This is a genomic window from Pseudomonas sp. MYb118 (assembly GCF_040947875.1).
Classification (GTDB): domain Bacteria; phylum Pseudomonadota; class Gammaproteobacteria; order Pseudomonadales; family Pseudomonadaceae; genus Aquipseudomonas.
This window is the reverse complement of the sequence record NZ_JBFRXN010000004.1, coordinates 57,500-518,872: the sequence shown is the minus strand read 5'-3', so window position 1 is coordinate 518,872 and position 461,373 is coordinate 57,500. Positions and strand designations below refer to the sequence as shown.

At 63.0% G+C, this 461,373-nt stretch carries 355 protein-coding genes, 6 tRNA genes, 3 rRNA genes and 8 pseudogenes (1 of these 372 running past the window's edge); 202 read left to right on the top strand and 170 right to left on the bottom strand.

Annotation, left to right across the window (positions count from 1 at the left end):
- Positions 1-72: 72 nt before the first annotated feature.
- The gene (gene prmB / locus ABVN20_RS28395; RefSeq protein WP_368559102.1) at positions 73-981 is read right to left on the bottom strand and encodes a 50S ribosomal protein L3 N(5)-glutamine methyltransferase; all 909 of its coding nucleotides are present in this window, start codon (positions 979-981) and stop codon (positions 73-75) included.
- Positions 982-1,220: 239 nt separating this feature from the next.
- Here prmB and ABVN20_RS28390 point away from each other — a divergent pair, with 239 nt between their 5' ends.
- From ABVN20_RS28390 to ABVN20_RS28370, 5 genes are all read left to right on the top strand, one after another.
- Positions 1,221-1,811 carry a cysteine hydrolase family protein gene (locus ABVN20_RS28390; RefSeq protein ID WP_368559101.1) on the top strand — a complete coding sequence of 197 codons (591 nt, stop codon included), beginning with the start codon at positions 1,221-1,223 and terminating at the stop codon, positions 1,809-1,811.
- Positions 1,812-1,942: 131 nt separating this feature from the next.
- Entirely contained in the window at positions 1,943-2,263 is a 321-nt protein-coding gene (locus tag ABVN20_RS28385) for a hypothetical protein (protein ID WP_368559100.1), read from the top strand.
- Positions 2,264-2,351: 88 nt separating this feature from the next.
- The gene (locus tag ABVN20_RS28380) at positions 2,352-2,909 is read left to right on the top strand and encodes a Smr/MutS family protein (RefSeq protein WP_368559099.1); all 558 of its coding nucleotides are present in this window, start codon (positions 2,352-2,354) and stop codon (positions 2,907-2,909) included.
- Positions 2,910-2,986: 77 nt separating this feature from the next.
- Entirely contained in the window at positions 2,987-3,532 is a 546-nt protein-coding gene (folE, locus tag ABVN20_RS28375) for a GTP cyclohydrolase I FolE (protein ID WP_003204506.1), read from the top strand.
- Between the two features lie 101 nt (positions 3,533-3,633).
- Positions 3,634-4,005 (top strand): glutathione S-transferase N-terminal domain-containing protein, encoded by a 372-nt coding sequence (locus ABVN20_RS28370; protein WP_368559098.1) that lies wholly within the window; start codon positions 3,634-3,636, stop codon positions 4,003-4,005.
- A 119-nt stretch (positions 4,006-4,124) separates the two neighbouring features.
- On the opposite strand, the gene ABVN20_RS28365 is transcribed toward ABVN20_RS28370, so the two are convergent.
- Positions 4,125-5,291: a PLP-dependent aminotransferase family protein gene (locus ABVN20_RS28365; RefSeq protein WP_368559097.1), complete on the bottom strand. Its 1,167-nt coding sequence runs from the start codon at positions 5,289-5,291 to the stop codon at positions 4,125-4,127.
- 82 nt (positions 5,292-5,373) lie between these two features.
- Here ABVN20_RS28365 and ABVN20_RS28360 point away from each other — a divergent pair, with 82 nt between their 5' ends.
- The 6 genes from ABVN20_RS28360 to ABVN20_RS28335 all read left to right on the top strand — a co-directional run bounded on the left by ABVN20_RS28360 (position 5,374) and on the right by ABVN20_RS28335 (position 14,795).
- The gene (locus ABVN20_RS28360) at positions 5,374-5,820 is read left to right on the top strand and encodes a MarR family winged helix-turn-helix transcriptional regulator (RefSeq protein WP_368559096.1); all 447 of its coding nucleotides are present in this window, start codon (positions 5,374-5,376) and stop codon (positions 5,818-5,820) included.
- A gap of 330 nt (positions 5,821-6,150) precedes the next feature.
- On the top strand, positions 6,151-7,470 hold the full coding sequence (locus tag ABVN20_RS28355) for an NCS2 family permease (protein WP_368559420.1): 1,320 nt from the start codon (positions 6,151-6,153) through the stop codon (positions 7,468-7,470).
- Positions 7,471-7,536: 66 nt separating this feature from the next.
- Entirely contained in the window at positions 7,537-8,166 is a 630-nt protein-coding gene (locus tag ABVN20_RS28350; RefSeq protein WP_368559095.1) for a LysE family translocator, read from the top strand.
- Positions 8,167-8,317: 151 nt separating this feature from the next.
- Entirely contained in the window at positions 8,318-11,569 is a 3,252-nt protein-coding gene (locus ABVN20_RS28345) for a calcium-binding protein (RefSeq protein WP_368559094.1), read from the top strand.
- Positions 11,570-11,734: 165 nt separating this feature from the next.
- The gene (locus ABVN20_RS28340) at positions 11,735-13,261 is read left to right on the top strand and encodes a hypothetical protein (protein WP_368559093.1); all 1,527 of its coding nucleotides are present in this window, start codon (positions 11,735-11,737) and stop codon (positions 13,259-13,261) included.
- A 73-nt stretch (positions 13,262-13,334) separates the two neighbouring features.
- Complete coding sequence (locus tag ABVN20_RS28335) at positions 13,335-14,795, top strand: hypothetical protein (protein ID WP_368559092.1); 1,461 nt, start codon at positions 13,335-13,337, stop codon at positions 14,793-14,795.
- Between the two features lie 444 nt (positions 14,796-15,239).
- Here ABVN20_RS28335 and uraH read toward each other — a convergent pair whose 3' ends face one another.
- A complete protein-coding gene (gene uraH / locus ABVN20_RS28330) occupies positions 15,240-15,593 on the bottom strand; it encodes a hydroxyisourate hydrolase (RefSeq protein ID WP_368559091.1) in 354 nt (117 codons plus the stop codon).
- A 424-nt stretch (positions 15,594-16,017) separates the two neighbouring features.
- On the opposite strand from uraH, the gene puuE reads away from it, so the two are divergent.
- The 8 genes from puuE (at position 16,018) to ABVN20_RS28290 (ending at position 24,094) form a co-directional block, all read left to right on the top strand.
- Complete coding sequence (gene puuE / locus ABVN20_RS28325; protein WP_368559090.1) at positions 16,018-16,944, top strand: allantoinase PuuE; 927 nt, start codon at positions 16,018-16,020, stop codon at positions 16,942-16,944.
- Positions 16,941-17,456, top strand: coding sequence for a 2-oxo-4-hydroxy-4-carboxy-5-ureidoimidazoline decarboxylase (uraD, locus tag ABVN20_RS28320; protein ID WP_368559089.1), 516 nt, complete (start codon positions 16,941-16,943; stop codon positions 17,454-17,456). The genes puuE and uraD overlap by 4 nt, the downstream gene beginning before the upstream one ends.
- An 86-nt stretch (positions 17,457-17,542) precedes the next feature.
- Entirely contained in the window at positions 17,543-18,538 is a 996-nt protein-coding gene (alc, locus tag ABVN20_RS28315) for an allantoicase (protein ID WP_368559088.1), read from the top strand.
- A 122-nt stretch (positions 18,539-18,660) separates the two neighbouring features.
- Positions 18,661-19,164, top strand: coding sequence for an ureidoglycolate lyase (locus ABVN20_RS28310; protein WP_368559087.1), 504 nt, complete (start codon positions 18,661-18,663; stop codon positions 19,162-19,164).
- A gap of 51 nt (positions 19,165-19,215) precedes the next feature.
- Positions 19,216-20,520, top strand: coding sequence for a urate hydroxylase PuuD (locus tag ABVN20_RS28305; RefSeq protein WP_368559086.1), 1,305 nt, complete (start codon positions 19,216-19,218; stop codon positions 20,518-20,520).
- A gap of 192 nt (positions 20,521-20,712) precedes the next feature.
- Positions 20,713-22,071, top strand: a complete 1,359-nt coding sequence (locus ABVN20_RS28300; protein WP_368559085.1) for a nucleobase:cation symporter-2 family protein — start codon at positions 20,713-20,715, stop codon at positions 22,069-22,071.
- A 75-nt stretch (positions 22,072-22,146) separates the two neighbouring features.
- Positions 22,147-22,932: an outer membrane protein OmpK gene (locus ABVN20_RS28295; protein WP_368559084.1), complete on the top strand. Its 786-nt coding sequence runs from the start codon at positions 22,147-22,149 to the stop codon at positions 22,930-22,932.
- A gap of 376 nt (positions 22,933-23,308) precedes the next feature.
- Positions 23,309-24,094 (top strand): outer membrane protein OmpK, encoded by a 786-nt coding sequence (locus ABVN20_RS28290; RefSeq protein ID WP_368559083.1) that lies wholly within the window; start codon positions 23,309-23,311, stop codon positions 24,092-24,094.
- A 45-nt stretch (positions 24,095-24,139) separates the two neighbouring features.
- On the opposite strand, the gene ABVN20_RS28285 is transcribed toward ABVN20_RS28290, so the two are convergent.
- The 3 genes from ABVN20_RS28285 to ABVN20_RS28275 form a co-directional block, all read right to left on the bottom strand.
- Positions 24,140-26,929 (bottom strand): RHS repeat-associated core domain-containing protein, encoded by a 2,790-nt coding sequence (locus ABVN20_RS28285; protein WP_368559082.1) that lies wholly within the window; start codon positions 26,927-26,929, stop codon positions 24,140-24,142.
- 139 nt (positions 26,930-27,068) lie between these two features.
- The gene (locus tag ABVN20_RS28280) at positions 27,069-28,241 is read right to left on the bottom strand and encodes a patatin-like phospholipase family protein (protein WP_368559081.1); all 1,173 of its coding nucleotides are present in this window, start codon (positions 28,239-28,241) and stop codon (positions 27,069-27,071) included.
- Between the two features lie 110 nt (positions 28,242-28,351).
- Positions 28,352-29,284: a lipid A biosynthesis lauroyl acyltransferase gene (locus ABVN20_RS28275; RefSeq protein ID WP_368559080.1), complete on the bottom strand. Its 933-nt coding sequence runs from the start codon at positions 29,282-29,284 to the stop codon at positions 28,352-28,354.
- 118 nt (positions 29,285-29,402) lie between these two features.
- Between ABVN20_RS28275 and minC the strand changes: the two genes are divergently transcribed.
- The 7 genes and pseudogenes from minC to ABVN20_RS28240 all read left to right on the top strand — a co-directional run bounded on the left by minC (position 29,403) and on the right by ABVN20_RS28240 (position 36,264).
- A complete protein-coding gene (gene minC, locus ABVN20_RS28270) occupies positions 29,403-30,140 on the top strand; it encodes a septum site-determining protein MinC (protein ID WP_368559079.1) in 738 nt (245 codons plus the stop codon).
- Between the two features lie 203 nt (positions 30,141-30,343).
- Positions 30,344-31,156, top strand: coding sequence for a septum site-determining protein MinD (gene minD / locus ABVN20_RS28265; RefSeq protein WP_368559078.1), 813 nt, complete (start codon positions 30,344-30,346; stop codon positions 31,154-31,156).
- A 3-nt stretch (positions 31,157-31,159) separates the two neighbouring features.
- Complete coding sequence (gene minE, locus ABVN20_RS28260) at positions 31,160-31,414, top strand: cell division topological specificity factor MinE (RefSeq protein ID WP_027620024.1); 255 nt, start codon at positions 31,160-31,162, stop codon at positions 31,412-31,414.
- A 129-nt stretch (positions 31,415-31,543) separates the two neighbouring features.
- Positions 31,544-32,179 carry an RluA family pseudouridine synthase gene (locus ABVN20_RS28255; protein WP_368559077.1) on the top strand — a complete coding sequence of 212 codons (636 nt, stop codon included), beginning with the start codon at positions 31,544-31,546 and terminating at the stop codon, positions 32,177-32,179.
- Positions 32,180-32,382: 203 nt separating this feature from the next.
- Positions 32,383-33,672, top strand: coding sequence for a M18 family aminopeptidase (locus tag ABVN20_RS28250; RefSeq protein WP_368559076.1), 1,290 nt, complete (start codon positions 32,383-32,385; stop codon positions 33,670-33,672).
- A 180-nt stretch (positions 33,673-33,852) separates the two neighbouring features.
- A complete protein-coding gene (locus ABVN20_RS28245; protein WP_368559075.1) occupies positions 33,853-34,029 on the top strand; it encodes a hypothetical protein in 177 nt (58 codons plus the stop codon).
- Positions 34,030-34,106: 77 nt separating this feature from the next.
- A pseudogene (locus ABVN20_RS28240) lies at positions 34,107-36,264 on the top strand (mechanosensitive ion channel family protein).
- 194 nt (positions 36,265-36,458) lie between these two features.
- Here the strand turns inward: ABVN20_RS28240 and ABVN20_RS28235 are convergent.
- Positions 36,459-38,132, bottom strand: a complete 1,674-nt coding sequence (locus ABVN20_RS28235; RefSeq protein WP_368559074.1) for a DEAD/DEAH box helicase — start codon at positions 38,130-38,132, stop codon at positions 36,459-36,461.
- A gap of 417 nt (positions 38,133-38,549) precedes the next feature.
- Here ABVN20_RS28235 and ABVN20_RS28230 point away from each other — a divergent pair, with 417 nt between their 5' ends.
- A complete protein-coding gene (locus ABVN20_RS28230; RefSeq protein ID WP_368559073.1) occupies positions 38,550-39,341 on the top strand; it encodes a crotonase/enoyl-CoA hydratase family protein in 792 nt (263 codons plus the stop codon).
- A 116-nt stretch (positions 39,342-39,457) separates the two neighbouring features.
- Here ABVN20_RS28230 and ABVN20_RS28225 read toward each other — a convergent pair whose 3' ends face one another.
- A complete protein-coding gene (locus ABVN20_RS28225) occupies positions 39,458-40,213 on the bottom strand; it encodes a spermidine synthase (protein WP_368559072.1) in 756 nt (251 codons plus the stop codon).
- Between the two features lie 137 nt (positions 40,214-40,350).
- Between ABVN20_RS28225 and ABVN20_RS28220 the strand changes: the two genes are divergently transcribed.
- A complete protein-coding gene (locus ABVN20_RS28220; RefSeq protein ID WP_368559071.1) occupies positions 40,351-41,697 on the top strand; it encodes a class II 3-deoxy-7-phosphoheptulonate synthase in 1,347 nt (448 codons plus the stop codon).
- A 96-nt stretch (positions 41,698-41,793) separates the two neighbouring features.
- On the opposite strand, the gene ABVN20_RS28215 is transcribed toward ABVN20_RS28220, so the two are convergent.
- Both ABVN20_RS28215 and ABVN20_RS28210 read right to left on the bottom strand, forming a co-directional pair.
- Positions 41,794-43,023: a winged helix-turn-helix domain-containing protein gene (locus ABVN20_RS28215; RefSeq protein ID WP_368559070.1), complete on the bottom strand. Its 1,230-nt coding sequence runs from the start codon at positions 43,021-43,023 to the stop codon at positions 41,794-41,796.
- A gap of 64 nt (positions 43,024-43,087) precedes the next feature.
- Positions 43,088-43,303 carry a DUF1127 domain-containing protein gene (locus ABVN20_RS28210; RefSeq protein ID WP_368559069.1) on the bottom strand — a complete coding sequence of 72 codons (216 nt, stop codon included), beginning with the start codon at positions 43,301-43,303 and terminating at the stop codon, positions 43,088-43,090.
- A gap of 96 nt (positions 43,304-43,399) precedes the next feature.
- On the opposite strand from ABVN20_RS28210, the gene ABVN20_RS28205 reads away from it, so the two are divergent.
- On the top strand, positions 43,400-44,248 hold the full coding sequence (locus ABVN20_RS28205; RefSeq protein WP_368559068.1) for a LysR substrate-binding domain-containing protein: 849 nt from the start codon (positions 43,400-43,402) through the stop codon (positions 44,246-44,248).
- On the opposite strand, the gene ABVN20_RS28200 is transcribed toward ABVN20_RS28205, so the two are convergent.
- Entirely contained in the window at positions 44,238-44,987 is a 750-nt protein-coding gene (locus ABVN20_RS28200) for a sulfite exporter TauE/SafE family protein (RefSeq protein ID WP_368559067.1), read from the bottom strand. The two genes, ABVN20_RS28205 and ABVN20_RS28200, sit on opposite strands and share 11 nt — an antisense overlap.
- Before the next feature lie 112 nt (positions 44,988-45,099).
- Here ABVN20_RS28200 and ABVN20_RS28195 point away from each other — a divergent pair, with 112 nt between their 5' ends.
- The 4 genes from ABVN20_RS28195 to ABVN20_RS28180 all read left to right on the top strand — a co-directional run bounded on the left by ABVN20_RS28195 (position 45,100) and on the right by ABVN20_RS28180 (position 48,380).
- Positions 45,100-46,056, top strand: a complete 957-nt coding sequence (locus ABVN20_RS28195; protein WP_368559066.1) for a LysR family transcriptional regulator — start codon at positions 45,100-45,102, stop codon at positions 46,054-46,056.
- Positions 46,057-46,124: 68 nt separating this feature from the next.
- Positions 46,125-46,586 carry a MarR family winged helix-turn-helix transcriptional regulator gene (locus ABVN20_RS28190; RefSeq protein ID WP_368559065.1) on the top strand — a complete coding sequence of 154 codons (462 nt, stop codon included), beginning with the start codon at positions 46,125-46,127 and terminating at the stop codon, positions 46,584-46,586.
- Between the two features lie 329 nt (positions 46,587-46,915).
- A complete protein-coding gene (locus tag ABVN20_RS28185; protein WP_007973539.1) occupies positions 46,916-47,335 on the top strand; it encodes an organic hydroperoxide resistance protein in 420 nt (139 codons plus the stop codon).
- A 34-nt stretch (positions 47,336-47,369) separates the two neighbouring features.
- Entirely contained in the window at positions 47,370-48,380 is a 1,011-nt protein-coding gene (locus ABVN20_RS28180; protein ID WP_368559064.1) for an alpha/beta hydrolase fold domain-containing protein, read from the top strand.
- Positions 48,381-48,805: 425 nt separating this feature from the next.
- Here ABVN20_RS28180 and ABVN20_RS28175 read toward each other — a convergent pair whose 3' ends face one another.
- A complete protein-coding gene (locus tag ABVN20_RS28175; RefSeq protein WP_003226785.1) occupies positions 48,806-49,375 on the bottom strand; it encodes an elongation factor P in 570 nt (189 codons plus the stop codon).
- A gap of 48 nt (positions 49,376-49,423) precedes the next feature.
- On the bottom strand, positions 49,424-50,566 hold the full coding sequence (gene earP / locus ABVN20_RS28170; protein WP_368559063.1) for an elongation factor P maturation arginine rhamnosyltransferase EarP: 1,143 nt from the start codon (positions 50,564-50,566) through the stop codon (positions 49,424-49,426).
- Between the two features lie 124 nt (positions 50,567-50,690).
- Between earP and ABVN20_RS28165 the strand changes: the two genes are divergently transcribed.
- Positions 50,691-51,098: a hypothetical protein gene (locus ABVN20_RS28165; protein ID WP_368559062.1), complete on the top strand. Its 408-nt coding sequence runs from the start codon at positions 50,691-50,693 to the stop codon at positions 51,096-51,098.
- A 2-nt stretch (positions 51,099-51,100) separates the two neighbouring features.
- The gene (locus ABVN20_RS28160; RefSeq protein WP_368559061.1) at positions 51,101-51,583 is read left to right on the top strand and encodes a transcription elongation factor GreAB; all 483 of its coding nucleotides are present in this window, start codon (positions 51,101-51,103) and stop codon (positions 51,581-51,583) included.
- A 5-nt stretch (positions 51,584-51,588) separates the two neighbouring features.
- Here ABVN20_RS28160 and cysB read toward each other — a convergent pair whose 3' ends face one another.
- The 5 genes from cysB to ABVN20_RS28135 form a co-directional block, all read right to left on the bottom strand.
- Complete coding sequence (gene cysB / locus ABVN20_RS28155) at positions 51,589-52,563, bottom strand: HTH-type transcriptional regulator CysB (protein WP_368559060.1); 975 nt, start codon at positions 52,561-52,563, stop codon at positions 51,589-51,591.
- A 113-nt stretch (positions 52,564-52,676) separates the two neighbouring features.
- The gene (locus tag ABVN20_RS28150) at positions 52,677-53,180 is read right to left on the bottom strand and encodes a universal stress protein (RefSeq protein WP_368559059.1); all 504 of its coding nucleotides are present in this window, start codon (positions 53,178-53,180) and stop codon (positions 52,677-52,679) included.
- A gap of 95 nt (positions 53,181-53,275) precedes the next feature.
- Positions 53,276-54,181, bottom strand: coding sequence for a 5'-nucleotidase (locus tag ABVN20_RS28145; RefSeq protein ID WP_368559058.1), 906 nt, complete (start codon positions 54,179-54,181; stop codon positions 53,276-53,278).
- Between the two features lie 24 nt (positions 54,182-54,205).
- The gene (locus tag ABVN20_RS28140; protein ID WP_368559057.1) at positions 54,206-55,162 is read right to left on the bottom strand and encodes a putative 2-dehydropantoate 2-reductase; all 957 of its coding nucleotides are present in this window, start codon (positions 55,160-55,162) and stop codon (positions 54,206-54,208) included.
- Positions 55,159-55,545, bottom strand: coding sequence for a thioredoxin family protein (locus tag ABVN20_RS28135; RefSeq protein WP_368559056.1), 387 nt, complete (start codon positions 55,543-55,545; stop codon positions 55,159-55,161). The genes ABVN20_RS28140 and ABVN20_RS28135 overlap by 4 nt, the downstream gene beginning before the upstream one ends.
- Between ABVN20_RS28135 and ABVN20_RS28130 the strand changes: the two genes are divergently transcribed.
- Positions 55,544-55,987: a PilZ domain-containing protein gene (locus tag ABVN20_RS28130; protein ID WP_368559055.1), complete on the top strand. Its 444-nt coding sequence runs from the start codon at positions 55,544-55,546 to the stop codon at positions 55,985-55,987. The two genes, ABVN20_RS28135 and ABVN20_RS28130, sit on opposite strands and share 2 nt — an antisense overlap.
- A gap of 160 nt (positions 55,988-56,147) precedes the next feature.
- Positions 56,148-57,224, top strand: coding sequence for a 3-deoxy-7-phosphoheptulonate synthase (locus ABVN20_RS28125; RefSeq protein ID WP_368559054.1), 1,077 nt, complete (start codon positions 56,148-56,150; stop codon positions 57,222-57,224).
- A gap of 60 nt (positions 57,225-57,284) precedes the next feature.
- On the opposite strand, the gene ABVN20_RS28120 is transcribed toward ABVN20_RS28125, so the two are convergent.
- Positions 57,285-57,572, bottom strand: coding sequence for a GNAT family N-acetyltransferase (locus ABVN20_RS28120; RefSeq protein WP_368559053.1), 288 nt, complete (start codon positions 57,570-57,572; stop codon positions 57,285-57,287).
- Positions 57,573-58,189: 617 nt separating this feature from the next.
- Here ABVN20_RS28120 and oprI point away from each other — a divergent pair.
- Complete coding sequence (gene oprI, locus ABVN20_RS28115; RefSeq protein ID WP_003448337.1) at positions 58,190-58,441, top strand: outer membrane lipoprotei OprI; 252 nt, start codon at positions 58,190-58,192, stop codon at positions 58,439-58,441.
- A gap of 124 nt (positions 58,442-58,565) precedes the next feature.
- Here the strand turns inward: oprI and ABVN20_RS28110 are convergent, their stop codons facing one another.
- The 3 genes from ABVN20_RS28110 to ABVN20_RS28100 form a co-directional block, all read right to left on the bottom strand.
- Complete coding sequence (locus ABVN20_RS28110) at positions 58,566-59,537, bottom strand: L,D-transpeptidase family protein (RefSeq protein ID WP_368559052.1); 972 nt, start codon at positions 59,535-59,537, stop codon at positions 58,566-58,568.
- 101 nt (positions 59,538-59,638) lie between these two features.
- On the bottom strand, positions 59,639-59,932 hold the full coding sequence (locus tag ABVN20_RS28105; protein WP_368559051.1) for a hypothetical protein: 294 nt from the start codon (positions 59,930-59,932) through the stop codon (positions 59,639-59,641).
- Between the two features lie 56 nt (positions 59,933-59,988).
- The gene (locus ABVN20_RS28100) at positions 59,989-60,594 is read right to left on the bottom strand and encodes an arylesterase (protein WP_368559050.1); all 606 of its coding nucleotides are present in this window, start codon (positions 60,592-60,594) and stop codon (positions 59,989-59,991) included.
- A gap of 10 nt (positions 60,595-60,604) precedes the next feature.
- Here ABVN20_RS28100 and ABVN20_RS28095 point away from each other — a divergent pair, with 10 nt between their 5' ends.
- Genes ABVN20_RS28095 through greB form a run of 3 tightly spaced genes read left to right on the top strand, consistent with a single transcriptional unit; the run spans position 60,605 to position 64,324 of the window.
- Complete coding sequence (locus ABVN20_RS28095) at positions 60,605-61,288, top strand: ABC transporter ATP-binding protein (protein ID WP_368559049.1); 684 nt, start codon at positions 60,605-60,607, stop codon at positions 61,286-61,288.
- Positions 61,288-63,792, top strand: coding sequence for an ABC transporter permease (locus ABVN20_RS28090; protein ID WP_368559048.1), 2,505 nt, complete (start codon positions 61,288-61,290; stop codon positions 63,790-63,792). Before ABVN20_RS28095 ends, ABVN20_RS28090 begins: the two co-directional genes overlap by 1 nt.
- A 34-nt stretch (positions 63,793-63,826) precedes the next feature.
- The gene (gene greB, locus ABVN20_RS28085; RefSeq protein ID WP_368559047.1) at positions 63,827-64,324 is read left to right on the top strand and encodes a transcription elongation factor GreB; all 498 of its coding nucleotides are present in this window, start codon (positions 63,827-63,829) and stop codon (positions 64,322-64,324) included.
- Positions 64,325-64,327: 3 nt separating this feature from the next.
- Here the strand turns inward: greB and ABVN20_RS28080 are convergent, their stop codons facing one another.
- The 3 genes from ABVN20_RS28080 to ABVN20_RS28070 form a co-directional block, all read right to left on the bottom strand.
- Positions 64,328-64,636 carry a class I SAM-dependent methyltransferase gene (locus ABVN20_RS28080; RefSeq protein ID WP_368559046.1) on the bottom strand — a complete coding sequence of 103 codons (309 nt, stop codon included), beginning with the start codon at positions 64,634-64,636 and terminating at the stop codon, positions 64,328-64,330.
- Positions 64,637-66,086: 1,450 nt separating this feature from the next.
- The gene (locus ABVN20_RS28075) at positions 66,087-66,521 is read right to left on the bottom strand and encodes a DoxX family protein (protein WP_192304394.1); all 435 of its coding nucleotides are present in this window, start codon (positions 66,519-66,521) and stop codon (positions 66,087-66,089) included.
- Between the two features lie 107 nt (positions 66,522-66,628).
- Positions 66,629-68,050: a transglycosylase SLT domain-containing protein gene (locus ABVN20_RS28070; protein ID WP_368559045.1), complete on the bottom strand. Its 1,422-nt coding sequence runs from the start codon at positions 68,048-68,050 to the stop codon at positions 66,629-66,631.
- Between the two features lie 235 nt (positions 68,051-68,285).
- Here ABVN20_RS28070 and ABVN20_RS28065 point away from each other — a divergent pair, with 235 nt between their 5' ends.
- Entirely contained in the window at positions 68,286-69,101 is an 816-nt protein-coding gene (locus tag ABVN20_RS28065; RefSeq protein ID WP_368559044.1) for a TatD family hydrolase, read from the top strand.
- A 120-nt stretch (positions 69,102-69,221) separates the two neighbouring features.
- On the opposite strand, the gene ABVN20_RS28060 is transcribed toward ABVN20_RS28065, so the two are convergent.
- Positions 69,222-70,451 carry an acyl-CoA dehydrogenase gene (locus ABVN20_RS28060; protein ID WP_368559043.1) on the bottom strand — a complete coding sequence of 410 codons (1,230 nt, stop codon included), beginning with the start codon at positions 70,449-70,451 and terminating at the stop codon, positions 69,222-69,224.
- 178 nt (positions 70,452-70,629) lie between these two features.
- Here ABVN20_RS28060 and ABVN20_RS28055 point away from each other — a divergent pair, with 178 nt between their 5' ends.
- The 3 genes from ABVN20_RS28055 (at position 70,630) to ABVN20_RS28045 (ending at position 73,180) form a co-directional block, all read left to right on the top strand.
- The gene (locus tag ABVN20_RS28055; RefSeq protein WP_368559042.1) at positions 70,630-71,559 is read left to right on the top strand and encodes a LysR family transcriptional regulator; all 930 of its coding nucleotides are present in this window, start codon (positions 70,630-70,632) and stop codon (positions 71,557-71,559) included.
- Between the two features lie 186 nt (positions 71,560-71,745).
- Positions 71,746-72,147, top strand: coding sequence for a MerR family DNA-binding transcriptional regulator (locus ABVN20_RS28050; RefSeq protein WP_368559041.1), 402 nt, complete (start codon positions 71,746-71,748; stop codon positions 72,145-72,147).
- Positions 72,148-72,280: 133 nt separating this feature from the next.
- The gene (locus ABVN20_RS28045; RefSeq protein ID WP_368559040.1) at positions 72,281-73,180 is read left to right on the top strand and encodes a hydroxymethylglutaryl-CoA lyase; all 900 of its coding nucleotides are present in this window, start codon (positions 72,281-72,283) and stop codon (positions 73,178-73,180) included.
- Positions 73,181-73,874: 694 nt separating this feature from the next.
- Here the strand turns inward: ABVN20_RS28045 and ABVN20_RS28040 are convergent.
- Complete coding sequence (locus ABVN20_RS28040; protein ID WP_368559039.1) at positions 73,875-75,572, bottom strand: AMP-binding protein; 1,698 nt, start codon at positions 75,570-75,572, stop codon at positions 73,875-73,877.
- A gap of 180 nt (positions 75,573-75,752) precedes the next feature.
- Between ABVN20_RS28040 and ABVN20_RS28035 the strand changes: the two genes are divergently transcribed.
- The 4 genes from ABVN20_RS28035 to ABVN20_RS28020 all read left to right on the top strand — a co-directional run bounded on the left by ABVN20_RS28035 (position 75,753) and on the right by ABVN20_RS28020 (position 81,412).
- Complete coding sequence (locus ABVN20_RS28035) at positions 75,753-76,916, top strand: isovaleryl-CoA dehydrogenase (RefSeq protein WP_368559038.1); 1,164 nt, start codon at positions 75,753-75,755, stop codon at positions 76,914-76,916.
- 13 nt (positions 76,917-76,929) lie between these two features.
- Positions 76,930-78,537 carry a carboxyl transferase domain-containing protein gene (locus ABVN20_RS28030; protein ID WP_368559037.1) on the top strand — a complete coding sequence of 536 codons (1,608 nt, stop codon included), beginning with the start codon at positions 76,930-76,932 and terminating at the stop codon, positions 78,535-78,537.
- Between the two features lie 113 nt (positions 78,538-78,650).
- Positions 78,651-79,463 (top strand): gamma-carboxygeranoyl-CoA hydratase, encoded by an 813-nt coding sequence (locus tag ABVN20_RS28025; RefSeq protein ID WP_368559036.1) that lies wholly within the window; start codon positions 78,651-78,653, stop codon positions 79,461-79,463.
- Positions 79,463-81,412 (top strand): biotin carboxylase N-terminal domain-containing protein, encoded by a 1,950-nt coding sequence (locus tag ABVN20_RS28020; RefSeq protein WP_368559035.1) that lies wholly within the window; start codon positions 79,463-79,465, stop codon positions 81,410-81,412. The genes ABVN20_RS28025 and ABVN20_RS28020 overlap by 1 nt, the downstream gene beginning before the upstream one ends.
- A 31-nt stretch (positions 81,413-81,443) precedes the next feature.
- Here ABVN20_RS28020 and ABVN20_RS28015 read toward each other — a convergent pair whose 3' ends face one another.
- The gene (locus tag ABVN20_RS28015; RefSeq protein ID WP_368559034.1) at positions 81,444-82,091 is read right to left on the bottom strand and encodes a LexA family protein; all 648 of its coding nucleotides are present in this window, start codon (positions 82,089-82,091) and stop codon (positions 81,444-81,446) included.
- 129 nt (positions 82,092-82,220) lie between these two features.
- Between ABVN20_RS28015 and ABVN20_RS28010 the strand changes: the two genes are divergently transcribed.
- On the top strand, positions 82,221-82,622 hold the full coding sequence (locus tag ABVN20_RS28010; RefSeq protein WP_368559033.1) for a DUF3077 domain-containing protein: 402 nt from the start codon (positions 82,221-82,223) through the stop codon (positions 82,620-82,622).
- Between the two features lie 67 nt (positions 82,623-82,689).
- Here ABVN20_RS28010 and ABVN20_RS28005 read toward each other — a convergent pair whose 3' ends face one another.
- Positions 82,690-82,947, bottom strand: coding sequence for a hypothetical protein (locus tag ABVN20_RS28005; RefSeq protein ID WP_368559032.1), 258 nt, complete (start codon positions 82,945-82,947; stop codon positions 82,690-82,692).
- Positions 82,948-83,043: 96 nt separating this feature from the next.
- On the opposite strand from ABVN20_RS28005, the gene ABVN20_RS28000 reads away from it, so the two are divergent.
- The gene (locus ABVN20_RS28000) at positions 83,044-84,195 is read left to right on the top strand and encodes a M14-type cytosolic carboxypeptidase (RefSeq protein WP_368559031.1); all 1,152 of its coding nucleotides are present in this window, start codon (positions 83,044-83,046) and stop codon (positions 84,193-84,195) included.
- Between the two features lie 80 nt (positions 84,196-84,275).
- On the opposite strand, the gene ABVN20_RS27995 is transcribed toward ABVN20_RS28000, so the two are convergent.
- From ABVN20_RS27995 to ABVN20_RS27985, 3 genes are all read right to left on the bottom strand, one after another.
- On the bottom strand, positions 84,276-85,628 hold the full coding sequence (locus ABVN20_RS27995) for a hypothetical protein (RefSeq protein ID WP_368559030.1): 1,353 nt from the start codon (positions 85,626-85,628) through the stop codon (positions 84,276-84,278).
- Positions 85,629-85,771: 143 nt separating this feature from the next.
- Positions 85,772-86,317 carry a cytochrome b gene (locus ABVN20_RS27990; protein ID WP_368559029.1) on the bottom strand — a complete coding sequence of 182 codons (546 nt, stop codon included), beginning with the start codon at positions 86,315-86,317 and terminating at the stop codon, positions 85,772-85,774.
- A complete protein-coding gene (locus tag ABVN20_RS27985; RefSeq protein ID WP_368559028.1) occupies positions 86,314-87,387 on the bottom strand; it encodes a catalase family peroxidase in 1,074 nt (357 codons plus the stop codon). The genes ABVN20_RS27990 and ABVN20_RS27985 overlap by 4 nt, the downstream gene beginning before the upstream one ends.
- Before the next feature lie 173 nt (positions 87,388-87,560).
- Here ABVN20_RS27985 and ABVN20_RS27980 point away from each other — a divergent pair, with 173 nt between their 5' ends.
- Positions 87,561-88,067 (top strand): RNA polymerase sigma factor, encoded by a 507-nt coding sequence (locus tag ABVN20_RS27980; protein WP_368559027.1) that lies wholly within the window; start codon positions 87,561-87,563, stop codon positions 88,065-88,067.
- Positions 88,064-88,816 carry an anti-sigma factor gene (locus ABVN20_RS27975; protein WP_368559026.1) on the top strand — a complete coding sequence of 251 codons (753 nt, stop codon included), beginning with the start codon at positions 88,064-88,066 and terminating at the stop codon, positions 88,814-88,816. Before ABVN20_RS27980 ends, ABVN20_RS27975 begins: the two co-directional genes overlap by 4 nt.
- Before the next feature lie 159 nt (positions 88,817-88,975).
- On the opposite strand, the gene ABVN20_RS27970 is transcribed toward ABVN20_RS27975, so the two are convergent.
- Positions 88,976-89,812 carry an IclR family transcriptional regulator gene (locus tag ABVN20_RS27970; RefSeq protein ID WP_368559025.1) on the bottom strand — a complete coding sequence of 279 codons (837 nt, stop codon included), beginning with the start codon at positions 89,810-89,812 and terminating at the stop codon, positions 88,976-88,978.
- Between the two features lie 243 nt (positions 89,813-90,055).
- On the opposite strand from ABVN20_RS27970, the gene ABVN20_RS27965 reads away from it, so the two are divergent.
- From ABVN20_RS27965 to ABVN20_RS27935, 7 genes are all read left to right on the top strand, one after another.
- Positions 90,056-91,075 carry an ABC transporter ATP-binding protein gene (locus ABVN20_RS27965; protein WP_368559024.1) on the top strand — a complete coding sequence of 340 codons (1,020 nt, stop codon included), beginning with the start codon at positions 90,056-90,058 and terminating at the stop codon, positions 91,073-91,075.
- The gene (locus ABVN20_RS27960; RefSeq protein ID WP_368559023.1) at positions 91,072-91,941 is read left to right on the top strand and encodes an ABC transporter permease; all 870 of its coding nucleotides are present in this window, start codon (positions 91,072-91,074) and stop codon (positions 91,939-91,941) included. Before ABVN20_RS27965 ends, ABVN20_RS27960 begins: the two co-directional genes overlap by 4 nt.
- Before the next feature lie 6 nt (positions 91,942-91,947).
- Positions 91,948-92,742, top strand: coding sequence for an ABC transporter permease (locus tag ABVN20_RS27955; protein ID WP_368559022.1), 795 nt, complete (start codon positions 91,948-91,950; stop codon positions 92,740-92,742).
- 7 nt (positions 92,743-92,749) lie between these two features.
- Complete coding sequence (locus tag ABVN20_RS27950) at positions 92,750-93,040, top strand: (2Fe-2S)-binding protein (protein WP_368559021.1); 291 nt, start codon at positions 92,750-92,752, stop codon at positions 93,038-93,040.
- A gap of 439 nt (positions 93,041-93,479) precedes the next feature.
- Positions 93,480-94,835: an FAD-dependent oxidoreductase gene (locus ABVN20_RS27945; RefSeq protein WP_368559020.1), complete on the top strand. Its 1,356-nt coding sequence runs from the start codon at positions 93,480-93,482 to the stop codon at positions 94,833-94,835.
- Positions 94,832-95,947: an NAD(P)/FAD-dependent oxidoreductase gene (locus ABVN20_RS27940; protein ID WP_368559019.1), complete on the top strand. Its 1,116-nt coding sequence runs from the start codon at positions 94,832-94,834 to the stop codon at positions 95,945-95,947. The genes ABVN20_RS27945 and ABVN20_RS27940 overlap by 4 nt, the downstream gene beginning before the upstream one ends.
- 18 nt (positions 95,948-95,965) lie before the next feature.
- Positions 95,966-97,009: an ABC transporter substrate-binding protein gene (locus tag ABVN20_RS27935; protein ID WP_368559018.1), complete on the top strand. Its 1,044-nt coding sequence runs from the start codon at positions 95,966-95,968 to the stop codon at positions 97,007-97,009.
- A 136-nt stretch (positions 97,010-97,145) separates the two neighbouring features.
- On the opposite strand, the gene ABVN20_RS27930 is transcribed toward ABVN20_RS27935, so the two are convergent.
- The 7 genes from ABVN20_RS27930 to ABVN20_RS27900 all read right to left on the bottom strand — a co-directional run bounded on the left by ABVN20_RS27930 (position 97,146) and on the right by ABVN20_RS27900 (position 103,486).
- The gene (locus ABVN20_RS27930; RefSeq protein ID WP_368559017.1) at positions 97,146-98,108 is read right to left on the bottom strand and encodes a spore coat protein U domain-containing protein; all 963 of its coding nucleotides are present in this window, start codon (positions 98,106-98,108) and stop codon (positions 97,146-97,148) included.
- Positions 98,105-100,465, bottom strand: coding sequence for a fimbria/pilus outer membrane usher protein (locus tag ABVN20_RS27925; RefSeq protein ID WP_368559016.1), 2,361 nt, complete (start codon positions 100,463-100,465; stop codon positions 98,105-98,107). The genes ABVN20_RS27930 and ABVN20_RS27925 overlap by 4 nt, the downstream gene beginning before the upstream one ends.
- Positions 100,466-100,518: 53 nt before the next feature.
- Positions 100,519-101,277 (bottom strand): molecular chaperone, encoded by a 759-nt coding sequence (locus ABVN20_RS27920; protein ID WP_368559015.1) that lies wholly within the window; start codon positions 101,275-101,277, stop codon positions 100,519-100,521.
- A 30-nt stretch (positions 101,278-101,307) separates the two neighbouring features.
- Positions 101,308-101,808, bottom strand: a complete 501-nt coding sequence (locus tag ABVN20_RS27915) for a spore coat U domain-containing protein (RefSeq protein ID WP_368559014.1) — start codon at positions 101,806-101,808, stop codon at positions 101,308-101,310.
- 4 nt (positions 101,809-101,812) lie between these two features.
- Positions 101,813-102,349 (bottom strand): spore coat U domain-containing protein, encoded by a 537-nt coding sequence (locus ABVN20_RS27910; RefSeq protein ID WP_368559013.1) that lies wholly within the window; start codon positions 102,347-102,349, stop codon positions 101,813-101,815.
- 20 nt (positions 102,350-102,369) lie between these two features.
- Positions 102,370-102,903, bottom strand: a complete 534-nt coding sequence (locus ABVN20_RS27905; RefSeq protein WP_368559418.1) for a spore coat U domain-containing protein — start codon at positions 102,901-102,903, stop codon at positions 102,370-102,372.
- A gap of 94 nt (positions 102,904-102,997) precedes the next feature.
- Positions 102,998-103,486, bottom strand: coding sequence for a spore coat U domain-containing protein (locus ABVN20_RS27900; RefSeq protein ID WP_368559012.1), 489 nt, complete (start codon positions 103,484-103,486; stop codon positions 102,998-103,000).
- Between the two features lie 683 nt (positions 103,487-104,169).
- Here ABVN20_RS27900 and zapE point away from each other — a divergent pair.
- Both zapE and ABVN20_RS27890 read left to right on the top strand, forming a co-directional pair.
- Positions 104,170-105,297: a cell division protein ZapE gene (gene zapE / locus ABVN20_RS27895; protein WP_368559011.1), complete on the top strand. Its 1,128-nt coding sequence runs from the start codon at positions 104,170-104,172 to the stop codon at positions 105,295-105,297.
- Between the two features lie 66 nt (positions 105,298-105,363).
- Positions 105,364-106,665: a protein kinase gene (locus ABVN20_RS27890; RefSeq protein WP_368559010.1), complete on the top strand. Its 1,302-nt coding sequence runs from the start codon at positions 105,364-105,366 to the stop codon at positions 106,663-106,665.
- Positions 106,666-106,781: 116 nt separating this feature from the next.
- On the opposite strand, the gene ABVN20_RS27885 is transcribed toward ABVN20_RS27890, so the two are convergent.
- Complete coding sequence (locus ABVN20_RS27885; protein ID WP_368559009.1) at positions 106,782-107,486, bottom strand: YebC/PmpR family DNA-binding transcriptional regulator; 705 nt, start codon at positions 107,484-107,486, stop codon at positions 106,782-106,784.
- 219 nt (positions 107,487-107,705) lie between these two features.
- Between ABVN20_RS27885 and ABVN20_RS27880 the strand changes: the two genes are divergently transcribed.
- Positions 107,706-109,034, top strand: a complete 1,329-nt coding sequence (locus ABVN20_RS27880; RefSeq protein WP_368559008.1) for a type VI secretion system Vgr family protein — start codon at positions 107,706-107,708, stop codon at positions 109,032-109,034.
- Positions 109,035-109,122: 88 nt separating this feature from the next.
- On the opposite strand, the gene ABVN20_RS27875 is transcribed toward ABVN20_RS27880, so the two are convergent.
- Positions 109,123-109,986, bottom strand: a complete 864-nt coding sequence (locus ABVN20_RS27875; RefSeq protein WP_368559007.1) for a LysR substrate-binding domain-containing protein — start codon at positions 109,984-109,986, stop codon at positions 109,123-109,125.
- A gap of 109 nt (positions 109,987-110,095) precedes the next feature.
- Between ABVN20_RS27875 and ABVN20_RS27870 the strand changes: the two genes are divergently transcribed.
- The 4 genes and pseudogenes from ABVN20_RS27870 (at position 110,096) to ABVN20_RS27855 (ending at position 112,962) form a co-directional block, all read left to right on the top strand.
- On the top strand, positions 110,096-111,205 hold the full coding sequence (locus ABVN20_RS27870) for a 2-aminoethylphosphonate--pyruvate transaminase (RefSeq protein ID WP_368559006.1): 1,110 nt from the start codon (positions 110,096-110,098) through the stop codon (positions 111,203-111,205).
- 148 nt (positions 111,206-111,353) lie between these two features.
- Entirely contained in the window at positions 111,354-112,181 is an 828-nt protein-coding gene (phnX, locus tag ABVN20_RS27865) for a phosphonoacetaldehyde hydrolase (RefSeq protein ID WP_368559005.1), read from the top strand.
- Positions 112,178-112,297: pseudogene (locus ABVN20_RS27860) on the top strand (outer membrane lipoprotein carrier protein LolA); the annotation flags it as partial. The gene phnX and the pseudogene ABVN20_RS27860, both read left to right, overlap by 4 nt.
- A gap of 116 nt (positions 112,298-112,413) precedes the next feature.
- Positions 112,414-112,962, top strand: coding sequence for a cytochrome b (locus ABVN20_RS27855; RefSeq protein ID WP_368559004.1), 549 nt, complete (start codon positions 112,414-112,416; stop codon positions 112,960-112,962).
- 7 nt (positions 112,963-112,969) lie between these two features.
- Here the strand turns inward: ABVN20_RS27855 and ABVN20_RS27850 are convergent, their stop codons facing one another.
- Positions 112,970-113,866: a 1-aminocyclopropane-1-carboxylate deaminase/D-cysteine desulfhydrase gene (locus tag ABVN20_RS27850; RefSeq protein WP_368559003.1), complete on the bottom strand. Its 897-nt coding sequence runs from the start codon at positions 113,864-113,866 to the stop codon at positions 112,970-112,972.
- Positions 113,867-114,007: 141 nt separating this feature from the next.
- Complete coding sequence (locus tag ABVN20_RS27845; RefSeq protein WP_368559002.1) at positions 114,008-116,047, bottom strand: FAD-dependent oxidoreductase; 2,040 nt, start codon at positions 116,045-116,047, stop codon at positions 114,008-114,010.
- Positions 116,048-116,270: 223 nt separating this feature from the next.
- On the opposite strand from ABVN20_RS27845, the gene ABVN20_RS27840 reads away from it, so the two are divergent.
- The 5 genes from ABVN20_RS27840 (at position 116,271) to ABVN20_RS27820 (ending at position 120,584) form a co-directional block, all read left to right on the top strand.
- On the top strand, positions 116,271-116,942 hold the full coding sequence (locus ABVN20_RS27840; RefSeq protein WP_368559001.1) for a GntR family transcriptional regulator: 672 nt from the start codon (positions 116,271-116,273) through the stop codon (positions 116,940-116,942).
- Positions 116,943-117,057: 115 nt separating this feature from the next.
- Positions 117,058-117,990, top strand: a complete 933-nt coding sequence (locus ABVN20_RS27835) for a 4-hydroxyproline epimerase (protein WP_368559000.1) — start codon at positions 117,058-117,060, stop codon at positions 117,988-117,990.
- Entirely contained in the window at positions 117,987-119,102 is a 1,116-nt protein-coding gene (locus ABVN20_RS27830; protein ID WP_368558999.1) for an NAD(P)/FAD-dependent oxidoreductase, read from the top strand. Before ABVN20_RS27835 ends, ABVN20_RS27830 begins: the two co-directional genes overlap by 4 nt.
- Positions 119,095-119,331 carry a (2Fe-2S)-binding protein gene (locus ABVN20_RS27825; protein WP_368558998.1) on the top strand — a complete coding sequence of 79 codons (237 nt, stop codon included), beginning with the start codon at positions 119,095-119,097 and terminating at the stop codon, positions 119,329-119,331. Before ABVN20_RS27830 ends, ABVN20_RS27825 begins: the two co-directional genes overlap by 8 nt.
- Positions 119,328-120,584 carry an FAD-dependent oxidoreductase gene (locus ABVN20_RS27820; protein WP_368558997.1) on the top strand — a complete coding sequence of 419 codons (1,257 nt, stop codon included), beginning with the start codon at positions 119,328-119,330 and terminating at the stop codon, positions 120,582-120,584. The genes ABVN20_RS27825 and ABVN20_RS27820 overlap by 4 nt, the downstream gene beginning before the upstream one ends.
- 438 nt (positions 120,585-121,022) lie before the next feature.
- Here the strand turns inward: ABVN20_RS27820 and ABVN20_RS27815 are convergent, their stop codons facing one another.
- Together ABVN20_RS27815 and ABVN20_RS27810 are read right to left on the bottom strand one after the other, a co-directional pair.
- Positions 121,023-121,343 (bottom strand): DUF6124 family protein, encoded by a 321-nt coding sequence (locus tag ABVN20_RS27815; RefSeq protein WP_368558996.1) that lies wholly within the window; start codon positions 121,341-121,343, stop codon positions 121,023-121,025.
- A gap of 451 nt (positions 121,344-121,794) precedes the next feature.
- Positions 121,795-122,115, bottom strand: coding sequence for a DUF6124 family protein (locus ABVN20_RS27810; protein WP_368558995.1), 321 nt, complete (start codon positions 122,113-122,115; stop codon positions 121,795-121,797).
- Between the two features lie 1,066 nt (positions 122,116-123,181).
- Here ABVN20_RS27810 and ABVN20_RS27805 point away from each other — a divergent pair.
- The 10 genes and pseudogenes from ABVN20_RS27805 to ABVN20_RS27760 all read left to right on the top strand — a co-directional run bounded on the left by ABVN20_RS27805 (position 123,182) and on the right by ABVN20_RS27760 (position 134,105).
- Complete coding sequence (locus tag ABVN20_RS27805; protein ID WP_368558994.1) at positions 123,182-123,931, top strand: helix-turn-helix domain-containing protein; 750 nt, start codon at positions 123,182-123,184, stop codon at positions 123,929-123,931.
- A 231-nt stretch (positions 123,932-124,162) separates the two neighbouring features.
- Positions 124,163-124,981: a transporter substrate-binding domain-containing protein gene (locus tag ABVN20_RS27800; RefSeq protein WP_368558993.1), complete on the top strand. Its 819-nt coding sequence runs from the start codon at positions 124,163-124,165 to the stop codon at positions 124,979-124,981.
- Between the two features lie 10 nt (positions 124,982-124,991).
- On the top strand, positions 124,992-126,764 hold the full coding sequence (locus ABVN20_RS27795; protein WP_368558992.1) for an aconitase X: 1,773 nt from the start codon (positions 124,992-124,994) through the stop codon (positions 126,762-126,764).
- Entirely contained in the window at positions 126,757-127,422 is a 666-nt protein-coding gene (locus ABVN20_RS27790) for an amino acid ABC transporter permease (protein WP_368558991.1), read from the top strand. The genes ABVN20_RS27795 and ABVN20_RS27790 overlap by 8 nt, the downstream gene beginning before the upstream one ends.
- Positions 127,423-127,432: 10 nt before the next feature.
- Positions 127,433-128,083, top strand: a complete 651-nt coding sequence (locus ABVN20_RS27785) for an amino acid ABC transporter permease (RefSeq protein ID WP_368558990.1) — start codon at positions 127,433-127,435, stop codon at positions 128,081-128,083.
- Positions 128,076-128,798 carry an amino acid ABC transporter ATP-binding protein gene (locus ABVN20_RS27780; RefSeq protein ID WP_368558989.1) on the top strand — a complete coding sequence of 241 codons (723 nt, stop codon included), beginning with the start codon at positions 128,076-128,078 and terminating at the stop codon, positions 128,796-128,798. The genes ABVN20_RS27785 and ABVN20_RS27780 overlap by 8 nt, the downstream gene beginning before the upstream one ends.
- Before the next feature lie 110 nt (positions 128,799-128,908).
- Positions 128,909-129,937, top strand: a complete 1,029-nt coding sequence (locus ABVN20_RS27775; RefSeq protein ID WP_368558988.1) for a proline racemase family protein — start codon at positions 128,909-128,911, stop codon at positions 129,935-129,937.
- Between the two features lie 125 nt (positions 129,938-130,062).
- A pseudogene (locus ABVN20_RS27770) lies at positions 130,063-130,982 on the top strand (dihydrodipicolinate synthase family protein).
- A 73-nt stretch (positions 130,983-131,055) separates the two neighbouring features.
- Positions 131,056-132,456: pseudogene (gene abaF / locus ABVN20_RS27765) on the top strand (fosfomycin efflux MFS transporter AbaF).
- A 68-nt stretch (positions 132,457-132,524) separates the two neighbouring features.
- Entirely contained in the window at positions 132,525-134,105 is a 1,581-nt protein-coding gene (locus ABVN20_RS27760) for an aldehyde dehydrogenase (NADP(+)) (RefSeq protein ID WP_368558987.1), read from the top strand.
- A 36-nt stretch (positions 134,106-134,141) separates the two neighbouring features.
- On the opposite strand, the gene ABVN20_RS27755 is transcribed toward ABVN20_RS27760, so the two are convergent.
- Entirely contained in the window at positions 134,142-135,149 is a 1,008-nt protein-coding gene (locus ABVN20_RS27755) for an Ldh family oxidoreductase (RefSeq protein ID WP_368558986.1), read from the bottom strand.
- 1,288 nt (positions 135,150-136,437) lie between these two features.
- Here ABVN20_RS27755 and ABVN20_RS27750 point away from each other — a divergent pair.
- Complete coding sequence (locus ABVN20_RS27750; RefSeq protein WP_368558985.1) at positions 136,438-137,568, top strand: carbon-nitrogen hydrolase family protein; 1,131 nt, start codon at positions 136,438-136,440, stop codon at positions 137,566-137,568.
- A gap of 3 nt (positions 137,569-137,571) precedes the next feature.
- Entirely contained in the window at positions 137,572-138,612 is a 1,041-nt protein-coding gene (locus ABVN20_RS27745; RefSeq protein ID WP_368558984.1) for an AraC family transcriptional regulator, read from the top strand.
- A 262-nt stretch (positions 138,613-138,874) separates the two neighbouring features.
- Here ABVN20_RS27745 and ABVN20_RS27740 read toward each other — a convergent pair.
- From ABVN20_RS27740 to ABVN20_RS27685, 12 genes and pseudogenes are all read right to left on the bottom strand, one after another.
- Positions 138,875-138,952, bottom strand: a pseudogene (locus ABVN20_RS27740) (outer membrane lipoprotein carrier protein LolA); the annotation flags it as partial.
- A gap of 41 nt (positions 138,953-138,993) precedes the next feature.
- On the bottom strand, positions 138,994-139,830 hold the full coding sequence (locus tag ABVN20_RS27735) for a DUF2242 domain-containing protein (RefSeq protein WP_368558983.1): 837 nt from the start codon (positions 139,828-139,830) through the stop codon (positions 138,994-138,996).
- A gap of 232 nt (positions 139,831-140,062) precedes the next feature.
- Positions 140,063-141,934, bottom strand: a complete 1,872-nt coding sequence (locus ABVN20_RS27730; RefSeq protein ID WP_368558982.1) for a SurA N-terminal domain-containing protein — start codon at positions 141,932-141,934, stop codon at positions 140,063-140,065.
- A 233-nt stretch (positions 141,935-142,167) separates the two neighbouring features.
- Positions 142,168-142,440, bottom strand: coding sequence for an HU family DNA-binding protein (locus ABVN20_RS27725; RefSeq protein ID WP_368558981.1), 273 nt, complete (start codon positions 142,438-142,440; stop codon positions 142,168-142,170).
- 149 nt (positions 142,441-142,589) lie between these two features.
- Positions 142,590-144,986, bottom strand: coding sequence for an endopeptidase La (gene lon / locus ABVN20_RS27720; protein ID WP_368558980.1), 2,397 nt, complete (start codon positions 144,984-144,986; stop codon positions 142,590-142,592).
- Between the two features lie 161 nt (positions 144,987-145,147).
- Positions 145,148-146,431, bottom strand: coding sequence for an ATP-dependent Clp protease ATP-binding subunit ClpX (gene clpX / locus ABVN20_RS27715; RefSeq protein WP_027618777.1), 1,284 nt, complete (start codon positions 146,429-146,431; stop codon positions 145,148-145,150).
- Between the two features lie 113 nt (positions 146,432-146,544).
- Positions 146,545-147,180, bottom strand: coding sequence for an ATP-dependent Clp endopeptidase proteolytic subunit ClpP (clpP, locus tag ABVN20_RS27710; protein WP_368558979.1), 636 nt, complete (start codon positions 147,178-147,180; stop codon positions 146,545-146,547).
- Positions 147,181-147,274: 94 nt separating this feature from the next.
- The gene (gene tig, locus ABVN20_RS27705; protein WP_368558978.1) at positions 147,275-148,585 is read right to left on the bottom strand and encodes a trigger factor; all 1,311 of its coding nucleotides are present in this window, start codon (positions 148,583-148,585) and stop codon (positions 147,275-147,277) included.
- A 410-nt stretch (positions 148,586-148,995) separates the two neighbouring features.
- Positions 148,996-149,071 (bottom strand) — tRNA-His (locus tag ABVN20_RS27700).
- A 76-nt stretch (positions 149,072-149,147) separates the two neighbouring features.
- Positions 149,148-149,232, bottom strand: a tRNA-Leu gene (locus tag ABVN20_RS27695).
- A gap of 56 nt (positions 149,233-149,288) precedes the next feature.
- Positions 149,289-149,364, bottom strand: a tRNA-His gene (locus ABVN20_RS27690).
- A gap of 32 nt (positions 149,365-149,396) precedes the next feature.
- A tRNA-Arg gene (locus ABVN20_RS27685) sits at positions 149,397-149,473 on the bottom strand.
- A 274-nt stretch (positions 149,474-149,747) separates the two neighbouring features.
- On the opposite strand from ABVN20_RS27685, the gene folD reads away from it, so the two are divergent.
- Positions 149,748-150,602 (top strand): bifunctional methylenetetrahydrofolate dehydrogenase/methenyltetrahydrofolate cyclohydrolase FolD, encoded by an 855-nt coding sequence (folD, locus tag ABVN20_RS27680; protein ID WP_368558977.1) that lies wholly within the window; start codon positions 149,748-149,750, stop codon positions 150,600-150,602.
- A gap of 224 nt (positions 150,603-150,826) precedes the next feature.
- Complete coding sequence (gene pbpG, locus ABVN20_RS27675; RefSeq protein ID WP_368558976.1) at positions 150,827-151,765, top strand: D-alanyl-D-alanine endopeptidase; 939 nt, start codon at positions 150,827-150,829, stop codon at positions 151,763-151,765.
- 143 nt (positions 151,766-151,908) lie between these two features.
- On the opposite strand, the gene ABVN20_RS27670 is transcribed toward pbpG, so the two are convergent.
- The 3 genes from ABVN20_RS27670 to ABVN20_RS27660 form a co-directional block, all read right to left on the bottom strand.
- Complete coding sequence (locus ABVN20_RS27670; protein ID WP_368558975.1) at positions 151,909-152,106, bottom strand: hypothetical protein; 198 nt, start codon at positions 152,104-152,106, stop codon at positions 151,909-151,911.
- 18 nt (positions 152,107-152,124) lie between these two features.
- A complete protein-coding gene (locus ABVN20_RS27665; protein ID WP_368558974.1) occupies positions 152,125-152,331 on the bottom strand; it encodes a DUF6021 family protein in 207 nt (68 codons plus the stop codon).
- Positions 152,332-152,426: 95 nt separating this feature from the next.
- On the bottom strand, positions 152,427-153,098 hold the full coding sequence (locus tag ABVN20_RS27660; protein WP_368558973.1) for a peptidase C39 family protein: 672 nt from the start codon (positions 153,096-153,098) through the stop codon (positions 152,427-152,429).
- 204 nt (positions 153,099-153,302) lie between these two features.
- On the opposite strand from ABVN20_RS27660, the gene ABVN20_RS27655 reads away from it, so the two are divergent.
- Entirely contained in the window at positions 153,303-153,470 is a 168-nt protein-coding gene (locus tag ABVN20_RS27655) for a hypothetical protein (protein ID WP_368558972.1), read from the top strand.
- An 82-nt stretch (positions 153,471-153,552) separates the two neighbouring features.
- Here the strand turns inward: ABVN20_RS27655 and ABVN20_RS27650 are convergent, their stop codons facing one another.
- Positions 153,553-154,308: a TerC family protein gene (locus ABVN20_RS27650; RefSeq protein ID WP_368558971.1), complete on the bottom strand. Its 756-nt coding sequence runs from the start codon at positions 154,306-154,308 to the stop codon at positions 153,553-153,555.
- Between the two features lie 29 nt (positions 154,309-154,337).
- Positions 154,338-154,580, bottom strand: a complete 243-nt coding sequence (locus tag ABVN20_RS27645; protein WP_368558970.1) for a hypothetical protein — start codon at positions 154,578-154,580, stop codon at positions 154,338-154,340.
- 134 nt (positions 154,581-154,714) lie between these two features.
- Between ABVN20_RS27645 and nhaR the strand changes: the two genes are divergently transcribed.
- Positions 154,715-155,614, top strand: a complete 900-nt coding sequence (gene nhaR, locus ABVN20_RS27640) for a transcriptional activator NhaR (RefSeq protein WP_368558969.1) — start codon at positions 154,715-154,717, stop codon at positions 155,612-155,614.
- Positions 155,615-155,618: 4 nt separating this feature from the next.
- On the opposite strand, the gene ABVN20_RS27635 is transcribed toward nhaR, so the two are convergent.
- Positions 155,619-156,773, bottom strand: coding sequence for an MFS transporter (locus tag ABVN20_RS27635; protein WP_368558968.1), 1,155 nt, complete (start codon positions 156,771-156,773; stop codon positions 155,619-155,621).
- A gap of 286 nt (positions 156,774-157,059) precedes the next feature.
- On the opposite strand from ABVN20_RS27635, the gene sstT reads away from it, so the two are divergent.
- Positions 157,060-158,280 (top strand): serine/threonine transporter SstT, encoded by a 1,221-nt coding sequence (sstT, locus tag ABVN20_RS27630; RefSeq protein WP_368558967.1) that lies wholly within the window; start codon positions 157,060-157,062, stop codon positions 158,278-158,280.
- 160 nt (positions 158,281-158,440) lie between these two features.
- Here the strand turns inward: sstT and ABVN20_RS27625 are convergent, their stop codons facing one another.
- Positions 158,441-158,950 carry a DUF1993 family protein gene (locus ABVN20_RS27625; protein ID WP_368558966.1) on the bottom strand — a complete coding sequence of 170 codons (510 nt, stop codon included), beginning with the start codon at positions 158,948-158,950 and terminating at the stop codon, positions 158,441-158,443.
- Between the two features lie 197 nt (positions 158,951-159,147).
- Here ABVN20_RS27625 and ABVN20_RS27620 point away from each other — a divergent pair, with 197 nt between their 5' ends.
- Positions 159,148-159,795: a YceH family protein gene (locus ABVN20_RS27620; RefSeq protein WP_368559416.1), complete on the top strand. Its 648-nt coding sequence runs from the start codon at positions 159,148-159,150 to the stop codon at positions 159,793-159,795.
- Between the two features lie 133 nt (positions 159,796-159,928).
- Here ABVN20_RS27620 and ABVN20_RS27615 read toward each other — a convergent pair whose 3' ends face one another.
- The gene (locus ABVN20_RS27615; RefSeq protein ID WP_368558965.1) at positions 159,929-160,747 is read right to left on the bottom strand and encodes a shikimate 5-dehydrogenase; all 819 of its coding nucleotides are present in this window, start codon (positions 160,745-160,747) and stop codon (positions 159,929-159,931) included.
- Positions 160,748-160,938: 191 nt separating this feature from the next.
- On the opposite strand from ABVN20_RS27615, the gene ABVN20_RS27610 reads away from it, so the two are divergent.
- The 3 genes from ABVN20_RS27610 (at position 160,939) to ABVN20_RS27600 (ending at position 162,522) form a co-directional block, all read left to right on the top strand.
- Complete coding sequence (locus ABVN20_RS27610; RefSeq protein WP_368558964.1) at positions 160,939-161,289, top strand: hypothetical protein; 351 nt, start codon at positions 160,939-160,941, stop codon at positions 161,287-161,289.
- Between the two features lie 742 nt (positions 161,290-162,031).
- Complete coding sequence (locus ABVN20_RS27605; protein WP_368558963.1) at positions 162,032-162,226, top strand: hypothetical protein; 195 nt, start codon at positions 162,032-162,034, stop codon at positions 162,224-162,226.
- A gap of 113 nt (positions 162,227-162,339) precedes the next feature.
- Positions 162,340-162,522, top strand: a complete 183-nt coding sequence (locus ABVN20_RS27600) for a hypothetical protein (protein ID WP_368558962.1) — start codon at positions 162,340-162,342, stop codon at positions 162,520-162,522.
- On the opposite strand, the gene ABVN20_RS27595 is transcribed toward ABVN20_RS27600, so the two are convergent.
- A complete protein-coding gene (locus ABVN20_RS27595) occupies positions 162,519-163,580 on the bottom strand; it encodes an AI-2E family transporter (RefSeq protein ID WP_368558961.1) in 1,062 nt (353 codons plus the stop codon). The genes ABVN20_RS27600 and ABVN20_RS27595 overlap by 4 nt on opposite strands.
- Positions 163,581-163,742: 162 nt before the next feature.
- Between ABVN20_RS27595 and yegQ the strand changes: the two genes are divergently transcribed.
- Complete coding sequence (yegQ, locus tag ABVN20_RS27590; protein WP_368558960.1) at positions 163,743-165,068, top strand: tRNA 5-hydroxyuridine modification protein YegQ; 1,326 nt, start codon at positions 163,743-163,745, stop codon at positions 165,066-165,068.
- Between the two features lie 211 nt (positions 165,069-165,279).
- Here yegQ and ABVN20_RS27585 read toward each other — a convergent pair whose 3' ends face one another.
- Positions 165,280-166,143, bottom strand: coding sequence for a LysR family transcriptional regulator (locus tag ABVN20_RS27585; protein ID WP_368558959.1), 864 nt, complete (start codon positions 166,141-166,143; stop codon positions 165,280-165,282).
- Between the two features lie 97 nt (positions 166,144-166,240).
- On the opposite strand from ABVN20_RS27585, the gene ABVN20_RS27580 reads away from it, so the two are divergent.
- Complete coding sequence (locus ABVN20_RS27580; protein WP_368558958.1) at positions 166,241-167,155, top strand: DMT family transporter; 915 nt, start codon at positions 166,241-166,243, stop codon at positions 167,153-167,155.
- A 290-nt stretch (positions 167,156-167,445) separates the two neighbouring features.
- Positions 167,446-169,299, top strand: a complete 1,854-nt coding sequence (locus ABVN20_RS27575) for a methyl-accepting chemotaxis protein (RefSeq protein ID WP_368559415.1) — start codon at positions 167,446-167,448, stop codon at positions 169,297-169,299.
- Positions 169,300-169,312: 13 nt separating this feature from the next.
- Here the strand turns inward: ABVN20_RS27575 and ABVN20_RS27570 are convergent, their stop codons facing one another.
- On the bottom strand, positions 169,313-170,029 hold the full coding sequence (locus ABVN20_RS27570) for a FadR/GntR family transcriptional regulator (protein WP_368558957.1): 717 nt from the start codon (positions 170,027-170,029) through the stop codon (positions 169,313-169,315).
- 281 nt (positions 170,030-170,310) lie between these two features.
- Between ABVN20_RS27570 and ABVN20_RS27565 the strand changes: the two genes are divergently transcribed.
- A complete protein-coding gene (locus ABVN20_RS27565; RefSeq protein ID WP_368558956.1) occupies positions 170,311-171,657 on the top strand; it encodes an MFS transporter in 1,347 nt (448 codons plus the stop codon).
- Positions 171,658-171,682: 25 nt separating this feature from the next.
- On the top strand, positions 171,683-173,026 hold the full coding sequence (gene gudD / locus ABVN20_RS27560; protein WP_368558955.1) for a glucarate dehydratase: 1,344 nt from the start codon (positions 171,683-171,685) through the stop codon (positions 173,024-173,026).
- Positions 173,027-173,230: 204 nt separating this feature from the next.
- Here gudD and ABVN20_RS27555 read toward each other — a convergent pair whose 3' ends face one another.
- A complete protein-coding gene (locus ABVN20_RS27555; RefSeq protein ID WP_368558954.1) occupies positions 173,231-174,109 on the bottom strand; it encodes a LysR family transcriptional regulator in 879 nt (292 codons plus the stop codon).
- A gap of 161 nt (positions 174,110-174,270) precedes the next feature.
- Here ABVN20_RS27555 and ampC point away from each other — a divergent pair, with 161 nt between their 5' ends.
- Positions 174,271-175,437 (top strand): class C beta-lactamase, encoded by a 1,167-nt coding sequence (gene ampC, locus ABVN20_RS27550; RefSeq protein WP_368558953.1) that lies wholly within the window; start codon positions 174,271-174,273, stop codon positions 175,435-175,437.
- A gap of 53 nt (positions 175,438-175,490) precedes the next feature.
- Here the strand turns inward: ampC and ABVN20_RS27545 are convergent, their stop codons facing one another.
- Entirely contained in the window at positions 175,491-176,057 is a 567-nt protein-coding gene (locus tag ABVN20_RS27545) for a DUF4174 domain-containing protein (protein WP_368558952.1), read from the bottom strand.
- Positions 176,058-176,361: 304 nt separating this feature from the next.
- On the opposite strand from ABVN20_RS27545, the gene ABVN20_RS27540 reads away from it, so the two are divergent.
- The 5 genes from ABVN20_RS27540 to ABVN20_RS27520 all read left to right on the top strand — a co-directional run bounded on the left by ABVN20_RS27540 (position 176,362) and on the right by ABVN20_RS27520 (position 183,688).
- Positions 176,362-177,969, top strand: a complete 1,608-nt coding sequence (locus ABVN20_RS27540; protein ID WP_368558951.1) for an ABC-F family ATP-binding cassette domain-containing protein — start codon at positions 176,362-176,364, stop codon at positions 177,967-177,969.
- A gap of 946 nt (positions 177,970-178,915) precedes the next feature.
- Positions 178,916-179,665: a creatininase family protein gene (locus ABVN20_RS27535; protein ID WP_368558950.1), complete on the top strand. Its 750-nt coding sequence runs from the start codon at positions 178,916-178,918 to the stop codon at positions 179,663-179,665.
- A gap of 137 nt (positions 179,666-179,802) precedes the next feature.
- Positions 179,803-180,201: a sigma factor gene (locus ABVN20_RS27530; protein ID WP_368558949.1), complete on the top strand. Its 399-nt coding sequence runs from the start codon at positions 179,803-179,805 to the stop codon at positions 180,199-180,201.
- A 42-nt stretch (positions 180,202-180,243) separates the two neighbouring features.
- Positions 180,244-180,660, top strand: coding sequence for an organic hydroperoxide resistance protein (locus ABVN20_RS27525; RefSeq protein ID WP_368558948.1), 417 nt, complete (start codon positions 180,244-180,246; stop codon positions 180,658-180,660).
- A gap of 130 nt (positions 180,661-180,790) precedes the next feature.
- The gene (locus ABVN20_RS27520) at positions 180,791-183,688 is read left to right on the top strand and encodes a winged helix-turn-helix domain-containing protein (RefSeq protein ID WP_368558947.1); all 2,898 of its coding nucleotides are present in this window, start codon (positions 180,791-180,793) and stop codon (positions 183,686-183,688) included.
- Between the two features lie 13 nt (positions 183,689-183,701).
- On the opposite strand, the gene ABVN20_RS27515 is transcribed toward ABVN20_RS27520, so the two are convergent.
- Genes ABVN20_RS27515 through ABVN20_RS27505 form a run of 3 tightly spaced genes read right to left on the bottom strand, consistent with a single transcriptional unit; the run spans position 183,702 to position 187,583 of the window.
- Entirely contained in the window at positions 183,702-184,352 is a 651-nt protein-coding gene (locus ABVN20_RS27515) for a response regulator transcription factor (protein WP_368558946.1), read from the bottom strand.
- A gap of 28 nt (positions 184,353-184,380) precedes the next feature.
- The gene (locus ABVN20_RS27510; protein WP_368558945.1) at positions 184,381-184,752 is read right to left on the bottom strand and encodes a response regulator transcription factor; all 372 of its coding nucleotides are present in this window, start codon (positions 184,750-184,752) and stop codon (positions 184,381-184,383) included.
- The gene (locus ABVN20_RS27505) at positions 184,752-187,583 is read right to left on the bottom strand and encodes a PAS domain-containing protein (protein WP_368558944.1); all 2,832 of its coding nucleotides are present in this window, start codon (positions 187,581-187,583) and stop codon (positions 184,752-184,754) included. Before ABVN20_RS27505 ends, ABVN20_RS27510 begins: the two co-directional genes overlap by 1 nt.
- A gap of 222 nt (positions 187,584-187,805) precedes the next feature.
- Here ABVN20_RS27505 and ABVN20_RS27500 point away from each other — a divergent pair, with 222 nt between their 5' ends.
- Complete coding sequence (locus ABVN20_RS27500) at positions 187,806-188,231, top strand: organic hydroperoxide resistance protein (RefSeq protein WP_368558943.1); 426 nt, start codon at positions 187,806-187,808, stop codon at positions 188,229-188,231.
- 75 nt (positions 188,232-188,306) lie between these two features.
- Positions 188,307-189,740 carry a catalase gene (locus ABVN20_RS27495; protein WP_368558942.1) on the top strand — a complete coding sequence of 478 codons (1,434 nt, stop codon included), beginning with the start codon at positions 188,307-188,309 and terminating at the stop codon, positions 189,738-189,740.
- 556 nt (positions 189,741-190,296) lie between these two features.
- Here the strand turns inward: ABVN20_RS27495 and ABVN20_RS27490 are convergent.
- On the bottom strand, positions 190,297-191,022 hold the full coding sequence (locus ABVN20_RS27490) for a helix-turn-helix transcriptional regulator (protein WP_368559413.1): 726 nt from the start codon (positions 191,020-191,022) through the stop codon (positions 190,297-190,299).
- A gap of 233 nt (positions 191,023-191,255) precedes the next feature.
- Between ABVN20_RS27490 and ABVN20_RS27485 the strand changes: the two genes are divergently transcribed.
- Positions 191,256-192,470, top strand: a complete 1,215-nt coding sequence (locus ABVN20_RS27485; RefSeq protein WP_368558941.1) for a CynX/NimT family MFS transporter — start codon at positions 191,256-191,258, stop codon at positions 192,468-192,470.
- 51 nt (positions 192,471-192,521) lie between these two features.
- Here the strand turns inward: ABVN20_RS27485 and ABVN20_RS27480 are convergent, their stop codons facing one another.
- Genes ABVN20_RS27480 through ABVN20_RS27460 form a run of 5 tightly spaced genes read right to left on the bottom strand, consistent with a single transcriptional unit; the run spans position 192,522 to position 197,081 of the window.
- Entirely contained in the window at positions 192,522-193,268 is a 747-nt protein-coding gene (locus ABVN20_RS27480) for a 3-oxoacyl-ACP reductase family protein (protein WP_368559412.1), read from the bottom strand.
- Positions 193,269-193,306: 38 nt separating this feature from the next.
- Complete coding sequence (locus tag ABVN20_RS27475; protein ID WP_368558940.1) at positions 193,307-194,083, bottom strand: alpha/beta fold hydrolase; 777 nt, start codon at positions 194,081-194,083, stop codon at positions 193,307-193,309.
- A 24-nt stretch (positions 194,084-194,107) separates the two neighbouring features.
- Positions 194,108-194,599, bottom strand: a complete 492-nt coding sequence (locus tag ABVN20_RS27470) for a cytochrome P460 family protein (protein WP_368558939.1) — start codon at positions 194,597-194,599, stop codon at positions 194,108-194,110.
- A 22-nt stretch (positions 194,600-194,621) separates the two neighbouring features.
- Complete coding sequence (locus ABVN20_RS27465) at positions 194,622-195,692, bottom strand: alpha/beta fold hydrolase (RefSeq protein ID WP_368558938.1); 1,071 nt, start codon at positions 195,690-195,692, stop codon at positions 194,622-194,624.
- Positions 195,693-195,740: 48 nt separating this feature from the next.
- On the bottom strand, positions 195,741-197,081 hold the full coding sequence (locus ABVN20_RS27460) for an epoxide hydrolase family protein (protein ID WP_368558937.1): 1,341 nt from the start codon (positions 197,079-197,081) through the stop codon (positions 195,741-195,743).
- Between the two features lie 250 nt (positions 197,082-197,331).
- Between ABVN20_RS27460 and ABVN20_RS27455 the strand changes: the two genes are divergently transcribed.
- A complete protein-coding gene (locus tag ABVN20_RS27455) occupies positions 197,332-198,582 on the top strand; it encodes an MFS transporter (protein ID WP_368558936.1) in 1,251 nt (416 codons plus the stop codon).
- Here ABVN20_RS27455 and ABVN20_RS27450 read toward each other — a convergent pair.
- Positions 198,579-199,364, bottom strand: a complete 786-nt coding sequence (locus ABVN20_RS27450; protein WP_368558935.1) for a sulfite exporter TauE/SafE family protein — start codon at positions 199,362-199,364, stop codon at positions 198,579-198,581. The two genes, ABVN20_RS27455 and ABVN20_RS27450, sit on opposite strands and share 4 nt — an antisense overlap.
- Before the next feature lie 236 nt (positions 199,365-199,600).
- The gene (locus tag ABVN20_RS27445) at positions 199,601-200,350 is read right to left on the bottom strand and encodes a hypothetical protein (RefSeq protein ID WP_368558934.1); all 750 of its coding nucleotides are present in this window, start codon (positions 200,348-200,350) and stop codon (positions 199,601-199,603) included.
- 234 nt (positions 200,351-200,584) lie between these two features.
- Here ABVN20_RS27445 and ABVN20_RS27440 point away from each other — a divergent pair, with 234 nt between their 5' ends.
- The 3 genes from ABVN20_RS27440 (at position 200,585) to ABVN20_RS27430 (ending at position 203,157) form a co-directional block, all read left to right on the top strand.
- Positions 200,585-201,733: an aldose epimerase family protein gene (locus ABVN20_RS27440; protein ID WP_368558933.1), complete on the top strand. Its 1,149-nt coding sequence runs from the start codon at positions 200,585-200,587 to the stop codon at positions 201,731-201,733.
- Between the two features lie 102 nt (positions 201,734-201,835).
- Entirely contained in the window at positions 201,836-202,657 is an 822-nt protein-coding gene (locus ABVN20_RS27435) for an aldo/keto reductase (protein ID WP_368558932.1), read from the top strand.
- A gap of 29 nt (positions 202,658-202,686) precedes the next feature.
- Positions 202,687-203,157, top strand: a complete 471-nt coding sequence (locus ABVN20_RS27430) for a DUF1810 domain-containing protein (protein WP_368558931.1) — start codon at positions 202,687-202,689, stop codon at positions 203,155-203,157.
- Here the strand turns inward: ABVN20_RS27430 and ABVN20_RS27425 are convergent.
- On the bottom strand, positions 203,122-205,482 hold the full coding sequence (locus ABVN20_RS27425) for a DNA polymerase II (RefSeq protein WP_368558930.1): 2,361 nt from the start codon (positions 205,480-205,482) through the stop codon (positions 203,122-203,124). The two genes, ABVN20_RS27430 and ABVN20_RS27425, sit on opposite strands and share 36 nt — an antisense overlap.
- Before the next feature lie 153 nt (positions 205,483-205,635).
- Here ABVN20_RS27425 and ABVN20_RS27420 point away from each other — a divergent pair, with 153 nt between their 5' ends.
- Positions 205,636-206,076 (top strand): CBS domain-containing protein, encoded by a 441-nt coding sequence (locus tag ABVN20_RS27420; protein ID WP_368558929.1) that lies wholly within the window; start codon positions 205,636-205,638, stop codon positions 206,074-206,076.
- Between the two features lie 116 nt (positions 206,077-206,192).
- Here ABVN20_RS27420 and ABVN20_RS27415 read toward each other — a convergent pair whose 3' ends face one another.
- A complete protein-coding gene (locus tag ABVN20_RS27415; protein ID WP_368558928.1) occupies positions 206,193-206,813 on the bottom strand; it encodes a glutathione S-transferase in 621 nt (206 codons plus the stop codon).
- Positions 206,814-206,970: 157 nt separating this feature from the next.
- On the opposite strand from ABVN20_RS27415, the gene ABVN20_RS27410 reads away from it, so the two are divergent.
- The 3 genes from ABVN20_RS27410 to ABVN20_RS27400 all read left to right on the top strand — a co-directional run bounded on the left by ABVN20_RS27410 (position 206,971) and on the right by ABVN20_RS27400 (position 208,879).
- Positions 206,971-207,489, top strand: coding sequence for a DUF3455 domain-containing protein (locus ABVN20_RS27410; RefSeq protein ID WP_368558927.1), 519 nt, complete (start codon positions 206,971-206,973; stop codon positions 207,487-207,489).
- 152 nt (positions 207,490-207,641) lie between these two features.
- Entirely contained in the window at positions 207,642-208,169 is a 528-nt protein-coding gene (locus tag ABVN20_RS27405; RefSeq protein ID WP_368558926.1) for a sigma-70 family RNA polymerase sigma factor, read from the top strand.
- Positions 208,166-208,879: an anti-sigma factor gene (locus ABVN20_RS27400; RefSeq protein ID WP_368558925.1), complete on the top strand. Its 714-nt coding sequence runs from the start codon at positions 208,166-208,168 to the stop codon at positions 208,877-208,879. The genes ABVN20_RS27405 and ABVN20_RS27400 overlap by 4 nt, the downstream gene beginning before the upstream one ends.
- Positions 208,880-208,997: 118 nt before the next feature.
- On the opposite strand, the gene ABVN20_RS27395 is transcribed toward ABVN20_RS27400, so the two are convergent.
- The gene (locus ABVN20_RS27395) at positions 208,998-210,092 is read right to left on the bottom strand and encodes a DUF1615 domain-containing protein (RefSeq protein ID WP_368558924.1); all 1,095 of its coding nucleotides are present in this window, start codon (positions 210,090-210,092) and stop codon (positions 208,998-209,000) included.
- A gap of 225 nt (positions 210,093-210,317) precedes the next feature.
- Here ABVN20_RS27395 and ABVN20_RS27390 point away from each other — a divergent pair, with 225 nt between their 5' ends.
- Together ABVN20_RS27390 and ABVN20_RS27385 are read left to right on the top strand one after the other, a co-directional pair.
- Positions 210,318-212,540: a TonB-dependent receptor gene (locus tag ABVN20_RS27390; RefSeq protein WP_368558923.1), complete on the top strand. Its 2,223-nt coding sequence runs from the start codon at positions 210,318-210,320 to the stop codon at positions 212,538-212,540.
- A gap of 136 nt (positions 212,541-212,676) precedes the next feature.
- Entirely contained in the window at positions 212,677-214,212 is a 1,536-nt protein-coding gene (locus ABVN20_RS27385) for an FAD-dependent monooxygenase (protein ID WP_368558922.1), read from the top strand.
- Positions 214,213-214,315: 103 nt separating this feature from the next.
- Here ABVN20_RS27385 and hemB read toward each other — a convergent pair whose 3' ends face one another.
- Together hemB and ABVN20_RS27375 are read right to left on the bottom strand one after the other, a co-directional pair.
- Positions 214,316-215,290, bottom strand: coding sequence for a porphobilinogen synthase (gene hemB, locus ABVN20_RS27380; RefSeq protein ID WP_368558921.1), 975 nt, complete (start codon positions 215,288-215,290; stop codon positions 214,316-214,318).
- Between the two features lie 238 nt (positions 215,291-215,528).
- Positions 215,529-216,236 carry a glutathione binding-like protein gene (locus tag ABVN20_RS27375; protein ID WP_368558920.1) on the bottom strand — a complete coding sequence of 236 codons (708 nt, stop codon included), beginning with the start codon at positions 216,234-216,236 and terminating at the stop codon, positions 215,529-215,531.
- Between the two features lie 357 nt (positions 216,237-216,593).
- On the opposite strand from ABVN20_RS27375, the gene ABVN20_RS27370 reads away from it, so the two are divergent.
- Positions 216,594-217,268: a histidine phosphatase family protein gene (locus ABVN20_RS27370; protein ID WP_368558919.1), complete on the top strand. Its 675-nt coding sequence runs from the start codon at positions 216,594-216,596 to the stop codon at positions 217,266-217,268.
- A gap of 128 nt (positions 217,269-217,396) precedes the next feature.
- Here ABVN20_RS27370 and ABVN20_RS27365 read toward each other — a convergent pair whose 3' ends face one another.
- From ABVN20_RS27365 to ABVN20_RS27350, 4 genes are all read right to left on the bottom strand, one after another.
- On the bottom strand, positions 217,397-227,920 hold the full coding sequence (locus tag ABVN20_RS27365; protein ID WP_368558918.1) for an autotransporter-associated beta strand repeat-containing protein: 10,524 nt from the start codon (positions 227,918-227,920) through the stop codon (positions 217,397-217,399).
- Positions 227,921-228,289: 369 nt separating this feature from the next.
- Positions 228,290-229,246: a zinc-binding alcohol dehydrogenase family protein gene (locus ABVN20_RS27360; RefSeq protein ID WP_368558917.1), complete on the bottom strand. Its 957-nt coding sequence runs from the start codon at positions 229,244-229,246 to the stop codon at positions 228,290-228,292.
- A 32-nt stretch (positions 229,247-229,278) separates the two neighbouring features.
- Positions 229,279-229,452, bottom strand: coding sequence for a DUF1427 family protein (locus tag ABVN20_RS27355; RefSeq protein WP_368558916.1), 174 nt, complete (start codon positions 229,450-229,452; stop codon positions 229,279-229,281).
- A 1,362-nt stretch (positions 229,453-230,814) separates the two neighbouring features.
- Positions 230,815-231,579, bottom strand: coding sequence for a helix-turn-helix transcriptional regulator (locus ABVN20_RS27350; protein ID WP_368558915.1), 765 nt, complete (start codon positions 231,577-231,579; stop codon positions 230,815-230,817).
- A 146-nt stretch (positions 231,580-231,725) separates the two neighbouring features.
- Between ABVN20_RS27350 and ABVN20_RS27345 the strand changes: the two genes are divergently transcribed.
- Both ABVN20_RS27345 and ABVN20_RS27340 read left to right on the top strand, forming a co-directional pair.
- A complete protein-coding gene (locus ABVN20_RS27345; RefSeq protein ID WP_368558914.1) occupies positions 231,726-231,953 on the top strand; it encodes a DUF6555 family protein in 228 nt (75 codons plus the stop codon).
- A gap of 27 nt (positions 231,954-231,980) precedes the next feature.
- Entirely contained in the window at positions 231,981-232,259 is a 279-nt protein-coding gene (locus ABVN20_RS27340) for a hypothetical protein (protein ID WP_368558913.1), read from the top strand.
- Between the two features lie 24 nt (positions 232,260-232,283).
- On the opposite strand, the gene ABVN20_RS27335 is transcribed toward ABVN20_RS27340, so the two are convergent.
- The 3 genes from ABVN20_RS27335 to ABVN20_RS27325 form a co-directional block, all read right to left on the bottom strand.
- A complete protein-coding gene (locus ABVN20_RS27335) occupies positions 232,284-232,451 on the bottom strand; it encodes a metallothionein (protein ID WP_368558912.1) in 168 nt (55 codons plus the stop codon).
- An 84-nt stretch (positions 232,452-232,535) separates the two neighbouring features.
- Positions 232,536-232,991, bottom strand: coding sequence for a DMT family transporter (locus ABVN20_RS27330; RefSeq protein ID WP_368558911.1), 456 nt, complete (start codon positions 232,989-232,991; stop codon positions 232,536-232,538).
- A complete protein-coding gene (locus ABVN20_RS27325; protein ID WP_368558910.1) occupies positions 232,991-233,479 on the bottom strand; it encodes a DMT family transporter in 489 nt (162 codons plus the stop codon). Before ABVN20_RS27325 ends, ABVN20_RS27330 begins: the two co-directional genes overlap by 1 nt.
- Before the next feature lie 238 nt (positions 233,480-233,717).
- Between ABVN20_RS27325 and ABVN20_RS27320 the strand changes: the two genes are divergently transcribed.
- Complete coding sequence (locus ABVN20_RS27320; protein WP_368558909.1) at positions 233,718-234,653, top strand: LysR family transcriptional regulator; 936 nt, start codon at positions 233,718-233,720, stop codon at positions 234,651-234,653.
- A 145-nt stretch (positions 234,654-234,798) separates the two neighbouring features.
- On the opposite strand, the gene ABVN20_RS27315 is transcribed toward ABVN20_RS27320, so the two are convergent.
- Together ABVN20_RS27315 and ABVN20_RS27310 are read right to left on the bottom strand one after the other, a co-directional pair.
- Positions 234,799-236,481 (bottom strand): methyl-accepting chemotaxis protein, encoded by a 1,683-nt coding sequence (locus ABVN20_RS27315; RefSeq protein ID WP_368558908.1) that lies wholly within the window; start codon positions 236,479-236,481, stop codon positions 234,799-234,801.
- A 217-nt stretch (positions 236,482-236,698) separates the two neighbouring features.
- Positions 236,699-238,015 carry a Na+/H+ antiporter family protein gene (locus ABVN20_RS27310; protein WP_368559410.1) on the bottom strand — a complete coding sequence of 439 codons (1,317 nt, stop codon included), beginning with the start codon at positions 238,013-238,015 and terminating at the stop codon, positions 236,699-236,701.
- A 253-nt stretch (positions 238,016-238,268) separates the two neighbouring features.
- On the opposite strand from ABVN20_RS27310, the gene ABVN20_RS27305 reads away from it, so the two are divergent.
- Positions 238,269-240,416: a methyl-accepting chemotaxis protein gene (locus ABVN20_RS27305; protein WP_368558907.1), complete on the top strand. Its 2,148-nt coding sequence runs from the start codon at positions 238,269-238,271 to the stop codon at positions 240,414-240,416.
- 756 nt (positions 240,417-241,172) lie between these two features.
- Here the strand turns inward: ABVN20_RS27305 and ABVN20_RS27300 are convergent.
- From ABVN20_RS27300 to ABVN20_RS27285, 4 genes are read right to left on the bottom strand one after another with little or no spacing between them, the layout of a single operon-like run.
- Positions 241,173-242,486, bottom strand: a complete 1,314-nt coding sequence (locus ABVN20_RS27300) for a sensor histidine kinase (protein WP_368558906.1) — start codon at positions 242,484-242,486, stop codon at positions 241,173-241,175.
- Positions 242,483-243,151: a response regulator transcription factor gene (locus ABVN20_RS27295; protein ID WP_368558905.1), complete on the bottom strand. Its 669-nt coding sequence runs from the start codon at positions 243,149-243,151 to the stop codon at positions 242,483-242,485. Before ABVN20_RS27295 ends, ABVN20_RS27300 begins: the two co-directional genes overlap by 4 nt.
- A gap of 3 nt (positions 243,152-243,154) precedes the next feature.
- A complete protein-coding gene (locus tag ABVN20_RS27290; RefSeq protein WP_368558904.1) occupies positions 243,155-243,460 on the bottom strand; it encodes a PepSY domain-containing protein in 306 nt (101 codons plus the stop codon).
- On the bottom strand, positions 243,460-243,768 hold the full coding sequence (locus ABVN20_RS27285; RefSeq protein ID WP_368558903.1) for a PepSY domain-containing protein: 309 nt from the start codon (positions 243,766-243,768) through the stop codon (positions 243,460-243,462). The genes ABVN20_RS27290 and ABVN20_RS27285 overlap by 1 nt, the downstream gene beginning before the upstream one ends.
- Before the next feature lie 274 nt (positions 243,769-244,042).
- Here ABVN20_RS27285 and ABVN20_RS27280 point away from each other — a divergent pair, with 274 nt between their 5' ends.
- Positions 244,043-245,122 carry a patatin-like phospholipase family protein gene (locus ABVN20_RS27280; protein WP_368558902.1) on the top strand — a complete coding sequence of 360 codons (1,080 nt, stop codon included), beginning with the start codon at positions 244,043-244,045 and terminating at the stop codon, positions 245,120-245,122.
- A 74-nt stretch (positions 245,123-245,196) separates the two neighbouring features.
- Positions 245,197-245,553, top strand: a complete 357-nt coding sequence (gene queD, locus ABVN20_RS27275; RefSeq protein ID WP_017339724.1) for a 6-carboxytetrahydropterin synthase QueD — start codon at positions 245,197-245,199, stop codon at positions 245,551-245,553.
- A 64-nt stretch (positions 245,554-245,617) separates the two neighbouring features.
- Here the strand turns inward: queD and ABVN20_RS27270 are convergent, their stop codons facing one another.
- Positions 245,618-248,344 carry an RHS repeat-associated core domain-containing protein gene (locus tag ABVN20_RS27270; protein ID WP_368558901.1) on the bottom strand — a complete coding sequence of 909 codons (2,727 nt, stop codon included), beginning with the start codon at positions 248,342-248,344 and terminating at the stop codon, positions 245,618-245,620.
- An 84-nt stretch (positions 248,345-248,428) separates the two neighbouring features.
- Entirely contained in the window at positions 248,429-251,197 is a 2,769-nt protein-coding gene (locus ABVN20_RS27265) for an RHS repeat-associated core domain-containing protein (RefSeq protein WP_368558900.1), read from the bottom strand.
- Positions 251,198-251,295: 98 nt separating this feature from the next.
- On the opposite strand from ABVN20_RS27265, the gene ABVN20_RS27260 reads away from it, so the two are divergent.
- Together ABVN20_RS27260 and codA are read left to right on the top strand one after the other, a co-directional pair.
- Positions 251,296-252,141, top strand: a complete 846-nt coding sequence (locus tag ABVN20_RS27260) for an alpha/beta fold hydrolase (RefSeq protein ID WP_368558899.1) — start codon at positions 251,296-251,298, stop codon at positions 252,139-252,141.
- Positions 252,142-252,174: 33 nt separating this feature from the next.
- Positions 252,175-253,413: a cytosine deaminase gene (codA, locus tag ABVN20_RS27255; RefSeq protein WP_368558898.1), complete on the top strand. Its 1,239-nt coding sequence runs from the start codon at positions 252,175-252,177 to the stop codon at positions 253,411-253,413.
- 117 nt (positions 253,414-253,530) lie between these two features.
- Here the strand turns inward: codA and ABVN20_RS27250 are convergent, their stop codons facing one another.
- Entirely contained in the window at positions 253,531-254,523 is a 993-nt protein-coding gene (locus ABVN20_RS27250; protein ID WP_368558897.1) for a diaminopimelate epimerase, read from the bottom strand.
- A 165-nt stretch (positions 254,524-254,688) separates the two neighbouring features.
- Between ABVN20_RS27250 and ABVN20_RS27245 the strand changes: the two genes are divergently transcribed.
- Positions 254,689-255,840, top strand: a complete 1,152-nt coding sequence (locus tag ABVN20_RS27245; protein ID WP_368558896.1) for an MFS transporter — start codon at positions 254,689-254,691, stop codon at positions 255,838-255,840.
- A gap of 625 nt (positions 255,841-256,465) precedes the next feature.
- Here ABVN20_RS27245 and ABVN20_RS27240 read toward each other — a convergent pair.
- From ABVN20_RS27240 to ABVN20_RS27230, 3 genes are all read right to left on the bottom strand, one after another.
- Complete coding sequence (locus tag ABVN20_RS27240; RefSeq protein ID WP_368558895.1) at positions 256,466-258,889, bottom strand: TonB-dependent siderophore receptor; 2,424 nt, start codon at positions 258,887-258,889, stop codon at positions 256,466-256,468.
- A 96-nt stretch (positions 258,890-258,985) separates the two neighbouring features.
- Entirely contained in the window at positions 258,986-259,963 is a 978-nt protein-coding gene (locus ABVN20_RS27235) for a FecR domain-containing protein (RefSeq protein ID WP_368558894.1), read from the bottom strand.
- Between the two features lie 40 nt (positions 259,964-260,003).
- Complete coding sequence (locus ABVN20_RS27230; protein WP_368558893.1) at positions 260,004-260,504, bottom strand: sigma-70 family RNA polymerase sigma factor; 501 nt, start codon at positions 260,502-260,504, stop codon at positions 260,004-260,006.
- A 214-nt stretch (positions 260,505-260,718) separates the two neighbouring features.
- Between ABVN20_RS27230 and tynA the strand changes: the two genes are divergently transcribed.
- Positions 260,719-262,989 (top strand): primary-amine oxidase, encoded by a 2,271-nt coding sequence (gene tynA, locus ABVN20_RS27225; RefSeq protein ID WP_368558892.1) that lies wholly within the window; start codon positions 260,719-260,721, stop codon positions 262,987-262,989.
- A 330-nt stretch (positions 262,990-263,319) separates the two neighbouring features.
- Here the strand turns inward: tynA and feaR are convergent, their stop codons facing one another.
- From feaR to paaY, 3 genes are all read right to left on the bottom strand, one after another.
- Positions 263,320-264,234: a transcriptional regulator FeaR gene (feaR, locus tag ABVN20_RS27220; protein ID WP_368558891.1), complete on the bottom strand. Its 915-nt coding sequence runs from the start codon at positions 264,232-264,234 to the stop codon at positions 263,320-263,322.
- Positions 264,235-264,319: 85 nt separating this feature from the next.
- On the bottom strand, positions 264,320-265,243 hold the full coding sequence (gene paaX / locus ABVN20_RS27215) for a phenylacetic acid degradation operon negative regulatory protein PaaX (RefSeq protein WP_368558890.1): 924 nt from the start codon (positions 265,241-265,243) through the stop codon (positions 264,320-264,322).
- 162 nt (positions 265,244-265,405) lie between these two features.
- Positions 265,406-266,002, bottom strand: a complete 597-nt coding sequence (gene paaY / locus ABVN20_RS27210; protein WP_368558889.1) for a phenylacetic acid degradation protein PaaY — start codon at positions 266,000-266,002, stop codon at positions 265,406-265,408.
- A 361-nt stretch (positions 266,003-266,363) separates the two neighbouring features.
- Between paaY and paaF the strand changes: the two genes are divergently transcribed.
- The 14 genes from paaF to paaZ all read left to right on the top strand — a co-directional run bounded on the left by paaF (position 266,364) and on the right by paaZ (position 280,881).
- Complete coding sequence (paaF, locus tag ABVN20_RS27205) at positions 266,364-267,137, top strand: 2,3-dehydroadipyl-CoA hydratase PaaF (protein WP_368558888.1); 774 nt, start codon at positions 266,364-266,366, stop codon at positions 267,135-267,137.
- A gap of 47 nt (positions 267,138-267,184) precedes the next feature.
- Positions 267,185-267,976, top strand: coding sequence for a 2-(1,2-epoxy-1,2-dihydrophenyl)acetyl-CoA isomerase PaaG (gene paaG / locus ABVN20_RS27200; protein WP_368558887.1), 792 nt, complete (start codon positions 267,185-267,187; stop codon positions 267,974-267,976).
- 3 nt (positions 267,977-267,979) lie between these two features.
- Positions 267,980-269,497, top strand: coding sequence for a 3-hydroxyacyl-CoA dehydrogenase PaaH (paaH, locus tag ABVN20_RS27195; protein WP_368558886.1), 1,518 nt, complete (start codon positions 267,980-267,982; stop codon positions 269,495-269,497).
- Positions 269,490-269,939, top strand: coding sequence for a hydroxyphenylacetyl-CoA thioesterase PaaI (paaI, locus tag ABVN20_RS27190; protein ID WP_368558885.1), 450 nt, complete (start codon positions 269,490-269,492; stop codon positions 269,937-269,939). The genes paaH and paaI overlap by 8 nt, the downstream gene beginning before the upstream one ends.
- Positions 269,932-271,143: a 3-oxoadipyl-CoA thiolase gene (gene pcaF / locus ABVN20_RS27185; protein WP_368558884.1), complete on the top strand. Its 1,212-nt coding sequence runs from the start codon at positions 269,932-269,934 to the stop codon at positions 271,141-271,143. Before paaI ends, pcaF begins: the two co-directional genes overlap by 8 nt.
- A 99-nt stretch (positions 271,144-271,242) precedes the next feature.
- Positions 271,243-272,568, top strand: coding sequence for a phenylacetate--CoA ligase PaaK (gene paaK, locus ABVN20_RS27180; RefSeq protein ID WP_368558883.1), 1,326 nt, complete (start codon positions 271,243-271,245; stop codon positions 272,566-272,568).
- 318 nt (positions 272,569-272,886) lie between these two features.
- The gene (gene paaA / locus ABVN20_RS27175; protein ID WP_368558882.1) at positions 272,887-273,876 is read left to right on the top strand and encodes a 1,2-phenylacetyl-CoA epoxidase subunit PaaA; all 990 of its coding nucleotides are present in this window, start codon (positions 272,887-272,889) and stop codon (positions 273,874-273,876) included.
- A gap of 129 nt (positions 273,877-274,005) precedes the next feature.
- Positions 274,006-274,287 carry a 1,2-phenylacetyl-CoA epoxidase subunit PaaB gene (paaB, locus tag ABVN20_RS27170; protein ID WP_007943393.1) on the top strand — a complete coding sequence of 94 codons (282 nt, stop codon included), beginning with the start codon at positions 274,006-274,008 and terminating at the stop codon, positions 274,285-274,287.
- A gap of 8 nt (positions 274,288-274,295) precedes the next feature.
- Positions 274,296-275,057: a 1,2-phenylacetyl-CoA epoxidase subunit PaaC gene (paaC, locus tag ABVN20_RS27165; RefSeq protein ID WP_368558881.1), complete on the top strand. Its 762-nt coding sequence runs from the start codon at positions 274,296-274,298 to the stop codon at positions 275,055-275,057.
- Positions 275,044-275,577: a 1,2-phenylacetyl-CoA epoxidase subunit PaaD gene (gene paaD, locus ABVN20_RS27160; RefSeq protein ID WP_368558880.1), complete on the top strand. Its 534-nt coding sequence runs from the start codon at positions 275,044-275,046 to the stop codon at positions 275,575-275,577. Before paaC ends, paaD begins: the two co-directional genes overlap by 14 nt.
- A 33-nt stretch (positions 275,578-275,610) precedes the next feature.
- Entirely contained in the window at positions 275,611-276,687 is a 1,077-nt protein-coding gene (gene paaE / locus ABVN20_RS27155) for a 1,2-phenylacetyl-CoA epoxidase subunit PaaE (protein WP_368558879.1), read from the top strand.
- Positions 276,688-276,843: 156 nt separating this feature from the next.
- The gene (locus ABVN20_RS27150; protein ID WP_224537691.1) at positions 276,844-277,152 is read left to right on the top strand and encodes a DUF485 domain-containing protein; all 309 of its coding nucleotides are present in this window, start codon (positions 276,844-276,846) and stop codon (positions 277,150-277,152) included.
- Positions 277,149-278,795 carry a cation acetate symporter gene (locus ABVN20_RS27145; protein ID WP_368558878.1) on the top strand — a complete coding sequence of 549 codons (1,647 nt, stop codon included), beginning with the start codon at positions 277,149-277,151 and terminating at the stop codon, positions 278,793-278,795. The genes ABVN20_RS27150 and ABVN20_RS27145 overlap by 4 nt, the downstream gene beginning before the upstream one ends.
- 31 nt (positions 278,796-278,826) lie before the next feature.
- Entirely contained in the window at positions 278,827-280,881 is a 2,055-nt protein-coding gene (gene paaZ, locus ABVN20_RS27140; protein WP_368558877.1) for a phenylacetic acid degradation bifunctional protein PaaZ, read from the top strand.
- A gap of 161 nt (positions 280,882-281,042) precedes the next feature.
- On the opposite strand, the gene ABVN20_RS27135 is transcribed toward paaZ, so the two are convergent.
- The 6 genes from ABVN20_RS27135 to ABVN20_RS27110 all read right to left on the bottom strand — a co-directional run bounded on the left by ABVN20_RS27135 (position 281,043) and on the right by ABVN20_RS27110 (position 287,658).
- A complete protein-coding gene (locus tag ABVN20_RS27135) occupies positions 281,043-281,939 on the bottom strand; it encodes a LuxR C-terminal-related transcriptional regulator (protein WP_368558876.1) in 897 nt (298 codons plus the stop codon).
- Positions 281,936-283,354, bottom strand: a complete 1,419-nt coding sequence (locus ABVN20_RS27130; RefSeq protein ID WP_368558875.1) for an aminotransferase — start codon at positions 283,352-283,354, stop codon at positions 281,936-281,938. Before ABVN20_RS27130 ends, ABVN20_RS27135 begins: the two co-directional genes overlap by 4 nt.
- A 29-nt stretch (positions 283,355-283,383) precedes the next feature.
- The gene (locus ABVN20_RS27125) at positions 283,384-284,493 is read right to left on the bottom strand and encodes a polyamine ABC transporter substrate-binding protein (RefSeq protein ID WP_368558874.1); all 1,110 of its coding nucleotides are present in this window, start codon (positions 284,491-284,493) and stop codon (positions 283,384-283,386) included.
- A 723-nt stretch (positions 284,494-285,216) separates the two neighbouring features.
- Positions 285,217-286,767: a sulfite reductase flavoprotein subunit alpha gene (locus tag ABVN20_RS27120; protein WP_368558873.1), complete on the bottom strand. Its 1,551-nt coding sequence runs from the start codon at positions 286,765-286,767 to the stop codon at positions 285,217-285,219.
- A 6-nt stretch (positions 286,768-286,773) separates the two neighbouring features.
- Positions 286,774-287,193, bottom strand: a complete 420-nt coding sequence (locus ABVN20_RS27115; RefSeq protein WP_368558872.1) for a PAS domain-containing protein — start codon at positions 287,191-287,193, stop codon at positions 286,774-286,776.
- Between the two features lie 114 nt (positions 287,194-287,307).
- Positions 287,308-287,658, bottom strand: coding sequence for a hypothetical protein (locus ABVN20_RS27110; RefSeq protein ID WP_368558871.1), 351 nt, complete (start codon positions 287,656-287,658; stop codon positions 287,308-287,310).
- A 300-nt stretch (positions 287,659-287,958) separates the two neighbouring features.
- Here ABVN20_RS27110 and ABVN20_RS27105 point away from each other — a divergent pair, with 300 nt between their 5' ends.
- Positions 287,959-289,080 (top strand): HlyD family secretion protein, encoded by a 1,122-nt coding sequence (locus tag ABVN20_RS27105; protein WP_368558870.1) that lies wholly within the window; start codon positions 287,959-287,961, stop codon positions 289,078-289,080.
- Positions 289,077-290,669, top strand: coding sequence for a DHA2 family efflux MFS transporter permease subunit (locus ABVN20_RS27100; RefSeq protein WP_368558869.1), 1,593 nt, complete (start codon positions 289,077-289,079; stop codon positions 290,667-290,669). Before ABVN20_RS27105 ends, ABVN20_RS27100 begins: the two co-directional genes overlap by 4 nt.
- Positions 290,670-290,697: 28 nt before the next feature.
- On the opposite strand, the gene ABVN20_RS27095 is transcribed toward ABVN20_RS27100, so the two are convergent.
- Positions 290,698-291,138 carry a carboxymuconolactone decarboxylase family protein gene (locus ABVN20_RS27095; RefSeq protein ID WP_368558868.1) on the bottom strand — a complete coding sequence of 147 codons (441 nt, stop codon included), beginning with the start codon at positions 291,136-291,138 and terminating at the stop codon, positions 290,698-290,700.
- A gap of 213 nt (positions 291,139-291,351) precedes the next feature.
- Here ABVN20_RS27095 and ABVN20_RS27090 point away from each other — a divergent pair, with 213 nt between their 5' ends.
- From ABVN20_RS27090 to ABVN20_RS27080, 3 genes are read left to right on the top strand one after another with little or no spacing between them, the layout of a single operon-like run.
- Positions 291,352-291,855 carry a sigma-70 family RNA polymerase sigma factor gene (locus ABVN20_RS27090; RefSeq protein WP_368558867.1) on the top strand — a complete coding sequence of 168 codons (504 nt, stop codon included), beginning with the start codon at positions 291,352-291,354 and terminating at the stop codon, positions 291,853-291,855.
- A complete protein-coding gene (locus ABVN20_RS27085; protein WP_368558866.1) occupies positions 291,855-292,811 on the top strand; it encodes a FecR domain-containing protein in 957 nt (318 codons plus the stop codon). Before ABVN20_RS27090 ends, ABVN20_RS27085 begins: the two co-directional genes overlap by 1 nt.
- A 15-nt stretch (positions 292,812-292,826) precedes the next feature.
- Positions 292,827-295,244, top strand: coding sequence for a TonB-dependent siderophore receptor (locus ABVN20_RS27080; RefSeq protein ID WP_368558865.1), 2,418 nt, complete (start codon positions 292,827-292,829; stop codon positions 295,242-295,244).
- A gap of 124 nt (positions 295,245-295,368) precedes the next feature.
- Here the strand turns inward: ABVN20_RS27080 and ABVN20_RS27075 are convergent, their stop codons facing one another.
- Both ABVN20_RS27075 and ABVN20_RS27070 read right to left on the bottom strand, forming a co-directional pair.
- A complete protein-coding gene (locus ABVN20_RS27075) occupies positions 295,369-296,811 on the bottom strand; it encodes a mechanosensitive ion channel domain-containing protein (protein WP_368558864.1) in 1,443 nt (480 codons plus the stop codon).
- Positions 296,812-296,914: 103 nt separating this feature from the next.
- Entirely contained in the window at positions 296,915-297,781 is an 867-nt protein-coding gene (locus ABVN20_RS27070) for a pirin family protein (RefSeq protein WP_368558863.1), read from the bottom strand.
- A 202-nt stretch (positions 297,782-297,983) separates the two neighbouring features.
- Here ABVN20_RS27070 and ABVN20_RS27065 point away from each other — a divergent pair, with 202 nt between their 5' ends.
- On the top strand, positions 297,984-298,523 hold the full coding sequence (locus ABVN20_RS27065) for a PaaI family thioesterase (RefSeq protein ID WP_368558862.1): 540 nt from the start codon (positions 297,984-297,986) through the stop codon (positions 298,521-298,523).
- A 421-nt stretch (positions 298,524-298,944) separates the two neighbouring features.
- Entirely contained in the window at positions 298,945-299,748 is an 804-nt protein-coding gene (gene dkgB / locus ABVN20_RS27060) for a 2,5-didehydrogluconate reductase DkgB (RefSeq protein WP_368558861.1), read from the top strand.
- A 3-nt stretch (positions 299,749-299,751) separates the two neighbouring features.
- Here the strand turns inward: dkgB and ABVN20_RS27055 are convergent, their stop codons facing one another.
- From ABVN20_RS27055 to ABVN20_RS27030, 6 genes are all read right to left on the bottom strand, one after another.
- Complete coding sequence (locus ABVN20_RS27055) at positions 299,752-302,994, bottom strand: transporter substrate-binding domain-containing protein (RefSeq protein ID WP_368558860.1); 3,243 nt, start codon at positions 302,992-302,994, stop codon at positions 299,752-299,754.
- Positions 302,995-303,621, bottom strand: coding sequence for a response regulator (locus ABVN20_RS27050; RefSeq protein ID WP_368558859.1), 627 nt, complete (start codon positions 303,619-303,621; stop codon positions 302,995-302,997). It abuts the gene before it with no gap.
- A 110-nt stretch (positions 303,622-303,731) separates the two neighbouring features.
- Complete coding sequence (locus ABVN20_RS27045) at positions 303,732-304,145, bottom strand: response regulator (protein WP_368558858.1); 414 nt, start codon at positions 304,143-304,145, stop codon at positions 303,732-303,734.
- A gap of 166 nt (positions 304,146-304,311) precedes the next feature.
- A complete protein-coding gene (gene mgtA / locus ABVN20_RS27040; RefSeq protein ID WP_368558857.1) occupies positions 304,312-307,014 on the bottom strand; it encodes a magnesium-translocating P-type ATPase in 2,703 nt (900 codons plus the stop codon).
- A 499-nt stretch (positions 307,015-307,513) separates the two neighbouring features.
- The gene (locus tag ABVN20_RS27035) at positions 307,514-308,851 is read right to left on the bottom strand and encodes a lysine N(6)-hydroxylase/L-ornithine N(5)-oxygenase family protein (protein ID WP_368558856.1); all 1,338 of its coding nucleotides are present in this window, start codon (positions 308,849-308,851) and stop codon (positions 307,514-307,516) included.
- A 138-nt stretch (positions 308,852-308,989) separates the two neighbouring features.
- On the bottom strand, positions 308,990-309,469 hold the full coding sequence (locus ABVN20_RS27030; RefSeq protein WP_368558855.1) for a sigma-70 family RNA polymerase sigma factor: 480 nt from the start codon (positions 309,467-309,469) through the stop codon (positions 308,990-308,992).
- Between the two features lie 324 nt (positions 309,470-309,793).
- Between ABVN20_RS27030 and ABVN20_RS27025 the strand changes: the two genes are divergently transcribed.
- From ABVN20_RS27025 to ABVN20_RS27015, 3 genes are read left to right on the top strand one after another with little or no spacing between them, the layout of a single operon-like run.
- Positions 309,794-310,966, top strand: coding sequence for an efflux RND transporter periplasmic adaptor subunit (locus tag ABVN20_RS27025; RefSeq protein WP_368558854.1), 1,173 nt, complete (start codon positions 309,794-309,796; stop codon positions 310,964-310,966).
- Positions 310,967-312,940, top strand: a complete 1,974-nt coding sequence (locus ABVN20_RS27020) for a MacB family efflux pump subunit (protein WP_368558853.1) — start codon at positions 310,967-310,969, stop codon at positions 312,938-312,940.
- Between the two features lie 7 nt (positions 312,941-312,947).
- A complete protein-coding gene (locus ABVN20_RS27015; RefSeq protein ID WP_368558852.1) occupies positions 312,948-314,342 on the top strand; it encodes an efflux transporter outer membrane subunit in 1,395 nt (464 codons plus the stop codon).
- A 164-nt stretch (positions 314,343-314,506) separates the two neighbouring features.
- Here ABVN20_RS27015 and ABVN20_RS27010 read toward each other — a convergent pair.
- Positions 314,507-316,136 (bottom strand): annotated as a pseudogene (locus ABVN20_RS27010) (PvdJ/PvdD/PvdP-like protein).
- Between the two features lie 253 nt (positions 316,137-316,389).
- Here ABVN20_RS27010 and pvdM point away from each other — a divergent pair.
- From pvdM to ABVN20_RS26985, 5 genes are all read left to right on the top strand, one after another.
- Positions 316,390-317,760 (top strand): pyoverdine-tailoring dipeptidase-like protein PvdM, encoded by a 1,371-nt coding sequence (pvdM, locus tag ABVN20_RS27005; RefSeq protein ID WP_368558851.1) that lies wholly within the window; start codon positions 316,390-316,392, stop codon positions 317,758-317,760.
- Positions 317,757-319,040 (top strand): aminotransferase class V-fold PLP-dependent enzyme, encoded by a 1,284-nt coding sequence (locus ABVN20_RS27000; protein ID WP_368558850.1) that lies wholly within the window; start codon positions 317,757-317,759, stop codon positions 319,038-319,040. Before pvdM ends, ABVN20_RS27000 begins: the two co-directional genes overlap by 4 nt.
- Positions 319,041-319,067: 27 nt before the next feature.
- Complete coding sequence (locus ABVN20_RS26995; RefSeq protein ID WP_368558849.1) at positions 319,068-319,940, top strand: formylglycine-generating enzyme family protein; 873 nt, start codon at positions 319,068-319,070, stop codon at positions 319,938-319,940.
- Between the two features lie 1,463 nt (positions 319,941-321,403).
- The gene (locus tag ABVN20_RS26990) at positions 321,404-323,068 is read left to right on the top strand and encodes a cyclic peptide export ABC transporter (RefSeq protein WP_368558848.1); all 1,665 of its coding nucleotides are present in this window, start codon (positions 321,404-321,406) and stop codon (positions 323,066-323,068) included.
- The gene (locus ABVN20_RS26985) at positions 323,068-327,210 is read left to right on the top strand and encodes an amino acid adenylation domain-containing protein (protein WP_368558847.1); all 4,143 of its coding nucleotides are present in this window, start codon (positions 323,068-323,070) and stop codon (positions 327,208-327,210) included. The genes ABVN20_RS26990 and ABVN20_RS26985 overlap by 1 nt, the downstream gene beginning before the upstream one ends.
- Before the next feature lie 732 nt (positions 327,211-327,942).
- On the opposite strand, the gene ABVN20_RS26980 is transcribed toward ABVN20_RS26985, so the two are convergent.
- A complete protein-coding gene (locus ABVN20_RS26980; protein ID WP_368558846.1) occupies positions 327,943-330,420 on the bottom strand; it encodes a TonB-dependent siderophore receptor in 2,478 nt (825 codons plus the stop codon).
- A 1,146-nt stretch (positions 330,421-331,566) separates the two neighbouring features.
- On the opposite strand from ABVN20_RS26980, the gene ABVN20_RS26975 reads away from it, so the two are divergent.
- Complete coding sequence (locus ABVN20_RS26975; protein ID WP_368558845.1) at positions 331,567-331,875, top strand: DUF3077 domain-containing protein; 309 nt, start codon at positions 331,567-331,569, stop codon at positions 331,873-331,875.
- A gap of 894 nt (positions 331,876-332,769) precedes the next feature.
- Positions 332,770-333,078, top strand: a complete 309-nt coding sequence (locus ABVN20_RS26970; RefSeq protein ID WP_368558844.1) for a DUF3077 domain-containing protein — start codon at positions 332,770-332,772, stop codon at positions 333,076-333,078.
- A gap of 676 nt (positions 333,079-333,754) precedes the next feature.
- On the opposite strand, the gene ABVN20_RS26965 is transcribed toward ABVN20_RS26970, so the two are convergent.
- The 4 genes from ABVN20_RS26965 to ABVN20_RS26950 all read right to left on the bottom strand — a co-directional run bounded on the left by ABVN20_RS26965 (position 333,755) and on the right by ABVN20_RS26950 (position 363,791).
- Entirely contained in the window at positions 333,755-336,961 is a 3,207-nt protein-coding gene (locus tag ABVN20_RS26965) for an amino acid adenylation domain-containing protein (protein ID WP_368558843.1), read from the bottom strand.
- On the bottom strand, positions 336,958-350,415 hold the full coding sequence (locus ABVN20_RS26960) for a non-ribosomal peptide synthase/polyketide synthase (protein ID WP_368558842.1): 13,458 nt from the start codon (positions 350,413-350,415) through the stop codon (positions 336,958-336,960). Before ABVN20_RS26960 ends, ABVN20_RS26965 begins: the two co-directional genes overlap by 4 nt.
- Entirely contained in the window at positions 350,415-362,765 is a 12,351-nt protein-coding gene (locus ABVN20_RS26955) for a non-ribosomal peptide synthase/polyketide synthase (protein WP_368558841.1), read from the bottom strand. The genes ABVN20_RS26960 and ABVN20_RS26955 overlap by 1 nt, the downstream gene beginning before the upstream one ends.
- Before the next feature lie 258 nt (positions 362,766-363,023).
- Positions 363,024-363,791, bottom strand: a complete 768-nt coding sequence (locus ABVN20_RS26950) for a thioesterase II family protein (protein WP_368558840.1) — start codon at positions 363,789-363,791, stop codon at positions 363,024-363,026.
- Between the two features lie 100 nt (positions 363,792-363,891).
- On the opposite strand from ABVN20_RS26950, the gene ABVN20_RS26945 reads away from it, so the two are divergent.
- From ABVN20_RS26945 to ABVN20_RS26925, 5 genes are all read left to right on the top strand, one after another.
- Positions 363,892-365,025 (top strand): cupin-like domain-containing protein, encoded by a 1,134-nt coding sequence (locus ABVN20_RS26945; RefSeq protein ID WP_368558839.1) that lies wholly within the window; start codon positions 363,892-363,894, stop codon positions 365,023-365,025.
- Positions 365,026-366,365: 1,340 nt separating this feature from the next.
- Positions 366,366-367,163 (top strand): glucose 1-dehydrogenase, encoded by a 798-nt coding sequence (locus tag ABVN20_RS26940; RefSeq protein WP_368558838.1) that lies wholly within the window; start codon positions 366,366-366,368, stop codon positions 367,161-367,163.
- On the top strand, positions 367,156-368,982 hold the full coding sequence (locus tag ABVN20_RS26935; RefSeq protein WP_368558837.1) for a glycoside hydrolase family 15 protein: 1,827 nt from the start codon (positions 367,156-367,158) through the stop codon (positions 368,980-368,982). The genes ABVN20_RS26940 and ABVN20_RS26935 overlap by 8 nt, the downstream gene beginning before the upstream one ends.
- Positions 368,983-369,243: 261 nt before the next feature.
- On the top strand, positions 369,244-369,633 hold the full coding sequence (locus tag ABVN20_RS26930) for a hypothetical protein (protein WP_368558836.1): 390 nt from the start codon (positions 369,244-369,246) through the stop codon (positions 369,631-369,633).
- Between the two features lie 10 nt (positions 369,634-369,643).
- The gene (locus tag ABVN20_RS26925; protein WP_368558835.1) at positions 369,644-370,276 is read left to right on the top strand and encodes a BRCT domain-containing protein; all 633 of its coding nucleotides are present in this window, start codon (positions 369,644-369,646) and stop codon (positions 370,274-370,276) included.
- A 47-nt stretch (positions 370,277-370,323) separates the two neighbouring features.
- Here the strand turns inward: ABVN20_RS26925 and ABVN20_RS26920 are convergent, their stop codons facing one another.
- On the bottom strand, positions 370,324-371,298 hold the full coding sequence (locus ABVN20_RS26920) for a GlxA family transcriptional regulator (protein ID WP_368558834.1): 975 nt from the start codon (positions 371,296-371,298) through the stop codon (positions 370,324-370,326).
- A gap of 90 nt (positions 371,299-371,388) precedes the next feature.
- Here ABVN20_RS26920 and inhA point away from each other — a divergent pair, with 90 nt between their 5' ends.
- Positions 371,389-372,072: an isonitrile hydratase gene (gene inhA / locus ABVN20_RS26915; RefSeq protein ID WP_368558833.1), complete on the top strand. Its 684-nt coding sequence runs from the start codon at positions 371,389-371,391 to the stop codon at positions 372,070-372,072.
- A 377-nt stretch (positions 372,073-372,449) separates the two neighbouring features.
- Here inhA and ABVN20_RS26910 read toward each other — a convergent pair whose 3' ends face one another.
- Positions 372,450-372,938 carry an SRPBCC family protein gene (locus tag ABVN20_RS26910; RefSeq protein ID WP_368558832.1) on the bottom strand — a complete coding sequence of 163 codons (489 nt, stop codon included), beginning with the start codon at positions 372,936-372,938 and terminating at the stop codon, positions 372,450-372,452.
- A 187-nt stretch (positions 372,939-373,125) separates the two neighbouring features.
- Between ABVN20_RS26910 and ABVN20_RS26905 the strand changes: the two genes are divergently transcribed.
- Positions 373,126-373,527 (top strand): lysozyme inhibitor LprI family protein, encoded by a 402-nt coding sequence (locus ABVN20_RS26905; protein ID WP_368558831.1) that lies wholly within the window; start codon positions 373,126-373,128, stop codon positions 373,525-373,527.
- Positions 373,528-373,628: 101 nt separating this feature from the next.
- On the opposite strand, the gene peaD is transcribed toward ABVN20_RS26905, so the two are convergent.
- The 4 genes from peaD to peaA form a co-directional block, all read right to left on the bottom strand.
- Positions 373,629-374,741, bottom strand: coding sequence for a quinohemoprotein amine dehydrogenase subunit beta (gene peaD / locus ABVN20_RS26900; protein ID WP_368558830.1), 1,113 nt, complete (start codon positions 374,739-374,741; stop codon positions 373,629-373,631).
- Between the two features lie 25 nt (positions 374,742-374,766).
- Complete coding sequence (gene qhpC / locus ABVN20_RS26895; protein ID WP_368558829.1) at positions 374,767-375,090, bottom strand: quinohemoprotein amine dehydrogenase subunit gamma; 324 nt, start codon at positions 375,088-375,090, stop codon at positions 374,767-374,769.
- Position 375,091: 1 nt separating this feature from the next.
- Complete coding sequence (gene peaB / locus ABVN20_RS26890; protein ID WP_368558828.1) at positions 375,092-376,522, bottom strand: quinohemoprotein amine dehydrogenase maturation protein; 1,431 nt, start codon at positions 376,520-376,522, stop codon at positions 375,092-375,094.
- 78 nt (positions 376,523-376,600) lie between these two features.
- Positions 376,601-378,181 (bottom strand): quinohemoprotein amine dehydrogenase subunit alpha, encoded by a 1,581-nt coding sequence (peaA, locus tag ABVN20_RS26885; protein WP_368558827.1) that lies wholly within the window; start codon positions 378,179-378,181, stop codon positions 376,601-376,603.
- A gap of 537 nt (positions 378,182-378,718) precedes the next feature.
- On the opposite strand from peaA, the gene ABVN20_RS26880 reads away from it, so the two are divergent.
- Complete coding sequence (locus tag ABVN20_RS26880) at positions 378,719-380,209, top strand: aldehyde dehydrogenase (protein ID WP_368558826.1); 1,491 nt, start codon at positions 378,719-378,721, stop codon at positions 380,207-380,209.
- 114 nt (positions 380,210-380,323) lie between these two features.
- Here ABVN20_RS26880 and ABVN20_RS26875 read toward each other — a convergent pair whose 3' ends face one another.
- The 10 genes from ABVN20_RS26875 to ABVN20_RS26830 all read right to left on the bottom strand — a co-directional run bounded on the left by ABVN20_RS26875 (position 380,324) and on the right by ABVN20_RS26830 (position 393,438).
- Positions 380,324-381,625, bottom strand: coding sequence for an FAD-dependent monooxygenase (locus ABVN20_RS26875; protein WP_368558825.1), 1,302 nt, complete (start codon positions 381,623-381,625; stop codon positions 380,324-380,326).
- The gene (locus tag ABVN20_RS26870) at positions 381,622-382,299 is read right to left on the bottom strand and encodes a S8 family serine peptidase (RefSeq protein ID WP_368558824.1); all 678 of its coding nucleotides are present in this window, start codon (positions 382,297-382,299) and stop codon (positions 381,622-381,624) included. The genes ABVN20_RS26875 and ABVN20_RS26870 overlap by 4 nt, the downstream gene beginning before the upstream one ends.
- A complete protein-coding gene (locus tag ABVN20_RS26865; protein ID WP_368559409.1) occupies positions 382,289-384,001 on the bottom strand; it encodes an ABC transporter ATP-binding protein in 1,713 nt (570 codons plus the stop codon). Before ABVN20_RS26865 ends, ABVN20_RS26870 begins: the two co-directional genes overlap by 11 nt.
- Positions 384,001-385,908, bottom strand: a complete 1,908-nt coding sequence (locus tag ABVN20_RS26860) for a sigma-54-dependent Fis family transcriptional regulator (RefSeq protein WP_368558823.1) — start codon at positions 385,906-385,908, stop codon at positions 384,001-384,003. Before ABVN20_RS26860 ends, ABVN20_RS26865 begins: the two co-directional genes overlap by 1 nt.
- 256 nt (positions 385,909-386,164) lie before the next feature.
- Positions 386,165-388,057 (bottom strand): penicillin-binding protein 2, encoded by a 1,893-nt coding sequence (mrdA, locus tag ABVN20_RS26855; protein WP_368558822.1) that lies wholly within the window; start codon positions 388,055-388,057, stop codon positions 386,165-386,167.
- A 186-nt stretch (positions 388,058-388,243) separates the two neighbouring features.
- Positions 388,244-388,359: ribosomal RNA gene (gene rrf / locus ABVN20_RS26850) — 5S ribosomal RNA — on the bottom strand.
- A 140-nt stretch (positions 388,360-388,499) separates the two neighbouring features.
- A 23S ribosomal RNA gene (locus ABVN20_RS26845) occupies positions 388,500-391,393 on the bottom strand.
- A 244-nt stretch (positions 391,394-391,637) separates the two neighbouring features.
- A tRNA-Ala gene (locus ABVN20_RS26840) sits at positions 391,638-391,713 on the bottom strand.
- Positions 391,714-391,743: 30 nt separating this feature from the next.
- A tRNA-Ile gene (locus ABVN20_RS26835) sits at positions 391,744-391,820 on the bottom strand.
- A gap of 81 nt (positions 391,821-391,901) precedes the next feature.
- Positions 391,902-393,438: ribosomal RNA gene (locus ABVN20_RS26830) — 16S ribosomal RNA — on the bottom strand.
- Together the 16S, 23S and 5S rRNA genes with 2 tRNA genes alongside form the textbook arrangement of a ribosomal RNA operon.
- A 669-nt stretch (positions 393,439-394,107) precedes the next feature.
- On the opposite strand from ABVN20_RS26830, the gene rhtA reads away from it, so the two are divergent.
- The 4 genes from rhtA to ABVN20_RS26810 all read left to right on the top strand — a co-directional run bounded on the left by rhtA (position 394,108) and on the right by ABVN20_RS26810 (position 396,891).
- Positions 394,108-394,995, top strand: a complete 888-nt coding sequence (rhtA, locus tag ABVN20_RS26825; RefSeq protein WP_368558821.1) for a threonine/homoserine exporter RhtA — start codon at positions 394,108-394,110, stop codon at positions 394,993-394,995.
- Positions 394,996-395,160: 165 nt separating this feature from the next.
- Positions 395,161-395,442: a hypothetical protein gene (locus tag ABVN20_RS26820; RefSeq protein ID WP_368558820.1), complete on the top strand. Its 282-nt coding sequence runs from the start codon at positions 395,161-395,163 to the stop codon at positions 395,440-395,442.
- 95 nt (positions 395,443-395,537) lie between these two features.
- Positions 395,538-396,266, top strand: coding sequence for an SDR family oxidoreductase (locus tag ABVN20_RS26815; protein ID WP_368558819.1), 729 nt, complete (start codon positions 395,538-395,540; stop codon positions 396,264-396,266).
- 34 nt (positions 396,267-396,300) lie between these two features.
- Positions 396,301-396,891 (top strand): 2-hydroxychromene-2-carboxylate isomerase, encoded by a 591-nt coding sequence (locus tag ABVN20_RS26810; protein WP_368558818.1) that lies wholly within the window; start codon positions 396,301-396,303, stop codon positions 396,889-396,891.
- Here ABVN20_RS26810 and ABVN20_RS26805 read toward each other — a convergent pair.
- Complete coding sequence (locus tag ABVN20_RS26805; protein ID WP_368558817.1) at positions 396,888-397,883, bottom strand: zinc-dependent alcohol dehydrogenase family protein; 996 nt, start codon at positions 397,881-397,883, stop codon at positions 396,888-396,890. The two genes, ABVN20_RS26810 and ABVN20_RS26805, sit on opposite strands and share 4 nt — an antisense overlap.
- 104 nt (positions 397,884-397,987) lie before the next feature.
- Between ABVN20_RS26805 and ABVN20_RS26800 the strand changes: the two genes are divergently transcribed.
- Complete coding sequence (locus ABVN20_RS26800; protein ID WP_368558816.1) at positions 397,988-398,908, top strand: LysR family transcriptional regulator; 921 nt, start codon at positions 397,988-397,990, stop codon at positions 398,906-398,908.
- Here ABVN20_RS26800 and ABVN20_RS26795 read toward each other — a convergent pair.
- The 4 genes from ABVN20_RS26795 to ABVN20_RS26780 form a co-directional block, all read right to left on the bottom strand.
- Complete coding sequence (locus tag ABVN20_RS26795; RefSeq protein WP_368558815.1) at positions 398,901-400,709, bottom strand: aminopeptidase P family protein; 1,809 nt, start codon at positions 400,707-400,709, stop codon at positions 398,901-398,903. The two genes, ABVN20_RS26800 and ABVN20_RS26795, sit on opposite strands and share 8 nt — an antisense overlap.
- Positions 400,710-400,770: 61 nt before the next feature.
- On the bottom strand, positions 400,771-401,931 hold the full coding sequence (locus ABVN20_RS26790) for an aminotransferase class V-fold PLP-dependent enzyme (protein ID WP_368558814.1): 1,161 nt from the start codon (positions 401,929-401,931) through the stop codon (positions 400,771-400,773).
- A 161-nt stretch (positions 401,932-402,092) separates the two neighbouring features.
- Positions 402,093-402,707, bottom strand: a complete 615-nt coding sequence (locus tag ABVN20_RS26785; protein WP_368558813.1) for a LysE family translocator — start codon at positions 402,705-402,707, stop codon at positions 402,093-402,095.
- Positions 402,708-402,805: 98 nt separating this feature from the next.
- Positions 402,806-403,075 carry a hypothetical protein gene (locus ABVN20_RS26780; protein WP_368558812.1) on the bottom strand — a complete coding sequence of 90 codons (270 nt, stop codon included), beginning with the start codon at positions 403,073-403,075 and terminating at the stop codon, positions 402,806-402,808.
- Positions 403,076-403,476: 401 nt separating this feature from the next.
- Between ABVN20_RS26780 and msuE the strand changes: the two genes are divergently transcribed.
- From msuE to ABVN20_RS26760, 4 genes are all read left to right on the top strand, one after another.
- Entirely contained in the window at positions 403,477-404,040 is a 564-nt protein-coding gene (msuE, locus tag ABVN20_RS26775; protein ID WP_368558811.1) for an FMN reductase, read from the top strand.
- A gap of 9 nt (positions 404,041-404,049) precedes the next feature.
- A complete protein-coding gene (ssuD, locus tag ABVN20_RS26770) occupies positions 404,050-405,195 on the top strand; it encodes an FMNH2-dependent alkanesulfonate monooxygenase (protein WP_368558810.1) in 1,146 nt (381 codons plus the stop codon).
- Positions 405,196-405,339: 144 nt separating this feature from the next.
- Positions 405,340-406,527, top strand: a complete 1,188-nt coding sequence (locus tag ABVN20_RS26765) for an acyl-CoA dehydrogenase family protein (protein WP_368558809.1) — start codon at positions 405,340-405,342, stop codon at positions 406,525-406,527.
- Between the two features lie 24 nt (positions 406,528-406,551).
- Positions 406,552-407,655, top strand: a complete 1,104-nt coding sequence (locus ABVN20_RS26760; protein WP_368558808.1) for a sigma-54 interaction domain-containing protein — start codon at positions 406,552-406,554, stop codon at positions 407,653-407,655.
- Here the strand turns inward: ABVN20_RS26760 and ABVN20_RS26755 are convergent.
- Positions 407,652-408,017 (bottom strand): antibiotic biosynthesis monooxygenase, encoded by a 366-nt coding sequence (locus tag ABVN20_RS26755; protein ID WP_368558807.1) that lies wholly within the window; start codon positions 408,015-408,017, stop codon positions 407,652-407,654. The genes ABVN20_RS26760 and ABVN20_RS26755 overlap by 4 nt on opposite strands.
- Positions 408,018-408,110: 93 nt before the next feature.
- Between ABVN20_RS26755 and soxR the strand changes: the two genes are divergently transcribed.
- Entirely contained in the window at positions 408,111-408,578 is a 468-nt protein-coding gene (gene soxR, locus ABVN20_RS26750; protein ID WP_368558806.1) for a redox-sensitive transcriptional activator SoxR, read from the top strand.
- A 124-nt stretch (positions 408,579-408,702) separates the two neighbouring features.
- Here the strand turns inward: soxR and ABVN20_RS26745 are convergent, their stop codons facing one another.
- From ABVN20_RS26745 to ABVN20_RS26735, 3 genes are all read right to left on the bottom strand, one after another.
- Entirely contained in the window at positions 408,703-409,473 is a 771-nt protein-coding gene (locus ABVN20_RS26745) for a MetQ/NlpA family ABC transporter substrate-binding protein (protein WP_368558805.1), read from the bottom strand.
- An 81-nt stretch (positions 409,474-409,554) separates the two neighbouring features.
- Complete coding sequence (locus tag ABVN20_RS26740) at positions 409,555-410,220, bottom strand: methionine ABC transporter permease (protein ID WP_368558804.1); 666 nt, start codon at positions 410,218-410,220, stop codon at positions 409,555-409,557.
- Between the two features lie 2 nt (positions 410,221-410,222).
- On the bottom strand, positions 410,223-411,437 hold the full coding sequence (locus ABVN20_RS26735; RefSeq protein WP_368558803.1) for an SfnB family sulfur acquisition oxidoreductase: 1,215 nt from the start codon (positions 411,435-411,437) through the stop codon (positions 410,223-410,225).
- A 253-nt stretch (positions 411,438-411,690) separates the two neighbouring features.
- On the opposite strand from ABVN20_RS26735, the gene ABVN20_RS26730 reads away from it, so the two are divergent.
- The 10 genes from ABVN20_RS26730 (at position 411,691) to ABVN20_RS26685 (ending at position 419,833) form a co-directional block, all read left to right on the top strand.
- Positions 411,691-412,149 (top strand): VOC family protein, encoded by a 459-nt coding sequence (locus ABVN20_RS26730; protein ID WP_368558802.1) that lies wholly within the window; start codon positions 411,691-411,693, stop codon positions 412,147-412,149.
- 314 nt (positions 412,150-412,463) lie between these two features.
- Complete coding sequence (locus tag ABVN20_RS26725) at positions 412,464-413,666, top strand: PepSY-associated TM helix domain-containing protein (protein ID WP_368558801.1); 1,203 nt, start codon at positions 412,464-412,466, stop codon at positions 413,664-413,666.
- Positions 413,663-414,202: a thiamine pyrophosphate-binding protein gene (locus ABVN20_RS26720; RefSeq protein WP_368558800.1), complete on the top strand. Its 540-nt coding sequence runs from the start codon at positions 413,663-413,665 to the stop codon at positions 414,200-414,202. The genes ABVN20_RS26725 and ABVN20_RS26720 overlap by 4 nt, the downstream gene beginning before the upstream one ends.
- Entirely contained in the window at positions 414,199-414,528 is a 330-nt protein-coding gene (locus ABVN20_RS26715) for a hypothetical protein (protein ID WP_368558799.1), read from the top strand. Before ABVN20_RS26720 ends, ABVN20_RS26715 begins: the two co-directional genes overlap by 4 nt.
- A complete protein-coding gene (locus ABVN20_RS26710) occupies positions 414,525-415,097 on the top strand; it encodes a DUF6162 family protein (RefSeq protein ID WP_368558798.1) in 573 nt (190 codons plus the stop codon). The genes ABVN20_RS26715 and ABVN20_RS26710 overlap by 4 nt, the downstream gene beginning before the upstream one ends.
- Before the next feature lie 35 nt (positions 415,098-415,132).
- Complete coding sequence (locus tag ABVN20_RS26705; protein WP_368558797.1) at positions 415,133-416,059, top strand: metal ABC transporter substrate-binding protein; 927 nt, start codon at positions 415,133-415,135, stop codon at positions 416,057-416,059.
- Entirely contained in the window at positions 416,056-416,799 is a 744-nt protein-coding gene (locus ABVN20_RS26700) for a metal ABC transporter ATP-binding protein (RefSeq protein WP_368558796.1), read from the top strand. Before ABVN20_RS26705 ends, ABVN20_RS26700 begins: the two co-directional genes overlap by 4 nt.
- Positions 416,799-417,698, top strand: a complete 900-nt coding sequence (locus ABVN20_RS26695) for a metal ABC transporter permease (protein ID WP_368558795.1) — start codon at positions 416,799-416,801, stop codon at positions 417,696-417,698. The genes ABVN20_RS26700 and ABVN20_RS26695 overlap by 1 nt, the downstream gene beginning before the upstream one ends.
- Positions 417,699-418,601 (top strand): metal ABC transporter substrate-binding protein, encoded by a 903-nt coding sequence (locus tag ABVN20_RS26690; RefSeq protein WP_368558794.1) that lies wholly within the window; start codon positions 417,699-417,701, stop codon positions 418,599-418,601.
- A gap of 923 nt (positions 418,602-419,524) precedes the next feature.
- The gene (locus ABVN20_RS26685) at positions 419,525-419,833 is read left to right on the top strand and encodes a DUF3077 domain-containing protein (protein WP_368558793.1); all 309 of its coding nucleotides are present in this window, start codon (positions 419,525-419,527) and stop codon (positions 419,831-419,833) included.
- A gap of 440 nt (positions 419,834-420,273) precedes the next feature.
- On the opposite strand, the pseudogene ABVN20_RS26680 reads toward ABVN20_RS26685, so the two are convergent.
- The 6 genes and pseudogenes from ABVN20_RS26680 to ABVN20_RS26655 form a co-directional block, all read right to left on the bottom strand.
- Positions 420,274-420,387: pseudogene (locus ABVN20_RS26680) on the bottom strand (outer membrane lipoprotein carrier protein LolA); the annotation flags it as partial.
- Between the two features lie 593 nt (positions 420,388-420,980).
- Complete coding sequence (locus ABVN20_RS26675; protein WP_368558792.1) at positions 420,981-421,208, bottom strand: MbtH family protein; 228 nt, start codon at positions 421,206-421,208, stop codon at positions 420,981-420,983.
- Positions 421,209-421,288: 80 nt separating this feature from the next.
- Positions 421,289-422,701: an aspartate aminotransferase family protein gene (locus ABVN20_RS26670; protein ID WP_368558791.1), complete on the bottom strand. Its 1,413-nt coding sequence runs from the start codon at positions 422,699-422,701 to the stop codon at positions 421,289-421,291.
- Positions 422,702-422,740: 39 nt separating this feature from the next.
- Positions 422,741-423,262, bottom strand: a complete 522-nt coding sequence (locus ABVN20_RS26665) for a GNAT family N-acetyltransferase (RefSeq protein ID WP_368558790.1) — start codon at positions 423,260-423,262, stop codon at positions 422,741-422,743.
- Positions 423,263-423,478: 216 nt separating this feature from the next.
- Entirely contained in the window at positions 423,479-424,804 is a 1,326-nt protein-coding gene (locus tag ABVN20_RS26660) for an ATP-binding protein (protein ID WP_368558789.1), read from the bottom strand.
- Positions 424,801-425,481 carry a response regulator gene (locus tag ABVN20_RS26655; protein ID WP_192306311.1) on the bottom strand — a complete coding sequence of 227 codons (681 nt, stop codon included), beginning with the start codon at positions 425,479-425,481 and terminating at the stop codon, positions 424,801-424,803. The genes ABVN20_RS26660 and ABVN20_RS26655 overlap by 4 nt, the downstream gene beginning before the upstream one ends.
- Positions 425,482-425,693: 212 nt before the next feature.
- Here ABVN20_RS26655 and dsbD point away from each other — a divergent pair, with 212 nt between their 5' ends.
- The 3 genes from dsbD to dsbG are packed head-to-tail and all read left to right on the top strand — an operon-like array spanning position 425,694 to position 429,042.
- Complete coding sequence (dsbD, locus tag ABVN20_RS26650; RefSeq protein WP_368558788.1) at positions 425,694-427,430, top strand: protein-disulfide reductase DsbD; 1,737 nt, start codon at positions 425,694-425,696, stop codon at positions 427,428-427,430.
- Positions 427,430-428,296 (top strand): prolipoprotein diacylglyceryl transferase family protein, encoded by an 867-nt coding sequence (locus ABVN20_RS26645; RefSeq protein ID WP_368558787.1) that lies wholly within the window; start codon positions 427,430-427,432, stop codon positions 428,294-428,296. The genes dsbD and ABVN20_RS26645 overlap by 1 nt, the downstream gene beginning before the upstream one ends.
- Positions 428,272-429,042 (top strand): thiol:disulfide interchange protein DsbG, encoded by a 771-nt coding sequence (gene dsbG / locus ABVN20_RS26640; protein WP_368558786.1) that lies wholly within the window; start codon positions 428,272-428,274, stop codon positions 429,040-429,042. Before ABVN20_RS26645 ends, dsbG begins: the two co-directional genes overlap by 25 nt.
- A 103-nt stretch (positions 429,043-429,145) precedes the next feature.
- Here dsbG and ABVN20_RS26635 read toward each other — a convergent pair whose 3' ends face one another.
- Together ABVN20_RS26635 and ABVN20_RS26630 are read right to left on the bottom strand one after the other, a co-directional pair.
- Positions 429,146-429,961, bottom strand: coding sequence for an alpha/beta fold hydrolase (locus ABVN20_RS26635; protein ID WP_368558785.1), 816 nt, complete (start codon positions 429,959-429,961; stop codon positions 429,146-429,148).
- Positions 429,962-430,174: 213 nt separating this feature from the next.
- Positions 430,175-443,166 (bottom strand): annotated as a pseudogene (locus ABVN20_RS26630) (non-ribosomal peptide synthetase).
- 395 nt (positions 443,167-443,561) lie between these two features.
- Between ABVN20_RS26630 and ABVN20_RS26625 the strand changes: the two are divergent.
- On the top strand, positions 443,562-444,104 hold the full coding sequence (locus ABVN20_RS26625; protein ID WP_368558784.1) for an RNA polymerase factor sigma-70: 543 nt from the start codon (positions 443,562-443,564) through the stop codon (positions 444,102-444,104).
- Between the two features lie 111 nt (positions 444,105-444,215).
- Here the strand turns inward: ABVN20_RS26625 and ABVN20_RS26620 are convergent, their stop codons facing one another.
- The 3 genes from ABVN20_RS26620 to ABVN20_RS26610 form a co-directional block, all read right to left on the bottom strand.
- Complete coding sequence (locus tag ABVN20_RS26620) at positions 444,216-445,220, bottom strand: GNAT family N-acetyltransferase (RefSeq protein WP_368558783.1); 1,005 nt, start codon at positions 445,218-445,220, stop codon at positions 444,216-444,218.
- Between the two features lie 79 nt (positions 445,221-445,299).
- Positions 445,300-446,094, bottom strand: coding sequence for a substrate-binding periplasmic protein (locus ABVN20_RS26615; protein WP_368558782.1), 795 nt, complete (start codon positions 446,092-446,094; stop codon positions 445,300-445,302).
- 87 nt (positions 446,095-446,181) lie between these two features.
- Positions 446,182-446,808, bottom strand: a complete 627-nt coding sequence (locus ABVN20_RS26610) for a TetR/AcrR family transcriptional regulator (RefSeq protein ID WP_368558781.1) — start codon at positions 446,806-446,808, stop codon at positions 446,182-446,184.
- Between the two features lie 177 nt (positions 446,809-446,985).
- Here ABVN20_RS26610 and ABVN20_RS26605 point away from each other — a divergent pair, with 177 nt between their 5' ends.
- The 8 genes from ABVN20_RS26605 (at position 446,986) to ABVN20_RS26570 (ending at position 456,297) form a co-directional block, all read left to right on the top strand.
- Entirely contained in the window at positions 446,986-448,776 is a 1,791-nt protein-coding gene (locus tag ABVN20_RS26605; RefSeq protein ID WP_368558780.1) for an acyclic terpene utilization AtuA family protein, read from the top strand.
- A 12-nt stretch (positions 448,777-448,788) separates the two neighbouring features.
- Entirely contained in the window at positions 448,789-449,652 is an 864-nt protein-coding gene (locus ABVN20_RS26600; protein ID WP_368558779.1) for an SDR family oxidoreductase, read from the top strand.
- Positions 449,653-449,655: 3 nt separating this feature from the next.
- Positions 449,656-451,272 carry a geranyl-CoA carboxylase subunit beta gene (gene atuC, locus ABVN20_RS26595; RefSeq protein ID WP_368558778.1) on the top strand — a complete coding sequence of 539 codons (1,617 nt, stop codon included), beginning with the start codon at positions 449,656-449,658 and terminating at the stop codon, positions 451,270-451,272.
- A 24-nt stretch (positions 451,273-451,296) separates the two neighbouring features.
- A complete protein-coding gene (atuD, locus tag ABVN20_RS26590) occupies positions 451,297-452,454 on the top strand; it encodes a citronellyl-CoA dehydrogenase (RefSeq protein WP_368558777.1) in 1,158 nt (385 codons plus the stop codon).
- The gene (locus tag ABVN20_RS26585; RefSeq protein WP_368558776.1) at positions 452,451-453,248 is read left to right on the top strand and encodes an enoyl-CoA hydratase/isomerase family protein; all 798 of its coding nucleotides are present in this window, start codon (positions 452,451-452,453) and stop codon (positions 453,246-453,248) included. The genes atuD and ABVN20_RS26585 overlap by 4 nt, the downstream gene beginning before the upstream one ends.
- A 120-nt stretch (positions 453,249-453,368) precedes the next feature.
- A complete protein-coding gene (locus ABVN20_RS26580; protein WP_368558775.1) occupies positions 453,369-455,330 on the top strand; it encodes an acetyl-CoA carboxylase biotin carboxylase subunit in 1,962 nt (653 codons plus the stop codon).
- A 70-nt stretch (positions 455,331-455,400) separates the two neighbouring features.
- Entirely contained in the window at positions 455,401-455,943 is a 543-nt protein-coding gene (locus ABVN20_RS26575) for an exonuclease domain-containing protein (protein ID WP_368558774.1), read from the top strand.
- A 69-nt stretch (positions 455,944-456,012) separates the two neighbouring features.
- Positions 456,013-456,297 (top strand): pyrimidine/purine nucleoside phosphorylase, encoded by a 285-nt coding sequence (locus ABVN20_RS26570; protein WP_007940055.1) that lies wholly within the window; start codon positions 456,013-456,015, stop codon positions 456,295-456,297.
- Positions 456,298-456,362: 65 nt separating this feature from the next.
- On the opposite strand, the gene ABVN20_RS26565 is transcribed toward ABVN20_RS26570, so the two are convergent.
- Both ABVN20_RS26565 and ABVN20_RS26560 read right to left on the bottom strand, forming a co-directional pair.
- Complete coding sequence (locus tag ABVN20_RS26565; RefSeq protein ID WP_368558773.1) at positions 456,363-457,169, bottom strand: MOSC domain-containing protein; 807 nt, start codon at positions 457,167-457,169, stop codon at positions 456,363-456,365.
- Positions 457,170-457,379: 210 nt separating this feature from the next.
- Positions 457,380-458,315, bottom strand: coding sequence for a chemotaxis protein CheV (locus ABVN20_RS26560; protein WP_368558772.1), 936 nt, complete (start codon positions 458,313-458,315; stop codon positions 457,380-457,382).
- A gap of 458 nt (positions 458,316-458,773) precedes the next feature.
- Here ABVN20_RS26560 and ABVN20_RS26555 point away from each other — a divergent pair, with 458 nt between their 5' ends.
- The 3 genes from ABVN20_RS26555 to ABVN20_RS26545 all read left to right on the top strand — a co-directional run bounded on the left by ABVN20_RS26555 (position 458,774) and on the right by ABVN20_RS26545 (position 461,123).
- Positions 458,774-459,232, top strand: a complete 459-nt coding sequence (locus ABVN20_RS26555; RefSeq protein WP_368558771.1) for a hypothetical protein — start codon at positions 458,774-458,776, stop codon at positions 459,230-459,232.
- A 341-nt stretch (positions 459,233-459,573) separates the two neighbouring features.
- Positions 459,574-460,467 (top strand): sensor histidine kinase, encoded by an 894-nt coding sequence (locus ABVN20_RS26550; protein ID WP_368559408.1) that lies wholly within the window; start codon positions 459,574-459,576, stop codon positions 460,465-460,467.
- Complete coding sequence (locus ABVN20_RS26545; protein ID WP_368558770.1) at positions 460,464-461,123, top strand: response regulator; 660 nt, start codon at positions 460,464-460,466, stop codon at positions 461,121-461,123. The genes ABVN20_RS26550 and ABVN20_RS26545 overlap by 4 nt, the downstream gene beginning before the upstream one ends.
- On the opposite strand, the gene yegS is transcribed toward ABVN20_RS26545, so the two are convergent.
- Positions 461,107-461,373, bottom strand: the 3' end of a protein-coding gene (gene yegS / locus ABVN20_RS26540; protein WP_368558769.1) for a lipid kinase YegS. It continues 651 nt past the right edge of the window; the window shows 267 of its 918 coding nt (coding positions 652-918); its start codon lies off the right edge, out of view — the gene reads right to left on this strand; the stop codon is at positions 461,107-461,109. The genes ABVN20_RS26545 and yegS overlap by 17 nt on opposite strands.

The following is a 461,373-nucleotide window of genomic DNA, read 5'->3' as shown; positions in this document are numbered from 1 at the left end:
AGCGGCCGTTACGGCAGAATGGATATGTACACCGACAGGCCGCCATCGCGAGCAGGCTCGCTCCCACAGAGGTCAAACGCGCGAAGCGAACAGGGCCTGATGCTCCCGGCACTGTTGTGCCGTCAACATGAACACGCCATGCCCGCCGCGCTGGAAATCGAGCCAGGCGAAGTCGACTTCCGGGTACAGCGCTTCGACGTGCACCTGGCTGTTGCCCACTTCGACAATCAGCAAGCCCTTCTCGGTCAGGTGTTCCCCGGCCTCGGCCAGCATGCGCCGCACCAGGTTCAGGCCGTCATCGCCACACGCCAGGCCCAGTGCCGGTTCGTGTTGGTATTCCTGGGGCATGTCGGCGAAATCTTCCGCATCGACGTAGGGCGGGTTCGACACGATCAGGTCGAAACGTTGCCCTGGCAAACCATCGAAGCCATCGCCCTGGACCGTGTACACCCGCTCCTCGACGCCATGGCGTTCGATGTTGCGGTTGGCCACTTCCAGCGCTTCGAACGACAGGTCGCCCAGCACCACTTCGGCGTCCTGGAACTCGTAGGCGCAGGCGATGCCGATGCAGCCGGAGCCGGTGCACAGGTCGAGGATGCGCGCAGGTTCCGCGCCCAGCCAGGGGCTGAACTGCTTTTCGATCAGCTCGCCGATCGGGGAACGCGGGATCAGCACGCGCTCGTCGACAATGAACGGCAGGCCGCAGAACCAGGCCTCGCCGAGCAGGTAAGCGGTAGGAATACGCTCTTCGATGCGGCGCTTGAGCATGCGTTGCAGGCGCACCAGCTCATCGTCCTCGAGATTGCAGTCGAGGTAGGCATCGGAAATTTCCCACGGCAGGTGCAAGGCCCCCAACACCAGTTGGCGCGCTTCGTCCCACGCGTTGTCGGTGCCATGGCCGAAAAACAGATCCTCCCCATGGAAGCGGCTGACGGCCCAACGGATATGGTCACGCAGGGTACGAAGTCGGGAAGTGATCACAGCGGCAAACTCCAGAAAAAACGACAGGCGATTCTAACAGCCAAAACGCGCGACGACGACGCAGGAAAAACTTCGGCATCGACGTAGGACTTCTCCATTTTTTGTGCTGGCTATTGAACAAAACGAGGATCTTGACAACGCTGTAAGCCAGCAACGACGGCCCCTGCGTTGGTAGCGATTCACAGAAACGCTCAGCCAGAGGACAATGTCGCAAAAGCCCCACCCGAAGGAGCCCCAGAATGTCCGTTCCAAAAACGATGTTTCAACTCAGTGGCCGCGGTTATGCCGCCGCCAATCTGAGTCATGCGACGCTTGTGATCATCGATGCCCAGAAAGAGTACCTCAGCGGCCCGCTGGCCCTGAGCGGCATGGATGCTGCCGTCGCGAACATCAAGCAACTGGTGACCGCGGCCCGCGCTGCCGGCCGCCCCATTGTGCATGTGCGCCACCTTGGCACCGTCGGCGGGCTGTTCGACCCGCAGGGCGAGCGCGGTGAGTTCATCCCCGGCCTGGAGCCGCAGGCCGACGAGACCATCATCGGCAAGTTGCTGCCGAGCGCATTCCACGGCACCGAACTGCTCGAACGCCTGCAGAACCTGGGTTCCCTCGACCTGATCGTGTGTGGATTCATGAGCCACTCCAGTGTCAGCACCACCGTGCGCGCCGCGAAGAACCTGGGTTTTCGCTGCACCCTGGTTGAAGACGCCTGTGCTACCCGCGATTTGCCCTACAAGGGCGGCGTGTTGAGCGCCGACCACGTTCAACAGACCGAAATGGCGATCATGGCCGACAACTTCGCCACCCTCGCCCTGACCCGCGATCTGATCTGATCGCCGCACGATGAGCGGTTTATGCCGCCGCTCATCCGCTAAAGCCGCCCGTTAGCCGTAATTGTCATAGCCTCAGGAACATCCCGGTCAACTTCCGGTCGAAGGGCCGATACCCATTGAGGAAGGTCGGAATGAAGCTATCCGATGGATTTGACGCTCGCCGCTTGCGGCCCAAAGGCCAAAGCAACTGGCGATTTAGAATAGGTGCAGCCTTCGCTGCACTGCTGGCAACCTGCGGGGTCCTGCTGGCCATGGCCGGGGCCGCCAGCCTGCTCGGGCGCCCGCCCGCACTGGGCGAACTGAATGCCAGCCCACTGGGCTCGGCCATCATCCTGGCCGTTGGCCTGTTCGTACTTTACCTGGGCGTGTGGCTGTGGCGTCGCTGCCGTCGCCGTGCGCGCCAGTCCCGCGAGCTGAACATGTCGCCGCACCTGATGAAAAAACACGATTGAAAATGACGGCCTGGCATTACGGCAGGCCGCAATTGTTATCGGTCATGTCTGGACTTGGGTAAACTGGCCGCCCTTCGCGGAGGCTGACATGCAAGACGACGATTTTTCCCTGTTCAAAAGTGCCATCCAAGGCGTCAAGCCGATCAAGCACGACCGCGCCGACACCGGCAAACCCAAGGCTGACCGCGCACAGATCGCCAAGCTGCGCCAGGCCGCCACCGTGCGCACCGATGCCACCCAGGTTGACGGCCTGTCCGACCAGTTCGTGATCGACGTCGGCCCGGAAGACGAGCTGATGTGGGCGCGCGACGGTGTGCAGGAAAGCCAGATGCGCAAGCTCAAGATCGGCCAGATCCCGTTCGAAGGCAGCCTCGACCTGCACGGCATGAGCGTGGAAAAAGCCCGGGAAACCCTCTGGGCATTCCTCGCCGAAGCGACCCAGCTGGAAGTCCGTTGCGTGCGCGTCACCCACGGCAAGGCCGTGCGCCTGGACGGCAAGCGGCCGATGATCAAAAGTCACGTCAACACCTGGCTGCGTCAGCATCCGCAGGTGCTTGGTTTCACCTCCTGCCAGGCGAAACATGGCGGTGCCGGAGCGCTGTACGTGATGCTCAAACGCACCATGATGGAGGGTCGCGACGAATAATCCCGTTGCGACACGCTTGCAGCGCCGTGTTTGCCGCCGTACCCTTGCCCTTTGCGTAAAATCCCACAGGTAGTTTCATGTCCCTGGAACAGAATTACACCGCGATCCTCGGCCAACTCGGCGAGGACGTCTCCCGCGAGGGCCTGCTCGACACACCGAAGCGTGCCGCCAAAGCCATGCAGTACCTCTGCCGCGGTTATGAGCAGACACTGGAAGAAGTCACCAACGGTGCCTTGTTCAGCTCCGACAACAGCGAAATGGTGCTGGTCAAAGACATCGAGCTGTACTCGTTGTGCGAACACCACTTGCTGCCCTTCATCGGCAAGGCCCACGTCGCCTACATCCCGAGTGGCAAGGTGCTGGGCCTGTCCAAGGTCGCGCGGATCGTCGACATGTACGCCCGCCGCCTGCAGATCCAGGAAAACCTCAGCCGCCAGATCGCCGATGCGGTCCAGCAGGTCACCGGCGCCCTGGGCGTTGCGGTGGTGATCGAGGCCAAGCACATGTGCATGATGATGCGCGGTGTCGAGAAGCAGAACTCGTCGATGATCACTTCGGTGATGCTCGGTGAGTTCCGCGAAAACGCGGCCACCCGCAGCGAATTCCTCAGCCTGATCAAGTAATTCGCCCGCACAGGAAAACCGGCGTTCATCGCCGGTTTTTTTTCGCCGCCGAAAAATCAGGTAAGCTGCGCGCCTTCTTTTGCCCTCGTGAGGCTTGTCTCGTGTTCGTCAAAGCACTTCGTGTCGGCCTCGGCCAACTGATCATCTTCATCGACTTCATCACCCGTCCCGGCAAGAAGCAGCGCCCTGCTGCCGCCCAAGCCCAGGTCGAAGCGGCCGCCAAGGACCTGACCCTGTACCAGTTCCACGCCTGCCCGTTCTGCGTGAAAACCCGCCGCACCCTGCGCCGCCTGAACGTGCCGGTGGCCCTGCGTGACGCGAAGAACAACGAACAGGATCGCCAGACGCTGCTGGAACAGGGCGGCAAGATCAAGGTGCCGTGCCTGCGCATCGAAGAGAACGGGCAGACCACCTGGATGTATGAGTCCAAGGTGATCATTGATTATCTGGATAAGCGGTTTGCTGCGGTCTGAGATTTTTGCAGTGAATTGAAGTCAGTCATCGCGAGCAGGCTCGCTCCCACAGGGGAACACCGTCCAAACTGTGGGAGCGAGCCTGCTCGCGATGAGGCCAACACAGCCGCTACAAATCCTCAGGCCGCCTCAGCCGCCTGCGCCTGCCGCACCACCGCTGCCAACCGCTTGAGCCCCTCCCCCAACCGCGCCGGTTCGATATGGCTGAAGTTCAGCCGCAAATACCCAAGATGCCGATCCGGCTCAGGGAAAAACGGTTCGCCCGGCATGAACGCCACATCCGCCGCCAGTGCCGCGTTGAGCAAGGTGCGCGTATCCAGCGGCTGCTTGAGCGTCAGCCAGAAAAACAGCCCGCCCTGGGGCACCTGCCACTCGGCCAGGTCAGCGAAATGCTCTTGCAGCGCCCTTTCGAACGTATCCCGCCGCACCCGGTAAAAATCCCGAAGCTCACTCAAGTGCTGCTGGTATTTTTCCGAGCCGATCCATTGCAGCGCCTGCCACTGGCCGAGGCGATTGGTGTGCAGGTCGGCCGATTGCTTGAGCTTGAGCAGGTGCGGTAACAGGTCCGGGCTGGCGATCAGGTAACCCACCCGCAGCCCCGGCAACAAGGTTTTCGACACGGTGCCAGTGTAGATCCAGCTGGCTTTGTGCAAGCGACTGACGATCGGTGTGGCGTTGCCACCATCGAAGGTCAGCTCGCGATACGGCTCGTCTTCGATCAGGGTCACGCCGAATTCATCCAGCAGCGCTGCGACCGCATCGCGCTTGGCCTCGCTGTAGCGCACCGCCGACGGGTTCTGGAACGTCGGGATCAGGTAGATGAACGCCGGCCGGTGTTTTTCCAGGCGACTGCGCAGGGCCGCCAGGTCCGGGCCATCCGCCTCTTGCGGCACAGTGATGCAGTCGGCGCCGAACAACTGGAAGATCTGCAACGCGGCCAGGTAGGTCGGCGCTTCGAGAAGAATCTCGGTGCCTTGGTCGATGTACAGCTTGGCCGCCAGGTCCAGGGTCTGCTGCGAACCGCTGACCACCAGAACCTGGCTGGCCTCGCACGGCACCCCCAGCGCCCGCGCCTGCGCCGCCAGGGCTTCGCGCAACGCCGGCTCGCCTTCGCTCATGCCGTACTGGCCGATGCTCGCGGGCATGTCGTCCCACTCGACCTTGGGCAGCATCGCCTCGGCCGGCAGGCCACCGGCGAACGACATCACCTCCGGACGCTGGGCCGCGGCCAGGATTTCACGGATGAGAGAACTTTTGAGGCGCGAGACACGTTCGGAAAATGCCATGGGAGTCACCGGTAGCGAGGCCGTGGGGAAATGAGTCAAACTGCTTGACCGAAATTACGACAACCCGAACGGATACGTCAACATGCTTGACCTTAAAAATCCCGCTTCCCAGCAGCAGGCCATGGAAGCGTTCTTCTTCGGCTACCAGGCGTTTACCGCCAAGGCCGATGAAATGCTCGAGCGTCGCGGCCTCAGCCGGGTGCACCAGCGCATCGTGTTTTTCATCGCCCGCTACCCCAACCTCAGCGTCAAGGAGTTGCTGGCGCTGCTGGGCGTGACCAAGCAGGCGTTGAACATTCCCCTGCGTCAGTTGGTGGAGATGAACCTGGTGAACAGCGTCGCCAGCGAGACCGACAAGCGTAAACGCCTGCTGGAGCTGACCGTGGAGGGGGCGAAGTTCGAACAGGCGCTGCGGCGTGAGCAGGTGAAGTTGCTGGAGAGGGTGTTTGCCGAGGCTGGGGAGGCGGCGGTGAATGGGTGGATGGCGGTGAATATGGGGTTGGGAAGGAGTCAGGGGGTGGCGGAGTAAGCGTTTTTACCGGGCCCCTTCTGCTGGCTGTCAGATCATCGCGAGCAGGCTCGCTCCCACAGTTGACCCCGTTCCTCCTGTGGGAGCGAGCCTGCTCGCGAGCTTTTATATCCCTATCGCCATAAATTTCGTCGACAAAACCAAAAACATTATTTGCTTTATTTGTATACAAAAGCATAATCCATTGCGTGCGAGTTCCTGACCAAGCAGTCAACAAATTCGCAGATACCTCAAAGGGCTGCTGCCACCCCATGGGTCCGGCCCTGGAAATAACAATAAAACTCTTGAGGAGTCACCGCTGTGGAAAGCCGCAAATCCGAAGCCCCGACGCTGGAACTCTCGCCGCCGTTACGCAATGGCTGGCTGGAGCGCATCTTCAAACTCTCCTTGCATGGCACCACGGTGAAGACCGAGCTGATCGCCGGCCTGACGACCTTCATCACCATGGCCTACATCATTTTCGTCAACCCCAACATCATGGCCGACGCCGGCATCGACCACGGCGCCGCCTTCGTCGCCACCTGCATCGCCGCCGCCCTGGGTTGCCTGTTGATGGGCCTGTACGCCAACTGGCCCGTCGGCCTGGCGCCAGGCATGGGCCTCAATGCGTTCTTCACCTACACCGTGGTCGGCACCATGGGCTACAACTGGGAAACGGCCCTGGGTGCGGTGTTCGTCTCCGGCGTGCTGTTCATGATCCTGACCTTTTCCAGGATCCGCGAATGGCTGCTCAACAGCATCCCGGTCAGCCTGCGGCACGCCATGGGCGCCGGTGTCGGTCTGTTCCTGGGGCTGATCGGCCTGAAAACCGCGGGCATCGTCGTCGATAGCCCGGCCACCCTGATCAAACTCGGCTCGTTCCACGAACCGGGCCCGCTGCTGGCGGCCATCTGCTTCTTGATGATCGCCGTGCTCAGCTACCACAAGGTGTTCGGCGCCATTCTCATCAGCATCATCACCGTGACGCTGGCCGGTTGGGGCCTGGGCGTGGTGCATTACGAAGGGATCATGTCGGCCCCGCCGAGCCTGGCCCCGACCTGGATGGCCATGAACGTCGCCGGCGTGTTCAACGTCAGCATGATCAGCGTGGTGCTGGCCTTCCTGTTCGTGCACATGTTCGACACCGCCGGCACCCTGATGGGCGTGGCCCAGCGTGCCAATCTGGTGAACGCGGAAGGTCGCATCGAAAACCTGTCCCGGGCGATGAAGGCCGACAGCGCCTCCAGCGTGTTCGGCGCGGTGGTCGGTGTGCCGCCGGTGACCAGCTACGTGGAAAGTGCCGCTGGCGTGGCCGCCGGTGGCCGCACCGGCCTGACCGCCGTGGTCGTCGGCCTGCTGTTCATCGCCGCCATGTTCTTCGCCCCGCTGGCCGGCATGATCCCCGCCTACGCCACCGCTGGCGCCTTGATCTACGTGGCGATGCTGATGATGGGCGGCATGGCGCACATCGAATGGGACGAAGCCACCGACAGCATTCCGGCCATCGTCACGGCAATCATGATGCCGCTGACCTTCTCGGTCGCCGACGGCATCGCCCTGGGCTTCATCACCTACGTGGCGCTGAAGGCGGGCACCGGCAAGTACAAGGAGATTTCCGTCAGCCTGTGGGTGCTCTGCGCGATCTTCATCGCCAAGTTCATCTTCCTGTAAGGCTTACAGGATCGAAAACAGCCTCACCCCGTCGGGTGAGGCTTTTGTGCATAAGGAGCAAAAGTAATGAGTCTGGAAACCTGGCTGTTGTTCAGCGGTGCTGCCCTGGTGGTGATCCTGATCCCGGGGCCGCTGTCGTTGCTGATGATCAGCAACAGCCTGAATTACGGCCTGCGCCGTTCATACCCGGCGTTTCTCGGTGGCGTCAGCGCCTCGATCTGCCTGCTCAGCGCCTCGGCCCTGGGGCTGGGCGCGTTGCTGCTGGCGTCGGAACAGCTGTTCAGCGCCCTGAAAATCGTCGGCGCGCTGTACCTGTTCTACCTCGCCTGGCAGAGCTGGCAGCAATCGCGCCAACCCTCCCACGGCGCCGAAGTGCCCCAGGCTGCCGCCGTGCCACGCTTTCGCGCGTTGTTCGGGCGGGCTTTCATGCTGGGCGCCAGCAACCCCAAGGACATTCTGTTTTTTGCCGCTTTCCTGCCGCAGTTCCTCAGTGCCGAACAACCATTCCTGCCCCAACTGCTGGTGATGATCGCCACCTGGACCGTGCTGGATTTGCTCTGCAAGCTCGCCTACGGGCTCGGCGCCCACGGCGCGGCGCGGTATTTGCGCTCGGGCAAGGGCCAGAGCTGGTTCAACCGTGTCAGCGCCGGTCTGTTCGGTGGCGCCGGTGCGGCCTCGTTGTTGAGCGGACACTGACCAACGCCCCACCCGGTCGCGGCGTCACGGGTGGGGCTTCATACCGTAATCAACCGAAACAGATGCACTACATAGTTATCGCTTGACCCTCCTCTCGCTTCCCTAAAGTCCGGGCCAGTGTTTTGTACCCACGCCCAACAAGGAAGCTTCCATGGCAAAAATCATTTCCCCGGCCGATGAACTCGGCTACGACGCGGTAAAAATCTCGGACGTCGAACCACCGAACCTTTCGACCACCGACCAGGAAGTCTACGACTTCATCCGCAGCAACGGCGCCTCTGCCGCGCAAGATCCGCCCCCTCGATCCGCGCAAAAGCGCGAACGGGCACTGCGCGCCCTCGACCAGTATTACGGACCGATCGCCCTCGGCCACTTCACCGTCAGCCGCCTGGAGTTGCACGAGCTCAACGCCACGGTCCACGGCGAAGCGCTGGACATCGGCAACTGCAATTTCCGTCACACGCCGCAATCGTTCATTGATGGCCTGCAACTCAACCCGGTCGATGTCGAGAGCCGGATGTGGGCGACCGGCAATGTCGGCAACTACACCATCCCCACGTTGCTGTTCGAGATCGCCACGCACCGTTCGGTCAGCGCCCCGCCGCTGCTCAACGAGTCATCGGGCACTCAGGCGCAGAAGCTCGACCGCCTGCTGCGCGCGGCGCAGAAACTGGATATGCACGATATCCGTCTGCCCGAGAATGTCCCGGGCTGGGTCGACAAGCAAAAGAGCAAAGTGGTCAACAGCATGGGCGTCGGCCTGCAGGCGTTCGGCATCTACAGCGGCCTGATGGGAATCAACGATGCCATCAAGCGCCGCGACGGCACGGAAGCGGCCATCAATGCCGGCGCGATTGTCACGGAAGTCGGCTCGCTGATCATCGAACGTGGCCTGGTGAAGACGGCGCAGACGCTGATCGAGCAGAGCGCGCAAATCTATCAAGGCTTCGCCAAAACCCAGTTCGGCCTGCACCTGTCGCGCTCGGCGGGCCTGATCGCGGGTGCCTTGACGCTGCCGTTCGACGTTTATTTTGCGGTCAAGGCGTTGAACGACGCGGCCCGGACCACCGGCAAGCAGGCACTGGATCATTACGTGGCCGCGGGGATGAACCTGACCAGCGCCGCCCTGACCCTGATCCTCGGCACCGCCGCCCTCGCCGGCTTCGCCCACGCGGGCCCTGCGGGCATCGCCGCGGCGGCAATTCTGATCGCCGGCTCGCAGATCTACAGCGCCGTGCGCCAGGTGGATGACATTGACGACTACATCGAGTTGAGCATTGATGAACGGTTGGTCACCGGGTTTCTGGCGTTCATCAACCAGACCCCGCCGCAACGTATCCAGGATCGCTACACCCTCGCCGTCGCCACCGACCAGTATTCGAAAAGTCTCACCCGCAGGGCCCGCAAATGGCTGAACGGCGAGATGAAGGACAGCATCGACGCCATCGTCAATGGCAAGTTCAAGGTCGACCTGCGGGCCACGCAAGTCTTCTGGTTCGAGCACGATGCCCAGGGGCGCGAAACCACGCCGTCCAAGGAAATCCGCTTGCCGACGGTGGAGGACACCAATGACACGATCGACGCGCGCGGGGGACTGCCCTCGGACCTGTCCGGCGTGGTCAAAGGCACGGCGGGCGATTCGAAGGCGACGCTGTGGCTGCTCGGCGGCGGCAAGGACACCATCATCGGCGTCGAAAAGAAGGCCAACCACTTCAGCTTCGGCACCGGCTCCAAACACCTGACCGGTGGGGAAAAGGATGACCGCTTCCTGTTCGAAGGCGCCAGCCAGGCGCTGAAGGGTGCCGCGCCCAAGGAGGTGCAGAACTTTCTCGTGGGCGAACAGGGCAACGATACGCTGGTGCTCCAGGGCCGGCTGGACAGCCGTGAACCTTCGATACACAGCGGTTTCGAGATCAATCTGCAAACCGGCCGCATCAACCTGCTGGACCAGGCCGGCACGCCCTCCGCCACGGCCCATACCACCCTGGAGAACATCGAAAACATCGAGACGCTGGCCGGGGCGAACAGCATTGTCACCGGCTCCAGCGAGGCCAACCGCATCGTCGCCCGGGGCCATGACCGGATCGACGCCGGCGCGGGTGACGACACGATCTACTTGATGGGCGGCTATGGCCAGGACTCGGGTGGCGCCGGCAAGGACCAGTATTACCTCGCGCACAAAAGCGGCACCGTCATCCTCACCGAAGACGCCCACGAAGAAAGCGTGATCATCATGGACTGGCCATTTGAAAACATTCAGAAATGGTCGATCAATGACACCTCGCTGGAGGTCACTTCGCTGTGCGGCAAGGACGGCGAATGGCCAGAGCAAAAGCTGATCATCAAAGACGTTTACCGGGTGGAGCACGGCAAACGCCTGTTCCAGGAGCAGAAACTGCGCTTCATCAGCGTGGACGGCTTTCAACTGACGCCGGACTTTCCCGCTGAAATCAGCGGCAGCGCCAATCAGAATCTGAACGTGTTGATCCTGGCCAAAGGCACGCGCCCGTCACCGACGATCATCACCGCGCCTGAACATGACATGGCATCCGGTAAAACTTCGCACTATTACATTGATCGCGACATCAGCCGGAGCCTCTTCAAGATCAACAAAAAGGATGACAAGACCCTCAGCACCGTTCATATCGACTGCAACAATGCGGAACTTACCCAGGCGCAGGCTACTTACACGGTTACGGTCGACAACCAGAATGGTAACCACTATTTAAACTACAGTAACTTCCACCTGAAGCTGCACTTCTCGGATAAAACCATCGAATTCGAAAACCTCGCCAGCACAGCGTCCAATACTTATACGGATGTCCATAACACTTCATACCGGGTCAAAGGCCTGGTGCTGAATCAAGCGATCAACCTGACACTGCGTGACGGCGTTTCTTATCGAATCAAACTTCCGTCGCCTCGTTATGCCGATGATGTGCAACTACCCGGGGTCAAACACCTCGATGGCCAGTTGATGCTGGATAAGCGCACTGGCGACTACCTGCTGCTCAAACCCGAAAACAGCCGGCCCATCGTCTTGCAAGCACGCCGCCAGCGCGTGGAATTCCCCGCGCAGGCGCAGAACACCGTGACGGTGCTGGAAGGCAAAGGCTCGACCTATGAGGTTCATCTTCACGCCGACACCATCCTGCGCATTGCCACACCCGATGCATTGAAGAAAACCTCCGACGCGTCCACATGGCGCTTCCATGTCAGCTTCCAGGACCCGGCCAACATCAAGTTGATGGACAACAAACTGCTGATTGGTCGCACGATTGTCCATCTGCCGGAAGATCAAAGTGGCGATACGCCTGTTGAACAAATCTACGTCATCACTTCATCCGGCGCCCAATATGTCGTCGACTTGCTCTTCCAGCAAGTTTACCGATACGCCGAATGAACGAGTCAGGCTTATTAACCGCACTTCAATAAATGGCGTGCGATACATAGTTACCGCTCAACTCCGTTAAATACCGGCGATATTAATTGGCGCCCTGTTCTGGAACTTTATCCGGAACAGGCACGCCTTGTTTATGCACTTATTATTTATGAATGGAATCAAACCATGAAACCGCCAAAAAAAGTTCCAAGACCCCTGACACCGGATGACGGCTCGACACCCCGTCGCGAACTGCCGGACTCCAGCCTGCCCGGACGTCTTCCCGATGTGCCGTCGATCGACGGTACAACCGGAAACAGACATGTAGAGGGCGGCGCGGACAACACCCCACAGCAACCACGCGTCGAGGTGTCGACGGTCGACGACGCCGTTACCAGCTCCACCACCCCACCCTCCGAGATCACCTTTCTGCCGTCCTTTCTGGTCAACGGTTTATCCGCGCCCCTGGCCGATGGATTACGTTACGGCAACCGACGCACGATCTACGCCGAAATCGAGAATGAGGGCATTACCCTGGTCCGACTCGATACGGACGGGCAATTGCGTGCCGCCTCGATCAACCAGTTGAACGCGACCGGGCCGCTGCTCGAACGAGTCGGTACAAGCGCTTTCTGGCGCCGAAAAATCACCGACGAGCAACCGGGGCCGAGCCGCAAGCGACCACGCCTTGACAGCGATTCGTCGGACGCCGATGCGCTGGCCGCGGATCTGCTGGTGGGCGATCCCCAGCCGCTGGATCTGTCTCCAAAGCCATGGCGCAACTGGGGAAGCTCGACCAGGCCGAGCGCGTCCGAATCCATTGAAGTCGATGGCCTGCACTATTCCGTGGTACCCCACGGCTCGCCCGAGCTGACCAACATCGCCTATCTGCAGAACCCGCGCTTTACGCCCTCCGGTTTTGACGCATTCGAGCAGATGCTGCGTGTCGACGCCACGCTGCAACCGCGCTGGGCACTGAAACGCAATGGCCGCTGGGAAGTGCTGGAAAGCCACCTGCCCTTCGAGAAAAGCCTGAAAGCGTATGTCACCGAATCGTACAAGGATTTGACCGATGCTTCGTCCACGGCAGTGGCCAGGACCGTCTTCAACCGGGCCAACCATGCCGAGGTGATCGACGCCTTTGGCCTGTCGACCATGAAACAGGCCTTTCGCAACTGGACGAACCCTCGTATACGCCTGCCCCGAACGGACCTGGCCGACCCGCTGCTGATGCTGCCGGCCATCCCGCGAAAACTGGGCAACGGCTGGGTCACGGTGCTGCCGGAGGCATCCAGCTCGGCGCTGCGGCGACTGGAACTCAACCCCGATCACTTCCCGGAGCAATGGCGTACGTTCGCCGACGATCCCTCCAACCTGAACCTCAAGCAATTGGTCAGTACGGTACTGGTGCGCAATGGCTATGAAGTCTTTCCACTGTCCAGCGATCACCAGGGGCCGACGCTGGTGTTTACCCGTCCCAATCATGACTGGGTGTTTTTCCTCAAGCTGGGGCGTGTCAATGGCGACGCTATCCGCCAGATCACCCCTTCCGGTGCAGAGCTTTCCGACCCGCAGTTGTCGCTGCGCATCGGCGAAGCCGCGCGGACCAGACTGCTCAGCGCCTATGACCAGAACAAAGTGGTGTGGCTGCTGGGTGGCACCCAGATCACGTCGGCGGATGTCCACTCCGTGTTCCTGATCAGGGAAGGCTGATTGTCCACGCGCCCCTCTCGCCGGCCCTGCCGGCGAGAACCGCACCCTCCGTTTTCACAAGAGTCCGTTTTCCATGAGACCCAAACATCCCCCTCGCCCCAAAGCCCCCGGTCCGTCGATCGAGGGGCCCGCCGGCACACGCGAGCTGGCCCCGGATTACCTGCCCACGCGCCCTGGCTATCTGCCGGGGCACGATGCCGACCCTCTGGCCGGGCATCGCCTGCCGGAACACACACAAATACCCGGCGCCCAGGCGACCGCTGTTGCAATCAGCGACCTGCCGCCGGAAACCCACGTCACCCGAATCAGCCTCGGTTACCCCATCAGCAACTACTACCTGCCGCCCAGACTGGTCGAGCGGCTGCCCGCCGCGGACCCGCAGACCGGACTGCGCACCCTCATTGCCGGGCGCCACTATGTCGATCTGGCAGACGGCGGCACGGTACTGCTGGGAGCGGATGCGCAAGGTCAACTGCGCGCCCGGCAACCTTCGGAACTGGTGCCGTCCGGGCCCCGGATCGAGCTCGTGCCGGGGTCACACCTTTGGCGGCAAGTGCTGACGCCTTCGCTTCCCTGGGAACACTGGGGAATCTCCCGACAACAACTGTCGCCCCAGGACATCATCATCGACGGCAAGTACTACAGGACCCTGCCGCGCGGTAACCCGGCCGATCACCCCATTGCCTACATCAAGAACCCCGACCATCCGCTCTACGATTTCGACCTGTTGCAGGGCATCCTGCGCCATGATGCGGACCAGCAGCCCCGGGGCGCCATCCGGATTCCACCCACGCAGCATTGGCAGATCGACCCGACGCTGCCTTTCGAGCGCCCGCTGGACGAACCGGTGGCCGGGTATTTTCCGTGGCTTTCGCAGGCTTCGGCACAGAATGTCGCGCGCCAGCAGTTTGTCCTCGCCAATGGTTCGGACACGGCCACCGAGGCCGGGATCACCACGTTGCGGCAAGTGTTCAACGACTGGAAAACCGGGACCCCGAGCCCCAAGCCGGAACTGGCCGACCCGCTGCTGATGCTGCCGATCACCCCCACCATTGCCGGCCATGGGGCCGCGCGAATACTGGAACTGCCGCACCCGGCCAACCTGGGGCCGCTGCGGCGATTGACCTTCGATCCAAGCAAATTCCACAGGGAATGGGATTACTTCACCAGCACCCAGTACGCCGGTGATCTCAAGCGTTTCATGCGCAACCTGCTGATCAGCCATGGCTATACGGTGTTCGAACCCACGTCCGCACAGACCTACGCTTCGCTGGTGTTCCAACGCAGCGGGCATGATTTTGTGTACCACATGACATTGCATCGCGCGCATGGCAAACGCGTGCACATTCAGGAAAATGCCAGGGATGGGCTCAACCCCCTGCGCCTGCCGGAACTGATCGGCGCGCCAGCGACGCAGGTCCTGCAGGCGGCCGATGCAGTGGACAAAGTGGTCTGGCTCAAGGGTGGCAGCCACATATCGCTGGACCACGAAAACTCGGTCTTCATCATGCGCACCGCTGATCCAAGGCAATAACGCTGAAACCTGACACCCCGCGGTGCCCGAGCGTCCATCGCGAGCAAGCCCGCTCCCACAGAGGATCCGCATGACCTGTAGGAGCGAGCTTGCTCGCGATGGGGCCGGCACATGCAACATCCTCAGCGCCTGACACACCGCCATCGCGAGCAGGCTCGCTCCCACAATGGATCCGCGCGACCTGTAGGAGCGAGCACGCTCGCGATGGGGCCGGCACATGCAACATCTTCAACGCCTGACACACCGTCATCGCGAGCACGCTCGCGATGGGGCCGGCACATGCAACATCTTCAGCGCCTGACACACCGTCATCGCGAGCAAGCTCGCTCCTACAGGGGGCTGCGTCGTTTTTTGGGGCAAAAAAAAGCCCGCAGTGTGGGCGGGCTAAAAACCAAGGAAGCTCTATGCGCAGTCGCTTCAAGGTAGAGGTAGCTGCTTGGGGGATCAGCTGCCTCGATACGTGGAATAGCTGTATGGGGAAATCAGTAAAGGCACGTGGTAGTGATCCTGCTCGGCAGAGATGCCGAACCGCAGCACCACCACATCCAGGAACGCCGGTTCCGGCAATTGCACGCCACGGGCGCGGTAGTAGTCGCCGGCATGGAACTGCACCTGGTAAACCCCGGTGCGGTAGTCATCGCCCTGCAGCAGCGGCGCATCGACACGGCCATCGCTGTTGGTGATCGCGCTGGCGACCAGCTCCAGTTGCGCACCTTCGACGCGGTACAGCTCGACCTTGATCGAGCTGCCTGGGCAACCGTGTGCAGCGTCCAAAACGTGTGTTGTCAAACGTCCCATTGATTCTGCGCGCCTGCCTGCCCGGAGCAGTCAGGTCACGCGCCTCCCGAAGTCAGTTGAAAGGAGCCCGACGCCATTCGGAGTACCAAAAGCGCCGGCGAGTGATTGATTAAGACATTTTTCAAAAAAATTGTACACAATAAAAACGACATTTTTCCAGCAAGCCGCGCCACCCGCTCATTTCACCAGTTTGCCAACGAGCCATACAGGCAGCGGACCTTTCATCCATAAGCTGACCAATCGGCCAGCTTTTTTGCTAATTTGTACTCAGGACAGCCAAAGAACCCGGTGGATGAAAAATGCGAAAATGTGGGCTTACAAAATGATTATAAAGTTGTATACAATCAGCCCATCGCAGTGACGCCGGCCTCAATCTCCTTGCGCAGGCCCGCCACGCCAACCACTAACAAGAAGGAAGACTGCAGTGAGCGCTGACTATCCTCGCGACCTGATCGGTTACGGCAGTAACCCTCCGCACCCGCACTGGCCGGGCAATGCCCGCATCGCCCTGTCGTTCGTGCTCAACTACGAGGAAGGCGGCGAACGCAACATCCTGCACGGTGACAAGGAGTCCGAAGCCTTCCTGTCCGAGATGGTCGCCGCCCAGCCGTTGCAGGGCGCGCGCAACATGAGCATGGAGTCGCTCTACGAGTATGGCAGCCGTACCGGCGTGTGGCGGATTCTCAACCTGTTCAAGCAGTTCGACATCCCGCTGACGATCTTCGCCGTGGCCATGGCCGCCCAGCGTCACCCGGATGTGATCCGCGCCATGGTCCAGGCCGGCCACGAGATCTGCAGCCACGGCTATCGCTGGATCGACTACCAGTACATGGACGAAGCCCAGGAGCGCGAGCACATGCTCGAAGCGATCCGCATCCTCACCGAGATCAGCGGCGAGCGTCCGCTGGGCTGGTACACCGGCCGCACCGGCCCGAATACCCGCCGGCTGGTGATGGAGGAAGGCGGCTTCCTCTACGACAGCGACACCTACGACGACGACCTGCCCTACTGGGAACCGAACACCCCGACCGGCAAGCCGCACCTGGTGATCCCGTACACCCTGGACACCAACGACATGCGCTTCACCCAGGTCCAGGGTTTCAACAAGGGCGACGATTTCTTCGAATACCTCAAGGACGCCTTCGACGTGCTCTACGCCGAGGGTGCCGAGGCGCCGAAAATGCTCTCGATCGGCCTGCACTGCCGCCTGATCGGCCGTCCGGCGCGCCTGGCCTCGCTCAAGCGCTTCATCGAATACGCCAAGAGTCATGAACAGGTGTGGTTCAGCCGCCGCGTCGACATTGCCCGCCACTGGCATCAAACCCACCCGTACAAAGGGGCTGCCCAATGAGCACCTTTCAAACCCTCCAACCATCGACCTTGAGCCGCGACGCCTTTGTCGCCGCTTTCGCCGACATCTACGAACACTCGCCATGGGTGGCCGAAAAGGCCTTCGACCTGGGCCAGGACGCTTCGATCGACCAGATCGAAACCCTGCACCAGCGCATGAGCGACATCCTGTTGAGCGCCGATCATGCCAGCCAACTGGCGCTGATCAACGCTCACCCGGACCTGGCTGGCAAAGCGGCCATCCAGGGCCAACTGACCGAAGCCAGCACCAACGAACAGGCTGGCGCCGGTATTCACCAATGCACGGCCGAAGAGTTCCAGCGCTTCACCGAGCTGAACGACGCCTACAAGGCCAAGTTCAAGTTTCCCTTCATCATGGCGGTAAAAGGCAGCAACCGGCATCAGATCCTCGCGGCGTTCGAAACGCGCATCCACAACCCGGTCGACATCGAGTTCAAGTGCGCGCTGGCAGAGATCAACAAGATTGCCCTGTTCCGATTACTGACCCTATAGCAAGCCTTGCCCGAGTGCCTAAAACGCACAGGTACCCAGGGCACCGCGAGCATCCCAAGCCAACTAATTAAAGGCAGACAAGAAGAATGAAAGCTTACGCCGTACCTTTCGAGAAGTTCGTCAACCTGGCCGACGCCCGCCTGGGCACCAAGATCATCTCGGTCACCGATGACTGGTTCGCCGACGCCAACCGCCTGTTCCAACCGACCCCGGCCGTCTGGAAGGAAGGCGTGTTCGACGACAACGGCAAGTGGATGGATGGCTGGGAGTCGCGCCGCAAGCGCTTCGAAGGCTACGACAGCGCGGTGATTCGCCTCGGCGTGCCGGGCTCGATCAAGGGCGTGGACATCGACACCTCATTCTTCACCGGCAACTTCCCGCCATCGGCGTCCCTGGAAGCCTGCTTCCTGGCCGAAGGCGAGCCGAACGAAAACACCCAGTGGGTTGAAGTGCTGTCGGCCGTCGAGCTGCAGGGCAACAGCCACCACTACCACGAGATCCACAACGACCAGGCGTTCAGCCACCTGCGCTTCAACATCTACCCCGATGGCGGCGTGGCTCGCCTGCGCGTGTACGGCGTACCGTTCCGCGACTGGTCGGCGATTGGCGACAACGAACAGGTCGACCTGGCCGCGGCCCTCAACGGTGGCCGTGCCCTGGCCTGCTCCGACGAGCACTTCGGCCGCATGAGCAACATCTTGAACCCTGGCCGTGGCATCAACATGGGCGATGGCTGGGAAACCGCCCGTCGTCGCACGCCAGGCAATGACTGGGTGATCGTCGCCCTGGGCCATGCCGGCGAAGTCGAGAAAGTCATCGTCGACACCCTGCACTTCAAGGGCAACTACCCGGACAGCTGCTCGATTCAGGGCGCTTTCGTCAAGGGCGGCACCGACAGCCAGATCGAAACCCAGTCGCTGTTCTGGCGCGAACTGCTGCCAAGCCAGAAGCTGGAAATGCACGCCGAACACACCTTCGCCGAGCAGATCAAGGCCCTGGGCCCGATCACCCACATCCGCCTGAACGTGTTCCCGGATGGTGGTGTGAGTCGCCTGCGGGTTTTGGGTAAGGTCGCCAAGTAAGCATTGAACCCAATCGCGAGCAGGCTCGCCCCCACAAGGGCCAGGTGCACACAACCCCTGTAGGAGCGGGCTTGCCCGCGATAGCAATAGAACCAACAACATAGAATTCGGAAAAGAACAGCATGCGCACACTGACGATTGAACCGCTGACCAAAGAAGCCTTCGCCCCTTTCGGTGACGTGATCGAAACCGACGGCAGCGACCACTTCATGATCAACAACGGTTCGACCATGCGCTTTCATAAACTGGCGACGGTCGAAACCGCCACGCCAGAAGACCACGCCATCATCAGCATCTTCCGCGCCGACGCGCAGGACATGCCGCTGACCGTGAGCATGCTGGAACGCCATCCGCTGGGCAGCCAGGCTTTCATTCCGCTGCTCGGCAACCCCTTTCTGATCGTGGTCGCGCCACTTGGCGATGTACCTGTATCAGGCTTGGTCCGCGCCTTCGTCACCAACGGCAGGCAGGGCATCAATTACCATCGCGGCGTCTGGCACCACCCGGTGCTGACGATCGAAAAGCGGGATGACTTCCTGGTGGTTGATCGCAGTGGCACAGGCAATAACTGCGATGAGCATTTCTTCAAAGAGGATGAGCGTTTGATCCTCGCCCCCCACCAATAAGAGAAGGTCTGATCACTCGACAACAAGAGTGACAGGCGAGAGGTAAAGACTGTGGAAGCACATCTGTTGGAATGGCTGAACCTGAGCATTCGCTGGGTTCATATGATTACCGGTGTGGCCTGGATCGGCGCGTCGTTCTATTTCGTCTGGCTGGAAAACAACCTCAACCGGGTCAACCCGAAAACCGGCCTGGCCGGCGACCTGTGGGCGATCCACGGCGGCGGCATCTATCACCTGGAAAAATACAAGCTGGCCCCTCCCTCCATGCCGGACAACCTGCACTGGTTCAAATGGGAAGCCTACTTCACCTGGATGTCGGGTATCGCGCTGCTGTGCGTGGTGTTCTACTCCAACCCGACGCTCTACCTGCTGGCCCCGGGCAGCACCCTGAGCGGCCCTGAAGGCGTGGCCATCGGTCTGGGCTCGCTGTTCATCGGCTGGTTCATCTACTCCTTCCTCTGCGACTCGGCCCTGGGCAAACGCCCTGCCCTGCTCGGCTTCATCCTGTTCGTGCTGATCATCGGCGCCGCCTACGGCTTCAGCAAGGTGTTCAGTGGTCGTGGTGCCTACCTGCATGTCGGCGCCCTGATCGGCACCATCATGGTCGGCAACGTGTTCCGCATCATCATGCCGGCGCAGCGCGCTCTGGTAGCGGCCATCGCCGAGAACCGCACGCCAGACCCGGCATTGCCGGCCAAGGGCCTGCTGCGTTCGCGCCACAACAACTACTTCACCCTGCCCGTGCTGTTCATCATGATCAGCAACCACTTCCCGAGCACTTACGGCAGCCAGTACAACTGGCTGATCCTGGCCGGGATCGCGATTTTCGCGGTGCTGGTGCGTCACTACTTCAACACCCGTCATGACAGCCACAAGTTCGCCTGGACCCTGCCGGTGGCAGCGGTGGGCATGATCTGCCTGGCCTACGTGACCGGTCCGAAGCCGATGTCCAGCGCCCCGGAAGTGGCCAAGGCACCCGCGGCCATCGAGTACCAGCCACTGCCGGAAACGGCGCTGGGCGGCGGCTTGAAGCCGGCTGAAGCGAAACCTGCCGAGGCACCGGCGCAAGCTCCTGCACAAGCGTCCAACGCCGGCCCCGGTTTCGACAAGGTCCACAGCGTGATCCAGGAACGTTGCGCGGTCTGCCACTCGGCCAAACCGACCAGCCCGCTGTTCAGCGCGGCCCCGGCCGGTGTGATGCTCGACACCCCCGAGCAGATCCGCCAGAACGCCGCACGGATCCAGGCCCAGGCCGTCGCCACCCAGATCATGCCATTGGGCAACATCACCCAGATGACGCAGCAGGAGCGCGACCTGATCGGGGCGTGGATTGTCCAGGGGGCGCAGACCAATTAAGCCGTAAAAGCATCGCGGGCAAGCCCGCTCCTACAGGACACGCAACAACCCTGTAGGAGCGAGCTTGCTCGCGATGAGGTCAATGGATTCAACATCACATTGCCTGACCTGACGCTTTCGCGAGCAAGCCCGCTCCCACCGGGGTCTGCTTGATGCAAAACACACAAGAATAAAAAAGATCCGAGGTGTTGCATGTCCGAGCTCTCCAAAGCACGCATCCCCGACGCACCCGCCATCCAGCGTTTGCCCCTTTTGCAGCTGATCCTGGTCGGCCTGCAACATGTCTTGCTCATGTACGGCGGCGCCATTGCGGTGCCGCTGATCATCGGACAGGCCGCCGGCCTGAGTCGTGACGAAATCGCCTTCCTGATCAACGCCGACCTGCTGGTGGCCGGTATCGCCACCATCGTGCAATCCCTCGGCATCGGCCCCATGGGCATCCGCATGCCGGTGATGATGGGCGCCAGTTTTGCCGCGGTCGGCAGCATGGTAGCCATGGCCGGCATGCCCGGGATCGGCCTGCAAGGAATCTTCGGCGCCACCATCGCCGCCGGTTTCTTTGGCGTGCTGATTGCCCCGTTCATGTCCAAGGTGGTGCGGTTCTTTCCGCCCCTGGTGACCGGTACTGTCATCACCTCGATCGGTTTGTCGCTGTTTCCCGTTGCCGTCAACTGGGCCGGTGGCGGCGCCCAGGCCGCGCAATTCGGCTCGCCCATCTACCTGGCCATTGCCGCACTGGTGCTGGCCACCATCCTGCTGGTGCATCGCTTCATGCGCGGGTTCTGGGTGAACATTTCCGTGCTGATCGGCATGTGCCTGGGCTACGCCGTTTGCGGCGTCATCGGCATGGTCGACCTGGGCGGCATGGCCCAGGCGCCCTGGCTGCAAATCGTCACCCCGCTGCATTTCGGCATGCCCAAATTCGAACTCGCACCGATCCTGTCGATGTGCCTGGTGGTGGTGATCATTTTCGTCGAGTCCACCGGGATGTTCCTCGCGCTGGGCAAGATCACCGGTCAGGAAGTCTGCCCACGGATGCTGCGGCGCGGCCTGTTGTGCGATGCCGGCGCGTCGTTCTTCGCCGGTTTCTTCAACACCTTCACCCATTCCTCGTTCGCCCAGAACATCGGCCTGGTGCAGATGACCGGCGTACGCTGCCGTTCGGTGACCATCGTCGCCGGCGGCCTGCTGATCGTCCTCAGCCTGCTGCCCAAGGCCGCGTTCCTGGTGGCCTCGATTCCGCCAGCGGTGCTCGGTGGCGCGGCGATCGCGATGTTCGGCATGGTCGCCGCCACGGGCATCAAGATTCTGCAGGAAGCCGACATTGCCGACCGCCGCAACCAGTTGCTGGTGGCCGTGAGCATCGGCATGGGCCTGATCCCGGTGGTGCGCCCGGAGTTTTTCGCCCACCTGCCGCTGTGGATGAGCCCGATCACCCATAGCGGCATCGCCATGGCCACGATCAGCGCCCTGGTGCTGAACCTGCTGTTCAACATCCTTGGCGGCAAGGAACGCGCCGCAGTCAACGACTGCCACGCCCACTCTCATTGATTGAACAGGCACCACCCCCATCCGGGGGTTGGGGCTGCTTTTGCCTGACAAAAACAACAACAAGAGGAGCAACGGATGATTCGGACACAGACAAGCCTGCTGTTGGCCGGTGGGTTGCTGGCGGCCAGCCAGGCCACGGCCGGGGATTTGCTGATGTGGCAGACCAACAGTCTCAGTTATCTGTACGGCAAGGATTTCAAGGTCAACCCGTCGATCCAGCAGACGGTGACCTTCGAGCACGCCGATCGCTGGAAGTACGGTGACAACTTCCTGTTCATCGACAGCACCTACTACAACGGCGCCAAAGACCGCAACAAAGGCTCCCACGCCTACTACGGCGAGTTCAGCCCGCGCCTGTCCCTGGGCAAGATCTTCGAGCGCAAATTCGAGTTCGGGCCGATCAAGGATGTGTTGCTCGCCATGACCTACGAAAGCGGCGAAGACGACACAGAGGCCTATCTGATCGGCCCAGGCTTTGATCTCAAGGTCCCGGGCTTCAATTTCGTCAGCCTCAACCTGTACCAGCGTTACACCGAAGGCGGGCGCCCCGGCGATGGCGTGTGGCAGATCACCCCGGCCTGGTCCTACACCCTGCCGCTGGGCAATTCGAACCTGTTGATCGACGGCTACATCGACTGGGTCACCGACAACGACCGCAATTCCCGCGGCACCTATCACGCCAACCTGCACCTCAACCCACAGGTCAAATATGACGTCGGCAAAGCCATGGGCTGGCGTGAGAAGCAGTTGTATGCCGGCATCGAATACAGCTACTGGAAGGACAAATACGGCATCGAGAACAACGGCCGCCTCGACACCAACGAAAACACCACCAGCCTGCTGGTGAAGGTGCATTTCTAGAATGATCGACAACCGCGCCCCCCGCCTGTCGTCAGCGCGCCGTTGCGCAGCACTTGAGACACGGGCAAGGAGTCAGTATTCTCCGCGCCCGCCTGAATCCGCTTTAAAAAAAAGCCCGGATTTAATTCCTGACCAGAAAGCCAACTTATCCCGGCGCTGGACGGTACCAAGGCACACCCAAAACTCTCTCGATCGACTGCTCCCGGGCAGCCGCGCGGGCGTTTTTTTGTTTTTCGAAAGCCTTGGCTCAGCCCTTGCTGACGGCACTGCCGCTGACCGAAAGGATGATTTTTTTACCGCTACAGAAAAAGGCGCCACACCAGAGCGTCGACTTGAAAAAAACAACGTGAAACACCTACTTTTTGGGAGCAACCGAATGAAACGTACGTGCACCAGCCTGATGCTGGCCGGATCCCTGCTGGCCGGCGGCCAGGCCATGGCCGGCGACCTGCTGCAATGGCAAAACAACAGCCTGACCTACCTGTATGGCAAGGACTTCCAGGTCAACCCGCGCATCCAGCAGACCGTGACGTTCGAACACGCCGACAGCTGGAAGTACGGCGATAACTTCTTCTTCATCGACAAGATCTTCTACAACGGCAAGGAAGACGCCTTCGCCGGCAAGAACACCCACTACGGCGAGTTCAGCCCACGCCTGTCGTTCGGCAAGATCTTCGATCAGAAACTGGAGTTCGGCCCGGTCAAGGACGTGCTGCTGGCCATGACGTACGAATTCGGCGAAGACGACACCGAGGCTTACCTGGTGGGTCCGGGCTTCGACCTGGCCATTCCAGGCTTCGATTACTTCCAGCTGAACTTCTACAACCGCCACACCGAAGGCAGCCGCCCGGGTGATGATATCTGGCAGATCACCCCGGCCTGGTCCTACACCATCCCGGTGGGCGATTCCGACATCCTGATCGACGGCTTCATCGACTGGGTAGTCGACAACGACGTCAACAAAAAAGGCGAATACCACGCCAACCTGCACGCCGTACCGCAGATCAAGTACGACCTGGGCAAGGCGCTGAACCTGGGCGAAAAACAGTTGTATGTCGGTGTCGAGTACGACTACTGGAAGAACAAGTACGGGATCGAAGACAGCTCGGGATTCAAGACCAACCAGAGCACGACCAGCTTCCTGGTCAAGGTTCACTTCTGACAATTTGAATCTCCCAACCTGTCTACCCGACAGGTTGGGAACACATCAAACCGACGCTCTTCGGCCCGGCCTGATTTTTGGCCAATTACCGATCGCGGCAACACCCGGTCTGATTCCGCGGTCAAGCAACGCGGATGCATGACCTTTGTCGTCAATGATGCCCCCTCCCCTGATTGAAGGCACCCGGTAGGAAACCATGTGCTGCGCTACAGACAATTGCTTATCGAGCACCGCCTCCATGATCAGGCCCGGGCCTGTCCAATAAAGCGTGTCCTCACTGCGCCAGAATTTATGATGGCGTTTTTTTGCCCAGCTCTCTTCATCGTGCTTGTCATAGCTACGAACGATTTCCGTCAAAAATACCTTCACCATCGAAGATCCAGCGGGCGCTGCGACGATTGCGTTCGAGACTTTCTGCTGATCTGTGACATAAGCCAGGAAACCGTCGGGAGCCTCTAAAACGCCAACACTCGAGCGAACTGCGACATCGACATCCATGTGCAACCCTCCATGCACGTATGTCGCCGTCAATTTCACCAGGTCACTCGCTGCAGCAGGATTGCGGTAAGGCCCGTTCAGCTCTCGATGAAACAATGCCTGCACTTTATGAGCCGGCGAAAATGTTGTTGCGAGCTCGTCGAACAATTCATCGGTGCCCCTGACCAGCAAGTCCCGCCCAAATTGTCGGGCGAGCCTTCGATGGACTGGATTATCCCCGTCTTCCATCAGCGATAACGTTTTGAAGATATGCGACGGCTTATCCACCCAGACATTCATTGTGTATTCGGGGTTATGCATCCTGAAAGTCAATACATTGCCAAGAGACACAGGATTGATGTGGCGCCCACCCCAAAAAAAATGCGCCACCGTGGGTACGGCTTCCAGACCTTCGGCATCCACCCAGTTAATCGGGTTGTTGACCAACATGGCATACAGGTTGATGCCATCCGCCAGGCCAGCAGGATCCGGACTCATCCAGCGCTGCAACCACGGTGCGTAGTACCGATACCCATAATGGTAGAGTCCGGTGGCATCACGCTCCCTGGCCGAATAACGAATCGTTTTATACGTTGCCTCAACCTCGCTGTTGCCGGCCCATAAGGCCGTTCCGCCAAAGGGGTAATACATTTCCCGAGTGAGAACCGCTCCCTGCTCATCCAGCTCCAGCGTGGAGGAGTTCAAATGATCACTCAGGCAATAGCGCAGCGGCTGATCACGAACACCGCGCGGTGCCTGCCTGACCCAATGCAAGACGCGAACGTGGGATCGACCCGCTGCAACACCGATGACATGGCGCACGTCCCCCGCCTCTGCATCACGGTGAATCTCCAGGCCCGGCAAATAGCGAACTTCAGCTTGCAATGTTCGATGAGCAGCGTGGGCTAGCCGCACTTTGCGCAACCGATGCCCCGGAGCGTCATAGCGATAACATTCGATATCGTCAGCCGCGTCTGCGCGATGGACCTGTGTCACGCTACTTAACTGATTGCGTACATCCCAACTCATCTGTTGCCCGCGCAACAGCTCCAACTGGTTACCGTTACCGTCAAAACCCTCTGCCAGACTGCCTTTCTCCACGACGCTGCGATTACTGTCGGACGCCGTGAACATCTCGAAGTTATCAGCCCCGCTGTGATGGCGAGTCTGTAAATTGCCGGCAGCGTCGTAAATGAACGTCTGCGTATAGTTGCGCAGTTGATTGGGGTCCAGCGGGGTGATTTGCCAAGCCGGTAATTGCGGGCCGTAGCACGGCTGACTGACTTCACTGCCCGTGGCCTCAATCAATTGATAAAGGCTGTCATAGCCATAACGGCTGACCGGATCAATCCGCTGATTACCCTGATAACGTGGCCGTTGAGCCTTGTCTTCAATGCGGGTGATGTTGCCGACCGGGTCATAGTGGTAATGAAAATCCTGAAGTGAAATCCGCTCCGCATCGACACACTGCAACTGCAACAAGCACCCGTCTTCTGCCGAGTATCGAGCCGTCGTGGTGACGCCATTGCCCGCACGCTCACTGATACTCCTGCCAACCGCGTCGTAATGGATTTCATCGACCAGACGTTGTGGTACGGCGCAGGATCCCCCCCGCTGCAGACGGACCTCACGGATCTGCCCTGCACGATCATGATCGAAGAACGTGACATTGGCCCTGGCATCGGTCTGACTGCACAACTGGCCCAATGGGCCGTGCTGCCGCGTTGTCTCGAACACTTCGTCTTCCAGCCAGGCGTCCGCCCCTGCATGCGACCAATCCGGCAGCTCCAGATCACGCGAGAAACGGGTCTGCTCGGATAGCAACCCGCCAGCCACCCCGAATTCGCAGAGACGACGGCTACCCGCCGGATGGTCGTGGCGAATCAATTGCCCACATTGATTGCGGGTCGAGAAGTCATCACTACCCCCAGCGTAAACAAACCGCTCCGACATACGGGGTGCCTGCTGCTCCAGCCATTCGATGACCGCGATCGGACGCAAACGCTCGTCGAATTCGGTGTGCCGCTGACTGCCACGCTGATCCCAGAATGAACGCGTGGCACCCGACTGTTCCAGCAAACTCAACTGCCAGCCGGCATCGACACTGTCAGTACTCAGGGGCTTGCCTTGCAATCCGTAGACGGTCGCGTGATTCGGCCTGGGAGCAGTCATCCATAATCGCGGATCCCGGCAAGCCACGAGTCGTCCCTGCGCATCGAAATGGTTACGTGTAATTCGGCGTTCAAAAGAGGGATTCTGCAGGTGACGACAGTAGGCGATACTTCGCACAGCCAAACCACGGGCATCTATCGCCGAAAGCGTTGGCGTGTGAGCATCATTGCATCGTGAAGCCGCCATTTTTCAGTCCTCTGCCTGAGGACTTCAATCTGCTCCAATTGCAGAGGCATATCTACTGACAGAACTGACAGTTCCAGCGTGCGGAAAAACGCCTGCGCGAGCGAGCCGTTGAATCGTCGCGATGGACGCGCCGCAAATATCAGGCCGATAGCACCGGCTCAGGCAGCCCAAGAAACCTGCACAATTCATCTTTCTTGGCCAACGCATCGCGCCGGCCCAGGTCGATCAACTCGCTGCAATACCCCGCCTCGAACAGCAAATAGCTCAACACCCCCGCCCCACTCGTCTTCGTGGCCCCCGGGCCGCGCAGGAACAGGCGCAGTGCCGCCGGCATTTCCTGGCGGTGGCGCGCGGCGATTTCGTCGATCGGCTGGCTTGGCGAAATCACCAGCACCTCCACTGGCGCCACGCCCAGCGACCGCACCGGCGTGCCATCGGGCATGAGGTGGCTGAACTGGTTCAAGCGCTGCAACAGCTCGATATCGCTTTCCAGGCTGTCAATGAACGTGCTGTTGAGCATGTGCCCGCCGATCTGCGCCAGGGTCGGTTGCTGGCCGGTATAGGTGCGCTGCAACGGTTGTTCGGGGTCAATGCCTCGGGGGTTGCCGCTCACCCCCACGACCAGCACGCGACTGGCGCCCAGGTGCAGCGCCGGGCTGATCGGGGCCGACTGGCGCACCGCGCCATCACCGAAAAACTCTTCGCCGATTTTCACCGGGGCGAACAGCAACGGAATCGCCGAACTGGCTAGCAGGTGTTCCACCGACAACTGGGTCGGCACGCCAATCCGCCGGTGACGCAGCCACGCATCAATGGTGCCGCCGCCCTGGTAGAAGGTCACGGCCTGACCGGACTCGTAACCGAACGCGGTGACCGCCACGGCGTGCAATTGCTTTTGGGCGATGGATTCGGCGATGCCACCCATGTGCAGCTTGTCGTTGAGCAGTTCGCGCAGCGGTGAGCTGTTGAGCAACGCCACCGGCACCTGGGAACCCAGGCCCAGCAGGCTGTGGCCGACGAAGCGGCTGGCCTGGCGGATCACCCCCGGCCAGTCGCTGCGCAGCACCAGATGGCTGCGAAAGCCTTGCCAGAACTCGGTGAGGCGCTCGATGGCGCTACGAAAATCCGTGGCACCACTGGCCAGACTGACGGCATTGATCGCCCCAGCGGACGTGCCGACGATCACCGGGAACGGGTTGTCCGCGCCCAGTGGCAGCAGTTCGGCGATGGCCGCCAGTACCCCGACCTGATAGGCCGCCCGGGAACCACCGCCGGAGAGGATCAGGCCTGTGACGGGTTCGACTGGGGTCATTCACAACGCTCCGTGTGGTGGGAATGGGTACGACTTGGTGTGCAGCCTGATGCCCATCAGTGCCCTTTCGTCCATCGCGAGCAAGCTCGCTCCTACAGGGAGCGGCGGCTTTAGCGGCGTTTGGCGTAGAGTTTGGGCTCGCCCGGTGGGCGGCTCTTGAAGCGGCGGTGGGCCCAGAGGTATTGCTCCGGGCATTCACGCAACACGCCTTCGACCCACTGGTTGATGCGCAGGCAGTCTTCTTCCTCGGTTTCGCCGGGGAAGCCTTCCAGCGGCGGGTGAATCACCAGGCGATAGCCGCTGCCGTCCGCCAGGCGCTCCTGGGTGAACGGCACCACCAGCGCCTTGCCCAGCCGGGCGAACTTGCTGGTAGCGGTCACGGTCGCGGCCTGGATGCCGAACAGCGGCACGAACACGCTCTGCTTGGCGCCGTAGTCCTGGTCCGGCGCGTACCAGATCGCGCGCCCCGCACGCAGCAACTTGAGCATGCCGCGTACGTCCTCACGCTCCACGGCCAGGGAATCGAGGTTGTGACGCTCGCGGCCGTTGCGCTGGATGTAATCGAACAGCGGGTTTTTGTGCTCGCGGTACATGCCGTCGATGGTGTGCTGCTGCCCCAGCAGCGCCGCACCGATTTCCAGGGTGGTGAAGTGCACGGCCATCAGGATCACGCCCTTGCCTTCGCGCTGGGCTTTTTGCAGATGTTCCAGGCCTTCGACATGGGCGAGTTTGGCCAGGCGTTCGCGCGACCACCACCAGCTCATGGCCATTTCAAAGAAAGCGATGCCGGTGGAGGCGAAGTTTTCCTTGAGCAGGCGCTTGCGCTCGGCGGCGGATTTTTCCGGGAAACACAGCTCCAGATTGCGCCGAGCGATGGCCTTGCGGTCACCCGCCAGGCGATACATGACGGCGCCCAGCGCGCGGCCGATGAACAGCAACGTCGGGTACGGCAATTGAACGATCAGCCACAACAGCCCCAGCCCACACCACAGTGGCCAGAAACGCGGCATCAGAAATTTTTTTTGAAAACTCGGGCGATCCATTAAATGTTCCGCAAAGACAGTGGCCGCGCATTCTACATCGTTCGCCCCGGCTTGCGGCTGGCGAGCGTTCTCGTTATAAGTCTCGGCACTTTCCGCGACAAGCCGTTGTATGCCGACCATGAGCCAAACCGAATCGCAAGACCAGGATCCCGTGTTCCAGTTGAAGGGCAGCATGCTCGCCATCACCGTGCTGGAGCTGGCCCGCAACGACCTCGACAGCCTCGATCGGCAACTGGCCGCCAAAGTGGCCCAGGCGCCCGGCTTCTTCAGTAACGCGCCCCTGGTCCTGGCGCTGGACAAACTGCCGGCCGGCGAAGGCACCGTCGACCTGCCAGGCCTGATGCGCATCTGCCGCCAGCACGGCCTGCGCACCCTGGCGATCCGCGCCAGCCGCATCGAGGACATCGCTGCCGCGATTGCCGTCGACCTGCCGGTCCTGCCGCCCTCCGGCGCCCGTGAGCGCGCGCTGGAACCCCAGGAAGTCGCCGTGGCGAAGAAACCGGAAAAACCGCCGGAACCTTCGATCAAACCGACCAAAGTCATCACTTCGCCAGTACGTGGCGGCCAGCAGATCTACGCCCAGGGCAGCGACCTGGTGGTGATCTCGTCGGTCAGTCCGGGGGCGGAACTTCTCGCCGATGGCAACATCCATGTATACGGCGCGATGCGCGGCCGGGTATTGGCCGGCGTGAAGGGCGATACCAAGGCCAGGATTTTCTGTCAGCAGATGACCGCTGAACTGGTCTCCATCGCCGGCCACTACAAGGTTTCGGAAGATCTGCGCCGCGATCCTTTATGGGGTTCGGGAGTTCAGGTCAGCCTGTCGGGCGACGTGTTGAACATCATTCGGCTTTAACGGATACTGCCGCATTTTCCAAGCATCTCTAAAACGTAGCGAAAACGGCTCAAACGAAGTAGGAAAATGGTCAAAACCGGTGTTTGCCAACGGCAGACGCGGTTCAGGGCCGAATTCCAGCCAAGGCTGTCCGACTGTAGTCGTTTTTTTCAAGAGATGTTTTTCAGGGACCAGAAGTCCTTTTTCCTTAGGGGTGAAACACCTTGGCCAAGATTCTCGTGGTTACATCCGGCAAGGGTGGTGTGGGTAAGACCACCACCAGTGCTGCTATCGGTACCGGCCTCGCACTGCGCGGCCACAAGACAGTGATCGTCGACTTCGACGTCGGCCTGCGTAACCTCGACCTGATCATGGGTTGCGAGCGTCGCGTGGTGTACGACTTCGTCAACGTGGTCAATGGCGAAGCCAACCTGCAACAGGCGCTGATCAAAGACAAGCGCCTGGAAAACCTCTACGTCCTGGCCGCCAGCCAGACCCGCGACAAAGACGCACTGACCGTCGAAGGCGTGGAAAAAGTCCTGATGCAACTCAAGGAAGACTTCGAGTTCGTGGTCTGCGACTCCCCGGCGGGCATCGAGAAAGGCGCCCACCTGGCCATGTACTTCGCTGACGAAGCGATCGTCGTGACCAACCCGGAAGTGTCCTCGGTCCGTGACTCCGACCGCATGCTCGGCCTGCTGGCCAGCAAGTCCCGTCGCGCCGAACGCGGCGAAGAGCAGATCAAGGAACACCTGCTGATCACCCGCTACCATCCGGAGCGCGTGAGCAAAGGCGAAATGCTCGGCGTCGAAGACGTCAAGGAAATCCTCTCGGTGAGCCTGCTCGGCGTGATCCCTGAATCCCAGGCAGTGCTCAAGGCCTCCAACCAGGGCGTGCCAGTGATCCTCGACGACCAGAGCGATGCCGGCCAGGCCTACAGCGATACCGTCGACCGCCTGCTGGGCAAGACCGTCGATCATCGATTCCTTGAAGTCCAGCGCAAGGGCTGGTTCGAGCGCCTGTTTGGAGGGAACTAAACAATGAACCTATTTGACTTCTTTCGTGCCAACAAAAAGCAAAGCACCGCGTCGGTAGCGAAAGAGCGTCTACAGATCATCGTGGCGCACGAACGCGGCCAACGCAGCACCCCGGACTACCTGCCCGCCTTGCAGAAGGAGCTGGTGGAGGTGATCCGCAAGTACGTCAATATCGGGTCCGATGACGTGCATGTCGCCTTGGAAAACCAGGGTAGCTGCTCGATTCTGGAACTCAATATCACCCTGCCAGATCGCTGAGTCGATCCGGCTGGAGCCACGGCGGCGCAGGCTTTTCGGGCTTTTCATGTGGGAGCGAGCCTGCTCGCTCCCACAAAGGAAGCTTCGAAAACCTGCGCCGCCGTTGGCGTTTGTTACGAGACTGTTTTAATGCCGCTGTCCAACATCCGCATCATCCATCAGGACGCCGCCGTATTGGTGGTGGATAAACCGACCCTGCTGCTTTCCGTGCCCGGCCGGGCCGATGACAACAAGGACTGCCTGATCACCCGCCTGCAGGAAAACGGTTACCCCGAAGCCCGCATCGTCCATCGCCTGGACTGGGAAACCTCGGGCATCATCCTGCTGGCCCGCGATGCGGACACCCATCGCGAGCTGTCCCGGCAGTTTCACGACCGCGAAACCGAAAAGGCCTACACCGCACTGTGCTGGGGCCAACCGGAACTGGACAGCGGCAGCATCGACCTGCCCCTGCGCTACGACCCACCGACCAAACCGCGCCACGTGGTGGACCACGAGCAGGGCAAACACGCCCTGACCTTCTGGCGGGTGCTGGAGCGCTGCGGCGACTGGTGTCGCGTCGAGCTGACCCCCATCACCGGGCGCTCGCACCAGCTGCGCGTGCACATGCTCTCCATCGGTCACCCACTGCTGGGGGACGGGCTGTACGCCCACGAACAGGCCCTGGCCGCCTGGCCACGGCTGTGCCTGCACGCCAGCATGCTCAGCTTCACCCACCCCCAGACCGGGGAGCGCCTGCGCTTCGAGTGCCCGGCACCGTTCTGACGCCTGAAGCAGGATCTGTGGGATACACATCCTGTGGGAGCGAGCCTGCTCGCGATGATTCTGCCGGTCGCTGAAGTGTCGCCTGACACACCGCCATCGCGAGCAGGCTCGCTCCCACAGTGAGGGGTCGCTGCGGACTCAAGATCGCGCCCATCCCCTTAGGCAATACGTTAAACTGGCGCCATTGCTGTCTGGAGCTACTTATGCGCGAAGAGTTGAACCAAGGCCTGATCGACTTCCTCAAGGCCTCCCCTACCCCCTTTCATGCCACTGCCAGCCTCGTGAAGCGCCTGGAGGCGGCGGGCTATCAGCGCCTCGACGAGCGCGAGCCCTGGAACACCGAAGCCAACGGCCGTTACTACGTCACCCGCAATGACTCCTCGATCGTTGCCATCAAGATGGGCCGTCATTCGGCGTTGCACGGCGGTATTCGCATGGTCGGCGCGCACACCGACAGCCCGTGCCTGCGGGTCAAGCCGCAGCCGGAGCTGCAACGCCAGGGTTTCTGGCAACTGGGCGTCGAAGTCTACGGCGGCGCGCTGCTGGCGCCGTGGTTCGACCGCGACCTGTCCCTGGCCGGCCGCGTGACCTTCCGCCGCGACGGCAAGGTCGAGAGCCAGTTGATCGACTTCAAGGCACCGATCGCGATCATTCCCAACCTGGCCATTCACCTCAACCGTGAAGCCAACATGGGCTGGGCCATCAACGCCCAGACCGAGCTGCCACCGGTGCTCGCGCAATTTGCCGGTGACGAGCGCGTGGACTTCCGCGCCGTGCTCACCAACCAGCTGGCGCTGGAGCACGGCCTGAACGCCGACGTGGTGCTCGACTACGAGCTGAGTTTCTACGACACCCAGAGCGCAGCGGTCATCGGCCTCAATGGCGACTTCATCGCCGGCGCGCGCCTGGACAACCTGCTGTCGTGCTACGCCGGCCTGCAGGCCCTGCTGAACGCCGACAGCGAAGAAACCTGCGTGCTGGTGTGCAACGACCACGAAGAGGTCGGTTCCTGCTCCGCCTGTGGCGCCGACGGGCCGATGCTCGAACAGACCCTGCGCCGCCTGCTGCCTGAAGGTGACGAATTCGTACGCACCATCCAGAAGTCGCTGCTGGTGTCGGCCGACAACGCCCACGGTGTGCACCCCAACTACGCCGACAAGCACGACGCCAACCACGGCCCGAAACTCAACGCCGGCCCGGTGATCAAGGTCAACAGCAACCAGCGCTACGCCACCAACAGCGAAACCGCCGGGTTCTTCCGCCACCTGTGCATGGCCGAGGAAGTGCCGGTACAAAGCTTCGTGGTGCGCAGCGACATGGGTTGCGGCTCGACCATCGGCCCGATCACCGCCAGCCACCTGGGCGTGCGCACCGTGGACATCGGCCTGCCGACGTTCGCCATGCACTCGATCCGCGAGCTGTGCGGCAGCCACGACCTGGCGCATCTGGTGAAGGTGTTGAGCGCGTTTTATGCGAGTCAGGAGTTGCCGTAACTCGGCAACCCCCTCCCCCCACCCTTGTGGGAGCGAGCCTGCTCGCGATGCAGTGTGTCAGTCAGCCCAGTGTTGGACGTGACAACGCAATCGCGAGCAGGCTCGCTCCCACAGGTTTCATGATCAGTGGCACGAAACCCGCCTAGACTTTTCATATCACCCACGACAAGGCAGTCCTCCATGATCTCGTTGTCCTCGTTCCACGCCATGCTGATTCCGATTCTCGCCGGGATGATCCTGCTGGCCGTCGGCTTCAACTTCCGTGACAAGAATGCCGGTGTGCTGGCCATGTGGATCGGCATGCTGACGATCCTCGCCACCGTGGTCTTCAAGATCCTCGCCAAACTCAACGAATAAATCCGCCCCCTGGCTCGCATTGACTTTGGCGGGCTCGTACACTCGGTCGATCTGCTTCTATCAAGGTTGACCGCCCCGTGTTCGCTCGCCTGCTTGCCCTGCCCTGCCTGTTTCTTGTCTGCCTGCTGGCATTGCTGCCGATCACGCCGGCCCAGGCTGTCGGCCTGCCGAGCCTGCTGAACAACTCGGCGAGCACCCAGCCCGAGGCGCAGGAGCCCCTCGGCCAGTCCCTGGACGAAGTCATCAAATCGCTGGAGAACGACCAGCAACGCAGCAAACTGCTGGCCGACCTGAAGAAGCTGCGCGATGCCACCAAAAAGGCCCAACCGGCCGCCGAAGAAGGCGTGCTCGGCCTGATCGGCGGCACGCTGAGCCGCTTCGAGAAGCAGTTTGCCGGCGCCGACAGCCCGATCACCCGCTGGACCCGTGAGTTCTCCCTGGCTCAGGACGAACTGGACAGCCTGATACTGCCGGCCAACGAATGGCTGCCGATCATCTTCGCCTTCGCCATGATCCTGGCGCTCTGGAGCCTGCTCGCCGCGGCGCTGATCTGGCTGAGCCACCGGGTACGCATGCGTTTCGGCCTGACCGAGGAGCTGCCGCAACACCCCAGGGCCTTCGACCTGCTGCGTTTTGCCCTGCGCAAACTCGGGCCCTGGCTGATCGCCCTGGTGATCACCGTATACATGAGTTACGCGCTGCCCTCGTCGCTGGGCAAAAGCCTGGCCATGGTGCTGGCTTACGCGCTGGTGGTCGGCACCTGCTTCTCAGCGATCTGCGTCATCGCCTTTTCCCTGCTGGACGGCCCCCACCGGCACCGCGCCCTGTACATCCTGCGCCACCAGGCCTTCCGTCCCTTGTGGCTGATCGGCAGTTTTGCCGCATTCGGCGAAGCCCTGAACGATCCGCGACTGGTCACCAGCCTCGGCAGCCACCTGGCGCATACCGCCGCCACCGTGGCCAATGTGCTGGCCGCCCTGTCCACCGGGCTGTTCATCCTGCGCTTCCGGCGCCCCATCGCCCACCTGATCCGCAACCAGCCGCTGTCCCGGCGCCTGACTCGTCGCGCCCTCAGCGACACCATTGAATATCCTCGGCACCTTCTGGTATGTACCCGCGCTGGTGCTGGTGGCCATCTCACTGTTCGCCACCTTCCTTTCCGCCGGCGACACCAGCACCGCCCTGCGCCAGTCGCTGATTTGCACCGTGCTGCTGGTGCTGTGCATGGTCATCAACGGGCTGGTGCGCCGTCACGCGCAGAAACCGCAACGGGGGGTGAAGCGTCACGCGCTGTACTCCGAGCGCTTGAAGGGGTTTTTCTACACCCTCGCGCATCTGCTGGTGTGGCTGGCGTTCATCGAACTCGGCCTGCGGGTCTGGGGCATGTCGCTGATCGCATTCACCGAGGGCGACGGCCATGAAGTCAGCGTCAAGCTATTCAGCCTCGGCGGCACGCTGATCTTTGCCTGGCTGATCTGGATCCTCAGCGACACCGCCGTGCACCACGCCCTGACTCGCTCGCGCAAGGGCCTGGCCAATGCCCGCGCGCAAACGATGATGCCGCTGATCCGCAACGTGCTGTTCGTGGCGATTTTCATCGTGGCGCTGATCGTCGCGCTGGCGAACATGGGCATGAACGTCACGCCACTGTTGGCCGGTGCCGGCGTGATCGGCCTGGCCATCGGTTTTGGCGCGCAGTCGCTGGTCGCCGACCTGATCACCGGGCTGTTCATCATCATCGAGGACTCCCTGGCCATCGACGACTACGTGGATGTCGGCGGCCACCTGGGCACCGTCGAAGGCCTGACCATCCGCACCGTGCGCCTGCGGGACATCGACGGCATCGTCCACACCATCCCGTTCAGCGAAATCAAGAGCATCAAGAACTACTCGCGCGAGTTCGGCTACGCGATCTTCCGCGTGGCGATCCCCGCCAACATGGACATCGACAACGCCATCAAGCTGATGCGCGACGTCGGCCAGAAGATGCGTACCGACCCGCTGCAACGGCGCAACATCTGGTCGCCGCTGGAGATCCAGGGCGTGGAGAGTTTCGAGTCGGGCAACGCGATCCTGCGGGCGCGCTTCAAGACCGCGCCGATCAAGCAATGGGAGGTGTCCCGCGCCTTCAACCTGTCGCTCAAGCGCCATCTGGACGAAGCCGGGCTCGACCTGGCGATGCCGCGCATGACTGTGCAGGTGGTGACGGCGGGGGGCGGTCAGGCCACCGAATAACACTAAACCTGTAGGAGCGAGCTTGCTCGCGATGGTCGTCAACGATGACGCTGTCGGCCTGACACCCAGCGGTGTCTGAGCCTCCATCGCGAGCAAGCTCGCTCCTACAGGGGATGGGTCAATCTCGAAATACAGGCAAAAAAAATCCCCGAACCAGTCGGGGATTTTTTTCGATCAATCAGTCCAGGGGCGGATCAATCTTCGCGGTAGCGACGCAGCTTCAACTGCTTGCCAGCCACGCGGGTGTCCTTCAGCTTGGTCAGCAACTTCTCCAGACCATCTTCCGGCAGCTCGACGAGGCTGAAGCTGTCACGCACCTGGATGCGACCGATGGCTTCACGCGCCAGGCCACCTTCGTTGAGGATGGCGCCCAGCAGGTTCTTCGCGGCGATACCGTCACGCGCGCCCAGCGCGGTACGGCAACGAGCACGACCTTCGGCCAGCGGCATCGGTGCGCGACGCTCGCGGTCACCACGCTCAGGACGGTCACCGGAACGCTCTGGACGATCACCACGCGGGGTGTTGTTCGGTACCAGCGGACGCTCTTTCTCGATAGCGGCCAGGTTCAGTGCTTGACCGTTGGTAGCCTTGCGCAGCAGGGCCGCGGCCAGGGCACGCGGGCTGCAACCGATGTCGGCGGTCAGGCGATCGAGCAGATCACCGTGGGTCGATTCGGCGTCAGCCACCAGCGGCGACAGGCTGTTGGTCAGTTTCTTGATGCGGGCATCGAGAACGGCTTGAGCGTCCGGCAGGCGAACCTCGGCAACCTTCTGACCGGTCACACGCTCGATCACTTGCAGCATGCGGCGCTCACGTGGAGTCACCAGCAGCAGCGCACGGCCTTCGCGACCGGCACGGCCGGTACGGCCGATACGGTGAACGTAGGATTCCGGATCGTACGGCATGTCCACGTTGAACACGTGGGTGATGCGCGGAACGTCCAGGCCACGAGCGGCAACGTCGGTCGCCACAACGATGTCCAGGCGGCCATCCTTGAGGGAGTCGATCACGCGCTCACGCTGGTTCTGGGCAATGTCACCGTTCAGCGCAGCGGCTTTGTAGCCTTTGGCTTCCAGCGCGCTGGCCAGGTCCAGGGTGGCTTGCTTGGTGCGCACGAACATGATCAGCGCGTCGAAGTCTTCCACTTCCAGCAGGCTGAGAACGGCAGAAGTCTTCTGGTCGGCGTGAACCAGCAGGTGAGCCTGTTCGATCGCGGTGACGGTCTGGGTCTTGCTCTGGATCTTCACGTGCTTCGGATCGCGCAGGTGACGCTCGGCGATGGCACGGATCGACTGCGGCAAAGTAGCCGAGAACAATACGGTCTGACGGGTTTCCGGCATGGCCTTGAAGATGACTTCCAGGTCGTCCATGAAGCCCAGCTTGAGCATTTCGTCTGCTTCGTCGAGGACCAGGTGGTTCACGGTCTGCAGCACTTTTTCGTCGCGACGCAGGTGGTCGCACAGACGGCCCGGAGTGGCGACAACGATCTGTGCGCCATTACGGATTGCTTTCAATTGTGGGCCCATCGGCGCGCCGCCGTAGACAGCCACAACAGTTACGCCCGGCATTTGCTTGGCGTAGGTTTCGAAAGCGGTTGCAACTTGCAGCGCCAACTCACGAGTTGGGGCCAGGATCAGAGCTTGCGGCTCGCGCTTGGACGGATCAATGCGGTGCAGGATAGGCAGGGCGAAAGCGGCGGTTTTACCGGTACCGGTTTGCGCCTGACCAATCATATCGTGACCGGCGAGGATGATCGGGATCGACTGCTGCTGAATGGCCGAAGGCTCTTCATAGCCGGTAGCGACTACTGCAGCGACAATATTGGGATGAAGTTCAAGAGCGGCGAAGCCGCCGATTTCCTGGGTCATGGGTCTGCCTCTAAGTGCATCCGCAAAGACCCATGCTCCAAAGCTGCGCATGCCGTGTTGAGACTCAAGAGTCGCCCTGGCAGCTTTGTCGGCGGGGATTTGCGAAAACGTATGAATGAAAAAAAGAAACGTCAGGGTAGAGCCCGCAGTGCGGACGTGCAGCCGAAGCTGGTTCGAGGTGCGCTACCAAAACGCGGCCCGGTTAAAGGCCGGCGCGCACTATACCGGAATTCGCCCGGAATGGGAGCATTATTTGTCGGAAAACTGACGGATTCGTCGTTATGCCAACGGCCTTTGCGCAGAATCGGACGAGCGTCTACTTTTCAAAGGCCCAGCACTGCTGGTGTTGGAGCTTAAACGTTTCACCCAGGCAATGCCGTCCCAGGGTTCCGGATCCCCCAGCGAGGAATGCGCCCCATGAATCAGCCCGCCCGCAGTCGCGTCACCCGTGAACGCCAAGGCCACATCCTGTTGATCGGTCTCGACCGGGTGGCCAAGCGCAACGCTTTCGACCTCGATCTGCTCAACGAACTGAGCCTGGCCTACGGCGAACTCGAGGCCGACCGCGAAGCGCGGGTGGCGGTGGTATTCGGCCATGGCGAGCACTTCACCGCCGGCCTCGACCTGCTCAGCGCCAGCGCCGAACTGGCCAAGGGCTGGCAGGCACCGCCCGGCGGCTGCGACCCGTGGGGCGTTTTCGCCGGGCCCCGGGTCAGCAAGCCGGTGATCGTCGCCGCGCAGGGCTACTGCCTGACCATCGGCATCGAGCTGATGCTGGCCGCCGACATCAACCTGTGCGCGAGCAACACCCGCTTTGCCCAGAAAGAAGTGCAGCGCGGGATCTTCCCGTTCGGCGGTGCCACCCTGCGTCTGCATCAGGTGGCGGGCTGGGGCAATGCCATGCGCTGGCTTTTGACCGGTGACGAGTTCGATGCGCACGAAGCATTGCACCTGGGGCTGGTGCAGGAAGTCATGGCCAGCGAAGACCTGTTGCCTCGCGCCATTGAATTGGCGCAACGCATTGCACGGCAGGCGCCGCTGGGGGTGCAGGCGACGTTGATGTCGGCGCGGCAGGCGCGTTATGAGGGTGAGACGGTGGCGGCGCAGGGGTTGCCGGCGTTGGCCAAGAAGCTGCTGGAAAGCGAGGATGCCCGGGAGGGGGTGCGGTCGATGGTGGAGCGGCGGGATGGGGTGTTCAAGGGGGTTTAGATTTTTAGGTGTTCTTCTGGGCCCCATCGCGAGCAGGCTCGCTCCCACATTGGGATTGTGAACACCTTCCCTGTGGGAGCGAGCCCGCTCGCGATAGGGCCAGAACTGACACCCACTTATGTAGCCGGCCGAATCGCCTTGATCAACGACTCCAACGAATACCCCAACCGCGGCGCCAACGCTTCGGCCCGGGCAACCAGGCCGTCCATGTCCAGCGCCTGGTCCAGCTCCGACGGTACGATCAGGATCACATTGCCCTCCTTCACCGGCAGCTCCCAGTAATGCCGGTGATACAGCCCGCGCAGCAGCGCCGCGCCCAGCGGCTTGCCATCGTCGGTGGCCCACTGGTTGATCACCAGCCAGCCGCCCGGATTGAGGCGTTTCTGGCAGTCACCGAGGAAACTCCAGGCCAGGTGCCCGACGCCCGGCCCGACGTCGGTATACAGGTCAACGAAAATCAGGTCCGCAGGCTCGGCGGTTTCCAGCAACTCCAGGGCATCGCCGACGCGGATGTACAGGCGCGGGTCGTCATCCAGCCCCAGGTATTCGATGGCCAGGCGCGGCACGTCCGGGCGCAGCTCGATGGCTTCGACGTCTTCCAGCGGCAGGAACTTCAGGCAGGCCTGGGTCAGGGTGCCGGCCCCAAGCCCGAGGAACAGCGCGCTTTCCGGTTGTTCATGGCACAACGCGCCGATCAGCATCGCCCGGGTGTAATCGTATTCGAGCCAGCTCGGGTCGGCGGTGAATACACAGCTCTGTTCGATGGCCTCACCGAACTCGAGAAAACGGTAATCGGCCACTTCCAGCACGCGAATCACGCCAAACTCGTCCTGTACCTCGGCGAGCAGATGCTCGACGCGCTCCTCAGTCATTTCGTCTCCCGATCGTCGCCCGGCCAGGCGACGCTATAAAACGGCAAAGGCGCGATTGTCGGCGAAGCGACGGGAACAGGTCACGCACTAATTTGCTGATACCATGAACGCCCGAGCGAATGACAACCGAGACCGTGATGAGCCAACCCTGGAGCCCTGACAGCTGGCGCGCCCTGCCGATCCAGCAACAACCCCTCTACCCCGACGCCGCGCACCTGCGCCAGGTCGAGCAGACCCTGGCCAGCTACCCGCCACTGGTGTTTGCCGGGGAAGCCCGGGAATTGCGTCGTCAGTTCGCCGAGGTGACCCAGGGTCGCGCCTTCCTGTTGCAGGGCGGCGACTGCGCCGAAAGCTTCGCCGAGTTCTCCGCCGCGAAAATCCGCGACACCTTCAAGGTGCTGCTGCAAATGGCCATCGTCATGACCTTCGCCGCCGGCTGCCCCGTGGTCAAGGTCGGACGCATGGCGGGCCAGTTCGCCAAGCCGCGTTCGGCCAATGACGAAACCATCGACGGCGTGACCCTGCCGGCCTACCGTGGCGACATCGTCAACGGCATCGGCTTCGACGAAAAAAGCCGCGTGCCGGACCCGGAGCGCCTGCTGCAGTCCTATCACCAGTCCACCGCCACCCTGAACCTGCTGCGCGCCTTCGCCCAAGGCGGTTTTGCCGACCTGCACCAGGTGCACAAGTGGAACCTGGACTTCATCGCCAACTCCGCGCTGGCCGAGAAGTACAGTCACCTGGCCGACCGCATCGACGAAACCCTGGCCTTCATGCGCGCCTGCGGCATGGACAGCTCGCCACAACTGCGTGAAACCAGTTTCTTCACCGCCCACGAAGCGTTGCTGCTGAACTACGAAGAAGCCTTCGTACGTCGCGACAGCCTGACCAACGACTACTACGATTGCTCGGCACACATGCTGTGGATCGGCGACCGCACCCGCCAGCTCGACGGTGCCCACGTCGAATTCCTGCGCGGGGTGAACAACCCGATCGGGGTCAAGGTCGGCCCGAGCATGAACCCCGACGACCTGGTCCGCCTGATCGACGTGCTCAACCCCGACAACGATCCCGGCCGCCTGAACCTGATCGCGCGGATGGGCGCGAACAAGGTCGGCGATCACCTGCCGGCACTGATCCGCGCGGTGCAGCGTGAAGGCAAGCAGGTGCTGTGGAGCTCGGACCCGATGCACGGCAACACCATCAAGGCCAGCAGCGGCTACAAGACCCGCGACTTTGCGCAGATCCTCGGTGAGGTGAAGCAGTTCTTCCAGGTGCACGAGGCTGAAGGCAGCTACGCCGGCGGGATTCACATCGAGATGACCGGGCAGAACGTCACAGAATGCATCGGTGGTGCGCGGCCGATTACCGAGGATGGTTTGTCGGACCGTTACCACACCCATTGCGATCCGCGGATGAATGCGGATCAGTCGCTGGAGTTGGCGTTTTTGATTGCCGAGACGTTGAAGCAGGTTCGGCGGTAGACCGAGTCGCGGCCATCGCGAGCAAGCTCGCTCCTACAGGTCACGCCCCTGTAGGAGCGGGCTTGGTCCGGGCGGCGTTCCGACGATGGGGCCCGCTCAAACACCTTCAACCCCAGCCAATGGCCCCCGCAACCGATCCGCACTCACCCGCACACAATTCAACTGCACCCGCTCCAACCCCAGCCAATCGGCCATGCGCCGCAAATTCACCGCCAGCGCCCACATCCCCTCCTCGTCCAGCCCCGGCTCTTCCTCGTGCACGGCATGTACCGCCAGACGCCCCTGGGCCCGCTCTGCGCGCAGATCCACCCGGGCGGCGATCCGTTCGTTGTGCAGGAACGGCAACACGTAATAGCCATAGACCCGCTTGTCCTGGGGCGTGTAGATCTCCAGCCGGTAACGGAAATCGAACAACCGCTCGGTGCGGCTGCGCTCCCAGATCAATGAGTCGAAGGGCGACAGCAAAGCGCTGGCTTCAACCTTGCGCGGCACTTTGGGCTCTGGCAGGCAATACGCCACCTGCTGCCATCCCTTCACCTGGCAAAGCTGCAACTGGCCCGCCTCCACCAGCTCGGCCAGGCGCGGGCGCGCATCGCCAGGGTTGAGGCGAAAGTAGTCGCGCAGGTCTTTCTCGGTCGCCACGCCCAGGGCATTGGCGGCATGCAGCAACAGCCCGCGTTGCGCCTCTTCTTCACTGAGCAGTGGTTGCCCAAGGATGGCCGCGGGGATCACTCGCTCGGGCAGATCGTACAGGCGCTCGAAACCGCGCCGCCCAGCCACAGTTACCTCGCCGGCAGCGAACAGCCATTCCAGCGCATGTTTTTCCGCGCTCCAGTCCCACCAGGGGCCGGCCCGCTCCTGGCGGGTCGACAGGCTGCCGGCGCCCAGTGCGCCAAGCTCCTGCACCGAGGCCATGACCCGACGAATCGTGTCCTGCTGCTCGCGCCCGAAACGCGCCAGTTGCTGATAGATGTCTTCGCCACGGCTCGCACGCTGCATGCGCCAGCGCATCAGCGGGTACATCGACAGCGGCAGCAGCGAGGCTTCGTGGCCCCAGTACTCGAACAACGTACGACGTCGTCCGGAACTCCAGGCAGCCTGGTCGAGCACGTCGGAAGAATAATGGCCAAGACGGGAAAACAGCGGAAGGTAGTGCGAACGCACCAGCGCATTGACCGAGTCGATCTGCAGCAGGCCCAGGCGTTCGATCAGGCGATTGACCTGAGCGGCCTTGACCACCGCCGGCGACTGGCGCCCGTTGAACCCTTGGGCGGCCAGCGCCAGGCGGCGAGCCTGTTTGATGGAAAAGGACAGCGTTGCGGGCATGGGCATCTCCTTGTCTGCTCGCACGCTACCTCACCCTGAGAGGTTTTGTGTAGGTGTGGGTGGCTCATTTGTGCATCGGGTCATCCCAGAACGGGCGGATGGCTTCATGCTCGACGTCCGCACGACTGAGCCCGATGTCCTTCAACGCTTCGTCGCTCATGCCGGCCAGCAACTCGCGTTCACGGTGCAACTCGTACCAGCGGCTGATCTTGTGCAGCAGGTCCGAGACGACGTGGATCGAATGTTTTTCGACTTCGGCGTAACCTTTTTGACCTTTCATCTTGTTGCCCTCCGTTTGGGATGGCTCAAGTGTCACGCCGGGGCTAAGATCAATCCAACGAATGTTTCTTATGCAACACATCTCGGAGATTGATGAATGTACCCGAGCATCGACACAGAAGTGCTGCGCACCTTTGTCGCCATCGCCGACCAGGGTGGTTTCACCCGCGCAGGCGAGCTGGTCAACCGCACGCAATCGGCGGTGAGCATGCAGATGAAGCGCCTTGAAGAAGATGTGTTGCAGCGCCAGCTGTTCCAGCGCGATGGCCGCCAGGTCAGGCTGACCGCTGAAGGCCAGGTGCTGCTGGGTTATGCCCGGCGCATCCTCAAGTTGCACAGCGAGGTGTTCAATACCTTGCGCGAGCCGCACATGGTCGGCACCGTGCGCATCGGCACGCCGGACGATTACGTGATGCGCTTTCTGCCGGGGATCCTGCGGCGTTTCGCCCAGTCCTACCCGCTGATCCAGATCGAGGTGCACTGCGAATCATCAAAACAATTGCTGCTGCGCCAGGACCTCGACCTGTCCATCGTCACCCGCGAGCCGGGCAACGAGATCGGCCAGTTGTTGCGCAAGGAACGCTTCGTCTGGGCCGAGGCGCAATGTTTCAGCGCCCATGAACAGACACCCCTGCCGCTGGCGATGTTCAACAGCGACTGCTTCTGCCGCCTGTGGGCCTGCAATGCGCTGGACGCCATGGGCCGCGATTACCGGGTGGCGTACAACAGCTCCAGCCTGTCGGCGATCATGGCAGTGGTCAGCGCCGGCCTGGCCATCACCGCGCAACTGGAAAGCCTGATCACCGAGGACATGCGTATTCTCGGTGAGGCCGAAGGGCTGCCGGAGTTGCCCGAAGCGAGCATCATGCTCCTGCGCAACCTGCATAACCCTTCGCCCATCACCGAATGCCTGGCCGAGCACATCGTCGAAGGCTTCAAACTTTAAAGGCGAGCATCACCGCACACAGCACCAGGAAGCCACAGAACAGCCCGCGCAACAGGCGCTCCGGCAGCGCGTGGGCGACTTTCACGCCCCAACTGATGCTCATCAGGCCACCGATGGCCAGGGGGATGCCGATCATCCAGTCCACCTCATGGTGCACCGCGTAGGTCACCAGGGTGACACCGGTACTCGGCAGCGCCAGGGCCAGCGACAAGCCCTGGGCAACCACCTGGGTGGTGCCGAACAGGCTGGTCAGCACTGGCGTGGCCACCACCGCGCCGCCGACGCCGAACAATCCGCCCATGGTGCCCGACGCCGCGCCCAGCACACCCAGCCACGGCCAGGCGTAATTCATCTGCGACGTGGCCGTCGGGCTGGCCGAGAACATGCGCAGCAGGTTGTAGGCCGACAGCGCGACCAGGAACGCGACGAAGCCGATCCGCATGGTCTGTGCATCAATGCCCACTGCCCAGATCGAACCGAGCCAGGCAAAACAGAACCCCATCGAGGCCAACGGCAACGCGTGGCGCAGTTCGATGCGGTTGCGCTGGTGATAACGCCACAGCGCCAGCATCACGTTGGGCACGACCATCACCAGCGCGGTGCCCTGGGCGATCTGCTGATCGAGACCGCACCACACACCCAGCAACGGAATGGCGATCAGTCCACCGCCAATGCCGAACAACCCACCCAGGGTACCCAGGGCAGCGCCAAAAACCACATACAGCAAAAACTCGATCACGGCGGGATTTCCTCTTTTCTCAGGCTAATCATCCTACGCAGTCAACGCTGGCGGGGAAACGCACAGCAACGCACAATGGCTGTGCCAAATTCGCATAAGCGCAGATCAATCCATGAATCCCAATCAACTGACCGAGCAACTGGGGCTGTTCCTCGATGTACTGGAAACCGGCAGTTTTTCTGCCGCTTCACGCCGACATCCACTGACCCCTTCGGCCGTGGCACGGCGCATCGACGGCCTGGAAACCGCCGTCGGCAGCCAATTGTTCGTGCGCAGCACCCATGCCGTGCGGGCGACGCCGGCCGGTCTGGCCTTCGCTGAACGGGCACGACGCATCGTCGCGGAGTTGCAACTGGCCCGTGCCGAAGCGGTATCCCTGAGCAGTGCGCCGGAAGGCCTGATTCGCATCGACGCCCCGGCCGCTTTCGGCCGCCGTCACCTGGCGCCGGTGATTGCCGATTTTCTGATGCTCTACCCCGGCCTGGATGTGCAATTGCACCTGATCGACAGCTTTGTCGACATGCAGGGCCTGAACCTGGGCAAGGTCGATCTGGTGCTGCGCGCCGGACAAATGGCTGATACCCGCCTGGTGGCTACGCCGCTGGCGAGCATGGTGCGCATTGCCTGCGCCAGCCCCGACTACCTGAAACGTCGCGGCGTGCCGAGCGAACCGGCGCAACTGAATGAACACGACGGACTCGACTGGGACGGCCTGGCGCCGCCCTTCGCCTGGCGCTTCGAGCGCGACGGGCAGTTGCATCTGCACCGCCCGGCGCGCATTCGCATGAGTGCCAACAATGCCGAGGCGCTGGTGTGCGGCGCGCTGGCCGGGCTCGGGATCGCCCACTTGCCCACCTGGCTGGCCAGTGAATACCTGCTGCGGGGGGAACTGCTGCCGCTGTTCTGCGAAAACGGCCTGCCGCCTGCGGAAACCACCGGCATCTATGCCCTGCGACTGGAACAGCAGTCCAATACCCGCAGTCGCTTGTTGCTGGAGTATCTGAAGACGCGATTCAGTCCGGTGCCACCCTGGGACCTGGCCTTGCAGCGTAACCTCGGCCGACATTAGGTCGGAATTATCTGGCGCATTAAACATTCGCCCGCTAGATTCATAGGACCACCGACCAAGGCTTCGAAATGAACACCGACCGCGACACCCAGGACAATTGCGACGACCTGCTGCTGGAAAACCAGGCCTGCTTCGCCCTGCACTCCACTTCGCTGCTGATGACCAAGGTCTACAAGCCCTTGCTCAAGGCCCTGGACCTGACCTATCCGCAGTACCTGGCCATGATGGTGCTGTGGGAAGAGGATGGCTTGACGGTCGGCGAGATCAGCACGCGATTGCTGACCGATCCCGGATCGCTCACGCCGCTGCTCAAGCGCCTGGAGGCCGAAGGCCTGCTCAGCCGCACGCGCAGCCGCGAGGATGAGCGGGTGGTCATTGTCGAACTGACCGAACAGGGCCGCGCCCTGCGAGACAAGGCCCGCAGCATCCCCCAATGTATCCTCGGCGCCAGCGGTATGACCCTCGAACGCCTGCAGAACCTGCAAAAGGAACTGCAGGTGCTACGTAGTAATTTGCAGGACAGTCTCTAAACCCGATCTTCCCGGCCCCGCCTCCCCCCCTGTGGGAGCGGGCTTGCTCGCGAAAGCGGTGCGTCATGCGCCCTCGATGGTGACTGACACACCGCTTTCGCGAGCAAGCCCGCTCCCACAGTTCGGTGCCCCTGCAAAAAAATAAATCCGCCAAAACCGCTCTAAATCAATCATTCCAGCCCATCTAACCGCTGCCGAGGACGGTGCATCGCAAATTTTTCAAAAATTTATCTTGCGCACTAACTATTGGCGCGCTACATTTACCTCGAACTTAGTTAACGCGCAAACATTTAGCGCAAATCAACCAAATTCCGAACGAGGCTTACATCATGCAAACTCTCTACACCGCAATCGCAACCTCCACTGGCGGCCGTGACGGTCGTGCGGTTTCCAGCGACAACATCCTCGACGTCAAACTCGCCACGCCAAAAGAACTCGGCGGTGCCGGTGGTGCAGCCACCAACCCTGAGCAACTGTTCGCTGCCGGCTACTCGGCCTGCTTCATCGGCGCGCTGAAGTTCGTTGCCAGCCAGACCAAACGCAGCATCCCAAGCGACGCGTCGATCACTGCCCACGTCGGCATCGGCCAGATTCCTGGTGGCTTCGGTCTGGACATCGACCTGCACATCAGCCTGCCAGGCCTGGAACAAGCCGACGCACAAGCACTGGTCGACGCAGCCCACCAGGTCTGCCCGTACTCCAACGCCACCCGTGGCAACGTTGATGTGCGTCTGCACGTGACCGTCTAACCCCTGACTCCCCAGGCCCGAACAGGAAACGAACATGAACACTTTCAGCAAAGTCTTGACCGGTACCCTTCTCGCTCTGTCCGTCCACAGCGCATTCGCTGGCGAGGTTGAACACAACACCCAGGCGTTTCTCGATGTGCTGAATGCTGGCACCGGCAAACCGATGGAGCAGATGACGCCCAAAGAAGCTCGCGCCGTGCTGGTGGGCGCGCAGTCCGGGGTGAAGCTGACGCTGCCCAAGGCCGATGTCAGCGAGAAGACCATTCAAGTCGACGGCCAAGCGATCAGCCTGACTATCGTCCGTCCGGCCGGGGTCAAGGGCGAGCTGCCGGTGTTCATGTTCTTCCACGGCGGTGGCTGGGTGCTGGGTGACTACCCGACGCACGAACGCCTGGTGCGTGACCTGGTGGCGGGTTCGGGGGCAGCGGCGGTGTTCGTCAACTACACGCCGTCACCGGAAGCGCATTACCCGGTGGCCATCAACCAGGCTTATGCCGCGACCCGCTGGGTAGCCGAGCATGGCAAGGAAATCAACGTCGACGGCAAGCGTCTGGCCGTGGCGGGTAACAGTGTCGGCGGGAACATGGCGGCAGTTGTTGCGCTGATGGCCAAAGACAAGGGCACGCCGGCGATCAAGTTCCAGGTGCTGCTGTGGCCGGTGACCGATGCCAACTTCGACACCGGGTCCTACAACCAGTATGCCGAGGGGCACTTCCTCACCCGCAACATGATGAAGTGGTTCTGGGACAACTACACCACCGACGCCAAACAGCGTAACGAGATCTACGCCTCGCCGCTGCGGGCCACCACCGCCCAGCTCAAGGGCTTGCCACCTGCCCTGGTGCAGACGGCCGGTGCCGATGTGCTGCGCGATGAAGGCGAAGCCTACGCCCGCAAGCTCGACGAAGCCGGCGTGCCGGTGACCTCGGTTCGCTACAACGGCCTGATCCACGATTACGGTTTGCTCAACGTGGTCAGCCAGGTGCCAGCGGTGCGTTCGGCGATGCTGCAAGCCTCGCAAGAGCTCAAGGAACACCTGAAATAACCAACGCTTCACCCTGTAGGAGCGAGCATGCTCGCGATGCAAGTCCAGACAACGCGGTCAGCCAGACAGTCCGCGTTATCGTTGACGACCATCGCGAGCAAGCTCGCTCCTACAGTGCTTTGTGCAAGCCGCAGCATTGCGGTTCGACACACATCCTGTATGCGGGGAACCAGACAGACTGCGTTATCGTTGACGATAATCGCGAGCAAGCCCGCTCCCACAGTGTTTTGTGCAAGGCGCAGCACATCGGTACGACACAAATCCTGTAGGAGCGAGCTTGCTCGCGATGGAGGCACAGGCACTGCGGGGGAACCAGACACCCCGCGTTTTCGTTGACGATCATCGCGAGCAGGCTCGCTCCCACAGGAAAAAGGCACAAAAAAGCCCGACTCAAAGGTCGGGCTTTTTCATTCCTCAAGCAGTGCTTATTTAGCACGGCCTTTGTAGGAACCGCCTTCGCGGGTATCGATCTCGATCATGTCGCCGATTTCGATGAAGTCAGCAACCGACAGCTCGGTACCGTTCTTCAGTTTGGCAGGCTTCATCACCTTGCCGGAAGTGTCACCGCGAGCGGAACCTTCGGTGTAGTCAACCTGACGCACGATGGTGGTCGGCAGTTCTACGGAAACCAGACGCTCTTCGAAGAACACGGCTTCGCAGACGTCGGTCATGCCTTCTTCCACGAATGGCAGAACGCTTTCGATGTCTTCGGCGTTCAGCTCGTACATGGTGTAGTCAGTGGTGTCCATGAACGTGTAGGTGTCACCGCTGATGAAGGACAGGGTCGCTTCTTTGCGATCCAGGATCACGTCGTCCAGTTTGTCGTCCGCACCGTAAACGGTTTCGGTCTTGTAACCGGTCAGCAGGTTCTTCAGCTTGGTCTTCATGATCGCGCTGTTACGGCCCGACTTGGTGAATTCAGCTTTCTGAACCAGCCAAGGATCGTTGTCGATACGGATCACGGTACCGGGTTTGAGTTCTTTACCAGTTTTCATTGCGAATATCCGAATTTGGATGGGAGTTACTAAAATCTAGGCCGCGTATCATAGCCAATTTAGGTAAAACTGTACCAGCGCTGCGGCAAGATCCGCCCGCGAGGCCTGTTCCAGACACCACGCGTCGGCGTGTTTTTGCAGTTCCGGCCAGTGTTTACGGGTCGTCAGCCACTGATCGGCTACTGTATCGCCAGCATTCCACGCCCGCCAAAAACCGCTGATCGCCTCACGAGCGGCAGCCGAAAGGTCTTTTGTGTACAGCGTCAGGAAGGCTTCGAGCTTGTCCAGGTGGATGTCTTCGTCCTGTCGATAAATGTGCCAGAGCAGCGGCCGACCCGCCCATTGCGCGCGAACGAAGGAGTCTTCGCCGCGCACGGCGTTGAAGTCGCAGCTCCACAACAAGCGGTCGTACTGGTCCTGAGGAACGAATGGCAGCACCTGCACGGTCAGGGCGTCGCGCACGTGCACGGCCCCCGCCGCCAGCCCCGGCACACCGAGCCAACGCTCGACGTCGCCGAGAATCCGCCCTTCCGGCACCAGCAAGTGCGTAGGCTGCGCGTGCGCCGCCAAGACGTCCAGCCAACTGCCCAGCCCTGCATTTTCGTAGGCAAACAGCGAGATCAACTGCGCACCCGCCGCCGGAACAATGCCTAACCCCCGCAGGAATGTTCGCTGAAGCTCCGGACTTTGCTGAAACTGCCGACGCTGCTCAAGCAACCCGCGCTCACGCAACAGCCCACCCGTGCCGGCCTGGAACCCCGGGAAGAAAAAGTATTTCTGCACGCTTTTGTATTTCACCGACGGCAGACCGTGGCAGCCAACGACCCAGTCTTCGGCGCTCAGATAGTCCAGGTTCATCCACAACGGCAGCTTGTCGCGCGAAGCCATGGCATCCATGTAGGCGCCTGGCAACTGGCAGGCAAAGGCAGCAATCACCACATCCGCAGCATCGGTGGACGCCCAGTCGGCTGGCCACTGGCGAACGTCGACACCCGCCTGCCACTGCTGCGCGGCATGGATGTCGATGTCCGGGCACAGGCGTTCGAACGCCCGCAGGTCATCGACCCACAGCCGCACCGCCAGGGAGTGCTCGGCGACCAGTTGCCGGGCCAGGCGCCAGGTCACACCGATGTCGCCAAAGTTGTCGACCACGGTGCAGAAAATATCCCAGCGGGTTTTCATTTCAGGCATTACAGGCTCCCGTTGGCAAAGGCGCCGATTGTCCGCATAAATTACTCCGCGCAGAAGAGCCGACGGCGATTAATCTTCATGCGACAATCGCCACTCGCCCGCGATCACCCGCCAGGAGGCAGTCATGCCCTATCGCCCCACCCCACGCCGGACTTTGCCAAGTCGGCTCAACGCCCTGCAACTGACCGGCAGCATCGCCCTTGGTGTGTGGCTGGGATTTCTTGCCGTGGCGCTGACTGTCTGGCTCGCCTCGCGCTTCGTGTTCAACGAACAACTGGCACCCGTGGCCCAGGCCGTGCAGCAACTGGCCAATCCGCCCGTGGTACAACCGGCACCCGATCTGCCGCCACCGAGCCCGCAGTTCGAACAGTACGAAGAAAACCTGCGCAAGAACGAACAGGCCCAGCGCCTCGACGAGGCGCGCAGCAGCAACCGCAACCTGTCGAACCCCAAATGCCAGTTCTGGCTGCAACAGGATCGCACGGCACCGAATGAAAAAAGCCGCGCCAACGTCCTGCAATTCTGCGATTGATCATGAACAAGACAAGCGTCCACCAACTGATCATCGACAAACTCAGGATCGACCTCAACGTCGCCGAGCGTGCCGCGCAGACCGCTTACGAAACCGCCACCCACGAAGAAAACATCGCCGAGAACAAGTACGACACCCTGGGGCTGGAAGCGTCTTATCTGGCAACCGGCCAGGCCCGGCGCATGGAAGAAATCCGCCAGTCACTGACGTTGTGCCAGAACATGTCCTTGCGCCCCTACGACGACCAGCGCGGCATCGAAGTCGGTGCGCTGCTGGGCCTGGAGGACGACAAGGGGCGTGAGCAATGGCTGTTTCTAGCCCCGGATGCGGCAGGTCTGAAAGTCGACCTGGTGGGGCAGTCGATTACCGTCATCACCCCTCGCTCACCGCTGGGCAAAGGCCTGCTGGGCAAGTTCGAGGGGGATGAGGTAGAGATCGTGGTGGCGGGCGCCCGGCAACAGTTTTCTGTCACCGAGGTCGTCTAGCAGGATCAGTGCACCGGCAGTTCGACACCGTCGAACAGTTCTTCCAGTTCCTGCTTGTTGTGGCACGCGATGGCCTTGGCCATGACTTCACGGGTCAGGTGCGGGGCGAATTTCTCGATGAAGTCGCACATGAAACCGCGCAGGAACGTGCCGCGACGGAAACCGATCTTGGTGATGCTGGATTCGAACAACTCACTGGCATCGAGCACCACCAGGTCGCCGTCGAGCTTGGTGTCGACCGCCATTTTCGCCACGATACCCACGCCCAGACCCAGGCGCACGTAGGTCTTGATCACGTCGGCGTCGGCGGCGGTGAACACCACTTTCGGCGTCAGACCGCGATGGCTGAACGCCTCATCGAGTTTTGAACGACCGGTGAAACCGAACACGTAGGTCACGATCGGGTATTCGGCGAGGGCTTCGAGGGTCAGCTTCGACAGTTTGGTCAGCGGATGGCCCTGGGGCACCACTACGCAGCGGTTCCAGCGGTAGCACGGCATCATCACCAGGTCGCCGAACAGCTCCAGGGCTTCGGTGGCGATCGCGAAATCGACCGTACCGTCAGCGGCCATTTCAGCGATCTGCATCGGCGAGCCCTGATGCATGTGCAGGGCGACTTCCGGGTATTGCTTGATGAAATTGCTGATCACCGGCGGCAAGGCATAACGGGCCTGGGTGTGCGTGGTGGCGATCGACAGGGTGCCTTTTTTCTCGTTGGAGAATTCCTGGGCGATCTGCTTGATGCTTTCGACCTTGCGCAGGATTTCGCCGGCGGTGGTAATGATGCGCTCGCCAGCCGGCGTGACGCGGGTCAGGTGCTTGCCACTGCGGGCGAAAACTTCCACGCCCAGTTCGTCTTCCAGCAGGCGGATCTGTTTACTGATGCCCGGTTGCGAGGTGTAGAGGCTTTGGGCGGTAGCCGAAACGTTGAGGTCGTGGTGCGCCACTTCCCAGATGTAGCGCAATTGTTGAAGCTTCATATCAATCCCTCAAAGCAGGTAGACGCCACGGGCATCAGCGACGGTATATAACTATATGAATGGCTTGACGAATAAATCTAGAACTTTTTTATCAAATTGCCATTATTCGTGTTCTAGCGATCCCCACGGCGCCGCCGTTCCACCAACGGCACCAGATAGACCGGGACCTGAGCCAACTGCAATACCCGCGCTGCGGTCCTGCCCAGAGGCGTTTCCGCGCCAGCACCATGGCTATGACTGCCTACGATCAACAAATCCACGGAAAGTTTTCGCGCCTGGTCGAGAATCACCTGCGACGGATCGCCCTGGAGCACCCGCACGGCCTTGATCCTCTCCAACTCCTGCTTTCCTTCATCCCCCAGTTCATCACGAAACCCCTCGAGCACGCGCTGCTCGATATTGGCAATGACTGTATTGAGCCCCTGACTGTGAAACTCGTTCAGTGCCCGCTCATCAAGGTAGCTCTGCAACACCGACTCGGCGAACAGCCCCATGGGCTCGACGGCGTGCACCACATACAAATCAGCCTCGAAGGTTCGAGCCAGCGCCAGGGCATGCTGCATCACCACAGGGGCGTACAGGCCAAGGTCGGTGGCGTACAACATCGAACGAATCATAGGATCTCCTCGCAAAGCCAACATGGCGGAGATTGATTCAGCTTAGCAGTGCGTTGGCGAGTGCGACGTCCCGCGTAACGCGTTGAACCACAGGCTTAAACCTTTTGCTCGTTGCTTATGCCATGGGGCACATGGCCGGTCGCGACCACCTCGCGGGCCAACTCGCAATGACCGGCCTGATCGTCGAAAAACACGTCGGCGGCAAAGGCTTCGAGAAACGCCGATTTGGTCAGGCCGCCGAGAAACAGCGACTCGTCCAGGCGGATGTCCCATTCGCGCAAGGTGCGGATCACCCGCTCATGGGCTGGCGCCGAACGGGCCGTCACCAGCGCGGTGCGAATCGGGCAGGCGTCGTCGGCGAACTCACGCTGGAGCAGATTCAGTGCCGCGAGGAAGCCCTTGAAAGGCCCGCCACGCAACGGTTGACGGGCGCTTTCGCGCTCACTGGCCTGGAACGCTTCAAGGCCACCGGCCTGATAGATGCGCTCCGACTCGTCGGAAAACAGCACCGCGTCACCGTCAAAGGCAATGCGCAGTTCATCACTGGCGGCACGGCTGGCACCGCCGGAGAGAATGGTCGCTGCCGCGAACCCGGCATCCAGGGCGCTGCGCACGTCTTCGGCATGGGTCGACAGAAACAGGTCGCAACCGAAGGCCTTGAGATAAGGGTACGGGCTGCGCCCACCGACGAACGCCGCGCGGGAAATCGCCAGGCCGTAATGATGAATCGAGTTGAACACTCGCAGCCCGGTGTCGGCACTGTTGCGCGACACCAGGACGACTTCGACCCGTGCGCGCCCCAGGCTGGCATTGAGGTTGAGCAGTTTTTGCACCAGCGGGAAGGCATCGCCGGGCTCGAGAATTTCGTCCTCGTGCTCGATCTGGTATTGCCGGTACGCCTCCACGCCACTGGACAGATACACCTTGTGGCTCTCGCTCAGGTCGAACAGCGCCCGCGAAGAAATCGCCAGCACCAGCTTGTCGTCAATCGTTTTGGCCATGCCCTTCCCCCTCGGGTGATCGACTCAAGCGTTGCGTCGATCAATAAAACTCAAGCTGCGGTACAGCGCTTCGATCCGGGGCATTTCACACCCTGCCGCCTTGGCCGCAGCCAGTGGCCGGGCATAGATCGCCGCCAGTTCCAGCGGGCGCTTGTGCAGGAAATCGTGATACATGCTCGGCCAGTAGTCGGGCATTTTTTCGGTCATCGCAAACAGATGCTCGGCATACCCGGGCGCAACTTCGTGACCGCAGGCGATGGCCCCCTGGACCACCTCGGCCATCACGGCCTTGATCAGTTCCCGACTGTCGGCATCGGCCATCAGCGGTGTGGTGCTGGCGCCCAGCAACACCGACAGACCGTTGTAAGGGATGTTCCAGACCAGCTTCTGCCAGCGCGCCTGATGCAGATTCGGCATGCTGTGGGAGTCGATACCGGCGGCCTGGAACAGGCGTGCGCCCTCCTCGGCAATTGCCGTACCCGCCTGCTCATCTGCTGCCGGGCCACTGTGATAGCCGACATGCACCATGCCCAGCGCCTGATGGGTGATCGCCCCCGGCCCGTCGCGATGGACACAGATGTAGCAGAGCCCGCCCAGCACGTGCAGCGAGTCGGGCAACAACTCGCGCAGACCGTCTTCAACGTCCAGGCCGTTCTGCAGCAACAGCACTTTGGCGTCGGGCGCGGCGGCCTGGAGAATGGCCGGCACCAGTTCGGCATTGCTGGTGGTTTTCGCGCCGATCAGCAACCAGTCACAGGGCGGCATGTCTTCGGCGCACGAATAGGCCTGCACCGGATTCAACGTCAGCTTGCCATGCACGGCGCTGTCGAGTCGCAACCCGTGTTCAGCCACCGCGCAAAACTCGCTGCGCAACAGAAAATGCACATCGAAACCGGCTCGCGCCAGCATCAATCCGTAGAAACCACCGATGGCGCCGGTGCCAATAATACCGATGGTCGGTTTTGCGACTGTTCCTGTCATGGCAAATCCTCTGCTGTTTTGCGCAGCGCCTGGGCCACGGCCCGGTTGAGCTCACTGGCGGTCAGGCGCGACTTCAATGCCCCGAAAAACTCACCGTCGCGCACCACGAACAGCGCCGGCAAATGAAAAACCTGATAACGCTCGACCACCCCGCCATTGTTCCCCGCATCAATCCAGCACAACCGGTCGACATCAAGGTCGAGCGCTGGCAATTGCTCGCGGGCGAAACGGCAACTGGAGCAACCCACACTGGTGAAAATCACCAGTGAAACGCCGCTCATCGCCAGCAACCGCTGGTCGGCGTCGAAATCGGTCAATTCTAATTCGGCCACTATACTGGGGAAAATAATGTCAGATGGCCGACACATGGAGTCTGTGCTCATGGGACGCTTTATTCCTCATCCTGACGATGTGCCCGTGGAATTGAAGTTACTCAGACCTGAGTGTATTTCGCGGCAACAACTGCACACTATCAGCCTCGGGGGCATGGCTTGCAATTACCACCGCGCCTGGCGCCACGGCACGGCGCTGGAAGTGCGCATGCCGAGCTTGAACCCTGACCTCTGCTACCTCGGTTATGTGGCCTGGTGCCTCAAGCGCAAACGCGGTTACCTGGTGGGCATTGCCTTCGTCGACGAGCAGATGATGTTCACCGCGCGAATGGGTGAGCAGGTGTGTCAGATCGAACGCTACTGCCGCCTGCACGACGCCCATGACGACCTGCAGGAAACCCAGGCGCTGGCGCTGGAATGGGTGCAGCAACATGCCGACGAGTTCTCCCACGACACCGTTCACAAGGCATTTGCCCAGGCGGTAACGGATTGAAGGGTCATCAATTGGTGGGCAATGCCCGTTAAACCGGCGTCTGCCCATTGTCGAGCCACGGTGTAACGCGCTAAGGTTCCGCTCCCCGACGCGCTTAATTTGCTGTGCTCCGCCGCGCGGGTTCGCTGGCGGCCGGCACCCGTGACCTGACGAGTAAACGATGGCTGATTTACCGATCAACGACCTGAACGTCTCTTCCAACGAGACGCTGATCACCCCTGATCAGCTCAAGCGTGACATCCCCCTGAGCGACGCCGCCCTGCGCACCGTCACCAAGGGCCGCGAAGTGATTCGCAACATTCTGGATGGCACCGACCATCGCCTGTTCGTGGTCATCGGGCCTTGCTCGATCCATGACATCAAGGCGGCCCACGAATACGCCGAACGCCTGAAGGTACTGGCAGCGGAAGTCTCCGACACCCTGTATCTGGTCATGCGCGTGTATTTCGAGAAGCCGCGCACCACCGTCGGCTGGAAAGGCTTGATCAACGACCCGTACCTGGACGACTCCTTCAAGATCCAGGATGGCCTGCACATCGGTCGTCAATTGCTGCTGGACCTGGCCGAGATGGGCCTGCCCACCGCCACCGAAGCCCTCGACCCGATCTCCCCGCAATACCTGCAGGACCTGATCAGCTGGTCGGCCATCGGCGCGCGCACCACCGAATCGCAGACTCACCGTGAGATGGCCTCCGGCCTGTCTTCGGCGGTCGGCTTCAAGAACGGCACCGACGGCGGCCTGACCGTGGCGATCAACGCCCTGCAGTCGGTGTCCAGCCCGCACCGGTTCCTGGGGATCAACCAGGAAGGTGGCGTGTCGATCGTCACCACCAAGGGTAACGCCTACGGCCACGTGGTATTGCGCGGCGGCAACGGCAAGCCCAACTACGACTCGGTCAGCGTCGCCCTGTGCGAACAGGCGCTGAACAAGGCGAAGATCAAGCCGAACATCATGGTCGATTGCAGCCACGCCAACTCCAACAAGGACCCGGCCCTGCAACCACTGGTCATGGAAAACGTTGCCAACCAGATCCTCGAAGGCAACCAGTCGATCATCGGCCTGATGGTCGAAAGTCACCTGAACTGGGGTTGCCAGGCCATCCCGAACGACCTCGCCGACCTGCAATACGGCGTGTCGATCACCGATGCCTGCATCGACTGGTCCGCGACCGAGACCACCCTGCGCAGCATGCACGCCAAGCTCAAGGATGTGCTGCCGAAACGCGAACGCAGCTGATCGTTTTCGCAGGGCAAAAAAAACGCCGGGCTCAGCCCGGCGTTTTTTTATGTGTTCGGTTTACTGGCTCAGCTTGGCCGCGTGGCGCTGATGGCGCTCCATGTAGCGTTCCACGTAGGAGCACGAAGGAATGACGGTGTAGCCCATCTGCTCGGCATACTCCAGCGCCTTCTCGGTCAGGGCCGCCGCAATGCCACGACCGCGCAGCGCGTTGGGCACGAAGGTGCGGTAGATATCCAGGGTCTGTTTCCCCAGATCCATATAGGTCAGGTAGGCACGATGACCGTCCACATTGGTCTCGAACTGATGACCAGCCTGGTCATGGTGGATGGACAACGCCTCACTCATCACTACTCCTCGTGGGTCTTTGTATGCTGACCCCTACCTTACCGATGTTTTTCCGGCGAAGGAACATCTACGCCACCCTGTGCCTCAATGGACACCGAGAAAAGCCGAACCGGGCACGTATCAAATAGTAGGCACCATTGGCGCAAATGCTCAAGGTGCGCTCGTCTTCACGCCAGGTTTGACCGCAGGTTTCGCAGGGCGGTTCGACGGAAAAATTCCCGGGATCGAACGCCTGTACATTGCCGGATGTTGAGACTTAAGACGAACGTCTCTCTATTAAGTCACCTCAACTAGGAGAAAGATATGAGAGGTGTCACGCAAACCCCCAACGAAAGTGTAGACGAATCCATATAGCCAGACTTTAGCCAAGGCGCTGAAACAGTCGCGCAAGCAGGGAACTTTTTCGTGCCAACTCGCTCTGCACGGGCCTTGCGGCTGGATATTTTTTAAGCAGGTGCAAGTAAAAGTTGCTCGAAAAAGAATCAACGCCTACAATTTTTTTGGCTTCTTGCTTTACGTCAGTTTACTTACGACAAGTAATGGGTAGTATGTACGCCGGCTCTTTCCTCACTCTGAGGAGACAGCTACTTAATGGAAAGTCCTTGAAGGGGAACACGATGAACAACGTTCTGAAATTCTCTGCTCTGGCTCTGGCCGCAGTTCTGGCTACCGGTTGCAGCAGCGTATCGAAAGAAACCGAAGCACGTCTGACTGCAACTGAAGACGCAGCAGCTCGCGCACAAGCTCGTGCAGACGAAGCTTACCGTAAAGCTGATGAAGCTCTGGCTGCTGCTCAAAAAGCACAACAGACTGCTGACGAAGCTAACGAGCGTGCTCTGCGCATGCTGGAAAAAGCTAGCCGCAAGTAATAATCCTTCGGGATTGTTATCAAGCCGACCCATTTTTTGGGTCGGCTTTTTTATTGCCCGGTGTTTTCCCCGGGCAATAAAAAACCCGCCGACGCGGTCTGCGTCGGCGGGCTCTTGTACCGCCCTACTGCAACGGGTCGAGCGGAGCGCTCGAGACCATCGGCGCCGACTCGTTGGGCACGGCGATTTCCACCGGCAGGCCGTCTTCGGCAGCCACCACGTCACGCACCACATCCCAGTTCATGCGCAGATTGTTGGTGATGTCTTCGCGCTTGAGCATCGCGTTGATCACGGCGGTGTGCTTGTCCACCACCGACGGGTTGCCCTTGTCGTCCAGCGGAGTGTGCGCTTCCAGGTAAACCTTGCCACCGCTGACACCGAACTTGTACGAGTCATTGATGATGCGCACCGAGGTGCCCACCGGCACCATGCCGGCCATTTCCAGCACGTTGTTGTTGAACATGCGGAAGCAGCCGTGGCTGGTGCGCATGCCGATGCCGAACTTCTTGTTGGAACCGTGGATCAGGTAGCCCGGGGTGCCCAGGGTGAACTTGAACGGCCCCAGCGGGTTATCGGGACCGGCAGGCACCACGTTCGGCAGCGGATCGCCATCGGCGGCGTGCTCGGCCTTGATCGACGCGGGCGGGGTCCAGGTCGGGTTCGGCGTCTTGGCAATGATGCTGGTATGGGCGATCGGCGACCCCCAGCCTTCACGGCCGATACCCAGCGGGAAGGTGTACACCACGTTCCGGCCTTTCGGGTAATAGTAGAGGCGGTACTCGGCCAGGTTGATGACGATGCCTTCACGCGGGCCCGGCGGCAGGATGAAGCGCGTCGGCAGGACGATCTCGGTGCCGGCGCCCGGCAGCCACGGATCGACGCCCGGGTTGGCGGCGACCATTTCCGTGTAGCCCAGGTCGTAGGTGGTGCCGAGGTCGGCGAAGGTGTCTTCGTATTTGGCCTTGATCACCTGCACCTGGCCGACGATGTCTTCACCGGGCGGTGGCAGGGGCAACTCCAATGCGGCTACGGGACCTGCGGCACACAGGGCGGCAAGTGTCAGGCAGCGGGTGACGGCAGGAAAGCGCGGCAACATCCGGAAAATCCTTCGCAAGATCGACAAGGGTAAAGAACGCGATTGTACACCGGCGCCCGCGAATGCGGGGAGATGGCCGATGGCGCGCTATGGCGAACGCCTCAGAGCTCGAAGCGCAGCTCTGGCCAGATCGGCGAGGTGCCGCGTTTTTGCGACTCCAGGATCGCCCGGCACAGGGAACACAGGCGCTGGTCCTGGAAGACCTTGCGGTCCACGCTCGACCAGCGTGGTTGCGCCGGCAGCAGGCTGCCGCACAGGGTGCGATCGGCCGAGCCGCCCAGCTCCAGTTGACGCGCCACCAGATGTACCCGCACTTCCTGACAGGCGAACAGATCCAGCTGCTCGTCTGGCTCGATCAGTTGATAGGCAAAAAGTGACCAGGCGGGACGCGGCATCGGGGGCTCCAGATCGGGGGCGCCACATTAGCCGAAACGTCGTCACTAGAAAAGCGTCAAAGCAGCGGTTTCAGTGTCGGCCAGACATTTTCCAGCAACTTGTCCTGGGCCCCTGCCGCCGGGTGCAGGCCATCGGCTTGCATCATGTCCGGATGCCCGCCCACGCCCTCGAGAAAAAACGGCACCAACGGGATTTTTTTCTGTTCGGCGACGTTGCTGTACACCTCGGCGAACGCCTTGGTGTAACGCGCACCGTAATTGGGTGGCAATTGCATGCCCAGCAACAGCACTTTGGCACCACTGGCGCGGGAGCTGTCGACCATCGCTGCAAGGTTTTGTTGCAATTGTGTTGGCAGCATGCCGCGCAGACCGTCGTTGCCACCCAACTCGAGAATCACCAGCTGCGGCTTATGCTCTGCAAGCAGCGCAGGCAGGCGGGCCTGGCCGCCGGCGCTGGTGTCGCCGCTGATGGACGCATTGATCACTTTATCGTCGAAACCTTCGCGCTTGAGCCGTTGCTCGAGCAGCGACACCCACCCCACGCGGGTATCCAGCCCGAAACCGGCGCTGATACTATCGCCAACGATCAGGACTGTACCCGCCGCTGCGTTCTGGGCCATGCACATCAGGGCCAGGCCAGCACTCAAAAACCACACTCGCATCGGATTCTCCATGGGCGCAAGCATTCTCACCGCGAAGAACCTCAGCAAAGTGGTTCCCAGCGCGGAAGGTGAACTGACTATCCTGCACGAACTCAGCCTGGAACTGAACAAGGGCGACAGCCTGGCCATCGTTGGCGCGTCCGGTTCCGGCAAATCCACCCTCCTGGGCCTGCTCGCCGGCCTCGACCTGCCCAGCAGCGGCGAAGTGACCCTCGCCGGCCAGGGCCTGAGCACACTGGACGAGGATCAACGGGCGCGCATCCGCGCCGAACACGTCGGTTTCGTGTTCCAGTCCTTTCAGTTGCTCGACAGCCTTAACGCCCTGGAAAACGTCATGCTGCCGCTGGAACTGGACGGCCGCAAAGACGCCCGCGAGCGTGCCACCGGGTTGTTGCAACGGGTGGGCCTGGGCCAGCGCCTGACGCACTCGCCGCGCCAGCTCTCGGGAGGCGAGCAGCAACGCGTGGCGATTGCCCGTGCGTTCGCCGCCGAACCCGATGTGCTGTTTGCCGACGAACCCACCGGCAACCTCGACAGCCACACCGGCGAGCGCATCAGCGACCTGCTGTTCGAACTGAACAAGGAGCGCGGCACCACCCTGGTGCTGGTGACTCACGATGAACGCCTGGCCCATCGCTGCCGGCGCCTGATCCGTCTTGAAGCCGGGCTGCTGGTCGCCCCTCTGGAGCCTTGATGGCACGTCTGCCGCTGTTGCGCCTGTTCAGCCTCGCCATCCGCCAATTGCTGCGCGACGCCCGCGCCGGCGAGCTGCGGGTGTTGTTCTTTGCATTGATGGTCGCGGTGGCGGCCAGTACCGCCATCGGTTACTTCGGCGCGCGCCTCAACGGCGCCATGATGTTGCGTGCCACCGAGTTTCTCGGCGCGGACCTGTTGCTCGAAGGCAGCTCGCCAGCGCGTACGGAACAGATCCGCAGTGGCACGGAACTGGGGCTCGACCATGCCCAGGTGGTGGAATTCTCCAGCGTGATTGCCACCGACAACGGCATTCAACTGTCCAGCATCAAGGCCGCCGACGACGTCTATCCGCTGCGTGGCGAACTGAAAAGCGCCGCTGCTCCCTATGCACCGGAAGAACCCGGTGGCCGGCCCAAGCCCGGCGAGGCCTGGGTCGAAGCACGGCTGTTGACCGCGCTCAACCTGAAGATCGGCGACAGCATCGACGTGGGCATGCGTACCCTGAAGCTGGCGCGGGTACTGACCTATGAACCGGACCGCGCCGGCAACTTCTACAGCCTGACGCCGCGGGTGCTGATCAACCTGCAAGACCTCGCCGCCACCGGCGTGGTGCAGCCCGGCAGCCGGGTCAGCTACCGCGAACTCTGGCGCGGCAAGGCCGAAGCGCTGGAAACCTATCGCCAACTGATCAAACCGGGCCTGGCCGCTAACCAGCGCATCCAGGATGCCCGCGACGGCAATCAGCAGATTGGCGGTGCGCTGGGCAAGGCTGAGCGTTACTTGAGCATGGCCAGCCTGGTCGCTGTGTTGCTGGCCGGTGTGGCGGTGGCGCTGTCGGCGACCCGCTTCGCCACTCGCCGCTTCGATGCCAGCGCACTGTTACGCTGCCTGGGATTGTCCCGCCGCGAAACGCTGGTGCTGTTCAGCCTGCAACTGACTGTACTCGGCCTGCTGGCCAGCATCAGCGGCGCCTTGATCGGCTGGCTGGCGCAACTGGGGTTGTTCGCCCTGCTGCATGACCTGCTGCCCAGCGACGTGCCTCCCGGCGGCCTGTTTCCGGCCATCGCCGGCATCGGCACCGGGCTGGTGGCGTTGGCTGGCTTTGCCTTGCCGCCCTTGGCAGCACTGGGTCGCGTGCCGCCACTGCGGGTACTGCGCCGTGACATGCTGCCGATTCCCTCCAGCACCTGGGTGGTCTACGGCGCGGCACTGGGCGCGCTGGGGCTGATCATGTGGCGCCTGAGTCTGGACCTGCTGCTGACCTTCGCCCTGCTCGGTGGCGGAGTGATTGCCGCGCTGGTGCTGGGTGGCCTGCTGTTGCTGCTGCTCAAAAGCCTGCGGCGCATGCTCGCCCGCGCGTCGTTGCCGTGGCGCCTGGGCCTGGGTCAATTGTTGCGTCATCCGCTGGCGGCGGCGGGCCAGTCGCTGGCCTTCGGCTTGATCCTGCTGTCCATGGCGTTGATCGCCCTGTTGCGCGGCGAATTGCTCGACACCTGGCAAAACCAGCTGCCGAAAAATGCGCCGAATTATTTCGCCCTGAACATCCTGCCGGCGGACAAGCAGGCCTTCACCGATCGCCTGATCGAACTGTCGGCGCAATCGGCGCCGCTGTACCCGGTGGTGCCGGGGCGGCTGATCAGCATCAATGGCGAAGCGGTGCAACAGATCGTCAGCAAGGATTCGGCCGGTGACCGGGCGATTCAGCGCGACCTGAGCCTGACCTGGGCCGCCGACCTGCCGGCCGGCAACCAGATCACCGCCGGCAACTGGTGGAGCGAGCAACCGTCGGGGGACATCCCCGGCGTATCGGTCGAAGGCAAGGTGGCCGAGAGCCTCAAGCTGAAACTGGGCGACCACATGGTGTTCAGCGTCGGCGGGGTCAATCGCGAAGCGAAGGTCACCAGCCTGCGGGAGATCAACTGGGACAACTTCCAGCCCAACTTCTTCATGATCTTCCAGCCGGGGACCTTGAAGGATTTGCCGGCGACCTACCTGACCAGTTTCTATCTGGCAGCGGGTCATGATCAGCAGATTGTCGACCTGTCCCGCGCCTTCCCGGCGGTGACCATCCTGCAAGTCGAAGCCCTGCTGGAACAACTGCGCAGCATCCTCGCCCAGGTCACCCTGGCGGTGGAATACGTGCTGTTGTTCGTGCTGGCGGCGGGCATGGCCGTGTTGTTCTCGGGCCTGCAAGCCACGCTCGACGAGCGCATCCGCCAGGGTGCACTGCTGCGGGCGCTGGGGGCCGAGCGGCAGTTGCTGGTCAAAGCCCGACGCATCGAGTTCGGCCTGCTGGGCGCGGTCAGCGGATTGCTCGCCGCACTGGGTTCGGAACTGGTCAGCCTGGTGCTCTATCGCTTTGCCTTCGACCTGCCATGGCACCCGCACCCCTGGTTGCTGGTGCTGCCGCTGATCGGCGCCATCCTGATCGGTGGGGCCGGCGTGTTCGGCACCCGTCGCGCCTTGAACGCCAGCCCGCTGACAGTGTTGCGCGAGGGTTGATAGACTCGGGGCTTGCCCACCACAAGAAGTTGCCATGAGCCGTTATCGCCCTCCCCGCACCGCCGGCACCGCGCTGATCACCCCCGAAGGTGAAGCGCGGATGCGTGCCGAGTTTCACGAACTCTGGCACGTGCGCCGCCCACAGGTGACCCAGGCGGTCAGCGAAGCGGCAGCCCAAGGCGATCGCTCGGAGAACGCCGAATACACCTATGGCAAGAAGATGCTGCGCGAGATCGACAGCCGCGTGCGCTTTTTGACCAAGCGCCTGGAAGCGCTCAAGGTGGTCAGCGAAAAGCCCAGCGATCCGAACAAGGTCTACTTCGGCGCCTGGGTCACCATCGAGGACGAGGATGGCAAAGAGTCGCGCTATCGCATCGTCGGCCCCGACGAACTGGATCTGAAACTGGGGCTGATCAGCATCGACTCACCGCTGGCCCGTGCCTTGATCGGCAAGGCACTGGACGCTGAAGTGCGCGTGCAGACGCCGACCGGCGAGCAGTACGTGTACATCATCGCGATCGACTATCCCTGACGCTCAGCGGCGGGTAATCAGCCCCTGGCGTGCAACGCGGGTCAACTGCTTGATCATTTCGTGCGCGTCTTCGGCGCTGGGCGACTGAATCACGGCCAGGTCGAAACTGTCGCTGGCAAAGCGGGCCAGCGATTCACCGTCTTCGACGAACTGGATCAGGAAGGCAGCGGGCCCACCGGTACGCCGTGGCCAGCCATCGAGGTAACGCAAAAGCGTCGGCTGATGTTTGCCGCCAAGCAGGATTTTGGGATTGCGCTGGGTGAGATGTGCCGTGATCGGCGCGGGGCGTACAACAGGGTTTAGTGCATTCATCGTGTCGTGTCTCTGCCTCAAAAGTCTGCATGGCAGGTGAGAGGCAACACCGAACCAGCGCTTTAGCGGTATTTCGAAGCCCATCTCAAGCTTCTATCGGTGACTGGATGAGTCACCTGGCGCCCCGCAAGTAGCTGTTTAAATCGGCGCATGGGGAACATCCTAGAGAAGCGGATGCGGGAGTGTCAAGAACCGGGCTCTGCCCGCGATGGCGGCCTTCCGGTGTACATATCCATTTCTGTGGGAGCGAGCCTGCTCGCGATGGGGGCATTACGGGTGTACATATCCATTTCTGCGGTAACGGCCTGCTTTTGGTTCCGCCCTTACGGCGGGTTACTCTGTGGGAGCGAGCCTGCTCGCGATGGCGGCCTTACGGGTGTACATATCCATTTCTGCTGTAACGGCCGCTTAAGGTTCCGCCCTTACGGCGGGTGACTCTGTGGGAGCGGGCTTGCCCGCGATGGCGTCTTTACGGGTGTACATATCCATTTCTGCGGTAACGGCCTGCTTTTGGTTCCGCCCTTACGGCGGGTTACTTTGTCGCGCCAAAGTAACCAAAACGCCCCGCCCCTGACGTACGGCCCTTCGCTGGCGCTCAGGGTTCCCTCGCTCCGGTCCTGCTCCGTGGGCCCGCCGCCATCGGCCATCCTTGGCCGAGGGCGGCTAACCCGGCATCCATGCCGGGTTGCCCACTGCGCAGAACCTCCACTCGGCCTTCCGACGGGGCAATCTGCGTCGCCTGTGGGATCGCGGGTTTGTTTCTATTTCTGTAGGAGCGGGCTTGCCCGCGATGGCGTCTTTACGGGTGTACATATCCATTTCTACGGTAACGGCCGCTTAAGGTTCCGCCCTTACGGCGGGTGACTCTGTGGGAGCGGGCTTGCCCGCGATGGCGTCTTTACGGGTGTACATATCCATTTCTGCGGTAACGGCCTGCTTTTGGTTCCGCCCTTACGGCGGGTTACTTTGTCGCGCCAAAGTAACCAAAACGCCCCGCCCCTGACGTACGGCCCTTCGCTGGCGCTCAGGGTTCCCTCGCTCCGGTCCTGCTCCGTGGGCCCGCCGCCATCGGCCATCCTTGGCCGAGGGCGGCTAACCCGGCATCCATGCCGGGTTGCCCACTGCGCAGAACCTCCACTCGGCCTTCCGACGGGGCAATCTGCGTCGCCTGTGGGATCGCGGGTTTGTTTCTATTTCTGTAGGAGCGAGCATGCTCGCGATGGAGGATTAGGCACCGCGGGGCGGCAGGTGCCCGGCGTTTTCGTTGGCTACCATCGCGAGCAAGCTCGCTCCTACAGAAAACGGCTCGCCTTAGATCGTGATTCACTGTAGGAGCGAGCTTGCTCGCGATGGTGGAACGGGCGTCGCGGGGTGGCAGGTGTTTGGTGGCGTCGTTGTCGAGCAATAAAAAAGGCCCGCGCAATGCGGGCCTTTTTTTGAGGCGGAGCGGTTAGCCGGCGATGGCGCGGTCTACCGAGAGTTTGCCGGCGCCTTCGATGAGTACTGCGATGCTGCCACCGAGCAGGGCCAGGGCGAACTCGTAACCGTTGTTGGCCATGAACAGGCCGTTGCTGATGTGCACGCTGAAGATCGCTACCAGCGACAGGAAGGTCAGGCCCAGCGCCGCTGGACGTACCAGCAGGCCGATGATCAGGGCCAGGCCGGCGAAGAACTCGGTACCGCCTGCCAGAGTCGCCATGACGTAGCCAGGGGTCAGGCCGATGCTTTCCATGTACTGCGCGGTGCCTGCCAGGCCGTAGCCACCAAAGGCGCCGAAGAGTTTCTGCGAACCGTGGGCAGCGAAGATGATGCCGACGAAAATCCGCAGGACAGTCAGGCCGTAGCCAGCGCGGGTAAACAGTACCTTGTTGATCAGCGTGCTCATGTTGTGTCATCCCTAATGGAGTTATGTGTGTTGGTTGGCCGCTATATTAATCGGTAAATCAAATGTTAAAAGCGCAAATTTTTCGCAATAACAATCAGTTTATTCGATCACTTCCTTGAGACCACTTTTTGCCCCTGGGGCTCCAACGACTCCCGCTCCCGATCGAACGCCAAGTAATACTTGTTCACGCTATTAACATAGCTGACAGGGCCCATTCCCACCTGCTCCATGGCGATGCGTTCAACCTGGAAGAACCATTGATTGGGATTCAGGCCGCGCCGCCGTGCTTCGGCGCGCATGCCCTGGACCCGCTCCGGCCCGATGTTGTAGGCCGCCAGCGTGAACGCCATGCGCTCACGCTCGTTGAGTTTGGGGCTGGCAAAAAACTTGCGGCGGATCATGGCCAGGTACTTGGCACCGGCCTGCACATTGCCGTCGACCTCTTGAATGTTGCTGACCCCGACTCGCTGCGCCGCCGATGGCGTGATCTGCATCAGCCCGGTAGGCGCACCGCCACTGCGGGCCTTGGGTTGCAGGCCGGACTCCTTGAACGCCAGCGCCGCCAGGTTCAGCCAGTCCATGCTCTGCGCGTCGGCGTGCTTTTGCAGCACCGGTCGCAGTTTTTCCAGGCGCTGGCGTTCAGCCTTGGCCAACGGATAATGCACCTGGTACAGGCGACGATAGATGCGCAGAAACGCCACGTCCTGGTCCGAGGGCTTTTTGTAGCCCGTCAGAAAACGATCAATGCTCGCCCGCAGCATGGTGGCGTCTCGACGCACGAACCAGAACTCGTCACCCGGTTCGCTGATCAGCACCTGTCGATCGAAACGCAACTTGGGCAGGATCTTGCCCCAGCGTTCGGCGATCGGTTGCTCGACGATGGTCAGGTGGAAGATCCCGCCCTGCACCATCTCCAGCACGTCTTCGACCGCCAGACTGGGATCGACCCACTCGATCTTCACCGGCGGCAGTTTATGCAGGGCCAGCTTCTGGTTGATCTGGCTGATCGCATCGGCCGCCGCACTGCCGGTGGGCAGCGCCAGGGTCTTGCCCGAGAGCTGTTCGAGACGCGTGTAGCGCTTTTCGCCCTTGATGCCGACCAGCACCAGCGGGATGTTGGTGGCCACCGGCTCGCTGGTGCTGACGGCGTAACCCGATTGCAGATCCAGCAGCTCGCCCGGTGCGACCAGGTCCCCTTCCCCGCGCTGCAATGCACCGAGCAACTGGTCCTTGGCTTTGGGGATGATCTTGAGGGTGATTTCCTGACCATCGCGGGCATGGCCATTGAGGTATTGCTCGAAGGCGCGCAGACGGTGGTACTCGACACCAATCGACTGGCCCTGGACTTCACCCGAACTGTTGCGACTCTGGTTGACCAGCACCTTCAACACGCGACTGCTGCGGATGTCCTGCAGGTCACGCACTTTGGTGGCGGGTACGGCTTGCAACGGGCCAGGCAAGCGCGCAACCGCCGGTATCGGCAGCAGCAACGAAGCACACAGCAGGAGCAAGATCGAGGGACGGGTCATCCATTCTCCGCAAGAATGACGGGGCCGACTTCAATGAAATGGGTGAAATCGGGCGACGAAAACAGAGCGCGCCGGGCGCTGGCAAGGTGCGAAAGACTGGCACAGTGATGGCATCGTGACCACCCCGGCGTGTCTCCCGGCCTCAAAAGACAGCTTTAACTCGTTGTAGTTCTTGGCTTTTCTTATAAATGTGGAGCTCTGATATGCTTTCCGGCCCTGGGTCCGAGGTAGCACCATGCAACTCATCAATATCGGCGTCAACCTGACCAACCCCAGTTTCGCCGACAAACACCGGGCGGTACTCGAGCGTGCCTATGCCGCCGGGGTCTGCCAACTGGTGTTGACCGGTACCAGTGTCGACGGCAGCGAACAGGCGTTGCAGTTGTGCCACGAGCTGGATGAGACAGCGCAGCGACTGTTCGCCACCGCCGGTATTCATCCCCACTCGGCCAGCGAGTGGAACGCCGACAGTGCGCAACGCCTGCGCGGTTTGCTCAAGGAGCCGAACGTGGTCGCCGTGGGGGAATGTGGACTGGACTTCAATCGCGACTTCTCGCCCCGCCCGCAGCAGGAAAAAGTCCTCGAGGAACACCTGGCGATGGCGGTCGAACTGCAACTGCCGGTGTTTCTCCACGAACGTGATGCCAACCAGCGCCTGCTGGACATCCTGCGCGACTACCGCGACCGCTTGCCGGCCGCCGTGGTGCATTGTTTTACCGGGGAAAAGCAGGCGCTGTTCAGCTACCTGGACCTCGACCTGCACATCGGCATCACCGGCTGGATCTGCGACGAGCGTCGTGGCACGCACCTGCATCCGCTGGTCAAGGAGATCAAGCGCGGGCGCCTGATGCTGGAAAGCGATGCGCCATACCTGCTGCCGCGCAGCTTGCGACCCAAACCGAAAAATGGTCGCAACGAGCCGGCCTTTCTGACCGAGGTGTTGCGCGAGGTGGCATTGCATCGGGGGGAAAGCGAGGAGGATCTGGCGGCCCACAGCACGGCGTGTGCGCGGGCGTTTTTCGGGCTGCCTGAGATCTCTGGCAAACCCTGAAACCCTGTGGGAGCGGGCTTGCTCGCGAAGGCGGTGGGTCAGTCAATACATGTGGCGACTGATACACCGCCTTCGCGAGCAAGCCCGCTCCCACAAGGGCAGGCCCCAATCAAACGCAGCTTAGTGGCTGCTACGCATCATTTCCCGCGGCACGTACTTGCCGATCTCGAACTTGCCGATCGCCGCGCGGTGCACTTCGTCCGGGCCATCGGCCAGGCGCAAGGTGCGCTGCATCGCATACATGTAGGCCAGCGGGAAGTCGTTGGACACCCCTGCCCCGCCATGGATCTGGATCGCCCGGTCGATGACCCGCAGCGCCACGTTCGGCGCGACCACCTTGATCTGCGCGATCTCGCTCTTGGCCACCTTGTTGCCGACGGTGTCCATCATGTACGCCGCCTTCAGGGTCAGCAGGCGCGCCATGTCGATCTCCATGCGCGAATCGGCGATCTTGTCGACGTTGCCACCCAGGCGCGCCAACGGCTTGCCGAAGGCGGTGCGTTCCACCGAGCGCTTGCACATCAGTTCCAGTGCGCGCTCGGCCATGCCGATCGAACGCATGCAGTGGTGAATCCGCCCCGGGCCCAGGCGACCCTGGGCGATTTCGAAGCCTCGGCCTTCGCCCAGCAGTACGTTTTCGTACGGCACCCGTACGTTTTCGAACAGCACTTCAGCGTGACCGTGCGGCGCGTCGTCGTAACCGAACACCGGCAGCGGACGGACGATCTTCACGCCGGGGGTGTCCACCGGCACCAGGATCATCGAGTGCTGGGCGTGACGTGGCGCATCGGGATTGCTCAAGCCCATGAACACCAGAATCTTGCAGCGCGGATCGCAGGCACCCGAGGTCCACCATTTCTTGCCGTTGATCACCCACTCGTCACCGTCACGCACGGCGCGGGCGGCCATGTTGGTGGCGTCGGACGACGCGACATCCGGCTCGGTCATGGCGAATGCCGAGCGAATCTCACCGCGCAGCAGCGGTTCGAGCCAGCGCTGTTTCTGTTCTTCGTTGGCGTAACGCACCAGCACTTCCATGTTGCCGGTGTCCGGTGCCGAGCAGTTGAACGGCTCGGGCCCCAACAGCGAGCGGCCCATGATTTCCGCCAGCGGCGCATATTCGAGGTTGGTCAGGCCGGCACCCAGCTCGGACTCAGGCAGAAACAAATTCCACAGGCCTTCTGCCTTGGCCTTGAGTTTGAGTTCTTCCATGATCGCCGTTGGCTGCCAGCGGTCGCCTTCGGCAACCTGGCGCTCGAACACGGCTTCTGCGGGGTAAACGTAGGTATCCATGAACGCGGTCACGCGCTCACGCAGTTCCTGAACCTTGGGCGAATAAGCGAAATCCATGGGGCAGCTACCTTCTTGAGGGAAGTTGTTCGGGGCATGCAAACGATGCTAGAGCAGCTACGAAAATTTACCTAGCCTATTCTCGGCGTGTATTAACATTCATCACCGATATATGATCGGCTGATTGCCAAGGCCTCCGTGCCCATCAAGAACGCCCCAACAATAAGAGTGACGCGCAATGAATCTGAGCAAGGTCGACCTCAACCTTTTCATCGTCTTCGACGCGATCTACACCGAAGCCAACCTGACCCGTGCCGGGCAGATCGTCGGCATCACTCAACCGGCGGTGTCCAATGCCCTGGCGCGTCTGCGCGAGACCTTCAACGACCCGTTGTTCGTGCGCACCGCCCAAGGCATGGTGCCCACGCCGATGGCACAGAACATCATCGGGCCGGTGCGCAATGCGCTGTCGCTGCTGCGTGTGTCGGTGCAGGAAAGCCGTATTTTCAACCCGTTGCAGGCGGTCAAGACCTATCGCATCAGCATGACCGACCTCACCGAGGCGGTGATCCTGCCACCGCTGTTCCAGCGCCTGCGACGCCTGGCGCCGACGGTGATCATCGAAAGCTTTCTGGCCAAGCGCCGCGAGACCACCAAGGAACTGGCAGCCGGGCGCCTGGACTTTGCCGTGGATGCGCCGCTCAACACCGACCCCCAGGTGCGCCACGTCAAGTTGATGGAAGACCGCTATGTCTGCGCGATGCGCAAGGGCCACCCGCTGGCGGGCAAGGACAAACTGTCCCTCGACGATTACCTGGGCATGACCCACGTGCATATTTCCAGCCGCCGCAGCGGCCTGGGGCATGTTGATCTGGCACTGGGCAAGATGGGCATCCAGCGCAAGATTGCCCTGCGCTCGCAGCATTACCAGATGGCCTCGCAGGTGTTGCAGCAGACCGACATGGTCATGACCGTGCCGGAACGCTTCGCGCGCCGTAACGACCTGCTGGCCTTCAGCGTGCCGGTCAACGACGTGCCACCGGTGGAAACCCACCTCTACTGGCACGAAAGCACCGACCAGGACCCGGCCAACCGCTGGATGCGCGAGCAGATGATCGAGTTGTGTCAGCAGGTGACGGCGCAGGAGAAGAAGCTGGAGAAGGTGTAGGACGTTGGACCGAGTTGTATTCATCGCGAGCAAGCTCGCTCCTACAGGGAATGTGTGGCATTGACGATCCACTGTAGGAGCGGGCTCGCCCGCGATGAGGCCAGCAGCTTCACCACCCATCCCACCCCTTGACGTAAACGTCAACCTACCTTTAGCTTAGCGCCATGACCTTCTTCGAGCGCTTCCATGAGCAGCCAGACCTACAGCATCTCCGACCTCGCCCGCGAACTCGACATCACCACACGGGCCATTCGCTTCTACGAAGAGCAAGGCCTGCTCAGCCCCGAGCGCCGTGGCCAGGAACGTATCTATTCGCCACGGGACAAGGTCAGCCTGAAGCTGATCCTGCGGGGTAAACGCATCGGCTTTTCCCTGGCCGAATGCCGCGAGCTGATCGAGCTGTACGACCCGTCCAGCGGTAACACCAAGCAGTTGCACAGCATGCTGGCGAAAATCAGCGAACGCCGCGAGCAGCTCGAACAGCAGTTGCTGGACATCGAGCAGATGAAACTGGAGCTCGATACCGCCGAAGAGCGCTGCGTGCAGGCACTGGAGCAAACCCTCAAGAGCCAGCAGGCCATCCAATAATCCCCCCACCTGTAGGAGCGAGCTTGCTCGCGATGGTCGTCAACGATGACGCGGTCTACCGGATAACCCGCGGTGCCTGGGCCACCATCGCGAGCAAGCTCGCTCCTACAGGAATGAACATAGGACTCAAGCCATGTCCCTACCCTCCCACGTACGCCTGGTCGAAGTCGGCCCCCGTGACGGTCTGCAGAACGAAGCCCAACCGATCAGCGTCGCCGACAAGGTGCAACTGGTCGATGCGCTGACGGCGGCAGGTCTTGGCTATATAGAAGTCGGCAGTTTCGTCTCGCCCAAGTGGGTGCCGCAGATGGCCGGTTCCGCCGACGTCTTCGCGCAGATCCAGCGCAAGCCCGGCGTCACCTACGGTGCGCTCGCACCGAACCTGCGCGGCTTTGAAGACGCCCTCGCCAGTGGGGTCAAGGAAGTCGCGGTATTCGCCGCTGCGTCCGAAGCGTTTTCCCAGCGCAACATCAATTGCTCGATCAGCGAAAGCCTGGAGCGTTTCGTACCGATCATGGACGCGGCCCGCCAGCACGGCGTTACCGTGCGCGGTTACGTGTCCTGTGTACTGGGCTGCCCTTATGAAGGTCACGTGGCCCCCGAGCAAGTGGCCGCCGTCGCCCGCGAACTCTACGCCATGGGCTGCTACGAGGTGTCCCTGGGCGACACCATCGGTACCGGCACCGCGGGCGCTACCCGCAAGATGTTCGAGGTGGTTTCGGCCGAGGTGCCACGGGACAAACTGGCCGGACATTTCCACGACACCTACGGCCAGGCCATGGCGAACATCTACGCCAGCCTGCTGGAAGGCATCGCGGTGTTCGACAGCTCCATCGCAGGCCTGGGCGGCTGCCCCTACGCCAAGGGCGCCAGCGGTAACGTCGCGACCGAAGACGTGGTGTACCTGCTCAATGGCCTGGGGATCGACACCGGAATCGACCTGGATGCACTGATCCGCGCAGGCCAACAAATCAGCAGCGTGCTGGGGCGCCCCAGCGGCTCGCGCGTGGCCAAGGCCCGCAGCGCACAGTGAGTGCGCGAAGGTGTTACCGCATCCTCTGGAATGTGGGGAAAAGCGAGTAACACGGAAACAAATTGTCAGGGTTTGCCTGAGAGAAAAATCCTACAAAATATTAAGTTGTTGATTTTAAAGGATTTTTAAAAGTTGGCACGGCTTCTGCTATCTCTATGGCATAACAAGAATAAAAAAGTAGCAAACCAATAAAAACAAGACGAAACGACTCTGACATAACAAAAACAACACGGCAGAGACGCAGCTAACAGATTTTTTTGGAGAAGGTGTGCTTTTCAGGGTGCTTCTCGAAGTCACCCGCAACCGGGCAGAGAACAATAAAACTACCTTCAGGTAGCTACCGAACGGTTGGATCGCTCAGCGAGAAAGTAGATCAGCGCTCAAAAAAATACGTTTGCTCTTGATCCCGGATGGGGATCGCCCAAAACAGCGGTAAAGGGTCACGGTTGCCAAAAACAAGAACAGACCGCCCCTCAATAATAAAAAAAGAGCACGCGCAACGAAAATTAAAGGGGAGCCTCGGCTCCCCTTTGTGCTGTCTGGTGTTCCGAAATTCCCTCAAGCGCCCCCCCCCCTGTGGGAGCGAGCCTGCTCGCGATAATCGTCAACGATAACGCGTGCACTCTGGTTGAATGCGGCGCCCTTGACTTCATCGCGAGCAGGCTCGCTCCCACAAAAGCAGGAGCAGCCTCCGTCAGCCCTGCTTACCAGCCAACTCCTCGATACTGATCTCACGCATACGAAATTTCTGGATCTTGCCCGTCACGGTCATCGGGAATTCCTCGACGAACTTGAAGTAGCGCGGCGTCTTGAAGTGGGCGATGCGCTCCTTGCACCAGGCTTGCAGTTCCTGCTCGGTGGCGCTGTGGCCGGGGTGGAACTTGATCCAGGCGACGATTTCTTCACCATAGCGCGAGCACGGGATACCGATGACCTGCACATCCGCCACCGCCGGGTGGGTGAAGAAGAACTCTTCCAGCTCGCGCGGGTAAATATTCTCACCGCCGCGGATGATCATGTCCTTGTTGCGCCCGGCAATGCACACGTAGCCTTCGTCGTTCATGCTCGCCAGGTCGCCGGTGTGCATCCAGCCCGCCTGGTCGATGGCCTGCGCGGTGCCTTCGGGGTTGTTCCAGTAGCCGAGCATCACGCTATAACCACGGGTACACAGCTCGCCGATCGTGCCGCGCGGCACCAGGTTACCGGCCTCGTCGATGATCTTGCTTTCCAGCTGTGGCTGCGTGCGGCCCACCGTGGTCACCCGCAGTTCCAGGTCGTCCGCCGGCCCCGTCTGCATCGACACCGGGCTAGTTTCCGTCATGCCGTAGGCAATCTGCACTTCACTCATGTGCATTTCGCTGATGACCCGGCGCATGACTTCGATCGGGCAGGTGGCGCCGGCCATGATCCCGGTGCGCAGGGTCGACAGGTCGAACTCGGGGCGCCGGGGCTGGTCGAGCATGGCGATGAACATGGTCGGCACGCCATACAGCGCGGTGGCCTTTTCTTCGGCGACGGTGCTCAGGGTCAACAGCGGGTCGAAGGCATCATTGGGGTAAATCATGGTGCTGCCGTGGGTGATGCAGCCGAGGTTGCCCATGACCATGCCGAAGCAGTGATACAGCGGCACCGGGATCACCAGGCGGTCATTGGCCGTCAAGCCGAGACTTTCGCCGACCATGTAGCCGTTGTTGAGGATGTTGTAGTGGCTGAGGGTCGCGCCCTTGGGAAAACCGGTGGTGCCGGAGGTGTACTGGATGTTCACCGGCTGATCGAAATGCAGGCTGTCCTCGCGCTCGCGCAGCTGTTGGATGGAGACCCCCGCCGCCAGGTCGGTCAGCTGCGACCACGGCAGGAAACCCGAAGGCGCCTGCGGATCCAGGCTGATCACGCCACGCAGGTCCGGCAGACGTTCGCTGCGCAACTGACCGATGGATTGCTCGGCCAGCTCAGGCACCAGGCCCTGGAGCATGCCGTGGTAGTTGGAGGTCTTGAACGAGCCCGCACACACCAGCCATTGGCAGCCAGACTGCTTTAATACGTATTCGAGTTCCGAGCTGCGGTAGGCCGGGTTGATGTTGACCAGGATCACGCCGATCTTCGCGCTGGCGAACTGGCTGATGCACCACTGCGCGCAATTGGGCGCCCAGATGCCGAGGCGGTCACCGGCCTGTAAACCCAACGCCAGCAGCGCCCGGGCATGCAGGTCCACGGTCTCGGCCAGTTGCCGCCAGGTGTAGCGCAACTGCTGATGGCGCACCACCAGTGCCTCGCCGTCCGGGTACTGTGCCACGGTGTTGTCGAACGCCTGGCCGATGGTCATCGCCAGCAAGGCTTTGTCCTGGGAACCACGGGTATAGCTGCGCTGCGGACCTGCACTGGGTTGAGCCATGACGACCCCTATTGTCTTTATTGTGGGTTGTTTTTGTATCTTGACCTAGCCCTACTGTCGCTCAAGTTGACGTTAACGTAAAGGGTGATTGACAGCCATTCGTCACAGGCTTACGTTAACGTAAAGGTGAGAGCCCGAGCACGGCCCTCCCTACCCTACAAAAAAGCCAAAAGGTGACCCATGCGCTATCCATCCCTGAACTTTGCCCTCGGTGAAACCATCGACATGTTGCGCGATCAGGTTCAAGCCTTTGTCGCCGACGAGATCGCCCCCCGCGCCGCTCAGATCGACAGTGACAACCTGTTCCCCGCCGACCTGTGGCGCAAATTCGGCGACATGGGCCTGCTGGGCATCACCGTGCCGGAAGAGTACGGCGGCGCCGGCCTGGGTTACCTGGCGCACGTGGTGGCCATGGAAGAAATCAGCCGTGGCTCGGCCTCGGTGGCCCTGTCCTACGGCGCGCACTCCAACCTGTGCGTCAACCAGATCAACCGCAACGGCAACCACGAGCAGAAAGCCAAGTACCTGCCCAAGCTGATCAGCGGCGAGCACATCGGCGCCCTGGCCATGAGCGAACCGAACGCCGGCTCCGACGTGGTCTCGATGAAACTGCGCGCCGACAAACGCGGCGACCACTACGTACTCAACGGCAGCAAGACGTGGATCACCAACGGCCCCGACGCCAACACCTACGTGATCTACACCAAGACCGACCTGGAAAAGGGCCCGCACGGCATCACCGCATTCATCGTCGAGCGCGACTGGAAAGGCTTCAGCCGCAGCAACAAGTTCGACAAGCTCGGTATGCGCGGCTCGAACACCTGCGAGCTGTTCTTCGATGACGTCGAAGTGCCCGCGGAAAACATCCTCGGCGTGCTCAACGGCGGCGTGAAGGTGCTGATGAGCGGCCTGGACTACGAGCGCGTCGTCCTCTCCGGCGGCCCGACCGGGATCATGCAGGCCTGCATGGACCTGATCGTGCCGTACATCCACGACCGCAAGCAGTTCGGCCAGAGCATCGGCGAGTTCCAGCTGATCCAGGGCAAGGTCGCCGACATGTACACCCAGCTCAATGCCAGCCGCGCCTACCTGTACGCCGTTGCGCAAGCCTGCGAGCGCGGCGAAACCACGCGCAAGGACGCCGCCGGCGTGATCCTCTACAGCGCCGAACGCGCCACGCAAATGGCCCTCGACGCGATCCAGATCCTCGGCGGTAACGGCTACATCAATGAATTCCCGGCAGGTCGCCTGCTGCGCGACGCCAAGCTGTACGAAATCGGCGCGGGCACCAGTGAGATCCGTCGCATGCTGATCGGTCGCGAACTGTTCAACGAAACCCGCTGAGACGGAGCTGCCCATGGCTATCCTGCATACCCAGCTCAACCCCCGCTCGGCGGAGTTCGCCAGCAACAGCGCGGCGATGCTCGAACAGGTCGACGCCCTGCACACCCTGCTCGCCCAGGTGCAGCAAGGGGGCGGCCCGAAGGCCCAGGAACGGCACACCTCGCGCGGCAAACTGCTGCCGCGCGAGCGCATCAACCGCCTGCTCGATCCGGGCTCGCCGTTCCTCGAGATCAGCCAGCTGGCGGCCTACGAGGTGTACGGTGAAGACGTGCCGGCCGCTGGCGTGATCGCCGGGATTGGCCGCGTGGAAGGCGTCGAATGCATGATCGTCGCCAACGATGCCACGGTCAAAGGCGGCTCGTACTACCCGCTGACCGTGAAGAAGCACCTGCGCGCCCAGACCATCGCCCAGCAGAACCGCCTGCCGTGCATCTACCTGGTGGACTCCGGCGGCGCCAACCTGCCGCGTCAGGACGAAGTGTTCCCGGACCGCGAGCATTTCGGGCGGATCTTCTTCAACCAGGCCAACATGAGCGCCATGGGCATCCCGCAGATCGCCGTGGTCATGGGCTCGTGCACCGCCGGTGGTGCCTATGTACCGGCGATGGCCGACGAAGCGATCATGGTCCGCGAGCAGGCGACGATTTTCCTAGCTGGTCCGCCGCTGGTGAAAGCCGCGACCGGTGAAGTGGTCAGCGCCGAAGATCTCGGTGGTGCCGACGTGCACTGCAAGGTGTCCGGTGTCGCCGACCACTACGCCGAAAGCGACGAACACGCCCTGGCCATTGCCCGGCGCAGCATCGCCAACCTCAACTGGCGCAAGCTTGGCGAAGTGCAGCAGCGCACGCCGATCGCTCCGCTGTACGCCAGCGACGAGCTGTACGGCGTGGTGTCGGCGGACGCCAAGCAACCGTTCGACGTGCGCGAAGTGATCGCGCGGCTGGTGGACGGCTCGGTGTTCGATGAGTTCAAGGCGCTGTTCGGCACCACGCTGGTGTGCGGCTTTGCCCACCTGCACGGCTACCCGATCGCGATCCTCGCCAACAACGGCATCCTCTTCGCGGAAGCGGCGCAGAAAGGCGCGCACTTCATCGAACTGGCCTGCCAGCGCGGTATTCCGTTGCTGTTTTTGCAGAACATCACCGGCTTCATGGTCGGCCAGAAGTACGAGGCCGGCGGCATCGCCAAGCACGGGGCAAAACTGGTGACGGCGGTGGCCTGCGCCAAGGTGCCGAAATTCACCGTGATCATCGGCGGCAGTTTCGGTGCCGGTAACTACGGCATGTGCGGCCGGGCCTACGACCCGCGCTTTTTGTGGATGTGGCCGAACGCGCGCATCGGCGTGATGGGCGCCGAACAGGCCGCCGGTGTGCTGGTGCAGGTCAAGCGCGAGCAGGCCGAGCGCAGTGGCCAGGGTTTCAGCGCCGAACAGGAAGCCGAGATCAAGCAGCCGATCCTCGACCAGTACGAAGAGCAGGGCCACCCGTATTACTCCAGTGCACGCCTGTGGGACGACGGGGTCATTGACCCGGCGCAGACCCGCGACGTGCTGGCCCTGGCCTTGTCCGCGTCGCTGAACGCGCCAATCGAACCGAGCCGCTTCGGCGTGTTCCGGATGTGATCCTCTCTGTAGGAGCGAGCTTGCTCGCGATGGCGGTGTATCAGAAATAGTTGGTTCGACTGACACGCCGCTTCGCGAGCAAGCTCGCTCCTACAGAATAAAGAGTGCAAGCCATGAGCGATTTCAACACCCTCGAACTGCTGAACGACCCAAGGGGTTTTGCCACCCTGTGGCTCAGCCGCGAAGAAAAGAATAATGCGTTCAACGCCGAGATGATCCGTGAACTGATCCTCGCCCTGGACCAGGTCTCGGCCGACCCTGCCCTGCGCTTCCTGCTGGTACGCGGGCGCGGCAAGCACTTCAGCGCCGGCGCGGACCTGGCCTGGATGCAGCAGTCTGCTGAACTCGATTACCACACCAACCTCGACGACGCCCGGGAACTGGCGGAGCTGATGTACAACCTGGCCAAGCTGAAAATCCCGACCCTGGCCGTGGTGCAAGGCGCGGCGTTCGGCGGCGCGCTGGGCCTGATCAGTTGCTGCGACATGGCCATCGGCACCGACGACGCGCAGTTCTGCCTGTCGGAAGTGCGCATCGGCCTGGCACCGGCGGTGATCAGCCCATTCGTGGTGCAGGCCATCGGCGAACGCGCGGCCCGTCGCTACGCCCTGACCGCCGAGCGCTTCGGCGGGCAACGGGCGCGGGAACTGGGCCTGGTGTCGGAAAGCTATCCATTAGAGGAGCTGGAAGCCAAGGTCGAGCAGTGGATCGACAACCTGCTGCTCAACAGCCCGGCCGCCATGCGCGTCAGCAAGGACCTGCTGCGCGAAGTCGGCAACGGTGCCCTGACCCCGGCGCTGCGCCGCTACACCGAAAACGCCATCGCCCGCATCCGCGTCAGCCCCGAAGGCCAGGAGGGCCTGCGTGCCTTCCTGCAAAAGCGCGCGCCAAGCTGGCAAGCACCCACCACCAAGGAGCCGCGTTGATGAGCGCACCTGTGATTACTTCTCTGCTGGTGGCCAACCGCGGCGAAATCGCCTGCCGGGTGATGCGCACCGCCAAGGCGCTGGGCCTGACCACCGTGGCCGTGCACAGCGCCACCGACCGTGACGCCCGGCACAGCCGCGAAGCGGACATTCGCGTTGACCTGGGCGGCAGCAAGGCCGCCGACAGCTACCTGCAGATCGACAAGCTGATCGCCGCCGCCAAGGCCAGCGGCGCCCAAGCCATTCACCCGGGCTATGGTTTCCTGTCAGAAAACGCCGGCTTCGCCCGTGCGATCGAGGCGGCCGGCCTGATCTTCCTCGGCCCGCCCGCCTCGGCCATTGACGCCATGGGCAGCAAGTCGGCGGCCAAGGCGCTGATGGAAACCGCCGGCGTGCCGCTGGTACCTGGTTACCACGGTGAAGCCCAGGACCTCGACACCTTCCGCGAAGCCTGCGAACGCATCGGTTACCCGGTGCTGCTCAAGGCCACCGCCGGCGGTGGCGGCAAAGGCATGAAAGTGGTCGAGGACGTCAGCCAACTGGCCGAAGCCCTGGCCTCGGCCCAGCGTGAGGCGCAATCCTCGTTCGGCGATTCGCGGATGCTGGTCGAGAAATACCTGCTCAAGCCGCGCCACGTGGAGATCCAGGTGTTCGCCGACCAGCACGGTCATTGCCTGTACCTCAACGAGCGCGATTGTTCGATCCAGCGCCGCCACCAGAAGGTCGTCGAGGAAGCCCCGGCGCCAGGCCTGAGCCCCGAGCTACGCCGGGCCATGGGCGAAGCGGCGGTGCGTTCGGCGCAGGCCATCGGTTACGTCGGCGCCGGCACCGTGGAATTCCTGCTGGATGCCCGCGGCGAGTTTTTCTTCATGGAGATGAACACGCGCCTGCAAGTCGAGCACCCGGTCACCGAAGCCATCACCGGCCTCGACCTGGTGGCCTGGCAGATCCGCGTCGCCCGTGGCGAAGCGCTGCCGATGACCCAGGACCAGGTGCCGCTCAACGGCCACGCTATCGAAGTGCGGCTGTACGCCGAAGACCCAGGCAATGACTTCCTGCCGGCCACCGGGCGCCTGGAACTGTACCGCGAGTCCGCCGCCGGGCCGGGTCGACGGGTCGACAGCGGCGTCGAGGAAGGTGACGAGATTTCCCCGTTCTACGACCCCATGCTCGGCAAGCTGATCGCCTGGGGTGAAGACCGTGAGCAGGCACGCCTGCGCCTGTTGAGCATGCTCGACGAATTCGCCATTGGCGGGCTCAAGACCAACATCAACTTCCTGCGCCGTATCATCGCGCACCCGGCCTTTGCCGGCGCCGAGCTGGATACCGGTTTCATCCCGCGTTACCAGGAGCAGTTGCTGCCGGCCCCGACCGGCCTTGGCGATGAGTTCTGGCAAGCCGCCGCGCAGGCCTTCGCGCAAAGCCAGCCGGGCACGCCACGCGCCGATGACGTCAATTCGCCCTGGGGCCACGGCAACGGTTTTCGCAGTGGGCTGCCAGCCGAGACGACCCTGCACTTGAGTTGCGAGGGCCAGGATCGGGCGCTGACGCTGGCCGACAACCCGTCGATGCAGCTCAAGGGCGAACAGCTGTCGACCGACCATCACGGCGTGCGTCGCCAGCACCGGGCGATCCGTCGCGACGGCGTTGTCTACCTGCAATGGGACGGTGAGCTGCGCCGGATCGAGGCCTATGACCCGATCAGCGCAGTGGAAGCCAGCCACAGCCATCAGGGCGGACTGACCGCGCCCATGAACGGCAGCATCGTGCGGGTGCTGGTGCAAGCCGGGCAATCGGTGGAAGCCGGCGCGCAGCTGGTGGTGCTCGAGGCCATGAAGATGGAGCACAGCATTCGTGCGCCCCACGCCGGGGTGATCAAGGCCTTGTATTGCCAGGAAGGCGAGATGGTCGGCGAAGGCAGCGCGCTGGTCGAACTGGAAGAAGCGTGAAAACAAGGGAGGTCCCGCGCCCGGCGCGGGATCAGAACCTGGCGGTGGCCTGAACCACCACGCCGATGATGCGGCAGGCGTCGGTGAACAGGGCCTTCGGATACGTCGGATTGAGCGGGACCAGGTAACGCTGCCCGCCCTCTTCGATCAGCTTGCGGAACGTCGCCTCGGTGCTGCCCGCCCATTGCGCGATCACCAGTTTTCCGGGCTCAGGCACGATGGCCGGGTCCACCAGAATCATCATGCCCTCGGCGATACTGACCCCACTGGGTGCCGTCATCGCGTCGCCCGCCACCCGCAACCAGAACGCCGCGCCCTGTGCGTGGTAGTCGGTCAGCTCGAATGCGGCCTTGTGGTATGTCGCCGGCTCGCCATCGCGCACCTCGCAGGTTTCTCGCCAGTCGCTGACCGGATAGCGGAAGTACGGGTTGTACTTTCGCACCAGGTCCTGGCTGTCCTCCCTCGATGCATCAGGCTCGCGGATGACCAGCGCCACTTCGAGAAAATCCATTCCCAGCGCCTGCAGCACCCGATTCATGTCGTCGATACCCGGCTGACGACGCTTGTTCAGCCAGTGGCCGATGCCACCCTGCGACATCCCGAGGCGTTCGGCGAGTATCTCCTGAGTGACGTTGAGTTCACTCATCTTGGCCTTGACCAATTCAATCCATTTATCCATGTGGCGCACGATACGTCGAGGACTCCGGCCATCAAAACACAAATTGTAGTATTAAAGCTTTGGTCACAAATACAATTCGTACTAGGATGAAATCACGGATCTGAACCTTTCACGGAGTTTGCCAGCGCCATGACCATCCCCAATAAAGAACTGCCCGATCTGCAAATAGATACCTCCCTCTCCTCTCCCCTGGGATCGGCGGCCGCGCGACGGGCGCTGGATTACTACTTGAAACCGGCTGTTTCGGAGGACGTGGTGGAAGATCGTTTTTTTGATGTGAACCAGAATGTCAGCAACGAAGAAGCCCTGGTGCGAGCCATCGAGCTGTTGTGCTGCGCCTCTGCCACGGCCAATGAGTCAGCGAGTCATCTGCAGGGTCCGCCGAGGGACCTGGCGATTTCGTCCGTGCACATGATTGAAATGGCCAAGGCATTGCTCGACCGATCACTGGACAGGATTCAATTGGGGGAGAGAGGAACGGTGGTGAGGGGCGCAGAAAAAATTTTCAATCGCGCAGATAAAATCGTTTGACTTGCAAACGAGAATGATTATTATTGCACTCAGCTGGTCGCGAGATCAGTCGATTGTCCAAGGGACCTTAGGTCGGTCTCCTGGACACTCTCCTCATCAGGCTAATCACGGTTTTTGACCCGGCTTTTTGCCGGGTCTTTTTTTTGGCCAGTTTTTCTGGCTTGACCTTCAGGCTAATGAAGTCTTTGGGTGTTGCGAATTCGATGGCGCGGATAATATCAAAAGAATATCTGTTGGCAAGGGAAGCCCGGCAACATTGGGTAAAACTAATGGCAAATAGCACTTGAGAATCAATCTCATAATCTCTAAGCTGCTGGCGCGTCAAGGAAGACGCCCCCTTCCTGCACCCCGTAATTTCTCCCGGTTTTTCCCCTCCCAAGGTGTAAAGTAGCGGCCATAAAAATCATATTCAGGAACCGATATGACCGTGGCCAAATCCTCCTTGAGCATCACTTCGAACTTCGACAGCGGCAACATCGACGTGCTGGACCTCAGCAATCCGCTGCAACCGCTATTGGCCATCCGGCCCGATACCCGCAGCCCGCACTTCCAGTGGTTTCACTTCAAGGCCAGCGGCCTGCATGTGGGCCAGGAGCATTGGTTCCGCCTGAGCAATGCGAGCAAATCCTCCTACAACAAAGCCTGGACCGGCTATCAGGCGGTGGCGTCCTACGATCACGTCAACTGGTTCCGCGTACCCACCATTTTCGAAGGCGATGCCCTGCGTTTCAGCCTTGAAGCCACCGCCACCCACGCCTGGTTCGCCTACTTCGAACCCTACAGCCGTGGCCGCCACGACTGGCTGATCGAGCAGGCACTGACCAAGGCCGGCACCGAACTGCTGGCCACCGGCAAGAGCGTTGAAGGTCGGGACATCCAGCTGCTGCGCAAAGGCACCGGCGCCGAAGGCCAGCGCAAGGTATGGATCATCGCCCAGCAACACCCTGGCGAACACATGGCCGAGTGGTTCATGGAAGGGGTGATCGAACGCCTCGAACACCACGACGATCCGGTGTTGAACAAACTGCTGGCCAGTGCCGATCTGTACCTGGTGCCGAACATGAACCCGGACGGTGCTTTTCACGGCCACCTGCGTACCAACGCCATGGGCCAGGACCTCAACCGCGCCTGGCAGAATGCGAGCCCGGAGATCAGCCCTGAAGTGTTCTTCGTCCAGCAACAAATGGAACAGTACGGCGTCGACCTGTTCATCGACGTGCACGGCGACGAGGAAATCCCCCACGTATTCACCGCCGCGTGCGAAGGCAATCCCGGTTACACACCGCGCATCGAACAGCTCGAAGAGCACTTCCGCAACCACCTCAAGCACACCACCAAGGACTTCCAGACCAAATACGGTTATGTGCGTGACGAACCGGGTCAAGCCAACATGACCCTGGCCTGCAACGCCGTTGGCCAGAAGTACGACTGCCTGTCCCTGACCCTGGAAATGCCATTCAAGGACCACGACGACCACCCGAACCCGCTCACCGGCTGGTCGGGCAAGCGGTCGAAGCAGTTGGGCAAGGATGTGCTGACGACGGTGGCGGAGATGGTCGACAAGTTGCGCTGATTTCTCTCTGGATCAAAATATCGAAGCCTTCGCCCGTTCTGCCGGCGAAGGCCTCGATCCCATCCAACGGTCACCGGCCTCTACTTTTTCGTCAGACTTTCATACGGCTTTGCATAAGCGATATTGCTCGGACCTGACTTCGAACCATCAGCGAACACCGCCACCACGTAGTACGGCATGCTCGCGCTCGCCACATTGTGCAGAACTGCATCCGGGGTCGTACTCTCCCCGAGTTTTTTATAGGGTTGCAGCACATTGTCCTTACCCATCACTTCATATTTGACGGCGCGTGGCGACTGCTGCCACCGGAAAGCGACACTGCCGTATGAAGACGACGTGAACGTGAAGCGGCCAGGCACCTTCGGCACGAAGTGCGCGTAAGCCGACATTCTCTCGGCGTTTTCACGCCAGACCCTGGCGGTATCGGCGGTCACCGCATTCCCTCGTGGCAGACCGAATTCATCTTTTACATCCGGATTGGAAAAGTAGAGTTTCCGATTCCAGCCGCACAACAGACTGCTCGATTTTCCATTGTCATAACCGAAGCGATAACTGGCCGTTCCATCGTTGCAATGATGACTTCCCGCGTTGTGGCCCAGCTCATGCGCGAAGGTCAAAGGAGCATCAGACACCCCAATGGCCAGTCTCCCCGGCATCTGACCGTAACCCACCCCTCCGCCAACGATCTGGGCAAAGTTTCCGTAAATCAGATCGGGTTCATACTTTGCAATGCCATCGGCAAACAAGCTGGCCAACTTGTTCACGGTCTCTGGCGTGATGGGGTGATCCTGAGGAATCACCTCAATCCCGACCAAACGAAAGGAGACGCCGGACACCAATGAGTTACGAAGCGCCAGGTTGACCAGTTCAACCTTCGCCAACGCGTCGGCGTTTACATCGCCCCCCATTCGATCGACACCTGCCTGGGAATACCCCATCAGTAAGTCGATGACTTTCGGCTCGGCGTTATCAAGCGTTGCGGCTGTACCGATCTTCTCATTCGGGTTGACGACGGCATCATCAATATTTGCGTCGAAATCCGGCTCTGGAACGAATCGAGCCGCCCCCTGGCTACTGACGAATAAAGTGCCTTGGCGGCCTTGCCTATCAACGATCGCGGTCAAACTGCCATCGGTGCCACGAACGGTTACCAGGGACCCATCGGATTTATCCGGCATGCTCAGGCTGCCGCTTTCAACGGTGTAACCGTTGACGACTTTCGAACTCGATCGCTGGAAAGTGCCCGGCGCAATCAAGTCCGCATACAACTCCGCCGTCGACTTAGCGCCAACACTCTGCACAGCCCATTGCTTCGCCTCCCCGTGATCTTGCGAAGGTGCATGCGCGCACGCACCCAGGCCCGCGCCGATCGAGACAATCGACAACGCGGAGCCCACCTGACGCCAACACAGAAAACCTGCAGTCTTGGACATGATCGTTCTCCCGAAAAAAACCCATCCATTGCTCTCGGACTGACCTTCTTCGGGGCCACTGCAGTCTTCGAGCATTGAACAGGCTTTTTTCGGGAGGCGTAACTGTCAAAGTTGACAGTTACGCGATGCTTGCCGTCAGACGATCAACCGCGATCCTTGCCCCGCAACATGCTGTCCAGCACGTCATCGCGCCGTACCCAGCCATGAAACAGCGCCGCCGCCAGGTGCAGCAGCACGGTCAGGAACAGCAGGTATGCCAGATAGCCGTGGGCCTTGCGCAGGAAGGCGAACAGCTGTGCATTGGCCGGTACGATCGAAGGCAATTGCAACGAGCTGCTGAGCATCACCGGCTCGCCCGAGGCCGAAATCATCGCCCAGCCCAGCAACGGCAACACCAGCATCAGGGCGTACAACAGGACATGCGAAGCCTTGGCCGCCAGCACTTGCCAACCGGGCAGGTCGGCCGGCAGTGGTGGTTGCCGGGTGGAGAAGCGCACGATCAGGCGCACGATCACCAACAGCAGGATGGCGACCCCCAGGGGCTTGTGCAGATGAATCAGCCACTCATGACGCTCGGACACGGACGCGACCATGCCGGCGCCGATAAACAGCATGGCGATGATCATCAGCGCCATCAGCCAGTGCAGCAGCCGCGCCAGCGGGGCGAAGTGGTTCGGTTGGGCGCTCATTGGTGAGCCTCCTGTTTGGCGGCGGGCAATTGGCTGACTTCACTGGTGCGGCGCAGGTAGGACGTGGCGTAGGCAGCGGAGCGCGCGGCCAGCAGCGGGTCGTCGGAACCCTCGATGCCGGCGGGCAGCACCAGCGGGTCGTAGTTGATGTCGCGGCATTCGCCATCGAGCTGCGGCTGGGTGCTTTCCAGGACCAGGGTGCCGGCGTTGATCACCTTGCGCCCTTCGGGCCAGGGCTTGCTGGCGTCGTTGGTGGGGTCACCGGGGTTGGCCAGGGTGATCAGCAACTGCCAACGCAACGGGCCGGTGGCGATGCGTTGCACCAGGTCCTTCTCGAGAAAATCACCGCCCTCGGGCGCCGTCGCGCCCGGCGCGTCCTTGGCCACCGGCACCATGTTCCAGCGCACCGCCTGCTTCTGCCCGCTGGCGTTGACCAGGTAAAACGCGTTGACGCTGTTGTAGGTTTCTGTCACGTAGCTGGCCGATGGCTTGGCGGTTTTCACCCAGGCCAGAAATGGCGCGGCTTCCGGGTGCGAGGCGAAGAATGCCGGCGCAGCGGCGGGGTCCGGTTTGCCGGTGGCGGGTAGCGGCGACAGCGCCTGCTGGAACTGGTAAAACGCTTCGGGCGTGCCCACCGGGAACACCGGCATGCTGTTCATCCCGGTGCGCCACTGCTGGCCGTTGGCCTGGGTGAAGCGCAACGCCAGGCTTCGAATCGGCACGGCGCTGTCCGGTGCGTAAGGGTTGCCGGGCGGCAAGGCGAAACGCCCGACCACCGGGGTGCGGGCGTCGTTGAACACCTGCGCGGTGGAGTAGCTGCGGGCCTCGCCGCTGCTTTCGAAATGGCCGATCACGCACACACCTTTGGCGTGGTTGCGACGAAACCCCGGGTGCATGCCGTTGTTGGTTTCCAGCACGTTGATCAGTTTCTTCGGCGTCAGGCGTTGTGGGTCGAAGGTGCCGTTGACGTAGGCAAAAGCCCCGGCGACGGCGCCAACCACCACGGCGATAGCGGCCAGGCGCAACACCCGGCTCGCGCCGCTCAAGGGCGGTGATGAGCGATCTACCATGAAAGACTCCAGGGCCTGCGGCCACAAGTGAGAAGAATCAGGCAGACGCACCGCCCACCGGTTTATTCCATCGCCCAGTATTTATTTTTCCAGGCGTGGAATAACCTCGGCTCCCAGGCGTCTCTCCAGTTCACAGCGTAGTAGTCCACAGCCTGGTGACTTGCGAAGACTTGATGAACGATCTCGACGAACAACTACGGGAAATCATTCCCCGATTGCGCCGCTTTGCCGTGTCGTTGACGCGCAACCCCAGCAGCGCTGACGACCTGGTGCAGTCGTGCCTGGAGCGCGCGTTGTCCAGTTGGGGCGACAAACGCCCCGAGGGCGACTTGCGGGCCTGGCTGTTTGCGATTCTGTACCGGCAGTTTCTCGACGCGCATCGCCGTTCGCACCGTTATGCGCGGATGCTCGAATTTTTCACCGGACGCGACGACAGCGAGCCGTCGGCGGAGCGTACGGTGCTGGCTCAATCGACGCTTGAAGCGTTCGACCAGCTCAGTACCGAACAGCGCGCCCTGCTGCTCTGGGTATCGGTCGAGGGCCTGAGCTACAAGGAAGTCGCCGAGATCCTCGACGTGCCCACCGGCACCGTCATGTCGCGCCTGTCCCGTGCCCGCCAGGCCTTGCGCCAGCTCAGCGACGGTGAAATCACCCGCCCTTCCCTGCGGAGACTCAAATGATCAGCATGCCCCCGAGCGAACGCGACCTGCACGCGTACATCGACCACCAGCTCGGTGAAGACGACCGCCGCCTGGTGGAGACCTTTCTCGCCGGCAACCCGGCCGTGGCCGCACAAGTACGCGCCTGGCAACAGGACGCCCAGCAACTGCGCGCCGCCCTCGGCGGGGCCTTGCAGCAACCGGCCAACCCGGCACTCGACCCGGCACTCATCCGCCAGCGCCTCAAGCGCCAGTCGCGGCGCTATCTGGCCAGCGCGGCGGTGCTGTTGATCGCCGTGAGCATCGGTGGTTTCAGCGGTTGGAAGGCCCGGGAGATCACCATCCTCAGCGCCGCCCAGCCGATGGGCGATGCGATGCAGGCTTACCGCCTGTTTGCCCAGCAAGGCATGCTGCCAGCGGACTACAAAGTCAGCGACACGGGCGACATACAGGGCTGGCTCGACCGCTATTTCATCCAGGCCAATCGCCTGCCCGACCTTTCGCACGCGGGGTTCAGCCCGGTCAGCGGGCGCCTGCTCAGCACCGAACAGGGGCCGGCGGCGATGGTGGTGTACGAGGATCGCGGCGGCAACAAGGTCAGCTTCTACGTGCGTCCGCCGGGGCCGAAGAATTTCATGTTGCCGCGGGGCAGCCGCACGGACGGCGAGTTGCAGGCCGAGTACTGGTCGGGGGGTGGCTACAACTACGCGATGGTCAGCCCGAACGATACGGAAGCGGCGCGGATGTTGAGGCAGACGGTGAACTTCTGAGTAACTTTCTGCCTACATTGGAAATTCACCCCTACCCCTGTGGGAGCGAGCCTGCTCGCGATGGCGGTGTATCAGTCACCGAATGTGGTAACTGACATACCGCCATCGCGAGCAGGCTCGCTCCCACAGGAGGGGGGGTAGATCGGTTCACCTTAAATCTCACCCCTGCCCAAACACCTGCGAAGGCCTTCGCAGCAACGGATCGAACGGATTGATCCGCGGCCCGATCAGCGCCGCTTCGCGCTTGAGCATCTCCACCACGGTGGGCAGGCGATCCGGGCCCAGGCGATCGGTGATGGTCGCGACACTCAGCGCCGCCACCGCCCGCCCCTCGCGATCGAGGATCGGCACCGCCAACCCGGCCATGCCTTGCAGCACGCCGGTGTTGCGCCCGGCGTAGCCCAAGGCCCGCACGTTCTCGACTTCGGCGCGCAGGAACACTTCGTCGTACAGATGAAAGTCCTTGAGCCGCGGCAGGTTGTAGCGGATCACCGTGTCGCGCTCTTCTTCCGGCAGGAACGCCAGGATCGCCAGGCTGCCCTGGCCAACACCCAACGCCACGCGCCCGCCGATGTCGCCGGTGAAGGTGCGGATCGGAAACGGCCCTTCACTGCGGTCCAGGCAGATCGCATCAAAACCACTGCGCGCCAGCAGAAACAACGAATCGCCCAACGAAGCGGAAAGCCTGAGCAACGAGGGCCGCACCAGCTCGCGCAGGTTGCCGGTATTGCCCGCTCGGGCGGCCAGCGCGAAGAACTCCAGGCTCAGGCGATAACGCTTGCTGCGCCCGTCCTGCTCGACCATGCCCTCGTCCATCAGGCTGCGCAGCAGGCGGTGGGTGGTCGGCTGCGACAGGCCGATGCGCTGGGCCAGTTGCGTCACACGCTCGCCGCCCTCGACGGTGTCACCGAGGGTACGCAGCACGGCAAACAATCTGGAGACCGCACCGACACCGACTTCATTTTTGATTTCATTCCGCTCAGTGGAATCAGTCATGGCGTTTCTCAATAATTAATTTATCCACTGAATGAAACCGAAAATAGTCATCTATCCAGTGAAATAGACCATTGAGCCCATCCTAGTCTTCGTCCTACTCTGCGTCCATACAGGGGCGATTCGAACAACAGCGGCAGCCGACTCCAGTCGAGCGCCAACGCACCCCGCAAGACCTTTCGTATCTGCCCATACAAAAAAGCGCGACTTCTGGCCGCGCATAACAATCACAGGTGGAGCGCACTGATGGCTTTCGTGCAACTTGAACGACTTGGCAAACGCTATGGCGACATCGACGCCGTGGTGGCCACCGATCTCTCGGTCGAAAAAGGCGAATTCGTGTCCCTGCTCGGCCCCTCCGGCTGCGGCAAGACAACGACCCTGCAAATGATCGCCGGCTTCGTCGAAGTCACCAGCGGGCGCATCCTGCTCGACGGTCGCGACATCACCCACGCCAAACCCGCCAGCCGTGGCCTGGGCGTGGTGTTCCAGAGTTACGCGCTGTTCCCGCACATGACCGTCAAGGACAACGTCGCCTTCGGCCTGCGCATGCGCAAGGTGGCCAACGGCGAGTTGCAGCAACGCGTCGAGCGGGTGCTCAAACTGGTGCGCCTGGACCAGCATGCCGAGCGTTACCCACGGGAATTGTCCGGCGGCCAGCGCCAGCGCGTGGCCCTGGCCCGGGCCCTGGTGATCGAGCCGCCGGTGCTGCTGCTCGACGAGCCGCTGTCCAACCTCGACGCCAACCTGCGCGAAGAGATGCAATTCGAAATCCGCCGTATCCAGCGTGAAGTCGGCATCACCACGCTGATGGTCACCCACGACCAGTCGGAAGCGCTGTCCATCAGCGACCGCGTGGTGGTGATGCAGGCCGGGCGCATCACCCAGATCGACGCGCCCTACACCCTCTACGAACACCCGCGCACCGAGTTCATTTCCGGCTTTGTCGGCAAGGCCAACCTGCTGCCCGGCACGCGTGACAGCGCCGGTGTGGTCGAGGTCCGCGCCGGTGGCGAGCTGACCCTGAGCCTGCGCCCGGAAAAGATCGACCTGTGCGAGGCCGGTGCCGGTCGTGTACAGGGCCGCATCAATAGCCGCTTCTTTCTCGGCAGCCAATGGCTGTACGGCGTCGGCACCGAGCTGGGCGACATCAGCGTAGTGCGTCGCAACGACGGCTCCGCGCCGCTGGGCGAAGGCACCGCGGTCGGCCTGGACTGGGACACAACGCTGCTGCGGGTGCTGAGCACCGACGAGGTGGTGGCATGAGTACGCTGGCCGCGCTGCGTCAGGGACGCCAGGGTTACCTGTTGTCGGCACCGGCACTGGCACTGTACGTGTGCCTGCTGGTGATCCCGCTGCTGCTGACCCTGGTGCTGTCGTTCAACGTGTTTGACTACGGCACCGGCATCGACAGCCAGGCCTACACCGTCGATCACTACAGCAGCCTGCTGGGTGATCCGTACTTCTACGAAATCTTCCTGCGCACGTTCTGGATCAGCGCCCTGACCACCCTGCTGTGCGTGCTGATCGGCGTGCCCGAGGCCTACATTCTCAGCCGCATGGGCGCGCCGTGGCGCTCGATCTTCCTGGTGCTGATCCTCACCCCGCTGCTGATTTCGGTGGTGGTGCGCGCCTTCGGCTGGAGCCTGTTGCTCGGTGCCGACGGCCTGGTCAACCAAGTCCTGCAAGCCCTCGGCGGCTCGCCGATGAAGCTGCTCTACACGCCCTTCGCGGTGGTCATCGCGCTGGTCCACGTGATGCTGCCGTTCATGATCATCCCGGTGTGGACCTCGCTGCAGAAGCTCGACCCCGCCGCCGAGCAGGCCGCGCTGTCGCTGGGGGCCAGCCACTTCACGGTGATTCGCAAGGTGGTGCTGCCGCAGATCATGCCTGGCGTGCTGTCCGGCACCCTGATCGTGTTCGGCCTGGCTGCCAGCTCGTTCGCGATTCCCGGCCTGCTCGGCGGGCGGCGGATCAAGATGGTCGCCACGCTGATCTACGACCAGTACCTGTCGGAACTCAACTGGCCGATGGGCGCGGCCATCGCCGTCGCGCTGCTGTTGCTCAACCTGCTGATCATGCTGTCGTGGAACCGCATGATCGAAGGCCGCTACAAGAAGTCACTGGGGTAATTCGTCATGTCCAAGAACGGTCCTTTCGCCCTGCTGTTCCATACCCTGGTGGTGCTGTTCATGCTCGCGCCGCTGGTGGTGGTGTGCCTCGTGGCCTTCACCCCGGAGAACACCCTGAGCCTGCCGACCACGGAGTTTTCCCTGCGCTGGTTCCGCGCGGTGTTCGAGCGTGCCGACTTCATCGACGCGTTCTACAACAGCCTGATCCTGGCGTTCAGCGCCGCGAGTCTGGCGACACTGATCGCGGTGCCGGCGGCGCTGGCGATCACCCGCTTCGAGTTCCCCGGCCGCGACTTCTTCAACGGCCTGTTCCTCTCGCCGATCATCATCCCGCACCTGGTGCTGGGTGTCGCCCTGCTGCGCCTGTTCGCCCTGATGGGGGTCAACGGCAGCTTTGCCTGGCTGATCTTCGCCCATGTGCTGGTGATCACCCCGTATGTGTTGCGCCTGGTGCTGGCCTCGGCCATCGGCCTGGACCGCAGCGCCGAACACGCCGCGCAATCGCTGGGAGCCGGGCGTTTCACGTTGTTCCGCCAGATCACCCTGCCGATGATCCTGCCGGGGGTCGCCGGGGGCTGGCTGCTGGCGTTTATCAACAGTTTCGACGAGGTGACGCTGTCGATCTTCGTCACCTCCCCGGCCACGCAAACCCTGCCGGTGCGCATGTACGTGTACGCCACCGAATCCATCGACCCGATGATGGCGGCGGTGTCGGCCCTGGTGATTGCGCTGACCGCGCTGACGATGATTCTGCTCGATCGGGTCTATGGCCTGGATCGGGTCCTGGTGGGTAAACAATGAGGGCGCCATGGCTCTGCTGAAACGACTGGCCGAGGGCGACCGCCCGGCCGTGCACTTTACCCTCGACGGCGAACCCGCCAGCGGCCTGCTCGGCGACACCGTGCTGACGGCGGTGCTGACGGTGAGCGAACACTTGCGCGGCAGCGACTTCAGCGCCGAACCCCGCGCCGGCTTCTGCCTGATGGGCGCCTGCCAGGACTGCTGGGTACGCCTGGGCGACGGCCGCCGCGTACGCGCCTGCTCGACAATGCTCGAAGCGGGCGAACACATCAGCCGCGAACCGGGGCGGTGCCTGTGAGTTTCTTCATGGATCGCTCTGGCCCCATCGCGAGCAGGCTCGCTCCCACAGGGGGGATGCGCCGGACAGCAAATGTGTGGTTTTCCCCTATCAACTGTGGGAGCGGGCTTGCTCGCGAAGGCGGCGTGCCTGTCACCACAGATGTTGCCTGTTCTACCGCCATCGCGAGCAAGCTCGCTCCTACAGGGGGGCTGAGTCGGGCACAAAAACTGTGGTTGTCCCCAATCAACTGTGGGAGCGAGCCTGCTCGCGATGGCGGTGTGCCTGTCGCCACAGATGTTGCCTGTTCTACCGCCATCGCGAGCATGCTCGCTCCTACAGGGGGGCTGAGTCGGGCACAAAAACTGTGGTTTTCCCCAATCAACTGTGGGAGCGAGCCTGCTCGCGATGAGGCCCGAACCGGCACCCCAAATCCCCCAGCCACACAGACGAGGTACCTATGAACCCGGTCGTCATCATCGGCGCCGGCCCTGCTGGCATTCGTGCCGCGCAGACGCTGGTGGCCCACGGCGTGCGTCCGGTGTTGCTGGATGAAGCGGCGCGTGGGGGCGGGCAGATCTATCGGCGCCAGCCGGCCAATTTCAAGCGCTCGGCAGTCAAGCTCTATGGCTTCGAAGCACGCAAGGCCAACGCCCTGCACCAGGCCCTCGACACCCTGCGCGATCAGCTCGACTACCGCCCCGACACCCTGGTGTGGAACGCCGAACACAACACCCTCGACACCCTGCACGCCGGTCGCACCGCCCGCCTGGCATTCTCCCGGATCATCGTCGCCACCGGCGCCACCGACCGCGTGTTGCCGGTACCCGGCTGGACGCTGCCCGGCGTGTACAGCCTGGGCGCCGCGCAGATTGCGCTGAAGTTCCAGGGCTGCGCCATCGGCGAACGGGTGGTGTTCGCCGGCAGTGGGCCATTGCTGTACCTGGTGGCCTATCAATACGCCAAGGCCGGGGCGAAGGTGGTCGCGGTGCTCGACAGCGCGCCCTTCAGCGCCCAGGCCCGCGCCGTGCCGGGGCTGCTCGCGCAACCGGCCACCCTGGCCAAGGGCATCTATTACCGCAGCTGGCTGACCGCCCACGGCATCCCGGTGCACCAGGGCGCCACCCTGCAAAATATCGACGGTGAGCAACGCGCGCAGTCGCTGCAGTGGTCCGACGCCCGCGGCACTCACCGCCTGGCTTGCGATGCCGTGGCGTTCGCCCACGGCCTGCGCAGCGAAACCCAATTGGCCGACCTGCTCGGCTGCGCCTTCGCCTGGAACCCGCTCAACCGCGCCTGGCTGCCACAACGCGACAACGCCGGGCGCAGCAGCGTCGGCGAGGTCTATCTGGCCGGTGACGGCGCCGGCATCATGGGCGCCGACGCCGCCGAAATGGCCGGCGAGCGCGCCGCCCTCGCCCTGCTGGAAGACAGCGGTTTTCTGATCCAGCCTCCACGCGGCGCGCAACTGGAACACCAACTCAGCCGCGTCGAGCGCTTCCGCCATGGCCTGGAACGCGCCTTCGTCTTTCCCGAAAACTGGGCCGCCGATACCGCCGACGACACCCTGATCTGCCGCTGCGAAGAAGTCCGTGCCGGCGACATCCGAGCGGTCGTGCGTGAGGGTCACTGGGAAATCAACCGGGTCAAGGCCCACTGCCGGGTCGGCATGGGTCGCTGCCAGGGGCGCATGTGTGGGGCCGCGGCGGCAGAAATCATCGCCTGCGAAAGCCAGCGCGAGGTATCCGAGATCGGCCGGCTGCGCGCACAGGCGCCGATCAAGCCATTGCCGTTTGGCCTGGAGGTCGAGCCATGATCGAAGTCGATGCAGTGATCATTGGTGGCGGCATCGTCGGTTCATCCGCGGCGCTGTTTCTCAGTCAGGCCGGCCGCCGCGTGGCGCTGCTCGAGCGGGACTTCTGCGGTTCGCATTCCAGCGGCGTGAACTACGGCGGCGTGCGCCGTCAGGGGCGGCCGCTGTCGCAACTGCCGCTGTCGCAACGCGCCCACGACATCTGGGGCCGCTTGCCGGCGTTGATCGGCATCGACGGCGAGTACCAGCGCAGCGGCCACTTGAAACTGGCGCGCAGCCTCGCTGACTTGCAGGCCTTGCACGATTACGCCGCCAGCAGCCAGGGCTATGGCCTGGACCTGCAATTGCTCGACCGGACGCAACTGCGCGCACGTTTCCCGTGGGTGGGCGACGTGGCCGTAGGCGCCTCTTTTTGTCCGGACGACGGCCACGCCAACCCGCGACTGGTCTCCCCCGCGTTTGCCCGCGCCGCTGCCAGGCACGGCGCGCAGGTGCATGAACAATGCGCGGTCAGCCACGTGGCGCACGACGGCCAGCGCTTTCACGTGCGCACGCAAAGCGGCCTGGAGCTGCGCGCACCCTGGCTGCTCAATTGTGCCGGTGCCTGGGCCGGCACTCTTGCCGAACAGTTCGGCGAAGCGGTGCCGATGCATTCCGGTCACCCGGCGATGCTGGTCACCGAACCCCTGCCGCTGGTGATGGACGCCAGCACCGGCGTCGAAGGCGGCGGCATTTATGCCCGCCAGGTGGCGCGCGGCAATTGCGTGCTGGGTGGCGGCCAGGGCTTTGCCCAAGACACCGCCCGCGCCCGCCCCGGCCAGCACGCAGTGATCGAGATCCTGCGCCAGGCCGTCGAGCTGTACCCGTTTCTGGAAGGCGCCCAGGCCATTCGCACCTGGAGCGGCACCGAAGGTTACCTGCCTGATCGCCAGCCGGTGATCGGCCACAGTGGCACCCAAACCGGTCTGCTGCATGCGTTCGGCTTTGCCGGCGCCGGCTTCCAGATCGGCCCTGCGGTGGGCCAGGCGCTCACCGAGATCATCTGCGGCGGCGCCTCAACCACGCCGCTGGATGCGTTTTCCATCACCCGGTTTCACTCCATCTCCGTTGCTTGATAGAGGAAGGTCGCGCTTATGAATAACGTCAAACGCACTGCACTGCTCGGCTCCTGCCTGGGCGCCCTGCTCGCCGTCGGCCAGGCCCAGGCCGAGCCGACGCTGTACCTGGGCATGAACGGCGGCACCATGGAACGGCTCTACGCCGACAAGGTGCTGCCGGCCTTCGAAAAGGCCAACAACGTCAAGGTGGTGATCGTGCCGGGCACCTCCGCCGACATCCTGGCCAAGGTCCAGGCCAGCAAAGGCAACCCGCAGATGCACGTGATGTTCCTCGACGACGGCATCATGTACCGCGCCATCGCCATGGGCCTGTGCGACAAGCTCGAAGACAACCCGACCCTGGCGCAGATCCCGGCCAAGGGCCGCATCAAGGACCAGGCCGTGGCGGTCAGCCTCGGCGTGACGGGGCTGGCGTACAACACGCGGCTGTTCAAGGAAAAAGGCTGGGCGGCGCCGACCTCGTGGATGGACCTGGCCGACCCGCGCTTCAAGGACAAAGTGGTGTTCCAGTCGATGGCCTCGTCGACCTTCGGCCTGCACGGCTTCCTGATGTTCAACCGGATCCAGGGCGGCAGCGAAACCAACGTCGAACCGGGCTTCAAGGCCTGGCCGAACACCGTCGGGCGTAACGTGCTGGAGTACATCCCGAGCTCGGCGAAGATTTCCGAAATGCTGCAGACCGACGAAGCAGCGCTGTTCCCGCTCACGCCCACCCAGGTCACGGCGCTGAAGCTCAAGGGCATGCAGGTCGAATACGCACAGCCCAAGGAAGGCTCGGTGGTGCTCAACGTCGCCGAATGCACCATCGCCAACAACACCCAGCCGGAACTGGCGCAGAAACTCGCCGCGTTTCTGCTGACCCCGGAGGCGCAAGCCATCGCCCTGGAAGACGGCGATCAGATCCCGTCCAACCCCAATACCCCGACCACCGACAAGACCCATGGCCAGGTGGAGGCGATGAAGCAGTACCTGGAAACGGCGATTGCGGTGGACTGGGACAAGGTCAACGAACTGCGCCCTGAGTGGAACGCGCGCTGGAACCGTAGCATCGAGCGATAGAGCCTGATTGTACAACCTGAGGGAACGATTAAACCTGTGGGAGCGGGCTTGCTCGCGAAAGCGGTGTGTCAGACCAGTATTCGGTGACTGACACACCGCTTTCGCGAGCAAGCCCGCTCCCACAGTTTCACATCACTCAAAACCCCACATCCAGCACCACATTGTCCAGGTAGGTCCCCGCTGGCGGTGTGGTCTGGTCGGTGTAGATCTTCGCGTTGTAGTTGAAGATCTGGCTGCCGGTGCCCTGCCCGTTGCCGGGGTTGACCTCGGCATCGGTGCCGGCCCGCCGCGCCGCGCCGACACTGCCCCAGCGTGTGGTGCCGCTGCCCTTGAAGATGTCATAGGCCAGGTAGTTGCTGCCGGAGATCATCCGCCGACGGCCGCCGGCACTGACGGGGTTCTGCCCATCACTCAGGCCCACGGTATAGGCGCTGTCCTTGGTGCACGCCAGGTTGATCGTCTGGCCGGTGACGGCTGCAAACCCGCTGACCACCGGTGCGCTGCCAAACGCGATGTTCGGCGCCGTGATGGTACAGTCGTTGGACACGGTCATGTTGACCGTCAAGGTGGTGTTGCCGCTGCTGGTGTCACGCCCCAGGCAGGCCCCGAGCGCGCCAATGCCGGCACAATAATCCCAAGTCCAGGCAATGCTCAGGGTTTCGGTATAGAGCCCTGCGGCCACGTTGCTGCCGACGATGGTGCCCAGATAGATCGGCGCGGTTTTCGGCACGACACTGCCCAGCAGTCCCAGCGCATCAATAATGCCGTTGCGGGCGAAATCGAAGTCCACACCACGGGTGATCGGGTAGTTGGTGCTGTTGTTGGCATACAGCGTGTAGCCGATCACATCACCTTTGGGCCCGAGCAGACCGGATTGGGTCGACGTGATTTTCGCGTAGAAATGGTCGTTGGTGGTCAGCAACGACAGCAACGACCCCGTGCAACGCAGGCCGGCATTGAGCGTCGAGCTGGGTTGCGACGCCGTGCGCACCGCAATCGAACTCACCGAACCAAACGACGCCGGTGTCGTAGGAACCGCCGAACACAACGCCCACACCGATCCCGGCAGGCAAAGCAGCACCAGCGCCAGCCACCTCATGGCCGGCACACCAGTGGGCCGATCAGCGGGATCTGCTCCTGCTGCACATCCACGGCGAATTGCACCTCACAGCTTTTGCCATCCGCCAGGCTCACCTTCAGGGTGTTCTGCGCCTTGAGGTCTTCCAGGTACACCAGCCCGTCCCAGCCCACCACCGTCTGCGTGCCACTCTGTTCATGCAGCACGCCGCTGCCCAGCGGCAGGTCCTGTTGCTGAGCGTCCACCAGCACGATGCTCGCGGCGACCACCCGGCTCAAGGGGAACTCCAGCAGGTAACCGCTACCCCGGCGCACGGCAATCCGTTGCTCGACATTCGGGCTGCGCACGTTGGCCGGCAGGTTCAGCGGGTCGATTTCGTACTTGCCACGGTAGTAGGCGCTGCTCCATGGCACCAGCAGGTGGCCGTTGCGATCGGTCTGGCCGACCTGCTGGTTTTCGTAACGCACCGGGATGTCGGCAAAACCGTCGGTGCTGACCACCACGAAGGCATCGTCGATACGATTGGCCGCGAACACCTGCTTGTCCATCCACACCAGCGAACCGCTGGCATCGGCCCAACGGGTTTCGGCGTCGTTGGTGCCGTAGACACCGGCCTGCAACTGCACCGATTGCAGGCGCCAGGTCAGGTCGGCCTGACGATACGAAGGCCCGTCACCCTGGCCGTAACCGAGGCTGAAGCCAACCCCGCCCTGGGTGGGCACGGCGCGGCTGTAGTTGACCCGCTGCTGGGTTTGCCCGGTATTGCTGCGCTCGCTGCTGATGGCCAGGCTGCCGTACAGGTCGAACGGAATGACCAGTTGCGCCTGCACCGCCCAGTTGCTGTCGCCGATTTCGCGGTTGGCCGACAGGTAGAAACTGCTGTTGTGCCACAGCGGTTTGTTCCATGTCAGGTTGAGCAACCGCGTGCGCGAATCGTCGGCCGCGCGGATGTCGAAATAACCCACGCCCAGGCTGCCCCAACGTTCGAGGTTGACGCTCAGGGTCGCCTGCTCACTGCGCCGGCTCAATGTGGTGAACGTGCTGTCGACCACCGTCAGGTCGGCATAACGGTCGCGGCGCTGCAAACGCTGGTAGGAAAAACTGTAGCGCTGGCTGCTGTACTGATAACCAACACTCAGTTGCTGACCGCTGTCACCGTCGAACCGGCTTTGGCTGACGGCGGTGTTCAGTACGCCAAAATTGCCCAGGCGCAGGTTGCCACCGATGCCGCCCAGGGTCAGCGAATCCGAGGCTTCGGCGTGGCTCTCCAGGGTGAAGCTGTCGCTGACGCCATAACGCAAACTGCCGGAGGTCACCCCCGGTCCGTAGGAGAAATCACGCAGGCCGTAGTCCCGCCGCAGGGAGCCGGCGGCCACGGAAAAATCACTCAGGCCCTTTTGCAGCAGACTGCTGGTGACGTAGAACGGCACCGTGGTCGAGACCTGTCGGCCCAATGCGTCGGTGGTGACCACCACCGCTTCACCGGCGCCATTGATGAACGGCACATTGGTCAGCGTGTAGGGGCCGGGCTGAAGACCGGCGCTGCTGGACTTGTAGCCATTGATGAACAGGTCGACCGACGACGGCACCGCCGCCTCCCCGGCGAACTGCGGCAACGGGTAGGTCACCAGGTCGGGCCGTACGCCAAAGTCCCTGGACAGTTGCACCCCGCCCATGCGCACCGAACTGCTCCAGGGCAAGGCACCGCTGACCAGGTCACCGCCCTCGTAGGTCAGCAGGCGCTCGTCATCGGAATAGCGCCAGGTGGTGTCGTAACGCAGGTAGCCGTTGTTCAACGCGCTGAGTGAATCCCCCGACAGCGTGCGCCGATACTGCCCGGTGTTGGACAGCGTGCCCCAACTGTCGAACAGCCGCACTTCGTTCCACGCGGCAAGATAAGTGCCGGCATCATCGGTGTCGTTCAGGTACAGGTCGTAGTTGAACAAGGCGCCGAAACTGCTCAGGGCCTGGGTACGCGGGTAGGTGTTGCGATTGCCGATGAACTGCTCCGGCAGCCAGTTTGGCGGTACATCGAGCAGCAAGCGCTGGCCGTTGCCGTCGTACTGACTGTGCAGACCCGGCAGACCATCGAGATCGACTTCGGCACCGAGGCCGTCCGGCAGCTTCATGCCGGTTTCCCGCAGCGCGCTGGCCGGCAGGAAAAACCGCCCGTTACGCTGCTCCACCGCGACGACGCGCCCGGTATTCATCTGATTGACCACCAATTCCAGGAACAACTGCGCATCAGCCACGGCCTCCATGCCGCTGGGTGGAGGCGGCAAGTCACCGGCTCCGGACGAGTGAACGAACATCAGGCAACCTACACAACCGATCACCCGCAACGGACACTGGAAACTGCGAGCCAGGCGCTGGCTCATTACCGCTGTACGTCCGTCAATGGACCTTGCCCTCCCTGCCCCTCACCCTTGCGTCAGCGTGCCGGCGCAATACTCTGCAGTTGCGGCGCACCGTTGACCCGGACCTGCAACGCCGGCTCGCCGGCCATCGGTCCCGGCGCCGGCCAGCGCATGATCGCCCCCGGCAGCACGTAGCCGAGCAGGCCGTCCACCATCGGCCGCGACTGGCCGCCCTGCTTGAGCGAGACATCGGTCAGGCGCGCATGCACCGCGCCGCGGTTGCGCACTTCGACATAGGGCTGGCCATCCACCGCCACCGAGCGCCAGCTCAGGTCCGGCAGGCCGGCGCTTTTCGGATCACGTTTGCGGCTGGCGTCCTCCTTGCTCCACAGACCCGCGCCGTAAGCGAACAACGGCACCGAGTAACGCATCTGGAAACGAATCGCCGCCGCCGTCTTGCCGTCCTCAGCGACGGGCGGTCTTGCCGAGGGGATTTCGTCGATGATGATGCGATAGGCCAGTTCCTGCCCCGGCGCAATGTCCCGGGTGCGGGTCAGGCGCACCAGTTGTTTCTGGCCCGGCTCGATCTTCGCCACGGGCGGGCTGCCGATGACATCGCGCTGATTCTGGTACTGGTCGCTGAAATCGCTCTGGCTCCAGGCGAACACACGAATCTGCAGATTCGCCGTTTCATCGCCACGGTTTTCCAGCCACAGGGCACTGGCCTGCTGATCGGCCTCCAGCACCGGATCAATCGGCCAGATCAGTACCGAACTGGCCGCCTGCGCCTTGATCGCCGCCAACAGCAGCAACGCCCCTACTGCATGACGCATATACCCGCTCCTTGTGTCTGCCCAACTCGTTCAAAACGACAGCTGCACTTGCAGCACATCGCTGTAAGTCCCCCCAGGCTGATTGCCCGGCAATTGCACCTGGCCGTAGATCGGCAGGCGGATGTTATTGGCGTCGGCATAGGCCACCGTCACGCTTTGACCGATGCCCAGGCTCTGGCTGTAGGCTGCATCGCGGAACAACTGATAGGCCACCCGATTGCTGCCGGTGCTCAACTGCATGTGCCGCCCGCTGTTGTTGTACTGGCCGCCATCGACGCTCATGGTCAGGGTCACACCCGGTGTGCATTGCAACTGCACCCCCGCCGTAAGGGCCACTCGCACGGTGCTGGTGGCCAACGCCGACTGGCTGCCGAAATTCAGGCTGCCGTAGTTCGACACCCCGCCCACCACCAGGCAGCCCGGCACCACCGTGGCGCTGACCTGGAAGCTCTGGCTGGTGGCCGCCGTCAGCGGCGCGGGCAGGCTGATCGTGCAGATCACCAGCAGCGCGGCCCATCCCTGGCGCTTCATCGCGTCAGAACGTCAGTTCGACGGAAATCGTGTCGGTGTAGGTGCCCGCCGGCAGCCCGGCCTTGCCCACCGCCTGGCCGTACAGGTTCACGGTTTGCGCCACCCCGGTACTCGGAGCCAGGCTGATCGTGCCGTCGATGGCCAGGGGCTGCGAATGCCCGGCATCGGTGTACAGGTCGTACGGCACATAGTTGGCGACGCCGTCGTACAACGCCCGCGTGCCACCCGCCGACTGGCCGTCGTGGGCACCGGCGCGCACCTTGACCACGGGCGTGGTGCCGGCGGAACAGAGAATCGACAACGCCCCGCCACCGCCGCCCAGGACTTGTCCCGAGGCCGTGGTGAACAGGCTGTTGGCGGTGCCGAAGTTCAGCGCGCCGAAATTCAGCCCGGTGCTGCCTCCTGAGCCATTGACCTGACAACTGCTGGTCAGGATCAGGCTGGAGGTGATCTGACCGGTCACGGTCGTGGCCGCGTGGACACTGACGGCCAGCACCAGGCCCAGCAGCGATAAACCTATCCTTGTCACGAGTTTGCGCATGGTCTCCATCCTCTTCGGGTTTACCAATCCAGCGTCACGGTGAGGGTGTCGGTATAGACACCGGCCGGTATCGCGCGGGTGTTCGCCACCACAGCACCGAACACCGGGATCGGTATCTGCGTGCCGTGGGTGACAGCGAAATTATGTTGCTGGCCGATGCTGTAGCTCTGGTTGCCAGAGGCATCGACAAACAGTTGATAAGGGAGGGTCTGGCGGCCATTGCTCAGGCGCCGGGTGGTGCCGTCGCCGTGGGTGCCGCCGTCGATGGTGACGGTGAAACCGTTGACCGACGGATCGCAGGCGACATTCAACCGACCGCCGCCGCCCTGACCGAGGCTGGCCCTGATCGGGTTACTCCAGGTCGGGCCTTGCTCACCGAAATCCAGGGTACCGAAATCACTGACCGGGCTGCCGGTGCTGCCACCATTGCTGACCTCGCAACCGGCAATGATGGTCAGGCGCGCATAAACCTGCCCGCTGACGGCCGCCTGCGCGCCAGCGCCCGGCCAGGCCAGCGCGGCCACGGTGATCAATGCCCATTGCCTGCTTGTCATCACGCCCATCCCAACTCCTTCAGGACCTACCAGAGCGTTCGATCAGGAACGCCCACTTCCCTGCACCCCCCGATTCCATCGGGGGCCTGAACCGCTACCAGGTGACCGTCACCTTCACCATGTCCGTGTAACGCCCGACGGGCACGATTTCCGCCAGCCGTTCAATACGCGCGTACAACGGCAGATCCACGCTGCCGGTGCTCGGCACCCGCCCGCTGACCGGCACATCGACCGGCAGCGGGATCTGCCGCGCGGGGTCCTGGTACAGCCGATAGGGGATGGGTTTGCTGCCGGAAGCACCGGCCATGTAGCGCACATCACCGACGCCACCGTGCTGGCCACCGTCGATGCGCAATTGATAAGGGGTATCGGGGTTGCATTCCAGACGGGGCAATCGCCCATTCGTCAGCGCCGCCCCCAGCGGCCCGCCAGCATCGTCCAGCCGCGCAGTCTGGCCGAAATCGAGCACACCCAGCGGCTCGACGCCCGCACTGCGTTGCTGCCCGACCAACTGACAGCCACGCTGCACGTCAACCCGCACCTGCACCTGCAGCTCGGCGGCCAAGACCTGTGCACTGAGCATAATGCTCGCGACTGCCACAACAACGATTCCGTTCACGCCCAATCCCTTCGGGTTGACTCCTGCAAATCAGGTTAGCAACGGGCCAAGAAATTTCCAGCCAGGCAAAACAATTGCCCCCTGTAGGAGCGAGCTCGCTCGCGATGATGGCCCAGACACCGCAGACATCCAGACAGCCCGCGTCATCGTTAACGACCATCGCGAGCAAGCTCGCTCCTACAGAGGGCGGGTACACCAGCAGATAATGGGGCGGCTGGCAGGCCGCCTTCGCGAGCAGGCTCGCTCCCACAGGGGGGGGGGGAGAACAGCAAGCTTTTGATCTTGATCCACCCGCCCCTTCGGCAGGCTGAGTGGAGGCATTCATCCGGGGAGAAGGCGCGCAGCGCCGTGCGGCGCAGCCGCACACATCGAGAGGAGGTGCAGCGCAGCAAACCGGAGGCGATGTCCCCGGATGGATGCCGGAGCGAAGGAACCCCGAGCGCCAGCGAGGGGCCGTACGCTGGGGCGAGCGTTTTTTTGCTTACTTTTTTTAGGCGCTTGTAAAAAAAGTGAGTCGCCGTAAGGGCGAAACCATAAGCGGCCGTTACCGCAACAATGGATATGTACACGACCAGAAACCGCCTCGCGAGCAAGCTCGCTCCTACGGGGGTACACTAGCCCGCCTGACGCATATGGGAAAAACCTCCGTGCCCGTTCGCCCCCCCAACCGCTCGCGCTTCAACCCCCGCTGGCCATCGCTACGCCGCCTGCTGGGAAAAACAGCGCCCGCCAGTCACGGGCAAAGCGCACGCATGGTCCACGACTACTTCCGCCACAAGGCCCACACCCAGGGTTACACCCTCAGCCACAGCCAACAACGGGTGATCGACTGCATGGCGCAGCACGCCTCCAGCCTGCTCGACACCACGGAAAAAACCATCCCCGGCCTGTACCTGCATGGCGCGGTCGGGCGTGGCAAAAGCTGGTTGCTCGACGGCTTCTTCCAGTCCCTGCCGATCGAGCAAAAGCAACGCCTGCATTTCCACGAATTCTTCGCCCGGCTGCATCAAGGCATGTTCACCCACCGCGATCAGCCTGACGCATTGGCGGCCACCCTCGATGAGTTGCTGCAAGACTGCCGCGTCCTGTGCTTCGACGAATTTCACGTGCACGACATCGGCGATGCCATGCTCATCACGCGGCTGTTCAAGGCGCTGTTCCGCCGTGGCATCCTGCTGCTGGTGACGTCGAACTACCCACCCGAAGGCTTGCTGCCCAACCCGCTCTACCACGCACGTTTCAAACCGGTGATCGAGCTGATCAACGCCCGCATGCAAGTGATGGAAGTTGGCGGCCCACACGACTATCGCAGCCAGGCCAGGACCCACGCCCAGCAGTTGTTCACCCAGGGCCAGTACGTCTGGCCGGCCAGTGCCGCGCAACGGCAGATGCTGAACCTGCCAAGTGTCGACGCCCCGGCCATCACCCTGACCGTCGGCACTCGCCAACTGCCAGCCCGCCACTGCGACGGGCGCACCGTCGGCTTCACCTTCGCCGACCTGTGCGAGCATCCGACGGCCGTGATGGATTACCTGGAACTGTGCCGGCGTTTCGATCACTGGATCATCGAACAAATGCCCAACCTGGCCGACTGCTCGATCGCCGCACAGCAGCGTTTCATCAACCTGGTGGACGTGTTGTACGACCAGGACAAGCACCTGATCCTGATGGGCCAGCGCTCGTTGTGCGAAACACTGGGCGGCGACGCCATCGACCTGGCGCGTACACGCAGCCGGTTAGGACAACTGATCGCCACACAATCCCCTCCCCTGTAGGCGCGCTTCATCCGCTATCATGGCGCCCCTTTTCAGGCCTCGGGCCATTCGATAGCGAATCTGTTCATGGACACCCTTGCCCAACTGCGCGCCGGCCTGCTGGCGGGCGCGACGCGCCTGGACCTGGCCGCCGGCCTGACCCAATTCCCCCGGGAAATCCTCGACCTGGCCGACACCCTGGAAGTCCTCAACCTCAGCGGCAACGCCCTGAGCAGCCTGCCGGACGACTTTCACCGCCTGCGCCGTTTGCGTGTGCTGTTCTGCGACCGCAACCAGTTCACCGAGCTGCCCGCCTGCCTGGGCCAGTGCCCCGCGCTGAGCATGGTCGGGTTCAAGGGCAATCGCATCGAAACCGTGCCGGGGGCTGCACTGCCGCCACTGTTGCGCTGGTTGATCCTGACCGACAACCGCGTCACTGAGCTGCCGACCGAACTGGGCGAGCGTCCGTTCCTGCAAAAACTCATGCTGGCCGGCAATCGCCTGACCCAGCTGCCGCCCAGCCTGCGCAACTGCCATCGGCTAGAGCTGACCCGCCTCGCCGCCAACCGCTTGAGTGAATTGCCCGACTGGCTGCTGACATTGCCGAGCCTGACCTGGCTGGCCTATGCCGGTAACCCGCTGGAAACCGAAGCCGACGCTACCGCCCTGGACGCCACACCCACCATTGCCTGGTCGCAACTGAGCCTTGGGGAAAAGCTGGGCGAAGGCGCCTCCGGCGTCATTCATCGGGCCGAGTGGCAGCACGCCAAAGCGGTGGCGATCAAGCTCTACAAGGGTGAAATGACCAGCGATGGCTCGCCGCTGCATGAAATGAACGCCTGCATCACCGCCGGACTGCACCCCAACCTGATTCGGGTCGAAGGGCGGATCGTCGAACACCCGCAACACCAGGCCGGGCTGGTCATGGAACTGGTCGACCCGAGTTACCGCAACCTCGCCGGGCTGCCGAGCCTGGAATCCTGCAGCCGCGATGTCTACGCCGATGACACGCGGTTCAACGCGGACGTGGCGCTGCGCATCGCCCGTGGCATCGCCTCGGTGGGCGAACACCTGCATCGCCAGGGCATCACCCACGGCGACCTCTATGGCCACAACATTCTGTTGAACGAGCACGGTGACTGCCTGCTCGGGGATTTCGGCGCGGCGTCGTTCCACGCCACGGACGACAGTTTCGAGAGCCGTGCCTTGCAGCGGATTGAGGTGCGTGCGTTCGGGGTGTTGCTGGGAGAGTTGCTGGAGCGGATCGACTCGGGCTTGAGTGATCACACGCATGAGCGGCTGGAGGACTTGCAGCGCCGTTGCTGTCAGGGCGACGTGCTGGCCAGGCCTGGGTTCAGCGAGATTGTGCTGGAGTTGGGTGGTTTTTGACCGCCTTGCGGTCAATCGCGGGCAAGCCCGCTCCTACAGGGGAATGCGATCAATTGTAGGAGCGGGCTTGCCCGCGAGGGTCTATCAGGCGAAACCGCCCGCAAGACTTGAATCAATCAACCGGCCAAGCCGACAAACAGATCCTGCACATCATCATGGTTATCGAGGCCTTCGAGGAACGCTTCGACTTCCGCCATCTGCTCATCACTCAAACCGCTGACCGGGTTCTTCGCCTTGTAGCCCAGCTTCGCCGACAACACGGTAAAACCCTGCTCCGGCAACGCTTTCTGTACCGAATCCAGATCGGTGGCTTCGGTGATGAACAGGGTCGCGCCCTCTTCACCCGGTTCGAAATCCTGGGCGCCGGCTTCGATGGCGGCCAGTTCAGGATCGGCATCCGGGGTGTCCGGGGCGGCTTCGATCAGGCCTACGTGGTCGAAGTCCCAGGCCACGGAACCGGAAGCACCCAACTGGCCCTTGCGGAACGCGACGCGGATTTCGGCGACGGTACGGTTGATGTTGTCGGTCACGCATTCAACGATCAGCGGCACCTGATGCGGAGCGAAACCTTCGTAGGTCACGCGATGGTATTGCACGGTTTCACCGAGCTGGCCGGAGCCTTTCTTGATCGCACGTTCCAGGGTTTCGCGGGGCATCGAGGCTTTCTTGGCCTGTTCAACCACCAGGCGCAGGTGTGCGTTGGTAGCAACATCGGCGCCGTTGCGCGCAGCAATGGTGATTTCCTTCACCAGTTTGCCGAAGATCTTGCCCTTGGCATTGGCTGCCGCTTCTTTGTGTTTAACCTTCCACTGTGCGCCCATCACTCACTCTCTTGGTCTGTGGCGCCGAGACATCTATTGGCCGACGCATGGCGCAAGTTTATACGGCCTAAAGTTGGCAATCGACCAAAAATTCCATCCGGCAGAATCGACATGTTCACTGGTGGTTGTAGGGCGATTCTGAAACAACGATTGCGATAACCCTTTAGGGTCACGGTTTCGTACCCTCTGCGCTGGTACTCCCTGGCAGAAGCGGATTCGATGCATAACGACAAGGAAAATCCCTACACCCTGACCCTGCTCAACGGTGACCTGAGCTGGCCTGTGGTGCAGTTCAAAGGTCATGAGGCGCTCAACCAGCCCTATCGGTTCGAAATCGACATGATTGGCCTGGCTCCGGCCATGAACCTTGAGCATTTGCTGCAACAGCCGGTGTACCTGAGTTTCGCCAATGGCCAGGGCGTACACGGCATCATTCACAGTGCCAGTCGCGAACACCGTGGCCCGCAGCGCATCGACTATCGGCTGGTGCTGGTGCCCTGGCTGCAGAACCTCGACCGCCAGCCTGCGCGTCGGGTCTTTTACCAGCTCGATGTGCCCGCCATCCTGCGTCTGCTGCTGGCAGAAAACGGCCTGCCTGAACACAGTTACCGCTTCGAACTGCCCGATGGTCGTTACCCCGCCAGGCCGTTCTGCATCCAGTTTGACGAAAGCGACCTGACCTTCCTGCAACGGTTGTGCGAAGAAGAAGGCATTCACTATCACTTCGAGCATCAACGCGATGGCCATGTGCTGGTGCTGGCGGACGACAGCCTGAGCTTCCCCGAAGAGCCGCTGTTGATGCACTTTCACGGCGATCCGCCGACGACCGGGCAGACACCGGTGATCAGCGAGCTGTTCCAGCGCCACACCTCGCCGCCATTGCCGGTGCGTCCTGCCTCGCCGGCACTCGATCACGACCGGCTCAGCCGCCGGACACTGGAACGCCTGCGGTGTCGGCACGGGCAGTTGCAGGGCCGCAGTAACCAGAGTGCGTTGCGCAGCGGACACATCCTGCAGGTGTCGGAACATCCCCTGCCGAATTTCAACGATCAATGGTTGTTGATCGAACTGCGCCATCAGGGCCAGCAGCCGTCGATCCTAGAACGCCCGACCACCGACAAGGCGCGGCGCTACAGCAATCAGTTCACGGCCATTGCCTGGTCGAGCGTGTTTCGCCCGGCACTCAGGCACCCCCGGCCGGCGATTCCCGGCTTTCAACCGGCGCGAGTCCTCGGCCCGCCCGGCGAACCGGCGCCCATGGATGATCAGGGTCGCATCCAGGTCCAACTGTGGCCGACGGCAAACGCCACTGACGAACCGTCCAGCGGGCTCTGGCTGCCGATGGTCGTCGCCACGCCCCATGGCCGGATCGAATCGTGGCGGATGCCGATGGCCGGCAGCGAGGTGCTCATCAGCTTTCTCGACAGCGACCCCGACCGCCCGGTGCTGTACGCCGCCGCGAGCAACCCGCCGACACCGCGACCGGCGCGGCAGCCGAGAGGGGATGATCGGTTGTTGCTGGATTGGTTGGTCAACCTTAGAAGCTGATCGCGAGCAGGCTCGCTCCCACATCGGATCTTCCATGTGGATGAGATCCCTGTGGGAGCGAGCCTGCTCGCGATAAAGGCGACTCGGTCTAACCGCCCGGCACCAACCCAAAAAACGCCTGAATCAACCGCAACTCCCGCCGCCGCTCCACACACGCCAGCAAGTGCCGATTGACCAGCCCCTCGCCAATGAGCGGCACCGCCACCACCCGCGGGTCATGTCCGACCTCCACCGACGACACCACCCCGACCCCCAACTGCGCCGCCACCGCCTCGGTCACCGCCTCGCGGCTGTCCAGCTCCAGCAACACCCGCGGCTGCACCGAGGCCTGGGCACACGCCGTATCGAAGGTGCGCCGGGTAATCGAGCCGGGCTCACGCAAGACCATGATCACCTGATCCAGCGCTGCGAGCGGCACGCCCCTGGCCTGTTGCGCCCACGCATGCCCCGCCGGCACCAGCGCGCAGATCCGTGACTCGCTCAGCGCCTGCAAATGCAGGCCCTTGCGTGGCTCGATCTCGGTCAGCACCGCCACGTCGGCGTGCTCGGACAACAGCGCCGCCAGGGTGTCCTGGGCATTGCCCAGGCGCAGGTTGACGGTGATCCCCGGATAGCGCGCCCGCAAGCTGGCGAGCATCGGCATGACCAGGTGCGGGCCGTCCGCCGCCACTTCCAGGCGCCCGGTGAGCAACTGCCGGTTGGCTTCGAGCAACACTTGCGCCTCTTGTGCCAGGCCGAACATCGCCCGGGTGATGGCCGCCAGCTTGCTGCCCTCCTCCGTCAACTCCACCCGTCGCGCCGTGCGTCGCAGCAAGGTGATCTGGTAGTGCTCCTCCAGCGCCTTGATGTGCCCGGTGACGGCAGGCTGACTGATGAACAACCGCGCAGCCGCACGGGTGAAGCTGCCTTCGCGGGCCACCGCATCGAAAGCGCGCAGCTGAAACAGGTTCATGGATAACTCTCACTGATGACAGGCATAACAACAAACAATTTGATTGATGCGTGCGCAAATTGCAATTTAACCCCGCTAGCGTCAGCCCATCGAAAGCGAGAACAGCCCCATGCGTCCTGCCGAACCCGTCCTGCTCACCCCCGGCCCATTGACCACCTCGGTCCGCACCCGTCAGGCAATGCTAGTCGACTGGGGTTCATGGGATGAGCGTTTCAACCAATTGACCGCCAGCGTCTGCGAACAATTGCTGGCGATCATCAACGGCAGCGCCAGCCATCACTGCGTACCCCTGCAAGGCAGCGGCACCTTCGCCGTCGAAGCGGCCATCGGCACCTTGGTGCCCCGTGACGGCAAGGTCCTGGTGCTGATCAATGGCGCCTACGGCAAGCGCCTGGCGACCATCTGCCAGGTGCTGGGCCGCGCCGTCAGCACCTTCGTCACCGCCGAAGACCAGCCGACCACCGCCGCCGATGTCGACCGCCTGCTGCACGCCGACGCCGGCATCAGCCACGTCGCGCTGATTCACTGCGAAACCAGCACCGGCATCCTCAACCCGCTGGCGGACATTGCCCAGGTGGTGGCCCGCCACGGCAAACGCCTGATCATCGACGCCATGAGTTCCTTCGGCGCGCTGCCGGTGGACGCGCAACAGGTGCCGTTCGACGCCCTGATCGCCGCCTCGGGCAAGTGCCTGGAAGGCGTGCCGGGCATGGGCTTCGTATTTGCCCGCAAGCAATCGCTGGCCGCGGCTGCCGGCAATGCACATTCTCTGGCACTGGACCTGCACGACCAGCACACCTACATGGCCAAGACCGGCCAATGGCGCTTCACCCCACCGACCCACGTGGTGGCGGCGCTGCACGAAGCCCTGCTGCAATACGTTGAAGAAGGCGGCCTGCCGGCACGGCACGCGCGTTATGCCGCCAACTGCCAGGCGCTGATGGAAGAAATGAATGCATTGGGCCTGCGCAGCTTCCTGCCCGCCGCGATCCAGGCACCGATCATCGCCACCTTCCACGCCCCGCAGGACCCGCGCTACCAGTTCAAGGACTTCTACGAACGGGTCAAAGCCAAGGGTTTCATCCTCTACCCCGGCAAACTGACCGAAGTCGAGACCTTCCGCGTCGGCTGCATCGGCCACGTCCAGCCCGCCGAAATGCGCGCCGCCGTGGCGGCGATTGGCGAGGTGTTGCGAGAGATGGAAGTGACACACATCTAAACCGCACCCCCTATCCCTTGTGGGAGCGAGCCTGCTCGCGATGAGACCTGCACAGTCGACGATGAATGTCAGACCGCTATCGCGAGCAGGCTCGCTCCCACAGAAAATCAGTTCACCGACAGTCAGTCACCACAGGATTTACATCACCATGAACTACACCCACCCCACCCAACTCCAGGCCGCCATCTTCGACTGGGCCGGCACCGTGGTCGATTTCGGCTCGTTCGCGCCCACGCAGATCTTCGTCGAGGCCTTCGCCGAGTTCGACGTGCAGGTGTCCATTGCAGAAGCCCGTGGCCCGATGGGCATGGGCAAGTGGGACCACATCCGCACGCTGTGCGATCAGCCTGCCGTGGCCGAGCGTTATCGCGCGGTGTTCGGGCGCACGCCGACCGACGACGACGTCACCGCCATCTACAACCGCTTCATGCCGTTGCAGATCGAGAAAATCGCCGAGCACTCCGCGCTGATTCCCGGCGCGCTGGACACCATCGCGCAGGTGCGTGCCCAAGGGATCAAAATCGGCTCCTGCTCCGGCTACCCGAAACAGGTCATGGACAAGGTGGTCGAACTGGCCGCCAGCAACGGCTACATCGCCGACCATGTGGTCGCCACCGACGAAGTGCCCAACGGCCGTCCATGGCCGGCCCAGGCCTTGGCCAATGTGATCGCGCTGGGCATCAACGATGTCGCCGCGTGTGTGAAGATCGACGACACGGTGCCGGGCATCCTCGAAGGTCGCCGCGCCGGCATGTGGACCGTCGCCCTGCTCTGCTCGGGCAACGCGCTGGGCCTGGACTACGACGGCTACCGCGCCCTGGACAGCGAGCAACTGGCCAGCGAGCGCAAGCGTATCCAGGCGCTGTTCGAAGGCTCGCGCCCGCACTACATGATCGACACCATCGTCGACCTGCCCGCGGTGATCGCCGACATCAACCGGCGCCTGGCCAATGGCGAGATGCCGCAGAGCATGTGATTCACTGCCCTCCCCCTGTAGGAGCGAGCTTGCTCGCGATGGTCGTCAACGATAACGCTGGGTACCTGACACCCCGCGGTGCTTGGACCTCCATCGCGAGCAAGCTCGCTCCTACAGGGGGGGGCGGGGTTCGTTGATTTAGCGCACAGGCAAACACGGTTAAACGGGATTACAGTTAAAGCACACCGTCGATCAAGAACGGTGGCTTGAACCGAACCGTGAGGAACGCCGCATGCCCTGGAAGAATTCCGAGTCACGCTACAGTACCGTCTCGATCACGCTGCACTGGTTGATGCTGGTCCTGTTGGCGCTGGTGTACGCCTGCATCGAACTGCGCGGGATGTTTCCCAAAGGCAGCGGCGGCCGCACGCTGATCGTCGAATCGCACTTCATGCTCGGGCTGACGGTGTTCGTGCTGGTCTGGCTCAGGCTGTTCGCCCGCACTTTCGGCCCGGCCCCGCAGATCTTCCCCGCCTCGCCGAAATGGCAGACCACCCTCGCCCGTCTGATGCACTGGGCGCTGTACCTATTCATGATCGCGATGCCGCTCCTTGGCTGGCTCGTCACCAGCGCCAAGGGCAACCAGGTGATGTTCTACGGCCTGGACCTGCCGCTGCTGGTGTCGGAAGACAAGGCGCTGGCCCGGCAGATCCAGGACTGGCATGAACTGGGCGGCACGATCGGCTACTGGTTGATCGGCCTGCACGCACTGGCCGGCCTGTATCACCACTACATCGTGCGTGATAACACCCTGCTGCGCATGATGCCCAAACGCAACTGAACGCCGATCAGGCAAACCCGCGGCGGCCCTGCAAGCCGCCGGTGTGGATGAAGATCAGGCGGGTGCCGGCCTTGAAGCGCCCGGCCTCGACCTGCTGCTTGAGCGCCAGCAATGCCTTGCCGGTGTACAGCGGCTCCAGGGCAATGCCGCTGGCGCGTTCGGTCTGCTCGATGAAGTCCAGCAATAGCGGGTCAACCTTGGCAAAACCGCCGCGACAGGCGTCGAACAGTTCATAGCCCGCTGCCGGGACCTGCGCCTCGCGGGCAATAGCCTCGATCTGCTGCGCCACGCCAAAATCATCCGGTACCGCCAGCGCACCGTAGACCGGGTGCTCGCCCGCCTCGGCCAGCACCAACCCGGCCAGCGTGGTGCCGGTGCCACACGCCAGCCACCAGCCGTCGTAGTCGCTCCAGCCGAGGTTGCCCAGTTGCGCCTCGACCATCGCCTTCAACGGCATGCAGCCGATGGCGCCGGGCAAGCCGCCACCGCCCTCGGGCACCGGCCACAGCTCGGGGTACTGCGCCTGCCACGGCGCCCAGAAATCCGCCTGGTGCCGCGCGCGGTAACCGGCGTAACCGAGCCAGTGCAGTTGCATGCCCAGCGCTTGCAGGTCGTTGACCGTCGGCGTGTCCTGCGCATGCCCGCGCATCAGCCCCACCGTGCGAAAGCCCAGGCGTTGACCGGCGGCGGCCAGTGCGTGCAGGTGATTGGAATGGGCACCGCCCAGACTGATGATGCCTTTTGCGCCAGCGCGGTCGGCGGCCTTGAGGTGTTCGGTGAGCTTGAACCATTTGTTGCCGCTGATCAGCGGGTCGATCTGGTCGAGGCGCAGGATGGCCAGTTCGAGGTGGGCGGGGGTGAGCCAGTCGAGGTGGAGGGGTTCCAGGGGGGGCGGGGGAAACATGAAGGAGGGCTCTGCTGTTAGAGCCGGCATATTAGCAGCCTTGAGGACGCCATCGCGGGCAAGCCCGCTCCTACAGGGTTCAGGTGATCCCTGTAGGAGCGGGCTTGCCCGCGATAGCCATTGGCAGGACGGGCCTGCCTGTTACAGCTCAGCCGCCAACCGCGACCCTTGATTGATCGCCCGCTTGGCATCCAGCTCCGCCGCCACGTCGGCGCCGCCGATCAGGTGCACGCTCTGCCCCGCCGCCAGCAGCCCTTCGTGCAATTCACGCAGCGGGTCCTGCCCGGCGCAGATGACGATGTTGTCCACCGCCAGCACCTGCGGTTCGCCGCTTTCGCCGATGCGGATGTGCAGGCCCTGGTCGTCGATCTTCAGGTATTCGACGCTGTTGAGCATCTGCACCTGCTTGTTCTTCAGGCCCGTGCGATGAATCCAGCCGGTGGTCTTGCCCAGGCCGTCGCCGACCTTGGATTTCTTGCGCTGCAACAGGAACACTTCGCGGGCAGGGGCATGGGGCTCGGCCTTGACGCCGGCGACGCCGCCGCGCGCTTCAAGGTGGGTGTCGATGCCCCACTCCTTCCAGAACGCTTCACGGTCCAGGCTGGTGGCCACGCCCGAATGCACCAGGAACTCCGAGACGTCGAAGCCGATGCCACCGGCACCGATCACCGCAACGCGCGGGCCCACCGGCTTGCGCGCCAGGAGCACGTCCAGGTAGCTGAGCACCTTGGCGTTGTCGACACCCTCGATGGCCGGCGTGCGCGGGGCGATGCCGGTGGCGAGGATGATTTCGTCATAGCCGCCGTCGACCAGTTGCGCCACGTCGACGCGGGTGTTCAGGCACACCTCGACGTTGCTGGTTTGCAGCTTGCGGTTGAAGTAGCGCAGGGTTTCATAGAACTCTTCCTTGCCCGGCACACGCTTGGCCACGTTGAACTGGCCGCCGATTTCGCTGGCCGAATCGAACAGCGTCACCTGATGGCCACGCTCGGCCGCCACAGTCGCCGCCGACAACCCCGCAGGGCCGGCGCCCACCACGGCGATCTTCTTCAGGGTTTGCACCGGCAGGTAATTGAGTTCGGTTTCGTGGCAGGCACGCGGGTTGACCAGGCAGGTGGTCAGCTTGCCGCCGAAGGTGTGGTCCAGGCACGCCTGGTTGCAACCGATGCAGGTGTTGATTTCATCGGCGCGGCCAGCGGCGGCCTTGTTGACGAAGTCCGGGTCGGCGAGGAACGGCCGCGCCATCGAGACCATGTCGGCATCGCCTTCGGCAAGGATTTGCTCGGCCACTTCCGGGGTGTTGATGCGGTTGGTGGTGATCAGCGGAATGCTCACCGAACCGCGCAGTTTGGCCGTGACCTTGCTGAATGCTGCACGTGGCACCTTGGTGGCGATGGTCGGAATGCGCGCTTCGTGCCAGCCGATACCGGTGTTGATGATGGTCGCGCCGGCCTGCTCGATGGCCTTGGCCAGGGTGACGATCTCTTCCCAGGTGCTGCCGCCCTCGACCAGGTCGAGCATCGACAGGCGGAAAATAATGATGAAATTCGGACCCACCGCCTCGCGCACCCGACGGACGATTTCCACCGGCAGGCGCATGCGGTTTTCGTAGCTGCCGCCCCAGCGGTCGGTGCGGTGGTTGGTGTGCGCGGCGAGGAACTGGTTAATGAAATAACCTTCCGAGCCCATGATCTCGACGCCGTCGTACTCGGCTTTCTGCGCCAGCACCGAGCAGGTGACAAAATCGCTGATCTGCTTCTCGATGCCGTCCTCGTCCAGCTCTTTTGGCTTGAACGGGTTGATCGGCGCCTGGATGGCGCTCGGCGCGACCTGCTTGGGGCTGTAGGCATATCGACCGGCGTGGAGGATCTGCATGCAGATCTTGCCGCCCGCGTCGTGCACCGCACGGGTGACGATCTGGTGCTTGAGCGCCTCTTCCTCGGTGGTCAGCTTGGCCGCACCGGAGTACACCCCGCCCTCGTCGTTCGGGCCGATACCGCCGGTCACCATCAGGCCGACGCCGCCAAGGGCGCGCTCGGCAAAATACGCCGCCATGCGCTCGAAGCCGCCGGGCTTTTCTTCGAGGCCGGTGTGCATCGAGCCCATCAGGGTGCGGTTGCGCAGCGTGGTGAATCCCAGGTCCAGCGGGGCCAGCAGGTGCGGGTAATGAGCGGCGGTCATCGGAAACTCCACATCGAGCGATCACGGAAAAGTGGGAGCGCTCTTAGGCGCCCCTCTGTCATGGGCAACAGATTATGAGCACTCGAGTGACCGCTCAATGACCGTAAGTGACAACTTGATGATCCAATTGTGCAGCTAACGGTCGCCTGCTCCGTCAGGCGCAGTGAGTTCCACGGGCAAATTCGTATACCATATATGCAAATCAGTCCGAACGATCGCCGCCGTGACCCTACCCAAATTCAACGCTCCAGACCTGGGCAATGCGCCCTCGACCTCGGAAATCATCACCCGCCACCTGCGTGACGCCATCGTCGCCGGGCATTTCGCCGAGGACGAACCGATTCGCCAGGACGACATCGCCCGCCAGTTCAACGTCAGCAAGATCCCCGTGCGCGAGGCGCTCAAGCGCCTGGAAGCCGAAGGCCTGGTGATGTTCCAGCGCAATCGCGGGGCGATGGTCACGCGGGTGTCCGACGCCGAACTGGCGCAGATGTTCGAAGTGCGCATGCTGCTCGAAGACAAGGTGCTGCGCCTGGCCATTCCCAACATGACCGAGGCCACCTTCGCCAGGGCCGAACGCATCTGCCAGGAGTTCGTCGGCGAGGATGACGTCGGCCGCTGGGCCGAGCTCAACTGGGAACTGCATGCCTGCCTGTATGAACCGGCGCAACGGCCGTTCCTGGTGAACCTGATCCGCTCGGTCAACGACAAGCTGGAGCGTTACCTGCGCATGCAGATGACCCTGTCATCGGGCAAGGAGCGCGCCGACCACGAACACCGCGAGATCATCGCCGCCTGCCGCGCAGGTGATGTCGATCGCGCGGTGAGCCTGCTCGACGAGCACATCGCCGGGGTGTGCAAGACCCTGTTCGAGCACCTGCCACACCATCACTGACCGCTACGCCGGCTGTGCCGATTTCGTCATTGGTGCAGAATAAAACCATCAAGCCGCCACGCCCCGCACACGCCACGCTTGCGTTCATCCATCCGAACGCGAGAGTGGCCCCTTCATGAAACGCATCAGCGTGATCGACTCCCACACCGGCGGCGAACCCACCCGCCTGGTAACCGCCGGTTTTCCTGACCTGGGCAACGGCAGCATGGCCGAGCGCCGCCAGATCCTTGCCGAGCAACACGATGACTGGCGCGCCGCCTGCGTGCTCGAACCACGGGGCAGCGATGTGCTGGTCGGCGCGCTGCTCTGCGAGCCGGTCGACCCCAGCGCCTGTGCCGGGGTGATCTTCTTCAACAACACCGGTTACCTGGGCATGTGCGGCCACGGCACCATCGGCCTGGTCGCCTCGCTGGCCCACCTGGGCAAGATCGGCCCGGGCGTGCACAGCATCGAGACGCCGGTGGGCACGGTGCAGGCCACCTTGCATGCCGACCACAGCGTCAGCGTGCGCAACGTGCCGGCCTACCGCTATCGCCAGGCGGTGGCGCTCGAAGTACCGGGCATCGGCCAGGTGGTCGGTGACATCGCCTGGGGCGGCAACTGGTTTTTCCTGATTGCCGAGCATGGCCTGCGGGTGGCCGGCGATAACCTCGAAGCCCTGACCGCCTACACCTACGCCGTGCAGCAGGCGCTGGACGTGCAAGGCATCCGCGGCGAAGACGGCGGCTTGATCGACCACGTCGAGTTGTTCGCCGACGATGCCCAGGCCGACAGCCGCAACTTCGTCCTGTGCCCCGGCAAGGCCTACGACCGCTCCCCCTGCGGCACCGGCACCAGCGCCAAACTGGCGTGCCTGGCCGCCGATGACAAATTGCAGCCGGGGCAGATCTGGCGCCAGGCCAGCGTGATCGGCAGCGAGTTCGAAGGCTCCTACGAGTGGCAAGGCGAGCGCATCGTCCCGACGATCCGTGGCCGCGCCTTCATCAGCGCCGAAGCCAGCCTGATCATCGAGCAGGACGACCCGTTCGCCTGGGGCATTCGCCCATGAGCCAAGGCCAGGTGGCCGATGTGATCGTGATCGGCGCCGGCATCATCGGCGCCGCTTGCGCCCAGGCGCTGGCCCGGCGCGGCCTGCGCGTGCTGGTGCTCGACGCCGGCCTGCACGGGGCCACGGCCGCCGGCATGGGCCACTTGCTGGTGCTGGACGACAACCCGGCCGAACTGGCCCTGAGCCAATACTCGCTGCAACGCTGGCGCGAACAGGCGCCGCAGTTGCCCGACGGCTGCGCCTACCGCAGCAACGGCACCTTGTGGCTGGCGGCCAACCCCGAAGAAATGGCCGTGGCCGAGAGCAAGTTCCTCAACCTGCAAGCCCAGGGCGTGGCCTGCGAACTGGTCGCGCGCCACGCCCTGCGCGAACGCGAACCGGCGTTGCGCGAAGGCCTGGAAGGCGGCTTGCTGATCAATGGCGACGGCATTCTCTACGCACCAGCCACCGCCCGCTGGATGCTCGATCACGCCAACATCGAACAACGACGGGCGCGGGTCAGCGAGGTGGACGGTAACCGCGTACGCCTCGAAGACGGCCAGTGGTTGCAGGCCGAGGCAGTCATCCTGGCCAATGGCATCCAGGCCAACGAGCTATGCCCGGAGCTGCCCATCGAGCCGAAAAAGGGCCACCTGCTGATCACCGACCGCTACCCCGGCACCGTCACCCACACGCTGGTGGAACTGGGTTATGTCACCAGCGCCCACAACGCCAAGGGCCCCTCGACCGCCTGCAACATCCAGCCACGGCCGACCGGGCAATTGTTCATCGGCGCCTCGCGGCAATTCGGCACCACCGATCCGCAGGTCGAGGGCTGGATGCTGGCGAAGATGCTCAAGCGCGCCACCGAATACATGCCGGACCTGGCCCACCTCAACGGCATCCGCGCCTGGACCGGCTTTCGCGCCGCCAGCCCCGACGGCCTGCCGCTGGTGGGCCAGCACCCGCAACGCAAAGGCCTGTGGCTGGCAGTCGGGCACGAAGGGCTGGGGGTGACCACGGCGCCCGGCACCGCCGACCTGCTGGTCGCGCAGCTGTTCAACGAAGCGTCGCCGCTGGCGGCGCAACCCTATCTGCCACAACGATTCCTCGGGGAGACCGTGCATGCCTGACATGATTGTGGATGGCCACGCCCTGCACGTGGCCGACGGCACCACGGTGGCCGCGGCCCTGGCCCAGGCCGGTGACGGCAGCACGCGCACCTCGGTGAGCGGCCAGCGCCGTGCACCGCTGTGCGGCATGGGCATCTGCCAGGAATGCCGGGTCACCATCAACGGCCGCCGCCGGCTGGCCTGCCAGACGTTGTGCCAGGACGACATGCAAGTGCAGACCCGACCATGAACGAATCCGCTGACCTGCTGATCATTGGCGCCGGCCCCGCCGGCATGAGCGCCGCCCTCGCCGCCGCCTCCAGTGGCGCACGCATCGTGCTGCTCGACGACAACCCGCTGTCCGGCGGCCAGATCTGGCGCGACGGCCCGCAGGCCAGCCTGCCGAAACAGGCACGACAACTGCGCGAGCGCCTGCACGCCTGCGCCAACGTCCGCCATCACCCCGGCACGCGGGTCATCGCCAACCCGGGGCACAAGCAATTGCTGGTGGAAGATGCCGAACGCGGCTGGCTGATCGACTACGACAAACTGATCCTGTGCACCGGCGCCCGCGAATTGCTGCTGCCCTTCCCCGGCTGGACCTTGCCGGGCGTCACCGGGGCGGGCGGCCTGCAGGCGCTGATCAAGGGCGGCCTGCCGGTGCAGGGCGAACACGTGGTGATCGCCGGCAGCGGCCCGCTGCTGCTCGCCAGCGCCGCCACCGCCAGACACAACGGCGCCCAGGTGGCGCGCATCGCCGAGCAGGCTGGGTTGGCAGCGGTCGCAGGATTTGCCGTGCAACTGCCGCGCTGGCCGCACAAGCTTGCACAGTCGCTGTTTCTGTTCGATCGCCAGTACCGTACCGACACCCACGTCGTGGCGGCATTGGGCAACGACCGCCTGGAAGGTGTACGCCTGAGCCAGCAGGGCAAGATCGTCGAACTGGCCTGTGATCGACTGGCCTGCGGTTTTGGCTTGATTCCCAACATCCAGTTGGGCCAGGCGTTGGGCTGCGCAGTGACGGGTTCCGCGCTGGCGGTGGATGCCTGGCAGGCGACGACCCTGGCCGATCATTATGCGGCGGGTGAATGCACCGGTTTTGGCGGCAGTGAACTGGCGTTGGTCGAGGGGGAAATTGCCGGGCATGCGGCGGTCGGCAACACCGCGGCGGCCCAACAATTGTGGCCACGCCGGGCGCGCTGGCAGGGGTTTGCCCAGACGCTGAACGACACTTTTCGGCTCGACGCGAAACTCAAATCGCTGGCGCAGGCCGACACCCTGGTGTGTCGTTGCGAGGACGTGCCTTATGCCGCCATCGCCGGACACCACGACTGGCGCGAAGCCAAACTGGCCAGCCGTTGCGGCATGGGCGCCTGCCAGGGCCGGGTGTGTGGTGGGGCGTTGCAATATCTGTTCGACTGGCAACCCTCGGCCCCGCGACCGCCCTTCAGCCCGGCGCGGATTGAAACGTTTTTATGCGTGGACGAGGCTCCGCCGGGTTGACGCCTGACGGTGTACATATCCGTTCCTGCGGTAACGGCTGCTGATGGTTCCGCTCTTACAGCGGGTCCCTTTTGTCAGACGCCACAAAAGGAACCAAAAAGTCTCGCCCCAGCGTACGGCCCCTCGCTGCCGCTCGGGGTTCCTTCGCTCCGGCATCCATCCGGGGACATCGCCTCCGGTTTGCTTCGCTGCACCTCCTCTCGATGTGTGCAGCTACGCCGCACGGCGCTACGCGCCTTCTCCCCGGATGAATGCCTCCGCTCAGCCTGCCGAAGGGGCGGGTGGATCAAGAGCAAGATCAAAAGCCAAATCAGCGCATCGCGCCAACTGTGGGAGCGAGCCTGCTCGCGATGGTCGTCAACGATGACGCTGGCTGTCTGACACCCAGCGTTGCCTGAACCACCATCGCGAGCAAGCTCGCTCCTACAGGGGATCTGTTCAACCTGCTGGGACGAGGTTGTCCAGCGCGCGATTCACCGCCAGGTCGGCCAGCATGATGATCTGCTGGATACCCAGCAACATGCTGCGCTGCGGCCCGTCCACGAACACCGAGAGATCACCGGCCAGGATGCTCGCCGAGGCCAGGGATTCACAGGCACTCGCCAGCAGGGCTTCGGTGTCGATGTCGGGGGCAATCTGGAACATGGTGCTGGGAGTGTGGGGAGATGCGGATTTCAGCTGCGCGGGGTCGAAACCGAGGTCGTCAACCGGGTCGGTTTGTGGGGAGGATTCAGGGGGATTTGGGGTTGGTTTTGGCATGATGAGAGCTCCGTCTACAGGTTAGAGCTGCACCTTTCGGTTCCAAGCGAAGGGTGGCAGCTGTACGCAGGTTGGAACCCGGGGTAAACGGAACCCGGCAGACCCAAAGGTCTCCCGCGCACAGCCGCCATAACGAAGCGCTGAAAAGCGCGCAAGCATACGTTATGACGAGCGCTTTTGCGCCGTTTACTCTTCGGGGTTCCACGCCCGGTCGCTGAATTGGCAGCGACAAGAAAAAGGTAAACATGACAGCCCAAGCGGACAAGCCAGCGGATTCTGGTGATGTTGTAGGCAAAAGCGAAGGCGAGGTAATCGTGGATTCGTCTGACAGAACCATCCCCTGTAGGAGCGAGCTTGCTCGCGATGGAGGCCCAGGCACCTCGGGCATTCAGGCTGCCAGCGCTATCGTTGACGACCATCGCGAGCAAGCTCGCTCCTACAGGGGATTTGTTCAACCTGCTGGGGCGAGGTTGTCCAGCGCCCGATTCACCGCCAGGTCGGCCAGCATGATGATCTGCTGAATACCCAGCAACATGCTGCGCTGCGGCCCGTCCACGAACACCGAGAGATCACCGGCCAGGATGCTCGCCGAGGCCAGGGATTCACAGGCGCTCGCCAGCAGTGCTTCGGTGTCGATGTCGGGGGCAATCTGGAACATGGTGCTGGGAGTGTGGGGAGATGCGGATTTCAGCAGCGCGGGGTCGAAGCCGAGGTCGTCAACCGGGTCGGTTTGTGGGGAGGATTCGGGGGGATTTGGGGTTGGTTTTGGCATGGCAGTCTCCTATGGATTTTCTTCGCCACCATGACCTATCGCTAAACAAGTAAGGGTGGCAGCTATGCGCGGGTTAGCGATCCGGGACATAGGAATCCCGGGTAGACCCGAAGGTCTCCCACGCACAGCCGCCATGACACGCCATTGCAGACACAAAAGCCTGAGTGTTTGGAGCGGTGTGATGCCTATGTAGAGTCGGATCGCTAAACCCGATCGCTGAATTGGCAGCGATACACAGACATTAGGGACCAGCGCCAAAGCACACAAGCCGGCGGATTCTGGCGGAGTTGTAGGCAAAGGCGCAAGGCGAGACAAATGTGGATTCGTCTGACAGAACCATCCCCTGTAGGAGCGAGCTTGCTCGCGATGGTGGACCAGACACCGCGGGCATTCAGGCTGCCAGCGTTATCGTTGACGACCATCGCGACGGTTCGACGCCTCGACATGCTCGCTCCTACAGGGGGCGGGTACACCAGCAGATAATGTGGCGGCTGGCAGGCCGCCTTCGCGAGCAGGCTCGCTCCCACAGGGGGGGCGGGGGGAGAACAGCAAGCTTTTGATCCTGCTTTTGATCTGCTTTTGATCTTGATCCACCCGCCCCTTCGGCAGGCTGAGTGGAGGCATTCATCCGGGGAGAAGGCGCGCAGCGCCGTGCGGCGTAGCCGCACACATCGAGAGGAGGTGCAGCGAAGCAAACCGGAGGCGATGTCCCCGGATGGATGCCGGAGCGAAGGAACCCCGAGCGGCAGCGAGGGGCCGTACGCTGGGGCGAGACTTTTTGGTTCCTTTTGTGGCGTCTGACAAAAGGGACCCGCTGTAAGAGCGGAACCATAAGCGGCCGTTACCGCAGGAACGGATATGTACACCGTAAGACCGCCATCGCGGGCAAGCCCGCTCCCACAGGGGCAGTGTCCGTCAGTAGAGATTGGGGTGACTGTAAGACCGCCATCGCGAGCAGGCTCGCTCCCACAAGGGGGGGGAACCGTGTACAGGAGGAGAAATCAGATCGACCAGAACGCCACCGAGCCTCTATGATCCAGGGTGTCGCCACCACCCCAAGCCCACCATGTTCCCCTCACTCAACAGCTTCAAACCCTGCGACCTGCCCACCCTCCTCAGCAGCCTGGACCCCATCGCCACGCTGCTCGATACCCTGTCGGACGTCGCCTTCTTCATCAAGGATTGTGAAGCCCGATACGTCTTCGTCAACCAGACCCTGGCCCTGCGCTGCGGCTTCAAACGCCGCGAAGACCTGCTCGGCCTCACCGCCGACCAAGTCTTCCCCGCCCGCTACGGACCGCTGTACACCGCCCAGGACCGCCGCGTGCTGTCCACCGGCCGCGAACTGGCCGACCAACTGGAACTGCACCTGTACCTGGGCAACCAACCCGTGTGGTGCCTGACCCACAAACTCGCCCTGCACAACGAACAAGGCCAGATCGTCGGCCTGGCCGGCATCTCCCGCGACCTGCAACTGCCGCAGTCCAACCACCCGGCGTTCCAGAAACTCGCCGCGGTGGACGCGCACATCCGCCGGCATTTCGCCCGCCCCATAAGCCTTGCCGAGCTGACCGCCATCGCCGGGTTTTCCGTGGCGCAGCTCGAACGTCACTGCAAGCGGGTGTTCCAGCTCACGCCCCGGCAGATGATCCACAAATCGCGCCTCGAAGAAGGCTCGCGACTGCTGCTCGAGACCGACCTGCCGATCACCGAGATCGCCCTGCGCTGCGGCTACACCGACCACAGCGCGTTCAGCCGCCAGTTCCGCGCACTGACCAGCCTCTCCCCCAGCCAGTACCGCGAAGGACGGCGCTGAAATGTTCCGTTAGGGGGCGCCGCACACCTATCGTGCTCCCTTCAGTAACACCCCCCGGTTGCACCCTCCCTCCGCCTTGCCCCACACCCTCACCCGCAACCGCGCTGATTCGCGGGCTGCTGGCATTTCGTCCGAATAGCGTCATTCCGGCACGCTGATTGCTAAAGGTTAATATCGTATACGAAATCCCCAATACGATATCTAACAGCACTTTCCGATCACGAGGCTTCTATGAAAAACCCTGCATTTGCCGTAGCCCTCAGCGCTGTTCTCAGTACCTCCTTCGTGGCTACCGCCCAGGCCGACAAGCTCGACGACATTATCGGCTCCGGCAAGCTGCGCTGCGCCGTGACCCTGGACTTCCCGCCGATGGGCTTTCGCGATGCCAGTAACAACCCGGCCGGTTTCGACGTGGACTACTGCAACGACCTGGCGAAGATCCTCGGGGTCGAGGCCGAAGTGGTCGAGACGCCGTTCCCGGATCGCATTCCAGCGCTGGTCTCGGGACGCGCCGATGTGATCGTCGCCTCCACCTCCGACACCCTGGAACGCGCCAAGACCGTGGGCCTGACCGTGCCGTACTTCGCCTTCCAGATGGTCGTGCTGACCCGCGACAACACCGGCATCAACAACTTCAACGACCTCAAGGGCAAGGCCCTGGGCAACACCAGCGGTACCTTCGAAGCCATCGCCCTGGAAGCCGACGTGAAGAAATGGGGCAGCGGCACCTTCCGCGCCTACCAGTCGCAGAACGACACGCTGCTGGCCGTCGCCCAGGGGCACATCGACGCCACCGTGGTCACCAACACCGTGGCAGCCGCGACCATCAAGTCGGGTAAATACAAAAACCTGAAGATCGCCGGCGACGCGCCGTACACCATCGACTACGTGTCCCTGGGTGCCAAGCGCAACGAGTACGGCCTGCTCAACTACCTCAACCTGTTCGTCAACCAGCAGGTGCGCAGCGGTCGCTACAAGGAGCTGTTCACCAAGTGGGTCGGCACCGAGATCCCGCCGACCGACCTGACCGTGCCGAAGGTCTACTACTAAGGTGCCCGGCATGCCTTTGCCACTGCTCGGGCGCAGCCTGATTGGCGGCTGCGCCGAGGGCCCGCTGCTGTTCGCCGATGTCGGCCTGAGTTTCTGGGGCGGGGTCGATCCCTTCAGCGGTGAGGTCATCGACCGTCATCACCCGCTCAGCGGCGAACAGCTGAGCGGTCGGGTGCTGGCCATCCCCAGCGGACGCGGCTCGTGCACCGGCAGCAGCGTGATGATGGAGCTGATCAGCAACGGTCATGCACCGGCGGCGCTGGTGCTGGCCGAAGCCGATGAGATCCTGACCCTGGGCGTGCTGGTGGCACAGGCGATTTTCGGGCGTTCCCTGCCGGTGCTGTGCATCGGCCGGGAGGCCTTCGCCGCTCTGCGCGGCAAGGCCTTTGCCCGTGTCGAAAACGCCGGGCTGAGCCTGTTCGAGCAGGCGCCCGGCGATGCCTGGCAAGCGCCGGACACGCCATTGCCCAGCCATGAAAGCGGCGGCCATATCGAACTCAGTGAGTTCGACCATGCCCTGCTCGATGGCAAGCACGGCAAAGCCGCGCAGATGGCCATGCGGATCGTCTTGCGCATGGCCGAGCTGCAAGGCGCACCGCGCCTGCTGGACGTGACCCAGGCGCACATCGACGGCTGCATCTACACGGGGCCGGCGAGCCTGCGCTTTGCCGAACAACTGGTGCAGTGGGGCGCGCAGGTGCGTGTGCCCACCACCCTCAATTCAATTTCCGTGGACCAGCGCCGCTGGCGCGAGCTGGGCATCGACAGGGCGCTCGGCGAGCCGGCCAGTGCTTTGGGCGATGCCTACATGGCGATGGGCGCCAGCCTGAGTTTCACCTGTGCGCCGTACCTGCTCGACACGGCCCCCAAGGCCGGCGAGCAGATCGTCTGGGCCGAATCCAATGCGGTGGTCTACGCCAACAGCGTGCTCGGTGCGCGCACCCTCAAGTACCCGGACTACCTCGACATCTGCATTGCCCTGACCGGCCGTGCGCCCATGATCGGCTGCCACCTGGAGGCCCAGCGTCAGGCGCAACTGCTGATCGAACTGCCGCCACTGGGCGAACTCGACGACGCGTTCTACCCCTTGCTCGGTTACCACGTCGGCGCCCTCGCCGGCACCCGCATCCCGCTGGTGCTGGGCCTGGAACGACAGGCGCCCAGCCTCGACGACCTGAAAGCCTTCGGCGCGGCCTTCGCCACCACGTCCGCCGCGCCGTTGTTCCACATCGCCGGGGTCACTCCCGAAGCGCTGGACCCGACCCAGGTGCTGGACGCCGACACGGTGCTGCCCGAGGAGCAGATCAGCTTGCCGGACCTGCTGCGCAGCTGGCGCGAACTCAACAGTGCCAGGGAGGCCCGCGTGGACATCGTGTCCCTGGGCAACCCGCATTTCTCTCTCGGCGAGTTCGCCCACCTGGCGCGCCTGTGCCGCGGCCGCGACAAGCACGCGGCAACGGTGCTGGCCATTACCTGCGGTCGTGCGGTACTGGAGCAAGCCCGCGCCGCCGGGCACCTGGCCGAGATCGAACGCTTTGGCGCCACCCTGGTGACCGACACCTGCTGGTGCATGCTCGGCGAGCCGGTGATCCCGCCGGACGCCACCACCCTGATGACCAACTCGGGCAAGTACGCCCACTACGCACCTGGCCTGGTGGGGCGCACGGTGCATTTCGCCAGCCTCGCCGAATGCGTCGACGCCGCTTGCACTGGCACCGCCAGCGGACGCCTGCCGACCTGGTTGCAACCTGCCCTGCCGATGGAGACCCCTGCGCATGTTTGACTACACCTTCCAATGGCGCGCCGCCTTGCGCGCCCTGCCGGACATGCTCGCCGGCGCCTGGGTCACGTTCGAGACCGCGGCGTTGTCGATGATCTTCGGTGTGTTGATCGCCCTGGCCCTGACGGTCATGCGCGAGACCAAGCAACCGCTGCTGCGTGGCATCGGTAACGGCTGGGTGTCGATCGCCCGTAACACGCCGTCGCTGTTCCAGATCTACATCCTGTATTTCGGCCTGGGCTCGATGGGCCTGCACGTCAGTTCGTGGATCGCCCTGCTGGCAGGGATCACCTTCAACAACGCCGGTTATCTCGCGGAGAATTTTCGCGGCGGCCTCAAGGCCGTGCCCGGCACCCAGGTGCGCGCCGCCCGCTCGCTGGGCATGAGCGCCTTCCAGGCCTACCGGCTGATCATCGTCCCGCAACTGCTGCGGATCGTGTTCTACCCGCTGAGCAACCAGATGGTCTGGGCGGTGCTGATGACCTCGCTGGGGGTGATCGTCGGGCTCAACAACGACCTCACCGGCGTGACCCAGGACTACAACGTCAAGACGTTCCGCACCTTCGAGTATTTCGCCATCGCGGCGGTGCTGTATTACCTGATCGCCAAGGCGATTGTCGCGACAGCCAGGCTGATGGCCTGGCGGTTGTTCCGCTACTGAGGACGTGACCATGTTTTCCACCAGCTTTACCTGGAACGATCTGCTGTTCCTGCTCAACGGCGCCTGGGTCACGCTGCAACTGACGTGCTGGGCGATCCTGCTCGGCACGTTCGCCGGGCTGATCTTCGGCTTGCTGCGCGCCATGCTGCCGCGCACCACCCTGCCGCTGGCGTGGGTGCTGGACGTGTTTCGCAGCGTGCCGCTGCTGATCCAGTTCGTGCTGTTCAACTCGCTCAAGAGCATCGCCGGCCTGAACATCAGCGCCTTCACCGTCGGTTGCGTGGTGCTGGGGATCTACGCCGCCGCGTACTTCACCGAGATCGTGCGCGGTGGCGTGCTGGCGGTGCCGCTGACCCTGCGCCGGGCCAGCCGTTCGCTGGGCATGAGCTTCTTCCAGGACCTGCGCTTCATCGTCCTGCCGATCGCCACGCGGGTGGCCTTCCCCGGCTGGCTCAACCTGGTGCTGGGGGTGATGAAAGACACCGCACTGGTGATGTGGATCGGCATCGTCGAACTGCTGCGCGCTTCGCAAACCATCGTGACCCGCATTCAGGAACCCCTGCTGGTGCTGTGCATCGCGGGCCTCATCTACTACGTCATGAGCCTGGTGGTCGCTCGCCTCGGCGCTCGTCTGGAAACAAGGTGGCAAGAAAATGATTGAGATCGAAAACGTACACAAATCCTTTGGCGACCTCGATGTGGTCAAGGGGGTCAGCCTGACCGTGGACAAGGGCGAAGTGGTCTCCATCATCGGCGGCTCGGGTTCGGGCAAGTCGACCCTGTTGATGTGCATCAACGGCCTGGAACCGATCCAGAAAGGCAGCATCCGCGTCGACGGCATCGAGGTGCACGACCGCGCCACCGACCTCAATCGCCTGCGGCAGAAGATCGGCATCGTGTTCCAGCAGTGGAACGCCTTCCCGCACCTGACCGTGCTGGAAAACGTGATGCTGGCGCCGCGCAAGGTGCTGGGCAAGAGCAAGGCCGAAGCCGAGGCGCTGGCGGTGCAGCAACTGACCCACGTGGGCCTGGGCGACAAGCTCAAGGTGTTCCCCGGCAAGCTCTCGGGCGGCCAGCAGCAACGCATGGCCATCGCCCGCGCCCTGGCCATGTCGCCGGACTACATGCTGTTCGACGAAGCCACCTCGGCCCTCGACCCGCAACTGGTCGGCGAAGTGCTGGACACCATGCGCATGCTCGCCGAGGACGGCATGACCATGGTGCTGGTGACCCACGAAATCCGCTTCGCCCGCGATGTGTCCGACCGCGTGGCGTTCTTCCGCAATGGCCTGGTGCATGAGATCGGCTCGCCGGACCAGGTGATCGGCAATCCCGTGCATGCGGAGACGGCGGCGTTTCTCAAGTCGGTGAAATAGGTGGTGGCCCTATCGCGGGCAAGCCCGCTCCTACAGGGGGTACGCCGCTAACCCTGTAGGAGCGGGCTTGCTCGCGATAGCGCCCGAACAGACAACCCAAGGAGCAACCCATGCGCTCATCGAAAGTCATCCACGTAGTCAGCTGCCACGCCGAAGGTGAAGTCGGCGACGTCATCGTCGGCGGCGTCGCCCCGCCACCCGGCGCCACGGTGTGGGAGCAATCGCGCTGGATCGCCCAGGACGATACCCTGCGCAACTTCGTGCTCAACGAACCCCGTGGCGGCGTGTTCCGGCACGTCAACCTGCTGGTGCCGGCCAAGGACCCGCGGGCGCAGATGGCCTGGATCATCATGGAACCGGCCGACACCCCGCCGATGTCCGGCTCCAACTCACTGTGCGTGGCCACCGTGCTGCTCGACACCGGCATCCTGCCGATGACCGAACCGCAGACCCGCCTGGTGCTCGAAGCCCCCGGCGGCCTGATCGAGGCCGTGGCCGATTGCCGTGACGGCAAGGTCGAGCGGGTCGAGGTAAAGAACGTGCCGTCCTTCGCCGACCGCCTCGATGCGTGGATCGAAGTCGAAGGGCTCGGCTCGCTCAAGGTCGACACCGCCTACGGCGGCGACAGCTTCGTCATCGCCGATGCCCAGGGCCTGGGCTTTGCCATCCGTCCCGATGAAGCGGCAGACCTGGTGGCCGTCGGCCTCAAGATCACCCGCGCCGCCAATGAGCAGCTGGGCTTCAGCCACCCGCTGAACCCCGAGTGGTCGCACATTTCCTTCTGCCAGCTCGCCGCCCCGCTGGTCCTGGCGCACGGCATTGCCACCGGCGCCAATGCGGTGGTGATTCAACCGGGCAAGATCGACCGCTCGCCCACCGGCACCGGTTGCTCGGCGCGCATGGCGGTGTTGCAGGCCAAGGGCCTGATGCAGGTCGGTGATCGCTTCATCGGTCGCTCGATCATCGGCTCCGAGTTCCACTGTCGCATCGACTCGCTGACCGAAGTGGCCGGCCGCCCAGCGATCTACCCGTGCATTTCCGGACGGGCCTGGGTCACCGGCACCCATCAACTGCTGCTCGACCCGGCCGACCCATGGCCGCAAGGCTACCGGCTCTCGGACACCTGGCCGGGAGCGTAAGCCGGGCCGGGTGAACACCCGGACCAACGGCAAAAAAAATCACTGAAAAACCCGAAACAGTACTAGCCGATTCGTTTCATTTTAAATATCGTATACGAAATACAATAAACAAACCGGAGGCAACAATGAGCAAGCGCATTAACTGGAGTGGCGTCTTCCCCGCCGTCACCACGCAATTCAACGATGACTTCACCATTAACCTGGACAAGACCCACGAAGTCATTTCCAACGTCATTCGTGACGGCGTATCGGGCCTGGTGGTGTGCGGTTCGGTGGGCGAGAACACTTCGCTGACCGCCGAAGAAAAAATCGCCGTGACCGAAGTCGCGGTCGATGCCTCCCGTGGCCGGGTGCCGGTGATCTGCGGCGTGGCCGAGTTCACCAGCGTGCAAGCGGCCAAGGTGGCCAACTCGGTGCGCAAGGTCGGCGTCGATGGCGTGATGCTGATGCCGGCGCTGGTCTACGGCTCCAAGCCGTTCGAGACCGCCGAGCACTACCGCTACGTGGCGAAAAACGCCGACGTACCGCTGATGGTCTACAACAACCCGCCGATCTACAAAAACGACGTGACCCCGGACATCCTGATTTCCCTGGCCGACTGCGACAACGTGGTGTGCTTCAAGGATTCCTCGGGCGACACCCGCCGCTTCATCGACGTGCGCAATGAAGTCGGTGACCGTTTCGTGCTGTTCGCCGGCCTCGACGACGTGGTTCTGGAAAGCATCGCCGTGGGCGCCGAAGGCTGGGTTTCGGGCATGTCCAACGTGTTCCCGAAAGAAGGCGAGACCATCTTCCGCCTGGCCAAGGCCGGTCGTTTTGCCGAAGCCATGCCGATCTACGAATGGCTGATGCCGATCCTGCACCTGGATGCCCGTGCCGACCTGGTGCAGTGCATCAAGCTGTGCGAAGCCATCGCCGGTCGCGGCAGCGCGCTGACCCGTCCACCGCGCCTGGCCCTGCCGGAAGCCGACCGCGTGTTTGTCGAGCAGATCATGCGCCACAGGCCCTGGCCGACCGTCCGCACCTGCCAGACGTCGGTCTCTGAGTGATTGCCGGGTGGGTCCGCGAGGACCCGGCCCGGTTGCCTGTTTTTTTGCGCCGCTACAGGAAACGCCAGCATGCCCAACACTCAACACACTCACAGCGCAACCCCACCTGCCGGACTCAAGCGTGTCGTAGCCGCCGCCATGGCCGGCACCGTCGCCGAATGGTATGAATTCTTTCTGTACGGCACCGCCTCGGCCCTGGTCTCGGCCAGTTGTTCTTCCGCCAGACCGGCAATGCCATCGACGGCATCATCGCCGCCTTCGCCCTGTATGCCGTCGGCTTTCTCGCCCGCCCCCTGGGTGGCCTGGTGTTCGGTCATTACGGCGATAAACTCGGGCGCAAACGCCTGCTGCAACTGAGCCTGGTGGCTGGTCGGCATCACCACCTTCCTGATGGGCTGCCTGCCCGGCTTCAACGAGATCGGCTACGCCGCGCCCGTGCTACTGGTGCTGCTGCGCCTGATCCAGGGCTTCGCCTTCGGCGGTGAATGGGGCGGCGCGATTTTGCTGGTGTCCGAACATTGCCCGGACAACCGCCGCGGCTTCTGGGCCAGTTGGCCGCAGGCCGGTGTGCCAGCCGGTAACCTGTTGGCGACCATTGCCCTGCTGGCGTTGTCGTCGACCCTGTCGGAAGAACAGTTCCTCGCCTGGGGCTGGCGTGTGGCGTTCTGGTTGTCTGCGCTCGTGGTGCTGATCGGCTACTGGATCCGTACCAGCGTCGATGACGCGGCGATTTTCAAGGAAGCCCAGGCCAAACAGGCACAGACCAAACAGCAGCAACTGGGCGTGGTCGAAGTGCTGCGTCACCACTGGCGCTCGGTGCTGGTCGGCATCGGCGCGCGGTTCGCCGAAAACATCCTCTACTACACCGTGGTGACGTTCTCGATCACCTACCTCAAACTGGTGGTGCACAAGGACACCACGCAGATCCTGCTGCTGATGTTCGGCGCCCACCTGCTGCACTTCTTCCTGATCCCGCTGATGGGTTACCTGTCTGACCTGGTCGGACGCAAACCGGTGTACCTGACCGGCGCGGTGCTCACGGCGTTCTGGGGTTTCGTCGGCTTCCCGATGATGGACACCGGCAACAACTGGCTGATCATGGCCGCGATCACCCTGGGCCTGGCCATCGAGTCGATGACCTACGCGCCCTACTCGGCCTTGATGGCGGAAATGTTCCCGACCCACGTGCGCTACACCGCGTTGTCGCTGTGCTACCAGGTGGCGCCGATCTTCGCCGGTTCGCTGGCACCGCTGATTGCCATCACCCTGCTCAACAAGTACCAGAGTTCGACCCCCATCGCGCTGTACCTGGTGGCTGCTGCGCTGATCTCCATCGTCGCCGTCGGCCTGACCCGGGAAACCCGTGGCAAGTCGCTGCACCTGGTCGACAGCGAGGCAGCCGCCCGTGTCGCCGCCACCGCAAACGCCGGCCAGGCAAGCGGCGCCCGCCGCAGCGATTCGCTGGCCTGACCTTCCCTCCCTGCGGGACACGCGTTGTCGTGTCCCGCAGTCCCCCGCTTTTTGCAAAAGGAGTTTCCATGTCCGAGATCATCGGCCACCAGTACATCGGCGGCGCACGCAGCGCTGCCGGCGACATCACCCTGCGCAGCTTTGACGCCAGCACCGGTGACGCCCTGCCCTACACCTTCCGCCAGGCCACCGGCGCAGAAGTCGATGCCGCCGCCGAAGCCGCCGCTGTGGCCTACCCGATCTTTCGCGCCCTGCCGGCCAGTCGCCGCGCCGAATTCCTCGAGGCCATCGCCACGCAGCTGGAAGCGCTGGACGCCGACTTCATCAGCCTGGTCAGCCGCGAAACCGCCCTGCCCGCCGCCCGCATCCAGGGCGAGCGCCTGCGCACCAGCAACCAGATGCGCCTGTTTGCTCAGGTGCTGCGCCGTGGGGATTTTTATGGCGCGCGCATCGACCGTGCGCTGCCCGAGCGCCAGCCGCTGCCACGGGTGGACCTGCGCCAGTACCGGATCGGCGTCGGCCCGGTAGCGGTGTTTGGCGCGAGCAACTTCCCCCTGGCCTTCTCCACCGCCGGCGGCGATACCGCGGCCGCCCTCGCCGCCGGTTGCCCGGTGGTGTTCAAGGCGCACAGCGGGCACATGGCGACCGCCGAGCACGTAGCCGATGCGATCATCCGCGCCGCCGAGCAGACCGGCATGCCCAAGGGTGTGTTCAACATGATCTATGGCGCCGGGGTCGGTGAAGCGCTGGTCAAGCACCCGGCGATCCAGGCCGTGGGCTTTACCGGTTCGCTCAAGGGCGGTCGCGCGTTGTGCGACATGGCCGCCGCCCGTGCGCAACCGATCCCGGTGTTTGCCGAAATGAGCAGCATCAATCCGGTGGTGATACTGCCCGAGGCCTTACATCTGCGCGGCGAGAAAATCGCCAGTGAACTGGCCGCCTCGGTGGTGCTCGGCTGCGGCCAGTTCTGCACCAACCCAGGCCTGGTGATCGGCATCCGCTCGCCGGCCTTCAGTGCCTTCACCGCCTCGCTGGTGGGGCTGATGGCCGAGCAACCGGCGCAGACCATGCTCAACCGCGGCACGCTCGCCAGCTACACCAAGGGGGTGCAGGCCCTGCGGGCGCAACCGGGCATCGAGCACCTGGCCGGTGGCGAACAACACGGCAGCCAAGCGCAGCCGCAACTGTTCAAGGCCGACGTCAGCCTGTTGCTCGACGGTAACCCGCTGTTGCAGGAAGAAGTGTTCGGCCCGGCGACGGTGCTGGTGGAAGTCGCCGATGCAGCCGAGCTGCAAGGCGCCTTGCACAGCCTGCACGGGCAACTGACGGCGACGCTGATTGCCGAGGCCGGTGACCTGCAACAACACGCCAGCCTGCTGCCGCTGCTGGAACAGAAAGTCGGCCGGGTGCTGTTCAACGGCTACCCGACCGGTGTCGAAGTTTGTGATGCCATGGTGCATGGCGGCCCTTACCCGGCCACTTCCGATGCCCGCGGCACCTCGGTCGGCAGCCTGGCCATCGAGCGTTTCCTGCGCCCGGTGTGCTACCAGAACTGCCCCGATGCGCTGTTGCCCGAACCCTTGCAGAACGCCAACCCGCTGGGCATCGCCCGACTGGTGGACGGTGCAAGTACGCGCGACGCGCTGTAAAAAAAGCGCCACCGAGGGTTCGGTGGCGCTTTGTCGTTATCCCAGCAACGCCCTCAGATCGTTGTACAGCGCCTCAGGAATCTGCACGCCCTCCTCCAGGCTGCGCGCCCGTGCTTCGTAGCGCCTTTGCGACGGCAAGCGGGCGCCCTGGCCCTGAATGCTGTCGAACAACACCTCGGCCCGCGCCAGATGCTGCTCGCTGCTGCCGCCAAGGAACCGCTGCGGATCGAAGGCGATGATCAGCTCGCCATGGTAAGGCGATGACTTGCTGCCCGCGTCATAAGCCAGGGACTCGGCACTGGTGAGGTCGCCAATCAGGGGACCGGCAATCAACTCGACCATCGCCGCCAACGCCGAGCCCTTGTGCCCACCGAAAGTCAGCATCGCACCGCTATCGAGCACCACGTTGGCATCGGTGCTCGGCTGGCCCTGTGCATCCACGCCCCAGCCTTCCGGGATGGCCTTGCCTGCCCGCCGATGCAACTCGATATCGCCCCGGGCAATCGCACTGGTGGCGAAGTCGAAGACAAACGGATCCTTGCCCGGCCGCGGCCAACCGAAGGCAATGGGGTTGGTACCAAACACCGGCTGATGCCCCCCCGCCGGCGCCACCCAGGCATGGCTGGGATTACACGCCAGCGCCACCAACCCGGCGGCGGTCAGCTGCTCGATCTCAACCCACAATGCCGAAAAATGCACACAACGATTGATCGCCAGCGCGGCAATGCCATTGGCCCGGGTCTTCTCCATCAACAACGGCAACCCCGCCTGAAACGCCAACTGCGAAAAACCACCGGCAGCATCGACCCGCACAATCGACGGCGCCTGATCAACCACCTGCGGCTGCGCATCCGCCGACACTTTCCCCGCACGCAGCGAATTCACACAGCCCAGCACCCGGTACAAACCATGCGACGCACAGCCATCACGCTCCCCGGCAATCACCGTAGCCGTCACCGCCTGGGCGTGGGCCAGATTGAAACCGTTGTGCAACAAAATTGATTCGGCCAGCTCACGAGCCTCGGCCAGGGTCAGTCGGATCATAATCCACTCCTTGAACAGACCGTTCAGCCTGGCGCAGAAGGAGGCCCAAGGCTTGATCCGTTTAGCCAGGAGCAATGACGAATTCGGCACATCCAACCCCCATGGCAATAGAACCACCGCCTTCGCGAGCAAGCCCGCTCCCACAAAGACCGCGGACTAACCTGTAGGAGCGAGCTTGCTCGCTATGGTGGACCAGACACCGCAGGCATCCAGACATCCCGCGTCATCGTTGACGACCATCGCGAGCATGCTCGCTCCTACAGGGGGGGAGAACAGGACAGCAAGCCTTTGATCTTGCTCTTGATCTGCTTTTGATCTTGATCCACCCGCCCCTTCGGCAGGCTGAGTGGAGGCATTCATCCGGGGAGAAGGCGCGCAGCGCCGTGCGGCGTAGCCGCACACATCGAGAGGAGGTGCAGCGAAGCAAACCGGAGGCGATGTCCCCGGATGGATGCCGGAGCGAAGGAACCCCTCGCCCTGGCGAGGGGCCGTACGCTGGGGCGAGCGTTTTTGGTTCCTTTTGGCGCGCTTGCCAAAAGGGACTCGCCGTAAGGGCGAAACCATAAGCAGCCGTGACCGCAGCAATGGACATGTACAAAGTCGAAGGCCGCCATCGCGAGCAAGCTCGCTCCTACAGGGGGCAGGTACACCAGCAGATAATGTGGCGGCTGGCCGACCGCCTTCGCGGGCAAGCCCGCTCCCACAGGGGCAGTGTCCGTCAGTTGATATTGGGGTGACTGTCAGATCGTTATCGCGAGCAGGCTCGCTCCCACAGGGGGCGGGGGAGAACAGCAAGCTTTTGATCCTGCTTTTGATCTTGATCTTGCTCTTGATCCACCCGCCCCTTCGGCAGGCTGAGTGGAGGCATTCATCCGGGGAGTGGGCGCGTAGCGCCGTGCGGCGCAGCCGCACACATCGAGAGGAGGTGCAGCGAAGCAAACCGGAGGCGATGTCCCCGGATGGATGCCGGAGCGAAGGAACCCCGAGCGCCAGCGAGGGGCCGTACGCTGGGGCGAGCGTTTTTGGTTCCTTTTGGGGCGCTTGCCAAAAGGGACCCGCCGTAAGGGCGGAACCATAAGCAGCCGTTACCGCAGCAACGGATATGTACAAAGTCGAAGGCCGCCATCGCGAGCAAGCTCGCTCCTACAGAAACAGTTGCCATCACCAGGACAACAAAAAAAACCAAAAAAACCCCGCTTCATTTCCCCCTGCCCGTTGTTTTGCCGTAGCCTCGAACCCACACTGACTCCAGACCCCAACCCTGCACAAGGCTGTCGACTGTTTTTCCATGCGCAAACTTCTGTACCTGACATTCTCCATGGCGTTGATCGCCGCCCTGACCACCTACGCCATGTGGGCCGCCGATCGACCGGCGGGGCATTACCTGTCGGACCTGCGGATCAACCTCACCGTCGATCAGGGCACACCTGCCAATCGCGGCAACCTGCTGGGCATCCAGCCCGAACTGTTCCCCACCGACTACCAAAGCCCCGACCGCCTGCACCGCAAACTGGCCGCGTACCTGCAAAAAGCCCAGCTGCAAGGCCTATTGAACGACAAGACCATCGTCGTACTGCCGGAACACATCGGCACCTGGCTGATGGTCAGCGGCGAAAAGGACGAGCTGTACCAGGCCAACACCATCGAGGAAGCCATGAACTGGCTGGCGGTGAGCAACCCCGTGCAGTTCCTGCGCGCCCTGATCAGCGCCAGGGGTGACAACCGCCTGGACGACGCGCACCTGCGCATGAAGGCCAAAGGCATGGCCCGGGATTACCAGGCACTGTTCGGTGGCCTGGCCAAGGAATTTCACGTAACCCTGGTGGCCGGTTCCATCGTGCTGCCCGAGCCGACGGTCATCGACGGCACCCTCAAGGTCGGGCACGGCGCGTTGTACAACAGCAGCATCGTGTTCGGCAGCGACGGCCTGCCGATTGGCCAGCCCCAGCGCCAAATGCACCCGACGTTCTCCCGGCAGGACGTGATCGAGGCCAATGACGGCCAGTCGCTGACCGTCGTCGATACACCCGCCGGGCGTCTGGGCGTGCTGATCGGTCGCGACAGCTGGTACCCGGAAAACTACCGCCGACTGGATGCCCAGGGCGCGCAACTGGTGGCCGTGCCGGCGTTCGTCAACGGGCGCGGCACGTGGGAACGGCCATGGCGCGGTTACCGGGGTTCGTCTGCGCCTGAGGTCGCCAGCCTCAAGCCCGGCGACGTCAGCGAAGGCCAGGCCTGGCATCGCCTGACCCTGACCGCGCAGCCACCCGGCAGCCAGGCCATCGCCGGCATGAGCGTGTTCCTGCGCGGCCAGTTCTGGGACCAGGGCAGCGCCGGACAAAGTTTCCTCAGCCGCGACGGACAGCACTTCGCCAGCGAAGAGGCACGTGGCGCGCACTTGCTGAACCTCTGGTTGTAGTCGATGAAACCCTTGCCGATGCGCCTGGGCGATCTGTCGGTGGGCTTCGTTCATAGCCTGGCCGACGCGGTGCGCAGCCATGACATCGACCCAGCCCCCTTGCTCGAACAATACGGCCTGGACCCCGCACGGCTGGGTGAAGCGTGCGCCCGCCTGTCGATTCCACGCTACATGCGCCTGGGCCACAGCGCGATCCAGCTCACCGGCAACCCGGCGCTGGGTTTGCGCATGGGCCAGCTCAGTCGCCTGAGCCAGGCCGGCCTTGCCGGGGTCACGGCGGCGCAGGCACCCACGGTGCGCGAGGCCGCGCGCTGCCTGATTCGTTTCGAAGCCCTCTACGGCTCCAACTATCGCGGCCAATCGAGCTTTCACGAGGACGCCCAGGGCGCGTGGCTGCGCTTCTACTCCATCAGCCCGTACAACGCCTACAACCGCTTCGTGGTGGACTCGATCATCGCCGGCTGGCTGCAGCAGTTGTCCAGCGTCAGCACCACAGCGCTGCGTGCCGAGCGCATCGACATCGAGTTCGACGCACCGGACTATCGGCAGGACTACGGGGTATTGGGCGACTGTGCGATCCAGTTCGTCGCCGAACAGAATCAACTGCGATTGAGCCTGGCCAGCCTCGCCCTGCGCAATCCGGTGCACTGCCCGAGCACCTGGCGGCACCTGCTGGAATTGTGTGAACGGGAACTGGAACAACTGACACGCACCCGCAGCCTGCGTGAACGCATCACTGCCCTCTTGGGTCCGTTGCTCAATGGTGGCCGGGAACCCGACCTGGAAGAAGTGGCGGCACGCCTGAAGCTGCCGACCTGGACCTTGCGTCGCCGACTCGCCGAGGAAGGTACGCAGTTTCGCGCAATCCTCAACGACACCCGTCGCGACCTGGCCATGACTTACATTCGCGATACCGAACTGGCATTCGGTGAAATCGCCTATCTGCTCGGCTTTGCCTCAGCCGAAGCCTTTCAACGCGCCTTCAAGCGCTGGAGCGGTCAGACACCCGGCGAATTTCGCCGCAGTCATCGTCAGTCCGCCTGATGCCTACAGCTCGGTAGCGTCTTCAGCCGGCTCGACCGGGTCGAGTTCAAAGGCCTGGAATTCGAGCAGTTCTTCCTGATATTCGTCCATGGTGATTCCTCTGTTTAAGTGGTCTGGATAACTGACCTGCAACTTGAGCCTAAAGTGCCAACGTGAAAGAAAAATGACTCGCGCACGACAGCTCGTCGCTACTGATAAAACGTAGCAGCGGGTCAGGAATTTATCACGGGATTTTTTGCTTCGTTGCGCACGCCCCCTCCCCTGTAGGAGCGAGCTTGCTCGCGATGGTAGCCAGAACACCGCGGGGTGTCAGATGCCCAGCGTTATCGTTGACGACCATCGCGAGCAAGCTCGCTCCTACAGGGGTGGGGGAGCGGCCGGTTACAGCGCCGGAATCGGCTCGCTCGGCGGTGGCAGATCCGACGGCGGCGGTGGCGTGATGGTTTCCGTTGCCGGTGCGGGCTCGGTGCTTTGTTCCGGCGTCACCGGGGCTGGCTCAGGCGGCGCCGCGACCGGTTGCGAAGCGGCGGGTTCGGCAGGCTCGGCGGCCGGTGTCGCGGGCTCCGCTACCGGCGCCGGCGCAGCAGCAGGCGCAGGTTCCGGCGCTGGCGGCGCGGCTGGCGTCACCGGGGCTTCAGGCACGCCCAGGTCGGCTTTCGGTTTCTCTTCGATGTGCGCAGCCTTCTTCGCTTCGGCCGGCAGGAACGATTCGACCAGGGCAAAGAAGCGCTCGTAGAACTTCGAGGACGAAACAGTCTCGCTGGCAACCTTGACCATCGAATCATCCGACGAACCGATCGGCATCGACACGGACCCCAGCACCCCGACCCCGAGGCTGGCGGAGTTGCTGCTCTTCTTCAGCGCATAGCTGTCCTGCAGCGCGTTGGCGAACATGGTTGCATGGTGCCCTTCGCTGCCGTCGTCGGCACAGACCACGTTGAAGCTGATCTCCATGTGCGTTTCGCCGGTCTGCTGGAAGCTCTTGTGACCGGAGATCAGTTTCGGATCACTGCTGGTGATGATGTAACCCTGGCTGAGCAACGCGCGGCGGGCGGCTTCGCAGCTCTGCTTGTCGGTCACCGGGTAATTGCGCGAAAACGTTCCGGAATCGTCAAAGTTCTCATGCTCGTAGATCGCGGCCTTTTTCGACGAGCAACCGGCTGCGACGGCCAGCACCAACGCCAGCCCGGCAACCCGTACGGGAAATGATTTAAACATTGAGCATCCTGAGGAAAACGGTCCGGCGCGTATTGTGCAACAGATCGTTGCTTAGCGTCGCATCGAATAGTGTCTTGTAACAGTTACAAGTGTACTGACCGGCATTTACCGGAAAAAGTCTTTCGCCAAACGCTTCAGCTGACAGACAGCATCAGCGCGAATTTTCCTGCGCCGACAAAAAACCCCGACCTTTCGGCCGGGGTTTTCGGAAAGCGCAACACTCAATCAGGCATCAGTAGCGCTCGATGTCCGCTTCGGCTTCCAGCTGCTTGCGATACGCCGCAAAGTCCTGCTGGCCGACACGCGAAGCGAGGAAGCGACGGTATTGCGACTTCTCTTCTTCGCTCGGCGCCGCGGCTTCGTTGACACCGTTGAGGCGCACGATCATCAGGCTGCCGTCGGACAGCGTCACACTGCTGAACGTCGGCTTGTCCTGGGCAGCCGGTTTCGGCATGCGGAACAGGGCCTGCAACACAGTCGGGTCAACGCCTTCCTGAGCACGCGTCGCAGCGGTGATGACTTTCCAGTTCTGGCCGTCGATCGCCTTGTCCAGCGGTGCCTTGCCATCGCGCAGGTCGGCGATCAGCTTGTCAGCCTTGGTCTTGGCAGCAGCGCTGGCGTGTTCCTTGGTCAACTGGCCACGGATGGCAGCCGATACACTTTCCAGCGGCAGTTGCGACGGCTTCAGGTGTTCCTTGGCCCGCAGCACGACCACGGTTTCCGGATCGAGCTCGATGGCCGTGCTGTTGGCACCTTCATCCAGCACTTCAGGGCTGAACGCAGCGGTCAGCACGGCACGATTGGCGGCAATGCCTTCGCCACCTTCACGACCGAACGGCTTGGAGGTGTGAACGGTCAGCTTCAGGTCCTGAGCTGGCTGGGCCAGGTCCGAGGACTCGAACGACGAGTCTTCCAGTTGCTTGGTCGCTTCGACGAAACGCTGCTCGACCTGCTGGGTTTTCAGCTCGCGGGTCAGCTTGTCTTTCAGGCTGGCGAAGGTCGGGACTTCCGGCGCTTCGACACCCAGCAGCTTGATCAGGTGATAACCGAAATCGGTACGTACCGGCGCGGACACCTGGTCCTTGGCCAGCGCATACAGCGCGGTTTCGAACGCCGGATCGTAGACGCCAGGGCCGGCGTAACCGAGATCACCACCGTTGTTCGCCGAACCCGGGTCCTGGGAGAATTCCTTGGCCAGGGCCTCGAATTTCTCACCCTTGGCCAGGCGCGCCTGAACTTCTTCGATCTTGGCCTTGGCTTGCGCCTCGGTCATCTTGTCGTTCACTTCGATCAGAATGTGCGCCGCCCGACGTTGCTCGGACAGGTTGGCGATTTCTTTCTGATAGGCGGCCTGCAGGTCTTCGTCCTTGACGGCGACCTGATCGAAGAAGGACGACTTCTTCAATTCGATGTAGTCGATGATCACCTGATCCGGTGTCATGAATTCCTTGGCGTGCTCGTCGTAGTAAGCCTTGACCTCATCGTCGGTCAGCTTCACGGCAGCCGGGTCAGCCTTGACTTCCAGGGAAGCGAAATCGCGGGTCTGTTTTTCCAGACGGGCGAACGCCAGTACCTGGGCGTCGGTGACGAAACCACTGCCCGCCAGACCGGCACGCAACTGACCGATCAGCATTTCCTGAGCCAGCATCTGGCGGAACTGCATGCGGCTGTAGCCGAGTTGACGGATGACCTGGTCGAAGCGCTCCGGGCTGAACTTGCCGTCCACCTGGAACTCAGGCGTCTGCAGGATCACCTGGTCCAACGCCGCTTCGGAGAAGGCGAACTTGGATTTTTCCGCGCCTTGCAGCAGCAGCTTGCGGTCGATCAGGCCCTTGAGGGCCGAGTCGCGCAGCATTTTTTCGTCGAGCAAGGAGGCATCGAAATCCTTGCCGAGCTGTTGCATGAGCTGACGGCGTTGCATGTCGACCGCCTGGCTCAACTCGTTCTGAGTGATTTCGTCACCATTGACCTTCGCCGCATCGTTCTTGTGCGTCGTGGCCTGAAAAATGGCGTCGAAACCGGTCAAGGCCATCAGTACAACGATGACCCCGATAATGGTCTTGGCAATCCAGCCTTGTGAATTGTCCCTGATATTTTGCAGCATGCGTCCCCCAGGAACGGTTGAACTTCAAAAATTATGCAACCGTGGAGTGTGGGTAGAATCCGGATAGAAGAAAGGCGCATCCGAGGATGCGCCTTCTCGTAACTGGCGGAGCGGACCAAGGGTTCGAATTTGCGACCCTCGATGTCTCGGGTCGGCGACGCCGACTGGGCTACCGCTCCGCTGCCAGATCAGGCATGACCCCGACCCGGGACAGGCCGAAGCCTGACTCGTACTTAGTTGACAGCGTCTTTCAGTGCTTTACCGGCTTTGAAACCTGGCTTTTTGGCAGCAGCGATCTGCAGTTGCTTACCGGTCTGAGGGTTACGGCCAACGCGAGCCGGACGATCAGTTACGGAGAAAGTGCCGAAGCCAACCAGAACAACGGAATCACCAGCCTGGAGAGCAGTAGTGATGGAGCCGGTTACAGCGTCCAGCGCACGTTGAGCAGCTGCTTTCGGGATATCAGCGGATGCAGCGATAGCATCAATCAGTTCCGACTTGTTCACTCTAAAGTCCCCTTATATCTATTTGAGTATGATTCTAAGTTTTTTGGTGAAAGCAAAAACGAGTGCTGAATGGCCTACAGACACCATAAGAGCCGCTTTATAACAAGGGCTCTAAAAAGCTGTCAACAAGCCCCCCAGGCAAATGCGTATTAATGCGTGCTAATTCTTTCCTTAGAGTCAGACTCGCGTTTTTCGTCCTTTGCAACTATCTCCGGAGCTACATCGGGCAAGGGCTCCGGGGCGTATTGCAGCGCAATTTGCAGGACCTCGTCAATCCATTTAACCGGTTTAATCTGCAGATCCTGCTTGATATTGTCAGGAATTTCCTTCAGATCACGTACGTTCTCTTCGGGAATGATCACGGTCTTGATACCACCGCGGTGCGCCGCGAGCAGTTTTTCTTTCAGGCCACCAATCGCCAATACCTGGCCACGCAAGGTGATTTCGCCAGTCATCGCGACATCGGCGCGCACCGGAATGCTGGTCAGTGCCGAGACCAGCGCCGTGCACATGCCCACGCCCGCGCTCGGGCCGTCCTTCGGGGTCGCCCCTTCCGGCATGTGGATGTGCGTGTCGCGTTTCTCGTGGAAGTCCAGGGGAATGCCCAGGCTCTTGGCGCGGCTGCGCACGACGGTCTGGGCCGCGGTGATCGACTCGACCATCACGTCACCCAGAGAACCGGTCTTGATCAACTGGCCCTTGCCCGGTACCACAGCGGCTTCGATGGTCAGCAGTTCGCCGCCCACCTGGGTCCATGCCAGGCCGGTCACCTGACCGATCTGATCCTGGGATTCGGCCAGGCCGTAGCGGAATTTACGCACGCCGAGGAAGTCCTCGAGCATCGACGAAGTGACCTTCACCGAGAAGCGTTTTTCCAGCGCATGCTCCTTGACCGCCTTGCGGCAAACCTTGGCAATCTGGCGCTCCAGCCCACGTACACCGGCCTCGCGGGTGTAGTAGCGGATGATGTCGCGGATCGCGTCTTCCTCGAATTCCAGCTCGCCCTTTTTCAGGCCGTTGGCCGTGATCTGCTTGGGCGTGAGGTATTTGACCGCGATGTTGATCTTCTCGTCTTCGGTGTAGCCCGGCAGGCGAATGACTTCCATCCGGTCCAGCAGCGCCGGCGGAATGTTCATCGAGTTCGAGGTGCACAGGAACATCACATCCGACAGGTCGTAGTCGACTTCCAGGTAGTGATCGTTGAAGTTGTGGTTCTGCTCAGGATCGAGCACTTCCAGCAACGCCGACGCCGGATCGCCACGCATGTCGCTGCCCATTTTGTCGATTTCATCGAGCAGGAACAGCGGGTTGCGCACGCCCACTTTTGTCATCTTTTGAATCAATCTTCCTGGCATCGAACCGATATATGTCCGGCGATGACCACGGATTTCCGCTTCATCACGCACGCCACCGAGGGCCATGCGTACGAATTTACGGTTGGTGGCGTGGGCAATCGACTCCGCCAGGGAGGTTTTACCCACACCCGGAGGACCGACCAGGCACAACACCGGGCCACGAATCTTCTTCACGCGCTTTTGCACGGCGAGGTATTCAAGGATGCGTTCCTTGACCTCTTCCAGGCCGTAATGGTCGGCGTCGAGGATGTCCTCGGCACGCGCCAGGTCCAGTCGCACCTTGCTCTGGGCCTTCCACGGCACCTGCACCAGCCAGTCGATGTAGGAACGCACCACGGTGGCTTCGGCGGACATCGGCGACATCTGCTTGAGCTTGTTCAGCTCGGCCTGGGCCTTGGCCAGGGCGTCCTTGGGCAGACCGGCGGCGTCGATGCGCTTTTTCAGGTCTTCGATTTCATTGTGGCCTTCGTCGCTGTCGCCGAGCTCCTTCTGAATGGCCTTCATCTGCTCATTCAGGTAGTACTCGCGCTGGCTGCGCTCCATTTGTTTCTTCACGCGACCACGAATGCGTTTTTCCACCTGCAACAGGTCGATTTCGGCATCCAGCAGCGCCAGGACGTGTTCGACCCGGGCCGACAAGTCGATGATTTCGAGGATTTCCTGCTTCTGCTCGATCTTCAGGGCCATGTGCGCAGCCATGGTGTCAACCAGGCGGCCAGGCTCGTCGATGCTGTTGAGCGAAGACAGGACTTCAGCCGGGACTTTCTTGCCCAACTGCACATATTGTTCGAACTGCGACAGCAGGCTGCGCACGAACACTTCGGATTCGCGCTCGGGGGCGTCGACTTCGTCGATCAGCGAAACTTCGGCACGGCAGTGGCCGTCCACTTCGCTGAAGCGTTCGACGGTGCCACGCTGCTCGCCTTCGACCAGCACCTTGACGGTGCCATCAGGCAGCTTGAGCAGTTGCAGGACGGTAGCAATGGTGCCCACACGATAAAGTGCTTCTTCACCCGGATCGTCGTCGGCAGGGTTTCTCTGGGCCAGCAGGAGGATCTGCTTGTCGCCCGTCATCGCGGCCTCAAGGGCTTCGATGGACTTCTCGCGCCCCACGAACAGCGGGATCACCATGTGCGGATAAACCACGACATCACGCAATGGCAGGAGAGGCAATTCGATGGTCGTCTTCATGATTTCGCCTCTACGGCGGCCACAAGGCCGGAAACAGATGGAATTGAGCTTGAAACCAAGATGGGGGCTGCCTTGAAAAAAAACAAGCGCAAAGACAGGGTTAAAACGCGGAAAAAGCAAAGGGGCCCGAAGGCCCCTTCCCTATTCCAGCTGCGGGACGCTTAAGCGTCTGGCGCGGCCTTGGCAGTCGGCTCACTGTTTTCGTAGATATACAGTGGCTTGGACTTGCCTTCGATGACGCTTTCGTCGATCACCACTTTACTCACCTCGGACTGCGAGGGGATTTCATACATGGTGTCGAGCAATACACCTTCGAGAATCGATCGCAGGCCACGGGCACCGGTTTTACGTTCCAGGGCACGCTTGGCAACCGATTTCAGTGCGTCGGCCCGGAATTCCAGGTCCACGCCTTCCATCTCGAACAACTTGGCATACTGTTTGGTCAACGCATTCTTCGGCTCGGTGAGAATCTGCATCAATGCAGCTTCGTCCAGCTCGTCCAGCGTGGCCAGTACCGGCAGACGACCGACGAATTCCGGGATCAGACCGAACTTGACCAGATCGTCAGGCTCGACTTCACGCAGGGACTCGCCCACCTTCTTGCCTTCTTCCTTGCTGCGTACTTCTGCATTGAAACCGATGCCACCCTTGGTGGAACGGTTCTGAATGACCTTCTCGAGGCCCGAGAATGCGCCACCGCAGATGAACAGGATGTTACGGGTGTCGACCTGCAGGAATTCCTGCTGCGGGTGCTTGCGGCCACCTTGCGGCGGAACGGAAGCGACCGTGCCTTCGATCAACTTGAGCAGGGCCTGCTGCACGCCTTCACCGGAAACGTCCCGGGTGATCGACGGGTTGTCGGACTTGCGCGAGATCTTGTCGATCTCGTCGATGTAGACGATGCCCATCTGGGCCTTTTCCACGTCGTAGTCGCACTTCTGCAGCAGCTTCTGAATGATGTTCTCGACATCTTCACCCACGTAACCCGCCTCGGTGAGGGTGGTTGCGTCGGCGATGGTGAACGGAACGTTCAGCAAGCGGGCCAGGGTTTCGGCAAGCAGGGTCTTACCCGAGCCTGTCGGGCCGATCAGCAAGATGTTGCTCTTGCCGAGTTCGACGTCGTCATTCTTCTTGTCACGCTGATTCAGGCGCTTGTAGTGGTTGTACACCGCTACGGCCAGAATCTTCTTGGCGCGTTCCTGACCAATTACATACTGATCAAGAATGCCGCTGATTTCTTTAGGCGAAGGCAATTTATGCGCGCTGCTTTCGGCCTGTGCTTCCTGCACCTCCTCACGGATGATGTCATTGCACAGGTCGACGCACTCGTCGCAGATAAAGACCGAGGGGCCGGCAATCAACTTGCGTACTTCATGCTGGCTTTTGCCACAGAAGGAGCAATAGAGCAGCTTGCCGTTGTCCTCGCCGTTGCGGGTGTCAGTCATTCGTTCGATCCAAATCCGATAGGCTTGCAACACAAGATGAAGGCTATTGCGGGCTTTTTCAAGCCCGCCGGTGATCGGACACGCCGATCACGCCTTATTTTGAGCCGCTTATTTTACGCTGGGCGCGAAGTGATCACTTCATCGATCAAGCCGTATTCACGCGCCGCTTCTGCACTCATGAAGTTGTCGCGGTTGGTATCGCGCTCGATTTCTTCAAGGGTACGCCCGCTGTGCTGGGCCATCAGCTTGTTCAGACGCTCGCGAATGAACAGGATTTCCTTGGCATGGATTTCGATGTCCGAAGCCTGGCCCTGGAAACCGCCCAGTGGCTGGTGAATCATCACGCGCGAGTTTGGCAGGCAGAAACGCTTGCCTGGGGCACCCGCGGTCAGCAGGAATGCGCCCATGCTGCACGCCTGGCCGATGCAGGTAGTCGATACGTTGGGTTTGATGAACTGCATGGTGTCGTAGATCGACATGCCCGCCGTCACCGAACCGCCCGGGGAGTTGATATAGAGATGGATGTCCTTGTCCGGGTTTTCCGCTTCAAGGAACAGCAATTGCGCACAGATCAGGTTGGCCATGTAGTCCTCTACAGGACCCACCAGAAAGATCACTCGCTCCTTGAGAAGACGCGAGTAGATGTCATAGGCGCGCTCGCCACGAGCAGATTGCTCGACAACCATCGGGACCAGGCCGCCTGCGGCCTGGATATCAGAGTTCTGCTGAATATACGAATTACGGAACATGCTCTGCAGTCACTCCCAAAATAGTTATGTCTTGAAAACGCATAAGCCAGCACGAATGCTGGCTTATGGTGTTTACGTCTTAACGCAGGCGCAATCAGTCGGCTTGTGGAGCTTCTACCGGCTTGACCGCTTCTTCGTAAGAGACCGATTTGTCGGTCACGCTAGCTTTCTGCAGAACAGTATCCACAACTTGCTCTTCCAGCACAACCGAACGAACTTCGTTCAGTTGCTGGTCGTTCTTGTAGTACCAGGACACGACTTGCTCAGGTTCCTGGTAAGCAGAAGCCATCTCTTGAATCATCTCGCGAACGCGCGCTTCGTCAGGCTTGAGTTCGTGTTGCTTGACCACTTCAGCCACGATCAGGCCCAGGACAACGCGACGCTTGGCTTGCTCTTCGAACAGCTCGGCCGGCAGCTGGTCTGGCTTGATGTTGCCGCCGAACTGTTGAACAGCCTGCACGCGCAGACGGTCAACTTCGTTGGACAGCAGAGCCTTTGGCACTTCGATCGGGTTGGAGGCCAGCAGACCGTCCATGACCTGGTTCTTGACCTTGGACTTGATGGCCTGACGCAGTTCACGCTCCATGTTCTTGCGAACTTCGGCGCGGAAGCCTTCCAGACCGGTTTCCTTGATGCCGAATTGAGCGAAGAACTCTTCGTTCAGCTCTGGCAGGGTTGGCGCGGAAACGCTGTTCACGGTGACGGTGAACTCGGCGGTTTTGCCAGCCAGCTCGAGGTTCTGGTAGTCCTCGGGGAAGGTCAAGTTCAGAACGCGCTCTTCGCCGGCTTTAGCGCCGACCAGGCCTTCTTCGAAGCCAGGGATCATGCGACCGGAACCCAGCACCAGCTGAGTGCCCTTGGCGGAACCGCCAGCGAATGCTTCGCCGTCGACCTTGCCAACGAAGTCGATGTTCAGTTGGTCATCGTTCTGGGCAGCGCGATCGGCCACTTCGAAACGGGTGTTCTGCTTGCGCAGTACGTCCAGCATCTTGTCCAGGTCGGCATCGGCCACTTCAGCGCTCAGGCGCTCAACAGCAATACCTTCGAAACCGGCAACGGTGAACTCAGGGAACACTTCGAATACGGCAACGTATTCCAGGTCCTTGCCAGCTTCCAGGGATTTTGGCTCGATCGACGGCGAACCAGCCGGGTTCAGCTTCTGCTCGACGACAGCTTCGTAGAAAGAAGCCTGGATCACGTCACCCACAGCTTCCTGGCGCGCATCAGCACCGAAACGGCGCTTGATTTCGCTCATTGGCACCTTGCCTGGACGGAAGCCGGCAATCTTGGCCTTCTGGGCAGTCTGCTGCAGACGCTTGTTGACCTGAGTCTCGATGCGCTCAGCCGGCACGGTGATGCTCATGCGGCGCTCAAGAGCAGAAGTATTTTCAACAGAAACTTGCATGGATATTCCTCGTTGCACAGACGTTAGCCGGCCGTTACCGACCCAAGAATCAAGGGCATGCATTCTAGAGGGTCAAACTCAAGAAGTCACCCTACTGAAAACGGGTAAAAACACGGCAGGCAATTTATAGGAGCGAACGCAGTGATGCACCCCGCTCCGCTAGCAAATACAACCCATCACGCCGAGGCTCTGCGTCAACCCTTCTATATATAGAAGAGTGCGCCGAGCAACGCCCCGACAGCCAATCCCGCAAGCGGGACCGCCCAACAGCACGGCATCATCGAACACTATAAATTCGACGAAACGCCCTGCACTTGCAACCCGGCATCTGCGACATCAACGCCGCCAAAAGCACACCGCTGAAACAAAAAAAGGCGCCAGACTGTTAAATCTGGCGCCTTTTCGAAATATGGGGTGGACGATGGGGATCGAACCCACGACAACGGGAGTCACAATCCCGTGCTCTACCAACTGAGCTACGCCCACCATATTGCATGACAAAGAAGCCAAACAACCTCTCTGTACAACTCCAGCCTGGCCTAAGCCATGATTGAAGCTTGTTTGGTGCGGATGAAGAGACTCGAACTCTTACGCCTCGCGGCGCTGGAACCTAAATCCAGTGTGTCTACCAATTCCACCACATCCGCGGATGAAGCTGTTAAAGCAAAGGCGCCAGACTGTTAATCTGGCGCCTTTCGAAATATGGGGTGGACGATGGGGATCGAACCCACGACAACGGGAGTCACAATCCCGTGCTCTACCAACTGAGCTACGCCCACCATATCGCGTTACTTGTGCCAAAGCTGCCTAATGGCGCACCCGGCAGGACTCGAACCTGCGACCATCCGCTTAGAAGGCGGATGCTCTATCCAGCTGAGCTACGGGCGCCTTATTAATCTGTACCCTTGAAGGACTACAAACTAAGTGCTTTTCAGCCTCGCAAAACCTCGATTCTGCTCGACCTTCTTAACCAGTGCTAGGCTGTGCCCGACAAGTGCGACGAATAGTATAGAGCGCCCCCAAGGTCGTCAAATCCTTTTTATAAAAAATTCATTTAATTAAAGGGCTTAGGGGAATTTGCAGACCAAGCGCCTTTGCCCTCACCGCACGACATGCGAGAATGCGTTCTCTTTTTTCCCCTCTCGATGGTTAATCACGCGCAATGACTGCACAACTAATCGACGGCAAATCGATCGCCGCCAGCCTGCGCCAGCAGATCGCCAAACGCGTTACCGAGCGCCGCCAGCAAGGCCTGCGCACCCCCGGTCTCGCGGTGATCCTGGTCGGCAGCGATCCCGCCTCTCAGGTTTATGTCTCGCACAAGCGTAAGGACTGTGAAGAGGTCGGCTTCATTTCCCAAGCCTACGACCTGCCTGCCGAAACCACTCAGCAGGCGCTGACCGACCTGATCGACCGCCTGAACGAAGACCCGGCAATCGACGGCGTCCTGCTGCAACTGCCGCTGCCTGAACACCTGGACGCTTCCAGGTTGCTCGAGCGTATCCGCCCGGACAAAGACGTCGACGGTTTCCACCCTTATAACGTCGGCCGCCTGGCCCAGCGCATCCCGCTGCTGCGCCCGTGCACACCCAAAGGCATCATGGCCCTGCTGGAAAGCACCGGGGCGGATCTGTACGGGATGGACGCCGTCGTCGTCGGTGCCTCGAACATCGTCGGTCGCCCAATGGCCATGGAACTGCTGCTGGCCGGTTGCACCGTGACCGTCACGCACCGTTTTACCAAGGACCTGGCGGGCCACGTCGGCCGTGCCGACCTGGTGGTGGTCGCTGCCGGCAAGCCGGGCCTGGTCAAGGGCGAATGGATCAAGGAAGGTGCGATCGTGATCGACGTCGGCATCAATCGCCAGGATGACGGCAAGCTGGTCGGCGACGTCGTTTACGAGACCGCCCTGCCCCGAGCCGGCTGGATCACCCCGGTGCCGGGTGGCGTAGGCCCGATGACCCGTGCCTGCCTGCTGGAAAACACTTTGTACGCAGCCGAAACCCTGCACAGCTGAGTTCAGCTACGTACCAAAGAACCCCGCCATTGGCGGGGTTTTTCTTGCCCGCAGGAATGACCTGACCATTCGCCGGAAACCTGCTGTTTTATGGGGACTTTCAAGGACTTTCACCGGTTGATTGAACAACCATCGACAGTTCTTCAGCCATACTTTTAGAATGCCTGGTTTTTAAGAAACAGTCCGTTACAAAACGGCTAATCCAACCTTATGAGTCTGCCAGCGTGAAAATTCGTCTTTCCATCCTGAGTCTGTTTTTCGCATTTACTACAGGGACGTTCCTCACGCCAACGGTGGATGCTGCGGAAACCGCCGCTCCCCGAGACACCAAGCAACTGAAGATCGCTTCCGGCAGCGCCCTGCTGATGGACCTGCAGACCAACAAAGTCATCTACGCCAGCAACCCGGACGTGGTCGTGCCAATTGCCTCGGTGAGCAAATTGATGACCGCGCTGGTGGTGGTCGAAGCCAGGCAGAACATGGACGAGTACATCTCGATCAACATCAGCGACACCCCGGAAATGAAGGGTGTGTTCTCCCGGGTCAAGCTCAACAGCGAAATGCCGCGCCGGGAAATGCTGCTGATCGCCCTGATGTCCTCGGAAAACCGCGCCGCCGCCAGCCTGGCGCACCACTATCCGGGTGGTTATGCCGCGTTCATTGCGGCGATGAACGCCAAGGCCAAGGCGCTGGGCATGACCAGCACGCACTACGTCGAACCGACCGGGCTGTCGCCACGCAACGTCTCCACCGCCCGCGACCTGAGCAAACTGCTGATCGCCGCGCACAAGTATCCGATCCTCACCGAACTGAGCACCACCAAGGAAAAAACCGTGTCGTTCCGCAAGCCCAACTACAGCCTGGGTTTTCGTAACACCGACCACCTGGTGGGCAAGCCGAACTGGGACATCTCCCTGACCAAGACCGGCTTCACCAACGAAGCCGGGCACTGCCTGGTGCTGGTGACCCGGATGAGCAACCGCCCGGTGGCCCTGGTGATTCTCGACGCGTTCGGCAAATACACGCACTTCGCCGACGCCAGCCGCATTCGCAACTGGGTCGAGACCGGCAAGAGCGCAGAGGTGCCGTCGGTGGCGCTGGAGTACAAGTCGCAGAAGAACCTGAAACAGCGTCAGGGTGGGGTGGCTGAGGCTTCCAAATAATCTCAATCCCCTGACTCTCCCCCTGTGGGAGCGAGCCTGCTCGCGATAAAGGATGCCAGTCGACGATAATGTGACTGACATACCGCAATCGCGAGCAGGCTCGCTCCCACAGTGGTTCTTGTGGTTAACCCAACAACTCTGAATCAATCATTCGGCAACGGCATCTGGTCATCATCCGGAATGCCATCCCCCGCACTCGGGTCCTTCGGCGCCACTGCTGGCCGGGCCAGCGGGTCGCGCAGCGGGCTGTCCGGGTCCATCACCGGGTCAAGGTCTTCTTCCGGGGTCGTGGGCACACTGTCCGGGCGTTTTTTGTCATCGAAACTCGAATCGGTCGACATACACACCTCACTCAAACTTCAGGGTTTCAGATTGGCCAGCGGGTCGTACGGCTTGGCGGGAGCCTTCGTGTCTTCGTCCGGGTCAACGTCGAGCGGGGCCTTGGCCGGGCCTGCGGGGTCGACCTGAGGATCTTCGAGGTCCGGCGAGTCGGGATCGAATCCCAACCCTTCATCAGACGAATGCTCGGATGAATGCGGGCCGGAAGGATGCTTGGAGTCTGCCATGGTCGCCTCCTGGGTGTGGCCCGCAGAATGGCGGGCCTTACACCTCAGAGGACGTTCGCACGGGGCCGTGCGACGCAGATGACGAACGGAGGGTATTACGGCGCCAGCGCCTTTTTCGCCCGGGCCGCCGCCTGCTCCTGACCGGCCTGGGCCAGGTCATTGGCGGCATTCAACCAGCGCTGACGGTCGACGTTGGCCGGAATCTGGTTGGGTTTCTGGATCAGCACCGCCCAGCCGCCGGCATTCTTGAAGGCCGATTCGAACGATCCGAAGCTCATCAGCTCGCGGCGGTCCATGCCGGCACGCAGCAGCACGGTCTGCTTCTGACGATCGTACCCGGCAAGGATGGCGTACCGCTGCTCCGCCCAGAACGCCGAGCCTTCGGTGAAACGCACCATCACCGGATAACCCGCGGCGACCTGAGTCAGCAAGGCCGGCAGGTTGTCGTCCAGCGGGTAGACGACCATGCCGTACTCGCGCGCCAGGTTCTGCATGTTCTTTTGCAACTGAGCTTCAGCGCCCGGCAGATGCAGGGGCTTTTCCAGCAAGCCTGGCGTGATCACCACGCCCAATTGCGACAGCAGGCTCGCCAGTACCTGTGGCCCGCTCTGATAATTCGTGCCCCGGTAGAACGTGCCGCTAAGCTCCACCCGCTGCGGCAGACGCTGCACCTCGGGTGCCACGCTGCCCGCGCAACCGGCCAGTCCTGCCACACACCCGGCAATCAATGCTGCCATTCGAATTCGCGAAATAACCCGAACCATCATCACTCTCTACCTGTCCCTGTTAATACCTGGGGATGATAGGACGCTCGTCGGCAACGGTATAGCCTTTAGCCGTAGTTAGGCAGTTTCGATAGAGCGAACTGGTTGGTAACAGGCGACCTTTGGTCAATTGCCTGACACACGGCAGCGACTAGACTGTTACCTGTACAGAGTGTGTGCCCGCTGCAGGGCAAAGAGGAGGCACTGATGAGCCTGACAATGACCATCGTGATGTTGATTTCCGGCTGGCTGGCTGTTGCCGCCGCCATGTTGTGGGGAGTCCTGCGCATCGCACGCCGGCACCACCACCCTGCCCCGACGGCACGGGTGGAAAAACTCGATAAACCCACCGCTCGCCACGCCACCGCACACTGACGGGCGAAACGTTACCTCCTCCCAATAGAAAACGGCCGCCTGGGCTCTTTCGAGCGCAGGCGGCCGTTGCGGTTTTGCGCGATCAGACTTCGGCTTCGGCGCTCATGCGCTTCTGCTTGGCCCGACGGGACATCATGTTCAGCACCTCGATCGCAGCCGAGAAGGCCATGGCTGCATACACGTAACCTTTCGGTACGTGGGCGCCGAAACCTTCGGCGATCAGCGTCATGCCGATCATGATCAGGAAGCCCAGCGCCAGCATCACCACCGTCGGGTTGTCGTTGATGAACTTGGCCAGCGGGTCAGCGGCCAGCAACATCACCAGCACCGAAACCACCACGGCAATGATCATGATCGGCAAGTGCTCGGTCATGCCGACGGCGGTAATGATGCTGTCGATGGAGAACACCAGGTCCAGCATCAGGATCTGGCCGATGGCGGCGGCAAACCCCAGGGTGACCGTCGAGGTCGCGGTTTTCGGGTCTTCCGGCGCCGGGTCCATGCTGTGATGGATCTCGGTGGTCGCCTTCCACAACAGGAACAGGCCGCCCGCGATCAGGATCATGTCTTTCCAGGAGAAGGCGTGGCCAAGGATTTCGATGACCGGTGCCGTCAACTGCACGATGAACGCGATGGTGCTCAACAACGCCAGGCGCATGATCAACGCCATGCCGATACCCACACGCCGGGCTTTCTGCCGATACTGCTCGGGCAATTTGTTGGTCAGGATCGAGATGAAGATCAGGTTGTCGATACCGAGCACGATCTCCATCACCACCAAGGTGGCCAGGGCGACCCAGGCGGTGGGGCTTGCAGCAAGTTCCAGAAGGTATTCCATGGGTCAGTCCTGACTCTCTTTGTTACGGTTTAGATTTCCTGGGACGACGATTCGGATTTCTCTTTATCTTCGTCTGACGATTCTTTCTTGCTGATCAATCCGCCGGTGGCATCGCTGAGCGCCTGCTCGGCAGCCTTGTGCGTATCGTCGATCGCCTGTTTGGCGCTTTCGGCGGCCTTGCCCATCAGTTGCTGGGCGCTCTTTTCCGCCTGATCGCAACCGGCCAACATGAGTACAGACGCAATCAACAGTGCGGTGGATTTAAGCTTCATCGTGCTTTCCTCGATAGAACGTAACGGGTCATTTCAGTACCCGTCGATAGCGAGGCATTTTAGGGAGACAAATACTTCAGGAAAATTCGTATTTTTACCGTCTATACTTCGGTTTTTGCGAACTGTAGAACGCCATGATCAACTATCGCCAATTGCATTACTTCTGGGTGGTGGCCAAGACCGGCAGCATCGTGCGGGCCTGTGAGCAACTGAACCTGACGCCCCAGACCATCAGCGGGCAGATTTCCCTGCTCGAACAGACCTACGGCATCGAGCTGTTTCGCCGCGTCGGCAGGCAGCTGGAACTGACCGAAGCCGGGCGCCAGACCCTGCCCTACGCCGAGCAGATGTTTCAGTTGGGAGGCGAGCTGGAACTGATGCTGCGCGCGCAGCCGAACGAACAACAGATCCTGTTTCGGGTGGGCGTGGCCGACGTCGTGCCCAAGTCCATCGTCTACCGCCTGATCGCTCCGACCATGGAATTGCACGAACCGCTGCGCATCACGTGTCGCGAAGACAAGCTCGAACGCTTGCTGGCAGACCTCGCGATCCAGCGCCTTGACCTGGTGATTTCCGACAGCCCGATGCCTTCGCACCTGGACATCAAGGGCTACAGCCAGAAGCTGGGGGAATGCGGCATCAGCTTTTTCGCCACCGCCGAGCTGGCGGCGCAGTACGGCCAGGACTTTCCCCACCGCCTGCACGGTGCCCCGCTGTTGATTCCGGGGCCGGAAACCGTGGTGCGCAGCCGCTTGCAGCGCTGGTTCGCCGAGCAGCAGATCCAGCCACGTATCGTTGGCGAGTTCGATGACAGCGCCCTGATGCAGGCGTTCGGGCAGTCGGGAAGCGGGATCTTCATCGGCCCGAGCGTGATCGCCGAAGAAGTGAAGCGCCAGTATGGCGTGGAGGTGTTGGGGCAGACCGACGCGGTGACCGAGTCGTTCTACGCCATTTCGGTGGAGCGCAAGGTCAAGCACCCCGGCATCGTTGCGATTACCGAAGGTGCCCGACGCGAGCTGTTCACTGCCCTTTAAGGCCTCAGGCGCAGACTTCCCGGGGCTTGAAGGTCATCAGGGCCATGGCCAGCAGGATCGACATCAGGATCAGGCCCGCGGCGGCAAAGCCCAGCCCCTGCAAGCCGACGCTGTCGATCACCCGGCCGCCGATCATCGCGCCCAGGCCGATACCGAGGTTGGCTCCGGCGATGTTCAGCGACGCGGCAAAGGCCGGCGCCTCCGGTGCGGCTTTCATCAAGCGCACGTGGCTGACCAGGAACAACGCCGCCTGGGTCACGCCCCAGATGCCCATGGCCGCCGCCAGCCCGAGCGGCGAGTGAATGTTCGGCACCAGGGTGACCATGCCGGCGATCATGAACGCGCAAAAGGTCATCGACGCGATCAGCGGGTGACGATCCACTGCGCGTCCACCCAGCGAGTTACCGATCAGGCCCACCGCGCCGAAGCCCATCAGGCACCAGCCGACCACCGTGCCATTGAAGCCGGCGAGGCGTTCGAGAATGTCCGCCAGGTAGGTGTAGGCGGTGAACATGCCGCTGAATACTATGATCGACAGCAGCACATGGCCAAGCATCAACGGGCTGCGCAGGATCTTGAATTGCGAACGCAGGCTCACCTGATGCTGATGCAGGCTGGTTTTTGGCAAATAGATAAACAGCAGCAAGGCCTTGGCAAAGGCAATCACCGCCAGGAGACCGAAGGCCGTGCGCCAGCCGAACGCATCGGAAATCAGCGTGCCGACCGGGATGCCGAACACCGTGGCGCAGACGATGCCGAAGCCGATCTTGGCGATGGCGCGCCCGGCGTAATCCGGCCCGACGATGTCCACCGCCGTCTCGCTGGCCAGGGCCCAGAACACCGGCAGGCCCAGCGCAGGCACCAGGCGGGCGAAGGCCATCACCCAGATATTCGGGGCGAAGGCCGCCAGGGTGTTGGCCAGACCGAACATGATCAGCACCGAAATGAACAGCTTGCGCCGCTCGAAGCGGGCGAAATAAGCGGTCAGGAATGGCCCGAACGCCGCCACGGTGAAGGCGAACAGGGTCACCAGCAGGCCGGCTTGCGGGATGGTGACCTCAAGGTCCCGGGCGATGGCCGGCAGCAGGCCGACGATGACGAATTCCGTGGTCAGCACCGTGAAACCGGCGGCAGACAACAGAAGAATGGGCAACAGCATGTGCAACTCCAGAAAAAACGACGACACCAGCGCTAGCCCGAAGGCCCACTGGCAATGATGAAAATGAGGATGGCCGATGTTAACAGACTGTGCCTTCACATGGTTGCACGAACCTGCAAATCGACTTGCTCGATCGGGCGACAGTTGGCCACAGGTCTGACAGCGGAAGACTACAGACGCTGTGATAAAATCCGCGCCCTGCGATTTTCAAACCCTGTCCATCAGCCAGTGATTGGCCTCGATGTCGCAACACCCCCCGCGCCCTATCAATCAGAGATGTTGTGTTATGACTGCTTCACCCCCTTCACTGCTGCAACGCTTGAAAGGCTTGAGCCTGGTTTCGCAAATCATCATCGGCCTGATCGCCGGCATTGCCCTGGCGCTGCTGGCGCCGGACGCGGCCAAATCCACGGCGTTCATCGGCAAGGTGTTCGTCGCGGCGCTCAAGGCCGTCGCGCCGATCCTGGTGTTCGTGCTGGTCATGGCGTCCATCGCCAACCACAAGCACGGCCAGGAAACCCACATCCGCCCGATTCTGTTCCTGTACCTGCTCGGCACCTTTGGCGCGGCGGTGGTCGCGGTCGTGGCCAGCATGATGTTCCCGTCCAGCCTGGTGCTGAGCACCCAGGACGTTGCCGTCACGGCACCGGGCGGCATCAGTGAAGTGCTGCAAAGCCTGCTGCTGAGCGTGGTGGACAACCCGGTCAGTGCCCTGATCAACGCCAACTTCATCGGCATCCTGGCCTGGGCCATCGGCATGGGCGTCGCCATTCGCCACGCCGGCGACACCACCCGCCAGGTACTGGATGACCTGTCCAATGGCATCACCCTGATCGTGCGTCTGGTGATCCGTTTTGCGCCCCTGGGGATTTTCGGCCTGGTGGCCTCGACCCTCGCCACCTCCGGCTTCGGCGCCCTGGTCGGCTATGCGCAACTGCTGCTGGTGCTGCTGGGCTGCATGCTGTTCGTGGCGCTGGTGATGAACCCGCTGATCGTGTTCTGGAAACTGCGCCGCAACCCTTACCCGCTGGTGATCATGTGCCTGCGCGAAAGCGGCATCACCGCCTTCTTCACCCGCAGCTCGGCGGCGAACATCCCGGTCAATCTGGAACTGAGCAAACGCCTGGGTCTGCATGAAGACACCTACTCGGTGTCGATCCCGCTGGGCGCGACCATCAACATGGCGGGCGCGGCAATCACCATCACCGTGCTGACCCTGGCGGCGGTGAATACCCTGGGCATCGCCGTGGACATCCCCACCGCCATCCTGCTCAGCGTCGTCGCGGCCATTTGCGCCTGCGGCGCCTCGGGCGTGGCCGGCGGCTCGTTGCTGCTGATTCCATTGGCGTGCAGCCTGTTCGGCATCCCCAGCGAAATCGCCATGCAGGTGGTGGCGGTCGGCTTCATCATCGGTGTATTGCAGGACTCGGCGGAGACGGCGCTGAACTCCTCCACCGACGTGCTGTTCACGGCGGCGGCTTGCCTGGGTGAAGAGCAGAAGGCGTAGATTGCACGGATGAAAAAAAACCGCAGCCAATTGGCTGCGGTTTCTGTAGGAGCGAGCTTGCTCGCGATTGGACGTCAACGATAACGCTGACGGCCTGACACACCGCGGTGCCTGAACCTTTATCGCGAGCAAGCTCGCTCCTACACCTACAGGGTTGCGATTAGAACGCCCCCATATAGTCGCGCTTGCCCACTTCCACACCATTGTGGCGCAGCAGCGCGTAGGCGGTGGTGACGTGGAAGAAGAACTGCGGCAGGCCGTAGGTCAGCAGGTAGGCCTGGCCGGAGAAGCGCTTCTCTTTCGGCGTGCCCGGACGGGTGACGATCTCGATGCCTTCCTTGCCATTGATCTGCTCGGGTTTGATCTCGCCGATGTAGGCCAGGACCTTGGTCAGCAGCGCTTGCAGCTCGGCGAAGGTGGTTTCGGTATCGTCGTACTTCGGCACTTCGACTTCGGCCAGGCGCGAGGAAACGCCCTTGGCGAAATCAACGGCGATCTGCACCTGACGCACCAGCGGGAACATGTCCGGGTACAGGCGCGCCTGCAGGAAGGCGTTGGCGTCGATATTCTTCGCCGTGGCGTGGGCTTCGGCCTTATGCAGGACGTCGCTCAGGGCGGTGAGCATTTGCTTGAAAACCGGGACGGAAGCGTCGTACAGGGAAATGGTCATGGCAGTCTCGTGTGATGACAGGAGTGAAACGTGGGAGCGATTATAGCGAGGTGCGATCCTTGCGGCGCTCGCCTGCGGGTAAAAATAAAGTCATGCAACAATGGCGTTTTGATGACCGAATTCGGTTGCCATTGGCGCGCGCCCATCTAAAGTGCATGCCAGCAGGATCAGATTATGAATCGGGGTAAGGACGCAGCATCATGAGTGAGCAAGAAACCACGTTCGACGAGCCACGGCTCAACAGCACGGAAATCCGCATCCTGGGGTCGCTGATCGAGAAACAGGCCACCAGCCCGGAAACCTATCCGCTGACACTCAATGCGCTGGTGATCGCCTGCAACCAGAAAACCAGCCGGGAACCGGTGATGAACCTCACCCAGGGCCAGGTCGGCCAGAGCCTGCGCGCCCTCGAAGGCCGGGGTTTCGCCAAACTGGTGATGGGCAGCCGCGCCGACCGCTGGGAGCACAAGGTCGACAAGGCGCTGGAACTGGTGCCGGCGCAGGTGATTCTCACCGGGCTGATGTTCCTGCGCGGGCCGCAGACGGTCAACGAGCTGCTGACCCGCAGCGGGCGCATGCATGATTTCGAGGACGCCGAGCAGGTGGTGCACCAGCTCGAGCGCCTGATCGCCCGCGGCCTGGCTGTACTGATCCCGCGCCAGGCCGGGCAGCGAGAAGACCGTTACACCCACGCCCTGGGCGATCCGGCGGACATCGAAGCGATCCTCGCCGCCCGCCAGAACCCGACCGAGCGCAGCGCCGGTGGCGGTGTTTCGCTGGAGCGGATCGAAGAGCTGGAAGCGCGGATTGCGGCGCTGGAGGAGCGGTTGGCGCGGTTGGAATAGCCTGATGGTCTGATGTTGACTGTTCTGGCCCCATCGCGGGCAAGCCCGCTCCCACAGGCTATTGGTGATCCCTGTGGGAGCGAGCCTGCTCGCGATGAGGCCAGGACAGCCACCGCATCACTACCAGGCAGAATCACCCCCGAGCAAACGCCACCGCCTTCTCGAACTGCTCAACCGTCGGCCGCACACCGGTGTACAGCACGAACTGCTCCAGCGCCTGGATCGCAATCACTTCCAGGCCGGTGATCACCTTTTTACCTTCAGCCCGCGCCCGCACGATCAGCGGGGTTTCCGAAGGAATCGCCACCACATCGAAAACCGTCTGCGCCGCCTCGATCGCCTGGGCCTCGAACGCCAGTTGATCGGCCTCGGCGCCGCCCGTCATGCCGATCGGCGTCACGTTGATCAGCATGTGCGGACGCCGCTCGCCCAGTTCAGCCTGCCATTCATACCCCAGGGATTGCGCCAGCGCCTGCCCCGCGCGCTCGTTGCGGGCGACGATCAGACCGTTCTGGTAGCCACCATCGCGCAGGGCACTGGCCACGGCCTTGGCCATGCCACCGCTGCCGCGCAGGGCAAAGGTCGATTCCTTGGGCACCTGGTGGGTGTCCAGCAGTTGGGCGATGGCGATGTAGTCAGTGTTGTAGGCCTTGAGGTGACCGTTGGTGTTGACGATGGTGTTGATCGAGGCAATGGCCGCAGCCGAGGCGTCCAGCTCATCGACCAGCGCGATGCAGTCTTCCTTGAACGGCATCGACACGCCGCAGCCACGGATGCCCAGCGCCCGGATACCACCAACGGCGCCGGTCAGGTCCTGGCTGCTGAAAGCCTTGTAATAAAAATTCAGGCCCAACTGCTCGTACAGATGATTGTGAAAGCGCAGGCCGAAATTGCCCGGACGCCCCGACAGGGACATGCACAATTGGGTGTCTTTGTTGGGGTTCATCTGCATCAGACATCTCCTTCGTGAGAACGCGCCTGCCCAAGGCAGCACGACGGTAAGCAAGCCGGTACAGACCTTACACAAAATTTACCCAACGGCTGTGCAGAATTTTCAGAAACCGTTGTCTTATAGGTATCCCCGAGACTATTCCTGGGTCTATCGCAGACACAGGCATCGGGTTGAAGAACCGAGGAATTATCATGATCCGTAAAATCCCCGCAGCTGCCTTGCTGATCGGCGCTCTGGCTGTCGCAGGGCAGGCAGAGGCGCATGGCGGTGGCGGTTGGCAAGGCCCGGCGGTATTTGGCGCGATCGTTGGCTCGGCCATTGTCGGCTCGGCCATCATCAACAGCAACCGACCGGTCTACGTCGCACCGCAGCCCGTATACGCACAACCGGCCCCGGTCTACTACGCACCACCGCCCCCACCGGTCTATTACCAACCGGCACCGGTGTACGTACAGCAACCGATCTACTACCGCCCTGCCCCGGTCTACTACGGCCCACCCCGCGGCTACTACGGCCCACCCCATGGTTACGGCCGGTGGTAACAGCCCCAAAAGCCCTGCCTGATAGCAGGGCTTTTTTATGCCTGTCGAGCGCACCACCTCCCCCTGTAGGAGCGAGCTTGCTCGCGATGGTTGCAAGAACACCGCGGGGCATCAGACAGCCCGCGTCATCGTTAACGACCATCGCGAGCATGCTCGCTCCTACAGAGGGAAACAGCAGGCTCTTGATCCTGCTTTTGATCTTGCTCTTGATCCACCCGCCCCTTCGGCAGGCTGAGTGGAGGCATTCATCCGGGGAGAAGGCGCGCAGCGCCGTGCGGCGCAGCCGCACACATCGAGAGGAGGTGCAGCGAAGCAAACCGGAGGCGATGTCCCCGGATGGATGCCGGAGCGAAGGAACCCCGAGCGCCAGCGAGGGGCCGTACGCTGGGGCGAGCGTTTTTTTGCTTACTTTTTTTAGGCGCTTGTAAAAAAAGTGAGTCGCCGTAAGGGCGAAACCATAAGCGGCCGTGACCGCTGCAATGGATATGTACGCCGTAAGACCGCCATCGCGAGCAGGCTCGCTCCCACAGGAGCCCGGCCGTTACCGCAACAACGGATATGTACAAAGTCGAAGGCCGCCATCGCGAGCAAGCCCGCTCCCACAGGGAAGTCTGTATACCTTTCGTCGAGGTCGCTATCGGGACAATGCCGATCCGGTAAGGCAGTCATATTTTTGTCATGACAGATCCGCAAGCTGGAACCTGTCCGTCAATAACAGCTTGATAACAACAAGGACGCGCTCATGCCCACACAGAATCCGCATCGCGACATCAGCTTGTGCACCTCAGGCAAGGTGTACAGCGCCCTGACCGAGCTCAAACAGCTGGAAGGTCACCGCAGCGCCAAGTTTCTTTCGCTGATGGCGGAGAACCTGGTGCGCAAAGGCCTGCTCAACGAACAGGAAGTGGTGCATTTGCTGGACCTGGTGGTCGACTGACCCGACAGACGGTCGCTTGGCCTCACTCGCGTCAATGACCACTATTGAAAGCGTTGATTTCTCGTTCAAGCGCGAGGCTCATAAAGTAGCTCCATAGATTGATGGAGGTACTTATGTCCCAGGTCAAAATCATGTCCGTTATCGGCAGCGCCGTTCCCGCCTCGCTCAGAGAACTGGGCCTGCTCGCCTGCTGGTATCTGATGCAGGACGGCGAGCCAATCAGCGGCCCGCTCACTTCGCTCAACGCCGCCAAAGCCTTGTCGCAACGCCTCGACACCGAGCGTTTCAGCGCCTAGGGCAGCAGCACCCGCGGTTTGGTTTCGATGAAGATCGACCAGCTCGACATGAACAGCGCCGCGATCAGCGGCCCGATGACGAAGCCGTTGAGCCCGAAAATCGCCAGGCCGCCCAGGGTCGAGATGAGAATCAGGTAGTCCGGCATCTTGGTGTCCTTGCCCACCAGAATCGGGCGCAGCACGTTGTCCACCAGGCCGATCACGAACACCCCGAACAGCCCCAGCACCACACCCTGCCAGATCGCCCCGCTGAACAGGAAAAACACTGCCACCGGCGCCCAGACGATCCCCGCACCGACCGCCGGCAACAGTGACAGAAACGCCATCAGCACAGCCCAGAGCAATGCACTGGGAATATCGAGAAACCAGAAAATCAGCCCGCCCAGCGCGCCTTGCGTCATGGCCACCACCAGGTTGCCCTTGACCGTGGCCCGCACCACGCGATTGAACTTGAGCTGCAAACGACGCTTCTGGTGTTCCTCCAGCGGAACTGCGGTGCGCATCTTGCGCGCCAGCTCGGCGCCGTCGCGCAGAAAAAAGAACAGCAGGTAGAGCATGATGAAGAAGCTCACCAGGAAATCGAACGTGCCCTGGCCGAAGCTGAAGGCCTGGCTGGTGATGAATTCATTGCCGCTCACCGCACTTTTGACGATTTTCTCGCGCAACCCCTCCAGCTCGCCCAGGCCGGCCCGATCCAGCAGGTGCTGAAAGTACGCCGGCAAGCTGTGCTTGAAATGCGTGACATAACCGGCGATATCCAGCTCGCCACTTTCGATGCGCTTGTACACCGCCGTCCCTTCCTGGACCAGCAGGATGCCGAGGATGATCATCGGCAGAATCGCGATGACCAGGCAGATGCCCAGGGTCAGCGCCGATGTGAAGTTGCGTTGCCAGCCCAGCTTCAGTTGCAGGCGCCGCTGCATGGGCGCAAAGAGGATCCCGAGGATCACCGCCCAGAACACCGCCCCGTAGAAGGGCAGCAGAATCCAGATAAAAGCCGCCGTGACCAGCCCGAGCAGGATCACCAGTGATTTGTTGTGTACCGTCTGTTCGTTCATGTCCGATCCATGCCAGTCCAAAGCGACGCAGGTCGCGCCCTGATGCTTAGTCCGCCACGGTTCGCGCGAGTGCCATCCGTTTGTTCATCAAGCATAGATCCAGATCAATGAAACCCGCGGGCAAGGCCGTTACCCTGCCCGGCTTTTGCGATCGACACGCTCATGACCCTCGCCACGCCCGAACTGCTCGCCCCCGCCGGCACCCTGAAAAACATGCGCTACGCCTTCGCCTACGGCGCCGATGCGGTGTACGCCGGCCAGCCGCGCTACAGCCTGCGGGTGCGCAACAACGAATTCGATCACGCCAACCTCGCACTCGGTATCCGCGAGGCCCAGGCCCAGGGCAAGCGTTTTTACGTGGTGGTCAACATCGCGCCGCACAATGCCAAGCTCAAGACCTTCCTCAAGGACCTGGAACCGGTGATCGCCATGGCGCCGGATGCCCTGATCATGTCCGACCCCGGCCTGATCATGCTGGTGCGCCGGCACTTCCCGCAGATGCCGATCCACCTGTCGGTGCAGGCCAATACGGTCAACTGGGCGAGTGTCGAATTCTGGCAGTTGCAGGGGGTAAGCCGGATCATCCTGTCGCGGGAACTGTCGCTGGAGGAAATCGACGAAATCCGCCAGCAGGTGCCGGCCATGGAGCTGGAAGTGTTTGTCCACGGCGCGTTGTGCATGGCTTACTCCGGGCGCTGCCTGCTGTCGGGTTACATGAACAAACGCGACGCCAACCAGGGCACCTGCACCAACGCCTGTCGCTGGAAATACACGGCGCAGGAAGCCACGGAAAACGCCGTCGGCGATATCGTGCAAACCTTCGAACCGCAACCGACCCTGGGCATTGGCGCCCCCACCGACCAGGTGTTCCTGTTGCAGGAAGCCAATCGCCCGGACGAGCTGATGCCGGCCTTCGAGGACGAGCACGGCACCTACATCATGAACGCCAAGGACTTGCGCGCCGTGCAGCATGTCGAGCGCCTGACCCGCATGGGCGTGCACTCGCTGAAAATCGAAGGCCGGACCAAATCGCACTTCTATTGCGCGCGCACCACCCAGGTCTACCGTCGGGCCATCGACGACGCCGTAGCCGGGCGCGAATTCGACCGCAGCCTGATGACCGACCTGGAATCCCTCGCCCAGCGCGGGTACACCGAAGGTTTCCTGCGCCGACATGTGCATGATGAGTATCAGAACTACCAGAACGGCAGCTCGGTGTCCGAGCGCCAGCAGTTCGTCGGTGAACTGACCGGTTTACGCCGTGATCGACTGGCCGAGGTCAAGGTGAAGAACCGCTTTGCCCTGGGCGATCACATGGAACTGATGACCCCCAAGGGCAATTTCCATTTCGATCTGCACCAATTGCACGACATCAAGGGCCAGGCCATCGACGTGGCACCGGGGGATGGCCACACGGTGTACCTGCCGATTCCGGATGCGGTGGACTTGCAGTTTGGGTTGTTGATGCGGGATGTGGCAAAAACCTGATTCACCGCCCGGAACCTGACTGGGGGAAAAATCCATCTGTGGGAGCGGGCTTGCTCGCGATGGCGGTGTACCAGAAACGATGTTGTCGACTGACACACCTGACCTGTAGGAGCGAGCTTGCTCGCGATGACGGCGTGTCAGTCGACATAATTGTCAGCAGATACACCGCCATCGCGAGCAAGCTCGCTCCTACAAGTCCAGGTGCCAGAGCTCAGGCAAACTCCTCCCGCAACATCGCCACAAACGCCTCCCGCGCTGGGTGAACCCCGGCGTTTTCGTGCCAGTAAAACAGGTTGTCGATGGCCGTCAGGTCCGGGAATTCATAGCCCGCGCAACCGGCGCCCTTGGCGTACTGGTCGAACACGCCCTTGGGCACCAGTGCCACCCCTGCCCCCGCACTCACGCAACCGACGATCGCGCCGTAGCTGGCCAGGCTGACAATCGGCAGCGCCTGCCCCTGGCGTAACAGCCAATGCTCCAGCGCCGCACGATACGGGCAGCCCTGGGGCCACATGAACACGGTCTTGTCCTGCAAGTCGGCGATGTCGCGCACCGGTCCCAGGGAGGTCGAGGCGATCAGCAGCAACTCTTCGCGGTACATCGGCGTGCGCTTGAGGTGCGAGCGCTCGACGTCCACCGCCACGATGGCGCCGTCGAGGCGATGGCTGAGGGTGTCATCGAGCAACTGGCCCCAACTGCCGGTGGTCAATTCCAGCGCCACGGCCGGATAGCGCTTGTGGAACTTGGCCAGCAGGCGCGGCAAACGGCCGGTGGCCGAAGACTCGATGGCGCCGATGCGCAGCGGGCCGGACGGCTCGGCCGCAGGGTCCAGGGCGCGTTTGGCCTCGGCCGTCAGGGCCAGGATTCTTTCGGCATAGGCCAGAAACGTCTGCCCCGACGGACTGATGCGCAGCCCGCGGCCTTCACGCAGGAACAGCGCAACACCCAGCTCCGCTTCCAGCGCCTTGATCCGCGCGGTGATGTTCGACGGCACGCAATGCAACAACTCGGCCGCACGGGCGATGCTGCCGACGTCGGCAACGGTCTTGAACATGCGAATCTGCGCCAGCTCCATACGTCATCCAAAGTGAATAATTGACGCAGTATAAGTCAGTTGTGGCGAACGGTCAGGGTTCCGATACTCGCAGTACCTGCCTATCGGTGCCGACCTCATGCAAGCGCTCACAAGCCCCTCCCCAATCAAGATCATCCTGGCCATGGCGTTCGTCGTGGCGTGCTGGGGGTATTCCCCCAGCGGCATTCACATTGGCCTGCAAGCCTACGACCCGGTGCACCTGGCGCTGCTGCGTTTTCTGGTGGCCTCGGTGTTCATGGCCCTGATCGCGCTGATCAAAGGCATCAGCCTGCCACGCCTGCGCGACTTGCCATTGCTGTTCGGCCTGGGCTTTTTCGCCGTCAGCCTGCATCACGTGGCGATCAATTTCGGCCAGCAAGGGGTCAGCGCTGGTGCGTCGAGTGTCCTGGCGCAATCGGTGCCGCTGTTCAGCACATTGCTGGCGCGGTTCGTGTTCAAGGACAACGTCAGCCCCTGGCGCTGGGGTTGCGTGTTGCTCGGGCTGATCGGCGTGATGATCGTGGTCGCCGGTGATCGCGGTTTTGGCGACATCGACGCCCACGGCCTGTTGATCCTGCTGGCCGCGTTGTCCTGGAGCATTTACTTCGCCCTGCAGAAACACCATTGCCGGCGGTACAACGGGCTGACGCTGGTCTGCTACACGGTGTGGTCGGGGACGGCGTTGCTGTTGGTGTACCTGCCGGGGCTGAGCGCGCAGGTGCTCGCGGCTCCGACCCATGTGCAACTGGCGGTGCTGGCGCTGGGGTTGTTTCCCAGTGCCCTGGCCTACCTCGCCTGGGCATTCGTGCTGTCGCACGTCGACCTGAGCCGGGCGACGATGACGCTGTATCTGGTGCCACCGACGGCCATGGCCATGGCGTCCGTTGCTCTGGGCGAGCGGCCCACCCTGATGATCTTCGTCGGCGCACTGGTGGTGCTGATCAGCGTGCTGGCGCTGAATCTGGAACGCAAGCCGCTGGTCATGAACTCAACGACTGCCTGCGATAAATGACCGTTTGCTGATCCACATCAAGGCAACTGGATATTGGCGCCTCAAACAAACTTTTGGCGCCAGATTCAAGGCGATAGCACTTGGCCGTTCCATTACCATCCGGTGGAGATGTGCGCAGATAAAAACAGCAATTCGACAACCTGGCGCCTCAACGAATTTAATTGGAATGAGGTTCAAGGGCCATGCTCAAAAACGCCCCGCTACGTTTGAAACTGCTGTTGATTCTTGCACTGCCGCTGCTCGGGTTTCTCCTGCTGTCCGGCCTGTTCGTTTCCAGCAACTAAACCACGCTGCGTGACATGAACACCACGGTCACTGCCAGCGCCACCGCGCAGAAGCTGAGCCAGTTGATCACTGCCCTGCAACGCGAACGAGGCGCCACGGGCGTATACCTGGGCAGCGGCGGCAAGAGCATGGCGGATCAGCTGACGCAGATGCGCACCAGTTCGAACCTGTCGGTCGACGCCGTGCACGCCCTGCCCGGACAGGACAATGCCCAGCTGATCGAGGCCGTGCGTGCCCTGGAAGAACTGCCAGCCGTTCGCGCGCAAGTGGACGCATTGCGCCTGAGCGGTACGGCATCGGGCGAGCACTACACGCGGATCATCAAGACCCTCATCGGCTTTACCCACTCGCTGGAAGCCAGCGTCAACAATGCCAGCGTGATTCACGCGCTGAGCGCGCTCAATCAGTTCATCGAAATGAAAGAGCGGGCCGGACGCGACCGGGTATTGCTCGGCCTGGTGTTCAACCAGGGCTACTTCGACGAAAACCTGTTGTCGCGCTTCAGCAGCAACCTGGGTGAGTTCTCCGCTTATTCCGATGCGTTCCGCCGCAAGGCCCCGCCCGCTTCGCTGAAACAGTTCGATGAACAGATGCAGAGCCCCATCGCCCTCGAAGTCGACAGGTTGCATCGGCTGGCGTTTGAAGTGCCGCTGGGGCAAGCGTTGAACATCAGGCCGCAGATGTGGTTTCAAACATCGACCGAGCGCATCGACCTGATGGGCCAGGTGGAAGAAGTGCTGAGCCAGAGCGTGAGCAGCCTGGCCATGCATGAGCGCGACATCGCCAGCCGCGCGCTGTGGCTGACGGTTGGCGCGATGGTCATTTCGTTGCTGGTGGTGGCCCTGCTCTCTTACTTCATCATCCGCACCATCAATCTGGCGGTCAGCGACGTCAACCGGGTGCTGGACGGCCTGGCCCAGCGTGACCTCACGGCCCGCGCCACCTATGAAAGCCACGATGAATTCGGGCAGATCTCCCTCAACCTCAATCGCATGGCCGAAGAAATCCGCGGCATCGTCGAAGAAATCGGCAACGCCACCGCGCAAGTGGCCACGGCGGCGGAAGAGTCTTCGGCGGTGACGATCCAGACCAGCAAGAGTGTCGATCAGCAACGCCAGGGCACCGAACAGGTGGCCACCGCGATCAACGAAATGAGCGCCACGGTGCGCGAGGTCGCGCAAAGCACCAACGACGCCGCGCAGATGTCACGCCAGGTCAACCTCAGCACCGAGCAAGGCCGCGCCGAGATCGAAAGCACCATCAGCCTGATTCGCCAGTTGTCCGACCAGGCCGAAGACACCGCGCAGATCATTGGCAACCTCAAGGATGAAAGCCATGCGATTTCCTCGGTGCTCGACGTCATTCGCGGCATCGCCGAACAGACCAACCTGCTGGCGCTGAACGCGGCCATCGAGGCGGCACGGGCCGGGGAATTCGGTCGCGGCTTTGCAGTGGTGGCCTCGGAGGTGCGCACCCTGGCGCAGAAAACCCAGGAATCCACCGGCAATATCCAGCAAATGATCACTAACCTGCAGGCCGGCTCGGATCACGCGGTGATTTCCATGCAGGAAACCCTGGACAAGGCCCAGGACGGCGCGAGCAAAGTGGAGCGCGCCGGGCAATTGCTGGGGGAGATTGCCGAAGGCGTCGCCCGCATCAATGACCGCAACATCCAGATCGCCTCGGCCGCCGAGGAACAGAGCGCGGTGTCGGAAGACATCAATCGCAACGTCAACGAGATCAACGACCTGGTGATTCAGGTGAGTGCCGGTGCCGAGCAGACGGCCATCACCAGCCAGGAACTGGCGCGCCTGGCCGAGTACCAGCAACAACTGGTCAGCCGCTTCAAGATGGCCTAGCTGTCAGTGCCCGTCAGTCGCGGCCGGCGAGAAAACGGTCGCGGCTGTTGGTCAGGTGCAGCCACATGGCCGCCCGCGCCGCATCCGCATCCTGGCGCCGGATGGCATTGAGGATGGCCTCGTGTTCGAGGTTGGCCAACTGCCCGAGCTTGCTCAGGTCGGTGGCGCCGCGTTCGGCAGCGTTGACCCGGGTCCGGGGAATCATGGCGTTGCCCAGGTGCTGCATGATTTCGCTGAAACAGACATTGCCGGTGGCCTCGGCGATCAACAGGTGAAAGCGCCGGTCGGCCTCCACGCAACTGTCGTTATTGGCCAGCAGGCTTTGATAGTCATCCAGGGCCTGACGCATCTGCGCCAGTTGCAGGTCGGTGCGCCGCTGCGCAGCCAGGGCCGCCGCCTGGGTTTCCAGACCCAGGCGCAATTCCAGAATGCTGCGCACGCCCAGGGCAGTATCGACGTTGAGCCGCAAGCCCTGCTCCGGCGCCCGTTCGATGACGAAGGTGCCGATGCCGTGGCGCGTCTCCACCAACCCCGACGCCTGCAATTTCGAGATCGCCTCGCGCACCACCGTACGACTGACGCCATGCTCGGCGACGATGCTGTTCTCCGACGGCAACTTGTCCCCCGGCAGCATCTGCCCGAGCAGGATGCTCTGGGTCAGCTTGGCGACCAGGTCGTGGGCCAGGTTGTGGGTGCGCTTGCGGGCAGGCGCGTCGAGGTCTTCTTGCATGGGGCTCATCCGGGAACGCAATGGGCGCAAGCGTAGCACTGCGGATGAACGGAAGCTGCTACAAACACTCACCAACTTGTATGACAACACTCAACAACTTCGACAAATCCCCGCAAAAACCACCGACAAAAAAGCGCGCAAAAAATCATAAATCCCGAAAAAGTCGCCTATTTCAAGGGCTACACCGCTTGCGGAACGAAAAAATGCAGTTGTATGATGTCTCGCAACAACGCAGCACCCGGCAACACCCCGCATAAAAATAATCAGTGGGAGACAACCAAGTGAAAACACCCCTCACCGGGATGCACGACGGCACCGATCCGGTCCTGCAATCCGCCATCGCCAAAGTGAAACGCCACGTCCTGCCGCTGTTCGTGATCATGTTCATCGTCAATTACATTGATCGGGTGAACATCGGTTTCGTACGCACCCACATGGAACACGACCTGGGCATTGGCGCCGCCGCGTACGGCCTCGGTGCCGGCCTGTTCTTCATTGGTTACGCGCTGTTCGAAGTGCCCTCCAACCTGCTCCTGCAAAAAGTCGGCGCGCGAATCTGGCTGACCCGCATCATGCTGACCTGGGGCCTGGTCGCCGCCGGCATGGCGTTCATCCAGAACGAAACCCACTTCTACATCCTGCGTTTTCTGCTGGGCGTGGCCGAGGCCGGGTTCTTTCCCGGGGTGATCTACTACTTCACCCGCTGGCTGCCCGGGGTCGAGCGTGGCAAGGCCATCGCGATCTTCCTCAGTGGTTCGGCCGTGGCGTCGCTGATCTCCGGGCCGCTGTCCGGGCTGCTCCTGCAAATCAACGGCCTGGGCATGCATGGCTGGCAATGGATGTACTTCATCGAGGGCATGTTCTCGGTGTGCCTGTGCGTATTCGTCTGGTTCTGGCTGGACTCCAGACCCCACGATGCCAAATGGCTGGAACGCGCCGAGCAGGACGCGCTGGTCAAGGCCATCGACGCCGAACAACTGGCCCGCGAAGCCGCAACACCGGTCAAGCCGTCCCTGGGCACGCTGCTCAAGGATCGTCAGATCATCCTGTTCTGCCTGATCTACTTCTTCATCCAGCTGACCATCTACGCCGCCACGTTCTGGCTGCCGAGCATCATCAAGAAGATGGGCGAGCTCAGCGATTTGCAGGTTGGCCTGTTCAACTCGATCCCGTGGCTGCTGTCGATCGTCGGCATGTACGCCTTCGCTTCGCTGTCGGCGAAATGGAAGCACCAGCAGGCCTGGGTGGCGGCAGCGCTGCTGATCGCGGCGGCCGGGATGTTCATGTCCACCACCGGCGGGCCGATCTTCGCGTTCGTGGCGATCTGCTTCGCGGCGCTGGGTTTCAAGTCGGCCTCGTCGCTGTTCTGGCCGATCCCCCAGGCCTACCTGGATGCGCGGATCGCCGCCGGGGTGATCGCGCTGATCAACTCGGTGGGCAACCTCGGCGGCTTCGTCGCGCCGACCACTTTCGGCCTGCTGGAACAACACACCGGCTCCATCCAGGGCGGCCTGTACGGCTTGGCCGCCACCTCGATCATCGCTGCGATCATCGTGTTCGCCGCCCGCAATACGCCCAAGGCGGCCTCACCGGTTACCGCCGACAAACCTGCGCCACAGCACGCCTGACCATTGCCTAAATAAGGACAAGAACATGACCGCACATGACACCGCCAAAGCTCCGATCATCACCAGCATGCAAGTGGTTCCAGTGGCCGGCCACGACGGCATGCTGCTCAACCTGAGCGGCGCCCACGGGCCCTTTTTCACCCGCAACATCGTGATCCTCAAGGACAACGCCGGTCACACCGGCGTCGGCGAAGTGCCGGGCGGCGAACGTATTCGCCAGACCCTGGAAGATGCCCGCTCGCTGGTGGTCGGCAGCCCGATCGGCACCTACCAGAAGATCCTCAACCAGGTGCGCCAGACCTTCGCCGACCGCGATGCCGGTGGCCGCGGCCTGCAGACCTTCGACCTGCGCATCACCATCCACGCCTTCACCGGCCTGGAAGCGGCGTTGCTGGACCTGCTCGGCCAGCACCTGGACGTGCCCGTTGCCGCACTGCTCGGCGAAGGTCAGCAGCGCGACGAGGTGAAGATGCTCGGTTACCTGTTCTACGTCGGTGATCGCCAGCAGACCGACCTCGCCTACCGCAGCGAGCCTGACGCCGACAATGACTGGTTCCGCCTGCGTCACGAGAAGGCCATGACCAGCGACGCAGTGGTGCGCCTGGCCGAAGCCGCCCATGCGCGCTACGGCTTCCAGGACTTCAAGCTCAAGGGTGGCGTGCTGCGCGGCGATGAGGAAATCGAGGCGGTGACCGCCCTGGCCGAGCGCTTCCCCGAGGCGCGCATCACCCTCGACCCGAATGGCGCCTGGTCACTCAAGGAAGCCATTCGCCTTTGCCGCGACCAGCACCAGGTACTGGCCTATGCCGAAGACCCGTGCGGCGCGGAAAACGGCTACTCGGGCCGTGAAGTCATGGCCGAATTCCGCCGCGCCACCGGGCTGAAGACCGCAACCAACATGATCGCCACCGACTGGCGGGAAATGGGCCACGCCATCTCGTTGCAATCGGTGGACATTCCGCTGGCCGACCCGCACTTCTGGACCATGCAGGGCTCGGTTCGCGTGGCGCAGATGTGCCACGAATGGGGCCTGACCTGGGGTTCGCACTCCAACAACCACTTCGATATTTCCCTGGCGATGTTCACCCACGTCGCCGCCGCGGCTCCGGGCGACATCACCGCCATCGACACCCACTGGATCTGGCAGGACGGCCAGCGCCTGACGCGCGACCCGCTGCAAATCGTCGGCGGCTGCGTGCAAGTGCCGCGCAAACCGGGGCTGGGTATCGAACTGGACATGGACCAACTGGCCAAGGCCCACGAACTGTACAAAGGCATGGGGCTGGGCGCACGGGATGACAGCGTGGCGATGCAGTTCCTGATCCCGGGGTGGAAGTTCGATAACAAGCAGCCGTGTCTGGTGCGCTGATCGGACCCGACCCTTTCCCTCTTTCCCTGTGGGAGCGAGCCTGCTCGCGAGGCGGTGTGTCATACAGCCACGTGTCGTCTGAACGAACGCTTTCACCCTGTAGGAGCGAGCTTGCTCGCGATGGCGGCGTGTCATTAGACCACGTGTCGACTGAACGGAAGCCATCGCGAGCAAGCTCGCTCCTACAGGTTTGGGGTTGTGGCGTCAGTTGGATTGCGCCGCTTGCAACAACCATCCTTTGAATGCCGCCATCGCCGCCGTCTCCGGGCGTGACTGCAAGCGGGTCAGCCAGTAGCTGCCGGTAGTGATGCCGATGGCGAACGGTTGCTCGATGGCCCCCGCTGCCAGTTGCCGCGCGAACATCAACGGCGGCGCCAACGCCACGCCCGCCCCTTGCAGCGCCGCCTCCATCATCGCCAGCGATGAGTCGAAGACGATGCTGCGCGGTGGCGCGACGTGAGGCGCCAGGCCCGTGGCCTGGAACCACTGCGACCATTCGTCCGTACGATAGGAGCGCAACAGGGTTTGCTGCAACAGATCCTCCGGTGCCTGCAACTGCCGGGCAATCTGCGGCACGCACAACACCGACAACGGCGCCTCGATCAGGCGCACCGCTTCAATGCCGTGCCAGGCTCCGGCACCAAAGCGAATCGCAAAATCCAGGCCTTCGGCAGCGACATCCACCCGGTTGTTATTGGTCGACAGACGCAAATCTATGAATGGATATTTCGCCTGAAACCCGGCCAATCGCGGCAACAGCCAGCCCACCGCGAACGTCCCCACCGCCCCCACCGTCAGCACTTCACGCAAGTGCCCACCCTGGAAACGCTCGAGGCTTTCAGCGATGCGGTCGAACGAATCACGCACCACCGGCAACAGCGCTTCCCCTTCGCTGGTCAGCATCAGCCCACGCGGCAGGCGCTTGAACAGCGTGACCTTAAGCTGGGCCTCAAGGCTCTTGACCTGATGACTGACCGCCGCCTGGGTGACACACAACTCCACTGCCGCACGGGTGAAACTCAAGTGTCGCGCAGACGCCTCGAAGGCGCGCAGGGCATTGAGCGGCAGTTGCGGGCGAATCATGCGGACTCCCAAATTTTTCTAATGGCCAGACCCAAATAACATCGTTTGTCGTGGGCCGGCAAAGTGACTAGATTTTTGCCACGCTTATCCGCAGCCCTATCGAAAACGGCGCGGAGCGAGCAGGTAATCTCGATAAGAACCTGATGGAACGCCTCGCAAACATGCACAGACCAACTCTCAGCAAGACCTTATCCTACAGTGCTTTCGGACTTCTCATCGGTTCAGGCTACTGCATGGCCGGCAATGCCCGCGACGCGCAGATCGAAGCCGCCGTGAGCAGCGTGGTAACCCCAGTCATGCAGCAGCAGAGCATCCCCGGCATGGCGGTCGCGGTCACCATCAACGGCCAGGTCCATTACTTTAACTACGGCGTGGCCTCCAGGGAAACCGAAAACCCCGTCACCGAGAGCACCCTGTTCGAGATCGGCTCGGTGAGCAAGACCTTCACCGCGACCCTCGCCGCCTACGCCCAGGCCAGCGGCAAACTGTCCCTGACCAACAAAGCCAGCCAGGTTTGGCCGGCCTTGCGAGGCAGCGCCTTCGACAACATCAGTGTGCTGCAACTGGGCACTTACTCTGCGGGCGGATTGCCTTTGCAGTTCCCCGCCGAAGCCGACACGGCGGACACGATGCTCGGCTATTTCAAACAGTGGAAACCGACGTATGCACCGGGCAGCCATCGCCAGTATTCCAACCCGAGCCTGGGGCTGTTCGGTTATCTGGCGGCGCAAAGCCTGGGCGTCCCCTTCGATCAGGCGATGGAGCAAACCCTGCTACCCAAGCTCGGCCTGAAGCACACCTTCCTCAAGGTGCCACAGGAACAATCGAGCCTTTATGCCCAGGGCTACAACAAGGACAACCAGCCGGTACGAGTCGGCCCGGGGGCACTGGATGCAGAGGCTTATGGGGTTAAGACCAGCGCGGCGGACCTGATCCGCTACGTCCAGGCGAACATGCAACCGGCGCAACTGGAAAAACCCTTGCAGCAGGCCATCGCCCTCACCCACACCGGGTACTACCAGGTGGGCGACACCACCCAGGGCCTGGGTTGGGAGTTCTATCCGTACCCGGTCAAGCTCTACACCCTGCTGACGGGCAACTCGACGACCATGACGCTCGAAGCCAACGAGGTCCGCTGGCTCAACCCGCCACAAACGCCGCAGCAGGCCACGTTGTTCAACAAGACTGGTTCGACCAGCGGCTTTGGCGCGTATGTCGCGTATGTGCCGGCCAAGCAGATAGGGATTGTGATGTTGGCTAACCGCAATTATCCGAATTCGGAACGAATCAGGATTGCCCATGCGGTGCTGGAGAAGTTGAGTCACTGATTGGAGAGGTCGACGGACCCGTTTCAAGCAGGGTCCGTCGGTAGTGCCGTGGTTCAATCATCCGGCTGCTCTGGTGGCTTGGCCGGTTTCGCCGGTTTGGCCGGCTTGGCATTCTTGGCGCCCTTGGCCGGGGCGGGCTCGGCGGCGGGTGGCGGAGGTGCTGCGGCGGCGGCCGCTTCTTTTTCGGCCATTGGCATGGCGTCGATGGTCTCGAAGATTTTCTTCAGGTCCGTGGCTTTGGCTTCTTCGCCCGAGCTTTCGAATTTTTTCTCGCCGTCCTTGCCGATCAGGATCACCTTGGGCAACGCCCCTGCTCCCATTTTCAACGCGCGGATCAGCGCCATGGTGTCCTGCTGGCCCATGTCCTTGCCGTCAAGCTGGCCGGACATGTTCAGCACGCTGTACACCTTGATGTTGCGGTCGGCGATTCCCTGCTTGTTGGCCGGGTCTTCCAGGGATTTTTTCAGGCTGATCCAGACGGGGTCCACCGTGCTTTGGGCGATGATGACAAGCGGTCGGGCCAGGCCCTTCTGGACATCCAACGGCGAATCACCATCAGCGGCGAGCAAGGGGCCGGCAAAGGCCAGCAGGGTTGTCAGGGTCAGTGACCTGATGAGCATGCGCATCTCCTTTTGATATCCACGCTCTAATGATTGCGCATCGCGGCGTTCGTTCCGGGTGACGCACCGCAATTGTGTTTCGCCATGTCCCAAGCTTAGGTCAGGGCAGTCATTGCGCAACAGATTGCTGACCCTGGGTGGTTGCCCTCATCGCGCTTGCGGTTCCATAATCGGCGCGCTGCTCCATTTTCAACGAGGTGTTAGTCCGATGCGCAATTGATGCCGCCGTCCTGTTTGACGGTCCCGTCTTCATGTTTTCCCACACCGTGGGGAAGTGATCGCTGGCATCCATTGAGAAGCACCCATGACCTCTACCTGCCTGACGCTGGACAGCGTCACCTTCACCCTGGCCGATGGCCGGGTGGTCTTTTCCGAACTGTGCCTCGAACTCGACCAGCAGGCCACCGGCCTGGTGGGCCGCAATGGTGTGGGCAAGAGTTTGCTGGCGCGCATACTGGCCGGGCAGCTTGAGCCAAGCAGTGGCCGATGCGTGCGTGATGGCTCTGTGCACTACCTGACACAACAGGTCGATACAGCCCGAAGTGTTGCCGATCTGATGGGTGTCGAACCGGTGCTGGCAGCACTGCAACGCATCGAAGCCGGCAGCGTCGAACCTGCGGATTTCGACATCGTCGCCGATCGCTGGGATATCCGCAGGCTTGTGCAGACCGAGTTGCAGGCTCAGGGCCTGGGCCATCTTGCGCTTGAACAACCCGCCAGCCAGCTCAGTGGTGGCCAGGCCATGCGCGTGGCGCTGGTGGGGGCCTGGGTGGCCAACCCTGACTGGCTGATCCTCGATGAGCCGACCAATCACCTCGATCGCGCCAGCCGCCTGGCGTTCATGGCGCAACTGGATCAGTGGCCCAAGGGATTGCTGGTGATCAGCCATGACCGGCAATTGTTGCGACTTATGTCGCGGATCGTCGAACTGTCGTCACTGGGCCCGCACAGCTATGGCGGCAACTACGATTTTTATCAGCAGGCCAAGGCCCTGGAACGTGAAAACGCCGCGCGGCTGTTGCAGCAGCGCAAGCACGAACGCAAGCGTGGCGAGCAGGAACTGGCCCAGCAGCGCGAACGTCAGGAACGCCGCAGCGCCCAGGGCAACCGAAGTGCGCGCGAGGCCAATCAGGCGCCGATCCTGCTGGGGCGGCGCAAGGAGCAAAGCGAGAACAGCCTAGGCAAGTCACGGGCCCAGGAAACCGCCGCTCGCGAGCAGCTGAACCGTCAGGTGCGCGAGGCGGCGCAACAGGTCGAGCAGGAATCGTTGATTCGTTTGTACTCGCCTGGGGATTCATCGGGGCATCGACGTCAGGTCGCCAGGCTACAGGCGTTGCGACTGCCGTTCAGGCCTGAACGTGCCGGCGCAATCGACCTGAGCATTGGCGGCGGGCAGCGCATTGGCGTGGTGGGCGATAACGGCGTGGGCAAATCAACACTGTTGAAGGTGTTGGCGGGGCAATTGCCGCCGCAGTCGGGGGAATGTTCGGTGCAGGTGCCGGTGGCCTGGCTCGATCAACAGGCAAGCAGCCTGGACCCGCACAAGTCGGTGCTCGAACAGTTGCGGGAAGTGAACCGTCGCAGCAGCGAGGGCGAGTTGCGTACGCGCCTGGCCCACCTGGACCTGGATGCCGGGAAACTGCAACAACCCAGTGGCTCGCTCAGTGGCGGCGAGCGCCTCAAGGCTGCCATGGCTTGCGTGCTCTATGCCGACACACCGGCGCAGTTGCTGTTGCTGGACGAACCGGGCAACCACCTGGACCTGGCCTCGCTACGGGCGCTGGAAACCATGCTGAGCCAATACCAGGGCGCCTTGGTGATCGCCTCCCACGACGAAGACCTCCTTTCGCGCTTGCAGCTCACCCACCTCCTGCACCTGCACAGCCACACCTGGGAAATACAAATCCTGTAGGAGCGAGCTTGCTCGCGATGGCGGCCTTGCGGTGTACATATCCTTTGCTGCGGTAACGGCCGCTTTTGGTTCCGCCCTTACGGCGGGTGACTTTGGCGCGCTGTAGGAGCGAGCTTGCTCGCGATGGCGGCCTTACGGTGTACATATCCATTTCTGCGGTAACGGCCATCTAAGGTTCCGCCTTTACGGCGGGTTACTTTGTCGCGCCAAAGTAACCAAAACGCCCCGCCCCTGACGTACGGCCCTTCGCTTACGCTCCGGGTTCCCTCGCTCCGGTCCTGCTCCGTGGGCCCGCCGCCATCGGCCATCCTTGGCCGAGGGCGGCTAACCCGGCATCCATGCCGGGTTACCCACTGCGCAGAACCTCCACTCGGCCTTCCGACGGGGCAATTTGCGGCGCCTGGTAGTCCTCGGCCAGAAGCTAAAGATCAAAAGCACAGAACCCTTTCCCCTGTAGGAGCGAGCATGCTCGCGATGGAGGCGCAGGCACCGTGGGCATCCAGACAACCCGCGTCATCGTTAACGACCATCGCGAGCAGGCTCGCTCCCACAGAACTTGTAGGAGCGAGCTTGCTCGCGATGGTAGCCCGGGCACCGCGGGCATTCAGGCAGCCAGCGTCATCGTTGACGACCATCGCGAGCAGGCTCGCTCCCACAGAACCTGTAGGAGCGAGCTTGCTCGCGATGGTAGCCCGGGCACCGCGGGCTTCCAGACGGCCAGCGTCATCGTTGACGACCATCGCGAGCAAGCCCGCTCCCACAGAAAATCAAAAGCGCACAAGCCGCCTGTAGGCACGATCCCCCCCCAATCGACACCATCGTGTAATGTCCTCCATGCATCCCCCGTGCTGTCATGGCTGTGCGGGCAATCGGGACCTGCACCCGACATTGTCACGCCCTGAGATGTCCCACGCTCCGCCAGGAGCCGTCGATTAGCGAGGCTGAAATGTTATTACCAATGTCTACCTGGTCCGAGATCGAGCAATTTCTCGAGCGCTCGCGCACCATCGTCATTCCTATTGGCTCCAACGAGCAGCATGGCCCGATCGGTCTGCTGGGCACCGACTGGATGTGCCCGGAGATCATCGCCCACGAAGCACAGAAAACCGCCGATATCCTGATCGCCCCGACCTTCAACATCGGCATGGCCCAGCACCACCTCGGATTCCCCGGCACCATCACTCTGCGCCCCTCGACTTTCATCGCCGCCATCGGCGACTGGGTGCGTTCGCTGGCGGCCCACGGTTTCGAGAAGATCTTTTTCCTCAACGGTCACGGCGGCAACATCGCCTCGATCGAGGCGGCGTTCTCCGAGCTTTACGCCGAAGCCAGTTTCGCCCGCCGTCCGGCAGGCTTCTCATTGAAGCTGTGCAACTGGTGGGACCTGGAAGGCGTCACCGCGCTGGCCAACCAGCAGTTCCCCACCGGCCACGGCATCCATGCCACGCCGTCGGAAATCGCCGTGACCCAGTGGGCCTACCCGGACTCGATCAAGTCGGCGCCCTATTCGCCACAGATCGCCAACTGGGGCCCGATCCGCGAAGCCCATGACTTCCGCGCCCGCCATCCCGACGGCCGGATGGGTTCGGACCCGGCCCAGGCGTCGCCGGAAAAAGGCCGCCAGCTGGTGATGTTGGCCGCGCAGGGCCTGATCCGCGAACTGGATCTGTTCAGCAGCGAACAAGCCCCGCGCTAGAGCGTCGCGTCGCCCATGTGCCCGCGCTAACAAGCGCTAACAGCACATAACTGGCGATCCCGGCCCTGCGGCATCACTCTTGAGCCTGACCACGCTGGCATGCCCAGTCGAACCGATGGCTCAAGAGGGATCCGATCATGGCCGAACGTTATCGCGGTAGCTGCCTGGACAGAGTCCACCGCCCCGCCAACGAAGAACTGTGTGCGTTGATGGCCGATGTCCTGGAACACGACACACCCGCCTCATTGCAACTGATCGCCACCGTCACTCCCTTGTTGCTGGCGTTTTTCGAAGGCCAGGTGCAGGCCGCCCGGGTCGAGCGCGCCAGCGTCGACGCCCTGGTGCAACAGGCGTTCATGACCCTGCATCGACGCCGTGCCGACTACGATGTGAACACCCCCTTTCGTGCGTGGCTGATCGATACCGCCCGCGACACTCTGCTCGAACATTTGCGCAGCCAGCCTGGCGCCGAGGTCGTCGCCCCGGCGGCCAGCACGTCCCTGTTGAACTGCCATCGAGCCCTGCGGGCCATTTGAAGACCCGTTGCGAATGTCGTCTGCGCCTACCAGGAAGTCTCCATGATCAATGTCGAAAAAGTCCTCTACACCGGCCATACCCACACCACCGGCGGCCGTGAAGGGACGGGACGCAGCCAGGACGGCCGACTGGACCTCAAGCTCTCCGCCCCCGGTGCGCCGGGCCTGGGCACCAACCCCGAGCAACTGTTCGCGGTCTGCTGGTCGGCGTGTTTCCTCGGTTCCCTGCGTCACGCCTGCAACGCCCGCAAGATCAGCTTTCCGGCGGATGCCGCAGTCGATGCGCAGATCGACCTGATGCATGGCGAACAGGGCTTTTTCCTGCAAGCCCGGCTCGCCGTATCCCTGCCGGAGATCGCCCCGGACATCGCCCGGCAACTGATCGACGCGGCCCACCAGAACTGCCCCTACTCCAAGGCGACCCGGCGCAACATCGACGTGGCCCTTTCCCTCGCCTGACCGGGCGCCATGACGCTCTCCCGCAGGCAGCGCAGCACTTGAACGTTGAGTCAAAACCCCTATGATGCAGACTTGCGCGCGCCTTTCGCCTGCCGCGAAAACACAGCCCCCTTTGCAGAGAGCGTTGCCTGTGGAGTCCGTCCCAGACAATTTGCATGAATCCCTGAGCCTGCAACTCGCCTTCGGACCTTTCTGCGTCACGCCGGGCAAGCGCCTGCTCACCCATAACGGCAACGCCGTGGAGATTGGCGGCCGCGCCCTGGACCTGCTGATCGCCCTGCTCGAACGCCCCGGTCGCGTGCTGTCCAAGCACGAGCTGATCAAACTGGTCTGGCCCAATATCGTGGTGTCCGAAGGCAGCCTGCGCTTTCACATGACCGGCCTGCGCAAGATCCTCGGCGATGGCGAAGACGGTGCACGTTACATCTCCACGCAAGTGGGCGTGGGGTATGCCTTCGTCGCCCCCATCGAGCGCTTGCAGCCCGAGCAGCACCTGACAATTGCCACCGCGCCTCCCGCCTCGCCGCCGGGCGAGCAACGGCTGAGCAGCGTCGGCAACCTGCCGCCGAGGGCCCGGCTGGTGGGGCGCGACGACGATGCGCAAATGCTCGTCGAGCGGGCGCTGGAGCCCAGGCTGTTCACCATCGTCGGCCCCGGCGGGGTCGGCAAGACCAGCCTGGCAATCGAGGTCGGGCACCGGCTTGGCGCCGGCCACGCCGAGCGCGTGCGCTTCGTCGACCTGGCCCAGGTCGAGGACGCCGCGCTGGTGACCTCGGCACTGGCGGCGGCGCTGGGTATTCCCGTGCAGGCCGAAGACCCACTGCACGTGCTGCTGGCGCATCTGCGCACACGCCGGCTGGTGTTGATCATCGACAACTGCGAGCACCTGATCGACGCGGTGTCGACCATCGTCGAACAGATCCGCGAAGCCGCCCCCGACGTAGCGCTGCTGACCACCAGCCGCGAACCGCTGCGCGCCCTGGGCGAGCACATCCACTGGCTCAGCCCGCTGGGTTTTCCTGTGGACACGCAGACACTGAGCGTCGAACAACTGCTGGCATTCCCGGCCGTGAAACTGTTCGTCGAACGCGCCTCTTCAGGCAATGCGGCCTTGCAACTGGACGTCGGCGATGCGCAGTTGATCGCCGACATGTGCCGGCGCCTGGAAGGCATGGCCTTGCCAATCGAACTGGCGGCCATGCGCGTGGCCAGCCATGGCGTACAGGCCACCCATGCGTTGCTCGGCGAGCGTTTTTCCCTGGGCTGGTCGGGGCGGCGCACCGCCTTGCCGCGCCACCAGACCCTGCGCGCGATGCTGGACTGGAGCTACGCCCTGCTCTGCCCTCAGGAACACCTGGTGTTCGATCGCCTGGCGGTGTTCGTCGGGCCGTTTTCCCTGGAGGCCGCGTCGCAGATTCTCGCCGACGGGCAGATCGACTCGATCAGCGCAGCCGCCGCTTTAGACGAGCTGGCCGCCAAGGGCCTGGTCACCGTCGATCACAGCAACGCCATGGCCACCTATCGCCTGCTGGAGATGACCCGCGCCTACGCCCGGGAAAAACTCGCGGCGCGCGGCGACATCGAGGCCCATGCCCTGTCCTTCCGCCATGCCGCCTACTTCACCGCGCGGCTCGATCACCTGGGCAGTACGCCCGGGGAAATCTACGAGAGCTGCGCGCGGCTCTCCTGCCAGTTGGGCAACATCCGCAGCGCCCTGGAATGGAGCTTCGGCCCCCAGGGCGATCCGGGGCTGGCGTTGCCACTGGCGGCCGCCAGCGCGGCGTTGTTCCTGCATTTTTCGCTGATGGTCGAGTGCCGGGCCTGGTGCTCCCGGGCCATCGAGTTACTGGAACTGGGCTACTTCGGCACGCCGACCGAAATGGAACTGCAAGCTGCCCTCGGGCTGGTGCAGATGTTCACCCGCGGCAATAGCGAGGCCGCGCACAAGGCCTTGCTCCGGGCGCTGGACATCGCCCAGGCGCTCGGCGATCACTGGTCGCAGCTGCGCCTGCTCGGGCGCCTGCAAATCTTTTCCGAACGTATGGGTGACTTCCCTTCGTCGCTGGCCTGGGCCGAGCAAGCCGTGGAAGTCGGCAACCTGATCGGCAAGCCCGAAGCCATCGCCGTCGCCGCCTCGCTGGCGGGCATTTCCCATCACCTGCTGGGCAATCAGCAACTGGCCCGCCAGGCCCTGGAAAAATCCCTGCGCCACAGCCTGCCATCGCAACGCAGCAGCACCGTCCACTATGGCTTCGATCACCGCAACCGCACCGGCCTGGCGCTGGCGCGCACCCTGTGGCTGCTGGGGTTTCCTGACCAGGCCAGGCGCTGGGCCGAGCAGGTCGAAGCCGAAGCCGCCGCCCTGGATCATTCGGTGACCTACTGCATCGCGCTGGTCTGGACACTGTGCATCTACATCTGGACCGGCGACCTGGACAAGGCCACGGCGCGCCTGGACACCTTCAGCAACATCGCCGAAGCCAACGCCCTCGCCCCCTACGTGGCGGCGACCCTGGGCGTGCAAGGGGCGATTGCGATTCGCGCAGGCCAGCCGGGCAATGCCGTGGCCCTGCTCGAAGAGAGCCTGGCGCGGCTGCAAGGCATGCGTTATGAACTGCTGACCACTTCGTTCGAGATCTCGTTGATCGAAGGCCTGATGCTCAACGCCCAGCCTGAAAAAGCGCTGTGCCAGGCCGAGCGCACCATCGACCACTGCCGTCGCAGCGGCGACGCCTACGCGCTGCCCGAACTGCTGCGAATCAAGGCGAGCATCCTCAAGACCCTGGACCCTGGCGCCGACCGGGTCGTGCAGGACACGCTGCAGGAATCGCTCACGCTGAGCCGCCAGCAAGGCGCTCGTTCATGGGAACTGCGGGCTTCGATGGACCTCGCGCGCGTGTGGCTGGAACAGCACAAGCCGGCTGAGGCCAGGGCACTGTTGACGGCCTGTCGCGAGCAGATGACGGAAGGCTACGACAGCCTCGACCTGCGGCAATTGGAAAGCCTGTGGCAGAGCCTTCCAGGTTAAGCGGCCGGTCGACTCAATCGGCTTGAGGTAAAAGCTGCCCGACTTTTTTCACCAGATCGGCCAGCGATCTGGCCTTCATCTTGCGCATGACCCTGCCACGGTGGGCCTTGACCGTGATCTCGCTGATCCCCAGGTCCGAGGCAATGACCTTGTTCATACGCCCTGCCACGACCATGTCCAGCACTTCCTGTTCACGGGGGGTCAGAGTGGCATGGTTGTCGCGCAGCACCCGCAGGTCGCCCTCACGACTCAGCGCCACACGACTGCCCTGCAGCGCGTCGGCGATGGCTATGAGCAACACTTCATCGTCAAACGGTTTGGTCAGGAACTCCACGGCCCCGGCCTTCATCGCCCGCACCGAACGCGGCACATCACCGTAACCGGTGATGAATATGATCGGCATGTCCGGCCGCTCGCCGGCAATTGCGTTCTGCAAATCCAGCCCGTTGAGGTCCGGCAGGTTGATATCGAGTACCAGGCAACTGGGCACCAAAGGCCTTGGATGGGCGAGGAATGCCTGCGCCGATTCAAACAGCTGCGGCCGCCACTGCGCCTGTTCGATCAGTAACTCCAATGACTCGCGCACGGAGATATCGTCATCGACCACGAACACGATGGGTGTGCTGTCTACGGGCTTCGGCGCTGACTCGTTATTGGCGTTCACCACACATCTCCTTAAAGATTGATTGTCCTCAACTGACCGGCAACGCGGCGCTGAGGGCTTTTAGCAATTCGGCCTCGCTGAACGGCTTGAGCAGGCAGTCCACCGCCCCCTGATTCACCAGAAACGGGCGCTGCCCGGCATCACTCAGTGCCGTGATAAAAATGATCGGGATCGCGTAATGCTGCGATGCGAGCTGCTTTTGCAACTCGGGACCGGACATGCCCGGCATGGCGACGTCCAGAATCAGGCAGCGCGTCTGTTCGAGATAATCGGAGGCCAGAAACGCCTGCGCTGAAGAAAAGGCCTGCACCGCAAAGCCGAACTCCCTGAGCAGATCCGGTAACGCTTCACGCACGGACTCATCGTCGTCAACCACCGATATGAGTAAAGGCTTGTCCATCAAGAACCCTCTCTGGTGTGATCGCGGCCGCTTCCCGCGCCCGGCCTGGGGGTGTCATCCCCACCGCTCGCCTGGGCATTGCCAGACGGGTATGGAAGAGAAAAACGAAAGATTGCACCGGGCCCGATATCGTTCATGCGGGCCGACAGGAGACCGTCATGGCTGTCGATAATCGAATGGCTGACAGACAAACCGATGCCCATGCCCGATTGCTTGGTGGTGAAGAACGCGTTGAACAGGCGCTCGGCATCTTGCGGCTCAAAACCAGTGCCGTTGTCCCTGACTTCGAAATACACATGCTGACCCTGCTGCCCGGTGCTGACCTGCAGGTGCCGTGAACGATCGGTGACGCTGCTCATCGCCTCTTTGGAATTGAGGATCAGGTTGAGAATGACCTGCTGCAACTGCACGCGATCACCCTTGACCAGAGGCAGGGCGTCGGCGAACACAGGATTGAGAATCACCCGGCCCCGCTGCAGTTCGCCGAGCAGCAGGGCGATCACCTCGCGCGCGGCCTCGTTGAGGTCGACGTCTTCCAGGGCGATGCTGTCCTTGGAAAACAATACCCGCAGACGCTTGATGACATCTGCGGCCCGATTGCCGTCGCGAATGGTGCGTCGCGCCGTTTCCAGGGCGCCATCGACGTTCGGTGGACTGGCTCCGAGCATGCGCAGGCAGGTGCTGGCATTGGTGATGATACCGGCCAGTGGCTGATTGACTTCGTGGGCGATGGAAGCGGTCAAGGCGCCCAGGCTGGCCACCCGCGCCAGATGGGCCAGCTCCGAGCGAACCTCGCCCAGCGCCGTCTCGGAAAGGCGCCGCTGTGTCACGTCCCGCAAGGCGGCGATGTACTCCAGACCACCGTCCTGATCCGGTATCGCATGGGCCACCAGGTGTACATGCTTGATCATCCCGTCGGGCAGTTGCAGGCGATGTTCGTGTTCGAAGTCGCGACCTTTCTTGCGCTGACAACGAATCATCTCCTTGTAGCTGGAGAGGTCATCCGGATGGATACGCGTGTACAGCAGGTCGAAGGTGGGCCTGATGCCGGGATCGAGGTCGAGAATCCGATAGATTTCCTCAGACCAGATGATGTCGTTCGAGCCGGCATGCCACGAAAATGTGCCAGTGGAACTCAGCCGCTGTGCCTTGGCCAGGAACGCCTCACTCTGGCGTAGCGCCGCTTCGCCGCGCGCCCGGTCGATGGCGATGCTGGCGAGATGGGTGAACTGCGCAATCAGATTCTGCTGGATGGCGTCAGGCTTGCCCGGCTCGCGAAACAGCAGCGAGAGCACGCCCGTCACACTGCCACTGATGGAGGTCACCGGGGTTGACCAGTTGGCCCGCAGGCCATGACTCAGTGCGCTGGCGCACCAACGAGGCCAACGTTGCTCGCGGGTAAGGTCCGGGCAAATCACCTGTTGGTTGCGAATCGCGACAAGGGCGGCCGGACAGCCAGCTGCATCCACCGGGCGACCGTCGGCGGCGATGGTCAGGTCGGGCGGCAGGTTCGGCGCGGCACCCGGCACTATGCGCGGCACGGCCTTGGGCACCCGATACGAGCCATTGGGGTCGATCTGCACGATGCTGCACACACCGCCGTCGATACTCGCCTCGAGCAGCTTGCACAGGGCTTCGAGAATGAGCCTGAGCGGCGTACCTCTGGCAATCAGGCCGAGCAGGTGTTTTTCACCCTCCAGCAACATCTCGGCGCGCTTGCGATCTTCGATGTCGGTATTTTCCCCGTACCAACGCGCCACTCGCCCGCACTCGTCGCGTTCCGGAACGGCGCGCACCAGGAACCAGCGAAAGACGCCGTCAAAGCGGCGCAACCGCGCCTCGAATTCTCCGGGCTGTTCCGATGCCAGTATTCGCCGATAGGCCGCCAGCGTGTGGTGATCGTCCGGGTGCACCGAGGCCGTCCAACCATCGCCGCACGCTTGTTGCAGCGCGATGCCGGTATAGTCGCACCAACGCTGGTTGAGGAAACTGACGTAGCCATCGGGCGCAGCGCTCCAGATAAAACCCGGGACCGCGTTGATCAGGCTGCGAAACCGCGTTTCCGAAGCACTGATCTCGACCAGTGCCTGCGCGATCAGGGCCTTGTCGCGCTTTTGCTCGTCGATGTCCACCGTGATCACCCACCAGCGGGTGATGCGCCCGCAGTCGTCGCGCATCGGTATGCCATTGGCGACGAACCAATGATAGGCACCGTCGGCACGGCGGATGCGTTGTTCTGCACGAAACGGCTCTCCAGTGGTCACCGAATGCGTCCAGCTTTGCAGGATCCTGGGTTTGTCCTCGGGGTGGATGATGTTACTGGTGCTCCAGCCCTGAAGTTCTTCCAGGGTGGTGCCCATGTATTGCAGATTGTGGCTGTTCACGTACTCCAGCTCGCCATTGGGCGCCATCAGCGAAACCAGGGCAGGAATGCTGTCGATCAGCGTGCGCAGGTCGGGCTCGAGCGCCGCTGGGGCAGGCTGGCAGTGCTCGTCGATGTCGGTGCCGATCCCGCACCACGTTGGCAGGTTGCCGGCGGCATCCGCCACCGGGCTCATGCGCAGGACAAAGAGGCGGTAGGCACCGTCAACGCGGCGCAGGCGTGCGCGCAGATCGCCAGGTTCGCCACTTTCGATGATCGCCTGCCAGCCCTGTGACACCTGCGCAAAATCATCCGGGTGAACGGAGGACAGCCAGCCCGCGTCCATGGCGTCCGCGCGATCACGGCCGGTGTAGCGGCACCAGTATTGATTGACATAGTCGACACGACCATCGGCGAGCGCGGTCCATGCCACACCTGGCAGCACGTCGATGATGCTCTGGTTGTCCATACCGATCCTGTGTGTGCGGTCGCCGTTTGGCGAGGATGCCCCTGCTGGGCGGGCAAAGCCAATCATACCTTGGTGTCGCACGCCGGCATCAATGCAGTGGCGGCTGTGCCGTCGGCGCCAGGCATCTCGGCAAGGTCCACTAACACCTTCGTGCAATTGAGCGCGCTCCAGGCGTTTTGGTGAGATGAAGTTTCATCAAACCTCCAAAAAAAGGAAAACGCCATGCCTGCTCCGACCGCACCCGAGAATGTGCTCTACACCGCCAACGTCCACACCACCGGTGGCCGCGACGGTCATGCTCGCAGCAATGACGGACGCCTCGAGATCAATCTGTCCAGCCCTGGCTCGTCGGGCGCCGGCACCAACCCGGAGCAACTGTTCGCCGCCGGCTGGTCAGCGTGCTTCGAAGGCGCTCTGCGTCTGGCGGCACGCCGCATGAGCATCAACCTGCCCCAGCCGGTGGCCATCGACGCGCAGGTGGACCTGTGCTCCGCCGAGGGCGCTTATTTCCTGCAAGCACGCCTGAACGTCAGCGTGCCGGGTGTGGAGCGCGAGTCGGCCCAGGCCCTGGTGGATGCCGCGCATGAGACCTGCCCGTACTCGAAGCTGTCGCGCAACAACATTGCCGTGCAGATCACGCTAGTCTGAGTGGTTCGAAGCCGTTCGAGCCGGGCCGCCTGAACCGGGGGCCCGGTACCGCCCCATAACCGTGAGGAGCTGAAGATGAACAAGCTGACAACCGCCGCCGGCGCACCGGTGGTCGATAACAACAATGTACAGACTGCGGGCCCTCGGGGCCCGATGCTGTTGCAGGACGTCTGGCTGCTGGAGAAGCTCGCGCATTTCGATCGCGAAGTCATTCCCGAACGACGCATGCACGCCAAGGGTTCGGGTGCCCACGGCACCTTTACCGTGACCCACGACATCACCCGCTACACCAAGGCAAAACTGTTTTCCCAGGTGGGCAAGACCACCGATATTTTCATCCGGTTTTCCACCGTCGCTGGCGAACGTGGCGCGGCGGATGCCGAGCGCGACATCCGCGGGTTTGCCATCAAGTTCTACACCGAACAAGGCAACTGGGACCTGGTGGGCAACAACACGCCGGTGTTCTTCCTGCGCGACCCGTTGAAGTTCCCCGACCTCAACCACGCGGTCAAGCGCGATCCGCGCACCAACATGCGCAGCGCCAACACCAACTGGGATTTCTGGACATTGCTGCCCGAAGCCCTGCACCAGGTCACCATCGTCATGAGCGACCGTGGCCTGCCGCAGTCCCACCGGCACATGCACGGGTTCGGCAGCCACACGTTCAGCTTCATCAGTCCGGACAACCAGCGCTCCTGGGTCAAGTTCACCTGGAAAACCGAACAAGGCATCGCCAACCTCACTGACGCCGAGGCCGGTGCGGTGATCGCCGCCGACCGCGAGAGCGCGCAGCGTGACCTGTATGACAGCATCGAGAAAGGCGACTTTCCGCGCTGGAAACTGTTCGTGCAGGTGATGCCCGAGCTCGACGCCGCCACCTACCCGATCAACCCGTTCGACCTGACCAAAGTCTGGCCCCATGCCGACTATCCGTTGATGGAAGTGGGCGTGCTGGAGCTCAACCGCAATCCCGAGAACTATTTCGCCGACGTTGAACAGGCGGCGTTCAACCCGGCCAACGTGGTGCCGGGCATCAGCTTCTCGCCGGACAAAATGTTGCAGGCGCGGTTGTTCTCCTATGGCGATGCCCAGCGGTATCGCGTCGGGGTCAACCATCACCAGATCCCGGTGAACGCGGCGCGCTGCCCGGTCAACAGCTACCACCGCGACGGGCAGATGCGCGTCAACAGCAATGCCGGCAGTACCCTCGGTTACGAACCCAACAGCTACGGCGAATGGGCTGAGCAACCGGACCTCCGCGAACCGCCCCTGGCCTTGAACGGTAGCGCCGATCACTGGAACCACCGTGAAGACGACGACTACTTCTCCCAACCCGGCGCCCTGTTCCGCCTGATGAGCCCGGCGCAGCAACAGGTGCTGTTCGACAACACCGCCCGCGCCATCCAGGGCGCCTCGGTGCAGGTCAAGCAGCGCCATATTGATAACTGCACCCAGGCCGACTCGGCGTATGGCGCGGGTGTGGCGCGGGCGATTGAAATGTTGGGTTGATGTTGCGCAGGCAATAACCTTTTGTTGGTGTGCCTGCAAAACCTGGCCACACAAAAATCCTGTGGGAGCGAGCCTGCTCGCGATGGCGTAGTGTCAGTCCCCCTTGCATCGCCTGACCCGGCCCAATCGCGAGCAAGCCCGCTCCCACAGGGGGGATTGGGGGTGTGCCTGCAAAATTTGACACACACAAATCCTGTAGGAGCGAACCTGCTCGCGATGGCATTGGGTCAGTCACCTTTGCATCGCCTGACCCGGCCCAATCGCGAGCAAGCCCACTCCCACAGGGGGATTGGTGGTGTGCACGCAAAATGTGACACACACAAAAATCCTGTGGGAGCGAGCCTGCTCGCGATTGCATTGGGTCAGTCACCTTTACATCGCCTGATCCGGCGCTATCGCGAGCAGGCTCGCTCCCACAGTGGGGATTGGGGGTGTGCCTGCAAAATGTCACACACACACAAATCCTGTGGGAGCGAGCCTGCTCGCGATGGCGTTGGGTCAGTCACCTTTACATCGCCTGACCCGGCGCTATCGCGAGCAAGCTCGCTCCTACAGATCAACCGCGGGCCATGAATTCTCGGGGGGATTCGCCCATCAGGCGGCGGAACATGGCGCTGAAGGCGCTTTGGCTGTCGTAGCCCAGGGCGCGGGCGATGTGGCCGATGGGGTGGCCCTGGTCGAGGCGGTCGATGGCGGTGGCCAAGCGGACCTGCTGCACCCAGTGGCGGAAATTCAACCCGGTTTCCTGCTGGAACAGCCGGATCAACGTGCGTGAACTGGCGCCCACCCGGTCCGCCCAGTAGTCCACCGAATGGGCCTGCTCGGGGCTTTCCAGGATCGCCGTGCACACCGTCACCAGCCGCCGATCCTGCGGCCAGGGAATCTGCAACGGCAACGTCCGCGCACGCTCGAGTTCACTGAGAATCAACGCCACGACATGGGCATTGCGCCCCTCCTCGGGGTATTCGATCGACTGATCCGCCAGGGCCAGGATCAACTCGCGCAGCAACGGCGAGATCTCCACCACCTTGCAGCTGTCACCGAAACGCCTTGCGGCCTCAGGCTCGATGTAGACCGAGCGCATCTGCACCGGGCTGAGCATGCGCTGGTCGTGGACGATCTGCGGGGGAATCCACAACGCCCGCCTGGGCGGCAAGACCCACAACCCGGTCGGCGTCGCCACCCGCATCACGCCGCTGGCGGCATACAGCAATTGCCCGTGCCGATGGCTGTGCGGCTCGTTGTACTGGCCGGTGTCCTGGTCGCGCACCAGCACGGTCATCAACCGTGGCACGTCCTGGTAATCCAGGTAATCCTCGCTGCGCGGGGCGCGGGTTGCGCGCTCGGCAACGGTTCGGTCTGCTCGTTTCACCGGCTCAGAGTCTCAGATCGTATGTCGTGAACCATCAAAACACGGCCATTCACTGCTTGTCACTTTCGCGATAAATCATGGCATATGCCACCTTCCCGCCATGGTTAGCCTAATCCTCGTTCATTCCAACGAGGCCACCCCCCATGGCAAACACGCAAAATCCTCCGGACCACAAACACAGCATCGCCGCCGTGATCGGCCTGCTGGTGCTGTCCATCGCCCTGCGCCCCGCGATCATCTCGGTGGGGCCGATCCTGTTGCTGATCCAGCAGCACTTCCACTTGAGCTACACCCAGGCCGCGCTGCTAACGTCCATCCCCGATGTGTGCATGGGCGTCTTCGCCCTGATGGTGCCGAACCTGGCCCGGCGCTTCGGCATCGACCGTTGCGTGGTGGTGGCCTTGCTGCTGCTCGGCGTTGCCACGCTGCTGCGGGCGTTGTCGCCCAACGCGTTTTTCCTGCTGGCCAGCACCTTTGCCGCCAGCGTCGGCATCGCCATCGCCGGGGCGATGACCGGCGGCTGGATCAAGACCCACTTCCCGCACCGCGCCGCGTTGTTCATGGGCATCTATGCCGCCGGCCTCAGCGTCGGCGCCACCCTCGCCGCCCTGTTCAGCGCCCCGCTGGCCGAACTGACCCAGAGCTGGCGCATCAGCGCCGGCGCGTGGAGCCTGCTGTGCCTGACCGCCGTGGCGAGCTGGATCTGGATGACGCGGACCTTCGCCACACCCGCCACCGCCGCGCAAGCACGCCCATCCCTGAGCGTCCGCCTGCCCTGGCGCACCCCGCAGGCCTGGTGGGTGGCGCTGAACTTCGGGGCCGGGCAGTTCGTGGTCTACGCCCTGTTCGCCTGGATGGCCCCGGCCGCCACCGAAGCTGCCGTGTCCAGTTGGTCGGCGGGCACCCTGCTCGGCACCTTCACCGCGGTGTTCGCCGTGGCCAGCGTCTGCGCCGGCCTGATTCCCGGCAAGGCGCATGATCGCCGGGGCCTGCTGGGGGGCTCGACCCTGCTGGCGACACTGGGCGTCGCCGGCATGGCCTTCTTCCCGCATGCCTGGCCGATCTTGTATGTGGTACTGGCGGCCATCGGCCTAGGCATGGGTTTTACCGTGGCCATGACCTTGCCGCTGGATAACGCCGCCAACGCCGAACAAGCCGGTTTGTGGACGGTGTTCATGTTGTTCATCGGTTACCTGGTGGCTGCGCTCGGCCCACTGCTGTTCGGTGCCTTGCGCGACTACAGCGGCCATTTCGGCCCGGCCTACACGCTGCTGTTCGCGGTGCTGCTGGTGATGTTGTGCATCACCCCGCTGCTCAAGCCGACGACGGAACACACCGCTCAAATGTCCGTTGCCTGAAACGCTCGACGCCGTTGCGCACTGCACGCAACGGCGTCGAACCCCGCTTGATCAGGCCAGGTAACCGCCATCGACCGTCAGGCTCGCGCCGGTGACGAACGACGCCTCCTCGCTGGCCAGGTAGGCGGCCATGCCGGCGATCTCGTCGGCACGTCCCAGTCGCCCCAGTGGCACGCGACTGATGACGTGCTCCAGATAAGGTGCGTCGGCCGGGTTCATGTCGGTCGCGGTCGGGCCGGGCTGAATGTTATTGACCGTGATACCCCGCGCAGCGAAATCCTGGGCCAGGCCCCGGACCAGGCCGATCATTGCCGCCTTACTCATGCAGTAGCCACTGGAGCCCGGGAAACCGGAACGCTCGCCGGCGACACTGCCAATCGCAATGATCCGGTCACCACGCTGCATGACCTTGGCACAGGCCCGGGCGGCAATGTAGGTGGCGCGCACGTTGACCGCGTACAGCTCGTCCAGCGCCTCGACCGTGAAGTCATCGACCGTACCCAGCGCGAGGATACCGGCGTTGTTCACCAGAATGTTCAGCGCACCGAACTTCTGCACGGTGAAGTTGACCGCGTGCTCGATGTCTTCGGCGAATTTGCTGTTGGCCTTGATGGCCAAGGCGGTACCGCCCTCGCCCTCGATACTGGCAACCAGGGCCTGAGCTTTTTCATCGGAGGCCGAATAGGTGAAGGCGACGGCGGCGCCCTCCCTGGCCAGGCGACGAACGATGGCGGCGCCGATGCCACGGGACCCGCCGGTGACCAGCGCGGTTTTGCCAGTGAAGCGTTGTGTAGGAATAGACATGTTCAAAACCTTTCTCAAAGAGAGATAACGGGTTACAGGGACGCGGATGCGGCTTTTTCAATCAGCCGGGCCACCGGCTCAGGGTTGGACACCATCACCACGTGGGACGCGCCGCTGACCACCTCTACGCCTTTGGCCCCGGCACGCTTGGCCATGAACGCCATGGCCTGCGGCGGGATGTTCTTGTCCTGGTCGCCGTAGATGAACCACGACGACACCTTCTTCCACGCCGGGGTCCCGGCCTTCTCGTTCAGCGCTGCATCCGTGACCGGACGCTGGGTCGCCGCCATCAGCGCCGCCTCGGGTGCCGGCACGTCAGCGGCGAACTGGTCGTGGAACTTGTCCTGCTGGATGTACAAATCCTTACCGCCACCCGCCAGGGCAACGGGTGCGGCCAGGGTCGGGCCCAGCGTGCTGCCGGGGAACTTGCCGGCCAGTCCGGCCACGGTTTCACCGGCCTCAGGGGCAAAGGCACTGACGTAGACCAGCGCCTTCACACCCGGATGGCCGTTGGCCGCGGCGCTGATGACGTTACCGCCGTAGGAGTGGCCGACCAGCACCACCGGGGCCTTGATGCTCGACAGCAACGCCGAGACCGCCGCCCCGTCGCTTTTCACACTGCGCAGCGGGTTGGCCGCGGCGACCACGGTGTAGCCATCCTGCTCGAGGATTTTCACTACACCGTTCCAGCTCGACGCATCGGCGAAGGCGCCGTGCACCAGCACCACCGTGGGTTTTTCCGGCTGGGCGAAGGCGCTGCCGGCGACCAGGCTGGCGGTGATCGCCAGCAGGCTCATGACTTTTTTCATGGATGAACTCCTGCAATGAAGGGATTAGAAAGCCAATCGGGTGAAGACGTAGTCATGGTTCTGCACGCGCGCCTGATGGCAGGCGAAACAGGTCTGGTGCTGGGCTTCATCAGCCGGTTTGCCGTTGATGAAACGACCGAATCCCCAGCCGCCGGTGGCGGCGTATTTCTTCGAGTCCTTGACCATCACCTGGACGGTGGTCGCCGCACCCGGGATCGAGGCCGGCTCGAATTCCGTCGATTGCACGCGCTTCCAGGCCAGCTTCACCAGCACCGTGCCGTCAGGAAACGGCAGCGTTTTGGCCTGGTAGGCCTTGATCGCCTTGTCATTGCCCACCACCACGCGCAGTTCATCCAGCGGCGGGGCTTCGACCGCCGGGGCGATGAACTGCCATTGGCGATACCCCTCGGGCAGCTTCACGCCGTAGATCGGTGACGCGTCGCTGCTGTCGCCGAGGGCGACGCCAGTGGTCGCCAGCGCCGCCGAGGCCACGGCGGCGAGAAAGGTCAGTCTCATGTGAATTCTCCCGTGTGGCCGATCACAGATGGTCGGCGTCGATAACCGCCTGGGCGAAGGCTTGCGGCGCCTCCTGCGGCAGGTTGTGGCCAATGCCGCCGTCGATCAGGCGATGCTCGTACTTGCCGGTGAAGCGCTTGGCGTAAGCCTCGGCGGGTGGATGCGGGGCACCGTTGGCGTCGCCTTCCATGGTGATGGTCGGCACGCTGATGGACGGGGCCTGCGCCAGTTTTTTCTCCAGCGCGTCATAGCGCGCCTCGCCCTTGATCAGGCCCAGACGCCAGCGGTAGTTGAAGATCGACACGGCGACGTGATCGGGGTTTTGCAGGGCAGCGGCACTGCGGTCGTAGGTGGCGTCGTCGAAGTCCCACTTGGGCGAGGCCAGTTTCCAGATCAGCTTGGCGAAGTCGTGGGTGTTCTTCTGGTAACCGAGGCGACCGCGCTCGGTGGCGAAGTAGAACTGGTACCACCACTGCAACTCGGCGGCGGGCGGCAACGGTGCCTTGCCGGCTTCCTGGCTGCCGATCAGGTAACCACTGACCGCCACCAGCGCCTTGACCCGCTCCGGCCACAGGGCGGCGACGATGTCGGCGGTGCGCGCGCCCCAGTCATAACCACCGAACACTGCCTGCTGGATGTGCAGCGCGTCCATGAAGTCGATGACGTCCCTGGCCAGCGCCGCAGGCTGGCCGTTGCGCACGGTCTTGGCCGAGAGGAACAGCGTGTCGCCATAACCCCGCGCATAAGGCACCAGCACCCGATAGCCCTTCTCGGCCAGGGCTGGCGCCACGTCGGCGTAGCTGTGGATATCGTAGGGCCAGCCATGCAGCAGGATGACCACCGGGCCATCGGCCGGGCCCATTTCGGCGTAGGCGACATCCAGCAGCCCGGCCTTCACATGCTTGAGCGCGCCGAGGGACGTATGGGCGCCGGGCGTCAGCGTGCCGACAGTGCTCGCCGGGACATCGGCGGCGCGGGCTTGCGACGAGACCATGCCCAGGGCGCCGAGTTGCAGGAAGGCCACTGCCAGCGCCGTGCAGGCAAAGAAGCGCAGGTGACGGGGAACCGCTTGCGGATTGATCGTGATGTTCATGCCAGGTCTCCGGTGCGACGACCCCCTGGCCGTCGCAACATGGGTGAATTACGGCGCGGTCTTGGCCACGGTTTTGTTCGCTTCGCTACGCAACGGCCGGAACGCTTCGCGCAGTTCTTCACTGAACAACTGCGGCTGTTCCCAGGAGGCGAAGTGGCCGCCCTTGCTGACTTCCTTGAAGTAGGAAAGGCTTGGATAGGCGCGCTGTGCCCAGCTTTTCGGGGCGCGGTAGATTTCGTGGGGGAACACGGTGATCGCCACCGGGACCTTGATCGTGGCGGTCTTCTGCGCTTCGGCACTGAAGTTATTGTTGTTGTTTTCCCAATAGAACCGCGACGACGAGGCCCCGGAATTGGTCAGCCAGTACAGGCTGATGTCGTCGAGGATGTCGTCGCGACCCAGCACGCGCTCGGGCTTGCCGTCGCTGTCGCTCCAGGCGGCGATTTTTTCGTACATCCATGCCGCCGTGCCCGCTGGAGAATCCGCCAGCAGGTAACCGATGGTCTGCGGCCTGGTGACCATCATCGCGCCGTAGGCCGCGTTGCGCCCGAAGAAGGTGCTCAGCGAATTGAAGGCATTGCGCTCAGGCTCGGTCAGCCCGGCCGGCGCCGGATCCCCGCCGAAGATCGGCTTGACCAGCTCCGGCGGAATGGTCGCCGGCATGTTCAGGTGAATCCCCAGCAAGCCCGGCGGGGCCAGGCGACCCAGGGCGTCGGACACCACCGAACCATGGTCACCGCCCTGGGACACGTAATGGCTGTAGCCCAGGCGTTTCATCAACACGTCCCAGGCCTTCGCTACCCGGTCCGGATTCCAGCCGAGCTCAGTGGGTTTGCCGGAGAAACCATGGCCGGGGATCGACGGGATCACCACGTCGAAGGAGTCTTCGATGCGCCCGCCGTAAGCGGTCGGGTCGGTCAGCGGACCGATGGTCTTGAGGAACTCGAATTGCGAGCCCGGCCAGCCATGCGTGAGGATCAGCGGCATGGCGTTGGGGTTGCGCGAGCGCACGTGGATGAACTGGATGTCGACGCCGTCGATGGTGGTGATGAACTCGGGCAAGGCATTGAGCCTGGCCTCGGCCTTGCGCCAGTCGTAATCGCTGCCCCAGTACTTCACCAGCGCCTGCACCTGGGCCAGTTGCACGCCCTGGCTGGTATCACTGACCAGTTCCTTGTCGGGCCAGCGGGTGTCGGCGATGCGTTTGCGCAGGTCGGTCAGTTGCGCTTCATCGACGTGGATGCGGTATGGGCGAATGGCTTCCGACGACGTCGATGCACTGCTGGCGGCCCAGGCGCCGCTGCTGCCTGCAAGCAGGGCAAACCCCAGCAGCCTGACGGACGACGTCAGGTAGCGGCGCCAGGTGAAATCGGACGAAACTGCAAGCATGATCAATCTCCTTTGAGTAAGTGGCCTACAGGCGTGGCGCGAATGGCTGGAGCGCGACCGCGGTCAACGGTCGATCCAGCTCACGCAGGCCTGATAAAACCACCCGGCTCCCCTCGGGACGATTGCACGTAGGTGTCGGTCGATACCTAAGTATCACTTGCCAGCCGGTACCCGCGGATGTTGTCGTGCGCAGCACGGAATGCGCCGGCAGGCGCGCAATTGCAGGCAGTGTCGCGGGGCGATGGAGCGGATGAGTGTGAGCACGCAGCACGATGCAACGACGGCGATGGCGCCCACCCGCTGGACGATTGTCGGCCTGTGCATGCTGTTCAACGTGGTCGACGGCCTGAACGCGATGGTCATGGCCTTCACCGGTTCCAGCGTTTCGCTGCAATGGAACCTGAGCGGGATCGACCTGGGGATGTTGCTCAGCGCCAGCCTGGTGGGCATGGCCGTGGGCTCGCTGTGCGCCGCGCCCCTGGCGGACCGCTACGGGCGGCGTCCGCTGCTGCTGACCGGCCTGGCGTTCAGCGGCCTGTGCATGCTGCTGTCGTCCATAAGCCTGGGGCTTTATTCGCTGATGCTGCTGCGCACCCTGACCGGCATCGGTCTGGGCGCGGTGCTGGTGGGCGCCAACGTGCTGACCCATGAACACGCCAGCGCCCAACGACGTGGCCTGGCCATCGCCCTGCAATCGCTGGCCTTTGCCCTTGGCGTGAGCCTGGGTGGCGTGCTCGCGCACCTGTTCAATGCCAGCCCCGGTTGGCGCTATGTGTTCCTGGCCGGCAGCCTGATCACCTTCGTGGTGACCCTGGCGGGCGTGGTGTGGCTGAGCGAATCCCGCGAGTTCCTCGCCCTGCAACAGGCACGCCGCCACGCGCAAACATCAGGGACCGGCCCGCAGACGAACCGGCGCGCCATGGCCTACGGGCAATTGTTCGCCCCCGGCCAATGGCGCCAGACCACGTCGCTGGCGCTGGCCTTCTTCCTGGTCATGTTCAGTTTCTATTTCGTGATGAGCTGGACCCCGGCGCTGATGGTGCAGCACGGTTTTTCCGAGAAGGAAGGGGCCACGGGCGGGATCCTGCTGAGCATCGGCGGCATGCTCGGCGCCTTGTCGATGGGGCTATGGTCGCAACGTCTGGGCGGCAACCGGTTGCTGCTGGGGTTTGTGCTGGGCAACACGCTGCTGATGCTGTTGATGGTGCCGGCCACCCGCTTCCAGGAATTGGCGATGGTCATCGGTTTCAGCACCGGGCTGTTGCTCAATGGCGCGATTGCCGGCCTGTTCACCCTGGCGCCACAGACCTTCGCCACCTCGATCCGCACCAGTGGCGTCGGCCTGGTACTGGCGCTGGGGCGCATCGGCGGGATTCTTTCGCCGGCCGTCGCCGGGCTGCTGCTGGACGCGCGCTGGAGCGCCCAGGGCCTGTTCAGCTTTTTCGCCGGCAGCCAGTTGCTGGCGGCGCTGCTGATCTGGCGCGGTGCCCGGTCGGTTTAGAACGCCAGCTTGTAGCCGATCAGCATCAGCATGGTGGCCAGGCACGGGCGCAGCCATTCGTCAGAGATGCGTCCGGTCAGGTGGCTGCCCAGGTAAATCCCCGGCAGGGATCCGACCAGCAGGAAGCCCAGCACCTGCCAATCCATGTTGCCCATGCTGGCGTGACCGAGGCCCGCTACCAGGGTCAGCGGCACGGCGTGGGCGATTTCGGTGCCCACCAGGCGGCGGGTTGGCAGCAGCGGATAGAGGATGAACAACGCCACCGTGCCCAGGGCGCCGGCACCGATGGAGGTCAGTGCGACCATGGTGCCGAGGATCAGGCCGGTGACCACGGTCAGCACGTTCAGGCGCGGGCCGCTGGGGTTGTATTGGCCGCCGGCGCGGCGGTGGGCGAATTCGAGCAGGCGCTTCTTGAAGAAAATCGCCAGGGCCGTGGCAAACAGCACGAAGCCCAGGGCCTGCTTGATGATGGCGTTCATCGCGTCGGGCGAGGTCTGCAGGGTGCTCAGGAACCACAGCGTCAGCGCCACCGCCGGCACGCTGCCCAGGGTCAGCCAGCCGGTGATGGCCCAGTCGATGTTCTTGTTCTTGCGATGCACCAGCACGCCGCTGGATTTGGTAATTGCCGCGTACAACAGGTCGGTACCCACCGCAGTTGCCGGATTGACGCCGAACCACAACAGGATCGGGGTCATCAACGAACCGCCACCGACGCCGGTCATGCCAACGATGAAGCCCACCACCAGACCTGCCACGACCAGACCGAAATCACCGAATTCCATCAACACGCCCACACAGCAGGAAAAATCTGGCCCGCAGGATAGCGATTTTTCTTATAACCACTTATACCAATGCGATCTATCTTTATTCCATCTCCAGAAACCCCACTGTTCCCCCCCCTGTGGGAGCGAGCCTGCTCGCGATAAGGGTGTACCCGTCGCATCTACTTTGACTGGCACACCGAAATCGCGAGCAGGCTCGCTCCCACAGGGGTGGGTGTTTGGTGGGGGTCCTGTAATCACTGCACCGGCAAGAAATTGAGGAACAACAGGCTCTGTGCGTAGTTCAGGCCGATCCTGCGGTAGCGCTCGTCGAGCATCTGGGTCAGCAGGTCCAGGCGCGCGACGATCTTGCCGAATTCGGTGGCGAAGCTCAGGTTGCTGCCCTCTTCCGAGATCTCGTTGGAAAACAGCATCGGCAGGCCTTCGGGGGTCTGGCGCTGGCTAAGGATCCAGGTGGCTTTTTCGATGTTGCGCGCGGCGTTGTTGACGAAAGTCGGGTTGATCGCATCGGTCATGTAGAACTCCAGCCGGTTGCCGTGGGCGGTCACCAGCATGCTGCCGATGGCATAGATGAACGCACCGACCCGGTCGCCGAGAAACTCCGGGCTCATGGCATAACTCAGCGCCGCCAGGTCCTTGCGACCGCCCAGGGCGGGCAACGGCTGTTGCTGTTCGATGGCCAGGCGCACCTGTTTGACTGCCGTGCGCGCATCGAGGAAACCGGATTTCTTCAACTCCTGGGGGTTGCGCAGGTACAGCTTGCCCATCAGCAGGTAGAGGCTTTCGAGGTTATCGCGCATCGCCAGGGTGGCCATGCGGTCGACGCTGGTCTGCAGGAACTCCTGGGGCCTGCCCTCGCGAAACTGGCTGATGAGGTCTTTGCCGTCCTGATGGCTGCATCCGCTGGTCAACAGCATCGACAGCACGACCAGCAGCAGGCAATGGCGGCGGATGGGCACAACGCGTGAAGGTGAAACTTGGGCCATGGGGCTTGGACTTGGCATGGGCCGGCGGTGGGGATCGCCGCAGGCTGGCCAAGGATAGAGCCGGGAATTTCGAAAAAGTGCAGTTTCGCCGGTTCACCGCCTCACAGAAAAAGACAATAGTCATACTTTATTAGTGCAAATAGCGAGGAAGCAGCTATAACCCCCTACGCGTGATTTGAAATTCGAAAACTAGTATGACTACTTATCCAAGAACAACAAAAAGGAAGGTTGACCATGCTTCAAGCCCGCTATCCGCTGTGCCTACTTGGACTGTCCATGATGATCGCCACCCTCCCCGCCCACGCCACCGGCCTGTCCAGCGACATGAAAAGCTTCGGCAAAACCAGCGACGGCACGCCCGTCGAGCAATACGTCCTGCGCAACAGCCATGGCATGCAGGCCAGCGTCATCACCTACGGGGCGACCCTGCAAGCGCTTGAAGTGCCGGACAAGCACGGCAAGTTCGCCGACGTGGTGCTCGGTTTCGACGACGTGCAGGGCTACCAGAACGGCAAGGCCTACTTCGGCGCGACCATCGGCCGCTTCGGCAATCGCCTGGCCAACGGCGCCTTCGAACTCGACGGCAAACGCTACCAGGTGCCGCAGAACGACGGCTCCAATTCCCTGCATGGCGGTCCGCAGGGTTTCGACAAGCACGTGTGGAAAGCCAAGCCGATCAAGAGCAAGGACGCCGTGGGCGTGACGCTCACGTACGTGTCGGCGGACGGCGAAATGGGTTTCCCCGGGACCCTGAAAACCGAGGTCACCTACAGCCTCAACGATCGCAACGAACTGCGCATCGACTACAAGGCCTCCACCGATAAACCCACGGTGCTCAACCTGACCAACCACAGCTATTTCAACCTGGCCGGCGCAGGCAATGGCGACGTGTTGCAACAACAGGCGACCTTGCACGCCAGCCACTACACCCCGGTCAATGAAAAGCTGATCCCCACCGGCGAACTGGCACCGGTGGCCGGCACGCCGATGGACTTCACCCAGCCCACAGCCATTGGCCAACACATCAAGGCCGATCACCCGCAACTGAAGTTCGCCGAACCCAAGCAAGGCGGTTTCGATTTCAACTGGGTTCTGGACACCCGTGGCGACGTCGGCAAACTCGCCGCCCAGGTCAGCGACCCGCAGTCCGGGCGCCAGTTGCAGCTCTACACCAGCGAGCCGGGCGTGCAGTTCTATACCAGCAACTTCCTCGACGGCTCGGTCAAGGGCAAGGCGGGCAAGACCTACGCACACTGGAGCGCGTTCACCCTGGAAACCCAGCACTACCCGGATGCGCCCAACCAGCCGAACTTCCCCTCCACCCGCCTGGACCCCGGCAAGACCTACACCCAGAGCACGGTGTTGAAATTCTCCACCCAATAACCGCCGCCCTGTAGCTACTGGCGCGCCAGCGGCTACAGGTGAAGGGAACCGCTGGGCTATTCTGCTGCCAACTGCAATGTCGATTGGTCAACGGAGGTGTTCATGCGGTTTCTCGAACTGGCAGGCGTCCAGGTCCCCGTCATCGGTCAAGGCACCTGGCGCATGGGTGAAGATCCATCGCGTCACGCTGAAGAGGTCGCCGCACTGCGCCGGGGCATCGAACAGGGCATGACCCTGATCGACACCGCCGAAATGTATGGCGAAGGCGGTGCCGAGAAAGTCGTCGGCGAAGCGATTGCCGGCCAGCGCGACCAGGTGTTCCTGGTCAGCAAGGTCTACCCGCACAACGCCAGTAAAAAAGGAATCCCCCAGGCCTGCGAGCGCAGCCTGCGCCGCTTGAACAGCGACTACATCGACCTGTACCTGCTGCACTGGCGCGGCCAGTACCCGCTGGAAGAAACCGTCGAAGCCTTCGAACGCCTGCGCGACGCGGGCAAGATCGGCCGCTGGGGCGTGTCCAATTTCGACGTGGACGATATGCAGGAACTCGCCGCCCCCGCCTGCGCCACCAACCAGGTGCTGTACAACCTGGAGGAACGCGGCATCGAATTCGACTTGCTGCCGTGGTGCCAGCAACATCACCAGCCGTTGATGGCGTACTGTCCGATCGGCCAGGGCGGACAACTGCTGGCCCACCCGACGCTCAAACAGATCGCCGCTCGTCACTCCGTGACCCCGGCGCAGGTAGCGCTGGCGTGGATTGTGCGACAGGATGGTGTAATTGCCATCCCCAAGGCGGTTCGGCCTGAACACGTGGACCTCAACGCGCAAGCTGCGCAACTGCAACTGGAGACGGGGGATCTGGAGGCGCTGGACCAAGCGTTTCGCGCGCCACACCGCAAACAGCGACTGGCCATGGTCTAAGCCAGCGCGGTTCTGTCAGAGGGCTTCTGATGAGAAGCACCGATCAGTTGGACGCGTTCAACCTGCAGCGCTTTGTCCTGGCGCAGAACCCGGTCATCGAGCGCGTCCAGAACGAACTGGGCGCGGGGCTCAAGCGCAGTCACTGGATGTGGTTCGTCTTTCCACAGCTCTCGGGCCTGGGCGGCAGCGAAATGTCCCGACGCTTTGCGATTCGCTCAGGTGACGAGGCCCGGGCCTACCTCGACCATGCGGTGCTGGGCCCGCGGTTACATACCTGCACGCAGTTGGTGCTGGCCATCGAACAACGCTCGGTGGCCGAGATTTTCGGCCACCCGGACCACCTGAAATTCCATTCGTCGATGACCCTGTTCGCCCAGTTCGCCGCCCAGGGCAGCCCCTACCATCAGGCGCTGGAGCGTTACTTCCACGGCATCCCGGACGAATGGACGCTGACCCTGCTGGACTCAAAACAGGCCCATCTGCCCCCCAATCAGGGTTGAGAAGTCGTCATCGACGAACGGCAGGATCGCGTCGGCCACCGGTTGCAGCTGGCGCGTGACGTAATGGTCGTAGTCGATCGGCGCGCTGCGGATCTCCAGCGGTTCGGGCCCGGCGACGCTGATCACGTAGCTGATCCAGCCGCCGTTCTGGTACTGCCGTGGCCGGCCCTGCTGGTCGTTGTAGTCGTCGGCGATGCGGGCCGCGCGCACATGCGGCGGCACATTGCGCTCGTAGTCATCGAGGGTGCGGCGCAGGCGCTTGCGATAGACCAGCCGATCATCGAACTCCCCCGCCAGGGTCTTGCGCACGTATTCGCGCACATAGTCCTGGTAGGGCTTGCGGTGAAAGATCAGCGAGTACAGCTCCTGCTGGAACTGCCGCGCCAGCAGCGACCAGTCGGTGCGCACGGTTTCCAGGCCCTTGTAGACCATCTCGTCGCTGCCGTCGGCGCGGGTCACCAACCCCGCGTAACGTTTCTTGCTGCCCTCCTCGGCGCCGCGGATGGTCGGCATCAGGAAACGCTTGTAGTGGGTCTCGAACTGCAATTCCAGGGCGCTGTGCAGCCCGTACTCCTGTTGCACATGGTCACGCCACCATTGGTTGACGTGGTCCACCAGGGCATGGCCGATCTGCGCCGCTTCCTGCTGGCCGTGGGCGCGGCGCAGCCAGACGAAGGTCGAGTCGGTGTCGCCGTAGATCACCGTGTGGCCCTGGGCTTCGATCAGCTGTCGGGTGCGCAACATGATCTCGTGGCCACGCAGGGTGATCGACGACGCCAGGCGCGTATCGAAGAAGCGGCAGCCGCTGGAGCCGAGCACGCCGTAGAAGGCGTTCATGATGATCTTCAAGGCCTGGGACAGCGGCGCGTTGTGTTCGCGCTTGGCGGTTTCCCGACCCTCGGCGACCCGCGCGACGATGGACGGCAGGCAATGCCGGGTGCGCGAAAACCGCGCACCGCGAAAACCCGGCACCGATTCGGCATCCCCAGGGTGACGCAAGCCTTCGATCAGCCCCACCGGGTCGATCAGGAAGGTGCGGATGATCGACGGATAGAGGCTCTTGTAGTCGAGCACCAGCACCGACTCGTACAGCCCCGGCTGCGAGTCCATGACGAAGCCGCCGGGGCTGGCCTGCGCCGGCTTGTTGCCCAGGTTCGGGGCGACGAAGCCCTGGCGATGCATCAGCGGCATGTACAGGTGGGTGAACGCCGCCACCGAGCCGCCGCTGCGATCGGCCGGCAGCCCGGTGACACTGGCCCGCTCCAGCAGGAACGGCAGCAACTGGGTCTTGGCGAAAATCCGCGTGACCAGCTCGCAGTCCTTGAGGTTGTAGGTGGCCAGCGCCGGTTTGTCTTCGGCGAACATGCGGTTGATTTCGTCCATGCGCTGGTACGGCGTGCTGATCGCCTTGCCTTCGCCGAGCAGGGTCTGCGCGACGTTTTCCAGGCTGAACGAGGGGAAGCTCCAGGTCGCCGAGCGCAGGGATTCGATGCCATCAATGATCAGCCGTCCGGCCGCCGAGGCGAAGTAATGGTTGCGGCTGCCGTGCTCGCGCCACTGCATTTCCTCGCCGCCGCGCCCCAGCTTCAACGGCACCGCCAGGCGCCGGGCGTGTTCGTGCAGCACCCGCAGGTCGAACTGCACGACGTTCCAGCCGATGATCGCGTCCGGGTCGTGGCGGGCGAACCATTCGTTGAGCCTTTTCAACAGCGCCGCACGGGAATCGCAGTATTCGAGCTGGAAATCCACCGCGCTGGCGTCGCCATTGGCCGGGCCGAGCATGTACACCCGGCGCTCGCCGCAGCCTTCCAGGGCGATGGAATAGAGTTCGCCCTGGGCCGTGGTTTCGATGTCCAGGGACACCAGGCGCAGGTTCGGGCGGTAGTCGGGGTCGGGTTTCATCTGCGCGTCGAGCAGCAGGCCATCGGCATCGGGAGTGCCGCCGAAGACCACCGGCGCGGTGATGAAACGTTCCATCATGTAACGTTCCGGCGGGCGCACGTCGCCTTCGAACATCTCCACGCCCGCCCGGCGCAGGGCGGTCTCCAGGCGCATCAACTGGGCGTGCTGCTGGCAATACAGGCCGAGCACCGGGCGATGGTCGAAATCGCGCAGGGCCAGGGGCTTGAGCTCGACGTTCTTTTCGTCTTGCAGCACCTGCTGCGCCTGTTCGCGCTGCTCGGCGGCAATGAACGCCACCGACGGCTGATGCGGCAGGCGGATGCGCCGTGGGCCATTGTCGGTGGCCAGCCAGAACTCGACTTGCGTACCGCCCGGGGTGTCGCGCCAATGCCGGGTCAGGACGAAGCCCCGCTGTAGATCCACCACTGCAACCTCAGATTTGATTTCTGTGGGCAATTCTACGAAAAAAAGCCGCCGGATGACGTTTTTTGCGTGTTATCTGCCGCTTTGCGTCTTGCTCTCGACCTCAGGGTCTACGATTCTTCAGGAACAACGCCAACCCCCTGGAAAGCCATCATGAAAACCGTCGCCCAACTGCTCAAGTTGAAAGATCAGAAAAACCAGGAAGTGCACCAGATCAAACCGGATCACATGGTGCTCGAAGCCCTGATGAAGATGGCCGAGAAGAACGTCGGTGCCCTGCTGGTGGTGGAAGACGAACAGGTGCTGGGCATCATCAGCGAGCGCGACTATGCACGCAAACTGGTGCTGCACGGCCGCTCGTCGGTGGGCACGCCAGTGCGCGACATCATGGTTTCGCCGGTGATCACCGTGGACACCAGACAGACGGTGGACACCTGCCTTGGCATCATGTCCGACAAACGCCTGCGTCACCTGCCGGTGGTGGAAAACGGCAAGCTGATCGGCCTGCTGTCGATCGGCGACCTGGTCAAGGAAGCGATTGCCGAACAGGCGGACCTGATCCGGCAGTTGGAGCAGTACATTCGCGGGGAGTGATCCCCCTTCCGCCCCCTGTAGGAGCGAGCTTGCTCGCGATAGCGGTGTTTCAGTGGGAAAATGTTTGGCTGACACACCGCCATCGCGAGCAAGCTCGCTCCTACAGGGGACCTGCTTCAACTCCAATGCCGCGCAAACACCGGCGCCAGTGTCGGGTGCCGGTCGATGCGTTCGAGCCAGGCGAAAAAACCCGGCCGTGCATGGCGCAGATGTTCGCGGGTGCCGGCCCAGCGGGTCACCACCGCTGCCAGTACATCCAGAGCCCCGGGCGTTTCATCGCCCAGGTACAGCTCACGGGAAAATTCATCGGCAAACACTTCCCAGCACCAGTGCAGCCGATGGCGCGCGCCGGCGACGAGGTTTTCCCGGCTGGGATGATCCGAGGCCACCAGCCAGCGCTCGGGATAGTCGATGATGCCGATGTTCGGGTAGCAATTGCTGACGATGTACACCAGGCCACGGATGGCCTGGTCGCGCTCGGCCGGCAGCGCGGGCAGCAGGCTCGACTGGGGAAAGGCCAGAGCCAGATGAATCAGGATCGCCGCGCTCTCGGTGAGAATGCTGCCATCGGGCAGTTGCAGGGTCGGGATCTGCTTGAGCGGGTTGAGTTTCTCCAGGGCGATGGCCGCCTCCATGGCGAGCTCGACGTCGATGAAGCGATAAGGCACCTCACAGAGCTCCAGCGCCGCCTCGATGGCAGCAGCGCCGGAGTTCCTGTGTCCGTAGAGTTGGTACATAAACACCTCCATTGCGATGCTCTCTTTGTAGCAGCTGACTTTGGGCCTGCCGGAAAATTTCTTTTGCCTGGCTGCATCCAAATCCCTTTCCGACGGGTAGTACCTGTAGCAGCCCCGATGACTGCGCAGCGAAAGACTCATTAACGGAGAGAATTTCATGAATGCCAAACAGCTGATCTGCCTGGCCGGTTTGTTCGCCACGATGCCTGCGGCGTTTGCCCAAAGCGCTTTACCCGACAGCATCAAGGTGCCCGAGGGTCACAAGGTGGCCATGGAGACCACAGGCGTGGGTGAAATCACCTACGAATGCCGCGACAAGGCCAACGCCAGCGGCACCGAGTGGTTTTTCGTCGGACCCAAGGCGGTGCTCAATGATCGCAATGGCAAACAGGTCGGCACCTACTTCGGCCCGCCGGCCACCTGGCAGGCGCAGGATGGCTCGAAAGTCACCGGCACCCAATTGGCGGTTGCCCCTTCGAGCGCGGGCAACCTGCCCTATCAACTGGTCAAGGCCAACCCCGCCGAGGGCAAAGGCGCGATGAGCGGTGTCAGCTACATCCAGCGCGTGGCGCTCAAGGGTGGCGTCGCCCCCAGCACCGAATGCACGGCCGCCAACAAGGGCAAGCAGGAAGTGGTGAAGTACCAGGCGGATTACATTTTCTGGTCAGCGAGCTGAGTCGAGACTCTGTAGGAGCGAGCTTGCTCGCGATCGCAATGTGTCAGGCGCCGAAGGTGTTGAATGTACGGGCGCCATCGCGAGCAAGCTCGCTCCTACAGGGTCCTCTGCTAGATTCATGGCATCCGGATTCATTTAGGCGGTTGAGCACATTGTCATTGCCCGAACCCATTTTCGACTATGAAGCCCGCCTCGCCGCCTGTGCTCGGGGTGAGCGTCAGGCTCTGCGGGATTTGTATGTGCAGGAAAGCCCGCGACTGCTCGGTGTGGCCCGGCGGCTGGTGGGCGACACCGCGCTGGCGGAGGACATTGTCCATGATGCCTTTCTCAAGATCTGGGCCGGCGCCGCGCGTTTCGACCCGGCGCGCGGGACGGCACGGGGCTGGATGTTCAGCGTGACGCGACATCTGGCGCTCAATTTCATCCGTGACAACCAGCGTGAAATCCAGGGCGATATCGACCTGCACAATGAGGCCGGCGCATTCGATGCCGAGGTCCATTCCTCGCGCATTCATCTGTGCCTGGAGCAACTGGAACCGGCCCGGCGCTCCTGCATCCTGCACGCCTACGTCGACGGTTATTCCCACGCGCAGATTTCACACAAGCTCGGCACGCCGCTGGGCACCGTCAAAGCCTGGATCAAACGCAGCCTGACGGCCTTGCGGGAGTGCATGGGATGACCACCCGACCTGTGGATGAAACCCCGGAGGACATCGAAGAGCTGGCCAGCGAGTATGTGCTGGGCACGCTTTCGGCAGAGCGGCGCACCGAGGTGCAACGGCGCCTGCGCGACGATAGCCGATTGCGCGCGGCGGTCGACAGTTGGGAGCGTCGCTTGCTGGGGCTGACGGATCTTGTCGAACCTGAAACACCCTCGCCCCATTTGTGGCACCGCATCGAACGCAGCCTCAATATGGCGAACGTCAAAACGGCGCCAACTCCGGTGAGGTCCTGGTGGGATCGCCTGGCGCTATGGCGAGGGCTCGCGGGTGCGGGGCTTGCGGCAACGTTGGTGCTTGGCGCCCTGCTGCTGACACAAACCACGGTCAAGCCGACTTATCTGGTGGTGCTGGTGGCGCCCCAGGACAAGGCTCCGGGCTGGGTGATCCAGGCCAGCAACCCTCGGGAAATCCAGCTGATCCCACTGGGCGTCGCCCAGGTGCCCGAGGACAAGGCGCTGGAGTTCTGGACCAAGGCGGATGACTGGCAAGGGCCGGTGTCCCTGGGCCTGGTCAAACCGGGGCAAATCCTGTCGGTGCCGCTGGACAAACTCCCGCCGCTGGAACCCAACCAGTTGTTTGAGTTGACCCTGGAAAACCGCAACGGCTCGCCAATCGGCAAGCCCACCGGGCCGATCCAGTTCATTGGGCGTGCGGTGAAAGTCATTTGACCTCCCCCTGCCCCTATTCCCTGTAGGAGCGAGCTTGCTCGCGATGAGGCCAGCACATTCAACATCAATGGTGCCTGACACTCCGTCATCGCGAGCAAGCTCGCTCCTACAGGGGGAATCATTTGCCCGTCTGTTTCATGCAGCGCTGATACCGCTCATCCACCCGCTTGGCGAACCACGCCGTGGTGAGTTTGCGGGTGATCTTCGGGCTTTGCAGGACGATCCCCGGCAAAACCGCTCGCGGCAGCTTGCGCCCATCGGCCTGTTCGGCCAGTTCGAACACTCGCCGGTACAGCTCGGTGTCTTCGAATTCCAGGGTCTTGCCCTTGTCCAGTTGATCGCGGATCACCGGGTTGCGCATGCCCAGGCGTTTGCCCAGGGCGCGCACGGCCAGCTCGGTGCTGCCCGGCATGATCGAGCCATAGCGCACCAGGTCGCCGTCCAGCGCCAGGGGAATGCCTGACGCGCGACTCACGGCATTCTGGAACGCCGCATTGCGGCTCGCGTACCAGCCGGCGTTGAAATCGGCAAAACGGTACAGCGGATCGGTGTAGCTCACCGGATAACCCAGTAAATGGGCGATGCCGAAGTACATGCCGCCGCGCCGGCTGAACACTTCCCGGCGAATGGTGCCGTCCACCGGATAGGGATAGTTGCGCGACTGCTGTTCGGCGAAGTCGATGCTGACCTGCATCGGACCGCCGGTATGCACCGGGTTGAAACTGCCGAACAGCGTGCGGCCCATGGGCACCATGCCGATGAAATCATCGAAGATCGCGCTCAGTTCCTTTTCGCTGCGCGCGGCCTTGAGCCGGTCGGCGTAGCTTTTGCCGTTACTGGAACGCACCTCCAGCGCCGCGCTGACCAGCAGGCCGGGAACGTGGGCCTTGGCCGCACGTCGGTCGATTTCATCCCGGGCGATCTTGCCCAGGCCCGGCACGGTGGGGTCCACCTGAAACGTCGACTCCTGCTCGGTGACCGCCAGCACGGCACACAGGTTTTGCGTCGATGGCTCGATGCCCTGGGCGGCGAACGCGGCGTAGATGTCAGTGGCCCAACCCTGGCGATCAACGGTCTTGGCCGGCAGCAGGCGCACGATCTCGGCCCGCACCTCGGCGGGCGGCCGGGGGGCGGCCTGCTGGGGACTCTGGGTGCCACAGCCGGCCAGCACCAGCAGCGCCGCGACGCTCGCCATCATTCGATTGAGTTGCATGCTGCTCCATCCAGTCCGTTGAGCCGGGTTCACCCTACGATCAAGGGTATGGCGCAGGCTATGACTGCAAGGCCCCGCCCCCGTTCCTGAAAGAGTGAGCCAGTGCTCGAAGTCCTGCAAATTACGCAAAACTTTTGGGAACTACTATCATTTGCGACTGGAGTCGCATTTGCGCAAGGACTACCTGCGCCGTCATCTTCTGCGGTCCGCCGCCAGGTACGTGATATGACACCTCCAGACCGATTCGGCATGCCCGTCCGCCCCACCCTCCTTGCCCTGCTCTGCTCCCTGTCGGTAGCGACCCAGGCCGCAACCCCCGAAACCGAACCATCAAACGATGGCAAGGCCGTGGTGCTGGACAACGTCAACATCAACGCCCAGGCGCCCTCACCGTCCGAACTGCCGCCGCCCTATGCCGGTGGCCAGGTGGCACGCGGCGGGCAGCTCGGCGTACTCGGCAATCAGGACATCATGGACGTGCCCTTCAGCATGGCGTCCTACACCGAACAGTTGATCCAGGACCAGCAGGCGGAGAACGTCGCCGATGTGCTGCTCAACGATTCCTCGGTGCGCCAGGCGTCGGGGTTTTCCAACCAGGCCCAGGTTTTCATGATTCGCGGGCTGCCGCTCAATGGTGACGATATTTCCTATAACGGCCTGTACGGCGTGCTGCCTCGGCAGATCATCTCCACCGACGCGCTGGAACGCGTCGAGGTGTTCAAGGGCCCGAACGCCTTCATCAACGGCGTCACCCCCAGCGGTTCCGGCATCGGTGGCGGTGTCAACCTGCAGCCCAAACGCGCAGGCGATTTGCCGTTGCGGCGTTTCTCCACCGACATCAGCGATGACGGCCGGATCGGCCAGCACCTGGACATCGGCCAGCGTTTCGGCGCCGACAACCGCTTCGGTGCACGGGTCAATCTGGCGCAGCGCGAAGGCGATACCGCCATCGACCATGAAAACCAGCGCTCCAAGCTGTTCGCCATCGGCCTCGATTACCGAGGTGATGCCCTGCGGGTTTCCGCGGACTTCGCCTATCAGAAAGAACGCGTCAATGGCGGTCGCAGCTCGGTCAACCTCGGCACCGCCACGCACATCCCGGATGCGCCGTCCGCCGACACCAATTACGCGCAGAAATGGGGCTTCACCCAGATCGAAGACACCTTCGGCATGCTGCGCGCCGAGTACGACCTGAATGACAACTGGACCGTCTATGCCGCCGGGGGCGCCAAGCACACCCGGGAAGTCGGGCGCTACGACGGCACCACGCTGGTGGGCAACGACGGCAGCTCCACCACCACCGGCTCGTTCATTCCCCACGACGAAGACAACAAAAGCGTGATGGCCGGCCTCAACGGCAACTTCGTCACCGGACCTGTGAGCCACAAACTCAACGTCGGCCTGGCCGGGATCTGGACCGAGCAACGCAGCGCCTTCGATTTCGACCTGACCCGCTATGCCAACAACATCTACCACCCGGTCGAAGTTCCGGCGCCCGGCCCCGGTTTCGCCGGTGGCGACCTCAACGATCCGGGGATCGTCGGCAAAACCTTCGCTCGCAGTGGCGCGGTGTCCGACACCCTGGGGTTCTTCGACGATCGCCTGTTGGTCACCGTCGGGGTACGGCGCCAGCAACTGGTGGTGCAGGGCTATAGCTATGCGCCATACGGTTCGGGCAGCCGTAACGCCGCCTATGACGAGTCGATCACCACGCCGGTGTATGGCATCGTGTTCAAGCCGTGGGATTACGTGTCGTTCTATGTCAACCGCATCGAAGGCCTGGCCGAGGGCCCGACGGCACCCACCACGTTCGGCAGCCGCGTAGTGACCAACGGTGGCCAGGTGTATGCGCCGGCACGCACCAAGCAGATCGAAGCCGGGGTCAAAGTCGACATGGGCACCTATGGCGCGACCCTCGGCGTCTACCGCATCGAACAGCCCAGCGACGGCTATTCGGTCATCACCGGCCCGACCACCGCCGAGTTCATCCGCCAGGGCGAACAGGTCAACAAGGGCGTGGAGCTCAACGTCTTCGGCGAACCGCTGGACGGGCTGCGCCTGATCAGCGGCGTGACCGTCATGGACACCGAACTGAAGAAAACCCAGGACGGCGCCAACGACGGCAATCACGCGGTGGGCGTGCCGACCTTCCAGTTCAACGCCTCGGTGGACTGGGACGTGCCGGGCCTGCAGGGGGTTGCGCTCAATGCGCGGATGCTGCGCACCGGCGGCCAATACGCCGATGAGGCCAACAACCTCAGCCTGCCGACCTGGAACCGCTTCGACGCCGGCGCCCGCTACGCCTTCAAGGTCCAGGAAAAAGACGTGACCCTGCGCTTTAATGTGGAGAACGTGGCCAACAAAAAATACTGGGAATCGGCCCAGGGCGGCTACCTGACCCAGGGCGAACCACGGGTGGCGAAGCTGTCGGGGACCATTGATTTCTGATCGCTATTGGCCCTGCTTACACCGCTGTGGGAGCGAGCCTGCTCGCGATGTTTCGGGGCCAACATCAATGGTGACTGACACTGCGCCATCGCGAGCAGGCTCGCTCCCACAGGGACGGGCAATCGAGGACGGAATTATGAACCGCAGCGACGTGCTGATCGTCGGCGCAGGCCCCACCGGGCTGGTGCTCGCGCTGTGGCTGAGCAAGCTGAAGATCCGTGTGCGCATCATCGACAAGACGTCGGCCCCCGGCACCACGTCGCGGGCGTTGGCGGTGCAGGCGCGCACGCTGGAGTTGTATCGGCAACTGGACCTCAGCGACGCGGTGATCAGGAACGGGCATCGCGTGGCCGCCGCCAACTTCTGGGTCAAGGGCGAACCGGTGACCCGCTTGCCGTTGAGCAAGGTCGGCGAAGGCCTGACTCCTTATGCCTTTCTCGAGATATTCCCCCAGGACGAGCACGAACGGCTGTTGATCGAACGCCTGGAAAACCTGGGCGTACACGTCGAGCGCAACACCACCCTCGAACATTTCGAGGAAAACGGCGACACCCTCACCGCCCGTCTGCGCCTGCCCGATGGCCAGGAAGAAACCTGCCAGGCGTGTTACCTGGCGGGCTGCGACGGTGCCCGCTCGATTGTGCGCAAAACCCTGGACACCGGGTTTCCCGGCGGGACCTACCAGCAGATTTTCTACGTCGCCGACGTGCAGGCCAAGGGCCCCGCCCTCAATGGCGAATTGCACCTGGACCTGGATGAAGCGGATTTTCTGGCGGTGTTTCCACTGGCCGGCGAAGGCCGTGCGCGCCTGATCGGCACGGTGCGCGACGAACGGGCCGAGCACGCCGACACCCTGCGGTTCGAGGACGTCAGCAGTCGCGCCATCGACAACCTGAAAGTGCAGATCGAGCAAGTGAACTGGTTCTCGACCTACCGCGTGCATCACCGGGTGGCCGAACACTTTCGCACCGGCCGTGCCTTTCTGCTAGGCGACGCCGCCCATGTGCACAGCCCGGCGGGCGGCCAGGGCATGAACACCGGCATCGGCGATGCCATCAACCTGGCCTGGAAGCTCGCCGCCGTGCTCAATGGCAGCGCCACGCCGCAATTGCTCGACAGCTACGAAACCGAGCGCATCGCCTTTGCGCGCAAACTGGTCGCCACCACCGATCGTGTGTTCAGCTTCGTCACCGCCGAAGGACGTGTAGCCGATCTGCTGCGCACGCGCCTGGCCCCGTTCCTGCTCCCGAAACTGGCCTCGTTCGCGGCCTCTCGCGAATTCCTGTTTCGCACTGTTTCGCAGATCACCCTCAATTATCGCGGCATGCCCTTGAGCACCGGCACCGCCGGGCAAGTGCACGGTGGCGACCGGCTGCCCTGGGCGCATGACGGTGAAGGGGATAACTTTGCCGGGCTCAAGTGCCCCAACTGGCAGGTGCACGTGTATGGCGACACCAGCGACGAAATGATCGCCTGGTGCCACGAGCATCACCTGCCGTTGCATGTGCTCGGCTGGCGCCCTGCGTTCGAAGCGGCGGGGCTTGGGCGCAACGGCTTTTACCTGCTGCGGCCGGACACCTACGTGGCGATTGCCGAAACCTGCTCGGACCCGAAGGTGATCGAACGGTATTTTCGGCAGCACGGGATCCGCCCCTACTTTGCAGATCATTGATCTTCACATGTGGGAGCGAGCCTGCTCGCGATAGCGTTTGAACAGGCCATACATTTGGTGAATGTTAAGCCGCCATCGCGAGCAGGCTCGCTCCCACAGAGGATCAGATCCCCGCCAACGCCAGGTCCATCGCGAAGTAGGTGAAGATCAAGTCCGCCCCGGCCCGCTTGATCGCGCCGAGGCTTTCGCGCACCACGCGGTCTTCGTCGATGGCACCGGCCTGGGCGGCGAATTTGATCATCGCGTACTCGCCGCTCACCTGATACGCCGACAGTGGCAGGTTCGAGGCTTCGCGGATGTCGCGAATGATGTCCAGGTAGGCGCCAGCCGGCTTGACCATCAGCGCGTCGGCGCCTTCCTGCTCGTCGAGCAGCGATTCACGCAGCGCTTCGCGGCGATTCATCGGGTTCATCTGGTAGCCTTTGCGGTCGCCCTTGAGTGCGCTGCCGCCGGCTTCGCGGAACGGGCCGTAGAGCGCCGAGGCAAACTTGGTCGAGTAGGCCATGATCGCGGTCTGGGTGAAACCGGCGCCATCCAGCGCCCGGCGAATCGCCTGGACCTGCCCGTCCATCGCCGCCGATGGCGCAATCACATCGGCCCCCGCCCGCGCCGCAGCCACGGCCTGCTTGCCCAGGTTGATCAGGGTCTGGTCGTTGTCGACTTCATGGTTGTGCAGCACGCCGCAGTGGCCATGGTCGGTGTATTCACAGAAGCAGGTGTCGGACATGACGATCATCTCCGGCACCGCGTCCTTGGCGATGCGCGACATGCGCGACACCAGCCCGTTCTCGCGCCAGGTGTCGCTGCCGTTGCCGTCCAGGTGATGGGACACGCCGAAAGTCATCACCGACTTGATCCCGGCCCGGGCATAACGCTCGATCTCCCCGGCCAGCTTCTTTTCCGGAATACGCATCACACCCGGCATGCTCTGGATCGGCACGAAATCGTCGATGTCTTCCTCGACGAAGATCGGCAACACCAGGTCGTTCAGGCTGAATTCGGTTTCCTGGAACAGGCTGCGCAGGCTCGCATTGCGCCGCAGACGGCGTGGACGTGCTTCGGGGAACTGGCTGGACATGAACCTTCCTGAAGGTAAGACGAAAGTCGTAGGGGGCGAGAGCTTATGCCTGTGGACCCGGTGGTACAAACCCGTCAGGAGGAAAAACCGTTACTGCTTTGGCAATAATCCTGCGATGCCCATGTCCATTTGTGGGAGCGAGCCTGCTCGCGATAGCGGTTGGTCAGTCACATCCTTTTCGGACATGCCGCCGCCATCGCGAGCAAGCCCGCTCCCACAGTTGCTGGTCTGAGTGAACTCAGGAAACCGCTTTCGGGATTTCCAGCCCGCGCACCACCGCCGGCCGTGCCAGGAAGCGCTCGAGCACGCGGGTCACGTTGGGGAAGTTGTCGATGCCCACCAGGTCGCCTGCTTCATAGAAGCCGATCAGGTTGCGCACCCACGGGAAGGTGGCGATGTCGGCGATGGTGTAGCGCTCGCCCATGATCCAGTCACGGCCTTCCAAACGGGTGTCGAGGACCTTGAGCAGGCGTTTGCTTTCCTCGACGTAGCGGTCGCGTGGACGCTTGTCTTCATAGTCCTTGCCAGCAAACTTGTTGAAGAAACCGAGCTGGCCGAACATCGGGCCGATGCCGCCCATCTGGAACATCAGCCACTGGATCGTCTCGTAGCGGGCCTCGCCTTCCTGGGCCAGCAATTGCCCGCTCTTGTCCGCCAGGTAGATCAGGATCGCACCGGACTCGAACAACGCCAGCGGTTTTTCGCCCGGACCGTGCGGGTCGAGGATCGCCGGGATCTTGTTGTTGGGGTTCAGTGACAGAAACTCCGCAGACATCTGGTCATTGTTCTCGAAACCCACGCGGTGCGGCTCGTAGGGCAGGCCGATCTCTTCGAGCATGATCGACACCTTGACGCCGTTGGGGGTCGGCAACGAGTAGAGCTGGATCCACTCGGGGTATTGGGCCGGCCATTTGCGGGTGATGGGGAACGCAGACAGATCAGTCATCGGTGGGATCCACGAAAAGATTGAGAGCGACGATCATAGTGGCCGCCGGGCTTTTTGGCGCATCAATTGTGCTGATAGACAAGATCGACCCCACATGGATTCCATCGACACGCAGGCCGTGTACCGTATCCACAAATCCGCAACATCCTGTCGATAACCTCTGCTTCAACCCGTTCGAGGTCATCGGTACTTTGTTGCGCGCAACGTCGGAATCGAACCAAACGGGCTTGAGTGGACTCTGAGTTTTGCCCTTTCGGACACGGACCGGCTTCACGACATGGAAAACACCCGACTTGGAAACGCAGGGTGCAAGGGTTTGTCAGCCTTAACCGAACGAGCTGAAGAAACGCCAATTCCATGATGAATCCTTTGAAATACCTGCAACGCCTGAAGCCTCGGGCGTTGGTTCTGCTGCCCTCCCTGCTGGTCGCCGGCGGCGTGTTCCTGTCGCTCGAATCCAGCGAGAGCCGTGCGCAACCGAAGAACGGCACCCAGACGCTGGTGTTCCTGCGTCACGCCGAGAAACCCGAAGGCGGCCTGGGCCAGCTCAACTGCCAGGGCCTGAACCGGGCTATTGACCTGGCGACGCTGCTGCCGGAAAAATTCGGCAAGGCCAACTACGTGTTCGCCGCCAACCCGACGCGCAATGTCGAGGAAGGCGAACAGGATAATTCCTACAGCTACATCCGCCCATTGATGACCATCAGCCCCAGCGCAATCAAGCTCGGCCTGCCGGTGAACATCGACTACTCCGCCAACGACACCAGCGACCTGGCCAATGAACTGCTGAGCAACAAGTACCACAACTCGGTGATCTACACCGCCTGGTCCCACGGCTATCTGCCGGAGCTGATCAACAAGGTTGCCGGCCGTGCGGTGGGCAAAAAGCAGAACATCACCGACGACTGGGAGTCAGGCGATTTCGACTCGCTGTATGTGCTGACCCTGACCTGGCACAACGGCGAGGCCAGCTTGCAGAGCCACAGCTACAAGCAGGGGTTGGATAATGGGCAGGAGACTTGTCCGACTTGAGTTGTGTGGTGGCTGTTAGGGCCCCATCGCGAGCAAGCTCGCTCCTACAGTGGATTTGTGAACGACACAGATCCCTGTAGGAGCGAGCTTGCTCGCGATGAGGCCCGCAAGAACACCTCACCCCTCAATCAGAAGCCCATACTGAAACTCACCGTCATCGCATGGTCCTTGCTCTCGCTCGACAACTGCCCCGAGTAGCCAATCCCCAACTTCCCGCTCTGGCTGATCTGGAAGTCCACCCCCGCTTCGACCACCGCAGCATCCTTGGCAATCGGTACCCCCTGGGTGGTGAACGAGGCGCCGCCGTCAATGAAGGTCAGGTCGGCATCAGGCTTGGTGTCGCCGAAGGCGTGGCGCCAGCCGATGGCCGCGCGCGGGGTGAATTGCCCGCCGCTCTCCAGCTTGATCACCTTGCCAGCACGCAGGCCCACGGTGGAGAACGTGATGTCCTGGTCGGCATCGGCCTCCAGTCGCCCTACCCCGCCTTTTTCCTTGGCGGTGTCGCTGTCGTAGTTGACGTAGGAGAGACCGGCGAACGGTTCCAGGGCGATACCACCGGCTTCGATGGCATAACCGACTTCACCGAAGACCTGGGCGCTGCGGGCATCGTAATGGGCTTTCAGGCGGTCATCGTAGGTGCCGACGCTGACGTTACGTTTGCTCTCGATGTCGTGCCAGCTGTAAGCCGCGCCCAGGCGCACGGCCAGGGCGTCGAACTGCGAGCTGAGGTACGCGGCCAGGTGGTAGCTCTCCACCGTGGCATCGGAGCGGCGGTCATGGGCGTCGATGTCGCTGCGGGTGTAACCGGCAGCCATGCCGACCCGCCATTGATCATCGAGCTGCTTGTCGGTGCCGAGCATGAAACCACTGAGGTTGCGGTCCAGGCTGGCGCTGTTGCTGTCGCCGTCGGACTCGCCCCAGGCACCGAGCGCACGGGCCCAACCGACCATCTCGCCGTGGCAACCGCTGCTGCTCAGCTGGTTGTCACTGGGCGCCAGCGCGCGGCGCGGGTCGTCTGCACGGGAGCACGACGGCTGGCGCATACGGTCGTTGACCGCGTCGCGAATGTAGCGCGAGTCCTCGAGGATCGCGCTGGCAGTGCTGGCGTGGATTTCCCCGGACAGACTGTCGTAGGCCGCACGAACACTGGCGGTGTCGAGGTTGAGGATTTCATTGCGCAAGGTGTCCCCGGCCGCACCATTGCGCAACAGGGCCGAGGCCACGCGGCGCTGATTGCCGGTGGCGGCCACATCGACGAAGGTGTTGCCGTTGCGGCTCACCGCCAGCGTCACCTGATTGGTGTCGTACAGCAAGGACGCGTTGTAGAACGCGAAGTCCGACAGATTGGTGGTGGCAAAGGTGCCGGTGATGCCACCGCCCGCCGTGATCAGCGAGTACGCGGCATTGCCGCTGAACGGCGCCAGGCTGTCGACTTGCAGCGCTCCCGCCAGCGCCGCGCTGCCGCCGATCACCAGCGGCGTGGCCTCCGGTGAACTGACCGTCAGCGCCAGTACGCCATTGGCGGCGTTGGTGAGGTTACCGGCGACGCCGAGTCTTCCGGCCGGCCCGCCAGAGGCGAACACACCGTGGTTGACCACCGAACCGACACTGCCGTTACCGCTCAGACCCGCGCCATTGGCCACGGTCACCTGGCCAGCGAGCGATGCCGGGGTGGCGACATTGCCCACCTGCAACATGCCCTGCTCCACCGCCACGGCACCACTGAACGGCTGGGTGCCGGTCAACAGCAAGGTGCCGCTGCCACGTTTGGCCAGGGTGCCGATACCGTTGAGCAGGCCATTGAACTGGCCATCGACATTCTGCAGGAACACCAGCAAGGAGTTGTTGAGGATGTTGCCTTGCAGGCTGGTGCTGTTACCGATCAGCGTACCGCCACTGACCGTGGTACCACCGCTGTAGGTGTTGGCGCCGCTCAAGACCAGCGTGCCGCTGTCGAGTTTTTCGATGCCGCCGCTGCCCACCAGCGGTGCGGCGATTTCGGTGGTCACGCCGGCATTGATCCGCACTGCCGCCAGACTGCCGCCGGGGCCGTTGACCGGTGTCAGGCTGCCGTTGGTGCCCGCCACCAGGCTGTAGCCATTGTCGAGCACTTGCAGCCCGGTGAAGTTCTGGTTGCCCGCCACCGTCACCGTGCCGCCCTGGCCGCCAAACACGGCGAACTGACCGTTCGCGCCCAGGGCCTGGTTGCCGGTCGGGTCAGTCCAGTTGGTGTCCGGGCCCCACACGCCGCTGCCGCCGCTGATGGTGCCATCCGGATTGGTCTTGCCGCCGTTCCAGAACTGCACTTCACCCGGTGTGCCTTGCACCAGCAGGTTGACCTGATTGGCCAGCGCGGTTTGCAGGCTCAGGTTGGCCGCCGAAACGGGCAGGCTGCCGTAGACCAGGCCGTTGTCGGTGAGCGTGCCGCCGTAGCGGAACAGTTGATAGACCCCGGTGCCGAAACCACCGGCGTTGCTGATGTTCAACGTGCCGTCGAGGGTCAGGTTGCCAGCGACATCAATCACCGTGGTCGAACTGGTGGCCGAACCGAGGCTGAAGTCCAGGTTGGTGCCCGAAGACAACGCCAGCGAACCGAGCGACAGCGCCGTCGCACTGCCGCCGCCCAGCAGCGTCGAGCCATTGGCCATTTGCACGGCCCCGCCCAACTGCCCGCTGCCGCCGAGTTTGGCGCCGCTGGCGATGCTCACGTTGGCACTGTTCAGGCTGCCATTGACGCGCAGTACGCCGGCCTGCACATCGGTGTTGCCGGTAAAGCCGTTGTTGCCGGTCAGCAGCAGTTCGCCGGTGCCGGTTTTGCTCAAGGTGCCGGCACCGGTCAGGTTGCCGGTGTAAGTGCCGTTGCTGTTTTGCTCGAAGACCAACGCCGCATTGTTGACGATGGCCCCTTGCAGGCTGCTGGTGTCGCCACGGGTGGTGCCGCCGTTGAGCGTGGTGCCGCCGCTGTAGGTGTTGGCACCGCTGAGCAGCAGCTCACCGTTGCCGTTTTTCACCAGGCTGCCGCCGCCGGTGATCGCACCGAGCAGCGTGGTGTCCTGAGTCCCGGCCAGGGTCAGTTGCGCGCCCAGGTCGATGGCGTTGGCCAACTGCAAGGCAGCGCTGCTGTCGAGGGTCGCATTGCCCAGCACACCGAGTGCGCCACTGCTGATCGCGCTGTTGTTACCCAGGATCAGCGTACCGCCCTTGAGCTGGGTGCCACCGCCGTAGGTGTTGTTGCCGTTGAGGGTCAGGCTGTCCGCACCGCTCTTGATCAGGCTGCCCGTGCCGCTGATCACGCCGTCCAGGCTCAGGGCATTGGAACCGCCGATGTTCAGTGCGCCATTGAGCAGCACGTCATTGGCCAGGCTGACGCTGGTGTTGCTGTCCAGCGTGGTGCCGTTGGCGGCGGTCAACACGCCGGTGCCAAGGGCGGCATCGTTGCCCACCACCAGCGAACCACCGTTGAGCGCGGTGCCGCCGGTGTAGCCGTTGGCGGCGTTGAGCACCAGCGTGCCGGTGTCGTATTTGCCCAGGGTACCGGTGCCGTTGAGGGCCACGCCGATGGTCGCAGTAGCGTTCGGATCGACGCGGATCGAGGCGTTGCCCAGGCTGCCGTTGACCAGGTTCAGCGCACCGGCCGTGCCGTTTTGCAGGTTGTAGCCGTCGGTGACGAATTGCATCCCGGTGATGTTCTGGGTGCCGTTGACTGTCACGGTGCCGGCGGTGCCCTGGAACACCGCGAAGCTGTTGGCCCAGGTCTGGTTGAGCGTGCCGTCGACGTTGGTCCAGTTTGTATTGCTGCCGCCCCAGGTGCCGCTGCCACCGTCGATCTGACCGTTCGGGGCCTGTTGACCGCCGTCCCAGAACTGCACGCTGACGCCTGCCGTGGTGACCAGCAGGTTGATCTGGTTGCCGATGTTGGTTTGCAGTTGCAGGTCACCCGGGGCCACGCCGCCGGGTACGCTGCCGATCAGCAGACCGTTGTCGGTCAGGCCGCCGGTATAGTTGATGATCCGGTACACGCCGGTGCCGAAGCCGCCGAGATCACTGACGTTGAGCGTGCCGTCGAGGGTCAGGTTGCCGCCGACATTGAGCAACGCACTGCCGCCGCCGGACACCGGCGCGCCGAGGCCGACGTCGAGGTTGGAGTTGGCGCTGAGCGCCAGCGAATTGACCGACAACGTATTGCCGGTGGCCAATGCCAGGTGGCCGCCATCGGCGACGGTCACGGCCCCCGTGAGGCTGCCATTGCCGCCCAGGGTGCCGCCGTTGTTGACCAATACATTGGCGCTGTCCAGCGAGCCATTGACCAGCAACGAGCCGGCGTTGACGTTGGTGTCGCCGGTGAGATCGTTCAGGCCGCTGAGGGTCAGGGTGCCGGTACCAAGCTTGGTCAGGCCGCCGCTGCCGCTGAGGGTGCCAGCGAAGAGGCTGCTCGAATTGTTGCCACCGATGCTCAGGGTGTTGCCGCTGCCAATGTTGGCCGTGCCGCTGCCGGTCAGGCTGGCGATGCTCGTCGATGCACCGAGGTTGAGCGCGGTAGCGGTGCCCAGATTGACAGCCGCATTGTTGCCCAACGCGTTGCCACTGAGCGTGGTCAGGCTGCCACCCTGCACATCGAAGGTGCCGCTGAAGGTGTTGTTGCCACTGAGTGTCAGGTCGGAAGATCCGTTTTTGGTCAGCGTCCCGGCGCCGGCGATCACCCCGCCGAGGGTCAGGTTGTTGTTGCCGGCCACATTCAGGTTGGCGTTGACGTTGACATTGTTGGCCAGCAACAGCGGCGTGCTGTTGTCGAGGGTCGAAGCGCCCGCCACGGTCAATGCACCCAGGCCCAACGCACCGGGAGTACCGAGGGTCAGAGTACCGGCATTCAGCGTGGTGCCGCCGCTGTAGAGGTTGGGACCGTTGAGGGTCAGGTTCGAGGCACCATTTTTCACCAGCCCACCGGTGCCGCTGATGATGCCGCCCAGGGTCAGGTCGCTGCTGCCGACATTGGTCAGGTTGGCGTTGAGTACCACGCTGTTGGCCAGGGTCAGCACGCTGTTGCTGTCCAGTGCCGAGGCGCCGCCGACGGTGAGGTTACCCAGGCCGATGGCGGTATTGCTGCCGACGGTCAGCGTGCCCGCATTGAGGGTGACGCCACCGAGGAAGTTGTTGCTGCCATTGAGGGTCAGGTTGGCCGCGCCATTTTTGGTCAGGCTACCGGCGCCACTGACGGTGCCGTCGAGGGTCAGCCCGTTGCTGCCGATAATGCCGAGGTTGCCGGCAAGGTTGAAGTTATTGCCGGCGCTGACGGCGGCGCTGCTATCCAGCGTAGTGCCGTTCGCTGCGTTCAGTGTGGACGAACCCAGCGCGGTGTTCGACGCCAGGATCAGCCCGCCGGCATTCAAGGCCACTGGCCCGATGAACGCGTTATTGCCACCCAGGGTCAGGCTCGCCGTACCGTTCTTGATCAGTCCACCGGTGCCACCGATCACGCCGTTGAGGGTCAGCGCGTTGCTGCCGACCACGGTCAGGTTGCCGTTGAGCGCTACCGCGTTGTTCAGGATCACCGCGGTGTTGCTGTCCAGTTGAGTGCCGGCATTGGCGGTCAGTTGGCCACTACCCAGCGCAGCGTTGTTGCCGACGACAATTTTGCCGCCGTCCAGCGCTGTGCCGCCGGTGTAGGTATTGGCGCCATTGAGCACCAGGGTGCCGGTATCGAGTTTGTTGAGAATGCCGCTGCCATTGATGTTCACGCCAATGGTGGCGGTCACGCCGGGATCGACCCGCACGGCGGTGGTGCCGCCGCTGCCGTTGACCGCCGTCAGTTGGCCGGCCGTGCCGTTCACCAGGTTGTAGCCGTCGGTCATGAACTGCAGGCCGGTGAACAGTTGCGTGCCATCCACCGTGACGGTGCCGGCCGTACCCTGGAACACCGCGAAGTCGCCGGCCCAGGTTTGATTGAGTGTGCCGTTGGTGTTGGTCCAGTTGCTGCCGACAGCGGTCCAGGTGCCCGTGCCGCCATCCACCGTGCCGTTGGCGACGGTTTGGCTGCCATCCCAGAAGCGGATGTTCGAATTCGGTGCCGACACCTGGATGTTGATCTGGTTGGCCACGCCGGTCTGCACCACCAGGTCACCCAGGCCGAAACCGACCGGTACGCTGGCGACTTCCAGGCCGAGGTTGGTCAGGGCGCCGGTGTAGTTGAACAGACGATACACGCCGACGCCAAAACCGCCGGCATCGGTGACGTTGAGATTGCCGTCGAGGGTCAGGTTGCCGCCGACGTTCATCAGCGAGGTGGTCGATGGCGCGCCGAGCGCCACATCGACATTGCTGCCCGCACCCAGTACCAGCGAGCCGGCGGACAGGTTACTGCCGGATGCCAGCGCCAGGGTGCCGCCGGAGTTGACATTCAACGTGCCGAGCATCGAACCGCTGCCGGTGACGGTGCCGCCGGTGTTGACGTTGACCTGACCGCTGGCCAGGGAACCGCTGAGATTCAGGATGCCGCCATTGACCGTGGTGTTGCCGGTCAGGCCATTGATGCCCGTGAGGTTGAGCGTGCCGGTGCCAACCTTGGTCAGGCCGCCACCGCCGCTGATGTCGCCGTCGAAGGTGCTGGTGCTGTTGACCCCGCCCACGGTCAGCGTGGTGCCGACACCGGTCTGCACGCTACCGCTGCCGGTCAGTGCCGCAAGGCTGGCGTTGCTACCGAGATTGAGCCCTGCCCCCGCGCCGATATTGACCCCGGAGGTATTGCCCAGCGCATTGGCGTTGAGGGTGGTGACACTGCCGGAGACGATGTTCAGCGCCCCGGTGAAGGTGTTGCTGCCCGACAGGGTCAGGTCAGCCAGGCCGTTCTTGATCAGGCTGCCAGCGCCGTCGATCACCCCGCCGAATGTAAGGTCGTTGTTGCCGGCCAGGGTCAGCCCGGCGTTGAGGGTGAGGTTGTTGCCCAGGGAAAATGCCGAACTGTTGTCCAGGGTCGCCGCGCCACCGACGGTCAGGCCGCCGCTGCCCAGCGCACCGGACGTACCGAGGGTCAGCGTACCGGCGTTGAGGGTGGTGCCGCCCTGGTAGGTGTTGACGCCATTGAGGGTCAGGTTGGCCGCGCCATTCTTGATCAACGAACCGGTGCCGCTGACCACGCCGCCCAGGGTCAGGTCCTGGGTGCCGCCGACGGAGAGCGCGGCATTGAGGGCGACGTTGTTGCTCAGGTTGACCAGCGGCGAATTGCTGTCCAGGGTCGCCGCGCCGCCGACCGTCAGTGCACCGGAGCCCAGCGCCGAGCTGTTGCCGACGGTCAGGGTACCGGCGTTCAGTGTGGTGCCACCGAGGTAGCCGTTGGCGGCGTTGAGGATCAGGTTGGCCGTGCCGTTCTTCACCAGGCTGCCGGCGCCGTTGACCAGGCCGGTCAGGGTCAGGTTAGCCGTGCCGCCGACGTTCAGTGCACCGGCGAGGTTCACCGCGTTACCCAGACTCACGGCGGTGTTGCTGTCCAGCGTGGTGTTGGCGGCGGCATTGAGGGTGCCGCTGCCCAGCGCGGTATTGCTGCCGACGATCAGCTTGCCGGCGTTCAGCGCAGTGTTGCCGAAGTAGGTGTTGGCGCCGTTGAGGGTCAGGTCGGCGGCGCCGTTCTTGGTCAGGCCGCCGACGCCGGCCACCACGCCGCCGAGGGTCAACGCATTGCTGCCGCCGATGTTCAGGGTGCCGGCCACGTTGGCATTATTCGCCAGGGATACCGCCGCGCCCGCATCCAGGGTGGTGCCGTTGGCGGCGTTGAGCACGCCGGTGCCGAGCGCGGTGTTGGAACCGACGATCAACGAGCCGGCATTCAGGGCGGTGTTACCGCTGTAGGTGTTGCTGCCATTGAGGGTCAGGGTCGACGCGCCGGTCTTGATCAGTCCGCTGCCGCCACTGATGACGCCGCCCAGGGTCAGCGGGTTGGCGCCGCCGGTGGTGAGGGTCGCGTTGAGGTTGATCGCATTGTTCAGGGTGACATTGCCGCTGCTGAGCAGGCTGCCCGCCCCTTCCACCGACAACTGGCCGGTGCCGAGTGCGGCGTTGTTGCCGACCGTGATCGAACCGGCATTCAGCACGGTGCCGCCCTGGTGGGTATTAACGCCGGTGAGGCTGAGGTTTGCGCTGCCGCTTTTCACCAGTTGGCTGGTGCCGCTGACCACGCCGCCCAGGGTCAGCGCGTTGCTGCCGCCGATGCGCAGGGTGTCATTGAGGATGACGTTGTTGGCCAGGGTGATCGCCGCGTTGCTGTCCAGCGTCGAAACTCCGCCGACCGTGAGGTTGCCCGTGCCGAGCGCCGCCGCATTGCCGACGGTCAAGGTGCCGGCGTTGAGGGTGGTGCCGTCGAGGAAGGTGTTGGCGCTGCCGAGAATCAGGTTGGCGGTGCCGTTCTTGGTCAGCCCGCCGTTGCCGGACACTACGCCACCCAAGGTCAGGTTGGCGCTGCCGCCGATGTTCAGGTTGCCGGCCAGCGCGACGGCGCTGTTCAGGCTGACCGCCGTGCTGGCATCCAGCGTGGTGCCGGCGGCGGCGTTGAGCGAGCCGCTGCCCAGCGCATTGTTGGCGGCAAGGATCAGCGTACCGGCATTGAGCGCGGTATTGCCGATGAACGTATTGGTGTTGCCCAGGGTCAGGGCGGCGGTGCCGTTCTTGATCAGGCCGCCGGCACCGGCGATGACGCCGTTGAGGGTCAGCGCCTGGGTGCCGCCGATGGTCAGGTTGGCTGCCACGTTGATTGCATTGGCCAGCGCCACGGCGGCCGTGGCGTCCAGGGTGGTGCCGGCGGCGGTGTTCAAGGCGCCGGTGCCCAAAGCGGTATTGCTGCCGACGAACAGCGTGCCGGCGTTGAGCGCGGTGATGCCGCTGTTGGTGTTGTTGCCGGTGAGGGTCAGGCTGGCGGTGCCGTTCTTGGTGATCGAACCGGTGCCGGACAGTATGCCGGCCAGGGTCAGGGCATTGCTGCCCAGCACGTTGAGTGCGCCGGTCATACCGATGTTGTTGGACAGGCTGACGTTGGCGGTGCTGTCCAGGCTGGTGCCCGCGGCGGTGTTCAGTGCGCCGCTGCCCAGGGCATTGTTGTTGGTGACCAGCAAGGTGCCGGCGTTCAGGGCGGTGGTGCCGCTGTAGCCGGTGTTGGCACCGCTAAGCGTGAGGCTGCCGGTGCCGGTCTTGGTCAGCCCGCTGCCGCCGGTGAGCAGACCCGACAGAGTCAGCGCCCCGGCGCCGGAGGTAGTCAGGCCGGCGCCCAGGGTAATGGCGTTGCTCAGGCTGATGTTGCCCGGCGCCGCCAGCGTCGAGGCGCCGTTGACGTTGATCGTACCGGTGCTCAATGCCTGGTTGTTGCCCAGTGCCACCGTGCCGCCATTGAGCGTGGTAGTACCGGCGTAGGTGTTGACGCCGTTGAGGGTCAACTGGCCGGCACCGGACTTGGTCAGGCCGCCCACGCCGGAAATCACGCTGCCCAGGGTCAGGTTATTGCCCCCCTGGATCGTCATGCCATTGGTGCCAAGGCTGATCAGGTTGGCCAGCGTCAGGCCGCCGGTGCTGGCCTGCAGGCTCCCACCGTTGACGGTGAGGATGCCGCTGCCGAACGTGGCGTTGTCATTGAAATTGACCAGCCCGCCGTTGATAGTGGTGGCGCCACTGACCAGGGGCCCTTGCAACGTCCAGGTGCCGCTGTTGATGGCCAGGTTGTTGAAGTTGATATAGGTGTTGCTGGACGCCGTGCCGCTGCCGGTGATGCCGCCACCGATGCCCAACGGGTTTTGCAGCACCAGGCTGTTGACGCCGCCGGCGCCGCCGTCGACCTTGCCGGTCGGGGCGAAGGTCAGGTTGATGTTGAGCAGGCCGCCCAGGCCCACGGAGATCTGGACACCATCCCCTACATTGACGCTCGAACCGGTCACGGCGGTGAAGGTGTTGGCACTGTTCACCCCCATCGACACACCGCCGGTGATGTTGCCGGCGTTGATGAAGGTGTTGCCGCCTGCCGAGGTTTCAAAGGCGATCCGCCCGTTGATGGTCCCCGAGCTGCTGTTGGTCATGTTGACTTGCGAGCCGCCCCACACACCGATCACCGGCGTGTCCGCCAGGGTGATGCCACCGACCGACAGCCCGGTGGAGGTGATGGTGCCGTTGTTGGTGATGCTGGTGGTGCCGCCCCCGGCGTTGTTGACGCCCAGCGCCAGGCCGTCGACGCTGGTCAGGTTGAGCCCGAGCAGCATCCCGGTACCGCGCATGAGGCCGCTGGCGTTGTTGAGCACGCTGACCGTGCTGGTCAGGCCGGAGCCGATGAATGCGCCGCCGCTCAACACCGAGACCAGCCCGAGCAAAGCAGGGTCGATCGTGCCGGAGTTGTTGAGGGTGACATTGACCCCGGTCAGGTCCAGCACCCGGCCACCGAGGGTCGCGTTCATCTGCGCCCCGGAGTTGACGTTCACCGTGAGGTTATTGCTGGGGCTGGTGAAGTTGTTCAGAAACAGCGGCAGCGAAGGCACGCCGGTGCAGGTGACGATCGACCCGGCAGTGGAGCACGTGGCCTCTGCTTCGGGGATTACTGTCGTGAGCATCAGCCCGGCGATACCGCATCGCACAGCCAAAGAAAGAAGGGAGAAGCGCGAAACAATGGCAACGCCTGACCGTGCTTGCACAGGGACTCCTTGCGTGGCAAAACCACTTCAATCCGTGAAGGGCTACAGCAGTTGGTGACCGGCCTCGTGAAACTGCTTAGACCCGAAATACCGTTTCATTCCTGACACACGGTAGTAGAGGGTCTGTGATCGAACACACATAAAATGGTGTTAATACTTTTGGCAGGATGGGCTCTTGAGCGAGCAGTTGCGGGGGTGTTCGCGTGATTTCGACGATGAAAATTGGATCCAAAAATAGATCCGGAGGGAGATACCTGTGGGAGCGAGCCTGCTCGCGATAGCGGTGTATCAGTTACCAGATCCTTGGCTGACAGATCGCAATCGCGAGCAGGCTCGCTCCCACAGTTTTGAACTAAGGTGAGGCTGGAATCAGGGCACCAAAATAACCTTGTCGCTACTGCCCTGGTTAACCTCGGCATACCGGGCCAGCCCTTCAGCCAACGGCGACTCCACCAACCCCTGAGGCAATGGCAGCAGCCCCTGATCGAAGAACTTCCCGAACTGATCGAGCATCGCCGCGCAAGCCTGTACGCCGTAGAGCAATGAATTGATCCCCACCACCGAGCCGCCCTTGCGGTACAGCGCCAGCGCCGGCATCTGCACCATGCCGTCCACCGGCGCGGCGATGATGGCGATACGGCCAAAGGTGGCCAGCGCCGGGACAGCGGCCGGCAGCCAGAAACCGGTGGTGTCGAAGATCACCTCGGCACCGCCGCTGAACACCGCATTGACCTGGGCACCGAGGTCTTCGGGCTGGCCCAGTTGCAGGGTCTGGTAACCCTGCGCCTGCAAGGCCTGGACCTGCTCCGGCCGACGCGCCGCCGCCAGCAATGTGGCACCCCGTACTTTGGCCAGGGCCAGCGCCGCCGTGGCCACTGCCCCGCCGCCGATCACCAGCAATCGGGTGTTGGCCGTCACCAGGCTGCGCTCCAGTGCATCCCAGGCGGTGGTGTAAGGCACACCAAGGCTGGCGGCCTGGGCGAAACTCAGGTGCGTGGGCTTGAGCGCCACACCGTTGGCCGGCAACTTGACGAACTGTGCGTGGGAGCCGTCGGCGAAAAAGCCCAGCTCACGACCGGTGCCCCACACTTCCTGCCCCATCAGAGCCTGCGGGCCCTGCACCACCACGCCGGCAAAATCGCGACCGGGAATCCGCGGCAACGTGGTGTAGGGGAATCGCCCGAGCACGTTCTTCACGTCGCTGGGGTTGAGGCCGGCGGCCTTGATCTCGACCAGCACCTCATCGGCCGCGGCAACGGGGGTTGGCACATCGACCAGGCGCAGGGCCGAGAGGTCACCGGTTTTATCGAATTGCAATGCTTTCATGGGTGTGTCCATCGAACGGAAAAAAAAAGAATTCAGGAGATCCAGCCAGCCACCAGTTGCCGCCCCATCGGCCACAGCTTTTCACCGACCAGCATGCCCAGTAGGCCCACCAGCGCGATGGCCGGCGGCGCAGGCGAACGAAAATCCAGCGCACCATAGATCAGACCGACGCCCAGGCCGATGGCCAGCGAAACGAGGTAACTCATGACAGACTCCGTGGGCAAATAGGGGATGTGCAGAGTCTAGGGATTGGCCTTGAGGGGCATCGGCCAAGTGCTTCTGAATTTAGGACAAAGCCAGAGTGATTCCTGGTGCTTGCGCCATCCCCCCTGTAGGAGCGAGCTTGCTCGCGATGGCGGCCTTCCTGTGTACATATCCATTTCTGCGGGTATGGCGGCTTAAGGTTCCGCCCTTACGGCGGGTGACTTTGTGGCTCTGTAGGAGCGAGCTTGCTCGCGATGGCGGCCTTACAGGCGTACATATCCATTGCTGCGGTAACGGCCGCTTTTGGTTCCGCCCTTACGGCGGGTTACTTTGTCGCGCCAAAGTAACCAAAACGCCACGCCCCTGACGTACGGCCCTTCGCTGACGCTCCGGGTTCCCTCGCTCCGGTCCCGCTCCGTGGGCCCGCCGCCATCGGCCATCCTTGGCCGAGGGCGGCTAACCCGGCATCCATGCCGGGTTGCCCACTGCGCAGAACCTCCACTCGGCCTTCCGACGGGGCAATCTGCGTCGCCTGTGGGATCGTGGTTCTGTAGGAGCGAGCACGCTCGCGATGGTCGTTAACGATGACGCGGGCTGTCTGAGTGCCTGCGGTGTCTGGGCTACCATCGCGAGCAAGCTCGCTCCTACAGGGGGTGGTGCTCGGCTTTTGATCTTGATCTTCTGTGGGAGCGGGCTTGCTCGCGATGGTCGTGAACGATGACGCTGACTGTCTGACACCCAGCGGTGCCTGAACCACCATCGCGAGTAAACTCGCTCCTACAGGGGGTGGTGCTCGGCTTTTGATCTTGACCTTTGTGGGAGCGAGCCTGCTCGCGATGGTCGTGAACGATGATGCGGGCGGTCTGAATGTCTGTGGTGTCTGGGCTACCATCGCGAGCAGGCTCGCTCCCAAAGGGACCGCGTTCCGCTTGTGATTTTGATCTTCTGGTCTAGGACTACCAGGCGCCGCAGATTGCCCCGTCGGGAGGCCGAGTGGAGGTTCTGCGCAGTGGGCAACCCGGCATGGATGCCGGGTTAGCCGCCCTCGGCCAAGGATGGCCGATGGCGGCGCGCCCACGGAGCAGGACCGGAGCGAGGGAACCCGGAGCGCCAGCGAAGGGCCGTACGTCAGGGGCTGGGCGTTTTGGTTACTTTGGCGCGACAAAGTAACCCGCCGTAAGGGCGGAACCTTAAGCAGCCGTTACCGCAGAAATTGATATGTATGCCGGAAGGCCGCCATCGCGGGCAAGCCCGCTCCTACAGGGCCCCAAAGTCACCCGCCGTAAGGGCGGAACCAAAAGCAGGTCGTTACCGCAAAAATGGATATGTACACCTGTAAGGCCGCCTCGCGGGCAAGCCCGCTCCTACAGGGCGAATTGTGAGGGGGCTATGCCGAGTTCGCGGCGGAACATGTCGCTGAAACTGCTCGGAGAGTAGCCCAGTTCACGGGCGATGGTGCTCACGGGGACGCCCTGGATCAGCTCGGCCGCGGCGATGGCCAGTTGCACCTGGCGGCGCCATTCGGCGAAGCCCATGCCCAGGCCGTCCTTGAACAACCGCGCCAGTGTGCGCACGCTGGCGCCGGCGTTCTCGGCGTGTTGTTCGAAGGGAGTGTCCAGCGACGGCGCAGCCATGACCGCCTGGCACAGGTTCATCAAACGACGGTCGGAGTCGTCCGGCAACGGGATCTTCAACGGCGTGCGCCGGGCCCGTTGCAGCTCCAGCAACGCCAGGCCCACCAGCGCCTCGTAATACTCGGGAGCGCCGTCGTCACCCTGCGCCACCAGGCCGACGATCAACTCGCGCAACAGCCCGCCGACCTCGAGCACCTGCACCGTGGTGTCCAGGGTCGCGGCCAGTGACGGACGCAGGTAGATATTGCGCATCTGCAGGTCCGAGACCACGCGTATTCCGTGGGGCACCCCCGGTGGCAGCCACACCGCCCGTTGCGGTGGCACCACCAGGGCCTCATGCGGGGTTTCGACCCACATCACCCCGCTCATCGCATACAGCAACTGCCCCCAGACATGTTCGTGCGGCTCGATGAACAAACCACGGGGGTAAGTGCGCGCCAGCGGTTGCACGGGGACATCGGTGTCGCTCAGGTCAGGTGGTGCGGCGAGGGCCATGGGCAGCAATCACAGGGGGTTTACGGACGTTGCATGGTAACCAGCCGCAGCGCCGGTCGCCACCGGTGGCCGCCGTCTGACAATCCGACTGAATTTTCCGCAACCGTGGCGATCCCTCTATTACCACAGGGAGGAATACGGGCTTTATGAACAACGCAAAACTTTTCGTCATTGAATACACCCTTCATGGGGCCCCCAAGTCTTTCATCATCCGTCTGGAAAAGATGGATAACGCCGAGGCGTGGCATTGGGCGAGTTGTGATGCCGGCGTGGGTCGGATCCCGCGCTTTGGCCGGGAAAAAGTGCAGAAGACCAGCAAACCGATGGCGGAGAAGTTCGGCGTGGAGAACGTCACGTGGCGGCCGGCCAGTTGATTGATCACCGTTTTGGGGGACCCGCAGATGAACACCACGCAACCCACCAGCACCGCGCACATTGATTACGGCCTGGACACGCTGTTCGGCCGGATCACCAAGAGCGCAGAGTGTCAGGTCGGCCTGGAGCAGGTCGAGGACGATCCGAGTCGTTTCGCCCTGCGGGTGCAGCCGCCTCTGCCGGAGGACCTGGACCAGGCGAAGACCTTGTTGGTGCAGGTACAGGGGCGTCGGCTCAATGGCGTCATCCGGCGCAGCGAAAGGCTGGACGATCAAAGCCTGAAACTGGAAGTGGAGCCTGAATAGGCTCCACTTTTTCATGCGCGGCGATTACCCGCCGTGGGCGCACTTGCAGCCTTTGCTCGTGCATTCTTCACCGTGTTCGTGGTGCTTGGCGCAGGCTTCGCAGCAGTAGTGCTTGCCGTGGCGGGCAATCGGGTGCTGGCCCAGCTTGCAGTTGCATTTCGGGCAGTCGCAGGTACTTTCGCTATCGATCATGAGTCTGACTCCAGGGGTGTGGTCGTCCGGTCTCGCGAATACGATCCGTCTACCTAGTGTAGGAGTGACTGCACGCCACGCAGTTCAACCGTTCCGCGTGCTGCTGCGATACATCAACACCAGCGCCAGGGCCAGCAGCACCATCGCCAGGATCCGGCTGCCGGACAACTCGATGGACGGGTTGCCCAGCCAGCCGAAGTTGTCGATCAGCATGCCCATGCCCAGTTGCCCGACGATCACCGCCACCGTCGCCACGGCCGTGCCGATCCGCGGCACCGCGCCGACCATGACGATCATGTAGACCACGCCAAACAGCGCACCACTGAGCTGCCACTTGGGCACGTCCAAAAGGGTCATGGCATGGGCCGGCTCGAAGAACAGGATCAGCAAACCGGTACACACCGCGCCGACCGCGAAGGTCAGCAAGCTACTGCGCAACACGCCGACCGTCTCGCCCAGGCGACCATTGATGGCGGCCTGCACGCTCAACACCGCACCGGCGGCAACCACCACGACCAACAATACAATCAGATTCATCATCAACCCCGAGCGATCAGAACAAGTGCCGCGACAATCAACAGCAAGGCCAGCCAGCGTTCGCCGTTGACCTTCTTGCGCGTGGCGCCGAACCAGCCGAAATGGTCGATCAGCACGCTTTTGCCGACCTGCCCGGAGAGGATCGCGATCATCGTCATGGCAATGCCGATGTGCGGCGTGGCCAGGGTCAGCACCACCACGTAGATCGGCCCGAGCAAACCACCGATCAATTGCCAGCGCGGCAGCTCGCCCAGCGCCGGACCTTTTTGTGGACCGCTGAACAACAGCAGCAGGAACAGAATCGCCGAGCCGACGCCGAAGATGCTCAGGGTCGCCCACAGATGCCCCACCTGCCCGCCCAGCGGCCCGAGCAACCCGGCCTCCACGGACAGGCCCATGCCGGCGAGGATGACCAGGGGGAGTAGGAGCAGGCGCAGGGTGGGTTTCGTGGCCGGCGCGCAGACATCGCCGGTTTGTTCGATGGATTGCATGGGGAAGGTACCTTTCATTCACAGTTCATGCTGTCCCCCTCCCTGTGGGAGCGAGCCTGCTCGCGATGGCGGTGTGTCAGCCAACACTTTCATGACTGGCACACTTATCGCGAGCAGGCTCGCTCCCACAGTGAGGGGTGAGCATATTTGGTGCAGCGAATTATCCAGTGGCCAACCTGTGCAATAAACGGGATCATCCTGACAACACTTTTGCGCAATCCGCACAGCAGGATCCCCCATGCACGGCCTCAACGAACTCGGTTTCAAGGCGCTTCGGCTGTTCGTCGCGGTGCTCGACCACGGCAGTTTCTCCGAAGTCGCTCGCCGCGAAGGTCTGGCGCCGTCGTCGATTTCCCGGCAGATCCAGTTGATGGAACAGGCACTGAACCAGCAATTGCTCTACCGCCACACCCGCGCCGTCACGCCTACCGAGGCCGGGCGCCTGCTCGGGGACCATGCGCGGCGGGTGCTGGTGCAACTGGAGGAAGCCGAGCAGGCCTTGCAGGAGCAAGGCAGCGAACCCACGGGGCTGGTGCGCATCAATGCCCCGGTGGTGTTCGCGCAACGGCACCTGACACCCTGGCTCGGGCGCTTGTGCGAGCGCTATCCGAAGCTGCAACTGGACATCCAGCAGACCGACAGTTACGTCGACCCGTTGCAGGAAGGCGCCGACCTGTTGTTTCGCATCGGCCCGCTGCACGACTCGAGCATGCAGGCGCGCGTCCTTGCGCCCCAGCGCTTCCAGGTCGCCGCCAGCCCGGCCTACCTGGCCCGCCATGGCACACCGCAACAGCCGAAGGATCTCATGGCCCATCAATGCCTGGCCTACAAGGGCGTGGCCGGTTTGCAGCGCTGGTTTTTCCGCCAGGGCCGGCAGGACTGGACGCCCTACTCGGTGCGCGGACCGATCACCAGCAACCACGCCGACACCCTGACCCAGGCCGCCGAACAGGGCCTGGGGCTGGTGATGTTTCCGTCATGGCTGATTGGCGAGGCGGTGCGCAGCGGCACGCTGGTGCCGGTGCTGACCAACTACCAGGTGTCCAACAGCCTCGAGCCGCAGCAGATTGCCGTGCTCTGGCCGGGAAGCCGGCGGTTGTCGGTGAAGGTGCGCACGGTGATCGACTTTTTTGTCGAGTGCTTTGGTGAGGTGCCGTATTGGGACAGGCCTTAGCCGAAACCAACTGCCCCCCCCCCTGTGGGAGCGAGCCTGCTCGCGATGAGGGAGTGTCAGTCAGCGACGATGTGACAGACATACCGCAATCGCGAGCAGGCTCGCTCCCACAGTGTGGGTATCTCTACCCGGTGATTGCAGCCAATCAGATCCTGAACTGCCCCACCAAACTACCCAAGCGCTGCCCAAGGTCCGCCAGGCTGCGGGAGGTCTGGGCGCCGAGTTGGGTTTCGCCGGCCACGTTGTCCACCGCTTCGGCAATCTGATGCACGCTGCGGTTGATCTCTTCGGCCACGGCGGTCTGTTCTTCGGCGGCGCTGGCGATCTGCGCGTTCATCGAGTTGATGGTGGCGATCAGTTGCGCCATGGTGTCCAGCGACGCGCCGGCCTCGTTGGCTTGCGCGGAGGTGCCGTCACCGGCCTCGCTGGAGCGACGCATCGCCTCCACCGCCGACTGGGTGCCCGCCTGCAAGCGGTCGATCATGCCCTGGATTTCCTGGGTGCTGATCTGCGTACGGCTGGCCAGTGCGCGCACTTCATCGGCCACCACCGCAAAGCCACGCCCGGCTTCCCCGGCACGGGCCGCTTCGATGGCGGCATTGAGCGCCAGCAAGTTGGTCTGCTCGGCGATCGAGCGGATCACCCCGAGCACGCTGACGATCGAAGCCACGTCTTTCTGCAGGCTGTCCAGGGACACGCCGCTGTTGCGGATGTCGTCGACCAGCGCATGGATCTTCTCGATGCTGCCGGCCACCACGCGCTTGGCGGTCTGGCCTTCCTCGTCGGTCTGCTGGGCCGCGACCGCAGCGTTCTGTGCACTCTTGGCCACTTCCTGGGCAGCGGCCGACATCTCGTTGATCGCCGTGGCGACCTGATCGGTCTCGTGGCGCTGACGCTCCATGGCCTGGTCCGAACGGTGGGCCTGGTCGGACACCTGATGCACCAGCCCGGTCAGTTGCGAGGTCATTTCGGTGATCTGGCGCACCAAACCGTGGATCTTGTCGACGAAGCGGTTGAACGAACCGGCCAGTTCGCCCAGTTCATCCTGGCTGGTGATGGTCAGGCGCCGGGTCAGGTCGCCCTCGCCCGCGGCGATGTCATCGAGGTTGTCTTTCATCAGGTGCAGCGGACGCAAAATGGTGTTGGCCAGCAGCATCCCAGCGGCGGCGATCACCAGCAGCACCACGGCGGCGATGCCGACGATGCTCAGCAATACGCCTTCCATGCGCTCCTTGACCTTGCCCTCGACCACGGCCACCTGGGCCTCGATGCCATCGAGGTTGACCGAGGTGCCCACCGCCATGTCCCACTTGGCCAGGTATTCGGTGTAGCCGAGTTTCGGCACCAGCACCTGGGTGTTGCTCGGCAGCGGCGAGCTGTATTGCAGGTAGTGGGTGCCGTCCTTGGCGACCTGCACCAGGTCGCGGTTGACGTAGACACCGTTGGGGTCGCGGTTGTCCTTGAAGCTCTTGCCCACGCCTTCGGGGCTGTTGGCCTTGAACAGGCGCACGGTGTTGGAATCGTAGCCGAAGAAGTAGCCTTCCTTGTCGTAGCTGATGTTCGACAACAGCTTGATCACCTGCGCCCGCGCCGCCTCGTCGCCGGGGGCGGCAGCGTCGTAGAGCGGCTTGATCGCGGTCATCGCCACGGCGACGTAGCTTTTGAGGGTGTCCTTGGCGTTGCTGAGCAGGCGCTCGCGGGTCTGTTCGACTTCCTTGCGCGCCTGTTCCTGCAACACGAAATACGTGGTGAAGCTGATGACCAGTGCGAACACCAGCACCGGGAGAACGGCGAGAGACAGGACTTTAGCCTTCAGGCTCATGCGCATGACGGTTCACTCTTTTGATTTTATTAACGTGGTCAAAGGCTATAACGGCACGTCAAGTCAAAAGTTGAGACAGGTCATTACAACAGGGCATGAGGGAGGGACCTCCGCCCTTCCCCTGTGGGAGCGAGCCTGCTCGCGATGCGGTGTGTCTGATTCACCGCATCGCGAGCAGGCTCGCTCCCACAGGATCAGGCAGGGATCATAATCGGCGGGGAATTCAGAGCACCATCGCCGCCACCCAGCCAAACGCCAGCAGCGGCAGGTTGTAATGCAGGAACGTCGGCACCACGGTGTCCCAGATGTGGTGGTGCTGGCCGTCGATGTTCAGGCCGGAGGTCGGACCGAGGGTCGAGTCCGAGGCGGGGGAGCCGGCGTCGCCCAGGGCACCGGCGGTGCCGACGATGCAGACGATGGCGATCGGGCTGAAGCCCAGTTGCACGCACAGCGGCACGAAGATCGCGGCGAGGATCGGCACCGTGGAGAACGACGAACCGATGCCCATGGTCACCAGCAGCCCCACCAACAACATCAACAACGCGCCGATGCCCTGGCTGTGGCCGATCCACGCGGCCGACGCCTCGACCAGCGTCTGCACCTGGCCGGTGGCCTTCATCACCTCGGCGAACCCCGAGGCGGCGATCATGATGAAGCCGATCATGGCCATCATCTTCATACCTTCGGTGAACAGGTCGTCGGTATCGCGCCACTTGACGATGCCCGACACCGAGAAGATCAGAAAGCCCACCAGCGCACCGATGATCATCGAGTCCAGCAACAGCTGAATGATGAACGCCGCCGCGATGGCCACGCCGGCCACCATCAGGCTCAGCGGGTTGTACGTCACCGCGACCTGCTCGACCTGCTCGATTTTCGCCAGGTCGTAGACCCGTTTCTTGCGATAGCTGATGAAGGCCACGGCCAGCCCCACCAGCATGCCCAGCGCCGGGATGCCCATGGCGTGGGTGACGTTGATGCCGCTGATATCGACGCCGCTGCGGGCGACGTTGGCCAGCAGGATCTCGTTGAGGAAGATGTTGCCGAACCCCACCGGCAGGAACATGTACGGGGTGATCAGGCCGAAGGTCATGACGCAGGCGATCAGGCGACGGTCCAGTTGCAGCTTGGTCAGCACATAGAGCAGTGGCGGCACCAGCAACGGAATAAAGGCGATATGTATCGGCAGAATGTTCTGTGAAGCGATGGCCACCACCCACAGCAGCCCGATCAGCAACCACTTGACCTGGCGACCACCCGTGGCGTGCTGGCGGTCGACCATGGCCAGGGCCTTGTCCGCCAGCGCGTGGGCCAAGCCGGACTTGGCGATCGCCACCGCGAAAGCGCCGAGCAAGGCGTAGGACAACGCCACCGTCGCCCCGCCACCCAGGCCGCTGTTGAATGCCTTGAGGGTGGCGTCGATGCCCAGGCCACCGCTCAGGCCACCCACCAGCGCACCGACAATCAGTGCGATCACAACGTGCACGCGGGACAGGCTGAGTATCAGCATGACGCCGACCGCGGCAATTACAGCATTAATCATCGTTACTCCAGACAAGCGCAAACACTCCGGCCGGCAGTCTGCACAGGGCCGCCAGCGGAGTCGGGAATGGGTTTTATTAGAGGGCGCGCACTGTGCCGCAGCACCGCCACCTTGTCAAAGTCAACGCGACCGCCTGAGGGCAACAGCCCTGGATAAATTGTTTCGCGGTATTGACGCACGACATAAAGAAAGCGGATTCGCGGCCGTTAAACTGCAAAGTCGCAGATTTTTATCGAGTAAGGATACCTCCATGTCACTCCGACAACTGTCCATTCAATGGAAGATCACCCTCCTCGCCGGCCTCTGCCTGGCAGGTATCGTGACCTTGCTGGTCGGCCTTTCGCTGTATCGCATGGAGCACAGCTCCGAGCTGGTGAAAGTTTCAAGCATGGAAATGCTCAACGAGGCCGCCCAGGCCCGTATCGAATCCCGGGGCGAAATCCAGGCGCTGGAAATTCGCCGGCAGTTCATGGACGCCTATCAATATGGCCACGGATTCTCCCGTCAGGTGCTGTTCCTGCGTGATCAGGCGGAGAAACGCTTTCTCGATGCCTTCGACCTGCGCGAAGACCTGACCCGCCAGGTCAAGTCGGCGTTGCAGGCCAATCCGGAGTTGCTGGGGCTGTCCCTGGTGTTTGAGCCCAACGCGCTGGATGGCAAGGACGAACTGTTCGCCGAGCAGGCGGAACTGGGCAGCAACGACAAGGGCCGATTCGCGCTGTACTGGTCGCAACCGGCCCCCGGCAAGCTGACCTCGATGGCGCTGCCGGAAAGCGACATCGCCGACACCCGCACCGGCCCCAGCGGCGAGCCCGCCAACGCCTGGTTCACTTGCCCGCGCACCTCGCTCAAGCCCTGCGTGATCGAACCCTACTTTTATGAGATCGACGGCCAGAAGGTGCTGATGACCAGCATCGTCTTCCCGCTGATGCTCAACGGCAAAGTCATCGCTTCGCTGTCCGTGGACCTCAACCTCAACAGCCTGCAAGCGGTCAGCCAGGACGCGAGCAAAAAACTCTATGACGGCCAGACCAGCGTCAGCATCATCAGCCCGGCCGGTCTGCTCGCCGGCTACAGCCCCGACGCCAGCAAGCTCAGCCAGCGCCTGGAAGCCGTGGACAAGAGCAACGGCGCCGAACTGACCCGCCGGCTGGCCGCCAACGGCAAGACCCAAAGCCTGCACAGCGAAAACCAGTTGAAGGTGTTGTCGCCCTTCCTGCCGATTCCCGATGGCAAGCCGTGGGGCGTGTTGCTCGATGTGCCGGAAAAGGTGCTGGTCGGCCCCGCCGAAGCGCTGAAAAAACGCCTGGATGACAACAACACCACCGGCAGCCTGATTGAACTCGGCCTGGGTATTCTCGCGGCATTGATCGGCCTGTTGCTGGTGTGGCTGATGGCGCGCAGCGTGACCCGGCCGATCCTTGGCGTGGCGCACATGCTCGAAGACATCGCCAGCGGCGAAGGCGACCTGACCCGCCGGCTGGCCTACGACAAGCACGATGAACTGGGGCAACTGGCCGGTTGGTTCAACCGCTTCCTCGACAAGCTGCAACCGGTCATCGCCGAGGTCAAACGCTCGGTGCAGGACGCCCGCAGCACCGCCGACCAATCCTCGGCCATTGCCACGCAGACCAGCGCCGGCATGGAGCAGCAATACCGTCAGGTCGATCAGGTGGCGACCGCCTCCCACGAAATGAGCGCCACCGCCCAGGACGTCGCCCGCAGCGCGGCGCAAGCGGCGCAGGCGGCCAAGGACGCAGACCAGGCGACCCGTCGCGGCCTGACGGTGATCGACCAGACCACCAGCAGCATCGACCACCTGGCCGCCGACATGAGCGCCGCGATGGTCCAGGTCGAAGGCCTGGCCGCCAACAGCGAAAAGATCGGTTCGGTGCTGGAAGTGATCCGCGCCATCGCCGAGCAGACCAACCTGCTGGCCCTCAACGCCGCCATCGAAGCGGCCCGGGCCGGCGAGGCCGGGCGTGGTTTTGCCGTGGTCGCCGACGAAGTGCGCAACCTCGCCCAGCGCACCCAGGCCTCGGTGGAAGAAACCCGCCTGGTGATCGAGCAGTTGCAAGGCGGCACCCAGGAGGTGGTGGGCTCGATGAGCAACAGCCATCGCCAGGCCCAGGGCAGCGTCGAACAGGTCAGCCAGGCGGTCACCGCCTTGCGCCAGATCGGCGACGCAGTGACCGTGATCAGCGACATGAACCTGCAGATCGCCAGCGCGGCGGAACAGCAAAGCGCGGTGGCCGAAGAGATCAACAACAACGTGGCAACGATCCGCGACGTCACCGAATCGCTGTCGGGACAGGCCAATGAATCGGCCCGGGTGAGCCAGGCGCTCAACAGCCTGGCGAATCAGCAGCAGGGGTTGATGGATCAGTTCAGGGTTTGAAACAGCCCCCCAACATGGCGGTGTGTCTGTCACATCAATGCTGACTGATACGGCCTCATCGCGAGCAGGCTCGCTCCCACAGGGGGCGGCGGTGATCACGATTTTTTGAACACCTCCAAACACTGTGGGAGCGGGCTTGCTCGCGATGGCGGTATGTCTGCCATATCAATGCTGAAGGTACAGGCCCAATCGCGAGCAAGCTCGCTCCTACAGGGGGCGGCGGTGATCATGATTTTTGTGAACGACACCAAACACTGTGGGAGCGAGCCTGCTCGCGATGGCGGCATGTCTGTCACATCAATGCTGACTGACAGGGCCTCATCGCGGGCAAGCCCGCTCCCACAGGGGCGGCGGTGATCACGATTTTTTGAACAACACCAAACACTGTGGGAGCGGGCTTGCTCGCGATGGCGGCATGCCTGTCACATCAATGCTGAAGGTACAGGCCCAATCGCGAGCAAGCTCGCTCCTACAGGGGGCGGCGGTGATCATGATTTTTTGAACGACTCCAAACACTGTGGGAGCGAGCCTGCTCGCGATGGCGACATGCCTGTCACATCAATGCTGAAGGTACAGGCCCAATCGCGAGCAAGCTCGCTCCTACAGGGGTGGCGGTGATCACGATTTTTTGAACAACACCAAACACTGTGGGAGCGAGCCTGCTCGCGATAGCGGCATGTCTGTCACATCAATGCTGACTGACACGGCCTCATCGCGAGCAAGCCCGCTCCCACAGGTTGACCGGTCAAACAATGGTCAGCGCTTGGGGAGGTCTATCACCACCTTCAACCCACCCCACTCACTCGCCTCGAGCCGCAACACCCCGCCCCACGTCTCGACGATGTCACGTACGATCCCCAACCCCAGGCCATGCCCATCGGTCTGTTCGTCCAGTCGCGTGCCCCGGCTGAACACCTGATCACGCTGCTCTTCTGGAATCCCCGGACCATCGTCCTCCACGCTCAGGGCAAATCCATCGGCCGTCTCGACCACACTCAAGCGCACTTCGGCGTCGGCCCATTTGCAGGCGTTGTCCAGCAGGTTGCCGAGCAGTTCCAGCAGGTCTTCGCGATCCCACGGCAATTGCAGGCCGGCAGGCGCGCGATAGCTCAGGGCCAGGTGCTCGCCGTGGATCATGTTCAACGTGGCGAGCAACCCCGGCAGTTCCGCATCGCAATCGAACAACGCCCCCGGCAGCGCATCGCCGGCCAACCGCGCGCGGTTGAGTTCACGGCTGAGCCGCTGCTGCACCTGTTCCAGTTGCTCGGTCAGCAGTTTGCGCAGTTCGGGGTGGCCGTCGAGTTTTTCGCTGGAGGCCACGCTGAGCAGCACCGCCAGCGGGGTTTTCAGCGCGTGGCCAAGGTTGCCCAAGGCATTGCGCGAGCGCTTGAGGCTGTCTTCGGTATGGGCCAGCAGATGGTTGATCTGCGCCACCAGCGGCTCGAGTTCCACCGGCACCTGGTCATCCAGTTGCGAGCGCTGGCCCTGCTGCAACTGGGCGATCTGCTCACGGGCCCGCTCCAGCGGGCGCAGCGCCCGGCGTACGGTGACGCGCTGCAGGATCAGAATCAGCAGCAGACCGACCAATCCCAGCAACAGCCCCACTTGCTGCACGCGCTTGAAACTGTCGCGCACCGGGGTGTAATCCTGGGCAACGCTGATGGAAATCGCCTGGCCCAGGCGCCGGTAGTCCGAGCGCAGCACCAGCAGTTGCTGGCCTTCGGGCCCCAGTTGCAGGTTGCTGTGCAGGCCGGGGTTTTCCAAGCGCGGCAACTCCTGGTCCCACAGCGAGCGGGAACGCCAGTGGCTATCGGCGAAGTCGATACGGAAGTAATGCCCGGAAAACGGTCGTTGATAAGCCGGTGACAACCGTCGCTCATCCAGCTGCAAACCCTGCGGCCCGCGCACCAGCGCCACCAGCAGGTCTTCGCTGTCGTTACGCAGCCCGGCTTCGAGGTAACGCTGCAAGCCCACTTCGAACAACCACAGGCTGGTTTGCGCCAGCACCAGGCCAACGATCAGCATCACGCTGACCAGCCCCAGGCTCAAACGGCGCTGGATCGACCTCACTGCGCCTGGCCGCCGAACAGATAGCCCTGGCCACGCCGGGTTTCGATCACGCTGCGCCCCAGTTTGCGCCGCAGGTGGTTGACGTGGACTTCCAGCACGTTGGAGTCACGCTCGGTTTCACCGTCGTAGAGGTGCTCGGCCAGGTGGCTCTTGGACAGGATCTGTTCGGGGTGCAGCATGAAGTAACGCAGCAGGCGAAACTCCGCGGCGGTGAGCTGGATGTCGGCGCCATCGCGGGTCACGCACTGGCGGCCTTCGTCCAGGTGCAGGCCGGCCGACTGCAACGTCGGCTGGTTGACCTGGCCATGGGAGCGGCGCAACAGCGCCTGGATGCGCAAATGCAGCTCTTCGGGATGAAAGGGTTTGCTCAGGTAATCGTCGGCGCCGGCCTTGAGGCCTTCGATCCGCTCGGCCCAGGAGCCCCGGGCCGTGAGGATCAAAACAGGCGTGGCCAGCCCGCCGGCACGCCATTGCGCCAGCACCTCCAGCCCCGGCACGCCGGGCAGGCCGAGGTCGAGAATGATCAGGTCATAGGGCTCGGTGCTGCCCTGGTACACCGCATCGCGACCGTCGGCCAGCCAGTCCACGGCATACCCCTGGCGGTTGAGGCCGGCGAGCAATTCGTCGGCCAGGGGTACGTGATCTTCCACCAGAAGCAAGCGCATCGGTCAATCTTCCTCGTCTTTGAGCAACTGGCCCGTGCTGGCGTTGACGTCCAGCTCACGGACCACACCTTCAGTGGTCAACAGCTCGACTTCATAAATGTAGACGTCGTGTTTCTCTTCCAGCTCGGCCTCCAGCAGTTTCGCGCCGGGGTAGCGATCCATCGCCTGCTGCAACAATTGTTCGAGCGGCAGGATCACCCCCTGTTGGCGCAGGCGCAGGGCCTCGTCCTGATCGAGATCGCGGGCCAGCACCACCGAACAGAACGTCAGCAGCACCAGCGCCATGCGTGAAACCGAACACACCTTCATTACGTATCCTGATGATCCTTGAGCACCTGGCCGCTCACCGCGTCTAATTCCAGGTCCCATTCAATGCCTTGCGGGTCGCGCAGCTCCACCTGATAGATGTACTTGCCGTACTCCTCTTCCAGCTCGGTTTCGGTGATGGTCGAGCCGGGGTGTTTGGCCAGTGCGGTGGCGTTGAGCTTCTCGAAAGACACGATAGTACCAGCGTCGCGCAGCCGCAGGGCTTCGTCGGGGCCAAGGTCGCGGGCGTGGGCGATGCTTGCGCTCAGGCTGATGAGGGTGGCGGTGAACAGGGCAGTCAGGGTTTTCATGGGTGTCTCCGTCTTCTTTTGGGTGTTGCGTACCCGGCTACCTTACTGGGGTGAACTTAATTGAAACTGAATTGCCATCATTGCTGCGCCTTGCATGTGGAAGAAACCCTGTGGGAGCGAGCCTGCTCGCGATGACGGTGTGTCAGTCCCATCAACGTTGCCTGATACTCAGCCATCGCGAGCAGGCTCGCTCCCACAGGGGTGTCTGCGCAGGTGCCCCCCACAGAACCCCATCAGGCCTATAATCCTCCGCCAGCCCAACCCCGAGCCGCCCATGACCGCCATCCACATCAAGTTCCCCTCCCTCACCCTCAAGGCCGGCCCCCGGGCCCTGGCGCGCATCCGTGAAAACGGCTTGCACGCGGCCGACGTCGGCACCTTGCCGGGGGCTGCCGGGGGGCCGAAGGCGCTGGGGATCCAGGGTCTGGACCTGGCGCTGTTCGGTGAATGGCTGCCCGCCGCGCCTCGCGAGCGTTCGCTGATCGGCGCCTCGGTAGGCTCCTGGCGCTTCGCCAGCGCCTGCCTGCCGGATGCCGCCGAAGGCATCCGCCGCCTCGGTCAGCTGTACACCGCGCAGAACTTCGACAAGGGCGTGACCATGGCGCAGATCAGCCAGAGCTCGCGGCAGATGCTCGACGACCTGCTCGACGGTCGCGACGCGACGATCCTCGACAACGCCCATTACCGCTTGAACATCATGGTCGTCAAAAGCCACGGCCTGCTCGCCGACGACCATCGCGGGCGGCTGGGCCTGGGCCTGTCTTCGGTGATCGCCGACAACCTGCGCGGCCGCGCACGGCTGGCGCGGCACTTCGAACGGCTGATCATTCACGACCCGCGTCTGGCCCCGCCGGTGGGCGCGCTCACCGACTTCCCCTCGCGCTTCGTCGCGCTCAACGCCGAAAACCTGCGCCAGGCCCTGCTGGCCTCAGGCTCCATCCCCATGGTGATGCAGGGCGTGCGCGACCTGCCGGGCGCCGGCGCCGGGACCTTTCGCGATGGCGGCCTGCTGGACTACCACCTCGACCTGCCCTACAGCGGCGACGACATCGTGCTCTACCCGCATTTCACCGACCGGATCATCCCCGGCTGGTTCGACAAGACCCTGCCCTGGCGCCGCGCCTGCCCGGCCCGCCTGCAAAACGCCCTGCTGCTGGCACCGTCGAGGGAATACCTGGCCCGCCTGCCCTACGGCAAACTGCCGGACCGCAACGACTTCAAACGCTTCATGGGCGACGCCTCCAGCCGGCAGAAATACTGGCGCACGGCGATGGACGAAAGCCGGCGCATGGGCGACGAATTCCTCGAACTGGCGGCCAATGGTCGATTGGGCGAACGCTTGCTGACCCTTTAGTCAGGACAAGCTGGTAAACTCGCCGCCTGCCCACATCGCCGCGGCGATCGACACCTGACAGAGCTGAAAACACTGTGGAAATCTTCAAGGAATTTACGTTCGAATCCGCCCACCGCCTGCCCCACGTCCCGGAAGGCCACAAGTGCGGCCGCCTGCACGGCCACTCGTTCAAGGTGGCGATCCACCTGAGCGGCGACCTCGACCCGCACACCGGCTGGATTCGCGACTTCTCCGAGATCAAGGCGATCTTCAAGCCACTGTACGAGCGCCTGGACCACAACTATTTGAACGACATTCCCGGGTTGGAGAACCCGACCAGTGAGGTGTTGGCCAAGTGGATCTGGGGCGAGTTGAAGCCGTTGTTGCCGGAGTTGAGTGCGATTCGGATTCATGAGACCTGCACCAGCGGTTGTATCTATCGCGGGGAGTGATTCCAGACAGCTGGCGCCACCAGACCGGCAAGTCAAGGGTGAACGCGTCCCCTTGACTGTTTACTCAATCAGCTCTCATCGGACGACAGGAGTGACTGTTGAGATGGCCTTGCTGCGTGTAACTCCTCTTACAAATATTGCAGACATACGGTTTGAGATTTGCGTGGCGTCTGAGATGGATCGTCAGGCCTTGACGCTGCTGGTAAGCGGCACTGCACAACGGGCACTTGTGCGGCTTCTCCCCCGAATGGCCCAGGATGTGGGTCTGCAGTTGGGAGTGTTGCTTGAATCCGCTACCGCAACGTTGGCAAACAAATGGCCTCTCGCCCGTATGTATACGAACATGGTCCTCAAAATGCCTTTTGTGTTTGAAACCTTTTTGACAGTAAGAGCAGACATGGCGGGCCTGCGGCGGGGTTGAAGAACTCGCGCCACTTTGCGAACTTGTACCCTGAACATCAAAATCGCTCGCGCTAACATCAAGTAAAGGCAAATCGCCTTGCACGCTCAATACCAATGGCACAAGTACACTGTCCGATACTGACGGCAGCGCACGCGCACCAAGCCCTGGATTTCTTCTGACGTTCGTTCGTGTTCTTGCTTTTGTGCGCCGACCGTCACCGGCACGTCGTCCTGTACTTGTGGTGGGCATCATTGAAGAGTCAGCAAGCACGGTGGGGTTTGCCATGCTGCTGGATGCGACCGCTTGTACCCTACCGCCCACGCTGCTCTGTGTGTTCGAATCCGCGCGCGGTGACGGACCAGGGGTGTTTAATTCGGCCGCTCGCGTATCGTCTGGTGGCGCATTATCCGGGCCAGGTAGATGAAGTAATTCATCCGGCAAATCCCAATCGGAATTCGAATTCTCGTTTCCATCTTCTTCCCGATCACTGTCACGTCCATCCGGATCCCATCTGGTCATGGGTGAGTTTCTGACAAAACAGTAAAAATTCAACCCGTCCACTGCTCCAGCAGGATCCGGGTTGATCCAGCGATTCAACCACGGCGCGTAGTAGCGGAACCCGTAGTAATACAACCCCGTCGCATCGCGCTCCTTGCCTGAGTAACGAATGGTTTTGTAGGCACCAGTCTGGCCGCGATGGTCTTCCGACGCCGTGCCACCAAACGGGTAATAGTCTTCACGACTTTGCACGTTGCCCTGTTCGTCCAACTCCAAAGTGCCTGAGCCCAAGTGGTCGGTCAGCTGATAACGCAGGGGATGGTCCGGTGCATCGGGCCCGAAAAACCAGGTTATCCGGTTTCGCCCGGCCTCAAGGTCAAGCACCTGATAGCGCTCGCCAGTCGGACGGCGGTGCAGTTCCAAGCCCGGCAGGTAACGAACCTCGGCAATCACGGTGGTCGCGTTGGTCAGCGTGGTGCGAACCTTGCGCAGGCGTTTACCGCCGCCACCATAGATGTAGCGTTCGGTGTCGTCGTCCTCTTCTTGTCTCACCACCGGCGACACGCTGGCCAACTGGTTGCGCAGATCCCAGGTCATAACCTGACCGCGCTGGAGGAATTTCAAGTTGCCGTTGGCATCGAAGTGGCTGGGAAAATCCACCGGTTGGTCGTCGTCGATCAGGCTGCGATTGCTGTCCGGGGCGACTATCCAGAGGCGGGTGAAGGATTGAGCGCCCACGTGCCGCAGCTCGGTCATGTTGCTGCCTGCGTCGTAGGCATATTCTTCGCTGTAGTTGAGCACAGCGCCGGGGCTGGCGGTTTCCCAGCCGGTGGCGCTGATGAGCTGTCCTAACGTGTCGTAGGTGTAAACGCGTTGCGGGTCGATGCGCTGATTTTTGAAGTAACGAATAGGCAAGGCGTGATCGTCGATTTGCACGACGCTGCCAACGGGATCGACCGTGTAACGCAAGTCCTGCAACGGTTCGGCGTTGGGCATCCAGGTAGACAGACGCTCGAGCCGGCCGTCGCTGAGCGCGTATTCGGCGACAGTGACCACACCGTTACCGGCGGTCTCCCGTTCGACTTTTCCCGCCGGGTTGTAACGAATGTCCTGCACCAGACATTGGCCCGGCGCCGGGGAGTTAGCAGGTTGCAACCAGCCTTGGCTGAGTTGCCCAGCTACCGAGTAACTGAAATAACGACGATGACCATGAGCATCGGTCAGGCTCAACAAATCACCCAGTGGTGAGTAAGCCCAGCGACTGGCCAAACCTGGCTCGCTTTCCAGCAAGCGATCACGCTCGGCAATATCCAGCGGCCAGTCAGGTGAACCGAGGCCTTGCAGAAAATGACTGACCTCACACTGCGACAGCCCCAACAGATCGTACTCGGTCATGTGCCGGGTCCCTGCCGGGTCATCGTGGCGCATTACCCGCCCGCATTGATTGGCCGCGCTGGCATCAACGCCGCCATACTCGAAGCGTTCCACCACCCGCGCCTGCTCGATCACCGCCACCGTGCGCAACGAGGTGTCGTACTCAATATCGCCCTGGCTACCGCGACCGTCCCAGCCCGCCAGCACCTGCTCGGCTTCGCCGAACAGCGATACCCGCCAACCGGCATCGACGCTGTCGCTGGCCAACACCTTGCCGGACAAACTCGAACACTGCCCCAACGCCGGAGCAGCCAAGCGCGCATCCCATTGCTCCGCCAGGCGCCCCACCCCATCGAACACCTGGCGCGTCAGTCGCGTCGTCGATACCTGACCAGTTTCCTGTCTCCAGTACGCCACACTGCACACAAGTATGCCGCGCGGATCAGCAACGGCCAGCGCAGGGGTAGCGTGATGCAAGCAGAGCATGTCCATGGCTAGTAAATCGCACTCGTCCACGAGTGCCTCTTATTGTTACAAATCATGAATTCACCTCTGTTCAGGAATAATAAAATGGTCATGGATACATGCTCATGATCCCAACTAATGCATTTTATTCAGATGTGTATTTTGATGACCACTCTGCCTCGATCGGTAGCCACATAAAAAACACTCATAAGGCTTCGAACCTGCATGCAACCTCAGGTGCTTGTCGTGCGCACTCAGACTCGCAAATGATTTATTACAGTAATGACACGAATAAGGTTTCTCACCAGTATGCACTCGCATATGCTTCCTCATGTTCCATCTGTACTTGAATGTGCGATTACATTCTTCACAAACGAAGAGCTCCCCATCCTTGTGGGTTTTATAATGATCGACAAGATCTTTTTTGACACCATAAGTATTAAAACATTGAGGACAGGAGTACCCCTTGGAAGTTGAAGCCGATGCACCCTCCGTATCTGGCTCATGAACATTTCTGACCGATCTCACATACTCAACAACACGGCCATCCGCGTGAACTTCAAATAGCGGAACACTCCCCGGCCCAATGACCCGAAATGGACTTGCCAGATTATTCGATACCAGCGACGGGGAGCTAGCACTTCCTCGTCCTCGTCCTCGTCCTCTCCCTCTTCTGGCAGTACTTGCGCTTACATTTACACCTGTACTTGTACTTTCACTTGTACTTGCACTTGTACTTGTGCTTGTACTTGTGCTTGTACTTGTGCTTGTGCTTGTACTTGCACTTGTATTTACACCCGCAGTGGGAATCGACGTAACTGATGATGACGCGAAACCTATTTCTTCTGTCAGAAGAGCACCAACTTCCTCTGGTCGGTCATATACCTCACCTGTTTGCCCACGCAAACTTGGGCACGGTGAGGAAAAGGTTGTGATTAAATTAGTTTCTCGCACAAAGCCTGATGGCAGATTGTCCGGGCCAGGTAGATCAAGTAATTCATTCGGCAATTCCCAATCGTCATCGTCACTATCAAGCCCATCCCGATCCATCCTGACCATGGGTGAGTTGCGTACAAAACAATAAAGATTCAACCCATCCACTGCTCCAGCAGGATCCGGGTTGACCCATCGACTCAACCACGGCGCGTAGTAGCGAAACCCGTAGTAATACAACCCCGTCGCATCGCGTTCCTTGCCTGAATATCGAATGGTTTTGTAACCACCCGTCTGATCGCTATGGTCTTCACACGCCGTACCGCCGAACGGGTAATAGTCTTCACGGCTTTGCACGTTTCCCTGTGCGTCCACTTCCACAGTGCCTGAGCTCAAGTGGTTGGTCAGGTGATAACGCAGGGGATGTTGCGGCGCCTCAGGCCCGAGAAACCAGGTTATCCGGTTTCGCCCGGCTTCAAGGTCGAGCACCTGATAGCGCTCGCCAGTCGGACGGCGGTGCAGCGTTACCCCGGGCAGGTAACGAACCTCGGCAATCACGGTGGTCGCATTGGTCAGCGCGGTACGGACCTTGCGCAGGCGTTTACCGCCGCCACCATAGATGTAGCGTTCGGTGTCGTCGTCCTCTTCCTCCCTCAGCACCGGCGACACGCTGGCCAGCTGATTGCGCAGATCCCAGGTCATGGCCTGACCGCGGTGCAGGTATTGCAGGTTGCCGTTGGCGTCGAAGTGGCTGGGAAAATCCACCGGCAGGTCGTCGTCGATCAAACTGCGATTGCTGTCGGGAGCCACGGCCCAGCGGCGGGTGAAGGCTTGCGCGCCGACGTGCCGCAGCTCGGTCATGTTGCTGCCTGCGTCGTAGGCATATTCTTCGCTGTAGTTGAGCACAGCGCCGGGGCTGGCGGTTTCCCAGCCGGTGGAGCTGATTAGCTGTCCTAACGTGTCGTAGGTGTAAACGCGTTGAGGGTCGATGCGCTGGTTCTTGAAATAACGGATCGGCAAGGCGTGATCGTCGATTTGCACGACGTTGCCAACGGGATCGACCGTGTAACGCAAGTCCTGCAACGGTTCGGCGTCGGGCAACCCGGCAGACAGACGCTCCAGCCGGCCGTCGGTGAGGGCGTACTCGGCGACAGTGACTACACCGTTACCGGCAGTCTCCCGCTCGACTTTTCCCGCCGGGTTATAGCGAATGTCCTGCACCAGACATTGGCCCGGTGCCGGGGTGTTAGCCGTTTGCAGCCAGCCCTGACCAAGTTGCCCGGCCACCGAGTAACTTAAAGAACGGCGATGGCCATGGGCATCGGTCAAGCTCAACAAATCCCCAAGCGCGGAATACGCCCAGCGACTGACCAGCCCCGGCTCGCTTTCCAGCAAGGCATCACGAGCAGCAACGTCCAGCGGCCAATCAGGTGAATCAAGCGCATTTAAAAAATGGCTGACCTCACACTGCGACAGCCCCAACAGATCGTACTCGGTCATGTGCCGGGTCCCGGCCGGGTCATCGTGACGCACCACCCGCCCGCATTGGTTGGCCGCGCTGGCACCAACGGCGCCATATTCGAAACGCTCCACCACCCGCTCTTGCTCGGTCACCGCTACCGTGCGTATCAAGGCGTCGTATTCAATATCGCCCTGGCTACCGCGACCGTCCCAGCCCGACAGCACCTGCTCGGCTTCGCCGAACAGCGATACCCGCCAGCCGGCGTCGACACTGTCACTGGCCAACACCTTGCCAGACAAGCTGGAGCACTGACCCAATGCAGGCATGGACAACCGCGCATCCCATTGCTCGGCCAGGCGCCCCACCCCATCGAACACCTGTCGCGTCGATTGTGCCCGTGCAGCCTGCCCAACCGCCTCCCGCCAATACGCCACGTCGCGCGCAGCCAGCCCCCGCGGGTCGATGACCGCCAGACTGGGGGTGTGCTGATGCAACTCGGCCGTATTCATTGGGTCTCAATACCACCCTGGGCCGAAGAGCGTCTACTGACACAAATGACAGGTGTGCCTATGCTCTTCGGCCTGCACCCCGCCAAAAGGACGTGATGATGAGTGACTGGCCACTGCCGCAAACCTATCGTTTCAACGGGCATAACGTTCGCTATGCGGTGCGGGGCGATGGCCCGCCGCTGGTGTTCGTGCATGGCACGCCGTTTTCGTCCTTTGTCTGGCACCGTATCGCGCCGCACTTCATCGCCACGCACCGGGTGTATTACTTCGACCTGCTGGGTTACGGGCAGTCCGAGAAGATCGACGGCGATGTCTCCCTGGGTGTGCAAAACCAGCTGCTGGCGCAGCTTCTGGAGCACTGGGGTCTGGAGTGCCCGGATGTGGTGGCCCACGATTTCGGCGGCGCCACGGTGCTGCGCACGCACCTGCTGAACGGCAAGGATTACCGCAGCCTGACGCTGATCGACCCGGTGGCCCTGACGCCCTGGGGCTCGCCGTTCGTGCGCCATGTGCGCCAGCACGAGGCGGCGTTCAGCGGGCTGCCGGACTACATTCAACGCGCCATCGTGCCGGCTTACATTCGCGGCGCGATCAAGCGTGAGATCAGCGACGTGGAGCTTGCCCACTACGTCCAGCCCTGGCTGGGCGAGCCCGGCCAGGCGGGTTTCTACCGGCAGATCGCGCAGATGGACGAGCGTTACACCCGTGAAGTCGAGCCCCTGTACCCGACCGTGCGCTGCCCGGTGCAGATTCTCTGGGGCGAGGACGACCAGTGGATTCCCATCGAGCGCGGGCGTGCCTTGCATCAGTTGATCCCCGGCTCGCAGTTTCATCCGGTGGCCAATGCCGGGCACCTGGTCCAGGAAGATGCCCCGGAAGCTATCGTCGCCGCCCTGCTGCGCTTCCTGCCGCTGGCCGGCAATGCCTCTACCGCGCTACCGTAGAGCAAACCCGCCCGACGAAAAAGGACACGCCCGATGCACATCATCAATGCCCGTCTGCGCAACCAGGAAGGCCTGCATGAGCTGCACCTGGAAAACGGTCTGATCAGCCACATCTCCCGCCAGACCGAGGCGCCGACCCTGGGGCCCGACGACCTGGACGCCGGGGGCAACCTGGTGGTACCGCCGTTCGTCGAGCCGCACATTCACCTCGACGCCACCCTCACCGCCGGCGAACCACGCTGGAACATGAGCGGCACGCTGTTCGAAGGCATCGAGTGCTGGGGTGAGCGCAAGGTGACGATCACTGCGGAAGACACCAAAACCCGCGCCAAGAAAACCATTCAGGCCCTGGCCGCCCATGGCATCCAGCATGTGCGCACCCACGTCGATGTCACCGACCCGCAGCTCACCGCGCTCAAGGCCATGCTCGAAGTGCGCGAGGAGAGCCGGCACCTGGTCGACATGCAGATTGTCGCGTTTCCCCAGGAAGGCATCGAGTCGTACCGCAACGGCCGCGACCTGATGGAGGAAGCCATTCACCTGGGCGCCGATGTGGTGGGCGGGATCCCGCATTTCGAGTACACCCGCGACCAGGGCGTCAGCTCGGTGAAGTTCCTGATGGACCTGGCCGAACGCACCGGTTGCCTGGTGGACGTGCATTGCGATGAAACCGACGACCCGCACTCGCGCTTCCTCGAAGTGCTGGCCGAAGAGGCGCGCAGCCGCGACATGGGCTCACGGGTCACGGCCAGCCACACCACGGCCATGGGCTCCTACGACAACGCCTACTGCGCCAAGCTGTTCCGCCTGCTCGGGCACTCGGGTATCAGCTTCGTCTCCTGCCCTACCGAGAGCATTCATCTGCAAGGGCGCTTCGACACCTTCCCGAAACGCCGCGGCGTGACGCGGGTCAACGAGTTGCTGGAAGCGGGGATGAACGTGTGCTTCGGCCAGGACTCGATCGTCGACCCGTGGTACCCGCTGGGCAACGGCAACATTTTGCGGGTGCTGGAAGCCGGCCTGCATATCTGCCACATGCTCGGTTACCGCAATCTGCAAAGTGCACTGGACCTGGTCACGGACAACAGCGCCAGGGCGCTGAACCTGGGCGAACGTTACGGGCTGGAGCCGGGGCGGCCGGCGAACCTGCTGATCCTGTCGGCGGACAGCGATTACGAGGTGATCCGCAGCCAGGGGCTGCCGCTGTATTCGGTGCGGGGGGGCAAGGTGTTGATGAAGCGGGAGATGGCGGTGGTGGAGTTTTTGCGGTGATCCGAGGTAGGCGTTGACTGGACTAGAAGCTCGCGAGCAGGCTCGCTCCCACAGGTGATTTGTGATCGACACAACACCAATGTGGGAGCGAGCCTGCTCGCGATGGGGCCCTAAAGCTCACCCCATCAACCGCGCCGTACCAAACAGACTCACCCGCCCCAACTCGCCATCCACCTCTTCCAGCAAAATCGGCGCCGTGCCTCCGGGCATCACCACCTTCACTTCCCCCGCCGCCACCCAGCCCACCCGCCAGGCCGCGCAGGCCACTGCCGTGGCGCTGGTGCCGGACGACGCCGTCGGCCCTTCGCCGCGCTCGAACACCCGCGAGGCGATGCGGCCATCGGCTTCACGCATCGCCCATTGCAGGTTGATGCCCGCCGGACACGGTTGCCCGGCGCCGGTGGGCATGGCGTAGGCGATGTGCGTCAGGCCTTGGTTCAGATCTGCCTGGCGCATCTGTTCGTTGGCCGGCAAGTCGCTCGCCTGCTCCACCAGGGTCACGCAATGGGGATTGCCCACGCGCACGAACTGGCTGCGCTGCCAGGCCGGATTCAACGCCGCCAGCGGTTGCACATGGCTGACGTCGCGGTCGTTGAACTTCACTTCACCCGTCCCTTGCGCGCTGACCGCCGCCGGACCGAAGCCCGGCTTACCCAGGTCCAGCCAGAACCCCGCCACACCCTCGACCTGCGCCGCCTTCACCGAGGTCTGCCCCGGCGACGGCGTATCGCTCTTGTCGTGATGGACCTGCAGCAGGCAGGCCTCGTCCTGTGAGAGCAGCCCCTGGTCGCTGAGCGCCTGGGAGAAAATCGTCAGGCCGTTACCGCTGCGCTCGGCCAGGGTGCCGTCAGTGTTGACGATCAGCAGGTCGAACGGCGGCGCCGCCTGAAACGGGCCGACCAGCAACCCGTCGCTGCGATGCTCCTTGCTGCCGGCCGGTTGCGTGCCCGGGGCCCAGGCGCAGAACGCCTCGATGGCTTGTGGAGCCCAGGCTTGCCGTGTCTGCGCGGCCTGACTGGCCAGCTCGGGCAGATAGACCCCGGCACGGCGCACGGCGTCCGGCGCCACTACCGCATAAATATTGCCGCGCGCATCGTAAAACGGCGTCATCACGCCTCCTGTCCACCCATCAAAGCCGACAACATATCGCGAAACGTCACCTGGCTGTGCAAGGATGTCGGCCTGCCTTAACGCAAAACCGCAAGGACGCTGGTCGAACCTCACCGCTCAACCATTGTCCCTTGCGCACGCGACGTATTTTGACCAGGGATCGATATGACCAGCCTCAACACCCAATCCACCTTCGTGCCAGGACGCCTGCAACAGATGGCCACGCGCGTGGCTTTTTTCATCGCCGGTTTCGGCATTGCCGCCTGGGCGCCGCTGGTGCCTTATGCCAAGGCCCGTGCCGGGCTGGATGAAGGCACCCTCGGCTTGCTGCTGTTGTGCCTGGGGGTGGGCTCGATCCTAGCGATGCCGCTGGCCGGTGCGTTATCGGCGCGCTTCGGCTGCCGGCGGGTGATGATCGGCGGCACGCTGCTGATCTGCGCCGCCCTGCCCCTGCTGGCCACGGTGTCGGCGGTGCCGGCGCTGATCGCCGCGCTGTTCATGTTCGGCGCGGGCCTGGGCACCGTGGACTCAACGGTGAACCTGCAAGCGGTGATCGTCGAACGAGCCAGCGGCAAGACCATGATGTCGGGCTTTCACGGGCTGTTCAGCCTCGGCGGGATCGTCGGCGCGGCGGGTGTCAGTGGTTTGCTCGGGCTTGGCCTGTCGCCGTTGGCCGCCATGCTGGTGGTCGTGGTGCTGTTGATCGCCGCGCTGCTCAAGGCCGCGCCGCACATGTTGCCCTACGGCAGCGAAAGCTCGGGGCCGGCGTTCGCGGTGCCCCATGGCATCGTGCTGTTCATCGGCGGCATGTGCTTCATCGTCTTCCTCGCCGAAGGCGCAGCCCTGGACTGGAGCGCGGTGTTCCTGGTGCAGGAACGCGGAATCGCCACCGCTTACGCCGGCCTGGGTTACGCCGCCTTCGCCTTGACCATGACCGTCGGGCGCCTGACCGGCGACGCCATCGTCCACCGCCTGGGCGCCACACGGGTGATCGTCTGCGGCGGCCTGCTGGCAGCCGCCGGGCTATTCGTGGCGACCTTCGCCCCGGACTGGGAAGTGGCACTGCTCGGCTACGCCATGCTCGGCGCCGGCTGCTCGAACATCGTGCCGGTGCTGTACACCGCCGTAGGCAAACAGACCGTCATGCCGGAAAGCATCGCCGTACCGGCCATCACCACCCTCGGTTACGCAGGAATCCTGGCCGGGCCGGCAGTGATCGGCTTCATCGCCCATGGCAGCAGCCTGAGTTTCGCCTTTGGCTTGATGGGAGTGTTGCTGGTGGCGGTGGCCATTGGTGGGCGGGTTTTGAAAGTCTGAAAGATCACGAGCAGAGACTGTAGTGTCCTTGTAGGAGCGAGCTTGCTCGCGATGGTCGTTAACGATGACGGGGAATGCCTGGATGCCCGCGGTGCCTGGACGTCCATCGCGAGTAAACTCGCTCCTACAGAAAGCAAAGCCGCGATCCCACAGGCGCCACCGATTGCCCCGTCGGAAGGCCGAGTGGAGGTTCTGCGCAGTGGGCAACCCGGCATGGATGCCGGGTTAGCCGCCCTCGGCCAAGGATGGCCGATGGCGGCGCGCCCACGGAGCAGGACCGGAGCGAGGGAACCCTGAGCGCCAGCGAAGGGCCGTACGTCAGGGGCCGGGCGTTTTGGTTACTTTGGCGCGACAAAGTAACCCGCCGTAAAGGCGGAACCCAAAGCGGCCGTTACCGCAGAAATGGATATGTACACCGGAAGTCCGCCATCGCGAGCAAGCTCGCTCCTACAGAGCCCCAACGTCACCCGCCGTAAGGGCGGAACCTTGAGCGGCCGTTCCCGCAGAAATGGATATGTACACCGGAAGTCCGCCATCGCGAGCAGGCTCGCTCCCACAGGGTTAAGCATTCCCACAGGAGTATGCAATCCCCTGTGGGAGCGGGCTTGCCCGCGATGGCGGTCTATCAGAAGCCCACGCTGGCCTGCACGAAGAAGGTCCGCGGCGTACCGACATACATCCCCGCATTGTTGTCACTGGAACGAGTGAAGTACTGCTTGTCGAACACGTTCTTCACCCCCGCCCCCAGCTTCAGGTTCGACAGCTGCGGCCCGAAGTCATAGCCGCCACGCACGTTCCAGGTCACATAACCCGGAATGTCGCCGTATTGGCCATCCGCCGTGCCCTCGGTGATGTAGTTGTTGGTGAAACTGCCGTTGGCGTTCACCGAAATACCCGGCGAGCGTTGCTTGGACTGGGCGAAGGCATCGACGTTGTAGGTCCAGCGGTCGATGTCATAGCGCAGGCCCGCGGTCGCGACCTGGCGCGAATAGAACGGCAAGTCACGACCCTCGAAAGCGGGAATCTTGCCCTCGTACACCGCACGGGTATAGGTGTAGCCAGCATTGGCGGTCAAGCCTTCCAGGCGCGGATCGAGGGCGGCCAGGTCGTAATGCACCGAGGCCTCGATGCCCTGGTGGGTGGTCGCGCCGAGGTTGGTCCAGCCGGCATCGTTGCTGATGTATTGCAGTTCCTTGTCGAAGTCGATGTAGAACAGCGTCACTTCACCGCCCCACACGTCATCGTTGTAGCGCGTCCCCAGCTCGTAGGTCTTGGCCTTTTCCGGCTCCAGGCCGTTGGCCGTGTCGTCACCCGAACCACCCTGGCCAAGCTGGAAATATTGCAGGCTGCCGAACGAGGTCTCGTAGTTGGCAAACAGCTTCCACGCATCGGAAACGTGGTACATCACGCTCAGGGCCGGCAGTGGCTCGTTGCTCTCGATGTCACGACGTTTTTCCTGCACCGGTTTGCCGGCAGTGTCGAGCACCGGGCGGTCGTGCCAGTCGGTGCTGATGTGTTCGAAGCGGATGCCCGGCGTGATGGTCCAGTTGCCGACGTCGATCTTGTTATCGACGTACACCGAATTGGCTTCGGTGCCGCCGGTACGGTCCTGATACACATGACCGTCCGACCCCGGACGCACCACCGGCTCATTGTTGACCAGCGCCAGGCGGCTGGCCTCTTCGTGCATGGCTTCCTTGAGGTAGCGATAGCCGACGCTGACTTCCTGTGTGGTCGGACCCACGTCGAACACATGGGACACCCGTGGTTCGATGCCGAAGGTGTAATACGTGCGCGGGAAGGAACCGATGGTCTTCTGATCACGGGCGGCGATGTTGCTGCCCCGGAAACTGTCGGTGTAGTAGGTCAGCACTTCGGCCTGGGTCCGATCGTCGATCTGGCGGATCCACTTGAACGAGATGTCCTTGCGGCGGCCGCTGAAGTTGTCGTTGTTGCGGTCGGACTGGAACGGGTTGGCATCGTACTGTGCCTGGGTCAGGCCACCGGGCATGTCGGCGCTGGCGTCGTAGTAATGCAGGTTGAGGCTGAAATCGTCGACATCGGTCGGCGCCCAATGGGTCTTGAGCAACACGTCGTCGATGTCGTTGCCGTTGTTGCGCTCACGGTAACCGTTGCCGTTGACGCCCGAGTACAGCAGCGCCACGCCGATGCCGTTGTCCGCGGTGCCGCCAACAAACGCCGTGTCGATGTGCTTCCAGCCACCGTGCTGGGAGGTTTCCAGGGTGGTGCCGATTTCAGCGGAGGCTTTTTCCGGAATGGCACGGGTGACGAAGTTGATCACCCCGCCGACGTTCTGTGGTCCATAGCGCACGGAGCCGGCGCCGCGCACGACGTCGATGCTGTCCAGGTTGCCCGAGGAAATCGGCGCCATGGACAATTGCGGCTGGCCGTAGGGGGCGAACGCCGCCGGCACGCCGTCGATCAACACGGTGGAGCGTGGCGACAGGCGCGACGTCAGGCCGCGTACCCCAACGTTCAGGGAAATATCGCTGCCGCCGGTGCCGTTGGCTTCCTGCACCTGCACGCCCGGCACCCGCTTGAGCACATCGCCGACGTTCATCGCGCCCTGCTCGACCATGGCTTCGCGGCGAATTACCGTGCGTGCGCCGGGGTGGTTCTGCACCACGGCGGCATCGGCGTCGCCGAGCCAGTCACCCACCACCTTGATGTCCGTCACGCCCAGTTCCAGCGGGCCATTGGCCGCCGAAGTCGGTGCCGGCGTCAGGGTCACCGAGCCTTCGTCGATCTGATATTCGAGGCCACTGCCTTGCAGCAATTGGCGCAGGGCCTGTTCCGGCGAAAGATCACCGTCCACCGCCGGGGCTTGCTTGCCGGCCACCAGCTCCGGGCTGAAGAACACTTGCAGCGAAGTCTGCTGGCCCAGTTCGCTCAGGGCCTGGCCCAACGGTTGCGCGCGGATGTGGATACCATCGGCGGCGAACGCCTGGGGCAACGCAACGTTGACCGCCAGCGCGAGCGCCAGCGGCAGCCAAGGGGATTTGTTGTTTTTGGCAGTGGAGTTTTTCACGTCGAACATAGTCCTGTGAGCGCAATGAAGTGCGTCTGTTAATGCAAACCAGTTGCAGTTGGACAAGAAGACGATGAACTCGAAAAAAACCTGAATCTATTTTGAAATTATTTCCTGGCTGCCGTCGGCATGGGTGCGCACGGCCACCGGCAGGATGTTCGGCAGGGCCTTGAGCAAGGCCTCGGTGTTGTCGGACTTGAACACGCTGGTCAGGCGCAACTGGCCGACCTGGTCGTTGCTGACGGTCAGCGGTTTTTCGCGATAGCGCGACACTTCCTCGACGACTTCGCTGAGGCTGGCGTTGTTGAACACCAGCTTGCCGCTGCGCCAGGCGGTCAGTTCCGCTGGATTCACGGCATAAGCCGGAGCGACGTTGCCGTGGGCATCGACCCGCGTGCCGAGGCCAGCGGTGAGCGCGACAAAAACGTCGCCTGGCGCTTCACGCCCCTGCACCCTGACCGTGCCCTGCTCGACCACGACCCGCGTGTCACTGGCGCCGCGTCGCACATCGAAACGGGTGCCGGTGACCGTAACCTTGCCGCTGCCCGACTCGACCACGAAGGGTCGGTCACTGTCGTGTGCGACGTTGAACATGGCTTCGCCTTCGCTCAACTCGACGTTGCGCTGGCCTTTTTCAAAACGTACCTGAAGTCGGCTGCGGCTGTTGAGGTCGATCACCGAACCGTCCGGCAACGCCACATGGCGACGCTCGCCCAGCGTCGTGGCGAACTCGGCCGAATAACTGCCCGACTGATTCAAGCCACTGAATAGCCCCAGGCCAAGCGCCACCGCCAGCACACTGGCGGCCACCGCATAACGCACCAGCGGCCGACGCTTGTTACGCGCCGGCGGGGTTTCGCACAAGGCTTGCAGGCGCGCAGCCGGCAGCAGGTCCGCCGCCGACCACAGGCCCTGGAGCAACTGAAATTCATCGCGGTGCTGCGGGTGTTCGTTAAGCCAGTGCTCGAACTGCAGATGCTCCTCGATGCTCACGGCCGGTTCCCGCAGACGCACAAACCACCGCGCCGCTTCATCGCGAACCGTTGTTTGCCCGCACGCGCAGTTATCCATCATGGAAGTTCCTGTGTGGCTGGGGATGAAAAGGCGCTGCCGCTCATGATTGCAGTCCGTCGAGGCGGTCGCGCAGATGCCGCAAGGTGCGGATCATATACTTTTCCACCATGTTCTTGGACAGTCCAAGGCGTTGCGCGATTTCAGCCTGGGTCAGGCCTTCGATTTTCTGCCAGACGAACACCTTGCGGCAATTGACCGGCAGTTCGGCGAGTGCCCGTTCGATGGAATCAGCCAACTGGACCGCATACATGAAATGCTCCGGGTCGCCGGACGACGACACACCCTCATCAATTGCCTCGGACTCCATGGCGCCACGCCGGTCTTCACGCCGATAACCATCCACCGCGATGTTGCGCGCAGTCTGGTGCAGATAGGCCCTGGGCTGCGCAACGTCCGCCGAATCGGACTCAAGCACCCGCACGAAGGTGTCGTGGGCCAGATCCTCGGCCTGCTGACGGTTTCTCAGGCGACGGGTCCAGGTGCCAACCAACTCTTCGTAATGCTCGAAAAAGCCGTGTCTGCGGGGCAGCTTGGGGATCATTGCGGTGTGCTGTGAAGACGGGGCGTGAATAATAATGCTTCGTATTAACCAGAAGCAATGGCCGCCGGGCAGGCGCCCTCGACCGGCAGGTCAGCGGGAAAAGTTGATTTAGGCACGCAGGCAAAGGATTCTGGCAGGCATACAAAAAGAGCCCGCTACGGGCTGTAGCAATGTGGAGCCATGCCAGCCATCGGCTTCTACCGGGAAATCAGTCATGTTCACCGCATTCAAAAAACACCCTCTGGCGCGCCTCGCACTGGCCATCACCCTGGGCCTGCCCGCCTGGGCCGACACCGCCCTCGCCCACGGCGGCCATGCCGAAATGGTGCCCCTGCAGGCCGGCCTCGAAGAGTTCGGCGCCTCGGTCAAATGGGACGATTACGCCGACCTGTTCGTGATCGCCAAGGACGGCGTGTACCTCAAGGTCAAACCCAACAGTAAAGTGGCGATGCTCAACGGCAAGCGCATGGAGCTGACGGTGCCCGTGGTGTTCAAGGGCAAGACCGCCTACATGTCCAAGGACTTCATCAACCAGGTGTTCCAGTCGGGCCTGGACAAGACCTTTGTCGTCGAGACCCGGCCGAACCCGCTCAACCCGCTGAGCGCCGACGAAATCAACAGCGCGGTGAACATCGTCAAGCAATCGCCGCACTACCAGCCGGGGCTGCGCTTTACCGAAGTGTCGGTCAAGGAGCCGCCGAAGGATCAGGTGTGGAATTTCACCTTGAGCGGGCAGCCGGTCAGTCAGCCGCGCCAGGCGAGCATCGTGGTGCTCGACGGCAAGCATGTCAGCGAAGCCCTGGTGGACCTCGACAGCAAGACCCTCAAGTCTTGGACGCCCATCGAAGGCGCGCATGGCATGGTCCTGCTCGACGATTTCGCCACGGTGCAGGCGGCCATCGAGGCCAGCCCGGACTACGCCCAGGCCCTGGCCAAGCGCGGCATCCACGATGTGAAGCAGGTGGTGGCCACGCCGCTGACCGTCGGCTACTTCGACGGCAAGGATGGCCTGGCGCAGGACAAGCGCCTGCTGAAGATAGTCAGCTACCTGAACACCGGGGATGGCAACTACTGGGCGCACCCGATCGAGGGCCTGGTGGCGGTGGTGGACCTCGAGCAGAAAAAGCTGATCAAGATCGAGGACGGCGGGGTGATCCCGGTGCCGATGAAAGCCACGCCCTATGACGGGCGCGGGCGCAAGGGCAGCCAGGTCAAGCCGCTGGAGATCATCGAGCCGGAGGGCAAGAACTACACCATCACCGGCAACAGCATTCACTGGCAGAACTGGGACTTCCACGTGCGCCTGGACTCGCGGGTCGGGCCGATCCTGTCCACCGTCACCTATGACGACAAGGGTAAGAAACGCAAGATCATGTACGAAGGCTCGCTGGGCGGCATGATCGTGCCTTACGGCGACCCGGACGGCGGCTGGTACTTCAAGGCCTACCTGGACTCCGGCGACTACGGCATGGGCACCCTCACCTCACCGATTGCCCGGGGCAAGGACGCGCCGCAAAACGCCGTGCTGCTGGACGCGACCATCGCCGACTACACCGGCGCCCCGACCCGAATCCCCCGCGCCATGGCGGTGTTCGAACGTTACGCCGGCCCGGAATACAAGCACCAGGAAATGGGCCAGCCCAACCTCAGCACCGAGCGCCGCGAACTGGTGGTGCGCTGGATCAGCACCGTGGGCAACTACGACTACATCTTCGACTGGGTCTTCCAGCAGAACGGCACCATCGGCATCGACGCCGGCGCCACCGGCATCGAGGCGGTCAAGGGCGTGAAGTCCAGGACCATGCACGAAGCCACGGCCAAGGAAGACACGCGCTACGGCACCCTGCTGGACCACAATATCGTCGGCACCACGCACCAGCACATCTATAACTTCCGCCTGGACATGGACGTGGACGGCGAGAACAACTCACTGGTGGAAGTGAACCCGGTGATCGCCGCCAACGAGCGTGGCGGGCCGCGTACCAGCACCATGCAGACCGAAACCCGTGTGGTCGGCACCGAGCAGCAGGCGGCGCAGAAATTCGACCCCTCGACCGTGCGCCTGCTGAGCAACCCGGGCAAGGAAAACAAGGTGGGCAACCCGGTGTCCTACCAGTTGATCCCGTACGCCGGCGGCACCCACCCGGTGGCCAAGGGCGCCAACTTCGGCAAGGACGAATGGCTCTATCACCGCCTGAGCTTCATGGACAAGCAACTGTGGGTGACGCGCTACAACCCCGAGGAAAAATACCCGGAAGGCAAATACCCGAACCGCTCGGACAAGGACTCGGGCCTGGGGCAATTCACCCACGACAACCAGTCCATCGAGAACAGCGACGATGTGGTCTGGCTGACCACCGGCACCACCCACGTGGCCCGCGCCGAGGAATGGCCGATCATGCCGACCGAGTGGGTGCATGTGCTGCTCAAGCCGTGGAACTTCTTCGACGAAACCCCGACGCTGAACCTCAATGCCCCGCAGTAATCACAAAACTGTGGGAAAACTTGTGTGGGAGCGAGCCTGCTCGCGATAGCGGAGTGTCAGTCGACAGATCAGTCTGATACACCGCCCCCCTGTAGGAGCGAGCTTGCTCGCGATGGCGGTGTGTCAGTCGACAGATCAGTCACTGATGTACCGCTATCGCGAGCAAGCTCGCTCCCACAGGTACATCTGCAACCCACAAAATCCGCGGACAACCCAAAACCCCTGTGGGAGCGGGCTTGCTCGCGATGGCGGTGGGTCAAACAACGATGATGTTGACTGGCACACCGTCATCGCGAGCAAGCTCGCTCCTACAGGTTTATTCGCAGGGCCTCAGGCGTGCTGCTTACGGTATTCGCCTGGCGCGACGCCGAAGCGGGTCTTGAACGCGGTGGAGAAATAGCTCGAATCGGAGAACCCCCAGGAATATCCCAACACCGACAGCTTCTGCTCCTTGCCCGCCTGGCGCAGGGATTCGGCGCACAGGTCCAGGCGGCGGTTCTTGATGTAGCGCGCCACCACCAGGCCTTTCTTGGCGAACATCCGGTACAGGCCACGGGTGGACATGCCGACTTCCCGGGCCAGCCATTCCGGGCACAGTTCTTCGGAGCGGATGTGCTGGTCGATGAAGTTCAGGGTCTTGCGGAAGGTGCGCTCGTGCGGATCGCTGTCGTCGTCGGCCTGGCTGATCGCCGGGCGCAGCAGGCTGACAATCGCTTCCAGCGTCGCTTCGCCCTCCTGGCGGCTCAGCTCAGGTTGGCGGGTGGCTTCGAGGATCAGCCGATGCGACAACAGGGCGATCGGCGACGTCGCCGCGATCCGGTGACCGCAGCGAACCTGGTTGAAGCGCAGCGTCTGCTCCACCAGCTGCGACGGCAGGATCAACGACAACTGCCGCGAATTGTCACTGTAGGTAAAGTCACTGGGGCGCGAGGCGTCGATCAGGGTGATGTCGCCGGCCGACAGCAGCGCCCGGCTGTCGCCCTGGGCCATGCCCGCGGTGCCATCGAGCTGGTACACCGCAAAGTACTTGCCGCCCTCGCCCGCCGCCACTTCCTGGGGCGTGCGGAACAGCCGCGCCTGGCGCGCATCGACAAAACTGAGCTTCAGCGCGCCGTCCTGGTGTTCGCGGATCTGTCCGGCAAACCCCTCGCCCAAAGGTTGCGCGTTGAAGGCGCCGCAAATCCGGTTGATCTGGTGAATCCACTGATCGAAGCCATCACGGCGCTGTGCAATTGAAGAAATCATGTCGGGCCTCACGCAGGCTTGTTTTTATTATCTACGCCAATCCACGGGTTCTCCTGAACAATGCCTCTCCCTGACAGCAGACGGGTTACTTGAGCCCGCCAAAGCGCCGATAAAAGCTTTCGCCGACATCCGGCAACGGACCGTCGGCGGTCTCCAGGGCACTGTTCAACCACTCCTCGGCCTTGGCGTAGATCAGCCGATAGATATTGCGACACAACTGCCGGGCGGCCCGACCTTCCCAGTCGCCGGGCAACAACTCGTCCGGCAGTTGCGGGTCACGCAGCAGCAATTTGCGGTATTCGTGAATAAGCAGGACACGTGCCAGGAAGCAGTCCGACGGTTGCAGGTTTTCCTGCTCGCGAAGCGCTTGCCAGAGCGGTCGGAACAACTGGATGAACTCGCTGTAATGGGCCGCCAGCTCCTCGATGTTCCAGCTCTCGCGCACCTGCAGACGCAGGGCCTTGGAGGCCAGCACGTCCTGGGCGGTGGTCTCGAACACGATGGTGTCTTCCTGGGCGCCGAGGTCCAGCAGGGTCGCGTTGAGGTCGGTGCGGTCGCTGCGCGGGCAGGCCAGCACCGCCGGCGAGATCGCACCAAAACCTTGCCACTCCAGCTCTTCACGCACCTGTTTGCGCTTGTCCTGGGTCAGCTGGGTCAGCATCACCAGGCACCAGGAACCATCCCAGGCCGGCACGCTGGAGCTGTAGACGCGCTTGAACGCCTTGTCGAACCGCCGCCGACCGGTGCCGGTCAGGCTGTAGTAACTGCGTCGCCCGACTTTTTCGGCGGTCAGCCAGCCCTCCTTGGTCAGGCGGAAAATCGAGGTGCGGATCAGGCGTTCATTGATGCCGATCGGTTCGAGCAATTGAATCAGGCTGCCCAGCCACACCGTGCCGCCATGGGGTTCGATGGCATCCCCGTACAGCGTGATGATCAGGGAACTGGCGCGGATCGGCGTCTGTTCCTGGAAGCGGGTAATCAGTTGGTTCAGGGGTGTCAGCGACGACATGGGCGTACCGAGCGAAAAAAGAAAAGGAATATACCGAAAGTTTGCCTGTTGATCTCACCACCGCCCCTGTAGGAGCGAGCTTGCTCGCGATGAGGGAGTGTCAGGCAACCTCTGTGGCACTGACACACCGCAATCGCGGGCAAGCCCGCTCCTACAGAGATATCAATGGCCTGAGCCTTTTGGCCGCAACCCCCGATCCGCAATACGCGGCCGATCCACCTCCGGTTCTGCCAGCGGCTCGCACACGCGCATCTGCTCAAGGCAGCGCTGGGCCAGTTGCTGGTACTCGCGGGTGCCCGCCTGTTTCCACGCCACTTCCTGGTCGCTCAAGGCGCGCTTGACGCTGGCCGGTGCGCCCATGATCAGCGACTGCTCGGGGCCTTCGAAGCCGGCCTTGACGAAGGCCGCCGCCGAGACGAACGAACGTGCGCCGATGTGCGCGTTGTCCATCACCACCGCATTCATCCCCACCAGCGCGTCGGCACCGATGCGGCAGCCGTGCAGCACCGCGCCATGGCCGATGTGGCCGTTGCGCTGGACCACCGTGTCGCTGTCCGGGAAACCGTGCATCACGCAGGTGTCCTGCACGTTGGCGCCCTCTTCCAGGACGATCCGCCCGAAGTCGCCGCGCAGGCTGGCCAGCGGGCCGACATAACAGTGGGGCCCGACGATCACGTCACCGATCAGGACGGCCGAGGGGTGAACGTAGGCGGTCGGATCGACCACCGGGGTCAAGCCATCGAGGCTGTAGCAAGTCATGGGCGTTTACCTTTCCGGGCATTCACAAAGCGATGCCGATTCGTGTTTATTTTGTATCACATCACTTTTGATAGAACAAATGACAAAAAGTCGTATCACTTATAAAGCGCGGCTAAACGACCACTGGTCGGCCTGAGAAAAACCCGATAAAGACCAATAAAACCGGGCGACTCAGCTTGATCTAAAGCTGTCTACGCCCCTCCATGAAAAACCATGCGCCAGACAATAGGACACATTAAATCAATTTCACAGTTGATTTTGCGTATCACGTTGTAGGTATACTCAGGCAAAACCGGCACACCCTGCCGATCCAATAATGAGCCGGCACCACAGCCGAGCGTGCACCGTGAGGGCATCCGCCATGCCTCTAACCCTTGCTGTCGAGTTCATCGAGCCGGGCGTCCGCCTGATCACCCTGCAGCGCCCACAAGCGTTGAATGCCCTGAACACCGAGCTGCTCGGTGAACTGGCCGATGAACTGAACGCCGCCCAGGCCGACCCAGCCACCCGCGCAGTGGTCCTGACCGGCAGCCGCAAGGCCTTTGCCGCCGGCGCCGACATCAAGGAAATGGCCGAACGCACTCTGGTGGGCATCCTCGACGACCCGCGCCAGGCGTCCTGGCAAACCATCACCCGCTTCAGCAAGCCGCTGATCGCCGCCGTCAATGGCTTCGCCCTGGGCGGTGGCTGCGAGCTGGCCATGCACGCCGACATCATCGTCGCCGGTGAAGACGCGCGCTTCGGCCAGCCGGAAATCAACCTGGGAATCATGCCCGGCGCCGGCGGCACCCAACGCCTGCTGCGCGCGGTGGGCAAATCCATGGCCATGCAGATGGTCCTCACCGGCGAGCCGATCGACGCCCGCCAGGCCCAGCGCGCCGGGCTGGTCAGTGAAGTGACGCAACCGGAATTCACCATCGAGCGCGCCCTGCAGATCGCCGCCAGCATTGCCAAAAAAGCCCCGCTGGCGGTGCGCCTGGCCAAGGAAGCGCTGCTCAAGGCGATGGATACCGACCTGGCCAGCGGCCTGCGTTTCGAGCGCCACGCTTTCACCGTTCTGGCCGGCACCCGCGACCGCGACGAAGGCATCGCCGCCTTCCAGGAAAAACGCCCGCCGAGCTTCACCGGCCAGTAATCCCCTTTTTCAAGAACGCGAACGACCTCCAAGAGAGCGCCAAGACCATGACCTTCGAACACATCCTGTTTTCCATCGAGGCCGGCGTCGCCCTGCTCAGCCTCAATCGCCCGGACCAGCTCAACAGCTTCAACACGCAGATGCATGGCGAAGTGAAGGAAGCGCTGAAACAAGTGCGCAACAACCCTGAGGTGCGCGTGCTGCTGCTGACCGGTGAAGGTCGCGGCTTCTGCGCCGGCCAGGACCTCAGCGACCGCAACGTCGCGCCGGGCGCCGCCGTGCCGGACCTGGGCGAGTCCATCGAGAAGTTCTACAACCCGCTGATCCGCCAACTGCGCGACCTGCCACTGCCGGTGATCTGCGCGGTCAACGGCGTGGCGGCCGGGGCTGGCGCCAACATCCCGCTGGCCTGCGACCTGGTGCTGGCGGCGCGTTCGGCAAGCTTCATCCAGGCGTTCTGCAAGATCGGCCTGATCCCCGACTCCGGCGGCACCTGGACCCTGCCGCGCCTGGTCGGCATGGCCCGCGCCAAGGCCCTGGCCCTGCTGGGCAACCGCCTGAGCGCCGAGCAGGCCGAACAGTGGGGCCTGATCTACCGCGTGGTGGACGATGCCGACCTGCGCGAGGAAGCCCTGACCCTCGCCCGTCACCTGGCCACCCAACCAACCTACGGCCTGGCGCTGATCAAGCGCAGCCTCAACGCCAGCCTGAGCAACACCTTCGACGAACAGCTGGAGCTGGAGAAAGACCTGCAACGCCTGGCCGGGCGCAGCGAGGACTACCGCGAGGGCGTCAGCGCCTTCATGGAAAAACGCAGCCCAAGCTTCAAGGGGCGCTGAGTCATGACCGCTCTGGATATCAACGCACGCATCGCCGTCATCGGCGCCGGCGCCATGGGCGCCGGGATTGCCCAGGTCGCGGCACAGGCCGGCCACTCGGTGCTGTTGCTGGACAACCGACCGGGCGCCGCCGCGCAAGCCATCGAAGGCATCGACCGGCAGTTGGGCAAGCGCGTCGACAGCGGCAAGCTCGCCGCCGAATCGCGCAGCGCCACCATCAGCCGCCTGCACGCCGTGGAAAGCATCGAAGCGCTGGCCGATTGCGCGCTGATCATCGAAGCCATCGTCGAGAACCTCGAGGTCAAGCGCAGCCTGTTCCGCCAACTCGAAGAGCTGTGCGACGAACACTGCATCCTGGCCAGCAATACCTCGTCGCTGTCGATCACCAGCATCGCCGCACAACTGCGCCACCCGCAACGCCTGCTCGGCCTGCACTTCTTCAACCCGGCGCCGGTCATGGCGCTGGTGGAAATCGTCTCGGGCCTGGCCAGCGACCCGGCACTCGCGCAGTGCCTGTACGACACCGCCAAGGCCTGGGGGAAAAAACCGGTGCACACCCGTTCGACTCCCGGTTTCATCGTCAACCGCGTGGCCCGGCCGTTCTACGCCGAAAGCCTGCGCCTGTTGCAGGAAGGCGCGGCAGACTGCGCAACCCTGGACGCCTTGATGCGCGATGCCGGCGGCTTTGCCATGGGCGCATTCGAGCTGACCGACCTGATCGGCCACGACGTCAACTATGCCGTAACCTGCTCGGTGTTCGACGCCTACTACCACGACACGCGCTTTCTGCCGTCGCTGATCCAGAAGGAACTGGTCGACGCCGGGCGCCTGGGCCGCAAGAGCGGCCAGGGTTTCTACAGCTACGCCGACGGTGCGGTGCGCCCACAACCGGCCTCGATCAACAGCAAACAGCGCGTTACCACCTGCGCAGTCGAAGGTGATCTGGGCATTGCCGGCGGCTTGATCCCGCGCCTGCGCGAACACGGTATCGAGATCATCCAGCGCGACGGCCAGGGCCTGCTGCGGGTCGGCGATGCGGTGCTGGCCCTGAGCGACGGGCGCATGGCCTGCCAGCGCAGCCGCGAAGACGGCCTGCGCAACCTGATCCTGCTCGACCTCGCCGGCGATTACGCCAAGGCCAGCCGCCTGGCGATCAGTTGCGCCGCCGACATCGAGCCGAGCGCCCTTGAACAGGGCGTTGCCCTGCTGCAACAGGCCGGGTTCAGCGTCAGCCAGCTCAGCGATAGCCCGGCGCTTGCCGTGTTGCGCACCGTGGCCATGCTCGCCAACGAAGGCGCCGATGCCCTGCTGCAAGGCGTGGCCTCGGCCGCCGACATCGACCTGGCCATGCGCGCCGGGGTCAATTACCCGCAGGGCCCGCTGGCCTGGGCGGACAGCATTGGCCTGGCGCACATCCTCAAGGTGCTGGAATACCTGCAAGCCAGTTATGGCGAAGAACGCTACCGGCCGTCGCTGTTGTTGCGCCGCCGCGTGGCCGAAGGGAGAACCCTGCATGACTAATCATGGAGCGATGAACCTGGCCAGTGCCTGCGCGCAAGCCCTGTTCCAGCGCGACAACGCCAGCCAGGCCATGGGCATGCGCCTGCTGTCCGCCGGCCCGGGCTGCGCCCGCGTCGGCATGACGGTGCGCGACGACATGGTCCAGGGCCACGGCACCTGCCATGGCGGCTACCTGTTCGCCCTCGCCGACTCGGCGTTCGCCTTTGCCTGCAACAGCTACAACGAGGCCACGGTGGCCATCGGCTGCAGCATCGACTACATCGCCCCGGCGCGCCTGGGTGACACCCTGACCGCCGATTGTGTCGAGCAGAGCCGTTCCGGCCGCACCGGCAACTACGACGTACGCATTGAAAACCAACAGGGCCAGCTGATCGCGCTGTTCCACGGCAAATCCTACAAAGTGCGCGGCGCTGTGCTGACGCAGGAGACTCCCAATGAATGATGCCTTGATCATCGACGCGGTGCGCACCCCCATCGGTCGCTACGCCGGCGCCTTGAGCAGCGTGCGCGCCGACGACCTCGGCGCGGTGCCGCTGCGCGAACTGCTGCGTCGCCATCCGCAGGTGGACTGGAACAGCGTCGACGACGTGATCTACGGCTGCGCCAACCAGGCCGGCGAAGACAACCGCAACGTGGCACGCATGTCGGCGCTGCTGGCCGGGCTGCCGGTCAGCGTGCCGGGCACCACCCTCAACCGCCTGTGCGGTTCGGGCCTGGACGCCATCGGCAGCGCGGCGCGGGCGATCCGTTGCGGTGAGGCCGGGCTGATGCTGGTGGGCGGTGTCGAGTCGATGTCCCGCGCACCGCTGGTCATGGGCAAGGCCGAGCAGGCGTTTTCCCGTGACGCGCAGGTGTACGACACCACCATCGGCTGGCGCTTCGTCAACCCGCTGATGAAAAAGACCTGGGGCATCGACTCCATGCCGGAAACGGCCGAGAACGTCGCCGAACAGTTCAAGGTGTCCCGCGCCGACCAGGACGCCTTTGCCCTGCGCAGCCAGCAACGCGCCGCAGCCGCCCAGGCCAGCGGGCGCCTGGCCAGGGAAATCGTTGCGGTCGAGATCCCCCAGCGCAAGGGCCCGGCCAAGGTCGTCGAGCACGACGAGCACCCGCGTGGCGACACCACCCTTGAGCAATTGCAGAAACTCGGCACGCCGTTCCGCGAAGGCGGCAGTATCACGGCCGGCAACGCCTCCGGGGTCAACGACGGCGCCTGTGCGCTGCTGCTGGCCAGCGCAGAAGTGGCCAAGCGTCACGGCTTGAAGGCTCGCGGACGGGTGGTCGCCATGGCCACCGCCGGCGTCGAACCACGCATCATGGGCATCGGCCCGGTGCCGGCGACCCGCAAGGTGCTGGAACTGGCCAACCTGAGCCTGGCCGACATGGACGTGATCGAACTCAACGAAGCCTTCGCCGCACAAGGCCTGGCGGTGCTGCGCGAGTTGGGCCTTGGCGACGCCGACCCGCGGGTCAACCCCAACGGCGGCGCGATTGCCCTGGGCCATCCACTGGGCATGAGCGGCGCGCGCCTGGTGACCACCGCCCTGCACGAGCTGGAAGAACGCCAGGGGCGCTACGCCCTGTGCACCATGTGCATCGGCGTCGGCCAGGGCATCGCGCTGATCATCGAGCGACTGTCCGACTAAAGAACCGCGATTCCCGGGGAGCCGAGAGGTATCCTTGGCGCATGCACTCAAAGCCTCGCTGCTGCGGGGCCGGAACACAAAAATAATTCGAGTGAAGTTATGAACATGCCAATAGCCAAAGCCGTGCTTGATCCTGTGCTGGACCCGCTGGAAACCGCCAGCATCGACGAACTGCGCAGCCACCAGCTCGACCGGCTGCGCTGGAGCCTGAGCCACGCCTACAACAACGTGCCGCTGTACCGTCAGCGCTTCGACGCCCTGGGCGTGCACCCCAATGACATCCGCTCGCTGGAAGACCTGGCGAAGTTCCCCTTCACCACCAAGTCCGACCTGCGCGACAACTACCCCTACGGCATGTTTGCCGTGCCGATGCCGGAAGTGGTGCGCCTGCACGCCTCCAGCGGCACCACTGGCAAACCGACCGTGGTCGGCTACACCCAGAACGACATCGACACCTGGGCCAATGTGGTTGCCCGCTCGATCCGTGCGGCCGGTGGCCGGCGTGGCGACAAGGTGCACATTTCCTATGGCTACGGCCTGTTCACCGGCGGCCTCGGTGCGCACTACGGTGCCGAACGCCTGGGCTGCACGGTGATCCCGATGTCCGGCGGGCAGACCGAGAAACAGGTGCAACTGATCAAGGATTTCCAGCCCGACATCATCATGGTCACGCCGTCCTACATGCTCAACATCGCCGACGAGCTCGAGCGCCAGGGCATCGACCCGCACAAGCTGGCCCTGCGCCTGGGCATCTTCGGCGCCGAGCCGTGGACCGGCGAGCTGCGCAGCGCCATCGAACAGCGCCTGGGCATCACCGCGCTGGACATCTACGGCCTGTCGGAAATCATGGGCCCGGGCGTCGCCATGGAATGCGCCGAGACCAAGGACGGCCCGACCCTCTGGGAAGACCACTTCTACCCGGAAATCATCGACCCGGTCACCGGTGAAGTGCTGCCGGACGGGCAGATGGGCGAACTGGTGTTCACCTCGCTGAGCAAGGAAGCCCTGCCGATGATCCGCTACCGCACCCGCGACCTGACGCGCCTGCTGCCGGGCACCGCACGGCCGATGCGGCGCATCGACAAGATCACCGGGCGCAGCGACGACATGCTGATCATCCGTGGGGTCAATGTGTTCCCGACGCAGATCGAGGAGCAGGTGCTCAAAATCAAACAGCTTGCCGAGTGCTACGAGATCCATTTGTATCGCAATGGCAACCTCGACAGCGTCGACGTGCACGTCGAACTCAAGGCCGACCACCAGCACCTGGGCGACGATGCGCAGAAGGCCGTTTGCGCCGAACTGAGCCGCCACATCAAGACCTACATCGGCATCAGCTCGCGGATCGTCCTGCAGCCGTTCCACTCGATCAAGCGCTCCGAAGGCAAGGCCTGCCACGTGATCGACAATCGCCCGAAAGCATGACTGCTGCACCTTTGAGCCCCGCGATTGCGGGGCTTTTTTTTGCCTGCCTGTAACCCCACCCGCCACAAAATCCCTGCCAACCCCTGTGGGAGCGAGCCTGCTCGCGATAGGTCGTGTCAGATACACCCCTGTCGATTGACCCACCGCGATCGCGAGCAGGCTCGCTCCCACAGGGGACAGGTGCATAGCTCAAACCAACCACTCATCCCAAAGCGATACAAAAACACATACGACACGATATTTTCTGTTTGATATTAATTTCTGTATCGCTTATAAATCTCTCCATGCCCTAGATCAGATTCAAGGCGGGAGACCCCCATGTACGCACAGCTTGTAGAAACCGGCGTCAAGCGCATCAAGGACCTGTCGGAGATGTCCGAACAGGAACGCGCCTTCCAGGAAAAAATTGATTCGGAAATCAAGATCGAAGCCAAGAACTGGATGCCGGATGCCTATCGCCAGACGTTGATCCGGCAGATTTCCCAGCACGCCCACTCGGAAATCGTCGGCATGCTGCCCGAAGGCAACTGGGTGACCCGTGCGCCTTCGCTCAAGCGCAAGCTGCAACTGATGGCGAAGATCCAGGACGAAGCCGGCCACGGCCTGTACCTGTACAGCGCCATGGAAACCCTGGGCGCCGACCGCGACGAGGAAATCGCCAAGCTGCACAGCGGCAAGGCCAAGTACTCGAGCATCTTCAACTACCCGACCCTGAACTGGGCCGACATGGGCGCGGTGGGCTGGCTGGTGGATGGCGCGGCCATCGTCAACCAGGTGGTTTTGCAGCGCACCTCCTACGGTCCCTACTCCCGGGCGATGATCCGCATCTGCAAGGAAGAGAGCTTCCACCAGCGCCAGGGCTACGAAATCCTCCTGACCATGATGCGCGAAGGGACCCAGGCGCAGAAGGACATGGTCCAGGACGCGATCAACCGCCTGTGGTGGCCATCGCTGATGATGTTCGGCCCCAGCGACGAACACTCACCCAACAGCGCCCAGTCCATGGCCTGGAAGATCAAGCGCCAGAGCAACGACGAACTGCGCCAGCGCTTCATCGACCAGACCATCCCGCAACTGGAACTGCTGGGCTGCACCTGCCCCGACCCGGACCTGAAGTGGAACGCCGAGCGCGGCCACTACGACTTCGGCGAAATCCAGTGGAGCGAGTTCTACGAAGTGCTCAAGGGCAACGGCCCATGCAACACCGAGCGCGTCGCCACGCGCCGCAAGGCCATTGAAGACGGCGCCTGGGTCCGCGAAGCCGCCGTCGCCCACGCCCGCAAAAAACAAAACAAGAACGCCGCCTGAACCGGCCAGAACCCTCTGCGTGTAGGAGCTGGCTTGCCAGCGATGGCGGCAGTGAAATCACCACTGTCCTTGAGGCCGCCTCGCGGGCAAGCCCGCTCCTACACAGAGCAACCGATGTGGAGAACTGAAATGTCCGAGTGGACCCTCTTCGAAGTCTTCGTGCGCAGCAAGCACGGCCTCAACCACAAGCACGTCGGCAGCGTGCATGCCGCCGACACCACCATGGCCATCGAGAACGCGCGCGAGCTCTACACCCGTCGCAGCGAAGGCGTGAGCCTGTGGGTGGTGCCGTCCGCGCTGATCACCGCCTCGTCGCCGGATGAAAAAGACCCGCTGTTCGACCCGTCGGACGACAAGGTCTACCGCCACGCCAGCTTCTACGAGCTGCCGGCCGAAGTCGGGCACATGTGAGGTCGACCATGAACAACAAGACCGATCTGATCGAATACCTGCTGCGCCTGGGCGACAGCGCCCTGATCCAGGGCCAGCGCCTGTGCCAGTGGTGCGGCAAGGCCCCGGCGCTGGAAGAAGAACTGGCGCTGATGAACGTCGGCCTCGACCTCGTCGGCCAGGCGCGCAACTGGCTGGAATACGCCGCCGAGCTGCTGGCTGACGGCCGCGACGCCGATCACCTGGCGTTCCGCCGCGACGAGCGCGCCTACCGCAACCTGCTGCTGGTGGAACAACCCAACGGCGACTTCGCGGTGACCATGCTCAAGCAGTTCCTCTACGACGCCTGGCACCTGCCGGTGCTCCAGGGCCTGAGTCAGTCCAGCGATGAGCGCATCGCCGGGATCGCCGCCAAGGCCGTCAAGGAAGTCACCTATCACCTGCGCCGCTCCAGCGAATGGGTCGAGCGCCTGGGCGACGGCACCGAGGAAAGCCACCAGCGCATGCTCGCGGCGATCCCGGAAGTCTGGCGTTTCACCGTGGAACTGCTCGCCGCCGATGACAGCGAACAGCGTCTGTGCGAGGCCGGCATCAGCCCGGACATCGCCACTGTCGCCAGCGCCTGGCAAGCCCGCGTGGAAGCGATTTTCGAAAGCGCCACCCTGCCCGTCCCGGCCGCCGCGAACTACTTCTACCTCAACGCACGCAAGGGCCTGCACACCGAGCACCTGGGCATCCTGCTGGCCGAGATGCAGTTTTTGCCACGAGCGTACCCCGATGCAACCTGGTGAGCTGATCACCAGCGACCTGGGTGCGCGTGCGGCGCAACCGGGCGACCTGAGCGCGGCCTGGGCGATTCTGGCCGAGGTCATGGACCCGGAGGTGCCAGTGGTCAGCGTGGTCGACCTGGGGATCGTGCGCGACCTCGACTGGCAGGCCGGCCATCTGCACGTGGTGGTCACGCCGACCTACTCCGGCTGCCCGGCGACCGAAGTGATCGAGAGCGACATCCGCGACGCGCTGGAGCAGGCCGGTTTCCGCGCGCCGCAACTGGAGCGCCGGTTGACCCCGGCCTGGACCACCGACTGGATCAGCGCTGGCGGCCGTGAGCGCCTGCGCGCCTACGGTATCGCGCCGCCCGAGGGCAGCACCAGCAAGCGCAGCCTGCTCGGCGAACGCCCGCAGGTGCTGTGCCCGCAATGCGGCAGCGCCCACACCGAGGTGCTCAGCGAGTTCGGCTCCACCGCGTGCAAGGCCTTGTATCGCTGCGTCGATTGCCGCGAGCCGTTCGACTATTTCAAGTGCATCTGAGCGGCCCATGCCCGCCTCAGCTGGAGAATAACAATGAGCAAATTTCACAGCCTGACCATCAAGGACGTGCGCGCCGAAACCCGTGACGCGGTGTCCATCGCCTTCGAGATCCCGCAGGAGCTGCAGGACAGCTTCCACTTCACCCAGGGCCAGCACCTGGTGATGCGCACGCAACTGGACGGCGAGGAAGTGCGGCGCTCGTACTCGATCTGCACCGGCATCAACGACGGTGAACTGCGCATTGCGGTCAAGCGTGTGGCCGGCGGGCGTTTTTCCGCCTTTGCCAACGAACAGCTCAAGGCCGGGCACTGCCTGGAGGTGATGCCACCGGCCGGGCACTTCAGTGTCGAACTGGACCCCACCCGCCATGGCAACTACCTGGCCGTGGCGGCCGGCAGCGGCATCACGCCGATCCTGTCGATCATCAAGACCACCCTGGAAGCCGAGCCGCACAGCCGCGTCACCCTGCTGTACGGCAACCGCTCCAGCTCCGGCGCCTTGTTTCGCGAACAGCTCGAAGACCTGAAGAACCGCTACCTGCACCGTCTGAACCTGATCTTCGTGTTCAGCCGCGAGCAGCAGGACGTCGACCTGTACAACGGCCGGATCAACGCCGACAAGTGCGAGCAGCTGTTTTCCCGCTGGCTCGACGTCAAGGCCCTGGACGCGGCGTTCATCTGCGGCCCGCAGGAAATGACCGAAACCGTGCGCGACAGCCTCAAGGCCAAGGGCCTGGCGCCGGAGCGCATCCACTTCGAACTGTTCGCCGCCGCCGGCAGCCAGCAAAAACGCGAGGCCCGCGAAGCCGCCCGCCAGGTGGACGCCGCCGTCAGCCAGATCACCGTCATCAGCGACGGCCGCGCCCTGGCCTTCGACCTGCCGCGCAACAGCGTGAGCATCCTCGACGCCGGCAACGCCCAGGGCGCCGAACTGCCCTACTCGTGCAAGGCCGGCGTGTGCTCGACCTGCAAGTGCAAGGTCATCGAAGGCGAAGTGGAAATGGACAGCAACCACGCCCTGGAAGACTACGAAGTCGCCGCCGGCTACGTGCTGTCGTGCCAGGCCTTCCCGATCACCGACAAGGTGGTGCTGGATTTCGATCAGCTCTGAAAAACAGGCATCACCCGCCCCCTGTAGGAGCGAGCTTGCTCGCGATGGCGGTGTATCAGTCGATGTAAAAGTTGAATGACACACCGCATTCGCGAGCAAGCTCGCTCCTACAGGGGATCGTGTTTCACCCATAAAAAAACAAAAAGAGAGCGTGCCATGACCCCACAAGACATCGAACTCATCCACCAGCACCCGGATTTCATCCAACTGGTGCGCCGCAAGCAGAAGCTCTACTGGTCGCTGTCGCTGATCATGCTGGTGATCTATTTCGGTTTTGTCCTGCTGGTGGCGTTCTCCCCGGCCACCCTCGGCCAGTCGCTGAGCGGCGGCGTGACCACCGTGGGCATGCTGGTGGGTGTGGTGATGGTGGTGCTGGCGTTTGCGCTGACCGGTTTCTATGTCTATCGCGCCAACAACGTGATCGACCCGCTGAACGACAAACTCAAGCAGGAGTGCGCCCGATGAGCCGCCTGCTTGCACTGTTCCTGCTGCCGCTGGCCGTGGTCACCGACCTTGCGGTTGCCGCCGAAGGCGCCGCCCGCCCGCTCAACTGGAACGCCATCGGCATGTTCCTGGTGTTCGTGCTGTTCACCCTCGGCGTCACCCGTTGGGCGGCGTTGCGCACACGGTCCGCCAGTGACTTCTACACCGCCGGCGGCGGCATGAGCGGTTTCCAGAACGGTCTGGCGATCGCCGGTGACATGATCTCGGCCGCCTCGTTCCTCGGCATTTCCGCGATGATGTTCCTCAATGGCTACGACGGCCTGCTCTACGCCCTGGGTGTGCTGGCCGGCTGGCCGATCATTCTGTTCCTGATCGCGGAACGCCTGCGCAACCTGGGCAAATACACCTTCGCCGACGTGGTCTCCTACCGCCTCGAACAGACCCCGGTGCGCCTGACCTCGGCGTTCGGCACGCTGACCGTGGCCCTGATGTACCTGGTGGCGCAGATGGTCGGCGCCGGCAAGCTGATCGAGTTGCTGTTCGGCATCGACTACCTCTATGCGGTGATGCTGGTCGGCGTGCTGATGGTGTTCTACGTGACCTTCGGCGGCATGCTCGCCACCACCTGGGTGCAGATCATCAAGGCGGTGATGCTGCTGTTCGGCACCAGTTTCATGGCGTTCATGGTGCTCCGCCATTTCGGCTTCAGCACTGAAGCGATGTTCGCCGGTGCCACCGCCGTGCACGCCAAAGGCACGGCGATCATGGCGCCCGGCGGCTTGCTGTCCAACCCCGTCGACGCGATTTCCCTGGGGCTGGGGATGATGTTCGGCACCGCCGGCCTGCCGCACATCCTGATGCGTTTCTTCACCGTCAGCGACGCCAAGGAAGCGCGCAAAAGCGTGTTCTACGCCACCGGTTTCATCGGCTACTTCTACCTGCTGCTGATCGTGGTCGGCTTCGGCGCCATTGTCATGGTCGGCACCGAGCCTGCGTACCGCGATGCCAGCGGCGCGATCATCGGCGGCGGCAACATGGTCGCCGTGCACCTGGCCCAGGCGGTAGGCGGCAATCTGTTCCTCGGCTTCATCTCGGCAGTGGCGTTCGCCACCATCCTGGCGGTGGTTGCAGGCCTCGCGCTGTCCGGCGCCTCGGCGGTGTCCCACGATCTGTACGCCTGCGTGATCCGCAAAGGCAAGGCCAGCGAACAGCAGGAAATGCGCATGTCGCGCATCGCCACCCTGTGCATTGGCGTGCTGGCGATCATCCTTGGCCTGTTGTTCGAATCGCAGAACATCGCCTTCCTCTCCGGCCTGGTGCTGGCCATCGCCGCCTCGGTGAATTTCCCGGTGCTGTTCCTCTCGATGTACTGGAAAGGCCTGACCACCCGCGGCGCGGTGCTGGGCAGCCTGGCCGGACTGGTCTCGGCGATTGTCCTGCTGGTGCTGAGCCCGGCGGTGTGGGTCAACGTCCTGCATCACGACAAGGCGTTGTTCCCGTACTCCAACCCGGCGCTGTTTTCCATGAGCCTGGCGTTTTTCAGCGCCTGGCTGTTTTCCGTCACCGACCGTTCGCCACGTGCCGCTCTCGAACGCGGTCGTTACCTGGCGCAGTTCATCCGTTCCATGACTGGCATCGGCGCCTCGGGCGCCAGTCAGCACTAATCCACCTGTTTGCCAACCCGGAGCAATCCAGATGTCTCAAGTTGCCACACTGCAAAGCTTCATCGCCGGTCGCTGGATCGGCCAACACGGCGCACAGATCCTGCGCAGCGCCATCGACGGTCACGAGATCGCCCGTACCCACGAAGAGCGCCCGGACTTCGCCGAGGCCATCGAGCACGGTCGCCGCCAGGGCGTCACCGGCCTGATGGCGCTGGACTTCCAGCAACGGGCCCAGCGCCTCAAGGCCCTGGCCCTGTACCTGGCCGAGCGCAAGGAGCAGCTCTACGCGATTTCCCACCACAGCGGCGCCACCCGCGCCGACAGCTGGATCGACATCGAAGGCGGCAACAGCACGCTGTTCACCTACGCCAGCCTGGGCTCGCGGGAATTGCCGTCGGGCAACGTCGTGCACGAAGGCCCGGCGCTGCAACTGAGCAAAATGGGCAGCTTCGCCGGCACCCACATCCTGGTGCCGCGCGGTGGCGTGGCGGTGCACATCAACGCCTTCAACTTCCCGATCTGGGGCATGCTGGAAAAATTCGCCCCGAGCTTCCTCGCTGGCATGCCGTGCATCGTCAAACCTGCCAGTGCCACCAGCTACCTGACCGAAGCCGTGGTGCGCCTGATGGACGAGTCCGGCCTGCTGCCCGCCGGCAGCCTGCAACTGATCATCGGTGGCACCGGTGACCTGCTCGACCGCCTGCAAGGCCAGGACGTGGTGACCTTCACCGGTTCCGCCGACACCGCCGCCAAGCTGCGGGTCAACCCCAACCTGATTCGCAACTCGGTGCCGTTCACCGCCGAGGCCGACTCGCTGAACTGCGCGATCCTCGCCCCGGACGTCAGCCCGGACGACGAAGAGTTCGAGCTGTTCATCAAGGAAGTCGCCCGGGAAATGACCACCAAGGCCGGGCAGAAATGCACCGCCATCCGCCGCGCCATCGTGCCGGCCAAGCACATCGATGCCGTCGCCACGCGCCTGCGCGATCGCCTGGCCAAGGTGGTGGTCGGCGATCCGTCGGTGGAAGGCGTGCGCATGGGCGCCCTGGCGTCCCACGACCAGCAGAAAGACGTGGCCGAGCGCCTGCAAGCGCTGTTGCAGAACAGCGACCTGCTGTTCGGCGCCCGCGACGGGTTCGAGCCGCGCGGTGAGAACGTCGACCAGGGCGCGTTCTTCGCTCCGACCCTGTTGCAGGCCCGCGACCCGCATGCCGAAGGCGGTGCCCACGACATCGAGGCGTTCGGCCCGGTCAGTACGCTGATGACCTACGACGACCTCGACGAAGCCCTGGCACTGGCCGCACGCGGCAAAGGCAGCCTGGTGGCCAGCCTGGTGACCAAGGACCCGGCGATTGCCGCCAAGGCCGTCCCGGTGGCCGCCGCCCTGCACGGCCGTCTGCTGGTCCTGGACCGCCACTGCGCCGGCGAATCCACCGGCCACGGCTCGCCGCTGCCACAACTCAAGCACGGCGGCCCGGGTCGGGCTGGCGGCGGTGAGGAACTCGGCGGCCTGCGCGCGGTGAAACACTACCTGCAACGTGCCGCGGTACAAGGCTCGCCGACCATGCTGGCGGCGGTCACCGGCGAATACGTGCGCGGCGCCCAGGTCATCGAGACCGAAGTGCACCCGTTCCGTCGTTACTTCCAGGACCTGCAGATCGGCGAATCGCTGCTGACCCACCGGCGCACCGTCACCGAGGCCGACCTGGTGAACTTCGGCTGCCTGTCGGGCGATCACTTCTACATGCACTTCGACGACATCGCGGCCAAGGAGTCGCAATTCGGCAAGCGCATCGCCCACGGTTACTTCGTCCTGTCGGCCGCCGCCGGCCTGTTCGTATCCCCGGCGCCTGGCCCGGTACTGGCCAACTACGGCCTGGACACCCTGCGCTTCATCAACCCGGTGGGCATCGGCGACACCATCCAGGCGCGCCTGACCTGCAAGCGCAAGATCGACCAGGGCAAGAAGAGCCCGCAAGGCATCCCGCAAGGGGTGGTGGCGTGGGATGTGGAAGTGACCAACCAGCTGGGTGAGCTGGTGGCCAGTTATGACATTCTGACCTTGGTGGTGAAGCGCGAGGGTTGATCCTCAATTTGTGGTGAATTTTAGGGCCTCATCGCGGCGGTGCGACGATTCGACAAGCCCGCTCCCACAGAGATCTGCAGTGAACACAGATCTTGTGTACACCAGAATCCCCTGTGGGAGCGGGCTTGCCCGCGATGAGGCCCTTGGGCTCAACAAAGAGCCTAATGCCTGCGCAACCACTCGATAAACAACGCAAACAACTCCGACTGCGACCCCACCTCCAGCTTCAGGTACAGATTCTTGCGGTGCATGCGCACCGTCTCCGGCGAGATGCTCAGCTGGCTGGCGGTGGATTTTACCGAATGCCCACGCAGCACCATGTGCGCCACTTCCCGCTCGCGCTCGGTGAGCAGGTCGCTGCCAAAATGCTCGAACGCCGATTGCACCCGCTGCTTTAATTCGTCACGCCCGCCCGCGCCCTGATCGGCCCGATGCTGCAAACCACGCCGACCGAATTCGCCGATGAACTCGCGCACCAGCGGCTCCACCGCCCGTAGCAGGTGCAACTGCTCGACCCGCAGGCTTTCCCCGCCAAAACCCTGGAACAGACTCACGGAGATCTGCGTGTCATTGCCGGTGTCCACCAGGTAGAAACTGTCCTCGGAACTGCCGGCCTTCAGGTAGTAGGTCTTGTAGTACTCGCTGTCGAAAAAGTGGTCCGGGGCGATTTCTTCCAGGTGATAGAAACCTTCGGCCAGCCCCTGCTCCACCGCCAGGCAGAACGGGTCGAGCAGGTAACCGCCGGAGAAATAGCGTTCGAGCAACGCCACCTGGTACTGCTCCGGGATGCCCTGCTGATAGAGCAACTGCGGCGCCCGGTCCTTGTGTTCCAGGCTGATCATCACCGATTCGATCGACACCAGATGGCCGAACGCCGACGCCAGGTGGCGCAGCGCGTCGGGCTCGTCGATGGCGGCGAACGCCTTGCGCAGCTCGCCATGCCACTTGTGCAGGGCGCCGAAGGGCAAGGCGATCAGGGTGTCGTCGTTGGGTTTGCTCATGCCCCGCAGTCTAGCGGGAGAACCGGGCCCCGGTAAGCGACGATTGCTCAGACTCATTGGCCGGCGTACTGGCCGTCCCGCTCAAGCTCGGCCGCCACCTCGAGAATGCACACGCGCAGGGTCTCGACGATCTCGTCCACCTGGGCATGGGTGAGGATCAGCGGTGGCGACATCACGTTCAGGTGCATGATCGGCCGCACCAGCAGGCCGCGGGCCTGGGCGCGAGAGTGGATACGCTCGCCGATGTTGATTTCATCGGCGAACAGCGCCTTGCTGCGCTTGTCGGCAACGAACTCGACGCAGGCCATCAGCTTCTCGCAGCGCACATCGCCCACCAGTGGCAGGTCGCCGAGCGTGGCCAGGCGCTGCTCCAGGTAGCTGCCGACTTCCTCGACATGCTCCAGCAGGTTTTCCCGTTCGATGATCTCGATGTTCTTTAGCGCCGCGGTGCAGCACACCGGGTGGCCGCTGTAGGTGAAGCCGTGGGTGAAGCAGCGGCCCTTGCCCGGCTCGGCGATGACTTTCCAGATGCGGTCGGAAAAGATGCACGCGCCCAGCGGCAGGTAGGCCGACGTCAGGCCCTTGGCCGTGGTGATGATGTCCGGCTGCACGTCGAACACGTCCTTGGAGGCGAAGAACTTGCCCAGGCGCCCGAACGACGTCACTACTTCATCGGCGACGAAGAGGATGTCGTAGCGCTGGCACACTTCCCACATGCGCTTGAGATAACCCTTGGGCGGGATGATCACCCCGCCGGAGCCCATGATCGGTTCGGCGAAGAACCCGGCGACCTTGTCCGCGCCGATGGCCAGGATCTTGTCTTCGAATTCCTTGACCAGGAACTCGAGGAACTGCGCTTCGTTCATGCCGTCCGGTGCGCGGTAAGGGTTGGGGTTGGACACGTGGTGGATCAGGTCGTTGGCGTAGTCGAACTCCGGCACCCGGTCGGCAGCCTTGTTGCCGATCGACATGGTCAGCGTGGTGGAACCGTGATAGGCGTTGAAGCGCGCAATGATGTGCTTCTTGTCCGGCTTGCCCCGGCAGTTCTGGTAGTACTGGATCAGGCGATAGGCGGTGTCCACGGCGGTGGAGCCGCCGGTGGTGAGGAATACGTGGTCCAGGTCCCCCGGCGCCAGGCTGGCGAGTTTTTCGCACAACTGGATGGCGACGTTGTTGGTCATGTCGCAAAACGGGTTCGAATAGGCCAGCTGGCGCACCTGGTCGGCGATGGCCTGGGCCATTTCCTCGCGACCCAGGCCAATGTTCGTACACCACATGCCACCCACCGCGTCGAGAAAACGGTTGCCCTGAGTATCGTAAATGTAGGCGCCATCACCCGCGACGATGTTCAGGGCGCCCTGTTCGGCATGCTCGTCGAACATGTGGTAGCCGTGCATGTAGTGCGCTTTATCGGCCTTGGCCAGCCGCGATTCATCGGCGGCGGACATTACGTCATGCGTTGGAGTAGCCATACAAAAACCTCAAACCTGTAAGTTGACGATCAGATGCCGCTTTTCACCGTGCTCCAGACCCGCGTGATGGCGCGCATGTCCTTGGGGTCCTGGGTCTTTTGCGGAAACAGGCGCTCACGGGTCGCGTCATCGGGATAAATGGCGGGGTTGTTGCGCACGTCGGCATCGAGCAACGGCGTAGCGGCGGCGTTGCTGTTGGCGTAGTGGATGTAATCGGTGACGTCGGCCATCACCTGCGGCTTCATCAGGAAGTCGAGAAACTTGTGCGCGTTGGCCACGTGCGGGGCGTCGGCCGGGATGTACATGTTGTCGAACCAGATCAGCGAGCCTTCCTTGGGAATGAAGTAGGACAGGTTGATCTTCAACTTGGCCTCTTCAGCGCGGGCCATGGCGGTGGCGTAGTCGCCGGACCAGGTCATGGCCATGCAGGTGTCGCCGTTGGGCAGGCTGGTCAGGTAGTTGACCGAGTCGAACTTGCGGATGTACGGGCGCACCGACAGCAGCAGTTCCTGCGCGGCCTTGAGGTCGGCCGGCGCGGCGCTGCGCGGGTCGCGGCCCAGGTATTTGAGGGCCAGCGGGATGACTTCGGTCGGCGCATCCACCAGGGTCACGCCACAGTCGGCGAAGCGCGAGACGATCTTCGGATCGAAGATCATCGCCAGCGAACCGATGGGCGCGTCGGGCATGCGTTCCTTGATCTTGTCGACGTTGTAGGTGATGCCGTTGCTGCCCCAGGTGTAGGGCGCGGAATACAGGCTGCCGGCGTCGAAGCCCTGCATGTCCTCGAGGACTTTCTGGTCGAGGTTGGCCCAGCCCGGCAGCAGTTTCTTGTTCAGCGGCTGGAACACCTTGGCCTTGATCAGCGGCGGCGCCAGGGAAGCGTTGAGCACCACCAGGTCGTAGCCGGAATGGCCGGTGAGCAACTTGGCCTGGACGGTTTCATAGGCGTCGAAGGTGTCGTAGATGACCTTGATGCCGGTGGCCTTCTCGAATTCGGCCAGGGTGTTTTCACCGATATAGTCGGCCCAGTTGTAGAGCCTCAGGGTCTTGCTGTCGTCCACCTCGGCGGCCTGGATGTTGTTGGTTGTTATCAGGGAAGCGAGAAACAAGCTGGAAATCACCGTGAGGGCCTTGCGCATAGCAAATTCACCTTATCAAGCGAAGTCGGCTCGGGATGAGCAGGTGGATCTACTATTGGTCGATTTGGCGAGAGGCGCCATACCCCGAATGGGTGTGTGCGTGGCCGGCACCTGTAATGGGCGTTGACGATGACGCTGGGGCCTGATGCCTCGCGGTGTCTGGGCTGCCATCGCGAGCAAGCTCGCTCCTACAGGGAACGTGCCTCACTTTATATCTTGATCTTCTGTGGGAGCGAGCCTGTCGAGGCGTCGAACCGTCGCGATGGTCGTTAACGATGACGCTGGGTGCCTGATGCCCCGCGGCGTCTGGGCTACCATCGCGAGCATGCTCGCTCCTACAGAAAGCAGAACCGCGATGCCAAGGGCACCGCAGATTGCCCCGTCGGGAGGCCGAGTGGAGGTTCTGCGCAGTGGGCAACCCGGCATGGATGCCGGGTTAGCCGCCCCCGGCCATGGATGGCCGATGGCGGCGCGCCCACGGAGCAGGACCGGAGCGAGGGAACCCTGAGCGTCAGCGAAGGGCCGTACGTCAGGGGCGGGGCGTTTTGGTGACTTTGGCGCCCCAAAGTCACCCGCCGTAAGGGCGGAACCTAAAGCGGCCGTTACCGCAGAAATGGATATGTACACCGGAAGGCCGCCATCGCGAGCAAGCTCGCTCCTACAGCAGGCAAAAAAAAGACGCGCGACGAGTTGCGGCTCGTCTGCGCGTCAAAACGGGAAGCGTCAATACAGTTCTTTGTGTACGCGATGATTGCTCGCCAGGTCGGCAACGAAGGTCTGCGCGTCTTCCTCGCCCAGCCGGCCGAAGGTCATGGCGATGTTGACCAGGGCCGCGTCGATCGCCCGCTCCAGGTTGCTCTTGTTGCCGCACACGTACAGATGCGCGCCCTGGCTGAGCAAGGCCCACAGGTAGGCGCCGTGTTCGAGCATGGCGTCCTGCACGTAGTAGCGTTGCTCGCTGTCCCTCGAGAAGGCAGTGATCAGCGTATCGAGCACGCCGTTGGCCTGCCATTTTTCCAGGCGCGGTTGATAGAGGAAGTCCGAATCCCGGCGCCGGTCGCCGAAGATCAGGCAACTCTGCCCAGGGCTGTTCTGTTGCTCGATCTGTTCCAGCAAGGCAATCAACGGAGCGATGCCGGTGCCGGTACCGATCAGGATCACCGGGTGCTCGACCTGCCGCGGCAGATGGAACGCCGGATTGCTGCGCACGAACACCTGTGCCTCGGGGTGCGGTCCGACCAGGTGCCCGGTGGCAGTGCCGGTGCGCGTGCGTTCGTCCATGTCATAGGCGACCTCACGGATGCACAGGTCGACATAACCGGGGTTGTCGTGGGACGCGATCGAGTACGCCCGGGGCAGAACCTCTGGCAACCACTCCACCAGATCCTCCACGCTCAATTGGCCCGGCTCACAGAAATCGTTGAGCACGTCGAGCATGTCGCGGCCATACAGGTAGGCTTCCAGCTCCTTGCGGGCACTGACCTTGAGCAGGCCCTTGAGCATTTCGTGCCCGCTGACCTTGGCAATGTCGCGCAGCATCGACTTGCTCAGTTGGCGTAACTCTTTGTCGCGCAGCAAGGCGCGCGCCTCTTCACGCCCGAACCACTCGCCGATCTGCTCCAGCAGCGCTTCATCGTTGTGCGCCAGCACGTACAGGTTGTCGCCGGCGCGGTACTTGATGCCGCTGCCTTCGATGTCCAGGCGCACCTGCCAGGCGTAAGGCGCCGTGCCGTTGAGCCGGGTGCGTGAGATCACCCGCGCCGGCCAGGTGGCTTTTTCGCCATAGGCGGTGACTTGCAACTGCAAGGTCGTGCCGGCACGCCAGTCGCCCTTGAGGACCGCTTCGAGCGTGGCGCACCAGGTGTCGAAGAAGCCCTCGAAGTCGGTGTCCGCATCGACGCGGTTGATCCACGGCTTGGCCTGCTTTTGCAGGAGCGCGGCGTCGATGAGTTTGCTGAAACCGCAGAAGGTCGGATAAGCCGTGTCACCCAGGCCGAAGATGGCGTAGGGCTGGTCGACCATCGAGGCGAATTCGTTCAGTTGATCCATGAAACAGTCGGCATTGCCCGGCGGCTCGCCGTCACCGAAGGAGCTGCACACGATGAGCAGCAGGTCCCGCGGGGTCAGGCTGTCGAGCTTCAGCGAGTTGAGATCCTGCACGGCCAGTTCGTACGGCTGCAAGCAAGGCAGACGCAACAGGCGTTGCGTCAACCCACGGGCGTTGCCGGACTCCGAGCCATAACCGATCACGATGCGTTCGATCAGAGCTGGCATGGCCACTTACCTGTCGTAGTATTCGTCGAAAGTTTCCTTGGAGAACTCCAGGCCTTCGAAGTCGCTCATCAGGTCGTTGATCACGCGGCGAATGCTGATGTACTCGACGATGTTGCCCTGCTCGTCGAACAGCGGTTGCACCGTGGTGTCGACCACGTACAGGCCACCGCCCTTGCCCACGTTAGGGATCACGCCGGTCCAGATTTCGCCTTTCTTGATGGTGTCCCACATCTGCTTGTAGGTGCTTTTCGGCACGGCAGGGTGACGCACGACGCTGTGCGGCTGACCCAGCAGTTCTTCGCTGGTGTAGCCGGTCAGCTTGCAGAACAGATCGTTGACGTAAGTGATGTTGCCTTGCAGGTCGGTGGTGGAAATCACCATGACGTTTTCCAGAGCGCTCAAGACTTTGGCGTTGATGGCTTGCATTGTGTTACTCCTCGATTGGTAAAAAAAACACTGTGATTGCCGAGAAAAAAGAGGATCCGACCCATGACCGGATCCTAAAAAGGAGTTCGGGATGAAATGGCGCTGGCACCGGTTTCAGCTGTCCTGCGATTGCAGGCGCGAACCTTTGCGCGTCACTTGCTGGCCAACGTCGAACTTGGCATTGGGCGAACGCACGGTGCTGACTTCGCCCTTGGCGTCTTTCACTTCATAGGCGGTTTCTGTCAGGCCAGCCGCTTCCTGCACCGAGCTACCGGCGAAGAAACCGGCACCGGCACCGATCAGGGCGCCAATCGGGCCACCGACGGCACCGACCATCAGTCCGGTGACGGCGCCGGCACCTTTGCCAGCGGTGGTGTCCGGCACTTCGCGAACGACCTGGTCGGCCATGACCAGCGGGGAAAACAACAGGCAGAGGGTAAAACTGAACGGCAGCGTACGAGTCATGATCATTTCCTGCTTGAGGTAGGGAGGGAGACGCCTAAAGCATTCCATTAAACGTGCCAACTTTTTAATGCATGTTTTTCAATGACTTATGTATCTTTGAAGTCTTTTTAACTACATTCAAATCAAGTCATCAAGACTACATGGTAGTCATTGTGACTAATTCTCAACGGCGTATACCCGACCGTAAGTCGGAGGGCGTTCGAGCACCTGACCACCGGTAGGCGAAATCAATTGTCAGGAAATATTACCTACGTCATATTATATGCGTAATAAATATCAACTTTCCCCAGGTATTCCTCCATGACCAGCATGCCCAGCCTCGAATCCGATCTCGCTGCCCCGGTGAGCGCGCCCCGCCCGCCCCTGCTCAAGCGCCTGGTCGTGCTGACGCTGGCCATCGCCGCCCTGGTGTTCGCCGGTGTCCATGCCGCGCACTGGTGGACCGCGGGCCGTTTCATCGAAGAAACCGACGACGCCTACATCGGCGGTGACGTGACGGTGATCGGGCCGAAAGTCGCGGGGTACATTGAAGAAGTGCTGGTCACCGACAACCAGAGAGTCAAAGCCGGCGACGTACTGATCCGCCTCGATTCGCGCGACTACCGCGCCAACCTGGCCAAGGCCGAAGGCGCGGTCGCCGCTGAAGAAGCCCTGCTCGCCAATCTCGACGCCACGCAGCAACTGCAAGAGGCGGTGATCGGCCAGGCCCGCGCCGGCATCGAGGCGGCGAGTGCCGAAACCGCGCGCTCACGGGACGACAACCTGCGCTACAAAAAACTGGTCGGCAGCAATGCCGTTTCCGTGGAAAGCGCCCAGCGGGCCGACGCCACCTTCAAGACCGCCCAGGCCCTGAGCTCGAAGGCCCAGGCCGAACTGCTCGCCGCCCAGCGCCAGTTGAACGTGATCGAAACGCAGAAACAGCAGGCCCGGGCGGCGCTGATCCAGGCCCGGGCCGAACGCGACCTGGCGCAACTCAACGTCGGCTATACCGAACTGCGCGCACCGATCGACGGGGTGATCGGCAATCGTCGGGCACGGGTCGGCGCCTATGCGCAGGCCGGTTCGCAACAATTGTCGGTGGTGCCGGCGAGCGGGTTGTGGGTCGACGCCAACTTCAAGGAAGATCAACTGGCGCACATGGTTCCCGGCCAACGGGTGGTGATCCGCGCCGACGTGCTTGGCGGCCAGGCATTCCACGGTCGTCTCGACAGCCTGGCGCCGGCCAGTGGCTCACAGTTCAGCGTACTGCCGCCGGAAAACGCCACCGGCAACTTCACCAAGATTGTCCAGCGGGTGCCCGTGCGGATCCGCCTCGACCCGGCCGATAGCGTGCTCGGCCACCTGCGCCCGGGCCTGTCAGTGACCGCCGAGGTCGACACCCGCAAGGAACCTGAAAGCGCCGCCGTGGCCAGCGCGCCATGAGCCGCGCCCTCGCCGCCCCGGCGCAGCCTTTCAATGCCGCCGACATGGCGACCGCGACCAAGGTGTTCGCCTTCGCCAGCATGTGCATCGGCATGTTCATTGCGCTGCTGGACATCCAGATCGTCTCGGCGTCGTTGCGTGATATCGGTGGCGGGCTCTCGGCCGGCACCGATGAAACCGCCTGGGTGCAGACCAGCTACCTGATCGCCGAAATCATCGTGATTCCCCTGTCCGGCTGGCTGTCCCGGGTGTTTTCCACACGCTGGCTGTTCTGTGCTTCCGCCGTGGGTTTCACCCTGGCCAGCCTGCTCTGCGGCGTGGCCTGGAACATCCAGAGCATGATCGCGTTTCGGGCGCTGCAAGGGTTTCTGGGCGGCTCGATGATCCCGCTGGTGTTCACCACCGCGTTCTTTTTCTTCACCGGCAAGCAGCGGGTGATCGCTGCCGCGACCATCGGCGCCGTGGCGTCATTGGCACCGACCCTGGGCCCGGTGATCGGCGGCTGGATCACCGACGTCTCCTCCTGGCACTGGCTGTTCTACATCAACCTGGTGCCCGGCATCTTCGTTGCGGTGGCCGTGCCGATGCTGGTGAAAATCGACCAGCCGGAACTGTCGCTGCTCAAGGGCGCTGATTATTTGAGCATGCTGTTTCTCGCGCTGTTCCTCGGGTGCCTGGAATACACCCTGGAAGAAGGCCCGCGCTGGAACTGGTTCAGCGACCGTACGATTCTGACCACGGCGTGGATCAGCGGCCTGGCGGGCCTGGCGTTTATCGGTCGGACTCTCTACGTGGCCAATCCGATCGTCGACTTGCGTGCCCTCAAAGACCGCAACTTCGCCCTGGGCTGCTTCTTTTCGTTCGTCACCGGAATTGGTCTGTTTGCCACGATCTACCTGACGCCACTGTTTCTCGGTCGGGTGCGTGGTTATGGGGCGCTGGACATTGGACTGGCGGTTTTCTCCACCGGCGTGTTCCAGATCATGGCGATTCCGCTGTATGCCTTTCTGGCCAATCGCATCGACCTGCGCTGGATCATGATGACCGGCCTTGGCCTGTTCGCCCTGTCGATGTGGGAATTCAGCCCGATTACCCATGACTGGGGCTCCGCTGAACTGATGCTGCCACAAGCCTTGCGCGGGATTGCCCAGCAACTGGCGGTACCGCCCGCCGTCACCCTGACCCTGGGCGGATTGGCGCCCGCGCGGCTCAAACATGCCTCGGGGCTGTTCAACCTGATGCGCAACCTCGGTGGCGCCATCGGCATCGCCGCCTGTGCCACGGTTCTCAACGACCGCACCAACCTGCATTTCGCCCGGCTGGCGGAGAACCTAAACAGCCGTCACGAAGCGGTGAACCAGTGGCTGTCCCAGGTCGGCAGCAACTTCGCCAACCTGGGCCTCAATGGTGATAACGGTGTGAGCGCCAGCCTGCATCAATTATGGCAACTGACCTACCGCGAAGCGCAGACGCAAACCTACGGCGACACCTTCCTGCTGATCGGCGCCTGCTTTGTCATCGCCACCGCCATGGTGCCCTTGATGCGCAAGGTACAACCACCGGCAGCACCGAGCGCCGATGCTCATTGATGGCAAAGCAAGCTCGTAGCTTGCCCCCTCATTCCTGAGGCGTTTTACGGAAGCCCACCGCCAGGCGATTCCAGCTGTTGATGGTGGAGATCGCCACGGTCAGGTCGACCATTTCCTTGGGGCTGAACTGTGCGGCGACGTATTCATACACATCGTCCGGGGCGTGGGTCTTGCTCAGTTCGGTCAGGGACTCGGTCCACGCCAGGGCGGCGCGTTCGCGATCGCTGAAGAACGGCGCCTCGCGCCAGGCGGTCACGGCGAACAGGCGGCGCGTGGTTTCGCCAGCCTTGAGGGCATCGGCGGTGTGCATGTCGATGCAGAACGCGCAGCCGTTGATCTGCGACGCACGCAGCTTGACCAGTTCGATCAGGCTCTTTTCCAGCGGCAGTTTCGAAACGGCGCCTTCCAGAGCCATCATGGCTTTGAGTGCATCAGGGGAGGCGGTGTAGAAGTCGATACGAGGTTGCATGGCTGACTCCGGGGACAAGTGGGTGTGGAGCTAAGTTAATCCCGCGGGGCTGCTGCGCAAATAACCAATATTCCAGAAGTCGAGGAGGCCATTGGCGTCACCGGGAAAATAAAGTACGTCAGGCCAATTGCCAGCGGTTACCCCGCGCCACTAGAATGCGATCAATTCTTAATTGCAGTCAGGCCAGGACGCCCGAATCGAGTACCTGTACCCATGTTGTCAGCCGACCCTTCGAATCAGCAGATCCACACGCTCTACAGTGAACATCACGGTTGGCTGCAGGGATGGCTGCATCGAAAACTCGGCAATCGCTGCGACGCGGCCGACCTGGCACACGATACCTTCCTGCGCCTGCTGACCCGGCAAGTCATCAAACCACTGGGCAGCGAGCCCCGGGCCCTGCTGACCCACATCGCCAAAGGCCTGGTGGTCGACCGCTGGCGACGCCAGGACATCGAGCGCGCGTACCTGGAAACCATCGCGCAACTGCCCCCTGCCGAGGTGCCTTCGCCGGAAACCCGCCTGCTGATCCTCGAGACCCTGACGCGGATCGAAGCACTGCTGCGCGAACTGCCGGCCGTTACCCGCGAGACCTTCCTGCTGTCGCAGATCGAAGGCCTGACCTACGCGCAGATCGCCGAGCGCCTGAACCTGTCGCTGATCACCGTCAAGCGCCATATGCGCGCCGCGTTCATTGCCTGCCTGAGTGTCGCCTGATGAACCCGATGATCAACCCGCAGATTCTCGGCGAAGCCGCCGACTGGCTGGTGCAGTTGCATTCCGGGACCGCGACGCCGTCCGATCACCAGGCCATCGCCCAGTGGCGCAACCGCAGTGCCGAACACGCTCAGGCCTGGCTGCGCGCCGAAGCGCTGCTGGGAGAATTTCGCAGCGTACCGGCCAACCTCGCCCTGCAGACGCTGCACCGGGCGGCACGTCGCGATGGCCTCAGTCGTCGCCAGACACTGACGCGCCTGGGTCTGCTGCTGATGGCAGGTCCCTTGGGCATCGCCGCGCAACACATGCCCTGGGAACGCTTGAACCCCGATCAGCGCACGGCGGTGGGCGAACAGAAACAGCTGCGACTGCCCGACGGCAGCGAGTTGCTGCTCAACACGCAAACCGCCGTGAACATTGCGTTCAGCCCCGCGGAGCGGCGTATCAAGCTACTCGATGGCGAGGTGCTGATCAGCACCGCCAAGGATTCGCAGGGCCGGCCATTCATCGTCGAAACCCCGCAAGCCCTCGCCCGTGCGCTGGGCACCCGGTTTTGCGTGCGCACCTTTGAGTCGCAAAGCCAGGTGTCGGTCCTCGAAGGACAAGTGGAAGTCACTCCGCTGCGGCTGTCGCAGAGCACCCTGATCAACGCCGGTGAACGCCAGACCTTCAAGTCCGACCGGTTCGACCCGGTGGAGAGCTTCGACACCAGTGCCCTGGCCTGGGACAAAGGCATGTTGCTGGCCAACAACATGCGCCTGGACGAATTGCTCGGTGAGTTGAGCCGCTACCGTCCCGGTATCCTGCGGTGCCATGCCGACATCGCCGGGTTGCGGGTGTCGGGGGCGTTCTCCCTGCGCGATACCGACGCCAGCCTGCGTCTGCTCAGCGATACGTTGCCGCTGAAAATCAGCAGCCTGACCCGTTACTGGCTATCGGTCGAACCCCGGGCCTGAGCGGCCTGAACCGCAATGACTGCACCGCACCTGCACCGCCGCGCCGGCTATCCGTTCAAGGTGCTCGGCCTGAGCGTGGCTCTGGCCTGCACCGTCGGGCTTGGCGCCACCAGCCAGGCGGCTGACGGCGTCGGTGCCAGCACCGCCCGCGACGTCAACATCGCACCGGGCCTGCTCAGCCATGCCCTGGCGCAATTTGCCGTGGTGGTCGGCGTGCCGCTGTCGTTCGACCCGGCGCAACTGGGTGATCGTCAGAGCCCAGGGTTGCAAGGCAACTACAGCGCACAATCGGGCTTCGCCCACTTGCTGCAAGGCAGCGGTTTCGAGCTGATCAGCACCGGTGGCAGCGGTTACACCGTAGCGCCGCGCGCGCCCGCCAGCGTCGCACTGGAGCTGGACGACACCCGCGTCAACGCCCTGCACGACGACACCTACGGCGGTCAGGTCGCCACATTTGCGCAAGTGGGCATGCTCGGCAATCAGCCTCTGCAAGACCTGCCATTCAATGTCACCAGCTACACCGCCAGAATCATCGCCGACCAACAGGCCCGGACCGTTGGCGAGGTGTTGCTCAACGACGCCTCGGTCCGCCAGTCCCTGGGCTTCGGCAACTTCTCGCAAGTGTTCATGATTCGCGGCTTGCCGCTGGTGTCCGACGATATCTCCTACAACGGTCTGTACGGCATCCTGCCCCGACAGATCGTTGCCACCGAAGCGCTGGAACGGGTCGACCTGTTCAAGGGACCGAACGCCTTCGTCAATGGCGTCACCCCCACCGGCAGCGGAATCGGCGGCGGCGTCAACCTGCAACCCAAGCGCGCCGAGGACCTGCCGACCCGCAGCGTCACCCTCGATTACAGCGCGGATGGCCAGGTCGGCGGTCATCTGGACCTGGGCCGACGCTTCGGCGAAGACAAGCGTTTCGGTGCGCGGCTCAACCTGATGCAACGCGAAGGTGACACCGCGGTCGATGCTGAAGACCGCCGCTCGTCGCTGATCAGCCTCGGCGTGGATTATCGCGGCGATCGCCTGCGCCTCTCGGCGGACCTGGGCTACCAGAAACAGCTGATCAATCAGGGCCGCTCGGTGGTCTACGTCGATTCGTCCCTGAGCAAGGTGCCCAAGGTGCCGGACGCCAACGCCGGTTATGCGCAGAGTTGGAGTTATTCGCAACTGGAGGACACCTTCGGCATGGCCCGCGCCGAGTACGACCTCAGCGACAGCTGGAGCGCCTATGTCTCCGGGGGAGCCAAACACACTCGGGAAAACGGTGTGTATTCGTCGCTGACCGTCACTGACCTCAATGGCGCAGCCAAGGGCGGCATGCTTTACCCGCCGCACGACGAAGACAACAAAAGCCTGATGGCCGGCCTCAACGGCCACTTCGACACCGGCGCCGTCAGCCATCAGGTCAACGTCGGCCTGGCGGGCATCTGGGGCCAGCAACGCTCAGCGTTCGAAACCATCGGCGCCGCCTCGCGTTATGACACCAACCTTTATCACGTCACCGACAGGCCGCGTCCGGCCGCCACTTCGTTTGGCAGTGACATCGGGGACCCGCGCATCGTCGGCAAGAACACCCTGCGCAGCGTGGCGGTGTCCGACACCCTGGGCTGGTTCGATGACCGCGTGCTACTGACCCTGGGCGCGCGACGCCAGGCGATCAGGGTCGATGGCTGGGCCACCGCCAGCGGTGCGCGCACGTCCAGCTACGAAGAGTCCATTACCACCCCGGTCTATGGCCTGGTGATCAAGCCATGGGAGCACGTTTCCTTCTACGCCAACCGCATCGAGGGCCTGGCCAAGGCCCCGGCGACGCCGACCACCGTGATCAACCGTGACGAGACCTTCGCCCCGCTGCGCAGCAAGCAGATCGAAGCCGGCGTGCGCCTGGACATGGACACCTACGGTGCCAGCCTCGCGCTGTACCGCATCGAACAGCCGGCGAGTTACACCCAGGACGCCATCTTCCGGGTCGACGGCGAACAGGTGAACAAGGGCGTGGAGCTCAACCTCTACGGCGAGCCCTGGGAGGGTTTGCGCCTGCTCAGCGGCGCGACCCTGATGAAGAGCGAAATCGAAGGCAGCGCCAATGGCGTCAATGACGGTAACCGCGCGGTGGGCGTGCCACGCTTGCAGTTCAACGTCGGCGCCGATTGGGACGTGCCCGGTATCGAGGGTGCGGCGCTCAGCGCCCGGATGTTGCGCACGGGCGGGCAATACCTGAACGCCGCCAACACCCAGAGCATCCCGGCATGGAACCGCTTTGACCTGGGCTCGCGCTACGCCTTCAGGCTCGATGACAAGGCAATCACCTTGCGCGCCAACCTGGAGAACGTGGCGAACGAGGCCTATTGGGCATCGGCCTTCGGGGGATACCTGACCCAAGGCACGCCGCGGACGCTGAAGGTGTCGGCGACTGTGGATTTCTGAGCTGAAATCCGGTTGAAACCATCGCGAGCAGGCTCGCTCCCACAGGTTTCGTGGCTGGCCATTGCCCTGCCCCCTGTAGGAGCGAGCTTGCTCGCGATAGCGGTGGAACAGACGAAGCCCGCACTCAGGCCCTGTTCCGCAACCACTGCAAAAACCCGCGCTTCTGCACCACCTTCGGCGCTTCCTCGGTCAGGGTCTGGGCCCGATGCAGGCGGTAATCGAGCAGCGCCTTCATGGCCTCGCCAATGTCATGCCGCGCGTCCAGGCACGGCTTGAGGTAATCCTTTTCGATCCGGTACAGGCTGCACGCGGTCTTGGCGCTGAATTCGGCCGGCAGCGAAGTATCCGAGAGAATGCCGCCCTCACCGATCACCTCGCCCGGCCCCATGCGCCCGGACTCGAACTGGGCTGCGGCGCGCACCAGCGTCACCGTCACCACGCCGGACTCGATGATGAACAAATGATCGCTGACCTCCCCCGCCGGCAGGATCGTTTCCCCGGCGCGGAAGGTTTGCAGGGTCATGTGCTGGCTGAAGGTTTCCTTCTCTTCCTGGCGCAGGGTCGAGAAAATCGCCGAGCTCTCGAGCAATGTCCGTGGCCGCGACAGGCCACCGGGAGTATTGGGTTCGACGCTGGACAACAGGCTGACACCCGAAGCCTGCAAATGCCGGTACGCCAGGTCGAACAGCAGGTTTCGCACCATGCGCTTCTGATCCATCGAGACCACAAAACCGCTGATTTCATATTCCACGCCCGTGGCGCTGGACGCCTTGAGCGCAACGCTGGGCGCTGGCTTGCTCAACAGGTGACGACAGCCCTCCACCGCCCGCTCCAATGCGTCGATGACCGTCTGCGGGCGGGCATGGGGACTCAGTTGCAGGCTGATCGACACGCCAAAAATGTCGCTCGGCCGGCTGAAGTTGATGATCTTGGCCTTGGCCGCCAGCGAGTTGGGGATCACCGCCATACTGCCCTGGGACGTTTGCAGGCGCGTGGCGCGCCAGTCGATGTCGATGACCCGACCCTCGGTGCCGTCGATGGAGATCCAGTCATCGAGTTGATAGGGTTTGGTGGTGTTGAGGACGATGCCCGAGAACACGTCGCTGAGGGTGCTTTGCAAGGCCAGGCCGACGACGATTGCCAGGGCGCCGGAGGTGGCCAGCACGCCCTTGACCGGCAGGTCGAGCACGTAGGCCAGGGCGGCAATGATCGCGATCAGGAAAATCACCGCGCCGAGCAGGTCCTGGAGCAGGCGCCCGGTGTGCCCGACCCGCTGCATCATCCCCGCACCGATCAGCACCGTCAGCGTACGCGCGCCGAACAGCCACCAGCCAATCTGCAAACCGGTCGCCGCCAGGTGCAGCGGCACGTCATCGGCCCAAGGGGCGGGTTGCAACGGATTCAGGCCTTCGTTGAACAGCAGGACGCTGAACAGCGAAAAGATCAGCAGGCGTACCAGCAGTTTCCAGTTGCTGCCATTGGCGCTGATCAGGCGCCATAACCCCAGGTCGATGAGGATCAGGATCAGCGCACAGATCAGCGGGTGATTGGTGAGCAATGACAGCATCGAGCGGCTCCAGCCGGGTACGGATGGCCACAGTGTAGGAGCAATTACCGGTCAGTGAGCAACACAAAAAAACGTGTTGGCGAAGACCATCTCCTGCCGCGCGTCAATCACTCATCCGGCCAAAGCGACCCGACTGGAAATCCACGAACGCCTGGTGGATTTCCTGCTCGCTGTTCATCACGAACGGGCCGTGACCGACGATGGGCTCGTCGATCGGCTCGCCGCTGAGCAGCAACACGATCGCATCATGGTTGGCCTCCAGGCTGATTTGCCGGCCATCGCGTTCGAACAGAGCCAATTGCCCCTCGCGCACCTCCTCCTGGTCGTTGACCTGAACCGTGCCGCGCAGCACCACCAACGCGCTGTTGCGGCCTTCGTGCAGGTCGAGGGTCAACAACTTGCCGCCATTGAGCCGCACGTCCCAGACATCAATCGGCGTGAAGGTACGCGCCGGGCCGTTATGACCCTCGAATTCACCGGCGATCAGACGCAGGCGACCGGCCTCATCCTTGAGCGGGATGCTCGGGATGTCGCTGTCCAGGATCGTCTGATAGCCGGGGTCAGCCATCTTTTCTTTTGCCGGCAGGTTGACCCACAGCTGGACCATTTCCAGGTTGCCCCCGGTTTTGGCGAAGCCTTCGGAGTGGAACTCTTCGTGGAGAATTCCCGATGCCGCCGTCATCCATTGCACATCGCCCGGACCGATCTTGCCGACGCTGCCCGTGGAGTCGCGGTGCTCGACTTCGCCGTCATAGACGATGGTCACCGTTTCGAATCCGCGATGGGGGTGCTGGCCTACGCCGCGACGTTCGGTGGTCGGCGAGAATTGCGCCGGGCCCGCGTGGTCCAGCAGCAGAAACGGGCTGATGTGCTGAGCCAGGTTGTCGTAGGAAAACAGCGTGCGAACCGGAAAGCCGTCGCCGACCCAATGGGTTCGCGGGCTGGTGTAGATACCGATGATGTTTTTCATGCCCTCTCCAAATCTGTGGTTGAACCAATGGATAAAGCATAAATTTCTAGCCAATGAAGCGCTAGATGGCAAAAACAGACTTGATCGTTCCAAATGTGGAACAGTGTTGTGCGACGCGTGGGGCTGGCGGTGATTTTATTTCGAGCATAATATTCGCTGTGGATTACAAGCATAATATCGCCACCCGTTCGAGGACACGAACATGCAAAGCCCGACCCGCGAAACCACCCTCGCCCAATGGATCGCCGAAGAAGCCGCCATGCGCGCCCGTCTGGCGGCGCCGGGCAGCCTGTCCCTGGCCGAAGTCAGTGCGTTATCGCCCAGCGAGTTCTTCGATGGCATCGGCAACGGCGAACTGCCCTCCCCGCCGATTGGTACGTTGATGGATTTCATCCCGATTCAATGGTCGGCCGGGTTGTTCATTTTCCAGGGAACGCCGGACTCGCGGCACTACAACCCGCTGGGCAGCGTGCATGGCGGTTACGCCGCGACCTTGCTGGATTCATGCATGGGCTGTGCGATTCACACACAACTGAAAAAGGGCCAGGGCTACACGACCCTGGACCTGCGCATCAGCTACGTCCGCGCCCTGACCGGCGCCAGCGGCCCGGTGCGGGCCGAGGGCAAGATCATCCACCTGGGACGCTCCACCGCCCTGGCCGAAGGACGAATCTACGACGTGGACGGCCGCCTGTACGCGACAGGATCCACCACCTGCATGATCCTCGAAGCCCGAGGGTAAAACTCGCGAGCAGGCTCGCTCCCACAGGGTTCCAGACCAACCACAAAACCCTGTGGGAGCGGGCTTGCTCGCGATGGGGCCCGCACATTCAACATCTTCGGTACCTGACACACCGCCATCGCGAGCAAGCTCGCTCCTACAGGGCTTCCGGCCATCCACAAAAAACTGTGGGAGCGAGCCTGCTCGCGATGGGGCCCGCACATTTAACATCTTCGGCGCCTGACACACCGCCATCGCGAGCAAGCTCGCTCCTACAGGGCTCCAGGCCAACCACAAAAAACTGTGGGAGCGAGCCTGCTCGCGATGGGGCCGGCCGATTCATGACTTACGGTAAATATTGCTTTGCCCAATCAGCGGTTTTTCTCAAGGATGCCGGCGCGGATACTCGTGCTCATTCCCACTGAGAACCCAGGAGTCATTGATGTCTATCCCCGCATTCGGCCTCGGTACGTTTCGTCTGCAAGGCCAGGTGGTCATCGACTCGGTGAGCACCGGCCTGGCGCTGGGCTACCGGGCCATTGATACCGCACAGATCTACGAGAACGAAGCCGAGGTCGGTGAAGCCATCGCGGCCAGCGGCATCGAGCGCGACGCGTTGTTCATCACCAGCAAGATCTGGGTCGCCAACTTCGCCAGAGACCGTTTGATCGACAGCCTCAAGGAGAGCCTGCGCAAGCTGCAGACCGACTACCTGGACCTGACCCTGATTCACTGGCCATCGCCGGAAGACCAGGTGCCCGTCGAGGAATTCATGGGCGCCCTGCTCGAGGCCAAGCAAATGGGGTTGACCCGCCAGATCGGCATTTCCAACTTCACCATCGACCTGATGAAGCAGGCCATCGCCGCCATCGGTGCCGAGCACATCGCGACCAACCAGATCGAGCTGCACCCGTACCTGCAAAACCGCAAGGTCGTCGAGTTCGCCCAGAGCCAGGGCATCCAGATCACCTCCTACATGACCCTGGCCTATGGCGAAGTGCTGAAAGACCCGGTCATCCAGCAGATCGCCGAACGCCTGCAGGCCACACCCGCACAAGTCACCCTGGCCTGGGCCATGCAGCTGGGTTATGCGGTGATCCCGTCATCCACCCGCCGGGCCAACCTGGAAAGCAACCTGCTGGCCTGCAATCTGACCCTGAGCGACGCCGACATGGCCGCGATCGCCAGTCTCGACCGCGGTCATCGACTGACCAGCCCCAAGGGCATCGCACCGCACTGGGATTGATCTTCAGCCTTGCGCGAGCTGTTGTTCCAAGCGCGTCATGGCCTGCTGCAACTGATCGACGGCGACGTCGATCTGCGCCGCACGGCCATCGCCGCAGGCGCGCTCGAGCGCTTCGCAGCACTGGATCAGCGTCGACGCCCGCACCATCAACGCCCCACCCTTGATACGGTGCGCGAGGGTGCACAGGCCCGCCTCGTCGCCCAAGGCATGCACCTTGAGCAATTCGTCACGATCGCTGCGGTTGCTCAACAGCAGGTCGCGCAATAACTGCTCGATCAGTTCATGGTCTTCGCCGACGTATCGCTCCAGACCGCTCAAGTCAATTTCGCTCGCCAGGGCGGGCGGCTCGACGACCGTCGTCATCGGTTCATCGGCGAACCGCGCCGCCAGCCAGGCCCCCAGGTCCGCCAGGCGGATCGGCTTGAACAGGCAGTCGTCCATGCCAGCCTCCAGGCAACGGGCCTTTTCCTCGGGCTGCGCATTGGCGGTAAACCCCAGGATCAGCGTCGCCGGCAGTCCCTGTTCACGTTCTCTGTCACGGATCGCACCCGCCAGTTCGTAGCCGTTGACCACCGGCATGTTGCAATCGGTGATCAGCACATCGAAGGGCGATGCGCACCATTTCTCGAAACCTTGCCGACCATCTTCCGCCTCCACCACGCGGTGCCCGAGGTAGGCCAGTTGCCGACTCATCAACAACCGGTTGGCCGGGTAATCGTCAACCACCAGGATCGCCAGTGCGCGGGTGGGCTGTGGGCTCGGGCTCTCGACAAAATCGCTGCTGGCGACGGTTTTCAACAACGGCAGTTCCAGGCTGACGTCAATCCGCGTGCCACGCCCCGGAGCGCTGTCGAGCCGCAGCTCGCCGCCCATCATTTCGCACAGGGTGCGGCTGATCACCAGCCCGAGCCCGGAACCCTGCTGGCCGGACTGCTGCGAGTTGCCCGCCTGCACGAAAGGGCTGAACAGGCGCTGCTGGTCGAAGGCACTGATGCCGATGCCGCTGTCTTCGATGCACAGATTGATGATCAGGTGCCCCTTGTCCCTGGGCTCGGTCCGCAATGTCAGGCTCACTTCACCTTGGCGGGTGAACTTGATCGCGTTGCTCAGCAGGTTGGACAGCACCTGCTTGAAGCGTGTGGGGTCGATCAGCACGTCACAACCGCTGCGTTCGTCCAGATCGACTCGCCAATCGAGGTTCTTCTGCCGCGCCAGCCCCTCGAAAACCCGGCACACCGAGGCCACCAGCGCGCGCAGATTGGCGCGCTCCGGTGCCAGGGACAAATGCCCGGACTCAATGCGGGCGATGTCCAGGATGTCACCGATCAACGCCAGCAATTGCTGCCCGGCATTGGACGCCACCTCGATCGCGCCGCGGTCGGTGATGCCTTCATCCGCGCGCTTGAGCGCCAGCTCGAGCATGCCCAGCAAGGCGTTCATGGGCGTGCGGATTTCATGGCTCATGGTCGCCAGGAACGTGGTTTTGGCGCGGTTGGCCTGGTCCGCGGCATCCTTGGCCTCCTGCAACTGGCCGAGCAGCACCTGGCGCATGCGGATCTGCCGGCGCTGCCAGGCAATCCAGGCCAGCGCCAGCAGCAACAGGACGCCAGCCGCGGCGAATGCCTGGAGGATGTCATGACGGTGACGCAGCCAGAAACTCTGTTCGACCATCAGGTCGTTGCGCCAGTAGCCGGTCATTTCATCAATTTCTTCCGGGGCGATGCTCAGCAGGGCCTTGTCCAGGATCGAATGCAGTTCCACCGCATCACGTGCGGTGGCCAGGGTGCTGCGGGCCGGGTCGATGCCCACCGTGCTGGTCACTTGCAGGCGGTCGCGGTACTGCCGGGAAATCATGATCCGCGAACTGATCAACGAGTTGATCGCGCCATCGGTCTTGCCCTGGGCAACCATCTCCAGCCCGTCTCCGGTCAGCGGTGCGTTGACCAGTTCGACCTGGGGAAAATGCTGGCGGGTGAATTCACCGGCGCTGTTGCCCTGGGTCACGGCCAGCGTCTTGCCCGCCATGTCATCCAGGGTCCTGGGGCTGTCCGGACCGATCCGGGTCACCAGCACATTGGGGCTGGTCAGGAACGGTCGGGTGAAGCGCAGCTCGGTTTCGCGCTCGATGCTCGGGCTGACACCGGCCACCACGTCGATCTGCCCATTGCGGATGCCTTCGAGCATTTGCCCCACGGAGCTCACCGGCTGAAAGTCGAACTTCAACCCGGTACGCAAACCGATTTTTGCCAGCACATCAATGCTGATACCGCGGTACTTGCCTTCACTGTCGATAAAGGAAATCGGCATCATGTTTTCGTTGATCGCCACCGTCAGGCGCGGATGCTCGTCGAGCCAGTGTTGCTCGGCCACGCTCAATTGCAGCCGCTGGTTGCCGGCGATGGACGAACCACCGGCCCCCCAGCGGCGCAGGATATTGATGCGCTCATTGGTCGGGACCGCCGCCAGCGCCTGATTGACGATGCGCTGCAATGGCCCGCTGTCGTTGGCCATCGCAAAGGCGAAACGCCCCGACTCCATGGGCGAAAAGTCCGCCATTTGCACGTTGTTGAGGTAGTTCTTGCTGATCAGGTAATGGGTGCTGATGGCGTCGCCGATGAACACGTCCGCCTGGCCGAAGGCGACCGCTCCGACGGCCCCCAGCGTCGAAGGAAACAGCTGCACATTCGCCTTGGGATAAAACGCCCGCACCTGCTGTTCCGGCAGGTAGTGATACAACATCGCCAGGCGCTTGCCGGCCAGTTCCGGGTCCAGGGGCAGAGGCGAGTCGGTGCGCGCCACCAGTACCGACTGGTCATCGGCATAGGCGCTGGATTTGCGCAGTTGCGGGTCCTGCGTCTCGTAACGGTTGGCCGTGCCCAGCAGGTCGGCCGTGCCCTGCTTGATCGCGCGCACCGCGTCGTCGCGCGAGGCGTAGCGCCGAACCTCGATGTCCACGTGCAACAGTTGTGCGAGCAGGCCGGCATAGTCCGCCGTCAGCCCTTCGTAGGTCGTACCGGTGATGGTGATATCGAAAGGCGGGTAATCGGGTGCCGTGACAGCTAGCACCAGTCGGCCCTTTTGTCGCAACCATTGCGCGTCGGCGTCCGCCAGCTTGATGTCATAGCCATCGACGTTCGAACGCCCCAGCAAGGACAGGGTCTGCGGCTGCGCACACAGGCTGGAAATCCACAGGCACCCCAGTACGACAAGGGACGTCAGGCAGGGAAAGCGGCGAAAGGTCTTCATTCAGATCAGATGATTGCGCTTGGCGAAATCCCTCAGGTGAACCTTGGAATCCACGTTGAGTTTTTCCACCAGGCGGGTCTTGTAGGTACTGACCGTCTTGTGGCTCAGGTTCATGATCTCGGCAATTTCCTTGTTGCCCCTGCCCCGCGCCAGGTGCTGGAAAATCGTCAACTCGCGATCGGAAAGCCTGTCGATCATTTCCTTTTCGCTGCGTTGCAGCGCGGTCATCGAAACCGAGCTGGAGCGCAACTGAATGAAGTAGGAGTAGCCGGCCCGAACCGCATGGACAGCCTTGTGCAGATGCTGCAGGTCGTTGGTCTTGGACACGTACGCCACGGCGCCGGCCCGCATGCAACGCTCCTGGTAATAATCCGCCTCCTGGCCGGTGAAGACCACCACTCGACAGCGCAAATCACTCGACTGGATCCTTGCCAGCACATCCAGACCGTCGAGCTTGGGCATGCCCAGGTCGAGGATCATCAGATCCGGATTATGTTCACGGATCGCCGGCAGCACTTCATTGCCCGCGGCCACTTCGACTATCTGGTTGAACCCCTCCTGTTTCAGCAGGATTTTCACGGCAGCGCGAACCACCGGATGATCGTCCGCTATTAACGCTGAGCTCATGGCAAATCCCTGTGCGAATACACGACGGTTGGGCGAGGCATGTCCAAGGGTCGAACCTGGGTTAGACGCAGTAGCTGCGCGATGACTTTTGCATGTGACGACGCGCAAGACTAGCTGACAGAAATGACAGTGCCGACGAACGGTCGCCGCGATTCGATGACGGCCATTGCCCGTTCGATGACGGGCAATTCGAGCGAAGCCGCCTGGATCACCTGGATCCTGTGCACCTCGCTGGCAGAGACCGCTGACACCAGTGCGGCATCGGCGCCGTAGATCAAGGCGTGATGCACCTGCGGGTGATCGAGGAAGAGGTCTGCGAGGTTCAGTCCGCCATCAACCATGGCGGCATTGATGACCACCAGATCGAAAGGCACGCCGCCGTACTCGATCAGGGTCAGCAATTCCTCCAGATCCTGCACGGGCGCCACACGGTAGTAATCGAGCCGGTTAAACAGGCGCTCGATTCTCATGCGCTGAAAATGTTGCTCGTCGGCAATCAGGATACGTAACGCTTTGTTCGACAACCGGGACCACCAGAAGGGTTTCAGATTCGGGAGCTCGCAAGGCTACGGAAGAGCCATCGAGCTTTCTGTAGGATTATTCCGAAATTCGAGGCAGCTGATCGGGTGCGGCCTGTGAGGCTCCGGATCGTACTGGCGCTACAGCGAGTACGATCCTTCGACCCCCCCCTTATTGCCAGCCGAAGCGGCGGATGTAAAAACCCTTCACCGCCTGGGTCAGCGCCATGTACGCGAGCAGGATTACCGGCAGGAACACGAAGTACAGCGACGGCAGCGCCTGCAACTTGAAGTAGTGCGCCAGCGGCCCCATCGGCAAGAAAATGCCCACGGCCATGATGATCCCGGTCATCGCCATCAGCGGCAGGGCCGCGCGGCTTTGCAGGAACGGGATCTTCGGTGTGCGGATCATGTGCACGATCAGCGTCTGGGTCAGCAGCCCGACCACGAACCAGCCGGACTGGAACAGGGTCTGGTGGTCCGGGGTGTTGGCATCGAACACGTACCACATCAGGGCGAAGGTGCTGATGTCGAAGATCGAACTGATCGGCCCGAAGAACAGCATGAAGCGCCCGACGTCTGCTGGTTGCCAGCGTTGCGGTTTCCTGAGCATCTCTTCATCAACGTTATCGAACGGGATGGCGATCTGCGAAATGTCGTAGAGCAGGTTCTGCACCAGCAGGTGCATGGGCAGCATCGGCAGAAACGGAATGAACGCACTGGCCACCAGCACCGAGAACACGTTGCCGAAGTTCGAGCTCGCCGTCATCTTGATGTACTTGAGCATGTTGGCGAAAGTGCGGCGCCCTTCCAGCACGCCCTCCTCCAGCACCATCAGGCTTTTTTCCAGGAGGATGATGTCGGCCGCTTCCTTGGCGATGTCCACCGCGCTGTCCACCGAGATGCCGATGTCGGCAGTGCGCAGCGCCGGGGCGTCGTTGATGCCATCACCCATGAAGCCGACCACATGGCCGTTACCCTTGAGCAGACGGACGATGCGCTCCTTGTGCGTCGGCGTCAGTTTGGCGAAGACGTTGGTGGTCTCCACCGCCACCGCCAGTTCGGCATCGCTCATGCGTTCGATGTCGTTACCCATCAGCAGGCCGCGCTGCTCCAGCCCGACCTCACGGCAGATCTTCGCGGTGACCAGCTCGTTGTCGCCGGTCAGCACTTTTACCGCCACGCCATGCTCGGCCAGTGCCTTAAGGGCCGGCGCGGTGCTGTCCTTGGGCGGATCGAGGAACGCCACGTAGCCGATCAGCGTCAAGGCCTGCTCATCGGCCAGGCTGTAGGTGTCGCGACCCTCAGTCATCGGCCGCGCTGCCACCGCCACCACCCGCAGGCCCTCGGCGTTGAAGGTGGCCGTGACCTGGCGAATCCGCGCCAGCAAGTCATCGCTCAACGCTTCGTCGACTTCGCCGTGACGCACCCGGGTGCAGACGGCCAGGACTTCTTCCACTGCGCCCTTGCAGATCAGCAGGTGCGCATGGTCGCGCTCGGCGACCACCACCGACATGCGCCGCCGGGTGAAATCGAAGGGGATTTCATCGACCTTGCGAAACGCCGTGCCCGCCTTCAATTGCCGGTGCACCTCGACGTGTTCCAGCACCGCCACATCCAGCAGGTTTTTCAGGCCGGTCTGGTAGTAACTGTTCAGGTAGGCCATTTCCAGCACGTCATCGCTGTCGTTGCCCCAGACATCGACATTGCGCGCGAGGAAAATCCGGTCCTGGGTCAGGGTGCCGGTCTTGTCGGTGCACAGCACGTCCATGGCGCCGAAGTTCTGGATCGCGTCCAGGCGCTTGACGATGACTTTCTTGCGCGACAGGAACACCGCGCCCTTGGCCAGGGTCGAGGTGACGATCATCGGCAGCATTTCCGGGGTCAGGCCCACGGCAATCGACAGCGCGAACAGCAACGCCTCTGTCCAGTCGCCCTTGGTGAAGCCGTTGATGAACAGCACCAGCGGCGCCATGACGAACATGAAGCGGATCAGCAGCCAGCTGATGTTGTTGACCCCGGTCTGGAACGACGTCGGCGCACGGTCGGTGGCCCCGACCCGCTGGGCCAGGGCACCGAAATAGGTGCTGTTGCCGGTGGTCAGGATCAGCGCGATCGCCGTGCCCGAGACCACGTTGGTGCCCATGAACAGGATGTTGTCCAGGTCCAGCGGGTTGCGCGTGTCCTGATCCTGCTGATGGCGGAATTTCTCCACCGGCATCGACTCGCCGGTCATCGCCGCCTGGCTGACGAACAGGTCCTTGGCGTTGAGCACCCGGCAATCGGCGGGGATCATGTCGCCGGCCGACAGCACGATCAGGTCGCCCGGCACCAGCAGCTTGATCGGCACTTCCGTGCGCAGCGCATCGCGGCGCATCACCGTGGCCGTGTTGCTGACCATCGCCTTGAGCGCGTCGGCCGCCTGGTTGGATTTGCTCTCCTGCCAGAAGCGCAGCAGCGTGGAGAGCACCACCATGGAGAAAATCACGATGGCGGCCTTCATGTCTTCGGTCAGCCAGGAAATCACCGCGAGCAGGGTCAGCAGCAGGTTGAACGGGTTCTTGTAGCAGTGCCACAAGTGCACCCACCACGGCAGCGGTTGTTCGTGCTCGACTTCATTGAGGCCGAACTGCTCGCGCAGGGCCAGGGCCTCGGCTTCGCTCAGGCCGTCGGTGTGGCTGCCAAGCTGCGCCAGCAACGCGCCGGTGTCGCTGCCGGCAGCGCTGACCAGGGTTTGCGCCAGGGTCGGCGGCACCTCGCGGCTGACCGTGGTGTCGGTGAAGGTTTCCAGCAGCGCCAGACGCCGGAAGTGGCGGGCGATGTGGCGGGTGCGCAGGAATCCGGCGAAGAATTCCTTGAGCAGGGTCAGGTTCATGGCAGTTCCCCCAGGGTCAGCCGGGAAACCTTCGAGCAGGCGTGCACGAGCGCCGCGATGACGACCGCAGTCGAAATCACGCAGGGTTCAGCGTCGATGAGAGGACGTCGGGAACCGGGCCGGGACCGGCCAGGTATCGGGATGCCGCTGCTCGCTTTTACGGCGAGACGACGGCACGGAAATTCAGTGCGTTATCTTGCCGGGAAATTGCCGGTTATCGAAACCGGCCGACTACTGTCACTCGAACAAGTACCCACTGTGGGTCTCCGCTTTGGTTGAAAACGCGCGAAGCTTACGCCCCGATACAGGCAGAGTAAACCAAGGTTTGGCGGGGGGTGGGGGAATTGCGGGGTTCTTCAGGGAGGGTTCAGGAATGGGTTTTTTGGGGTGGTTTTGAGGACCCTATCGCGAGCAGGCTCGCTCCCACAATGGGCCGGGAAATGCGGTTCCATTGTGGGAGCGAGCCTGCTCGCGATGGCGGCCTGGAGACTGCCGAAAATCAGCTGGCAGTGGCCAACAACAAATCCGCCACCGAGCGGCTGTGCCCACGGTGCTTGCCGTGCTCGTACAGCGAGCCGGCAATTTCATCGGCGCGAATCGGCAGGATCGACAGCAGTGTGTCGCTCAGGCCGTGGCTGGCCTGGCAGAAGCCCTGCATGTACAGGCCGGCCTTGCAGCGTTCGTCGGTGATCAGTTTGTAGTTGCGGTCCACTTCGAAGTCGCCCAGGTACTCTTCCAGCGGCGCCAGCAACTTGCGGTGCATCTGCCGCTCGTAACCGGTGGCCAGCACCACGGCGTCATATTGGCGAGCCGTCACTTCGCCGGTGGCGTTGTTGCGCACCACCAGTTCGATGCCGCGTGCGGTGGCGGTGGCTTTTTCCACGGTGGTCAGGGTACGGAAAGCGTGACGGGCGATGCCCGAGACTTTCTGCCGGTAGAAGATGCCGTAGATGCGCTCGATCAGGTCGAGGTCCACCACCGAGTAGTTGGTGTTGTGGTACTCGTTGACCAGCCGCTCACGTTCGCTGCTGTTCTGCTGGAAGATCAGATCGGTGAACTCCGGCGAAAACACCTCGTTGACGAACGGGCTGTCATCCGCCGGCTTCAGCGCCGAGCCACGCAGGATCATGTCCACCTGCACCGACGGGAAGCTGTCGTTCAGGTCGATGAAGGCTTCCGCCGCGCTCTGCCCGCCGCCGATGATCGCGATGCTCATCGGCTGGTTGTTCACGCACGGCTGCTTGGCCATTTCCGCAAGGTACTGCGAGTGATGGAACACCCGGCCGTCCTCTTTCAGCGCCTTGAACGCTTCAGGAATACGCGGCGTCCCACCGGCGCTCACCACCACCGAGCGGGCGGTGCGCACGTGTTGCTGGCCCTGGATATCACGCGAGATCACCCGCAGCGCTTCGACCTGCTGGCTGTGCACCACCGGCTCGATGGTCAGCACTTCTTCGCCGTAACGGCTTTGCTCCGTGAACTGTCCGGCAACCCAGCACAGGTAATCGTTGAACTCCATGCGGCACGGGTAGAAGGTGCCCAGGTTGATGAAGTCCACCAGGCGCCCGTGCTGCTTGAGGTAATTGACGAAGGAGTAAGGGCTGGTCGGATTGCGCAGGGTCACCAGGTCCTTGAGGAAGGAAATCTGCAGTTCACTCTGGGTGACGAGGGTGTTGCCGTGCCAGCGATAGTTGGCCTGCTTGTCGAGAAACAGCACATCCAGCTCGCCCTGGCTGGCGGCGCGTTCCTGCAGAGCGATGGCCAGCGCCAGGTTCGAAGGGCCGAACCCTACACCGATCAGGTCGTGAACGAGGGGCGATGCAATTGCCTGTGTCATTTCCAGTGTCCTCTGGATGAACCGCTCAACCGCGGGGATTAAACCTCAATGACCTGGCCTGCGCGGAGCAGGACTGCAAGTCGTCTGTTGATAGGGAACGAGGACAGTGAAATAAAATTTAAGCCGACGTGTGCGCGATCAGTGCGCTTCCCACTGGCGCATCTGCACCCGGCAATGCTTCATCGCATTGACGATGTGCTTTTCCACCAGCGCCCGGGAAATCCCCAGGCGTTCGGCGATTTCCGGGTGCGACAGGCCTTCGAGCTTGCGCAGCAGGAAGCTCTCGCGGCACAGCACCGGCAACTCGGCGAGGGCGCGCTGGAGCATTTCCAGGCGCTGGCCGTGATCGAGGCTGGTGTGCGGGGACGGGGTGAAATAACGCTCTTCGCTGTCGAGCACTTCCAGCGATTCGACTTGGCGCAGGGCATTGCGCCGATGGTCGTCGATCACCAGGTTGAGCGCGGTGCGATAAAGGAAAGCCCGGGGTTGCTCGATCGGCGTGTCGCTGGAGCGCTCCAGAACCCGCAGATAAGCGTCATGCACCACATCTTCGGCAACCTGACGGTTGCCCAGCTTGGCATTGAGGAAACACACCAGCTCGCGGTAGTAGTTTTCCAACCATGACTCCCGGCCGCACGTGTGCGGCGACTGTCCTTGAGCCAGATCCGCGACCGCCCGACGGGCAGTGGCACGATGGTGGCAATTTCGAGCGTGTAATTTATAGTAATTCTCATATAGATTTAAAGCGTTGTTTGAATTTGCTGCACAAGTCGTACTTTCCTACACACCTGTAACTCCGTGTGTCCGAGGTTAAATTCCTTCGCGATTCCATCGTTTACAGGACAGCCCCCCGTTTCTGTCGGCCCTCCGACAGCGTTCGCCTGCCGCCGCCGTGGCGCGCCAGTTGAATGACGGGCCGAACTCCTTTGGCCGGAACACTGCATGAAACGTCCCCGTCACGCCCGACGCGCCCTGCTTGTCGCCCTCTGTCTGATCCCGATCATCGCCGTCTCGGCCTGGCAAGTCCTGCCTCCGGGCCGCGATCAATACGCCACGGTCCAGGTCGCGCGGGCGGATATCGAAAGCAGCGTCACCGCCCTGGGCACCCTGCAACCGCGACGTTATGTCGACGTCGGTGCGCAGGCCTCCGGGCAGATCCACAAGATCCACGTGGAAGTCGGCGACGTGGTCAAGGAAGGCCAGTTGCTGGTGCAGATCGACCCATCCACGCAACAGGCCAAGCTCGACGCCGGGCGTTTTTCCATCGACAACCTCAAGGCCCAGTTGCAGGAGCAACGGGCCCTGCACGACCTCGCGCAACAAAAGTACAAGCGCCAGCAGAACCTCGCCGCCGGCGGCGCGACCCGCGACGAAGACGTGCAGACCGCCCAGGCCGAGCTGCGCACCACCCAGGCGCGCATCGACATGTTCCAGGCGCAGATCCGCCAGGCCGAGGCCAACCTGCGCAGCGACCAGGCCGAACTCGGCTATACCCGCATCTATGCGCCCATGAGCGGCACCGTGGTCGCCCTCGATGCCCGCGAAGGCCAGACCCTCAACGCCCAGCAGCAGACGCCGCTGATCCTGCGCATCGCCAAGCTGTCGCCGATGACCGTCTGGGCCGAGGTCTCGGAGGCCGACATCGGCCACGTCAAACCGGGCATGACCGCCTGGTTCACCACCTTGAGCGGCGGCAACCGGCGCTGGAGCAGCACCGTGCGGCAAATCCTGCCGATTCCGCCCAAGCCGCTGGACCAGACCAGCCAGGGTGGTGGCAGCCCGGCCAGCACCAGCAAGAGCGGCAGCGCCCGCGTGGTGCTTTACACCGTGCTGCTCGACGTGGACAACGCCGACAACGCGCTGATGGCGGAAATGACCACCCAGGTGTTCTTCGTCGCCAACCAGGCGAAAAACGTCCTCACCGCACCCATCGCCGCCTTGCAGGGCAGCCCCGAGCCCGACCGCCAGACCGCCAACGTGGTGGCAAAAAACGGCGCCATCGAGCAGCGCAGCGTGCGCACCGGCATCAGCGATCGGCTGAAGGTGCAGATTCTCGACGGTCTCGAGGAAGGCGATCACCTGCTGATCGGCCCGGCCGACGGGAGTGGCGGCTGAATGCAGACGCCCCTGATCGAACTGCAGGACATCCGCAAGGCCTACGGCGGCGGCGATTCCCCTGAGGTTCACGTATTGCGCGGCATCGACCTGTCGATCCATGCCGGCGAATTCGTGGCCATCGTCGGCGCCTCCGGCTCCGGCAAATCGACCCTGATGAACATCCTCGGCTGCCTCGACCGGCCGACGTCGGGCGAATACCGCTTCGCCGGGGAAAACGTCGCGGGGCTGGATAGCGACGAACTGGCCTGGCTGCGCCGCGAGGCCTTCGGCTTCGTGTTCCAGGGCTACCACCTGATTCCGTCCGGCTCGGCCCAGGAAAACGTCGAGATGCCGGCGATCTACGCCGGCACCCCCGCCGCCGAGCGGCATGCCCGCGCCGCCGCCCTGCTCGACCGCCTGGGCCTGGCCTCGCGCACCGGCAACCGCCCGCATCAACTGTCCGGCGGCCAGCAGCAACGGGTGTCCATCGCCCGCGCCCTGATGAACGGCGGCCACATCATCCTCGCCGACGAACCCACCGGCGCCCTCGACAGCCACAGCGGCGCCGAGGTCATGGCCCTGCTCGACGAACTGGCGAGCCAGGGCCACGTGGTGATCCTCATCACCCACGACCGCGAAGTCGCGGCGCGGGCCAAGCGCATCATCGAAATTCGCGACGGCCTGATCATCAGCGACAGCGCCCACGACAACCCCGACGCGCAAAATTCGGCCAACCCCGGCGCCCTGCAAGCCGTCGACCTGCGCAAGCGCCTGAGCGAAGGCGCCGAGCAGACCGGCGCCTGGAAAGGCGAGCTGGTGGACGCCGTGCACGCGGCCTGGCGGGTGATGTGGATCAACCGCTTTCGCACCGCACTGACGCTGCTGGGCATCATCATCGGCGTCGCCTCGGTGGTGGTCATGCTGGCCGTCGGTGAAGGCAGCAAGCGCCAGGTCATGGCGCAAATGGGTGCCTTTGGCTCGAACATCATTTACCTGAGCGGCTCGGCGCCCAACCCGCGTACGCCGCCGGGCATCATCACCCTCGACGACGTCGCGGCGCTGGGCAGCCTGCCGCAGGTGATGCGCATCATGCCGGTCAACGGCGCAGAAGCCGGTGTGCGCTTCGGCAACCTCGACCACATGAGCTACGTCGGCGGCAACGACACCAACTTCCCGGCCATCTTCAACTGGCCGGTGGTCGAAGGCAGCTACTTCACCGCAGCCGATGAACAGAACGCCGCGGCCGTCGCGGTGATCGGCCACAAGGTGCGCAGCAAATTGCTCAAGGATGTCGCCAACCCCATCGGCCAGTACATCCTGATTGAGAACGTGCCATTCCAGGTGGTCGGCGTGCTCGCGGAAAAAGGCGCCAGCTCCGGCGACTCCGACAGCGACGACCGCATTGCCGTGCCCTACTCCGCCGCCAGCGTGCGTCTGTTCGGCACGCACAACCCGGAATACGTGGCGATTGCCGCTGCCGACGCGCGCAAGGTCAAGGAAACCGAAGTGGCCATCGAGCAACTGATGCTGCGCCTGCACAACGGCAAGAAGGATTTCGAGCTGACCAACAACGCCGCGATGATCCAGGCCGAGGCGCGTACCCAGAACACCCTGTCGCTGATGCTCGGCTCGATTGCCGCGATCTCGCTGCTGGTGGGCGGCATCGGCGTGATGAACATCATGCTCATGACCGTGCGCGAGCGTACCCGTGAGATCGGCATCCGCATGGCCACCGGCGCCCGCCAGCGCGACATCCTGCGCCAGTTCCTCACCGAAGCGGTGATGCTTTCGGTGGTCGGCGGCCTGGCCGGCATCGCCCTGGCGCTGATCGTCGGTGGCGTGCTGATCCTCAGCGAAGTCGCCGTGGCCTTTTCCCTGATGGCCGTGCTGGGCGCCTTCGCCTGCGCCCTGGTCACCGGTGTCGTCTTCGGCTTCATGCCGGCCCGCAAAGCTGCCCGGCTCGACCCGGTCACGGCCCTTACAAGTGAATGATCGACCTATGAAACCGCGTCTCAGCCTGTTGACCCTGTGCCTGCTGCTCAGCGCCTGCGCGGATAACGCCCCGCGCCCGGACAGCGGCATCGTCGCGCCCGCCGCGTGGCAGTCGCCGCACACCGCCCAGGCGCTACGCGACAACGCCCAATGGTGGACCCGCTTTGGCAGCCCGCAACTCGATCGCCTGATCGAACAGGCCCGCGCCGGCAGCTTCGACCTGGCCGCCGCCGTCGCCCGCGTGCGCCAGGCCCAGGCCGGCACCGTGATCGCCGGCGGCTCGCAACTGCCCGAGGTCAAGGGCGCGGCCAACGCCAACCGGCAGAAGCTGCTGCGCGGCAATGGCTACAACCAGCTCGACGTCGACGACAGCAACAAGGCCGTGGACTATTTCGACGCCAGCCTCACCGCCAGTTACGAGATCGACTTCTGGGGGGGCCAGCGCGCCACCCGCGACAGCGCCCGCTTCAACTTGCAGGCCAGCGAATTCGACCAGGCCACCGTCGAGCTGACCCTGCTCAGCGGCGTGGCCAGCAGTTATGCGCAGACCTTGTCGCTGCACGAACAACGGCGCATCGCGGAACTCAACCTGGCCAACGCCCAGCGCGTGCTGAACCTGGTGCAGACCCGCTTCGATTCAGGTTCGGCCACGGCCCTGGAACTGGCGCAACAGAAGAGCCTGGTGGCGGCCCAGCAGCGGCAGTTGCCCACCGTGCAACAACAGGCGGTGGATGCGCAGATCAGCCTCGCCGCCCTGCTCGGCCGCCCGGTGCAGGAGCTGCCGCCGTTGCAGGAAACCTTCGATCAGTTGCAATGGCCGACCATCGACAGCGGCGTGCCCAGCGACCTGCTCAGCCGTCGCCCGGACATCGCCCGCGCCGAAGCGCAATTGGCCGCGGCCCAGGCCGACGTGCGCGTCGCCCGCGCCGCCATGCTGCCCACCGTCACCCTCAGCGCCAACCTGGGTTCGGGCGCCAACACCGCTGCCGATATTTTGCGCAGCCCGTTCTACAACCTTACTGCGGGGCTCGCGGCACCGATCTTCAACAACGGCCGGCTCGGCGCCGAACGCGACAAGGCCAACGCCCGGCAACAGGAGCTGCTGGAGAACTACCGCGCCAGCATCATCAACGGCTTCGCCGACGTGGAAAAAGCGCTGAACAGCATTCGCGGGCTGGATGAGCAACGCCAGTGGCAAAGCGAGGAACTGAACCAGGCGCAGACCGCCTTCAACATCGCCCAGAGCCGCTACCAGGCAGGCGCCGAGGACCTGCTGACGGTGCTGGAGACGCAGCGCACGCTGTATGCGGCGCAGGATTTGAATGTGCAATTGCGGTTGGCGCGGTTGCAGGCGAGTGTGGCGTTGTACAAGGCGCTTGGGGGTGGGTGGCAGGCTTTGTGATTGGCGGTGCTCTGTAGAACATCGCGAGCAGGCTCGCTCCCACACTGGATCTTCAGTGTTCACAAAACCACTGTGGGAGTTCAGGTGTTCACAAAATCTGTGTTTCACCAGTTCCACTGTGGGAGCGAGCCTGCTCGCGATGAACGATAACGCGGTCTCAACCCCTAACTGCTGATCGGATTCACCTTCAAATGCCGCGCATACCAAGGCCGCTGCGGCACCCGCCGAAACAGCCCGGCCAGTTTCTGTTCATCGCCGATGAAGGTAATGCGCAACGCCAGTTTCATCGTCTCGGGGTCCATCTCCACCGACTTGCCCACCTGCAACCCCGGCGTTGTGCTGCAGCCATGGGTCACCGGGCCCAGCCACGGGTCGGCCACCTCGACCCAACGCCCCGGCGCGAACCACGGCACACCATTGACCTGCAGCCGGCTGACCTCCCCCGGGGTGGAAGCGCTCGTGGGCGCGAAACCAGTCTTCGAGGCGGTCGTCGATCCAGCCGTGGAAGCGCCAGAACACCGGGTGCACGTGGGAGGAAAACGGGTCGCCGAGGAAATCGTTTTCCGCCGCGTACCAGCGCGCCGCGAAGTCCGCCGGGTCCCTGGCGAACGGCACGGGCTGGCCGTTGGACGGGTCACGCGGCACCGAGGCCCAGCGCATGTGCAGCCAGTCATGCAGGCCCAGTTCGATTTCCGAGCCGAACTGGCCGAGGGTCAGTTGCGAGAGGTAACGCGGGTCGCGGTAGCGCGACTCCCAGACCTCGAAATTGCCGTGGTAGGTTTCGGCGGTCTTGATGTCGCTGACCCACTGGGTGTACTCGCTGTCTTCGGCGGCCAGCCAAGTTGGCGGCAGCGCCATGCCGTCGTGGTTGTCGAAGTAACGGGCGAAGCCGGTGCGGTCGCGTTCAAGCTCCGGCTGCGGCATGGGAAAGCTCGACCAGGAAGGCAGGTCCTGCATGGAGCGCGCCGTGCCGAGCATGTGCCGGTGCATGAAGAAAAAATCGACGCCCGAGCCGTTGCGGTCCTTGCGATCGCCCCGGGCATCGCGTTCCTGGCCCCGTGGGCCGGGCTGCCAGCCGATGCCGCGCAGGGCCTCGCGCTTGTCTTCGGGCAAGGTGTGCCATTTGTCGCGGCTGGCGTGCCACAGCTGGTGGAACAACCGATGTTCGGGGGACACCAGCCAGGCCAGCAGCGTCGGGTTCAGGCCGGCACGCTCGCGGGCTTCGGGGAACAGGCGCTTGCGCGCGACGAAACGATTGTCCTGGGCCGGCTGGGCGAGTGGCTGATCCAGGCGCAGCAGACGGCCGCTCAAGGTGCCGCTGCCGGCGTTGCCGAAATCGGCCCAGACTTCATCGAGCACCACCGTCAGTTCATAGGCCGGCGCGTCCTCGCTCGACTGGCTGTCGAACAGGCGCCAGTACAGCTCAGTGGGTTGCGGCTGCACCAGGTCGCCAACCACCCGATAGCGCGGTGGCGCTTCGCCGCGCAACTGCTCGGCGGTATCGAGGTAACCGCGCAGGCCGCGGCCGCGCTGGGCAACATCAAGAAACAGTTCCAGGCCGGTCAACGGCAACCCGTCCAGCCCCGCGTGCGAACCTTCGAAACGGATGCCCCAGACCCCGCGCAGCGAATTGGCCAGTTGTTGGCCGGCGGTGTCCGCCAGCTCGACCGTGGCCTCGCCCGGGGTGATCGTCGGGTCCGGTTTCGTCCACTCACGATGCCCGAAAAAAGCCGCCGGCACCGCGGCGCCCGTGAGCGCCAGGCCGGCCATGAACCATCGCCGAGAAATCTTCATTGCCCTACCTGTGTCAGCCATGGAGCAGGCTTTATCCAAGCTAGAACGAGTGTTGCCCGGCTAAATTTAGAAGCCATCGCGAGCAGGCTCGCTCCCACACTGGATCTTCAGTGTTCACAAAACACATGTGGGAGCGAGCCTGCTCGCGATGAGGCCCGCACGAACACTAAATTCCTCCCTCAGCCACTCGTTCTCCCCAGATAGCAAAGGCCCCCGCGCCTGCACCTCGACGGCGAACCTGACTGAGACGGCAATGAAAAGACCACGTTCGAAAAAGGCTTTGTACATCGGCCTGCCATTGGCTTTGGCGATCGCCGCGGCGGGCGGTCTGGCCGCCTGGGATCATTGGTTCAGCGACGATCTCGGTTACCCGGACAAGGTGGTCAAGCAGGCCGATGAGTTGCACCAGCGCCTGCTGTCCTTCGACAGCCACGTCAGCCTGATGCAGAACTTCGGCACCGACGGCCACGAGGCCGACAAGGATGGCGAAGGCCAGTTCGACCTGGTCAAGGCCAACCGTGGCCAGTTGTCCGGGGCGGCTCTGACGATTTTCGGCTGGCCGGAAATCTGGAATGGCGCCAACGCTCCGCACAAGCCCACCGACGGGTTTGTCGACGAGGCACGCAACCAGCAGGAAATCCGCTACAAGATCATCACCGGCATGGTCCGCGACTTCCCCAACCAGGTCGCCATCGCCTACACCCCGGACGATTTCCGCCGCCTGCACGGCGAAGGCAAGTTCGCCATCTTCATCAGCATGCTCAACGCCTACCCGCTGGGCCACGACCTCAGCCAGCTGGACCTGTGGACGGCGCGGGGCATGCGCATGTTCGGCTTCAGCTACATCGGCAACAACGACTGGGCCGACTCCTCGCGCCCGCTGCCGTTTTTCAACGACTCGCCCGATGCACTCAACGGTCTCTCGGACCTGGGCAAGCAGGCGGTCGGCCGCCTCAACGACCTGGGGGTGATTATCGACGTGTCGCAGATGTCGACCCAGGCCCTGCAACAGGTGGCGCAGCTGAGCCGCACGCCGCTGGTGGCCTCGCACTCGGCGCCGCGGGCGATGGTCGATATCCCGCGCAACCTCAGCGACAAGGAAATGCAGCTGATCAAGAACAGCGGCGGCGTGGTCCAGGTCGTCGGCTTCTCGCAGTACCTCAAGCCGCTGACGCAGACCACCCAGGACAAGCTCAACGAGTTGCGCAAAAGCTTCGACCTGCCGCCCCTGCCCAACCTCGCCATGGCCCTGATGCCGGGTGACCCGATCATCGCCGCGTGGTCCGAAGAGAAGTTCGGCAAGTACGCCAGCCGCCTCTACGCGATCCTCGAGGAAGAGCCCAAGGCCAGCCTCAAGGACCTGGGCGACGCCATCGACTACACCGTGCGCAAGATCGGCATCGACCATGTCGGCATCAGCTCCGACTTCAACGAGGGCGGCGGCGTCAAGGGCTGGGAGAACGTCGGCGAGATCCGCAACGTCACCGCCGAGCTGATCTCGCGCGGCTACTCCGAAGCCGACATCGCCAAGCTGTGGGGCGGCAACTTCCTGCGGGTCTGGGACCAGGTGCAGAAAGCCGCCAAACCGGCACTGATTTCCCAGCAGGACACCCGCAAACCATGACCGATCGTCGTACGTTCCTGAAACAGGCCGGCCTGCTCGCCGCCGCCCTGCCCCTGTCTGCCGGCCTGCCAGGCGTCGCCAGCGCCGCCCCGCTGGCGCCGCCGTTGCCACGGGACAAGTGGGCGCAACTGCGGCAACTGTTCGATCAGGACCCGGACTACCTGCACTTCTCCAACTTCCTGGTCACCTCGCACCCCAAGCCGGTGCGCGACGCCATCGCCATGCACCGCGCAGCCCTGGACAAGAACCCCGGGCTGGCCATGGACTGGGACAGGGGCGTCACCGAACAACGCGAGGAAGAAGTGCGGGTCTGGGCCGGCCGTTACCTGAATGCCGATGCCAAGCAGATCGCCCTGACCGGCAGCACCACCCAGGGGCTGGCGATGATCTACGGCGGCGTGCAGGTACGCGCCGACCAGGAAATCCTCACCACAGCCCACGAGCATTACGCCACCCACACCATTCTGGATCTGCGCAAGGAGCGCGACGGCACCCGCGTGCGCAAGATCGAACTGTTCAAGGACCCGCAAACCCTGTCGCGCCAGGAAATCCTCGACAACATCGACCGTGCCATCGCGCCGCACACCCGTGTGCTGGGCATGACCTGGGTGCATTCGGGCAGCGGCGTGAAACTGCCGATTGACGACATCGGCGCGCTGGTGGACAAGCACAACCGTAACCGCAGCGAACAGGACCGCATCGTCTATGTGGTGGACGGCGTGCACGGTTTTGGCGTGGAGGACCTGGACTTCCCGACCATGAACTGCGACTTCTTCATCGCCGGCACCCATAAATGGCTGTTCGGCCCGCGCGGCACCGGCATCGTTTGCAGCCGCAGTAGTGAGGTCAAGTACGTCACGCCGATCATCCCGACCTTCTCCGAGGCCGAGCACTTCTCCACTACCATGACGCCCGGCGGTTACCACTCGTTCGAGCACCGCTGGGCGCTCAACGAAGCATTCAAGCTGCATTTGCAACTGGGCAAGGCCGAGGTGCAGGGGCGCATCCATGCGCTCAACAGCTACTTGAAGCAGCAGTTGGCCAAGCATCCGCAGATCGAACTGGTGACACCGCGCAGCCCGGAGTTTTCCTCAGGCTTCACCTTCTTCCGAATCAAGGGCAAGGACAGCGACGAGGTCGCGGCCTACCTGATGCAGAACCGTGTGGTGGCCGATGCCGTGGAGCGCGATGTGGGCCCGGTGATTCGCACTGCGCCGGGTTTGCTCAACAACGAGGGCGAGATCGATCGCTTCATGCTGTTGCTGGCCAGACAGCTCTGACTTATCCACTTGTTGACGAGGGAAACGATGAACCGTGCGTTGTCAGGTTTTTCCATGGGGGCGCTGCTGGCGCTGGCCATCGGCGCGGTGCTGCCGGCCAGTGCCCAGGCGGGCGCGATTGCGCCGGGCAAGGTGTTCAAGGACTGCAAGGATTGCCCGGAAATGGTGGTGCTGCCTGCCGGCACCTTCAGCATGGGTACGCCGGAGGATGAAGTGGGCCATGAGCCCGACGAAAGCCCGCAACACCCGGTGACCTTTGCCCGGCCGGTGGCGATCAGCCGCTTCCAGGTGCTGGCCGGCGAATGGCAGGCCTACCTGCGCGATACCGGTTACGTCATGCCCGACGGCGACGACCGCCCCGGTCGCGAGTGTAAGGCGGGCATCCCGCGCTACGAATACACCGCGCGCCACCCGGCGGTGTGCATGGACCTCGAGGAAGCCCGGGCGTATGTGGCCTGGCTGTCGAAAAAATCCGGCAAGTCCTACCACCTGGTCAGCGAATCCCTGCGCGAATACGCCGCCCGCGCCGGCAGCACCGGGCCGTTCCCCTTCCCGTTCGATGAAGGCAAGGAATACAGCATCGCCAAGCACGCCAACACCTACGGCGCCGCCGACGGCTACAACTTCACCTCCCCCGCCGGCCGCTTCCCGGCCAACGCCTTCGGCGTGTATGACATGCACGGCAACGTCTACGAATGGACCGCCGACTGCTACACGGAAAACTACGTCGGCGCCCCGAGCGACGGCAGCGCCTGGGTGACCGAAGACTGCAAGGTCCAGCGTCTGCGCGGCAACGACTGGGGCGAAGCGCCAGTGTTCTCCCGCTCGGGCAACCGCAACGCCGCCTACGGCGATGCCCGCGGGGATTGGCTGGGCTTTCGGGTGGCGCGGGATTTGTAATCCGGTCGCCGCGTGAACACAGATCAACTGTGGGAGCGGGCTTGCTCGCGATGGCGGTGTGTCAGGCACCATTGATGCTGATTGTGCCGGCCCCATCGCGAGCAAGCTCGCTCCTACAGGGTTTTGAGATGCACACGAACTTTGTGAGCAACCCAGATCAACTGTGGGAGCGGGCTTGCTCGCGATGGCGGTGTGTCAGGCGCCATTGATGTTGAATGTGCCGGCCTCATCGCGAGCAAGCCCGCTCCCACAGGGTTTTGTGGTGCACACAAATTTTTTGAACCACCCAGATCAACTGTGGGAGCGGGCTTGCTCGCGATGGCGGTGTGTCAGTCACCATTGATGTTCGATGTACCGGCCTCATCGCGAGCAAGCTCGCTCCCACAGGTTTTGTGGTTAACGCAGATGTTGTGAAACACCTGAATCCATTGTGGGAGCGAGCCTGCTCGCGATGGCGGTGTGTCAGTCACCATTGATGTTGGATGTGCCGGCCTCATCGCGAGCAGGCTCGCTCCCACAGGGTTTTGAGGTGAACACAAATTTTGTGCCCCCCCCCAGATCAACTGTGGGAGCGAGCCTGCTCGCGATGGCGGTGTGTCAGACACCATTGATGTTGGATGTGCCGGCCTCATCGCGAGCAAGCTCGCTCCTACAGGGTTTTGAGGTGAACACAAATTTTGTGCCCCCAGATCAACTGTGGGAGCGGGCTTGCTCGCGATGGCGGTGTGTCAGTCACCATTGATGTTGGATGTACCGGCCTCATCGCGAGCTGGCTCGCTCCCACAGGGTTTTGAGGTGAACACAAATTTTGTGAACAACCCAGATCAACTGTGGGAGCGGGCTTGCTCGCGATAGCGGTGTGTCAGTCACCACTGATGCTGGATGTCCCGGCCTCATCGCGAGCAAGCCCGCTCCCACAGGGTTTTGAGGTGAACACAAATTTTGTGCCCCCCCAGATCAACTGTGGGAGCGAGCCTGCTCGCGATGGCGGTGTGTCAGACACCATTGATGTTGGATGTACCGGCCTCATCGCGAGCTGGCTCGCTCCCACAGGGTTTTGAGGTGAACACAAATTTTGTGAACAACCCAGATCAACTGTGGGAGCGGGCTTGCTCGCGATGGCGGTGTGTCAGGCACCATTGATGCTGGATGTGCCGGCCTCATCGCGAGCAAGCTCGCTCCTACAGAGTTTTGTGGTTAACGCAGATGTTGTGAACGACCTGAATCCATTGTGGGAGCGAGCCTGCTCGCGATGGCGGTGTGTCAGGCACCATTGATGCTGGATGTGCCGGCCTCATCGCGAGCAGGCTCGCTCCCACAGGTTTTGTGTTCAGGCTGACATCCCATCGCCAAACCCACCCACAAACCCGTGCGCGGCTAAATCGTCGCCCGCGGGTTTCGTCTTTTAACCAGCCCAACTCTTTGAACCTCTGCCCTTGCCGGCCCTTGAAGTGGAAACGCCCATGACCTCAAAACCCCGCGGAGCCATCAGTGAAGTCCTCGGCCTGCTCAGGCCTTACCGGGTCGTCGTGGTGTTGTCCATCCTCCTTGGCATGCTCGGCGGCCTGTCCATCACGGCGCTGCTGGCGACCATCAACGATGCCCTGAATGGCGACGGCATTCCTTCACCCCAAGTGCTGGCGACCTTCGTCGGCCTGTGCATCGCCGCGCTGTCGACCTCGATCCTGTCGGACATCGGCACCAACCATGTCGGCCAGCACATCATCGCCGGCCTGCGCAAATCCCTGGGGGAAAAGGTGCTGCTGGCGCCCATCGAGCAGATCGAGCGTTTTCGCAGCCACCGCCTCATCCCGGTGCTGACCCACGACGTCGACACCGTCAGCGACTTCGCCTTTTCCTTCGCCCCGCTGGCCATCGCCTTCACCGTGACCCTCGGCTGCCTGGGTTACCTGGCCTACCTGTCGCTGCCGATGTTCGCCCTGCTGCTGGTCGCCATCGTCATCGGCACGGTGGTGCAGTACGTGGCGCGGGCCAAGGGCATTCGCGGCTTCGAGGCTGCCCGTGAAGCCGAGGACGAGCTGCAAAAGCACTACAGCGCCATCGCCGCCGGTGCCAAGGAACTGCGTATCCATCGCCCGCGCCGCCAGCGCATGTTCAGCCAGCGCATCGAAGGCACCGCCGACTACATCTGCAACACGCACATCCGCTCGATCAACACCTTCGTGGTGGCCAAGACCTTCGGCTCGATGCTGTTCTTCGTGGTGATCGGCCTGGCGCTGGCCCTGCAAGCGTTCTGGCTGGGCACCGATAAAGCCGTGCTCAGCGGCTTCGTGCTGGTGCTGCTGTACATGAAGGGCCCGCTGGAATACCTGGTGACCACCCTGCCGGTGATCAGCCGCGCCAACATCGCCTTCAAGCGCATCGCCGAACTGGCCGAGCAATTCTCCTCGCCGGAACCGCACCTGCTGCTGCGCGAAAGCGTCGCCGAAAAGAAAGCCAGCGTGCAGCACCTGCAAATGCGCGACGTGCACTACGCCTTCCCCGCCGTCAAAGGCAGCGCCGCGTTCGAACTGGGCCCGGTCAACCTGACGATCAACCAGGGCGAAATCGTGTTCATCGTCGGCGAAAACGGCGGCGGCAAGACCACCCTGATCAAACTGCTGCTGGGCCTGTACGCGCCGCAACGCGGTGAAGTGCTGGTCGATGGCCAGGTGGTCGGCGCCGAGGGCCGCGACGACTACCGCCAGCTGTTCACCACCATTTTCGCCGACTACTACCTGTTCGATGAACTGGTGCAGGGCGACCAGCAGGTGCCGGAAGACGCCAATCGCTACCTGGAACGCCTGGAAATCGCCCACAAGGTCAGCATCCAGGATGGCGCCTTCAGCACCACCGACCTGTCCACCGGCCAGCGCAAGCGCCTGGCCCTGCTCAATGCCTGGCTGGAGGAACGCCCGGTGCTGGTGTTCGACGAATGGGCGGCCGACCAGGACCCGACGTTCCGGCGGATTTTCTACACCGAGCTGCTGCCCGAACTCAAATACCTGGGCAAGACCATCATCGTGATTTCCCACGACGACCGTTATTTCGACATTGCCGATCAACTGGTGCGCATGGAAGGCGGCCGGGTCGTGGCACAACAGCAAGCGGTGGCGGCAAGCGCATGATGAACGAGCTGATCGATGACGATGTACTGGCGCTGCTGCTGGCAGAAACCGCCGATCAACCCCAGGGCATCAGCGCCCGCCCAGGCCAACGCCCGGCGCCGATGTCCTTTGCCCAGCAACGCCTGTGGTTTTTGCAACAAGTAGCCCCGGACAGCGCCGCCTACAACCTGCCCCGGGTGATTCGCATCAGCGGCGCGTTGCCGCCGCAGCGCCTGGAGCGTGCGCTGAATCAACTGCTGGCCCGTCACGACATCCTGCGCACGGCGTTCCGCGAAATTGACGGCGTGGCGATGCAAGTGGTCGACGCACAGGCGCGGCTGGTCCTCGACCAGCACGACCTGACCCACCTGGCCGAACAGCCCCGCGCCCGTGAAATCGCCCAGCGCATCGAGACCCAGGCCAACACGCCGTTCGATCTGCGCCAGGCACCGCTGATGCGCGCCACTCTGCTCAAGGTCGGCGCCGATGACCAACTGTTGCTGCTGGACATGCACCACATCGTCTCCGACGCCTGGTCCAATGCGATCCTCATGCACGACCTGACCTGCGCCTTTGCCCAGGACAATCCGTTGCCGCGACCGGCGATCCAGTACGCCGACTACGCCGCCTGGCAACGCGGCGAATACCTGCGCAGCGCAGCCTGCGCCAACAGCGCCAGGTACTGGCAGGATTATTTGGGTACACCGCTGCCGACCCTCGACATGCCGGTGGACGTTGCCCGCAGCGAACAGCATCGCCACCCCGCCGGGCAGCACGACCTGCGCCTGCCGGCCGAACTGTGCGCCGAGCTCAACCGCTTTTGCCAGCAACAGGGCCTGACGCCGTTCGTGGTCGCCCTCGGCGCCTGGCAGTTGCTGCTCAGCCGCTACAGCGGCCAGCACGACTTCACCGTCGGCGTGCCCAACGCCACGCGCAATCGTAGCGAAACCCAGGAACTGGTCGGCTGCTTCGTCAGCAGCCAGGTGTACCGCGTGCGCATCGACCCGCTGCTGCCGGCCCGCGACTTCCTGCAACGTCTGCGCCGAGAATCGCTGGCGGCCCTGGACCACGGCGACTATCCGCTGGAACTGAGTTTCGACGCCCTGCAATTGCAGGCCAGCGCCCAAGCCAACCCGCTGTTCCAGGTGCTGTTCAACTGGCGGACCGACAGCGTCGCGCCCGAACGTATCGACCTGGGCGGCGTATCGCTTGAATTTCTCGACAGTGGTCCGGGCCAGGCCAAGTTTGACCTGTCGCTGGATGTCAGCTATTCGCAGCAGGGCATCGAAGCGAACCTGGAATACAGCCGCGACCTCTACCTGCCGGCGACCATCCTGCGCATGGCAGGGCACTGGCAGAACCTGCTGCGGGCGCTGATCACGCAACCTTCCCGGGCCCTGGGTGAACTGGCGCTGCTGGACGATGCCGAGCGCCACAGGCAACTGCGCCAGTGGAACCCGCCGTTGCTGGCACCGCCCGAAGAACGCGTGGACCAACTGTTCGAACACCAGGCCCAGGCCACGCCCGATGCCGTGGCGCTGATCTGCAACGACCTGACGCTGAGTTATGCACAGCTCAACGCCGCCGCCAACGCGCTGGCCCATAGCTTGATTGCTCAAGGCGTCGGGCCGGAAGTGTTGGTGGGCATTGCCGTCGAGCGCTCGGCAGCGATGATCATCAGCCTGCTGGCGGTGCTCAAGGCCGGTGGCGCCTATGTGCCGCTCGACCCCGATTACCCGCAGGAGCGCCTGGGCTGGATGATCGAAGACAGTGGCCTGAGCGTGCTGCTGAGCCAGCAATCCCTGCTGGGCCACCTGCCGTCCCTGCCGGGCGTGCAGGTGCGTTGTGTCGATGACCTGGACCTGCTGGGCGCCTCGCCGGCGACCAATCCGCGCTGTCGCACCACGGGCAACAACCTCGCCTACGTGATGTTCACCTCCGGCTCCACCGGACGCCCCAAAGGGGTCGGCATCACCCAGGCGGCGCTGACTCGCCACGCTCAGGTGGCGCTGGAATTCCTCGGGCTGACGCCAGAGGACCGCTCGCTGCAATTCGCCACGTTCAACTTCGATGCCTTCGTCGAACAGCTTTACCCGGCGCTGATCTGCGGCGCCTCGGTGGTGCTGCGCGGGCAAGACATCTGGGACAGTGCCACCTGGTACCGCGAACTGCTCGACAAGCAGTTCACCACCAGCGACCTGACCACCACCTACTGGAACATGCTGGCCAAGGATTTTGCCGCCGCAGGCCAGCGCGACTACGGCGCGCTGCGCCAGGTGATCGTCGGCGGCGAAGCGATGCCACCCGAAGGCGTAGCCGCCTGGGGCCAGGCCGGGTTGGGGCATGTGAAACTGCTCAACACCTATGGCCCGACGGAAACCACGGTCAGCGCCACCCTGCTCGATTGCAGCGACTACGTGACCGGGCAATTGCCCCTGCCCAGGAGCATGCCGATTGGCCAGCCGCTGGGCGGGCGCAGCATCTACCTGCTGGACACTGGCGGCCAACCGGTGCCGGTGGGCGTGGTCGGTGAACTGGTGATTGCTGGCGACCTGCTGGCGCGGGGTTACTTCCAGCGCCCGGAACTGACCGCCGAACGCTTCATGCCCGACCCGTTCGGCAGCCCCGGCGGGCGCCTGTATCGCACCGGCGACCTGGCGCGCTATCGCGCCGACGGGGTGATCGAATACGTCGGACGCCTGGATCATCAGGTGAAGATCCGCGGCTTTCGCATCGAGCTGGGCGAAATCGAGTCCTGCCTGCTGCAATCACCACATGTGCGCGAAGCATTGGTGGTGGCGCGCGAAGGCTCCGCCGGCCTGCAACTGGTGGGCTACGTGGTCCCCCGCGAAGCGGCGTTGGACGAGCAACAGCAACGGCAACTGCGCGATACCCTCAAGGCCGAACTCAAGGCCAGCCTGCCGGGCTACATGGTGCCGGCGTACCTGATGGTGTTGCCGGCCATGCCGGTCAGCCCCAACGGCAAGCTCGACCGCAAGGCCCTGCCGCTGCCCGACCTGAGCCAGGCGCAGCGCCCCTTCATTGCCCCGCAGACGCCGCTGGAGCAGGGCCTGGCCCAGCTCTGGCAGGAAGCGTTGCAGGTCGAACGGGTCAGCCTCGACGACAACTTCTTCGAACTCGGCGGTCACTCGATCCTGGCCATCCAGTTCATCTCGGCGCTGCATGCGCGCCTGGGCATCAAGCTGGCGCTGCAACAGATGCTGGCGCACCCGACCATCGAAGCACTGGCTCGGCTCATCGCCCTGGAACACCAGCAGAACGTGCAGTGCGTGGTCGAGCTGAACGCGTCGACGCAGGCGGCCCAGCCGCTGTTCTGCCTCCACCCCAGCGGTGGAATCGTATTCTGCTACCAGCCCCTGGCGAAAAAACTCGCCGACCACGCCAGGACCTACGGCGTGATGCACAAGGGCTTCGCCGACAAGGACGCCAACCCCCAATGTTGGGCCGAAATGATCGACGACTACAGCGCGCAGATCATCGACACCCAGCCCCACGGCCCCTATCGCCTGATGGGCTGGTCACTGGGCGGCGCCATTGCCATGGACGTGGCGGCCAGCCTCGAACGCCAGGGCCATGAAGTGAGCTTCCTGGGCCTGGTCGACACCACCCTGCCCGATCGTGACCTGCCGGCCGATCTGCCGCGCAAGCCGCTGGAAGAAGACAACCCCAACCACCTGAGCCCGGAAAACGAACTGCTGGCGGCGCTGGAAGTGTTCAGCCTGATGTTCGCGCACCTGGAAGAAGCCGCCTCGGCCTACGTCGCCGCCAACCCCGGCACCGACCTCAAGGCGTTCTACCGCTGGGCCAGCACGCAAACGGCCACCGGTGAACAGGAAATGATCGCCACCCTGGAAGGCATCAAGCAGGAAATCATGAACGCCCAGGCCTATGCGATCCACGATCGACTGGTCGAAGCATTCGATGCCTTCAGCCTGCCGATGCTCAAGGTCCAGGCCAGTTGCTGGTGGTCGCTGTCGCACAAGACCCTGGAACAGGTGTTGCACTCGGAACAGGTGCTCAAGGCGCATAACGTGAACGGCCAGTTGCAGGGCTCGATCCACTCGCCGCTGCCGCATCGGAGCATGATCTACAGCGAGGGGTTGTTGGATTCGTTTTTTGAGGTGTTCCTGCAAAGCCTGTAAATCCCTCCCTGTGGGAGCGAGCCTGCTCGCGATGGTCGTCAACGGTAACGCGCGCGACCTGATACCCCGCGGTGCCTGCCCCTCCATCGCGAGCAAGCTCGCTCCTACAGATGTTGGGTGTTCACCAATATCCAGGAGCCCGCTGTCCCTGTGGGAACGGGCTTGCCCGCGATGGTCGTTAACGATGATGTGGGCGGTCTGATACCCCGCGGTGCCTGATCTTCCATCGCGAGCATGCTCGCTCCTACAGAATGTTGGGTGTTCACAAATATCCAGGGGCCCGCTGTCCCTGTGGGAGCGGGCTTGCCCGCGATGGTCGTCAACGATGACGCGGGCGGTCTGATGCCCCGCGGTGCCCGGTCCTCCATCGCGAGCATGCTCGCTCCTACAGAATGTTGGGTGTTCACAAATATCCAGGAGCCCGCTGTCCCTGTGGGAGCGGGCTTGCTCGCGATGGTCGTTAACGATGACGCGGGTGACCTGATACCCCGCGGTGCCTGATCTTCCATCGCGAGTAGGCTCGCTCCTACAGGCACAGCGTAATCCTTGTGGGAGCGAGCCTGCTCGCGATAATCGTCAACGATGACGCGGGCGGCCTGATGTCCCGCGGTGCCCGGTCCTCCATCGCGAGCAGGCTCGCTCCCACAGGGACGGCGTGATTGTTTTCTCACCACAAAAAAAAACGCAGAAGCCAGGCTTCTGCGTTTTTGTTTTCAACGGTGCTTCAGGCCATCAAAACTCCGGCGTGTACTTCACGCTGAACATCACGTTACGCGGATCGCCATAGTTGTTGTTGCCGTCGAGCTGGTTGTAGCCCGCGGTGAAGTAGGTCTTGTCGAACAGGTTGTTGGCGTTCATCGCCAGTTCGATTTCCGGGGTCAGCTGATAACCGACGCGAGCGTTCCACACGGCATAACCCGGTACGTTGACGCTGTGGTTGAAGCCCAGGGTGTGGGTTTGTGCAGTGAAACCCAGGCCGGTGCTGACACGGTTCCAGTCGCCGGTCCATTGGTAGTTACCCCACACACGTACCATGTGTTTCGGTGTCCACCAGCTGAAGACCTTGCCTTCGTTGTCCGGGTCTTTCAGATACTTGGTGGTGTTGTAGGTATAGCCGGCAAACAGTTGCAGGTTGTCGATGACTTCGCCGCTGATCTCGGCATCCAGACCCTGGCTACGCACCTTGCCCGAGGCCTTCGAGCAGTACCAGCCGTCGCAGTTCTGCGGACCATCGGTATCGAGCGTGGCGCGGTTTTCCTGGTCGTAGCGGAACAGCGCCAGGGACGTGTTGACTCGGCCATCCATCAACTGGCCCTTGAGGCCGATCTCGTAGTTGGTGCCGATGATCGGCTTGATCACCGAGCCGCCGACATCACGCTCGGTCTGTGGGGTAAACACGTCGGTGTAGCTGGCATAGACCGCCCACTCGCGGCTCAGGTCATAGACGATGCCGGCGTAGGGCGTGACTTCGCCGGTTTCGTTGGACTTGCTGTCCGGGTTCTGGCTGATGCTGGTCGCGTCCTGGCTCCAGGATTTGTAGCTGTAGTCGTACCAACTGACCCGCGAACCGACCACAAAGGTCAGATCATCCACCGGCTTGACCCGCCAGCTGCCGTACAGGCCTTTCTGGCGAATGTCGTATTTGCTCGGCGTGCCGAAACCACCGGATTCGAGCAGGCCTTCATAACTGATGTCCGGACGGTCGTGATCAATGTCGAAAATGTTGCCGGAACCATCACCAAAGGTGCGCGCGTACTTGTCGTCCGAGCGGTACTTGGAATAGTTACCGCCAATCATGACTTCCTGCTGCATCGACAAGGCTTCGAACTTGCCGGTGAGGTTCATGTCCAGACCCAGCTTGGAAGAGTCGGTGTCGGTGACGAAGTCTGCGTATTGCAAGCCGCTGCCATCGGGCTCAAGACCATCGCCGAACGCCTGCGAGCGCTGGTTTTTCGCCTTGTTGGTCTCTTTCATGTGGACGGCGCCGACCTTGAACGCCCAGTCTTCGTTGAAGCGATGCTCCAGGTCGGTGTAGAGCGTGGTGACGTCGATGTCGGTGTGGTTCCACTTCGCCCCGGTGTAGGTCGAGCGCGGGATGTCGACGGGCTTGCCGTCAGCGTAGCGTGGAAAGCCGCGAACGTTGCTGCGCGAAGTACCGTCGGAATTGCTGACGGCAAAGCCCAGGGTGGTGTCTTCGCTCAGGTCGAAGTCGAGCGAGCCGTAGAGCGAGGTGGTTTTGTACCACTCCTTGTCGACGAACGAATGGGTGTTGTCCTGATCGGCGACAAAGCGGCCACGAATCGTGCCGGCCTGGTTCAGCGGACCGCCCGCGTCCAGTTGCAGGCCGTAATGGTCCCAGGAGCCGGCCTTGCCGGTCAGGGTCACGGTCGGTGCCGCCTGGCCACGCTTGCGCACCAGGTTGACCGCACCACCCGGGCTGCCAGTGCCTTGCAGCAGACCGGAGGCGCCACGCAGCACTTCCATGCGGTCAAAGAAGATCAGGTCCTGCGTGGCCCAGTTTCCCAGGGCGTAGGTGTTGCGGGGGATCGGTACGCCGTCGTATTGCCAGTCATCAATCTGAAAGCCGCGCGAGCTGAGGATCATGCCCCGCCCCACGCCTTGCGCACCCACCAGGCCGGTGGTCTTGTTGGCCGCATCCTTGAGGTCGACGATGTCCTGGTCGTCCATCTGCTTGCGGGTCATCACCGTGACCGACTGCGGAATCTCCTTGAGGGTGTGGGTGCCCTTGCCGATGGTCACGGCGTTGGAGGTGTAGGAGTTGGAACCTTCAGTGGTGGCCTCGACCCGCTGCCCATTGATGGTGGTCGCGCCCAGTTCCAGGCTTTCGCCGGTGGTGCCGCGCACCAGCATCAGCGTGTTGCCTTCGAAGCTGTAGCGCACGCCGGTGCCCTTGAGCAGTTCGGCAATCGCCGCTTCCGGGGTGTATTTACCGCTGACACGCGTGCTGCGCAGGTCGGCCATCTCGCTGGCGTCGTAGACCACCTGGCGGTTGGTCTGGTTGCCGAACGCCTTCAAGGCCTGCGGCAGCGATTGCGCCGGGATGTTGATGGCGAATTCTTCAGCCATGACCTGCGCGCTCAATGGCAGCAGGCACGCCATGCCCAGCCCGGCCAGCGCGTGGCGCGAGCGAATGCTTCGGGACATGACCAAAGCCTTGAACAGAGGTTTGAACTCATGAATTGCTGACATCGTGCTCTCTATTATTGGTAGAAGGATTAGACGGCCAACCGTTGTCTGGACCTCTGACCGAACCCCTCCCCGGGTAGCGGTCGCCTGGCAACGGAAAAATTCTTGTAAAGCCGCACAAATCGGTCACCCAAGGCACTCTTGCCCACCCGGATTTGTGTGCTCACAGAAGTGAGACGCAGCACCGGGGAAAAACCGGAATGAGTTTATTTATCATTTGTGGATATTTTTGAAAAAAGCCCCGGTGGATCCCCATTGGCCTTGCTCGCGATGGCGGCCTTACAGGCGTACATATCCATTTCTGCGGTAACGGCCGCTTAGGGTTTCGCCCTCACGGCGGGTTACTTTGGGGTCCTGTAGGAGCGAGCTTGCTCGCGATGGCGGCCTAACGGTGTACATATCCATTTCTGCGGTAACGGCCGCTAAGGGTTCCGCCCTTACGGCGGGTTACTTTGTCGCGCCAAAGTAACCAAAACGCCACGCCCCTGACGTACGGCCCTTCGCTGGCGCTCCGGGTTCCCTCGCTCCGGTCCTGCTCCGTGGGCGCGCCGCCATCGGCCATCCTTGGCCGAGGGCGGCTAACCCGGCATCCATGCCGGGTTGCCCACTACGCAGAACCTCCACTCGGCCTTCCGACGGGGCAATCTGCGTCGCCTGTGGGATCGTGGTTCTGTTTCTGTTTCTGTTTCTGTAGGAGCGAGCATGCTCGCGATGGTCGTCAACGATGACGCGGGCGGTCTGGATGCCTGTGGGGTCTGGGCCTCCATCGCGAGCAAGCTCGCTCCTACAGAGGATTGCGTTTAACCGTGCTGGGGAAATATCGGATGGCGCCTACAGGTCTTTGTAGGCAAACTCTGATTCTTGCTGTTGGGCAATTTGATGTCTTGTTGCGTGTTTCTTTGGCGGGATAGTCTCGGGTCGTCGCTGAGCATTCAGCGGTCGGGTGTGGTAACCCGAGAAACCAGCGCGACAGTGCATGAGTCACGAACACAGGCAGTCTTCATTGCCTGTGTTTTTGATATGGCGGCTGTGCGTGGGACGCCCTTGGGCGTGCCGGTTTCCTTGGTTTCCGGTTTACCACCCTGCGTGCAGCTGCCACCCTTTCGTGTGGTAACGAAATGGCAGCTCCTCAAACCTTGGAGTTAACCAATGAAAACCACCAAACAGTCTTCCGCCGCAAAACTGAAAACCATCGGTTTCACCCCTCTCATCTATTGCTCAGACAATCCACTCTTCCACGTCTCTCGCAACGTCCCGCTCGTTGACGCATTGTCCATGGCTTCCGATTTCCTGTTCCTCGCCAAAGGCCTGACCCAGGACGCGGCCTACGCCCGCGACTCCGACCGGCACGCCTGGGCCGCGCATTACCTGACGCAGATGGGCAAGGCGTTGGTGGATGATGTGGTGAAAGTACTGGAGCCCGTGCCAGAGCGAACACAAGCCGAACCCAAGAAATAAACCTCCCCCCTCCCTGTAGGAGCGAGCTTGCTCGCGATGGCGGACCGGACACCGCTGGGTGTCAGGCAGCCAGCGTCATCGTTGACCACCATCGCGGGCAAGCCCGTTCCCACAAGGACAGTGTCCGTCAGTAGATATTGGGGTGACTGTAAGATCGCTATCGCGAGCAGGCTCGCTACCACAGGGGCTATGGGGAGAACAGCAAGCTTTTGATCCTGCTTTTGATCTTGCTCTTGATCCACCCGCCCCTTCGGCAGGCTGAGTGGAGGCATTCATCCGGGGAATAGGCGCGCAGCGCCGTGCGGCGTAGCCGCACACATCGAGAGGAGGTGCAGCGAAGCAAACCGGAGGCGATGTCCCCGGATGGATGCCGGAACGAAGGAACCCCGAGCGTCAGCGAGGGGCCGTACGCTGGGGCGAGCGTTTTTTTGCTTACTTTTTTTAGGCGCTTGTAAAAAAAGTGAGTCGCCGTAAAGGCGAAACCATAAGCGGCCGTTACAGCAGAAACGGATATGTACACGACCAAAGGCCCCATCGCGAGCAAGCTCGCTCCTACAGAGGATTGTGTTTAACCGCGCAGGGGAAATATCGGATGGCGCCTACAGGCCTTTGTAGGCAAACTCTGATTCTTGCTGTTGGGCAATTTGATGTCTTGTTGCGTGTTTCTTTGGCGGGATAGTCTCGGGCCGTCGCTGAGCTTTCAGCGATCGGGCTTGGAAACCCGCCGGATCACAACGCAAGGCGCCCTTGGCACGATTGAAGTGTTATGGCAGCTGTGCGTGGGACGCCTTTGGGCGTGCCGGATTTATGGTCCCCGGTTTCCAACCTGCGCACAGCCGCCACCCACTCGCTTGGAAACGAACGTGGCGAATTCTCTTACGTTGGAGAAAGACCATGACAAAAATTGATTCCCGTTCCGCCGCAAAACTGAAAACCATCGGTTTCACCCCTCTTATCTATTGCTCAGACAACCCACTCTTCCACGTCTCTCGCAACGTCCCACTCGTTGACGCATTGTCCATGGCTTCCGATTTCCTGTTCCTCGCCAAAGGCCTGACCCAGGACGCGGCCTACGCCCGCGACTCCGACCGGCACGCCTGGGCCGCGCATTACCTGACGCAGATGGGCAAGGCGTTGGTGGATGATGTGGTGAAAGTGCTGGAGCCCGCGCCAGCGCGAACACAGGCCGAACCCAAGAAATAAACCTGCCCCCCTCCCTGTAGGAGCGAGCTTGCTCGCGATGGTGGACCGGACAACGCTGGGTGTCAGGCAGCCAGCGTCATCGTTGACCACCATCGCGGGCAAGCCCGCTCCCACAGGGACAGTGTCCGTCAGTAGATATGGGGGGACTGTCAGATCGCTATCGCGAGCAGGCTCGCTCCCACAGGGGGGCGGGGGGAGAACAGCAAGCTTTTGATCTTGATCTTGATCTTGATCTTGCTTTTGATCCACCCGCCCCTTCGGCAGGCTGAGTGGAGGCATTCATCCGGGGAATAGGCGCGCAGCGCCGTGCGGCGTAGCCGCACACATCGAGAGGAGGTGCAGCGAAGCAAACCGGAGGCGATGTCCCCGGATGGATGCCGGAGCGAAGGAACCCCGAGCCCTGGCGAGGGGCCGTACGCTGGGGCGAGACCTTTTGGTTCCTTTTGGCTGGGCCGGCATTCCGGGCGTTTGCCAAAAGGGACCCGCCGTAAGGGCGGAACCATAAGCGGCCGTTACCGCAGCAACGGATATGTACACCGTAAGGCCACCATCGCGAGCAAGCTCGCTCCTACAGGGGTCCCAAAACGACCCGCTGTAAGAGCGGAACCCTAAGCGGCCGTTACCGCAGGAATGGATATGTACACCAACAAAGGCCTCATCGCGAGCAAGCTCGCTCCTACAGGGCCTTCGCCTCCTGCAGCTGCCGCGCCAGCAACGCCTTTTCCTCCGGGCTCATGCTGTCCAGGCGCAACCTCGCCTGGGCGATTTTTTCCAGTTGGCCCGGGACGCTCTCACTCGCGCGCAACGCCTGGGCCAGACCGGCCACCGTGGGGTGATCGAACACCAGTCCCGGCTGGATCTCGCATTGCAGCAGCTTGCGAATACCCGCCACCAGCTTGATCACCAGCAACGAATGCCCCCCGGCCGCAAAGAAGTCGCGGTCGATGCCCAGGCGCGGCAGGTCGAGCAATTGCGCCATCCGCGTCGCCAGCAACTGCTCCAGCGCATCCCGGGGTTCCAGGCCGGCGTCATCAACAGACGTGGCCCCCAGTTGCTGCAACGCCTGGCGGTCAATCTTGCCGTTGGCCAGGCGCGGGAAGCGCTCCACCGCCTGGATCTGCTGCGGCAGCATGACGCTCGGCAAGCGCAGGGCCAGCGCAGAACGCAAGTCGTCGAGCCATCCGGAAACCGGCGCTTCTCCTGCCACGACAAACGCGAGCATGCCCTCTTGCGCCGTCGCCCCCGGCAGCACCAAGGCCTGTGCCACGTTCGGCAGGCGCAGCAGCTCGGCTTCGACTTCGGCCAGCTCGATGCGGAAACCACGCACCTTGATCTGCTGGTCGCGCCGTCCGTGCAACTGGATCGACAGGTCCGGCCGATAACGCGCCAGGTCCCCCGTGCGATACAGGCGCTGCGTGGCATCGAACGGGCTCTGGATAAACGCCTGCGCATCGGCCTCGGCGTTGAGGTAACCGCGGCACAGTTGCGCGCCGCCCAGGTACAACTCGCCCAGCACACCGACCGGCGCCAGTTGCAGCGCCTCGTCGAGCACGAACACCTGGTTGTTGCCCAGCACCTGGCTGAGAGCACCGGTGTCCGTAGAAGAAGTGTCCAGCGGATGCACCAGCACCCCCACCGTCGCCTCGGTCGGGCCGTAGTGGTTGAACACCCGACAATCGCTGCGCAAATGGGCGATGCGCGTGAGCAACGTCGGTGCAATCGGCTCGCCGCCAAGCACCAGCGTGCGCGGCACCCGCGCCTGTTCGCCGTCGAGCAGCGCAGCCAGGTGCGAGGGCACGATCTTCAGGCAGTCGATGGCCTGTTGTTGCACGAACGCGGCGAAGCGGCTGGCGTCCTGCATCTGCTCGTCGCTGGCCACGTGCAGGGTGGCGCCGTTGAACAACGCGCCGAACAACGCGGTGTTGCCCAGGTCCGCCGCCACCGTGGAGGTCAAACCCACCTGCCGGCACTGCTCCAGTCCCAGCGCCTGGCTGACCTGCGCGGTGTAGTTGAGCAATTGCCGATGCTCGATCACCACGCCTTTGGGCTGACCGGTCGAGCCCGAGGTGAACAGCACGTAGGCCACGTCGTCACCCTGGGTTTGCAACTCGACAGCAGGCTCAATAGCAAGCACCGACGCGGCATTGAACAACGGCGTCAGCGTGCTCACTCGCACGCCACTGCCCTGCCACTGTTGCAACTGCGGGTCATCGACCAGCAACAATTCGGCCCCCGCCTGTTCCACCATCAAGGCCTGGCGCGCCTGCGGCCATTGCGGGTCCAGCGGCAGGTATGCCGCGCCGACCTGCCACGCCGCCAGCATCGCCACCACCAGGTCGACCGAACGCGGCAACGCCAGCGCAACGATCGCGCCACGCCCCAGCCCCTGGGCACGCAAGGCCTGCGCCAGCGTCGTCACCTGCGCCTGCAATTGCCCGTAGCTCAGGCGCTGCGTGGCGTCGGTCAGGGCAATCGCGTCCGGGTTGCTGCGGGCATGCTCGGCAATCCGTTGTGGCAGATAGCGCGCCTCGACCACGCTCGGCGCCGGGTTAATCGCCAACAGGCGTTGCTGTTCATCGGCACCGAGCAGCGACAATTGCCCCAACGGCGCACGCGGGTTGGCGACGATGGCGCCCAGCAGCACCTTGAACTGGCCGACCAGCCCCTCAATCGCCTGCACGCTGTAGCGCGAGGCGGCAAAGTGCAGGTGCAACGCCTGCGCCGCACCGCCGTCATCCAGCTCGGCCTGCATCAGCAATTCCACCTCGCCGAGCGCCAGCGGAAAAATCGACGGCAGCCAGTGCAACCCGGCCGTCTCGGCACGCGGCGCACGCCACGCGGCGAAACCACAAGCCGGCAGTGCGGCCTTGGGTGCCAGTTCCGGCGCCCAGTATTCCTGCCAGGTGCGATGCTCATCCAAACGCGCTGCCAACTCCGCCAGCCAGCCATCGAACGGCGCGGCCAAGGGCAGCGCCAGATTCAGCGGCAGATTGCGCGCGAAAACGCCCACGGCGTCGGCAAAATATTCGTAGTCCTCGCGGCTGTCGTGGCGCACACCCACCAGCATCTGTTCCTGCCCGCTCAAACGGGCGAGCAACAACCACCAGGCCCCTTGCAACAACAGGCTTTGCGGTTGTTGCAGCGCCGCGCTGGCCTGCTGCAAGCCGGCCAGCAGCGCAGGTTCCAAGGCGCTGCTGAACAAGGCCGAAGAGGACTCGGCACTGGCCTTGCGATAGGCCAGCCATGGGCTGGACAACTCGACGTCGGCATCCTGCAGGTGTTCCTGCCAATACAGGCGAGCACCGGCAGCGTCCTCGTCGAGCACCACTTCGCTGCGCCACTCCAGATACTGGCTGAACTCGCCCGGCGCATCGTCGCCCTCGGGCAAGCTCTGCTCGTAAGCCAGGCACAGTTGCTGGTACAACACCTTCAAGCCACTGTCATCGCAGCAATGCCGGGCCACGCCGAACACCAGTTTCCATTGCTCATCCGCCAGGCGATAGAGCACTGCCTGAACGCTCTCCGACTCGCCCAGCACATAGGAACGCGCCGCCCATTCGGCGATCTGCGCCTGGATATCCGCCGCCGACTCGATCCGCGCCTGCACCGTCAGGGGAAAGCGTTCAACCTGCGCCGCAAACTGGCGAAACCCATGGAACCCCGCTGCCTTGCCGACTTGCGCCAGCAACATCGGCTGCTGCACCAGCAACGCATCCAGCGCGGTTTGCAGGCGCTGCGGGTCCAGCGCACCGTTCACGTCAACCTCGAAAAAATGCAACGCATCGCCGCACAGCGAAGCCTTGGGCAACTGCGCCAGCACCTGCTGCTGTTCCGGGGTCAGGGCGTAACCCAGATCCTGCTGATCCATCGACAAAGGGTTCATGCGCCGGTTTCCTCGGTGTTCGGTTGCGTCACGCGCAACGTGCTGTGGTCGTACATATCGCCCATGGCGACGACGATTTTGCGTGTGCCTTCGTACGGGTCACGGGCGTGGGCCACCAGCATGTTGTCGAGCAGGATCGCGTCGCCCTTCTGCCAGTCGAAACGCACCGCACATTCCTCGTACAGCTCGCCGATGCGCTGCATCACCTCGTCTTCGATCGGTGTGCCGTCGCCGTAGTAGACGTGGCGCGGCATGCGCTCCAGGCCATACATCGACAACAGGTCTTCCCGCACCTGCGGCTCAAGCCAGTAGATGTGGTGCAGTTGCACCTGGTTGAAGAACGACTTGGCGCCCGTCACCGGGTGACGAATGATCGCCGGGCCCGGCGTGCGGGTCTGCAACTCGTCGTTGTCCAGCCAGCGCCACTGGATACCACCGGCACGGCAGCGCGCTTCGACTTCGGCGCGGTCCTCGGTTTTGAAGAAGTGCTGCCACGACACGTCGAGCTTGTCGGTGAAGGTGCGCACGTAGAGCAAGCCCTTGTCCTCGAACTTCTCGCGCAGGTCCGCCGGCAGCTTCTCGTACATCAGCCGGCAATCCACCACCGGCGTCGCCCCACCGGAAAGCGAAGGCTGCTCGCAATAGAACATCTGCTTGCGCGGCCAGCGGTCCTGGTGCGAACTCTCGTTGTGGAACAGGATCATCTTGCGTTCCGGATACGGCGTGGAGCGGTAGGTGTTCTTGCCGCCCTCCTTCTTCGGCAGGTCGCCGTACTGGCCGTAAAGGCCCGGCTGGATCGCCTCGGCGAAGGCTTCGAAGCCCTGGATGCCGTCGAGTGCGAAACCACGGAACAGGATGCCGGCGTGTTCGGCCAGTTTCTGCTCCAGCAATGGCCGGTTCTGCTTGATCCACTCGATCAGGTCCAGGTTCGGCTCGTTCGGCTCCACCAGCAACGGGAACGGCTGTGGTGCGGCCAGCAGCGATTCACGCACCGGCGCCGGGCGGATCTTGCTCACGGTGGCGGCAGAGCGTTTGAGGAATTTGCCGAGTTTGTCGGCTTTCGGTCCTGGCGCGGCGGGCCTTGCGGCTGCGGCTGAGTGTTCGACTGGCATGCTGATAGCTCCCAATTGAATGTCCTGATCAGCGACGATCTGTTCCAACAGGGCTATCCAGGCCTTGACCAGGTACTGGATACGCTCGTGTCCGAACAAGGTTGTGGCGAATTGCCAATTACCCAGCAATTGCCCTTCTTCATCGTCAACGAACAACGCCATGTCGAATTTAGAATGCGACTCCAGCACCGGCAGGGTTTCCACGCTCAAACCACCCAGAGCCTGCACGCGGCCAGGCAGGTTGTTCATCACGAACAGCACCTGCACCAGCGGGTTCATGCCCTTGTGCCGCGTCACTCCGGACGCATCGACGATCATGTCGAACGGCAGGTCCTGGTGCTCCAGGGCGCCGAGCAGGGAGTGCTGGGTGTTGGCCAGGAAGCTGGCGAACGGTACAGCGGCGTCGAAGCGCGAACGCAACGGCAGTACGTTGACGAAGAAGCCGATCAGCCGCTCCAGCTCCGGCTGCCCGCGCCCGGCCACGTCGGCGCCGACCAGCACATCCGCCGCGCCACTGAAATGGTGCAGCAGCACCTGGAACGACGCCAGCAGCGTGCTGTACAACGTCACGCCGGCCTGGGTCGAGTGCTGGCGCAGGGCACGGGTCAGTTCCGCACTCAGGCGGAACTGCACCGAGTCGCCCTCGAACGACGGCACCAGGCCGCGCGGGTTGTCCGTCGGCAGCGACAATTGGCCGCTGTAACCGGCCAACTGATCCTTCCAGTAAACGGCCTGCTGCCCGAGCACACCCTGCTGTTCCAGCGCCTGTTGCCACAGGGCGAAGTCTGAATACTGCACGTCCAGCGCCGGCAACGGCGCGGCCTGCGGGTCTTCGCTCAGGTGGTAGGTCTGCACCAGTTCGTTGACCAGCACGCCCATCGACCAACCGTCGGAAATGATGTGGTGCATGCAGAACAACAGCACATGCTCGTTCGCACCCAGGTGCAGGATGCGCCCGCGCCACAACGGCGCCTGTTCCAGGTCGATGGGCGTGCGCACGTTGTCCAGCGCGGCCTGGGCCACGTGCTCTTCCTGGGCACTGCGCGACAGACCGGACAGGTCGGTCAGCGGGAAATCCACCGGCACCTGTTCATGGATCAGCGCAATCGGGTCGCCCTCATCGTCCTGGGCATAGGCGGTGCGCAGCACTTCATGGCGCTGCACCACGGCAGCAAAACTGCCAATCAGCCGTTTGATGGACAGCTCGCCGCGCAGGCGCAGGGCCATCGGCATGCCATAGGCCGAGGTGCCGCCGGACAGCTGTTCGGCGATCCACAGGCGCCGTTGCACCAACGACAGCGGTGCCTCGGTCTTGTGGCCGAAGGCCTGGAGCACCGGCACATCGACCAGCGGCTTGGCCTGTTCCTGCATGAAGGCCGCCAGGTCCTGGAGGCGTGGATGGCTGAACAGGTCGCGCAGGCTCAACGGGCAATCCGTCAGCTTGCGCAGGCGCGACACCGCCTGGGTCGCCAGCAACGAATGGCCGCCCAGTTCGAAGAAATGATCGCCGCGCCCGACCTGCTCAAGCTCCAGCACCTCCTGCCAGACCGTGGCGATCTGCTGTTCCAGCACACCCACCGGCGCGACGAAATCGCCGCTGGCCAGTGTGGCATCCACTTTGGGCAGGGCCTTGCGGTCGATCTTGCCGTTGGGGCTCATCGGCAGGGTTTCCAGCAGCACGATGTGCGCCGGCACCATGTAATCCGGCAGGCTGTCGCGCAGGCGCGCCTTGATGCCTTCGCGCAGGCTCGCCTGAGCCGCGGCATCGCCCCGGGCCAGAGCCGGGTCGTCGAAGGCCACGTAGGCCACCAGTTGCTGACCGATGGCCGCCGGTTGCGCCACCACCAGCGCCTGGCGTACCGCGGGTGCCTGCAACAGATGGGTCTCGATTTCCCCCAGCTCGATGCGGAAGCCGCGGATCTTCACCTGATGGTCAAGACGCCCGGCGTAGTCGATCAAGCCGTCGGGGCGATAACGCGCCAGGTCGCCGGTGCGGTACAGGCGCCCACCGCCGACCGGATCGAACGGGTCGGGAATGAAGCGCTCGGCGGTGAGGTCGGCGCGGTTGAAGTAACCCCGGGCGAGCAGGTCGCCGCCGATCACCAGTTCCCCGACCACACCGACCGGTGCCGGTTGGCCGTGGATGTCCAGCACGTGCAGGCCGCGCCCCTGCAACGCATGCCCGATCGGCATGGTCGCCGGCAACGGTGTGCGGCCTTGGGCGTAGTCGGTGCACACCAGCTCGGTGGCGCTGACCGTGGCTTCCGTCGGGCCGTAGGTGTTGAGCAGGCGCACATGGCCCAGGCCTGCCTTGGCCCAGGTGGCCACGCCTTCGGGTGGCATCGCCTCACCACCGACGCTGACCAGGCGCAGCGCAGCGTAATCACGCGGAGTACCGGCGGCGAAGTCCTTGACCAGCATGTTCCAGTAGGCCGTGGTCAGGTCGCTGACCGTGATCTGCTGCTGCAGCACCACGCGGTGCCAGGTCTCGCTGTCCCAGATGTCCGGACCGCGCAGGATCACCGTGGCCCCGCAGACCAGCGGTGGATAAAGTTGCTCGACGAAGGCATCGAAGTTGAACGTGGCGAATTGCAGGCAGCGGTCCGCCGCACTCAGGCCGTGGAAGCCTACGGTGGTCAGGGTGTGCCGCGACAGCGCCGAGTGCTCGATGGCCACGCCTTTCGGGCGCCCGGTGGAACCGGAGGTGAACATCACATAGGCGAGGTTGCGCGCGCTGCAACGTACCGGCAGGTTGTCGTCCTGCGCCGGCAATTCGAGGTGGTCGAGGCTGAGCACCGTGACGTCCTGCACGACCGGCAACGCACCCTGCAAATGGCTCTGGGTCAGCAACAAACGCAGGCCGCTGTCCTCGATCATCGCCCCGAGGCGTTCGGCCGGGTATTGCGGGTCCAGCGGCACGTAGGCGCCACCGGCCTTGAGCACGGCCAGCAGGCTGACGATCATCGCCACCGAGCGCTCCACGGCGATGCCCACCAGCACGTCCGGGCCGACGCCGTGTTGCACCAGCAGGCGAGCCAATTGGTTGGCCTGGGCATTGAGGGTGGCGTAGCTCAGCTGTTGGTCGTTGAACACCAGCGCGATGGCGTCCGGCGTGCGGGCCACCTGCTGCTCGAACAGCTGCTGCACGCGGTGCTCATCGCCCGGTTGCGCCAGCGGTGCGCGCACCGCCACCGGCGTCAGGGTCAACTCACCGAGGCAACGCTCGGCCGGCGCCTGCACCATCTGCTGCACCAACTGGCCGAAACACGCCGCCAGTTGCGCGATCACCGCGCCGTCGAACTGCTGGCGGTTGTAGCTGAACTGCACGGACAACCGCTCGCCGAGCATCACCGACAGGGTCAGCGGGTAGTTGGTCTGCTCGAAATTGGCCACCTCGCCAAAGCGCAGCGCTTGCGCGCCACCCTGTTGCAGGGCCTCGGCAATCGGGTAGTTCTCGAACACCAGGATGTTGTCGAACAGCGCTTCACCGCCCTGCCCGGCCCAGCGCTGGATGTCGAACAGCGGCGTGTGCTCCTGCTCGCGCAACGACAGGTTCTGCGCCTGCACCTGTTGCAGCCATTGCGCCAAGGGTTGCTCGGCACGGGGGCTGGCGATGACCGGCAAGGTGTTGATGAACAGGCCGATCTGTTGCTCGACCCCGGCCAATTGCGCCGGACGCCCGGACACCGTGGCGCCGAAGCACACCGTGTCCTGCCCGGTGCAGCGCTGCAACAGCAGCAGCCAGGCGGCCTGCACCAGGGTGTTGGCGGTGACTTTGTGGCGGCGCGCAAACTGTTGCAGGTCGGCGGTGCGTTCGCGGTCCAGTTCGAGGAAATATTCGCCCTGGCCCGCGGGCTCGCTGGCGCTGTGGATAAGCGCCTTGGCCAGGCAGGTCGGCTCTTCGAAGCTGGCCAACTGCGCCTTCCAGAAGTCCTCGCTGACTTGCCCGTCCTGGCGCGCCAGCCACTGGATGTAATCGCGATAACGCCCGCTACCCAGCACCGGGGCCTGGCCGTGGTAACGTTGCAACACATCACCGAGCAACTGCGAATTGCTCCAGCCGTCCATCAGGATGTGGTGGCTGGTGTAGATCAGTTGATAACGCTCGGCAGCGAGCTGCACCAGCACCAGGCGCAGCAACGGTGCGGCTTGCAGATCGAAACCCTGCTGACGTTGCTCGCTGGCCAACTGCGCAAGCGCCTGGGGCACGTCGCTGCGCTCGCGCCAGTCGAGCACGCTGAATGGCACCGTCAGGTCCTTATGGATCACTTGCAGCGGGCGCTGCACCTCGCCGTCCCAGACAAAACTGCTGCGCAGCACATCGTGGGCGTCCATCGCCGCCTGCCAGGCATCGCGGAAACGCTCGACCGCAAGGCCGTCCACGCTCACGCACAGCTGATTGATGTAATCGCCGGCCTGTTGCTCGAACAGGGTGTGGAACAGCATGCCCTGTTGCATCGGCGACAGCGGGTAGATGTCTTCGACCTGACGCGGGGTGACCGCCAGGGCGTCGAGTTGCGCCTGGTTCAGCGCGGCCAGCGGGAAGTCGGACGGCGTCAGGCCCTGGTGCAACGGCTGGCAGCAATGCGCGATCAGGCGCTCCAGCTCGCGGCCATAGGCCTGGGCCAGGCGCTCGATCGTCGCGGCGTCGAACATCTGCCCACTGAAGGTCCAGGCGATGCTCAGCTCCCCGCCATACACCCGGCCATTGAGGGTCAGCCAGTTATCCAGCGCCGCCTGCGGGCTCTGGTTGGCGCCCGCCGATTCGCTGGCCGGGGTGAACAGCGCGTCGTCGGTGAAACCGGCGTCGAACTGGCCCAGGTAGTTGAAGGTGATGCGCGGCACCGGCAGTGCCTTGAGGGTCTGCCGCGCCTGCTCGTTGCCCATGTAGCGCAACGCCGCGAAACCCAGGCCCTTGTCGGGGATGGCGCGCAGTTGTTCCTTGATCGCCTTGATCGACGCAGCGGTATCAGCCGCCGGAGTCAGGCGCACCGGGAACAGGCTGGTGAACCAGCCGACGCTGCGGCCGAGGTCCAGCTCGTCGAACAACGCTTCGCGGCCGTGGCCTTCGAGCTGGATCAGGGTCGAGGCTTGACCGGTCCAGTCGCCGATCACCTGCGCCAGCGCCGTCAGCAGCAGGTCGTTGATCTGCGTGCGGTAAGCGGCGGGCACCTGCTGCAACAGTTGGCGGGTCAGTTGCGCATCGAGCCGGGTTTCCACGTGCAGGGCATGGCAGTTGTGCAACTCACCGTCGGGTCGATCACACGGCAGGTCCACCGGCGCGCCTTGCAACTGCGCGGTCCAGAAACCCAACTGCGCGTGCATCGCGGCGCTGTCGGCATGGGCTTGCAGGCGGCGCGCCCAGGCCTGGGTGGAACTGGTCTTGGCCGGCAGCTTGAGCGCCTGCCCGGCCTGCAGTTGCCCGTAAGCCTGTTGCAGGTCTTCGAGCAGGATACGCCACGACACGCCATCGACTACCAGGTGATGGATCACCAGCAACAGGCGCTGGCTGCCATCGGCCATGGTCGCCAGCAGCGCGCGCAGCAGCGGGCCGTTGGCAAGGTCGAGGCTGCGCTGGGCCTGTTCGGCCAGCTGTTCGAGGGCCTCGGTGTCGGCGACATTGGCCTGCCACAGCAGCGGCTGCTCGGTCAGGTCGCGGTGGCTGGCGAGTACGTTGCCGTCCTGCACCGTGAACGAAAGGCGCAGAGCGTCATGGTGCAGCACCAGCGCCTGCAACGCCTGTTGCAGGTGGTCGGCGTGCAACGGTTGGGCGGTCTTGAGCAGCACCGACTGGTTCCAGTGGTGCGGCTCGGCCAGGTCGCGTTCGAAGAACAACTGCTGGAACGGCAACAACGCGGTGCTTCCGCTCACCGGGCCCTGGTCGATGCTCACCGCGCCCTCGCCCACCGTGGCCACTGCCGCCAGGCTTTGTACGCTCTGGTGCAGGAACAGGTCTTTGGGGCTGAAATGAATGCCGGCCTGACGGGCACGGCTGACCACCTGGATCGAGATGATCGAATCGCCGCCCAGCTCGAAGAAGTTGTCCGCGGTGCCGATCGGCGAGCGCCCGAGCACGTCTTGCCAGATCTGCACCAGCGCCTGTTCCACCGCCGTGGTCGGCGCGCTGTAGGCGTGGCTGCTGGGCTGGCTGTCAGCCTTGGGCAGGGCCCTGCGTTCCAGCTTGCCGTTGGGGCTGACCGGCATTTTCTCCAGCCACAGCCAATGTTGCGGCACCATGTACTCCGGCAGGCTCTGGCCCAGGTGCGCCTTGAGCACCTGCGCCAGGGCGTGGCGGCTGGTGTCGTCGGCGTGCAGCAGCGCGGCGTCGACGGGCACCACGTAGGCCACCAGCATTGTGCCGTCCTGGGCGATGACCACGGTTTCACGCACGGCGTCATGCTCGGCCAGGCGCGCTTCGATCTCCCCCAGCTCGATGCGCAGGCCACGGATTTTCACCTGATGGTCGATGCGCCCGGCGTATTCGATCACGCCATCGGCGCGGTAGCGGGCCAGGTCGCCGGTGCGGTACAGGCGTGCGCCAGCGCCGAACGGGCTGGTGACGAAACGCTCGGCGGTCAAGGCCGGGCGACGGTGATAACCGCGGGCCAGGCCTTCGCCGCCCAGGTACAGCTCACCGATCACGCCGACCGGCAGTGGCGCCAGCTCGGCGTCGAGGACGTAGGTGCTGAGGTTGGCAATCGGCTGGCCGATCGGCACCCCGTCATGCCCTTCATCGACACAGATCCAGTGGGTCACGTCGATGGCCGCTTCGGTCGGGCCATAGAGGTTGTACAGGCCGGCGTTCGGCAACTTGGCGAACACCTGCTGCTGCGCGTCCACTTGCAGGGCCTCGCCGCTGCAGACGATGCGCGTCAGGCTGGTGCAGGTGGCCACGGCCGGGTCCTGCACGAACACCTGCAACATTGACGGCACGAAGTGCAGCGTGGTGATGCCGTGTGTGGTGATCAACTCGATCAATTGCGCCGGATCGCGATGCGCGCCGGGGGCGGCGACCACCAGCGTCGCACCGGTCAGCAACGGCCAGAAGAATTCCCAGACCGACACGTCGAAACTGAACGGGGTCTTTTGCAGGACGTTGTCGCTAGCGTCCAGGCCATAGGCCTGTTGCATCCAGCACAGGCGGTTGACCAGTGCCGAGTGACGGTTGGCCGCGCCCTTGGGTTTGCCGGTGGAGCCGGAGGTATAGATCACATAGGCGAGGTTTTCCGGGGCCAGGGCCAGGCCCGGGTTGGCGTCGCTGCGCCCGTCCAGCCAGACGTTGTCCTGATCCAACACCAGGCTGCGCAGGCCCGTCGGAATCGGCAGGTGCCCCAGCAGGTGGTTTTGCGTCAGCAGCAGCTCGATGCCGCTGTCTTCGAACATGTAGGCCAGGCGTTCGGCCGGGTACTCCGGGTCCAGCGGCACGTAGGCGCCGCCGGCCTTGAGGATCGCCAGCAGGCCGACGACCATTTCCACCGAGCGCTCCACGGCGATGCCCACCAGCACATCGGCGCCGACGCCCTGCTCGATCAACACGTGCGCCAACTGGTTGGCCCGCGCATTGAGCGCGGCGTAGCTCAGGCGCTGTTCGCCGAACACCAGCGCGCAGGCGTCTGGCGCCTTGGCCACCTGCTCTTCGATCAGGGTGTGCACCGGGCGCTGCAACGGGTAATCGGTGGCGGTGGCGTTCCAGCCCACGACCATGCGCTGGCGCTCGTCGTCATCGAGCACGGCCAGTTGCGCCAGCGGTTGGTGGACGTCGGCCACCAGGCCGCGCAGCAGGTTCAGCCAATGGCGGCCCATGCGTTCGATGGTGGCGGCCTCGAACAGGTCGGTGGCGTAGGTCAGCGAGGCATGCAGCCCCTGCGGGTTGTCGCTGGTATCGAGGGTCAGGTCGAACTGCGCGCTCCGGTGCTCCCAGCTCAGGGTATCCAGCTCCAGACCCGGCAAGGCCGCGGCCATGTTCGATTCGGCTTCGCTGCGATGGTTGAACATCGCCTGGAACAGCGGGCTGTGGCTGAGGTTGCGCTGCACCTGCAAGGCATCGACCAGTTGCTCGAACGGCAGATCCTGGTGCATCTGCGCCGCCATCGCCGTCTGCCGGACCTGTTGCAGCAACTGCGCGCCGCTCATCGAGCTGTCGAACTCGGCACGCAGCACCTGGGTGTTGACGAAGAAGCCGATCAGACGCTCGGTTTCCAGGCGGTTGCGGTTGGCGATCGGCACGCCGACGCGGATGTCGGCCTGGCCGCTGTAGCGGTGCAGCAAGGCCTGGAACGAGGCCAGCAACAGCATGAACAGGGTGACGTTTTCGCGGCGGGCCAAGGCTTTCAACTCGGCGGCCAGGGCCGGCTCGATGCTGACGGGCAGACGCGCGCCGGCAAAGCTCTGTTGCGCCGGGCGCGCATGGTCAGTCGGCAGTTCCAGCAGCGGCTGTTCGCTGCCCAGTTGCCCTTTCCAGTAGGCCAACTGCCGCTCGCGCTCGCCGGCCGCCATCCACTGGCGTTGCCACACGGCGTAGTCGGCGTACTGCACCGGCAAGGCCGGCAATGGCTCGGCCGAGTACAGCGCCAGCAGATCGTCGATCAGCACCTGCAACGACCAGGCGTCGGAGACGATGTGGTGCATGGTCAGGATCAGCACGTGGTCCTGCTCACCGACCTGCAACAGCACGCAGCGCACCCGCTCACCGTCGAGCAGGTTGAACGGGCGCTGGGTCTCGGCTTCGACGAAGGCCCGGATGCTGGCCTCGTCGCCCTGCGCCAGACGCTCCTCACACAATTCGATGTGGCCACTCGGCTCGATCACCTGCACGGTGCGCCCGTCGTCCTCGACGAAGGTGGTGCGCAGGCTTTCATGACGCTGCACCAGCGCTGCGAAGCTGCGTTGCAGCGCGGGCTTGTCCAGTGCGCCACGCAGGCGCAACGCGGTGGGAATGTTGTAGGCGGCGCTGTGCGGGTCGAGTTTCCACAGAAACCACTGGCGCTCCTGGGCAAACGACAACGGCAGCGGCTGCTCGCGCGATACGCGGCTGATCACCGCGGGCTGGTCGCCCTGCCCGGCCTCCAGGGCCTGGACGAAATCCGCCAGCACGCTGTGCTCGAACAGGCTGCGCAGCGGCACCTGGATATCCAGCAGGCGACGCACCCGCGACACCACCTGGGTGACCAGCAGCGAGTGGCCGCCCAGTTCGAAGAAGTTGTCGTCCAGGCCCACGCGTTCAAGTTTGAGCACGTCCTGCCAGATGGCGGCGACCTGCTGCTCGCGTTCACTGCGCGGCGCCCGGTACTGCGCCTGCAACTGGCTGACATCGGCGGCCGGCAGGGCCTTGCGGTTGAGTTTGCCATTCGGGGTCAGCGGCAGGTGCGCCAGGAACAGCAGGTGCGCGGGTACCATGAATTCCGGCAGGCAGGCCTTGAGCGCGGCCTTGAGTTGCTCGCGCACGAGGTGCTGCGCTTCGCTGTCGTCGGCAAGGTTTTGCGTGGCGACCACATAGGCCACCAGTTGCTGATTGCCCAGGGCTTCCTGGGCCAGTACCACCGCTTCGCGCACGCCGGGTTGTTCGAGCAGGCGCGCTTCGATTTCCCCCAGCTCAATGCGGAAGCCGCGAATCTTCACCTGATGGTCGATGCGCCCCATGTATTCGAGCACGCCGTCATGACGGTGGCGCGCCAGGTCGCCGGTGCGGTACAGCCGCGAGCCCTGGCCGAACGGATCGGGCAGGAAACGCTCGGCGGTCAGCGCCGGACGGTCGTGGTAACCGCGGGCCAGGCCATCGCCGCCGATCAGCAGTTCGCCGATGGCGCCCGCCGGGTTCGGCGCCAGCTCGTCACCGAGGATGTACAGCGTGGTGTTGGCAATCGGCTGGCCGAGGTAAGGCCGGCGCTGGTCTTCGGTCAGTTGCCAGGCGGCCGACCAGATGGTGGTTTCGGTCGGGCCATAGAGGTTCCACACCTGCCCGGCCAGGCCCAGCATGCGTTGCGCCAGGTCGTCGGCCAGGGCTTCACCGCCGCAGAAGAATTTGCAGCCGCGCAGGATCGGCGCCTGTTCGTGGTCCAGCAGCATGCGCCAGGTCGAAGGCGTGGCCTGCACGACGCTGACCGATTGCGCGTCGATCAACGCCAGCAGGGCCTGCGGGTCCTGGGCGGTCTGTTTGTCCACCAGCACCACGCTCGCCCCGCAAAGCAGCGGGCCGTAGATTTCCAGACCGAAGATGTCGAACGAGAAGGTGGTCAGCGACAGCATGCGGTCAGAGGCTGCAAGCCCCGGCTCGCGCACCATGCTGGTGACGAAATTCACCAGCGCCTGATGGCGCACCATCACGCCCTTGGGCTTGCCGGTGGAGCCGGAGGTGTAGATCGCATAGGCGAGGTTTTCACCGTCGATCTGCACCTGCGGATCGGCCTCGCTGTAGCCGCTGGCGTGCAGGCCCTGCGGGTCGAGCAGCAGCGTCTGCACCTGGCGGGGAATGGGCAAGGCGTCCAGCAGGTGCGCCTGGGTCAGCAGCAATTGCAGGCCGCTGTCCTCGATCATGTGCGCCAGGCGGTCCTGCGGGTATTGCGGGTCGAGCGGCACATAGGCGCCCCCGGCCTTGAGGATCGCCAACAGGCCGACGAGCATTTCCAGGCTGCGGTCGATGGCGATGCCCACCAGCTGATCCGGGCCGACGCCCAGCTCGATCAGGCGATGGGCCAGTTGGTTGGCGCGGCGGTTGAGCTGCGCGTAATCCAGTGCCTGCCCGTCGAACAGCAGCGCGGCAGCCTGCGGCGTGCGCAGGGCCTGCTCCTCGATCAACTGATGGATGCAACGCTCGCGCGGATACTCGGCGGCGCTGTGGTTCCAGTCCACCAGCACCTGGTGCTGTTCTGCGCTGTCCAGCAGCGCCAGCTCGCCCACCCGTTGGTGCGGATCGGCGACGATGCTGCGCAGCAGGTTCTGCCAATGGCGGCCCAGGCGTTCGATGGTTTCGCGCTCGAACAGGTCAGTGGCATAGGTCAGTTGCGCGCCGAGGCCCTGGGCGTCGTCGAAGGTTTCCAGGGTCAGGTCGAACTGCGCGGTGCGCGCCGGCTGGCGCAGGTGTTCGATAGTCAGCGCCTGGGGGTTCGCCCGGCCCTGAGCGTTCGCGGTGCTGCCCTGGTGGTTGTACATGACCTGGAACAGCGGGCTGTAGCTCAGGCTGCGCTGCGGTTGCAGCGCTTCGACCAGTTGTTCGAAAGGCAGGTCCTGATGGGCCTGGGCCGCCATCGCCGTGTGCTTGACCTGGGCCAGCAGCGAACTGAAACGCGCGTCTGGCTCGAACTCGCTGCACAGCACCTGAGTGTTGACGAAGAAGCCCACCAGCCGCTCGGTCTCGACCCGGTTACGGTTGGCGGTGGGCACGCCGACGCGGATCTGCGCCTGACCGCTGTAGCGGTGCAACAAGGTCTGAAACGAGGCCAGCAACAGCATGAACAGCGTGACGTCCTGGGCCTTGGCGACCGCGCGCAACTGCTCGGCCAGCGCCGCCGGCAACGCCAGTTCGACCCGCGCACCGCGCAGGCTCTGCACCGCCGGGCGCGCATGGTCGGTGGGCAATTCCAGCACCGGGTGCTCGCTGCCCAGCTGCTCTTGCCAGTAGGCCAACTGGCGCTCGCGCTCACCGGCTTCCATCCAGTGGCGCTGCCAGATGCCGTAGTCGGCGTACTGGATCGAAAGCGCCGGCAATGCCGGTACCTGGCCCTGACGGTAAGCGTTGTACAGGTGCAGCAGCTCTTCGACCATGACCCGCATCGACCAGCCATCGGAGGCGATGTGGTGCTGGGTCAGGGTCAGCACGTGTTCAGCGGCGCCCAGGCGCAGCAGGCTGACGCGCAGCAGCGGGCCGTTGACCAGGTCGAACGGCAGCGCGGTCTGCGTGGCGACGAAGGCCTCGACCTGCGCATCACGGGGCAATGCCGCAGACGATTGATCGAGTTCGTGGACATCGACGGTCAGCGCCATGTGCGCGTGGATCACCTGCACCGCACGGTCATCCTGCTGGCGGAAGGTGGTGCGCAGGCTCTGGTGGCGCTCGATCAGGGCATTGAAGCTGCGCTCCAGTGCCGCCACATCAAGTTCGCCGTGCAGGTGCAGGGCGCTGGGGATGTTGTAGGCGGCGCTGCTTTCGTCCATCTGCCAGAGGAACCACTGGCGTTCCTGGGCGAAGGACAGCGGCACCGGATCGAACTGCGACTGGGTTTCCGGGATCGGCAGGTTGGCCGGCGACACCCCTTCTTCGAGCATCTTCTGCAGATACACCCTGCGCTTGTCGAGCGGCAAAGTAATGAAGCGCCGCGCAATCTTCAAAGCGACATTGGTATCCATCAAGCTTCCTCCATTTCGTCAAGCAGGGCGTCCAGCTTGCTCAGTTTCAACGTGTCGACCTGCTCACCGGCAGCGGCCAGACGGCTGACGAAATCTGTCAGTACGGGGTATTGAAAAATCAGTTGCGGGGTCAGTTTCAGCCCCAGTTCCAGTTGCAGCCGCGACACCACGTTCACCGCCAGCAGCGAATGCCCGCCAAGCTCGAAGAAGTGGTCACTGCGGCCCACGCGCTCCACGGTCAGCACTTGCTGCCAGATCGCCGCGACCTGCTGTTCCAGCTCGCTGACCGGCGCCACGAAGCTGGCCTGCAGGTGGCTGGCATCGGCGGCAGGCAGGGCCTTGCGGTCGAGCTTGCCGTTGGGGGTCAGCGGCAAGGCATCGAGGAACAGCCAATGGGCCGGCACCATGTACTCGGGCAGGCTGTCCTTGAGGCGCGCCTTGAGTTCTTCGCGCAGCTGGCGTTGCGCCTCGGCATCGTCGAGCGCCAGTGACCTGGCCACCACGTAGGCCACCAGTTGTGGACCGCCGGCGACGTCCTGGGCCAGCACTGCCACTTCGCCCACGGCCTCCTGTTGCAGCAGGCGCGCTTCGATTTCGCTCAGTTCGATGCGGAACCCGCGGATCTTCACCTGATGGTCGATCCGCCCGCGGTACTCGATCACGCCATCGACGTGGTAACGGCTGAGGTCGCCGGTGCGGTACATCCGCTCGCCATTACGGGCAAACGGGTTGGGCACGTACTTCTCGGCGGTCATCGCCGCGCGGCCCAGGTAGCCACGGGTGATGCCGGCGCCGGCCAGGTAAAGCTCGGCGCTGACGCCTTGCGGCACCGGTTGCAGGTCGGCATCGAGCAGGTAGCTGGCGGTGTGTTTCAGTGGCCGGCCGATGTTTGCGATGCCGCCGGCGGTGCGGCGGGTCCAGGTGGAATAGGTGGTGTCTTCGGAGGGGCCGTACAGGTCGTAGACGTGCTCGACCGTTGCCTGTTGGTAAAGCGCATCGACCAGCGACTGCTTCAGAGGCTCGCCCGCCAGGTTGATGATGCGCACGCTCGGCGGAATCTGCCCGGCGGCATGCAGCGCGTTGATGGCCGAGGGTACGGTGTTGATCAGGCGCACCTGATCCCGCGCTGGCAACTGCGGCAGTTCCAGGGCGTTACGGGCGATGACCAGCGAACCGCCGTTGGCCAGGGTAACGAACAGCTCCCACACCGACAGGTCGAAGCACACCGAAGTCGACGCCAGGACACCTTGAATGTCGTCACGGCTGTACACCGATTGCGACCAGTCGATCAGCGCCAGTACGTTGCGATGGGCGATGGCTACGCCTTTCGGTTTGCCGGTAGAGCCCGAGGTGTAGATCACGTAGGCGAGGTTGTCCGGCGTCGCACGGCTCAGCGGTGCGTGCTGTGGATAACCCGACCACGCCTGCGCGGCATCCATCAGCAGCACTTGGGTGTCGCTGGCAACGGTCAGGTGTTGCGCCACTGCCGACTCACTGATCAGCACGCGAGCGCGGCTGTCTTCGAGCATGTAGGCCACGCGTTCCGCCGGGTAGTCCGGGTCCAGCGGTACATAGGCGCCACCGGCCTTGAGCACCGCGAGCAACGCCACCAGCAATTGTTCGGAACGCGGCATGGCCACGCCGACCCGCACTTCCGGGCCGACACCCAACTCGATCAGCTTGTGCGCCAGACGGTTGGCCTGGGTGTCGAGTTCGGCGTAGCTCAGGTTCAGCGTGCCGAAGGTCACCGCCAGCGCTTCAGGCGTCGACGCCACCTGCCGGGCGATCAGTTCGTGGATGCACAGGTTGTCGGCAAAGCCCTCACCCGTGAGGTTCCAGTCGTCAACGATGCGCTGTTGCTGCACCGGGTCGAGCAACGTCAGCTCGGCGAGGCAACGTTCCCCGCCGCCGGTCATCTGGCTCAGCAGGTGTTGCAAGTGGCTGGCCAGTTGCGTCAGGGCCGGTGCGGCGAACGCGCTGCGCTGATAGCTGAAATGCAGCTCAAGTTCGCGGTCCAGGCTCACCAGCAAGGTCAGCGGGTAGTTGGTCTGTTCGCGGCTGGCTACAGGGCCGAAACGCAGCCCTTGTGGTGCGCCCTGCTCCAGCGCCTGGGAGACCGGGTAGTTCTCGAACACCATCAAGGTGTCGAACAGCGCCTCACCGCCCTGCCCGGCCCAGCGCTGGATATCGAACAGCGGCGTGTGCTCGAACTCGCGCAATGCCAGGTTGTGCGCCTGCACCGCCTGCAACCAGCTGCTGAGCGACTGCTCGGCCCGCGGAGTGGCAATGACCGGCAAGGTGTTGATGAACAGGCCGATCTGCTGCTCGACGCCCGGCAGGTCCGCCGGACGCCCGGCCACGGTGGCGCCGAACGCTACGGTGGCCTTGCCGCTGTAACGCTGCAACAGCAGCAGCCATGCTGCCTGCACCAGGGTGTTGACCGTGACTTTCGAGGCCCGGGCGAATTCGCCCAGTTGCGCGGTCAGCTCAACGTCCAGGACCTGGAAATGATCGCCGTAGCCCTGCTCGCCGTTCGCGGGCGGCGTGAGGGTCTGCGCCAGTCGCGTCGGTTCTTCCAGCTCACGCAAGGCCGACGTCCAGAACGCTTCGCTGGTCGCGGTATCCTGGCGTTGCAGCCAGCTGATGTAGTCGCGATAGCGCCCGGCCTGGCCGGCCACCACCTGCCCGCTGTAGCGTTGCAGCACTTCTCCGAGCAGCTGCGAATTGCTCCAGCCGTCCATGAGGATGTGGTGGTTGGTGTAGATCAGGTGATGACGTTGCTCATCGAGACGCACGATCACCAGGCGCAGCAGGCTGGCATCGCCGAGGTGCAGTTGCTGGCGCTCGCGGTCGGCCAGCTCGGTCAGGGCCTGTTGCGGCTGCGGGTGTGCGCGCAGGTCATGCAGGCTGTAGGGCATCGGTGCGTGCTTGCTGACCACCTGCACCGGCGCCGGCAATTCACCCTGCCATACAAACCGCGTGCGCAGGATGTCGTGGGCTTCGATTGCCGCTTGCCAGGCCTGATGGAAGCGCTCGGGGTCGAGGCCTTCGACGTCGAGGCGCATCTGGTTGATGTAGTCGCCCGAGGTTTCCTGGTACACGGCGTGGAACAGCATGCCCTGCTGCATCGGCGACAGCGGGTAGACGTCCTCGATCAGCGCCGCAGGCACCGGCAGGCGATCCAGTTGCGCCTGGCTGAGCGCTGCCAGCGGGAAGTCCGACGGCGTCACGCCGTGGTGACCGGCCGCGCAGCAATGGGCGATCAGCGCTTGCAGCTCCTGGGCGTAATCATCGGCCAGGCGCTGGATGGTCGCTTCATGGAACATCTCGCGGCTGAAGGTCCAGCCCAGGTTCAGCTCGCCGCCGTACACCTGGCCATTGAGCGCCAGGTGGTTGGCCAGTGGCGCGGCGGCGTCCAGTTCGTCCCCGGCCGCTTCAGCGGACGGCACGAACAGCGCGCCGTCTTCGGCGTTGAAACTGCCGTCGAACTGGCCCAGGTAGTTGAAGGTCAGGCGTGGCACCGGCAAGTCGGCCAGGGCCTGCTGCGCCGCGGCATCACCGAGGTGGGCCAGCGCGCCGAACCCGATGCCCTTGTCGGGGATTGCGCGCAGTTGTTCCTTGATCTGTTTCAGGCAGTCGGCGAGCTCGGCCACCGGGGTCAGGCGCGCCGGGTACAGGCTGGTGAACCAGCCGACGGTGCGGGTCAGGTCGACGCCGTCGAACAGCTCTTCACGGCCATGGCCTTCGAGCTGGATCAACGCGCTGTCGGCGCCGGTCCAGCGCACGATGACGCGGGCCAGCGCGGTCAGCAGCAGGTCGTTGACCTGGGTGCGATAGGCCGCCGGCGCGTCCTGCAGCAGTTGCCGGGTGAGGTCGCGGCCCAGTTGCGTGCGCACCGTCACGGCGTGGCGGTTTTCCAGGCTGCCTGCGGGGTTGTCCAGCGGCAGCGCGCCGTCGGCGCCGGCCAGCCGCTGTTGCCAGTGGGCCAGTTCGGCCTGCAACGGGGCACTGCGGGCGTAGGTTTGCAACTGTTGCGCCCAGGCCTTGGCCGAGGTGGTTTTCGCCGGCAGTTGCAGCGCCTGGCCCTGGGCCAGTTGGCCGTAGGCGGTTTGCAGGTCGTCGAACAGAATCCGCCACGACACGCCGTCCACCACCAGGTGATGGATCGCCAGCAGCAGCCGCTGGCTGCCGTCGTCGAGATTGGCCAGCAGCGCCCGCAGCAACGGACCCTGTTGCAGGTTGAGGCTGCGCTGCGCTTGGTTGGCCGCCGCCTCGAGCGCCTCGGCATCGGCCACGTCGACCGTCCACAGCAGCGCCTCGTTGTTGCTGCCTGGCGCCTGGTACTGGGCGTGCCAGCCATCGGCCTGCTCGATGAAGCTCAGGCGCAAGCCGTCGTGGTGCGCTACCAGGGCCGCGAGTGCCTGCTCCAGCCACGCGGCGTTCAGCGTTTGCGTGGGCTTGAGCATCACCGCCTGGTTCCAGTGCTGGCGCTCGGGGATGGCTTGTTCGAAGAACGAGCGCTGCACCGGCAGCAACGCCAGCTCCCCCGTCACCGTGCCCTGGTCGATCCGTTGCGGCGCTTCGCCGACCCGCGCCACCTGGGCCAGGGCCTGGATGGTCTGGTGCTGGAACAGGTCTTTGGGGGTGAAGCGAATTCCTGCCTGACGGGCACGGCTGACCACCTGGATCGAGATGATCGAGTCACCGCCGAGTTCGAAGAAGTTGTCGCCCAGGCCCACCTGCTCGAGTTTCAGCACGTCCTGCCAGATCGCGGCCAGTTGGCGCTCCAGCGCGCTTTGCGGCGCCACGTAGGTTTGCTGCAATTGGCTGACGTCGGGCTTGGGCAGGTTCTTGCGGTCGAGCTTGCCGTTGGGCGTCAGCGGCAGGCGCTGCAGCATCAACAGGTAGGCCGGCACCATGTGCGCCGGCAACGTGGCCTTGAGCTGCTCGCGCAGCTGTTCGGCAAAATCACTGCGCGCGGCATTTGCCGCATCGGCCACCACGTAGGCGACCAGGCGCTTGCCGCTGCCGGCGCTGCCTTCCTGGGCGACGACCACCGCTTCACGCACCCCGGCGAGGGCTTGCAGACTGGCTTCGACTTCGCCCAGCTCGATACGGAAGCCACGGATTTTCACCTGGTTGTCGATGCGGTCCAGGTAGTCGAAGGTGCCGTCGCTGCGCTGGCGCACCAGGTCACCGGTGCGGTACAGCAAGCCGCCGGTGCGGCTGAACGGGTCGGCGACAAAGCGCTCGGCGGTCAGGCCCGCACGGTTCAGGTAACCGCGCGCCAGCCCGCTGCCACCCAGGTACAACTCACCCGCCATGCCCTGGGGCAACAGGTTCAGGTCGGCGTCGAGCACGTAGGCGCTGCGGTCGCCGATGCGGCTGCCGATCGGCGCATAAGCGGCGCCGCAGGGCACCTCGCGTCCGGCTTTCCAGATCAGCGGCGTGACCACGGTTTCGGTCGGCCCGTAGCCGTTGATGATGTAGTCCGGGTCGAGCGCACGCTTGACCCGCTCGAAACTGGCGGCCGGCACGGCGTCGCCACCGAAGCAGTAGATGCGCACTTTCGGCGGGTGACCTTCGCGCTCGGCATGCTCGGCCAGTTGTTGCAGGTACACCGGCGGGAAGGCCACCACCGTCACGCCGTGTTCACGCATGGCGTTGTAGGTCTGTTCCGGGGTCCACAGGCTGTCATCGCGAATCAGCAGCGAGGCGCCGTGGGTCAGGCTGGTCAGCCAGCGCTCATGGGCGCCGTCGAAGGCGAAGGACATGAAATGGAATTCGCAATCGCTGTCGCGCATTTCGTAACGCTCGCCGATGGCCTGGCAGTGCATGGCCAGCGGGCCGTGGGCGACGCTGACGCCCTTGGGGTTACCGGTGGAACCGGAGGTGTAGATGACGTAGGCGAGGTTCAGCGGGTCGAGTGCTACGTTCGGTGCCTGGGTGGGCTGGTTGTCCAGGTCGAGGCGATCCAGTTCCAGCATTTGCACCTCACCCTGCACCGGCAATTGCGCCGACACCGAAGCATCGGTCAGCAGCAGGGCCAGCCCGGAATCCTCGATCAGGTAGGCCAGGCGCTCGCGTGGGTAGCTGGTGTCCAGCGGCACATAGGCGCCCCCGGCCTTGAGCACCGCCAGCAGCGCGACGATCACCCCTTCGCTGCGCGGCAAGGCCACGCCGACCCGGCTTTCCGGGCCGACACCGCGGGCGATCAGCGCGTGGGCCAGGCGGTTGGCGCGCTGGTCGATTTCGCCAAAGCTGAAGCGGCGACCGGCGAAGATCACCGCCGTGCGTTCAGGTTGCTGCGCCGCCCATACGGCGATGTGCTGATGCACCGCCACGTCGACCGGGTACGGTTGCGGGTGGTTGGCGGCTTGTTGCTCGGCCAGTTCTTGCGCGTTGGTCAGGGCGATTTCACCCAGGCGACGTTCGGCGGATTCGCTGAACTGCGCCAGCACGTGCAGCAGGTGACCGCCGATGCGCTCGATGGCGGCCTGGGCGAGCAGCTTGCGGTCGAAGCTCAGGTGCAGGGCCAGCGCCTGGCCCAGGGTCACGGCGATGCTCAGCGGGTAGTGGGTCTGTTCCAGGTTGGCGACCTCGCCGAACACCACGCCCTGCTCGGCGCCCTGTTGCAGCGCCTGGGCAATCGGGTAGTTCTCGAACACCAGGATGTTGTCGAACAGCGCTTCGCCGCTCTGCCCGGCCCAGCGTTGCACGTCCGCCAATGGCGTGTGCTCGAACTCGCGCAGGCTGAGGTTCTGCCCCTGCACCGCTTGCAGCCAGGCGGCCACGCTCTGGTCAGGGCGCGGCGTGGCGATCACCGGCAAGGTGTTGATGAACAGGCCGACCTGTTGCTCGATGCCGGGGATGTCCGCCGGACGCCCGGCGACCGTGGCGCCGAACGCCACGCTTTCATGGCCGGTATAGCGTTGCAGCAACAGCAGCCACGCCGCTTGCACCAGGGTGTTGACGGTGACTTTCTGCTGGCGGGCGAACGCTTCCAGCCCCTGGGTGTGCTCAGGCGTCAGGTTGAGGAAATGATCGCCATGACCGCTCAGGCCCTCATTGCCGGCCAGCACCTGGGCTAGGCGCGTCGGCTCCTGCAACAGCGCCAGTTGCCCGCTCCAGTAGGCCTCGCTGGCCTGGGCGTCCTGGCGTTGCAGCCAGCCGATGTAGTCGCCGTAGCGTCCGGCAGCGGCCGGCGGGGTGTGGCCGCGATAGCGTTGCAGGACTTCGCCGAGCAACTGCGAATTGCTCCAGCCATCCATGAGGATGTGGTGATGGGTGTAGATCAGGTGCCAGCCATCGGCAGCCGTTTGCACCAGCACCAGACGCAGCAGCGGTGCCTGGCCGAGGTCGAAGCCCTGCTGGCGCTCGGCGTCCGCCAGGGCCGTCAATGCGTCTGGCAGCTCGCTGCGTTCGCGCCAATCGAGCACGCTGAAGGGCAATTGCACCTGGCTGTGCACGATCTGCACCGGTTGCTCAAGCTCGCCCTGCCAGACGAACCCGGTACGCAGGATGTCATGGGCGTCGACGGTGGCCTGCCATGCTGCGCGGAATCGCTCGGGGTCCAGACCCTGGACGTCGACGCGCAGTTGGTTGATGTACTCGCCCGCCGCCTGCTCGTACAGGGTGTGGAACAGCAGGCCCTGCTGCATCGGCGACAACGGATAGAGGTTGTCCAGGCGGCCGGCGGCCACCGGCAAGCCATCGAGCTGCGCCTGGGTCAGGCGCGCCAGCGGGAAGTCCGATGGCGTCGCCTGCGGCGCTTGCAGGGTGCAGCAATGCTCGATCAGCGCGGCGAGTTCGGCGCTGTATTGGTCGGCCAGTTGCTCGATGGTGCGGCGGTCGAACATCTCGCTGCTGAAGCCCCAGCTCATCGCCAGCTCGCCGCCGTACACCTGGCCTTCGACGGTCAGCCAGTTGGCCAGCGGCGCAGACGGATCCTGCGCCGCGCCGTGGCCTTCGCTCGACGGCACGAACAGCGCCGCCTCGTCGAACTGACGGTCGAACTGGCCCAGGTAGTTGAAGGTGATGCGCGGTGTCGGCAGGGCCGCCAGCGCGGCGCCGATGGCAGGCTCGGCCAGATAGCGCAGCGCGCCATAACCCAGGCCCTTGTCCGGCACGCCGCGCAGTTGTTCCTTGATGGTCTTGATCGACGCCCCGACCTCGACGCCCGGCGTCAGGTTGATCGGGAACAGGCTGGTGAACCAGCCGACGGTGCGGGTCAGGTCGATGTCATCGAACAGGTCTTCGCGGCCATGGCCTTCGAGCTGGATCAGCGTGCTGCCCTGCCCGGTCCAGCAGCACACCACACGTGCCAGCGCGGTCAGCAACAGGTCGTTGACCTGGGTGCGGTAGGCCGCCGGGGCATCCTGCAACAGCTTGCGGGTGTGCGCGGCGTCGAGGCGGATCTCGACCTTCTGCTCGAAACGGTTCTCCAGGGCGCCGTTGGCGTGATCGCACGGCAGCTCGCCCGAGGCGTCGCGCAATTGCGTCTGCCAGTGAGCGAGGCTGTGCTGGAACACCGGCAGATGCGCTTGCAGGCGCGCGACCCAGTGCTGGTAGGCGCTGGTCTTGGCCGGCAGCGCCGCGCCCTGGCGGTAGCACTGTTGCAGGTCTTCCAGCAGGACCCGCCACGACACGCCGTCCACCACCAGGTGATGGATCACCAGCAGCAGGCGCTGACTGCCGTCGTGCAGGTCCACCAACAGCGCCCGCAGCAACGGACCTTGCTCCAGGTCGAGGCTGCGCTGGGCCTGTTCGCACAGCGCCAGCAAGGCCTGCTCCGAGTCGGCCTGACGCTGCCACAACGGCGAAGCGCTGGTCAGCCCGGCGTAGGCCTGTTGCCAGCCAGCGTCGCTGCGTTCATAGCGCAGGCGCAAGCCGTCGTGATGCTGGAGCAGTTGCTGCAACGCCTGTTCAAGCTTCGCACCGTCGAGGCGCTCGCGAGGGATCAGCAACAGCGACTGGTTCCAGTGCTGGCGCTCGGGGATGGCTTGCTCGAAGAACCACTGCTGCACTGGCGCCAGGGCCACCGCGCCCTGCGCCAGGCCTTGGTCGATGCTGTGCTGCTCGCCATGACGGGCCACCTGGGCGAGGCTGCGCAGGGTCTGGTGCTGGAACAGGTCCTTGGGGCTCAACAGGATGCCGGCCTGCCGGGCGCGACTGACCACTTGCATGGAGACGATGGAGTCGCCACCCAGTTCGAAGAAGTTGTCTTCCAGGCCGATGGCGTCCACCGCCAGGACGTCTTGCCAGATCGCCGCCAGGGCTTTTTCCAGGGCGCTGCCGGGGGCGACGTGTTCGCGCTGTTGCTGGCTGCCGTCCACTGCCGGCAAGGCCTTGCGGTCGAGCTTGCCGTTGGGGGTCAGCGGCAAGGCATCGAGGAACAGCAGGTACGCCGGCACCATGTAGTCTGGCAGGTGCTGGCGCAACGCGGCCTTGAGGGTTTCGCGCAAACCCGCCTGTGCCTCGGCATCGCCGGCAACGATGGTTGCATCGCTGGGCACGATGTAGGCCACCAGTTGCTGACCGTGGCCGCTGTCCTGGGCCAGCACCGCCAGTTCGCGCACGGCCGCCTGCTGCAGCAGGCGCGCCTCGATTTCGCCGAGCTCGATACGGAACCCGCGCACCTTGACCTGATGGTCGATGCGGCCGACGTATTGCAGTGCGCCCTCTGGCAGGTAGCGTGTGAGGTCGCCGGTGCGGTACAGGCGTTCGCCATTGCCGGCGAACGGGTTGGGCACGTACTTCTCGGCGGTCATTGCCGCGCGGCCCAGGTAGCCACGGGTGATGCCGGCGCCGGCCAGGTACAGCTCGGCGCTGACGCCTTGCGGCACCGGTTGCAGGTCGGCATCGAGCAGGTAGCTGGCGGTGTGTTTCAGTGGTCGACCGATGTTGGCGATGCCGCCGGCGGTGCGGCGGGTCCAGGTGGAATAGGTGGTGTCTTCGGAGGGGCCGTACAGGTCGTAGACGTGTTCAACCGTCGCCTGTTGGTAAAGCGCATCGACCAGCGACTGCTTGAGCGGCTCACCCGCCAGGTTGATGATGCGCACGCTCGCAGGAATCTGACCCGCCGCATGCAGCGCGTTGATGGCCGAGGGTACGGTGTTGATCAGGCGCACCTGATCCCGCGCTGGCAACTGCGGCAGTTCCAGGGCGTTACGGGCGATGACCAGCGAACCACCGTTGGCCAGCGTGACGAACAGCTCCCACACCGACAGGTCGAAGCACACCGAAGTCGACGCCAGCACGCCTTGAATGTCGTCACGGCTGTACACCGATTGCGACCAGTCGATCAGCGCCAGCACGTTGCGATGGGCGATGGCTACGCCTTTTGGTTTGCCGGTAGAACCCGACGTGTAGATCACGTAGGCGAGGTTGTCCGGGGTGACGCGGGAAAGCGGCGCACGGTGCGGATAGGTTGCCCATTCCTGCGCGGCGTCCATCAGCAGCACTTGGGTGTCGCTGGCCACGGTCAGGTTCTGCGCCACCGCCGATTCGCTGATCAGCACGCGAGCGCGGCTGTCTTCGAGCATGTAGGCCACACGTTCGGCCGGGTAATCCGGGTCCAGCGGCACATAAGCGCCACCGGCCTTGAGCACCGCGAGCAACGCCACCAGCAATTGTTCGGAGCGCTGCATGGCCACGCCGACCCGCACTTCCGGGCCGACGCCCAGCTCGATCAGCTTGTGCGCCAGGCGGTTGGCCTGGGCATCGAGCTCGGCGTAGCTCAGGCTCAGCGTGCCGAAGGTCACCGCCAGTGCTTCGGGTTTTGCTGCCACCTGCCGGGCGATCAATTCGTGGATGCACAGGTTGTCGGCAAAACCCTCCCCCGTGAGGTTCCAGTCATGGACGATACGCTGGTATTCGCCCTGCTCCAGCAACGGCAGGTCGCTGATGCGTTGCTGGCTGTCGCCGACCATGCCTTGCAGCAGGCGCGTCCAGTGTTGCGCCATGCGCTCGATGGTGGCGGCGTCGAACAGGTCGTTGGCGTAGGTCAGCGCCGCGTGCAGCGTGCCGGCCTTTTCATAGGTGTCCAGGGTCAGGTCGAACTGGGTGGTGCGCCCTTGCCACTCGATGGCGCCCAGCTCCAGGCCCGAAGCGGTGGTCACCGTGGAAATGTCGGCGACCTGCGGCTGGTGGTTGTACATCACCTGGAACAGCGGCGTGTGGCTGAGACTGCGCTCCAGTTTCATCGCCTCGACCAGGCGCTCGAACGGCAGGTCCTGGTGGGCCTGGGCGCCGAGGGCGGTTTCCTTGATCGCGCCGAGCAGATCGGCCACGCGGGTTTGACCGTCCAGTTGCGTGCGCAGCACCTGGGTGTTGACGAAGAAGCCGATCAGGCCTTCGATTTCACCGCGGTTGCGGTTGGCGATGGGCACGCCGACGCGGATGTCGGTCTGCCCGCTGTAGCGGTGCAGCAACACGTTGAACGCGCCGAGCAGGAGCATAAACAGGGTGACGTTGTGCTTCTGCGCGGCGGTGCGCAGTTGCTCGGTCAGTTGCGGGTCGACGCCGAACTCGTAGCGGGTGCCGCTGAAGCTTGGCATCGCCGGGCGTGGGTGGTCGGTGGGCAACTCCAGCACCGGGTGCTCGTCGCCCAACTGCGCCTGCCAGTACGCCAGTTGCCGCGCCTGCTCGCCCGCCTCCAGCCAGCGGCGCTGCCACAGGGCGTAGTCGCTGTACTGGATCGGCAGCGCCGCCAGTTGCGGTTGCACACCGGCGTCATGGGCGTCGTAGCAACGGATGAACTCGTCGATCAGCACGTTCATCGACCAGCCGTCGGAAACGATGTGGTGCAAGGTCAGCAGCAGCACGTGTTCCTGATCTGCCAGCTTGAGTAGCTGCACCCGCAGCAGCGGGCCGACGGCCAGGTCGAATGGCAACAGCGATTGCGCCTGCGCGGCCCGGGCTACCGCCTGCTCGCGCTCATTCGCCGGCAGCGCGCTGAAGTCGACGTCTTCGATGTGCAAGGTTGTGCTGGCCGGCACCTGCAACAGACTCTCGTCGGCCTGACGCTGGAACACCGTGCGCAGGGTTTCGTGACGCGCCACCAGGCTGGCGAACGCCTGCTCCAGCGCGGCGCGGTTGAGGCGGCCTTTCAGGCGTACGGCGCCTGGCAAGTTGTAGGCGCCGCTGCGTGGGTCCAGTTGCCAGAGAAACCACATGCGCTGCTGGGCATAGGACAACGCCTGCCGATCCTCGGCCTCGACCCCTTCAGGAATCGGGAAACGGGCGAAATCCACACCCTCCTTGTGCAAGGCCGCGAGGAACAGCTGGCGCTTCTCCACGGGCAACCCGATAAACCGGCGAGCAAGTTTCAAGGAGTCTTCAGCATTCATTTCTTGGCATCCGGATCAGTAGGCAGAAAGCACAAAGGCGCGTCGTCCCTATAAAACGAATGCAGTCCGGAAAAATTAGAGAATGGGATGACTGGTGTTCTTTGTGTGGGAGCGAGCCTGCTCGCGATGGTCGTCAACGATGACGCGGGGCTTCTGGGTGCCCTGCGGCGGCCTCAGGTTCATCGCGAGCAGGCTCGCTCCCACAGTTGATTTGCAAGGTTTGCCCATGCAGGAACAAGTACCGGGGAATGAGTGACGTCAGGCCGTTGCGGCCATCGCGTGCCGGCGGTGATGAACGTCCAGTTGGTCCTTGATCACTCGCAGCACCTTGGCCTCGTGCTCATGGATGAAGAAGTGCCCGCCGGCCAGCATGTCCACCGAGAAGCTGCCGTGGGTTTCCTTGCTCCAGCCGATCAGCTGTTCGGTGCTGGCCTTGTCGGCCTTGCCGCCAAGCACGTGCACCGGGCATTTGAGCAAGGGCCGCTGCACCGGCTCGAAGCGTCCGCACAGGAGAAAATCGGCGCGCAGGATCGGCAGCGTCAGGCTCATCAGCTCTGCGTTGGCCAGCACCTCTTCGGAGGTGCCATTTAGCGTGCGCAACTGGTCGATCAACTGCGCATCGGTCTTGGGCTCGGCAAAGCCGCGGTCGTAGTCGGCACGCATGGTCGGCGCCGCCGTGCCCGAGGCGAACAGCGCTACCGGCTCCGGGCACCCGAGGGCGCGCAAGGCATGGGCCATTTCACAGGCGAGCAAGGCGCCCAGGCTGTGCCCGAACAGCGCATAGGGCGCCGTCAGCCGTGGCTTTTGCTCGTGCGCCAGTTGCTGCGCCAGGGTGCGCATGTCGGCGTGCAGCGGCTCGGCATAACGGGCGCCGCGCCCCGGCAGCTCCACCGGTTGCACATCCAGCCACTGGGGCACCTTGCGCCGCCAGCGGCTGTAAACCATCGCACTGGCGCCCGAGTATGGCAGGCACAGCAGGGTCAGCTTGGTCACCGCGTTCACCTTGTCAAAGTCGTGTTTATCCATGAACGCATGGTCGGCGCAGCAAATTAGTCGGGCGCGCGGATAAATTTGCGCCACACCGGCTCGTTCTCTGTTCAGACCCAAACCAAGAAGAGTGATCGTCGTGGACCTGCAAATCATCCTGGGCAAACTGTTCGCCAATGCCGGCGCCGTCGGCATCGAAGGTGTCTTCCAATTCGTCTTCGGCCCCGGGCAGGCCTACTGGTCCGAGGTCCGGGCCAGCAGCCGCACCGAGGCCGGACACCACGCCAGCCCCGACGTCACCATCGAAGTCGCGCACGAGGACTTTCTCGGCATCATGGGCGGCATGGCCAATGTCGAAGAACTGTTCGCCAGCGGCCGCCTGAAAATCGGCGGCAACATGGGCCTGGCGACCATGCTGCCGCAGATCATCGACAGCGCGCGTTATGGCGGCGCGGTGGCGGAAAAGGTCGACATGAACAAACGCTACCCGACCCCGCCACGCTTCAGCGAAAAACTCACCGCCAGCCTGCCGACCCAACGCACGGTCGAGCGCCGCTCACGCGCTGATTTGTCGGTGCAGGAATTCGAAAGCCGCTACCTGCCCAACGGCGTCCCGGTGATCATCAGCGATGCGTTGCACGACTGGCCGCTGTTCAAGCTCAGCCGCGAAGAATCGCTGGTGCATTTTGCGCAGCTGCAAGGCATCACCCGCCACGGCGACTACGTGAAGAAGACCTTCTCCACGGAACGCGACTTTCGCTCCACCTCCATGGCCGAGTTCATCGCCTCGCTCGATGCCCCGGCGGCCAAAAGCGCCGATGGCGAGCCGCCGGCCTACATGGGCAACAACATTCTGCCGGCACAGTTGATGGAGCAGATCCAGTACCCGCCCTACTTCGACCCTTCATTGTTCATCCCCCCACGCATCTGGATCGGCCCCAAGGGCACCCTGACCCCGCTGCACCGCGATGACACCGACAACCTGTTCGCCCAGGTCTGGGGCCAGAAAACCTTCACCCTCGCCGCGCCCCACCACCGCGAGGCCCTGGGCACCTGGTCGACGGCACCGCAAGGCGGGCTGGACGGCTGCGACTTCAACCCGGATGCGCCGGATTATCAGCGCTTTCCGCAGGCGGCCGGAGTGACCTTTTTGCGGGTGACGCTGGAGGCTGGGGATCTGCTGTTTTTGCCGGAGGGGTGGTTTCACCAGGTGGAGTCGGTGTCGACTTCGTTGTCGGTGAATTTTTGGGTGAATTCGGGGAGGGGGTGGTAGCTGGGGGCCTTATATTTTGGTGTACACCTGTGGGAGCGGGCTTGCCCGCGATGGCGGCCTTCCGGTGTACATATCTGTTTCTGCGATAACGGCCGCTTTCGGTTCCGCCCTTACGGCGAGTGACTTTGGGGCTCTGTAGGAGCGAGCTTGCTCGCGATGGCGGCCTTACGGTGTACATATCCATTTCTGCGGTCACAGCCGCTTTGGGCTCCACCTTTACGGCGGGTGACTTTGGGGCTCTGTAGGAGCGAGCTTGCTCGCGATGGCGGCCTTCCGGTGTACATATCCATTTTTGCGGGTATGGCCGCTTAAGGTTCCGCCCTTACGGCGGGTTACTTTGTCGCGCCAAAGTAACCAAAACGCCCGGCCCCTGACGTACGGCCCTTCGCTGACGCTCAGGGTTCCCTCGCTCCGGTCCTGCTCCGTGGGCGCGCCGCCATCGGCCATCCTTGGCCGAGGGCGGCTAACCCGGCATCCATGCCGGGTTGCCCACTGCGCAGAACCTCCACTCGGCCTTCCGACGGGGCAATCTGTGGCGCCTGTGGAATCGTGGCTCTGTTTCTGTAGGAGCGAGCTTGCTCGCGATGGTGGACCGGACAACGCTGGGTGTCAGGCAGCCAGCGTCATCGTTGACCACCATCGCGGGCAAGCCCGCTCCCACAGAAGATCAAAAGCATCCCGCGATCCCCTGTAGGAGCGAGCCTGCTCGCGATGGTGGTTCAGGCAACGCTGGGTGTCAGACAGTCAGCGTCATCGTTAACGACCATCGCGAGCAGGCTCGCTCCCACAGGGGGGCGGGGGGAGAACAGCAGGCTTTTGATCCTGCTTTTGATCTTGCTTTTGATCCACCCGCCCCTTCGGCAGGCTGAGTGGAGGCATTCATCCGGGGAATAGGCGCGCAGCGCCGTGCGGCGCAGCCGCACACATCGAGAGGAGGTGCAGCGCAGCAAACCGGAGGCGATGTCCCCGGATGGATGCCGGAGCGAAGGAACCCCGAGCCTTGGCGAGGGGCCGTACGCTGGGGCGAGCGTTTTTTTGCTTACTTTTTTTAGGCGCTTGTAAAAAAAGTGAGTCGCCGTAAGGGCGAAACCATAAGCGGCCGTTACCGCAGGAACGGATATGTACGCCGTCAGGCCGCCATCGCGAGCAAGCTCGCTCCTACAGAGGCCCCAAAATGACCCGATGTATAGCGGAACCATAAGCGGTTGTTACCGCAGCAATGGATATGTCCCCAAATCAAAACCCAATCAAACCTGACAAAAACTTCACCCACCCACCTGAACTCTCCCCTCCCCCCATCAGTCAGCAGAATAAGCCCTAACCCCAAGGCGCCAGCCTTCATGCACATCTCATTGAACAAACAGGTCGCCCTCATCACCGGCGCCAGCTCCGGCATCGGCTTGGGTGCCGCCAAGGCATTGGCCGCCGCCGGCGCCGCCGTGGTGATCAACTACAACACCCACGCAGAACCCGCCGAACAACTGGCCCAGGAAATCAACGCCCAAGGCGGCCGCGCCATCGCCATAGGCGCGGACGTATCACAGGAACAGGACGTCGAACGCCTGTTCACACAAACTCTCGAAGCCTTCGGCACCCTGGACATCCTGGTGGCCAATTCCGGTCTGCAAAAAGACGCGCCGGCGGTGGACATGACCCTCGCCGACTGGAACCACGTGATCGGCGTCAACCTCACCGGCCAGTTCCTCTGCGCCCGCGCCGCCCTGCGCATCTTCAACCGCCAGGGCATCCGCGAAGGCGTGTCCCGGGCGGCCGGCAAGATCATCCACATGAGCTCGGTGCACCAGCGCATTCCGTGGGCCGGGCATGTCAATTACGCCGCGTCCAAGGGCGGCATCGACCAGTTGATGCAAACCCTCGCCCAGGAAGTCAGCCACCAGCGCATCCGCATCAACAGCATCGCGCCGGGGGCGATTGCCACGGCGATCAATCGTGATGTCACCGAAGGTGATACCACCCAACTGCTCAAGCTCATCCCCTACGGGCGGATCGGCGCGGTCGAGGACGTCGCCAACGCCGTGGTGTTTCTCGCCAGCGATGCCTCTGACTACATCGTCGGCACCACCCTGTTCATAGACGGCGGCATGAGCCTCTATCCGGAGTTTCGCGGCAATGGCTGATCATCACCAGGAACGACAAAGCGCCATCGACGCCCACGGCATCATTGGCGACATGCGCAGCGCGGCGCTAGTCAACGACAAGGGCAGCGTGGACTTTTTCTGCTGGCCGGAGTTCGACAGCCCGTCGATCTTCTGCTCGCTGCTGGACAGCCCCGACGCCGGGATTTTCCAGCTCTCGCCGGATCTGCCCGACGCCCGTCGCGAGCAGATCTACCTGCCCGACACCAACGTGCTGCAAACCCGCTGGCTCAGCGAACGGGCGGTGGTCGAAGTGACCGACCTGCTGCCCATCGGCGACAGCGAGGATGACCTGCCGGTGTTGATGCGCCGGGTCCGCGTGGTCAGCGGTTGCGCCACCTTTCATCTGCGCTGCGCGGTGCGCCACGACTACGCCCGCGCCCAAACCCGTGCACGCCTGGACGATCAGGACGTGGTGTTCGAGGCGGCGGATCAACCGGCGCTGCGCCTGGCCTCGGATCAGGCATTGCGCGTCGAAGGCGACGCCGCGTTGGCCGAGTTCACCCTGAAGCAGGATCAGACCGCACAGTTCCTGCTCGGCGGTGTCGACGACCCGCGCTTCAAGAAAGGCGCCGCCGATTTGTGCCTGGAGCGCACGCTGAAGTTCTGGCGCGACTGGACCGGCCAATCCAACTACCGTGGCCGCTGGCGGGAAATGGTCAACCGCTCGGCCCTGGCGCTGAAGTTGCTGACCTCGCGCAAACACGGGGCGATCGTCGCCGCCGCGACCTTCGGCCTGCCGGAAACCCCTGGCGGCGAGCGCAACTGGGACTATCGCTACACCTGGATCCGCGACGCCTCGTTCACCGTCTACGCGTTCATGCGTCTGGGGTTCGTCCAGGAAGCCAACGACTACATGCGCTGGTTGCGCGGGCGGGTCAGCGATTGCCATGGCAAGCCGATGAAAATCAACATCCTCTACGGCATTGACGGTCGCCAGGAACTGCCGGAGGTCACCCTCTCGCACCTTGCCGGCCACGGCGGCGCGCAACCGGTGCGCATCGGCAATGGCGCCTACGATCAGGTCCAGCTCGACATCTTTGGCGAGTTGATGGACGCGGTGTACCTGGTCAACAAATACGGTGACGCCATCTCCCATGAAGGCTGGAAGCACGCGGTGCATGTGGTCGATCAGGTGTGCGAGACCTGGCAGAACAAGGACGTCGGCATCTGGGAAATGCGCGGCGAGCAGCATCATTTCCTGCATTCGCGACTGATGTGCTGGGTGGCCGTGGACCGTGCCATCCGCCTGGCTTCCAAGCGTTCGCTGCCCGCACCCTTCGCCCGTTGGGACCAGACCCGCCAGGCGATCTACGCCGACATCTGGGACAACTTCTGGAATGAAGAGCGCGGGCATTTCGTCCAGCACATCGGCGGCACCGCCCTCGACGGTTCGATGCTGTTGATGCCTCTGGTGCGCTTCGTCAGCGCCAAGGACCCGCGCTGGCTATCGACGCTGCAGGCCATCGAAAAGACCCTGGTGCGCGACGGCATGGTCTATCGCTATCGCAACGACGACACCCGCATCGACGGCCTGGACGGCACCGAAGGCGCGTTCGCCGCCTGCTCGTTCTGGTACGTCGAGTGCCTGGCCCGCGCCGGCCAGGTGGAAAAGGCCCATCTGGAGTTCGAACAACTGCTGCGCTACGCCAACCCGCTGGGGTTGTATGCCGAGGAGTTCGACAGCCATGCCCGGCACCTGGGCAACACCCCGCAGGCGCTGACCCACCTGGCGCTGATCAGCGCGGCGGTGTTTCTGGATCGCAAGCTGGGTGGGGAGAAGAGTTTCTGGCAGCCTTGAGACCGTGTCGTCATCATCGCGAGCAAGCTCGCTCCTACAGGGATTTGTATACGCCGCAAAACCTGTAGGAGCGAGCTTGCTCGCGAAGGGGCCCCCAAGCCAAACACAACACCCACGCCCTACACCGACTAAACAAAACCACACACAAAACCCATTGCCCCCCACAAAAATCCCCGGTTGCCACCCGCCAAAACCCCACCTAACATCCCGCCAACGGGCACAGCGGAGCTGTGCAACACCCGCCGAATTCAAGGAAACCGAATGTCCCAACACATCCACCGCAGCATCGACACGCCCCTGCGCTCTGGGCTCAATCGCAGCCAGCTATGGGAGGGTCCCGACAAGGGCCTGATCAAATGCTGGGAAATCGGCCGCCAGCGCGCCGAACGCTTTCCCGAACTGGCCCAGCAATGCCTGGCCGGCGAGCTGCCGGTGCTGGGCTGGAAAGGCGGTGTCAGCCGCAGCCTGAAAAAGCTCGAAAAGTACGGTTCCCTCAAGTACCTCGCCCAGTGGCAAGGCTTGCGCGGCGAAGACCTGCAAGTCGACCTGGCGGCGGAACGCGCCCTGACCTGCTCGCGCACCGGGATGGTGGTGACGTTCACGCCCGAGCGGGCGAAGTATTTCAATCAGACATCAGATACGGAAAGCTGAGGAGAACAACATGGTTGATTTGCATCAGGAATTTCAAAACAGCGGTTTTTTTCACGAGGCACGAATAAACAGACGCTCAGCTGATGCACTTGTAGGTATCGCAGCTGGACTCGCTGCGGATGGCAAAATTAATCAACAAGAAGCCGAGTTTCTAAAAAGCTGGATGGAGACTCATCTATGCCATCTAGAAGATCCTGTCGTTAACATTCTCTACAAGCGTCTCGCCGATATGCTCAGCGACGGTTTTTTGGATTCCGACGAGTCCCGCGAGTTGCTGGGAATGCTTCACCAGTTCGCAGGATTACCAGTCGGCTCAAATCAAACCTTCACCGCGCCTTTTAGCCTCCCTTTAGACAACCCCGCCCCGCAATTGAATTGGACTGATCGGCTTTTTCTGTTCACCGGCGTAATGGCTTACGGTCCACGGAAAGAATGCGAATCGCTAGTTATCGAGCGTGGTGGATTGATTGGTGGATCTGTCAGCAAGAAGATCCATTATCTTGTCGTAGGCAGCATCGGCAATGAACAGTGGCTTCACAGCACTTATGGAACAAAGATCAAAAAAGCAGTTGAACTGAGGGAAAGTGGTGTTCCCATAGCAATCATCAGCGAAGAGTATTGGCAGAAAGTTCTCTTCGGATAACACCCTGACACACCGGCCAAAGCAGTGCTGACAGACTATTGAAGGCGCTATTGAATCGGTTGCGTGTCGACCGAAAACCGCTCCCGATACGCCTGCGGCGTCACGCCCATGGCGCGCAGGAAGCTGCGGCGCAGGGTTTCTTCGCTGCCGAACCCGCATTGCATGGCGAGTCGCTTGATCGGTACGCCGGTGTCGCTGAGCAGGCGACGGGCGGTTTCGACGCGGATCAGTTCGATGGCGCGCGCCGGGGTCTGGCCGGTGTCGGCGCGGTAGTGGCGCACGAAGCTGCGTTCGCTCATGCCGGCTTGCTGGGCCAGGGTGGGAATCCCCAAGTCAACGGTGAGATTTTCGCTGATCCAGGCGTGAAGCTCGTCGAACCGGCTGCCTTCCTTCTGCAATGACAGGGTCACGCTGAACTGCGACTGGCCGCCGGGGCGCTTGAGGAACACCACCAGTTGCTGGGCGACTTCCAGCGCCGTGGTGCGGCCCAGGTCGGCTTCGACCATGGCCAGCGCAAGGTCGATGCCGGCGGTAACTCCGGCCGAAGTCCACACCGGGCCATCGTTGATGAAGATCGGATTGGGCTCCACCGTCAGTTGCGGATGCTGTTGTGCCAGTTGCTCGCAGCGGGTCCAGTGCGTCACCACCCGCCGGCCATCGAGCCAGCCGCTGGCCGCCAGCAGGAACGCCCCGGTACAAACCGACGCCACCCGCCGGCAGCCGGCCGCATGCGCCTTGACCCACGCCACCAGCGCTTCGTTTTCCGACGCCGCATAAACGCCCCAGCCACCGGCGATGATCAGGGTGTCCCCGGCCTGTTCGGGCAAGGGTTCGGCCAGCAGCGCCAGCCCTGCCGACGACGTCACCGCCCCGCCACCGCTGGCGATCACCGTGGGTGCGTACGGCGCGGGCAAGCCTTTATGACGGGCAATGTCGTTGGCCGAGGCGAACACCTGCAAGGGCCCGGTGACATCGAGCAATTGCACGTTGGCGAAGGCGAGCACATGGATGATCCTGGGCATGATTGGCGTAATTCGAGGGTTGATTGGCGTATGCGCCAAATCCTACGAGTCTAAAGTGAAGTCGTCCACCCACTTCACGAGATACTCACCATGACGTTGCAGATCGGTTTTCTGTTGTTCCCGCAGGTTCAGCAACTGGACCTGACCGGCCCTTACGACGTGCTGGCCTCGCTGCCGGATGTGCAGGTGCACCTGATCTGGAAAGACCTGGTGCCGGTCACCGCCAGTACCGGCCTGGTGCTCAAGCCGACCACCACCTTCGATGACTGCCCGGCGCTGGATGTGATCTGCATCCCCGGTGGCAGCGGTGTCGGGCCGCTGATGGAGGATGAGGTGACGCTGGCGTTCATCAAGGCCCAGGCGGCGCAGGCGCGCTACGTGACGTCGGTGTGCACCGGTTCGCTGGTGCTCGGCGCGGCGGGTCTGCTCAAGGGCAAACGGGCGACCACGCATTGGGCCTATCATCAAATGCTGGCACCGTTGGGGGCTATCCCGGTGCAGGAGCGGGTGGTGCGCGATGGCAATCTGTTCACCGGTGGCGGGATTACCGCCGGCATCGACTTTGCGCTGACGCTGGCGGCGGAGCTGTTCGACGAGGACACGGCGCAATTGGTGCAGTTGCAGCTGGAGTACGCGCCGGCGCCGCCGTTCGATGCCGGCAGCCCACGGACGGCGCCTGCTGCGGTGCTGGAAGAGGCCAACCAGCGCACAGCGCAATCGCGCCAGCAAAGGGCGCAGATTACCGAGCGGGTGGCGGCGAGGTTGGGGATCTGACCCCATCATCTATATGACGACACCGCCCCCTGTAGGAGCGAGCATGCTCGCGATGGACACCAGAACACCGCGGGGTGTCAGGCCGCCAACGTCATCGTTGACGACCATCGCGAGCATGCTCGCTCCTACAGGATTAAATCAGTTCCAAAAGACCAAAAAAAACCCGCCAGAGGCGGGTTTTTCCCAAGACCATGTCGACTCCCTGTCGATAGCGAGTCCTTGCTGATGGCCGATCGTCCATGATCCTGAAGCACTCCCTGTGCTTCAGTTGATGTGGCTAGATTACGTTTCGGATCCAATCTGCAATAGACGACATCATTACCACCGCGTGTAAGACATTCGCCATAGCCGCCCTTCCGAAAACCCTTAGACCAGGCTTACTCTTCCTGACGCTCCCGGGCGCGGGTGTTGGTCTTGAGGAACTCTTCGATGTTGTTCATCTGCTCATCCCACCCGCGACTGTCCATGCGGAACGCCTTGAGGCGGCGTGTCTGGGGGATGTGATCGAAGCCGGACTCGGTCACCTTGAACAAGGTGCCGCCGTCCATGTCTTCCAGGTCGAAACGCACCAGCGTGGTGGGTTCCTGGGAATAGTCGACGTCCGGTTCCACGGCATACGGGTGCCAGCGGAAGGAAAACACCCGCTCGGGCTCGACCCGTTCCACCAGGACATTCCACAGCAGGTGCTCGTAGCCGGGATAAGTGATCTGCCCCTGGGTCCACTCGCCGGCGACGAAACGCTTGCCTTCCAGGGCGACGCCAAACCACTGCCCGAACGCCTCGGCGTTGGCCAGCACGCGCCAGACCTGCGAGCGCGGTGCCTTGAGCAGAATCTTCCTTTCGATGCGATCTGATGCTGGGTTCATAAATCACCTCCTTTACTGAACAGTAGGCCCGTCAGGCCCTTTGTCCAACCCTGAATGTGTTTCTCGATCCATTTGTCTGACCTATTCGGCCGCATATCCGGGGCAAAGTTCGCCTGCCGGGTTTCACATCCTGTCATTGTCGTTTCGCTACACTGCCCCGACGTTTCCCAACGAAGTGAGATTTTCCATGCCCCCTCGCCTGCTCCTGGCCCTGACGCCACTGCTGTTCACCCCCCTTGCCCACGCCCTCGACTGCGCCAACGCCAGCGACCAGGCGACGATGAACCAGTGCGCGGCGCAGGAGCACAAGGCGGCGGACAAGGAATTGAATGCGCTGTACCAGCAGATCACCGCGCGATTGAAGAGCAACCCCGACAGCAAGAAGCTGTTGGTCGGTGCGCAGCGGGCGTGGGTCGGGTTTCGCGATGCCGAGTGCAAGTTCGCGTCCTCGGCTGTGACAGGCGGGAGTGTTTATCCGTTGATCTACAGCAACTGCGTCACCGAGTTGACCAAGGCGCGGGTGGAGACCTTCAAGAATTACCTGAAATGCCAGGAGGGGGATTTGAGTTGTCCGGTGCCTGGGCAGTAGATTTTCAGTGTTTTTGAGGGCCCCATCGCGGGCAAGCCCGCTCCTACACGAACCTGTGGGAGCGGGCTTGCCCGCGATAGCGTCAGCCCAAACTCCACGATTTACCGGATAAACACCTGAGCCGTCGTAATCGCCATATCCCCCCCAGGCAACTTGATGCTCCCCACCTGTTTCAAACTGTCGGCATCAAAGATCGCCACATCGTTGAACGTCCCCGCCAGGTAGATCTTGCTGCCCTCCTTGTTGAAGGAAATGCAGTAGTAGGAGTGATCCAGCGTCGCCGCCTGGAGCATCTTTTTCTCCTTGATGTCGTACTTGGCCAAACGATTGAGCACGCCGAACATCAGGTTGGGGTCTTTCGGCGAACGCATGCCGCTGAAGTAGATTTCGGTCAGCGGGCCGAAGTCGGTGGTTTCGGTCTTGCCGGTCTTCAGGTCGACGCTGAACAGCCCGTACAGGTAGTCGGCGGTGGCCGGGTCCTGCTTCTTGTCCTTGAATTTCGCCGTGGTGTAGAGCAGCGAGAAGTCATGGCGCCAGGTCTGTTGGTTCCACACGTAGAGCACGTCCGGTGCGGCGTAGTTCGCCCGTTTCCAGTGGCGGCTGGGGATCAGCACGTCGAACTTGCCGGTTTTCACATCGACCTTGTAGATGTCCGCGCCGGCCACGTACAGCGTGCCGTCGTCACCGCTTTGCATGATGGTCAGCTGGCGCGGTGCCGGAAAGCTGCGCACGGGCTTGGCGTCCATGCCGGCGTCGGTGGCGTAGACGTCCAGGCGCGGTTGCTGCACTTCGTAGCGGTCGTTGAGCATCAGGGTCGGGTTGGCGATGGCGAACAGCTCCTTGCCGTCGTGGCTCAGGGTGAAGGCGAACATCGACTTGGCCTTCTCCCCCGGCTTCTGGGTGATGCTGGCGCGGAACACCTGCTTGCAACTGTCGAGTTCGACGCCGTAGATGTCCGCATAGTGGTTATTCAACACGTAGGCGGTCTTGCGGTCCGGTGATAACTGAATGGTGCCGGGGCCGAAGGCATCCGGCATCTTGCAGGTCTTGAACAGGCTGTCGGTCGCCAGGTCGATGACGTGCAGGTTGTTGGGGTAGTTGGTGGTCAACATGTACTCGTGACCCACTTGCAACACAGGGTTTTCATCGGCCAGGACGTTGAACGAATAGACGACGGCAAACGCGGCCAGGCCGCAGGCTTTGATGCTAGGCATGCTGGAATCCTTCTTCTCTGTCCGATCACTTGTCTTTGGGGAAGACAGTGCCAAGGTTGCGCCAGTTGTCGTTGGACGCCTGGGCATCCTTGTTCCAGTCCGGGTAGGTGCTCATCATGTCGGGCACCTGGGCCGGCCACCAGCACGGGTCGGAGCAGCCATACAGGTCGGCCTCCATGGGCTGGCACAGCGACGACACACCGCCAAACGCGTCGATTTCCCAACCCGGGTCGGTGGTCGCGGCGCAACCGGCCACGGAACTCATGGCCACCACTTCTTCGATGCGGTTCTCGTCCGCGGCCTGATCCAGCTTCAACGCTTTGTTATTGATTGCCTTGAGATGTTTCATATCAGTGAGCCTTGCGCGGAGTGATGTAACTGCTGATGAACGCAGGGTTATTGGCCATGATCCGGGTGTAGACCTCGATGCCGAAGTCGACCCAGTCACGCATCAGTTCGCAGTAGTGATAGGTCGGGTGGGCCGGGTCGCCGTAGCGGGCGTAACTTTCGTGGTAGCAGCCGCCGGAGCACAGGTTGCGGATGTTGCAGTCGTTGCAACCGGTGTTGGTGCGGTCCAGGCGCTGTGACAGAAAGTCGTTCAACTCGACCTGCTTGACCCCTTCATGGACGTTGCCGAAGGTCGGCAGCGACGATCCGGTGAAGCGGTGGCACAGGTTCAGCTCGCCCTTGTGGTCCACCGCCAGCATCTTCAGGCCCGCGCCGCAAGGCAGGGCTTTCTTGTGGCCTTCGTGGATGTCGGTGATCAACTGGTGCAGGTTGGAGAAGCCGATGTTGCGGTGCTCCAGCGCCGCCTCCAGGTAACGCCGTCCGAGTTTCTTCATGTTGGCGAACACGTCCGCCAGTTCCTGGTTGGTCAGGTTGAAGCTGCTGATATCGCCGGAAGTCACCGGGGCGAACCCCACTTCGGCAAACCCCAGTTCGTTGAACAGGTGGTTCCAGATGGTCTCGACATCGGTGACGCCGGTGGTCAGCGTGACCCGCGCGCCGACCGGGCGGCTGTTGTAGCGTGACAGCAGCATCTCGGCCTTGCGCCGCACCACGTCATAGGTGCCCTGCCCGCCCACGGTGATGCGGTTGCGGTCGTGCACGGTCTTGGGCCCGTCGATGCTCACCGACAACCCGAAACGGTGGGCGTTGAGGTAGTCCACGGTTTCCTCGGTGAGCAGCGTGGCGTTGGTGGTCATGACGAACTCGACGAACTTGCCGGCCTCGCGGAAGCGTTTCTCGCAGTAATCGACCATGTACTCGATCAGCTTGCGATTGCTCAGCGGCTCGCCGCCGAAGAACACCACGGTGAAGCGCTCTTCGTCGGGGGACTCCTTGAGCAGCATTTCCACCGAGGCGATGGCGGTCTCGACGTCCATCTTCTTGCCGGCCGACGGCTTGTCCAGGTCTTCCTTGTAGCAGTAGGTGCAGCTCAGGTTGCAGCCGGTGTTGACGTTGAGCACCACGGTGTTGATGGCGGTGCGCTCGACCCGCTTGGTGGCGATGTCCGGGGTCAGCGGCGAGCCGTCGCTGACCAGTTCCAGGGCCATCAGCTCGCGCAGGGTCTCGGTGATTTCCTCGCCGTTGAAGCGCGTCGCCAGGCGCTGGATCAGCTCCTCCGACGAACAGCCCGGCCCGCGCAGGGAGTCGATGATGGTGCCCGTCAGTTCATCGCTGGCGAACAGCGAACTGCTGGGGATGTGAAACAGCATGCGATCGGCATCGACCTGCACTTCGTGCAGGTTGCGTTCGACCAGATTCAAGATAGCGCCCATGGCAAACCTCCTGTGCAAACCCCGCCTGGCGGGGCTGCGGTCATTCCGAAAAGTGTCTGTAACCGGGTCGGGCCAGCCTTACGGAATGGGTGGATTGTTCCAGCGTTGCACGGTCACGATCATGTGGGCCTCGCCGGTCAGGGACTTCCCTGCGTCGTCGACGGCGGCAATGACCTTGAGGTTGCCGGCATTGTTGGTGGACATCTTGCGTTGCGGGTTCGGCCCGGCATCGCCCGGCGTGAACACGCCCGCGTCGGCCTGCATGGTGCCGGCGAACTTGACGTCTTCGTCTTCCCTGGCGCGATCGTCGAAGGCTTCGACCTTCCATTGCGCCGGGAACACTCCGATGCGATACGGCTTGCCATCGGCGCCCTTGCCCCAGGCCTCGGCATCGAAACGCCCTTGGACCTTGGGCGTCGAACCACCGCCCTCGCCGATCCGCGCCACCGAGAATTCCGGCACCACCTTGACCTCGGCGATCTTGCTGTAGACCGACAGGCTCGGGCCCTTCAGCGTGCCGACGCTGACCGCGCGCAGGCCCGGCTGGGCGTTGGCGGCGGCCTTGAGCTTGACCTTGATCTGTTCGGGGGTCTGCGAGACGACCTCGAGCACTTCCACGCCCTTGCCGAAGTTCGGCTTGCCGGTAAGGCCACTGCCGATCAGGGTCACTTCGGTTTCGCTGCCGGCCTTGAGGTAACCCGGTTGCACCGCCAGCAAGCGGCTGCTGCCCTGCTTGGCGGCGACGAAGTCCAGGCCGCGCTCGTCATGCTCGGCTTCGAACATCCGCCCTTGCATCGCGTTGCCCTGGGCGGCGAACACCTGGCGCATGGTCACACCGTCGATGCTGACGTTGCCGCGCCATTCGTAGCCGGTGTAGAGGATCGCGCTGCCGTCGCCGTTGAACGGCGTGCCGTCGGCGTACTGGCCTTTGACACTGACCTTGAAGGTGTCATCGCCATCAGCGCTGACGCTCATCACCCCGGCCAGCTCGCCCTTGCCCGGCAAGTGCCCGCTGAAACTCCAGTCGCCCACCAGCGCCTCGGCTTTCGGCGCGCTGCTCAGCCATTTTTTCCAGGCCGGGTTGTCCAGCGCATAACGCTTGGCCAGCATCGGCACCATCTCCTTGCGGGCGATGTCGAACCAGTCGCGGTCACGGGCCAGGGCCTGGTATTCCAGCGACGGCCATTGGCCGAGGTGGAAGTTCACCAGGCGCTCCCATTCCTGGGCCGGCCGACGTTGCAGGGCGACCCGCGCACCGGAGTGGCAGCGGCCGCACATCTGGCTGGTTTTCTCGTCGAACTGCTCGATGGTGTTGAGCCGGCGCTCCATGGCGTAGCGCACGCCGTCGGTTTCGCTCGGCGCCAGGCCCTGGGTGTCGGCCAGGTATTTGACCAGGGTGCGACGGTCCTCATCGCTGATCTGCAGGCCGTGCATGGTCTGCATCCGCGCGATGCTCATCAGCCAGCCTTCCGGCGTCTTGCGCTGGTGACTGATGCGGCTCAGGGCGTTATCGGCTTCGGGGGTGTGACAGCCCTGGCAGGTTTCCTTGAGGATGCTCTGGGCGTCACGGGCGGCCAGGCTGGCCGGCGAATGCAGCGTTACACAGGCGGCCACGGCCAGCAGACTGACACTCAGGCCTGATCGGAGTTTTCTCTTCATCAACGTCGAACCTCGCACGGTGCTTTCTTATTTTTGTGGCTTATCGTTTTTATGGTTTCTGCCGTTGGCCTTGAGCGGCCAACGGAGGCAAGAGAAACGTCTGCGATGAGCAATACACGGAGCGTGCCAGCTTATGAATCTGTTTATTAATCAATGATTTGTGCTGAACAGGGTGGGTTTTGCCAGGGGCGACAGCGGTGTTGCCCGTTTTATTTCGCGACAGCCGTTGCAACCTGAGACAAGCATAGCCCCGCTCTCTTCCCCTGTAGGAGCGAGCTTGCTCGCGATGGACTAAAGAACAGCGCTGCGTGTCAGGCAGCCAGCGTCATCGTTGACGACCATCGCGAGCAAGCTCGCTCCTGACAGGGGGCGGTGTTGTCGTTGTCTCATGTCGTCGCAAATTGCGACGTCTGGCGATGACTTTACGATCGCGCAAACAACGGGAAAACCCGCCCGCTCGGGCTCCCGCCAGCAAAACCCACAACTGGCACACCCATTGCGAACGACCTCGGCACACGAACAAGACGAGGTTTCAACATGTCGCTTCCCAACCTGCTTCCTGCCACCACGGCTTTCATCCAGCGCGCCCCGCGCATGCTGATCGGTGGCGACTGGGTCGAGGCCGCCGATGGCCAGACCATGCCGTTGCACAACCCGGCCACCGGCGAGGTGCTGTGTGTGGTGCCACGGGCAACGCCAGAGGACGTCGATCGCGCGGTGCTCGCGGCCCGCCAGGCCTTCGATGATTCGGCCTGGACCCGCACCCGCCCGCGCGAGCGGCAGAACCTGTTGTGGAAACTCGCCGACCTGATGCAGCGCGACGCCGAACTGCTGGCCCAGCTCGAATGCCTGAACAACGGCAAGAGCGCAGCCGTAGCCCAGGTCATGGACGTGCAACTGGCCATCGACTTCCTGCGCTACATGGCCGGTTGGGCGACCAAGATCGAAGGCTCGACGGTGAATGTCTCGGCGCCGCTGATGCCAAACGAGCAGTTCCACAGTTTCATCCGCCGGGAAGCGGTGGGCGTGGTCGGCGCCATCGTCGCCTGGAACTTCCCGTTGCTGCTGGCCTGCTGGAAACTCGGCCCGGCCCTGGCCACTGGCTGCACCGTGGTGCTCAAGCCCGCCGACGAAACGCCGCTGACCGCACTGAAACTCGCCGAGCTGGTGCAGGAAGCCGGCTACCCCGAAGGCGTGTTCAACGTGGTCACCGGCACCGGCATCACTGCCGGCTCCGCCCTGACCCACAACCCGCTGGTGGACAAGCTGACCTTCACCGGCTCCACCGCCGTGGGCAAGCAGATCGGCAAGATCGCGATGGACTCGATGACCCGGGTCACCCTGGAACTGGGCGGCAAGTCGCCGACCATCGTCATGGCCGACGCCGACCTGGCCAGCGCCGCGGCCGGTGCGGCCAGCGCGATCTTCTTCAACCAGGGCCAGGTCTGCTGCGCAGGCTCGCGCCTGTATGTACAGCGCAAGCACTTCGACAACGTGGTGGCGGATATCGCCGGCATCGCCAATGCGATGAAGCTCGGCAACGGCCTGGACCCGAGCGTCGAGATGGGGCCGCTGATCTCGGCGCGCCAGCAGGAGCGGGTCTACGGCTACATCGAAAAAGGCCGTGAAAGCGGCGCGACCATCGCCTGTGGCGGCGAACAGTTCGGCCCGGGCTACTTCGTCAAACCGACGGTCATCGTCGACGTCGACCAGAAACACTCGCTGGTGCAGGAAGAAATCTTCGGCCCGGTGCTGGTGGCGATTCCGTTCGACGACGAGGCCGACGCCTTGCGCCTGGCCAACGACAGCCCGTATGGGCTCGGCGCGAGCATCTGGTCGAACGACCTGGCGGCGGTGCACCGGATGATTCCGCGAATCAAGTCAGGCTCGGTGTGGGTCAACTGCCACAGCGCACTGGACCCGGCGTTGCCGTTCGGTGGCTACAAGATGTCGGGGGTCGGGCGGGAGATGGGGCATGCGGCGATTGAGCATTACACGGAGTTGAAGTCGGTGTTGATCAAGTTGTAATTGCGGCGCCCTTCAGGCCGCCATCGCGGGCAAGCCCGCTCCTACAGAGGGTTCGCGTCTCTCACTGTAGGAGCGGGCTTGCCCGCGATGAGGCCAGACCTTCCAACACAAAACTCAGGGCTTATACCCCTGAGCCAACAACCACCCCCTCACCACCTTCCCCTGCTCCCCCGTCAACCCCGCCAGCACCTGCCCAATCGGCTCCCCCGCCAACCGCCTCAGCAACGGCGCCAGCTCCACCCCCTGTACATGCCAGATCCCCAGCGGCTGGTCCGCCGTGATTACCACCTCAGCCTCATCGACAAACCCTTCGCGCAATACCGGCGCACGCTCGATGCGCAGCGCAGCGAAATCCGCCTGGGCATGCGCCACCTCGGCATCCGGCCATTGCCGCCGGGCGTGCCAGAACGGCTGATCCTTCCAACGCTGTTCATCGGCATAAAAATCCCGGCCGATGCGCGCAAAGCGCAGGAACAACTGTTCCACCCGCTGCTGGTGAAAACGCCGGGCCAGGGCCGCCCGTTCCGGTTTGCGCAACAGCGTGTTGATCACCACCGGCGCCTGCAAGGCCGAGGACAACGACTGGAAAATCCCGTTGCCCGACAGCGGGTCCACCGCCATCGCCGCATCACCGACACGAATCCAATGGTCGCCACATACCTGCGGGCTCAAGATCGCCGTGCTGCTGCGCGCATGCAGTTGCAGATCGGCCTCGGTGCCGGCACCGAAAAACGCCCGCGCCAACGCCGAGCCCCGACGCCGCTGGCTACAGTAGTCGAGCAACTGCGCCTTGCCCGGCAGTTGCGCGCTGGCCACGTCCACCGTCCATTGCCAGTAGCACTGACCGTCCGCGCGCCGCGCCATCCACGCCCAGCCGTCTTCAAGGCTCTCCACGGCGCTGGCGGTCTCGCCCGTCGTGCCTTGCCAGCGGTTGAGCAGGCTGACCGTCTCCGGCCCGCGCAGCCCCTTGCCCAGTGTTTTGTGCGAGGCCGGCGCCTGACGCCCGCGAGCTTCCACCAGGAACTCGCAGGCGAGTACGCCATGCCCCTCAATCTCGATCCGCGACCCGGTGGCCAACGGCTGCACGCCCAGCACGCGGCCCTCGATCAGTTCAACGCCGGCCAGGCGCAGGTCTTCACGCAGGCCACGGTCGAATGCCGGGCGATCCAGTAGATACTCGATATTTTGTGCATGCTGCTGTCCATTCCACGACACCTGACGCTGGGACGGCAACGTCGCTTCAGCCAAGGCATGCTGCAGGCCGGCGCCGCGCAAGGCTTCCAGCACCCGCACGGACACGCCTTCCAGCGCGGCGAACCGGCGCCACTCGCACACGACCGTGACGTCGTAGCCCAGCCGACGCAAACCCAGGGCTACCGCCGCCCCCGCCGGGCCTGCGCCAAGAATCGCGATCATGGCCCGACACGCCGTTCAGGGCCGCGATAACGGGCATTGTCGCGCAGCCAGTCGATGATCTGTGGATTGCTCGCCTCGGGGTGCGCCTGTAAAAAAGCAGCGATGTGCCCGCTCAACGCCGCACAACCCAGGCTCGCCCCGGATTGCCCCGGATAAGTGCCACGCACACACGCGGCAAAATCCGCCTGGGCGCTGTCCAGCCACGACCACTCCTGCTCGGCGCAGCGCGCATCCCCGGTGACCCGCAGCACCTGTGGATAACTGGCCGGGTACACCGCCTCGCCCTGGGCCGGGCTGGAAGCACACAGCAACACGCCCCGCTCCACCGCCGCCGCGCACGCCTGGCGCAGCAGGGGGCGGTCCTGGCGCAGGCCTAAGCTCAAGTTGATCAACCGCACATCCTGCGCCACCAGCCATTCGATGGCGGTGGCGATCTGCAAGGCGCTGGTGACGCCGCGCTGGTCGAACACCTGGGCCACGCAGAACAGCGCCGCCGGGGCTCGCCGGCTGATCGCCTCGACCACCGCACTGCCGTGGCCGAGGGCGTCGTCGTGCAGGTCATCTTCCAACAGGCGGTCTTCAAGCAACGAGAACCGCCGTCCGGCGACCACCTGTACGCGCTGCGCCGCCGAATGCCCGCTGTCGACCACGCCGATTCGCAGTTCAGGCTTCATGGGCCACCGTTTTTGCCGTGAGCACGCCGTCGACCAGTTCGAAGCGCAGGTCGGCGTCGGCCAGGGTGGAAGGACGATGACTGATGAGGATCCGCGTACGCCCGGCGAACAGGCGGTCGATGGCCTCGATCACTTCGCGCTCGGTGGTTTCGTCCACCGCCGAGGTCGCTTCGTCCAGCACCAGGATCATCGGGTCCTGCAACAGCGCCCGGGCAATCGCGATGCGCTGTTTCTGCCCGCCGGACAACTGCTGGCCACGCTCGCCCAACGGGCTGTCGAGGCCTTCGGGCAGGGAGGCGATCAGGCTGTCGAGTTGCGCCAGGCGCGCGACTTCGGCAATCGCCTCGCGACTGGCGTCGGGCACCACATAGGCGAGGTTGTCGGCCAGGCTGCCGCGAAACAGCACGATGTCCTGGCTGACCACGGCGATCCGCCTGCGCAATTGCATCAGGTCCAGTTCGCGCACATCGACCTCGCCCACCAGCACCCGCCCGGCCTGCGGGTCATGATGGCGTTGCAGCAGGTCGATCAGCGTCGACTTGCCCACCCCGGAGCCGCCGCTCAGGGCCACTTTCAAACCATAGGGAATCTGCGCCTGGATACCGCGCAGGGTCGCCGCCCGACCGGGATGGCTGAAGTGCACGTCATCGAAACGCAAATCGCCGCACGCCGGCATCGGCTGGGGTTCGACCGGGCTCAGCACGGTGGGCTGTTCACCGCGCAACTCCATCACCCGACCGAGACTGACGGTCATGCGCTGGATCGCCACGTACAGGCCGAGCAGGCTCTGCACCGGCCCGACCGCCATGCCCAGGTAAGTCGAAAACGCGATCAGCGCGCCCAGTTGCCAGGTGCCCTGCACCACCCAGTAACCGCCGATCAGGAAGGCGCAGGCCCGCGACAGCGAGGTGAGCGTGCCCGGCACGGCCTGGGTGAAAAACTCGGTGACCTGCAAGCGCAACAACTGGCTCATGTAGCCCTGGTCCAGCGACTCCAGCCGCCGCGACTCGCGCTGTTGCTGCCCGGCCGACTGGATGAACTTCATCACCGGCAGGGTCTCGACCATGAACGACGACATGTCCGCCGAGCGCTCGCGCAACTGCCGCACGTCACGCTCGACCTTGCGCCGCATCCAGCGCAGCCACAAGACGTCGAGGGGAATCAGCACCAGGGCAATCAGCGACAGCTGCCACGACAGCGTCACCAGCATCGCCAGGGCCACCACCAGGCCGATCACGCTGGACACCGCCGAGAACAGCGAGTCCACGGCAAAGCGCTGGATCTCCGCGACGTCGCCATCCAGGCGCGACATCAGGTCACCGATACGCCGCTGCCCGTAGAAACCAGGCGACAGGGTTTGCAGGTGCCGATAGAGGTCATCACGCAGGGCGAACAGAATCCGCCCGGACAGCCGCGTGTGCAGGTAACGATTGATCCCCGAGAGTACCGTGCCAAGCAGCCCGGCAACGATCATCAACACGGCGATCAACACCAGCATGGGGAAATTGCGGGCCAGCAGGCCATCGTCGATCAACAGCTTGGTCAGCCAGGGTTGCACCAGCACCAGCGCCGATGCACAGACCGACAGGCCGAGCAGCCCGGCGATGGCCAGGCGCTGCGGTTTGACGAAGCCGTACAGCCAACGCAGCGCCGCTTGCAGGGCTTGGGGGTTGTGGCTGTCGACCAGCCGAGCGATCCACATCACGAACGCAACTGTTTGAGCTTGCGATACAGGGTCGCGCGACTGATGCCCAAGGCGTCGGCGGCGGCCGAGACGTTGCCCTGATGGTTGTCCAGGGACTGGCGAATCATCTCCAGCTCGTTCTCGCGGATGCTGCCCGACGCTGGGCGCTCGCTGGCGGTCAGTTCGTCGAGCATGCTGTCGGGCAGGTGATCGAGGGTCAGCACCGTCTCGCCCGGCTCGCGCATGGCCAGAGCGGTGCGCAGGACCATTTCCAGTTGGCGAATGTTGCCCGGCCAGTGATAACCGGCGAGCAGCCGATCAAGGTCGTCGTGCAGGACCACGCTCGGGGCATCGAGCCGGGTCAGCAGACGGGCGACCAGCGCGCTGAAATCGTCGCGCTCGCGTAACGCCGGGAGCATCACGCTGATGCCGTTGACGCGGTAGAACAGGTCTTCGCGAAACTGTTTGTCTTCGACCAGGCGCTTGAGGTCGCGATGGGTGGCGCAAATCAGGGCGACGTCGATGTCCTGCTCTTCGCCGGCCCCCAGTGGCGCCACCTTGCGGTCCTGCAACACGCGCAGCAGGCGCGCCTGCAAGGCCAGCGGCATGTCGCCGATTTCATCGAGGAACAAGGTGCCGCCGTGGGCCTGTTGCAGGCGACCGACCATACCGCCACGGCGCGAACCGGTGAACGCGCCCTCGCGGTAACCGAACAGTTCCGACTCGATCAGACCTTCCGGGATCGCCGCGCAGTTCACCGCGACGAAGGGCTTGTCGGCGCGGCTGCCGGCCATGTGCAGGGCGCGGGCAATGACTTCCTTGCCGGTGCCGGTTTCACCGAGCAGCAACACCGGCAGCTCGTTGGCCAGCCCCTGGCGCGCCATGCGCAAGGCGCGGGCGTAACGGCTATTGCTGCCGGCCAGGGACTCCAGGTCCGGGACAGGTTTGGCGGTTTTAGCGCTGCTGCGCGGCGCCGGCATGCTGACATTGAGGGAACGCTGGGGCGCGCGCAGGGTTTTGTAGAAGAACTCGCCCTTGGCGGTCTGCAGGCTGCCGCTACCGCCCTGGTGCAGGCGCGAGAGCAATTGCAAGCCATCGACGCCGAGAAACTCTTCGCAACGCTTTCCGACCAGTGCCGAACGTTCGGCGCGCAACAACTGGCAGGCCTGGGCGCTGACCGCGAGGATCTGCCCGCCGAGGCTCACGGCCAACAGCCCTTGCCAGGGCGACTCGAGGTACTGCCGACGGCTGTGGAAGGCCAGCACGATCTGGTCCGGGAAGCTGGCGTTGAACACCCGGCTCTCGATCTGGCTGACGGCCATGGCCAGCAGCGCGGTGCTGTCGTGAACACGGCCGAGCGGGCCTTCGCGGGTCAGGTCGAGGACGCCGAGGATGTCGCCTTGCGGGCAATGGATCGGCACCGAGGTGCAGGAAAAATCGGTGAGGCGGTCCAGGTAGTGTTCGCCGCAGTCGATCAGGGTCGGCCGCGCTTCCACGAGGGCGGTGCCCAGCGCATTGGTGCCGCGAGCGGCCTCGCTCCAGCAGGCGCCCAGGGTGATGTCCTGCAGGCCACTGCCCTTGAGCCGATCGGCACGGCCTTCGACGGCCAGGATGGTCGCATCGGAATTGGCCAGGATGATCAGCCCTTCCTTGCCCTGGCGTTCGGCCAGGTAATCGATGGCGGGCAGTGCCGCGTCGATCAGCAGGCGGTTGTTGTTCAACAACACATCGAGGCTCGCGCTCGATTCCAGCGCCAGTTCATGCTTGCTGTTGAAATGCACGCCATGGCTGAGGCTGCGTCGCCACGAAGCATCAATCTCTGCCCGCAGCACGCCGTCGGGGACTTCGCCTTCCAGGTGAAGTTTTTCCCGTGCCAGTCGGGCTTCGCGATGCAGTTTGGGGGAGTTTGTTTTTATCAGCGTCATCAAGCGCTCCGGGTCGTCCGCCCTGCGCCTTCAAACATCAGGCGCCCTGAAGCATCTTTACGTTAACGTCAGGGCGATGGCAAGTGCCTTACGGCGCTTGTGGTTCTGCTGGTGGACCGCGTTATCGTTCATCGCGAGCAGGCTCGCTCCCACATTGGATCTTCAGTGAGACCACTATTGTGTGTACACAGATGCCCCCTGTGGGAGCGAGCCTGCTCGCGATGAGGCCCTGTCAGGCGCTAAAGCCCCCCCCAGATCAAACATGCGGATCCCCAGGCACCTTGCTCGGCGTCGCATACTGCGGCTTGAGATGCCCATCCTGATCGAGCAACCAGGCATCCATGATCTGCCGCACCACGGGGCCGGCGACTCGGCCGCCGGCCTCGCCGTTCTCGATCATCACCGAAATCACGATCTTGGGGTGCTCGGCCGGGGCGAAACCGACGAACAAGGCGTTGTCGCGGTGGCGCTCCAGGGTCTTCTCGCGGTTGTAGCGCTCGCCTTGCTTGATCGCCACCACCTGCGCCGTACCACTCTTGCCGGCGATGCGGTACTGCGCGCCCTGCGCCGCTGCCCGGGCGATGCCGCGGGCGTCGTGCATGACCATCTGCATGCCGTGGTTGACCTGCTCCCAGTCGCGCGGGTCCTTGAGCAGGATGTTGGGCATCGGGTGCTCATCCACCGGGGCCACGCCGTCCACGGTCTTGGCCAGGCGCGGACGATTCCACACGCCCTTGTTGGCAATCAGCGCGGTGGCCTGGGCGAGTTGCAGCGGGGTGACCTGCATGTAGCCCTGGCCGATGCCGAGGATCACCGTTTCACCGGGGAACCAGGCCTGACGGCGCGTGGCCCGTTTCCAGGCCTGGGACGGCATCAGGCCGGCGGACTCTTCGTTCATGTCCAGCGAGACTTTCTCACCGAGGCCAAACATCGCCATGTAGTCGTGCAGGCGGTCGATACCCAGCTTGTGCGCCAGGTCGTAGAAGTAGGTGTCGTTGGAACGCATGATCGCCGCGTCCATGTCCACCCAGCCATCGCCGCTGTGGTTCCAGTTGCGGTATTTGTGATCGTAGTCCGGGAGCTGGTAGTAACCGGGGTCGAAGACCCGGGTCTGCGGCGTGACCACGCCCGCATCCAGGCCCGCGATCGCCACTTCCGGCTTGATCGTCGAACCGGGCGCGTAGAGGCCGCGCAGCACACGGTTGAACAGCGGACGGTCGATGGAGTCATGCAGCGCCGCATACTCCTTGAAACTGATACCGGTGACGAACAGGTTGGGGTCGAAGCTGGGCTTGCTGACCATGGCCAGCACTTCGCCGGTCGACGGGTCGAGGGCGACCACCGAGCCGCGGCGATCACCCAGGGCTTGTTCCGCCGCCTCCTGGAGCTTGACGTCCAGGCTCAGGACGATGTTTTTGCCAGGCACCGGGTCGGTGTGCTTGAGCACCCGCAGCACCCGGCCCTGGGCATTGGTCTCCACCTCTTCGTAGCCGACATGGCCGTGCAGCTCTGACTCGTAGAACTTCTCGATACCGGTCTTGCCGATGGACTGGGTGCCACGGTACTCGACCGAGTCCAGCGTCTTGGCTTCCTTTTCGTTGATACGCCCGACGTAGCCGATCGAATGGGCGAAGTGTTCGGCCAGCGGGTAATGGCGGATGAATTGTGGCTCGACATCAATCCCCGGCAGGCGGAACTCGTTGACGGCCAGCACGGCGATCTGTTCTTCGCCCAGCTCATAAAACAGGGTGACGGGCACAAACGGGTGGCGCCCCTGCTTCATCGCCTTATCGAACAGCGCACGGTCTTCGGCCGACAAGTGCAGGAGGTTCGCGACCTCGTCCAGCTCGGCCTTGACGTCGGTGGCACGCTCGCGGGTGATGGTCAGGTTGAAGCTGGGCCGGTTATCGGCCAGGACTACGCCGTTGCGGTCGTAGATCAGGCCCCTGGTCGGGGTGATGGGCAGGACGTGAACACGATTGTTCTCGGAGATCGTCGAGTGATAGTCGAACTCCATCACTTGCAGCACATACATGCGTGCTACCAGTGTGCACATGATGGCGACAACGAACAGCGCGCAGGCTATCAACCGCTTGTTGACCAGGCGCGTCTCTTTTTCGTGGTCCTTGATGGGTATGGGTTCGGGCATTTCTACAGCGGCTCTTTGACTGGCAATGAAGCGCCGATCCCTGGGCTGGAAATTCGTCCGTGAAAAAAAGGACGTGCACCATACCAAAAACCAGGGACATGTTTTATGACGATTCCGTCAGGCAGAATTTTTTCGCGGCAAAAACAAAACCCCAACTGCTTTCGCAATTGGGGTTTCGGAATTTAATCTTGACGATGACCTACTCTCACATGGGGAAACCCCACACTACCATCGGCGATGCATCGTTTCACTGCTGAGTTCGGGATGGGATCAGGTGGTTCCAATGCTCTATGGTCGTCAAGAAATTCTTGAGCTGACGTGTCTTTCGACATTCCAGCGAATCGGGTATGTGACTGGTGTTTTGTGAGTTGCAAACTTTCGGTTTGTTTCGTCTTCACAACACCGCAATCTGGCCATTCGACGCAAATTGCTTGGGTGTTATATGGTCAAGCCTCACGGGCAATTAGTATTGGTTAGCTCAACGCCTCACAGCGCTTACACACCCAACCTATCAACGTCGTAGTCTTCGACGGCCCTTCAGGGAACTCAAGGTTCCAGTGAGATCTCATCTTGAGGCAAGTTTCCCGCTTAGATGCTTTCAGCGGTTATCTTTTCCGAACATAGCTACCCGGCAATGCCACTGGCGTGACAACCGGAACACCAGAGGTTCGTCCACTCCGGTCCTCTCGTACTAGGAGCAGCCCCTCTCAAATCTCAAACGTCCACGGCAGATAGGGACCGAACTGTCTCACGACGTTCTAAACCCAGCTCGCGTACCACTTTAAATGGCGAACAGCCATACCCTTGGGACCGGCTTCAGCCCCAGGATGTGATGAGCCGACATCGAGGTGCCAAACACCGCCGTCGATATGAACTCTTGGGCGGTATCAGCCTGTTATCCCCGGAGTACCTTTTATCCGTTGAGCGATGGCCCTTCCATACAGAACCACCGGATCACTAAGACCTACTTTCGTACCTGCTCGACGTGTCTGTCTCGCAGTCAAGCGCGCTTTTGCCTTTATACTCTACGACCGATTTCCGACCGGTCTGAGCGCACCTTCGTACTCCTCCGTTACTCTTTAGGAGGAGACCGCCCCAGTCAAACTACCCACCATACACTGTCCTCGATCCGGATAACGGACCTGAGTTAGAACCTCAAAGTTGCCAGGGTGGTATTTCAAGGATGGCTCCACGCAGACTGGCGTCCACGCTTCAAAGCCTCCCACCTATCCTACACAAGCAAATTCAAAGTCCAGTGCAAAGCTATAGTAAAGGTTCACGGGGTCTTTCCGTCTAGCCGCGGATACACTGCATCTTCACAGCGATTTCAATTTCACTGAGTCTCGGGTGGAGACAGCGCCGCCATCGTTACGCCATTCGTGCAGGTCGGAACTTACCCGACAAGGAATTTCGCTACCTTAGGACCGTTATAGTTACGGCCGCCGTTTACCGGGGCTTCGATCAAGAGCTTCGCGTTAGCTAACCCCATCAATTAACCTTCCGGCACCGGGCAGGCGTCACACCCTATACGTCCACTTTCGTGTTTGCAGAGTGCTGTGTTTTTAATAAACAGTCGCAGCGGCCTGGTATCTTCGACCGACGTGGGCTTACGCAGCAAGTGCTTCACCCTCATCGGCGCACCTTCTCCCGAAGTTACGGTGCCATTTTGCCTAGTTCCTTCACCCGAGTTCTCTCAAGCGCCTTGGTATTCTCTACCCAACCACCTGTGTCGGTTTGGGGTACGGTTCCTGGTTATCTGAAGCTTAGAAGCTTTTCTTGGAAGCATGGCATCAACCACTTCGTCACCTGAAAGGTAACTCGTCATCAGCTCTCGGCCTTGAAACCCCGGATTTACCTAAGATTTCAGCCTACCACCTTAAACTTGGACAACCAACGCCAAGCTGGCCTAGCCTTCTCCGTCCCTCCATCGCAATAACCAGAAGTACAGGAATATTAACCTGTTTTCCATCGACTACGCTTTTCAGCCTCGCCTTAGGGACCGACTAACCCTGCGTCGATTAACGTTGCGCAGGAAACCTTGGTCTTTCGGCGTGGGTGTTTTTCACACCCATTGTCGTTACTCATGTCAGCATTCGCACTTCTGATACCTCCAGCAAGCTTCTCAACTCACCTTCACAGGCTTACAGAACGCTCCTCTACCGCATCATCCGAAGATGATACCCGTAGCTTCGGTGTATGGTTTGAGCCCCGTTACATCTTCCGCGCAGGCCGACTCGACTAGTGAGCTATTACGCTTTCTTTAAAGGGTGGCTGCTTCTAAGCCAACCTCCTAGCTGTCTAAGCCTTCCCACATCGTTTCCCACTTAACCATAACTTTGGGACCTTAGCTGACGGTCTGGGTTGTTTCCCTTTTCACGACGGACGTTAGCACCCGCCGTGTGTCTCCCATGCTCGGCACTTGTAGGTATTCGGAGTTTGCATCGGTTTGGTAAGTCGGGATGACCCCCTAGCCGAAACAGTGCTCTACCCCCTACAGTGATACATGAGGCGCTACCTAAATAGCTTTCGAGGAGAACCAGCTATCTCCGAGCTTGATTAGCCTTTCACTCCGATCCACAGGTCATCCGCTAACTTTTCAACGGTAGTCGGTTCGGTCCTCCAGTCAGTGTTACCTAACCTTCAACCTGCCCATGGATAGATCGCCCGGTTTCGGGTCTATACCCAGCGACTAAACGCCCTATTAAGACTCGCTTTCGCTACGCCTCCCCTATTCGGTTAAGCTCGCCACTGAATATAAGTCGCTGACCCATTATACAAAAGGTACGCAGTCACAGAACAAAGTCTGCTCCCACTGCTTGTACGCATACGGTTTCAGGATCTATTTCACTCCCCTCTCCGGGGTTCTTTTCGCCTTTCCCTCACGGTACTAGTTCACTATCGGTCAGTCAGTAGTATTTAGCCTTGGAGGATGGTCCCCCCATATTCAGACAAAGTTTCTCGTGCTCCGTCCTACTCGATTTCATGACTAAGAGACTTTCGCGTACAGGGCTATCACCCACTATGGCCGCACTTTCCAGAGCGTTCCGCTAATCTCAAAGCCACTTAAGGGCTAGTCCCCGTTCGCTCGCCACTACTAAGGGAATCTCGGTTGATTTCTTTTCCTCAGGGTACTTAGATGTTTCAGTTCCCCTGGTTCGCCTCTTAAACCTATGTATTCAGTTTAAGATAACCAGCTTATGCTGGCTGGGTTCCCCCATTCAGAGATCTCCGGATCAAAGTCTGTTTGCCGACTCCCCGAAGCTTTTCGCAGGCTACCACGTCTTTCATCGCCTCTGACTGCCAAGGCATCCACCGTATGCGCTTCTTCACTTGACCATATAACCCCAAGCAATCTGGTTATACTATGAAGACGACATTCGCCGAAAATTCGCAAAACTCTTAAGAGTACTCACAAATTTTACCTTAGCCTGATCCGTTACCAGTGAAAGTAACGTTCAGTCTATCTTTCTATCACATACCCAAATTTTTAAAGAACGAACTAGTCAAAGACTAGAAATCAACATTCATCATCGCAGCGATGGAATGCTCATTTCTAAGCTTTACACTTCAGAAGCAGTAGTGGTGGAGCCAAACGGGATCGAACCGTTGACCTCCTGCGTGCAAGGCAGGCGCTCTCCCAGCTGAGCTATGGCCCCGTATTTCTACAGGCGTTTCCCACACAAAATTGGTGGGTCTGGGCAGATTCGAACTGCCGACCTCACCCTTATCAGGGGTGCGCTCTAACCAACTGAGCTACAGACCCAATTTCGGGCTGCTTCTTTCGTCTTCTTCAATGAATCAAGCAATTCGTGTGGGAGCTCATGGAGCAGCTGCTGTCGTCGATTAAGGAGGTGATCCAGCCGCAGGTTCCCCTACGGCTACCTTGTTACGACTTCACCCCAGTCATGAATCACACCGTGGTAACCGTCCTCCCGAAGGTTAGACTAGCTACTTCTGGTGCAACCCACTCCCATGGTGTGACGGGCGGTGTGTACAAGGCCCGGGAACGTATTCACCGCGACATTCTGATTCGCGATTACTAGCGATTCCGACTTCACGCAGTCGAGTTGCAGACTGCGATCCGGACTACGATCGGTTTTGTGGGATTAGCTCCACCTCGCGGCTTGGCAACCCTCTGTACCGACCATTGTAGCACGTGTGTAGCCCAGGCCGTAAGGGCCATGATGACTTGACGTCATCCCCACCTTCCTCCGGTTTGTCACCGGCAGTCTCCTTAGAGTGCCCACCATAACGTGCTGGTAACTAAGGACAAGGGTTGCGCTCGTTACGGGACTTAACCCAACATCTCACGACACGAGCTGACGACAGCCATGCAGCACCTGTCTCAATGTTCCCGAAGGCACCAATCCATCTCTGGAAAGCTCATTGGATGTCAAGGCCTGGTAAGGTTCTTCGCGTTGCTTCGAATTAAACCACATGCTCCACCGCTTGTGCGGGCCCCCGTCAATTCATTTGAGTTTTAACCTTGCGGCCGTACTCCCCAGGCGGTCAACTTAATGCGTTAGCTGCGCCACTAAAGACTCAAGGTCCCCAACGGCTAGTTGACATCGTTTACGGCGTGGACTACCAGGGTATCTAATCCTGTTTGCTCCCCACGCTTTCGCACCTCAGTGTCAGTATCAGTCCAGGTGGTCGCCTTCGCCACTGGTGTTCCTTCCTATATCTACGCATTTCACCGCTACACAGGAAATTCCACCACCCTCTACCATACTCTAGCTTGTCAGTTTTGAATGCAGTTCCCAGGTTGAGCCCGGGGCTTTCACATCCAACTTAACAAACCACCTACGCGCGCTTTACGCCCAGTAATTCCGATTAACGCTTGCACCCTCTGTATTACCGCGGCTGCTGGCACAGAGTTAGCCGGTGCTTATTCTGTCGGTAACGTCAAAATTGCAGAGTATTAATCTACAACCCTTCCTCCCAACTTAAAGTGCTTTACAATCCGAAGACCTTCTTCACACACGCGGCATGGCTGGATCAGGCTTTCGCCCATTGTCCAATATTCCCCACTGCTGCCTCCCGTAGGAGTCTGGACCGTGTCTCAGTTCCAGTGTGACTGATCATCCTCTCAGACCAGTTACGGATCGTCGCCTTGGTGAGCCATTACCTCACCAACTAGCTAATCCGACCTAGGCTCATCTGATAGCGCAAGGCCCGAAGGTCCCCTGCTTTCTCCCGTAGGACGTATGCGGTATTAGCGTCCGTTTCCGGACGTTATCCCCCACTACCAGGCAGATTCCTAGGCATTACTCACCCGTCCGCCGCTCTCAAGAAAAGCGAGCTTTTCTCTACCGCTCGACTTGCATGTGTTAGGCCTGCCGCCAGCGTTCAATCTGAGCCATGATCAAACTCTTCAGTTCAAACATCTTTGGGTTTTGAGAAAACCCTAAACTTGGCTCAGCAATCGTTGGTTACATCTTTGATTTCTCGCGGAGTAACTTGTGATGCTGATAATCTGTTGACTAGCAGTCTGACTCCACAAGCACCCACACGAATTGCTTGATTCAGTTGTTAAAGAGCGGTTGGTTAAGATCTTTCGTCTCAACCGAGGCGCGCATTCTACAGCGCCTGGAGTATCTGTCAAGCGGTTATTTTCAGAAGTTTTCAAAATTTCTTTTTCAACTTCAACCACTTGCGCTTCCGATCTCTCGTTAGCGGGAGGCGAATTCTACAGCGTTGTTCGCTGCTGTCAACACCTCTTTTTCTCCGCTTTCGATCGAGAAGACCGAACCGTCAATCAAGCGACAACTTGCTGCCTGACCGACTCCTTCCAGGCTTCGATAACTTGAAGCTGAACACTGTCGAAATTCGCGTAACTCGTTGTTTACCAAGGAGTTTTCCGTTTCGACTGCGCCGGAAGTGGGGCGAATTATAGACCTCCAGAATCTGTCGTCAACCCCTAATTTAGCTTTTCTATCAGAAGGCTGAAAAACGCCGCTTATATATAGACGCGCCGTGCGCGAGTGCGCAGTATATTGCGCAAACTACAATCAGCTTCGCGCTTTCTGCCTTTTGGACGATGCCTAATAATGAATGAACAACCCCGCAGCCTTGCCTCAACCCTGTTCCCGGTTGGCTTGCTGTTGATAGCCATGGCGTCGATCCAGTCCGGAGCGTCCCTGGCCAAAAGCATGTTCCCCGTTGCCGGTGCCCAAGGCACCACCACGTTGCGCCTGATCTTTGCCAGCCTGATCATGATTGCCCTGCTGCGTCCCTGGCGCGCCAAGCTCACGGCCAAGTCCCTGCGCACCGTCATCGTCTACGGCATCGCGCTGGGCGGCATGAACCTGCTCTTCTATATGTCCCTGCGCACCGTACCGCTGGGTATTGCGGTGGCACTGGAGTTCACCGGGCCATTGGCCGTCGCCATCTATTCATCACGCCGCGCCATCGACTTTCTGTGGGTGGGCCTGGCCGCGATCGGCCTGATGCTGCTGATCCCCACCGGCGCCACAACCACGAACATCGACCCACTCGGTGCGGGCTACGCGCTTGCCGCCGGCGTGTGCTGGGCGTTGTACATTCTGTTCGGCCAGAAAGCCGGCGCCGACAACGGCGTACAGACGGCCGCCCTGGGCGTGATGATCGCGGCGCTGTTCGTCACTCCTTTCGGCATCGCCCACGCGGGCGCCGCGCTGTTGACACCTTCGCTGATCCCGGTGGCGATTGCGGTCGCCCTGCTCTCCACTGCCCTGCCCTATACCCTGGAAATGGTCGCCCTCACGCGAATGCCGACCCGCACCTTTGGCACGCTGATGAGTATCGAACCGGCGATTGGCGCGCTGTCGGGCCTGCTGTTTCTTCAGGAGTACCTCACGTTTTCCCAATGGATGGCGATCCTGTGCATCATTCTGGCTTCGGTGGGCGCGACGCTGACCATGGGCAGTGCTGCCAAGCCCGCCATCGCGGCAGACTGACACGGATACGATGAAACTCTGGTATTTACCGCTCATTTAGGCCATGTTTAGCCCGCACTTAATTTCAGACATGGACTTTTCAGGATAGGGATATCAGCGACGCTTCAGCGAAAGCGATTACTGCCAGACCCGGACACGAAGATCCGGGACGCTTTAAGGACAGCAATGAAACGTATTTTGATACTGATCGCCGTGCTTGCAATTGCGGGCTGCGCGGCGACTTCGGAAACCCACACCAAACGCGGCAAGAAAGGTTTGCATATCAACTGCTCCGGGTTGTCGTCGTCGTGGGACAAGTGCTACGCCAGTGCCGCCAACTCATGCGCGCCGAAGAGCTACAAGGTCATCGCCAAATCAGGGGATGGCGTGGAGGAGCCCGGCGACTATCCGTTCGGTCTCAACCCTGCCGGCTACACCAGCCGCAGCATGATCGTCATCTGCAAATAAAGGCCTGTCGTCTGTCCGTTTCACCTTCTTGACGCCCATCCGATCCCCGGCATAACGTCCGTTGCATCAACGATCGTTCAGCGACGGGATCAAGCATGGATAACAGCAAGGTCGTATTGGTGGTGGGTGCGGGGGATGCCACGGGCGGCGCAATCGCCCGGCGATTTGCACGGGAAGGCTTCATCGCCTGCGTGACCCGGCGCAGCGCCGACAAGCTCCAGCCCCTGGTGGATGCCATCAACCTCGCCGGGGGGCAAGCCCACGGTTTTGCCTGCGATGCGCGCAAGGAAGAGGACGTGGTGGCGCTGATCGAACAGATCGAAAGCCAGATCGGCCCCATCGAAGCGTTCGTATTCAATATCGGCGCCAATGTGCCGTGCAGCATCCTCGAAGAAACCGCACGCAAATACTTCAAGATCTGGGAGATGGCCTGTTTCTCCGGTTTCCTCAATGCCCGTGAAGTCGCCCTGCGCATGGTCAAGCGCCAACGGGGCACGATCCTGTTTACCGGTGCGACGGCGGGTTTACGCGGCGCCGCCGGTTTCGCCGCCTTCGCCGGTGCCAAGCACGGCATTCGCGCCCTGGCCCAGAGCATGGCCCGCGAGCTGGGACCGATGAACATCCACGTGGCCCATGTGGTCGTCGATGGCGCCATCGACACCGATTTCATCCGCGACAACTTCCCCGAAAAGTACGCCACCAAGGATCAGGACGGCATCCTCGATCCCGAGCACATCGCCGACAACTATTGGTACCTGCACAGCCAGCCACGCGACGCGTGGACGTTCGAGCTGGACCTGCGTCCCTGGAACGAACGCTGGTAAGTCTCCCCCAACAATAACAAGGAGCGCACCGACCATGAGCAAAACCGTGGAGTTCTACTTCGACCTCGGCAGCCCTGCCACCTACCTGGCCTACACCCAGCTGCCGAAGATCTGCGCGCAGACCGACAGCCAGTTGATCTACATTCCGATGTTGCTCGGCGGTGTATTCAAGGCCACCGGCAATGCATCCCCGGCGACCATCCCGGCCAAGGGTCGCTACATGTTCCAGGACCTGGACCGCTACGCCCAGCGATATGGCGTGCCCCTAAGATACAACCCGAATTTCCCCATCAACACCCTGATGTTGATGCGCGCCGTCACCGGCATGCAACTGCGCCACCCGCAACGTTTTCAGGCGTTCATCGAGTGCCTGTTCCACGCACTCTGGGTCGAAGCGCGCAGCCTTGACGACCCGGCGACCGTCGCCGAGGTACTGACGCAGAACGGCTTCGATCCCATGCAGGTGCTGGCCTTGACCGCCGATGAGGAGGTCAAGGCTGCGCTGAAGGCCAACACCGAGCAGGCCGTGGCCCGTGGCGTGTTCGGCGCGCCGAGCATGTTCGTCGATAACCAGTTGTACTTCGGCCAGGATCGCCTGGACTTCGTCATCGAAGCCTTGCGTTAGACCTCGATGACCAACCGCCCCTGGGCTGCTCCCGACACCAACAGCTCATGGGCGGATTCGGCATTCTCCAGGGTGAAAGTGCGCGCATCCATCATGGGCTTGAGCTTGCCCGCCTCGATCAACTGCGCCGCCTGGCGAAGAATCTGCCCGTGCTGCTCACGCCCCACGCCAGTGAGCAACGGCAGCAAGGTAAACACCCCGGAATACGTTGCCCCGCGAAACGACAGCGGCGCCAGGCTGTGCTGCCCCCAGCCGAGGCAACTCACCACATGGCCGTGATAAACCCTCGCCGCCTTGAACGAAGCGTCCAGGGTTTCACCGCCCACCGTGTCATAGACGATATCAAAGCCTTCCCCGGCAGTATGTTGCGCCACATAGGCCTCAACCTCGCAGTGACGGTCGATGAAGGTCGCGCCCACCCCTTCGATGATCGCCTGGTGCCGTGCTGACCCTGTGGCGAACACCTCAGCGCCAAACGCCCGGGCGATCTGTATGGCCACGTAACCCACGCCTCCGGCCCCGCCATGAATCAACACTTTTTGACCTGCACGCACCCGCGCCCGATCCACCAACCCTTCCCACGCGGTGATCAACACCAGCGGCAACCCTGCTGCTTCACGCATGCTCAAATTGTCCGGCTTGGCAGCCAGCAGCCGCGCATCGACGGCGGCATATTCGGCCAGCGAACCTTGCGCGCCGCCAATCCCCGTGGCCATGGCATACACCTCGTCGCCCGGTTGCCAGGCGCTGACGCCCTCACCCACCGCCTCGACGATCCCCGCCAGATCCATGCCCAGAATCGCTGGCAACGGTTGGCGGGCATGGGCCGCCTGGCCGGCACGGATCTTCCCGTCCAGCGGGTTGACCCCACTGGCCTTGACGCGCACCAATACCTGCCCGGCTCGCGGCGTAGGCCGTTGCATGGACACCAAGCGTAAGGGCGCGTTGGCCGAGTCGACAATCAGAGCGCGCATTTCAAGTGTGTCAGTCATTTCGTTTATTCCCATCGGAGGTGGCTGTGGGATAAATCATCGCCGCAGCAACTCATGCCGATAAGACGCCAGATGGCTATAGTGATCATGCCCATTTGGCATGAATGAGAATCCCCGTGGACAAACTCAACGCAATGGCGATCTTCGTCCGGGTCGTCGAACGTGGCAGCTTCTCGGCGGTGGCCCGGGAGCTGCAAACCAGCCAGCCGACCATCAGCAAAGTGCTGCGCGCACTGGAGAGCGAACTGGGCGGCAAGCTGATTGCCCGCAGCACCCGCCAGCTTTCCCTGACCGATGAAGGTCAGCGGTACTACAACGAATGCCGAAACATCCTGGCGGCGGTGGACGCGGCCGAGCTCAGTTTTCACACCGGCCGCGAAAGCATCGCCGGTCATCTGCGCATCGGCTCTTCGGTGAGTTTCGGTCGTTTGCAGATCGCCCCGCGCCTGGCGACCTTCCTGCGACAGCACCCTGGCCTGACCATCGACCTGCAATTGAGCGACCAGAACCAGGACCTGATCAGCGAAGGCCTGGACGTCACCTTCCGCATCGGCGAATTGAATGACAGCGGCCTGATCGCCCGGCATCTTGGCTTCACCCACCGGGTGACCGTCGCCGCGCCCGCTTACCTGCAGCAACACGGCCAGCCGCACACACCGCAGGACTTGAGCGCGCACAACTGCCTGCAATTCAACCTGCTGAGCAGTCAGAACCTGTGGCTGTACGAAAAAGAAGGAAGGCGCCACGAAGTGCGGATCAAGGGCAACGCCCAAAGCAATAATTCGGAGGCGATTCGCGAGATGGTGTTGGCCGGAATGGGGATTGCGCTGTCGCCGGTGTGGCTGTTCAGCGAAGACCTGAAGGCAGGCCGGGTGACGGCGATTCTGTCCGACTACGTCGCGCAGTCGCTGCCGATACATGCCGTGTCCCCGGCGAATCGTCGCCAATCCGCCAGGGTCAGGGCCTTCGTCGACTACATGAGCCAGGCGCTGCAGGCAGCGCCGGAGCTCAAGCCGATCAGATAGCCGCGGTGCGCGTGTTCAACCACGCAAGGGCCGCGCCATCGACCAACGGACTCAAACGCTCACGCACCTGGGCGTGATAGTCGTTGAGCCATTGTTTTTCTTCTGCCGTCAGCAACGATGGCTCCAGGCAACGGGTGTCGATCGGGCACAGGGTCAGGGTTTCGAACTTGAGGAACTCGCCGAACTCGCTTTTCCCCGCCTCGCGGTTCAATGCCAGGTTCTCGATGCGCACACCCCAGCGACCCGGACGGTAGGTGCCCGGTTCAATGGAGGTGATCATGCCCGGCTGCATCGCGGTCTGCGGCGCGGCCACGGCCTGATAGGCAATCACTTGCGGGCCTTCGTGCACGTTGAGGAAGTAACCGACGCCGTGCCCGGTGCCGTGACCGTAGTCGACGTTGTCCGCCCAGATCGGCGCACGGGCGATGGCGTCCAGCAGTGGCGACAGGATGCCCCGCGGGAAGTGCGCACGGGACAGGGCAATCACGCCCTTGAGCACGCGGGTGCAGTCGCCCTTCTGTTCAGCGGTTGGCGTGCCGACCGGCACCATCCGCGTGATGTCCGTGGTGCCGCCCAGGTACTGGCCGCCGGAGTCGATCAGCAGCAGGCCATCGCCTTCGATCACCGCATGTTCCTGCTCGGTGGCGTGGTAGTGCGGCATGGCGCCGTTGGCGTTGTACGCGGCAATGGTGTTGAAGCTCAACGACACGTAGTCCGCGCGCCGGGCGCGGGCGGCGGTCAGGTGTTCGTCGATGGTCAGTTCGGTGATGCGCTCGCGGCCCCAGGCCGATTCCAGCCAGGCGAAGAATTCGCACAGCGCCGCGCCATCCTGCTCCATGGCCCGACGAATGTGTGCAGCATCGTCCAGGCTCTTCTGCGATTTGGCCAGGGTCGTCGGGTTCAGGCCTTCGACCAGTTTCACCCCACTGTCCAGGTTATCCAGCAGGCCAGCGGTCACGCGGGCCGGATCGACCAGCAGGCTGGCGCCACCCGGCACCGCACGGAGGGCCTCGGCCACTTCGCTGTAGTCGCGCAGGGTGATGCCGTCCTGTTCGAGCACCGCGCGCAGCTCGGCGCTGACTTTGCTCAAGGCCACGAACAGCGTTGCCTGTTGCTGGCTGATCAGTGCAAAGGAGACGAATACCGGGTTGAACGACACGTCGCCGCCGCGCAGGTTGAACAGCCAGGCGATGTCGTCGAGGGTGGCGATGAAATGCCAGTCGGCGCCGCGTGCGCTCAAGGTTTCGCGCAGGCTGGCGAGTTTTTCGCCACGGCTGACGGTGGCTTGTGGCGGCAGATGCTGGTAGATCGGCTCGTTGGGCAGCGCCGGGCGGTCGCCCCAGACCTGGTCCAGCAGATCAATGTCGGTGCGCAGGCGCGCGCCGCGTTCTTCGAGCTTGCCGCCCAGGGTCCGCGCCGACGCCACGGCCATCACCGCACCGTCCACGGCAACCACACCGCCTTCAGGGGTTTGCTCGGCCAGCCAGTCCAGCGGGCTCGGTTGACCCGGTTGCAGCTTCACCAGCTCGATGCCGCTGCCCTTGAGTTCCTTGGTCGCCTGTTCCCAATAGCGGCTGTCGGCCCAGACCCCGGCGAAATCCGGCGTGACGATCAGGGTGCCGACCGAACCGTGGAAGCCCGACAACCACTGCCGCCCCTGCCAGTAACCCGGCAGGTATTCCGACAGGTGCGGGTCGGCCGACGGCACCAGCAGGGCGTGAATGCCCTCCCGGCTCATCAGCTCGCGGGTGTGCGCCAGGCGCTCGGGCACCGATCCGTTGATCGAAGGCTGCGTACTCATCATGTCTCCTGCTAACCACTCATCATTATTGTTGAGTGCCGGTCGTTGCCGGCACTTGAGGTCACGTCGCCCAGAATGCCGGAGCACTGGCGCAGTTGGCTTTAATCAGTTGTACCGCCTGGTCGATATCCTGCTCGGTGGTGAACCGGCCCAGGCTCAAGCGCACGGTGCGGCTCGCCGAACGGGCATCGAGCCCCAGGGCCAGCAGCACGTGGGAAGGCGTATTGCTGGCGGAGTTGCAGGCCGAGGTCGCAGAAAACGCGATCGAAGTGCTCAGTGCCGCGGAATTGAACTCGCCCTCGGCGAAGGTCAGGCTCAGGGTATGGGGAATGCGCTGGGTCGGGCTGCCATTGACGCTCACGCCAGGCAGGCTCGACAAACCATCGAGCAGACGCTCGCGCAGGCGCACGATGGTGGCTTTCTCCTCGTCGAACACCTGCGCTGCCAAAGCGAAGGCCACGCCCATGGCGGCGATCTGGTGAGTCGCCAACGTCCCGGAACGCAAACCGCCCTCGTGGCCGCCGCCGTGGATCTGCGCCTGCAAGCGCTGCTGCGCCCGCGGCCCGACATACAGCGCGCCGATGCCTTTGGGGCCATAGAGTTTGTGCGCCGAAAACGACATCAGGTCCACCGGCAGTTGCGCCAGGTCGATTGCCACTTTCCCCGCGCCCTGGGCGGCGTCGACATGGAACAGCGCATCGCGGGCGCGCACCACCTCGCCGATGGCGGCGATGTCATTGACCGTGCCCAGTTCATTGTTGACCAGCATCAGCGACACCAGGAAGGTGTCCTCGCGCATCGCTTCGCTGACCGCTTGCGCGGTGATCAAGCCCTGGGCATCGGGCACCAGGTAGGTCACGGCAACGCCGTTGTCCTGCAATTGTCTGGCCGTATCGAGGATCGCCTTGTGCTCGATCTGGCTGGTGATGATATGGCCGCCGGACACGCCGCGAGCCTGGGCCACGCCCTTGAGGGCGAGATTGTTGGACTCGGTGGCGCCGGAGGTCCAGACGATTTGCGCAGCCTCGGCCCCTATCAGGTCGGCGACTTGCTGGCGCGCCCGCTCGACCGAAAGCCTGGCCTCGCGGCCAAATGCATGGGAGCTGGACGCCGGGTTGCCGAAGTTGCCGGCAAAGCCCAGACACTCGACCATCACCTGGATGACTCGCTCGTCCACCGGCGTGGTGGCGGCGTAGTCGAAATACAACGGACGTTTGTTCATATAAGACTCGCAGAGCTTGTTCCGGGATCAGGGACTGGAAACCTGTGCACCAGTCAGACCCGATCGGATGCGTTGAATGAGGACGACTTCGTTGGAAAGTGCGTTGGAACGCTCCTGGAAGCGAGCTTAACAGGCAACGGGCAAGGCGTTGAAGCAATGCGTCAGCTAAAACTTTCCAGGAACAACGGATAAAGCGACGCCACCAGCAACGCAGCCATGCCCCAGTTGAACAGGCGCAGCCAGCGGCGATCCTTGAGGACGTTGCGCAACAGCGTGCCACACGCCGCCCAGAGGCCGACACTGGGCAAATTGATCACGGCGAAGACGGCCGCAATCACGATGACGTTGGCGAAATAACCCTGCATCGGTGTGTAGGTGCTGATGGCGCCGATGGCCATGATCCAGGCCTTGGGGTTGACCCATTGAAACGCCGCAGCCCCGAGATAGCTGATTGGCTTGCCCTGCCCCGCTTCGCTGTCGGACACCGGACCGGAGTGGGCGATTTTCCAGGCCAGGTACAGCAGGTACCCCGCGCCGACATAGCGCAGCACGGTGTAGAGCAATGGATAAGTCTGGAACACCGCGCCCAGGCCGAAACCCACCGCCACCACCAACGCGAAAAAGCCGCAGGTAATGCCCAGCATATGAGGAATGGTGCGGCTGAAGCCGAAGTTCACGCCGGATGCCAGCAACATCGTGTTGTTCGGGCCGGGCGTGATCGAGGTGACAAGGGCAAACAGGGCGAAGCCCAGCAGCAGGTCAAGCGAGAGGGTCATGTGCGGCAGTCCATCAGGGTCAGTCAGGTATCGACCCTAGCGCACGCCTGCCGGGAAACCCATGGACAGTTGGGCGAAACTTCAAGCGGTACAGTCGCTCAGCTTGGACGACCATGCAGTTGCACGGCGCGTTCGGCGCTCATTTCACCCTGTTTGTCGAAACCGAAAGTCTTCTGTGGCTGGCCGAGCAGTTCGGCTTTTTTCGCGTGGTACTCGTCGAACGACAGGCCGCGACGATTCAGTGCTTCCATCGCCAATTCGCGGGTTTCTTCGGCGGTGTAGGGGCGCAGTTCAGGGGAAACATGAGTGGCGCATCCGGCGAGAACGGAAACGGCGAGCAGCATGGCGATGGCGAGTAGTTTTTTCATGATCGGGCGTCCTGGCATCTGGGTTCGGGGCAATGAACACAGGCTACTCGCGCCCCTCGACAGGCAGAAATCAACGCTTTCGATAGTGGCTATCGGCTTTTCCTAATGGCTGATCTTGCTCAACTCAAATATTCCATAGCGATCTATAAATATTTATTTATCGTATTTTGAGGAATAAGCGTAAGGCTTTATAACAATCCCTGCAGCCGCAGTCACTGTTGCCCAGGCAACTGTTCGCCAGGCAACAGCCAATCAACAAACAGTCCTGAAAATTCAACAAAGGACACTCAGCGAATCGCTGAAAGCCCCGCAGAACCTGGGCTCCATGGATTGGTACAGCTCTTGCTCAAGCCCTGTGACTACTCACTGCTCCCTGAGCAACTGTTGAAAAGGAACTGATGATGTCGCGTCCATTGAAAGTCGTCGCCGTTTCCGGCGGAACCTGGCGTCCGTCGCGCACCCTGGTGCTGACCCAGGCCCTGATCCACGAGTTGGCCGAACAACTGCCGATCGAAAGCACGCTGATCGAGCTGGGCGATATCGCCCGCCCCGTGGGCGCCGCCCTGTCGCGCCAGGAACTGGCGGCCGACGTCGAAGCGCAATTGCAGGCCATCGAAACCGCCGACCTGCTGATCGTCGCCGCGCCGGTGTATCGCGGTTCCTACCCTGGCCTGCTCAAGCACCTTTTCGACCTGATCGACCTCAACGCGCTGGTCAACACCCCGGTGCTGCTCGCCGCCACCGGTGGCAGCGAGCGCCATGCACTGGTGCTCGATCACCAGTTGCGCCCGCTGTTCAGTTTCTTCCAGGCGTTGACCCTGCCCATCGGCGTCTACGCCACCGAAGCCGATTTCGCCGATTACCAAATAACCAGTGAGCCCTTGAAGGCCCGCATTCGCCTTGCTGCAGAACGCGCCGCGCCGTTGTTCGGTGCGCACCCCAACCATCTGCTGAAAATCGCTTAAGGACCTCTCATGGATGTTTTCTGGTTTCTGCCGACCCACGGCGACGGCCATTACCTGGGCACCACCCAGGGCGCACGCCCGGTGACCCTCAACTACCTCAAACAAGTGGCGCAAGCCGCCGACAGCCTCGGTTACTACGGTGTGCTGATCCCCACCGGGCGTTCCTGCGAGGACTCCTGGGTGATCGCCTCCGCCCTGGTGCCGCTGACCGAACGCCTGCGTTACCTGGTGGCAATTCGTCCGGGGATCATCTCGCCGACCGTGTCGGCACGCATGGCGGCCACGCTCGATCGCCTGTCCGGCGGGCGTTTGCTGATCAACGTGGTGACCGGCGGTGACCCGGACGAGAACCGTGGCGACGGGATCTTCCTCGATCACGGCGAACGCTACGAAGTCACCGACGAATTCCTCAGGATCTGGCGCCGTGTGCTGCAAGGCGAAGCGGTGGATTTCGAAGGCAAGCATTTGCAGGTGCAGAACGCCAAGGCGCTGTATCCACCGGTGCAGAAACCCTACCCGCCGCTGTACTTCGGCGGCTCGTCCGATGCGGCCCACGACCTGGCCGCCGAACAGGTCGATGTCTACCTGACCTGGGGCGAACCACCGGCCGCCGTGGCGCAGAAGCTCGCCGACGTGCGTGAACGCGCGGCCCGTCACGGGCGTACGGTCAAGTTCGGCATTCGCCTGCACGTGATCGTTCGCGAGACGGCGGCAGAGGCCTGGAAAGCCGCGGACAAACTGATCGAGCACATCAGCGACGACACCATCGCGGCCGCGCAGAAGTCGTTCTCGCGGTTCGACTCCGAAGGCCAGCGACGCATGGCCGCCCTGCATGACGGCCGGCGCGACAACCTGGAGATCTCGCCCAACCTGTGGGCCGGTGTCGGCCTGGTACGCGGCGGTGCCGGCACGGCACTGGTGGGTGACCCGCAACAGGTGGCGGCGCGCATCAAGGAGTACGCAGACCTGGGGATCGAGAGCTTCATCTTCTCCGGCTACCCGCACCTTGAAGAAGCCTATCGCTTTGCCGAGCTGGTGTTCCCGCTGTTGCCCGAACCCTACGCGAGCCTGGCCGGGCGCGGAGTTACCAACCTGACCGGGCCGTTTGGCGAAATGATCGCCAATGATGTGTTGCCTGCAAAAGCCACTGCCTGACCTGCACGGTCCCTCCCTGTGGGAGCGGGCTTGCTCGCGAAGGCGGTGTATCAGTCAACACATGATTAGCTGACACACCGCCTTCGCGAGCAAGCCCGCTCCCACAGAAGAGGACGTGCTCTGTCTTCAAGAGAGGAACCCCGCGTGACTGCCAAGCCGCAAAGCGCCCTGATTTCCCCCCTGCAAACCGCCCGCCACCTGGCCGCCGAGTTTGCCCTGACGGCTGTCGAGCGCGATGAGCGCGGCGGCACGCCGAAAGCCGAACGCGATGCCTTGCGCGACAGCGGCCTGCTGGCCCTGAGCATTCCCAGCCAATATGGCGGCCTCGGCGCCAACTGGAGTGACACCCTGACCATCGTGCGCGAGTTCGCCAAGGTCGACAGCTCGATTGCCCACGTCTTCGGTTTTCACCACCTGATGCTCGCCACCGTGCGCCTGTTTTCCCGGCCCGAGCAGTGGCAACCGTGGTTCGAACAGACTGCGCGCAAGAACTGGTTCTGGGGCAATGCCCTGAATCCTCTGGACACCCGCACCGTGGTCAAGGACCTGGGTGGCTGGCGCGAGTTTTCCGGCAAGAAAAGCTTCTGCTCCGGCGCCAGTGATTCGCAGATGCTGATCGCCTCGGCGGTGGATGAAAACGCCGGCGGCAAGTTGTTGATCGCCGCCATCCCCAGCGGGCGCAGCGGCATTACCCTGCACAACGACTGGAACAACATGGGCCAGCGCCAGACCGACAGCGGCAGCGCCACGTTCGAACGGGTACGGGTCGAGGAGTCGGAGCTGCTGCTTGATCCCGGCCCTTTGAGCACACCGTTCGCCTGCCTGCGGCCATTGATCGCGCAGCTGACCTTCACCCACATGTTCCTTGGCATTGCCGAAGGCGCCTTCGAAGAAGCGCGGCAATACACCCTCACCGAGACCCGCGCCTGGCACAAGTCCAGCACCCAGGACGTGCGCCAGGACCCTTACGTGCTCGGCCACTACGGCGAATTCTGGGTCGCGCTCGAAGGCGTGCGCCTGCTGGTGGAGCGCGCTGCCGAGCTGCTCGACCAGGCCTGGGCGAAGGGCCCGGCGCTGGGTGCCGAGGAACGCGGGCACCTGGCCACGGCCATTGCCACCGCCAAGGTCGCCGCCACCCGCAACGGCCTGGAACTGTGCAGCCGGCTGTTCGAGGTGACCGGCGCCCGCTCGACCCACGCCTCGCTGCGCCTGGACCGCCACTGGCGCAACCTGCGCACCCAGACCCTGCACGACCCGGTGGATTACAAACTCCATGAACTGGGCGACTGGGCGCTGAACCAGTCACTGCCGATTCCGACTTTCTATTCATAATTTGCCTACATGGAGCGTGCCCTCATGCAACTGCTGACCTTACCGCCCTCGCCCGCTCTGGCCACGTCGATCCGCGCCACGGCCCAGGTGTTCGAAGACCCGAAATCCCAGGCATTGCTGGCGCACCTGCAACAAGTAGCGCCCAGCGAGGCCAGCGTGTTGATCATTGGCGAGACCGGCACCGGCAAGGAGCTGGTGGCGCGGCACATCCACAACCTCAGCGCCCGGCGCAATCGCCCGTTCGTGGCGGTGAACTGCGGCGCGTTCTCCGAATCACTGGTCGAAGCCGAGTTGTTCGGCCACGAGAAAGGCGCCTTCACCGGGGCCTTGAGCGCCAAGGCCGGCTGGTTCGAAGAAGCCGATGGCGGCACCTTGTTCCTCGATGAAATCGGCGATTTGCCGATGGCCATCCAGGTCAAGTTGCTGCGGGTGTTGCAGGAGCGTGAAGTGGTGCGGCTGGGCTCGCGCAAGAGCATCCCGATCAACGTGCGGGTGCTGGCGGCGACCAACGTGCAACTGGAAAAGGCCATCAACGCCGGGCATTTCCGTGAAGACCTGTACTACCGCCTCGACGTGGTCAGCCTCGAATTGAGCCCGTTGCGCGACCGCCCCGGCGACATCCTGCCGCTGACCCGGCACTTCGTCGACGCCTACAGTCAGCGCCTGGGCTACGGCAGCATCACCATCAGCAAGGAAGCCGAGCTGAAACTGCGCAGCTACAGCTGGCCGGGCAATATCCGCGAGCTGGAGAACGTCATTCACCACACCCTGCTGATCTGCCGCAACGGCGTGATCGAACGCGATGACCTGCGCCTGTCGCACATGCGCATCGAGCGCCAGGACGATGGCCACGGCCACCACCACGATTCACCGGAAGCCCTGCTGGAACGGGCCTTCCAGAAACTCTTCGAGGAACAGGCCGGTGCCCTCCACGAAAAGGTCGAGGACGCCCTGCTGCGCGCCGCCTATCGCTTCAGCCACTACAACCAGGTACACACCGCCGCGCTGCTGGGCTTGAGCCGCAACGTCACACGCACCCGCCTGATCAAGATGGGTGAATTGGCGGTGAACAAGCGCAGGCCCACGGAGAACGTACAGGGCGAGCGCTTGATGCACCTGTCGATCTAGCCCACCAGGTTGCAGTGCAACGCGTTGTCGTGGCTGCGCTCCAGGCTGTGCACCACCTGGAACGAGCCGAACGTCACGGTTTTTGCCTGGTGTTCACGGATCAGTTGCCAGAAGTCCTGCTCGCCGCTTTCAAAACTCTGGAAAGCGGCCTCCCCTGCCTCCCGCGATTGCCATTGCAGGTAATTGAGCACCCGCCGGCCGTCATCGCTGGCCTGGATGCTCGCACTCAGAAAACCGCTGTACCCCTGGGCCAGGCGTTCGGTCTGCCTGGACAACGCCGACACCAATGCCGATTGTTGATCGGGTTCGATCTCGAATTGGATCAACTGGGTGAAACTGCGATTTTTCTCTGAAGCGTGCATGAAAGATCCCCACAGATGTGTAAGGCGAATCTTGCGATCCGCAGGCCTGCAGGGTAAAACCTCTAGTTAAGTAGAGGTCAAGAGGCAATTTTCATGATCACCCCTGAGCAGGTCCACAAAGAACTCACCGTCGGCCAACTGGCCGCCCGCAGCGGCGTGGCGGTCACGGCGCTGCATTTCTACGAATCCAAGGGGCTGATCAGGAGCAATCGCAATCAGGGCAACCAGCGCCGTTACCCACGGGAAGTGTTGCGCCGGGTGGCGCTGATCAAGGTGGCGCAACGCCTGGGGATTCCGTTGGCGGAGATTGGCGCGGCGTTGCAATCGCTGCCGGACAACCGCGCGCCGACGGCGGCGGACTGGAAGACGTTGTCGGAGAAGTGGAGCCGGGAGCTGGATGAGCGGATCAACCAGTTGACCCTCCTGCGCGACAAGCTCAATGGCTGTATTGGCTGTGGGTGTTTGTCGATGGAGGCGTGCCCGTTGCGCAATATGGGGGATGTGTTGGGGGAGCTTGGGGTTGGGGCGCAGCTGTTGGAATCGGGGGCGGATTCGCAATAGGGGTGCGGCTATCGCGAGCAGGCTCGCTCCCACAGGGGATCGGGTTGAAGACAAATGTTGTGTTCACACCAACCTACTGTGGGAGCGAGCCTGCTCGCGATGACCTTCCCCCCGTCAACGAAGATCAGAACCCCGGCGCAATCTGCCCCTTGTACCGCGTCAGGATGAACTGCCGCACTTCATCGGAATTTAGCGCCTTGGCCAGTTTCTGCAAACCCGGGTCATTGATGTTGTCGGGCCGGGCCACGAGGAATTCGATGTACAGGCTCTTGCCCTTCTCGACGATCAACGCACTGTTGGTGTCGATGCCGGCCTCCAGCGCGTAGTTGGCGAAGACGAACGCCAGGTCCACCTGGCTGACCGAGCGCGCCAGCAATGCGCCTTCCAGTTCGCGGATCTTCAGGTGCTTGGGGTTGTCGATGATGTCGCGCTGGGTCGCCAGGGTGTTGCTCGGGTCCTTGAGCTTGATCAGCCCGGCTTCGTGCAGCAGCACCAGGGCGCGGCCGGTGTTTACCGGGTCGTTGGGGATCGACACGCTGGCGCCGTCCTTGAGTTCGGCGATGTTCTTGATCTTGGTCGAATAGGCACCGAACGGTTCGATGTGTACCCCGACGACCGGCACCAGATCGGTATGGCGGGTCTTGTTGTAGTCATCGAGAAACGGCCGGTACTGGTAGTAGTTGGCGTCGAGGTTCTTCAGCGCCAGTTGCTGGTTGGGCTGGATGAAGTCGGTGAACACCTTGATGTTCAGGTCCACGCCTTCCTTGGCCAGGGTCGGTTTGACGAACTCGAGGATCTCGGCGTGGGGCACCGGGGTAGCACCGACGGTGAGTTTTTCGTTGGCGTGAACGCTAAGCGACACAAGGGCGGCCAGAATGGCCAGGGTCTTTTTCATGTTGCACTCCTGGGCAGATAAAGTGGCCGTCGTGGGGTGGACGTGGGGCCTGATTGTTTTCGTTACGGTTGTTAAAACTTTTCAGCGGCGGCTGTAGCGCGCCACCAGACGGTCGCCACTCATTTGCAGGGCCTGGACGAGGATCAGCAGAAGCACCACGGTGACCACCATCACGTCGGTCTGGAAGCGTTGGTAGCCATAGCGGATCGCCAGGTCGCCGAGCCCGCCACCACCGATCACCCCGGCCATCGCCGTGTAGTCCACCAGCACGATCGCGGTCACGGTGACCGCCGCCAGCAACCCGCCCCGAGCCTCGGGCAGCAAGGTGTGCCGGATGATCTGCCAGGTGCTGCCACCCATGGCCTGGGTCGCCTCGACCACGCCGCGGTCGACTTCGCGCAAGGCGGTTTCCACCAGCCGGGCGAAGAATGGCGTGCAGCCGACCACCAGCGGCGGGATGGTCCCCGGTACGCCCAGCGAAGTGCCCACCAGCAGCGTGGTCAGGGGAATCAGCACGATCAGCAGGATGATGAACGGCAGCGAACGCAGCATGTTCACCAGCATCGACAGCAGCCGATACACCGCCGGCGCTTCGTGCAACTGGCGCTTGCCGGTGAGAAACAGCACCACGCCCAGCGGCAGCCCCAGCAGCACGGTGAACCCCAGGGCCGCGCCGAGCATGGTCAACGTGTCGAGGCAGGCCTGACCGATGTCCGCCCAATAAATGTTCTTGAACAGTTCAGCCATGATCACGACCAGTCGTGGCGTGGCGGCTTCACGCCGTTGAGCAGCCAGTTGCCGACCACGTGGTACTTCCAGCGCACCGGGTCGTGCAGCGTGTGAACCCGGGCGTTGCGCCAGTGCCGATCGAAATTGTGTTTTTTCAGGGTCGAGCGGGTGCCGCCGAGTTCGAACAACTTGTTGCTGGCTTCGATGGCGATTTCCGTGGTCAGCACCTTGGCCTTGGCCACCGCCAGGGACGCCTGGGCGACGTTGTCTTCATCGGGCGCCGAACGTGCGGCATCCAGCGCCCAGCCGGCGCGCTCCAGCAAGGCTTCGGCAGCTTCCAGGCGAATCTCCAGCGCGCCCACCTGAATGATGGTCAGCGGGTCTTCGCTGGCCTTGTCCACACCCGCGTCGATCCACGGCCGGGCGAACTCGCGGACGAAGGCGATGGTGTCGCGCAGCGCTGCGCGGGCAATGCCGGCGTCGATGGCGGCGGTGGTCAACTGCGCGAAGGGGCCGGCCAGGGTCGGGCTTTCATAGGAGCGATAGGTGGGGAACACGTTGAACGCCGGGACGTGCAGGTCTTCGGCCAGGACGGTGCCGCTGGAAGTGGTGCGTTGGCCGATGCTGTCCCAGTCGTCGACGATCACCAGCCCCGGCGTACCGCGCGGCACGAACGACAACTGGCCGTTGTGCGCTTCATCCAGGGCCAGCACCGCCAGCCAATGGGCGTAGAGCGAACCGGTGCAATAACCCTTGCGCCCGTTGATGACGTGACCGTCGCCATAACGGCGGATGGTCGCCTGGATGTCCTGCACGTTCTTGCCACCGGTCTCCGACAGGGCATTGGCAAACCGATGCCCTTGCAGCGCCAGGCCAAAGAAATGCGCCTGCTGCTCGGCCGTGCCTTGCAGGCGGATGTCTTCGAGCAGGCAATAGTGATTCTGCGGGATCTGCCCCAGGGACGGATCGGCAGCCGAGATGATCGCGATCACCTGCGCCAGCACTGCGTACGACACCTGCGCGCCGCCGTATTCCCTGGGCACGCTGATGCCCCACAGGCCGCTGTTGGAATACAGGTCGACGACCTCGGCGGGCACCTGGCGCGTGCGGTCGCGTTCGGCGTCCTGTTCCAGCAGCACGGCGGCGACGTGCCGTGCCACGCTCAGGGCTTCGGCTTCATCCAGGATGCGATGGGCGGCAGGCGGGTTGATCGGATAAACGGCAGATTCAGGCATGGGTGTCTCTCGGGATCAGTGAATACCCAGGCCATTGCAGCTTCTGTGCCTGACCGCCAGACCCCGTGTTTCCGGGCTGTTCAGGTCATTTCCCAGGGTTTACCCCATGCCCAGCCGGGCATTCTGTTGCTTCACTGTTGATGGCTGAACAGTGGCGCTACGGCCGGTCGGGCATTCAATGATCATAAGGCGCCTGGCCTATAGTGAATCGGCGAAGCAACACCTCACCAAGACAAGAACAGGGAGACGGATCATGAGCGTCAAACCCATTCCAGAGGGGTATCCCGGCATTACCCCGTACCTGGGCATCCAGAAAGCCGCCGAGGCCATCGAGTTCTACAAGAAGGCCTTCGGCGCCGTCGAGATCATGCGCCTGGCCATGCCGGACGGCGGCGTCGGCCACGCCGAGCTGCGCATCGGCGACTGCCCGATCATGCTCGGGAGCCCGTGCGACCAGGGGCCGTTGAGTAATCCGGACACTTCACCGTCCGTCGGCCTGCACCTGTATGTCAACGATGTCGACACGTCCTTCAAGCAGGCGATTGCGGCGGGCGGCACGGTGGTGTCAGAGGTCAAGGACCAGTTCTACGGTGACCGGTCCGGCACGCTGAAGGACCCGTTTGGGCATTTGTGGTTCCTGGCCACGCGCAAGGAGGACTTGAGCCAGGAGCAGATCGAGCAGAGGGCCAGGGAGATGTTTCAGCAGGGGTGACAGCCTGAAGCCAAGCCATCCCCTGCCGTGTGGGAGCGAGCCTGCTCGCGATAGCGTAGTGTCAGCCAGCCTGTCTGTAACTGTTGCACCGCTATCGCGAGCAGGCTCGCTCCCACAGGTTGTTGTTCACAGTTTTTGCCATTTGCCAGAATACGAAACATTTACTTTCATATTTACTTCGGGATTTTGAATTCTCATCCGTCTTATATAGATGTAGTCGGCTCGCGTAGGCAAAAGCCACGACCGGCTTTCCATGGACCTGACGCTGGGAAGCCCGCAGCTAACGTCCTCTCATCCCATACAAGACCCCCACCATGTCGAAGAAATCCCGTTCAAAACTCTGGTTTCTGGTCCATAGCTGGCTGGCGCTGCCGATCTGGTTTTTCGTACTGATCGTCTGTGTCACCGGCACATTGGCCGTGGTCAGCCAGGAAATCGTCTGGCTGGCCAATCCGGAAATGAGGGCGACCCAGCCGTCGGACGATGCGCCGCTGCTGACGTACGACCAGATCCTCGCCGAGATGAAGAAGGCCGAGCCGAACACGCTGGTGCAGTCCATCAGCCGTCCGGACGAATCGCACTTCGCCCTCGATGCCCGCGTCACCTACCCCGACGGTCGCAGCGTGACGGTCTACGTCAACCCATACAGCGGGGTGATCCAGGGCGTTGCACCGGAATTCAACTTCCAGGCCTTCACCCGCGCCCTGCACGGCTGGTGGCTGGTGCCTTTCACCAATGGCTACAGCTGGGGCTGGTACCTGGTGTCGTTCCTGGGCCTGCCGATGCTGGTGTCGTTGATCACCGGGCTGGTGGTGTACAAGAAGTTCTGGAAAGGCTTCCTGCGCCCGACCCTGCGCCTGCGCCACGGCGCGCGGATTTTCTGGGGGGATTTCCACCGGCTCAGCGGTATCTGGTCGATCTGGTTCATCGCGACCATTTCCGTCACCGGTACCTGGTTCATGATCGAAGCGTTCCTGTACGACAACCAGATCTCGATTTCCACCGCCCCGGTGGCACCGGTGGTGCCGCGTGAAAGCGTACCGCTGACCACCAATGGCGCGCCGGCCCCGATGATCAGCCTCGAATCGGCCATCGCCCAGGTCAAGGAGCGCATTCCCGGCCTCGACGACAGCTTCGTGCAGTTGCCCGCCAACGCCTACAGCTACCTCTCGGTGGGTGGTCGCAGCTGGTATCCGTTGATTTACCAGACCGCCGAGGTCAACCCGTACACCGGCGACGTCGCCGTGACCCGCCAACTGTCCGACCGCTCGGGCCTGGAGTTGGTGACCGAATCCATGCGTCCGCTGCACACCGGCGACTTCGGCGGGCTGTGGATCAAGCTGATCTGGTTCTTCTTCGGCCTGCTGCTGAGCATGATGGTCCTCAGCGGCCTGCTGATCTGGACCAAACGTACCGCCCTGGCCACCGCCAATGCGCTCAAGCGTGAGAAAAAACGCCCACGCAACGTCGAGACCGCCCCAGTCGCCAGCCACAACACCCCGGAGGTCAGCCAATGAGCCTGTTTACCGCTGAAAAACCGGGGTCGGCCCTGAGCCGCATCTGGCACAAATGGCGCTTCCACATCAACATCCTGCTGTTGCTGATCCCACTGGGTTTCATGCCCAAGTACTTTTCCGAAGTCGCGCTGTTTCGCGGTGACGACGGCCTCGGCCAACGGGAAGTGGGTGAAGTGCAGGTCGGGCCGTGGAGCCTGCGCCTGGCCGAGTTTCGCGATGAAGCGCCGCGCCCTGACCCGGCCGGCTACATGAAGGCCTTCAACGCCGCGCTGTGTGACACCTGCCGCGATCAGGTCAAGGCCACTTACCTGCGCATCGGCAAACCGCGCAGCCTGCGCGCCGCCGGGGTGATTTTCTTCGGCGCGCCGTATCGCATGGGGGCCATGTTGCCCATCCCGGAAAAGACCAAAATCACCGACGAACTGTGGATCACGATGGAAGGTTGGGACGGCTCGATGCACCAGGCAGCCGTTCCCCTGAGCCAGGCATCCCCGGCCACCATTGCGTGGCTGAACAAACAAGGAGGCAAACCATGATCAACGCCATTCGCCCATTTCACGCCGCCCTGCTGGTGCTGTGCGCCGGCTTCAGTGCCAGCGCCCTGGCGCACAACCCGATGTGCGAGTGCAAGGAACTCGATGCCGAGCAGATCCAGTGCACCGGCGGTTTCTCCGACGGCAGCGGTGCACCGGGGGTGACCCTGGATGTGATCGGCTACGACGAAACCATCCTGGTACCGGGCAAGCTCGGCGAAGACTCGAAACTGACCTTCAAGAAACCGAGCGCCGAGTTCTACGTGCTGTTCGACGCAGGTCCCGGCCACGTCGTCGAAATCGACCAAGCGGACATCCAGGCGCCATGAGTACACCCACCACGCAAGTCGTGCGCCCGGCCGGGGCCGGTCATGAAACCCTCAATGTGCTGCTGTTGTGCCTGCTGATCCTGGCGGTTGCCGGTTCCGTCGTCGCCTGGCGCCACGAGTCCCAGGACACCACCAGCATCACCAGCCACCAACTCGATGCCCGCCGCGATCTCAGCGCCGCCGAGCAAGGCATCTACGCAGACCTGCGGGTCACGCTGGACGAAATCCACCTGCTGCAACAGGAACAGCAAACCCTGCCGACGCCGCAAACCCTCGCCGACGAGGGTTTTGCGCCGTTCGCCCAGGACGCCAGTTCCGTCAGTCGTGGCGGCCATGTCTGGCAGTTGCTCGACACCAAGGCATACTTCGGCCACAGCCAGGCACCTGCCGTGGCCGGTTCGTTTCTGATGCGCCTGGGCGCGGATGACGCTGGCCCCGACATCTGGCTCAGCCGTGCCACCGACCTCAAGGCGCCCGCCGACCTGACTGACGCCGCGCTGGAAAGCGCCGGCTGGCAGCAGATCGTCGCGCAATTCGACGCCGGCGTGACCCGCCAGCATCGGCACTGACCCCTCGCCTTTCATCGAGAGAAGACCGCTTTCCCATGCCCATTTCATCTCAACGCTCTTTCTGGCGCCTGCTGCTGGTCGGCCTGCTTGCCTGCCTGCTGACACCTTTGGCCAGCGCCGACGAGGCCAAGCGCCTGCGCATCGGCATCACCCTGCACCCTTATTACAGCTACGTGGCCAACATCGTCGGCGACAAGGCCGACGTGGTGCCGCTGATTCCCGCCGGGTTCAACCCGCACGCCTACGAACCCCGCGCCGAAGACATCAAGCGCATCAGCGGGTTGGACGTGATCGTGCTCAACGGCGTCGGCCATGACGACTTCGCCGACCGCATGATCGCCGCCAGCGAAACCCCCAACGTCGCCGTGATCGAAGCCAACGAAAACGTGCCATTGCTAGCCGCCACCGGAGTTGCCGCTCGCGGCGCCGGCAAGGTGGTCAACCCGCACACCTTCCTGTCGATCAGCGCCTCGATCGCCCAGGTCAACAACATCGCCCGCGAACTGGGCAAGCTCGACCCGGCCAACGCCAAGACCTACACGCAGAACGCCCGCGCCTACGGCAAACGCCTGCGGCAGATGCGCGCCGACGCCCTGGCGAAACTGACCCAGGCGCCGAACGCCGAACTGCGCGTCGCCACCGTTCACGCCGCTTACGACTACTTGCTGCGCGAGTTCGGCCTGGAAGTCACCGCCGTGGTGGAACCGGCGCACGGTATCGAGCCAAGCCCGAGCCAGCTGAAAAAGACCATCGATCAACTGCGCGAGCTGGACGTGAAAGTGATCTTCTCGGAGATGGACTTCCCATCCACCTACGTCGACACCATCCAGCGTGAATCCGGGGTGAAGCTCTACCCGCTGTCGCACATTTCCTACGGCGAATACACCGCCGACAAGTACGAAAAGGAAATGACCGGCAACCTCAACACCGTGGTTCGGGCCATTCAGGAGTCTGGCGCATGACCGCTCAAGAACCCCTCAACCTGGGCACCAGCGGCCCGACCCTGGACTTTGCCGAGATCAGCCTGACGCTCGGCCGCACCACCATCCTCGACAAGGTCACCTTCCAGGTGCAGCCCGGCAGCGTGCATGCGCTGGTCGGCCCCAACGGCGGCGGCAAGAGTTCGCTGATCAAGACCCTGCTCGGGCAAATGCCCCATCAGGGTCGCCTGAGCCTGCAATGGCCGGGCGAACCCGGCACCATCGGCTACGTGCCCCAGGCGCTGGAGTTCGACCGGGGCCTGCCAATGACCGTCGACGATTTCATGGCGGCGATGTGTCAGCGCCGACCGGCGTTCCTCGGGCTGAGCAAGCACTACGCGGCGGCCATCGGCGATGCGCTGGAGCGCGTCGGCATGCAGGACAAGCGCAAGCGCCGCATGGGCGCATTGTCCGGTGGCGAGCGCCAGCGCGTGCTGCTGGCCCAGGGACTGATCCCGACGCCGCAGTTGCTGGTGCTGGACGAACCGATGTCGGCCCTCGATGAAGCGGGCATCCAGGTGTTCGAGCGGTTGCTGGGCGACTGGCGCCAGAGCGGCATCACCGTGCTGTGGATCGAGCACGACCTGGAAGCGGTCGGGCGCCTGGCCGACCGTGTCACCGGCCTCAACCGCCGCGTGCTGTTCGACGCCACACCGAAGCAGGCGCTGACCCCGGAAACCCTGATGACCCTGTTCTCGACCCATCCACGGAGCGCTGCCTGATGAGTTACGAAGCCTTTCGTCTGATGGTCCAGGGCTGGGCGTCGGCCGGTTACCTGCCGGAAGCGCTGGCCTATGGATTCGTGGTCAACGCCCTGCTCGCCGGCCTGCTGATCGGCCCGGTGCTGGGCGGCCTCGGCACCCTGGTGGTGGTCAAGCGCTTCGCGTTCTTCTCCGAAGCCGTGGGGCACGCGGCACTGACCGGCGTGGCCATCGGCATCCTGCTCGGCGAACCCTATACCGGGCCCTATGGCAGCCTGTTCGGTTACTGCCTGCTGTTCGGCATCCTGCTCAACTACCTGCGCAACCGGACCGGCCTGGCGCCGGATACCCTGATCGGCGTGTTCCTGTCGGTGTCGCTGGCACTCGGCGCAAGCCTGCTGCTGGTGCTGGCCGGCAAGATCAACGTGCACATCCTGGAAAACGTGCTGTTCGGCTCGGTGCTGACGGTCAACGGCAATGACCTGCTGGTGCTGGCCATCGTCGGCTCGCTGGTGATGGCGCTGGCCCTGCCGCTGTACAACCGCATCATGCTCGCCAGTTTCAACCCGCAACTGGCGGCGGTCCGTGGCGTGGCGGTGAAGGCCCTGGATTACCTGTTCGTGATCCTGGTGACGATGATCACCGTGGCCGCCGTGAAAGTCATCGGCGCGATCCTGGTCGGCGCCCTGCTGGTGATTCCAGCGGCGGCGGCGCGTTTGCTCAGCCAGTCGCTCAAGGGCTTTTTCTGGTGCTCGGTGCTGATCGCCACGGTCAGCACCCTGTGCGGGATTCTTGCGCCGATCGTCTTCGACCTGCCGGTGCCGTCCGGCGCCGCGATCATCCTGATGGCCGGCATCGCCTTCGCCCTCGCCGCCATCGCGCGCGGCGTCGTCCCCAGCCTCAAAGGGAATATCGGATAAATGTCATTTTCTCTGCGTCGCCTGACCCTGGCCGTTGCCCTGTGCGGGCTGGCCAACACTGCCTTCGCCGCCGACAGCGCCAAGCCGCTGCACGTGCTGGCGTCCCTGCCGATCACCTACGGCCTGGGCGAAGTCCTGCTCAAGGGCACCAACGTCAACCTCGAACGCGCCGCGCCGGCCAACCTGCCGGGCAGCCGCCAGAGCGCCTACTTCACCGGCCGTGGCGCCCCGGCGCTGGCCAAGCTGGCCACCGATGCCGACGCGGTGATCGGCGTGCGTTCGCTGTGGGCCGATGACCCGCTGTACCCGATCTCCCGGCGCAGCAACATCCGCATCGTCGAAGTCGACGCCGCCCGCCCGGTGGACGGCGCCCTGCCCGGCATCGCCGTACAGCCGGACAACAAGGTCGATGGCCTGAACAGCCAGCCGTGGCTGTCCAGCAACAACATGGGGCGCATGGCCGATGTCATGGCCGCTGACCTGGTGCGCCTGGCACCCGCCGCCAAGCCGACCATTGAAACCAACCTGGCGGCGCTCAAGCAGCGCCTGCTCAAGTTCAGCGCCGACAGCGAAGCGCGCCTGGCCAGTGCCGACAACCTGAGCGTGATGAGCTTGAGCGATCACTTCGGTTATCTGATCGGCAGCCTCAACCTGGAACTGATCGGCGTCGACCCACGCCCGGACACCGAATGGACGCCCGAGGCGCTGAAGCAATTGACGGCGACGCTCAAGGACAATGACGTGGCCGTGGTCATGCACCACCGCCAGCCGTCCGACGCGGTGAAGGCGGCCATTGCCGAGTCGGGTAGCCGATTGGTGGTGCTGGGCGTGGACGGTGCCGATCCGGTGGGTGAACTGGAGGGGAATGTGGATTTGCTGATCAAGGGGTTGAATGGGGTTTGAGGTCTGAGCCTTGTTTGCTGCGGCGGGTGGGCATTTCCATTCCTGCGGCAGCGGTTTGAACCTTGTGGGAGCGAGCCTGCTCGCGATGGCGGCTGCTTTGGGTTCCGCCCCTACGGCGGGTGACTCTGTAGGAGCGGGCTTGCCCGCGATGGCTGCCTGACGGGTGTACATATCCGTTGCTGCGGTCACGGCCGCTTCTGGTTCCGCCCTTACGGCGGGTTACTTTGGAGCGCCAAAGTAACCAAAACGCCCGCCCCTGACGTACGGCCCTTCGCTGACGCTCAGGGTTCCCTCGCTCCGGTCCTGCTCCGTGGGCCCGCCGCCATCGGCCATCCTTGGCCGAGGGCGGCTAACCCGGCATCCATGCCGGGTTGCCCACTGCGCAGAACCTCCACTCGGCCTTCCGACGGGGCAATCTGCGGCGCCTGTGGGATCGTGGTTCTGTTTCTTTTTCTGTCTCTGTAGGAGCGAGCTTGCTCGCGATGGTCGTCAACGATGAAGTTGGCGGCCTGACACCCCACGGTGTCCGGTCGTCCATCGCGAGCAAGCTCGCTCCTACAGAGGATTGTGTTTAAACGTGCAGTGGGAATATCGGATGGCGCCTACAGGTCTTTGTAGGCAAACTCTGATTCTTGCTGTTGGGCAATTTGATGCCTTGTTGCGCGTTTCTTTGGCGGGATAGTCTCGGGTCGTCGCTGAGCTTTCAGCGATCGGGCTTGGAAACCTGTCGAATCAACGTGCATCAGTACCTTCAGAATGCAGGCGCTCTTTCGCCCGTGATCTGGATTAATGGCGGCTGTGCGCGGGACGCTCTCCTCGGGGGCGTGCCGGTTCCTTGGTTCCCGGTTTTCCAACCTGCGTACAGCTGCCTCCCTTCGCTTGGAAACGGAGGTGGCAGCTCCTTGAACCATGGAGTAAAACCAATGAAAACAACAAAGCCATCAAGCCCCGCCGAACTCAAAACCATCGGCTTCACGCCACTCATCTACTGCTCCGACAACCCGCTCTTCCACGTCTCTCGCAACGTCCCGCTCGCTGACGCGCTGTCCATGGCTTCCGACTTCCTGTTCCTGGCCAAGGGCCTGACCCAGGATGCCGCCTTTGTCCGCGATACCGACCGGCACGCCTGGGCCGCGCATTACCTGATGCAGATGGGCAAGGCGTTGGTGGATGATGTGGTGAAAGTGTTGGAGCCCACGCCAAAGCGAACACAGGCCGAATCCAAGAAATGACCCCGCCCCCTCTGTAGGAGCGAGCATGCTCGCGATGGCGGCCTTACGGTGTACATATCCATTTCTGCGGAAACGGCCGCTTTCGGTTCCGCCCTTACGGCGGGTGACTTTGGAGCCCTGTAGGAGCGAGCTTGGTCGCGATGGCGGCCTTCCGGTGTACATATCCGTTTCTGCGGTCACGGCCGCTTTGGGTTCCGCCCTTACGGCGGGTGACTTTGGAGCGCCAAAGTCACCAAAACGCCCGGCCCCTGACGTACGGCCCTTCGCTGGCGCTCAGGGTTCCCTCGCTCCGGTCCTGCTCCGTGGGCCCGCCGCCATCGGCCATCCTTGGCCGAGGGCGGCTAACCCGGCATCCATGCCGGGTTGCCCACTGCGCAGAACCTCCACTCGGCCTTCCGACGGGGCAATCTGCGGCGCCTGTGAAATCGCGCGCTTTACCCTGTAGGAGCGAGCTTGCTCGCGATGGTGGACCGGACACCGCGGGGTGTCAGGCAGCCAGCGTCATCGTTGACGACCATCGCGAGCAAGCTCGCTCCTACAGGGACCGGGTGCACCAACAAAGGAAAGGTCGGCTGGCCGGCCGCCTTCGCGAGCAAGCCCGCTCCCACAGGGGCAGTGTCCGTCAGTAGATATTGGGGTGACTGTGAGATCGCTATCGCGAGCGGGCTCGCTCCCACAGAGGAAAACAGCTAGCTCTTGATCCTGCTTTTGATCTTGCTCTTGATCCACCCGCCCCTTCGGCAGGCTGAGTGGAGGCATTCATCCGGGGAATAGGCGCGTAGCGCCGTGCGGCGCAGCCGCACACATCGAGAGGAGGTGCAGCGAAGCAAACCGGAGGCGATGTCCCCGGATGGATGCCGGAGCGAAGGAACCCCGAGCGTCAGCGAGGGGCCGTACGCTGGGGCGAGCGTTTTTGGTTCCTTTTGGGGCGTTTGCCAAAAGGGACCCGCCGTAAGGGCGGAACCATAAGCGGTCGTTACCGCAGGAACGGATATGTACGCCGTCAGGCCGCCATCGCGAGCAAGCTCGCTCCTACAGGGGTCCCAAAACGACCCGCTGTAAGAGCGAAACCCTAAGCGGCCGTGACCGCAGAAACAGATATGTACACCGTCAGGCCGCCATCGCGAGCAAGCTCGCTCCTACAGGTTTAGTGCGCCACCGCCGCCTGCTCTTCCATCTTCTTGCGCAAGCTCAACGGCCGCATGTCCGTCCAGGTTTCTTCGATGTAGGCCAGGCATTCCTTTTTCAGGCCGCTCTTGCCCACAGTGCGCCAGCCTTCGGGGACGGCCTTGTAGTCGGGCCAGATCGAGTATTGCTCTTCGTGGTTGACCACCACCTGGAAGACGATGTCCTCGCGGTCGAATACTGAAGTCATGTGTTTCTCCATCGCTGTTGGATAGGCTGCGCCACACGCACAGCCGGTATGTAGAAGGAACGTTATCGACGCGCAAAAATTTACAGGTTGGCGATAGCAGCGCTCATCGCCCGGCCAAAAATCTCGGCCACCTGGTCGATTTCGGCCGAGGTGATGACCAGTGGCGGCAGGAAGCGCACCACGCCGCCATGCCGGCCGCCCAGTTCGAGAATCAGCCCACGCTTGAGGCATTCGCGCTGGACCAGCGGTGCCAGGCGCGCGAACACCGGTGGATGGCCCAGCGCGTCCGGCGTGCCGGTCGGGTCGACCAGTTCCACGCCAAGCATCAGACCACGGCCACGGATGTCGCCCAGTTGCGGGAAGTCCCGTTGCAGGATGCGCAGGTGTTCGCCCAGGCGTTCACCCATGGCGGCGGCGTGCTCGCAGACCTTGTGCTCGACCAGATAACGCATCACCGCAGAGCCCGCCGCCATGGCCATCTGGTTGCCACGGAACGTGCCGGCGTGGGCGCCCGGCTGCCAGGTGTCGAGCCAGTCGCGGTAGACCACCACCGCCAGCGGCAGGCTGCCACCGATGGCCTTGGACATCACCACCACGTCCGGAACGATCCCGGCGTGTTCGAAGGCAAACATTTTGCCGGTGCGGGCAAAACCGCTCTGGATCTCGTCGACGATCAGCGCCACCCCGGCCCGCTCGGTGATGCGGCGCAAGCCGCGCAACCAGTCGAGGTCGGCCGGGATGACCCCACCCTCGCCCTGCACCACTTCGACGATCACCGCCGCCGGCAATTGCACGCCGGCCTCGGGGTCGTTGAGCAGGTTTTCCAGGTAGTTGAGGTTGGCCTGCACCCCTTGGGCGCCGCCCAAGCCGAACGGGCAACGGTAGTCGTAGGGATAGGGCATGAACTGCACGCCGCTGCTGAGCAGCGCGCCCAATGGCCGTTTCGGCCCCAGGCTGCCCATCAGGCTCAAGGCGCCCTGGCTCATGCCGTGATAACCGCCCTGGAACGACAGCACGGTGCTGCGCCCGGTGGCGGTGCGCACCAGTTTCAGCGCCGCTTCCACCGCGTCGGTGCCGGTCGGGCCGCAGAACTGGATCTTCGCCTGGGCGGCCAGTGCCGGTGGCAGCAAACCGAACAGGTCCTGGACGAACTGGTCCTTGACTGGCGTGGTCAGGTCGAGGGTGTGCAGCGGCAGTTCATCGGCCAGCACCTCCTGGATCGCTTCGATCACCACTGGGTGGTTATGCCCCAGGGCCAGCGTCCCGGCGCCGGCCAGGCAGTCGATGAAACGGCGGCCTTCGACGTCCTCGACATGAATACCCTTGGCCCGCTTGAGCGCCAGGGGAATACGTCGCGGGTAGCTGCGGGCATTGGACTCCTGCTGGCTCTGGCGTGCCAGCAGCGGTGAGTCGTTGAACTGATAAAGCGTCTCGGCCGGTGCTGGAGCGGACCGGGCCGACTGATCGTGCACAAGGCTGGTAGCGACTGACATTTCTGAACCCTCGATAGGTTTTCCTGTTCTGGAAACGCATCAGCACGCCGGGGATTTAGACCCTGGATCAGCTTTCTCTGACAGGCGTGTCAGGGCCTTGTGCATCGGGATGGCGTGCAGCCCGGCGGCGATGAAGGTTTCAGCGCAGGGCCGATAGCCGAGGCGGCGATAAAAGGTCTCGCCCGTGCGGGTGCTGTTGAGGCGCACGTGCGCCAGGTCCTGCTCGATCAGCCAGCCTTCGAGGTCATGCACCAGCGCCCGCCCGGCGCCACGGCGAAACCATTCCGGCAGCACGTAACAGAGCGCCAGCCGGCCATCGAGGGTGGCCATCGCCATGCCCACCGGTTTGTCCCGCGACAGGGCGAGGTTGAGGTACAGCCGCGGGTCGGCCAGCCATGGCTGGATGTGCGCGGGGGTTTTGTTGCGGGTCCAGGTGGCGAGGGTATCGGGGTCATTGCGGTGGTCCAGGGCACAGCCAACGCGGATCGAACGCTCGATGATGCGGCTGATGATGCCGGCGTCGGCCGGGGTGGCCTTACAGACTTGCAGGGGTGATTGCATGGCGCTGTTACCTCAATCCATTGAGAGAAAGCTGCGCTGCAAGATAGCGTCGGGGGTGGGGGATGGCTATTGGAGAGGCGTTACATTTGATGTGGGCTGGAGAGCCCAACTGTGGGAGCGAGCCTGCTCGCGATGCTTTGTGTCAGTCAACAATGTGCCAGCCGACAGACCGCCATCGCGAGCAGGCTCGCTCCCACAGGGGGTTGTGGTAACCCGTCAAACCGGCTGCAACGGCATCGTCAGTTCAACCCGCAAACCATCCGGCCGGCTGTCGAAATGCAGCGTACAGCCGCAACGCTGAACGATGGCCTGGACAATCGCCAGGCCCAGGCCGCAGCCGGTGCTCTGGCCGTTGCGCCAGAACCGTTGGGTCAGGTGTTGCAGATCGTCCGGGGCGATGCCCGGGCCATGGTCGCGCACGATGAAGCGCACGCGGTTGTCGCGGGTTTCCAGGCTCAGTTCCACCGGGCCGTCGCCCGGGGTATGGCGCAGGGCGTTGTCCAGCAGGTTGCGCAATGCGGCAATCGACAGCACCGCGGGCATCTGCACCGGCGCGGCGGACAGGGTCGTCGCCGGCTTGAAGGCGATGCGCTGGCGTTCGCCGCTGGCGGCGTCCTGGATCGCCAGTTTCGCCACCTGTTCGGCGCTGCATTGAACGCCGTCATCGAACGACAGGCTGCCTTCGACCCGGGCCAGCAGCAATAACTGTTCGAGGGTGCGGTGCATGCGGTCGGCGCCCTCTTCGGCCCGGGCCAGGGACTGGTCGCGGGCCGCACCGTCGGTCATGCGCGCCACTTGCAGGTGGGTCTTGATCGCCGTCAGCGGGCTGCGCAGTTCGTGGGCCGCATCGCCGGTCAAGCGGCGCTCACGCTCGATGGTCTTGCCGATGCGCTGCAACAGCTGGTTCTGGGTGTCGAGCAGCGGTTTCAGTTCGCTGGGCAGCGGCTGGATCTGCAAGGGTTCGAGCGAGTCGGCGCTGCGACGCATCAGCGCATCGCGCATGCGATTGAGCGGCGCCAGGCCCTGGCCGATGCCCAGCCACAACAGGCACAGGCAACCGAGCAAGGCCACGCCGACCGGCACCGAGGCGGCCAGCAGGATCGACATGTTCAGGGCCTCGCGCTCGATCTGCCGATCAGCGGTGGTGATTCGCACATCGCCACGGGCCAGGGTGAAGCTGCGCCAGGGCGCACCGTCGATGATCTGGTCGTGGAAGCCCATTTTCTCGGCTTCCAGGGTTTGTTGCGGGTCGGCATGGCTGCGGGCGAGGATTTCGCCGCGCAACGAGCTGACCTGGCAGGCCATGCCGCCCGGAATGTTCAGTTGTTCGGCGCTGAAATGGGTGCCTTCGCCCTTGGTCGGCAGGGCCGGCAACTGCTCCATCAGCCCGGCGACCATGCGCGCCGAGGCCACCAGCCGCTGGTCGAGGGAAAACATCATCTGGTTGCGCAGGTCGCTGAGCATCCAGGCCGCCGCCAGCGCCCAGATCAGCGCAAAAGCGGCGCCCAGGGTCAGGCTCAGGCGTACACGCAGGCTCATCACTTGGATTCTTCTCCGCCATCGGCCGGGCCCAGGCGATAGCCCAGGCCGCGCACCGTCTCGACAATGCCATTGCCAAGTTTGCGCCGCAGGTGATGGATATGCACGTTGAGGGCGTTGCTTTCCAGCTCGTCATTGAAGCCGTAGACGCTGTCCTTGAGCTGTTCGGTGGACAGCACCCGGCCACGGTTGTGCAACAGGGCCTGCAACAGCGATTGCTCGCGGCGCGACAGGTCTACAGGCTGGCCGCCGAGCAGGGTTTCGCGACTGCTCGGGTCGTAGGTGAGGCGGCCGTGCTCGATCAGGTTGACGCTGCGCCCCGCCACCCGTCGCAACAGCGTGTGCAGGCGCGCGGCCAGTTCGCGCAGGTCGAACGGCTTGAGCAGGTAATCGTCGGCCCCGGCCTGCAAGCCGTCTACCCGGTCGGTCACCGAATCGCGCGCCGTCAGGATCAGCACCGGGATTTCCAGGCCGCTGTGGCGCAGCTGCTGCAACAGTTTCAAGCCGTCTTCGTCGGGCAGGCCGAGGTCGAGCACCATCACGTCGAACTCCGCGACCTTGAGCATCGCCCGCGCCTTGGAGGCGGTGTTGACGTGCTCGACGGTCAGGCCCTGCGCGGTCAGCCCGGCCACGATCCCGCTGGCGATCAACTCATCGTCTTCGCAAACCAGTACGTGCATGGGACCTCCCGTGATAAAAGCCAGATTCAATCAACTGCGGATTAAGCCGCAATTATGGCAAGCGCCCGACCTGACGAGAAGTACGGCCTTGTTTTACTCTAATGCAGGCAATATGTGGAAATACGGGCTCGGTGCATGGGGATTCCCGGTTAATCATTGGTTAATCGCTACCCGCCACTGTGCACCCACCAGCACAGGAACAAGGCTTTTTCATGCGTCACTTCTTTTTACTGTTCATTCTGTTGATCTCGGGACTGGCCCAGGCAGGGACTGATCCCTTCGCGACAAAGCCAGACTTCCTGCCCGTGGACAAGGCCTTCGTCCTGACCTCCGAACGCCTGGAATCCGGTGAAACCCAGTTGTTCTGGCAGATCGCCGACGGTTACTACCTTTATCAGAAACGCATGAAATTCGACGGGCTGACGGCTGAAAACCAGCCGGCGCTGCCCCAGGGCGAAGCCCACAGCGATGAGTTCTTCGGCGAGCAACCGGTGTATCGCCAGGGCGTGGAGGTGAAGATCCCCGCCGCCGCCAGCGGTTCGATCAAGGTCAGTTATCAGGGCTGCGCCGATGCCGGCCTGTGTTATCCGCCGCAGACCCGGGTGATTGACCTGGGCGGTGCCGCTACTTCGCAAGCCGCCGGTGAAGCCCCGGACCAGGCCCTGGCCAGCAGCCTGCAACAACGGGCGCTGGGCTGGAGCCTGCTGGTGTTCTTCGGCCTCGGCCTGTTGCTAGCCTTCACCCCGTGCTCGCTGCCAATGCTGCCAATCCTCGCCGGCCTGATCGTCGGCAGCGGCGCCACGCCCAAGCGCGGTTTTGCCCTGGCCACCAGCTACGTGGTGAGCATGGCCCTGGTGTACGCGGCGATGGGCGTCATCGCCGCGCTGCTGGGGGCGAACCTGCAGGCCTGGTTGCAGAACCCGTGGTTGCTCGGCAGTTTCGCCGCGATCTTTGTGCTGCTGGCATTGCCGATGTTCGGCTTCTTTGAACTGCAACTGCCGGTGGCCGTGCGCGATCGCCTGGAAAACGTCTCGCGCAATCAACGTGGCGGCAGTCTGCTCGGCGCCGGTGTGCTGGGCGCCTTGTCCGGCCTGCTGGTGGGGCCGTGCATGACCGCGCCGCTGGCCGGTGCCCTGCTCTACATCGCGCAAACCGGCAATGCGCTGTATGGCGGGCTTGTCCTGTTCGCCCTGGGCATCGGCATCGGCGTGCCGCTGTTGCTGCTGGTGACCGTGGGCAACCGCTTCATGCCCAAGCCCGGCGCGTGGATGAACCTGGTCAAGGGCGTATTCGGTTTCCTGTTCCTGGCCACGGCGCTGCTGTTGCTGCGCCCGGTGCTGGACCCTTCGTTGTGGCTCGGCCTGTGCGGCGCGCTGCTGCTGGTTGTCGCCTACAGCGCCTGGAAACAGTCGGACGGCTTCGGCCGCATGGCCCGCGTGTTCGGCGCCAGCTCGCTGTTGCTCGGTGTGTGGGGCAGCCTGCTGATCGTCGGCGCGGCGGGCGGCAGTGACGACCTGTACCAGCCGCTCAAGGTCTACAGTGGCTCGAACACCACGGCCGCCGCTCGCCCTGCCGGCCACGAAGCCTTCACCACGGTCAGCGACCCGCAAGCCCTGCAACGGGAACTGGACGCCGCGAAAGCCCAGGGCCAGTGGGTGCTGCTGGACTATTACGCCGACTGGTGCAGGCCGTGCAAGATCATGGAAACCCAGGTGTTCGGCCAGGCGCGCGTGCTCGATGCGCTGAGTGATGTGCGCCTGTTGCGCCTGGACGTCACCGCCGACAATGCCGCCAGCCGCGACCTGCTCGCCCGTTACAAGGTGCCGGGACCACCGACGTTCCTGTGGATCGGTGCCGACGGCGAAGAACGTCGCAGCCAGCGCATCACCGGCGAAGTGGACGCCGACACCTTCCTGCAACGCTGGACCAGCACCCGGGACGCCCGTTAATGCTGACCTTGACCCTGGGCACCTTTGCCATCGCGCTGAACCACCTGCTGTTGATCAGTGCCCTGGCGCTGGCGACGTTTATCGGCTGGCGCACGGCCAAGCGCGGTGGCGAGAACCCCGAGTCAGTGCTGTTCAGCCTGTTTCTGCTGGGCATGCTGGCCGCGCGGATCGGTTTCGTCGCGCAGTACTGGATGCACTATCGTAACGATCCGTGGCAAGTGATCGACCTGCGCGACGGCGGTTTCCTCGCCCTGCCCGGAGTGATCGTGCTGCTGCTCGCCGCGCTGTATCGCGGCTGGCGTCGTCCGGGGCTGCGCCGCCCGTTGGGCTTTGGCGTGGCCAGCGGGCTGGCGTTCTGGTTGCTCGCGACCTTTTCCCTGAGCATTTATGAACAAGGCACACGCCTGCCGGACATCGCCCTGCGCAATGCCGCCGGCGAGACCGTGCACCTCGCCGACTACCAGGGCGGCCCGCTGGTGATCAACCTGTGGGCCACCTGGTGCCCGCCCTGCCGCCGGGAAATGCCGGTGCTGGAAAACGCCCAGCAACGCCGCCCGGACCTGACGTTCCTGTTCGTCAACCAGGCCGAAAGCATGCAGAGCGTCAGCACGTTCCTGGAAACCCAGGGCCTGAGCCTGTCCAACGTGCTGTTCGATGGCAGCGGTCGCCTGGGCCAGGCCGTCGGCTCCATGGCCTTGCCGACCACCTTGTTCTACAGCCCCGATGGTCGTTTGTTGGGCAGCCACCTGGGTGAGCTGTCGGAAGCCAGCCTGGCTCGCGCCCTGGAAAACTTCGATACCCCCAATCCCGCCGCACCGGCCACCTCGTCAAGGAAACTGCCATGCCCCGCCTCCGCCACCTGCTGACACTGACCCTCGGCGCAGCCCTGCTGCACCTGCCGGCGGTGCAGGCTGCCGAAGAACTGCCCGAGGCGATCAAGAAGATCGAAGCCAAGGGCGCGAAAATCGTCGGCCAGTTCGACGCCCCCGATGGCTTGCGCGGTTATGCCGCGCAGTATCAGAACCGTGGCATGGCGCTGTACCTGACGCCCGATGGCAAGCATGTGTTGCTGGGTAACCTGTACGACGCCGAAGGCAACGACCTGAGCAGCGCGCCGTTGCAGAAGCTGGTGTATGCGCCCATGGCCAAGGAAGTGTGGGCCAAATTCGAGGCCAGCCACTGGATTCAGGACGGCAACAAGGATGCGCCGCGCACGGTGTACCTGTTCAGTGACCCGAACTGCCCTTACTGCAACATGTTCTGGGAACAGGCGCGGCCATGGGTCAAGGCCGGCAAGGTGCAGTTGCGGCACATCATGGTCGGCATCATCCGCGAAGACAGCCCCGGCAAGTCAGCGGCGCTGCTGGCCGCCAAGGACCCGCAAAAAGCCCTGCAGGACCACGAGTCCGCCGGCAAGGCCAGCACGCTCAAGGCCCTGAAGGACGTACCCGCAGCCGTTCAGGCGAAACTGGCGGCGAACATGCAGTTGATGGAAGACCTCGAACTGCAGGCGACGCCGGCGATCTTTTACATGGACGACAAGGGCGAGCTGCAACAGCAGCAAGGCGCACCTTCGCCGGACAAGTTGGTGAAGATTCTCGGGCCGAAGTAACCGTTCCCTGTAGGAGCGAGCTTGCTCGCGATGGGGGTGTGTCAGTCAATGCATGTGCTGGCTGACACTCCGTCATCGCGAGCAAGCTCGCTCCTACAGAAAGCTAGCGGTTTCTTTCGCTCAGGAACATCAACAGCGTCTCGGTCACGAACGCCGGGTTCTCCAGGTTGGAGATATGCCCCGCCTCTGGCACCTCGACATACGGGCAGCCAATCAACTCGGCCATTTCCCGCGCCTCGGCCGGTGGTCGCGGCTTGTCCTGGTCGCCGCCCATCACCAGCGTGGTGGACGCCTCCAGCTCCGGCAGGCGCGCCATGAAATCTTCACGGCCAAAGGTGATCCGCCCCATCGGCACGATGCTCTGGCGCAGGCGCTCGGCGGGCAACGCCGCCAGTTTCGCGTAGAAGTCCCGATACAGCGCTGACTCACGATCAATGCCCGGACGGAAGAAGATCGGCACGATGATGTCCAGCAGAGGTGGCGTGATCACGCCGCTGTCTTCGATCTGCTTGAGCAGCGAGAAATAGTACTGGCGCGTCGGTTCGGGTTCGGCGCCGAGGTAGGTGTCCATCAGCACCAGGCCATTGACCCGTTGCGGCGCCGACAGCGCCAGGCGCGCGCCCCACATGCCACCCACCGACAGTCCGACCAGCGTGGCCCGGTCGATGTCCAGGTGATCGAGCAAGACCAGCGCCTGGCGGGCGATGTCGTCAAGATTCGTGGTGCCGTCGGGCAGTCGCCCGGATTCGCCGTGGCCCCACAGGTCCAGGGCGATGACCCGGTAGTGCGGCGCCAGCGCGGCAATCTGCGGTGCCCACATGGCCTGGTCCCACAGGTAGCTGCCGGCCAGCAATACCGCCGGGCCCGAGCCTTGGTCGATGTAATGAAGGGGTTGTCCGTCAATCGTAACGAAAGGCATCGACTGGTTCCTTTGTCGAAAAGAGAAGAGGCAGACTGAGGGGGCGGTGGCGGATCGTCAATCGGGGAAATGTACGGGATTGTATATGGGGGTTTTGTGGTGCCTGGAAGGGCCTCATCGCGGGCAAGCCCGCTCCTACAGGTTTTTGTGCCGTACACAAATCCCCTGTAGGAGCGGGCTTGCCCGCGATGAGGCCCTTCCAGACGCCGGAGATTACAGGCCCTCCAACTCCGCCATCAGATCATTCAACCGATCCGCCTTCTCTCCGGTGATCTCGCTGGCCGCCAGCCCTTCGATGTACTCGGCCAGTTCCTGCACCGTGCTGCACTCGAACATCGCCCGCAGCGGCACATCCCGTTGCAGGGTTTTCTGCACCCGCGAGGCGATCTGCGTCGCCAGCAGCGAGTGGCCGCCCAGTTCGAAGAAGTTATCGCTGATGCCCACCTGCTCGACTTTCAGCACCTGCGCCCAGATGTCCGCCAGGGTCTGCTCCAGTTCGTTGCGCGGCGCCTGGTAATCCTGGCTTTGCAACTGGCCGATCTCCAGCGCCGGCAAGGCCTTGCGGTCGAGTTTGCCGTTGGCGTTGAGCGGCATCTGCTCCAGCCACAGCCAGTGCAGCGGCATCATGTACTCCGGCAGTTCGGCGCGCAGGCGTTGCTTGATGCGCTCCAGGCGCTCGGTGGGATTGATCGTCAGATCCGCCGCCACCAGGTAACCGACCAGGTGCTTGCCGTTGACGCCCTCCTGCACACCGACGGCCGCGTCGCGCACCTCGGGCTGTTCATGCAGGCGCGCCTCGATTTCACCCAGCTCGATGCGGTAGCCGCGAATCTTCACCTGATGGTCGATACGGCCAACGTACTCCAGCACGCCATCGGCGCGACGGCGAGCGAGGTCGCCGGTGCGATACAGGCGCGCACCCGGCTCGCCGAACGGATCGGGCACGAACACCTGTGCGGTGCGCAGCGGGTCGCTGACATAACCGCGCCCGACCCCGGTGCCGGCGACGCACAACTCACCCACCGCCCCCAGCGGCACCAGTTCCAGCGCACCATCGAGCAGGTACAGGCGATTGTTGTCGGTGGGCGTGCCGATGGGCAGGTAAGTGCCACGGGTCGAGGCCTGGTCGACGCGGAAGAACGCCACGTCGTCCGAACACTCCGCCGGCCCATAGGCGTTCACCAGCCCGATGTCCGGGTAACGCAGCAACCATTGATGGGCCAGCTCCGGCGGCATCGCTTCACCGGTGGGCAGCATCCAGCGCAGGCCGTCGAGGCTCATGCGCTCCTGGGCGAGCATGCCCTGGATCAGCGACGGCACGCTTTCCAGCACGGTGATGCCCTGCGCCGAGACGTGCGCCAGCAAGCCCTGGGGATCATGGGCAATGGTGTTCGGCACGATGTCCACCCGCGCCCCGAACAGCGGCGCGGCGAGGAACTGCCAGACCGAAATGTCGAAGCTCTGCGAGGCAGTCTGCGCGATCACGTCCGCCGCGCTGAGGTTCAGGTACGGCACCTTGCTCAACTGGTTGTTGAGCATGCCGCGCTGCTCGACCATCACGCCCTTGGGCAAACCGGTCGAGCCCGAGGTGTAGATCACGTAGGCCAGGTTGTCCGGGCCGCTGTAGATGCCCGGGTTGGCCACCGACACCGCACTGGCCTGCACCTCTTCCCACACCAGCAGGCGCGGCCTATGGACACAAGCGCTTTCTTCGAGCAAGGCCAGTGCCTGTTCACGGCAGGCCTGGGTGCACACCAGCAATGGCGTGCGGCTCAGGTCGATGATCCGGCTCAGGCGCTGGCTCGGCAGCCCCGGGTCCAGCGGCAGGTAACCGGCACCGGCCTTGAAACTGCCGATGATCATCCCGAGCAGGTCGAGGTTGCGTTCGGCGAGCAAGGCCACCGGTTGATCCAGCCCGACCCCGGCTGCGATCAGCGCATGGCCCAGACGGTTGGCCTGTTGGTTCAACTCTGCATAGCTGTGTTGCAGGCCCTGGCAACTGGCGGCGATACGCTGTGGATGCGCAGCCACCTGCGCCTCGAACAGCGCCACGTAACTCTGCTCCAGCGGGTAATCGTGGGCGCTCTGGTTGCAGCCATTGATCAGGAAATCCTGCTCTTCGCTGCTCAGCAGCGGCAGCTCGGCCATGTCGCCGTGGAAACCCTGCACCAACGCCAGCAGCAGGCGCTTGAACTCGCCCAGCATGCGCTCGACGGTAGCCTCGTCGAAGTAGCGCTGGTCATAGGACAGGTGCAGGCCCAGGTCATCGCCCGGATAACACACTGCGGTCAGCGGGAAGTTGGTGTGGGTCCGCCCGGAATCCGAGGTCGCGTTGAGGCTTTGCGCGCGGTCCAGCACCGAGACTTCCACCGGCGCGTTCTCGAACACGAACAGGCTGTCGAACAGCGGCTGGCCCTTGGGCAGCTCGCTGTGTTCCTGGATGCTCACCAACGGCAGGTATTCGTACTCGCGCAATTGCATGTTGCTGTCGAGCAGCTGCGTGAGCCACTGACGCACGCTGCACGGCTGATCGTCCTCGGGCATTTTCACCCGCAGCGCAATGCTGTTGATGAACAGGCCGACGGTGCGCTGCATCTCCGGCATCTCGACCGGACGTCCGGCCACGGTGACGCCGAACAACACGTCGCGATCACCGCTCAGGCGCCGCAGCACCAGGGCCCAGGCCGCCTGGGCAAAGGTGTTGATGGTCAATTGATGGGCCTGCGCCAGTTCGCGCAACTGCGCACCGTCGCGGGCATCGAGGCGGGTGTAGCGGTCCCCGACGATCATGCCGCCACTGTCGCCGGCGTGTTCGCGCAGGAACGGGCGATCGCTGGGGATCGGCGTGGTGCGCTCGAACCCTTGCAGGTTGTTTTTCCACCACTGGCGCGCCTCGGCCAGGCTCTGGTGTTGCAACCAGCCGATGTAGTCGCGATAACGCGGCGCCGCGGCCAGTTGCACCTCACGGCCTTCGCCCAAGGCCATGTAGATTTCGAAGAAATCGTTCATCAGCAGCGAGCGGCACCAGGCGTCGATGAGGATGTGGTGATTGCTCATCATGAACCAGTAGCGCGCCTCGCCGACACGAATCAGGCGCAGGTGGAAAGGCGCCTGGTTGAGCAGGTCGAAGCCGGCTTCGCGCTCGGCCTTGAGCAGGGCTTGCAGCTTCGGCTCCTGCTCGGCGTCGGCGACATCGCGCCAGTCGAGGTAGTCGATCGGCGTGCCGCCCGGCTTGTGGATAACCTGCAGCATGTCTTCGCCAACGTTCCAGCAGAACGAGGCGCGCAGGGCTTCGTGACGGGCGATCACCGCCTGCCAGGCCTGGGCGAAGCGTTGCGGGTCGAGTTCGCTGTTGATGCGGTAGCGGTCCTGCATGTAATACAGGCCGGTGCCCGGTTCGAGCAGCGTGTGCAGCAGCATGCCTTCCTGCATCGGTGTCAGCGGGTACACGTCTTCGATATTCGCCTGGGCAATCGGCAGGGCATCGAGTTGTGCCTGGGTGAGTTTGGCCAGCGGGAAGTCCGACGGGGTCAGGCCGCCGGCATCGTCACGCAGGCAATGCTCGATCAGGCTGCGCAATTCGCCCAGGTAAGCTTCGGCGAGCTCAACGATGGTCTGCGCGTCAAAACGTTCGGCGCTGAAGGTCCAGCGCAGCAGCAGTTCGCCGCCATAGACCTGGCTGTCGACACTCAGCTCGTTGGGCAGTGGTGCATGCGGATCATGGGCGGCACCGACCGGCTCGTCCAACGGCTGGAACAACGCCTGCTCGCCGAAGCTCTGGTCGAACTGGCCCAGGTAGTTGAAGGTGATCGGCGCCATCGGCAACGCCGCCATGGCCTCGCGGCACGGCTGATCGGCGAGGTAACGCAGCACGCCATAACCCAGGCCCTTGTGCGGTACCTCGCGCAGTTGTTCCTTGATCGCCTTGATCGAGGCACCCTGCCCGGCCGCTTCCTCGATGTTCACCGGGGTCAGGCGCAGCGGGTAAGCGCTGGTGAACCAGCCGACGGTGCGGGTCAGGTCGATGTCGTCGAACAGGGCCTCGCGACCGTGGCCTTCCAGTTGAATCAACGCCGTCGCGTGCCCGCTCCAGCGGCACAACACGCGGGCCAGGGCGGTCAGCAACAGGTCGTTGACCTGGGTACGGTAGGCACTCGGGGCCTGTTGCAACAGCTGCCGGGTGCGCTCGGCGTCCAGGCGCACGCTGACAGTCTGCGCATGGCAATTCTGCCGGCCGCCGTCCGGGCGCTCGCACGGCAGCTTGCCAGCCGTCCCGGCCAGTTGCGCCTGCCACCAGCCGAGTTCTTCGCGCAGGGATTCGCTGCTGGCATAGGCCTGCAAGCGTGCCGCCCAGTCCTTGAAGGCACTGGTTTTCGCCGGCAGTTGCACCGACTGCCCGGCCTCGAGCTGGCGATACACGGTTTGCAGGTCGTCGAGCAACACCCGCCAGGACACCCCGTCGACCACCAGGTGATGGATCGCCAGGAACAGCCGTTGCTGGCCTTCCGGGCCATCGACCAGCAGCACGCGCATCAGCGGCCCCTGGGCGAGGTCGAGGCTGCGCTGTGCGTCGGCGAACAGCGCAGCGCACTTGTCCATCGACGTTACCTGCACCTGCCACAACACCGGCTGGTCGGACACCGGCTGGTGCTGCGCGGTCCAGGCCCCTTCTGTTGGCTGAAGCGCAAACGCAAGGCGTCATGCTGCTCGATCACCGCCAGCAGCGCCTGCTCCAGGCGGTGGGGTTCGAGGGTCACGCCCGGCTCCAGAAGCAACGCCTGGTTCCAGTGCTGGCGCTCAGGCATGTCGGTGTCGAAGAACCAATGCTGGATCGGTGTCAGGCGCGATTCACCGCTGAGCAAGCCTTGCTCGGCGCTGACCTGCTCGGTGCGACTGGCCACCGCGGCCAGGGTCTGCACGGTCTGGTGCTGGAACAGGTCACGCGGGCTGAAGTGAATGCCCTGCTGGCGCGCGCGGCTGACCACCTGGATCGACAGGATCGAGTCGCCGCCCAGTTCGAAGAAATTGTCATTGAGGCCGACCTGCGCGACGTTGAGCACTTCGCACCAGATCTGCGCCAGCGTCAGCTCGAGCTCATTGCTCGGCGCCACGTACTGCTGGCGATTGAGCTCCGGGTCGGGGGCTGGCAATGCGCGACGATCGAGCTTGCCGTTGGCGGTCAGCGGCATGTTTGCCAGCAGGATCAGGTGCGTCGGCACCATGTATTCCGGCAATTGCGCCTTGAGGTGAGTTTTCAGTGCCTCGCGCAGGTCCGCTTGTTGCGTCTCGTCCTGTGCGGCGACGTCGCTGACCAGGTAGCCGACCAGTTGCTTGCCGCTCGGTGCATCGAGGGCCAGCACCACCGCTTCGCGGATCGCCGGATGTTCGAGCAGGCGGGTTTCGATTTCGCCCAGCTCGATACGGAAGCCGCGGATTTTCACTTGATGGTCGATACGCCCCAGGTACTCCACCAGGCCATCGGCCCGCTGGCGCACCAGGTCACCGGTGCGGTACATGCGCCCACTGGCGAACGGGTTGGCGACAAAGCGTTCGGCGGTGATGCCCGGCCGCTGGTGATAACCCTCGGCCAGCCCGGCACCGCCGACGTACAACTCGCCGGTCGCGCCTTGCGGCACCGGTGCCAGGTCGGCATCGAGGATGTACGCCGTGCGGGCGCCGATCACGCTGCCGATCGGCACGCTGCCCAGCCCTTCTTCCAGCACCGGCGGCGCCAGGCTGGCCAGCGGCATGACCACGGTTTCGGTAGGGCCGTAGGCGTTGAAGAACAGGCTTGGGTTGAAGGCCGCGCGAATGCGCTGCAGGTGTTCGCCGGTCAAGGCTTCACCACCGGTGATGCACATGCGTACCGGCAGGGTCTGCCCCTGGGTCGCCAGCCACTGCGCCAGCTGGCTGCCGTAGCTGGGGGTGAAGCCGAGGATGTTGATGTGATGGCGGCGGATCAGGCCGCAGATTTCCTCGGCGTCCCACTGCCCCTGAGCGCGCAGCACCACCTGTGCACCACTGAGCAGCGGCACCAGCAGGCGCTCGGTGGCGGCGTCGAAGTTGATCGAATAGAAGTGCAGTTCGCAGTCGTCCGCGCGCATGCCGAAGCGCTGGATGACCGCCTGGCAATGCATGGCGATTTCCCCATGGGACACCACCACGCCCTTGGGTTTGCCGGTGGAGCCGGAGGTGTAGATCAGGTAGGCCTGATGTTGCGGCAGGCTGATGAACGGCAGTTCGCTGGCCGGGTAACCGGCCAGTTGCGCGGCGTCTTCCTCCAGGCACCAACGGGCGACGCCCGGCGGCAGTTCGCCAAGGGCGGCAAACATCGCCGCATCGCTGAGCAGCAGACCGACGCCGCTGTCCTCGATCATGTAGTGCAGGCGGTCCAGCGGATATTCCGGGTCCAATGGCACATAGGCGCCGCCGGCCTTGAGAATCGCCAGCAGGCCGATGACCATTTCCAGCGAGCGCTCCAGCGCCAGGCCGACGCGCACCTGCGGGCCGACACCGCGCTCACGCAGCATCCAGGCCAGGCGATTGGCGCGGCTGTCGAGTTCGGCGTAGCTCAGGGTCTGTCCGGTGAAGGTCAGCGCCGGCGCCTCCGCGCGCAGCAGGGCCTGTTCGGCGAACAACGTGTGGATGCACTGGTCGAGGCGGTGCTCGCCCGGTTCCACGCCCAGGCTGTCGAGCAGTTGCTGTTGTTCGGCCGCTTGCAGCAACGGCAGTTCACTCAGGCGCTGCATCGGGTCGGCGACCAGCGCCTCCAGCAGGTTGCGCCAGTGCCCGGCCATGCGCGCGATGCGCGGTTCGTCGAACAGATCGGTGCTGTAGGTCAGGCAGCAACCCAGGCGGTGATCGAGGTCGGTGACTTCCAGGTTGAGGTCGAACTTGGTCGCCCGCGCATCGTTGGCCAGGTATTCGACGCTCATGCCATCGAGTGTGCGGCTTTGCTGGAACTCCCAGCGCTGCACGTTGCACATCACCTGGAACAACGGGTTGTACGCGGCGCTGCGTGGTGGCTGCAACGCTTCCACCAGATGATCGAACGGCAGGTCCTGGTGGGACTGGCCTTCGATGACGGTGTGGCGCACCTGCTCGAGCAGTTCAGCCACCGACATTTGCCCGTCGAGCTGGCAACGCAGCACCTGGGTGTTGAGGAACGCACCGATCAGCCCTTCGCTTTCCGGGCGGATGCGGTTGGCCACCGGCGCACCGATGCGCAGGTCGGTCTGGCCGCTGTAGCGGTACAGCAGCGCCGCCAGGGTGGCGGTCATGGTCATGAACAGAGTCAGGCCATGGCTGGCATTGAACGTCCGGACCCGCGCGGCGAGGTCATCGCTGAGGTCGAAACGGTACAGCTCGCCCCGATGGCTTTGCACCGCGGGCCGCGCACGGTCGGCCGGCAGTTCCAGCAACGGGTGTTCGTGGCCCAGTTGTGCGGTCCAGTAGTCGAGCTGGCGCTGACGCTCGCCGGACTCCAGCCACTGGCGTTGCCACACGCTGTAATCCAGGTACTGCACCGGCAGCGGCGGCAACGGCGACTCGCGGTCATCGACGAACGCTTCGTACAGGGCACTGAGTTCACGGGCGAAAATGTCCATCGCCCAGCCTTCGGTGACGATGTGGTGCAGGGTCAGTACCAGGTAATGTTCCTGCTCGGCGGTCTTGACCAGGCAGGCGCGCAGCAAGGGCCCGGTTTCCAGGTTGAACGGGCGATGGGCCTCGCTGTCGGCCAGCGCCTGCACCCGCTGCTCGCGCAGGTCTTCGGCGAGCGCCGAGAAGTCCTGCCAGTCCATGCGCACACCGGTTTGCGCATGCACCCGCTGCTGCGCCACGCCATCGACGCTCGGGAACGTGGTGCGCAGGGTTTCGTGACGCAGGATCAGCGCCTGCAAAGCCGTCTCGAAACGCCCGACATCCAGCACCCCGCGCAGGCGTGCCATGCCGCCGACGTTGTAGGCCGGGCTGTCCGGCTCCATCTGCCAGAGGAACCACATGCGTTGCTGGGAATAGGACAGCGGCACCGGCTGGCTGCGGTCAACCTTGTCGATCGGCGGTTGCCGGTTGGTCTGGCCGCTGGCCTGGATCACCCGCACCTGCTCGGCAAAGGCCCCCAGTTCACTGTTTTCGAACAGGGTGCGCAACGGCAACTCGACATCGCAGGCCTGGCGGGTGCGCGAGATGATTTGCGTGGCCAGCAGCGAATGGCCACCGAGGGCGAAAAAGTCGTCACGCAGGCCGACTTGCGCGACCCCGAGCACTTCGCGCCATATCGCGGCGATCTGCTGCTCCAATGCGGAAACCGGCGCCACGTGCTCGGCAGTCTGCCAGGTGGGTTCGGGCAAGGCACGCGGGTCGAGCTTGCCGCTGGGGCTCAGGGGCATGTGCGTAAGCTGCATGAGCTGCGCCGGCACCATGTACTCCGGCAACTCGGCGGCCAGCGCGGCTTTCAGGCGGGCGTTCTGCGCCTCGCTGCCGTCGGCGTTGTCAGTGCTGGTGTAGTAGCCGATCAACTGCGCACCCGCAGCGGTCTCACGCACCAGCACCACCGCCTGGGCGACACCGTCCTGGGCCAGCAGGCGCGCCTGGATTTCCTGCGGTTCGACGCGGAAACCGCGCAACTTGACCTGTTGATCGAGACGGCCGAGGTATTCGATCACACCCCCGGCGCTCCAGCGCGCGCGGTCGCCGGTGCGGTACAGGCGCGCGCCGGGCTCGCCCAGCGGATCGACGACAAACCGTTCGGCGCTCAGGCCCGGACGCCCCAGGTAACCGCGGGCCAGCCCGGCACCGCTGATGCACAACTCGCCCGGCACCCCGGCCGGCACGGGGTTGAGGTCGCTGTCGAGGATGCGGCAGACCACGTTACCCAGTGGCCGGCCAATCGGCGAGCGCTCGCCGTCGGCGGCGCTGCACTGCCAGTGGGTGACGTTGATCGCCGTTTCGGTCGGGCCGTAGCGGTTGTGCAACTGCACCGCTGGCAGTTGCGCCAGCACGCGGTTGCGCAGTTCGGCCGGCAAGGCTTCACCGCCGGAGAACAGCCGACGCAGGCTGGTGCATTCGGCACTCTGCGATTCTTCGATGAACAGCGCCAGCAAGGGCGGCACGAAGTGCAGCGTGGTCACGCCGAACTGCTGGACCAACTGAGCGATGCGATGCGGATCGCGGTGCTCGCCGGGGCCGGCGAGCAGCAGGCGTGCGCCGGTGATCAACGGCCAGAAGCACTCCCACACCGACACGTCGAAACTGATCGGCGCCTTTTGCATCAGCACGTCGCTGTCGTCCAGGCGATAGGTGTCCTGCATCCATTGCAGGCGCTCGGCCAGGGCGGCGTGGGTGTTGCCGACGCCCTTGGGCTGGCCGGTGGAACCGGAGGTGTAAATCACATAGGCCAGGTTGTCGCCGTGCAAGTGCAGGCCCGGCGCCTGGCTCGGCCAGGTTTCCAGGTGCAGCGCGTCCATGGCGATCACGCAGACGCCGTCGGTGGCCGGCAAGCGTTCGAGCAGAGGTGTTTGCGTCAGCAGCAGTTCCACGCCGCTGTCACGCAGCATGTAGGCCAGGCGTTCGGCGGGGTAATCCGGGTCCAGCGGCACGTAGGCGCCGCCGGCCTTGATGATCGCCAGCAGGCCGATCAGCAGTTGCGGCGAACGCTCGGCGGCGATGGCCACGCACACGTCCGGCCCCACGCCCTTGTCGCGCAGGTAATGCGCCAGGCGGTTGGCCTGGCTGTGCAGCTCGGCGAAATCGAGGCTGCCGCCCTGCCACATCAAGGCGGTACGGTTCGGCGTCTCCCGCGCCTGTTCATTGAGCCGTTCCGGCAGCCATTGGCTCGCGGGTGCGCAGGGCGCGACGCTCCAGTGCGCCTGTTGGGCGATTTCGCTCGGCGCCAGCATCGGCAGGTCGCCAATGGCCGCTTGCGGTTGTGCGCACGCGGCGCGCAGCAGGTTGTTGAAATGTTCGGCCAGACGCTCGATGGTCGCGGCGTCGAACAGTTCACTGGCGTAGTCGAAGGACAGGGTCAGGCGACCGTTGCGATCCTCTTCGCTGTGCAGTTGCAGGTCGAACTTGGCTTCCCGGCTGTGCCACGGCAGTTCTTCGGCGAGCAACCCCGGCAAACGACGCAAGGCGCTGAGGTCGCGTTGCTGGTGGTTGAACATCACCTGGAACAGGCCTTGCTCGCGGGCCTGGGGAAAGGCTTCGAGCAGTTGTTCGAACGGCAGGTCCTGATGGGCCTGCGCGCCCAGGGTGGTGGCGCGGGTTTGCGCCAGCAGTTCAGAAAACGGCAGGCGCGGGTCGATCTCGGCGCGCAGGACCTGGGTGTTGATGAAGAAGCCGATCAGGCCCTGGGTTTCCAGGCGCGGACGGTTGGCGTTGGGCACGCCGACGCGGATGTCGCGCTGGCCGCTGTAGCGGTGCAACAGGCTCTGGAACGCTGCGAGCAACAGCATGAACGGCGTCGACTCATGGGCCTGGGCGGTCTGGCGCACGGCGCTGCTGAGGTTGGCGTCCAGGCGCACCGTGTGGCGGGCGGCGCTGCGCAGTTGTTGTGCCGAGCGCGGGTGATCGGTGGCCAGGTCCAGAGTCGGGTGCTCCTCGCCCAACTGCGCTTGCCAGTAGGCCAATTGCCGTGCGCCCTCGCCTTGCGCCAGCCATTGGCGTTGCCAACTGCCGTAGTCGGCGTACTGGGTCGGCAGCGGCGCCAACGTGACGGACTGACCCTGCGAAGCGGCCGCGTACAGCCGGGAAAACTCGTCGATCAGCACGTTCAGCGACCAGCCGTCGGCGATGATGTGGTGCAGCGTGACCAGCAACTGGTGATCGTCCTCATCGAGGCGCACCAGGGTTACCCACAGCAGCGGGCCTTTCTCCAGGTCGAACTGGGTCTGCGCTTCGTCGTCGCGAATATGTTGCGCCCGCACCTCGCGCTCGGCGGCGGGCAGATCGCTGATGTCGATGCGTTGCAGGTTGAAGGTCCCTGCCGCGTCGACCTGTTGCAGCGCCACGCCGTCGCGCTCGAAGAAGCGCGTGCGCAGGGACTCGTGACGTTCGATCAGTTGCTGGAAGCTGGTCAGCAAGGCCGCTTCATCCAGCTCGCCACGCAAACGCAAGGCGCCGGGAATGTTGTAGGCGCTGCTGTGCGGGTCCAGTTGCCAGGTGATCCACAGGCGGTTTTGCGCCAGGGACTGCGGCAAAGCCTCGCTGCGTGACAGCGTGCTGATCGCGCCCTGGGCCAGGCCGCCGTCCTGTTGCAGTTGCAGGACCGCAGCGGTGAAGGCCGCGAGGGTTGGCGCTTCGAACAGCAGGCGCAGGTTCAGTTCCAGCCCCAGGGCTTCACGCAAGCGCGCCACCACCTGGGTGGCGGCAATCGAGTTGCCGCCCAGCAGGAAGAAATGGTCATCGCCAGCCACCTGTTGCACCTGCAACTGCTCGGACCAGATCTGGCCGATCAGGCTTTGCAGCTCGCCCGCCGATTCGCCAGAGGTTTCGCTGGCCGCATCGTTCGCGGGAAACAGCGCATAACTATCGAGGCTGCCGTCGGCCAGGCGGCTGCGGCAGGCCGAGCGCTGCAATTTGCCACTGGAGGTTTTCGGCAAGGCACCGGGATTGAGCAGCACCACCACGCTCGGCGCCTCCTGGTACGCCTCGGCCACCGCCTGGCGAATGGCCTTGATCAGCGCCTCGGGCGGCAGGATCTTCTGCACGCTGCGGCTGATTTCTGCCGCGATGCCGATGCCTTCCTCGCCATCGGTGGTCACCGCGAAGGCCGCGACCCGGCCCTTGCGCACCACTTCCACTTCGCGCTCGACGGTCTGCTCGATGTCCTGCGGATACAGGTTGTGGCCGCGCACGATCAGCATGTCTTTCAGGCGCCCGGTGATGAACAGTTCACCACCGCGTAGGAAACCCAGGTCGCCGGTGCGCAGCCAGGTCCGGCCCTGGTGCTGGACGAAGGTTTTCGCACTGGCCTCGGGATTGCGCCAGTAGCCGTGGGCGATGCTCGGGCCGCTGGCCCAGACTTCGCCGACGGCATTGTCGCCCAGTTCGGCCAGCGTCTGCGGATCGACCACCAACACCGCGTGGTCCGGCTGGCTGATGCCGCAACTCATGATGGCGCTGCCCTCGCCTGGCGCCGCACGGTTTTGCGCCAGCGCCTGATCGTCCACGCGCAGGTTGCCGATGCCCTGGCCACGGCGCGTGCCGGCAACGAACAGCGTGGCTTCCGCCAGGCCGTAGGACGCCATGAAACTGTCCGCGGTAAACCCTGTGGCGGCGAACTTCTCGGCGAAGCGCTCCAGGGTATCCAGGCGAATCGGCTCGGAACCGGAATACGCGACCCGCCAGCCGCTGAGGTCGAGGCGTTCCAGCGCCGATTCGCTGACCCGCTCGCTGCACAGGCGATAGGCGAAATCCGGCCCGCCGCTGATGGTGCCGCCGTATTCGCTGATCGCTTCCAGCCAGCGCAGCGGCCGACCGAGGAAGTACGCCGGCGACATCAGCACGCACGGCACGCCGCTGAAGATCGGTTGCAACAGGCCGCCGATCAGGCCCATGTCGTGGTACAGCGGCAGCCAGCTGACGATCACGTCGTCAGGATTGATGTCGATGCCGAAGCCGTGGCGGATCAGCAATTCGTTGGCCACCAGGTTGCCGTGGCTGACCTGCACGCCTTTGGGCAGCGCGGTGGAACCCGAGGTGTATTGCAGGAAGGCGATGTGCTCGGGCGCAAGGTACGGCTCGACCCAGCGTTCGGCCAGGGCGCTGTCGAGGGTGTCGACGCACAGCAGCGGCGGCGCGCCCTCTATTTGTTGCAAGGCGTCGCGCAGGCTGGCGCTGGTCAGCAGCAGGCGCGGCTCGGCATCGCTGATGATCGACAGCAGGCGCTCCTGGTGATGGCGCTTGGTCGATTCCGGCGGGTAGGCCGGCACCGCGATCACGCCAGCATACAGGCATCCGAAAAACGCCGCGACGTAGTCGGGACCGCTGGGAAACAACAGGACCGCGCGATCGCCGAAATCAGCCTGGGCCTGCAACGCCGCAGCGATGGTGCGGGCCCGCTGATCCAGCTCGCGATAACTGAGCACCACGGCCTGATCCGCGCTTTCGGCGAGGAAACGCAGGGCTAGCCGGTCCGGCGTCAGGGCCGCGCGGCGGGCAAGGGCTTGGACCAGTGTGCTGGGGGTTTCGAAGGCGTCGGTCATGAGGTTTCCTGCCTGAATTCGGCTCGCAAGTGAAATCGGTGTGCTGACGTCATGCCCTGTCCAGGGCACGCGGGACGTGGTCTTCGCCGACCACGCGAGGCATTGGCAATGCTGTTTTGGCGGGGCTTGCGCCCACGGCCATTCACCAATGAGAACGGATGACGTCTTGAAATAATTAGTCGGCAGGCTTGATCGCCAGGGGCTGGAAAGGCAGGAGAGCGCCCCGGTCGGGTGCGTCAGTGTGTCGCAATTCTCACTATGCACCATTGATATGCATTGTTTCTCTTTCTCATTTGACAATCATTATCATTAAGAATAATTTGTCGCTCGATATGTCGGACGGCCCCCGCGTCAACTTGCCGTCCCATGACCCCATTCGCAGCAAGGTGATTTCCATGACGGAACAAGTATCGACAAGCACGTGCGATTCACCGCTACTTCAGGCATTCGTCGACAATCGAGTGATACTGGTCAAGATTGCCGCGCGTATCACCGGCTGCCGGTCGCGTGCCGAAGATGTGGTTCAGGATGCGTTCTTCCGCCTGCAATCGGCGCCGCCGATCACCTCCTCGATCAAGGCCCAACTGAGTTATCTGTTCCAGATCGTGCGCAACCTGGCCATTGATCACTACCGCAAGCAGGCGTTGGAGCAGAAGTATTCCGGGCCGGAAGAGGAGGGACTGAATGTGGTGATTCAAGGCGCCTCACCCGAAACCTCGCACATCAACTTCTCGACCCTGGAAAACATCGCCGACGCCCTGACGGAGCTCCCGGCCCGCACCCGCTATGCCTTCGAGATGTACCGCCTGCACGGCGTGCCGCAAAAGGACATCGCCAAGGAACTCGGCGTATCGCCGACCCTGGTCAACTTCATGATTCGCGATGCGCTGGTGCATTGCCGCAAGGTGTCGGGGAGTCGGGTGGCGGCTCGCCGGTAGACCGAGTCGACCCCATCGCGGGCAAGCCCGCTCCCACAGGTTCCGCGAACACCGACGAACACTGTAGGAGCGAGCTTGCTCGCGATAGCGGCCTCGAGGCCGCCGCAACCCTCAAGCCAAACTACACCGCTCAAAAAACCGCCCCCGCCCCAACACCATCAACGCCGCCCGCTTGTGCGGAAAGTCGAATTCCTTCTCGCAGTAAAAACGCTGGCCCTGCATGTAGCCGATCATCTTCGCGTTGTCGGCGCGAGGCTCGGCGACCACACGCTGGGTGCGCGGGTCGTCGAGAAACAGGTAATGCGTCAGCGCCGATAACCAGCTGGCCACCTTGTGCGGGCCGCGGTGATGTTCTTCGCCCACCAGCATGTGGATGCCACGGTCGTAGTCGCCCGCGTCATAGAACGGCGCGATCCGGTCTTCCTTGGCCCAGTAGGCCTCGAAGTAGGCGAACGGCTCATCGTCGAAACAGCCAAGCAACGTCACCGTATGCGGATCGGCCGCGAGTTTTTCCAGGTACTCGCGATGTTGCTCGAGGCTGCCCTCCTCCTGCCAGAAGTTGGCCACCCGTGAACTGTTCTGCCAGCGGTTGAAGCGCGCCAGGTCCAGTTCGATGTCCACGGTGCGCAGGGAAATCCACGCCCCCAGCCGGGTATCGAAACGCCGATAGACTTCGCCACGGGGTTTCACCGGACGCAACGGATGACGCTTGCCGGCGCTGAGCACCATCTGTTGTGGATAACTGCCGGTCAAGGAACTGCCCAGCCAGGGTTGTGGCAGTTGCCAGAACAACGCGCGTTCGCAGCGGTATTGGCCGGCGACATCGGTCGGCACCAACAAGCCGCTGAGCACGGCCTGGGCCGGTGCATCATCGAGGTGCCAGATCAGGTGCTGGCAGGCCGGGTCGCGGGCGAACAGCCAATAATTGGCGGCCCACAGGGCCTGGGTGTCAGCACGCGACTCGACACGCAGTTGCAATGCGGGTTCGCGATTCAGGTGCAGGCTGATCAGCGGCTGCGTATCGAGGCTCAGGCTCAGGCGGTTTTCGCTTTCCTGCGCGACAAGGCGCTGGCCCGTCGGCAGCGCCAGGGTGGTCAGGTCATTCAATTCGGGCATGGGTCGGGCTCACGTTAATCGTCGACAGTTCAACGAAGTGACGTGAGCCAGCGGGAAAAATTTAAGCGCCGCCGGCGGCTCAGTTGCTCGGCACCGGCACCACGGCGATCTTGTAGGGATCGAAAATCTTCAACATCTGGCCGTTGTCGCGCAGGCCTTGCAGCAACCGGGCGAACGCCTCCCCGCTGATCGGGGCTGCCGGACGCAGAATGGCGTAATGGTGATAGATCTGGTCGATACGCTCGGACACCAGCAACTGATCACCGACCTTGTCGTTGCGCAGCAGGTAATCGCTGAGGTACGAGCGAGTGACCAAGGCAATGTCGGCGCGCCCGCGCAGCACCATCAGCAGGTTGCTGTCGTGGGAGTAGGTCAGCGTGGCGTTGTAGTTCTGCGCGAGGAATTTCGGGTCGGCGTTGAAACTGGAAAACTCGTAGTGATAGCCGCTGAACAGCGCCAGGCGTTTACCGACCAGGTCGGCGAAATAATCCTGCTGACGATGAGGCAGGCGTTGCGCGACAAAAATCTCGGCGTCTTCCAGGCCCATGTCGACACTGGTGTGGGGGATGTCTTTCCAGCCCCAGCCGGGGTTCTCGAAAATCGCCATGTCCACCCGGCCCTGCTTGAAGTCACCAAAGCGGCGCGGAATGGAGGTGGGCACCAGCACGAACTGGTATTCCTTCTGCGAGGCGTTGAGCGCTTCCACCAGTTGCGGCAGCAAGCCGGTGTCGGCGCCGGTTTCCGGGCGCACGGTATAAGGCGGGAAATGCGCGGCACCGACGCGTACCAGTTGTGCGGCCGGAGCCGGCAACACCCACAATGCCCCAAGCGCCGCCAGCAAAAGCCGCGAGGCCGTCCGAATTGGCGAAGACATCAAAGTGACCCACTCCCCAAAAAAACATCAATCCATTCAAGCCAGGCGGTTTGCACCACTTAGCCAGTTCCAACCGTCCTGTGCAAACTATTGTTGCCCTTGCAGTACCAGAATCAACGCTTCTTCGGCCAACTGATCGGGGCTCAGGCTGCCGCCGGGGCGAAACCAGGTGGTGGTCCAGGACAGCGCACCGGTGAGAAAACGCCGCGTGATGAACACATCCCCGCGAATGAATCCCGCCTCCTTGGCCTCCCCCAGCACTTGCAGCCACAGTTCTTCATAGATGTCGCGCAGCGCCAGCACCTGCGCCTGCCCGTCCTCGGACAGTGATCGCCACTCATACACCAGCACCGCCATGGCTTCGCCGCTGCCGCCCATGATCGACTGCAATTCGCAACGGATCAGCGCCAGCACCCGCTCGCGCACACTGCCGGCTTCAGCCAGCGCAGCGCGCATCAACGCGGTGTTGTAGCGGATGGTTTCTTCCATCACCGCCCGCAGGATTTCGTCCTTGCTCTTGAAGTGATGAAAAATACTGCCCGACTGGATGCCCACGGCACCGGCCAGATCGCGCACGGTCGTGCGTTCGAAACCCTTGTTGCGAAACAGGTGAGCGGCCACTTGCAGCAGCTTGCCACGGGCGCTGTCCGGGTCGGTCAACTGGTTGCTGTCGACCAGCTCGCGCATGACCTTCAGGGCTTTTTGCTCATCCACCCGTTCTCTCCTACAGTCGAGTCCATCGCCAAAAACAGCGGGGTTGCGCGGGCAATTTAAGCTGGCGCAGGCGACCAAGCAAGCGCTTGGCCATAAGATATTAAAGACCATTTACAAACCAAGCGCTTGCTTGGTAGTCTCGATGCACGTTCGACGGAGGTGACTATGGAAAGGTCTGTGCCTGAAACTGTTCGCATCGGTTGCGCCAGCGCGTTCTGGGGCGACACCTCGACGGCCGCCGCGCAATTGGTGGACGGTGGGGATCTGGACTACCTGGTGTTCGACTACCTGGCGGAAATCACCATGTCGATCATGGCCGGCGCGCGGATGAAAGATCCCCAGGCCGGTTACGCCAGCGACTTCGTCGAAGTGCTCAGCCCGTTGCTGGGCCAACTCGCCGAACAGAACATCCGCGTCATCAGCAACGCCGGCGGGGTCAATCCCCAGGCCTGCGCTGCGGCGCTGCAAGCCGCGTGCGACAAGGCGGGTGTACCGTTGAAAATTGCCGTGCTGCTGGGCGATGACCTGCAGCCGCAGTTCAAGCAACTGAGCAACGGCGGCATCCGCGAAATGTTCAGCGGCGCCGCGCTGCCGGCGATGTGCGTGTCCACCAACGCCTACCTCGGCGCGCCGGGCATCGTCGAAGCCCTGCGCCTGGGTGCGGACATCGTGATCACCGGGCGCGTGGTCGACAGCGCCGTGGTCAGCGCTGCGCTGGTGCATGAATTCGGCTGGTCCTGGCACGACTACGACAAGCTCGCCCAGGCCGCCCTCGCCGGCCACATCATCGAATGCGGCGCGCAGTGCACCGGTGGCAACTTCACCGACTGGCGCGAAGTGCCCGACTACGAACACATCGGTTTCCCCATCGTCGAAGTCGGCACCGATGGCCAGTTCACCGTCAGCAAGCCCGAAGGCTCAGGCGGCCTGGTCACGCCCCTGACCGTCGGCGAACAGATGCTCTACGAAATCGGCAACCCGCAGGCCTACCTGCTGCCGGACGTGGTCTGCGATTTCACCCAGGTCAGGCTGACGCAGCAAGGCCGCAACACCGTTCAGGTGCACGGCGCCAAGGGCCTGCCGCCGTCCAACCAGTACAAGGTCAGCGCCACCTACCCGGACGGTTTCCGCTGCACCGCCAGTTGCCTGATCGCCGGCATAGATGCGGTGGCCAAGGCGCGGCGCGTCAGTGAAGCGATCATCAACAAGACTTCCGGGATTTTCCGCCAGCGCGGCTGGGCGCCCTACAGCGAAGTCGATGTCGAGCTGCTGGGCAGCGAGGCCACCTACGGCCCCCATGGCCTGCGCCAGGACAGCCGCGAAGTGGTGATCAAGCTCGCCGTGCGTCATCCGGACAAGAAAGCGCTGATAACCTTTTCCCGCGAGATCGCCCAGGCCGCCACCGGCATGGCCCCGGGCCTGACCGGGATCGTCGGCGGCCGGCCCACCGTATATCCGCTGATCCGCTTGTTCTCGTTCCTGATCGACAAGAGCGCCTGCACCCTGGAAGTCGACTTCGCAGGCACCCGCCACGCCTGCGCCCTGCCCGCAGCCGATACGCTCGCCAGCGCCGACCTGCCACTGCCCTTCGATCCGCCCAAGCCCAGCGGTCGCGCCGATGCCAGCGTGGCCCTGGTCAAGCTCGCGGTCGCGCGCTCGGGCGACAAGGGCAACCACAGCAACATCGGCGTGATCGCCCGAGACCCTGCGTACCTGCCGTGGATCGCCGAGGCCCTGACCCCGGCGGTGGTGGTCGACTGGATGAGCCACGTGCTCGACCCGGTGCTGGGGCGGGTCGAGCGCTGGTATCTGCCCGCTACCCACAGCCTCAATTTTCTCCTGGAAAACGCCCTGGGCGGCGGCGGCGTGGCCAGCCTGCGCATCGACCCGCAGGGCAAGGCGTTCGCCCAGCAACTGCTGGAGATCCAGATTCCCGTACCGCAGCACATCGCCGATCAGGTCAACTAGAGGACCGTCACCGTGGCCTACGATTCGATTTTCAAAGCCGACCTGTTTGCCGGCCAAACCATCCTCGTCACCGGTGGCGGCAGCGGCATCGGACGCTGCACCGCCCATGAACTGGCCGCCCTCGGCGCCCATGTGCTGCTGGTCGGGCGCAAGGCCGACAAGCTCAAGGCCGTGGCCGCCGAGATTGCCGAGGATGGCGGCCGCGCCGATTGGCAGGCCTGCGACATCCGCGACGAAGAAGCGGTCAAGCACCTGGTCGGCGAACTGATCCGCCAGCACGGTCCGATCCACGGGCTGGTCAACAACGCCGGCGGGCAGTACCCGTCACCGTTGGCCGCGATCAACCAGAAGGGTTTCGAAACCGTGATGCGCACCAACCTGGTGGGCGGTTTCCTGATGGCCCGGGAAGTGTTCAACCAGTCGATGAGCAAGCACGGTGGCGCCATCGTCAACATGCTCGCCGACATGTGGGGTGGCATGCCCGGCATGGGTCACTCCGGGGCGGCACGCTCTGGCATGGACAACCTGACCAAGACCGCCGCGTTCGAATGGGGTTACGCCGGGGTGCGGGTCAATGCCGTGGCACCGGGCTGGATCGCCTCCAGCGGCATGGACACCTACGAGGGCGCGTTCAAGGCGGTGATCCCGACCCTGCGCGAACACGTGCCGCTCAAGCGCATCGGCACCGAATCGGAGGTCAGCGCCGCCATCGTGTTCCTGCTCAGCCCTGCCGCCGCCTTCGTCAGCGGCAGCACCCTGCGCATTGATGGCGCCGCCAGCCTCGGCGGACGCGCCTGGCCGATCCACAAGGCGACCAACAGCGAATCCTATAACGGCTTTCATCGCGCCTACCTTCCCGACGTGCTCAAGGACTAAGCCATGCCAGTGATCGAGTCGCAGATCGACCCGCAAAGCGAAGCGTTCGCCCGCAACCGCACAGCCATGCTGGCCGGGGTCGAACACATCCGCCGGCTGGAACAGAACCTGTTGGACAAGGCCGCCGAAGCCAAGCCCAAGTTCGACAAGCGCGGGCAACTGCTGCCCCGCGAGCGCCTCAACCTGTTGCTCGACCCCGGCGCGCCCTTTCTCGAACTGGCCAGCCTCGCCGGCTACAAACTACACGACGACAAGGACGGCAGTGCGGCCGGCGGCGGCCTGATCGCCGGGATCGGCTATGTGTCCGGCGCGCGGGTGCTGGTGATCGCCAACAACAGCGCGATCAAGGGCGGGACGATTTCCCCCAGCGGCCTGAAAAAATCCCTGCGCCTGCAACAGATCGCCGTGGAAAACAAACTGCCGGTGATCACCCTCGCCGAAAGCGGTGGCGCCAACCTCAATTACGCCACGGAAATCTTCGTTGAAGGCGCACGCAGCTTCGCCAATCAGGCGCGCATGTCGGCCCTGGGCCTGCCGCAGATCACCGTGGTCCACGGCTCGGCCACGGCGGGCGGCGCCTATCAGCCGGGGCTGTCGGATTACGTGGTGGTGGTGCGCGGCAAGGCCAAGCTGTTTCTCGCAGGCCCCCCGCTGCTCAAGGCCGCCACCGGCGAAATCGCTACCGATGAAGAGCTCGGTGGCGCCGAGATGCATGCGCAAACCGCGGGCACCGCCGAGTACCTGGCAGAGAACGATGCCGACGCCGTGCGCCAGGCCCGCGAGATTGTGCGCATGCTGTCGTGGAACGACCAACTGCCGTGGGTGCCCGAACGCCCGTTCGAAGCGCCGCGCTACCCCATCGACGAATTGCTCGGGCTGATTCCCGACGACCCGAAAAAGCCCTACGACGTGCGCGAAATCATCGCGCGGATTGCCGACGGTTCGAACTTCCTCGAATTCAAGGGCGAGTTCGACCAGCAAACCGTGTGCGGCCACCTGCACATCGAGGGGCGCGCCTGCGGCTTCATCGGCAACAACGGCCCGATCACGCCCAAGGGCGCGAGCAAGGCTGCGCAGTTCATCCAGTTGTGTGACCAGAGCCGCACGCCGCTGCTGTTCTTCCATAACACCACCGGGTTCATGGTCGGCACCGAGTCGGAGCAGCAAGGTGTGATCAAGCACGGCGCCAAGATGATCCAGGCGGTGGCCAACGCCCGCGTGCCGAAGCTGACCATCGTCGTCGGCGGCTCCTACGGTGCCGGTAACTACGCGATGTGCGGCCGCGGCCTCGACCCGCGCTTCATCTTCGCCTGGCCCAACAGCCGCACGGCGGTGATGGGCGGCGCCCAGGCCGGCAAGGTGTTGCGCATCGTCACCGAGGCCAAGCAGCTCAAGGACGGCCTGACCCCGGATCCGAAGGTGCTCGACATGCTCGAACAGGTGACCGCGCAGAAACTCGACAGCCAGTCCACTGCGCTGTACGGCAGCGCCAGCCTGTGGGACGACGGCCTGATCGACCCGCGCGACACCCGCACCCTGCTCGGTTACCTGCTGGACATCTGTCACGAGGCCGACCTGCGGCCACTGCAAACCAACAGTTTTGGCGTAGCCCGGTTCTGAACCGGCCAGAGGAGAACAATAAAAATGATCTTCACCCAGGAACACGAAGCACTGCGCCGTACCGTCCGCCAATTCGTCGATCACGAAATCAACCCGCACGTCGAGGCGTGGGAAAAGGACGGGCGTTTTCCGATCCACGAGATTTTCCGCAAGGCCGGTGAGCTGGGGTTGCTGGGGATTTCCAAGCCGGAGAAGTTCGGCGGCATGGGCCTCGACTACAGCTACTCGATCGTCGCCGCCGAAGAGTTCGGCACCATCCATTGCGGCGGCATACCGATGTCCATCGGCGTGCAGACCGACATGTGCACCCCGGCGCTGGCCCGGTTCGGCTCCGACGAATTGCGCGAGCAGTTCCTGCGCCCGGCGATCAGCGGTGAGCAGGTCGGTTGCATCGGCGTCTCCGAGGTCGGTGCCGGTTCCGACGTGGCCGGTTTGAAAACCACCGCACGCAAGGACGGCGACGATTACGTGATCAACGGCAGCAAGATGTGGATCACCAACTCGCCGAGCGCCGACTTCATCTGCCTGCTGGCCAACACCTCGGACGACAAGCCGCACATCAACAAGTCGCTGATCATGGTGCCGATGGACACCCCCGGCATCAGCCTCAGCTCGCACCTGGACAAGCTCGGCATGCGCAGCTCGGAAACCGCCCAGGTGTTTTTTGACAACGTGCGCGTGCCCCAGCGCAACCGCATCGGCCATGAAGGCGCGGGGTTCATGATGCAGATGCTGCAGTTCCAGGAGGAACGCCTGTTCGGCGCGGCGAACATGATCAAGGGCCTGGAATACTGCGTGGACAGCACCATCGAGTATTGCAAGGAGCGCAAGACGTTCGGCAGTGCGCTGATCGACAACCAGGTCATTCACTTCCGTCTGGCCGAACTGCAAACCGAGATCGAATGCCTGCGGGCCTTGGTCTACCAAGCCACCGAGCAATACATCAAAGGCCAGGACGTCACGCGCCTGGCGTCGATGGCCAAGCTCAAGGCCGGGCGCCTGGGTCGCGAGGTCACCGACAGTTGCCTGCAATACTGGGGCGGCATGGGCTTCATGTGGGACAACCCGGTGGCCCGCGCCTACCGCGATGTGCGGCTGGTTTCGATCGGCGGTGGCGCCGACGAAATCATGCTGGGGATCATCTGCAAGCTGATGGGCATCCTGCCGGGGAAAAAGAAATGAGCCCCCTGCCGGTCTGCCAGACGCTGTCGCTCGAACCGCATAACGGCGTGCTGCACGTGACCCTCAACCGCCCTGACTGCCGCAATGCCATGAGCCTGCAAATGGTCGCCGAACTGCGCTCGGTGCTGGCGGCCATGCGCGATGACCTGAGCGTTCGCGTGCTGGTCATTGCCGGCGCTGGCGGGCACTTCTGCGCCGGTGGCGACATCAAGGACATGGCCGGGGCCCGGGCCCAGGGCGCCAGCGCCTATCGCGAGCTGAACCGCGCGTTCGGCGCGCTGCTGCAAGAGGTGCAGCACGCACCGCAGGTGGTGGTGACGGTGCTGCAAGGGGCGGTGCTGGGTGGCGGCTTCGGCCTGGCCTGTGTCAGCGATGTGGCGATGGCCGATCACCAGGCGCAATTCGGCCTGCCGGAAACCAGCCTCGGCCTGCTGCCCGCGCAGATCGCGCCCTTCGTGGTCCAGCGTATCGGCCTGACCCAGGCCCGCCGGCTGGCGCTCACCGCCGCGCGCTTCAACGGCACCCAGGCGCTGCACATGGGGCTGGTGCACTTTGTCGAGCAGGACGCGCAAGGATTGGCCGAACGCCTGGGAGAAGTGCTGGCCCAGGTGTTGAGTTGCGCGCCGGGGGCGAATGCGCGGACCAAGCAGCTGTTGCTGGCCAGTGCCCTGCAACCTTCCGATGAACTGCTGGATCAGGCGGCCCAGTGGTTCGCCGAGGCGGTGACGGGGGCGGAAGGGACTGAGGGGACCGTGGCCTTCGTGCAAAAACGCAAGCCGGGGTGGGCTTGCTGAAAAAGCATCGCGAGCAAGCTCGCTCCTACAGGTTTTGTGAACACCCAAAATCCCTGTGGGAGCGGGCTCGCCCGCGATGAGGCCCGCAAATACACCGCCAAAATCAGGGGAATAAAAACCATGCCCGGATTCACCAAAATCCTCATCGCCAACCGCGGTGAAATCGCCTGCCGCATCCAGCGCACCGCCCAGGCCCTGGGCTATCGCACCGTCGCCGTGTTCAGCGACGCCGACGCCGATGCCCTGCATGTGCAAATCGCCGACGAAGCCGTCAACATCGGCCCCGCCCCGGTGCAGCAATCCTATCTGAACGTGCCGGCGATCCTCGACGCCGCCCGCCGCAGCGGTGCCGATGCGATTCACCCCGGTTACGGCTTCCTTTCGGAAAACGCCGAGTTCGCCCGCGCCTGCCAACAGGCGGGCCTGACCTTCATCGGCCCGAGCCCCGAAGCCATCGAGCTGATGGGCAGCAAGCGCCTGTCGAAACTGGCCATGCTCGAGGCCGGCGTCCCCTGCATCAAGGGCTACCAGGGCGCCGAGCAGGACGACGCCACACTCAGCCGCGAGGCCGAGCGCATCGGCTTTCCGCTGATGATCAAGGCCAGCGCGGGCGGCGGCGGGCGCGGCATGCGCCTGGTGCACGATGCCGCCGATCTGCTGGCGCAGATTCGCACCGCACGTTCCGAAGCCCTGAATGGCTTTGGCAGCGATGAGCTGATCCTCGAACAGGCCCTGATCGACCCGCGCCACGTCGAGGTGCAGGTGTTCGGCGACCAGCACGGCAACCTGATCTACCTCGGTGAACGCGACTGTTCGATCCAGCGTCGTCACCAGAAAGTCATCGAGGAAGCGCCCTGCCCGGTCATGACCGCCGAACTGCGCCAGGCCATGGGCGAAGCGGCGCTCAAGGCCGCAGGCTCGGTCAACTATGTGGGTGCCGGCACCGTGGAATTCCTGTTGGATGCGCGCGGGCAGTTCTACTTCCTGGAAATGAACACGCGCTTGCAGGTGGAGCACCCGGTCACCGAACTGATCACCGGCCTGGACCTGGTGGCCTGGCAACTGCTGGTCGCCCAGGGCCAGCCATTGCCACTGCGCCAGGAGCAGGTGCAACTGAACGGTCATGCCATGGAAGTGCGCCTGTATGCCGAAGACCCGACCCAGGGTTTCCTGCCGCAGACCGGGCGCGTGGTGGCCTGGGAACCGGCGCTGCAAGACGGCGTGCGGATCGACCATGGGCTGGTTGAAGGCCAGCAGGTCAGTCCGTTCTACGACCCGATGCTGGGCAAGATCATCGCCCACGGCGCCACCCGCGAAGAGACCCGGCGCAAGCTGTTGCGGGCGGTGCAGGACAGTGTGCTGCTGGGTCTGCCGAGCAATCAGCGCTTGCTGGCCAACCTGCTGGAGCATCCGCAGTTTGTCAGCGGCGCATTCAGTACCGGCTTCATTCCCACACATTTCGCCGATCATCCGTGCCTGCATCCACAGCCCCCCAGCGCCGAAGAACTGGCGACGGCGGCGGCGCTGTTTTATCACGCCTCGGCAACGGCTCAGCCCGCGGCCCTGGCGGGCTGGCGCAACAACGCCAGCGTGCCGCTGCACTACCGTCTTGGCACCCAGGAGCAGGACTGGCCGGTGCAACTCGACGCGGTGCCAGGCGAGCCCTTGCGGGTTCAAGTGGCCGGGCGCAGCCTGGAACTGCGCGTGATCCAATGCGACGGGCAGCGGGCCACACTGGAAATCGACGGGATACGCCAGCGCCATGTCTATCGCCTGGAAGCCGGGCAACTCTGGCTGTTCACCCGCCCCGGCAGCCTGCGCCTGGAGGATCGCACCCAGGCACTGGTCAGCAGTGAGGCCCGGGCCAGCTCCGGTACGCTCAAGGCACCGATGGACGGCGCGATCGTCGACGTGCTGGTCAGCGAGGGCAGCCAGGTGAGCAAGGGCCAGTTGCTGGTGGTGCTGGAGGCCATGAAAATGGAGCATCCGCTCAAGTCCGGCATCGACGGCGTGCTCAAGCGCTTGCAGGTCCGGGTCGGCGATCAGGTGAAAAATCGTCAGATTTTGTTGGAGGTCGAATAACCGGCTAGGCGGATCCGCCGGGTTTGGCTACGCTCAAGCCCATCAGGACGCGGATATCAGGAACCTTTTAATGCCTCATTGGCTGGTCATTGATCTGGAAGCCACCACCGATGAAGGCGGTTGGCCGGTCACGGAAATGGAAATCATCGAAATCGGTGCCACCCTGGTGGACCGCCAGGGGCGTGAACAGGATCATTTCCAGCGGTTCGTGCGCCCGCTGCGCCGGCCCCTGCTTACGCCGTTTTGCCGGGAGTTGACCCACATCACCCAGGCCAACATCGACAGTGCCCAACCACTGACCGAGGTCTGGCCGGCGTTCGAGCGCTGGCTCGGCCAGCATCACTCCCGTCTTGAAGGCTGGGCCAGCTGGGGCGATTACGACCGCAAGCAACTGGTCCAGGAATGGCAGCGCCTGCAACTCGACAGCCAACTGAGCCGCACGCCGCACATGAACCTCAAGCAACGGTTCGCCAAGGCCAGGCGCCTGGAGCGCCCGCTGGGCCTCAACGGTGCGCTGCAACTGGCGGGATTACAGTTCACCGGCCAGCAGCACCGCGCGCTGGAGGATGCCCGCAACACAGCCCGTCTGCTGCCGCTGGTCCTGCCCCTCTAGAGAGGTGACGCCGCTTGAGGCCTTGTGCATACTGGCCGGCCTTTTTCAGCCCTTTCCGAGGAATCGCCCATGTTTAAAGTCAACGAGTACTTCGACGGCACCGTCAAGTCGATCGCTTTCGGCACCGCTGAAGGTCCGGCTACCATTGGCGTCATGGCTCCGGGCGAATACGAGTTCGGCACCAGCCAGCGTGAAATCATGCACGTGGTCAGCGGCGCCCTGACGGTCAAACTGCCTGACAGCAGCGATTGGGAAACCTTTGCAGCCGGCAGCCAGTTCAACGTGCCGGCCAACAGCAAGTTCCAGCTGAAAGTGGCGGTCGATACCGCTTACCTGTGCGAGTACCGCGGCTAAGTTTTGAGCGCTTCAACAAAAACGCCCGTGTCCTGCGACACGGGCGTTTTTCCTTGTGCTGCGGTTTATTCCAGCACGGTCACCGGCATGCCGACTTCGAGCCGGCCATTGCCGTCGTTGACCAGGTTCTGGCCAAACATCGCACCCTCTTCCCTGGCGCGGTATTTCTGCAGAGTCGCGAACGGTTCACGATCATCGCTGCGCTCACCGGTCTGCGGATCAATGGTGGTCAGGATGCAACGCGAACACGGCTTGACCACGCGGAACTCGACATCGCCGATGCGGATGCGCTTCCAGCCGTCTTCGGCGAACGCCTCGGCGCCCTCGATCACCAGATTTGGCCTGAAACGCAGCATTTCCATCGGGCGCCCGACCTTCTGCGTCAGGTCATCGAGTGACGCCTGGCCGATCAGCAGAAGGGGAAAGCCATCGGCGAAGGCCACCTGATCGTCGTCCTTGCCATAACCGGCCTGCGTGGTGCGCGCACGGTCCAGCGGGATCTGCACCAGGCGTGTCGGCTTGCCGATGAAGCGGCTGACCCAGGCTGCCGCTTCGTCGCCGGCATCGGGCACGCGCAGGGTGTCGCGCCAGATGGTCACGCCGCGCAGCTCTGCGTCGTTGGCCGGCAGGGCAATATCAATCGGCGGATGGCCCGCCGCGGCGAGCGTCAAGCCGCCGCTGGCATTCCACAACGCCGACAACTGACTCATTTGCGCCACTGCACGCTGGGTCAGAAAGCGCCCGCTGGCCTCGTCCACCAGCATCCAGCGTCGATCCCCGTCGAGTCCCAGCTTGTCGAGGGTGATCTGGTTCAGCACCTCGCCCTTGCCGGATTTCAATGGAAAACGATAAAGCGCACTCAACCGCAGCATGTCCAGCTCCCTGGGTGATAAAAACGCCACCCTATACCAAAATCAGCCGTATCTGTATCTGACCTACAAAACAACTGTGGGAGCGAGCCTGTCGAGGCGTCGAACCGTCGCGATGATCGTGAACGATGACACTGGGCATCAGCTAGCCAGCGTCATCGTTGACGTTCATCGCGAGCAGGCTCGCTCCCACACAGGTAAAGAGGTACGCGCTTACGCCGGGACAGCATCCAGCATCAGGCGCTGGCGGACCACGTCCACCAGTTTGTCCGGCTGGAACTTGGACAGGAAGTTGTCGCAGCCAACCTTCTTCACCATCGAATCGTTGAAGCTGCCGGACAACGAGGTGTGCAGCACCACGTAGAGGCCACGCAGGCGCGGGTCGTTGCGGATTTCGGTGGTCAGGCGGTAGCCGTCCATCTCAGGCATTTCCGCGTCGGTGAAGACCATCAGCAGTTTGTCGGTCATGTTGACGCCGGTGTCGGCCCAGCCCTTGAGCATGTTCAAGGCCTTCAGGCCGTCGCTGGCGATGTGCATCTTCACGCCCAGCTGGCCCAGGGTGTCGCGCAATTGCGACAGGGCGACGTTGGAGTCGTCCACCAGCAGCACTTCGCGGCCGCGGGCGCGCTCGAGCACCGGGTCCTCGAGTTTGTCGCGCGAGACCTTGGCGTTGTACGGGACGATTTCGGCCAGGACTTTTTCAACGTCGATGATTTCCACCAACTGGTCGTCGACCTTGCTGATGGCGGTCAGGTAATGCTGGCGACCCGCGCTGCTCGGCGGCGGCAGGATGGCCTCCCAGTTCATGTTGACGATGCGGTCCACGCCACCGACCAGGAACGCCTGCACCGAACGGTTGTACTCGGTGACGATAATCGTGCTGGTCGGGCCAGGCACCAGCGGACGCATACCGATGGCCTGGGACAGGTCAATCACCGGCAACGTCTGCCCGCGCAGGTTGACCACGCCGCAGACGAACGGATGGCGCTGGGGCATCAGGGTCAGCTTGGGCAGCTGCAACACTTCCTGCACCTTGAACACGTTGATCGCGAACAGTTGACGCCCCGCCAGTCGGAACATGAGAATTTCCAGGCGATTCTCACCCACCAGTTGCGTGCGTTGGTCTACCGTGTCGAGAATGCCGGCCATCAATGACTCCTGGGCTTGTTCTGGTTAATTCGTTAAAGAGGGTTATCGGCTGTTTTTGCCGGAGCTTGACCCCACACAAAATGCCATGACAGGCATTGATGTCACATTAACATCATGCTTTACTTACGTCCGCAATACATCTGATTCATCCCCGCTGCGCGACCACGGTTTGCGCGATAGGTTCCCGTGCGTAAGGGAATCCCTGAGCAACAATCAGGACCAACCTGATATTCGCAATATCCAATAGCCATTAATGTGACGCCATTCTCATTGCATGAACGGAGTCAGGCTTTTGTGTGCGATCTCAGAATCGTGGTTATCCACTCTGTCGAGCGCCCTGCCTGCCTCCATGTCGGCCGGAATGCGTTCTCGCATCTGCCCGCCCGCGCCATGCGCCAGACCGTCCTCACCCATTCACCCGACACGCCCTCGCTTGACATGAAGTTGTGGAGATAAGCATGCCGAATGACCGTAAAGAGTGGGCTCAGCGGCTCCCTGAATTTCTCGTCGAGGCAGAAACGCTCCTGGCCAAATCCGAGGAGTGCCTGAGCCACCTGCAATTGATCAGCAACGACAAGGACGCCATCGAGTGCATGATGAGCACCCTGCTCAAAATGGCCAGCAAAGCCGATGCCCTCGCTCTGGTTGCCGTTTCGGAGTTCTCCCTGCACATCCATGGCCTGCTCAACCATGCCCAGCACCATGTGGACCTGCATGCCCAGGCACTAGGTGCGCTGAAAGATTGCTTCACCTTGATGGCGTGGCAACTGGAGCTGATTGATCAGACCACCGGGCAGCTGTGCCTGGATGACAGCGAACAGACGTCGCTGATCGAAGCCTTCGCCTTCCAGGTCGGACAAAGCCAGTTTCACCCCCCGGCCCACTACAAACCGTTCAAGCTCATTTCCTGTTCATAACGCCAGGCATTTCCCGCGAACTAGAGGTGGTAGGTATTCTTGTTTGCCTTGGGATCACTCGGTAACTTGAACATACTCATCGCGTTGCACGATTGAATATTTCGTCGACGTCAGTTCGATACAAACTATTCTTCTACAGAAATAATTCAATTGTAGAACTAACGTGCCAACCCGTTATTTCCTGACCGTTTGGACATATATACCGAACGCGACCAACGGTATGTTAAGTGGTATTATGCCGACCATTAGTTGACGTCGATTAATAGCACAGTGCCCCAGACAGAGACCGGTCAGTGAATGAACCGGTTTGCCCGCAGCGAACATCATTGGCTCCATCCGCTATGCACGCCAGCCTCAAGTCAATTATCAAGTGGCCCCCTTCCCGAGAAAATGCCCGCCGATTCACGCTGTTGGTGTGTACCGGATCGGCGCTTGGCAGCCTGGCGATCTATTGTCTGTCCACTCCTCTGCCGTTCGCGCTGCTGGTGCTCAATATGGCGGCCCTGGCTTGTGTCCTGGTCCAGCATCGGCTGTCGCGCAAGTCGATCAAATTCGAACCCCAGGAACTGGCCGACCGCTTGTTGAAGGTCCAGGAGAACGAACGTCACCGGCTCAGTCGCGAACTGCACGATGACATTGGTCAATTGCTCACCGCCGCGAAACTGCAAAGCCAATGGCTCAAGCGGCGCATGCCCGAAGAGCTGCAGACACAATGCTCGGCGCTCTGCGACACGCTCGAAGAGACCCTGAACAAGGTTCGCGACGTATCAGCCATTCTCAACCCCAGGCAGTTGGCGAGCCTGGGCCTGGAAGCCAGCCTGCGCGCTCACCTGCTCAAGACACTGGGCAATAGCTCGGTGAACTGGAGCCTGGAGTGCCAGTCCCGCCTGACCGGCATTCCGGAAGAAATGGCCCTGGCCGCCTTTCGGATCACCCAGGAAGCGGTGACCAACATCCTGCGTCACGCCGAAGCGAAAAACCTGCTGGTGCGCCTGCAACGCCAGCCTCAAGGCCTGATGCTGTCCATCAGCGATGACGGCCTGGGGTTCGCCCCCGCGACGGATCCCGGCCGTGAGGGACAACGTGGCATGGCCGGGATGTCGGAGCGGATCGACCAGTTGGGCGGCACCCTGCGCGTCACCAGCGAACCGGGCAAAGGCACTCAAATCGAAGCTTTGTTCCCGTGGGCGCCTCGCGCGCTGGAACGGGCCAGTACGAATAAGGTTATGCATTGACTTGTAACTTACTTCTGGTGGATGACCACTCGCTGATCAGGGCTGGCGTGCGCGCTCTGGTGCTGGATATTCCCGGCTATGCAGTCATTGGTGAAGCCAGTGATGGCTCGCAGTTACTGGAGATGGTCGAACGACTGGCGCCGGACATTGTGCTACTGGATATTTCCATGAAGGAAACCGGTGGCCTCGAAGCCCTGCAGCGCCTCAAACGTGTGCGTCCCCAGAGCAAGGTGCTGATCCTGTCGATGCACACCGACCCCGCGCTGATCATGCAGGCGCTGGAGTCCGGCGCTCACGGCTATCTGCTCAAGGACACCACGGCGACCGAACTCGAACATGCCCTGGATGCCTTGCGCAATAACGAGCGTTACCTGAGCCCGGCCATTGCCCACACCGTGATCAACCAGGCACTGACCCGCAACCAGAAGCTCCAGCCGGAACCTGCCGACTCGCACAATCTGACAGCGCGCCAGCTGGAAATCCTGCGGCTGATCGTTCGCGGCAAATCCACCCGCGAAATCGCCAACGGCCTGGGCCTGAGCATCAAGACCGTTGAAACCCACCGCTCGCAGATCATGAAACGCCTGCAAATCTACGATGTGGCGGGCCTGGTACTGTTTGCCGTGCGCGAGCAGATCATCAGCCTGGACGATTGATCGCGGCCGGGCTGCCCAGCAAGGGCGAGTCCACCGGCAGATGCACCCGCAGCGCCGCCGGGCGCGCCGAGAAGCGCAGACTGTCGCCTTCGAGCGGCTCACCATCGAGGTTGATGTACAGGCCTTCGGCAACCTTGATCTCCACCCATGGCAAGCGGGCGCGGACAAACAGATTGTCGATGCCGAAGCCGTCGGTGAGCAGGCTTTTCAGTGTCCCGACCACTTCCTGTGGCGCCGGCAGAATACTGAT

Coding starts and splice junctions, on each gene's coding strand:
- ABVN20_RS28390 (WP_368559101.1), top strand. CDS start 1,221: ATGTCCGTTCCAAAAACGATGTTTCAACTCAGTGGCCGCGGTTATGCC.
- ABVN20_RS28385 (WP_368559100.1), top strand. CDS start 1,943: ATGAAGCTATCCGATGGATTTGACGCTCGCCGCTTGCGGCCCAAAGGC.
- ABVN20_RS28380 (WP_368559099.1), top strand. CDS start 2,352: ATGCAAGACGACGATTTTTCCCTGTTCAAAAGTGCCATCCAAGGCGTC.
- folE (WP_003204506.1), top strand. CDS start 2,987: ATGTCCCTGGAACAGAATTACACCGCGATCCTCGGCCAACTCGGCGAG.
- ABVN20_RS28365 (WP_368559097.1), bottom strand. CDS start 5,291: ATGGCATTTTCCGAACGTGTCTCGCGCCTCAAAAGTTCTCTCATCCGT.
- ABVN20_RS28360 (WP_368559096.1), top strand. CDS start 5,374: ATGCTTGACCTTAAAAATCCCGCTTCCCAGCAGCAGGCCATGGAAGCG.
- ABVN20_RS28350 (WP_368559095.1), top strand. CDS start 7,537: ATGAGTCTGGAAACCTGGCTGTTGTTCAGCGGTGCTGCCCTGGTGGTG.
- ABVN20_RS28345 (WP_368559094.1), top strand. CDS start 8,318: ATGGCAAAAATCATTTCCCCGGCCGATGAACTCGGCTACGACGCGGTA.
- ABVN20_RS28340 (WP_368559093.1), top strand. CDS start 11,735: ATGAAACCGCCAAAAAAAGTTCCAAGACCCCTGACACCGGATGACGGC.
- ABVN20_RS28335 (WP_368559092.1), top strand. CDS start 13,335: ATGAGACCCAAACATCCCCCTCGCCCCAAAGCCCCCGGTCCGTCGATC.
- uraH (WP_368559091.1), bottom strand. CDS start 15,593: ATGGGACGTTTGACAACACACGTTTTGGACGCTGCACACGGTTGCCCA.
- uraD (WP_368559089.1), top strand. CDS start 16,941: ATGAGCACCTTTCAAACCCTCCAACCATCGACCTTGAGCCGCGACGCC.
- alc (WP_368559088.1), top strand. CDS start 17,543: ATGAAAGCTTACGCCGTACCTTTCGAGAAGTTCGTCAACCTGGCCGAC.
- ABVN20_RS28310 (WP_368559087.1), top strand. CDS start 18,661: ATGCGCACACTGACGATTGAACCGCTGACCAAAGAAGCCTTCGCCCCT.
- ABVN20_RS28300 (WP_368559085.1), top strand. CDS start 20,713: ATGTCCGAGCTCTCCAAAGCACGCATCCCCGACGCACCCGCCATCCAG.
- ABVN20_RS28295 (WP_368559084.1), top strand. CDS start 22,147: ATGATTCGGACACAGACAAGCCTGCTGTTGGCCGGTGGGTTGCTGGCG.
- ABVN20_RS28290 (WP_368559083.1), top strand. CDS start 23,309: ATGAAACGTACGTGCACCAGCCTGATGCTGGCCGGATCCCTGCTGGCC.
- ABVN20_RS28285 (WP_368559082.1), bottom strand. CDS start 26,929: ATGGCGGCTTCACGATGCAATGATGCTCACACGCCAACGCTTTCGGCG.
- ABVN20_RS28280 (WP_368559081.1), bottom strand. CDS start 28,241: ATGACCCCAGTCGAACCCGTCACAGGCCTGATCCTCTCCGGCGGTGGT.
- ABVN20_RS28275 (WP_368559080.1), bottom strand. CDS start 29,284: ATGGATCGCCCGAGTTTTCAAAAAAAATTTCTGATGCCGCGTTTCTGG.
- minC (WP_368559079.1), top strand. CDS start 29,403: ATGAGCCAAACCGAATCGCAAGACCAGGATCCCGTGTTCCAGTTGAAG.
- minE (WP_027620024.1), top strand. CDS start 31,160: ATGAACCTATTTGACTTCTTTCGTGCCAACAAAAAGCAAAGCACCGCG.
- ABVN20_RS28255 (WP_368559077.1), top strand. CDS start 31,544: ATGCCGCTGTCCAACATCCGCATCATCCATCAGGACGCCGCCGTATTG.
- ABVN20_RS28250 (WP_368559076.1), top strand. CDS start 32,383: ATGCGCGAAGAGTTGAACCAAGGCCTGATCGACTTCCTCAAGGCCTCC.
- ABVN20_RS28245 (WP_368559075.1), top strand. CDS start 33,853: ATGATCTCGTTGTCCTCGTTCCACGCCATGCTGATTCCGATTCTCGCC.
- ABVN20_RS28235 (WP_368559074.1), bottom strand. CDS start 38,132: ATGACCCAGGAAATCGGCGGCTTCGCCGCTCTTGAACTTCATCCCAAT.
- ABVN20_RS28230 (WP_368559073.1), top strand. CDS start 38,550: ATGAATCAGCCCGCCCGCAGTCGCGTCACCCGTGAACGCCAAGGCCAC.
- ABVN20_RS28225 (WP_368559072.1), bottom strand. CDS start 40,213: ATGACTGAGGAGCGCGTCGAGCATCTGCTCGCCGAGGTACAGGACGAG.
- ABVN20_RS28220 (WP_368559071.1), top strand. CDS start 40,351: ATGAGCCAACCCTGGAGCCCTGACAGCTGGCGCGCCCTGCCGATCCAG.
- ABVN20_RS28215 (WP_368559070.1), bottom strand. CDS start 43,023: ATGCCCGCAACGCTGTCCTTTTCCATCAAACAGGCTCGCCGCCTGGCG.
- ABVN20_RS28210 (WP_368559069.1), bottom strand. CDS start 43,303: ATGAAAGGTCAAAAAGGTTACGCCGAAGTCGAAAAACATTCGATCCAC.
- ABVN20_RS28205 (WP_368559068.1), top strand. CDS start 43,400: ATGTACCCGAGCATCGACACAGAAGTGCTGCGCACCTTTGTCGCCATC.
- ABVN20_RS28195 (WP_368559066.1), top strand. CDS start 45,100: ATGAATCCCAATCAACTGACCGAGCAACTGGGGCTGTTCCTCGATGTA.
- ABVN20_RS28190 (WP_368559065.1), top strand. CDS start 46,125: ATGAACACCGACCGCGACACCCAGGACAATTGCGACGACCTGCTGCTG.
- ABVN20_RS28185 (WP_007973539.1), top strand. CDS start 46,916: ATGCAAACTCTCTACACCGCAATCGCAACCTCCACTGGCGGCCGTGAC.
- ABVN20_RS28180 (WP_368559064.1), top strand. CDS start 47,370: ATGAACACTTTCAGCAAAGTCTTGACCGGTACCCTTCTCGCTCTGTCC.
- ABVN20_RS28175 (WP_003226785.1), bottom strand. CDS start 49,375: ATGAAAACTGGTAAAGAACTCAAACCCGGTACCGTGATCCGTATCGAC.
- earP (WP_368559063.1), bottom strand. CDS start 50,566: ATGCCTGAAATGAAAACCCGCTGGGATATTTTCTGCACCGTGGTCGAC.
- ABVN20_RS28165 (WP_368559062.1), top strand. CDS start 50,691: ATGCCCTATCGCCCCACCCCACGCCGGACTTTGCCAAGTCGGCTCAAC.
- ABVN20_RS28160 (WP_368559061.1), top strand. CDS start 51,101: ATGAACAAGACAAGCGTCCACCAACTGATCATCGACAAACTCAGGATC.
- cysB (WP_368559060.1), bottom strand. CDS start 52,563: ATGAAGCTTCAACAATTGCGCTACATCTGGGAAGTGGCGCACCACGAC.
- ABVN20_RS28150 (WP_368559059.1), bottom strand. CDS start 53,180: ATGATTCGTTCGATGTTGTACGCCACCGACCTTGGCCTGTACGCCCCT.
- ABVN20_RS28145 (WP_368559058.1), bottom strand. CDS start 54,181: ATGGCCAAAACGATTGACGACAAGCTGGTGCTGGCGATTTCTTCGCGG.
- ABVN20_RS28140 (WP_368559057.1), bottom strand. CDS start 55,162: ATGACAGGAACAGTCGCAAAACCGACCATCGGTATTATTGGCACCGGC.
- ABVN20_RS28130 (WP_368559055.1), top strand. CDS start 55,544: ATGGGACGCTTTATTCCTCATCCTGACGATGTGCCCGTGGAATTGAAG.
- ABVN20_RS28135 (WP_368559056.1), bottom strand. CDS start 55,545: ATGAGCACAGACTCCATGTGTCGGCCATCTGACATTATTTTCCCCAGT.
- ABVN20_RS28125 (WP_368559054.1), top strand. CDS start 56,148: ATGGCTGATTTACCGATCAACGACCTGAACGTCTCTTCCAACGAGACG.
- ABVN20_RS28120 (WP_368559053.1), bottom strand. CDS start 57,572: ATGAGTGAGGCGTTGTCCATCCACCATGACCAGGCTGGTCATCAGTTC.
- oprI (WP_003448337.1), top strand. CDS start 58,190: ATGAACAACGTTCTGAAATTCTCTGCTCTGGCTCTGGCCGCAGTTCTG.
- ABVN20_RS28110 (WP_368559052.1), bottom strand. CDS start 59,537: ATGTTGCCGCGCTTTCCTGCCGTCACCCGCTGCCTGACACTTGCCGCC.
- ABVN20_RS28105 (WP_368559051.1), bottom strand. CDS start 59,932: ATGCCGCGTCCCGCCTGGTCACTTTTTGCCTATCAACTGATCGAGCCA.
- ABVN20_RS28100 (WP_368559050.1), bottom strand. CDS start 60,594: ATGCGAGTGTGGTTTTTGAGTGCTGGCCTGGCCCTGATGTGCATGGCC.
- ABVN20_RS28095 (WP_368559049.1), top strand. CDS start 60,605: ATGGGCGCAAGCATTCTCACCGCGAAGAACCTCAGCAAAGTGGTTCCC.
- ABVN20_RS28090 (WP_368559048.1), top strand. CDS start 61,288: ATGGCACGTCTGCCGCTGTTGCGCCTGTTCAGCCTCGCCATCCGCCAA.
- greB (WP_368559047.1), top strand. CDS start 63,827: ATGAGCCGTTATCGCCCTCCCCGCACCGCCGGCACCGCGCTGATCACC.
- ABVN20_RS28080 (WP_368559046.1), bottom strand. CDS start 64,636: ATGAATGCACTAAACCCTGTTGTACGCCCCGCGCCGATCACGGCACAT.
- ABVN20_RS28075 (WP_192304394.1), bottom strand. CDS start 66,521: ATGAGCACGCTGATCAACAAGGTACTGTTTACCCGCGCTGGCTACGGC.
- ABVN20_RS28070 (WP_368559045.1), bottom strand. CDS start 68,050: ATGACCCGTCCCTCGATCTTGCTCCTGCTGTGTGCTTCGTTGCTGCTG.
- ABVN20_RS28065 (WP_368559044.1), top strand. CDS start 68,286: ATGCAACTCATCAATATCGGCGTCAACCTGACCAACCCCAGTTTCGCC.
- ABVN20_RS28060 (WP_368559043.1), bottom strand. CDS start 70,451: ATGGATTTCGCTTATTCGCCCAAGGTTCAGGAACTGCGTGAGCGCGTG.
- ABVN20_RS28055 (WP_368559042.1), top strand. CDS start 70,630: ATGAATCTGAGCAAGGTCGACCTCAACCTTTTCATCGTCTTCGACGCG.
- ABVN20_RS28050 (WP_368559041.1), top strand. CDS start 71,746: ATGAGCAGCCAGACCTACAGCATCTCCGACCTCGCCCGCGAACTCGAC.
- ABVN20_RS28045 (WP_368559040.1), top strand. CDS start 72,281: ATGTCCCTACCCTCCCACGTACGCCTGGTCGAAGTCGGCCCCCGTGAC.
- ABVN20_RS28040 (WP_368559039.1), bottom strand. CDS start 75,572: ATGGCTCAACCCAGTGCAGGTCCGCAGCGCAGCTATACCCGTGGTTCC.
- ABVN20_RS28035 (WP_368559038.1), top strand. CDS start 75,753: ATGCGCTATCCATCCCTGAACTTTGCCCTCGGTGAAACCATCGACATG.
- ABVN20_RS28030 (WP_368559037.1), top strand. CDS start 76,930: ATGGCTATCCTGCATACCCAGCTCAACCCCCGCTCGGCGGAGTTCGCC.
- ABVN20_RS28025 (WP_368559036.1), top strand. CDS start 78,651: ATGAGCGATTTCAACACCCTCGAACTGCTGAACGACCCAAGGGGTTTT.
- ABVN20_RS28020 (WP_368559035.1), top strand. CDS start 79,463: ATGAGCGCACCTGTGATTACTTCTCTGCTGGTGGCCAACCGCGGCGAA.
- ABVN20_RS28015 (WP_368559034.1), bottom strand. CDS start 82,091: ATGGATAAATGGATTGAATTGGTCAAGGCCAAGATGAGTGAACTCAAC.
- ABVN20_RS28010 (WP_368559033.1), top strand. CDS start 82,221: ATGACCATCCCCAATAAAGAACTGCCCGATCTGCAAATAGATACCTCC.
- ABVN20_RS28000 (WP_368559031.1), top strand. CDS start 83,044: ATGACCGTGGCCAAATCCTCCTTGAGCATCACTTCGAACTTCGACAGC.
- ABVN20_RS27995 (WP_368559030.1), bottom strand. CDS start 85,628: ATGTCCAAGACTGCAGGTTTTCTGTGTTGGCGTCAGGTGGGCTCCGCG.
- ABVN20_RS27990 (WP_368559029.1), bottom strand. CDS start 86,317: ATGAGCGCCCAACCGAACCACTTCGCCCCGCTGGCGCGGCTGCTGCAC.
- ABVN20_RS27985 (WP_368559028.1), bottom strand. CDS start 87,387: ATGGTAGATCGCTCATCACCGCCCTTGAGCGGCGCGAGCCGGGTGTTG.
- ABVN20_RS27980 (WP_368559027.1), top strand. CDS start 87,561: ATGAACGATCTCGACGAACAACTACGGGAAATCATTCCCCGATTGCGC.
- ABVN20_RS27975 (WP_368559026.1), top strand. CDS start 88,064: ATGATCAGCATGCCCCCGAGCGAACGCGACCTGCACGCGTACATCGAC.
- ABVN20_RS27970 (WP_368559025.1), bottom strand. CDS start 89,812: ATGACTGATTCCACTGAGCGGAATGAAATCAAAAATGAAGTCGGTGTC.
- ABVN20_RS27965 (WP_368559024.1), top strand. CDS start 90,056: ATGGCTTTCGTGCAACTTGAACGACTTGGCAAACGCTATGGCGACATC.
- ABVN20_RS27960 (WP_368559023.1), top strand. CDS start 91,072: ATGAGTACGCTGGCCGCGCTGCGTCAGGGACGCCAGGGTTACCTGTTG.
- ABVN20_RS27955 (WP_368559022.1), top strand. CDS start 91,948: ATGTCCAAGAACGGTCCTTTCGCCCTGCTGTTCCATACCCTGGTGGTG.
- ABVN20_RS27950 (WP_368559021.1), top strand. CDS start 92,750: ATGGCTCTGCTGAAACGACTGGCCGAGGGCGACCGCCCGGCCGTGCAC.
- ABVN20_RS27945 (WP_368559020.1), top strand. CDS start 93,480: ATGAACCCGGTCGTCATCATCGGCGCCGGCCCTGCTGGCATTCGTGCC.
- ABVN20_RS27940 (WP_368559019.1), top strand. CDS start 94,832: ATGATCGAAGTCGATGCAGTGATCATTGGTGGCGGCATCGTCGGTTCA.
- ABVN20_RS27935 (WP_368559018.1), top strand. CDS start 95,966: ATGAATAACGTCAAACGCACTGCACTGCTCGGCTCCTGCCTGGGCGCC.
- ABVN20_RS27930 (WP_368559017.1), bottom strand. CDS start 98,108: ATGAGGTGGCTGGCGCTGGTGCTGCTTTGCCTGCCGGGATCGGTGTGG.
- ABVN20_RS27925 (WP_368559016.1), bottom strand. CDS start 100,465: ATGAGCCAGCGCCTGGCTCGCAGTTTCCAGTGTCCGTTGCGGGTGATC.
- ABVN20_RS27920 (WP_368559015.1), bottom strand. CDS start 101,277: ATGCGTCATGCAGTAGGGGCGTTGCTGCTGTTGGCGGCGATCAAGGCG.
- ABVN20_RS27915 (WP_368559014.1), bottom strand. CDS start 101,808: ATGAAGCGCCAGGGATGGGCCGCGCTGCTGGTGATCTGCACGATCAGC.
- ABVN20_RS27910 (WP_368559013.1), bottom strand. CDS start 102,349: ATGCGCAAACTCGTGACAAGGATAGGTTTATCGCTGCTGGGCCTGGTG.
- ABVN20_RS27905 (WP_368559418.1), bottom strand. CDS start 102,903: ATGACAAGCAGGCAATGGGCATTGATCACCGTGGCCGCGCTGGCCTGG.
- ABVN20_RS27900 (WP_368559012.1), bottom strand. CDS start 103,486: ATGCTCAGTGCACAGGTCTTGGCCGCCGAGCTGCAGGTGCAGGTGCGG.
- ABVN20_RS27890 (WP_368559010.1), top strand. CDS start 105,364: ATGGACACCCTTGCCCAACTGCGCGCCGGCCTGCTGGCGGGCGCGACG.
- ABVN20_RS27885 (WP_368559009.1), bottom strand. CDS start 107,486: ATGGGCGCACAGTGGAAGGTTAAACACAAAGAAGCGGCAGCCAATGCC.
- ABVN20_RS27880 (WP_368559008.1), top strand. CDS start 107,706: ATGCATAACGACAAGGAAAATCCCTACACCCTGACCCTGCTCAACGGT.
- ABVN20_RS27875 (WP_368559007.1), bottom strand. CDS start 109,986: ATGAACCTGTTTCAGCTGCGCGCTTTCGATGCGGTGGCCCGCGAAGGC.
- ABVN20_RS27870 (WP_368559006.1), top strand. CDS start 110,096: ATGCGTCCTGCCGAACCCGTCCTGCTCACCCCCGGCCCATTGACCACC.
- phnX (WP_368559005.1), top strand. CDS start 111,354: ATGAACTACACCCACCCCACCCAACTCCAGGCCGCCATCTTCGACTGG.
- ABVN20_RS27855 (WP_368559004.1), top strand. CDS start 112,414: ATGCCCTGGAAGAATTCCGAGTCACGCTACAGTACCGTCTCGATCACG.
- ABVN20_RS27850 (WP_368559003.1), bottom strand. CDS start 113,866: ATGTTTCCCCCGCCCCCCCTGGAACCCCTCCACCTCGACTGGCTCACC.
- ABVN20_RS27845 (WP_368559002.1), bottom strand. CDS start 116,047: ATGACCGCCGCTCATTACCCGCACCTGCTGGCCCCGCTGGACCTGGGA.
- ABVN20_RS27835 (WP_368559000.1), top strand. CDS start 117,058: ATGAAACGCATCAGCGTGATCGACTCCCACACCGGCGGCGAACCCACC.
- ABVN20_RS27830 (WP_368558999.1), top strand. CDS start 117,987: ATGAGCCAAGGCCAGGTGGCCGATGTGATCGTGATCGGCGCCGGCATC.
- ABVN20_RS27825 (WP_368558998.1), top strand. CDS start 119,095: ATGCCTGACATGATTGTGGATGGCCACGCCCTGCACGTGGCCGACGGC.
- ABVN20_RS27820 (WP_368558997.1), top strand. CDS start 119,328: ATGAACGAATCCGCTGACCTGCTGATCATTGGCGCCGGCCCCGCCGGC.
- ABVN20_RS27815 (WP_368558996.1), bottom strand. CDS start 121,343: ATGCCAAAACCAACCCCAAATCCCCCTGAATCCTCCCCACAAACCGAC.
- ABVN20_RS27810 (WP_368558995.1), bottom strand. CDS start 122,115: ATGCCAAAACCAACCCCAAATCCCCCCGAATCCTCCCCACAAACCGAC.
- ABVN20_RS27805 (WP_368558994.1), top strand. CDS start 123,182: ATGTTCCCCTCACTCAACAGCTTCAAACCCTGCGACCTGCCCACCCTC.
- ABVN20_RS27800 (WP_368558993.1), top strand. CDS start 124,163: ATGAAAAACCCTGCATTTGCCGTAGCCCTCAGCGCTGTTCTCAGTACC.
- ABVN20_RS27795 (WP_368558992.1), top strand. CDS start 124,992: ATGCCTTTGCCACTGCTCGGGCGCAGCCTGATTGGCGGCTGCGCCGAG.
- ABVN20_RS27790 (WP_368558991.1), top strand. CDS start 126,757: ATGTTTGACTACACCTTCCAATGGCGCGCCGCCTTGCGCGCCCTGCCG.
- ABVN20_RS27785 (WP_368558990.1), top strand. CDS start 127,433: ATGTTTTCCACCAGCTTTACCTGGAACGATCTGCTGTTCCTGCTCAAC.
- ABVN20_RS27780 (WP_368558989.1), top strand. CDS start 128,076: ATGATTGAGATCGAAAACGTACACAAATCCTTTGGCGACCTCGATGTG.
- ABVN20_RS27775 (WP_368558988.1), top strand. CDS start 128,909: ATGCGCTCATCGAAAGTCATCCACGTAGTCAGCTGCCACGCCGAAGGT.
- ABVN20_RS27760 (WP_368558987.1), top strand. CDS start 132,525: ATGTCCGAGATCATCGGCCACCAGTACATCGGCGGCGCACGCAGCGCT.
- ABVN20_RS27755 (WP_368558986.1), bottom strand. CDS start 135,149: ATGATCCGACTGACCCTGGCCGAGGCTCGTGAGCTGGCCGAATCAATT.
- ABVN20_RS27750 (WP_368558985.1), top strand. CDS start 136,438: ATGCGCAAACTTCTGTACCTGACATTCTCCATGGCGTTGATCGCCGCC.
- ABVN20_RS27745 (WP_368558984.1), top strand. CDS start 137,572: ATGAAACCCTTGCCGATGCGCCTGGGCGATCTGTCGGTGGGCTTCGTT.
- ABVN20_RS27735 (WP_368558983.1), bottom strand. CDS start 139,830: ATGTTTAAATCATTTCCCGTACGGGTTGCCGGGCTGGCGTTGGTGCTG.
- ABVN20_RS27730 (WP_368558982.1), bottom strand. CDS start 141,934: ATGCTGCAAAATATCAGGGACAATTCACAAGGCTGGATTGCCAAGACC.
- lon (WP_368558980.1), bottom strand. CDS start 144,986: ATGAAGACGACCATCGAATTGCCTCTCCTGCCATTGCGTGATGTCGTG.
- clpX (WP_027618777.1), bottom strand. CDS start 146,431: ATGACTGACACCCGCAACGGCGAGGACAACGGCAAGCTGCTCTATTGC.
- clpP (WP_368558979.1), bottom strand. CDS start 147,180: ATGTTCCGTAATTCGTATATTCAGCAGAACTCTGATATCCAGGCCGCA.
- tig (WP_368558978.1), bottom strand. CDS start 148,585: ATGCAAGTTTCTGTTGAAAATACTTCTGCTCTTGAGCGCCGCATGAGC.
- folD (WP_368558977.1), top strand. CDS start 149,748: ATGACTGCACAACTAATCGACGGCAAATCGATCGCCGCCAGCCTGCGC.
- ABVN20_RS27670 (WP_368558975.1), bottom strand. CDS start 152,106: ATGTCGACCGATTCGAGTTTCGATGACAAAAAACGCCCGGACAGTGTG.
- ABVN20_RS27665 (WP_368558974.1), bottom strand. CDS start 152,331: ATGGCAGACTCCAAGCATCCTTCCGGCCCGCATTCATCCGAGCATTCG.
- ABVN20_RS27660 (WP_368558973.1), bottom strand. CDS start 153,098: ATGATGGTTCGGGTTATTTCGCGAATTCGAATGGCAGCATTGATTGCC.
- ABVN20_RS27655 (WP_368558972.1), top strand. CDS start 153,303: ATGAGCCTGACAATGACCATCGTGATGTTGATTTCCGGCTGGCTGGCT.
- ABVN20_RS27650 (WP_368558971.1), bottom strand. CDS start 154,308: ATGGAATACCTTCTGGAACTTGCTGCAAGCCCCACCGCCTGGGTCGCC.
- ABVN20_RS27645 (WP_368558970.1), bottom strand. CDS start 154,580: ATGAAGCTTAAATCCACCGCACTGTTGATTGCGTCTGTACTCATGTTG.
- nhaR (WP_368558969.1), top strand. CDS start 154,715: ATGATCAACTATCGCCAATTGCATTACTTCTGGGTGGTGGCCAAGACC.
- ABVN20_RS27635 (WP_368558968.1), bottom strand. CDS start 156,773: ATGCTGTTGCCCATTCTTCTGTTGTCTGCCGCCGGTTTCACGGTGCTG.
- sstT (WP_368558967.1), top strand. CDS start 157,060: ATGACTGCTTCACCCCCTTCACTGCTGCAACGCTTGAAAGGCTTGAGC.
- ABVN20_RS27625 (WP_368558966.1), bottom strand. CDS start 158,950: ATGACCATTTCCCTGTACGACGCTTCCGTCCCGGTTTTCAAGCAAATG.
- ABVN20_RS27615 (WP_368558965.1), bottom strand. CDS start 160,747: ATGCAGATGAACCCCAACAAAGACACCCAATTGTGCATGTCCCTGTCG.
- ABVN20_RS27610 (WP_368558964.1), top strand. CDS start 160,939: ATGATCCGTAAAATCCCCGCAGCTGCCTTGCTGATCGGCGCTCTGGCT.
- ABVN20_RS27605 (WP_368558963.1), top strand. CDS start 162,032: ATGCCCACACAGAATCCGCATCGCGACATCAGCTTGTGCACCTCAGGC.
- ABVN20_RS27600 (WP_368558962.1), top strand. CDS start 162,340: ATGTCCCAGGTCAAAATCATGTCCGTTATCGGCAGCGCCGTTCCCGCC.
- ABVN20_RS27595 (WP_368558961.1), bottom strand. CDS start 163,580: ATGAACGAACAGACGGTACACAACAAATCACTGGTGATCCTGCTCGGG.
- yegQ (WP_368558960.1), top strand. CDS start 163,743: ATGACCCTCGCCACGCCCGAACTGCTCGCCCCCGCCGGCACCCTGAAA.
- ABVN20_RS27585 (WP_368558959.1), bottom strand. CDS start 166,143: ATGGAGCTGGCGCAGATTCGCATGTTCAAGACCGTTGCCGACGTCGGC.
- ABVN20_RS27580 (WP_368558958.1), top strand. CDS start 166,241: ATGCAAGCGCTCACAAGCCCCTCCCCAATCAAGATCATCCTGGCCATG.
- ABVN20_RS27570 (WP_368558957.1), bottom strand. CDS start 170,029: ATGCAAGAAGACCTCGACGCGCCTGCCCGCAAGCGCACCCACAACCTG.
- gudD (WP_368558955.1), top strand. CDS start 171,683: ATGACCGCACATGACACCGCCAAAGCTCCGATCATCACCAGCATGCAA.
- ABVN20_RS27555 (WP_368558954.1), bottom strand. CDS start 174,109: ATGATTCGCCCGCAACTGCCGCTCAATGCCCTGCGCGCCTTCGAGGCG.
- ampC (WP_368558953.1), top strand. CDS start 174,271: ATGCACAGACCAACTCTCAGCAAGACCTTATCCTACAGTGCTTTCGGA.
- ABVN20_RS27545 (WP_368558952.1), bottom strand. CDS start 176,057: ATGCTCATCAGGTCACTGACCCTGACAACCCTGCTGGCCTTTGCCGGC.
- ABVN20_RS27540 (WP_368558951.1), top strand. CDS start 176,362: ATGACCTCTACCTGCCTGACGCTGGACAGCGTCACCTTCACCCTGGCC.
- ABVN20_RS27535 (WP_368558950.1), top strand. CDS start 178,916: ATGTTATTACCAATGTCTACCTGGTCCGAGATCGAGCAATTTCTCGAG.
- ABVN20_RS27530 (WP_368558949.1), top strand. CDS start 179,803: ATGGCCGAACGTTATCGCGGTAGCTGCCTGGACAGAGTCCACCGCCCC.
- ABVN20_RS27525 (WP_368558948.1), top strand. CDS start 180,244: ATGATCAATGTCGAAAAAGTCCTCTACACCGGCCATACCCACACCACC.
- ABVN20_RS27510 (WP_368558945.1), bottom strand. CDS start 184,752: ATGGACAAGCCTTTACTCATATCGGTGGTTGACGACGATGAGTCCGTG.
- ABVN20_RS27505 (WP_368558944.1), bottom strand. CDS start 187,583: ATGGACAACCAGAGCATCATCGACGTGCTGCCAGGTGTGGCATGGACC.
- ABVN20_RS27500 (WP_368558943.1), top strand. CDS start 187,806: ATGCCTGCTCCGACCGCACCCGAGAATGTGCTCTACACCGCCAACGTC.
- ABVN20_RS27495 (WP_368558942.1), top strand. CDS start 188,307: ATGAACAAGCTGACAACCGCCGCCGGCGCACCGGTGGTCGATAACAAC.
- ABVN20_RS27490 (WP_368559413.1), bottom strand. CDS start 191,022: ATGACCGTGCTGGTGCGCGACCAGGACACCGGCCAGTACAACGAGCCG.
- ABVN20_RS27485 (WP_368558941.1), top strand. CDS start 191,256: ATGGCAAACACGCAAAATCCTCCGGACCACAAACACAGCATCGCCGCC.
- ABVN20_RS27475 (WP_368558940.1), bottom strand. CDS start 194,083: ATGAAAAAAGTCATGAGCCTGCTGGCGATCACCGCCAGCCTGGTCGCC.
- ABVN20_RS27470 (WP_368558939.1), bottom strand. CDS start 194,599: ATGAGACTGACCTTTCTCGCCGCCGTGGCCTCGGCGGCGCTGGCGACC.
- ABVN20_RS27465 (WP_368558938.1), bottom strand. CDS start 195,692: ATGAACATCACGATCAATCCGCAAGCGGTTCCCCGTCACCTGCGCTTC.
- ABVN20_RS27460 (WP_368558937.1), bottom strand. CDS start 197,081: ATGCTTGCAGTTTCGTCCGATTTCACCTGGCGCCGCTACCTGACGTCG.
- ABVN20_RS27455 (WP_368558936.1), top strand. CDS start 197,332: ATGAGTGTGAGCACGCAGCACGATGCAACGACGGCGATGGCGCCCACC.
- ABVN20_RS27450 (WP_368558935.1), bottom strand. CDS start 199,364: ATGGAATTCGGTGATTTCGGTCTGGTCGTGGCAGGTCTGGTGGTGGGC.
- ABVN20_RS27445 (WP_368558934.1), bottom strand. CDS start 200,350: ATGGCCCAAGTTTCACCTTCACGCGTTGTGCCCATCCGCCGCCATTGC.
- ABVN20_RS27440 (WP_368558933.1), top strand. CDS start 200,585: ATGCTTCAAGCCCGCTATCCGCTGTGCCTACTTGGACTGTCCATGATG.
- ABVN20_RS27435 (WP_368558932.1), top strand. CDS start 201,836: ATGCGGTTTCTCGAACTGGCAGGCGTCCAGGTCCCCGTCATCGGTCAA.
- ABVN20_RS27430 (WP_368558931.1), top strand. CDS start 202,687: ATGAGAAGCACCGATCAGTTGGACGCGTTCAACCTGCAGCGCTTTGTC.
- ABVN20_RS27420 (WP_368558929.1), top strand. CDS start 205,636: ATGAAAACCGTCGCCCAACTGCTCAAGTTGAAAGATCAGAAAAACCAG.
- ABVN20_RS27415 (WP_368558928.1), bottom strand. CDS start 206,813: ATGTACCAACTCTACGGACACAGGAACTCCGGCGCTGCTGCCATCGAG.
- ABVN20_RS27410 (WP_368558927.1), top strand. CDS start 206,971: ATGAATGCCAAACAGCTGATCTGCCTGGCCGGTTTGTTCGCCACGATG.
- ABVN20_RS27400 (WP_368558925.1), top strand. CDS start 208,166: ATGACCACCCGACCTGTGGATGAAACCCCGGAGGACATCGAAGAGCTG.
- ABVN20_RS27395 (WP_368558924.1), bottom strand. CDS start 210,092: ATGCAACTCAATCGAATGATGGCGAGCGTCGCGGCGCTGCTGGTGCTG.
- ABVN20_RS27390 (WP_368558923.1), top strand. CDS start 210,318: ATGACACCTCCAGACCGATTCGGCATGCCCGTCCGCCCCACCCTCCTT.
- ABVN20_RS27385 (WP_368558922.1), top strand. CDS start 212,677: ATGAACCGCAGCGACGTGCTGATCGTCGGCGCAGGCCCCACCGGGCTG.
- hemB (WP_368558921.1), bottom strand. CDS start 215,290: ATGTCCAGCCAGTTCCCCGAAGCACGTCCACGCCGTCTGCGGCGCAAT.
- ABVN20_RS27375 (WP_368558920.1), bottom strand. CDS start 216,236: ATGACTGATCTGTCTGCGTTCCCCATCACCCGCAAATGGCCGGCCCAA.
- ABVN20_RS27370 (WP_368558919.1), top strand. CDS start 216,594: ATGATGAATCCTTTGAAATACCTGCAACGCCTGAAGCCTCGGGCGTTG.
- ABVN20_RS27360 (WP_368558917.1), bottom strand. CDS start 229,246: ATGAAAGCATTGCAATTCGATAAAACCGGTGACCTCTCGGCCCTGCGC.
- ABVN20_RS27355 (WP_368558916.1), bottom strand. CDS start 229,452: ATGAGTTACCTCGTTTCGCTGGCCATCGGCCTGGGCGTCGGTCTGATC.
- ABVN20_RS27350 (WP_368558915.1), bottom strand. CDS start 231,579: ATGGCCCTCGCCGCACCACCTGACCTGAGCGACACCGATGTCCCCGTG.
- ABVN20_RS27345 (WP_368558914.1), top strand. CDS start 231,726: ATGAACAACGCAAAACTTTTCGTCATTGAATACACCCTTCATGGGGCC.
- ABVN20_RS27340 (WP_368558913.1), top strand. CDS start 231,981: ATGAACACCACGCAACCCACCAGCACCGCGCACATTGATTACGGCCTG.
- ABVN20_RS27335 (WP_368558912.1), bottom strand. CDS start 232,451: ATGATCGATAGCGAAAGTACCTGCGACTGCCCGAAATGCAACTGCAAG.
- ABVN20_RS27330 (WP_368558911.1), bottom strand. CDS start 232,991: ATGATGAATCTGATTGTATTGTTGGTCGTGGTGGTTGCCGCCGGTGCG.
- ABVN20_RS27325 (WP_368558910.1), bottom strand. CDS start 233,479: ATGCAATCCATCGAACAAACCGGCGATGTCTGCGCGCCGGCCACGAAA.
- ABVN20_RS27320 (WP_368558909.1), top strand. CDS start 233,718: ATGCACGGCCTCAACGAACTCGGTTTCAAGGCGCTTCGGCTGTTCGTC.
- ABVN20_RS27315 (WP_368558908.1), bottom strand. CDS start 236,481: ATGCGCATGAGCCTGAAGGCTAAAGTCCTGTCTCTCGCCGTTCTCCCG.
- ABVN20_RS27305 (WP_368558907.1), top strand. CDS start 238,269: ATGTCACTCCGACAACTGTCCATTCAATGGAAGATCACCCTCCTCGCC.
- ABVN20_RS27295 (WP_368558905.1), bottom strand. CDS start 243,151: ATGCGCTTGCTTCTGGTGGAAGATCACGTACCCCTGGCCGACGAATTG.
- ABVN20_RS27290 (WP_368558904.1), bottom strand. CDS start 243,460: ATGAAGGTGTGTTCGGTTTCACGCATGGCGCTGGTGCTGCTGACGTTC.
- ABVN20_RS27285 (WP_368558903.1), bottom strand. CDS start 243,768: ATGAAAACCCTGACTGCCCTGTTCACCGCCACCCTCATCAGCCTGAGC.
- ABVN20_RS27280 (WP_368558902.1), top strand. CDS start 244,043: ATGACCGCCATCCACATCAAGTTCCCCTCCCTCACCCTCAAGGCCGGC.
- ABVN20_RS27265 (WP_368558900.1), bottom strand. CDS start 251,197: ATGAATACGGCCGAGTTGCATCAGCACACCCCCAGTCTGGCGGTCATC.
- ABVN20_RS27260 (WP_368558899.1), top strand. CDS start 251,296: ATGAGTGACTGGCCACTGCCGCAAACCTATCGTTTCAACGGGCATAAC.
- codA (WP_368558898.1), top strand. CDS start 252,175: ATGCACATCATCAATGCCCGTCTGCGCAACCAGGAAGGCCTGCATGAG.
- ABVN20_RS27250 (WP_368558897.1), bottom strand. CDS start 254,523: ATGACGCCGTTTTACGATGCGCGCGGCAATATTTATGCGGTAGTGGCG.
- ABVN20_RS27245 (WP_368558896.1), top strand. CDS start 254,689: ATGACCAGCCTCAACACCCAATCCACCTTCGTGCCAGGACGCCTGCAA.
- ABVN20_RS27235 (WP_368558894.1), bottom strand. CDS start 259,963: ATGATGGATAACTGCGCGTGCGGGCAAACAACGGTTCGCGATGAAGCG.
- ABVN20_RS27230 (WP_368558893.1), bottom strand. CDS start 260,504: ATGATCCCCAAGCTGCCCCGCAGACACGGCTTTTTCGAGCATTACGAA.
- tynA (WP_368558892.1), top strand. CDS start 260,719: ATGTTCACCGCATTCAAAAAACACCCTCTGGCGCGCCTCGCACTGGCC.
- feaR (WP_368558891.1), bottom strand. CDS start 264,234: ATGATTTCTTCAATTGCACAGCGCCGTGATGGCTTCGATCAGTGGATT.
- paaX (WP_368558890.1), bottom strand. CDS start 265,243: ATGTCGTCGCTGACACCCCTGAACCAACTGATTACCCGCTTCCAGGAA.
- paaY (WP_368558889.1), bottom strand. CDS start 266,002: ATGACTTGCTACAGCCTCGATGGCTTGACCCCGGTGGTCGATCCGACC.
- paaF (WP_368558888.1), top strand. CDS start 266,364: ATGCCTCTAACCCTTGCTGTCGAGTTCATCGAGCCGGGCGTCCGCCTG.
- paaG (WP_368558887.1), top strand. CDS start 267,185: ATGACCTTCGAACACATCCTGTTTTCCATCGAGGCCGGCGTCGCCCTG.
- paaH (WP_368558886.1), top strand. CDS start 267,980: ATGACCGCTCTGGATATCAACGCACGCATCGCCGTCATCGGCGCCGGC.
- paaI (WP_368558885.1), top strand. CDS start 269,490: ATGACTAATCATGGAGCGATGAACCTGGCCAGTGCCTGCGCGCAAGCC.
- pcaF (WP_368558884.1), top strand. CDS start 269,932: ATGAATGATGCCTTGATCATCGACGCGGTGCGCACCCCCATCGGTCGC.
- paaK (WP_368558883.1), top strand. CDS start 271,243: ATGAACATGCCAATAGCCAAAGCCGTGCTTGATCCTGTGCTGGACCCG.
- paaA (WP_368558882.1), top strand. CDS start 272,887: ATGTACGCACAGCTTGTAGAAACCGGCGTCAAGCGCATCAAGGACCTG.
- paaB (WP_007943393.1), top strand. CDS start 274,006: ATGTCCGAGTGGACCCTCTTCGAAGTCTTCGTGCGCAGCAAGCACGGC.
- paaC (WP_368558881.1), top strand. CDS start 274,296: ATGAACAACAAGACCGATCTGATCGAATACCTGCTGCGCCTGGGCGAC.
- paaD (WP_368558880.1), top strand. CDS start 275,044: ATGCAACCTGGTGAGCTGATCACCAGCGACCTGGGTGCGCGTGCGGCG.
- paaE (WP_368558879.1), top strand. CDS start 275,611: ATGAGCAAATTTCACAGCCTGACCATCAAGGACGTGCGCGCCGAAACC.
- ABVN20_RS27150 (WP_224537691.1), top strand. CDS start 276,844: ATGACCCCACAAGACATCGAACTCATCCACCAGCACCCGGATTTCATC.
- ABVN20_RS27145 (WP_368558878.1), top strand. CDS start 277,149: ATGAGCCGCCTGCTTGCACTGTTCCTGCTGCCGCTGGCCGTGGTCACC.
- paaZ (WP_368558877.1), top strand. CDS start 278,827: ATGTCTCAAGTTGCCACACTGCAAAGCTTCATCGCCGGTCGCTGGATC.
- ABVN20_RS27135 (WP_368558876.1), bottom strand. CDS start 281,939: ATGAGTCTGAGCAATCGTCGCTTACCGGGGCCCGGTTCTCCCGCTAGA.
- ABVN20_RS27130 (WP_368558875.1), bottom strand. CDS start 283,354: ATGGCTACTCCAACGCATGACGTAATGTCCGCCGCCGATGAATCGCGG.
- ABVN20_RS27125 (WP_368558874.1), bottom strand. CDS start 284,493: ATGCGCAAGGCCCTCACGGTGATTTCCAGCTTGTTTCTCGCTTCCCTG.
- ABVN20_RS27120 (WP_368558873.1), bottom strand. CDS start 286,767: ATGCCAGCTCTGATCGAACGCATCGTGATCGGTTATGGCTCGGAGTCC.
- ABVN20_RS27115 (WP_368558872.1), bottom strand. CDS start 287,193: ATGCAAGCCATCAACGCCAAAGTCTTGAGCGCTCTGGAAAACGTCATG.
- ABVN20_RS27110 (WP_368558871.1), bottom strand. CDS start 287,658: ATGACTCGTACGCTGCCGTTCAGTTTTACCCTCTGCCTGTTGTTTTCC.
- ABVN20_RS27105 (WP_368558870.1), top strand. CDS start 287,959: ATGACCAGCATGCCCAGCCTCGAATCCGATCTCGCTGCCCCGGTGAGC.
- ABVN20_RS27100 (WP_368558869.1), top strand. CDS start 289,077: ATGAGCCGCGCCCTCGCCGCCCCGGCGCAGCCTTTCAATGCCGCCGAC.
- ABVN20_RS27095 (WP_368558868.1), bottom strand. CDS start 291,138: ATGCAACCTCGTATCGACTTCTACACCGCCTCCCCTGATGCACTCAAA.
- ABVN20_RS27090 (WP_368558867.1), top strand. CDS start 291,352: ATGTTGTCAGCCGACCCTTCGAATCAGCAGATCCACACGCTCTACAGT.
- ABVN20_RS27085 (WP_368558866.1), top strand. CDS start 291,855: ATGAACCCGATGATCAACCCGCAGATTCTCGGCGAAGCCGCCGACTGG.
- ABVN20_RS27080 (WP_368558865.1), top strand. CDS start 292,827: ATGACTGCACCGCACCTGCACCGCCGCGCCGGCTATCCGTTCAAGGTG.
- ABVN20_RS27075 (WP_368558864.1), bottom strand. CDS start 296,811: ATGCTGTCATTGCTCACCAATCACCCGCTGATCTGTGCGCTGATCCTG.
- ABVN20_RS27070 (WP_368558863.1), bottom strand. CDS start 297,781: ATGAAAAACATCATCGGTATCTACACCAGCCCGCGAACCCATTGGGTC.
- ABVN20_RS27065 (WP_368558862.1), top strand. CDS start 297,984: ATGCAAAGCCCGACCCGCGAAACCACCCTCGCCCAATGGATCGCCGAA.
- dkgB (WP_368558861.1), top strand. CDS start 298,945: ATGTCTATCCCCGCATTCGGCCTCGGTACGTTTCGTCTGCAAGGCCAG.
- ABVN20_RS27055 (WP_368558860.1), bottom strand. CDS start 302,994: ATGAAGACCTTTCGCCGCTTTCCCTGCCTGACGTCCCTTGTCGTACTG.
- ABVN20_RS27050 (WP_368558859.1), bottom strand. CDS start 303,621: ATGAGCTCAGCGTTAATAGCGGACGATCATCCGGTGGTTCGCGCTGCC.
- mgtA (WP_368558857.1), bottom strand. CDS start 307,014: ATGAACCTGACCCTGCTCAAGGAATTCTTCGCCGGATTCCTGCGCACC.
- ABVN20_RS27035 (WP_368558856.1), bottom strand. CDS start 308,851: ATGACACAGGCAATTGCATCGCCCCTCGTTCACGACCTGATCGGTGTA.
- ABVN20_RS27025 (WP_368558854.1), top strand. CDS start 309,794: ATGAAACGTCCCCGTCACGCCCGACGCGCCCTGCTTGTCGCCCTCTGT.
- ABVN20_RS27020 (WP_368558853.1), top strand. CDS start 310,967: ATGCAGACGCCCCTGATCGAACTGCAGGACATCCGCAAGGCCTACGGC.
- ABVN20_RS27015 (WP_368558852.1), top strand. CDS start 312,948: ATGAAACCGCGTCTCAGCCTGTTGACCCTGTGCCTGCTGCTCAGCGCC.
- pvdM (WP_368558851.1), top strand. CDS start 316,390: ATGAAAAGACCACGTTCGAAAAAGGCTTTGTACATCGGCCTGCCATTG.
- ABVN20_RS27000 (WP_368558850.1), top strand. CDS start 317,757: ATGACCGATCGTCGTACGTTCCTGAAACAGGCCGGCCTGCTCGCCGCC.
- ABVN20_RS26995 (WP_368558849.1), top strand. CDS start 319,068: ATGAACCGTGCGTTGTCAGGTTTTTCCATGGGGGCGCTGCTGGCGCTG.
- ABVN20_RS26990 (WP_368558848.1), top strand. CDS start 321,404: ATGACCTCAAAACCCCGCGGAGCCATCAGTGAAGTCCTCGGCCTGCTC.
- ABVN20_RS26985 (WP_368558847.1), top strand. CDS start 323,068: ATGAACGAGCTGATCGATGACGATGTACTGGCGCTGCTGCTGGCAGAA.
- ABVN20_RS26980 (WP_368558846.1), bottom strand. CDS start 330,420: ATGTCAGCAATTCATGAGTTCAAACCTCTGTTCAAGGCTTTGGTCATG.
- ABVN20_RS26975 (WP_368558845.1), top strand. CDS start 331,567: ATGAAAACCACCAAACAGTCTTCCGCCGCAAAACTGAAAACCATCGGT.
- ABVN20_RS26970 (WP_368558844.1), top strand. CDS start 332,770: ATGACAAAAATTGATTCCCGTTCCGCCGCAAAACTGAAAACCATCGGT.
- ABVN20_RS26965 (WP_368558843.1), bottom strand. CDS start 336,961: ATGAACCCTTTGTCGATGGATCAGCAGGATCTGGGTTACGCCCTGACC.
- ABVN20_RS26960 (WP_368558842.1), bottom strand. CDS start 350,415: ATGGATACCAATGTCGCTTTGAAGATTGCGCGGCGCTTCATTACTTTG.
- ABVN20_RS26955 (WP_368558841.1), bottom strand. CDS start 362,765: ATGAATGCTGAAGACTCCTTGAAACTTGCTCGCCGGTTTATCGGGTTG.
- ABVN20_RS26950 (WP_368558840.1), bottom strand. CDS start 363,791: ATGGATAAACACGACTTTGACAAGGTGAACGCGGTGACCAAGCTGACC.
- ABVN20_RS26940 (WP_368558838.1), top strand. CDS start 366,366: ATGCACATCTCATTGAACAAACAGGTCGCCCTCATCACCGGCGCCAGC.
- ABVN20_RS26935 (WP_368558837.1), top strand. CDS start 367,156: ATGGCTGATCATCACCAGGAACGACAAAGCGCCATCGACGCCCACGGC.
- ABVN20_RS26930 (WP_368558836.1), top strand. CDS start 369,244: ATGTCCCAACACATCCACCGCAGCATCGACACGCCCCTGCGCTCTGGG.
- ABVN20_RS26925 (WP_368558835.1), top strand. CDS start 369,644: ATGGTTGATTTGCATCAGGAATTTCAAAACAGCGGTTTTTTTCACGAG.
- ABVN20_RS26920 (WP_368558834.1), bottom strand. CDS start 371,298: ATGCCCAGGATCATCCATGTGCTCGCCTTCGCCAACGTGCAATTGCTC.
- inhA (WP_368558833.1), top strand. CDS start 371,389: ATGACGTTGCAGATCGGTTTTCTGTTGTTCCCGCAGGTTCAGCAACTG.
- ABVN20_RS26910 (WP_368558832.1), bottom strand. CDS start 372,938: ATGAACCCAGCATCAGATCGCATCGAAAGGAAGATTCTGCTCAAGGCA.
- ABVN20_RS26905 (WP_368558831.1), top strand. CDS start 373,126: ATGCCCCCTCGCCTGCTCCTGGCCCTGACGCCACTGCTGTTCACCCCC.
- peaD (WP_368558830.1), bottom strand. CDS start 374,741: ATGCCTAGCATCAAAGCCTGCGGCCTGGCCGCGTTTGCCGTCGTCTAT.
- qhpC (WP_368558829.1), bottom strand. CDS start 375,090: ATGAAACATCTCAAGGCAATCAATAACAAAGCGTTGAAGCTGGATCAG.
- peaB (WP_368558828.1), bottom strand. CDS start 376,522: ATGGGCGCTATCTTGAATCTGGTCGAACGCAACCTGCACGAAGTGCAG.
- peaA (WP_368558827.1), bottom strand. CDS start 378,181: ATGAAGAGAAAACTCCGATCAGGCCTGAGTGTCAGTCTGCTGGCCGTG.
- ABVN20_RS26880 (WP_368558826.1), top strand. CDS start 378,719: ATGTCGCTTCCCAACCTGCTTCCTGCCACCACGGCTTTCATCCAGCGC.
- ABVN20_RS26875 (WP_368558825.1), bottom strand. CDS start 381,625: ATGATCGCGATTCTTGGCGCAGGCCCGGCGGGGGCGGCGGTAGCCCTG.
- ABVN20_RS26870 (WP_368558824.1), bottom strand. CDS start 382,299: ATGAAGCCTGAACTGCGAATCGGCGTGGTCGACAGCGGGCATTCGGCG.
- ABVN20_RS26865 (WP_368559409.1), bottom strand. CDS start 384,001: ATGTGGATCGCTCGGCTGGTCGACAGCCACAACCCCCAAGCCCTGCAA.
- ABVN20_RS26860 (WP_368558823.1), bottom strand. CDS start 385,908: ATGACGCTGATAAAAACAAACTCCCCCAAACTGCATCGCGAAGCCCGA.
- mrdA (WP_368558822.1), bottom strand. CDS start 388,057: ATGCCCGAACCCATACCCATCAAGGACCACGAAAAAGAGACGCGCCTG.
- rhtA (WP_368558821.1), top strand. CDS start 394,108: ATGAATGAACAACCCCGCAGCCTTGCCTCAACCCTGTTCCCGGTTGGC.
- ABVN20_RS26820 (WP_368558820.1), top strand. CDS start 395,161: ATGAAACGTATTTTGATACTGATCGCCGTGCTTGCAATTGCGGGCTGC.
- ABVN20_RS26815 (WP_368558819.1), top strand. CDS start 395,538: ATGGATAACAGCAAGGTCGTATTGGTGGTGGGTGCGGGGGATGCCACG.
- ABVN20_RS26810 (WP_368558818.1), top strand. CDS start 396,301: ATGAGCAAAACCGTGGAGTTCTACTTCGACCTCGGCAGCCCTGCCACC.
- ABVN20_RS26805 (WP_368558817.1), bottom strand. CDS start 397,883: ATGACTGACACACTTGAAATGCGCGCTCTGATTGTCGACTCGGCCAAC.
- ABVN20_RS26800 (WP_368558816.1), top strand. CDS start 397,988: ATGAGAATCCCCGTGGACAAACTCAACGCAATGGCGATCTTCGTCCGG.
- ABVN20_RS26795 (WP_368558815.1), bottom strand. CDS start 400,709: ATGAGTACGCAGCCTTCGATCAACGGATCGGTGCCCGAGCGCCTGGCG.
- ABVN20_RS26790 (WP_368558814.1), bottom strand. CDS start 401,931: ATGAACAAACGTCCGTTGTATTTCGACTACGCCGCCACCACGCCGGTG.
- ABVN20_RS26785 (WP_368558813.1), bottom strand. CDS start 402,707: ATGACCCTCTCGCTTGACCTGCTGCTGGGCTTCGCCCTGTTTGCCCTT.
- ABVN20_RS26780 (WP_368558812.1), bottom strand. CDS start 403,075: ATGAAAAAACTACTCGCCATCGCCATGCTGCTCGCCGTTTCCGTTCTC.
- msuE (WP_368558811.1), top strand. CDS start 403,477: ATGTCGCGTCCATTGAAAGTCGTCGCCGTTTCCGGCGGAACCTGGCGT.
- ssuD (WP_368558810.1), top strand. CDS start 404,050: ATGGATGTTTTCTGGTTTCTGCCGACCCACGGCGACGGCCATTACCTG.
- ABVN20_RS26760 (WP_368558808.1), top strand. CDS start 406,552: ATGCAACTGCTGACCTTACCGCCCTCGCCCGCTCTGGCCACGTCGATC.
- ABVN20_RS26755 (WP_368558807.1), bottom strand. CDS start 408,017: ATGCACGCTTCAGAGAAAAATCGCAGTTTCACCCAGTTGATCCAATTC.
- soxR (WP_368558806.1), top strand. CDS start 408,111: ATGATCACCCCTGAGCAGGTCCACAAAGAACTCACCGTCGGCCAACTG.
- ABVN20_RS26745 (WP_368558805.1), bottom strand. CDS start 409,473: ATGAAAAAGACCCTGGCCATTCTGGCCGCCCTTGTGTCGCTTAGCGTT.
- ABVN20_RS26740 (WP_368558804.1), bottom strand. CDS start 410,220: ATGGCTGAACTGTTCAAGAACATTTATTGGGCGGACATCGGTCAGGCC.
- ABVN20_RS26735 (WP_368558803.1), bottom strand. CDS start 411,437: ATGCCTGAATCTGCCGTTTATCCGATCAACCCGCCTGCCGCCCATCGC.
- ABVN20_RS26730 (WP_368558802.1), top strand. CDS start 411,691: ATGAGCGTCAAACCCATTCCAGAGGGGTATCCCGGCATTACCCCGTAC.
- ABVN20_RS26725 (WP_368558801.1), top strand. CDS start 412,464: ATGTCGAAGAAATCCCGTTCAAAACTCTGGTTTCTGGTCCATAGCTGG.
- ABVN20_RS26720 (WP_368558800.1), top strand. CDS start 413,663: ATGAGCCTGTTTACCGCTGAAAAACCGGGGTCGGCCCTGAGCCGCATC.
- ABVN20_RS26715 (WP_368558799.1), top strand. CDS start 414,199: ATGATCAACGCCATTCGCCCATTTCACGCCGCCCTGCTGGTGCTGTGC.
- ABVN20_RS26710 (WP_368558798.1), top strand. CDS start 414,525: ATGAGTACACCCACCACGCAAGTCGTGCGCCCGGCCGGGGCCGGTCAT.
- ABVN20_RS26705 (WP_368558797.1), top strand. CDS start 415,133: ATGCCCATTTCATCTCAACGCTCTTTCTGGCGCCTGCTGCTGGTCGGC.
- ABVN20_RS26700 (WP_368558796.1), top strand. CDS start 416,056: ATGACCGCTCAAGAACCCCTCAACCTGGGCACCAGCGGCCCGACCCTG.
- ABVN20_RS26695 (WP_368558795.1), top strand. CDS start 416,799: ATGAGTTACGAAGCCTTTCGTCTGATGGTCCAGGGCTGGGCGTCGGCC.
- ABVN20_RS26690 (WP_368558794.1), top strand. CDS start 417,699: ATGTCATTTTCTCTGCGTCGCCTGACCCTGGCCGTTGCCCTGTGCGGG.
- ABVN20_RS26685 (WP_368558793.1), top strand. CDS start 419,525: ATGAAAACAACAAAGCCATCAAGCCCCGCCGAACTCAAAACCATCGGC.
- ABVN20_RS26675 (WP_368558792.1), bottom strand. CDS start 421,208: ATGACTTCAGTATTCGACCGCGAGGACATCGTCTTCCAGGTGGTGGTC.
- ABVN20_RS26670 (WP_368558791.1), bottom strand. CDS start 422,701: ATGTCAGTCGCTACCAGCCTTGTGCACGATCAGTCGGCCCGGTCCGCT.
- ABVN20_RS26665 (WP_368558790.1), bottom strand. CDS start 423,262: ATGCAATCACCCCTGCAAGTCTGTAAGGCCACCCCGGCCGACGCCGGC.
- ABVN20_RS26655 (WP_192306311.1), bottom strand. CDS start 425,481: ATGCACGTACTGGTTTGCGAAGACGATGAGTTGATCGCCAGCGGGATC.
- dsbD (WP_368558788.1), top strand. CDS start 425,694: ATGCGTCACTTCTTTTTACTGTTCATTCTGTTGATCTCGGGACTGGCC.
- ABVN20_RS26645 (WP_368558787.1), top strand. CDS start 427,430: ATGCTGACCTTGACCCTGGGCACCTTTGCCATCGCGCTGAACCACCTG.
- dsbG (WP_368558786.1), top strand. CDS start 428,272: ATGCCCCGCCTCCGCCACCTGCTGACACTGACCCTCGGCGCAGCCCTG.
- ABVN20_RS26635 (WP_368558785.1), bottom strand. CDS start 429,961: ATGCCTTTCGTTACGATTGACGGACAACCCCTTCATTACATCGACCAA.
- ABVN20_RS26625 (WP_368558784.1), top strand. CDS start 443,562: ATGACGGAACAAGTATCGACAAGCACGTGCGATTCACCGCTACTTCAG.
- ABVN20_RS26620 (WP_368558783.1), bottom strand. CDS start 445,220: ATGCCCGAATTGAATGACCTGACCACCCTGGCGCTGCCGACGGGCCAG.
- ABVN20_RS26615 (WP_368558782.1), bottom strand. CDS start 446,094: ATGTCTTCGCCAATTCGGACGGCCTCGCGGCTTTTGCTGGCGGCGCTT.
- atuC (WP_368558778.1), top strand. CDS start 449,656: ATGCCAGTGATCGAGTCGCAGATCGACCCGCAAAGCGAAGCGTTCGCC.
- atuD (WP_368558777.1), top strand. CDS start 451,297: ATGATCTTCACCCAGGAACACGAAGCACTGCGCCGTACCGTCCGCCAA.
- ABVN20_RS26585 (WP_368558776.1), top strand. CDS start 452,451: ATGAGCCCCCTGCCGGTCTGCCAGACGCTGTCGCTCGAACCGCATAAC.
- ABVN20_RS26580 (WP_368558775.1), top strand. CDS start 453,369: ATGCCCGGATTCACCAAAATCCTCATCGCCAACCGCGGTGAAATCGCC.
- ABVN20_RS26575 (WP_368558774.1), top strand. CDS start 455,401: ATGCCTCATTGGCTGGTCATTGATCTGGAAGCCACCACCGATGAAGGC.
- ABVN20_RS26570 (WP_007940055.1), top strand. CDS start 456,013: ATGTTTAAAGTCAACGAGTACTTCGACGGCACCGTCAAGTCGATCGCT.
- ABVN20_RS26565 (WP_368558773.1), bottom strand. CDS start 457,169: ATGCTGCGGTTGAGTGCGCTTTATCGTTTTCCATTGAAATCCGGCAAG.
- ABVN20_RS26560 (WP_368558772.1), bottom strand. CDS start 458,315: ATGGCCGGCATTCTCGACACGGTAGACCAACGCACGCAACTGGTGGGT.
- ABVN20_RS26555 (WP_368558771.1), top strand. CDS start 458,774: ATGCCGAATGACCGTAAAGAGTGGGCTCAGCGGCTCCCTGAATTTCTC.
- ABVN20_RS26550 (WP_368559408.1), top strand. CDS start 459,574: ATGCACGCCAGCCTCAAGTCAATTATCAAGTGGCCCCCTTCCCGAGAA.